Annotated in this window: 395 protein-coding genes, 3 rRNA genes and 6 pseudogenes (2 of these 404 only partly in view); 165 read left to right on the top strand and 239 right to left on the bottom strand. The window is 39.1% G+C overall.

Translation table 11 applies throughout. The features are described from left to right. Positions 1 to 539, top strand: partial view of a hypothetical protein gene (locus AC5NT5_RS19610; protein ID WP_494513520.1) — the 3' portion only. It extends 46 nt beyond the left edge of the window; 539 of the gene's 585 nt are visible here — the last part of the coding sequence; the start codon falls outside the window, past its left edge; the stop codon is at positions 537 to 539. A gap of 19 nt (positions 540 to 558) precedes the next feature. Here the strand turns inward: AC5NT5_RS19610 and rluF are convergent, their stop codons facing one another. The 10 genes from rluF to AC5NT5_RS19560 form a co-directional block, all read right to left on the bottom strand. Continuing rightward, on the bottom strand, positions 559 to 1572 hold the full coding sequence (gene rluF, locus AC5NT5_RS19605) for a 23S rRNA pseudouridine(2604) synthase RluF (RefSeq protein WP_182671212.1): 1014 nt from the start codon (positions 1570 to 1572) through the stop codon (positions 559 to 561). An 86-nt stretch (positions 1573 to 1658) separates the two neighbouring features. Next, entirely contained in the window at positions 1659 to 2744 is a 1086-nt protein-coding gene (locus tag AC5NT5_RS19600) for a DUF418 domain-containing protein (RefSeq protein WP_494513519.1), read from the bottom strand. 15 nt (positions 2745 to 2759) lie between these two features. Then, on the bottom strand, positions 2760 to 3974 hold the full coding sequence (locus tag AC5NT5_RS19595; RefSeq protein ID WP_149603661.1) for an EAL and HDOD domain-containing protein: 1215 nt from the start codon (positions 3972 to 3974) through the stop codon (positions 2760 to 2762). Positions 3975 to 4063: 89 nt separating this feature from the next. Continuing rightward, a complete protein-coding gene (locus tag AC5NT5_RS19590; protein ID WP_494513518.1) occupies positions 4064 to 5599 on the bottom strand; it encodes a glycogen synthase in 1536 nt (511 codons plus the stop codon). 80 nt (positions 5600 to 5679) lie between these two features. Next, positions 5680 to 6981: a glucose-1-phosphate adenylyltransferase gene (gene glgC / locus AC5NT5_RS19585; RefSeq protein ID WP_002958601.1), complete on the bottom strand. Its 1302-nt coding sequence runs from the start codon at positions 6979 to 6981 to the stop codon at positions 5680 to 5682. Positions 6982 to 6995: 14 nt separating this feature from the next. Next, the gene (locus AC5NT5_RS19580; protein WP_182671209.1) at positions 6996 to 9533 is read right to left on the bottom strand and encodes a glycogen/starch/alpha-glucan phosphorylase; all 2538 of its coding nucleotides are present in this window, start codon (positions 9531 to 9533) and stop codon (positions 6996 to 6998) included. Next, positions 9526 to 11589: a glycogen debranching protein GlgX gene (glgX, locus tag AC5NT5_RS19575; RefSeq protein WP_182193805.1), complete on the bottom strand. Its 2064-nt coding sequence runs from the start codon at positions 11587 to 11589 to the stop codon at positions 9526 to 9528. The genes AC5NT5_RS19580 and glgX overlap by 8 nt, the downstream gene beginning before the upstream one ends. Next, positions 11582 to 13789, bottom strand: coding sequence for a 1,4-alpha-glucan branching protein GlgB (gene glgB / locus AC5NT5_RS19570; RefSeq protein ID WP_494513517.1), 2208 nt, complete (start codon positions 13787 to 13789; stop codon positions 11582 to 11584). Before glgB ends, glgX begins: the two co-directional genes overlap by 8 nt. Beyond that, the gene (malQ, locus tag AC5NT5_RS19565) at positions 13790 to 15784 is read right to left on the bottom strand and encodes a 4-alpha-glucanotransferase (RefSeq protein ID WP_494513516.1); all 1995 of its coding nucleotides are present in this window, start codon (positions 15782 to 15784) and stop codon (positions 13790 to 13792) included. A gap of 9 nt (positions 15785 to 15793) precedes the next feature. Next, positions 15794 to 16096, bottom strand: coding sequence for an isoamylase early set domain-containing protein (locus AC5NT5_RS19560; RefSeq protein ID WP_002958606.1), 303 nt, complete (start codon positions 16094 to 16096; stop codon positions 15794 to 15796). Between the two features lie 386 nt (positions 16097 to 16482). Here AC5NT5_RS19560 and AC5NT5_RS19555 point away from each other — a divergent pair, with 386 nt between their 5' ends. Beyond that, a complete protein-coding gene (locus tag AC5NT5_RS19555; protein WP_182671206.1) occupies positions 16483 to 17415 on the top strand; it encodes a YjiK family protein in 933 nt (310 codons plus the stop codon). Between the two features lie 57 nt (positions 17416 to 17472). On the opposite strand, the gene AC5NT5_RS19550 is transcribed toward AC5NT5_RS19555, so the two are convergent. Further along, complete coding sequence (locus tag AC5NT5_RS19550) at positions 17473 to 18522, bottom strand: cellulose-binding family II protein (protein WP_494513515.1); 1050 nt, start codon at positions 18520 to 18522, stop codon at positions 17473 to 17475. Between the two features lie 634 nt (positions 18523 to 19156). After that, positions 19157 to 19585: an Lrp/AsnC family transcriptional regulator gene (locus AC5NT5_RS19545; RefSeq protein ID WP_002958609.1), complete on the bottom strand. Its 429-nt coding sequence runs from the start codon at positions 19583 to 19585 to the stop codon at positions 19157 to 19159. 194 nt (positions 19586 to 19779) lie between these two features. Between AC5NT5_RS19545 and AC5NT5_RS19540 the strand changes: the two genes are divergently transcribed. Genes AC5NT5_RS19540 through AC5NT5_RS19525 form a run of 4 tightly spaced genes read left to right on the top strand, consistent with a single transcriptional unit; the run spans position 19780 to position 24383 of the window. Further along, positions 19780 to 20985: an aspartate aminotransferase family protein gene (locus tag AC5NT5_RS19540; protein ID WP_182712441.1), complete on the top strand. Its 1206-nt coding sequence runs from the start codon at positions 19780 to 19782 to the stop codon at positions 20983 to 20985. A gap of 50 nt (positions 20986 to 21035) precedes the next feature. Beyond that, entirely contained in the window at positions 21036 to 22070 is a 1035-nt protein-coding gene (gene astA / locus AC5NT5_RS19535) for an arginine N-succinyltransferase (protein ID WP_138490431.1), read from the top strand. Positions 22071 to 22077: 7 nt separating this feature from the next. Continuing rightward, on the top strand, positions 22078 to 23544 hold the full coding sequence (gene astD, locus AC5NT5_RS19530) for a succinylglutamate-semialdehyde dehydrogenase (protein WP_494513514.1): 1467 nt from the start codon (positions 22078 to 22080) through the stop codon (positions 23542 to 23544). Between the two features lie 35 nt (positions 23545 to 23579). Further along, a complete protein-coding gene (locus AC5NT5_RS19525; RefSeq protein ID WP_165724039.1) occupies positions 23580 to 24383 on the top strand; it encodes a DUF1338 domain-containing protein in 804 nt (267 codons plus the stop codon). 79 nt (positions 24384 to 24462) lie between these two features. On the opposite strand, the gene AC5NT5_RS19520 is transcribed toward AC5NT5_RS19525, so the two are convergent. Next, positions 24463 to 25743: a flavohemoglobin expression-modulating QEGLA motif protein gene (locus AC5NT5_RS19520; RefSeq protein ID WP_002958615.1), complete on the bottom strand. Its 1281-nt coding sequence runs from the start codon at positions 25741 to 25743 to the stop codon at positions 24463 to 24465. Positions 25744 to 25889: 146 nt separating this feature from the next. Between AC5NT5_RS19520 and AC5NT5_RS19515 the strand changes: the two genes are divergently transcribed. The 7 genes from AC5NT5_RS19515 to AC5NT5_RS19485 all read left to right on the top strand — a co-directional run bounded on the left by AC5NT5_RS19515 (position 25890) and on the right by AC5NT5_RS19485 (position 32668). Continuing rightward, positions 25890 to 26147 carry a DUF3081 domain-containing protein gene (locus AC5NT5_RS19515; RefSeq protein WP_008169639.1) on the top strand — a complete coding sequence of 86 codons (258 nt, stop codon included), beginning with the start codon at positions 25890 to 25892 and terminating at the stop codon, positions 26145 to 26147. After that, positions 26147 to 26452, top strand: coding sequence for a hypothetical protein (locus AC5NT5_RS19510; RefSeq protein WP_494513513.1), 306 nt, complete (start codon positions 26147 to 26149; stop codon positions 26450 to 26452). The genes AC5NT5_RS19515 and AC5NT5_RS19510 overlap by 1 nt, the downstream gene beginning before the upstream one ends. A gap of 409 nt (positions 26453 to 26861) precedes the next feature. Further along, the gene (gene betI / locus AC5NT5_RS19505) at positions 26862 to 27437 is read left to right on the top strand and encodes a transcriptional regulator BetI (protein ID WP_002958618.1); all 576 of its coding nucleotides are present in this window, start codon (positions 26862 to 26864) and stop codon (positions 27435 to 27437) included. 1 nt (position 27438) lies between these two features. Next, positions 27439 to 28902, top strand: coding sequence for a betaine-aldehyde dehydrogenase (gene betB / locus AC5NT5_RS19500; protein ID WP_182671200.1), 1464 nt, complete (start codon positions 27439 to 27441; stop codon positions 28900 to 28902). Between the two features lie 11 nt (positions 28903 to 28913). Further along, positions 28914 to 30581, top strand: coding sequence for a choline dehydrogenase (betA, locus tag AC5NT5_RS19495; protein WP_002958620.1), 1668 nt, complete (start codon positions 28914 to 28916; stop codon positions 30579 to 30581). Between the two features lie 158 nt (positions 30582 to 30739). Next, positions 30740 to 31957: a BCCT family transporter gene (locus AC5NT5_RS19490; RefSeq protein ID WP_188162324.1), complete on the top strand. Its 1218-nt coding sequence runs from the start codon at positions 30740 to 30742 to the stop codon at positions 31955 to 31957. 9 nt (positions 31958 to 31966) lie between these two features. Then, a complete protein-coding gene (locus tag AC5NT5_RS19485) occupies positions 31967 to 32668 on the top strand; it encodes a TorF family putative porin (RefSeq protein WP_024603578.1) in 702 nt (233 codons plus the stop codon). Positions 32669 to 32746: 78 nt separating this feature from the next. Here the strand turns inward: AC5NT5_RS19485 and AC5NT5_RS19480 are convergent, their stop codons facing one another. The 3 genes from AC5NT5_RS19480 to fdxA form a co-directional block, all read right to left on the bottom strand. Then, positions 32747 to 34501 (bottom strand): putative bifunctional diguanylate cyclase/phosphodiesterase, encoded by a 1755-nt coding sequence (locus AC5NT5_RS19480; RefSeq protein WP_404936367.1) that lies wholly within the window; start codon positions 34499 to 34501, stop codon positions 32747 to 32749. Positions 34502 to 35069: 568 nt separating this feature from the next. Continuing rightward, entirely contained in the window at positions 35070 to 37313 is a 2244-nt protein-coding gene (locus AC5NT5_RS19475; RefSeq protein ID WP_182671196.1) for a carbohydrate binding family 9 domain-containing protein, read from the bottom strand. A 136-nt stretch (positions 37314 to 37449) separates the two neighbouring features. Further along, positions 37450 to 37773, bottom strand: coding sequence for a ferredoxin FdxA (gene fdxA / locus AC5NT5_RS19470; protein ID WP_002958626.1), 324 nt, complete (start codon positions 37771 to 37773; stop codon positions 37450 to 37452). A gap of 194 nt (positions 37774 to 37967) precedes the next feature. On the opposite strand from fdxA, the gene AC5NT5_RS19465 reads away from it, so the two are divergent. Together AC5NT5_RS19465 and AC5NT5_RS19460 are read left to right on the top strand one after the other, a co-directional pair. Continuing rightward, entirely contained in the window at positions 37968 to 39575 is a 1608-nt protein-coding gene (locus AC5NT5_RS19465; protein ID WP_494513512.1) for an NAD(P)/FAD-dependent oxidoreductase, read from the top strand. 95 nt (positions 39576 to 39670) lie between these two features. Beyond that, positions 39671 to 41170, top strand: coding sequence for an amidase family protein (locus AC5NT5_RS19460; RefSeq protein WP_494513511.1), 1500 nt, complete (start codon positions 39671 to 39673; stop codon positions 41168 to 41170). A 30-nt stretch (positions 41171 to 41200) separates the two neighbouring features. On the opposite strand, the gene AC5NT5_RS19455 is transcribed toward AC5NT5_RS19460, so the two are convergent. Beyond that, positions 41201 to 42505, bottom strand: coding sequence for a DEAD/DEAH box helicase (locus AC5NT5_RS19455; RefSeq protein ID WP_494513510.1), 1305 nt, complete (start codon positions 42503 to 42505; stop codon positions 41201 to 41203). A gap of 129 nt (positions 42506 to 42634) precedes the next feature. Then, complete coding sequence (gene dapA / locus AC5NT5_RS19450; RefSeq protein ID WP_494513509.1) at positions 42635 to 43552, bottom strand: 4-hydroxy-tetrahydrodipicolinate synthase; 918 nt, start codon at positions 43550 to 43552, stop codon at positions 42635 to 42637. A 170-nt stretch (positions 43553 to 43722) separates the two neighbouring features. Between dapA and AC5NT5_RS19445 the strand changes: the two genes are divergently transcribed. Together AC5NT5_RS19445 and AC5NT5_RS19440 are read left to right on the top strand one after the other, a co-directional pair. Continuing rightward, entirely contained in the window at positions 43723 to 44376 is a 654-nt protein-coding gene (locus tag AC5NT5_RS19445; RefSeq protein ID WP_138490422.1) for a DUF6058 family natural product biosynthesis protein, read from the top strand. A 96-nt stretch (positions 44377 to 44472) separates the two neighbouring features. After that, positions 44473 to 45333: a delta-class carbonic anhydrase gene (locus tag AC5NT5_RS19440; protein ID WP_494513508.1), complete on the top strand. Its 861-nt coding sequence runs from the start codon at positions 44473 to 44475 to the stop codon at positions 45331 to 45333. 77 nt (positions 45334 to 45410) lie between these two features. Here AC5NT5_RS19440 and AC5NT5_RS19435 read toward each other — a convergent pair whose 3' ends face one another. The 6 genes from AC5NT5_RS19435 to AC5NT5_RS19410 all read right to left on the bottom strand — a co-directional run bounded on the left by AC5NT5_RS19435 (position 45411) and on the right by AC5NT5_RS19410 (position 50626). Then, positions 45411 to 46175: a 2-keto-4-pentenoate hydratase gene (locus AC5NT5_RS19435; protein WP_494513507.1), complete on the bottom strand. Its 765-nt coding sequence runs from the start codon at positions 46173 to 46175 to the stop codon at positions 45411 to 45413. 138 nt (positions 46176 to 46313) lie between these two features. Continuing rightward, a complete protein-coding gene (locus tag AC5NT5_RS19430; protein ID WP_494513506.1) occupies positions 46314 to 46718 on the bottom strand; it encodes a hypothetical protein in 405 nt (134 codons plus the stop codon). A 295-nt stretch (positions 46719 to 47013) separates the two neighbouring features. Next, positions 47014 to 47358 (bottom strand): hypothetical protein, encoded by a 345-nt coding sequence (locus tag AC5NT5_RS19425; RefSeq protein WP_182671180.1) that lies wholly within the window; start codon positions 47356 to 47358, stop codon positions 47014 to 47016. A gap of 755 nt (positions 47359 to 48113) precedes the next feature. After that, positions 48114 to 48401, bottom strand: coding sequence for a putative quinol monooxygenase (locus tag AC5NT5_RS19420; RefSeq protein WP_002958660.1), 288 nt, complete (start codon positions 48399 to 48401; stop codon positions 48114 to 48116). A gap of 79 nt (positions 48402 to 48480) precedes the next feature. Further along, on the bottom strand, positions 48481 to 49296 hold the full coding sequence (dkgB, locus tag AC5NT5_RS19415; RefSeq protein WP_494513505.1) for a 2,5-didehydrogluconate reductase DkgB: 816 nt from the start codon (positions 49294 to 49296) through the stop codon (positions 48481 to 48483). Positions 49297 to 49453: 157 nt separating this feature from the next. Then, positions 49454 to 50626 carry an MFS transporter gene (locus tag AC5NT5_RS19410; protein ID WP_039487557.1) on the bottom strand — a complete coding sequence of 391 codons (1173 nt, stop codon included), beginning with the start codon at positions 50624 to 50626 and terminating at the stop codon, positions 49454 to 49456. Positions 50627 to 50742: 116 nt separating this feature from the next. On the opposite strand from AC5NT5_RS19410, the gene AC5NT5_RS19405 reads away from it, so the two are divergent. Beyond that, entirely contained in the window at positions 50743 to 51630 is an 888-nt protein-coding gene (locus AC5NT5_RS19405) for a LysR family transcriptional regulator (RefSeq protein ID WP_494513504.1), read from the top strand. Between the two features lie 107 nt (positions 51631 to 51737). Next, entirely contained in the window at positions 51738 to 52778 is a 1041-nt protein-coding gene (locus AC5NT5_RS19400) for a metal-dependent hydrolase (protein WP_494513503.1), read from the top strand. A 69-nt stretch (positions 52779 to 52847) separates the two neighbouring features. Here the strand turns inward: AC5NT5_RS19400 and AC5NT5_RS19395 are convergent, their stop codons facing one another. After that, on the bottom strand, positions 52848 to 53810 hold the full coding sequence (locus AC5NT5_RS19395; RefSeq protein WP_494513502.1) for a sensor domain-containing diguanylate cyclase: 963 nt from the start codon (positions 53808 to 53810) through the stop codon (positions 52848 to 52850). Positions 53811 to 54133: 323 nt separating this feature from the next. Next, the gene (locus AC5NT5_RS19390; protein ID WP_039487544.1) at positions 54134 to 54403 is read right to left on the bottom strand and encodes a hypothetical protein; all 270 of its coding nucleotides are present in this window, start codon (positions 54401 to 54403) and stop codon (positions 54134 to 54136) included. Between the two features lie 241 nt (positions 54404 to 54644). Between AC5NT5_RS19390 and AC5NT5_RS19385 the strand changes: the two are divergent. Both AC5NT5_RS19385 and ykgO read left to right on the top strand, forming a co-directional pair. Then, positions 54645 to 54910 (top strand): annotated as a pseudogene (locus AC5NT5_RS19385) (type B 50S ribosomal protein L31). Then, positions 54907 to 55041, top strand: a complete 135-nt coding sequence (gene ykgO, locus AC5NT5_RS19380) for a type B 50S ribosomal protein L36 (RefSeq protein WP_002958669.1) — start codon at positions 54907 to 54909, stop codon at positions 55039 to 55041. The pseudogene AC5NT5_RS19385 and the gene ykgO overlap by 4 nt, the downstream one beginning before the upstream one ends. 63 nt (positions 55042 to 55104) lie before the next feature. Here ykgO and AC5NT5_RS19375 read toward each other — a convergent pair whose 3' ends face one another. Next, positions 55105 to 55491 (bottom strand): OsmC family protein, encoded by a 387-nt coding sequence (locus tag AC5NT5_RS19375; RefSeq protein WP_002958670.1) that lies wholly within the window; start codon positions 55489 to 55491, stop codon positions 55105 to 55107. An 83-nt stretch (positions 55492 to 55574) separates the two neighbouring features. Continuing rightward, positions 55575 to 55964 carry a cytochrome b562 gene (locus tag AC5NT5_RS19370; RefSeq protein WP_494513501.1) on the bottom strand — a complete coding sequence of 130 codons (390 nt, stop codon included), beginning with the start codon at positions 55962 to 55964 and terminating at the stop codon, positions 55575 to 55577. 551 nt (positions 55965 to 56515) lie between these two features. Here AC5NT5_RS19370 and AC5NT5_RS19365 point away from each other — a divergent pair. Together AC5NT5_RS19365 and AC5NT5_RS19360 are read left to right on the top strand one after the other, a co-directional pair. Beyond that, complete coding sequence (locus AC5NT5_RS19365) at positions 56516 to 59368, top strand: TonB-dependent receptor plug domain-containing protein (RefSeq protein WP_182673574.1); 2853 nt, start codon at positions 56516 to 56518, stop codon at positions 59366 to 59368. Positions 59369 to 59915: 547 nt separating this feature from the next. After that, positions 59916 to 62756, top strand: a complete 2841-nt coding sequence (locus tag AC5NT5_RS19360) for a TonB-dependent receptor domain-containing protein (protein ID WP_182671173.1) — start codon at positions 59916 to 59918, stop codon at positions 62754 to 62756. Between the two features lie 326 nt (positions 62757 to 63082). Here the strand turns inward: AC5NT5_RS19360 and AC5NT5_RS19355 are convergent, their stop codons facing one another. From AC5NT5_RS19355 to AC5NT5_RS19285, 15 genes are all read right to left on the bottom strand, one after another. Beyond that, positions 63083 to 64861 carry a sugar phosphorylase gene (locus AC5NT5_RS19355; protein WP_002958672.1) on the bottom strand — a complete coding sequence of 593 codons (1779 nt, stop codon included), beginning with the start codon at positions 64859 to 64861 and terminating at the stop codon, positions 63083 to 63085. A 55-nt stretch (positions 64862 to 64916) separates the two neighbouring features. Then, positions 64917 to 66137 (bottom strand): glycosyltransferase family protein, encoded by a 1221-nt coding sequence (locus AC5NT5_RS19350; RefSeq protein ID WP_002958673.1) that lies wholly within the window; start codon positions 66135 to 66137, stop codon positions 64917 to 64919. Beyond that, positions 66130 to 67875 (bottom strand): HAD-IIB family hydrolase, encoded by a 1746-nt coding sequence (locus AC5NT5_RS19345; RefSeq protein WP_024607206.1) that lies wholly within the window; start codon positions 67873 to 67875, stop codon positions 66130 to 66132. The genes AC5NT5_RS19350 and AC5NT5_RS19345 overlap by 8 nt, the downstream gene beginning before the upstream one ends. Positions 67876 to 68020: 145 nt before the next feature. Next, positions 68021 to 69259, bottom strand: a complete 1239-nt coding sequence (locus AC5NT5_RS19340) for a uracil-xanthine permease family protein (protein WP_182681634.1) — start codon at positions 69257 to 69259, stop codon at positions 68021 to 68023. A 10-nt stretch (positions 69260 to 69269) separates the two neighbouring features. Next, the gene (upp, locus tag AC5NT5_RS19335; RefSeq protein ID WP_002958676.1) at positions 69270 to 69899 is read right to left on the bottom strand and encodes a uracil phosphoribosyltransferase; all 630 of its coding nucleotides are present in this window, start codon (positions 69897 to 69899) and stop codon (positions 69270 to 69272) included. A gap of 145 nt (positions 69900 to 70044) precedes the next feature. Further along, on the bottom strand, positions 70045 to 71001 hold the full coding sequence (locus AC5NT5_RS19330; protein ID WP_494513826.1) for a phosphotransferase: 957 nt from the start codon (positions 70999 to 71001) through the stop codon (positions 70045 to 70047). A 270-nt stretch (positions 71002 to 71271) separates the two neighbouring features. Further along, a complete protein-coding gene (locus AC5NT5_RS19325; RefSeq protein ID WP_024591717.1) occupies positions 71272 to 71754 on the bottom strand; it encodes a hypothetical protein in 483 nt (160 codons plus the stop codon). Positions 71755 to 71878: 124 nt separating this feature from the next. Then, complete coding sequence (locus AC5NT5_RS19320) at positions 71879 to 72304, bottom strand: hypothetical protein (protein ID WP_494513825.1); 426 nt, start codon at positions 72302 to 72304, stop codon at positions 71879 to 71881. A gap of 87 nt (positions 72305 to 72391) precedes the next feature. Then, entirely contained in the window at positions 72392 to 72616 is a 225-nt protein-coding gene (locus tag AC5NT5_RS19315) for a hypothetical protein (RefSeq protein WP_024591715.1), read from the bottom strand. A 115-nt stretch (positions 72617 to 72731) separates the two neighbouring features. Then, entirely contained in the window at positions 72732 to 72977 is a 246-nt protein-coding gene (locus tag AC5NT5_RS19310) for a DUF6868 family protein (protein ID WP_182671167.1), read from the bottom strand. A 105-nt stretch (positions 72978 to 73082) separates the two neighbouring features. Continuing rightward, on the bottom strand, positions 73083 to 73769 hold the full coding sequence (locus AC5NT5_RS19305; RefSeq protein WP_494513824.1) for a hypothetical protein: 687 nt from the start codon (positions 73767 to 73769) through the stop codon (positions 73083 to 73085). 122 nt (positions 73770 to 73891) lie between these two features. After that, positions 73892 to 74188, bottom strand: coding sequence for a hypothetical protein (locus AC5NT5_RS19300; protein WP_182671165.1), 297 nt, complete (start codon positions 74186 to 74188; stop codon positions 73892 to 73894). A 112-nt stretch (positions 74189 to 74300) separates the two neighbouring features. Then, positions 74301 to 74747 carry a hypothetical protein gene (locus tag AC5NT5_RS19295; RefSeq protein WP_494513823.1) on the bottom strand — a complete coding sequence of 149 codons (447 nt, stop codon included), beginning with the start codon at positions 74745 to 74747 and terminating at the stop codon, positions 74301 to 74303. A gap of 110 nt (positions 74748 to 74857) precedes the next feature. Beyond that, complete coding sequence (locus tag AC5NT5_RS19290) at positions 74858 to 75247, bottom strand: hypothetical protein (RefSeq protein ID WP_494513822.1); 390 nt, start codon at positions 75245 to 75247, stop codon at positions 74858 to 74860. A gap of 128 nt (positions 75248 to 75375) precedes the next feature. Then, positions 75376 to 75651, bottom strand: a complete 276-nt coding sequence (locus tag AC5NT5_RS19285; protein ID WP_494513821.1) for a hypothetical protein — start codon at positions 75649 to 75651, stop codon at positions 75376 to 75378. A 661-nt stretch (positions 75652 to 76312) separates the two neighbouring features. Here AC5NT5_RS19285 and AC5NT5_RS19280 point away from each other — a divergent pair. Beyond that, on the top strand, positions 76313 to 77281 hold the full coding sequence (locus AC5NT5_RS19280) for an integron integrase (protein WP_494513820.1): 969 nt from the start codon (positions 76313 to 76315) through the stop codon (positions 77279 to 77281). Between the two features lie 186 nt (positions 77282 to 77467). Here AC5NT5_RS19280 and AC5NT5_RS19275 read toward each other — a convergent pair whose 3' ends face one another. The 5 genes from AC5NT5_RS19275 to AC5NT5_RS19255 all read right to left on the bottom strand — a co-directional run bounded on the left by AC5NT5_RS19275 (position 77468) and on the right by AC5NT5_RS19255 (position 86844). Continuing rightward, a complete protein-coding gene (locus AC5NT5_RS19275) occupies positions 77468 to 79723 on the bottom strand; it encodes an acyl-CoA dehydrogenase (protein ID WP_149603631.1) in 2256 nt (751 codons plus the stop codon). Between the two features lie 339 nt (positions 79724 to 80062). Then, the gene (locus AC5NT5_RS19270) at positions 80063 to 81091 is read right to left on the bottom strand and encodes a zinc-binding dehydrogenase (RefSeq protein ID WP_494513819.1); all 1029 of its coding nucleotides are present in this window, start codon (positions 81089 to 81091) and stop codon (positions 80063 to 80065) included. Between the two features lie 10 nt (positions 81092 to 81101). Further along, positions 81102 to 82514 carry a TolC family protein gene (locus tag AC5NT5_RS19265; protein WP_149593040.1) on the bottom strand — a complete coding sequence of 471 codons (1413 nt, stop codon included), beginning with the start codon at positions 82512 to 82514 and terminating at the stop codon, positions 81102 to 81104. After that, positions 82507 to 85659, bottom strand: coding sequence for an efflux RND transporter permease subunit (locus AC5NT5_RS19260; protein ID WP_149593041.1), 3153 nt, complete (start codon positions 85657 to 85659; stop codon positions 82507 to 82509). Before AC5NT5_RS19260 ends, AC5NT5_RS19265 begins: the two co-directional genes overlap by 8 nt. Before the next feature lie 9 nt (positions 85660 to 85668). Then, complete coding sequence (locus AC5NT5_RS19255) at positions 85669 to 86844, bottom strand: efflux RND transporter periplasmic adaptor subunit (RefSeq protein ID WP_494513818.1); 1176 nt, start codon at positions 86842 to 86844, stop codon at positions 85669 to 85671. Positions 86845 to 86963: 119 nt separating this feature from the next. Here AC5NT5_RS19255 and AC5NT5_RS19250 point away from each other — a divergent pair, with 119 nt between their 5' ends. Further along, on the top strand, positions 86964 to 87902 hold the full coding sequence (locus AC5NT5_RS19250; protein ID WP_002958690.1) for a LysR family transcriptional regulator: 939 nt from the start codon (positions 86964 to 86966) through the stop codon (positions 87900 to 87902). A 10-nt stretch (positions 87903 to 87912) separates the two neighbouring features. On the opposite strand, the gene AC5NT5_RS19245 is transcribed toward AC5NT5_RS19250, so the two are convergent. The 7 genes from AC5NT5_RS19245 to AC5NT5_RS19215 form a co-directional block, all read right to left on the bottom strand. Continuing rightward, positions 87913 to 88950 (bottom strand): GGDEF domain-containing protein, encoded by a 1038-nt coding sequence (locus AC5NT5_RS19245; RefSeq protein ID WP_494513817.1) that lies wholly within the window; start codon positions 88948 to 88950, stop codon positions 87913 to 87915. 148 nt (positions 88951 to 89098) lie between these two features. Then, on the bottom strand, positions 89099 to 90070 hold the full coding sequence (moaA, locus tag AC5NT5_RS19240) for a GTP 3',8-cyclase MoaA (RefSeq protein ID WP_494513816.1): 972 nt from the start codon (positions 90068 to 90070) through the stop codon (positions 89099 to 89101). 186 nt (positions 90071 to 90256) lie between these two features. Then, entirely contained in the window at positions 90257 to 92548 is a 2292-nt protein-coding gene (locus AC5NT5_RS19235; RefSeq protein WP_494513815.1) for a xanthine dehydrogenase family protein molybdopterin-binding subunit, read from the bottom strand. Positions 92549 to 92560: 12 nt separating this feature from the next. Then, positions 92561 to 93049, bottom strand: coding sequence for a (2Fe-2S)-binding protein (locus AC5NT5_RS19230; RefSeq protein WP_007582016.1), 489 nt, complete (start codon positions 93047 to 93049; stop codon positions 92561 to 92563). A gap of 199 nt (positions 93050 to 93248) precedes the next feature. Beyond that, entirely contained in the window at positions 93249 to 93842 is a 594-nt protein-coding gene (locus tag AC5NT5_RS19225) for a nucleotidyltransferase family protein (RefSeq protein ID WP_182673593.1), read from the bottom strand. Next, positions 93836 to 94864 (bottom strand): XdhC family protein, encoded by a 1029-nt coding sequence (locus AC5NT5_RS19220; RefSeq protein WP_182681618.1) that lies wholly within the window; start codon positions 94862 to 94864, stop codon positions 93836 to 93838. Before AC5NT5_RS19220 ends, AC5NT5_RS19225 begins: the two co-directional genes overlap by 7 nt. Positions 94865 to 94948: 84 nt before the next feature. Continuing rightward, positions 94949 to 95812: a DUF6279 family lipoprotein gene (locus AC5NT5_RS19215; RefSeq protein ID WP_182671148.1), complete on the bottom strand. Its 864-nt coding sequence runs from the start codon at positions 95810 to 95812 to the stop codon at positions 94949 to 94951. Between the two features lie 782 nt (positions 95813 to 96594). Between AC5NT5_RS19215 and AC5NT5_RS19210 the strand changes: the two genes are divergently transcribed. Continuing rightward, positions 96595 to 97320, top strand: a complete 726-nt coding sequence (locus tag AC5NT5_RS19210) for a tetratricopeptide repeat protein (protein WP_149593050.1) — start codon at positions 96595 to 96597, stop codon at positions 97318 to 97320. Positions 97321 to 97453: 133 nt separating this feature from the next. Here the strand turns inward: AC5NT5_RS19210 and AC5NT5_RS19205 are convergent, their stop codons facing one another. From AC5NT5_RS19205 to dnaK, 12 genes are all read right to left on the bottom strand, one after another. Next, entirely contained in the window at positions 97454 to 98848 is a 1395-nt protein-coding gene (locus AC5NT5_RS19205; protein WP_494513830.1) for a coniferyl aldehyde dehydrogenase, read from the bottom strand. Positions 98849 to 99062: 214 nt separating this feature from the next. After that, complete coding sequence (locus AC5NT5_RS19200) at positions 99063 to 100538, bottom strand: SLC13 family permease (RefSeq protein WP_494513814.1); 1476 nt, start codon at positions 100536 to 100538, stop codon at positions 99063 to 99065. Between the two features lie 9 nt (positions 100539 to 100547). Then, complete coding sequence (locus AC5NT5_RS19195; RefSeq protein WP_182671145.1) at positions 100548 to 101504, bottom strand: porin; 957 nt, start codon at positions 101502 to 101504, stop codon at positions 100548 to 100550. A gap of 176 nt (positions 101505 to 101680) precedes the next feature. Continuing rightward, positions 101681 to 103045, bottom strand: coding sequence for a sigma-54-dependent transcriptional regulator (locus tag AC5NT5_RS19190; RefSeq protein ID WP_182681615.1), 1365 nt, complete (start codon positions 103043 to 103045; stop codon positions 101681 to 101683). Then, positions 103038 to 104768: a sensor histidine kinase gene (locus tag AC5NT5_RS19185; protein ID WP_494513813.1), complete on the bottom strand. Its 1731-nt coding sequence runs from the start codon at positions 104766 to 104768 to the stop codon at positions 103038 to 103040. The genes AC5NT5_RS19190 and AC5NT5_RS19185 overlap by 8 nt, the downstream gene beginning before the upstream one ends. Before the next feature lie 190 nt (positions 104769 to 104958). Further along, positions 104959 to 105222: a CBU_0592 family membrane protein gene (locus tag AC5NT5_RS19180; RefSeq protein ID WP_024595558.1), complete on the bottom strand. Its 264-nt coding sequence runs from the start codon at positions 105220 to 105222 to the stop codon at positions 104959 to 104961. Positions 105223 to 105383: 161 nt separating this feature from the next. Beyond that, entirely contained in the window at positions 105384 to 105635 is a 252-nt protein-coding gene (locus AC5NT5_RS19175; RefSeq protein WP_024595559.1) for a hypothetical protein, read from the bottom strand. Positions 105636 to 105940: 305 nt separating this feature from the next. After that, positions 105941 to 106309 (bottom strand): response regulator, encoded by a 369-nt coding sequence (locus AC5NT5_RS19170; RefSeq protein ID WP_182753265.1) that lies wholly within the window; start codon positions 106307 to 106309, stop codon positions 105941 to 105943. Positions 106310 to 106401: 92 nt separating this feature from the next. Next, complete coding sequence (locus AC5NT5_RS19165; protein WP_341601045.1) at positions 106402 to 106806, bottom strand: DUF1761 domain-containing protein; 405 nt, start codon at positions 106804 to 106806, stop codon at positions 106402 to 106404. Positions 106807 to 106956: 150 nt separating this feature from the next. Then, positions 106957 to 107418: a Cys-tRNA(Pro) deacylase gene (gene ybaK / locus AC5NT5_RS19160; protein ID WP_341601047.1), complete on the bottom strand. Its 462-nt coding sequence runs from the start codon at positions 107416 to 107418 to the stop codon at positions 106957 to 106959. Positions 107419 to 107514: 96 nt separating this feature from the next. Then, entirely contained in the window at positions 107515 to 108651 is a 1137-nt protein-coding gene (dnaJ, locus tag AC5NT5_RS19155; RefSeq protein ID WP_182737520.1) for a molecular chaperone DnaJ, read from the bottom strand. Positions 108652 to 108853: 202 nt separating this feature from the next. After that, positions 108854 to 110770, bottom strand: coding sequence for a molecular chaperone DnaK (gene dnaK / locus AC5NT5_RS19150; protein WP_494513812.1), 1917 nt, complete (start codon positions 110768 to 110770; stop codon positions 108854 to 108856). A 241-nt stretch (positions 110771 to 111011) separates the two neighbouring features. On the opposite strand from dnaK, the gene AC5NT5_RS19145 reads away from it, so the two are divergent. Beyond that, positions 111012 to 111827: a thioesterase family protein gene (locus tag AC5NT5_RS19145; RefSeq protein ID WP_494513811.1), complete on the top strand. Its 816-nt coding sequence runs from the start codon at positions 111012 to 111014 to the stop codon at positions 111825 to 111827. On the opposite strand, the gene AC5NT5_RS19140 is transcribed toward AC5NT5_RS19145, so the two are convergent. After that, the gene (locus tag AC5NT5_RS19140; RefSeq protein ID WP_518528060.1) at positions 111816 to 112562 is read right to left on the bottom strand and encodes a substrate-binding periplasmic protein; all 747 of its coding nucleotides are present in this window, start codon (positions 112560 to 112562) and stop codon (positions 111816 to 111818) included. The two genes, AC5NT5_RS19145 and AC5NT5_RS19140, sit on opposite strands and share 12 nt — an antisense overlap. Before the next feature lie 164 nt (positions 112563 to 112726). On the opposite strand from AC5NT5_RS19140, the gene AC5NT5_RS19135 reads away from it, so the two are divergent. From AC5NT5_RS19135 to AC5NT5_RS19125, 3 genes are read left to right on the top strand one after another with little or no spacing between them, the layout of a single operon-like run. Continuing rightward, a complete protein-coding gene (locus tag AC5NT5_RS19135) occupies positions 112727 to 113893 on the top strand; it encodes a paraquat-inducible protein A (protein WP_239022739.1) in 1167 nt (388 codons plus the stop codon). Then, positions 113890 to 115545: an intermembrane transport protein PqiB gene (gene pqiB, locus AC5NT5_RS19130; protein ID WP_494513809.1), complete on the top strand. Its 1656-nt coding sequence runs from the start codon at positions 113890 to 113892 to the stop codon at positions 115543 to 115545. The genes AC5NT5_RS19135 and pqiB overlap by 4 nt, the downstream gene beginning before the upstream one ends. Beyond that, positions 115545 to 116153 carry a PqiC family protein gene (locus tag AC5NT5_RS19125; protein ID WP_494513808.1) on the top strand — a complete coding sequence of 203 codons (609 nt, stop codon included), beginning with the start codon at positions 115545 to 115547 and terminating at the stop codon, positions 116151 to 116153. Before pqiB ends, AC5NT5_RS19125 begins: the two co-directional genes overlap by 1 nt. Here AC5NT5_RS19125 and AC5NT5_RS19120 read toward each other — a convergent pair. Together AC5NT5_RS19120 and AC5NT5_RS19115 are read right to left on the bottom strand one after the other, a co-directional pair. Next, positions 116150 to 116491, bottom strand: coding sequence for a GNAT family N-acetyltransferase (locus AC5NT5_RS19120; protein WP_310736084.1), 342 nt, complete (start codon positions 116489 to 116491; stop codon positions 116150 to 116152). The two genes, AC5NT5_RS19125 and AC5NT5_RS19120, sit on opposite strands and share 4 nt — an antisense overlap. A 201-nt stretch (positions 116492 to 116692) precedes the next feature. Then, a complete protein-coding gene (locus tag AC5NT5_RS19115; protein ID WP_370626123.1) occupies positions 116693 to 116920 on the bottom strand; it encodes a hypothetical protein in 228 nt (75 codons plus the stop codon). 323 nt (positions 116921 to 117243) lie between these two features. On the opposite strand from AC5NT5_RS19115, the gene AC5NT5_RS19110 reads away from it, so the two are divergent. Continuing rightward, a complete protein-coding gene (locus AC5NT5_RS19110; RefSeq protein ID WP_494513807.1) occupies positions 117244 to 118626 on the top strand; it encodes a Na+/H+ antiporter NhaC family protein in 1383 nt (460 codons plus the stop codon). A 70-nt stretch (positions 118627 to 118696) separates the two neighbouring features. Here the strand turns inward: AC5NT5_RS19110 and AC5NT5_RS19105 are convergent, their stop codons facing one another. Next, on the bottom strand, positions 118697 to 121579 hold the full coding sequence (locus tag AC5NT5_RS19105) for an insulinase family protein (RefSeq protein ID WP_494513806.1): 2883 nt from the start codon (positions 121577 to 121579) through the stop codon (positions 118697 to 118699). Positions 121580 to 121815: 236 nt separating this feature from the next. On the opposite strand from AC5NT5_RS19105, the gene AC5NT5_RS19100 reads away from it, so the two are divergent. Then, positions 121816 to 122232, top strand: coding sequence for an MAPEG family protein (locus tag AC5NT5_RS19100; protein ID WP_494513805.1), 417 nt, complete (start codon positions 121816 to 121818; stop codon positions 122230 to 122232). 67 nt (positions 122233 to 122299) lie between these two features. Here AC5NT5_RS19100 and AC5NT5_RS19095 read toward each other — a convergent pair whose 3' ends face one another. After that, positions 122300 to 123040: a peptidylprolyl isomerase gene (locus AC5NT5_RS19095; protein ID WP_138490388.1), complete on the bottom strand. Its 741-nt coding sequence runs from the start codon at positions 123038 to 123040 to the stop codon at positions 122300 to 122302. A gap of 250 nt (positions 123041 to 123290) precedes the next feature. On the opposite strand from AC5NT5_RS19095, the gene AC5NT5_RS19090 reads away from it, so the two are divergent. Continuing rightward, positions 123291 to 123476 carry a hypothetical protein gene (locus AC5NT5_RS19090; protein ID WP_024594581.1) on the top strand — a complete coding sequence of 62 codons (186 nt, stop codon included), beginning with the start codon at positions 123291 to 123293 and terminating at the stop codon, positions 123474 to 123476. Between the two features lie 87 nt (positions 123477 to 123563). Then, positions 123564 to 125195, top strand: a complete 1632-nt coding sequence (ushA, locus tag AC5NT5_RS19085; RefSeq protein WP_024594580.1) for a bifunctional UDP-sugar hydrolase/5'-nucleotidase UshA — start codon at positions 123564 to 123566, stop codon at positions 125193 to 125195. A gap of 29 nt (positions 125196 to 125224) precedes the next feature. Here ushA and AC5NT5_RS19080 read toward each other — a convergent pair whose 3' ends face one another. Both AC5NT5_RS19080 and AC5NT5_RS19075 read right to left on the bottom strand, forming a co-directional pair. Then, positions 125225 to 126169, bottom strand: a complete 945-nt coding sequence (locus AC5NT5_RS19080; protein ID WP_494513804.1) for a hypothetical protein — start codon at positions 126167 to 126169, stop codon at positions 125225 to 125227. Then, positions 126162 to 127028: a type 2 periplasmic-binding domain-containing protein gene (locus AC5NT5_RS19075; RefSeq protein WP_494513803.1), complete on the bottom strand. Its 867-nt coding sequence runs from the start codon at positions 127026 to 127028 to the stop codon at positions 126162 to 126164. Before AC5NT5_RS19075 ends, AC5NT5_RS19080 begins: the two co-directional genes overlap by 8 nt. 251 nt (positions 127029 to 127279) lie before the next feature. On the opposite strand from AC5NT5_RS19075, the gene AC5NT5_RS19070 reads away from it, so the two are divergent. The 3 genes from AC5NT5_RS19070 (at position 127280) to AC5NT5_RS19060 (ending at position 134816) form a co-directional block, all read left to right on the top strand. Next, positions 127280 to 128134 (top strand): S1/P1 nuclease, encoded by an 855-nt coding sequence (locus AC5NT5_RS19070; RefSeq protein ID WP_182671135.1) that lies wholly within the window; start codon positions 127280 to 127282, stop codon positions 128132 to 128134. A gap of 43 nt (positions 128135 to 128177) precedes the next feature. Then, complete coding sequence (locus AC5NT5_RS19065) at positions 128178 to 131360, top strand: TonB-dependent receptor (protein WP_494513802.1); 3183 nt, start codon at positions 128178 to 128180, stop codon at positions 131358 to 131360. Between the two features lie 336 nt (positions 131361 to 131696). Then, positions 131697 to 134816, top strand: coding sequence for a TonB-dependent receptor (locus tag AC5NT5_RS19060; RefSeq protein WP_165742535.1), 3120 nt, complete (start codon positions 131697 to 131699; stop codon positions 134814 to 134816). A gap of 52 nt (positions 134817 to 134868) precedes the next feature. Here the strand turns inward: AC5NT5_RS19060 and AC5NT5_RS19055 are convergent, their stop codons facing one another. Continuing rightward, complete coding sequence (locus AC5NT5_RS19055) at positions 134869 to 135300, bottom strand: MarR family winged helix-turn-helix transcriptional regulator (RefSeq protein WP_182671132.1); 432 nt, start codon at positions 135298 to 135300, stop codon at positions 134869 to 134871. Between the two features lie 152 nt (positions 135301 to 135452). Between AC5NT5_RS19055 and hmgA the strand changes: the two genes are divergently transcribed. Both hmgA and maiA read left to right on the top strand, forming a co-directional pair. Next, positions 135453 to 136754, top strand: a complete 1302-nt coding sequence (gene hmgA, locus AC5NT5_RS19050; protein WP_024591818.1) for a homogentisate 1,2-dioxygenase — start codon at positions 135453 to 135455, stop codon at positions 136752 to 136754. 2 nt (positions 136755 to 136756) lie between these two features. Further along, positions 136757 to 137386: a maleylacetoacetate isomerase gene (gene maiA / locus AC5NT5_RS19045; RefSeq protein ID WP_024591819.1), complete on the top strand. Its 630-nt coding sequence runs from the start codon at positions 136757 to 136759 to the stop codon at positions 137384 to 137386. A gap of 11 nt (positions 137387 to 137397) precedes the next feature. Here the strand turns inward: maiA and AC5NT5_RS19040 are convergent, their stop codons facing one another. Further along, positions 137398 to 137631, bottom strand: coding sequence for a TIGR02647 family protein (locus tag AC5NT5_RS19040; protein WP_007375551.1), 234 nt, complete (start codon positions 137629 to 137631; stop codon positions 137398 to 137400). A gap of 126 nt (positions 137632 to 137757) precedes the next feature. Between AC5NT5_RS19040 and AC5NT5_RS19035 the strand changes: the two genes are divergently transcribed. Together AC5NT5_RS19035 and AC5NT5_RS19030 are read left to right on the top strand one after the other, a co-directional pair. Continuing rightward, on the top strand, positions 137758 to 138060 hold the full coding sequence (locus AC5NT5_RS19035; protein WP_494513801.1) for a DUF1496 domain-containing protein: 303 nt from the start codon (positions 137758 to 137760) through the stop codon (positions 138058 to 138060). 54 nt (positions 138061 to 138114) lie between these two features. Further along, a complete protein-coding gene (locus tag AC5NT5_RS19030) occupies positions 138115 to 138423 on the top strand; it encodes a VF530 family protein (protein ID WP_024591820.1) in 309 nt (102 codons plus the stop codon). Between the two features lie 51 nt (positions 138424 to 138474). Here the strand turns inward: AC5NT5_RS19030 and AC5NT5_RS19025 are convergent, their stop codons facing one another. Then, on the bottom strand, positions 138475 to 140094 hold the full coding sequence (locus tag AC5NT5_RS19025; protein ID WP_494513800.1) for a diacylglycerol kinase family protein: 1620 nt from the start codon (positions 140092 to 140094) through the stop codon (positions 138475 to 138477). A gap of 348 nt (positions 140095 to 140442) precedes the next feature. Between AC5NT5_RS19025 and AC5NT5_RS19020 the strand changes: the two genes are divergently transcribed. From AC5NT5_RS19020 to AC5NT5_RS18995, 6 genes are all read left to right on the top strand, one after another. Continuing rightward, positions 140443 to 140967: a sigma-70 family RNA polymerase sigma factor gene (locus AC5NT5_RS19020; RefSeq protein WP_182673610.1), complete on the top strand. Its 525-nt coding sequence runs from the start codon at positions 140443 to 140445 to the stop codon at positions 140965 to 140967. Beyond that, positions 140964 to 141647, top strand: coding sequence for an anti-sigma factor (locus AC5NT5_RS19015; protein ID WP_182673611.1), 684 nt, complete (start codon positions 140964 to 140966; stop codon positions 141645 to 141647). The genes AC5NT5_RS19020 and AC5NT5_RS19015 overlap by 4 nt, the downstream gene beginning before the upstream one ends. A 157-nt stretch (positions 141648 to 141804) precedes the next feature. After that, positions 141805 to 143397 (top strand): DUF4331 domain-containing protein, encoded by a 1593-nt coding sequence (locus tag AC5NT5_RS19010; RefSeq protein ID WP_182673612.1) that lies wholly within the window; start codon positions 141805 to 141807, stop codon positions 143395 to 143397. 11 nt (positions 143398 to 143408) lie between these two features. After that, positions 143409 to 143918, top strand: coding sequence for a cadherin-like domain-containing protein (locus AC5NT5_RS19005; RefSeq protein ID WP_149603607.1), 510 nt, complete (start codon positions 143409 to 143411; stop codon positions 143916 to 143918). A 53-nt stretch (positions 143919 to 143971) separates the two neighbouring features. Next, complete coding sequence (locus tag AC5NT5_RS19000; protein WP_182673614.1) at positions 143972 to 144997, top strand: hypothetical protein; 1026 nt, start codon at positions 143972 to 143974, stop codon at positions 144995 to 144997. Further along, a complete protein-coding gene (locus AC5NT5_RS18995; RefSeq protein WP_182673615.1) occupies positions 144994 to 146106 on the top strand; it encodes a HupE/UreJ family protein in 1113 nt (370 codons plus the stop codon). The genes AC5NT5_RS19000 and AC5NT5_RS18995 overlap by 4 nt, the downstream gene beginning before the upstream one ends. Before the next feature lie 68 nt (positions 146107 to 146174). Here the strand turns inward: AC5NT5_RS18995 and AC5NT5_RS18990 are convergent, their stop codons facing one another. The 7 genes from AC5NT5_RS18990 to AC5NT5_RS18960 form a co-directional block, all read right to left on the bottom strand. Next, on the bottom strand, positions 146175 to 146798 hold the full coding sequence (locus AC5NT5_RS18990) for a TetR/AcrR family transcriptional regulator (RefSeq protein WP_182673616.1): 624 nt from the start codon (positions 146796 to 146798) through the stop codon (positions 146175 to 146177). A gap of 96 nt (positions 146799 to 146894) precedes the next feature. Continuing rightward, positions 146895 to 148313, bottom strand: coding sequence for an efflux transporter outer membrane subunit (locus AC5NT5_RS18985; protein WP_002959030.1), 1419 nt, complete (start codon positions 148311 to 148313; stop codon positions 146895 to 146897). Then, positions 148310 to 151444 carry an efflux RND transporter permease subunit gene (locus tag AC5NT5_RS18980; RefSeq protein ID WP_494513799.1) on the bottom strand — a complete coding sequence of 1045 codons (3135 nt, stop codon included), beginning with the start codon at positions 151442 to 151444 and terminating at the stop codon, positions 148310 to 148312. The genes AC5NT5_RS18985 and AC5NT5_RS18980 overlap by 4 nt, the downstream gene beginning before the upstream one ends. A gap of 12 nt (positions 151445 to 151456) precedes the next feature. Beyond that, complete coding sequence (locus AC5NT5_RS18975; RefSeq protein WP_182671120.1) at positions 151457 to 152626, bottom strand: efflux RND transporter periplasmic adaptor subunit; 1170 nt, start codon at positions 152624 to 152626, stop codon at positions 151457 to 151459. Between the two features lie 286 nt (positions 152627 to 152912). Next, positions 152913 to 154214, bottom strand: a complete 1302-nt coding sequence (paeA, locus tag AC5NT5_RS18970) for a polyamine export protein PaeA (RefSeq protein WP_002959027.1) — start codon at positions 154212 to 154214, stop codon at positions 152913 to 152915. Positions 154215 to 154361: 147 nt separating this feature from the next. Continuing rightward, complete coding sequence (locus tag AC5NT5_RS18965; RefSeq protein ID WP_182671119.1) at positions 154362 to 155051, bottom strand: transporter substrate-binding domain-containing protein; 690 nt, start codon at positions 155049 to 155051, stop codon at positions 154362 to 154364. Between the two features lie 129 nt (positions 155052 to 155180). After that, positions 155181 to 156290 carry an arginase family protein gene (locus AC5NT5_RS18960; protein ID WP_024605708.1) on the bottom strand — a complete coding sequence of 370 codons (1110 nt, stop codon included), beginning with the start codon at positions 156288 to 156290 and terminating at the stop codon, positions 155181 to 155183. Between the two features lie 454 nt (positions 156291 to 156744). On the opposite strand from AC5NT5_RS18960, the gene udp reads away from it, so the two are divergent. Further along, a complete protein-coding gene (gene udp, locus AC5NT5_RS18955; RefSeq protein WP_007375563.1) occupies positions 156745 to 157500 on the top strand; it encodes a uridine phosphorylase in 756 nt (251 codons plus the stop codon). 90 nt (positions 157501 to 157590) lie between these two features. Here udp and cdd read toward each other — a convergent pair whose 3' ends face one another. Together cdd and ppc are read right to left on the bottom strand one after the other, a co-directional pair. Then, positions 157591 to 158517, bottom strand: a complete 927-nt coding sequence (gene cdd, locus AC5NT5_RS18950; RefSeq protein ID WP_494513798.1) for a cytidine deaminase — start codon at positions 158515 to 158517, stop codon at positions 157591 to 157593. A gap of 136 nt (positions 158518 to 158653) precedes the next feature. Beyond that, on the bottom strand, positions 158654 to 161299 hold the full coding sequence (gene ppc / locus AC5NT5_RS18945; RefSeq protein WP_494513797.1) for a phosphoenolpyruvate carboxylase: 2646 nt from the start codon (positions 161297 to 161299) through the stop codon (positions 158654 to 158656). Positions 161300 to 161419: 120 nt separating this feature from the next. Between ppc and AC5NT5_RS18940 the strand changes: the two genes are divergently transcribed. The 6 genes from AC5NT5_RS18940 (at position 161420) to AC5NT5_RS18915 (ending at position 165764) form a co-directional block, all read left to right on the top strand. Beyond that, complete coding sequence (locus tag AC5NT5_RS18940; RefSeq protein WP_024594554.1) at positions 161420 to 161818, top strand: thiol-disulfide oxidoreductase DCC family protein; 399 nt, start codon at positions 161420 to 161422, stop codon at positions 161816 to 161818. After that, positions 161815 to 162537, top strand: a complete 723-nt coding sequence (locus tag AC5NT5_RS18935; protein ID WP_494513796.1) for an SDR family NAD(P)-dependent oxidoreductase — start codon at positions 161815 to 161817, stop codon at positions 162535 to 162537. The genes AC5NT5_RS18940 and AC5NT5_RS18935 overlap by 4 nt, the downstream gene beginning before the upstream one ends. Before the next feature lie 9 nt (positions 162538 to 162546). Continuing rightward, complete coding sequence (locus AC5NT5_RS18930) at positions 162547 to 163155, top strand: flavin reductase family protein (protein WP_494513795.1); 609 nt, start codon at positions 162547 to 162549, stop codon at positions 163153 to 163155. A 101-nt stretch (positions 163156 to 163256) separates the two neighbouring features. Then, positions 163257 to 164477 carry a M24 family metallopeptidase gene (locus AC5NT5_RS18925; protein WP_138490371.1) on the top strand — a complete coding sequence of 407 codons (1221 nt, stop codon included), beginning with the start codon at positions 163257 to 163259 and terminating at the stop codon, positions 164475 to 164477. A gap of 114 nt (positions 164478 to 164591) precedes the next feature. Next, the gene (locus AC5NT5_RS18920; protein ID WP_494513794.1) at positions 164592 to 165251 is read left to right on the top strand and encodes a DsbA family oxidoreductase; all 660 of its coding nucleotides are present in this window, start codon (positions 164592 to 164594) and stop codon (positions 165249 to 165251) included. A gap of 165 nt (positions 165252 to 165416) precedes the next feature. Beyond that, complete coding sequence (locus AC5NT5_RS18915) at positions 165417 to 165764, top strand: energy transducer TonB (RefSeq protein WP_494513793.1); 348 nt, start codon at positions 165417 to 165419, stop codon at positions 165762 to 165764. 77 nt (positions 165765 to 165841) lie between these two features. On the opposite strand, the gene AC5NT5_RS18910 is transcribed toward AC5NT5_RS18915, so the two are convergent. The 6 genes from AC5NT5_RS18910 to AC5NT5_RS18885 form a co-directional block, all read right to left on the bottom strand. Continuing rightward, the gene (locus tag AC5NT5_RS18910) at positions 165842 to 166120 is read right to left on the bottom strand and encodes a peptidylprolyl isomerase (RefSeq protein WP_002959014.1); all 279 of its coding nucleotides are present in this window, start codon (positions 166118 to 166120) and stop codon (positions 165842 to 165844) included. Between the two features lie 102 nt (positions 166121 to 166222). Then, on the bottom strand, positions 166223 to 166645 hold the full coding sequence (locus AC5NT5_RS18905) for a thiol-disulfide oxidoreductase DCC family protein (RefSeq protein ID WP_494513792.1): 423 nt from the start codon (positions 166643 to 166645) through the stop codon (positions 166223 to 166225). 27 nt (positions 166646 to 166672) lie between these two features. Then, positions 166673 to 167200: a response regulator transcription factor gene (locus AC5NT5_RS18900; RefSeq protein WP_494513791.1), complete on the bottom strand. Its 528-nt coding sequence runs from the start codon at positions 167198 to 167200 to the stop codon at positions 166673 to 166675. Further along, positions 167197 to 168438 (bottom strand): ATP-binding protein, encoded by a 1242-nt coding sequence (locus tag AC5NT5_RS18895; RefSeq protein ID WP_494513790.1) that lies wholly within the window; start codon positions 168436 to 168438, stop codon positions 167197 to 167199. The genes AC5NT5_RS18900 and AC5NT5_RS18895 overlap by 4 nt, the downstream gene beginning before the upstream one ends. 61 nt (positions 168439 to 168499) lie before the next feature. Further along, positions 168500 to 168904 (bottom strand): nuclear transport factor 2 family protein, encoded by a 405-nt coding sequence (locus AC5NT5_RS18890; protein WP_188161083.1) that lies wholly within the window; start codon positions 168902 to 168904, stop codon positions 168500 to 168502. Between the two features lie 8 nt (positions 168905 to 168912). Beyond that, positions 168913 to 170220, bottom strand: coding sequence for a metal-dependent hydrolase family protein (locus AC5NT5_RS18885; protein WP_494513789.1), 1308 nt, complete (start codon positions 170218 to 170220; stop codon positions 168913 to 168915). A gap of 153 nt (positions 170221 to 170373) precedes the next feature. On the opposite strand from AC5NT5_RS18885, the gene AC5NT5_RS18880 reads away from it, so the two are divergent. Together AC5NT5_RS18880 and gloA2 are read left to right on the top strand one after the other, a co-directional pair. After that, positions 170374 to 171453: a ketoacyl-ACP synthase III gene (locus AC5NT5_RS18880; protein ID WP_494513788.1), complete on the top strand. Its 1080-nt coding sequence runs from the start codon at positions 170374 to 170376 to the stop codon at positions 171451 to 171453. Positions 171454 to 171523: 70 nt separating this feature from the next. After that, the gene (gene gloA2, locus AC5NT5_RS18875) at positions 171524 to 171910 is read left to right on the top strand and encodes an SMU1112c/YaeR family gloxylase I-like metalloprotein (protein ID WP_182681582.1); all 387 of its coding nucleotides are present in this window, start codon (positions 171524 to 171526) and stop codon (positions 171908 to 171910) included. A gap of 39 nt (positions 171911 to 171949) precedes the next feature. Here gloA2 and AC5NT5_RS18870 read toward each other — a convergent pair whose 3' ends face one another. Together AC5NT5_RS18870 and AC5NT5_RS18865 are read right to left on the bottom strand one after the other, a co-directional pair. Beyond that, positions 171950 to 173314, bottom strand: coding sequence for a leucyl aminopeptidase family protein (locus AC5NT5_RS18870; protein ID WP_154902923.1), 1365 nt, complete (start codon positions 173312 to 173314; stop codon positions 171950 to 171952). 87 nt (positions 173315 to 173401) lie between these two features. After that, on the bottom strand, positions 173402 to 173824 hold the full coding sequence (locus tag AC5NT5_RS18865; RefSeq protein WP_002959004.1) for a hypothetical protein: 423 nt from the start codon (positions 173822 to 173824) through the stop codon (positions 173402 to 173404). Between the two features lie 103 nt (positions 173825 to 173927). Between AC5NT5_RS18865 and AC5NT5_RS18860 the strand changes: the two genes are divergently transcribed. The 3 genes from AC5NT5_RS18860 (at position 173928) to AC5NT5_RS18850 (ending at position 178684) form a co-directional block, all read left to right on the top strand. After that, entirely contained in the window at positions 173928 to 174101 is a 174-nt protein-coding gene (locus AC5NT5_RS18860) for an oxidoreductase-like domain-containing protein (protein ID WP_154902924.1), read from the top strand. A gap of 317 nt (positions 174102 to 174418) precedes the next feature. Then, entirely contained in the window at positions 174419 to 177001 is a 2583-nt protein-coding gene (locus AC5NT5_RS18855; protein WP_182671103.1) for a TonB-dependent receptor plug domain-containing protein, read from the top strand. A 249-nt stretch (positions 177002 to 177250) separates the two neighbouring features. Beyond that, positions 177251 to 178684: a tetratricopeptide repeat-containing sulfotransferase family protein gene (locus AC5NT5_RS18850; RefSeq protein ID WP_494513787.1), complete on the top strand. Its 1434-nt coding sequence runs from the start codon at positions 177251 to 177253 to the stop codon at positions 178682 to 178684. Here AC5NT5_RS18850 and AC5NT5_RS18845 read toward each other — a convergent pair. Beyond that, on the bottom strand, positions 178681 to 179589 hold the full coding sequence (locus AC5NT5_RS18845; RefSeq protein ID WP_494513786.1) for an alpha/beta fold hydrolase: 909 nt from the start codon (positions 179587 to 179589) through the stop codon (positions 178681 to 178683). The genes AC5NT5_RS18850 and AC5NT5_RS18845 overlap by 4 nt on opposite strands. 128 nt (positions 179590 to 179717) lie before the next feature. Here AC5NT5_RS18845 and rlmF point away from each other — a divergent pair, with 128 nt between their 5' ends. Further along, positions 179718 to 180650: a 23S rRNA (adenine(1618)-N(6))-methyltransferase RlmF gene (rlmF, locus tag AC5NT5_RS18840; RefSeq protein ID WP_494513785.1), complete on the top strand. Its 933-nt coding sequence runs from the start codon at positions 179718 to 179720 to the stop codon at positions 180648 to 180650. A 40-nt stretch (positions 180651 to 180690) separates the two neighbouring features. Continuing rightward, entirely contained in the window at positions 180691 to 181695 is a 1005-nt protein-coding gene (gene ltaE, locus AC5NT5_RS18835) for a low-specificity L-threonine aldolase (protein WP_494513784.1), read from the top strand. Here the strand turns inward: ltaE and AC5NT5_RS18830 are convergent. The 8 genes from AC5NT5_RS18830 to AC5NT5_RS18795 all read right to left on the bottom strand — a co-directional run bounded on the left by AC5NT5_RS18830 (position 181678) and on the right by AC5NT5_RS18795 (position 191595). Then, positions 181678 to 182262, bottom strand: coding sequence for a thymidine kinase (locus tag AC5NT5_RS18830; RefSeq protein ID WP_154902930.1), 585 nt, complete (start codon positions 182260 to 182262; stop codon positions 181678 to 181680). The genes ltaE and AC5NT5_RS18830 overlap by 18 nt on opposite strands. A 93-nt stretch (positions 182263 to 182355) precedes the next feature. Next, a complete protein-coding gene (locus AC5NT5_RS18825) occupies positions 182356 to 183150 on the bottom strand; it encodes an amino acid ABC transporter substrate-binding protein (RefSeq protein WP_494513783.1) in 795 nt (264 codons plus the stop codon). Positions 183151 to 183222: 72 nt separating this feature from the next. Continuing rightward, positions 183223 to 183693 carry a methylated-DNA--[protein]-cysteine S-methyltransferase gene (locus tag AC5NT5_RS18820; RefSeq protein WP_182681574.1) on the bottom strand — a complete coding sequence of 157 codons (471 nt, stop codon included), beginning with the start codon at positions 183691 to 183693 and terminating at the stop codon, positions 183223 to 183225. After that, positions 183693 to 185045 carry a DNA-3-methyladenine glycosylase 2 family protein gene (locus AC5NT5_RS18815; protein WP_182673634.1) on the bottom strand — a complete coding sequence of 451 codons (1353 nt, stop codon included), beginning with the start codon at positions 185043 to 185045 and terminating at the stop codon, positions 183693 to 183695. Before AC5NT5_RS18815 ends, AC5NT5_RS18820 begins: the two co-directional genes overlap by 1 nt. A 74-nt stretch (positions 185046 to 185119) precedes the next feature. Then, positions 185120 to 185728 (bottom strand): superoxide dismutase, encoded by a 609-nt coding sequence (locus tag AC5NT5_RS18810; protein ID WP_494513782.1) that lies wholly within the window; start codon positions 185726 to 185728, stop codon positions 185120 to 185122. Positions 185729 to 185750: 22 nt separating this feature from the next. Next, positions 185751 to 186257, bottom strand: coding sequence for a DUF2753 family protein (locus AC5NT5_RS18805; RefSeq protein WP_494513781.1), 507 nt, complete (start codon positions 186255 to 186257; stop codon positions 185751 to 185753). A gap of 79 nt (positions 186258 to 186336) precedes the next feature. Further along, entirely contained in the window at positions 186337 to 186819 is a 483-nt protein-coding gene (locus AC5NT5_RS18800; RefSeq protein ID WP_002958990.1) for a GNAT family N-acetyltransferase, read from the bottom strand. A gap of 12 nt (positions 186820 to 186831) precedes the next feature. Beyond that, on the bottom strand, positions 186832 to 191595 hold the full coding sequence (locus AC5NT5_RS18795; RefSeq protein ID WP_494513780.1) for a PAS domain-containing protein: 4764 nt from the start codon (positions 191593 to 191595) through the stop codon (positions 186832 to 186834). Between the two features lie 251 nt (positions 191596 to 191846). On the opposite strand from AC5NT5_RS18795, the gene AC5NT5_RS18790 reads away from it, so the two are divergent. The 5 genes from AC5NT5_RS18790 (at position 191847) to bfr (AC5NT5_RS18770) (ending at position 197326) form a co-directional block, all read left to right on the top strand. Next, on the top strand, positions 191847 to 192725 hold the full coding sequence (locus AC5NT5_RS18790) for a cation diffusion facilitator family transporter (RefSeq protein WP_494513779.1): 879 nt from the start codon (positions 191847 to 191849) through the stop codon (positions 192723 to 192725). 102 nt (positions 192726 to 192827) lie between these two features. Beyond that, positions 192828 to 193898, top strand: coding sequence for a PepSY-associated TM helix domain-containing protein (locus AC5NT5_RS18785; protein WP_494513778.1), 1071 nt, complete (start codon positions 192828 to 192830; stop codon positions 193896 to 193898). A gap of 72 nt (positions 193899 to 193970) precedes the next feature. Continuing rightward, the gene (locus AC5NT5_RS18780) at positions 193971 to 196106 is read left to right on the top strand and encodes a TonB-dependent receptor (RefSeq protein WP_494513777.1); all 2136 of its coding nucleotides are present in this window, start codon (positions 193971 to 193973) and stop codon (positions 196104 to 196106) included. A gap of 272 nt (positions 196107 to 196378) precedes the next feature. Next, positions 196379 to 196849: a bacterioferritin gene (bfr, locus tag AC5NT5_RS18775; protein WP_002958985.1), complete on the top strand. Its 471-nt coding sequence runs from the start codon at positions 196379 to 196381 to the stop codon at positions 196847 to 196849. Between the two features lie 12 nt (positions 196850 to 196861). After that, positions 196862 to 197326, top strand: coding sequence for a bacterioferritin (bfr, locus tag AC5NT5_RS18770; RefSeq protein WP_002958984.1), 465 nt, complete (start codon positions 196862 to 196864; stop codon positions 197324 to 197326). Between the two features lie 65 nt (positions 197327 to 197391). Here the strand turns inward: bfr (AC5NT5_RS18770) and AC5NT5_RS18765 are convergent, their stop codons facing one another. After that, complete coding sequence (locus AC5NT5_RS18765) at positions 197392 to 197586, bottom strand: (2Fe-2S)-binding protein (protein ID WP_002960627.1); 195 nt, start codon at positions 197584 to 197586, stop codon at positions 197392 to 197394. Between the two features lie 342 nt (positions 197587 to 197928). Here AC5NT5_RS18765 and AC5NT5_RS18760 point away from each other — a divergent pair, with 342 nt between their 5' ends. After that, entirely contained in the window at positions 197929 to 198486 is a 558-nt protein-coding gene (locus AC5NT5_RS18760) for a TMEM165/GDT1 family protein (RefSeq protein WP_494513776.1), read from the top strand. Positions 198487 to 198546: 60 nt separating this feature from the next. Here the strand turns inward: AC5NT5_RS18760 and AC5NT5_RS18755 are convergent, their stop codons facing one another. From AC5NT5_RS18755 to AC5NT5_RS18745, 3 genes are all read right to left on the bottom strand, one after another. Beyond that, positions 198547 to 199071: a DUF6436 domain-containing protein gene (locus AC5NT5_RS18755; RefSeq protein ID WP_494513775.1), complete on the bottom strand. Its 525-nt coding sequence runs from the start codon at positions 199069 to 199071 to the stop codon at positions 198547 to 198549. After that, a complete protein-coding gene (locus AC5NT5_RS18750) occupies positions 199055 to 200521 on the bottom strand; it encodes a methyl-accepting chemotaxis protein (RefSeq protein ID WP_182673642.1) in 1467 nt (488 codons plus the stop codon). Before AC5NT5_RS18750 ends, AC5NT5_RS18755 begins: the two co-directional genes overlap by 17 nt. A 147-nt stretch (positions 200522 to 200668) precedes the next feature. Beyond that, positions 200669 to 201220, bottom strand: coding sequence for an isochorismatase family protein (locus tag AC5NT5_RS18745; RefSeq protein ID WP_494513774.1), 552 nt, complete (start codon positions 201218 to 201220; stop codon positions 200669 to 200671). A 166-nt stretch (positions 201221 to 201386) separates the two neighbouring features. Between AC5NT5_RS18745 and AC5NT5_RS18740 the strand changes: the two genes are divergently transcribed. Further along, on the top strand, positions 201387 to 205886 hold the full coding sequence (locus tag AC5NT5_RS18740) for an EAL domain-containing protein (RefSeq protein ID WP_494513773.1): 4500 nt from the start codon (positions 201387 to 201389) through the stop codon (positions 205884 to 205886). A 54-nt stretch (positions 205887 to 205940) separates the two neighbouring features. Here AC5NT5_RS18740 and AC5NT5_RS18735 read toward each other — a convergent pair whose 3' ends face one another. Continuing rightward, positions 205941 to 206834, bottom strand: a complete 894-nt coding sequence (locus AC5NT5_RS18735) for a cation diffusion facilitator family transporter (RefSeq protein ID WP_002960617.1) — start codon at positions 206832 to 206834, stop codon at positions 205941 to 205943. A 197-nt stretch (positions 206835 to 207031) separates the two neighbouring features. Here AC5NT5_RS18735 and AC5NT5_RS18730 point away from each other — a divergent pair, with 197 nt between their 5' ends. Continuing rightward, complete coding sequence (locus AC5NT5_RS18730) at positions 207032 to 208471, top strand: diguanylate cyclase domain-containing protein (RefSeq protein ID WP_494513772.1); 1440 nt, start codon at positions 207032 to 207034, stop codon at positions 208469 to 208471. A gap of 238 nt (positions 208472 to 208709) precedes the next feature. On the opposite strand, the gene AC5NT5_RS18725 is transcribed toward AC5NT5_RS18730, so the two are convergent. Next, positions 208710 to 209582: an SMP-30/gluconolactonase/LRE family protein gene (locus tag AC5NT5_RS18725; RefSeq protein WP_494513771.1), complete on the bottom strand. Its 873-nt coding sequence runs from the start codon at positions 209580 to 209582 to the stop codon at positions 208710 to 208712. A gap of 167 nt (positions 209583 to 209749) precedes the next feature. Here AC5NT5_RS18725 and AC5NT5_RS18720 point away from each other — a divergent pair, with 167 nt between their 5' ends. Next, entirely contained in the window at positions 209750 to 210586 is an 837-nt protein-coding gene (locus tag AC5NT5_RS18720; RefSeq protein WP_494513770.1) for a patatin-like phospholipase family protein, read from the top strand. Positions 210587 to 210595: 9 nt separating this feature from the next. Here the strand turns inward: AC5NT5_RS18720 and AC5NT5_RS18715 are convergent, their stop codons facing one another. The 3 genes from AC5NT5_RS18715 to AC5NT5_RS18705 are packed head-to-tail and all read right to left on the bottom strand — an operon-like array spanning position 210596 to position 212717. Beyond that, the gene (locus AC5NT5_RS18715) at positions 210596 to 210841 is read right to left on the bottom strand and encodes a hypothetical protein (RefSeq protein ID WP_024597364.1); all 246 of its coding nucleotides are present in this window, start codon (positions 210839 to 210841) and stop codon (positions 210596 to 210598) included. After that, a complete protein-coding gene (locus AC5NT5_RS18710; RefSeq protein WP_494513769.1) occupies positions 210838 to 212433 on the bottom strand; it encodes a PepSY-associated TM helix domain-containing protein in 1596 nt (531 codons plus the stop codon). Before AC5NT5_RS18710 ends, AC5NT5_RS18715 begins: the two co-directional genes overlap by 4 nt. Further along, positions 212430 to 212717 (bottom strand): hypothetical protein, encoded by a 288-nt coding sequence (locus AC5NT5_RS18705; RefSeq protein ID WP_494513768.1) that lies wholly within the window; start codon positions 212715 to 212717, stop codon positions 212430 to 212432. The genes AC5NT5_RS18710 and AC5NT5_RS18705 overlap by 4 nt, the downstream gene beginning before the upstream one ends. 236 nt (positions 212718 to 212953) lie before the next feature. Here AC5NT5_RS18705 and AC5NT5_RS18700 point away from each other — a divergent pair, with 236 nt between their 5' ends. From AC5NT5_RS18700 to AC5NT5_RS18685, 4 genes are all read left to right on the top strand, one after another. Continuing rightward, positions 212954 to 213727: an undecaprenyl-diphosphate phosphatase gene (locus AC5NT5_RS18700; RefSeq protein ID WP_182671077.1), complete on the top strand. Its 774-nt coding sequence runs from the start codon at positions 212954 to 212956 to the stop codon at positions 213725 to 213727. A 206-nt stretch (positions 213728 to 213933) separates the two neighbouring features. Beyond that, the gene (locus AC5NT5_RS18695) at positions 213934 to 214155 is read left to right on the top strand and encodes a hypothetical protein (protein WP_007375621.1); all 222 of its coding nucleotides are present in this window, start codon (positions 213934 to 213936) and stop codon (positions 214153 to 214155) included. A 173-nt stretch (positions 214156 to 214328) separates the two neighbouring features. Then, on the top strand, positions 214329 to 216347 hold the full coding sequence (locus AC5NT5_RS18690) for a hybrid sensor histidine kinase/response regulator (protein ID WP_182671076.1): 2019 nt from the start codon (positions 214329 to 214331) through the stop codon (positions 216345 to 216347). Positions 216348 to 216405: 58 nt separating this feature from the next. Then, a complete protein-coding gene (locus tag AC5NT5_RS18685; RefSeq protein WP_024597368.1) occupies positions 216406 to 216663 on the top strand; it encodes a hypothetical protein in 258 nt (85 codons plus the stop codon). A gap of 117 nt (positions 216664 to 216780) precedes the next feature. Here AC5NT5_RS18685 and ahpF read toward each other — a convergent pair whose 3' ends face one another. Both ahpF and ahpC read right to left on the bottom strand, forming a co-directional pair. Beyond that, the gene (gene ahpF / locus AC5NT5_RS18680) at positions 216781 to 218355 is read right to left on the bottom strand and encodes an alkyl hydroperoxide reductase subunit F (protein ID WP_494513767.1); all 1575 of its coding nucleotides are present in this window, start codon (positions 218353 to 218355) and stop codon (positions 216781 to 216783) included. A 155-nt stretch (positions 218356 to 218510) separates the two neighbouring features. Continuing rightward, complete coding sequence (gene ahpC / locus AC5NT5_RS18675; protein ID WP_002960601.1) at positions 218511 to 219080, bottom strand: alkyl hydroperoxide reductase subunit C; 570 nt, start codon at positions 219078 to 219080, stop codon at positions 218511 to 218513. A gap of 282 nt (positions 219081 to 219362) precedes the next feature. Here ahpC and AC5NT5_RS18670 point away from each other — a divergent pair, with 282 nt between their 5' ends. From AC5NT5_RS18670 to AC5NT5_RS18660, 3 genes are all read left to right on the top strand, one after another. Beyond that, positions 219363 to 219782 carry a DUF3429 domain-containing protein gene (locus tag AC5NT5_RS18670; RefSeq protein WP_182692533.1) on the top strand — a complete coding sequence of 140 codons (420 nt, stop codon included), beginning with the start codon at positions 219363 to 219365 and terminating at the stop codon, positions 219780 to 219782. Positions 219783 to 219849: 67 nt separating this feature from the next. Further along, positions 219850 to 220251: a hypothetical protein gene (locus tag AC5NT5_RS18665; protein ID WP_002960599.1), complete on the top strand. Its 402-nt coding sequence runs from the start codon at positions 219850 to 219852 to the stop codon at positions 220249 to 220251. Between the two features lie 3 nt (positions 220252 to 220254). Next, positions 220255 to 221070, top strand: a complete 816-nt coding sequence (locus AC5NT5_RS18660; protein WP_494513766.1) for a class I SAM-dependent methyltransferase — start codon at positions 220255 to 220257, stop codon at positions 221068 to 221070. 27 nt (positions 221071 to 221097) lie between these two features. Here the strand turns inward: AC5NT5_RS18660 and AC5NT5_RS18655 are convergent, their stop codons facing one another. Further along, positions 221098 to 222702 carry a GMC family oxidoreductase gene (locus AC5NT5_RS18655; RefSeq protein WP_182671070.1) on the bottom strand — a complete coding sequence of 535 codons (1605 nt, stop codon included), beginning with the start codon at positions 222700 to 222702 and terminating at the stop codon, positions 221098 to 221100. A gap of 102 nt (positions 222703 to 222804) precedes the next feature. Here AC5NT5_RS18655 and AC5NT5_RS18650 point away from each other — a divergent pair, with 102 nt between their 5' ends. From AC5NT5_RS18650 to AC5NT5_RS18635, 4 genes are all read left to right on the top strand, one after another. Further along, the gene (locus AC5NT5_RS18650; protein WP_182671069.1) at positions 222805 to 223815 is read left to right on the top strand and encodes an AraC family transcriptional regulator; all 1011 of its coding nucleotides are present in this window, start codon (positions 222805 to 222807) and stop codon (positions 223813 to 223815) included. Positions 223816 to 223852: 37 nt separating this feature from the next. Next, positions 223853 to 224839 (top strand): Gfo/Idh/MocA family protein, encoded by a 987-nt coding sequence (locus tag AC5NT5_RS18645; RefSeq protein WP_494513765.1) that lies wholly within the window; start codon positions 223853 to 223855, stop codon positions 224837 to 224839. A 426-nt stretch (positions 224840 to 225265) separates the two neighbouring features. Continuing rightward, positions 225266 to 226009, top strand: a complete 744-nt coding sequence (locus AC5NT5_RS18640) for a FadR/GntR family transcriptional regulator (protein WP_182671067.1) — start codon at positions 225266 to 225268, stop codon at positions 226007 to 226009. Between the two features lie 232 nt (positions 226010 to 226241). Next, entirely contained in the window at positions 226242 to 227105 is an 864-nt protein-coding gene (locus AC5NT5_RS18635; RefSeq protein WP_182681551.1) for an EamA family transporter, read from the top strand. A gap of 81 nt (positions 227106 to 227186) precedes the next feature. Here AC5NT5_RS18635 and AC5NT5_RS18630 read toward each other — a convergent pair whose 3' ends face one another. Together AC5NT5_RS18630 and AC5NT5_RS18625 are read right to left on the bottom strand one after the other, a co-directional pair. After that, positions 227187 to 228383: an MFS transporter gene (locus tag AC5NT5_RS18630; RefSeq protein ID WP_494513764.1), complete on the bottom strand. Its 1197-nt coding sequence runs from the start codon at positions 228381 to 228383 to the stop codon at positions 227187 to 227189. A gap of 74 nt (positions 228384 to 228457) precedes the next feature. Then, positions 228458 to 229552, bottom strand: a complete 1095-nt coding sequence (locus tag AC5NT5_RS18625; protein WP_494513763.1) for an NADH:flavin oxidoreductase/NADH oxidase — start codon at positions 229550 to 229552, stop codon at positions 228458 to 228460. A 477-nt stretch (positions 229553 to 230029) separates the two neighbouring features. On the opposite strand from AC5NT5_RS18625, the gene AC5NT5_RS18620 reads away from it, so the two are divergent. The 4 genes from AC5NT5_RS18620 (at position 230030) to AC5NT5_RS18605 (ending at position 236180) form a co-directional block, all read left to right on the top strand. Then, positions 230030 to 232447, top strand: coding sequence for a TonB-dependent receptor (locus AC5NT5_RS18620; protein ID WP_494513762.1), 2418 nt, complete (start codon positions 230030 to 230032; stop codon positions 232445 to 232447). Positions 232448 to 232535: 88 nt separating this feature from the next. After that, positions 232536 to 234119, top strand: coding sequence for a tetratricopeptide repeat-containing sulfotransferase family protein (locus tag AC5NT5_RS18615; protein WP_494513761.1), 1584 nt, complete (start codon positions 232536 to 232538; stop codon positions 234117 to 234119). A gap of 325 nt (positions 234120 to 234444) precedes the next feature. Then, positions 234445 to 235152, top strand: a complete 708-nt coding sequence (locus AC5NT5_RS18610; protein WP_033021299.1) for a helix-turn-helix domain-containing protein — start codon at positions 234445 to 234447, stop codon at positions 235150 to 235152. A 101-nt stretch (positions 235153 to 235253) separates the two neighbouring features. Further along, on the top strand, positions 235254 to 236180 hold the full coding sequence (locus AC5NT5_RS18605) for a DMT family transporter (protein ID WP_494513760.1): 927 nt from the start codon (positions 235254 to 235256) through the stop codon (positions 236178 to 236180). 362 nt (positions 236181 to 236542) lie between these two features. Here AC5NT5_RS18605 and relB read toward each other — a convergent pair whose 3' ends face one another. Next, positions 236543 to 237520 (bottom strand): type II toxin-antitoxin system RelB family anti-toxin, encoded by a 978-nt coding sequence (gene relB, locus AC5NT5_RS18600; protein WP_182711697.1) that lies wholly within the window; start codon positions 237518 to 237520, stop codon positions 236543 to 236545. Between the two features lie 471 nt (positions 237521 to 237991). Continuing rightward, positions 237992 to 238966, bottom strand: coding sequence for a transposase (locus AC5NT5_RS18595; protein WP_182672899.1), 975 nt, complete (start codon positions 238964 to 238966; stop codon positions 237992 to 237994). Between the two features lie 85 nt (positions 238967 to 239051). On the opposite strand from AC5NT5_RS18595, the gene AC5NT5_RS18590 reads away from it, so the two are divergent. The 3 genes and pseudogenes from AC5NT5_RS18590 (at position 239052) to AC5NT5_RS18580 (ending at position 241356) form a co-directional block, all read left to right on the top strand. Then, positions 239052 to 239372 (top strand): transposase, encoded by a 321-nt coding sequence (locus AC5NT5_RS18590; RefSeq protein ID WP_494513759.1) that lies wholly within the window; start codon positions 239052 to 239054, stop codon positions 239370 to 239372. A gap of 153 nt (positions 239373 to 239525) precedes the next feature. Next, complete coding sequence (locus tag AC5NT5_RS18585; RefSeq protein ID WP_494513758.1) at positions 239526 to 239951, top strand: transposase family protein; 426 nt, start codon at positions 239526 to 239528, stop codon at positions 239949 to 239951. A gap of 365 nt (positions 239952 to 240316) precedes the next feature. Beyond that, positions 240317 to 241356 (top strand): annotated as a pseudogene (locus tag AC5NT5_RS18580) (IS481 family transposase). Between the two features lie 59 nt (positions 241357 to 241415). Here AC5NT5_RS18580 and AC5NT5_RS18575 read toward each other — a convergent pair. Further along, positions 241416 to 242297: a LysR substrate-binding domain-containing protein gene (locus AC5NT5_RS18575; protein WP_494513756.1), complete on the bottom strand. Its 882-nt coding sequence runs from the start codon at positions 242295 to 242297 to the stop codon at positions 241416 to 241418. A 159-nt stretch (positions 242298 to 242456) separates the two neighbouring features. On the opposite strand from AC5NT5_RS18575, the gene AC5NT5_RS18570 reads away from it, so the two are divergent. After that, positions 242457 to 243134 carry a pirin family protein gene (locus tag AC5NT5_RS18570; protein ID WP_494513755.1) on the top strand — a complete coding sequence of 226 codons (678 nt, stop codon included), beginning with the start codon at positions 242457 to 242459 and terminating at the stop codon, positions 243132 to 243134. 143 nt (positions 243135 to 243277) lie between these two features. Then, positions 243278 to 243817 (top strand): NADPH-dependent FMN reductase, encoded by a 540-nt coding sequence (locus tag AC5NT5_RS18565; protein WP_494513754.1) that lies wholly within the window; start codon positions 243278 to 243280, stop codon positions 243815 to 243817. Positions 243818 to 244195: 378 nt separating this feature from the next. On the opposite strand, the gene AC5NT5_RS18560 is transcribed toward AC5NT5_RS18565, so the two are convergent. The 4 genes from AC5NT5_RS18560 to AC5NT5_RS18545 form a co-directional block, all read right to left on the bottom strand. After that, positions 244196 to 244717 (bottom strand): hypothetical protein, encoded by a 522-nt coding sequence (locus tag AC5NT5_RS18560; RefSeq protein ID WP_494513753.1) that lies wholly within the window; start codon positions 244715 to 244717, stop codon positions 244196 to 244198. A 358-nt stretch (positions 244718 to 245075) separates the two neighbouring features. Continuing rightward, positions 245076 to 245474 (bottom strand): DUF7010 family protein, encoded by a 399-nt coding sequence (locus AC5NT5_RS18555; protein ID WP_494513752.1) that lies wholly within the window; start codon positions 245472 to 245474, stop codon positions 245076 to 245078. Next, the gene (locus tag AC5NT5_RS18550; RefSeq protein ID WP_240918977.1) at positions 245425 to 245622 is read right to left on the bottom strand and encodes a DUF7010 family protein; all 198 of its coding nucleotides are present in this window, start codon (positions 245620 to 245622) and stop codon (positions 245425 to 245427) included. The genes AC5NT5_RS18555 and AC5NT5_RS18550 overlap by 50 nt, the downstream gene beginning before the upstream one ends. Positions 245623 to 245677: 55 nt before the next feature. Beyond that, positions 245678 to 246082, bottom strand: coding sequence for a hypothetical protein (locus tag AC5NT5_RS18545; protein WP_182672894.1), 405 nt, complete (start codon positions 246080 to 246082; stop codon positions 245678 to 245680). Between the two features lie 268 nt (positions 246083 to 246350). On the opposite strand from AC5NT5_RS18545, the gene uvrA reads away from it, so the two are divergent. Continuing rightward, complete coding sequence (gene uvrA, locus AC5NT5_RS18540) at positions 246351 to 248885, top strand: excinuclease ABC subunit UvrA (protein ID WP_494513751.1); 2535 nt, start codon at positions 246351 to 246353, stop codon at positions 248883 to 248885. Positions 248886 to 248937: 52 nt separating this feature from the next. Here the strand turns inward: uvrA and AC5NT5_RS18535 are convergent, their stop codons facing one another. From AC5NT5_RS18535 to AC5NT5_RS18520, 4 genes are all read right to left on the bottom strand, one after another. Further along, positions 248938 to 249429, bottom strand: a complete 492-nt coding sequence (locus tag AC5NT5_RS18535; protein ID WP_182692473.1) for a DUF2798 domain-containing protein — start codon at positions 249427 to 249429, stop codon at positions 248938 to 248940. A gap of 80 nt (positions 249430 to 249509) precedes the next feature. Beyond that, positions 249510 to 250127, bottom strand: coding sequence for a LysE family translocator (locus AC5NT5_RS18530; protein WP_494513750.1), 618 nt, complete (start codon positions 250125 to 250127; stop codon positions 249510 to 249512). 71 nt (positions 250128 to 250198) lie between these two features. Continuing rightward, positions 250199 to 250411, bottom strand: a complete 213-nt coding sequence (locus tag AC5NT5_RS18525) for an alpha/beta hydrolase family protein (protein WP_494513749.1) — start codon at positions 250409 to 250411, stop codon at positions 250199 to 250201. Positions 250412 to 250473: 62 nt separating this feature from the next. Next, complete coding sequence (locus tag AC5NT5_RS18520; protein ID WP_494513748.1) at positions 250474 to 252936, bottom strand: S9 family peptidase; 2463 nt, start codon at positions 252934 to 252936, stop codon at positions 250474 to 250476. Positions 252937 to 253102: 166 nt separating this feature from the next. On the opposite strand from AC5NT5_RS18520, the gene AC5NT5_RS18515 reads away from it, so the two are divergent. From AC5NT5_RS18515 to AC5NT5_RS18505, 3 genes are all read left to right on the top strand, one after another. Beyond that, positions 253103 to 254098 (top strand): LacI family DNA-binding transcriptional regulator, encoded by a 996-nt coding sequence (locus tag AC5NT5_RS18515; RefSeq protein ID WP_494513747.1) that lies wholly within the window; start codon positions 253103 to 253105, stop codon positions 254096 to 254098. Continuing rightward, complete coding sequence (locus AC5NT5_RS18510; RefSeq protein ID WP_494513746.1) at positions 254095 to 255324, top strand: glycosyltransferase; 1230 nt, start codon at positions 254095 to 254097, stop codon at positions 255322 to 255324. Before AC5NT5_RS18515 ends, AC5NT5_RS18510 begins: the two co-directional genes overlap by 4 nt. Before the next feature lie 116 nt (positions 255325 to 255440). Continuing rightward, the gene (locus AC5NT5_RS18505) at positions 255441 to 256667 is read left to right on the top strand and encodes a threonine/serine exporter family protein (RefSeq protein WP_002960134.1); all 1227 of its coding nucleotides are present in this window, start codon (positions 255441 to 255443) and stop codon (positions 256665 to 256667) included. Positions 256668 to 256731: 64 nt separating this feature from the next. Here AC5NT5_RS18505 and AC5NT5_RS18500 read toward each other — a convergent pair whose 3' ends face one another. Together AC5NT5_RS18500 and poxB are read right to left on the bottom strand one after the other, a co-directional pair. Next, positions 256732 to 257103: a hypothetical protein gene (locus tag AC5NT5_RS18500; protein WP_259396304.1), complete on the bottom strand. Its 372-nt coding sequence runs from the start codon at positions 257101 to 257103 to the stop codon at positions 256732 to 256734. A 260-nt stretch (positions 257104 to 257363) separates the two neighbouring features. Next, positions 257364 to 259088 carry a ubiquinone-dependent pyruvate dehydrogenase gene (poxB, locus tag AC5NT5_RS18495; RefSeq protein ID WP_494513745.1) on the bottom strand — a complete coding sequence of 575 codons (1725 nt, stop codon included), beginning with the start codon at positions 259086 to 259088 and terminating at the stop codon, positions 257364 to 257366. A gap of 321 nt (positions 259089 to 259409) precedes the next feature. Here poxB and AC5NT5_RS18490 point away from each other — a divergent pair, with 321 nt between their 5' ends. Further along, positions 259410 to 261065 carry an RluA family pseudouridine synthase gene (locus AC5NT5_RS18490; protein WP_494513744.1) on the top strand — a complete coding sequence of 552 codons (1656 nt, stop codon included), beginning with the start codon at positions 259410 to 259412 and terminating at the stop codon, positions 261063 to 261065. Between the two features lie 178 nt (positions 261066 to 261243). After that, positions 261244 to 263163: a tetratricopeptide repeat-containing diguanylate cyclase gene (locus AC5NT5_RS18485; RefSeq protein WP_494513743.1), complete on the top strand. Its 1920-nt coding sequence runs from the start codon at positions 261244 to 261246 to the stop codon at positions 263161 to 263163. 36 nt (positions 263164 to 263199) lie between these two features. Here the strand turns inward: AC5NT5_RS18485 and AC5NT5_RS18480 are convergent. Both AC5NT5_RS18480 and AC5NT5_RS18475 read right to left on the bottom strand, forming a co-directional pair. Continuing rightward, positions 263200 to 263417: pseudogene (locus AC5NT5_RS18480) on the bottom strand (DUF6500 family protein). 29 nt (positions 263418 to 263446) lie between these two features. After that, positions 263447 to 263701: a hypothetical protein gene (locus tag AC5NT5_RS18475; RefSeq protein ID WP_494513742.1), complete on the bottom strand. Its 255-nt coding sequence runs from the start codon at positions 263699 to 263701 to the stop codon at positions 263447 to 263449. Positions 263702 to 264345: 644 nt separating this feature from the next. On the opposite strand from AC5NT5_RS18475, the gene AC5NT5_RS18470 reads away from it, so the two are divergent. Beyond that, complete coding sequence (locus tag AC5NT5_RS18470) at positions 264346 to 264771, top strand: hemerythrin domain-containing protein (RefSeq protein WP_182681532.1); 426 nt, start codon at positions 264346 to 264348, stop codon at positions 264769 to 264771. Between the two features lie 94 nt (positions 264772 to 264865). On the opposite strand, the gene AC5NT5_RS18465 is transcribed toward AC5NT5_RS18470, so the two are convergent. After that, a complete protein-coding gene (locus AC5NT5_RS18465; protein ID WP_002960120.1) occupies positions 264866 to 265279 on the bottom strand; it encodes a hypothetical protein in 414 nt (137 codons plus the stop codon). Between the two features lie 418 nt (positions 265280 to 265697). Between AC5NT5_RS18465 and AC5NT5_RS18460 the strand changes: the two genes are divergently transcribed. The 10 genes from AC5NT5_RS18460 (at position 265698) to AC5NT5_RS18415 (ending at position 282227) form a co-directional block, all read left to right on the top strand. Next, entirely contained in the window at positions 265698 to 268058 is a 2361-nt protein-coding gene (locus AC5NT5_RS18460; protein WP_494513741.1) for a TonB-dependent receptor, read from the top strand. 10 nt (positions 268059 to 268068) lie between these two features. After that, positions 268069 to 270222, top strand: coding sequence for a dihydrolipoyl dehydrogenase family protein (locus tag AC5NT5_RS18455; RefSeq protein ID WP_494513740.1), 2154 nt, complete (start codon positions 268069 to 268071; stop codon positions 270220 to 270222). 2 nt (positions 270223 to 270224) lie between these two features. Next, positions 270225 to 271043, top strand: a complete 819-nt coding sequence (locus AC5NT5_RS18450; RefSeq protein WP_494513739.1) for a DUF547 domain-containing protein — start codon at positions 270225 to 270227, stop codon at positions 271041 to 271043. Continuing rightward, positions 271030 to 272364 (top strand): ABC transporter substrate-binding protein, encoded by a 1335-nt coding sequence (locus AC5NT5_RS18445; RefSeq protein ID WP_494513738.1) that lies wholly within the window; start codon positions 271030 to 271032, stop codon positions 272362 to 272364. The genes AC5NT5_RS18450 and AC5NT5_RS18445 overlap by 14 nt, the downstream gene beginning before the upstream one ends. Next, positions 272361 to 274115 carry an ABC transporter permease gene (locus tag AC5NT5_RS18440; RefSeq protein WP_494513737.1) on the top strand — a complete coding sequence of 585 codons (1755 nt, stop codon included), beginning with the start codon at positions 272361 to 272363 and terminating at the stop codon, positions 274113 to 274115. The genes AC5NT5_RS18445 and AC5NT5_RS18440 overlap by 4 nt, the downstream gene beginning before the upstream one ends. Before the next feature lie 55 nt (positions 274116 to 274170). Continuing rightward, positions 274171 to 274809, top strand: coding sequence for an ABC transporter ATP-binding protein (locus AC5NT5_RS18435; protein WP_494513736.1), 639 nt, complete (start codon positions 274171 to 274173; stop codon positions 274807 to 274809). Positions 274810 to 274841: 32 nt separating this feature from the next. Beyond that, the gene (locus AC5NT5_RS18430; RefSeq protein ID WP_494513735.1) at positions 274842 to 275522 is read left to right on the top strand and encodes a CDP-alcohol phosphatidyltransferase family protein; all 681 of its coding nucleotides are present in this window, start codon (positions 274842 to 274844) and stop codon (positions 275520 to 275522) included. Further along, entirely contained in the window at positions 275515 to 276306 is a 792-nt protein-coding gene (locus AC5NT5_RS18425; protein WP_494513734.1) for a sterol desaturase family protein, read from the top strand. Before AC5NT5_RS18430 ends, AC5NT5_RS18425 begins: the two co-directional genes overlap by 8 nt. A gap of 261 nt (positions 276307 to 276567) precedes the next feature. Continuing rightward, positions 276568 to 279228 (top strand): family 16 glycosylhydrolase, encoded by a 2661-nt coding sequence (locus tag AC5NT5_RS18420; RefSeq protein WP_494513733.1) that lies wholly within the window; start codon positions 276568 to 276570, stop codon positions 279226 to 279228. Between the two features lie 65 nt (positions 279229 to 279293). After that, complete coding sequence (locus AC5NT5_RS18415) at positions 279294 to 282227, top strand: TonB-dependent receptor (protein ID WP_494513732.1); 2934 nt, start codon at positions 279294 to 279296, stop codon at positions 282225 to 282227. A 244-nt stretch (positions 282228 to 282471) separates the two neighbouring features. Here AC5NT5_RS18415 and AC5NT5_RS18410 read toward each other — a convergent pair whose 3' ends face one another. Then, complete coding sequence (locus AC5NT5_RS18410) at positions 282472 to 283230, bottom strand: SDR family NAD(P)-dependent oxidoreductase (protein WP_369620122.1); 759 nt, start codon at positions 283228 to 283230, stop codon at positions 282472 to 282474. 130 nt (positions 283231 to 283360) lie between these two features. Here AC5NT5_RS18410 and AC5NT5_RS18405 point away from each other — a divergent pair, with 130 nt between their 5' ends. Both AC5NT5_RS18405 and AC5NT5_RS18400 read left to right on the top strand, forming a co-directional pair. Continuing rightward, positions 283361 to 284263: a LysR family transcriptional regulator gene (locus AC5NT5_RS18405; protein WP_494513731.1), complete on the top strand. Its 903-nt coding sequence runs from the start codon at positions 283361 to 283363 to the stop codon at positions 284261 to 284263. Between the two features lie 62 nt (positions 284264 to 284325). After that, positions 284326 to 284499 (top strand): annotated as a pseudogene (locus AC5NT5_RS18400) (IS110 family transposase); the annotation flags it as partial. A 40-nt stretch (positions 284500 to 284539) separates the two neighbouring features. On the opposite strand, the gene AC5NT5_RS18395 reads toward AC5NT5_RS18400, so the two are convergent. The 4 genes from AC5NT5_RS18395 to exaC form a co-directional block, all read right to left on the bottom strand. Further along, positions 284540 to 284827 (bottom strand): hypothetical protein, encoded by a 288-nt coding sequence (locus AC5NT5_RS18395; RefSeq protein WP_494513730.1) that lies wholly within the window; start codon positions 284825 to 284827, stop codon positions 284540 to 284542. 94 nt (positions 284828 to 284921) lie between these two features. After that, entirely contained in the window at positions 284922 to 285284 is a 363-nt protein-coding gene (locus AC5NT5_RS18390) for a hypothetical protein (RefSeq protein WP_182672868.1), read from the bottom strand. Between the two features lie 115 nt (positions 285285 to 285399). Then, the gene (locus tag AC5NT5_RS18385) at positions 285400 to 286080 is read right to left on the bottom strand and encodes a DUF8168 domain-containing protein (RefSeq protein ID WP_182672867.1); all 681 of its coding nucleotides are present in this window, start codon (positions 286078 to 286080) and stop codon (positions 285400 to 285402) included. A 463-nt stretch (positions 286081 to 286543) separates the two neighbouring features. Beyond that, positions 286544 to 288064 carry an acetaldehyde dehydrogenase ExaC gene (exaC, locus tag AC5NT5_RS18380; protein WP_149593193.1) on the bottom strand — a complete coding sequence of 507 codons (1521 nt, stop codon included), beginning with the start codon at positions 288062 to 288064 and terminating at the stop codon, positions 286544 to 286546. Positions 288065 to 288236: 172 nt separating this feature from the next. On the opposite strand from exaC, the gene AC5NT5_RS18375 reads away from it, so the two are divergent. Further along, positions 288237 to 289130, top strand: a complete 894-nt coding sequence (locus AC5NT5_RS18375) for an AraC family transcriptional regulator (protein ID WP_182672866.1) — start codon at positions 288237 to 288239, stop codon at positions 289128 to 289130. Between the two features lie 80 nt (positions 289131 to 289210). Then, positions 289211 to 290242 carry a LacI family DNA-binding transcriptional regulator gene (locus AC5NT5_RS18370; RefSeq protein ID WP_182672865.1) on the top strand — a complete coding sequence of 344 codons (1032 nt, stop codon included), beginning with the start codon at positions 289211 to 289213 and terminating at the stop codon, positions 290240 to 290242. A gap of 95 nt (positions 290243 to 290337) precedes the next feature. On the opposite strand, the gene gtfA is transcribed toward AC5NT5_RS18370, so the two are convergent. Continuing rightward, positions 290338 to 291810 carry a sucrose phosphorylase gene (gene gtfA, locus AC5NT5_RS18365; protein ID WP_182673691.1) on the bottom strand — a complete coding sequence of 491 codons (1473 nt, stop codon included), beginning with the start codon at positions 291808 to 291810 and terminating at the stop codon, positions 290338 to 290340. Positions 291811 to 291986: 176 nt separating this feature from the next. Between gtfA and AC5NT5_RS18360 the strand changes: the two genes are divergently transcribed. From AC5NT5_RS18360 to AC5NT5_RS18350, 3 genes are all read left to right on the top strand, one after another. Next, positions 291987 to 293213 (top strand): MFS transporter, encoded by a 1227-nt coding sequence (locus AC5NT5_RS18360; protein ID WP_182673692.1) that lies wholly within the window; start codon positions 291987 to 291989, stop codon positions 293211 to 293213. Positions 293214 to 293384: 171 nt separating this feature from the next. Further along, on the top strand, positions 293385 to 295781 hold the full coding sequence (locus AC5NT5_RS18355) for a TonB-dependent siderophore receptor (protein WP_494513729.1): 2397 nt from the start codon (positions 293385 to 293387) through the stop codon (positions 295779 to 295781). Positions 295782 to 295894: 113 nt separating this feature from the next. After that, positions 295895 to 296842 (top strand): carbohydrate kinase family protein, encoded by a 948-nt coding sequence (locus AC5NT5_RS18350; protein ID WP_494513728.1) that lies wholly within the window; start codon positions 295895 to 295897, stop codon positions 296840 to 296842. A 45-nt stretch (positions 296843 to 296887) separates the two neighbouring features. Here the strand turns inward: AC5NT5_RS18350 and AC5NT5_RS18345 are convergent, their stop codons facing one another. The 3 genes from AC5NT5_RS18345 to AC5NT5_RS18335 form a co-directional block, all read right to left on the bottom strand. Then, positions 296888 to 297277 carry a nuclear transport factor 2 family protein gene (locus tag AC5NT5_RS18345; RefSeq protein ID WP_182681517.1) on the bottom strand — a complete coding sequence of 130 codons (390 nt, stop codon included), beginning with the start codon at positions 297275 to 297277 and terminating at the stop codon, positions 296888 to 296890. A gap of 82 nt (positions 297278 to 297359) precedes the next feature. Then, positions 297360 to 298010, bottom strand: coding sequence for a DsbA family protein (locus AC5NT5_RS18340; protein WP_182681516.1), 651 nt, complete (start codon positions 298008 to 298010; stop codon positions 297360 to 297362). 40 nt (positions 298011 to 298050) lie between these two features. Further along, positions 298051 to 298929: an MBL fold metallo-hydrolase gene (locus AC5NT5_RS18335; RefSeq protein WP_494513727.1), complete on the bottom strand. Its 879-nt coding sequence runs from the start codon at positions 298927 to 298929 to the stop codon at positions 298051 to 298053. A gap of 119 nt (positions 298930 to 299048) precedes the next feature. Here AC5NT5_RS18335 and AC5NT5_RS18330 point away from each other — a divergent pair, with 119 nt between their 5' ends. Next, positions 299049 to 299936, top strand: coding sequence for a LysR family transcriptional regulator (locus AC5NT5_RS18330; RefSeq protein WP_182681515.1), 888 nt, complete (start codon positions 299049 to 299051; stop codon positions 299934 to 299936). A 95-nt stretch (positions 299937 to 300031) separates the two neighbouring features. Here AC5NT5_RS18330 and AC5NT5_RS18325 read toward each other — a convergent pair whose 3' ends face one another. The 3 genes from AC5NT5_RS18325 to AC5NT5_RS18315 all read right to left on the bottom strand — a co-directional run bounded on the left by AC5NT5_RS18325 (position 300032) and on the right by AC5NT5_RS18315 (position 301896). Then, complete coding sequence (locus AC5NT5_RS18325) at positions 300032 to 300412, bottom strand: SpoIIAA family protein (protein WP_002960091.1); 381 nt, start codon at positions 300410 to 300412, stop codon at positions 300032 to 300034. Positions 300413 to 300533: 121 nt separating this feature from the next. Beyond that, complete coding sequence (locus AC5NT5_RS18320) at positions 300534 to 301226, bottom strand: cupin domain-containing protein (protein WP_494513726.1); 693 nt, start codon at positions 301224 to 301226, stop codon at positions 300534 to 300536. Positions 301227 to 301275: 49 nt separating this feature from the next. After that, on the bottom strand, positions 301276 to 301896 hold the full coding sequence (locus tag AC5NT5_RS18315; RefSeq protein WP_494513725.1) for a glutathione S-transferase family protein: 621 nt from the start codon (positions 301894 to 301896) through the stop codon (positions 301276 to 301278). Positions 301897 to 302284: 388 nt separating this feature from the next. Here AC5NT5_RS18315 and AC5NT5_RS18310 point away from each other — a divergent pair, with 388 nt between their 5' ends. Then, the gene (locus tag AC5NT5_RS18310; RefSeq protein ID WP_494513724.1) at positions 302285 to 302803 is read left to right on the top strand and encodes a TetR/AcrR family transcriptional regulator; all 519 of its coding nucleotides are present in this window, start codon (positions 302285 to 302287) and stop codon (positions 302801 to 302803) included. 86 nt (positions 302804 to 302889) lie between these two features. Here AC5NT5_RS18310 and AC5NT5_RS18305 read toward each other — a convergent pair whose 3' ends face one another. The 5 genes from AC5NT5_RS18305 to AC5NT5_RS18285 form a co-directional block, all read right to left on the bottom strand. After that, entirely contained in the window at positions 302890 to 304359 is a 1470-nt protein-coding gene (locus tag AC5NT5_RS18305; RefSeq protein ID WP_004334688.1) for a carbon starvation CstA family protein, read from the bottom strand. 259 nt (positions 304360 to 304618) lie between these two features. After that, positions 304619 to 305536, bottom strand: coding sequence for a carbohydrate kinase family protein (locus AC5NT5_RS18300; RefSeq protein WP_188161013.1), 918 nt, complete (start codon positions 305534 to 305536; stop codon positions 304619 to 304621). A 2-nt stretch (positions 305537 to 305538) separates the two neighbouring features. Continuing rightward, complete coding sequence (locus tag AC5NT5_RS18295; protein ID WP_494513723.1) at positions 305539 to 307062, bottom strand: mannitol dehydrogenase family protein; 1524 nt, start codon at positions 307060 to 307062, stop codon at positions 305539 to 305541. A 47-nt stretch (positions 307063 to 307109) separates the two neighbouring features. Beyond that, the gene (locus AC5NT5_RS18290) at positions 307110 to 308831 is read right to left on the bottom strand and encodes a purine-cytosine permease family protein (RefSeq protein ID WP_004334683.1); all 1722 of its coding nucleotides are present in this window, start codon (positions 308829 to 308831) and stop codon (positions 307110 to 307112) included. Positions 308832 to 309203: 372 nt separating this feature from the next. After that, positions 309204 to 309878 (bottom strand): HAD family hydrolase, encoded by a 675-nt coding sequence (locus AC5NT5_RS18285; protein WP_188161011.1) that lies wholly within the window; start codon positions 309876 to 309878, stop codon positions 309204 to 309206. Between the two features lie 427 nt (positions 309879 to 310305). On the opposite strand from AC5NT5_RS18285, the gene AC5NT5_RS18280 reads away from it, so the two are divergent. Both AC5NT5_RS18280 and AC5NT5_RS18275 read left to right on the top strand, forming a co-directional pair. After that, complete coding sequence (locus AC5NT5_RS18280; protein ID WP_004334680.1) at positions 310306 to 311832, top strand: catalase; 1527 nt, start codon at positions 310306 to 310308, stop codon at positions 311830 to 311832. A gap of 99 nt (positions 311833 to 311931) precedes the next feature. Beyond that, the gene (locus tag AC5NT5_RS18275) at positions 311932 to 312447 is read left to right on the top strand and encodes an ankyrin repeat domain-containing protein (RefSeq protein WP_182671983.1); all 516 of its coding nucleotides are present in this window, start codon (positions 311932 to 311934) and stop codon (positions 312445 to 312447) included. A gap of 56 nt (positions 312448 to 312503) precedes the next feature. Here the strand turns inward: AC5NT5_RS18275 and yddG are convergent, their stop codons facing one another. Beyond that, positions 312504 to 313424 carry an aromatic amino acid DMT transporter YddG gene (gene yddG / locus AC5NT5_RS18270; RefSeq protein WP_494513722.1) on the bottom strand — a complete coding sequence of 307 codons (921 nt, stop codon included), beginning with the start codon at positions 313422 to 313424 and terminating at the stop codon, positions 312504 to 312506. A 494-nt stretch (positions 313425 to 313918) separates the two neighbouring features. Here yddG and AC5NT5_RS18265 point away from each other — a divergent pair, with 494 nt between their 5' ends. The 7 genes from AC5NT5_RS18265 (at position 313919) to AC5NT5_RS18235 (ending at position 321590) form a co-directional block, all read left to right on the top strand. After that, positions 313919 to 314572 carry a TetR/AcrR family transcriptional regulator gene (locus AC5NT5_RS18265; RefSeq protein WP_494513721.1) on the top strand — a complete coding sequence of 218 codons (654 nt, stop codon included), beginning with the start codon at positions 313919 to 313921 and terminating at the stop codon, positions 314570 to 314572. Between the two features lie 3 nt (positions 314573 to 314575). Then, on the top strand, positions 314576 to 315058 hold the full coding sequence (locus AC5NT5_RS18260; RefSeq protein WP_165740670.1) for a putative 4-hydroxy-4-methyl-2-oxoglutarate aldolase: 483 nt from the start codon (positions 314576 to 314578) through the stop codon (positions 315056 to 315058). A gap of 406 nt (positions 315059 to 315464) precedes the next feature. Continuing rightward, complete coding sequence (locus AC5NT5_RS18255; protein WP_494513720.1) at positions 315465 to 316667, top strand: amidase family protein; 1203 nt, start codon at positions 315465 to 315467, stop codon at positions 316665 to 316667. Beyond that, positions 316664 to 318247 (top strand): gamma-glutamyltransferase family protein, encoded by a 1584-nt coding sequence (locus tag AC5NT5_RS18250; RefSeq protein WP_494513719.1) that lies wholly within the window; start codon positions 316664 to 316666, stop codon positions 318245 to 318247. The genes AC5NT5_RS18255 and AC5NT5_RS18250 overlap by 4 nt, the downstream gene beginning before the upstream one ends. After that, on the top strand, positions 318235 to 319059 hold the full coding sequence (locus tag AC5NT5_RS18245) for a sulfite exporter TauE/SafE family protein (RefSeq protein ID WP_007378545.1): 825 nt from the start codon (positions 318235 to 318237) through the stop codon (positions 319057 to 319059). The genes AC5NT5_RS18250 and AC5NT5_RS18245 overlap by 13 nt, the downstream gene beginning before the upstream one ends. Positions 319060 to 319062: 3 nt before the next feature. Further along, the gene (pucG, locus tag AC5NT5_RS18240) at positions 319063 to 320292 is read left to right on the top strand and encodes a (S)-ureidoglycine--glyoxylate transaminase (protein ID WP_494513718.1); all 1230 of its coding nucleotides are present in this window, start codon (positions 319063 to 319065) and stop codon (positions 320290 to 320292) included. Between the two features lie 14 nt (positions 320293 to 320306). Then, positions 320307 to 321590 carry an allantoate amidohydrolase gene (locus tag AC5NT5_RS18235; RefSeq protein ID WP_494513717.1) on the top strand — a complete coding sequence of 428 codons (1284 nt, stop codon included), beginning with the start codon at positions 320307 to 320309 and terminating at the stop codon, positions 321588 to 321590. A 128-nt stretch (positions 321591 to 321718) separates the two neighbouring features. On the opposite strand, the gene AC5NT5_RS18230 is transcribed toward AC5NT5_RS18235, so the two are convergent. The 13 genes and pseudogenes from AC5NT5_RS18230 to AC5NT5_RS18170 form a co-directional block, all read right to left on the bottom strand. Then, on the bottom strand, positions 321719 to 322021 hold the full coding sequence (locus AC5NT5_RS18230; protein WP_024596154.1) for a hypothetical protein: 303 nt from the start codon (positions 322019 to 322021) through the stop codon (positions 321719 to 321721). Between the two features lie 44 nt (positions 322022 to 322065). Continuing rightward, a pseudogene (locus AC5NT5_RS18225) lies at positions 322066 to 322253 on the bottom strand (DUF1272 domain-containing protein); the annotation flags it as partial. Between the two features lie 53 nt (positions 322254 to 322306). Next, positions 322307 to 322669, bottom strand: coding sequence for a 2OG-Fe(II) oxygenase (locus AC5NT5_RS18220; protein WP_494513716.1), 363 nt, complete (start codon positions 322667 to 322669; stop codon positions 322307 to 322309). 235 nt (positions 322670 to 322904) lie between these two features. After that, complete coding sequence (locus AC5NT5_RS18215; RefSeq protein ID WP_494513715.1) at positions 322905 to 324443, bottom strand: OpgD/OpgG family glucan biosynthesis protein; 1539 nt, start codon at positions 324441 to 324443, stop codon at positions 322905 to 322907. A 347-nt stretch (positions 324444 to 324790) separates the two neighbouring features. Then, complete coding sequence (locus AC5NT5_RS18210; protein WP_010553583.1) at positions 324791 to 325024, bottom strand: hypothetical protein; 234 nt, start codon at positions 325022 to 325024, stop codon at positions 324791 to 324793. A gap of 166 nt (positions 325025 to 325190) precedes the next feature. Further along, entirely contained in the window at positions 325191 to 325703 is a 513-nt protein-coding gene (locus AC5NT5_RS18205; RefSeq protein ID WP_033038241.1) for a hypothetical protein, read from the bottom strand. A gap of 109 nt (positions 325704 to 325812) precedes the next feature. Next, complete coding sequence (locus tag AC5NT5_RS18200; protein ID WP_494513714.1) at positions 325813 to 326160, bottom strand: hypothetical protein; 348 nt, start codon at positions 326158 to 326160, stop codon at positions 325813 to 325815. 309 nt (positions 326161 to 326469) lie between these two features. After that, positions 326470 to 327054 carry a GNAT family N-acetyltransferase gene (locus tag AC5NT5_RS18195; protein WP_197120548.1) on the bottom strand — a complete coding sequence of 195 codons (585 nt, stop codon included), beginning with the start codon at positions 327052 to 327054 and terminating at the stop codon, positions 326470 to 326472. A 316-nt stretch (positions 327055 to 327370) separates the two neighbouring features. Further along, a complete protein-coding gene (locus AC5NT5_RS18190) occupies positions 327371 to 327793 on the bottom strand; it encodes a hypothetical protein (protein ID WP_024593235.1) in 423 nt (140 codons plus the stop codon). 79 nt (positions 327794 to 327872) lie between these two features. Then, positions 327873 to 328271 (bottom strand): hypothetical protein, encoded by a 399-nt coding sequence (locus tag AC5NT5_RS18185; RefSeq protein ID WP_494513713.1) that lies wholly within the window; start codon positions 328269 to 328271, stop codon positions 327873 to 327875. 111 nt (positions 328272 to 328382) lie between these two features. Continuing rightward, positions 328383 to 328703: a vWA domain-containing protein gene (locus AC5NT5_RS18180; RefSeq protein ID WP_197120545.1), complete on the bottom strand. Its 321-nt coding sequence runs from the start codon at positions 328701 to 328703 to the stop codon at positions 328383 to 328385. A 503-nt stretch (positions 328704 to 329206) separates the two neighbouring features. Then, complete coding sequence (locus AC5NT5_RS18175; protein ID WP_494513712.1) at positions 329207 to 329458, bottom strand: Rho-binding antiterminator; 252 nt, start codon at positions 329456 to 329458, stop codon at positions 329207 to 329209. A gap of 10 nt (positions 329459 to 329468) precedes the next feature. Then, a complete protein-coding gene (locus tag AC5NT5_RS18170; protein WP_494513711.1) occupies positions 329469 to 330308 on the bottom strand; it encodes a DUF417 family protein in 840 nt (279 codons plus the stop codon). 283 nt (positions 330309 to 330591) lie between these two features. On the opposite strand from AC5NT5_RS18170, the gene AC5NT5_RS18165 reads away from it, so the two are divergent. Next, entirely contained in the window at positions 330592 to 332058 is a 1467-nt protein-coding gene (locus tag AC5NT5_RS18165) for a DASS family sodium-coupled anion symporter (protein ID WP_494513710.1), read from the top strand. 97 nt (positions 332059 to 332155) lie between these two features. Beyond that, positions 332156 to 332590 (top strand): GNAT family N-acetyltransferase, encoded by a 435-nt coding sequence (locus AC5NT5_RS18160; RefSeq protein ID WP_494513709.1) that lies wholly within the window; start codon positions 332156 to 332158, stop codon positions 332588 to 332590. Between the two features lie 2 nt (positions 332591 to 332592). Here the strand turns inward: AC5NT5_RS18160 and AC5NT5_RS18155 are convergent, their stop codons facing one another. The 9 genes from AC5NT5_RS18155 to AC5NT5_RS18115 form a co-directional block, all read right to left on the bottom strand. Continuing rightward, entirely contained in the window at positions 332593 to 333228 is a 636-nt protein-coding gene (locus AC5NT5_RS18155; RefSeq protein WP_004334621.1) for a trimeric intracellular cation channel family protein, read from the bottom strand. Positions 333229 to 333806: 578 nt separating this feature from the next. Continuing rightward, complete coding sequence (locus AC5NT5_RS18150; protein WP_494513708.1) at positions 333807 to 334208, bottom strand: hypothetical protein; 402 nt, start codon at positions 334206 to 334208, stop codon at positions 333807 to 333809. A gap of 135 nt (positions 334209 to 334343) precedes the next feature. Beyond that, positions 334344 to 334940 (bottom strand): RDD family protein, encoded by a 597-nt coding sequence (locus AC5NT5_RS18145; RefSeq protein WP_494513707.1) that lies wholly within the window; start codon positions 334938 to 334940, stop codon positions 334344 to 334346. 137 nt (positions 334941 to 335077) lie between these two features. Continuing rightward, positions 335078 to 335812, bottom strand: a complete 735-nt coding sequence (locus tag AC5NT5_RS18140; RefSeq protein WP_494513706.1) for a DUF5020 family protein — start codon at positions 335810 to 335812, stop codon at positions 335078 to 335080. Positions 335813 to 335841: 29 nt separating this feature from the next. Then, a complete protein-coding gene (locus AC5NT5_RS18135; RefSeq protein ID WP_188160997.1) occupies positions 335842 to 337218 on the bottom strand; it encodes a uracil-xanthine permease family protein in 1377 nt (458 codons plus the stop codon). 74 nt (positions 337219 to 337292) lie between these two features. Next, positions 337293 to 338360 (bottom strand): BMP family ABC transporter substrate-binding protein, encoded by a 1068-nt coding sequence (locus tag AC5NT5_RS18130; protein WP_494513705.1) that lies wholly within the window; start codon positions 338358 to 338360, stop codon positions 337293 to 337295. A gap of 72 nt (positions 338361 to 338432) precedes the next feature. Next, entirely contained in the window at positions 338433 to 339359 is a 927-nt protein-coding gene (locus AC5NT5_RS18125) for an ABC transporter permease (protein ID WP_494513704.1), read from the bottom strand. A gap of 3 nt (positions 339360 to 339362) precedes the next feature. Then, positions 339363 to 340466 (bottom strand): ABC transporter permease, encoded by a 1104-nt coding sequence (locus AC5NT5_RS18120; RefSeq protein ID WP_494513703.1) that lies wholly within the window; start codon positions 340464 to 340466, stop codon positions 339363 to 339365. Next, on the bottom strand, positions 340463 to 342022 hold the full coding sequence (locus AC5NT5_RS18115) for an ABC transporter ATP-binding protein (RefSeq protein ID WP_494513702.1): 1560 nt from the start codon (positions 342020 to 342022) through the stop codon (positions 340463 to 340465). The genes AC5NT5_RS18120 and AC5NT5_RS18115 overlap by 4 nt, the downstream gene beginning before the upstream one ends. Before the next feature lie 198 nt (positions 342023 to 342220). Between AC5NT5_RS18115 and xdhA the strand changes: the two genes are divergently transcribed. From xdhA to puuE, 8 genes are read left to right on the top strand one after another with little or no spacing between them, the layout of a single operon-like run. Then, entirely contained in the window at positions 342221 to 343720 is a 1500-nt protein-coding gene (xdhA, locus tag AC5NT5_RS18110; RefSeq protein ID WP_494513701.1) for a xanthine dehydrogenase small subunit, read from the top strand. After that, positions 343707 to 346046 carry a xanthine dehydrogenase molybdopterin binding subunit gene (gene xdhB / locus AC5NT5_RS18105; RefSeq protein WP_494513700.1) on the top strand — a complete coding sequence of 780 codons (2340 nt, stop codon included), beginning with the start codon at positions 343707 to 343709 and terminating at the stop codon, positions 346044 to 346046. Before xdhA ends, xdhB begins: the two co-directional genes overlap by 14 nt. Then, positions 346039 to 346929 carry a xanthine dehydrogenase accessory protein XdhC gene (gene xdhC / locus AC5NT5_RS18100; RefSeq protein WP_494513699.1) on the top strand — a complete coding sequence of 297 codons (891 nt, stop codon included), beginning with the start codon at positions 346039 to 346041 and terminating at the stop codon, positions 346927 to 346929. The genes xdhB and xdhC overlap by 8 nt, the downstream gene beginning before the upstream one ends. Continuing rightward, a complete protein-coding gene (uraD, locus tag AC5NT5_RS18095; RefSeq protein ID WP_494513698.1) occupies positions 346926 to 347426 on the top strand; it encodes a 2-oxo-4-hydroxy-4-carboxy-5-ureidoimidazoline decarboxylase in 501 nt (166 codons plus the stop codon). The genes xdhC and uraD overlap by 4 nt, the downstream gene beginning before the upstream one ends. Beyond that, positions 347423 to 347761, top strand: coding sequence for a hydroxyisourate hydrolase (uraH, locus tag AC5NT5_RS18090; protein ID WP_024595278.1), 339 nt, complete (start codon positions 347423 to 347425; stop codon positions 347759 to 347761). Before uraD ends, uraH begins: the two co-directional genes overlap by 4 nt. Positions 347762 to 347763: 2 nt before the next feature. After that, positions 347764 to 349128, top strand: coding sequence for a guanine deaminase (gene guaD / locus AC5NT5_RS18085; protein WP_494513697.1), 1365 nt, complete (start codon positions 347764 to 347766; stop codon positions 349126 to 349128). A gap of 5 nt (positions 349129 to 349133) precedes the next feature. Next, a complete protein-coding gene (locus AC5NT5_RS18080) occupies positions 349134 to 350345 on the top strand; it encodes a urate hydroxylase PuuD (protein WP_494513696.1) in 1212 nt (403 codons plus the stop codon). A 1-nt stretch (position 350346) separates the two neighbouring features. Further along, a complete protein-coding gene (gene puuE, locus AC5NT5_RS18075) occupies positions 350347 to 351279 on the top strand; it encodes an allantoinase PuuE (RefSeq protein WP_494513695.1) in 933 nt (310 codons plus the stop codon). Between the two features lie 64 nt (positions 351280 to 351343). On the opposite strand, the gene AC5NT5_RS18070 is transcribed toward puuE, so the two are convergent. Then, positions 351344 to 353845 (bottom strand): S8 family serine peptidase, encoded by a 2502-nt coding sequence (locus tag AC5NT5_RS18070; protein ID WP_494513694.1) that lies wholly within the window; start codon positions 353843 to 353845, stop codon positions 351344 to 351346. A gap of 584 nt (positions 353846 to 354429) precedes the next feature. Here AC5NT5_RS18070 and AC5NT5_RS18065 point away from each other — a divergent pair. The 4 genes from AC5NT5_RS18065 to AC5NT5_RS18050 are packed head-to-tail and all read left to right on the top strand — an operon-like array spanning position 354430 to position 357560. Continuing rightward, positions 354430 to 355932, top strand: coding sequence for a curlin (locus AC5NT5_RS18065; RefSeq protein ID WP_182674977.1), 1503 nt, complete (start codon positions 354430 to 354432; stop codon positions 355930 to 355932). A 41-nt stretch (positions 355933 to 355973) separates the two neighbouring features. Continuing rightward, a complete protein-coding gene (locus AC5NT5_RS18060) occupies positions 355974 to 356372 on the top strand; it encodes a curli production assembly/transport protein CsgE (protein ID WP_024595596.1) in 399 nt (132 codons plus the stop codon). Continuing rightward, positions 356362 to 356787 (top strand): curli assembly protein CsgF, encoded by a 426-nt coding sequence (locus AC5NT5_RS18055; RefSeq protein ID WP_024595597.1) that lies wholly within the window; start codon positions 356362 to 356364, stop codon positions 356785 to 356787. The genes AC5NT5_RS18060 and AC5NT5_RS18055 overlap by 11 nt, the downstream gene beginning before the upstream one ends. Continuing rightward, complete coding sequence (locus tag AC5NT5_RS18050) at positions 356787 to 357560, top strand: CsgG/HfaB family protein (RefSeq protein WP_182197166.1); 774 nt, start codon at positions 356787 to 356789, stop codon at positions 357558 to 357560. Before AC5NT5_RS18055 ends, AC5NT5_RS18050 begins: the two co-directional genes overlap by 1 nt. Positions 357561 to 357641: 81 nt before the next feature. On the opposite strand, the gene AC5NT5_RS18045 is transcribed toward AC5NT5_RS18050, so the two are convergent. The 6 genes from AC5NT5_RS18045 to AC5NT5_RS18020 all read right to left on the bottom strand — a co-directional run bounded on the left by AC5NT5_RS18045 (position 357642) and on the right by AC5NT5_RS18020 (position 362469). Further along, positions 357642 to 358331, bottom strand: coding sequence for a response regulator transcription factor (locus AC5NT5_RS18045; protein ID WP_494513693.1), 690 nt, complete (start codon positions 358329 to 358331; stop codon positions 357642 to 357644). Positions 358332 to 358578: 247 nt separating this feature from the next. After that, positions 358579 to 359100: a hypothetical protein gene (locus AC5NT5_RS18040; protein ID WP_039486600.1), complete on the bottom strand. Its 522-nt coding sequence runs from the start codon at positions 359098 to 359100 to the stop codon at positions 358579 to 358581. Between the two features lie 56 nt (positions 359101 to 359156). Next, positions 359157 to 360695 carry an EAL domain-containing protein gene (locus tag AC5NT5_RS18035; RefSeq protein WP_494513692.1) on the bottom strand — a complete coding sequence of 513 codons (1539 nt, stop codon included), beginning with the start codon at positions 360693 to 360695 and terminating at the stop codon, positions 359157 to 359159. 78 nt (positions 360696 to 360773) lie between these two features. Continuing rightward, on the bottom strand, positions 360774 to 361409 hold the full coding sequence (locus tag AC5NT5_RS18030) for an SGNH/GDSL hydrolase family protein (RefSeq protein ID WP_494513829.1): 636 nt from the start codon (positions 361407 to 361409) through the stop codon (positions 360774 to 360776). An 8-nt stretch (positions 361410 to 361417) separates the two neighbouring features. After that, the gene (locus AC5NT5_RS18025; RefSeq protein ID WP_494513691.1) at positions 361418 to 361930 is read right to left on the bottom strand and encodes a DsrE family protein; all 513 of its coding nucleotides are present in this window, start codon (positions 361928 to 361930) and stop codon (positions 361418 to 361420) included. Positions 361931 to 361995: 65 nt separating this feature from the next. After that, positions 361996 to 362469 (bottom strand): flavodoxin family protein, encoded by a 474-nt coding sequence (locus AC5NT5_RS18020; protein WP_494513690.1) that lies wholly within the window; start codon positions 362467 to 362469, stop codon positions 361996 to 361998. 77 nt (positions 362470 to 362546) lie between these two features. Here AC5NT5_RS18020 and soxR point away from each other — a divergent pair, with 77 nt between their 5' ends. Continuing rightward, positions 362547 to 363008: a redox-sensitive transcriptional activator SoxR gene (gene soxR, locus AC5NT5_RS18015; protein ID WP_494513689.1), complete on the top strand. Its 462-nt coding sequence runs from the start codon at positions 362547 to 362549 to the stop codon at positions 363006 to 363008. A 14-nt stretch (positions 363009 to 363022) separates the two neighbouring features. Here the strand turns inward: soxR and AC5NT5_RS18010 are convergent, their stop codons facing one another. The 30 genes from AC5NT5_RS18010 to tagH all read right to left on the bottom strand — a co-directional run bounded on the left by AC5NT5_RS18010 (position 363023) and on the right by tagH (position 399307). Further along, a complete protein-coding gene (locus tag AC5NT5_RS18010; RefSeq protein WP_076924320.1) occupies positions 363023 to 364189 on the bottom strand; it encodes a lipase family protein in 1167 nt (388 codons plus the stop codon). 23 nt (positions 364190 to 364212) lie between these two features. Next, on the bottom strand, positions 364213 to 364644 hold the full coding sequence (locus AC5NT5_RS18005) for a DUF6795 domain-containing protein (protein ID WP_253188801.1): 432 nt from the start codon (positions 364642 to 364644) through the stop codon (positions 364213 to 364215). A 237-nt stretch (positions 364645 to 364881) separates the two neighbouring features. After that, complete coding sequence (locus AC5NT5_RS18000) at positions 364882 to 365661, bottom strand: hypothetical protein (RefSeq protein WP_494513688.1); 780 nt, start codon at positions 365659 to 365661, stop codon at positions 364882 to 364884. An 82-nt stretch (positions 365662 to 365743) separates the two neighbouring features. Continuing rightward, a complete protein-coding gene (locus tag AC5NT5_RS17995) occupies positions 365744 to 366010 on the bottom strand; it encodes a hypothetical protein (RefSeq protein ID WP_494513687.1) in 267 nt (88 codons plus the stop codon). 77 nt (positions 366011 to 366087) lie between these two features. Beyond that, positions 366088 to 366567: a hypothetical protein gene (locus AC5NT5_RS17990; RefSeq protein ID WP_024598513.1), complete on the bottom strand. Its 480-nt coding sequence runs from the start codon at positions 366565 to 366567 to the stop codon at positions 366088 to 366090. Beyond that, entirely contained in the window at positions 366567 to 367478 is a 912-nt protein-coding gene (gene ssp4, locus AC5NT5_RS17985; protein WP_494513686.1) for an Ssp4 family T6SS effector, read from the bottom strand. Before ssp4 ends, AC5NT5_RS17990 begins: the two co-directional genes overlap by 1 nt. Positions 367479 to 367613: 135 nt before the next feature. After that, a complete protein-coding gene (locus AC5NT5_RS17980; RefSeq protein WP_055020040.1) occupies positions 367614 to 368099 on the bottom strand; it encodes a hypothetical protein in 486 nt (161 codons plus the stop codon). Positions 368100 to 368110: 11 nt separating this feature from the next. Continuing rightward, complete coding sequence (locus AC5NT5_RS17975) at positions 368111 to 372985, bottom strand: RHS repeat-associated core domain-containing protein (protein WP_494513685.1); 4875 nt, start codon at positions 372983 to 372985, stop codon at positions 368111 to 368113. Next, positions 372985 to 373836, bottom strand: coding sequence for a hypothetical protein (locus AC5NT5_RS17970; RefSeq protein ID WP_182674943.1), 852 nt, complete (start codon positions 373834 to 373836; stop codon positions 372985 to 372987). Before AC5NT5_RS17970 ends, AC5NT5_RS17975 begins: the two co-directional genes overlap by 1 nt. Next, the gene (locus AC5NT5_RS17965) at positions 373833 to 374861 is read right to left on the bottom strand and encodes a hypothetical protein (protein WP_494513684.1); all 1029 of its coding nucleotides are present in this window, start codon (positions 374859 to 374861) and stop codon (positions 373833 to 373835) included. Before AC5NT5_RS17965 ends, AC5NT5_RS17970 begins: the two co-directional genes overlap by 4 nt. Positions 374862 to 374863: 2 nt before the next feature. Further along, positions 374864 to 375154, bottom strand: coding sequence for a PAAR domain-containing contractile injection system baseplate protein (locus tag AC5NT5_RS17960; RefSeq protein ID WP_024595244.1), 291 nt, complete (start codon positions 375152 to 375154; stop codon positions 374864 to 374866). Positions 375155 to 375189: 35 nt separating this feature from the next. Next, positions 375190 to 375546 (bottom strand): hypothetical protein, encoded by a 357-nt coding sequence (locus AC5NT5_RS17955; RefSeq protein ID WP_182671935.1) that lies wholly within the window; start codon positions 375544 to 375546, stop codon positions 375190 to 375192. 7 nt (positions 375547 to 375553) lie between these two features. Continuing rightward, entirely contained in the window at positions 375554 to 377431 is a 1878-nt protein-coding gene (locus AC5NT5_RS17950; protein ID WP_076924330.1) for a type VI secretion system Vgr family protein, read from the bottom strand. A 73-nt stretch (positions 377432 to 377504) separates the two neighbouring features. Beyond that, complete coding sequence (locus AC5NT5_RS17945; protein ID WP_024594574.1) at positions 377505 to 377984, bottom strand: Hcp family type VI secretion system effector; 480 nt, start codon at positions 377982 to 377984, stop codon at positions 377505 to 377507. A gap of 250 nt (positions 377985 to 378234) precedes the next feature. Beyond that, on the bottom strand, positions 378235 to 380838 hold the full coding sequence (tssH, locus tag AC5NT5_RS17940; RefSeq protein ID WP_494513683.1) for a type VI secretion system ATPase TssH: 2604 nt from the start codon (positions 380836 to 380838) through the stop codon (positions 378235 to 378237). Between the two features lie 22 nt (positions 380839 to 380860). Continuing rightward, positions 380861 to 381850 carry a type VI secretion system baseplate subunit TssG gene (gene tssG, locus AC5NT5_RS17935; RefSeq protein WP_024594572.1) on the bottom strand — a complete coding sequence of 330 codons (990 nt, stop codon included), beginning with the start codon at positions 381848 to 381850 and terminating at the stop codon, positions 380861 to 380863. Beyond that, the gene (gene tssF, locus AC5NT5_RS17930; RefSeq protein WP_024594571.1) at positions 381847 to 383673 is read right to left on the bottom strand and encodes a type VI secretion system baseplate subunit TssF; all 1827 of its coding nucleotides are present in this window, start codon (positions 383671 to 383673) and stop codon (positions 381847 to 381849) included. Before tssF ends, tssG begins: the two co-directional genes overlap by 4 nt. Then, a complete protein-coding gene (gene tssE, locus AC5NT5_RS17925; protein WP_024594570.1) occupies positions 383670 to 384155 on the bottom strand; it encodes a type VI secretion system baseplate subunit TssE in 486 nt (161 codons plus the stop codon). Before tssE ends, tssF begins: the two co-directional genes overlap by 4 nt. A gap of 17 nt (positions 384156 to 384172) precedes the next feature. Then, complete coding sequence (locus tag AC5NT5_RS17920; protein ID WP_182711776.1) at positions 384173 to 384940, bottom strand: type VI secretion system accessory protein TagJ; 768 nt, start codon at positions 384938 to 384940, stop codon at positions 384173 to 384175. Between the two features lie 2 nt (positions 384941 to 384942). Then, positions 384943 to 386469 (bottom strand): type VI secretion system contractile sheath large subunit, encoded by a 1527-nt coding sequence (gene tssC / locus AC5NT5_RS17915; protein ID WP_494513682.1) that lies wholly within the window; start codon positions 386467 to 386469, stop codon positions 384943 to 384945. Positions 386470 to 386505: 36 nt separating this feature from the next. Then, positions 386506 to 387996 (bottom strand): type VI secretion system contractile sheath large subunit, encoded by a 1491-nt coding sequence (gene tssC, locus AC5NT5_RS17910; protein ID WP_058547845.1) that lies wholly within the window; start codon positions 387994 to 387996, stop codon positions 386506 to 386508. Further along, positions 387993 to 388496 carry a type VI secretion system contractile sheath small subunit gene (tssB, locus tag AC5NT5_RS17905; protein ID WP_024594566.1) on the bottom strand — a complete coding sequence of 168 codons (504 nt, stop codon included), beginning with the start codon at positions 388494 to 388496 and terminating at the stop codon, positions 387993 to 387995. Before tssB ends, tssC (AC5NT5_RS17910) begins: the two co-directional genes overlap by 4 nt. Positions 388497 to 388512: 16 nt before the next feature. After that, positions 388513 to 389628, bottom strand: coding sequence for a type VI secretion system protein TssA (tssA, locus tag AC5NT5_RS17900; RefSeq protein ID WP_154902980.1), 1116 nt, complete (start codon positions 389626 to 389628; stop codon positions 388513 to 388515). Positions 389629 to 389848: 220 nt separating this feature from the next. Continuing rightward, positions 389849 to 390646, bottom strand: a complete 798-nt coding sequence (locus AC5NT5_RS17895; protein ID WP_024595081.1) for a PP2C family protein-serine/threonine phosphatase — start codon at positions 390644 to 390646, stop codon at positions 389849 to 389851. Continuing rightward, positions 390639 to 391367: a type VI secretion system-associated protein TagF gene (gene tagF / locus AC5NT5_RS17890; RefSeq protein WP_182671928.1), complete on the bottom strand. Its 729-nt coding sequence runs from the start codon at positions 391365 to 391367 to the stop codon at positions 390639 to 390641. Before tagF ends, AC5NT5_RS17895 begins: the two co-directional genes overlap by 8 nt. Then, complete coding sequence (gene tssM, locus AC5NT5_RS17885) at positions 391349 to 394861, bottom strand: type VI secretion system membrane subunit TssM (protein ID WP_182755894.1); 3513 nt, start codon at positions 394859 to 394861, stop codon at positions 391349 to 391351. The genes tagF and tssM overlap by 19 nt, the downstream gene beginning before the upstream one ends. Positions 394862 to 394870: 9 nt before the next feature. Beyond that, entirely contained in the window at positions 394871 to 396151 is a 1281-nt protein-coding gene (gene tssL / locus AC5NT5_RS17880) for a type VI secretion system protein TssL, long form (RefSeq protein ID WP_182671926.1), read from the bottom strand. Positions 396152 to 396172: 21 nt separating this feature from the next. After that, positions 396173 to 397501 (bottom strand): type VI secretion system baseplate subunit TssK, encoded by a 1329-nt coding sequence (tssK, locus tag AC5NT5_RS17875; protein ID WP_182737674.1) that lies wholly within the window; start codon positions 397499 to 397501, stop codon positions 396173 to 396175. A 15-nt stretch (positions 397502 to 397516) separates the two neighbouring features. After that, on the bottom strand, positions 397517 to 397981 hold the full coding sequence (gene tssJ, locus AC5NT5_RS17870) for a type VI secretion system lipoprotein TssJ (protein ID WP_182671924.1): 465 nt from the start codon (positions 397979 to 397981) through the stop codon (positions 397517 to 397519). 15 nt (positions 397982 to 397996) lie between these two features. Next, positions 397997 to 399307 (bottom strand): type VI secretion system-associated FHA domain protein TagH, encoded by a 1311-nt coding sequence (gene tagH / locus AC5NT5_RS17865; RefSeq protein ID WP_494513681.1) that lies wholly within the window; start codon positions 399305 to 399307, stop codon positions 397997 to 397999. A 493-nt stretch (positions 399308 to 399800) separates the two neighbouring features. Between tagH and AC5NT5_RS17860 the strand changes: the two genes are divergently transcribed. Continuing rightward, positions 399801 to 401774, top strand: coding sequence for a serine/threonine protein kinase (locus AC5NT5_RS17860; RefSeq protein ID WP_024595402.1), 1974 nt, complete (start codon positions 399801 to 399803; stop codon positions 401772 to 401774). A gap of 169 nt (positions 401775 to 401943) precedes the next feature. Further along, positions 401944 to 402300 carry a PEGA domain-containing protein gene (locus AC5NT5_RS17855; RefSeq protein ID WP_024595403.1) on the top strand — a complete coding sequence of 119 codons (357 nt, stop codon included), beginning with the start codon at positions 401944 to 401946 and terminating at the stop codon, positions 402298 to 402300. A 64-nt stretch (positions 402301 to 402364) separates the two neighbouring features. Here AC5NT5_RS17855 and AC5NT5_RS17850 read toward each other — a convergent pair whose 3' ends face one another. Beyond that, positions 402365 to 402736 carry a DUF1294 domain-containing protein gene (locus AC5NT5_RS17850; RefSeq protein ID WP_335676700.1) on the bottom strand — a complete coding sequence of 124 codons (372 nt, stop codon included), beginning with the start codon at positions 402734 to 402736 and terminating at the stop codon, positions 402365 to 402367. Between the two features lie 51 nt (positions 402737 to 402787). On the opposite strand from AC5NT5_RS17850, the gene AC5NT5_RS17845 reads away from it, so the two are divergent. Further along, the gene (locus AC5NT5_RS17845) at positions 402788 to 403318 is read left to right on the top strand and encodes a hypothetical protein (protein WP_182711784.1); all 531 of its coding nucleotides are present in this window, start codon (positions 402788 to 402790) and stop codon (positions 403316 to 403318) included. 60 nt (positions 403319 to 403378) lie between these two features. Here AC5NT5_RS17845 and AC5NT5_RS17840 read toward each other — a convergent pair whose 3' ends face one another. After that, complete coding sequence (locus tag AC5NT5_RS17840; RefSeq protein WP_335676699.1) at positions 403379 to 403921, bottom strand: carboxymuconolactone decarboxylase family protein; 543 nt, start codon at positions 403919 to 403921, stop codon at positions 403379 to 403381. Positions 403922 to 404033: 112 nt separating this feature from the next. Between AC5NT5_RS17840 and AC5NT5_RS17835 the strand changes: the two genes are divergently transcribed. Then, positions 404034 to 404621, top strand: a complete 588-nt coding sequence (locus AC5NT5_RS17835; protein ID WP_004334521.1) for a TetR/AcrR family transcriptional regulator — start codon at positions 404034 to 404036, stop codon at positions 404619 to 404621. A 104-nt stretch (positions 404622 to 404725) separates the two neighbouring features. Here the strand turns inward: AC5NT5_RS17835 and AC5NT5_RS17830 are convergent, their stop codons facing one another. The 5 genes from AC5NT5_RS17830 to AC5NT5_RS17810 all read right to left on the bottom strand — a co-directional run bounded on the left by AC5NT5_RS17830 (position 404726) and on the right by AC5NT5_RS17810 (position 410188). Then, on the bottom strand, positions 404726 to 406846 hold the full coding sequence (locus AC5NT5_RS17830) for a methyl-accepting chemotaxis protein (RefSeq protein WP_182197178.1): 2121 nt from the start codon (positions 406844 to 406846) through the stop codon (positions 404726 to 404728). A 107-nt stretch (positions 406847 to 406953) separates the two neighbouring features. Further along, a complete protein-coding gene (arsJ, locus tag AC5NT5_RS17825; RefSeq protein ID WP_494513680.1) occupies positions 406954 to 408171 on the bottom strand; it encodes an organoarsenical effux MFS transporter ArsJ in 1218 nt (405 codons plus the stop codon). Between the two features lie 24 nt (positions 408172 to 408195). Next, positions 408196 to 409206, bottom strand: a complete 1011-nt coding sequence (locus AC5NT5_RS17820) for an ArsJ-associated glyceraldehyde-3-phosphate dehydrogenase (protein WP_494513679.1) — start codon at positions 409204 to 409206, stop codon at positions 408196 to 408198. A 20-nt stretch (positions 409207 to 409226) separates the two neighbouring features. After that, positions 409227 to 409583 carry a metalloregulator ArsR/SmtB family transcription factor gene (locus tag AC5NT5_RS17815; RefSeq protein ID WP_024595411.1) on the bottom strand — a complete coding sequence of 119 codons (357 nt, stop codon included), beginning with the start codon at positions 409581 to 409583 and terminating at the stop codon, positions 409227 to 409229. A gap of 176 nt (positions 409584 to 409759) precedes the next feature. After that, positions 409760 to 410188 (bottom strand): organic hydroperoxide resistance protein, encoded by a 429-nt coding sequence (locus tag AC5NT5_RS17810; protein WP_024595412.1) that lies wholly within the window; start codon positions 410186 to 410188, stop codon positions 409760 to 409762. Between the two features lie 123 nt (positions 410189 to 410311). Here AC5NT5_RS17810 and AC5NT5_RS17805 point away from each other — a divergent pair, with 123 nt between their 5' ends. From AC5NT5_RS17805 to astB, 3 genes are all read left to right on the top strand, one after another. Continuing rightward, positions 410312 to 410746 (top strand): MarR family winged helix-turn-helix transcriptional regulator, encoded by a 435-nt coding sequence (locus AC5NT5_RS17805; protein ID WP_024595413.1) that lies wholly within the window; start codon positions 410312 to 410314, stop codon positions 410744 to 410746. A gap of 45 nt (positions 410747 to 410791) precedes the next feature. Beyond that, positions 410792 to 411898, top strand: a complete 1107-nt coding sequence (locus AC5NT5_RS17800; RefSeq protein WP_182737662.1) for an L-dopachrome tautomerase-related protein — start codon at positions 410792 to 410794, stop codon at positions 411896 to 411898. Between the two features lie 638 nt (positions 411899 to 412536). Further along, a complete protein-coding gene (astB, locus tag AC5NT5_RS17795) occupies positions 412537 to 413883 on the top strand; it encodes an N-succinylarginine dihydrolase (RefSeq protein ID WP_004334492.1) in 1347 nt (448 codons plus the stop codon). Positions 413884 to 414169: 286 nt separating this feature from the next. Here the strand turns inward: astB and AC5NT5_RS17790 are convergent, their stop codons facing one another. Next, positions 414170 to 415027 (bottom strand): mechanosensitive ion channel family protein, encoded by an 858-nt coding sequence (locus AC5NT5_RS17790; RefSeq protein ID WP_494513678.1) that lies wholly within the window; start codon positions 415025 to 415027, stop codon positions 414170 to 414172. Positions 415028 to 415301: 274 nt separating this feature from the next. Between AC5NT5_RS17790 and AC5NT5_RS17785 the strand changes: the two genes are divergently transcribed. Together AC5NT5_RS17785 and AC5NT5_RS17780 are read left to right on the top strand one after the other, a co-directional pair. Continuing rightward, the gene (locus tag AC5NT5_RS17785) at positions 415302 to 415982 is read left to right on the top strand and encodes an SDR family oxidoreductase (protein ID WP_024597442.1); all 681 of its coding nucleotides are present in this window, start codon (positions 415302 to 415304) and stop codon (positions 415980 to 415982) included. A 48-nt stretch (positions 415983 to 416030) separates the two neighbouring features. Continuing rightward, positions 416031 to 416711 (top strand): SDR family oxidoreductase, encoded by a 681-nt coding sequence (locus AC5NT5_RS17780; RefSeq protein ID WP_182738713.1) that lies wholly within the window; start codon positions 416031 to 416033, stop codon positions 416709 to 416711. A gap of 132 nt (positions 416712 to 416843) precedes the next feature. Here AC5NT5_RS17780 and AC5NT5_RS17775 read toward each other — a convergent pair whose 3' ends face one another. The 4 genes from AC5NT5_RS17775 to AC5NT5_RS17760 all read right to left on the bottom strand — a co-directional run bounded on the left by AC5NT5_RS17775 (position 416844) and on the right by AC5NT5_RS17760 (position 419022). Next, the gene (locus AC5NT5_RS17775; protein WP_004587014.1) at positions 416844 to 417107 is read right to left on the bottom strand and encodes a Txe/YoeB family addiction module toxin; all 264 of its coding nucleotides are present in this window, start codon (positions 417105 to 417107) and stop codon (positions 416844 to 416846) included. Beyond that, positions 417100 to 417354, bottom strand: coding sequence for a type II toxin-antitoxin system Phd/YefM family antitoxin (locus AC5NT5_RS17770; RefSeq protein ID WP_273605234.1), 255 nt, complete (start codon positions 417352 to 417354; stop codon positions 417100 to 417102). Before AC5NT5_RS17770 ends, AC5NT5_RS17775 begins: the two co-directional genes overlap by 8 nt. Before the next feature lie 192 nt (positions 417355 to 417546). Beyond that, complete coding sequence (locus tag AC5NT5_RS17765; RefSeq protein WP_494513677.1) at positions 417547 to 418563, bottom strand: hypothetical protein; 1017 nt, start codon at positions 418561 to 418563, stop codon at positions 417547 to 417549. A gap of 105 nt (positions 418564 to 418668) precedes the next feature. Beyond that, positions 418669 to 419022: a hypothetical protein gene (locus tag AC5NT5_RS17760; RefSeq protein ID WP_197184906.1), complete on the bottom strand. Its 354-nt coding sequence runs from the start codon at positions 419020 to 419022 to the stop codon at positions 418669 to 418671. Between the two features lie 401 nt (positions 419023 to 419423). Between AC5NT5_RS17760 and AC5NT5_RS17755 the strand changes: the two genes are divergently transcribed. Beyond that, positions 419424 to 420737, top strand: a complete 1314-nt coding sequence (locus AC5NT5_RS17755) for a M20/M25/M40 family metallo-hydrolase (protein ID WP_494513676.1) — start codon at positions 419424 to 419426, stop codon at positions 420735 to 420737. A gap of 64 nt (positions 420738 to 420801) precedes the next feature. On the opposite strand, the gene AC5NT5_RS17750 is transcribed toward AC5NT5_RS17755, so the two are convergent. The 5 genes from AC5NT5_RS17750 to AC5NT5_RS17730 form a co-directional block, all read right to left on the bottom strand. Then, complete coding sequence (locus tag AC5NT5_RS17750; protein ID WP_182780027.1) at positions 420802 to 421599, bottom strand: response regulator; 798 nt, start codon at positions 421597 to 421599, stop codon at positions 420802 to 420804. Between the two features lie 121 nt (positions 421600 to 421720). Continuing rightward, complete coding sequence (locus AC5NT5_RS17745; RefSeq protein ID WP_024597449.1) at positions 421721 to 422437, bottom strand: SIR2 family NAD-dependent protein deacylase; 717 nt, start codon at positions 422435 to 422437, stop codon at positions 421721 to 421723. Beyond that, positions 422434 to 423450, bottom strand: coding sequence for a Kelch repeat-containing protein (locus tag AC5NT5_RS17740; protein WP_494513675.1), 1017 nt, complete (start codon positions 423448 to 423450; stop codon positions 422434 to 422436). Before AC5NT5_RS17740 ends, AC5NT5_RS17745 begins: the two co-directional genes overlap by 4 nt. Before the next feature lie 108 nt (positions 423451 to 423558). Next, positions 423559 to 423744 (bottom strand): NAD(P)-dependent oxidoreductase, encoded by a 186-nt coding sequence (locus tag AC5NT5_RS17735; protein WP_024594980.1) that lies wholly within the window; start codon positions 423742 to 423744, stop codon positions 423559 to 423561. A gap of 149 nt (positions 423745 to 423893) precedes the next feature. Further along, complete coding sequence (locus AC5NT5_RS17730) at positions 423894 to 424769, bottom strand: diguanylate cyclase domain-containing protein (protein WP_494513674.1); 876 nt, start codon at positions 424767 to 424769, stop codon at positions 423894 to 423896. Between the two features lie 480 nt (positions 424770 to 425249). Here AC5NT5_RS17730 and AC5NT5_RS17725 point away from each other — a divergent pair. The 3 genes and pseudogenes from AC5NT5_RS17725 (at position 425250) to AC5NT5_RS17715 (ending at position 429873) form a co-directional block, all read left to right on the top strand. Continuing rightward, positions 425250 to 427310: pseudogene (locus AC5NT5_RS17725) on the top strand (TonB-dependent receptor plug domain-containing protein). 9 nt (positions 427311 to 427319) lie between these two features. After that, positions 427320 to 427847 carry a YfiR family protein gene (locus tag AC5NT5_RS17720; RefSeq protein WP_182674869.1) on the top strand — a complete coding sequence of 176 codons (528 nt, stop codon included), beginning with the start codon at positions 427320 to 427322 and terminating at the stop codon, positions 427845 to 427847. Between the two features lie 4 nt (positions 427848 to 427851). Beyond that, positions 427852 to 429873 (top strand): putative bifunctional diguanylate cyclase/phosphodiesterase, encoded by a 2022-nt coding sequence (locus AC5NT5_RS17715; protein WP_182681441.1) that lies wholly within the window; start codon positions 427852 to 427854, stop codon positions 429871 to 429873. Between the two features lie 299 nt (positions 429874 to 430172). Here the strand turns inward: AC5NT5_RS17715 and AC5NT5_RS17710 are convergent, their stop codons facing one another. The 7 genes from AC5NT5_RS17710 to AC5NT5_RS17680 all read right to left on the bottom strand — a co-directional run bounded on the left by AC5NT5_RS17710 (position 430173) and on the right by AC5NT5_RS17680 (position 441318). Beyond that, complete coding sequence (locus AC5NT5_RS17710) at positions 430173 to 430808, bottom strand: methyltransferase family protein (protein WP_182671906.1); 636 nt, start codon at positions 430806 to 430808, stop codon at positions 430173 to 430175. Between the two features lie 386 nt (positions 430809 to 431194). Then, positions 431195 to 431309: ribosomal RNA gene (rrf, locus tag AC5NT5_RS17705) — 5S ribosomal RNA — on the bottom strand. Between the two features lie 146 nt (positions 431310 to 431455). After that, positions 431456 to 434342 (bottom strand): 23S ribosomal RNA (locus AC5NT5_RS17700). A gap of 300 nt (positions 434343 to 434642) precedes the next feature. Continuing rightward, positions 434643 to 436178: ribosomal RNA gene (locus AC5NT5_RS17695) — 16S ribosomal RNA — on the bottom strand. Together the 16S, 23S and 5S rRNA genes form the textbook arrangement of a ribosomal RNA operon. Positions 436179 to 436816: 638 nt before the next feature. Next, positions 436817 to 439738 carry a TonB-dependent receptor gene (locus AC5NT5_RS17690; RefSeq protein ID WP_494513673.1) on the bottom strand — a complete coding sequence of 974 codons (2922 nt, stop codon included), beginning with the start codon at positions 439736 to 439738 and terminating at the stop codon, positions 436817 to 436819. Between the two features lie 418 nt (positions 439739 to 440156). Then, positions 440157 to 440855 carry a metallophosphoesterase gene (locus AC5NT5_RS17685; RefSeq protein WP_182673024.1) on the bottom strand — a complete coding sequence of 233 codons (699 nt, stop codon included), beginning with the start codon at positions 440853 to 440855 and terminating at the stop codon, positions 440157 to 440159. Between the two features lie 220 nt (positions 440856 to 441075). Continuing rightward, on the bottom strand, positions 441076 to 441318 hold the full coding sequence (locus AC5NT5_RS17680) for a YfhL family 4Fe-4S dicluster ferredoxin (RefSeq protein WP_182673023.1): 243 nt from the start codon (positions 441316 to 441318) through the stop codon (positions 441076 to 441078). Between the two features lie 231 nt (positions 441319 to 441549). Here AC5NT5_RS17680 and AC5NT5_RS17675 point away from each other — a divergent pair, with 231 nt between their 5' ends. Continuing rightward, the gene (locus AC5NT5_RS17675) at positions 441550 to 442443 is read left to right on the top strand and encodes a LysR family transcriptional regulator (protein WP_494513672.1); all 894 of its coding nucleotides are present in this window, start codon (positions 441550 to 441552) and stop codon (positions 442441 to 442443) included. A 34-nt stretch (positions 442444 to 442477) separates the two neighbouring features. Here AC5NT5_RS17675 and AC5NT5_RS17670 read toward each other — a convergent pair whose 3' ends face one another. Together AC5NT5_RS17670 and trhP are read right to left on the bottom strand one after the other, a co-directional pair. Further along, entirely contained in the window at positions 442478 to 443350 is an 873-nt protein-coding gene (locus AC5NT5_RS17670; protein ID WP_494513671.1) for an EamA family transporter, read from the bottom strand. 224 nt (positions 443351 to 443574) lie between these two features. Continuing rightward, positions 443575 to 444960 (bottom strand): prephenate-dependent tRNA uridine(34) hydroxylase TrhP, encoded by a 1386-nt coding sequence (gene trhP, locus AC5NT5_RS17665; RefSeq protein WP_494513670.1) that lies wholly within the window; start codon positions 444958 to 444960, stop codon positions 443575 to 443577. 275 nt (positions 444961 to 445235) lie between these two features. On the opposite strand from trhP, the gene ndk reads away from it, so the two are divergent. The 9 genes from ndk (at position 445236) to der (ending at position 455707) form a co-directional block, all read left to right on the top strand. Further along, on the top strand, positions 445236 to 445667 hold the full coding sequence (ndk, locus tag AC5NT5_RS17660) for a nucleoside-diphosphate kinase (RefSeq protein WP_002961288.1): 432 nt from the start codon (positions 445236 to 445238) through the stop codon (positions 445665 to 445667). A 170-nt stretch (positions 445668 to 445837) separates the two neighbouring features. Further along, positions 445838 to 446968: a dual-specificity RNA methyltransferase RlmN gene (gene rlmN, locus AC5NT5_RS17655; RefSeq protein WP_002961289.1), complete on the top strand. Its 1131-nt coding sequence runs from the start codon at positions 445838 to 445840 to the stop codon at positions 446966 to 446968. Positions 446969 to 447094: 126 nt separating this feature from the next. Beyond that, positions 447095 to 448933, top strand: coding sequence for a type IV pilus biogenesis/stability protein PilW (gene pilW / locus AC5NT5_RS17650; protein ID WP_494513669.1), 1839 nt, complete (start codon positions 447095 to 447097; stop codon positions 448931 to 448933). Further along, complete coding sequence (locus AC5NT5_RS17645; protein WP_494513668.1) at positions 448930 to 449796, top strand: RodZ domain-containing protein; 867 nt, start codon at positions 448930 to 448932, stop codon at positions 449794 to 449796. Before pilW ends, AC5NT5_RS17645 begins: the two co-directional genes overlap by 4 nt. 5 nt (positions 449797 to 449801) lie before the next feature. Further along, positions 449802 to 450920, top strand: a complete 1119-nt coding sequence (ispG, locus tag AC5NT5_RS17640; RefSeq protein WP_002961295.1) for a flavodoxin-dependent (E)-4-hydroxy-3-methylbut-2-enyl-diphosphate synthase — start codon at positions 449802 to 449804, stop codon at positions 450918 to 450920. A 136-nt stretch (positions 450921 to 451056) separates the two neighbouring features. Beyond that, positions 451057 to 452337 (top strand): histidine--tRNA ligase, encoded by a 1281-nt coding sequence (gene hisS / locus AC5NT5_RS17635; RefSeq protein WP_494513667.1) that lies wholly within the window; start codon positions 451057 to 451059, stop codon positions 452335 to 452337. A 19-nt stretch (positions 452338 to 452356) separates the two neighbouring features. Beyond that, positions 452357 to 452977: a YfgM family protein gene (locus AC5NT5_RS17630; protein WP_494513666.1), complete on the top strand. Its 621-nt coding sequence runs from the start codon at positions 452357 to 452359 to the stop codon at positions 452975 to 452977. 10 nt (positions 452978 to 452987) lie between these two features. Further along, entirely contained in the window at positions 452988 to 454166 is a 1179-nt protein-coding gene (gene bamB, locus AC5NT5_RS17625; RefSeq protein WP_494513665.1) for an outer membrane protein assembly factor BamB, read from the top strand. 74 nt (positions 454167 to 454240) lie between these two features. Next, the gene (gene der, locus AC5NT5_RS17620; RefSeq protein WP_024597862.1) at positions 454241 to 455707 is read left to right on the top strand and encodes a ribosome biogenesis GTPase Der; all 1467 of its coding nucleotides are present in this window, start codon (positions 454241 to 454243) and stop codon (positions 455705 to 455707) included. Positions 455708 to 455785: 78 nt separating this feature from the next. Here der and AC5NT5_RS17615 read toward each other — a convergent pair whose 3' ends face one another. Together AC5NT5_RS17615 and AC5NT5_RS17610 are read right to left on the bottom strand one after the other, a co-directional pair. Continuing rightward, positions 455786 to 456289 carry a TFIIB-type zinc ribbon-containing protein gene (locus AC5NT5_RS17615; RefSeq protein WP_494513664.1) on the bottom strand — a complete coding sequence of 168 codons (504 nt, stop codon included), beginning with the start codon at positions 456287 to 456289 and terminating at the stop codon, positions 455786 to 455788. A gap of 39 nt (positions 456290 to 456328) precedes the next feature. Beyond that, a complete protein-coding gene (locus AC5NT5_RS17610; protein ID WP_494513663.1) occupies positions 456329 to 456916 on the bottom strand; it encodes a DUF4202 domain-containing protein in 588 nt (195 codons plus the stop codon). Positions 456917 to 457143: 227 nt separating this feature from the next. On the opposite strand from AC5NT5_RS17610, the gene AC5NT5_RS17605 reads away from it, so the two are divergent. Then, entirely contained in the window at positions 457144 to 458871 is a 1728-nt protein-coding gene (locus AC5NT5_RS17605; protein WP_494513662.1) for a DUF885 domain-containing protein, read from the top strand. Positions 458872 to 458990: 119 nt separating this feature from the next. Next, a complete protein-coding gene (locus AC5NT5_RS17600; RefSeq protein ID WP_494513661.1) occupies positions 458991 to 460298 on the top strand; it encodes a DASH family cryptochrome in 1308 nt (435 codons plus the stop codon). Positions 460299 to 460327: 29 nt separating this feature from the next. Here AC5NT5_RS17600 and AC5NT5_RS17595 read toward each other — a convergent pair whose 3' ends face one another. Then, positions 460328 to 461373, bottom strand: partial view of a YeiH family protein gene (locus AC5NT5_RS17595; RefSeq protein ID WP_188161903.1) — the 3' portion only. It continues 19 nt past the right edge of the window; 1046 of the gene's 1065 nt are visible here — the last part of the coding sequence; the start codon falls outside the window, past its right edge — the gene reads right to left on this strand; its stop codon occupies positions 460328 to 460330.

Here is a 461373-nt window from a genome sequence, read left to right as displayed (position 1 = left end):
CAGCACCTCCGCTGGTTTTACTTGCATGGGATGAACAAGCCGACCCCGCTTTTATCCCCAACAGTATATATAACACCTTAACATTTACGTTATTTCCAATAACGGCGCTAGTGTTGTCGGTTGTTTTATTAAGGCACCTATATAAAAAATACAATAATAACTTTGAATTTAAACATACAGTTAAAAATTATATTGCTGAGCATGGGAAGTTCCGCAGCGCATTTATACCACTGTTTTTGCCCATTTTAATTTACTTATGGTTATGGACGTCAGTTTGTATTTCTGTGAAATTATGGGCCAATAAACACAGCAATAATATATGGCAGCAAGAGCATCAATTACTTGAGGTAGGTAGTTGCCCAACTGATTATGAGTACAGTTGTACAACACTAACTGTGCTTAGTTTACAGAACTACAGAAAATACACTTTTAGATGGTATTTAGATAAGAATAAATTGGTGACTTTGCAAAATAACAATATAAATTTAGTGGGCATTACAAGCCCACTTGGTAATATAGTACAAGAAATACAGTGGTAGTAGAAAACCTAGGTGCAGATTATTTTTTTAAGCTAAGGGTACGCCCCGAGCTAGGTTTTGACTGTGACGACTTATTCTCTTTAATACTTTTTGGCTTACCAACATACGTGGTAGAACGCTTTTGATAAGGTGCTTTACTGCGCTCATTTTTGCGCTCGCCATTAGCATTACTGCGATCAGAGTTGCGACTTGAATTTCGCTCGCCACTTTGTTCGCCTTTATTAAAACGGCGAGGATTTTCACCCTGAAAATCACGCTTTTTAGGAGCTGACGGCGTATTATTTTCTGATTGTTTATTAGCATCAAGCGAATGTTCTTGAGTTTTACCTGAGTCAGAAATCGAGTCGTTGATTTGCGCCATTTCAGTATCAGACAAATGACGCCACTGCCCTACCTTTAAACCTTTTAGTGTTACGTTCATTATGCGCGTACGCTTTAACGTCACCACTTCGTAACCTAAATATTCACACATACGGCGTATTTGACGGTTTAAACCTTGTGTAAGTACTATTTTAAATTCTTTAGGGGCAGTTTGTGTCACTTTACACTTTTTAGTAACAGTATCTAAAATAGGCACACCATTGGCCATTTTTGTAACAAACTGACGATTAAGCGGTTTATCAACCGTAACAACATATTCTTTTTCGTGGTTATTACCCGCACGCAAAATTTTATTAACGATGTCGCCTTCGTTAGTTAAAAATATAAGCCCTTCAGACGGTCTATCTAAACGCCCTATTGGAAATATACGCGTAGGATAATTTACCGCGCGAATAATATTACTTTGAATTTTACTTTCGGTAGTACACGTAATACCAACGGGTTTATTGTAAGCGATATAAACGCGCTTTGGTGTGGCTTTAAGTGGCTTGCCATCAACCAATACAACATCGGTAGCAGCAACTTTTACGCCCATTTCAGGCGAGTAGCCATTAACGCTGACACGACCTTGCTCAATATATTTATCGGCTTCGCGGCGTGAACAAAATCCTGTTTCACTAATAAATTTATTTAAACGTTTTAATTCGGTCATGGCACTTATAGCGTAGTAATTTTTAAGGCGAGTAGTGTAAACCACCCACACTATTTTTTCGCCCCTAATTTAAAATTTATAGGTGTTTAAGCATTAATTTTTGCTTTCGTTAATTTACGCCATACAAATTCAAGCGGGCCTTGGTTAAAATAGCGGCTGTATATAAAGGTAAATATAAGCTGCAGTGCAACTAATGCCGTTGCAACTAACCAGTAGTCAATACGATCAAAATTGAGCACCCAGTGCGTAAATAGCACTTTATATAACAACAGCTGTATGAGTGTTTGGCTAATATATAAAGTAAATGCTAAGCGCCCCGCTTGTTGAATAAGCGTGCCGACGTGTGCGCTGTTATTGCAAAATTTAACAATTAAATGAATATACAGCGTAGCCATACCTAGAGCCGCAAACATATTTACAAATTCTTGCACCCCATATCCTAAGCTGCCATTAAGCTGTGATGCATAAAGCCTGATTCCACAAAAAACAAGGGTCATTGCACCGCAAACTATTAATTGCTGAGTCGTTAAGCCTTTACTAAAAACGTCTTGTTTATATAAATAAATGCCAATGAGCATAAGGCCCACGCACATCCACATTGTCATTATTGGCACCATAACAAGCATTAACGTGTTCATAGCAAGGTTACTAATAAAGTAATCAATATAGTGTGGGTTATATAATTCAATAAACTGTGCTGTATCGCGGTAAATCACTTCATCGGGTACGCTAGATATAACAAGTAAGGTAACCACAGCCGACAACAAGGTAAATGCAAGCCCTCTTTTTAAAAGTACGTTGCTATCACTTTCTAAATATTTAATAACAAACCAGCCAGATACACCGTAAACAAATAAAATATCACCGGCCCAGAGTAAAAAACCATGCGCTAAACCAAAGAGAATTAACCAATAGAGCCTGCTTTTTATCTGCACTTCAGACTTGTAACGTTGCCACTGAATATAAAGCCCTGCACCAAAAAGCAAACTAAACAGCGTTCTAAAACGCCCGTCTACAAACACGCTGCTAAGGGTGTGAATAATTGAGTCGCTAACAGGAGGAGTAGTTAAGGAGGTATACCCGTATTCAAAAATGCCGAAGGCGTAAGCATTCATGTAAACAAGGCCAAGCACGGCAACGCCGCGAATAAAGTCCATATTATAATTGCGCATTAAAGCTATTATCCGTTAAATATTATTCTTATAACTGTCAGCCCAATCGACTGACTGTTGGTAAAGTGGAGGTAGTATAGCACTGTCGATATTTAGCAAAAGTACAGCTTGTTCAAGTGCCCACCAGCTTCCTGTTTCATATGCTTTAACAACGTTTAAAATATAATAAAGTGTGTTTTTGTCCCCTAATAATGCCGTTTTTATTTCATCAGGGAAAGGTAGCTTTTCAACAAGCAAGCTCATTGGTTGATCAAGGATTGCATCTAGCAGTGAAAATAACCCTGTTAAAAATGCTTCGCCTGACTGACTTTTATTAACCTTTTTTGCCACAAGCTCACAAAAGCGAGCACGTACAACACATACTTGCATTAGCTCTGCTGGCTTTTTACCCGCTGTATGAGCAGTAACAATAAGGCTCACAAACTTTTTCAGGCGTTCGTGTCCTAAATACACAAGCGCTTGCTTTAATGACGATATTTGGCTTTGTATAGGAAACACACCGCTGTTTATTAATCTTAGTAACTTATATGCGAGTGCAGCATCTAGCTCAAACAGGCTTGCGATGGTTTTAATGTCAGGGCTTTGCTTCATTATTTCGGCGTAAATAGCGACGACTAAACCATAATTATAATCAATGTCGTTTTGCTTGATCATGGTAGGCTTTGCAAAAAAATAGCCTTGAAAATAATCAAACCCCATATCAAAGGCAAGCTCATAGTCTTCTTGTGTTTCTATTTTTTCGGCTAGTATTTTTATTTGTTTATGCGCTTGTAACTTAGTAACTATGGGCTGTATTTCGCTAAGAGGTGTAATTGCAATATCAAATTTAATGAGCTTCACAAGCTTTAAAAAACGATCCCATTGTGGTTTATATACAAAATCATCGAGCGCGAGTTTGTAGTTACTATGAAATAAACCTCGGCATAGCTCATAGTTATCGTCGGTAGGTTCTATGGTTTCGAGCAACTCAATCACAACGTCTTGGCATGGTAAGAAAGCACATAAATCGAGTTTTAGTGATTCTGGTCCTATATTAATAAGCGCTTTTTTGCCTGATGTAATATGGCGTGTACCTAAATTTAATTGATTTTCCATAATAAGCCTTGCTGTTGCTTGGCCTTCTGCAATATCTGGAAAATAATTTTTTGGACTATCACGAAAAAGTAGCTCATAGGCTACTACTTTTTTACTTCGATTGAATATTGCTTGCCTTGCAACAAATACAGACACATTACCTACTTCTTAGCTTTTATATAATACTAAGTAATTAAACCCTAAGCAGGTAGATTTGTCACTAAACTTTAAAGTACAGAAACGATTTACCGGTATAAGGTTGTTATATAATCAGTTGCCACTTGTGGCCACGAAAAACGCATTTGCTCTGCGCTGTGCTTAATTTTATGCCATCTTTTAGGATTTTGCTTTTTAATTAAGAGGGTTTCGTTTAAACAGCTAATTAAATTACGCGTTTGCGTTGCCAACGTGTCTCCATTAAAGCTAAAACCATTTTCGTGGTGTTTAACAGTATCTTTTAATCCGCCAACACTGTGTACTAAACACGGTTGCCCCGCTCGCATTGCTAGCATTTGGCTAATACCACACGGTTCAAACGAGCTTGGCATTAAAAATAAGTCACCTAATTGATACATTAAATCGCCAACACCTTGCCCATACCCCTTTAAAAATAAAAGATTGGAATTACGCGCCATTGCTTTGGTAAATATGCTTTCGAGCTCTTTGTCACCCGAGCCGAGAATAATAAGTCTGCCATTATGTTCATTAATTAATTGACACACTTTATCAATAGCTAAAACCCCATTAACCTGCTGGCACAATAACAACACTTTTTGTTCGGTAAGTCGGCCAACGCTTGTAACTAATGGACCATTATTAACCGTTGCTTTAAATTGCTGTAATCGTTGGTGGGCAATATAGTAGCCACTTTGTAACTGCTCGTAATTGGCCATCCAACCAAACAAAGTACTCTCTGCTTGGCTATAAAAATCAGCGAGAGTTGCTCCTTCAAGTGCATTGCTTGGATATTCGCAGCCATTTAAAATACCAACAAGCTTGCCTCGGCTTGCTGCATTTTGCAGATCTTGCTCAAGCCCTTCGCCACCAAAAAAACCATGTTCGTAATTGCTAGGTTCAAGAACCTCTTGGCTGTAAGTTGGCGATACAACATGTATTTTATCGCATAGATTTATTGCACTGCGCATAGGATTAAAACAATGAGGGTAACGCGGGTCGCATAACTGCTGGCCATTATAACTAAGTGATGGAAACCACGCCTCTAAGCTTGAATCATCATGTTTGAAAGGCCTTATCCCTTGCAGTGCAATATTATGCACTGTGAAGGCAATAGGTAAGGTATTAAGTGAGCTATAACGTGGCTCAAACTTAAGTAAAACTGCAACGCAGGCACTGTGCCAATCATGTAAATGCAGCGCTGTAGGGCGTTTTAATACACCTTGTAATAACGCTTCGCAGACGGCTGCGTTAAATAGAGCAAATTTAGTCGCATCAGTTGCAAAAGGCCTCCCCGGTGCATCATTACAATATACACTGCCTGATTCACTAAATAACGGGTGGCTAATAACAATTTGGCTTACATTATTTTCGGCTTGTTGTACTTTAAAAATGGTTAATACATGGGGTTGAGCATTAAATGCAACGGTTACTTCACCTATATAAATACGCTCAAGCGGCTCAAACCCGTAATCAGGAATAACAACATCAACCGTTATACCTTGCTTTGCAAGAGCCTTAGGTGCATCGCGTACTACATCTGCCACACCGCCTACTTTTGCGCCTGGTAACGCGTCATTTTCTGCTGCAACCATTAATACATGCATTAATTTATTATTTCCTTTAAACCTGTGTGAGCTTGCTCACAAATGAGCAAGCTATGTTGTCGTGCTTATCTAACTTGTTGTTACGCTAGCTTTTTATTTTCTCGCGCTTGGCGTTCTAACTTTTTTGCAAGCTCAGTGAGCATATCACGTGTAACAAGAACGATACCTTTTTTAGATACCCTAAAGCCGTTTTCTTCATCTGTTTTTTTGTCAAAACCGATTTCAAGACCCGCAGGTATTTCACAGCTTCTATCTATTATTGCGCGTTTAATTTTACAACCTCGGTTTATAACCGCACCGGGTAAAATAACCGACTGCTCAATGGTACAAAATGAGCGAACGTGAACGTTAGAAAACAACAGGGATTTTCTAACCGCAGAGCCCGAAATAATACACCCACCCGAGACTGTTGAGTCTAAAGCCATACCACGTCTATCTTCGTCATCGAAAATAAATTTAGCAGGTGGTAGTTGCTCTTGATAAGTCCATATTGGCCACGTTGGATCGTATAAATCAAGTTGTGGCTCTGGCATTACCAGTTCCATATTAGCTTCCCAGAACGAGTCAAGCGTACCTACATCGCGCCAATAAGGTTGCCCTTCTTGGTTTGGATCTCTAAATGGGAAAGCAAATACATTATGCTCTTCTATAATCGCTGGAATAATATCGTGACCAAAATCGCGTCCAGAGCCTTCATTTTCAGAATCTTTTTTAAGTTGCTCAAATAAAAATTCTGTATTGAAAATGTAGTTCCCCATTGATGCTAAACATGTACCTGGCTTGCCGGGTACGGAGCTCGGCATTGCTGGTTTTTCATCAAAACGACACACTCTATTTTCTTCATCAACGGTCATTACACCAAACGTGTCTGCGGCTTCCTCTACTGGGACTTCAATACAACACACAGTCATATCTGCGCCTTTTTGCACATGTTCAGCCAATAAAGCACCATAGTCCATACGGTACACATGATCTCCAGACAAAATCATCACATATTTAGGAAGCTCATGACGAATAATATCTATGTTTTGAAAAACAGCATCTGCGGTTCCACAATACCAATCATCACCTTGGCGCTGAGATGCAGGTAGTATTTCAACCGACTCTCCTAGCTCTTTTTTAAAGTGCCCCCATGCGCGGTTTACATGGCGTATTAATGAATGTGATTTATATTGTGTAGCAATACCAACACGTCTCACACCCGAGTTAATGCAGTTTGATAGTGGAAAATCGATAATTCGATGCTTACCACCAAAGTAAACTGCTGGCTTTGCTCGCCAATCGGTTAACTCATGCAGGCGAGAACCGCGACCGCCTGCCAGTATTAACGCGTAAGTTTCTCGGGTTAAGCTACTTATGTAGCGATTTGCATAATTAGGCATAATACTCTCTCCATTTAGTCTAGGCTGTTAGTGGCATGGCTTTTAGTTGTCGTTAAGTCTGTTTCACTAATATTGAGGGGTTCTAAATGCCAAATATCTTCACTGTATTGGCTTATGGTTCTGTCACTTGAAAACATACCACTGGCTGCTGTATTTAAAATACTCATTTGTGTCCAGTAGGTCTGATCTGCGTAAGCTTTATCAACTTCTTTTTGAGCTGCTACATAACTTTCAAAATCGTGAGCAACAAGCCATGGATCGTGCGGGCTCTTAATTGCATTTGTTATGTCGTCAAATAAGCATGGTTCAAATAAATTAAAATGTCCGCTCTCGAGTAATTGCATCACATTCTTTAAATCGCTATTTTGCGATATTAAATGCTCTGGATTATAACGTGATTTAATATCGTCAATTTCGTGCGCTTGTGCGCCAAACAAAAAGAAGTTATCAGCACCAACAGCATCTCTAATTTCAATGTTTGCGCCATCCAGCGTGCCTATTGTCAATGCACCATTCATCATAAATTTCATGTTGCCAGTACCAGACGCTTCTTTGCCTGCGGTAGATACTTGCTCTGAGAGATCGGTTGCAGGACAAATAACTTCCATTGCGGTTACGTTGTAATTAGGTAAAAATGCGACGCGTAAATATGGCGCAGCTTGAGGGTCTTTATTTATAACCTCTGCCACGTTATTAATAAGCTTAATAATTTTTTTAGCCATGTAATAACCTGGCGCTGCTTTACCACCTAATAGAACACAACGAGGAACAAGTCCTTGGGTATCCCCACGGCGAATACGGTCATATAAATGAATCACATGAAGTATGTTTAATAGCTGACGTTTGTATTCGTGGATACGTTTTACTTGTACGTCAAACATCATTGATACATCAAAATCGATATCGCAGCGAGCCTTAACTAAATCAACTAAACGTTGTTTGTTTTCACGTTTAGCATTTTGCCACTGCTCATGAAATGCCTTGTCGTCATAAAAACGACGTAGGTCACTAATTTTTGAAAAGTTTTTAACCCAATCATGGCCAATTTTTTCACCAATTAATTCACTTAATACTGGATTACAATGCGCAAGCCATCGACGAGGCGTTACACCATTTGTTTTGTTATTAAACTTATCTGGCCACAATGCATAAAATTCTTTAAATAATCCCGCTTTTAACAGTTCAGTATGAAGTGCTGCTACGCCATTTACAGAGTAACTACCTACAATAGCTAAATAAGCCATACGAATTTGCGGCTCATCACCCTCTTCAATCAGTGACAATGCACGTTGCTTTTCAACATCTCCCGGCCATTGCTGTGCAACTTGTGCTAAAAAGCGTGCATTTATCTCGTAAACTATTTCTAAAATGCGTGGTAATAATTTTGAAAACAACGAAACAGACCATTTTTCAAGCGCTTCAGGAAGTAGCGTATGATTTGTATAGGCCATGGTTTTAGTTGTGATTTGCCACGCATCGTTCCAATTTAATTCGTAATCATCAATTAAAATACGCATTAGCTCTGCAACAGCAATACTTGGATGCGTGTCGTTTAACTGAAAAACATGAAAATCAGCAAAGTCACTAAAGCTCTCGCCATGTTGAGAAACCCATTGGTCTACTACGTCTTGAATACTCGACGATGATAAAAAGTATTGTTGGCGTAACCTAAGCTCCTTACCATTTTCGCTGCTGTCATTTGGATACAGCACCATGGTGATCTGTTCGGCTAGATTTTTTTGTGCGACGGCTTCTGAATAACTGCCCGCATTAAATTCGGTTAAATTAAATTCATCTGTTGCCTCTGATTTCCACAGACGTAGTGTATTTACGATATTGTTTTTATAACCTGGGACAGGTACATCGTACGGTACAGCTAATACATCTTGTGAGCCCATCCATTGACGGTGCTCTCTGCCAAATTTATCTGTGTAACTTTGCACATAGCCACCAAACTTCACACGTTTTGCATGCTCTGGTGCGCTTAGCTCCCATGGATGTCCTTCACGTAGCCAGTTATCTGGTTGCTCAATTTGGTTACCATCTTTAATCGATTGATTAAACATGCCGTATTCGTATCGTAGGCCATAGCCAATAACAGGCAACGCTAAACTAGCACAGCTATCTAAAAAGCAGGCTGCAAGGCGCCCTAGCCCGCCATTTCCTAGGCCAGCGTCGTGCTCGGCGTCTTCAATTGTTTCTATTGTTGTGCAGTACTCTTGTAGTGCTGAGCTTACTTGTTCATCTAAATCTAGATTTAAAACAGCATTACCTAGCGCACGCCCCATCAAAAACTCAAGAGAAAGGTAAGCCGTTTTGCGGCGTTTCTCTTGCTTAATTTGTTGATTCGTTTCTCTGCAGCGGGCTACAAGTCTGTCGCGAATAGTAAGCGCTAATGCGTGATACAAATAATGCTGCGATTCACCCACCTTATCTCGGCCGAGGGTATAATAAAAATGCCGTGTTAAGTCATCTTTAAGCGTACTTTCATCAATAACTGGCCCTTCTTGCCAGCCCTTTACTACACACACTTGATCACTTTGTTTAACCATGACTAACATCCTCTAAATTGGCACTAAAAACCCAACTACTTTGTGCTGAAATTTCAACCATCGCATCTTCATTACTGCTCACAGATGCATTATGTACACTTGATAGAATCATTTGCCACGGCGCATTAATTGGCGATGGGGGCATTTGACAAAAAATTGTTTTTTCACTGGCATTAAATACAATCAGCAATGCATGATTGTTTTGCTTATCAAGTAAGCTATACATTAAAAACTGCCTGGTATCTTCATGCCAGTGAGCATCAGTCATGGTTTTACCTTGTTCGGTAAACCACTTAACGGTAAAACGCTCGTCTATATCATCTAAAAATACACTGTGTTTAAACGCACTGTGCGCACGTCTAATTTTTAATGCATCATCAATAAATCGTGTTAACGAATGATTAAGTTGAGAATCTTTCCAGGCAAGCCAACTAGTGCGATTATTTTGGCAATAAGCATTGTTATTCCCCCCTTGCGAGTGCGCCATTTCGCTACCAGCAGCAATCATGGGAACACCTTTTGAGAGAATTAAAGTAAGTAAAAAGTTCTTTTGTTGCTGTAAGCGCAGTGCGTTTATTTTAGAGTCGCTGGTAAAACCTTCTACCCCACAGTTAAACGAATGATTTGCACTGTGCCCATCTCGATTTTGCTCGCCATTAGCTTCGTTATGTTTATGCTCATAACTCACTAAATCAGCAAGGGTAAAACCATCATGACTCGTTATAAAATTAATACTATTGAGCGGCCCACGTTGGCTGTGCTCAAAAATATCAAACGATCCATGCAAACGCTTTGCAACGCTTGCAATAATGCCTGTTTCACTTTGCCAAAAACGTCTAATTACATCGCGATATTGATCGTTCCATTCTCGCCATGGCGGCGGAAATGCACCAAGCTGATAACCACCTGGGCCTATATCCCAAGGCTCACTTATTAACTTAACTTTGTTAAGCACAGGGTCTTGGGCAACTACTTGTAAAAAAGTATGTGCGGAGCTAAAGCCTGCTTTTGAGCGACCTAAAATGGTCGCTAAATCAAACCTAAAACCATCAACTCCCATTACTTCAACCCAATAACGAAGGCTATCAAGTACAAGTTGCAGTGTTTTAGGGTGGTCAATATTTATGGTATTACCACAGCCGGTATCGTTTATATATACGTCAGGCTGGCCATCTACTGTGCGGTAATAGGCTAAGTTATCAAAGCCTCTAAGCGATAGTATAGGGCCATCCGCCCCTGCTTCAGCTGTATGGTTGTAAACAACATCTAATATGACTTCTATGTCTGCAGCATGGAACTCTTGCACCATTTGCTTAAACTCGTTTATATCGTCGTTTACCAAATAGTCTTTATGGGGCGTAAAAAAGTTAAGCGTGTTGTAACCCCAGTAGTTTTGCAAACCTTTCCCTGTTAAAAATTGCTCACTAATAAAAGAATGAACAGGCAAAAGCTCAACGGCTGTAACACCAAAGCTTTGTAAGTGTTCAATAAAGCTTGGGTGGCTTAACCCTAAAAACTTTCCTTGTAGAGGTTTAGGTATTTTAGGATGACGACACGTTGTACCTTTCACATGGCACTCATAAATAACCGTGTTTGACCAACGGTGGTTAGGCTTTTTATGCGTATACAACGTAGGAGCCGCTACTTTTGATTTAGGTATATCAATCGCATTATTTACAGTGCTTTTAGTACCGATTGGCATTTGCCCATAATGGCGTTCGCTCCATGTAAACTCACCAAACAAGTCTTTTGCATATGGGTCTATCAGCAGCTTATTTTCGTTAAACAGTTGACCATTTTTAGGGTTATATTCACCCTCAACTCTAAAACCATAAAGCGCACCGGCGTTTAATGGCGAAATATGAATACTCCAAATACCCCCTTCGTTGATGTTCATCGCCATTTTTAGTATTTCTGAATGGCCACTTTTATCAAACAGGCATACATAAGCTTGGCTCGCCCCAGGCGCATAAAGCGCGAAGTTGACCCCATTATCAATAACACTAGAGCCAAGTGGTTCTACATTACCGGGTGCTACATCAAATCGGTTACTCATCATCAACCTTTTGTAAATAAATAGTAGTTAAGCCACCAATGGCAATTGAAATACTGTGTTTAAAACCATGATTTGATTCGTTTATTGCTTGAACTACCTGCGCTGAATCTTTAGTTACCTCAACGCCAGAGCCAAAAAACTGAGTATCATCTGTATTTAAAATGACCTTGTAACGCCCTTTACTCGGTACGCCAATAACGTAGTTTTCATAGGACGCGGGGGTAAAATTAGCAATAACAACCACAAAGTTTTTTGCGTTTTTAGCATAGCGAACAAAGCTTAAAATGCTCTGCTGATTATTATTGTTATCTATCCAGGTAAAACCAGCCGCGCTCGAATCAAGCTCATACAATGCGGGTTGGGTTTTATAAACGGTATTGAGCGCTTTTACGGTGTGCTTTATACCGCTGTGGCTTTGGTGCTCAAGTAAATGCCAATCGATAGAATGATCGTGCCCCCACTCTTTTCGCTGTGCAATTTCACCGCCCATAAATAAGAGTTTTTTACCCGGGTGTGCCCACATAAATGCGTAATAAGCGCGTAAATTTGCAAATTTTTGCCAATCATCGCCTGGCATTTTTTCAATTAACGAGCCTTTACCGTGTACTACCTCATCGTGGCTTAATGGCAATATATAGTTTTCACTAAACGCGTATACCATCGAAAAAGTCATTTCGTGATGATGATGCTGACGATAAAGCGGGTCGTGCTGCATGTAATGCAAACTATCGTTCATCCAACCCATGTTCCACTTATAACCAAAGCCTAAACCGTTGTGCTCAACACTTTGGGTGACACCCGGCCATGCTGTTGACTCCTCAGCCACCATCATAATGCCTGGGTTGTTTTTATAGCTGCGCATATTGACTTGCTTTAGGCACTCAATTGCACCTAAGTTTTCACGCCCGCCGTAGCAATTAGCAACCCACTCGCCTTCTTTTCGGCTGTAATCTAAATACAACATAGAAGCTACGGCATCTACACGCAGGCCATCTAAACCAAATTGATGTAGCCAATACATAGCATTTGATATTAAAAAGCTTTTAACTTCAGGACGGTCGTAGTTATAAATGTAGGTATTCCAATCAGGATGAAACCCTTGGCGTTTATCAGCATGCTCATATAAATGGGTGCCATCAAATCGATGTAAGCCATGCGGATCACTTGGAAAATGCCCTGGCACCCAATCAAGTAAAATACCTAAATTAGCTTTGTGGCACTGCTCTACAAAGTATTTAAAGCTGTTGTAGTCGCCAAAGCGGCTGGTAGGTGCAAATAATCCAACAGGCTGATACCCCCACGAACCATCAAACGGGTATTCACTTATTGGCATAAGTTGCAGGTGAGTAAAATTCATTTCAAGAGCGTAGCTAACGAGTTTGTCGGCAAGCTCTGTGTAACTTAAATAACGGTTGTTTTCAGCGCGTTGCCATGAGCCTAAGTGCACTTCGTAAATACTAATTGGTGCATCAATATGGTTACGCTTTTGTCTGTTTTGAAGTGCCTGCTCGCCAAGCTTTATAGGTTCTGGTTTATACTGCAGTACACTTGCAGTGCCAGGTGCTTGTTGCATTTTAAATGCATAGGGGTCGGCTTTTTCGAGCACCTCTCCACTTTGCGCGGTAATTGCAAATTTGTAGCACATGTCAGCTTTAAGGCCTGGTACAAATAACTCCCATACACCACTTGCTGGATGAAAGCGCATAAAGTGGCGATTCGCTTGCCAAAAGTTAAACTCACCAATAATAGAGACACTTGCCGCATTAGGCGCCCATACACAAAAACGTACACCGTCTACGTTTTGTTGAGTACTAAAATGTGCACCAAAATGCGAGTAAGCATGTTCAAGACTGCCTTCGTTAAATAAATACATTGCCTCTGCATCAAGTGTGCTTTGGAAACTGTATTCATCATAAAAGGTAACGCTGCTATCTGTGTACTGAGCAATGCATTCATATGGCGCAGTGGGCAAAGCATCAACTTTGGCTATAAATAAGTCACTTTGCTGGTAGCGTTTCGCCTTAATACTTTTATTATTTAATGTAACACTTACGCTTATTGCACAAGGTAGATAAAAACGAATTTCAACCTCAGCATCCGTTTTATGTGCCCCTAAGAAGCTAAATGGGTCTTTAAATCGCCCTATATATAATGCGTGTACTTGTGCATCATAACTATTTTCATTAGTTGTACTGCTCATTTAACCTTTCCTTATTGAATCGATAGCAGCTAAAAGTGAGGCATTTTTGGTAAAAATTTCTTCACTGGTATGCGTTAATACACGTCGCCAATTAGGATATTCTTTATCTGTCCCGGGGATATTAACCGGATACTTTTGCTCATCTAAGTCATCTATTTGTATTGCAAATAAACGCGATTGAGAGCCTGCTAAACACAATGCAAGTGCGCTATAAACAGTCACAGCTTCACTATGTAATAAAAGCTCAGTTGTATTGCCATGGTGATTAATAAAACGTAGTAACCTTTGTTGCTCTTCTATTCGCTGTTGCTTTAGTTGCTCGTATTCATTGCAAGTTATAAGCTTATATTGTTGCTTAATATCTAAATCATCATGTTGCCACCAGCCTGTAAATGGAGGAACATCGTGATTGGCTATCATTAACAAACAATGTGTTGCTAGCTCATCTACCGATAAAAACTCTCCACTGTGTTGTTTCTCAAAATAAAATAAGCTGTTGGAAAAAATACCGCTAGATGCCAAAGCTTCCCTAACCTCTGGCGGTACGATGCCTAAATCTTCACCAATAACAATACTCTGATTAATATGCGATTCAATTTTTAAAATGGCAAGTAAATGCTCAAACGGATAGTAAACATAACAGCCGTCTTGTTCGCCATTGCTTTCAAAGCACCACCATAGGCGCCTAATAGCCATTACGTGGTCAATTCGAAGCCCACCTACGTTTTGCATGTTTGCGCGAATGAGCGAGCGGTAAAATTGGTAGTGATTATTACTAAGGCTTTGGGGATTGAGGGCTGGGAGGCCCCAATTTTGACCTGCTTCAGCCCATGGATCGGGTGGAGCACCTACACTTGCACCTTGGCTAAACAGCGATTGCTGGTTTTTAAATTCAGCCCCATCGCCAGCACAACCAACAGCTAAGTCGTTTATTAAGCCAATAGCCATGCCTCTTTCTGCGCAACTTTTTTGACACAGTGCCAGTTGCATATGCGCTTGCCATTGCAGGTAATAAGCAAATGTTAGGTTATCTGATTCGAGGGTCTTTAACGTAGTAGAGTGAGCATTACAAAAATCAGTAAACGCTTGGCGACGCTCATCACTTGCCGTTAATTCAAACTGATTATAAAGCGCTTCAAATAACGTATACTTTATACGGCTTACATTTTCATAATCTATAAACTGATCATTACTTTTAATAAGTGCAGCGACATCATCTTGCTGCATAATGGCGTCAAGGTTTTCGTTATTTATTGCGTCTTCGCTTAGTACGATAGAAATATAGAGAGGATTTAATAAAGCGCGACTATTAGGGCTATAAGGACTGGCTCGCTCCGGCATATCAGCAAATAACAAATGCAGTGGATTAAGTAATATATAATCCATGTTTTGAGAGCTGCATAGTTTTGTAAGCGCTAATAAATCGTCAAAGTCGCCAATACCCAAATTCGCTCTATTTTTTAATGTGTAGAGCTGAATAGATAATCCAGTGCGTTTTGTGTCTTCCACTTGATAGACTTGCTCTGGCACGCACCAAATTTGTGTAATAGCGTGTTGCTCACCTACCTGAACATTAGTGTCATGATAGCCAATTGGCATATTACCAATGGGTAATGCCAACTCAATATAACGAACGCCATGCAAGTAATATTCACCAGTGACAGCCAAGTTATAAAGGTTATCAAATGCTAAATGCATTCCAAGTGAAGGGACATCGATATTAGCGGCTAAATATTGCTGACGTTCATCTATACGAAGCTTTAACAAACATGCAGTTTGCTCAACTAAACTCACACTAGGTACTAAATCAAGCCAAAGCGATGCATCTAAATCATAAGTTAGTTGAGCTATTCCTGCTTCATTATTTGTATCAACACCACAACATTGCAAAGCACGTTTACGCGTTTCTTCGCTAAAAAATACCTGTTCACCTGTATACTTAGTGAATTCAAAGCCAATACCATGCAGGTAAAACAACTGCGAAAGAGCATCCATTGAATCGCCTTAATTAGTGCGTTGAGTATTTACTATGCTGTTTTCTGTGCCAAATGTATTGCCGATATAACCGTCAGCTTGATGGTCGTTATCCCAAATGTCTCCATTAATCAGATAACGAAAGTGAAATTGTTGATCGATAGGTAAGCGTTGCTTAAATTTAAACACACCTTGTTTTTTATAAAGCTTCATTGGCACTGGTTGCCAATCATTAAATTCACCTAATAAGCAAACTTCTTCTGCCTCTGGATGAGAAAATTCAAAAGTAACTTCAGCTTCATCTTTTGTTTTAAAAAAACGTTTATTCAACATAGCAGGCTCCAACGAAACCAAAAAGGGTACTTAATCTTTGCCACAGGCCATACAACTAAACAAAAAGGCGATGTGGTAACCATCTAACAATCATTAAACGTGTTATTAGTTAAACAAAACTTTATTTACGCTTTATTACAGTGCAAATAATATTTCAATTACACCAAAAAGGTGCATTAACCTTATATACAATACGCTTTAAATGATATTTAACATACAGAGCAATATTCAAACCAACAAACTATTAAAAACCTCATTAGTTCAATATATAAATATTTATAGCTGCAAATATCCGAAGAAAATTTAAAATCCTAAATTACTTTTTTTATATTACTTCATCATGGATAATACACATCATTCTAATACTCTGAAATATCATTAATTTCATGTTGAAAAAAACCATTTTAATAACTACCACCATCATTTTTTTAGTTGTAGCTGCATTTATTGGTACCTCAATTTATACCCTATACAGTAAAAAAGAAATTTCAGTGGACCCTAAATTAAAAGAAATATCAGGAATAGAATTTGATAAACAGCAACGTTTATGGGCTATTAACGACGGAGGCAATGAACCAAAGCTATACAGACTCAATAAAGACGGTTCTATTGCTAAAGAAATTTTAGTTGAAAACGCTAAAAACATTGATTGGGAAGACATGACCCAAAACAAATTTGGGCACTTCTTTTTAGGCGATTTTGGTAACAACAAAAACGATCGTAGATGGCTCACTATTTATAAAATAGAAAACCCGATAGATATAAAAACAGATACGACTCAAGCAGAAATAATTAAGTTTACCTACCCCGAAATGGATGGCAGTCCTATAAAGCCCAATAACCGTAATTTTGATTTAGAGGCATTTGTAGCTCTAGGACGTCACTTATATTTATTTACTAAAAACCGCACAGAGCCATTTGACGGTATTACTAAGGTTTATAAAGTGGGCGATCATGCCGCTAATTTTAAAGCAGAGTTAATAGACTCATTTAAAACATGTACCACTTTAGAAAAGCTATGCTGGATAACATCGGCCGCTTTAAGCCCTGATCGTAAAAAACTAATATTACTTGATTCAACCAGTATTTGGCTATTCGAAAATTTTGAGGGTGATAAGTTTTTTTCTGGCGATGTATCAAAAATTGACTTAGGAATAGTGACTCAAAAAGAAGCTATCACTTTTTTTGATGACAATACTATTGTATTTACAGATGAAGAATTTAAAGGTATTGGCGGTAATGCTTATTTTATAAAGCTTGATGAAGCCAAAAAAGAAATTATAAGAAAAAAGCCGACCTCAGAAAAAATACATCCATAATATAATGTTAGCTAAGCTAAAGTTCTAAAGCTTAGCTAACTTATGAAAGGTATCGAGTTAGTTACTCTTTTCGTTTGACGAATGGAGTGCTTTTTCTACATCAACACCTAAAATCAACACTCCAATATGACTATTATTATCATCTAAAACAGGAAAACTTAGCTGTACTTGAAAATGATGTGTTGATGCATCATATGTTACGCTATCAAAGTTATAGTCCTTTGACTGTTTAAATATTTTAGTAAACTTATTCTCATCTCCTTGCCAGTAATCACTGGTTAACTTACTTATTGCTATATTTTTTCCTTGGCTATCAGTCAATATAAGCTCAGTAACAACACCTTTAAACTGCGATTGCCATTTTTTAAATACCTTAGATAACGGTAAATCAAACATAGTTAACCCATCAGCATGCCCAACGTGTTTACTTTCTTTTATCCATAACTGGTCTCGTTTCATAATTTCAGGCTCACTCAAAGGAGACTCATTACTTATTTGAACTTCTTCGACTAAGCTAGGTAAGTTTAATAAGGTTTTAGCGCTACTGTAGAGCCTATCAAGTATTTGCTTTTCTTCACTTTTTGATAGTGAAAATGGAGCTTGCGCACAAGTATTTATATTTTCATCGAACTGCTGCATAAATTCAGGAAGGCGTTTGATAAGGGAATGCGAAGCAAATAATCCCAAAGGTACATATCTAAAAAATTCTTTTTGGTACTCGTCTTTATTAATGCCTAGCTTAGAGGCTGCTAATTCAAAATCGTCTAAATCAAGTAGGATTCTATCAATCCGTTTATGGTGCATTACATTTACTATTTCTTCTAATGAATTTACTTCTACCTCAGCAATAATATTCTGAGTTTTAAACCAATTTGCTTGATAACTTCCTCTTACGGCACCATAACGCATTTTATTTTTTGGTTTATTAATGCTCTCTGGGTGAGTAAACCAGTACCAGCTTTCTAAAAAAATGGGGGGTGATATACGTCCATAAGCTTTCATTTCAGGCATTAAATGGGTTGTGAAATATCCATCTAAGCGCTCTAACTTTACTTCTCGACGTGCACGTAACCATGGCAAGGTTTGTAGCTGAAAAGGGGCTCCCATTTCAAATAAAATACACTCGACTTGGTTGACTGCATTATTAGGAGCTGTGGTGGGTAAGTTTGTCCAAACTGGAGAGGCTCAGTTAAACCTAACAAAAGAGTGAAAAGATATGCGGGCATAATCCATTGCTAAATAATGTACAAATTAAAATAAATATAGTCATGCATATTAAAAAAGCATAAATTTTCTTTACAAAATTTTGCACCTTATCAATGGCTTCAATATTTAAATCTATGATTTATTGATATTAACTTATAAAAAGCACGCTTAAATATTTAAATTAATGCATTTATACCTAGGGTCTGTTTATCATTGCGGATAAAAATTTGCTCACACTAGGCGCTATTTAATTGCGGCGCAAGATTTATAACCTAGTGTGCTCGATAACTGCTCCTGCGTTATTCTAATTGCTTATATCCATGTAAGAATAAGTAAAAACCGAGCAATGCTTCCGCGCCCTGCCACGCACCTACCCTACATCTATGTAGGCAACAAAGAGAAAATAGCGCCTAGGAAGAACCTTTTGGGGGCTGTTAATTTAACCTTGAAGGTTCAACAGACCCTAGCCTTTTTATTATTGACCTAGAGTATACCGAGTGTTCACTTAACGACTAAAACAAAAAACTCACTGACTCTAGCGCTTAAATTTAGTTTCTAAAATAACAGAAGATGTTGTGCGCTCCACCCCATCAAGATTTCCTATATCGTCCAACAAATGACTAAGCTGTTCTAAATTTTGAGCCTGTACCACCGCAATTAAATCAAACTCACCACTTATGGCATATAGCTGTGAAATAGCATCAATTTGCTTAAGCTCAATGTTTGTTTTAGTCGTTAATTTTTGTCTTACTTTTATAGACACATGAGCTGATACCATTTTACTAAGGTAGTCGTCACCGTAATCAACGCTATAGCCTTTAATTACACCGGTTTCTTCTAATTTGAGCATTCGGCTCTGTACTGTTGAACGAGACAAGTCAAGCATTCGCGCAAGATCAGAAATACTCGCTCTTGCATTTGTTTTTAGTACAGAAAGTAGCTTTTCATCTTGTGGAGTTATCATAATGGTTATTTTCTTCGTTATTTTGACTTTTATTTTAATCATTTTTCACAAAATAGCACTGCAATTTTAACAGCTAACCTTCGATAATGACCTCTATAAGAAATAATAACGTGTTTGCTGAAGAATAAAGGCTATATTCTTCTTTGAGTTAGCAACTAATCTTTTATCTAAGCCCATTAAATTTAGGTGTAAAAATGCAAGTAACAAGAGACTTATTTAACGACGTAATGGTACCAAACTATAACCCATCAGCAATTATCCCAGTTCGTGGTGAAGGTTCACGCGTTTGGGATCAAAATAACAATGAGTTCATTGATTTTGCCGGTGGTATTGCCGTTAACTGTTTGGGTCACTGTCATCCTGCATTAGTTAAAGCATTAAAAGAGCAAGGCGAAAAAATTTGGCATTTATCAAATGTTATGACCAATGAGCCAGCACTTCGTTTAGCTCAAAAAATGGTTGAAGCAACATTTGCTGATAAAGTTTACTTTGCAAACTCAGGTGCAGAAGCAAACGAAGCAGCCCTCAAGCTAGCGCGTCGTTATGCATTGGACGTATATGGCGCTGAAAAAACGCAAATTATTGCATTTAATAAAGGTTTCCATGGTCGCACATTCTTTACAGTAACCGTTGGCGGGCAAGCGGCTTATTCAGATGGCTTTGGTCCAAAACCAGCTGACATAGTACATTGTGATTTTAACGATATAGCAGCATTTGAAGCGCTGATCAGCGATAAAACATGTGCTGTTATGATGGAACCATTACAAGGTGAAGGCGGTATTATTTCACCAACAGATGAATTTGCTAAAAAAGTACGCGAACTTTGTACTAAACATAACGCGTTACTTATTTTTGATGAAGTACAAACGGGTGTTGGTCGCACAGGCGATTTATACGCCTATGAAGGTTTAGGGGTTGTTCCTGACATTTTAACAACGGCAAAAGCATTGGGGGGTGGTTTTCCTATTGGCGCTATGATCACTCGTACACCTATTGCTGAGCATTTAAAAATTGGTACTCACGGTTCTACCTATGGCGGAAACGCACTTGCTTGTGCTGTGGCCGAAGCGGCATTTGATACAGTAAATACACCAGACGTACTAAACGGTGTTAAAGAGCGCGAGCAATTATTCCGTGACGGATTAAACGCAATTAACGAAAAATATAACGTATTTAGCGAAGTACGTGGTAAAGGCTTATTAATTGGCGCAGTACTAAATGACAAATTTGAAGGCCGCGCACGCGACTTTTTAATAGCCAGTGCTAATAATGGTTTGATGAACCTTGTAGCGGGTATGAATGTAATTCGTTTTACACCGTCTTTAATTATTCCGTTTGAAGATATTAAAGAAGGCTTAGCGCGCTTTGAAAAAGCCGTTAGCGACGTAGTAAACGGTTAATATAGTTTAAATTAGCACGCCTAATGGCGTGCTATTGGAGCAAGCAATAAATGCAAGTATTACGTCCTATTACTGCCAATGATTTTGACGCGCTTAAACAAATAGCGATTGAATCCGGTCATGGGTTTACCTCTTTACCTGTGGACGATACACAGCTTAAAGAAAAAATTGAACGTGCTGAAAAAAGCTTTGCCAAAAACATTAACCAGCCACTTGATGAAAGCTATTTATTTGTTTTAGAAGACAGTGAAACAGGTGACGTTATTGGCACAACCGCTATAGAAGCCGCGGTAGGTTTATCGGTGCCTTTATATCATTATCATTTGGGTAAAACAGTACACCACTCGCCTACTTTAAATGTATATAACACCGTTGATATTTTAAGCATGTGTAACGACTACACTGGTTGCTCAGAAATATGCACATTATTTTTGCGCGAAAATAGCCGTAAAGGCCTCACGGGTCGATTTTTATCTCGTTCACGCTTTTTGTTTATGGCTCAGCACAGCGAGCGTTTTGCCGATACTGTTATCGCAGAAATGCGCGGTGTTAGCGACGAAGACGGTCATTCTCCTTTTTGGCAATGGCTACAAGAGCACTTTTTTAGTATCGAATTTCCACAAGCGGATCACTTAGTTGGCTTAGGCGATAAGGTGTTTATTAGCGAGTTAATGCCTAAATACCCTATTTATGTGAACTTGCTTAGTAAAAAAGCCCAAGCAGTGATTGGGCATGTGCATGAAAAAACAAAACCTGCGCTAAAACTATTAGAAAAGGAAGGTTTTGAGCACAGAGGCTACGTTGACTTATTTGATGCAGGCCCAACAGTTGAAGCAAAGCTTGGTAATATTCGCAGCATCCGCGACTCTCAAGTTTGCCCTGTTACGATTGGCGAGCTTGATCACATATCACAAAATAGCTCTGATACGCTGGCTGTATGTAATCAAGGCGTAAGTGGCTTTAGAGCAACATTTACCAAAGAAGCACATTACAATCATGCAAAACATACCCTCGTCATTAGCCAAGATGTGGCTAATGCGCTTAATTTAAGCCAAGGAGATGCAGCGCGATTTTTCCGCCTGTAAATAATTTATGAATACACACCTAATTAATAATCAGTGGCATGTGGGACTTGGTCCAGCATTTGAGTCAATCAATCCAAGTAATGGCGATGTGGTATGGCAAGGTAATGGCGCAAACACTGATCAAGTAAATTCAGCTATAAAAGCAGCCAGAGCTGCGCAATTACAATGGGCAGACAAACCGCTTGAAGAGCGTATCGCCATTTTAGAAAACTTCGCAGCACAATTAAAAGAACACAGCGAAGAATTTGCTACTATTATTGCACGCGAAACGGGTAAGCCATTATGGGAAACCCGCACCGAAGTGGGCGCAATGACAGGCAAAGTAGCTATATCTGTAAAAGCGTACCATGAGCGTACTGGTACAACCGAAAACCCAATGCCCGGTGCTAAAGCGTTTATTAGACACAAACCGCATGGCGTTGTGGCTATTTTTGGCCCGTATAACTTTCCGGGGCATTTACCAAACGGGCATATTGTTCCTGCAATTTTAGCCGGTAATACCGTTGTATTTAAGCCATCAGAATTGACTCCGCACGTTGCAGAATTTACCCTCTCACTTTGGTTAAAAGCAGGTTTGCCCGCGGGTGTTATTAACCTTGTCCAAGGTGAAATTGAAACAGGTAAAGCGCTTGCTTCTCATAAAGATATAGATGGCTTGTTTTTTACCGGTAGCTCAAACACAGGCCACTTATTGCATAAACAGTTTGCAGGACATCCTGGCAAAATTTTAGCACTTGAAATGGGCGGCAATAATCCTCTTATTGTAAAAGATGTGAGCGATATAAGCGCCGCTGTACACGATATTATTCAATCAGGCTTTATTACCTCAGGTCAACGTTGTACGTGTGCACGCCGCTTATTTATTGAAAAATCAGCCAACGGCGATGCTATTTTAGAAAAGCTAATAAGCGCAACTAAAAACATAGTTGTAGACGACAGTTTTGCTACAGAGCAGCCTTTTATGGGTGCAATGATAAGCGAAAAAGCAGCACTGGGTATGGTTGCCGCGCAAAGTGAATTAGTCTCAAAAGGTGCACAAATCCTTGTTGAACTTAAGCAATTAAAACCAGGCACAGGTTTTGTAAGTCCAGGCATTATTGATGTAACAAGCATAACCGACATGCCAGATGAAGAGCATTTTGGGCCGCTAATTAAAGTGTATCGTTATACCGACTTTGACAGCGCAATTATTGAAGCCAACAACACAAGCTTTGGTTTATCTGCAGGTTTACTTAGCGACAGTGAAGATGATTACACTCACTTTTTAAAGCGCATTCGTGCCGGTATTGTTAACTGGAACCGCCCCATTACAGGAGCCTCTAGTGCAGCTCCATTTGGAGGGATTGGCGCCAGTGGTAATCACAGAGCAAGTGCCTATTACGCCGCCGATTATTGCGCATACCCTGTCGCATCTGTGGAGTCAGATAAAGTGAGCTTACCGCAAACCCTAGCGCCGGGCTTAGTAATTGAATAAGCAATAAAACCAAATTTTAGATTTAAGGACTTAACATGCATACTGATGTAAATACATTATTTGAGAACCTTTGGGAAAACTATTTAAACGTAACTCCATCGGCAGATAAAATTCACGACCTTTTAGGGTCAACGCAAAAAGATGACATCATTAACGATCATATTGCGCTGCGTACATTTAATATAGAAAAAGTGGGTCTTGAAAAGCTCGCCGCTCACTTTTTAGCAATTGGTTACAAAGAATGTGGTGAATACCACTTTGAAGCTAAAAAACTCTACGCAAAGCACTACGAGCATAGCGATCCGAATCAACCAAAAGTGTTTATTTCTGAGCTACTAGTAGAAAAATGCTCGCCAGAGTTACAAGCCATCGTGACAGATATGGTAAGTCAAATTGACGAAAGTGCAGTTACAGCAGACAACTTTTTATATTCAGGCACGCATTGGCAAGTAAGCACCGATACTTACAAACAACTGCTAGCTGAAAGCGAATATGCAGCGTGGATGTCGGCGTGGGGTTACCGTGCCAATCACTTTACCGTAAATATTAATACGCTTGCTAAGTTTGATAACATTCATGATGTTAACCAAGCCCTAAAAGACGCCGGCTTTTCGCTTAATACGTCAGGCGGCGAAGTTAAAGGCTCACCAGAGGTGTTACTAGAGCAATCGTCAACACTTGCTGATGAATACTCTGTTACCTTTAGTGACGGTGATATGAGCATTCCTAGCTGCTTTTATGAGTTTGCTATTCGTTACCCAAAAGCAGACGGCGAGCTTTATACTGGTTTTGTTGCAGCCTCAGCTGACAAAATATTTGAAAGCACGAACGCTCGATAATTACATTTAAAGTACTTTAATTTAAAAGCCCGTTACGGGCTTTTTTTATGTCGATGTGTCGATAAGTTATATTGATGAATTATAAAAATAGCGGTTTATAATCGTTTTCTAACTTTTCAAACGACAAGTCGCCAATAAAACGACCGAAGCTCAACCAAGTTGCCAAACCGCGTAAGTCTTTAAAGTGTGGTGGCACAAATTGTGGGCTCTCTATTACACCTAAATCATGAAGCTGCGATATTAATCTAAAATCATCTATCGATATTTTACCTACCAATAATAAAGGGAGTCTATCTATTCGACCAAGCTGTATTGCAACGCGTATTAAATTATAAACCAGTACAAAGCCTTTAATGTAGGCAATATCTTTTGTAAAAGGCAAACCTGTTGGCGTACTGCCTCTAAATACACGCTGCGCGAGTGTGTAGCTGTCGTCTTTTGATAAACCTTGCGCTACGTAATCACGGTAAATGTCTACAAACTCAGCGCCATCTATTACCTTTGTAACGGCTTGAATACGATTCACTAATTTAGATAAACGCCTTGGAGTTGATTTTAAAGTAATAATTTCGGTTAGTACCGCTAAACCTTCTTGGGTAATAGTAGAGCTTGGCGTACCTTTACTCAAACATGTTAAATAAGGCTGAGCTAAACCATTTTGAGTGGTACCGACGTGTATCCACCCTTCGTGAACTTCTAAGATATCAAGTTCACGCTGCGAAAACTTAACATCTTGATTAAGCTTTATATTATTAGCACCTGCGGCTGCATCACTAACAATACCATCGCTAAGCATTACCTCTACGTTTATGCCTGCCATACTAGCGGTTACTTGCTCAGACAGAATACGCACTGCATCAACAGCATCAATATTTTTAGGGTCGTCAGGCAGTATGTCGGCTATAAGTAAATTTTGCAGCGGTTTATCTAACATATTAGCTAGCTCAGAAAGTGAGGGCTCACCGGCATGAAATAAATCTTTAGGGTGACCAAATAACTCCACCGATAAGTCATGAAACTCTGGCGTTCCACGATACTCAAGCATGCTTAATACTGTTTTATACTCTGTGCACATTTTTCCCATGTATTGAGCTATGGGATTTAACTGCCCCAATTGGTTAATAATGTTACGGTGCAAAGTAGAAAACGCTTGGCGTAACTCGCTAGGTACAAAACCAAGATCGCGCTGTTGATAGTATGCACGATCAATAAGTGGATTTTTTTGACATTTTTGTCTAAAAAACTCCTCTTTAGTTTGTTTATCCCAATTAATAGCATCGAGTATCCTAATAGGCGTTTGCAATGCAATTAATTGATCCGATAACTCACGAGTTTTTAGTAGTAACGCCTTGTCTATCATGGTGTAAGCTCAACAATAAATGAATTTTGAGCATAATTTAAAAAGGCCAAATTACAAAGCAATATCACATTTTTTTAGCTATTGTTTTTAAGATGATCGACCCTCATATCTATATCGTATTAGCTTTTTAATAAAAGGTATAAAACATGAAAAACGAACTCGACAATAAACAGATTTTAGCCGTATATGAACGCATAATTCAAAAAGGTGAAATGACTGATGAAGGCAAACATTATCAGGGAGTTACTGCATATTCAGACGTAGACGGTTACACCGTATATCTACAAGGCAGCGGCGTAGAACTGCGCTTTGGTTTTCATAATACTTACCACCTTGACTACGAACATGAAAAGCATAAAGACGACTTTTTGAAAAAATTATATAACATTGCAAACGAGAGCTAATGCACCCACGAAAACTAAGACACCGCCCGACCAGTAAGCTCAATACTACTTTTATTAATCAAGTAGTAGAAGAGCTTAAAGCTAATCCAAATAAAGTCTCTATTATTCAAGACAACCTAGAACAGTACCGTTCTCAAACTCATTTAAAGCGTGGTTTTTTACTGGCTATAGAGCGCTTTGATTGGGTATTTGAAGCAAGCAAAGATATTGATTTCATTTGCCAGCAAATTTTAGCTGATGACTACATTGGCAATAGACTAAGACGTTACCCCCTACTTTTTAAAGGCGTTATTAATAATGCCTGACCTTTCAATACCAAGCGCTTTAAAACGATAAAACCACAAAGTTTACTCTCCATATAAATTTATTAGAGCACTAAGCAATTGCAGGTTTAGTACTCTTTTGTATCAAAATAATACTATTAGTACTCTAACTATTATTGTTCTAATGATTTTTTGACATTTTATTCATTTATTGCTGTAAACAAATCATTACTATTATTAAATTTAAAAATTAAATTCTCAAGTCACTGTTTTAAATGAAATTAAACAAATAAAAACCTCATCTCCTTTGTCTTATTAATTGCACTTTTATTAATGATTAATCTACATTTTGGCATCTAGGCATTTACTTCAGCCTTGAATTGTTAGAGCTATTACCTTAAGCTTATGTTTATTGAACGTTCAATTAATAAAAATTATGCCTAAAGTCGGAATGGAACCTGTCAGACGTCAGCAGCTAATTGACGCAACTATAGAGTCAGTTGCTACTAAGGGACTACAAGGCACAACAATAAACAGCATTAGTAAAAATGCAGGTTTATCGTCAGGCATCATTAGTCATTATTTTAATGGTAAGCAGGGGTTAATTGAAGCCACGGTTAGATACTTACTAACAAGCTTAAAGCAAGGCTTAATAAGTAAAGTAAATCATCAAACCACTGCCATTGAGCGTTTAATGTTTATTATCGAAGCCAACTTTGCGCTTGTACAACAGCGTAATGATACAACCCGAACGTGGTTAAGTTTTTGGGCGCAATCGATGCATGATGAAGAATTACACAGACTACAAAACGTAAACAGTAAACGCTTGCAAAGTAATTTAGCATTTTCTTTTAAGCAATTAATGCCTATTGAGCAAGCAAATCAAGCTGCAGAACTTAGCGCCGCAATGATCGATGGCCTATGGTTAAGAGCAGTACTGAGTAAATCAGACAATAATCAGTTTAAACACAGTGAAAAGTTAGCAAAGAGCTATGTACTTTCACTTATCAAGCAATATGGAGCCTAGCGTGACTACACCTGTCTATCAAAATTTTATTAACGGCCATTTTCTTGCAAACCAGAGCGGCAAAACATTTGATGTAACAAACCCAGCAACGGGTGAGGTTATTTACGCAGTAGAAATTGCCGACGAATTTATTCAAAACGCAGCCATTGCCAGTGCAAAGCAAGGTTTTGCACAGTGGTCAGCAATGACACCTATTGAACGTAGTCGTATTTTATTAAAAGCAGTGGCTATTTTACGCGAGCGCAATGATGAGCTAGCACTTGTAGAAGTACTCGACACCGGCAAACCAATGCAAGAAGCTAATTGTGTTGATATTGAAACCGGCGCTGATGTAATTGAATACTTTGCAGGCCTTGCGCCAGCACAAGTAGGCCAACAACAAATGGTTGGTGATGACTTTTACTACACACGTAAAGAGCCATTAGGTATCTGTGCGGGTATAGGTGCATGGAACTACCCACTACAAATTGCATGTTGGAAGTCGGGCCCTGCCCTTGCTGCTGGTAATGCATTTATATTCAAACCATCTGAAGAAACACCACTTGGCGCAATTAAACTTGCAGAAATATTTGTTGAAGCTGGCGTACCTGCAGGTGTGTTTAATGTTGTTCAAGGCGCAGGCGATGTAGGCCAGTGGCTAACGCAGCATAGCGATATTGATAAAGTATCGTTTACGGGTGAAGTAGGCACAGGTAAAAAAGTAGTGGCAAGTGCTGCCGGTACGTTAAAAGATGTCACGATGGAACTTGGTGGTAAATCTCCACTATTAGTATTTGATGATGCCAACATAGAGCAAGCGGTTAGCGCTGCTATGTTAGGTAACTTTTATACGCAAGGCGAAATTTGTACTAACTGTACACGTATTTACGTTCATAAAAATGTATATCAGCAGTTTATTGATGAGCTGAAAGCGCGCACTGAGAAAAACATTATTGCTGGCGACCCACAAGATTTAAATACAAACTTTGGCGCACTTATCTCTAAAAAGCACCAAGAACTAGTAATGAGCTACGTTAATAAAGGCATCGAAGAAGGTGCAACGCTATTAACTGGTGGTACAACGCTTTCACCTGAATCTGCACCTAATGGCTATTTTGTAGCACCGACTGTGTTCATTGATTGCAACGACGATATGACAATCGTTAAAGAAGAAATATTTGGCCCTGTAATGAGCGTGCTTGTTTTTGACGACGAAGACGATGTTATTGCACGCGCTAACGCAACCCACCTAGGCTTGGCCGCAGGCGTATTTACTAGCGATATTAAACGTGCGCACCGCGTTATTCACAAGTTACAAGCTGGTATTTGTTGGATTAATGCATACGGTAACTCACCTGCTGAAATGCCAGTTGGCGGTTATAAGCAATCGGGTATTGGCCGTGAAAATGGTATACAAACTCTTGATCAATACACGCAAACTAAGTCTATTTATGTTGGTATGGCCGACATAGAAAGCCCATTTTAAGGCGCCCTACTATGAGTAATCATTACGACTATATTATTGTTGGCGCGGGTTCGGCGGGTTGTGTTTTAGCAAACCGTTTATCTGAAGATTCAAGTAACCGCGTGTTACTACTTGAAACTGGCGGTAGTGATAAAAGTATTTTTATAAAAATGCCAACCGCGTTATCTATTCCTATGAATAGTGACAAATATGCATGGCAGTTTCATACGCAGCCTGAGCCTCATTTAGATAACCGTGAGATGCATTGTCCTCGAGGCAAAGTATTAGGCGGCTCGTCATCTATCAACGGCATGGTATACGTACGTGGCCATGCAAAAGATTTTGACGAATGGCAGCAACACGGTGCAAACGGCTGGGATTACCAATCGTGTTTACCGTATTTTCAAAAAGCAGAAAGCTTTTATCTTGGTGAAAATACTTACCGTGGTGGCAAAGGCCCGCTTGGCGTTAATAACGGCAACGAAATGAAAAACCCGCTTTACCGCACCTTTATCAAAGCAGGTGTACAAGCCGGTTACGCGTCTACAGATGATTATAATGCATCGCAGCAAGAGGGTTTTGGCCCAATGCACATGACTGTAAAAGACGGCGTGCGCAGCTCTGCTTCGCGTGAGTATTTAGACCCTGTTAAATCGCGTAGTAATTTAACAATTATTACAGGTGCACTAGCACAGCGCGTGATTTTAGATGGTAAAAAAGCCACTGGCATTGAATACAAAGTAAATGGCGACGTTAAAACTGCACATGCTGCAAAGGACGTTATATTAAGTGCAGGCCCTATCGGCTCTCCACATATTTTACAACTCTCTGGTATTGGTGATACTCAAGCGCTTGAAAAAGCAGGCGTTGAAGTACAGCATCATCTACCAGGTGTAGGTCAAAACTTACAAGATCATCTTGAGTTTTACTTTCAATACAAGTGTAAGCAACCTATCACGCTTAATGGCAAACTAGGCATTGTTTCAAAAGGGTTGATTGGTGCGCGCTGGTTATTAACGCGTTCGGGTTTAGGTGCAACGAATCATTTTGAATCGTGTGCGTTTATTCGCTCAAAACCAGGGGTTGAATGGCCAGATATTCAATATCACTTTTTACCAGCGGCTATGCGTTACGATGGTAGAAGTGCATTTGCAGGTCATGGTTTTCAGGTACATGTTGGTCATAACAAACCAAAAAGTCGCGGTAGTGTCACTATTGCTTCTGCGAACCCTGAGCAACCACCAACCATTTTATTTAATTACCTTGAACACCAAGACGATATTGAAGGCTTTAGAGCGTGCGTTCGCTTAACACGCGACATAATCGAACAAAGTGCCTTTGATGAATACCGCGATGAAGAAATTCAACCAGGTAAACATATTCAAACAGATGAAGAAATAGATGCCTTTGTACGCCAAGCCGTAGAAAGTGCCTACCACCCTTCTTGCTCATGCAAAATGGGTGAAGATGATATGGCCGTTGTTAATTCAAATACGCAAGTACATGGTATTGAAGGACTACGTGTTGTTGACTCATCTATATTCCCAACAGTTCCTAACGGAAACTTGAATGCGCCTACTATTATGGTTGCCGAAAAAGCAGCTGACATAATTTTAGGTAAAGAACCATTACAGAAATCGGATGTGAATGTTGCCATAACAACAAACTGGCAAGAAACACAACGTAGTACGGAGATCTAACTTTAGCCACATGCTTAGGTTTAGTCTCGTCGGGCTAAACCAATGCGTGCCTTGCAGTGGCACACGATGTAAATAGGTTACGTTGTGTTAATGCGAGAATAAAACAATAAAATACGGAGTGCTTATGAATTATTTTTATTCATTACTGGAGGGTAACAATGACTATATGGCTTAATGCAGGCATCATTTTTACCTTACTTGCTATTATCACTATTTTAATTAAATGGGGTAATGTTCGCGTAGTAGGTGTAACACCAGTTCGAACCTTTACGTTTATAGCAATACTATTTACTTCTGGCCTAGATGTTGGCCTTATTATGTTTCCTTTAACTGAGTTTGCAGGTTATGCAGACATAAAAGCAAGCCCAGAATACGCGTTTGCAAATCCACTGGCTATTGAGTTTGGCTACTGGGGATTTTTGATCTGGGGATTTTACTTTCTTACGTGCTTTTATTTCTGTGTAATAGAACCTAAAGTGAAATTTTTCGAAATTCCTTGGGTTAAATTTATCAATAACGTAGTAATTATTGGTACATGTGCATTTACCGCTTATTTGCTGCTTACAAACCTACCGTGGTATTTACCCGAATTAGGTGATGGAACAAGTATAGTTTCTGAGTTTTACTTAATTGTATTCGCGGCTATTTGTTTTGCTGTGTACTCAAGTACTGATATTAAATATGTACGTATTTTAAGTATTTCTACTACGTGGTTATTCTTAGCTTTAATCGCCTTTATGTGGACTGGCGCATTTGTGATAGGTGATAGTCAAATGTCAGCATTTACAGATAACTTAGGTTCTATTGGTACTTACTTTGCAAACATTAATGAATTTGTTTTACCGCTTAATGATTACCATGAGTTTTACTTATTCTGGTGGTTTGCGTGGAGCATAATGATTGGTCAATTTACATCACGCTTTGTTGGTGGACTTAAAACATACCAAGTATTAGGTGCAATGTTGATTTTCCCTTCTATTCCTATTGCGATTTGGTTTAGCGTACTTTATCACTACCATGAAGCGGGCATCCCAACTCAAGGTATTAAAAACTTCGCTATGGTATTTGTAGGTATTGTATTTGTAATTAACTCACTTGATTCGTTAGTGCGTTTATATACAGATAACCTAAACTTTACCGTAAAGCGTTTTGGCAAAATGAAATACATAATCGGAAATGTTGTTGCTCTATCATTACTTACACTATTGTTTAAATTAGAATTTTTACAAATTCAGTGGGTAGGCGCATTAGTTATCGGCTTGTTCTTTATCTGTGCAGCCTTTATTGGTTACAGTAAATTTAAAACAGTAACGAATATAGATAGCTCACCAAAAGCAAATGCAATTGATTACACAAAAATAGACACAGTACACTAGGGATTAATAATGAATAACAAACTAAAACAACTTGTAGTAGCACTACCATTTGCACTTTTATCAACAACAGCAGCAGCTGATTGGTCAACAACAATCACTGCAGCGTCTGACTACACTTTTAATGGTGTGACACAGACCGATAGCGACCCTGCAATTCAAGGCAGCTTAGATTATGCCTTTGATAGTGGTGTTTACGCTGGTGTTTGGGCTTCAAACGTAGATTTTGGTGACGACACTGATTTTGAGCTTGATGCTTACTTAGGTAAATATGTACAACTTGATGAGCAATTTAGCGTTGATTACGGTATTGCTTATTACACTTATCAAGGTAATAACAGTGACGGTAACTACGCTGAAGCTTACACTAAGTTTGGTTATGCAAGTGAATACGGCCAAACTGAGCTTAACTTTTGGTATAGCTGGGATTACTTTGGAACAGGTGCGGGTCATGTAATTTCAATGGTTGCTCACACGTATGAACTAGCTCCAAATCACGCACTACGTGCAAGTTTTGATATTTCAAACTCACTTGATGGTGAAAAGTGGGCTTGGGATACAAACCAGAAAAAATCGTACAAGCACTACCGCCTAGCTTATCAAACAAGCTACGAAGGTTTTGGTATTGAAGTGGCTGCTGAAAACACTAGCTTAGATTACGATTATGCTGATGAGCGTATTGTACTTGCTGTTTCACGCACATTTGATCTTTAATACATCAATTACTGAGTAAACAAAAATGCCACTCTATTTAGAGTGGCATTTTTATTTGTAAACTAACTAACTAACTAACTAACTAACAATATCCCACGCACTTGTACCCGATGCAGAAAGATTGCTGGTGTTATTACGTAATACTTTATTGCCTACATTAGCTGATGACTCAGGTCGGCTTACTAAGTACCCCTGAACAGAGCTCACCCCCATTTTTTTAACAAGCTCAAACTGCCCTATTTCTTCAACGCCCTCAGCTACAATTTTAAGGCCCAGCTTTTGTCCAAGTTCACTAATTGTATTTAATATGTCATTGTATTTTTGGCTTTTATTGGCTTGTGCTATAAACGAGCGATCAATTTTAATAACATCAATTGGTAAATCCGCTAATGTACTTAACGAGCTAAAACCGGTACCAAAGTCATCAATTGCAATAGTGATGCCTTCTTCTCTTAGTCTAGTTAGCTCTTTAATTATTTTAGGGCTGGCTTGGATAAATGTTGATTCGGTAATTTCAAGCATTAAAGACGTCGCCGGTAAGCCGGTTTTTTTTAGTTTCTTCATTATCCAATCATAAATATCGCGGTGCTTTAACTGAATGCCCGAAACGTTAACTGATATTTTTACTTTGCGCATACCTGCATTATGCCATGCGGCCATTTGCCGACACGATTCAAGCATAATCCAATCGCCAAGCTCTAATATTAAATTAGACTCTTCTGCTATTGGAATAAATTCTGAAGGTGGGATCATACCCTCAACTGGGTGGTCCCAGCGTGCAAGAGCTTCAAAATAATCAATCATACAATCTTCAACATGCACAATTGGCTGAAAAGATAAGTAAAAATCTTTACACGCGAGCGCTAAACGCAATTCTTCGAGTAAATAATGGTAACGGCGCATTTTGTTACCCATTTCTGGCGAGTAAACTTTAAATATTCCCTTACCATCACTTTTAGCTCTATACATAGCTACATCGGCTAATTGTAAAAGCGCTTGAGGCGTTGATGCACTTTCTGGGTAAGCCGCAATACCAATGCTGGCACTAATTTTTACTATTTTATTACCAAGCACAAAGTCTTTTTCAAGCTCACTTAGCACGTGCTTTGCAATTTCAACAACTCTGTCGCTATCATCAAGTAGTTCTATAAATATGGAGAATTCGTCCCCTCCTAACCTTGATAAATTTTGCTCTAATTGGTTAGCGCTATTAATATTGCTTAACTTATGGTGACGTAAAACATTTGCAAGTCGACTGGCCACTTGAACTAATATCTCATCACCAAAACTGTGGCCAAACGAGTCATTTACTTGTTTAAAGCCATCCAAGTCGATAAATAGAAGCGCACACTTGAGATCTTCCTGATTAGCATGATTTATTTGTCTGTCTATGTGTTCAATATATGCATGGCGGTCAATTAACTGCGTCAGTTTATCTTGGCAAATACTTGTTTGAGTTTGTTTTACATAATTAACTACATGTGAATTTAAGCTATTTATAGATTGGCTTAAGCTGCTTACACCCAACGGATTCTCTGGCGGTGTAACTTGTAAATTAAACGCCGTAAGTAAACTATTGGCTTGGCGGTTAAGCTCCGCTATTTGATTTTTATAATGACGTTTTCTACGTTCTCTACGTAAGTAGATACCTGAGCCAAATATCAATATACATAAAAATAAAAAGTTCATGGGTGATGAGAGTGTCATCATGATTAACTTATTAGAATCAGCGGCTACAAATTGGGTATCAGTGGTTTTGATAAGTAAAAAATCAGCTGTTGGCTGCTCAATTATATAATGGCCATTTAAAATGGGATTATACCAAGGAGCCATATCAAGGGAGGTATTCGTGATCTCGAAACTTCGTATATCAATATTAGTCTGAAATAGATTTATACGGTTGATCTGATTAGTTAACTCTATGTTTATGCAGAAACAAAATAGAACTATGATTAAGAAAATAAAACCGAGCGGCTTAAGTTTATTCATAAAAAAATCCATCTATTTTGCTTCTCCTATCAAACCTATTACCAAAAGCGGATTATATCGCTTGCATTTAGTACTACGCAAGCATTGATATAACCCTAAGCCATTAGAATAACAAAAAATTGTAACGATAATGGATTAACTAACTATATCTACATATAGTATAGATGGGATTAATAAAAATAAACAAAAACGTTTCAATTGTTTAAAATTTAATACATTCGGTATATAAGCTTTGTCGTTTTTTTTGCCGCATTAATCTATGCCTCACCACTACAGCTTTAAGTACTTATATTTACTCAACCTTAATCGCATTTGCTCCGCTGTCGTACATCATTTAAAAAATTATTCTTGCGCATTATGCATTGCTACTCAAACTAGTAAGAATTATCGCTAATAAAGTTATTATTAATGTTTAAAGCTGCCATGCATAGCTAACTTTTGTAAATAAGGTACGTTGATCCCGCTCAATATTTTTAAGTGAATCGTCTTGGTAACCTCTATCTGAGTAACCCAAATAAAACAGTGTTTGCGCATTAATTTTATATGAGTAAACAAGCTGACTACCATAGTCTTTGTTAATTTGGCTAACTTGATAAAAGTAGGCATTTTCGTCTCTATCAATATCTTCAAATTGTAAAATAAGCTTAAGAATTGAACGCATACTAAATTTATAATGAAGCCTAAAATCAACTAAGTTAGCTGTAAATACACGCTCCCCTTGTGGGTTATCTAATTGGCTGTAGTTATGTTTTACATCGAGCTGCCAATGGTCGTTAATGTCCCACACCATTTGGGTTTGGGTGTCAAACGCATCGCCTAATTGCTCATTTGCATAATCAATGCGGCTAGCGTATTCAACATATAATGATAACTTTAAATCTTTAGTGGGTTTAAAGCCCGTATAAATGTAACCAATATTTTGATTATAAAAATTGTCATTATAATTTTCATAACGGTGTACTAAACCAATTTCAAAAATAGATTGTTTTTGACCTTTAAAACTCAAAAAGCCTTCGTACTCTTCTTCAAGTAAGTCGCCATTTTGTGCCCACGTTTTATCCCAGTCAGCTTCGTATGACCACGAGGTAAGTAAATCAGACTCATCTCTGTACCATGTTTGTCCGCCACCAAAGCCTACTTTTTCATAATCGACTTTAGCTTGATAACCTAAATCAGTGCGGTAGTCCTGCCCAATATTTTCATAAGATGCAAATAATTTGTAATCACGTTTATCGCGGGTAAGTTCTAGAGCATAAGCTTCATCTGATTGAGTTTCAGATAAGTTATAGTTTTGAATTAAAAATTCAGAGTTACGAGTATCAGCAGATGACACTTGATACAAAAGAGTATCCGATTGATTAAACCAGTAGGTACCATCCACTGATAATACAGTGTTGTGATAGTCATCACTTTCTCTGTGCGTGCTTGAAATACCAATAGTACCTTGCTGACCTAAGTCATATTGATAACGCCCTGCGGCTGCATTCGTTTTTTCGTTTAAGCTTGCAAAGCCAGAGCCCTGATTCGTTGGCAGTAAAATATTACTATTGTCGTCATCAGCTAGCATTAGCGCATAACTATGATCACCCGTTTTACCCGTCAGCTTTGCACCTAAAGTAGGCTCTGCAATTGTACGTGTGTATAAAAGCTCAAATAAGCTACTTTTAAAGTAAGAAGCACCATCTAAAAAGAAAGGACGTTTTTCAGCGTAATAAATTGAGAAGGTTGTATTTACATCAAGCTCTAAAGAGTCAGTTTCTACTTGCGAAAAATCAGGATTAATTGTCGCGTTTAAAACAGCATCTTTTGTTAAACCCCAGCGTAAATCTAAGCCCACTTCAGTATCTATATCACCCTTATCCCAATCACCTGGCAACGCAGATTTATTATCGTTACGCAGTGTGGTTAATGTAGGTGTTAATTGGATATTTTTACTTGATTCAATGTCACTAAAGCCAACTAACTTATCAAACTGGCAAAGGCTGCATTTCACATTTCTATCAAACCCCATATTTGATAGCTGATATAGCACATCACGTTGATAGTTTCTCATTACAGAAAAACCCCACGTTAGCTCATTTTGATTTTCGGGGAAACGTAGTGCTTTAAAAGGAATACGCATTTCAACAACATAACCTTGTTCGTTAATTTGCCCTGCGCTATCCCAAATAGCATTCCATGAGGTATCAGAGCTCCAGCCATCAGTGTCTGTCATTCGTATATCGCCTTGCGCGCCCAGCGGGTTCACATGGAATTCATAACCACTGCGTTCATCATTAAATGTATCAATAACAAGAATAACTACGTCGTCTTCCCATAGCGTATCGCGATCACGAAGTGATGCACGAATTTGCGTGGGGTCTGGGTCTTGTGCAACATAGGCAACATATAAGTTAGTGCCATCTTCGTAAATAAAGGCATCAGTTTTTACAGGGGGTGTGCCTTTTTCGTTAGGCTCATCTTGGTAGAGTAAAGATATACGTGTTGCATTTTGCCAGTGCGCCTCATCCATAACACCATCAACGGTGATATTTGAATTAATACGGGACAAGGATACTTGCTGTTTTTTAGCCGCTACATCTAGGCTTGAAAGTAATAAAGCGAAACTTAAAAATAGGAAGGTTAACTTTTTTATTATAGTTATAAAGTACTGCATAAACATCCATTTAGACTGTAATTACTCATAAGGAGCAACTTAAGCTGAGGATTGTAATTTATCCAGGTACATTTGTTAATACTTTGAAATGAAAAATTAACTATTTAATGATAAAGGAGTAACTAATTGTTATATATTACGTTTCGAGTAGTTTAAGCTTATCGTCTATGCCATTCCATACATCAGCGTCCTCTGGTGCAGGTTTAACCTCTGTAATGCGCGGCCAGACCAGTGCAAGTTCAGCATTCAATTCAGTAAACTCTTTTTGAGACTCTGGTAGCTCATCTTCTTGGTATATCGCATCAGCTGAACACTCAGGGACACATAAGCCACAATCAATACAATCAATCGGGCTAATTGCTAAAAAATTAGGGCCTTCAAAAAATGCATCTGCTGGGCACACTGATACGCAATCGGTGTACTTACATTTTATACAATTTTCGGTGACAACAAACGCCATACTATTTTAATACCTAAGATTTTGAACAACAGTTGTGGATCATACCCATCCACTCCAAAAATACAATAAATAAGTGCCATATCAGGCTATTTTAACGTAAAATGCGCGCCTAATGTTTGCACACTCGTTGTGCCCTGCATCCCCTTATTGTGAGCGGTAATAATACCCCGCTATGACACCTAAAAGAGATATAAATGATACGTTTAACCGAAATAAAGCTGCCACTTGATCATGACGAAGACGCAATTGGTCAAGCAATTGTAAATAAACTAAAAATCCAACCTGAACAATTGCACAGTTTTAATGTGTTTAAACGTGGTTATGATGCACGTAAAAAATCAGCTATTTTACTTATTTATACACTCGATATAGAAGTTGATAACGAAGCCGAGCTACTCGCAGCATTTGAAAAAGACCAGCATGTAAAAGTAGCACCAGACACAAGTTATAAATTTGTAGCCCAAGCTAACAATAATATCAAAGAGCGCCCTGTCGTGATTGGTTTTGGTCCTTGTGGTTTATTTGCGGGCTTATTACTTGCTCAAATGGGCTTTAAACCCATTATATTAGAGCGCGGTAAAGAAGTACGTGAACGTACAAAAGACACGTTTGGCTTTTGGCGTAAACGCACACTTAATACAGAATCAAATGTACAATTTGGTGAAGGTGGCGCAGGTACATTCTCAGACGGTAAGTTATACAGCCAAGTAAAAGATCCAAAGCATTATGGCCGAAAAGTCATTACTGAATTTGTAGAAGCAGGCGCACCCGATGAAATTTTATACGTAAGTAAGCCACACATTGGTACGTTTAAACTTGTCACCATGATTGAAAAAATGCGCGCTCGTATAATAGAACTCGGCGGCGAAATTCGCTTTAGCACACGTGTTGATGATATTCATTTAGATGACGGGCAAGTAACAGGTTTAACGCTTTCAAATGGCGAGAAGCTAAACACTCGCCATGTTGTATTAGCCGTTGGCCACAGCGCACGTGACACGTTTGATATGATCCACAAAAAAGGGATTTATGTTGAAGCAAAGCCATTTTCAGTCGGTTTTAGAATCGAACATAAACAATCTATGATCGATGAATGTCGTTTTGGCTCAAATGCAGGAAACCCAATTTTGGGCTCTGCCGATTATAAACTTGTTCATCACTGCGACAATGGCCGCACCGTTTACAGCTTTTGTATGTGCCCAGGTGGCACAGTAGTCGCGGCAACCTCTGAAGAAGGCCGCGTTGTTACCAATGGTATGAGCCAATATTCACGAAGTGAGCGCAACGCTAACAGCGCTATTGTGGTAGGCATATCACCGGAGCAAGATTTTCCAGGTAATCCACTTGCTGGAATAGACTTACAACGCAAACTTGAAGAGCAAGCGTATGAGCTTGGCGGTAGCAACTATGATGCACCAGCCCAGTTAATTGGAGATTTCTTAAAAGGTAAATCATCAGCAGACTTAGGTGAAGTACAACCCTCTTACACACCTGGTATTAAGTTAACTGACTTGAGCAAAGTGTTACCACAATTTGCAATTGATGCTCTTCGCGAAGCGATACCAGCGTTTAATAAACAAATTCGTGGTTTTTCAACTAACGACGGTTTATTAACCGGCGTTGAAACACGTACTTCGTCGCCTATTAGCATTAAGCGTGATAAAACATTCCAAAGTATTAACACCAAAGGGCTTTACCCTGCAGGTGAAGGCGCAGGTTACGCTGGCGGTATTTTATCAGCGGGTATTGATGGTATTAAAGCAGCTGAAGCAGTCGCACTGTCTATGTTAGAAAACGCTTAAACCTCTTTTTTAAGCTGTTTATCGAAAAGCCTCACTTTGTGAGGTTTTTTTGTGCTAAATGTATAGAAAATAATAACACCTCAAGCACCTCAACAATGATCAAAACATTTACCTTTTCGTTGCTTATTGTATTAGCAATTTTTAACGCTAAAGCACAAGAGCTAAAAACCATCGATGAAATCCACACTGCATATAAAAATAACTCTATTAATGCACAGCAACTCACCCAAAGTTATATAGAGCGAATTAATAAACTTAACCCACAATACAATGCAGTTATTAGTATTGAACCTACAGCTATTGCTCAAGCTAAAACGTTAGATGAACTTGCCGCCAAAGGCTCTTGGGCAGGTCCATTACACGGAATACCTGTACTTCTTAAAGATAATATAGAAACGAAGGGCACACTTCCCACAACGGCTGGCTCTTTAGCACTTAAAAATAACGTTACTAATAATGATGCTTTTGTTGTTAAACAACTACGTAATGCGGGCGCTATAATTTTAGGCAAAGCTAATTTAAGTGAATGGGCAAATTTTCGTTCATCCTATTCATCGTCAGGCTGGAGTGCCGTAGGCGGACAAACACATAATGCGCACGATGTAACACGTAATCCATGTGGTTCTAGTGCAGGCTCTGCTGTGGCAGTCGCACTTAACTTTGCGCCCATAGCATTAGGGACTGAAACAGACGGTTCAATTACGTGCCCTGCCTCAGTAAATGGAGTTTATGCAATAAAACCGAGTATGGGCCAAGTATCACGCTCAGGTGTTGTGCCTCTTTCTAGTAGTCAAGATTCATTAGGGCCGATGGCGCATTCACTTAAAGATGCACTGCTGGTTTTGTCGGTTTTGCAAGGTGAGGACCCCCTTGATGCAACAACTACAGGGTTTGAATTAAAAGCAGGTAATCTAAAATCAAAATCGTCACTTATTATTGGTGCGCTACCTAGCGATAAATTTACAATTGAAACGCAGCGCCTTTATGCCAAGCAGTTACAAGCATTAAAACAGGCTGGGCACACTGTTATTAATGTAGATATTACTGATAACTTAGATACGCTATTTGTTGATGAATACTATATTTTACTTTACGACTTTAAAGCTGAAATTAATCACTACCTCGCAAGCACTCCCGCACAAGTAGCTGTTAAAAGCCTAAAAGCACTTATTAATTTTAATATTCAAAATAAAAATACAGAAATGCCCCACTTTAAGCAAGATATCCTAGTTAAATCGCAGGCTATTGATTTAACTAACAAACAAAAATACCAAGAGACTAAAGAACGCTATCGAACTTTAGCAACGACAGCCATTGTTAATGTATATAAAAACAACAAGCTTGATATTGTTATAGCGCCTACAGTATCACCCGCCTGGAAAACAGACTTAGTTAATGGTGATAATTTTAATGGCAGTAGTAGTTCGTTATCTGCTATTGCAGGCACAACGCACATAACCCTACCTGTCGGAAAAGTAAGTGGTTTACCTGTTGGTTTGTCCATAATAGCAAATAAAGAGGACGAGCAAGCGGCTTATTTATACGCAAATATTATTGATGAGGTGTTATCATCAGGCACAAAAAAACCTGAGTAAACTCAGGTTTTTTAAACTAAACGGCGTTAACTATGACTTTTTAAGTGACAGTTTTTCGCCTTTTAAGCTTTTACGAACGCTTGAAATACGTGAGCGATTTACTGCTCTCGCTTCACCGGTTGCTTGTCCTGATAACTTGTTAGAACGTGTACGGCGTAAATGCGCTGGTTTTTTACCAATTTTATCAATTAGTACTTCACGGTTACTTACTTCGTAACCTTCTAAATATACACGTTTGATTTTTTGACCGATTAACGTTTCAATTTCAAACAAAGTGTTTTCTTCTTCGCGGCTAACAAATGAGATTGCTTGACCTTGGCGACCAGCACGACCTGTACGGCCAATACGGTGAACGTAATCTTCTGCAAGCCAAGGTAAATCAATATTAATAACGCGAGGTAAACCATCAATATCAATACCGCGAGCAGCCACTTCTGTAGCTACTAATACACGTACTTTGCCTTCTTTAAATTCACGTAAAGCACGACGACGGTTACCTTGAGATTTGTCACCGTGGCAAACGCCCCCCAGAATACCATCAAGGTTAAGCTCTTTAACAAGCTCGTCAGCCGTTTCTTTCATGTTTACAAATACAAGCACTTGTTGCCAGTTTTTCTTACCAATCAATTCAGAAAGTAGCTCTTGCTTACGACGTTCTTCAACTGGGTAAACAACATGCTCAACAGTACTTGCTGTACTGTTAGTTTGATCAACACGCACTATTTCAGCTTGTTTTAATACTTTAGATGCAAATTGTTTAATTGCTGCAGGGAAAGTAGCAGAGAAAAGTAAAATCTGGCGCTCTTCTGCACAGCTTTTAATCACGTTTTGCATGTCTTCAATAAAGCCCATATCAAGCATACGGTCGGCTTCATCAAGAACAAGGTGTTTTACACTTGCAAGGCTTAAGTTACCTAAGCGAATATGATCAAATAAACGACCTGGCGTTGCAACAACAATATCTACACCTTCTTTTAAAGCATTTGCTTGGCCGGCGGTACTAACGCCACCAAATAAACTAACGACTTTAAGTGATGTATGCTTTGCAAAATCTCTAAAATTATTTGCAATTTGTTCTGCAAGTTCACGCGTTGGCGCAAGTACTAACGCATGAGGTGCATTCGTTGTGCTGAGTTCAGACTCAACCAATTTTTGGATGATAGGTAAAGCAAACGCGGCAGTTTTGCCGGTACCAGTTTGTGCACTGGCTAAAACGTCTTTACCTTTACGAACAGCAGGGATTGCTGCGCGCTGAATGGGCGTAAGAGTGTGATAGTTAAGTTCGTCCAACGCCTGGATGATTTCAGGAGCGAAACTAAAAGATTTAAAATTCATGCTGTATAACCTACGGCCACATTATCAAGGGTCGCAAATTATACAGCAAAAACGAGTCAACAGTTAGCTTTAAACTGGATTAAAAGCTAAAAATTAGTTTGTTAAGTCATTAAAATATTGATTATCAACTCAAGAAAGCGTTAATACCTCATTTTGTTTTAATAACTGTGCTTTACCACCGACAACTTCACGTTCGTTAAGCTCATTTATTAATGGCAAACCTACTTTTTGTTGCTCATCACTAAGCGGTAAATACGGTAATCTAAATACTGGATTTACTGCACCTGTCATCATCATCGCAGTGTTAATAGCAATAGGGTTTGGCTCACAGAACAACCAGTTCATTAATGGTTGTAATGACGTATTTAACTCATCATTTTTAGTATCCATTAATTGGCGAAACAACCCAGGAATAAGGTTAGAAGTAACCGAAATAACACCGTGAGCTTTGTGTACATGACGAGCGTCGTGTGCTTCATCGTCGTTACCAGACCAACACGCAATGCCTTGCTGCTCATAGTGTGCAATGCGCTCATTGCCGCCACATTCTTTAATACCAATTAGGTTCGAATGCTGTGCTAATGGTTCAATAATATCAGGTGTTAGGTCTTGACCTGTGCGACCTGCTACGTTGTAAATAAAGGCAGGTCCAATATCAAGTACGCGTTTAAAGTGCTCTTTAACACCCGCGATTGACGTACGTCCGTAATATGGGTTAATTTGCAGTGCTGCATCCATACCGCTGGCAAAGCCATATTTAGTTGCTTTAATCGCTTCACGGGTGTTGTTACTACCGGTATTACCAACAATAACCAGTTTGTCACCATATTTGTTTGCACTGTGCGCTATAAGCATTAAATGCTCTTCCCAGTTCATTAACTGGCCTTCGCCTGTTGTGCCACCGACTACGATGCCATCAACGCCCGCTGCAATTTGTATTTCAACGAGTTCATCGTACTTTGCGAGATCAATTTCACCGTTTGCTAAATATGGCGTTTTAATAGCTGTAATAAGGCTTGCTTGTTTAATTTGGTCTAGGGTGCGCATAAAAATTCATTATTTATAAAACTTGCGCTATTTGTAACATACTTGCCGGTATTTTTGGAGGTATAAGCGCACATTTAATTATAAAATCGCTTGTGTTATTGAGTTTGGTAATACAAAATGAATAACTGTATATATAAACAGTATTTTATTTTAACGATACCAGAGGCTTTATGCGTTTATCTGACTACTTAGCAACTCATTTTTATAACACCGATGAACTGTGCCAAGCATTAAACATAGATGCAGATACACTTTTAGCTTGGCAAGAGCGAAGTGTGTTCCCCAAACCAAGTTACTGTATTAAAAGTCAACTTAGCTGCAGCTCATATTCGGGTTTGTATGAATGCGAAGAATATGACGACTATTATCCGCGCGGCTGTGTTAATTGGGGGCAAGGTCTTTTAAAACAAAAAATAGAATCATCAAGCCATGCTTTTAATTATTTTGCGCAGCAATATACTGCAAGCCTAACTAAACTCGCTCAGCAAGGATTTACGTTTAGCGAAGAGCTATTTGGCTGTGAAATAGACGAGCACTTACAGCAAGTTTGGCAACAGTTTTTATGCAGTAAATATGGCGTACTTACTCAAAATGGATTAATAGATGAAATAGTCTCGGTAGATATTGGCAGGCTACTAGTTGACGACATTACAGAACTGCGCAGTAAAGCGAGTTTAAACCAAGAAGAAAGAGCGCTATTACACCCCGCCATAAAGCTTTTAAACAAAGCGCTAGGGCATGGCGCCGATCATGAAAAACAACATACATTACGCACCCGCTATATAGATGCACTTATTTTAAAATACGATTTATCTATTAAATAGTTTTGCATTAGTTTAATTATTTTAGGATTATTTGACGAAAAACAAGAGCTGTTAACTTAATTGTTACGCAAAATATAATTTAAAGGCACTGACTCAATGACAATCAAAACACAAATAAGTGTAATTTCTGCTGTAATCACTATCCTGTCTTTTAATACACTAGCTAAAGCTAACCACGAAATAGTAAATGACGACATAATAAAAATACAGCGTGCAGCGCTTGCTAAAAACACCGCTAATAAAGGTTTTGGGCCACAATCTCCACGCAATATTGATAATTATAAAGGCGAAAACACGGCAGTTTTCTCTCATGCCCCAACTTCATCAAATATGAATTTATGTAATATACACTTTCATAAAAATGCTGAACACGCCGGTGGCGAATTTAGCAAATATGCAGGAAATGGTAATGGAAAAGGCTTTAAAAGTGGCTACTTATATTCAGGCTCTTTAACTAAAAGTGAAAGTAAACCAGCAAAAATTGAAATTTGTCCGAGCCATCACGGCGCGCTTTTAGTTGGCGATACCATTGAGGTGCATAACGTTCATACGTCAGCAATTGTAAAACCAGGCCCTACCTTGGGGAGTTGTTTAAGTGATTCGATTAAAAATCCGCAACTACGTGTTGAAGCTCAAGTATATGTATTAGTAAACGATGCTAACGCACTTGATTTTGCTCAAATAAGCGCCGTGTCATCTGTTAATGGTTACTATCAAGCTATTGCTACACCGACAAATACGGGTAAACCTGTTGTTTATAGCGGTTCAACTACTGGCCCGAGTTACAACGAAGCAGGCTCTCCTTTTCAAGTAACATGGTCAGTTAAACCAAAAGTGGCAAAGGTTGATATAAACAGTGTTGGTAAATGGTGTGAAAGTAACACCTTTAATGAAGATCATGCCCACGGCGTACGAAATCTCGTAATAAATCCCGCACTACTCTCTAAAATCAAATAATTAAAATTTAGCCAAATAAAAACAACCCACTAATTAGTGGGTTGTTTTTATTATGACCGTTAAAATGAGTACTTCGCTTAATGGGATAAAAATGTCACATTAAATGTATTTAAATCTTCATATGTAATACATGTTTGCTCATTAGTATTAAGCTCAACCACGCCACAGTAAGAACCTGTTATAAACACTTGCCCTGCTTTTAAGTTAATTCCCTTTGCTGATAAGTAATTAACCGCCCAATAAAGTGGAAGCTGCGCAAGTTCTGCAGGGTGCACACCTACCAAGTTTAACTCCAGCTCAGTTTGCTTAACGTTAATATTTACAGTACTTGCGTTATACGCTTTGGCTTTATCTATTTGTGGGCCTAAATACACGCCTTGATTAGATAGGCCATCGGCCAGCTTTTCAATGTGCGTGCTTGGAGTGTCTTCATCAAACCTTTTTTGGATAAGCTCAAGTGCCAAGTGGGCGCTGGCAAATGCAGTATCCACGTCTTCATTTTTATAGGTTTTATTACTTGGTAAATCGCTTTGCAAAATAAATGCAATTTCTGGTTCAACAAGCGCTTTGTTATTTGTTGTATACAGTGGGCAATTTTCAGCTTGTTTTATAGGTGCATGTAAAAGAGGCGCTAATATAATTGAGCCATCATCTAAAGGCAGCATACACTTCCAGCCATATACGGTTTGATCATTTAAATAAATCATCAACTTTTGTACTTCTATCGCATCGTCAGTCGAGTCTAGTACTAACTCTTTAGGAAAGTTTGAACGCGCTGGGTTTTCTTCTCTTTGTGCTAATAGATGAGTAGCAATTAGTTTTAGCTGTATTGAGTTGTTCACATAAATCTCTTTAAAATACGTTACTGGTTAAACAGTAAATAGGAAGGATTACATTATTAATGTATTAGCTTAGGCATTAGAACATCATGTTAAATGCCTATAATTAAAATTGTATTTAAAACAAAGCGTGGTAATTATTTAAGTATCAATAGATTTAAGCGAACGTAAAAACAGCCCTAAGCCGCCAAACGCTAAAATTATAATAACAATCAAATCAAACGACGTCATAGTTCGCATACTAAATCGAACACTCGATATAACGCCAAATATGAGTGCGGTTAACGAGCCAAGAGATAGCACCCAGCCTAAAATATTTTTAGAATTATAAAAAATCAGACCTACACCAAAAATAAACGGGATCATAACCATGCCGCCTGTAACGCCAAAGCCACCTAAAGCATTAACACTATAAATGCGAGAACTTAGTCCAAAATTAGAAGTCACCGAAATTGAATTTAGCAGCATATAAAAGCCACCGCACATCATAATTAAACCAATAAAAAAATGCCCAATACCACCAAAGCTTCCACCAGCACCTTTCATTATTAATTATTCCTTTTATATTTTTGACTTAATAGTTTTAGATGGTAATTGCTCGAGTATTAACATTGACCGCAATCTACATAATCAATCAGTGCACACGCGAAAATACTTATCGCGTAATTACATGCCAAATAACATAAAACCAAGATAAAAAACCGTGCAAAATTGCCCATAACACAGACTCATTAGCACTCCATGAAATAGCAATTGCTAGGGCCGTACCAAAAGAGACTCCATATTTTACTATTTCATTTCTTGAGTTTGCTCATTAATTATATTCCTAGTTTTTAACTTATTAGCTACTTGATTTGCTTACTAAAACTGACAGCTCTTTACCATCAATATTAATACTTGCTTCTTTGCCTAATTCAACAACTAAAGAGGGAGCCATGTGTTTTCCACCTAGTTTTAGGTCAGTTGCTAAACTAACAGTAAAATCATCAATTGGCGTTACTGTAAGAGCAAAACTATACGAATTATCAACTGAAACTGACGCCTCTTCGTTTGAATTGACTACTAAAATAGGTGAACCAATTAAGTTTTTATTATCATAAAATTTAGCATTCACTACAAAACTATCATTAGCTTGTGCAAATGAAGCAAAGCCTAACAACGCTACTATTGCGATTAATTTTTTCATTATTATCTCCATATAAATTATACAGTTTAAAGCTGTTAAGGCTTTATTGGCTGTGATTTTTTAGCTAGCAATTTACCCGCTAATGATTAAAAACTTATGTTTTAGCTCTGATGACATAACCAACGCCCAGCGAACTAATATAGAACAACACTCCAAATACACTAATATCAATGAGTAGCTTTAGAATGTCAAAAGTATCTGTAAACACAAGATACTCAAAAGAAAATAAGTGAAATATAACTTTTGATCCGAAATACGCAGCTAATAAAGGGATTACAAAAACAAGAATAGATTGATTAGATTTATTAATTTCCATACCCATGTCTCCGTTATAAGTTTATTTAACTCAGCTCTAAAAATATATAAATAGTTTGCTATTTTGAGTCTCTTATTCAGTACCACTCGAACTATTTACGGCTAACTAAAATGCCATGTTATATTTCTATAATTTACACCAGAGAACTTTAATGTAAACAACAAATTAAATAGGCTATTTATTAGAGTGGGTTGTGATACCAAAACGACTTTAATAAAGTTATAAACCACTTTTGATTACGACGCACTACGAATGCGAATTAACAAAAAAGAGTCCTAATAGGTTTCATTGATATTGGCGAAGTTGGGTATTTAGGCAGGTTGGGGTGTAAGAATAAAAGGTGATGTAGGTTAACAGCACCTATTTGAATATTTACTTTATGACATGTAATTTAGCTAAGTATTTTAATACGTACCATAAAAGGCACTATAAAAAGAATTTAACCAATTGATTTATATACATCAATACTACTATTGGTTAAAAGTCCAGTAACTTGCGTACCAAACGCTTTAAAGTGTGGCTCGTTTTTATGCGCTTCAAAGTGCTCATCAGACGCCCACTGTTCGCTAACAACGTAATCGGTATGTTCATCATCACTTTTTACCGATAGTTCATAACGTAAGCACCCTACTTCTTGGCGCGATGACTTTTGTAAGTTTTCAAGTGCTGTAAGCATCACATCTGCATCAATATTTTTGCACGACAGTGCAGCTATAACCGTTAACATGTGTATTCCTTTTAAAAAGTTAAGGTGTAGATAATCTACACCTTAAAATATTTAGTTTAACTTTGCGTTTGAGGTAAGTTTACTGATCCCACTGCGGCGCAAAGTCTGGTGTTGCTTGGCGGTCGCCACAATCTAGACCATCAATGCGGGCTATGTCTTCATCATCTAATTTAACGTGGTCGTTAAAGTTATCTTCTAAGTTTTTGCGCTTAGTTGATGATGGAATTGTCGTCATGCCGCTTGCGTTAACCCATGCTAAAACAACTTGTGCTGGACTTGCATCATGCTTTTTAGCAATGTCGATAATGGTTTGATCTTTAAGTACTTTGCCTACTACAAATGGCATGTACGCTGTCACATGTATATCGTGCTGAGCACAAAATGCACGCAATTTAGTATTAGTTAAATATGGGTGAACCTCAACCTGATTGGTAAATATTTCACGCGAGTCAAGTGTTTGCATTGCTTCATTTAAGTTTGCAATGGTGAAGTTTGATACACCAATGTGCTTAGTTAAACCAAGCTGCTTCGCTTTTAGTAATTCAGTGAGGTATTCACTCATTGGCTCGTCGTTAGCAGGCGATGGCCAATGAATTAGCAGTAAGTCGACAGAATCAACTTGTAGCTTTTCAAGTGACTTTTTAACGCTTGGGATAAAGTCGCTTTTATTTAATTTGTTATTCCACACTTTGGTGGTTAAGAATATTTCACTGCGCGGAATATTACTATCTTTTATGGCTCGACCTACTTGCTCTTCGTTGCCATAAATTTGTGCGGTATCAATATGGCGAAACCCAACTTCGAGCGCCATTTTTACTGAGTTATAGGCAGTGTCGCCCTCTAAGCGGAATGTTCCCATACCTAGTTCTGGCATTTCTATTACACGTTTTGTCATGGTTTATCCTTATAAAATAATCGGTTAAAAATACAAACTTTTAAAAGTTTTACGAAATACACCTTTTACTTCTTATTACGACTGTCACTTAAAAATCTATGACCTCATAACAGGTATGAGGTCATTAATTTTAGTTTCAAGGTTAACAGAAGATACTTTATGCTTGCTGAATTTCACGTTTATCAAGCATACCGCTGTAGCGTGTAACACCAAGTGCTAAAACAGAGATAACGGCGCCTATCCATGCTGTATCTTGCAGGGTCATGTTCTCTACTACGCTACCACCAATAATTGAGCCAAGTGCAATACCAATATTAAACGCGGCTATGTTTAAACCTGATGCAACATCTACCGCATTGGGCGTGTGCTTTTGCGCTTGCTTTACTACATAAAGTTGCAAGCCTGGCACATTACCAAAAGCAAATGCGCCCCATACTAAAATAGTAAGTACAGCAGCAATTTTTGATTCCATCGTAAAGGTAAATATCAGTAAAATAATACTCAAAGCGCTAAATATAATGCTCAGTGCACTAATTGGGCCGCGTTTGTCGGCCAACTTTCCACCCCAAATATTACCTACCGCTACCGATACACCGTAAACAAGCATTATTAAGGCAATAGCCGAAGGCGCAAAACCTGTTTGTTGCTCTAAAATAGGTGCTAAATAAGTAAACGCTGTAAACGTGCCGCCATAGCCCAATATCGTCATTAAATATACGAGTAATAAACGCGGTTTTACGATTACTTGTAGTTGCTCTTTAAACGTCGCTGGTATTGATTGTTTTAAGTTTTTTGGTACTAAAATAGAGCTGCCGATTAATGCAATTAAACCTAATACCGACACAACTAAAAACGTTGCACGCCAACCAAAGTGTTGTCCAATCCATGTACCTAGTGGCACACCAGTTACGAGTGCTACAGTAAGCCCGGTAAACATAATGGCTATTGCACTCGCTTCTTTGTCTTTGCTTACTAGACTTGTGGCAATCATCGATCCGATTGAAAAAAACACACCATGGGCAAGCCCCGTTAAAATGCGCGCAAGTATTAATGTTTCGTAACTTGGCGCTTGCCATGCAAGTAAGTTACCTAAAACAAATAAGCCCATTAAGCTTATTAGTACCACTTTACGATTCCAACGACCCGTTAAAGCTGTTAGCACCGGCGCACCAATGGCAACGCCAACCGCATATAAACTTACAAGCAAACCTGCTGAAGGTAGGCTTACGCCTAAGTCGTTTGCAATGGTGGGTACTAATCCCACTATTACAAACTCAGTTGTTCCTATTGCAAATGCGCTTAAGGTAAGCGCCCACAAAGCCAATGGCATAGTTATATCCTCATTAATATTTGAAGAATGTAGTTTGGCTAAAATATCGTTTGCAAAAAATAGCATTAGTGACAAAATACTTTTGTTAATAATGCAAAGATGGTGTTGGTATACTTATGGCTGTTCATTCAAAAACTGAAGATTTAGAAACGTTTATAACGGTAGTCGATTGCGGAAGCTTTTCGCGAGCGGCTAATTTGCTCGATCAACAGGTGGCTAAAGTGTCGCGAGCTGTATCACGCCTTGAAAATACATTGCAATGCACTTTACTAAACAGAACAACACGCCGATTAGAACTTACCGAAGAGGGCCATACTTTTATAAAATATGCGCGCGAAGGATTAAATACGCTTTATACTGGTGAAGAAGCCATAAAGCTTTTAAAACAAGCGCCAAGTGGCAAGTTGCGAATAGATGCTGCAAGCCCTTTTGTATTGCACCAACTTACGCCTTTAATTGGCGAATTTGCCAAGCAATACCCTCACATAACGCTTGATATAACCTCGCACGACAGCATTATTGATTTACTTGAACATAAAACCGATTTAGCCATACGCATTGGTGATTTAAAAGACTCAAATTTACATGCTCGTAAACTCGGCAGCAGTCAGTTACGTATTGTAGCCAGCCCAGAATATATAAAAAACAACACAGCAATTACGCAAATAGATGACTTACAAAATCACAAGATAATTGGTTTTAGTGACTCCCCTAAATTAAACACTTGGCCGTTAGTAAAGCCCGCTTTATTTACGTTTTCGCTTAGCGCAAGCAGCGGCGAAACAGTGCGCCAACTATGTATTGCAAACCAAGGCGTTGCGCTACTTTCTCACTTTATGATTGGCAATGACCTAAAAACAGGTAAATTAGTTGAAGTGTTACCCAGTGCAGTTAGCTCACCTAATAACCGAGAAATTATACAAGCCGTGTATTATAAAAATAGTGCGGTATCGTCTCGCATTACAGCATTTTTAGATTTTATAAAACCCAGGCTTAGTTTATAAATTTTGGGCATTGATGTGCTTATCAAATATTTCACATTATTTTTTGACGCTTTTGAATAATCAAAAAGTATAAATAATAAAAGTCGTAATTAAAGGTATTAATCAAAATGGATTCTTTAACGCAGGTAGCATTAGGTAGTTCTGTAGGTTATGCGGTATTAGGCAATAAAATAGGTCGAAAAGCCGTTTTATGGGGAGCAATTTTAGGCACACTCCCTGATTTAGATGTATTTTTGCCTTATGGTGGCTCTGTAGAAGCATTTACTTATCACCGTAGCTTTAGTCATTCGTTATTAATACATTTATTAATTAGTCCGCTCATTGTATGGCTAATATTAAAAATACACGCGGGAATGCAAATTTATAAAGTGCGCTGGTTTTGGCTAGTATTTTTAAGTTTATCTACACATGCCATATTAGACAGCCTAACGGTATACGGTACACAATTACTTTGGCCTTTTACTGAGTACCCCTTTGCGGTTTCTAGTGTGTTTATTATTGATCCCGCTTACACGCTTCCTTTATTAATTGGCGTAATATATACGCTAATACCCAAAATACAAGCAGCAACGGCTTATCGTATAAATGCAGCGGCCTTAGTTTTAAGTAGCTTATATTTATTTTGCGCTTTAATTTTAAAAGTAAATATTGATGAGAAGGTAAAAACTGCACTCAACAACAGACAAATACCAGTAAATGCGTATATTAGTACGCCTGCCCCGCTAACCACTTTGCTGTGGCGTATTGTTGTGATGTCTGACGGACAATACTACGAAGGTTATGCATCAGTATTTGACGCGCCCAACGATGTTACATTAACGCCTTATCAAACAACGCCTTCATTGTTAAATAATATTAGCGATGAATGGGCTATAAAACGCTTGCAGTGGTTTACTAAAGGGTTTTATTCGGTGCGCCAACAGCAAAGCAGTATTGTACTTTCTGATTTACGTATGGGGATGGAGTGCAACTATGTGTTTAATTTTGTAGTGGGTCAAAAAAATAATTCAGAGGTGAGCATTGGTAACTTTGAAAAAATAAGTCAAAGACCAAACTTAAGCAATCTTCATAAAATATGGGACAGGATTTGGCAATCAAATGTGTCTTTAGCATCACCCTCTGCAAAAAATGACTGTAATAGCGAATAACGTCATATTATAAGATTCGTACTAGCATGAGGAAGTGAAGTTCAGGCAGCAATTAAACTAAATAGCTCACTAAAGTGATTGCTGCTTTTTTTGCTGATACATGGCAACATCAGCATCTTGAATCATATCCTCAACCGATTTACCTGTATCGTATTTAAAGTGTGTTACCCCTACACTGTAATCAATTTTGTATGGCTTATTTAAGGTATTATTGGTATGCGCAATTGCATCCGCAAACCTTTGTAAAACAAACTCAGCTTTTGTTTCATCTAAATCACTTAGCATTACTACAAACTCATCTCCGCCAAGTCTGCCTATTACTTCACAATCACAAAATGAACTAAGCATAATTTGCGCAAATTTATTCAATACAAAATCGCCTTCGTGGTGTCCATAAACATCATTAATTTGTTTAAATTTATTAAGATCAAACAATATAAACGACATTGATACTTTGTTTCGCCTACATACATTTAGCGTATGCTCAGCAAGGTTCAAAAAGCCACGCCGGTTAGAGATTCTTGTTAACTCGTCAATTGTGGCTAGTTGAATTGATTGAATCTCTTGCTCAACCAACGTGCCTAAATCTCTTAGTAATTGTTTTTCTTCATCATTAAGGTGTCTAGGTTTATTATCGGCAAGGCATAAAGTGCCTATAATAACCCCTTGCCTTAATTTTAAAGGAAAGCCGGCATAAAAGCGTACTTTAGGATCGCCTGCAACAAGAGGGTTATCAAAAAACCTTTTATCTTGGGCTGTATCTGGGATTATTAAGAGCTCGTCTTGATTTATGGTATGGCCACAAAATGAGGTTTCGCGAGGAAGCTCAGGCGCATCAAGCCCCTGCCTAGATTTAAACCATTGGCGGTCTTCGTCAATTAAAGTAACCAATGAAATAGAAACATTAAACATACGCTTGGCAATACGAGTAACACGATCAAAGCGCTCTTCATGCGACGTATCTAGAATTTTTAACGTTTTTAACGCATGTAATCGCTCTGCTTCGTTACTTGGGATATCAGGTTTAATCATTAAAGCTCAATTAATTTTAAGTGTTTTATGAATTACGAAATGGGAGCGAATATTTTCGAGTATATAACCCATAAACTTATTTAAATTATAAACAGTCTGTCTATTAAAACTAGAACATTACCTTAAAATAGCAATAAATACTTATGAATATCAGTAAGTCGTACTTAAATAAAGATAAGATTAAATCCGCAAAAAATTATGATGAAAACAGGTGGGAGTAGTGGTTGATACAACATTACTACTTTCTAGTTAAAAAGTAGTAGTGGCTATTTAGTTTTATTTAAATAACCACTGGATTTGGCATACTTACAAAAATAAACACTTTAATTTTGGTGCTCATATTGTCCACGGTAAACTTCAAATACTTTTAAAACAGTATGTTGCTCTTTAGTTAGGTTATCAAACCAAGTATCAAACAGCTCATCATCTTCTTGCTCACTAAGTGCCATATACCTTGCTAGTAACTCTACAATATCATTGTGGTTGCAGGTTAACGGATTTACTTGTTGCGCCAAGGTACTGTGGTCGCGCTCTCTTAGGGTTTCCATCACCCCTTGGTCAATTTGTTCTTGTTGTTGTGTTGCGTCACTCATACATAACCTCTGTAATAACTTTATAACCGTATTTGTTAACGTTTTAACTCTTAAATATAGTTATAACAGCCTAAACGCCAATAGCCAGCATTTTTAATTCAAGTGCTTATTTTTTGATTTGTTTGCACAAATAGCCAGCAATTACGCCCCTTTTGGGGAGCATTTAAATAATTTGCAATGAGAGAATAAATACGTCAAATTAAAATGATATATTATCACATATTATTTATAGAGGCGTATTATGAAACCAAATATTCATCCTTATTACCAAGTGGTTGCGTTTCACGATACTGCTGCCGATTCTTACTTTATTATTGGCTCAACCATTAAAACAGGCCGCACAGTAGAAATAGACGGTAATACTTATCATATGTACCTATTGACGTATCAAGTGACTCACACCCATTTTATACAGGCAAGCAAAAAACTGTTGCTACAGATGGCCGTGTTGCGCAGTTTAACCGTCGTTTTAAAAATTTATCGACTGTTAAAAAGGAAAAGGTATGAAAGTATTAAGCTCTCTAAAAAGTGCCAAGCAACGTCCGGGGTGTCAAATTGTAAAACGCAAAGGTCGTGTATTTGTAATCTGTAAAAACAACCCACGCTTTAAAGCAGTACAAGGAATGAAAAAGAAATAAGTTAAGCCGTGGAGCACTATACATAATTAGGTAGCCTGTTAAAGCTACCTAATTTAGGGAGGATTATTTTACCACTACTGAAAACTCTGGCACTGCCTGAATTACTTTTTTTACCGTACAGGTATTAACGGCTGCAATAAGCGCCTTTTTATATTTATCAGGAAAACCGTCTGGTAGGTTAATTTCAATTGAAAATAACTTTTTACCGTTATCATCTACATTTTCATTATTTTGAGTAAGCGTCATACCTTGCGTTGAAATATCACGCTGCTCACAAAATTTACGTGCATAAAAACCTGCACATAAAACCATACTTACTAAAAAGTAATCAAACGGTTCTGGATGCTCTGCGTTGCCACCAGCGTTTACACTTTGATCGCTGATTACTTCTAGGTCGCCAAATTTAGCGCTTTGCTTTTGGCCTTCTAACATTGAAACTGAAATTTCCATTGTGTTTCCTTATATTTATTGCTGCAGATACTTTTAACGCAATTAGCTTAAAAGTAGCGACTAAAGATACATATAGTTTAGGTTTATGAACCGAACAGTAATTTAAAGAACCCTGGAGGCTCATGTAGCTCATGATATTTTTTACGTAAATTATCTATATTTTTTAACGGTTCTTTTGCTGCACTTAGACCCTGCTCGTTCGCTGCTTTTTTAGCAAGCTCAGCTTGGGCAATCACTTTATCAAGGCCCTGCAATGACTGCTCAGGCTTTTTGTAAAACTTAACTGTTTTACTTACTTTTACTAGCTTTATAAATTCATCAATCGCAGTATTAAATTCACTAAGTTGAGTTGCCTGTACTGCTTGTTTATACGCAAGGCCCGTATTTTTCATATTTATTTCAAGATCGACTGGTTCCTCGGCTAAAACCAATGAGCTAAATAATAACGCAATATTTAATAAGAAATATTTCATGAACAACCTTATGAGTGAAAGACGCCGAATTGTATCAATTAAAGTAAAAAAAGTAACTCTACTACTCTAAACTTTGGAAGCTATCTGTAAAGCCCCTTTACAGTTTGTATTAGCGGTGGAAGACAGAACATAATCTTGAATTTATAAAAATAAATTATCAAGCTAACCCTATACGATACAAACCTAAAAAGTAACAAAACAATCCCTAAAAATACAACTATAAAACCATGAAAATAAACATATAAATATTTATACTTTTAAAAATCAATAAGTAAAAAACAATAAAAAAGGCAATCAAGATACAAAATATAAACACATTGCCAATAGGGCAAACAAGAAGTTAACAGAAACATTTTAAACCATTGTTTTAACTATATTTTAACAACCCGCTTGTCTTCTTTATTTGTAGGTTCAGCGATAATCCATTGCCTAAAAAACTGCAAGTGTTAAATCTGGGTGCGCAATGTAAATTTTGTATACAAACAATTACTAATATGAATTTTATATTGCACTTAAGTTTAAAAAAACAACTAATTCATCTAGGGGATAATATGAAATCTTATAACCAGCTCTCAAGCGGCATAAAAACAGCTCTCTGTTTAAGTGCAATTGGTTTGGCGCATACTTCTATTGCAGCAGATGCTGAGGATACAAAAATAGAACGAGTTGAAGTAACAGGTTCAAAAATCAGCCGAGTTGGTGCAATTGCACCTGCACCTGTAACTGTAATTACTGGTGAACAACTTCTTAATACTGGTGCAGTGAATATCGGTGAAGCGTTAAATAAACTACCAGCACTAGGTAACACATATTCTTTAGCAAACTCAGGCCGCTTTATTGGTACTGCAGGTCTTAATATTCTTGATTTACGTAACATGGGTACTGACCGTACGCTTGTACTTGTAAATGGTAAACGCCATGTTTCGAGCTCAGCTGGCTCACAATCTGTTGACACTAATACTATACCAAGCGTATGGGTTGAGCGTGTAGAAATTGTAACAGGCGGTGCATCTGCTGTTTACGGTGCTGATGCTGTAACAGGTGTTGTTAACTTTATTTTAAAAGATAATATTGAAGGTTTAGACTTTACTGTAACTAAAGGCGTTTCAGATTTAAGTGATTACAACAATGAAAAGGCAACCTTTTCATATGGTAAGAACTTTGATGATGGCCGTGGTAATGCTGCATTTGCAGTTGAATACTCAGCTCAAGACTCTTTAAATGCGTTAGATCACCCTTGGACTGATGGTTCATACTCAAGTCTACGTAACCAAGCCCAAAACGATTCTAATAAAGACGACCCTAATTTTCCTGATAAGATTTATACGCCAAATGCTGGTTACTACGCAATTAATAACGCAGGCGTATTTAGCCTAGGTAATGGTTATGTAAATACATTTAATGCAGATGGCTCTCATCGTGACATTTATACTGGTGACAACGTTGACGGTCTTCTATGTGCAGATTGTGATTCGTTTAACCTAGCCCAGTTTGACGAGATACAACCAAAATTCGAACGTTACAATGTTAACTTTAAAGTTAACTATGATGTAACAGACGATTTAAATGCTTATTTTGAAGCCAAATACGTAAACAGTGAAGGTGAAAGCATTGGCCAACCCGCATTTTTCTTTGGCGATCCACGTAATACCATACAAATTGATAACGCATATTTAGACCCAAGTGTTAAGAAGCTTATGGAAGAAGCTAACGATGGTGAAGGCGTAGAATCTATAAATGTACTTCGTATGATGACTGATTTAGGTCGTCGCATTGAAAACAATACACGCGAAACAACACGATTTGTAGCTGGCCTTAAAGGTACGGTCTTTAGTGATTGGGATTTAGATGCATCTATTGTACGTGGTAAAACAGAATTAGAACGCGTCAATGGCGCGAATATGATTCTTGAAAATTACTCTAACGCACTTGATGCGGTAGATGATGGCAATGGTAATATTGTATGTAGAAGTGAAGCAGCACAAGCTGAAGGCTGTGTTCCTGTAAATATTATGGGCTTTGGTGCGCCAAGTGATGAAGCAATCGACTACATTAATACTGTTTCTACAGGTACATCTGAAATCACTCAAACTGTAGTATCTGCTTCTTTGGCCAATGGTGGATTATTTGAATTACCTGCAGGTTATGTAGGTATGGCTTTTGGTGTTGAATACCGTAAAGAAGAAAGTGAAACAAAAGAGCCAAATAATGCTGAAGGCACATTCTTTAATGCACTTGGTGAAGACAAAGGCGACTTTGATGTAAGTGAAATTTTTACAGAAGTATCAATTCCACTACTTTCTGATATGCCATTTGTTCAAGACTTAGTGCTGGATGCAGCTGTACGCTACGCTGATTACAGCACAATTGGCGATGCAACTAGCTGGAAATTAGGGCTTGATTGGACTCTAAACGATGAGCTTCGTTTTCGTTTAACACAATCAGAAGCGCTAAGAGCGCCAAATATTGGTGAAATTTTTGGTGCACCGAGCCAAACTTTCTACAGTGTCGACGATCCTTGTCAAGCTGATAACTTAAATGATTTACAAAACAGTAGTACACGCCGTGCCAACTGTGCTGCATTAGGTGTGCCAGAAGGTTTTGATTCTGACTATGATTCACAAACACTTGAAGGTTTACAAAGCGGTAACCGAGATGTGAAGGGTGAAGAATCTACAAGTACTACTATTGGTCTAGTTTACCAACCAGAGTTTATTGAAAACGCAACACTTACTATCGATTACTGGAAAATTGAGCTTGAAGATGCAATCTCGACTATCAGTGCGCAAGATATCCTAGATCGTTGTGTTGATAGCGGCTCAGGTATTTCAAATCAATATTGTAATCTTATTACACGTGATGCAAACAGTGAGATTTCGTTAATTCAAAACTCAGTGCTTAATGTGTCAGGTCAAGAAGCATCTGGTGTTGACTTTGAATTAGGTTACGACTTTGATGCGCTTGAAGGTAGCTTTAAAACACGCTTTATTGGTACATATTTGATTGAGCGTAAAGAGTTCCCATTCCAAGATGAGCCTAGCGACTACATTGAATATGCGGGCGTTACAGGTGAAGCGCAATGGCAAGCTAACTTAAATATAGAATACAGCTACGAAAACTTATACACATCTTTGAGCACTCGTTATATCGAAGAAGTAAGCTTATACACAGATCAAGATTTAAGCGATAACCCCAATCCAAATAGTTTAACTACTTTTGGTACATACATAATTACTGACATGACAGTCGGTTATAACTTTGATAACGGTGTTGGCTTAAAAGTGGGTGTAGATAACCTATTCAATCGTGAGTTACCTTATGGTACACGTGGTGATGGTAGCGGAAGTGCTAGCTACGATAATATAGGGCGTTTTGGTTACATTACTTTTTCATATAAAATGTAAGTTTTATTGTTAATAAAAGGCCCATAAACTGGGCCTTTTTTACTTTTCAAAGATGAAATTTACTCATTTTATATTTATTAGCAACAAAAATAGCGTAATTTAAATTACTTCACGACAACATAAAATTACATAAATAAAACATTTAAGACTAATAAACCTTCTATTAAAATTTATTAATTAACTAACCTTCTCCTAAAAATTAATATGAAAGCCATAAAAAAGTTCATTATTAACACTTAAATGAAAACAAAAAACACTACATGATAATGAAAAGTGCATAGACAATAAAAAACCTTATTTTTAGTTACAAACTCATATCAAATAATTAAAATTATAAATGTAAAAAACGCAACAAACTGAACTTTATAAAAATTGATACAGAAATAACTCATTTAAATCCATCAAGTTACCTCTCTTCTATTACTGGTTTCCCCGTGCAATAATCGCCGACCTCATAAAAAAGTTATAGGTTTTTATCTAATACAGACTGTATTAAGTAAAAATAAATATTGTATTAAATTACTATAAAATGTCCTTTGGGAAACACATGAAACGTCATAATTTACTTTCTACTAGCATTAAATGTGCATTAATTACTGCTGCTGCAACAGCAAGTAACTCTGTGCTTGCACAAGATGAGCAAGCAACAAAAATTGAACGCGTTGAAGTAACGGGTTCACGTATTTTACGTGAAGGTGCTATTGCACCTGCACCAGTAACAGTTATAAGTGGCGAGCAGCTAATTAATACAGGCGCTGTAAACATTGGTGAAGCGCTAAACAATTTACCAGCACTTGGCAATACATATTCTATGGCTAACTCAGGCCGTTTTATTGGTACTGCTGGTTTAAATATTCTTGATTTACGTAACATGGGTACAGACCGTACCTTAGTACTTGTAAATGGTAAGCGTCATGTATCAAGCTCTGCAGGCTCTCAAGCTGTGGATACCAATACTATTCCAAGTGTATGGGTCGAGCGTGTAGAAATTATCACTGGTGGTGCATCCGCTGTATATGGAGCTGACGCGGTAACAGGTGTTGTAAACTTTATATTAAAAGACAACATTGAAGGTATGGATTTTAGTGTTACCCGAGGTTTTGCCGATTTAAACAGCTACAACAACGAAAAAGCGACGTTCTCTTACGGCTCTAATTTTGATAACGGCCGTGGTAATGCCGCTTTTGCTATTGAGTACTCTGGCCAAGATTCATTAAATGCACTTGACCACCCTTGGACTAGTACTTCGTTTAGTAGTTTACGTAATCAAGCCCAAACAGATGCAAACAAAGATAGCGCAGCCTTCCCAGACAAAATCTTAACACCTAATGCTGGTTATTACGCAATTAATAACGCCGGTGTTTATGCACTTGAAGATGGATATACTAATAGCTTTAACGCCGACAGTAGCGCTCGCGACTTATACATAGGTGATAATGTAGATGGCTTGTCATGTGCAAACTGTGATTCGTTTAATCTTGGTCAATTTGAAGAGATTCAACCTGAGTTCGAGCGCTACAACGTAAACTTTAAAGTTAACTACGATGTTACCGACGACTTAAATGTCTACTTTGATGCAAAATACGTAAACAGCCAAGGCGAAAGCATAGGCCAACCTGCATTTTTCTTTTTCGACAGCGACAATAGCATTAAAATCGACAACCCTTACCTAGACCCAGCCATCAAAGCACGTATGCAAGAGGAAGGTGTTGATTCAATCATGGTTAACCGCATGATGACCGACCTTGGCCGCCGCATTGAAAACAATACGCGTGAAACAACGCGCTTTGTTACCGGCTTAAAAGGTACTGTATTTGAAGATTGGGAATTAGATACATCAGTTGTTTATGGCCAAACTGATCTTGAGCGTGAAAACGGCGCTAACATGATTTTAGCCAACTACTTTAATGCACTTGATGCCGTTGAAGATACAAATGGTAACGTAGTATGTCGTAGCGCTGCTGCACAAGCTGACGGCTGTGTACCTGTAAATATTATGGGTTTTGGCGCACCATCTCAACAAGCTATTGATTACATAAATACAGTATCAGTTGGTACCTCAACAATTAAGCAAACGGTTGTTTCTGGCTCACTTGCTAATGGCGCTATTTTTGAATTACCAGCAGGTTATGTAGGTGTTGCATTTGGTGCAGAGTACCGTAAAGAAGAAAGCGAAACTAAAGAGCCAGATAACGCAGAAGGTACTTTCTTTAACGCACTGGGCGAAGATAAAGGCTCGTTCAACGTACGCGAAGTATTTTTTGAAGCGACGATGCCAATTTTAACTGATTTGCCGCTTATCCAAGATTTAGTATTTGACACTGCAGTACGTCATGCTGACTACAGTACGATTGGCGAAGCCACTAGCTGGAAACTTGGCCTTGATTGGACTGTAAATGATGAGCTACGTGTACGTGTAACACAATCTGCAGCACTTCGTGCGCCAAACATTAGTGAAGTATTTGGTGCACCGAGTCAAACTTTCTACAATGTAGACGACCCGTGTCGCGCTGAAAACTTAGGTGACTTATCAAACGGTGCAACACGTACTGCAAACTGTGCCGCATTAGGCGTAGCGAGTGACTTTAATTCAGATTACGATTCAGCCTCTTTAGATGGTTTAAGCAGTGGTAACCGCGATGTTAAAGGCGAAGAGTCAACAAGTACAACTGTAGGCATTGTTTACCAACCAGAGTTTTTAGAAAACGCGCTACTTACTATTGATTACTGGGAAATTGAACTTGAAGATGCAATTGACACAATTAACGCGCAAGACATTCTTGATCGCTGTGTTGATAGCGCAACAGGTATAAACAATCAGTACTGTAACTTAATTACACGTAATGCTAATGGTGAAATTACTTTAATACAAAACTCTGTATTAAATGTTGCTGGCCAAAAAGCATCAGGGATAGATTTTGAACTAGGTTACGACTTTGACGCGCTTGAAGGTAGCTTTAAAACCCGCTTAATTGGTACTTACTTAATTGAACGTAAAGATTACCCGTTCCAAGACGACCCTAGTAACTACATTGAATACGCAGGTACTACAGGTGAAGCTAAGTGGCAAACTAACTTATCTGTAAGTTATGTTATGGATAACTTTTTCTCAACAGTTGAAACACGCTTTTTAAGTGAAGTAGATTTATATACAAATGTTGAGCTTGAAAATAACCCGAACCCAAGTAATCAAATGTCTTACGGTAAATACTTTATTACCGATATGACTGTTGGTTACAACTTCGATAGCGGTTTAGGCGTTAAAGTAGGTGTTGATAACGTATTTAATCGTAAACTTCCGTACGGTTCACGTGGTACAAGCGCGGGCAGCGCAAGTTACGACAACATTGGCCGCTTTGGCTACATTAACTTAAGCTACAGCTTATAATTAATAAAATAACTTATTAGGGCGTGTTGATCATTGGTGGGTGAATTTGCAGCAGTATGTTTGGTTTTTAGGCAAGGCAGAGCCTATGTAGTGTGGTTATTCCCCATAAATAGGCGATAACGCAGCATAAATACCAAACATGCGCTGCCCGAAGGGTTCTTTCTAGGGGCAATTAACTCTTTGTTGCTCGGTTTTTACTTAGCCCACTAGGTTACAAACCTCGCGTCGCGATTTAATTGCCCCTAGATTGAACAAATTTCAATCCACAAAGATCAACACGCCCTAGTTAAAACAAAGGCTCGCAGTGCGAGCCTTTTTTATACACTTTATTTAATATTACTCAGCCACACGCTTTGGTATGGTTCTAGCTCTATTGTTAATTGGCTTTCTTCAATCGTTTTATCTGCCACCAAATCAAACCACTTTTGGGTGTTAATTAAGTTTAAGTCGGCCAATGTGAGTGTTTGTGGTTTATCGCTAATGTTATAAACACAAAATATGCTTTGGCGTCTGTCTATACTTTGTCGCCAAAAACCAAATAATCCCCCTGCTAAATGCAGCGTAAACTGTGTAGCATTTGGGTGGAAGGCACTTTGCTTTTTGCGTACTGCCAATAAACTTTTTATGCCGTTAAACACTTTATGATGATGACTGTACTTTTCACCAATTGCCGCCAGTAGCTTTGACTCTTGCCACCGATGGCGATTAATAGCACGGTTATGCTGTGAATTTTCAAAGCGTTCGTAATCGTTAGTTGTACCCAACAAACTATGAATATAAAGCCCTGGGATACCTTCTAGCGCAAACATAATTGCGTGAGCACACATAAACCGCTCCAGGCCAAACTTATCCGGGCCATTGTGCGTCCCTTGGAGAGCATCAAATAAAGCAATATTTAGCTCGTACGGTGTATGTGTGCCATCGTTACTTGTACGCATAGATACACGACCACCAAATTGCATTGTGGTACTTACTAGAGATGCCACTTCACTGGGTTGCAATAAACCTTCAATTGGTCTGAGCCCTATTCCATCGTGCGAGGCTATAAAATTAAAGTATGCCGTACCATTTTGCGCAGGCGGCATGCTCATCATCCAATGCTTAATTGCAGTGCTATCGCCACTAAGTAATGTATGAAGCAATAAAGGCGGCAGTGCAAAGTTATAAATACTGTGCGCTTCGTTGGCATTACCAAAATAAGACAGGTTTTCTTGGTTTGGAATATTGGTTTCGGTAATTATAACTACGCTGGGCTCTGCGTGCTCAATAAGTGTTCGCATTAGCCTTACTGCTTCATGTGTTTGCGGCAAGTTAATGCAACTTGTATTAAGCTGTTTCCACAAAAATGCAACCGCATCGAGTCTAAATAAACGCACGCCATTGTCTAAATAATGCCTAATTATTCCCACAAACTCTTTAAGTACCTCGGGGTTTGCAAAATCAAAATCAACCTGATCGTGACTAAAGGTACACCACACGTGTTTTTCGCCGCTTGGCGTAGTTACAGTATTTAATAACGATGAGGTTCGCGGGCGAACAACTTGGCTTAAATCATCCGTTAAGCTCGCCGTTTTGAAATAATCTTTACCCGGGTGTAAATCATTTAAAAAGTTCTCAAACCATACACTTCTGCTTGAGCAATGGTTAATAACTAAATCCGCCATTAGCTTTACGTCTTTAGCGATGTTTTGAATATCTCCCCAATCACCCAAGGACTCGTTCACTTGCACGTAGTTCATTACGGCAAAGCCTTCGTCTGAGCTGTACGGGTAAAATGGCAATATATGCAGCGCATTTAACTGCATATCACATTGCTCTTTTATAAACCTGTGTAGTGTTTTAAGCGGTGCCTCCATTGGGCTCGATACGGCAAATTCGCTATCATCGTGTTTAATAATAGAGTCGCCATAAGCAATCAATACTATATCTTGTTCATCCCACCGGTTTGTATGGGGTGTCGGGTCGCGCAGTGCATTGCTACCTAATATAATTTTAATAAGTTGCTGAGCAAGCTCAGTAACCGATAAAGGCAGCTCAACACCCTCATAAATAATATGAAGATGTTGCTCTACTCGTTGTAAAAATAATTCGCTAACTGTGCTCACATGCGCCCCTAATATTTATTATTTAGACTTATAGGCTAGTTAACCTGCACGCAGGTTAACTATATTCTTCGTTATCTAGCTCTACGGCTTCTTTTAAGCGCTCAAGTACGTCTGGCATTGCTGATACAACACGGTTCCAACTTGGCACAAATGGCGCTTCCATTGGGTTTTCTAAAAAGTGTTGCCCTGCTTCCATAATATTTTGTGCAAACATTTCTACTGCTTTTTCTTCTTGGTGTACATCAAGCGTTAACCCGTTCATTAACGCATCGTTATGATACGTTTCTATAAAATCTAGACCGATACGGTAATAAGTCGCTTTTAATGAACGAATTGTTTCGCTGGTAAAAGTAACACCTTGAGTCGCCAGCTTTCTAAACAATGCCTTAGTAATATCAATCGACATTTTAGACAAGCCTGCACTTTGATCATCAAGTGAAAGTTCTTGGTGTTTATGATCGTAATTATCGGCAATATCTACTTGGCACAAGCGGTTATGCGAATAGTTACGATACATTTCACTCAGTACGCCTATTTCAAGGCCCCAATCACTTGGGATACGAATATCGTTTAATACATCGCGTCTAAACGAAAACTCACCTGCAAGTGGGTATCTAAAAGAGTCCATATATTCAAGGTAGTCGGTATTGCCTAAAATTGTTTTAAATGAGCGAAGCAATGGCGTTACTAATAAGCGCGATACACGGCCATTAATTTTGCCATTAGCAGTACGCGGGTAAAACCCTTTACAAAATTCATAGTTAAAACGCGGATGCGCAACGGGGTAAATTAAGCGAGCAAGTAGGCTTCTGTCGTAGGTTAAAATATCACAATCATGCAGTGCGATAGACTCTACTTCTGCTGTTGCTAATTTATAGCCCATGCAGTACCACACATTACGCCCTTTACCCAGCTCGCGTGGGGCAACACCTAGCTCTTGTAATTCTTTATCTAGTGCTTGTAAGCGTGGGCCGTCGTTCCATAATACTTTATGATTTTGGTTTAGCTCTTTAAAAAAGCCTAGTGCATGACGGTATTGTGCTTCGTCGGCTCTATCTAAGCCTATCGTAATTTGTGATAAATACGGTACTTCACGCAACTCGCTAACTATATTTTGCAGCGCAGGGCCTTCAAGTTCACTAAATAGCGAAGGAAGTATTAACCCCATAGGGCGCTGCTTACTAAAAGTAAGTAGCTCTTTTTCTAGGTCTTCTATTGGTCTGTCGGCAATATTATGTAGTGTTGTAATAATACCATTTTGGTAAAAATCAGCCATGAGATGTTTGCTCCTCAGAAATACTTAAAATACTGCTAATACACGGCAACGACGTTATTTCTTCAATCCAACCCAGCGGTGCTGGTGATTGAGAATATCGTGCTTTGTTGTGCGACAATTTAACCGGCTTTTTACTCGCCGGATTGGCGATAATAATGGCGATATTTGCATGCTCTAACATTTGCTTATCGTTATCGCTATCACCCAATGCAATGACCGTGAGAGGCTTTCTGAAATGATGGGTAAACTGTTTAACTAACCACTGCTGTGCAGCGCTTTTATCGGTATTTTTGGCAATATGAATGAAGCGCCCACCAATTTTTATATCGTAGCCGAGTGCTTCAACATCGTTTACAAAAGCTGTGAGTAATTCGTCATTGCCATACCAATAAAGAGGGTCTGAATAATCGCGGGTTTGTGCGCGTCTTGCTTGCGCATCATCGAGACCTGTAAGTTCTGATATTTGCTCACTCGATAAGTCACTAAACAATTTGTAATGTGCTTTATAATCTGCCTTTAAAGTATTTAAGTCCTTTAATAAACTCGATAGCGGCTTTGCCATTGCGTAGCACCAATACGCGCCTATTTTTTTGCAACCTATAGGCTTTAATTCAAAATAATCTTCTGGAATAAATACCGCAGCACCGTTTTCTACAATAAAAGGCTGCTGAATGTTTAAATCGTTTTTAAGCTCTATAACTTCGCAAAAAGTTTTGCTGGTATTAAACACCACAGGAATATGCGCATTTTGCAGCTGCTGTAATAACTCACTGATATTATTCGTATTGTAATCGGCGTGATCGAGTAGTGTACCGTCCAAATCTGTAAAAATAATAGGTTGAAGGGTGTCATCACTCGTTAGGTGCATACCGCTAATATCGCGATTGCTATCAAGTTCAATTAAAGCATTTGCTTTAGCGCTCAGTGTGTTTAAGTTCTCACGCGTAATGCGCTCAAAATGAGAAATAAAATACACCAATTGCTCGTTAGTCATGGTGCCTGAGCCTTCACCTTTTTTGGCTATTAGCTTTTGTTCTTGCTCTTGTCGCCATGTAAAAACATCACTAAAACTCGGTGCTTTTAGCATAACGGTATAATCAATTAGGTTAAAAACGGCTTTATATTCGTTTGCCAAACAGCTGTTTACACAGCGGCGCCAAACGCCTTCTTTATCAAATTGTTGCTCTAACTCGTTAAGCGGCTCACTCAATGAAAACAACGGTTGTGGCTCACTGCCCACGCACCACCCTTCTAAAATAACAATATCAACTGGCTTTTCGTTTGTTAGCCAATCACTTGCTGGCACGCAGTCGTCTTCGTGTTTATTAAAACGTGGAAGCGGTACGTTTACCTCTCCTGCCAGTAAGTTAGTTATTGTGCTATTCATTAACGCTACATCGTGAGTACCCGGTACTCCGCGAGTAGTAAAAAGAGGATGTACGTCTTTGGCAAGTTCACTACGTGCTTGTTTTGCTAAATAAAAGTCATCAATAGACAATGCAACACTGTTAAGTGGTGTGTTTTTAGAAAACCACGTAACTAAAAAATCAGCGAGTGTTGTTTTTCCTGAGCCTTGGCATCCATTTATGGCAACAAAAATAGGAGTATTTGTTTTTTTAGATTCGAGGATGTCATGCGCAAGTGGAACAAAATATTGCTCACTCAAATATTGATACTTTAAAGGCAGTTGGTGTTTTGCTAAAAACGGGGTTATATCCACAATATTGGCCTCTGACATAGTAACTCCTTTGCATACAATGCGTTCTGGAAGTTAAATGCAGATACTAGACCATTATTATTTTTGTATATTTATTAACAAGTTAAAAAAATAGCGCATTAAAAATGCGCTATTATGGTGCAATATTTTTAACTTACGTGCACTATTAACTCTCTTGAGGCTGCGCCTTAGGTAATACAAGGTTGAGCACAATGCCTAAAATAGCGCATAAACTTACGCCCTCTAAACTAAATTGGCTACCACCAATATGCATACCGCCAATACCGCACACCAAAATAAGTGCAACAATACTTAAGTTACGTGGTGCTGTTAAATCATCGCCCGACTTAACTAATGTATTTAAACCCACTACAGCAATAGAGCCAAAAAGTAGAATCATAATGCCGCCCATTACAGGTACAGGTATAGTCTGTAAGCCAGATCCCATTTTAGCAACAAAGGCTAAAATAATGGCGATAATGGCTGTCCACATCATTACTTTAGGATTGAAGTTTTTGGTAAGCATAACTGCTCCCGTTACCTCTGAGTAAGTTGTGTTAGGCGGGCCGCCAAATAATGATGCAGCAGACGTCGCAAGGCCGTCACCAAACAAAGTACGGTGAAGCCCAGGCTTTTTCAAAAAGTCTTTATTGGTTACTTGGCTAATAGCCATCATATCGCCAATATGCTCAATTGCAGGTGCTATTGCTACAGGCACCATAAACAAAATAGCCTGCCATTTAAACTCAGGCCATGTGAAGTTTGGTACAGCAAACCACTGTGCGTTAGTCACTGCGTCAAATTGCACAACGTCCATTGCAAGCGATAAACAATAACCCGCAACAACCCCTGCCAGAATAGGTATAAGCTTAAATACGCCTTTTCCCCACACTGCAAAAATAAGCGTAACCACTAACGAGAACAACGAAATATAAATAGCGCTGTTGTAATCAATAATTTGAATACTGCCGTCGCCACTTTTACCCATCGCCATATTTACAGCAACAGGTGCAAGCGCTAAACCAATAACCATAATTACAGGGCCTACAACCACAGGCGGTAAAATTTTATGAAGCGTTGCAACGCCCTTAAACTTTACTAATAAACTTAAAAGCATATAAGCAAAGCCGGCCACCATTAAGCCGCCCATAGTGGCTGGCACGCCCCACATTTGCACAGCGGCAATAATGGGTGCAATAAAAGCAAACGATGAAGCTAAAAATATAGGCACTTGGCCTTTAGTCACTACCTGAAACAGCAAAGTACCAATGCCAGCGGTAAAAAGCGCAACATTAGGATCCAAGCCCGTTAAAAGTGGCACTAATACCAGCGCACCAAATGCTACAAACAGCATTTGCGCGCCCGTTAAAATAGTTTTTATCGAAAAGGTGTCATTATTTTGCACTTAAAGACTCCTAAACAGTACCGAATATTTTGTCGCCCGCATCGCCTAAACCAGGGATAATATAGCCCTTTTCGTTTAAGTGGCTATCTACAGAGGCTGTAAATATTTCTACGTCGGGATGTGCTGTAAGTGTTTTTTCCACACCTTCTGGTGCAGCTACTAATACAATTACTTTGATTTCTTTACAGCCTGCTTTTTTAAGCATATCGATTGTAGCAATCATTGAGCCACCTGTTGCAAGCATAGGGTCAATAACTAAGCTTAAGCGCTCATCAATATTACCAACGAGCTTTTCAAAATATGGTACTGGTTCTAGTGTTTCTTCGTTACGTTCAAGACCAACCACACTTACTTTAGCCGCCGGTAATAACTGCATAACACCGTCCATCATGCCAAGACCTGCGCGTAAAATAGGCACTACGGTAATTTTTTTACCTTTAATATGCTCTACTTTTAACTTATTGCCATCCCAGCCTGTAATTTCGTTATCTTCTAACTGTAGGTTTTTAGTTGCTTCGTAAGTTAATAAGGTTCCAACTTCAGAACATAATTCACGAAAGCTTTTAGTACTAATACCATGCGCTCGCATTAGGCCTAGTTTATGTTGAACAAGAGGGTGTGAAATAACGTGAATTGCCATGATATAAACCTACTGATACAAGAATTTGCAGTATTTTATATTAAAAAAGGTCATTTGACCTGTAGTTTTAAAGAGATTTTCATACATCGTGCCAAAATGTATTGTTTTGCTTGATATTTATGCAAGCAATCACCCGTTGTGTTTATTAAATGTTACTCGCTAACCAGCTGTTTACTTGCTGTTGCATATAACTATTTATTTTTTGGTGCTCGGGGCTCCAGCCAGCTAAAAATCGATAAAAGTCAGCCCATGCAGCAGGCCATAAAGCGAGCCAATCGTCAGCTATTTTACCTGCTGGTGCTGTAGGATGATAAGTTGTAATAGCAGCCTTTAAATTATCAAAATAATACGCAAGATACTCATCAGCGCACTCGTGTAATTGTGCATCACTTAAGCAACTGGTCATAAAATACATTACATCAATTATCCCAGAACCTGCACCTATATACTGAAAATCATAACCGAGTATTTCATCGCGCTCATTTGCTGCAAAGTTAGCAAGTTTTGCATCGCCATGAATCAGCGTTTTATACGCACAACTTTGTAGCTGCTCATCTATTTTATGTGCAGCATTTTTAATATCGGACTTTTCATTTTCGCTTGTTTTTAATTTATTAAACTCATCTGGTCGCGTGCTTAAATGCCAATAATTGCCTTGCTGCCATAACCCATTAGCGGGTTCACTTAAGTTAAACGCATGAAAGTGCGCAAGCCACTTTAATATAGCTTTAACATGTTGTGCCCCTGCTTGAGTAAACCCATGTTTGGTGAAATCCTTAAACACCAGCGCGTATTCATCGTCTTTATTAATTGCGCTTATACATTCAATACTTTGCGCATGTTTTGGTAAGTGCTGGCTATAAAGCTTATAAAAAGTGTATTCAACACTATATGAGTGCTGCTTTCTTTTAAGCGCAAATTCGCTTTGTTTAATTTTAGGATGGTGTATATAACTGGGTATTTTAATCGCTTTAATAACACATGGCTTATCATCAAGCTGGCACTGCACAATATTGCCACACCCACTCCAAAGTGATGTAAGCGTATCGCCAATTTCAATGTGTTTAAAGTGAGGTTGTAATAAAGGAAGATAAAATGCCATAGCTATATTAAGTAATTAAGTTTTTTGTAGTTTAACATTAGTGGACGTTTTTAATAAAACTAAGGCATAAGAAAGCTCCACTTGGTTTTATACAAGTTTGTATGTAAATAGTGGCCAAAATCACTATGCCACAACACTTTGATTTTGAAATTAACTGGATAAAACCATGTCTTCCTAGGTTGAGTATATTTAGGCATTTTAGCCTCTTCAAAGTGATGAGGAGGTGTCCACTAAAACGGGTGAGGAGCAATGTCCTGCTTGAATGGTTTGTTATGTAACCTTTATACCACTTTCCTCAAAAAACTTTTCTAATTTACTTTTATTAATGTTTGATAGAAAAGCAAAAGATCTAAAGGTAATACCGACTTTAGATTTAAAGTCTATTAGGTGACCCAGCGGACCAAGATTATAGGAGCGTATTTCTTGAAGTGAATCAAGTGCAATGTCATCTTTAAAAAAGCCATAACCGTAAAAGTACAACCTATTTTGATGAATTTGAAAAACAGGCTTACTTAAAGCTCTAATAGACCAAACCCAAAGGATAAAACCAACACCAAATAAAATAATCAAAGTAAAATCTAAACGATAGTTAAGCAAGCTAAGTAATAATTCATCATCGCTCCTATTACGAGCCTCTAAGAAATAAACACCTAAAAAGGTTCCTATCGGAACTCCAGGTATTACCCAGATGTACATCAAGAATGCTTTCCACATTGGATAATGTTCTGTGGACGAGTTTCTCCAGAATTTCACGATTCTTCCTTGGTTACATAACTTTTAAATAAGGGGCGCAGGCATGTGGGCTAAAATCCGAACGAAGTGAGCAGCCCACATGTTTGTGCCCCAGCCCGCGCAGCGGGCGAACTTAATTTTTTTGTTATACGTTTGATTGAACAAAAAACTGCCTCATGCCAGTGCTATAGAACACATAGTACGCCCAAACAGCTATTATTGCCCCACCTATTACAACCCCAGTTAAAGAATAAAAAGACATGAAGGCAATAATAGATGCCCAGTATAAAAAAGTACCAACACGGCCAGCCCAGTGTTTATTCACTGAAGCAAAGCAAATTGCAATGATTAGTATGCTAAATAACAGAAAGCCGGGCGCCATACCTGTTAACCAAAATTCTTGATAAGTAAGGCTGCGCCCATTCAACGAATACTCTCCGTTTGGCCAAGGCCAGAAAGCAAAAAGCACCATCAGTGAATATGTAATTGAGTTGAGCATATGCTGAAACCGGAATAACTTTGGCATCCCTTTCGTTTCTTTGAATACTCTCATCAATTTATTAAAAATCATCCTTGATGCCTGTTCGACGTATAACGATTCGAATATGCGGCGCGCGCTGTTTGCGCGTCGCGCCATAATTTGTTTGTTATATGCAAATTACTCAACAGCCTCAGTAGTATTGTTTTGATTAATGTCATTTTTTAACACTAGAATGGCAATATAAATTAAACCGAGTGGCGGAATAAATGCTAATAGCACGCCTATAAATGTAGCTATTTTAGGTGTGCTAGTTTTACGTTTAGCCAAATAATAACTAAGGACACCGATAACGATCCCAGAGATAAATATTATCTCTCCTAATAGTGTTGCATTGATATTCATACGCGATTCTCCTTTTGCATATAACGCCCATTTAAGAGGCTTTTAATTGTTAGTTACAATGTGAAGCGAAGCGGAAAAAGTCCTGCTTGAATGGCTTGTTATGCTGAACTTTACACTAAACTATTAATTTTAATGCAATATACGGTGATAAGTTTAAAAGTAATATGCCTATTTTATAATTTCCCAAAAACTTAAAATACATATTTGGTAAATCAGAAGCCTCAACGCCTATAATTTTACTGTGGATATTAATCGTAAAACTTTTAAATACGATAATAAAAAACGCTGAAAACAAATAAACACCAAGATTTATTACAGTACACCAACCGAAAAAAGAAGTAAGTTCATTTACGCCAATCATTGATTATTTCTCCGTAATATTGGTTCTGCATAACGCTAAGCTTTGGGGCGGCTGGAGCGCAGCGTAAGCCATCCCAGCCACGAAAGTGGCGACAACAGCGCCTTGTTAGGTAACCATTTCGCCATGGCTATTAAAAATAAAAACCCTTTTACCTACTCTATTTTCGATAATGAAATTAGATTCTTCCCATGTACCTACAAATAACTCAAACCAAACTGTATTCCAAATTGCATTGCTAAATAAGCAATGCCTAGCCAAAGTAACACCTTGTTTATTCACTAAAGTGAAATTAACATCCATACCGCCAACTTTATGATTCAACTCGGTTATTGCTCTCAAGCTCCTTGCTTTATTCCACTTTGTCGTTTTTTTATATTCGCGTTTTAGCTCAAAATTACTCTCTAAAACTTGTTTAGAGACTGTTCTTATAACTTCAGATACCTGATCGGACAGTTCAAATCTTTTGCAAAGCACGAGCAAGGAATCTCTTACATAAAATAGAGATCGTTCATTTTTATCCTGTTCGGGAAGTTTTTTGAATTCGCTAAAATCAAAATCGCATCGACGATAAATTGCTATTCCATCTGTAGATGCTTCAGTAAAGTTTTCACCTTCGAAGGGACCAAGATAAATATTTAACTTAGATATCCCGTAAAAATCGAACTTGTTGGGTAAAAGGGTGCAAAATATATCCCGCAAGTTTTCCCAATAAGCCATCAAATACCGATTTTGAGCTAATTTCTCTTCGCTATGTTTTCCAGCGTTAATTAGTTGTACGTCTCGGAATATCATTGGTTACCTAACTTTAAGCTAAGGGGCGCAGATGCGTGGGGCATAATGGCGAAGCCGCCCCGCGTATAGGCGTCCCTGCGACCAGAGGGAGCGAGCTTGAGCGTTTTGTTAGAAGTGCCATGCTACCAACCCTCCAAATGTGTACCAACTTCTTTGCCTTTTTCGAGGTCATCCTTTGCAAGGTAGCCAAATTTGTTATGCTCATTTCGCATACTTAGCCTATGAAATGTAATGCAAAAAAGTAAATATACAAACCAGAAAAAGAATAATAATCCACTAAACAATAGTGACTTTTCTACTAAGTCTAAGCCATCCCTAAAAAATACAATCGGAATTCCAATTAGGGCAACAAGCCAAGAAATATGTAAAAAAGAGACTTTTGCAGCGGTCTTTAAAATAGTGCAGTTGTAATAAGACATTTGCAGATCCTTCTGGCACTTCTAACGCTTACATAAGCGGAAAATTATAGTTGGCTATAATGTTTGAGGAACGAAAAACAGCCAACTGTAATTTTTCCGTTTAATGTTCTTGTTATGTGTAAACTTGCTCTAAACAATTGAATTCAGAGAAAATAACTTTAAATGTAGAGCCTGAACGAAGATCTAAAACATGTTGAAATAAACCGTCAACAATAGATATTTCATGTGTTAACACATCACCATGAAATGTATCACCATAATTAAATTGGTTTTCGAAACCCAAAATTTCATAAGACTTAACATCAAAGTAGCTAAGTACAATATCTCGATCATGTTGCTGGCCAAGTAAATTTAAAACAATAGATAAGGATGGCTCAAATGGACGAACTCTATTTCTATTTTCAGCGATCGTAATCGATGTTATCCACGAATCATGAAGGGATTGCGGATGATTTAATTCATATCGCTCGCTATTTGAAGCGAATTCAAATAGCTCAGTTGGATAAGTATCCTTATTTAAATTTAGATTAGAAATATATTCGTCAAAACTAGAATTCATTCACCAAACTTCCATTTACACATAACGCCCCAAGCAGGGGATTTTATGAGTGTTTTTCAGCGAGTAAAATTCCCGCTGACTTGGCTTGTTATAAGCACATTTCATTAAAGTCATTCTACGGACTCGATTAATCGCCCAGCCATTGAAATACCAATAAGGCTAACTGGTGAATCCGCCGCAAAAACGTAAAACCAGACAGTTTGTATTTTCTGATCTATTAAACAACTTTGTCTTTTTAGGTGAACATATGCAAATTGCACTTCTTCAACAGTATATTTCTCTCGAAGGAATGAAATAACTTTTTCAGTAGCTTGACCAATTGAAATTGGTGGCTCACCAGCACCTAAGTACCAGTTAGTACGATTTAGAAAGTCATCTTGCGTAACCAAAAGCTTGTTGTCACGCCACTCAAAAGTCGGTGTTTCAACGCAACTTGGAAAGATCGCATCAGCACTTACACTAAACGAGATTAAAAATAAAAGTAGATAAAGTGCTCTCATATCCATCCGTGCTTATAACGCCAAGCTAAGCGGCAAATTTGGAGTGGACGTTTTTGTGCTAGCGTAGCGTTAAAGCACAAAAATCGGCCACGGAAAATTTGTCCTTGCTTGAGCGCCTTGTTATGCAATTATTTGCCCCGCCCAAATAGCTTAGAGATGAATGAGGTTTTTTGTGTTTTAGGTTTTGGTAATGAGAGGTTTGCATACTCTGGCACCAATGCCTTTGAACCATGATTTTCGAAATTTATGCGTATTGTTATATCGTCGGATTTAACAAACTTAAAGATTGCTTCTACTTGGCCCAATCCAAAAACAGGGTGTTCTAGTTGCATGCCCGGAGTAACTTCACCGACGCCATTAACTTCTAGGCTTTCTAGTTCATTAGCTTCCATTTTCTTGGACATGCTCAATCCTTTTTAAGTGCATAACGCTAAGCTTTGGGGCGCTAGCACGTGGGCTAAAATCCGAGCGAAGCGAGCCAGCCCACGTGTTAGCGTCCCAGCGACCGAAGGGAGTGCCAACAGCGTTTTGTTAGGCGTACAACTGAAAGTACGCAGCTTTGCTGCCACCACTAGCCGATAAGGCCACTTATTTAAATAGTTGAAATTAAGATAAAACAACCCTGTGCGAAATGCCAGATGTTAAGGACATTGCTGGATAAAAGAGCGAGTTTAGAAAGCTGGTGATACAGAATGTTGGCGTTGTGATGTTGATTAAAAGCGCGTTGCTAAAGCCGATGAAACTACCGAAAAAGCAAGCCGTAAAGACAACCTAGCGAAACAACCTTGATGCTGAAATGTCACGTCTGAACCCACATTTTAATGCTGTGAGTGAATGACGCCTAACAATTTAATAGTGCGCTCATCGCGCATATTTCTGCCAACCATACGCTCATGTATTTTATAAATCATTTTTACCAAATAACTTAACACATTGCTATATATAATTTTTTATTAGCATTCAAACTCTCAATAAAAGAGAAAATGCGCTCGCCGCTCATTTTCTTGAATATGTGTGCATCACAACTATACTGTATATAAAAACAGCGCCATTATTGGTAATAGTATGAAAACACGTTCCCCATTTTTAAATTATATAGCCGATTATATGTTAGTACGTCAGTATTCATTACGCACCGTAGATACCTACCTAAGATGGATTGCATCTTATATCCATTTTCATAATAAACGCCATCCCGCCTCAATGGGGGACAATGAAGTCGAACGCTACTTAGAACATTTAGTGTTAAAGCAAAACGTTGCACCACGTACGCAAGCCACCGCACTCAATTCATTGTCATTTTTATACAAGCACATAATAAAAAAAGAACTCTCATTAAATTTAAATTTTGCCCGTAGTAAAAAACAAGCAAAGCTCCCTGTAGTGATGACCCCAGAGGAAGTTAAAATGTTGATGGCTCATTTAAATAAGCGCTATTATTTAATTGCAGCCCTTATGTATGGAAGTGGCTTAAGAGTAATGGAAGCGGTGCAATTAAGAGTAAAAGATATTGATTTTGATTATAAATGCATTCAAGTATGGAATGGAAAAGGTAATAAACACCGCATTGTTACGCTGGCCACAGAGCTAATTCCTATGCTGAGAAATCAAATTTTGAACGTTGATGACTATTTAAAACTGGATTTAAATAATACTAAATATTCTGGCGTATGGATGCCATATGCTTTAACAAAAAAATATCCAAGTGCCGCAAAATCGCTTGCGTGGCAATATTTATTTCCTTCTCATATATTAAGTTCAGATCCTCAAAGTGGTGAAATAAGGCGACATCATTTTCATCACTCTTGTATTAGAAAAGAGATTAAAAAAGCCGTCCAAAAATCAGGGTTAACAAAAATAATAACACCTCATACATTAAGACACTCTTTTGCTACTCATCTACTGCAAAGTGGCGCCGATATAAGAACTGTTCAAGCTCAGCTTGGCCATTCTGATGTTAAAACTACACAAATTTATACCCATGTACTACAACAAGGTGCTAATGGTGTTATTAGCCCTTTTTCAAGATTATAAGCGTCTCTTTTTAATCCTCTAAGCATACATACTCACTTTCAAACCAATACCGTCATCTACTTTAAATAACACATAAAAAAGCCCCGCTTGTTTTTACACAAGCGGGGCTCCACACTAATTTTTTACTCAAAAATAAAAGCGCCGATACTGCGGGCGCTTTGCATCATTGAATATAATTACTTTAGCTTACTGATTAACTACGCTTTTAAGCGGATTAATCGGCTGTGCGTTATCGTCTAGTATGTTCATATCAAAATCGAACTCATCTACACGAATCGCTTTTTCACGTTTGATGTTGTAATCAATTAACTGAACGTGTTCAGCTTGCGTGATTACGTTTGCCGCTAATGCGTTATCAAGTGTAATGTTAAAACGTGCACCTGGCTTAATTACTTTAGCACGTAATGCTTTTTTAACTTTAGCCAGCTCGCCAAGTGATGCCATTTTAGCTTTGTAAGCTTGCTCATTAATATGATGGCCATCGCCCACTACTGGTTTAACTAAATGCGTGATTTGCGCTTTAAATGCGGTATCTAGCTGAGCTTGCTTAGCTAGTTCGCGGATTAAATCGTCGCTAATTTTTGGCATTTTAGTTGAGTAGTTCATTGTAATGAAACGAATAAACTTACGTGTACCACTTGCAGGGAAGTTATCTAAAAACTTATGCAATGCTTCTTCAGCACTTTGTAGTGCAAAACGAGTCGCGTAATGGAAATACGGCGCTGCTTGCTCACGGTCACTACTTGATACTTTTTGCTCGTAGTATTTAATTGATGCCATAGCTGCATATAAGAAGCTCATTACATCGCCTAAACGTGCCGATAGCATTTCTGCTTGTTTTAACTTACCGCCAAGTACCAGTAACGAAAAGTCTGCGTACACTGCAAGTTTTGCAGATAATTTATGTACTGCTTTTTCGTAGTCACGTACTTCTGGTAATTCAGAATTAGCACTTGCTGTAAATGGTAAAACACCAAGGCGGAAAGCACGTAAGCTGTTTGCTGTGCTGTAGCCGATTGTTTTACGCAAAATGCCGTTAAATTCTTTATCTGCGCCTTTGTCTTCACTGTGAATTGACTCAACCATAGATTGTAAATATGGGTGACAACGCATAACACCTTGACCAAAGATCATTAGGTTACGTGTAAGAATGTTCGCGCCTTCTACCGTAATGGCAATCGGCTGAGCAACATAACCGCTTGCTAATGTATTTTGTGGACCGTTTTGAATCGCTTTACCTGCTTGAATATCCATTGCTGAATCAAGCACGTCGCGACCAAGCTCTGTCATATGGTATTTAGCAATTGCGGTTACTACTGATGGTTTTAAACCCATGCCTAAGCCTTCAGTTGTAAGTACGCGCATTGCTTCTTGTAGGTATGTTTTACCTGCAATGTCGGCTAGTTTTTCTTGAATACCTTCAAACTGACCAATGGCTAAACCAAACTGTTCACGCACTGCTGCGTATTCAGATGCTGATTTAAATGCAACTTGTGCTGTACTAACACCTAGCGCAGGTAATGAAATACCACGGCCAGCACCTAAACAGCTAACCAGCATTTGCCAACCACGGCCGATGTTTTTCTGTCCACCAATAACAAAATCCATTGGTACAAATACTTTGTTACCACGTGTAGTACCGTTGTAAAAACGAATACCCATTGGATCGTGGCGATTACCAAGCTCTACACCTGGGTGCTCTTTAGGAATAAGTGCACAGGTAATGCCTAGGTTTTCTTTACCACCTAGCAGACCATCAGGGTCAACTACTTTAAATGCTAAACCAAGTACGGTAGCAATAGGTGCAAGTGTAATGTAGCGCTTGTCCCAGGTAATTTCTAAACCAAGGACTTCTTCGCCGTTGTACATACCTTTAGTTACTTTACCAACATCAGGAATACCACCTGCATCAGAACCCGCTTCTGGGCTTGTTAATGCAAAACATGGAATGTCTGTACCATTTGCTAGGCGTGGTAAGTAATGTGCTTGTTGTTCTTGCGTACCAAAGTGAAGTAATAACTCACCTGGGCCTAACGAGTTAGGAACCATTACGGTTACCGCAACTGCTGAGCTTTTAGTCGCAATTGTGCCAACAATGGTAGAGTTTGCATAAGGGCTAAACTCTAAACCACCAAACGACTTAGGAATGATAAGCGAGAAAAAACGCTCTTTTTTCAAAAATTCTAAGATGTCATTTGGTAAATGAATGCCGTTTTGAATCACTGAATCGTCAATCATGCCCAATAGCTCTTTTACTGGACCGTCTAAGAATGCTTGCTCGTCTGCGCTTAATGTAGCAGCAGGTACGTCGCGCAATGCACTGAAATCAGGTTTACCTTGGTAGATAGAACCTTCAAGCCATACATCACCCGCGTCTAGCGCTTCTTGTTCTGTGATAGAAATACTTGGTAATACTTTTTTTAGTTTTGTACGTAAACTCATGATTGAACTCATCCGACCAGCTAAATAATACCTACATTACGTCATAAAAAATCGTTTAGATCAATTACTCTATTCAATTAATTAACAGTTTTTTCAATTTATTTTCTTTACCTGAACGTAAACTGTTGAAACACAAAGGCTTGCAGTTGTACGCTCAAAAAAAGTATTTTGACTAAAATGATGAATAAAACAGCAAAAGCTCTAGCGCTGTATCTATTTTTTGATGGGCATAAAAAAACGCAGCACAAATAGGCTACGTTTTTATTCAATTTGTAGAGGCTAGATTATCAGCTAATCTAGCTAAAACTACTTAAATTTAAATCACATTGTATAAGCGCTTCAGTTAGCAACTTTAACAATTTGCTTGCCGGTAAAACCACCAGCAAGTTGTTTATTAAGCGCTTGCGATACTGACTCAGCACTAAAGTCTACGGGCGTTATTTCAGGGTGTTTAATGTCGCCACTAACAGCCCCTTCAAGTAACAGGTTGCCCATAAAGCTCAAGCGTTGTTGTGCACATAAACTATTAGCAAGCCATGCACCACCAATCGATACAACGCTAATATTGGGCGCTCGGTGATACATTAAGTCTTGATCAAAACAAGGGAGTGGATTTAAGCAGGCAATACGTCCGCAAAAACGCATTAACTCAATATTACGCTGAGTACACTCACCACCTATCGTATCAATAACCGCATCAAAGCCTTGCGGGCCAAGTTCTCTGCGGATTTTTTCGCATAGCTTTTTATCGCTATAGTCAAAAACCACATCAGCGCCTAGCTGCTTAACCAACTTATGGTTACGCTTTGATGCCGTGGTAAATACATCTGCACCACGCTGCTTTGCATATTGAATAGCAAACTGCCCTACCGCTCCGGCTCCGCCTTCAATAAAAATAGTATCGCCTTCACTAATACCTATTTTATCTAAGCTAATAAGTGCTGCCATACCGGCGCATGGAAGTGTTGCTGCAATGGCCGGATTTAAACCGCTTGGCACAACCGACACTGCAAAGTTAGGTACCTTGGTGTATTCGCTCAAAGCACCTTGCTCACCAATGTTGGCATGCCACATAACGCGCTGGCCAACATTTGGAAACACACCTTTATTAGCTTTAACCACAACACCTACGGCATCTAAGCCTAAAATGTGTGGATACTGCCATTTACAAAAGCCTGTTTTAGCAAATTGACCATCAACTGGATTTAAACCAACGTACTCTACTTTTACAAGCAGCTCGTTATCTGCACAAATAGGAACAGGCAGCTCAGCATCCGCTAAGTCAATTGCTTCATTTGGTTCTGGCAGTACAATAGCGCGCATTGTTTGCGGGATAATGTATTCATGTAAATTTTCAGTATTTGGCATCAATATAACTCTACTTATTAGTGTCGTTTAACGCATAACTCCATTGGCCATTAAATGACTGGTAAGCATTTACTTTGGCAAGCAGTGAAGAAATTGTTGTTTCAACAGCATTTTCTTGTGCTATTAAAACATCCTGGCGCGCATCTAACAACTCAAGGTAAGGAATTTGACCTTCTTCGTACATTGCTTGTGCTTGTAAAAATGCTTTATTAGCAAAGTCATAGCGTTCATCGGCAAAGCGTTTTTGCTGTGCTTGATTGACCAACAATTGCAGTGAAAGTTCACTTTCACTGAGTGCTGTTAATACTACTTGTTGATAATCGCTGTAAGCGGCTTCACTTAAAAACTGCTGCGCGTCGCGCTGTGCTAATAATGCTGGGTAGCTTAATAACGACCATTGCAACTGCGGCGCTACTTGCCACTGTTGATCGGTATTTTTTAAGCCTGTGCTGTCTATACTCACAACCCCTGCAAATGCAGATAAGCTAATATCGGGTAATAACGCTTTGCTAGCTGCAACGCTTAAACTATTTGCTTGGCTAAAATCAAACAGCGCGCGGCTAATATCAGGACGCAATGCAATGGCATTATTAGCGTTTTTTAGTGCAACGCTAAAGTCACGTTCAAGCACGCCTTGCTCGTTTTCAATAGCAATATTTTGCGCTAGCTTACCGCTTAGTACTGCAAGCGCAGATAAGTCGCTGTATTTTGCATACTCAATGGCAGGCATAAGTGCTTGTTGCTGCCTAAGCTGCGCCATAGTACGGTTTAAATCAAGCTCGTTAGCGACACCTTCATCAACTCGTGCTTGCAAAACGTCAATACTTTGCTCAAGGGCTTCTATTTGAAGCGCTACAATGTGTTGTTTTTCAACATTACCCTGATAGCTCACAAAGCCTTTAACAACTGACGATACTACTTCAATTTGCAGTAAACGCACTTGCTCTGCTTGGCTCATGGCCGATGCATTTGCAGCATCAACCAACGCCGTTATGCGACCAAATAAATCTAGCTGCCAATCAAGTGCAACGTTTGCACTTGATTGGCGGTCAAACACGCTTGGTGCATCGCTTCGAGCTGCGCCAACATTTACGCCACCTTGCGGAAGGTACTGGGCTTTTTGCTCTCCTAATCGCGCTAATGCGCTTTTAAGTGTTAGCTGGCTTGTTTGCAAATTATAGTTATTTGCAAGCGCGCCAGTAACAAGCTCATTTAGTTGATCAGAATTAAGCTTTTTCCACCAGTTTGTTTCATCAGCAACGCTAACGTTACTTGCAATATTAGCTTTAGCGACAAAATCGTTAACCGCTTTTTGCTCGCTCATGGTGTCTATTTTACTCGCACACCCTGCTAAAAACGCAGCGACTAATACCGCACTGACAGTTAGACTTGTTTTAAGTCTTTTTTGCATTAATTTAGTCATGAGTATTCTCCTGCGCTTTCTCTTTTTTGTTAGTCACTAGCATATAAAATACCGGCGTAAACAATAGGCCAAACACGGTTACACCTATCATGCCTGAGAATACTGCGTTACCCATTGCGTGTCGCATTTCGGCGCCTGCACCGGTGGCAAGTACTAACGGTACAACACCTGCTGTAAATGCAATCGACGTCATTAATATTGGGCGCAAACGCATACGACATGCCTCAAGTATTGCCTCTAAGTGCGATAAGCCTGAGTCGTGTCTATCTTTTGCAAACTCAACCATCAATATCGCATTTTTAGAAGCCAACGCAACCAGAACTATGAGCGCTATTTGGGTGAATATGTTGTTGTCAGAGCCAACAAACCACACACCTAACAAGGCTGAGAAGATAGTCATAGGTACAATTAATATAATTGCCAGTGGTAAACGTAAGCTCTCGTACTGCGCTGCAAGTACCATAAATACAAGTAATACAACTAACGGGAATACATAAACCATGGTGTTACCGGCAAGTACTTGCTGGTATGTTACTTCAGTCCACTCATACTCAATACCTGTTGGTAGTGTGTCTGCGAGTACTTTTTCAATAGCAACTTGTGCCTGATCAGAGCTATAACCTGGCGCTGGGCTACCATTTAACTCTGCACTTGGGTAACCGTTGTAATGCATAACACGGTCAGGACCAATTGTTGGTGTTACTGTTAATACAGAGCCTAATGGCACCATATTACCTGAGCGGTTACGTACTTTTAAATTAAGTATTTGATCAGGGTCTAAGCGGTAGTCAGCATCAGCCTGTGCATTTACTTGGTAAGTACGGCCAAACATATTAAAGTCATTTACGTACACAGAGCCTAAGTAAATTTGCAGAGCATTAAATACTTCATCAAGTGGAATACCTTGAATAAGCGCTTGCTCACGGTCAATATCAATATCCATTTGTGGAACTTGGATACGGAAACTTGAGTACAGGCCCATTAATGCAGGGTCTTGTTGCGCTTTACCAATAACGGCTTGCAGACTATTAAATAGTGCTTCGAACCCTTTATTAGCCCTGTCTTCTATTTGCAGTTTAAAACCACCGGTAGTGCCCAAACCTTGAATTGGCGGCGGTGGAAATACCGCTACAAATGCCTCATCAATGGCAGCAAAGCGTTTATTCAACTGCGCCGCAATCGCCATCGCTGATTGGCTCGGGTCGGTACGTTTGTCAAAGCTTTCAAGTGGTGTAAATACAATGCCGCTGTTAGGGCTATTGGTAAAACCGTTAACCGATAAACCTGGGAATGCGACAGTATTTGCAACGCCTGGTACTTCTAGTGCAATTTGTTGCATTTGAGCAAGTACGTCTTCAGTACGATCAAGGCTTGAAGCGTCAGGTAACTGCGCAATAGCCACTAAATACTGTTTATCTTGCTGCGGAATAAAGCCACCTGGTACGGTATCAAATAACTTAATTGTGCCGCCAACAAGTGCAATGTAAGCCACCATTACAACAACGGTCATACGGATTAGTTTTTGTACCAGTTTTTCGTAGCCTTTTGCACCACGATTAAATACGCGGTTAAATGGTTTAAATAACCAACGACCAAACAATTTATTAAGTAAACGCGTGAACGCATCTGGTTTTGCATCGTGCGATTTTAGTAACAATGCAGCAAGCGCTGGCGATAACGTTAATGAGTTAAACGCTGAGATAATCGTCGAAATTGTAATCGTAAGGGCAAATTGCTTATAAAACTGACCTGATAAACCGGTAATAAACGCAGTAGGAATAAATACAGCACTTAGTACTAATGCAATGGCAATAATAGGGCCTGTTACTTCGCTCATTGCAACGCGGGTTGCTTCAAGAGGCGATAAACCATTTTCGATATTACGCTCTACGTTTTCAACAACTACAATCGCATCGTCTACAACAATACCTATGGCCAATACTAAACCAAACAACGACAAGGTGTTAATTGAGACACCTAACCACTGCATTACAGCAAACGTACCAATGAGTGAAATAGGCACGGCAATTAACGGAATAATTGATGCACGCCACGTTTGTAAAAATACAATAACAACAATAACTACCAGTACAATTGCTTCAAGCAAAGTGGCAATTACCGCGTCAATTGAGCCGCGAACAAATACTGTAGGATCGTACACAATGTCGTATTCAACACCGGTAGGGAAATCTTTAGATAAGCGCGCCATTGTTTCGCGTACTTGATCAGAAAGCTCAATAGCGTTTGAACCTGGGCGTTGGAATATTGGCATTGCAAGTGCTGGTTGGTTATCAAGCTCAGCACGCAGTGCGTAAGTGTCTTGGCCTAAATCAACACGGGCTATATCAGATAAACGCGTTAACTGACCTTCGTCGCCTACTTTAATAATAACTTGTTCAAATTCTTCAATACTGTTTAAACGACCTTTAACGTTTAACAATATTTGAAATTGATTGTCGTTTGAAATAGGTTGCGCGCCTAAGCTACCTGCAGCAACTTGCTGGTTTTGCGATCGAAGCGCTGTTACTACATCTGTTGCTGTTAATTCGCGTGCAGCAAGTGCATCTGGGTTAAGCCATACTCGCATTGAGTATTTACCGCCACCGAATAAGCGAATATCACCTACGCCTGGTAAGCGCGCAATTTCATCTTTAATGTTTAAATCAGCATAATTAGATAAGTAAGCTGTGTCGTGCGTTTTTTCAGGTGAATATAAATGCACTACCATGGTTAAATCGGGTGATGACTTTTCAGCCACAACACCTAAACGTTGTACTTCTTCTGGCAAACGTGGAAGTGCACTGTTTACACGGTTTTGAACTTGTACTTGAGCACGGTCTAAATCGGTACCTAGCGCAAAGGTTACCGTTAGTGTCATACGGCCATCACTGGTACCTTGCGAAAACATATATAACATGTTTTCAGTGCCGTTAATTTCTTGCTCCAGCGGTGTTGCCACTGTTTGCGCAATAACGGTCGGGTTAGCACCCGGGTAACTTGCAGTAACAACCACTGTAGGAGGAACTACTTCTGGGTATTCACTTACTGGTAGTTGGAATAGTGATATGCCACCAGCAATTAAAATAACCAACGACAGCATGGCCGCAAATATTGGGCGCTGTATAAAGAAATGCGAAAATTTCATCAATAAACCTTATTGCTTAGCCACAAGTTGTGCGTTGTCGTTTGACAATGTAAATGCCACACCGCTTGTATCAATTGTTACTGTTTGAGGAGAGATTGGCATACCAGGACCAACGCGAGCAGGACCATTTACTGCAATTACATCACCTTTGCTAAGGCCTGAAGTAACCGCACGTAATGCACCGTAACGCTCACCAATAGTAATTAGTTTGTATTCAAGTACGTTGTTTTCGCCAACGGTTAATACAAAACGATTTTTAAGGTCGGTACCAATTGCACGCTCAGGAATAATAACTTTTTCACTCACTTCATTAGCCGCTAACTTAATGCGTGCAAATGAACCCGCTCGAAGTTGATTACTATCTTCATCAAATACTGCACGAACACGTAATGTGCCCGTTGATGAATTAATTTGGTTATCAATAAAGTTAATGTAGCCTTTGTATGCAAAATCGCTTTGACCGACTTTTTGCATTACAACAGTTTGATGGCTCGCAGCAGTAACATCATTAAAAGAGCTATTCCATGTACGCTCATCAACATCAAAGTAAGCGTACATAGCTTGGTTTGAAACAATCGATGTTAATACGCTTTGACCCGCAAGTACGTTATTACCTTTAGTAATATTTGCACGAGAAATAATGCCATCAATTGGTGATACTACTGACGTAAACTCTAAATCAAGTTCTGCTGAAGTAAGTTGTGCTTGCAGTGCAGAAAGCTGTGCTTCGCGTTGGCGCAGTGTTGAAGTGCGCGCTTGTGCTTGCTCTGTAGAGATTGCCTTACGGTCTAATAAGCGTACCGCACGTTTGTCTTCACTTTTAGCTTGTTCTAGTGCGGCTTCTGCACTTTTAATTTGCGCTTTTAAGCTTGCAACAACCGCTGCAAATGGGCGAGCATCTAATTGAAATAAAACATCGCCTTGTTTAACAACGTCGCCTTCTTTAAATTCAATGCTATCGATGATTCCTGATACACGCGGCATTAAAGCAACTTCTTGTGGAGACTCTAAACGAGTTGTATATGTGTGCCAGCTCTGTACCGGCTTAACAAGCACCTGTGCTACATCAATTGGTTGAAGTTGAAGTTGCTGTGCAGGTGCTGATTGAGCTGTGCTCTCATCAGCACAACCCGCAAGTGTTAAAGAGGCCGCAGTAAGTGCAGCAGCAATTAGATGTTTGTTCATGAAGACGCTCCATTGTTGATTAGCCTCGCATAATACGGATTAAACCCGTGTGTAAAAACCATAGATTTTTAAATTCATTAATGCCAAAATGGCATCAATAGATTGGTTAAGGTGTAATAATGGATACAACAAGTCGACTTTTAATGTTACTTGAAGTAGTTGAGCAAGGCTCTTTTGCTAAAGCTGCAGAAATACGCAACATAGATCGCTCTGTTATATCTAAACAAATTAGCCGTTTAGAGGATGAGTTAGGCGTTAGGTTACTTAACCGAACTACCCGTTCATTTTCGCTCACAGCGGCAGGCGCCGAAATGATCAAAAAAGCCGCTGAGCTTAGAGAGCTGCTCGGCGAAACCGTGCGCATGGCTGAAAACTACCATTTAGAGCCGCGCGGCGTTTTAAAAATCACCTCATCAACACTTATTGGTCGTCGTTATTTACAACCTGTACTTAATGATTTTCAAAAACGCTTTCCGCAAGTAGAAGTTGAACTGCGTTTAGACGATAGATTAGTAGACATAGTCTCTGAAGGATTTGATTTGGCTTTTCGTGTAGGAGAGCCTAAAGACTCGTCACTTATTGCACGTAAAATAGCGCGTAATCGATTATTAATTTTAGCTGCGCCACAGTTTATTGAAACTTATGGTATGCCAAAAACAATGGAAGAGTTAGCGAAATTACCAGCAGCAAGCTATGCCAGTAATTCTATTCGAGTAGAAGCAATAGATTATTACGATAGTAAAGGTGAGCGCTGCGAGCAAAAAATAAAAAGTGTGTTTAGGGCAAATGATGCAGAATCATTGTTAATGAAAACATTGTCGGGCACAACTTACTTTGTCGCCCCTGCATTTATTATTGGTGATGAAATAATACAAGGTAAGTTAGTGCCTTTATTGACCGATGTAAAACTGATGGAGTTTAGCGCGATGTATGCCGTATATCCGCATCGAGATTTACCAGTAAGAACCCGATTATTTTTTGATGCTGTACGCGAGCATTTAGGAAAAGATAAACCGATTTGGGAAAACGGGATCCCTAACTTTGAACAAATGTACTAAGTAGCACGACTTACGCAACAACTGCCTCGTAATCATTTTCTGTTTTAAACTTACAATACACTTTATTGCGACCAAATTGCTTTGCTTTGTATAACTGTTTATCAGCTTGGTTTACAAAGCTTTCCAATGAATTGGTACTTTTAAATTTTGCGACACCAATACTGGTTGTAACATTGATTGCAAGGCCGTCAATGTCAAATGTGGTACTTTCAAAACGTGCCCTTATTTGTTCGGCGGTTTTCAGCGCGGCCTCATCATTTTCAAAAGAGCTAAATAAAGCAAACTCCTCACCGCCGACTCTAAATACATACCCTCTAGCGAGTATAACTCTTAGTAAAGTTGCTACTTCAATAAGCACTTGGTCACCCACACCATGGCCATACTCATCATTAACTTGTTTAAAAAAATCTAAATCGAGTAAGAATAAATATAACTGTGACTTATCTTGTAGTTCTACTTCAAAGTAGTGGTTCATTGAAAGGCGATTGCCTGCACCCGTTAGTGGGTCAAGTAAAGCTAAATTTTTAAGTCGCCTTGAAAAGTGTGAACGACTCCCTTCAAAAACGTGAGAAATCGCCCAAATACTTAAATAAGCACAGAGTAGATTAAGAGATAAGTTAAAAGTCTCAAAGGGGGCAAGCGTAGACTGACTACCTAAAATAAATACTTGGATGACTAATAAATTTGCAGAGAAAATTACACCATATTTTTTACCTAATAGTAGGTAGTACAAAATAGGTAATGCAAACGACCATACATAAACACCGTTACGAGGCGACGCCAAAGATGTACCTAAAATAACAATGGATGTGATAAGTGCGCACATTACAACGGATTGCCAAAACTGTAATGGGCGGCGTATGAGTGTAATGTAAGTAAATATACAATAAATAGAAAAACAGATTTCGATATAGCCAAGCAATGGAAAGTTATTTACGGTTAAATTAAACCCCGCAAATCCAACCGATAAAACACCAAAGCAAAGGCACATTCCTCTCAGAACGTCCTTTCTTAATGATTTAGTGCTATTAAGGGCTGCGATATCCATTCTAATCACTTAATAAAAAATAAAAAGTAAGTTTAACGTGAAAATACAATTTAACAAGCTTTGTTGCTCTAAAACCATGTAAACACACCCTTTTATTGGTGATTTAGGGACACGTTTGGTGTTTTTGTTTACAAATTAGCTCTAACAATTAACCACCTAACATAGATAAATTAGTGGTGATGCCCGTATTACCTTGATGCAAAAGATGAGTTGGCTTTTTAGTTTTAATATAACGAGATAACAATGCCATCAATTCACTATTCGAACTGTCGTTCATATATTCTCTTAGCGAAATACCATCTTCAGAAAACAAACACAAGTGCAGATTTCCTTTTGCTGTAACCCTTAATCGGTTACAGGTACTACAAAAGTCGTTACTGTAAGGCATTATTAAACCAATTCTGCCTTGATAATCAGGATGAGCAAACTCTTGAGCAGGACCTGCTGATGCACTACGCGCAACTTGCTGCCAGCCCGTTTGTAGTAGCTGAGTTTTTAAAACTTGCCCAGAAACATGGTTAGCATCAAAAAAGGCTTTGTTGTCGTTTGTTTGCATCAATTCTATAAAGCGGATGGTGACGGGGCGGTGTTTAACCCAATTTAAAAATGTATCAAACTCTTTTGCGTTATATTGTTTCATCAGCACGCTGTTTATTTTTACCGAATCAATACCCGTTTCAAGCGCAGTATCAATACCTTTCATTACTGAGGTAAATTTGTCATGCCCAGTAATGGTGTTAAACATGCGTGAGTCTAAACTATCAATGCTTACATTAATGGCGTTTAAGCCTGCATCTACCCAGTCATGAATATTCTTATGAAGAGAAAAACCATTGGTAGTCATTGCAATTTTTTTTATGCCCGCAACATCTTTTGCCGCGCGAACAACATCTATAAAGTCTTTTCTAAGGGTTGGCTCTCCGCCAGTGATCCTTACTTTTTCAATACCATGGTGTGCAAACGCTTTAAGTGTATTGCTAATTTCATCAATTGTGAGGAAGCCACGGTCGTGACCGCCCTGATAACCATCTGGTAAACAATAAACACACTTAAAATTACATACATCCGTAATAGACAAACGTAGGTAACTAAACTCTCGCCCTGTTGGGTCGATTAGCATAAATAAACCTTAACTAATATCAACACGTAATAACAACCAAATACCAATTTGCAATAATACTTAATCGTTTAATTAAGCAAACTGGTATAAACAACGCTACCTATTGATACATAAATAATAATTACATAAATATATTTAATAACTTAAAGGGGCAGCATAAAGCATACCCCTTTAATTATTTTTGTTTTACGCTTCTAAGCCTTTTTTAAGTTCGCTTGGCTTCATTGGTAGGTCGCGTAAACGAACGCCTACAGCATTAAACACTGCATTACCAATAGCAGGAGCAACCCCTATCACGCCAGGCTCACCTAAACCAACTGGAAACTCATCGCTTTGTAAAAATTCAATGTCAATATCTGGCACATCTTGCATTCTTAGCGGTAAATAAGTATTAAAGTTAGTCGCAGATACTTGCCCATCTTTATACGTATTTGACTCATGCAATGCAAGGCTGCCGCCCCATAGTAACGACCCTTCAATTTGCGCCAGTGCGCCATCTGGGTGAACTATTAAGCCCGCATCTACAACAACATAAAGCTTTTTAAGCGTTATTTTACCACTATCACGGTTAACATGAACATGCGCTGCGGTTGCAAGCCATGCTGGCATAATACGTTCTTGCCCTGAGCTTACAGAAAAACCAATGCCCTCATCTTTAGCTAATTTAACAGAAGCTACTTTGTCAGACACCGTTTTAAGCACATTACGTAAGCGTAGCGCGCCGCCCACGCTCTCAGGTGCTTTACCCGCTTGCTTGCCTTTACCATCTAACATTTCAATTCTAAATTGAACAGGATCTTTGCCTTGCTTATGGGCAATTTCATCAATAAACGACTCAAGACTCCATGCAATCCAACCTGGCCCTACTGAACGTAACCAACCCGGATTAAAGGTGCTTTGTGCAACTTCGTTATTAATAGCGCGTGCACGATGACTGCTCATGCTATACCAATGATCAGCGCCTGATGCCGAAAATGCATCAAATTTACCTTTGCCATCAACACCCGGTGATAAAAACCCTGGTGCCATAGCTTTAGTAGGCCAACCAGCAGCAAATGCATGTTCCATTCCTGTGAATGTACCATTTTTATCAAACGACGCCGTCATTTTTGCAGCAGATGCAGAGCGAGACTGATCGAATAAACTATCATCTGCCCGTGTAAATACCAGTTTTACTGGTTTACCTACTGCTTTTGCAGTTAGAGCCGCAGGTACAGTCCAATCACCAAATAATCGACGACCAAAACCACCACCTAAATAATAAGGACGAATAATTACTTTGTTTTGTTCTATATCGAGTGCTTTAGCAAGCGCTGGTAACGTAAGTGACTGCCACTGGTTACCTGTATGAATAATCCAATTTCCGTCTTTAAACTCTGCAACCGCATTTAATGGTTCTAGCTGATAATGGCTCGCTGTCGCTGTGGTATACATTGATTCTAACGACTCACTAGCGTCTGCTTGGGTTTTCTTTATATCGCCTTCATCAACAAACAAAGTGCCCGAGTCGCGTTGCTCGCATAATCGCTTACCTTCTTTTTGAATATCAGCTTCAGATATATTTGCCGACTCACCCTTTTTGTAACTCACCTTTAAAGCATCTACTGCTTTAATGGCACTTGGGTAACTATCAGCTAATACAACAACCCAGCCTTGCACTGTGTTACTAGGGTCATTTAAAATTTCATAGCCTTTGTAACCTGTAATTGCTTTTGCTGCACTATCGTCAACGTTTGTTACTGTGCTGCCATAACGAGTTGGTGGAATAACTGGACGCGCGTACAGCATGCCTTTAACTTCTACATCTATCCCATATACTGCTGTACCATTTGTTTTGGCTGGTATATCAAGCGCTTTAAAGTCTTGTTTAAGCCCTGTTAAATGACGTTTATTAGCAGGTTTTAGTGGCAGGTTTGCAACTTCATCACTTGTAAATGTACGATTAAACTCGCCTTTTTTAACTATTTCTGCGTAACTAACCGATTTTTCGCCTGCAATAATATAGCCCTTTTCAGCACGACATTTATCTGCAGTCACGCCGAGCATTTTAGCTCCAGCTTCTATTAATGCAATTCGACCTGCAGCACCGGCTTGAGATAATGGCTTAAAGCTTTGAAATACAGACCACGAACCACCCGTTACCATAAAGCCCCATTTTTCATGAGTATCTACGTAGGTAATTGATACTTTATCCCAATCACATTCAAGTTCATCAGCCACAATACGCGCAAGAGCAGTACCGATATGTTGACCCATTTCAGCTTTAGCAATACTCACTTCTACGGCACCGTCGGTGCTCATAGTCCACCAAATAGTGGGTGAAAAAGCTTGTTGCGCAATTGATTCTTTTGCACTGAGCGAACCCGAAAATAACGCAGGGGCAAACGCCATGACTAAGCCTGCGCTAGCAGTGCCAATCATAAACGAGCGACGATTTAAATTAACGGTTTCGCTATTTTTTTGAAATAATTTTTTCATTATCGGCTCCAGTTAAGCGTCTTGTGCATTTGGATCAAATATATTTACGACACTTTGCGACTCATCTGCAGCGCGTTGAATAGCAGTTTTAATACGTTTATAAGCCATACAGCGACAGTAGTTACCATTCATATGGCTTACTATTTCTTCATCTGAAGGACTTGGATTAGCTGCCAGTAATGTAGCAGCTTGCATTATTTGCCCCGACTGACAGTAACCGCACTGTGGTACTTGCTCTTCAACCCATGCTTTTTGAAGTGGGTGTTCGTTATTAAGCCCTTCAATTGTGGTAATGTTTTTTCCTGCAATAGCGCCAATTGGTAAAACACATGAGCGAGTTGCTTGCCCATCTAAATGCACCGTACACGCACCACACATTGCAATACCGCAACCAAACTTCGTCCCTTTTAATCCAATTTCATCGCGAATAACCCATAACAATGGTGTATCTTCACTTGCGTGTGATTCAACCACCTTGCCATTAATTGTAAACGTCACCATAGCTTGCCCCTTGATTAAGCTTTATAACCTGCGTTTAAATTGTTTAATTTAAACGCAGGTTATAACAGTTAAGATTGTTGTAACTACTAATCCATAACACATATAGTTACCGCATCAGCTACATTAACAGCTAAATACCATAACCACTGCACTATAGCGTTAGCGCAGCTAAAACTTATTTTGCCCTACTAATACTTTTTCACTCATTTTTAGCTATAAAATTACTTAGCTGCTTTTGAGTATCTATGTCTAAACTCGCACTACGTAAACTAATTGTATTGACTACTTCACTGCTGGAGCGCAGTAATTGCTGTGCACCTCTATCTGAAGTTAAGCTTGCAAGCTGAGATAAATCAACCGCTGGGAATATAGCGGGTACGCCTAAACGCTCGCCATAGTTTGCGCACCAGCGCGATGGATTACGTGTAAAACCAGTAACTAGCTCACTTAAGTGCGCTACTTTGAGCTCAACCTGATCCGCAAGCATAAATAAAATCCCATCAAAGGACTTATTTTTAAACACAGTTTGAGAAGCTGTCGCGATTGAATGACCCAAACCTTGGCTCCATTGCTTGTTCTCAATCAGCTCTATGTTTTTATAACCTGCCAGTGCTTGCGCTACTTCTTTATGCCATGCCCCGGTAACTACATACACCGGCGTGTCATCAAGTGCATGCAGTGTATTTACAGCATGCTCAATCATTGTTTTGCCAAAGCCAATATCAGCTGTTAATTTACAGCCGTTAAAGCGAGATGATTGACCTGCGGCTAAAACAACTTTTGCAATTAGCACGCCTCTTGCCCCCAATGGCTTAGCGATTGGGCATTTTTTTCACACAGCACTGCATGTATTTCACTGATCAGCGATAGTGCAATACTCTCTGGCGAGTCGCCGCCTAAATTTAAACCGACAGGCCCAAAAACAGGAGCCTTAATTTGTGATACTCGCGTATTTGCGTGCTCTAAAACTTGTTCACGTCTGTGCTTAGGACCCAATAACCCTATGTATTTAAAAGGAACATCTTTAAATTGAGCCAACGTACTGGCGTCAAGTTCAACGCTGTGAGCCATTAAAATAGTCGCATCGACTTTATCGGTTATGCAATATTCTTTTAACTCACTCGGTGTGATGCGCAAAATAGCATCTGCATTTTTAAAATATTGTCTTTTTGCATTAGCCGCGCGTGTATCCCATACAGTTACACTCCAACCAAGTTGTTTGGCAAATGTATAAACCGGAACTGCATCTGCGCCACCACCTACTATTAATAGGTGAGGCGGTGGATAAATAGAGGTTTGCAAGCACGTAGCGCCTTGTAATTCTACCAACTGCGCTTTGCGGTTCATTGATAAACCATGTAACTCATCATTTTGCGTAAATACACCACTGCCGGCTGGCAAAATCGGGCTTACTTGTTGAAGGTATCGCCCTGGTTTATTCTCATTAAGTGCTTTAGATACGAGCTCTAGCTGTAAATAGTCATTAGCTTTGTGAATGGGCTGCAGTAAAATGTGTACTATGCCCCCACAACCAATGCCAAGTTGAAATGTTAAATCGTCTTCATCGGTGGCATCATAACTAATGGTTTTACTGATTAAACTACTCATTACTTGTTTAGCATGGCGTTGTATGTCAGCTTCTAAACAGCCACCCGAAAGCATCCCCAAGCGCTCGCCTAGGCTCGAAATAAGCATCATAGCCCCTAGCTTTCTGTAACTAGAGCCTTCAATTTTGTACAAAGTAGCTAAAACCCATTCTTGGTTATCCCTGTTGGGATACCAAGTGTTTAAGATACTTTTCAAATCTGTAACCATATATTGCCCTTTAAAAAGCATTTTTGCGTTTAAAAAAAAATCAGCCTAAACAGCTAATTTAAAACTTAATAATTCACGCACAATTTAATTTTCTATTATATCGTTTAAGGTCTCAATTAACTCATCAAATTGATCATTAACGCTTTGGCGTTGTTTATCATTTAGAGTTGAGTTTAATTCGTAGAGTAAATTTATATATAAATCTAAGTTTGCTTCATTGCTTTTCAATAGTGCGTCGCTCATATATAGTTCGCGCTCTTTAATAACTGTACTCAACTGATTTATAAATTCTTTTTTTGTTATTTCAACATTTTCAAATACCTGTTTGGCTGCATTCAAACGGGTTTGTTTGTATTCCAACCACAACATTCCAGAGTCTTGATGTTGCTCATTAGTTGATTTAATCAGCGCTTTTTGTTGTTTATTAAGCTTGCCTATCCACTGCTCGTAGTATTCAAATTGCTCTTCCAAACGCTCACTTTTTCGCTCAAGCGGGGTTTGTTCGTCAAACTCTTCACGTTCGTCGTTAATTTTTATTTGAATATTGTTTAAAAGTTCTTCTCTTTGCTCACTTGATAAGGTTGCCCCAAGCTCTGCTAAAGGCATGTGCGCGTATTCGAGTAAGTTTTGCCAATGCTTTTTAGCAAAAACCACCTGCTCTTTTAACTGATCGTTGCTTAGTGTGTTGTTAAAAAGTGCCTTAATATTTTGAATGTCTTGTTTGTAAGCTGGTAGCTGCGTACTTCTATGCCATGCTTGAGTCGTGTTAATGATCTGTTTGAGCTGCTTATTTTGTGTTTTATTTAAATCAATATAATCATCTACCCAAAATGACGAAAGCCAGCTCAAGTTATTATAAGTAAATGAGGCTGAACAACTACACAAAAATACCATGCTGATAGCAAAGCATGCATTTATCACTTTTTTAGTTTTTAGATTATTAAGCATCACTTTCCTTATTTAAAATTTTATACTCATGAAAATCTTATTTGATAATAATTATCATTTAAGTATTGACTTGCGCGCTAATCTAACTAATAATCATTATCAGAAACAAAGTGTACCGACCTCAGTGCCTATGGAAGGGTATTCAGCAAGGATGCTGACACATTAAAAGAAGAACGTGCCGCTTCGTGGTATTACTTACTCGACCCAAGTAATAACACCAAATATCACATTTACTTGCTACATTGCTCATATTAGTGACGGTTAATATGACTCAAAAAAGCCCTAACGGGCTTTTTTTATATATTTAAATTTTCTATAAAATCTGTATCTTACACTTCTTAAACTCATTTACTTACCTTGAAAGTCCACCGCGCTGTTATTTACATTTTATACGCACGATCTTATAAGGTGCCACCTTGCGTTTACACTAAAGCTGGCGTAAAACATAACAGTAGACACCCTTTTTTGCATCTATTTATAGTAACCGATCTAGTCTTTACATAAATGTATTGGGTATTAAACGTTTATAATGTGCAAATAGTGCAAAAATTTAATAAATTAGCATTTAACTATGGCCTGTTGAACTTTTAGGATTAAAATTTGTTCTATCTAGGCGCTATTTAATCGCCGCGCAAAGTTTGTAGCTTAGTAAGCTCATTAAAAAACCGAGCAGCAAAGAGCAAACCGCCTCAAGCGCGAGCCTAAATAGCAGTGGATGTTTAATCTAAAAAATGTACTGGCTCTAAAATCTATCGAAACTATTACTAATTGGAGACATTAATATGTCACAGTTTAATTTAAAAGCACTCGTTCTTGCTGGCGTTTTACTTGCCAGCCCTTTTGCTCATGCAACATTAGAAGATGGCATAAGAGCAGCTAACGAAGGTGAATTTGCAGTCGCCCTAAAAGAATTCCAATACCTAGCAGACAAAGGCTTTGCGCCAGGAATTTACGAGCTAGCTAAATTATACGAAGGTGGGTACGGTGTAACACGCGATTACCGCAAAGCTGCTGCACTTTATCAGCAAGGCGTTAAAAAGAACCATGCTGATTCGATGTTTGCTCTAGCGGTTTTATACGACGAAGGTAAAGGCGTAAAGCTTGATCACCAAATGGCTGTTACTTTATTTGAAAAAGCAGCCAAGAAGAATCTACCTGCAGCTCAATTTAATTTGGGCGTAATGTACGCCAATGGCGTGGGTGTTACACGAGACTATGAAGCGGCACGTAACTGGTACGAAAAAGCAGCTGCAAACAATTACTCTTTAGCGCAATTTAATTTAGCCCTCATGTATTTTGAAGGACTAGGTATGCCAAAAGATCTAGAAAAGTCATATATTTGGAATACTATCGCTGAGTACAACGGTAATATGCAAGCGAGTCATAGCCGTAAACTTGATGAGCGTAAAATGCTGCCTAAAGAAATTGAAGAAGCTAAAGAAAAAGCCGATGCCATTTATGCAAAAATACAAGTGGGTACTTATGCTGGCGAAGGTCGCTTATTTTAAAGTCTTATTTTAAAGTTTAAGACCTTAGTTTGAAACTAATCTAAAAAGGCTGAATTACATAACGTAATTCAGCCTTTTATATATCTTGATTAGCAAGTTAACACTTATTCAACTTTACCAAATCAGCACCCTATTATTTTATGTAAAGCCACTTTAGAAGCTTAATAATAAGTTTGCTTTGTTTTAGTAGCATAACAATGCGAGGATTAAACGAGCCCGATACTAACGTATTTTTAGCATGGCTAAACGTTAAAAACCCTTCTATACCATGATAATGCCCCATTCCTGAATGCCCTACACCACCAAAAGGAGCATCGTCAGCAGTAACTTGTACTAAGGTGTCGTTTATTGCCACAGTGCCACTGATTGTTTGCTTCATAATATATTCTTGAGCGTGCTTATCTTGGCCTAAAATATAAAGCGCTAATGGGTGCTGATGAGCTTTAATATAGTCAATTGCGCTGTCGAGCTTTTCATAACTCATTATTGGTAGTATTGGACCAAATAACTCATCTTGCATAAGCTGCATTTCGTCAGTTACTTGAGTCACTAAATGCAGCCCCATACGATGCTTTTGCTCGTCTTGCTGGTTTTGCTCAAGTGGCTTAATAATGTTTGCGCCAAGCTCTTGGGCTTGCTCTAAGTAGGTTGCTAAACGTTTATAGTGTGCATCGCTAATAATAGAGGTTAAGTTTTTACCTTCAACACCGTCTTTAAAATGCTTTTTATACAGCTCGCATAATTGCTGAATAAGCTGATGTTCAAGCTCTTTGGGTACTAATACGTAGTCAGGTGCAACGCATATTTGCCCTGCGTTGGCCATTTTGCCAAACAGTAAGGCTTGTGCCGCTTGTTTAATATCGGCATTTTGCATAATAATAACTGGCGATTTACCACCGAGTTCAAGCGTTACCGGCGTTAAATTACGACTCGCTGACGCCATTACTAATTTACCTACGTTCGTAGAACCCGTAAATAATAAATGAGCAAATGGCAGTGATGAAAACTGTGCTGCAACATCACTCCCCCCTAGTATTATTTTACAATGAGCTTGCAGATCATCTTTAAAGATTTTTTCGATAACGGCGTTTGTATGAGGTGTGAATTCGCTTAATTTAAGCATCACTCTATTACCGGCAGCTATGGCGGTAAGCACAGGTACTAACGCTAACTGAATAGGGTAATTCCACGGTGCAATAATACCAACCACACCTTTGGGCTGATAATTAACACTTACTTTTGAAGGCCATAAGCTTAAACCCACAGAGCGATTACTTGGCTTTGCCCATTTTGGCAGTTTTTTAATAATGTGCGCGAGTGTTTGCACTGTAGGCAATATATCGCCAAGTAAAGTATCGAAAGCGGTTCTGTAACCAAAGTCTTTTGAAGCAGCATCTACTAGCTCTTGCTCAAGTTCAACAATACGTACACGGAGTTTTTTCAATAAAACGAGACGTTTATCAATTGGCAAGTAAGGCGTTTCGAGAAAGCTTTTTTGCAATTCATCAAACTGGGGAATTAAAGGCATTACCTGTGATGTCTCAGTGCTCAAAATAGGTTACTCAATTTTTAAAGTTATTAACGACTATAACCTTGTTCTGTTTTTCGAGCAATAACACTAATTATCTAAAAAAGAGCTTATTAAGCAATATAAATAAGCATAAAGAGTAGCTTTGTTTAAATTGTAAATATAAACAAAACTACTCTGGTAATAGGTTGGTTGGAACTAATTTAATGAGTGGTTAAAAATTAAACACCTGGGCTGCAATCGTCACTGTAACCAGTGTTATTAACGCAATTGCTACAATATTTAATACAAAACCCGCTCTTATCATATCGCGCATTTGTAGTTGACCTGAACCAAAAACAATAGCGTTAGGCGGTGTCGCTACAGGCATCATAAATGCACAGCTACATGCAATAGCGGCAGGAATAACCCATACCAACGGTGAACCTGTTATAGACTCAGCAACAGGGCCTAATAAAGGTAAGAACCCTGCGGCTGTTGCGGTATTACTTGTGATCTCAGTTAAAAACGTAATTAATGCAACAACAACAAGTACACTCATAACAAGTGGAATAGTGCTGGCGCCTTCAATTAGATGAGCAATAAATTCAGCAAGCCCTGATGACTTAATTTGAGATGCAAGTGTAAGTCCGCCCCCAAACAATAGCAATACGCCCCAAGGCACTTGTGAGGCATTTTGCCAATCAAGAATTCGCTCATCACTGCCTTTATTCGCTGGCATTACAAACAACAGCAATGCCGCTGCAATTGCAATAGTAGTATCTGAAATATTAAGGCCTGTTATGTCACCTAATAAAGGTCTAAATATCCAACAAAGTGCTGCTAAAACAAACACAAATAACACGCCTTTTTCGGCGCGCTGCATTATACCTAGGTTTTTTAACTGTGTTGAAAACACCGCTTTTGTATCAATTTTCTGATCGTTTTTAACATTAGCATCTACTTTATACGCAAATTTAGTAAGCCAAACCCAGCTAATAATTAGCATGCCTAAAGACAGTGGTACGCCTACAATCATCCATTGCGCAAAGCCAATTTCTATTTGGTAACTATCTGACAAGTAAGCAGCCATTAAAGCATTAGGCGGAGTACCGATTAAGGTAGCAATACCACCAATACTTGCACCATAAGCGATTGATAACAGTAAAGCCTTACCAAAACCTTCATTACTCGGGTCTGATTGCTTAACTAAATTAGTAATTGAAAGCGCAATAGGCAGCATCATTACAGCTGTTGCGGTATTAGACATCCACATCGACAAAAATGCGGTTACCAGCATCATTGCTAAAATTTGCAAGCTTGGCTTTTTACCCGCATATAACATGGTGCTTAGCGCAATACGTTTATGTAACCCCCAACGCTCCATAGCAATAGAAATTAAAAAACCACCTAAAAATAAAAATATTAGCGGGTGCGCATACGGGGCAGCCACGCTTTTAATTGCTGCTATATCAGCAAGTGGTGATATTACCAGAGGGAGCAAAGCAGTTGCTGGAATTGGTACTACTTCGCTCACCCACCACGACGCCATCCAAAATGCTAAACCTGCGGTTTTAAATGCCGCTACAGACATACCCGTTGGTGGATCGAGTAAACATGTTAATAGCATTACTACAGGGCCTAGTATCAAAAAAAGCCATTGGAAATGTCTTTTCTTATCTGGTTTTTGCGTGAGTATATTATCTGTCATGGCTGGCCTCTAAAATTTGTATTTAAGACCAAGCGCAACACTGCTGTCGTCTTGTTCTTCTAAATTAAGGTCGGTGTATAAAAGGTAAGCAGTTGTTTGCTTATCAAATACATAGTCAAGGCCCGTAGTCCATTGCGTTGCCTCAGAAGTTTGACGAAGTAAAGAGTCATCTTTAGCAAACTGTAATTTAGGTACCCATTTATCAAGCGTATAGCTTGCACTTAACACATAACCGTTACCTGATTTTATACCATCTGTTGATTCAGAATGCTGATACAGTGCACCAAGCTGTAATTGTTCAAATTTATAGGCTGCTGCTATTCGGCTCGCATTAATATTATTGAGAGAATCAACATGGCTTAATGATAAGTAATATGAGGTGTTTTTTAAGCTACGATCACCATAAATAAAGGTTGCTGCAAATCCAGCTTCGTTATCTTTGTTGTCATCTTTTGGAGCATAAGTAAACGAAAATTGCGTATTATGCCAATGCTTAGAAGTGTATGTTAGCGTATCACCAAGTCTATCTTGTCCTGCAATAACTTGGGCTATGTCACCTTGGGTTTCATTAAAGTTATCAACTTTGCCTTCAGAGTATTTAAAGCGAGTATCATTTCTTCCCACTACAAGCTCGCCAAATTGACCTTTTAAACCAAGGTATGTATTCCTTGCACTAAATGGCTCTTCGGTGTCATCTTGCTCAAAGCCTTTTACTTGCACTTCGTATTTAAAAACAACGTTTAAATATTCATTTAATTTGTGTTGCCCTTGAATACCTATACGCGAAAATGGCGCTTCAATCTGCGTGCCTTCTTCTGCGTAACGCATAATACCCGTATCTGTATTAGCAATTTGCACTTCGGCTTTACCATAAACATCATATTCAGTAGCGCAAGCCGTGTACGAGTAAAAAGCAAAGCTACTTATTGAGGTGAGTAAAATAGTAGAGTGTGTAAACTTTATCATTATGTGTCCTAATTATTAGAATCTACTTGTTGTCAGACCTAATAAGGCAACTTTACTGCCAATGGTAAAATACTTTTATATTTCAGATGGTTAATGGGTATTGCGTATAAAAAAGAGAATAAATGTGCGGTTTCCCACACATCATAAAAACGAAGTTGTCACATAAACCACACAATTTAGTCAATAAACATATCGCGGTTTAAATTGTATTTACTCATTTTATCGTAAAGGGTTTTACGAGCGATTTGCAGTGTATCCATCGTATTTTTAATACTGCCATGGTTTCGCTCTAGGGCTTCTTCTATTAACGACTGCTCATAAAAAGCAACTTTTTCAGATAGGCTTAAATCGGGAGAAAGCTCACCTTTAGCCTGCGTTTTGCTAACACTAAAAGCAAGTTCTACTCCTAATAAAACCGCGCGCTCAGCTTGGTTTCTAAGCTCCCTTACATTACCAGGCCAGTCGTACGCTAAGAGTCGCTGTTGTATTTCGCTATTAAGAGGTGCTGGCGGCTTGTGATAGCGTGTTGCTGCAATAGAGCTAAAATGCTTAAACAGTAATACTATATCTGCTTTGCGAGCTCTAAGAGGCGGTATATCTACTTTTACCAAGCTTAGTCGATAATATAAATCTGCTCTAAATTCACCTTTTTCAACTAATAAAAGCAAATCTACTTTAGTGGCTGCAACAATTCTTATATCTAACTCAATTGCTTTATTATCACCTACTGGAGTTACTTTTCGCTCCTCTAATACGCGTAATAATTTAACCTGCAACGACATTGGGGTACTTTCTATTTCATCTAAAAAAACTGTACCACCTTGTGCAAATTCAAACTTTCCCTTACGAGTGTGAGTTGCTCCGGTATAGGCACCACTTGCAGCACCAAATAACTCGCTTTCTATCAACTGCTCAGGCACCGCGCCGCAATTTATAGCAACAAAGTTACTTGCTGAGCGAATACTTTGATCGTGTAAGTAACGCGCTATAAGCTCTTTACCCGTGCCAGTTTCACCTTCAATCATTACATCAGCTGGGGTATCAATAACCGTATTGAGCAAATGCATCATATCTTGCATTTTAGGAGTATCACCTAGGATTCGTACACCCGGCGCTGAGGTTTTTTGTACAGCAAGTTTTAGTGCACGATTTTGAATCACTAAGCTACGCTTGTCGCATGCTCTTGCTATGCAATCAAGCAATGTTTCGTTTACTGGTTTTTCAAATAAGTCATACGCGCCTAATTGCATAGCTTTAACAGCAATAGTTACATCGGCGTACCCTGTTAAAAATATAACCGGCAGTTCACTATCAAATGCCGTGACTTGCTCAAGCAAAGTTAGCCCATCCATTGCAGGCATATTTATGTCACTCAGTACAACGCCCATAAAACGTCGATTAAGCTTTGTTAGAGCCGTACTTGCATCATTAAAGCACTCAACTGTATAGCCTTCGAGAGTAAGTAATTGTTTTAATGAATCTCTGATCATCGCTTCATCATCAACTACAATGATGTGCTTACACGGTGAGTTTTCAATCATCTGTTTTATCCTGCGTGCTTGATAGACTGATTATAAACTCAGCCCCGCCTTGCAGTCGATTGTGCGCACTTAAAGAGCCATTAAACGAGTCAATGATTTGTTTTGAAATAGATAATCCAAGGCCTAAGCCGTTACTCTCTTTAGTACTATAAAAAGGTTCGAAAATATTACCAAAAGCATGTTGCTCTATTCCTGGCCCTGTATCTAAAATTGAGAGTTTTACTCGATTATCAAAGCACTCAACATTAAAACTTAATTTACGTGTTATTGCGCCATTCATTGCTTGGCTCGCGTTAGTTATTAAGTTAACCAACACTTGCTCAAATTTAAGTGAATCAACCCACACTATTAACCCACTATCTAAATTAGGCTGCTCTACGTGTACGTTATCTTGCTTTAGTTGTGAGCTGGCAATCATCAAGGCGTTATTTAATAAACCAGCTAACGGATAAGGCCTTAATTGAGTTTGTGATGGTTTGCTAAAATGTTTTAGCTGCCCCACTATTTTGTGTACGCGACCTACAAGCCCCTCAATCACCGTTATGCTTTCGCCAAGTGCGGTGTAATTTTGCTTAGCGAGTAAACGTTTGGCGCTTGCTAGGTATGTATTCATAGCGCTAAGGGGCTGGTTTATTTCGTGATTAATACCTGCGCTTAACTGCCCAATTGTTGCAAGTTTTGCTGATTGAACTAATGCAACTTGCGTTTTCTCAAGCTCTTGTGTGCGCTCAATCACTTTTTGCTCAAGACTATGCCTAGAGTAAACGAGCTTTTTATAACCCGCAAAACGAGCAAGTAAACTATAACCAACGATAATAACTAAAGCATAAATGCTAAATGCCCAAAACAAGCGTATTAATTGAGCTGAATTTACTTTTGTTATATCAACAAGTACGTTCATATGTGCACTAAAATAACGCAGTGGTTTTGTTGCACTCACATAAAGGTTTTTATTAATTTTAAAATGCGAAATACCCTGGCTCTTATATTGAAATTGCTTAATATATACAGGTTGATGATCTAAATAAGCACGGCGTAATTTTATATTACGTCGCTTTGTTATATCAAACTCGCTGAAGCTATTTAAACGCCATGTTTGCATATCAGACATCGCAATTACATTATCACTAAGTTCTAAATAAAAATGGCTACCTTTAGATGTATTTAAAAGCTCTCTGTCGTTTTCAAATTTGCTTACATTCACTTTTAATACAACAACACCAACCGCTTTGTTGTCGTGATAAACAGCCTGCGAAAAATAAATGCCACGCTCTTTTGAACGCATACCTAGTGCAAAGTAGGCCACTTTTTCACCTGCAAATGCACGTTTAAAGTAAGGTCTAAAGGCAAAGTTACTGCCTAAAAATGTGTAATCGGCTTGCCAGTTACTACTTGCCGTTACTGCGCCTTGGGCATTAAGTACAAATATATCTGATGCACCACTGGCTTGTTGTATATCAGCTAAGTAATTATTTATAGCGTTGTAATGGGCTTGGTCGCCGTTTGCAAATTCAATCATTAATTGATTATAAGTAAGTAGCTGGGGAATAGCCGAAAAACGAGCGAGTTCAGTATCAATGTAATTATTTAATTGAGTAACCTGACGCTGCGCTTGAGCTGTTGCTTTTTCAATATCGTGAGCGCGGCCTACCCAAAATGTAACAACCAAAATTAATACTAATAATATACATACTGTAATTATTTTTTTAGAAAACGTAAACATGGCCTACCCGAGAAATAGCCTAAAAATTTAAGGTCGCTAGTGTAACGACTTATATGAGGCAGGGATATAAACTTTTTGTTAACAAATGAATTTAATTATACTTATTAATTAAATCTAGTCCTAAAAACAAAAAACACCGCAAACAGGTGTGCTTGCAGTGTTTAAGGTTTAGAACAAAATTAATACGTTATTAATTTGTAGCTAAAGCTGATCTGTTTTTTAGGTATTTGTATAAACCAATTAATGAAGCAGCTATCCAAAATATTTCTATCACAAAGCTAGCTAAATTAAAGTTATAGCAAAGGCTAATTAACAACAAAATCGCCCCTGTTAAATTCATCATATTATACGTTAGGCTAGATGGGGACGTTTTTCCTAGCTGCAGTAAGAAAAATGAACCAACTACTAAAAAAGTACCTGTCATACCTATGATGTCAAATAAGAGTGCTATCACGAAACTATCCTTTATCCATTTTTAAATAACCCAATAAACTGGCCCGATCCATGGGGAGGGTATTTTTTCATTCATTGAAACAGCAAACCGAGCGATTCTATCAATATGGTAAATTCTAACAAGGCCATATGTCCGTATGAATAAATTTAACTGTATCTGAATTATTTAAACGTTACTTTGCCACCAATTATTTTATAGGCAGGCGCACCACGAATAATCGCTTCTCGGGCAAAAGGCCGACTACAGTTAGGGCAAATACAGGGCTCTTGTGTAAAGTCTTGACTAATACGCTCTTTAAAACACTTAACTAATGCTCCTTTGCCTCCTTTTCGATATTTAAATAAGGAAGCTTTACAAGCAGAGCAAAAAATATCGACCGTTTTAGTGGGGCCTTTTTTATTAGGTTTTGCCATTAAGTCCTGCTGTACTATATAAAAAATTATTCTTTATGATACCAGTTTATAGCAATTCGTTTAATTAAGTGATCTATTTAGAGGGTAGAAAAACGTGTTGATAGCTAGGCGAAAATTCGCTATTTAACTGTTCTAAATGAGAATTTTTTAACACAGGGAGAGATACATTTAGCCTCGCAAAATGATTAGGTATTATTGCTTATTGGTATTAGGTAGATAAAGGTGACCACTGGGTTGTAAAATTTTTACGCGGTATGGATACTAAAGTGAGCTCATAATAATTTAATGATGATGAAAAATATAACCTAATCTTTGAAAAAGAAGCGGTTTAATTGAGATGATAGTACATTCATGTTAAAAGGTTTGATTATAAACCCCGATACTTTAGCTGCAATAACTTGCTTAACTTTATCTGTACTATCCTCACAGGTAACCATCAACACAGGAATACCGGCAAGGGCTCTGTCTTTTCGAATGTTTGTGAGTAAATCAACACCATCCATTTTTGGCATATGAAGATCTGTAATAACCAAATCGAAATGTTGGTCACGCAATAAAGCCAAAGCTTGTAATCCATCTGTAGCTTCAACGATATTGCAATACTCCAATTTTCTTAGCATATTAATTAAAACATGACGCATGAGCGGCATATCATCAACTACTAATATTTTCATTAATACCGCTACCAAATCATGTAAATACGATTATATAAACCTACTCTACTCTCAGGTAAGAATCAAACCGGGCATTAACGGCTACTCAACCCTTACGGCCAAATACCTAAAATAAGCCCCATTAACGAAAACTGTAAAATACAGTAACTCCCATTAATTAAAAATAGCTTTAAAGGGCGTTGCTCAAATATATAACTTAATCCTAGTGAACTACTGATCCAAAAAAAGCCGATCACAAAGCCTGTGCCTATGCACTCAACTAAGCTTGCGTCTTTACCTAAAAATAGAGACAACATTAAAGCCGCTATAAATACTAAAAAGAAGCTGCCACCAAATATCAACTTAGGATTGGCTGATTGTAAATCAAGGTCAGTTAAGCCAACACTTTCTAGCCAAGCGTTTTTAAAAAGTGCTTTTGAGTACCATATGCCGCCAAGCATAAAAGAAGACAGTGCAGCCATCAGTACTGCAAAATAGTCCACATCTAAAAGGTTCATACAAATAGCCGTATACAAAATGTGTAATACCGTTTGGTATTAAATATTAACGATATAAAGATACTCTCAATGTAGTTACAAATAGGATATTGAGCAAATTGCTCAACTTGAGTTAATTGCCTTTATGGAGAGTGATTTTAAAAATAAAGTCTATAAATCGCCAAATTTAGCGTTAGTTAACGCCGCTAAATTAGTTGGGGAGAGTGCGATTTCTAAACCTCGCTTTCCGGCGCTCACATAAATAGTATCAAAAAGTGAAGCACTCCTATGAATAAACGTAGCTAAGCGTTTTTTTTGCCCAAGTGGACTGACTCCACCTAAAATATAACCCGTGCTAGCTTGAACTTTTTGCGGGGCAGCCATGGCTACTTTTTTGGCACCACATAATTTTGCTAACTGTTTTAAGTTAACTTGTTGCGACACAGGAGTAACAGCAACAATTAGCTGCCTTTCATGCGTTTCAAGAACAAGTGTTTTATAAACTTGGGCGCTATCTAAATTTAACTTTTCTACAGCCTCAAGCCCATATTGACTATTACCTGCATCGTGCTCGTAACTGAGTACTTCAAAGGGGATTTTTTGTTTTTTAAGTAATTCGATTGCTGGGGTCATACTATTTAATCGTGTTTTTTTTAACAGTAACAAAAATAAAATTTAAAGCAAAAAAACGACGCTAAAAAGCGCCGTTTCATTATTAATAATTTAAATTTACTTAGTTAAATCATCAAAAAACTTTTTAACACCGTCAAAAAAGCCTTGCTCTTTAGGACGATTTTTCGAGCTATCTGTACCCATACTTTCATCTAACTCTTGCAGTAGTTCACGTTGACGCTCGTTAAGATTAACTGGCGTTTCGATTACTACCTTACAAATTAGATCGCCTTGGGCACCACTTCGAACAGACTTAACGCCTTTGCCACGCATACGGAACATTTTGCCAGTTTGCGTTTCAGAAGGTATTTTAAGTTTTGCACGACCATCAAGTGTTGGCACCTGAATTTCGCCACCAAGGCCTGCTGTTGTAAAGCTAATTGGTACTTCACAGTATAAATTATTTGCTTCACGTACAAATATTTCATGTTCGCGAACAGATACTTGCACGTACAAGTCGCCAGATGGCGCGCCGTGCATTCCGGCTTCACCTTCACCAGTTAAGCGGATACGGTCTCCTGTATCAACGCCCGCTGGAATTTTAACTGAAAGCGTTTTAGTTTTTTCTACGCGGCCCTGACCATGACATTTGTTACAAGGGTCTGAAATAATCTGACCTTGTCCCTGACACGTTGGACACGTTTGCTGAACAGCAAAGAAACCTTGGCGCATTTGTACTTGGCCAGCACCATGACATGTAGTACATGTTTTAGGCTTTGAACCTGCTTTAGCACCACTGCCATCACACGGCTCACAACCCACCCATGTTGGCACTTTAATTTCAACTTCTTTACCACGAACCGCTTCTTCTAAGCTCAAGTCCATGTTGTAACGTAAGTCAGAACCACGTTGTTGACGAGATTGACGTCGACCACCGCCACCAAAAATATCGCCAAATACGTCACCAAATACATCACCAAAATCGCCATGACCGCCACCAAAGCCGCCATGACCACCGCCACCGCCTTGCTCAAATGCCGCGTGACCATGTTGGTCATACATTTGGCGTTTTTGAGGATCAGTTAAAATCTCGTAAGCTTCTTTAACTTCTTTAAATTTAGTTTCAAGCTCTTTATCGCCTGCGGTACGATCTGGATGATATTTCATCGCTAAGCGTTTATACGCTTTTTTTATGTCTCGCTCACTCGCATCTTTGCTTACGCCGAGGGCTTCGTAATAATCGCGTTTTGACATATCTATCACACTACTCTTTTCTGTTTGCAGCGTGAGCTGCTGGATAAACCGATAAATCGCATCGATTTATCATTGAATTTTTAAACCTTAAATACATGCAAAAGGCGCGACAAGCTATTGCTCGCGCGCCTCAATTGTTCATCCTAACCTAAACACTCGATTGAGTTAAGTGTTTTTGGCTAGCGAGAAGCGTTAGCAACAATTACTTGTCGTCTTTCACTTCTTCGAACTCTGCATCAACAACGTCGTCGTCTTGCTTAGCTGATTGCTGTTGCTCGCCTGCATCTGCTGAACCTTGCTGTGCTTTCGCTTGTGCAATTTCCATTAGTTTTTGAGACTTTTCAGCAAGAGCTTGAGTTTTAGCTTCAATCTCTTCTTTGTTGTCGCTCTTAATAGCAGCTTCTAAATCTACAACAGCCGCTTCAATCGCTTCTTTGTCTTCGCTTGGTAATGCATCGCCAGCTTCTTCAATTTGCTTACGAGTACCGTGTACTAGAGCATCAGCTTGGTTACGAGCAGCTACAAGTGCTTCAAACTTTTTATCGTCTTCAGCATGTGCTTCTGCATCACGAACCATTTTTTCAACTTCTTCATCGCTTAAGCCTGAAGATGCTTGAATTGTGATTTTTTGCTCTTTACCTGTATCTTTATCTTTTGCAGATACATGTAAGATACCATCGGCATCAACATCGAATGTTACTTCGATTTGCGGTGTACCACGTTGTGCTGGGCGAATACCTTCTAGGTTAAATTGACCTAAAGATTTATTGTCGCTTGAACGTTTACGCTCACCTTGTAACACGTGAATTGTTACAGCAGATTGGTTATCTTCAGCTGTTGAGAATGTTTGCGATTTCTTAGTAGGAATCGTCGTGTTTTTCTCAATTAATGCAGTCATTACTGAGCCCATTGTCTCAATACCTAGAGATAATGGAGAAACGTCTAGTAATAGTACATCTTTAACGTCACCAGCAAGTACACCACCTTGAATCGCTGCGCCTACTGCAACTGCTTCATCAGGGTTTACGTCTTTACGTGGTTCTTTACCGAAGAAATCAGCAACTGTTTTTTGTACTAAAGGCATACGTGTTTGGCCACCAACAAGAATAATATCGTTGATGTCGCTTACTGATAAATCAGCATCAGCAAGTGCACGTTTAAGAGGCTCTAGAGATTTAGTTACTAAATCTTCAACTAGTGATTCAAGCTTAGCACGTGTTAGTTTCACGTTCATGTGCTTAGGACCAGATGCATCAGCAGTTACATACGGAAGATTTACTTCAGTTGATTGTGCAGATGACAGTTCAATTTTTGCTTTTTCAGCAGCTTCTTTAACACGTTGCATTGCAAGAGGATCAGTTTTTAAATCTAAACCTTGATCTTTCTTGAATTCAGCTACTAGGTAGTTGATTACACGGTTATCGAAATCTTCACCACCTAAGTGAGTATCACCGTTTGTAGCAAGTACTTCAAAAGTGTGCTCGCCTTCAACTTCATCAATTTCAATGATTGATAAATCGAAAGTACCGCCACCTAAGTCATATACTGCAACGATGTTTTCGCCACGGTTTTTATCCATACCGTAAGCAAGTGCCGCAGCAGTTGGCTCATTGATAATACGCTTAACTTCAAGACCCGCAATACGGCCAGCATCTTTCGTTGCTTGACGTTGTGAATCGTTAAAGTATGCAGGTACTGTGATTACAGCTTCAGTTACTTCTTCACCTAAGAAGTCCTCTGCCGTTTTCTTCATTTTTTTCAGTACTTCAGCAGAAATTTGTGGTGCAGCGCGTTTTTCGCCACCCGCTTCTACCCATGCATCGCCGTTATCAGCTTTGATGATTTTAAACGGCATAATGCCGATATCGCGTTGTACTTCTTCGTCTTCAAAACGACGACCAATTAAACGCTTGATTGCAAATAATGTGTTTGTCGGGTTAGTAACCGCTTGACGCTTAGCAGATTGACCTACTAATGTTTCGCCGTCTTGCGTGTAAGCAATAATAGACGGGGTTGTGCGATCGCCTTCCGCGTTTTCAATAACACGTGCTTTGCCACCATCAAGTACTGCAACACAAGAGTTTGTAGTACCTAAATCGATTCCAATAATTTTACCCATGAAACTTCTCCAACTTCAATATTCGTTAATACGTTCGATGACATAGTAAATAGGGATGCGCCAAACTTATTTCAACTGTAAAAATGAAAAAAAATCCATTTTTTGTGATTTATTTACAAAATAACCCTAATAATTGTAAGGAATGGTGATTTTTGCACCGCCAGAGACGTTTTTAATTACTGGTCTGACTAGTTTGGTTGTGTTATAAATTTATTAAATCGCACTATAAAAGGACATCTTCATGCATTTTGAACAATTACTTCTCCAAGCTACAAAAATTGTAAGTTCAGACAATACCGAACAATTAACTAGCACAATGCAATTTCCAGAAAACTGGTGCCAAGGCAGAACTGCTTTTGGTGGGCTCTCAGCCGCACTGTTGTATCAAGCTATCAGAGGAAAAGTATCTAATGATCGTCGCCTACTCTCACTCAGTACAAATTTTGTAGGGCCGTTACTAGCTGATACTCCTTTTTCGTTATCGGTAGAAATATTACGACAAGGTAAAAGCAGCACACAGGTACTCGCCAAAGCGATTCAAAATGAACAAGTGTGTGTAATTGTACAAGCGTGTTTTGCTAAAAGTAGAGAGTCGGGTGTAAATGTGCCTGTTTCAAAGTCTTTAGGGTTAAAACCGGTAGACGAGCGCCATACTCTACCTTTTATTAAAGGCCAAATGCCTGAATTTTTTCAACATGTTGATTTATGCCCTCAACAAGGTGCCATGCCATTTAGTAGCGCAGAAACTTCTCACTTAGGGGGCTGGATGCGCTTTAAGCACACCCCAGAGCAAATAACAGAAGCGCATGTAATTGCATTAACAGATGCATGGCCACCTACGTTATTACAAATGTTTAAACAACCCGCTCCAGCTAGCAGCATGTCATGGTATTTAGAGTTTGTACAAGAGCCAAACTTATCACCTGGAGAATGGCTTGGCTTTGAAGCAATCACTCATCATTCAAAAGATGGCTATGGTTTAGAAGATGGCTGTATATGGTCACAATCCGGTGAGCTAATAGCGCTTACACGTCAAACAGTGGCGTTATTTGATTGATGAATGGGTTTGGCCTTCATCAACAATTCTTTTATAAGTACCGTTTTGCTTGATGAGCGCCAAACCAATATCAAACTCAGTAGCTAAAGAGAAGTTATTAAAATAAGCAGGTCGCTCTGCTTTTGGAAATAAAGTGTAAATTTGCACAGCTTCGGGTGATTTATGTTGATTGTAGTAATAGTAAAAAATACGCTTATCTAACACAATTATATCCACCCAACCTTTTAACAGCTTATCTACTTGCGCTTTTTGATTAATAACCTCTTGATATGAGCTAAAGTGTTTAACATTACTTTTAAATATAGAAGGCAGATATGCAGTTGCATTTTGAAAAGCAAGAACATTTTTATTAAACATGCCTTCTATTTCATCAATATTATATTTATTTCGCTTGAGTGTAATGGCTACATTTTCATAACGAAGTACCGGTTTACTTGGGTAAATACCAGGACTACTTCTTCCTGCATAATTTAAAAGTATATCCACTCCTTTATTATGCAATTGATGCTCAGCGCGTTTATTCGGCATATATTGCACATTAATATTGGCAAATCCATTAGCCTTTAACGCGGCTTTGATTAAACCTAGGTGTATACCCGAGTCTGTTTTTGCAAAAACATAGGGCGGGATTGATGCGCTCGCGGCGATAATTACTTTTCGCTCTTTATTAATAGCCACAGCATTTTGCGAGAAAATAAAGAGCCACATTAATATGCAGTACAAATAATATTTCACACGCTTCTTTTATATAACGAGCAGCTTGATGGCAGAACGCGTTGTATTAATGTATTAAATATAGCAAAATTGAAGAAATATTCTTCTTGCTTGGTATTAAATTGCAAACTGTCTGCCCCTGTTGTGATCTGATCATAGATATACCTCGCATAATCGCAAAACAAATGGCGATATGCCCACATTGTCACCATAAACTTTGCGAAGCCGATGTTAATCACGACAGTCGCATAGTTGCACTAAGCTTTAGCGCACTATTAATGTTGCTCAGCAGTATGTTTTACCCTTTTATTTCATTTAGTAGTAGCGGTATAACTCAAACTATTACACTGCCCGACGCGGCTCGAATTTTGTTTAATTATGATAGTGAACTACTTGGGTTATTTATTGATTTGAGCATTATTGCCCTGCCCATGGGTTTGCTTGTTATTTTAATTCCTTTGCATCTTGGGCTTTTAAAAGCATTACCAGAGAGCATTGCAAGGCGACTACTAAAGTTCACTTTGGCGTTAGAGCCTTGGATTATGTCGGAAATATTTTTAATTGGCGTACTTGTTAGTATGGTTAAAATCATGTCGCTGGCTGATATTAGCTTCGGCACGAGTTTTTGGGCTTATGTGGGGTTTGTTATTTTATACATAGCTGCACTTGTTCACTTAAATCGCCCACGCTTATGGGCTCAAATAAAGCCTGTAAAAGTACTCGAAGGCGCAGAGCATGCTAAACGTGCAATAGATGAAAATATTAAAGCCTGCCATGTCTGCCATCAACTATGTACCGGTAATATTTGCCAGCGTTGCCATACAAAAACACACGTCAGAAACCCTTATAGCGTACAAAAAGCAGCAGCTTGGCTAATTACTTCTGTTGTTTGTTATATTCCAGCAAATGTTTTACCTATTATGCACACCACTAGCCTTGGGGATGAATCACCTTCAACTTTAATTGGTGGTGTTATTACTCTTTGGAACAGTGGCTCCTACCCTATTGCCGCTATTATATTTTTAGCCAGTGTGGTTGTACCGCTTGCTAAGGCATTTGTATTGAGCTTTTTATGCTTTATGGTTACAAGGCCTGCCAATAAACATACAAAAAGTTACACCCGAATTTATCAACTGACTGAGTTTATTGGAAAATGGTCGATGATAGATGTATTCGTGGTTGCTATTTTAGTTGCCTTAGTTCAACTGGGTAATTTAATGTCAGTAACACCAGGATTAGGCATTGTATTTTTTACAGTTATGGTAATATGCCAAATGATGGCTGCCCATGCCTTTGACCCACGCTTGTTGTGGGATTCCCCTAAAAACAAAAAATCAGAGAACAAAGCATGACCGAAACTGCCGAAATAACAAAAGAACCGAAAATTTCCGCTATCTGGATCATTCCGGCAATTGCGCTGTTAGTGGGCATGTGGATGTTATACCAATACCAAGCTAATAAAGGCCCTACAATTTTTATCGAAATGCCACAAGCTGAGGGCATTATTGCAGGTAAAACTGAAATAAAAGTGCGCAGTGTAAAAATAGGTCAAATTGATCATGTTCGACTATCAGACACCCAAGACAGCGTTATTGCCCGTGCGCAAATAGACAAAAACTACAATAACTTATTAACTGATGATGCCAAAATTTGGGTCGTAAAACCACGCATTGATGAAACGGGTATTAGCGGAATGAGTACGCTATTGTCTGGTGTATATTTAGAGTTTTCACCCGGTGAAAGTAAAGAGCTAAAAGAGCGTTTTAAGTTACAAGATGAGCCCGCCCTCATTGGTAAAGATGTGAAAGGTGGTCGTTTCAAATTAATGAGTTATAACGCTGAAGTGCTTGATGTGAGTACCGGTATATTTTTCAAAAATTACAAAATAGGTCAAATAGAAACCGCCACTTTTGATTGGGAAAACCAGGCAATGAAGTACGGCGTATTTATTAAAGAACCTTATCAAAATCTCATCACCATGAACTCTATTTTTTGGGTGAACGCAGGGATTGAAATTGACCTATCTGCCGATGGCATCAATATTAATACGGGCTCTTTAAGTAAACTTTTAAAAGGCGGCATTTCGGTTGGCTTACCTGAGCAACAGGCCCCGGGTGAAATAGCACAAGATGGGCATAGCTTTTCATTAAGCCAAAGCTATAAAGAAGCGCTAGAAGAGCGCTTTTACGATTTTGATTACTACCTCATTGAATTTGAACAATCAGTTCGAGGACTACGCACAGGTGCTCCTGTCGAATATAGAGGTATGCGTGTAGGTACTGTTGTTGAAACCCCTGCCAATGTAATTATTGACGGTAAACCTGCCCACTTTAGAAACCATAATACGGCGGTTCCAGTACTTATAAAAGTAGAATACGGACGCTTGTATCATGACAGTGCTTCAGCTAAAGAGTATTGGCAAGGTAGTTTAAAAGGCTGGATTGAAAGTGGTATGCGCGCCTCGTTAAAGCCTGGTAATTTATTAACGGGTGCAGTGTATGTAGATTTTGATATATACCCCGACGCGCCAGAAGCACACCTAGGTAAACTTGTGCAGTATGATGTTTTTCCGAGTATTTCTAGCGGCATAACCGTATTAGCAGACCAAGTCTCTGACGTACTTAATAAGGTAAATAACTTAAAAGTTGAAGATAGCTTAGCACAAATGCAAGCCACATTTACCGATTACCGAGCGCTTGCTAATGAAATGCGAGAGCTACTAAGCCAAAAGGATACACAAAACTTACCAGGTGACTTTAATCGTAATTTCGAAAAGATGACAAAAAGTATGGAGCAGTTTGAAGTAACTATGCGCCAATTTGATAAAACCATGGCCAGTTACCAAGCCGGTTCTGAACTTCATCATCAAATACAGCAAACATTAAAAGAGTTTAAACGTTTAAGTGAGGGCCTACAGCCTCTAACTCGCGGATTAAACGAGCAACCTAATATGCTAATTTTTGATAAATCATTACCAGCAGATCCAAAACCAAGGAAGCAATAATGAAATCGTTATTTTTAACCGCAAGTTTATTATTACTATTGGCAGGTTGTAGTTCAGCAATACAAACTGCGACACAGTATTACCAGTTTGAGCAGCCTATAGGTGCATCGTCTCGAAACGTTGCAGATACAGATGCGCAACTAAGAATACAAACTGTTGTACTTAGAGGCGCTTTAAATAATTTGGGCATTGCTATGAAAGTAGATAGCAACCAAATTCATGCTGCAAATTATAACCTGTGGGGCGAATCGCCGGATGTAATGCTTACTGCAACAGCCCAGCAAACACTTTTTAATGCTATGCCCAACTGGATGGTAATAAAAGGCTTACCGGTCATTACTGAACTTGATCAACAAACGTTTTATGAGCTTGAATACGAAATTCACCACTTTAATGGCGATATGCAAGGTAACGCTGATATTTCTGGGCTTTGGCGTTTATATTACACACACCCTGAAACAGGCCGACGTCTTATAAGTATTCATAATTTTTCAAACCTAGTGCCTATTGGTGATGATGGCTATGACGGCCTGGTTTCGACACTTGAAGCAACATGGCTAAATATAAACCTAAATGTTGCAAAACAAATAGAACAAGCAAGACTTTAATCATTAAGTGACAATATAATCACGGCGGTTTTATCATCATTGATAACCGCCTTGCCCTCTATTTTAAAACCCAATTTTAACAACACATTCTGCGATGCCCTATTATCTGGTGATGTTATTGCACACAGTTTTGTAATTCCAAATTCATGCTTATGTTGCAAAAGTGCGCTGGCCGCTTCAAAAACATAACCCTTTTTTTCAAAACCGCTTACAAGTGCAAAACCTAAATCAGGTTGCAGTAACGCGGCGCGTTTATAAAACCCAACAACGCCAACCACTACAGCATTATGCAAAGTAATAATGTAAGGCCCAAAGCCTTGGCGTACATGAGAAGCAATAAATGACTAGGGCCTGTTGACCTTTCAGGATTAAAATCTGTTCAATCTAGGGGCGATTTAATCGCGGCGTGAGGTTTGTAACCTAGTGGGCTAAGTAAAAACCGAGCAACAAAGAGTTAATTGCCCCTAGGTAGAACCCTTCGGGCAGCGCATGTTTGGCATTTATGCTTTGTTATCGCCTATTTATGGGGAATAACCACACTACATAGGCTCTGCCTTGCCTAAATACCAAACATACTGCTGCAAATTTAACCTCGAAAGATAAACAGGCCCTATAATGTACGACTTGGCATCATCAAGGGTATAAATTGCTTTATCACCAATATGCTCTATGAAGCTCGCTTGATTAACTAGCTTAAGTAAAATAGCTGCATCAAGCTCATTTGCATGGCGCAACAACAATCGATTTGTTTTAAATACAGCGTTCAATGTAAGCTCCTCTAAAAAACTTTGTTTTGCATGTAACTTTTTGTTGACTGAAATTAAAAAGCAGATTATTTTTGCGCCGATGTTTTTACAGGCACAACAATAGCGGTTTGCACTCCTTGCACCGTCTGGCGCCAAAGCCAACGCGTTTCACTTAAGCTGCTATTTAACATAACTGTTTATGTGTCCCTCCCTCGCGTACAAAAGCAGTGACTTGGAAGATGGTTTAACAACAAACTTATCATCTTCTTTGTTTTTGTATAAGCAGTTTAAAAATTAATACTATTTTAATTTTTATACATGCTTTTAATTTTGTGAATACTTAAATGCTTGAACCTTCTGCGTTAAGTTTACTGCCACCGTTAGTGGTAGTTGTATTGGCTGTTGTATTACGCCGCCCTATTTTATCTTTACTTATTGGTGCTTTAGTTGGTTTAGTTATCGCCGATCCTGCACAAGTACTTACTAACTTTTCGAGTACATCGCTAAAAGTGATGACAGACGAAACCATCGGCTGGCTAATACTTGTATGTGGTGGCTTTGGCGCTTTAATCGCGCTATTAGTGCGTACAGGTGGCGCATCGGCTTTTGGCAAGTTAGCCCTTAAATACACTAAAGGTAAGCGTTCTTCTTTGTTTATGACCTTTTGTTTGGGTGTAGTTATTTTTATTGATGACTACTTAAATGCGCTTACCGTGGGTGAAACCATGAAACGCATTACCGATAAATTTAAAGTGAGCCGTGAGATGCTTGCCTATGTTGTAGACTCTACTGCTGCACCAATTTGTGTACTTGTCCCTTTATCTACCTGGGCGGTTTTTTTTGGTGGCTTACTTGTAGATAACGGTATTGCTGAAGAAGGCAAAGGGATTGCGGTTTATATCCAAGCCATACCGTATATGTTTTATGCGTGGTTTGCAGTGCTTGTTGTTTTACTTGTTGTGCTGGGTATTATTCCTGCGTTTGGTCCAATGAAAAAAGCAGAGCAAATGGCACAAATTGAGCAAGCTCAAGTTGATCCAGCCCAATACAATGATGTTCAAACAGCGGATGAATATGCAGTAAAAGCCGTAGAAGAGAACTTTGAAGATGCTGATCCTAAAGGTAAATTACGTAACTTTTTGGTGCCGATTATTTTACTGGTTGCATTTACTGTTTACTTTGAAATAGACGTATACAAAGGCTTATTAGCAACAATGGCGGTCACTCTCCCGTTTTATGCTCTACAAAAATTAATGAGCGTAAGTGAAATGATTGAACGCATGCTTGATGGCTTTAAAAGTATGATCCCCGCGATTGGTACTGTTATAGCTGCGTTTATATTTAAAGATGTATGCGACTTAATTGGTTTGCCTCAGTTTGTTATTGGCAGCTTAAGCCCTTATATGACCGCTGCATACTTACCAGCCGTGGTATTTATTTCAATGGCTATTTTAGCGTTTGCAACTGGGTCTAGCTGGGGTATTTTTGCTGTATCAATTCCCATTGTTATGCCACTGGCAAATGCGGTTGATGCAAACATACCACTAGTCATTGGTGCGCTATTATCAGCTTCTTCTTTTGGTAGCCAAGCGTGTTTTTACTCAGATTCAACCGTACTCGCAGCGCAAGGTTCTGGTTGTAATTTAATGAGCCATGCCGTTACACAATTGCCTTACACGCTAATTGCTGCGGCATTAGCTGTTATAGGCTTTTTAATAATGGCTTAAATTAGCTGAATAAATAAAAACCCCAATGTAGTAATACATTGGGGTTTATTTTTAGCTGTATAAATAAAGCTTATTTTTGTAGTTTAATACCATTGTAATAGGCATCAAGCGTTGTGATTTTAGTTTGATTTGGTAAATCGGCAAAGTCACTTTCTATAAACTTAGTCCCGCGTAATTGCACATTTAAACGTGCAGCATTAGGGTTAAGCATTGTTTGCTTATAGTAGTCTTTTATATCTGCAAGCGTTACTTTTTCAACTTCATCAATCAGCTTTTGCTTAGAATCAAAGGTAAAGTTTTCACGGTACCAATCGTTTATAAGTGGGCTCATTTCGTCACTTAAGTTTTTAGGCTGCTCTTTAAGTGATACAAGGGTAGAGTTTTTAAGCTGCTCAAAAGTCTCTTCGCTCATGTTATCAAGTTCAACTGCGTACTCTTTTTTAAATTTATCAAAACGAGCTTGTATTTCTTTTGGTCCTTTAACCGGTGTTTGAATATACAAACCAATTGCTGAGTAATCTTCAATTGGGCGAGCTAACGCACCTACTGCGTATGCAAGCTGCTCCTCAGTACGCATTTTATCAAACGCAACTGTTCTAAAGTGGCTTTGTAATACAGCTGCTTCTGCTTTTTGTTTGTAACCCGCAACAGGGTGAACGGTCATATCGACCACCGCTACATCGGCTACATCGATATCTTTTTGTAATACCAGCGTTTCGCCCGGTTGTGGCAACCACGCTTTGCTTCGTGCAAATTCACTGCGCTTATGATTACTTGGTAATGTTGCACTTAATTCGTCTGCAATCGCGTCTATATCTTGCTGATCGTAGTTACCGTAACTAAATACACGTAAATCGTTTTGTGCAAACGTAGCTGATTTTAATTGTGCTAAGTCGGCAACACTCAGTGAGTCAGCGGCTTTAATAAGCGCATCTGTATCAAAGCCACCTGTACGCGTTAGTTTTGAATACTCGCCAAATGCTTGTGCATACGGAAACTGCTTTTGTTGGTTTAGTAAACTACGCTTAAAGCGATCTACCGCTTGGCTAAATGCTTGTGCTGTTTCATCGGCTTTTAATCCGGTTAAAGCTTGTTTAAGCAATACATCTTGCTTGTCTGTAAAACCACTCATAGATAAAACAAGACCATTACTCGGTGCTAAACTTACGCTCATACCGGCGATTGCTGCTTCGGTACTTAACTGACTTTGTTGAATATTATATAAATCAGCCCAAACAGAATAAAGGACTTCTGCTTTGATATCGTTCAAACCTGGTTGAGTATTTATATAAACTTCAACAAGCCCTTTTGGCTGCTCTGCAAATTTTTGACTTGCTTGGCGCCATACTTTTACACCATTTTTATCGTAAGCAAGTTCTGGGTGTTTTTGCTCTTTAAATGCTTGCGTTTTTATTGCAAAATTTTCAGGCAATAAATTGTTTACAGTCGGTAGTGCTAACTTAAGTTTGCTTGGTTTTTTCCAGCTGGCAATTTCATCATCGCTAATGTCACTGATGCGGTATTTACCGTCGTAAAAGTGTAGTTGTGAGTCTGTCTCTTCTTGCTGCGATACATACCAAATACGAAGGGTGTCGGCATTTAACTGCTCAAGTACATTGTTTACAGCGTCAGCGTCAAACTTTGCATAATAATAAGGTGCATTAATAGCGTGATTTAACGGATAGTCTTGCATGCTTTGCGTAAGCGAGCTTACATAATTAAACTCATCACCTTTTTCTAAAAACTTAAACTGGTTATTAAGGGAAGTACGAATTTCGTTGAAGTACTTGCTATCAACGCCTTCTTTTTTAATTAAATCGATGTACTGCATGATAGTTGCAACTATTTCGTCACGATTTTTCATGCCTTCATCTGTAAGCTCTACATTTACATTTAACGAACCGTAGTTGCCATATTGATTTGGTGCAGCTGAAGCTGAAAGCTGAGACACCCACCCTTTGTCACGAAGAAGTTGCGCTGGGCTGCCCGGCATTTCATTACTTAGTAAATACGCTACAAATCGGTTTGGTTTAAGTGCAAATTCGCTATTATTATTAGCAATGGTGAAATCAAGTTGCAGCTGTTTTACATCTTCATTTGGTGCATAAAACACGCGTTTTCCGCCAGCGTTATCAAAATCAAGTTTTGCAGTCACTGTTGGTTTTTCGATATTTTTATTTTTTATGTCAGCAAAGTATTTTTGCGCTTTTTGCTCCATTTCAGCAATAGGTAAATTAGAAATAAGCGCAACTTTCATAATATTTGAAGAGTAGTATTTATTATAAAAATCAACCGTTTCTTTATGAAGTGAACTATTTTCTTTATCGCCAAGGGTTTCTAGGTTACCAATTAAAAAACGATTAGCGGGGTGATCGCCCATCATTTTACGCGCGAGTTTAAATTGTCCAAAAAAGTCCATTTCGCGGCGCATTGACCACTCTGCATTCACTGCATTTTTTTCTTTATCTGTGTATTCTGGATATAACTTAGGCGCTTTGAAAAAGTCAGCAAAACGGTCTAGCCCTTCATCAAACGCGTCGTTATTAATCTTAAACATGTAATTAGTAATATCGAGCCACGTGTAAGCATTGTGCGCGCCACCATTTTTGGTCATAAAATCAGAATACCCTTTTGTGTCTGGGTAGCGATCTGTGCCTAAAAACAGCATGTGCTCTAAATAATGCGCCATACCTTGTTGCGACATTGGGTCGTGCAGTAAACCAACACCAACGCTGAGTGCCGCTGCTGATTTTTCAGCACCTGGATCTGACACTAAAATTACTTCAATGTCGTTTGCCAGCTTAAGTGTTTTATATTCGCGGTTATCGTTAGGACTTACGACTAACGTATCTGATAGTAAAGAGGCCTGAGGCGCCACTGAAACCGAAGCCGTATTTGAACAACCACTTAAAACTGCAAGTGCGATAGCACTAAAACCAATAATCTTTTTCATTTTTGTTTTCCATTAAAAAGTATTGCGCAAAATAGCGTGCGCCAATTCAAAGCAATATAGTTAAGCTAAACTAACATTTTCAATTAATAACTTTCTACAAAATAACGCTATTTTGTGTAACACATTGTGAAAAATGTCTTCATAATCGGATATTAGTTGGGAGTCTGCCAACCTTGCGAGATTAAAAATCATTCAATATCAAAAAATACGCAAATTCTAAATAATAAGGAAAAACAATGGAAAAAATCATTATACTTGCCATGTTTGCACAAGTTACGCTTTCACTGGTTGTCATGCTCATTATGGGTAAAAGGCGCTTTGCCGCGGCTAAAAACAAACAACTAGATTTAAGTGATTTTAAAACAATGCAGTTAGATAAGGCTGGCGACACTATTAGGGTGGCAGATAGAAACTTTTCAAATCAGTTTGAAATACCTGTGCTTTTTTACGCGGGATGTTTACTTGCACTGCAACTAAATAGCACCAGTACACTTGTGGCAATACTGGCCTGTTTATTTGTAGCAACACGTATTGTGCACAGTGTTATTCATTTAGGTGAAAATAACGTACGCGCACGTTTTAAAGTATTTTTACTGGGTTGTATTTGTGTGTTTTCAATTTGGCTAGCAATGGTTTGGCGAGTACTATTTTAAACTGCAAAGTTTAATAATAGTAATGTGGACGGCTGGTTTAGGCCATCCACATTACCGTTAATTTTAATTATTTAGCACGTTTTAAACGAGGTACCGCAAGTAAAAAAGCACCTAAAAGCCAAATTAACCCGCCGCCAGAACTGCTACTAGAACCTGTTGATGTGTCAGAATCAATTAACGTATTTTCAGTGACAGTAAGGCCTGCTGCTGAATTAGGATCATCATCCATTACCGCCACATTTTGAATAGTCACTAAGTTAGCACTACTAATTGTTACATCAGTACTTGCACATTGCTCAGCAGTAATATCAACCACGGGTGTTTCACCACAGTGTACTAACGCTGCAATTTTATCTAAAGTTGATTGGCTTGCTGCAGTAATTTGTCCAAACACAGTAAAGCCACCATTTTGCGTATCAAGTGCTGCACTATTGTCTGTAATATTAAAAAACCACTGACTTGTTGCGCTATTAGCATCACCCGATAATTTAGCCATCGCAATGGTGCCCTTAACATTAGAAAAAACGGGCTCATTTTCTACAGCAGGCTTTGTAGTAATCGCATCTAGCGAATCAGAAAATGTAAATCCACCACCTTGAATAACAAAGTTACTAACAGAGCGGTGAATTACTGTTTCGTTATATGAATCGTCTTGAACGTAACTTAAAAAATTTGCGACTGTTTTGGGGGTTTGTTGATCAAACAGGTTAATTTCTATGACACCTTGGCTCGTGTTCATTTCAACTATAGTAGCGGTGCTTGTAAAACTTGCTGCAGCAAGTGCTGAGCCAAGTAAAAGTTTTTTCATGTTTTATTCCTGTTGTTATATTTTTTAAATAATTAGTTAATGCGTTAACACATTAATGCCATCGGCGACTAAAATCGATTCTAAAGTGTGAGTTGATACAATTAAGACCGTGTTGATAACAAATTAATTACATATGCCATTATTTATATTCTTTTTTGCTATATAAATCTAACTATTTAAAATTAAATCATCTTAAAAGTGTGGTCACTTATTTGTTACCTTAAAAAAACACAAACAACAGGATCTAACAATGCCACATACTAAACAAACAATTTGCGACTTTGGTTTACACAAAGGTGAACCATACACAAAACTACCGGCGAGCTTTTTAACGTGGATGGTAGGTATAAACCATACTAAGCGGGAATATGCGGATGCAGAGTTAAAGCGTCGCGAAAGTGCCGCCACAAATCGATTAACTGTACCTTCTAAATAAAATGTCAATAAGTACGTTTTTTTAGCATAAAACTAGTTTAAACTACCCGCTTGATAAATTAAGTAGACCTTAATCCATAGGTATTTTATGCGTATAATTATTTTATTTTCGATTATTTTTAGTGTACTTGGATGTACATCTCCTGCTCCTGAATCAACCTCTAACAGTACTCCTACTGAATATTTAACTGTTCTTCATACTAATGATAATCACGGCCGTTTTTGGCAAAACGAAAAAGGCGAATACGGTATGGCCGCTCGCAAAACGTTAATTGACTCTTTACGTAATGATGCCCAAAAGCAAGGTCATGCCGTTTTACTTCTCTCTGGTGGTGACATTAATACCGGTATTCCTGAGTCAGATTTACAAAAAGCAGAACCTGACTTTAAAGGTATGTCGCTGATTGGTTATGATGCAATGGCATTAGGTAATCACGAATTCGATAACCCTATTGATGTATTGAAGCAACAGCAAAAATGGGTGAACTTTCCTTTTCTATCAGCCAATATATTTGAAAAAGAATCAGGCGAACATGCGTTTGATAGCTATAAAATATTCAAAAAAAATGGCTTAACTATTGCTGTTATTGGATTAACAACAACAGACACAGCTAAAATTGGTAATCCTCAGTATATTGGCCACTTAGAGTTTAAAGACCCTGTTGACGTTACCGCAAAACTAGCTAAAGAAATAAAAGCTAAGTACAACCCTGATATTACCATTGCGCTGACTCATATGGGTCATTATGTTGATGCTAGCTTTGGCATTAATGCACCAGGTGATGTAACACTTGCTCGCTCACTTCCTGCAAACACGCTTGATATGATCATTGGCGGTCACTCACAAGAACCTGTGTGTATGAGTGATACAAATGTAAATGACGACAACTTTAAACCTGGCCTTGCCTGTAAGCCAGACCAGCAAAACGGTACTTACATTATGCAAGCCCATGAATGGGGTAAGTATGTTGGTAAAGCTGAGTTTAAGCTTGAAAACGGAAAATTAACGTTACTAGACTACAAACTCATGCCTGTTAATTTGTATGTAGATAAAGTTCAAGCTGATGGCTCTACTAAAGCAGTATTAGCAAACGAGTACATTAAACCAGACCCTAAACTTGAATCTTATTTAGCGGTATACCAAGCTAAAGGCGCTAAACAAATTGAAGGTACCATTGGTGAAGTAGATGCTCGCTTAGAAGGTGACAGAAACAAAGTTCGTTACCAACAAACAAACCTTGCACGTGTAATTATTCAAGCTCAAATGGATGTAGTAAATGCAGACTTTGGATTAATAAGTGGCGGTGGTATTCGCAGCTCAATAGAGGCTGGTAAAGTAAGCTATAAAGATATTTTAAAAGTACATCCTTTTAAAAACCGCATTACTTATATGGATTGGCAAGGCAGTGATTTATGGGATTACTTAAATACAGTAACGAGCTTCCCACCGGATGCTGGTGCTTATTTGCAATACCATAAAATATCGTTTGAGCGTAAAAATAATCAGTTGGTTAATGTTTTGATCAATGGCGAACCGCTTAATAAAAATAAAACATACAGAATGAGTCTAAATAGCTATAACGCATCAGGCGGTGATGGTTATCCTGCACTTACAAATAAAAAAGGCTTTGTAAGTACAGACGAAACAGATGCTAAAGCACTTCAAGACTTTATATCAAAAAATAGCCCTCTCAAAGCGGCTGAATTTACCCCTAAATAACCTCTAAGAATAAGAGGAAAGTAATCTAGTTACTTTCCTCTTATTTCAATATTACCTTTTTTAATATTTGCCAGCCCATAACTATGCAAACGAGAACGAGAGCCTTCCCCATAGGCTTTAGGTGGGTAATATAACTCTTTTTCTTCAGGACACTCACTAAGTACTTCATCTAACGCCGCACGTATCTCACTCAAGGTTTTTTCTAGGCTATTATTAAAATTAGGCCTTTTTCTAACCGTATGACCAAGTTCGACCAACCTATAAAAATACTTGTTAGCGAGCTCTAGAAGCTCCTCTGGTACATCTTTATTATGACTAAGCGCTACATCATCGTTATTTGTACAATACTCTACAAGTGCTAAATAAAAGCATAATGGCTTATTGGCTAAACCCACTTTTTGCTCTGCATTACAACTACTTGATAGTGTTTTATCGTTAAGATCAACTATAAGTATCAGCGGCGTAGGCTCTGCAATTGATTGATGCTGTGCATTATTAGACTGCTTATTGCTTTGTTTGATAAACGCAAACTTAACCCAAAAACTAATCAACACACTTAATACTAAAAATATAAAATAGTAAATAAGATGGCTCACTGTAAAGTGGGTTTGCTGAACGTTAAATACAACTAATACAGGTCCGTTATTAGTGCTCAAACTACGTGTTATTTGGTGTAAGTTTACAGGTGCTAGTATTTCGCCTTTTGGTGCAATAGCAACAACTTTAAGATCATTCGAATTAATGTAGCTGTTTAAGGTTTTAATGTAGCTATTAACCGCATCTTTATTCCCTGAATGCTTTAGCAGCTCATTTGATAAATCAAGTAATGGTAAGTCGAGTGCTATTTGCCTTTCTATCTGCGTTATTTTTTGTTTAGTCACTTGCTGGCTTTTTTGAATTACAGAAATATAAAACACAGAAGATAAAGTTAAAAATAAGCATAGTAAAACAAGTAGTTGTTTATATTTACTCATCACTAACTTCCTCTTTTAAGTTTACTGAGCTAGTACCGCAACTCCAAAACGATTGTGCATTTTGATAATAATGCAAACTTTGATCTTTAGACATATCAAGCAAATTTGCCTGTACTGCACATAATAAATCAGTATTGTTTTGCTGCATTTTTAAATACCATCTTGTTCCAGTAATATTATTACTCAAAGGCGTAATATAGTTTTTTGAAAAACGTTTTTCGTCACTCTCTTTCCAAAACGAAGCAATAATATCTACTTTTCCGTTGGCGAGTAAATCGCGTAATTCGTTATGAGAACTAGCATAAGTGATTTTCAAATTAGCTAAATTTATATCCAGTTCTTTAAACATTTGCTTTGGTAAAATATGCCCTGATCGGCTGGTAGGATAATCAAGCAAACCTATGCGTTTATCTAAAAAATATTGTTTAGTGACTCGAGGTTTTTCTTTAGAAGATATAAAAAAAGCCGTGTAGTCAGAAAAACCAACAACGGGCTGGTAGTTATATGTCGACTCTGCTTTAAAGGCTGCCATAATATTGTTTTTAGCCAAAATTAAGTCAGCAATTCCTTTACCCACAAACTCAAAGCTGTCTGCCGTTCTATACCCCCAATACCCTTTTACAGAGCCATATTGCTTAGCTACTACGTTATCAGAGCATAACTTTTGTGTTAATAATTTGGCTATTTTTTTTGATTGTGTAAAAACAATTAATTGGCCTTTGTTACTTGTAGCAGTTGTTTGACACTCTGTTGAGGTTTCGATCATAACCGGAAAATGTAAATCATCATTGTATACACTAACTTGACCGCAAACCCACGTAACGACCAATAATAGAAACAAAAATGTAACAATTAACATTTTGTGCAACACAATATTTTTATAATCCAAAGCAATGCCACCCAAAAATAGACGATATAGTGTATTTGAACAATTTCGCTTACCTATTACAACAAGTAATTTTACCTGTTAAATATAAGAGACTGATTTTAAACGCAATTTAATAAGAAACTATGAATTTTAATAAGTCCTTCCTATCAACATTAAAAATGAGGACAATTGACCGCATTAGCTTATAGCAACCCCATGAAATATTCATTTAGGAAGTTTTAATGCATAACAATATAAAGTACTCGATATCTTCTGCGCTTTTGATTAGTGCGATATTCACAAGCACTAACTCACACGCTTGGGGTCAAAATGGCCACCGTATTGTAGGGCAGATTGCACAATCTCATATAAGCGAAACAACTAAAGCAGCAATTAAACCTTATTTAGATGGTGAGTCACTTGCGCAAATATCAACGTGGCCTGATGAAATGCGCTCTGCTCCTGGCGACTTTTGGCAAAAGCAATCATCTCGTTGGCATTATATTAATGCAGCACCAGGAAAATCTTTCAGCTTCAATCACGATCACACTAAAAACAAAGAATCTGTAAGTAATATCCTAGAAGGCATTCACTATTCCATGCAAACACTCACTGATAAAAATAGCACCTTAGATGCTAAGCAGTTCAGTTTGCGTTTTTTAGTGCATTTAGTAGGCGATAGCCATCAGCCATTTCATGCCGGTCGAGGTGAAGACAGAGGTGGTAACCGTATTAAGGTTTCATTTTTTAACGAAGAAACAAATCTTCACAGCCTTTGGGATACAAAGTTAGTTGAGAACGAGAACTTGTCGTTTACTGAATACGCTCAATTTATTGATACAAATAACAGCGAGTTAATTGCTGAGTATTTACAAAGCTCACCTAAAACTTGGGTTGAAGAATCACACAATTTAGCAACAAAAATTTATAAGTACACCAACGACGAAGTTGGGTACAGCTACATTTATAACAACACTCCAATTGTTAAAACACGCCTACAACAAGCGGGTATTCGACTAGCTGGACTATTGAACGCCTTATTTGACCCTTCTGCAAAAGAGTTAGAAACGGCACTAAAAATGACGACTGACAAATAAACAGTATTAAATTTATATAACCTACACACGGGAAATCAACATTATGACTAAGCTTCGCCTTTCGAAATTAACTGGAGCGGTAATTTTAGCTCTAGGTGTTTCTACAAGCGCAATGGCTGCTGATACTTCATCTGCAATGCGTGGTAAAATTACAACGCCTTCAGGTGGCAGTGCTGCAAACGTTAAAATTAAAGTAGTTCACCAACCAACGGGAACTATTAGCGAGCTAACTACAAACGAAAGTGGTACGTTTATCGCTAATGGCTTACGTGTAGGTGGTCCTTACATGGTTATCATTGATTCTGATACGTTTAACGATACCACTGTTGAAAATATCTACTTGAACCTTGGTGAAACTTACCGTTTAAGCTCGCAGCTTGCTCCGCTAAACATCGAAAAGATTGAAGTGTCTGGTTATAAGATTGTTCAACAATCAGGTGGCTCTAGCAGTACATTTGGCTCTGACACTATTGAAAATATGCCAAGCTTTAACCGCGACATTAAAGATATTGCGCGCTTAAACCCACTCGCCAGTATTAATGGTAATGGTGAGCTAACGTTTGCAGGTAGTAACCCTCGTAGCAACGGTTTAACAGTTGACGGTATTGGTCAAAATGATGACTTTGGCTTGAACTTTGGTGGCTACCCGACTTCTCAGCCTCCTGTAGCACTTGATGCTATTGAACAAGTTTCTGTTGATGTATCTCCTTTCTCAGCTTCTAAAGGTAACTTTGGTGGCGGTACTATTAACGCAGTAACAAAGTCTGGTACGAATGAGTTTAAATTCTCTGGCTTTTATGAAATATCTACTCCTGAGATAGCTGGCGATGTCGATAATATTGTACAAGAAGACGATCTTGATGAGCTAGGTCATAAAACTTACTCTACAAATAAAGTAGAGCCGATTAAAACTGAAGAAAGATTTGGTTTTAACGTTGGTGGCGCAATTGTTAAAGACGAACTGTTTTATTTCGTTAACTATTCAGAATGGTCAAGCGAATTAGATCTTGATTACGGCTTTGACGGCTCTGGTGCAGCCAACGAATTTAATACTTCAGAAGCTAACTATAACCGTTTCATTTCTATTTTAAATAATGAATATGGCTTGACTGATTCATTAGCAGGTGCGCCAGAAGATACAAATAAAAACCTGTTAGTTAAGCTAAGCTGGAACGCAAGTGATGACCATCGTTTAGATTTTACTTACCAATGGCAAGACGATCAAGATGAGCGTAACACTAGCACCGGTGGCGATAATATTGTACTAACATCGAACACCTACGCCTACGTAACGAAGTTCAATAACTTTTCAACAAAGCTTTACTCTGATTGGACTGAAGATTTTTCTACTGAAATTGGTGTGTCATATAAAGATGTTACCTCTGATAGCGCAACTCGCTCAAACCTAGGTAGTATTTCAGTTGATGAAGATGGTCGAAATGGCCCTTCTTACAACTTTGGTACAGATCAATATCGTCATGCTAACCGCTCTGAAACGCAAAATTTAACTTTCACACTCGATGCTACCTATTTAATGGATGAGCATGAAATAAACTTTGGTGCTCAATATGAGTCACTTCGTTTATATAACTTATTTGCTGAAAACTCTCTTGGCACGTGGAAGTTTGATAGCTTAGAAAATTTTGAAAACCGTGAAATTGGTTCTTATGATTTCTCTTATCAGAATGCTTACACTAATGATTCATCTGATACAGCATATGATGTAAGACGTAACCAACTAGCACTTTACATTGAAGACACTTTTTATGTAGGTGACGATTTAGAAGTTACAGCAGGTGTTCGTTATGAGCGTTTATCATCAGATGATAAACCAACTCTAAATGAAAATTTTGCGAATACGTATGGCTTTACTAACCAAGAAAATCTAGATGGTCTAGACATTATACTTCCTCGCGTTGGCTTTAAATACTACGTAACAGAAGCCCTTACTATTAACGGTGGTATTGGTCGCTTCCAAGGTGGTATTCCAAATGTTTGGTATAACAACTCATTCCAAAGCGATGGTATTACATTAGTATCTGCTCCTAACGATGTAATTAACGACTACTATGCAAATAACACTGCCGATATTACTCAGGTGCCTGATGAAATTAAAAACTCATTAGAACAAGGTGCTGGTAGCGTTGCTTATATCGACCCTGATTTTAAATTGCCTTCAAGCATTCGCACCCAAATAGGTTTTGAATATGAGTTTGATTCTGAACTATTAGGTGATGGCTTTAAATGGCAAGCAGAGATTGCTTATCATAAAAAAGAGAATGAGGCGGTATGGCATAATACATCTATTAACCCAATCGGTATTGCAGCTGATGGTGAACGCGTTATAAATGAAACTATTTATAGTGGCTCTTTAGCTGATAACGCTGACATAGAAATGACGAATTCATCTGATGATGGACGTTCAATTATTATTTCAACAGGTATTGCTAAACAGTGGGATAATGGCCTGTTTGTATCGGCAAGCTATGCACACCAGGATGTTACCGAGTCATCAGCCGGTTCAGCTTCTCAAGCGGAAGGCAACTACAAGCATAATATTACAGTAAATCGTAATGAAGATATTGCAGCACGTGGTTTTTACGAAGTTGAGCACAGCTTTAAAATCAACTTAGCATATAACACAGAGTTTTTTGAAGGGTATGCGACTAAGTTTAACGTGTATTTTGAACGTCGTTCAGGTCGTCCATTTAGTTATACAATGAACATGTATAAAGACAGTGATTTGGGTGATACGAGTAGTTTCTTCAGTAATGGTGCTTACTTACCATATATACCTACAGGTGCTGATGATCCAAATGTAAACTGGGATGAATCAGGTATGACTTGGGCTGAGTTAGAACCATTACTAGAGCGTGCTGGTATATCTCAGCGTGGTGGTATTTTAGGTAAAAATACAGCAACTCAACCTTGGGTTACTACGATGGACGTTAGCATTAAGCAAGAAATACCAGGCTTTGCTGAAGGTCACACTGGTGAGGTTTATCTAATGATTGATAATTTCGCAAACCTTCTAAACAGCGACTGGGGTGTAGAAAAACGCTTAGGTTACTCTAACCAAACTATTTATGACTTTGGTGGCCTTGATGACCAAGGCAGATATAAAATAGACAACAGCTTTGGCGGTGCAGATGTGCGTAATTACTCACAAATCAATTCATCGTCATCAGCTTGGCAGGCTAAAGTTGGTATTAGCTACAAGTTTTAAGCCTTAATAGGTAAGTAATAACACATTAAGTTATTTGTTAACAAAACCCATTGCAAATTTGTAATGGGTTTTTTGTTTTTCACACCCCAATTTCACATGTTTGTCATAAAGCCCACGTAATATATACCCCGATATAGAGTTATTGCTCAAAAAAACACTCAAATAGACAAAAATAGTACTATTTATTAAAAATATATTGCAGTTGTATTTTATTTGTAACGAATAAATAAGGTACACTAGTAACGGATTTTGAATAAATGAACTTTAACTGTTTATTTTGAAAAATTTTAAAATAAAAATATAAAAATTTAATTAATAACTACACGGGAAAATTAAATGAAAACTCAATTACGCAAAACAGCTCTTTCACTTGCTATTGCAGCATGTGTTGGTGTAAGTGGCGCTGCAATGGCTAACGAAACGACCTCTGCAATTAAAGGTCAAGTAATGGGGCCTAACGGCAACCCAGCAGCCGGCACTAAAGTAACAATTTTACACGTACCTTCTGGATCAGTAAAAACAACTGAAGTAAATGACGCTGGTTATTTTACAGCTAAAGGCCTGCGAGTTGGCGGTCCTTATAAAGTAATTGTTGATTCAGATGTATATGCAGACCAAGAATTCAATAACATTATTCTTAATATTGGTAACGATTATCCAGTAAACGTTTCTCTTGAGTCACAATCAAGCATGGAACAAATCGTAGTTTCTGGCGCGCCAATTAGCTCTATGTCTGGCGGTACTGGTCCGGCGTCTACTTTCACACTTACAGATCTAGAGAATCAGCCTGCTATTAACCGTGATTTAAAAGATATCATTCGTGTTGATCCACGAGTAGCAATAGATGATAGCCGCGGCACTATTAACTGTGGTGGCGGTAATCCAAAATTTAATAGTTTAACGCTAGACGGCGTTCGTATGAACGATAACTTCGGCTTAAGCTCAAATGGTTACCCTACTATTCGCGCACCTTTTTCTTTTGATTCAATTGAGCAAGTAGCTGTAGAACTTGCACCATTTGATGTTCAGTACGGTGGATTTACAGCGTGTAACATCAATGCTGTAACTAAATCTGGCGGCAACGAAATTCATGGTGGCGTGTTTTTCGATTACACAAATGATTCAATGAAAGGTGATAAAATTGAAGGCGAAGACGTTGATAACGGTAGTTATAATGAAAAACGCTACGGTTTTAATGTTGGCTTACCTCTAATTAAAGATTCATTATTTTTATATACTTCATATGAAAAGCTAGAAGGGGTAGCACAATTCAATTATGACCCTTTAGGTTCAAGTGTTTCTGAAAGCGACTTAGCTCGTATCCAACAAATTTCACAAAATGTGTATGGTTATGATGCAGGTACCACTCCTTCGAGTGCACCTGTAGAAGATGAAAAAATATTAATTAAATTAGATTGGAACATTAACGATTCTCACCGTGCTAACTTAGTTTATAACTATAATGACGGCTTTACATTATCTCAATCAGATACTGGTTCAACTCGCCTATCGTTAGATAGTCACTTTTATGAGCAAGGTGCAGAATTTACTTCAATCATCGGTTCAATATACTCAGACTGGAATGACGATTTTTCAACTGAAGTTCGTTTAGGTAAATCGGAACTAGATGCACGTGTTGAATCACTTGATGCTGCAAGCAGCTTTGGTGAATTCCAAGTAAACACATCGGATGGAGGTCGAGTATATTTAGGTCCAGATGATTCTCGTCAATCAAACGATTTAAATTACGATACAACTACATTTAAACTTGCTGGTACTTACTACCTTGACCAGCACACGATAACAGCTGGTTACGAGTATGAAGAGCTAGAAGTATTTAACCAATTCGTTCAACACACGCAAGGTGAATGGAGTTTTGCAAGTATTGATGATTACGAAGCAGGAATTGCAAGTGCAATTTTCTACAATAATGCCGCAGGTACGAATAATGCTGCAGATGCCGGCGCTAGCTTCTCATATGCTCAACATACTTTTTATATTCAAGATGAATATAGCTTCTCAGACATTGATGCATCACTAACGTTTGGTCTTCGTTACGACAGTTACACTAGCGATGACAAGCCTACTTTAAATGAAAACTATACTGCACGTTATGGTTTCAGTAACCAATCAACATTTGATGGTGTGGATTTAGTTCAACCACGTATTGGCTTTGAATGGTATGCAACTGATGCACTTGAAGTTCGCGCAGGTTTGGGCTTATTTTCAGGTGGTAATCCGAATGTGTGGTTATCTAACTCATATTCAAACGACGGCATCACAAATATTAGCGCAAATCAGTTTGGATCTATTGATTTATTTGCTACACCAAATGTGAATGGTGGAAAACCAGGTTTTGATGTACCACAATCACAGTTTGATAAAGTAGCTAACACAGTAATTGGTTCTGGAGATAGCTTTACGAACGCCGTAGCTTCTGATTTTGAAATCCCATCGGAATGGAAATATTCAGTAGGGGCTACTTATACAACAGAAGACGAATATGTAATCTCATTAGATTATCTCTACACCAAAAAGCGTGATGCAGCAACGTTAATGGACCAAGCCCTTACTGACAGTGGTACTACTACTTTTGATGGTCGTCCAATTTTAACCTCTATTGAAGGACGTGACGGTGATTTACTTTTAACAAATGTTAATGGTGACAGTGGTGAAACTTCAATTATCTCTGCAGCTGTAAGCAAAGCATTCGATAACGGTATTAAAGTACAACTATCATATGCTTATACAGATGCTGATGATGTTAACCCAATGACAAGTTCAACAGCGAGCTCTAACTACGGTAACTTGGCAACGTCTAACCCGTTAGATCCTGGTGTATCTTCATCAGATTATGAAATACCTCATCGCTTTACATTAAACCTTGCTTACACACATGAATTTATCGATGGATATAGCACTCGCTTTAATTTATTTGGTGAAGCATACAAAGGCTTGCCTTACAGCTTCACATTTAATGGTAACGATGAAGATACATTTGGTGATTTTAATTCAAATGATTCTCGCCAACTACTTTATGTACCGTTAGTAAACGATCCTAACGTTGTTTATAACATGTCAGCAGATGAGATTAATGAATTTAATGAGTTCATTGCATCTGAAGGATTAAAACGTGGTGAAATTTCAGGTCGTAACGCGCAAAACTCTGATTGGTTTGTTAAGTTTAACTTTAAGCTAACTCAAGAAGTACCTGGGTTCATGGATGGCCATAAAGGTGAAGCATTCTTCGTAATCGATAACTTAACTAATATGTTAAACGATGATTGGGGTGTACTGAAAAAAGGTCCTTTCGTTGGTGCTCGTATGATTTCAACAGATATTGATGACCAAGGCCGTTACGTTTATTCAAACTTTAACGGGAATAACGCAAGCACCACAACTCAACGTGATGCATCTCTTTGGGAAATGCGTGTAGGTGTTCGTTACACTTTCTAATTTAGAACTGTAGCCTAAAACATCTTTTAAAAGCCCACTTTGGTGGGCTTTTTTATGCCTTTAATTTGTTATTTAACTTTTCAAAAATACCCACTAACACTTCGTATTCTTCATTAGTCAAAGTGCTTAGTAATTGTTTTTCCCAATTCAGTGCATCGGGTGCTATTTGCTCATATAAGCTTTGACCTACTTTACTCAGTACAAGTAAGGCCGCGCGTTTGTCTTGTGCATTTAACTCACTTTTCACTAAACCTTTATCTATTAAAACTTTTACCGCACGCGACACAGTCGACTTGTCCATATTTGCTTGCGTGCATAAATCCTTTGCGTTGCTCTGACCATACTGCGCTAAATTAGCAAGTATTCGCCACTGGGGAATATTTAAACCGTACTTAGTTTGATAAACCTCGGCAAAGTCATTACTTACACGTGTTGCTACATTCGTTAATTGATAAGGTAAAAACGTTGCTAAATCAATTTTCATTTTTAGTTATCCCAGCTTTATAAGGCTTACTTTGGTGTTCATTAATATTTACACGGATGCGTAGTTGCACATTTGATATTAGTCTCACTTGAGAGTATCTTAACTGAAATAAAAATAATATTAAACCAACCCCCCTCTCACAGGAGTCAGTAATGGCGACACAATTAAGTTATATGACAGGTTTTGGTAATGAATTTGAAACACAAGCGCTACCCGGTGCACTGCCAATAGGACAATTTAGCCCACAAAAAGTTAAATACGATTTATACACAGAGCAATTTAGTTCGACTGCATTTACGGCTCCTCGCGCTTCAAATCGTCGCACTTGGTTTTACCGCCTTCGTCCGTCTGTAGTGCAAGGTGATTACCAAGCAATTGATAACGGCCTAATAAGAACAGCCCCAATCACTGAAGCCGTAACACCACCAACAATGCTACGTTGGAATCCTATTGATATGCCTTCACAGCCTACTGATTTTATTGATGGGTTAGTAACGATGGCTGCTAATGGCAGTGCTAATGGGCAATCTGGTATTGGCATTCATGTATATGTCGCTAATCAGTCAATGCAAGGGCGTTACTTTTGCAATGCCGATGGCGAAATGTTGTTTGTCCCTCAGCAAGGTGAGTTATTAATTCACACCGAGTGCGGTAAGTTAAGCATTAAACCAGGTGAAATTGCTGTAGTTCCCAGAGGAATTAAGTTCTCTGTTGATTTAATTGATAATACAGCCCGTGGTTATATTTGTGAAAATTATGGCCATGCGTTAGAGCTTGCAGAGCGAGGACCTGTTGGTGCAAACGGTTATGCCAACGACAGAGACTTTCAATACCCTGTAGCGGCCTTTGAAGATAAAGAAGGTGACTTTGAGCTTGTTTCTAAATTTAACGGTAATTTATTTAGCTGTGAAATTAAGCACTCTCCTTTTGATGTGGTTGCATGGACGGGTAATAGTGCGCCCTATAAATACGACTTATCGCGTTTTAATGTAATGAATACAGTGAGCTTTGATCACCCCGATCCTTCTATATTCACTGTACTAACCTCTCCTTCTGCTACTGAGGGTATGGCAAATGTCGATTTTGTGATATTTCCACCGCGTTGGATGGTAGCCGAAAATACATTTCGCCCGCCGTATTATCACCGCAATATTATGAGTGAATTTATGGGCTTAATTGAAGGTGTGTATGATGCAAAAGAGCATGGTTTTGTACCTGGTGGCGCAAGTTTACACAATTGTATGTCGCCACATGGACCTGAAGCCGACGTATTTGAAAAAGCCTCAAACGCTGAGCTTACACCACAAAAATATGAAAACACATTGGCCTTTATGTTTGAGTCGCGCTATATAATTTCACCGACAAAATATGCATTAGAAGGTAAAGAGCGCCAACCAAATTACACCGATTGCTGGCGCACAATTAAAAAACAATTTACAGGTTCACAGGATTAATTATGAAATTATACAGCTACTTTCGCTCATCAGCGGCTTATAGAGTGCGTATAGCGCTTAACTTAAAAGCAATCGATCATGAACTTGCTATTGTTAACCTTTTAAAATCGGAGCAGCTTGGGAAAGAATACTTAGCGACTAATCCGCAAGGCTTACTACCGGCACTTGAAACCAATGATGGTGTTTTAGCACAATCGCTTGCAATACTTGAGTGGCTAGATGAAACTTATCCGCAATCGCCATTAATTACAGGGACTGCGTGGCAAAAGTCGCAAATAAGAAACTTAAGCTTTGCCATTGCTTGCGATATTCATCCTGTTAATAATTTACGCGTGCTGAAGTATTTATCAAACGAATTAGGTGTTGATGACGAGGCTAAAAATAAATGGTATCGACATTGGATAGAAGTGGGTTTTGAAAAAATAGAACTGATGCTAAACGAAAATAATGGCTACTGCTTTGGTGACCAACCAACACTTGCTGACATTTGTTTAGTGCCGCAAGTATTTAATGCAATTCGTTTTAACGTAGATATGAGCGCTTATCCAAAAATTGCAGCCATTTACGAACATTGTAATAAATTAGCTGCATTTAATGACGCTGCACCGCAAAATCAACCCGATGCAAATTAAGCTAATTTAGATTAACTTTGTAGCGCGCTATGAATAACCGTAACGTGCTCAATTAAATCTAAGCCCAGATCAGTTAAATATCCGCCATCTGGGCTATCTATAATCCCTTTTTCAAATAAACGTTGCGCTGCGCTAAGTAAGCTTGGCTCTGCGTCTGAATGTAATTTAATACCCTGCATTTTACTGTCGCGAGGAAACTTTGCTAATAGTGTGAATTCTTCGATCATTGTTTGATTAAATTGCATTGTGTGCACCTTTTTATTGTTCTGTGAATAACTAATTTTATACTTAAAATCACTTTGTGTACTTTACACTAGCACGTTTTTTAGCTTAATGTATTATTTTTAACCCTCCCTATTTAAAGGCCTCTAATGCGTAACTTTTTAATTCTATGTTTTTGTTTTAGCAGCTTATCGTATTCAATACTTAGTGAAGCAACAACGCTAAAAACCCATTCAATTATTGATGCAAACCAGTTTGTAAATGAAGAAGCTAACTGTTGGTACGACAACAAACGCTATAGCGAAGGCGCATTAATACAAGTTCATTCTTTTACACTTTTGTGTGGTGCTAAAACACCCCAACACAGTAACAGCCAACTCATTTGGCTTAAAATAGATAAGCAAGGTAATGCTATTTACCCAACAGCTTCTAAAACAATCACTGTGAATTAGCGCTAAAAGCTGATTTAAGCTACAATGCATGCAGTTTAAATAAGTAGTATGGCTATGAATAATCAACCTAAAAACCCTCTACATGGGGTAACATTAGAACAAATACTTGTTGAGTTAGAACAACGACTTGGCTGGAGAACACTTGGCGAGCAAGTAAAAATTAAATGTTTTACTGATCAACCCAGCATTAAATCGAGTTTAAAGTTTTTGCGTAAAACGCCTTGGGCTCGCGATAAAGTGGAAGCACTTTATATTCACACTATAAATAATAAGCCTATTCGTAGACCAAAAAGTGCACCAAGAGAAACATCTTCTCAAGCACCGGATACAACAGGGTTTGTTTGGCCATCAATTAAAAAGTGATGTAAAAAAAGGAGCTAATTTAGCTCCTTTTTTGATTATAACTTGCGCGATTTATTGCTCTTTGCAAATCACATTTAATGAAGCCGGCTCAATAGTAATAACCAGTTTTTGAGCGGTTTTAACTTCACCATCTAGTACGTACTTAAGCTCTCCTTCGCCTGTAACCTCTACTCTTTTGGCATTTGTATGGTGAGAGTTTATAGCTAAATGTGTTTGCGTTAAGCTACTAAACATCAGCTCTGCAATACTTAGTACTGTGGTTGAATCTTCATTATTTGGTGTTAACCAATTTATATCGAGTAGCCCGTCACTATGATCAGGTTGTCCGCCACCTTGAGCCAATAACGTTGTAAAAGGCGCAGCATTGGCTACAATAAAACTATTAGTACATATTTCTTTTGGCTCATTATCATCGAGTTTTACTTTAAGTAACTGCGATTTTTGCTCGCCAAACGCTTCAAAAAAACCATTTAAATAGGCAAGTTGCCCCGACTTATTTTTCGACTCTCTATCTGCTTTTTCTATCATTGATTGCTCAAAACCAATACCCGCGAGCAGTAGTACTAATTCATTATTACAATAAGCAGTATCTATTATGCTTGTTTGACCATCTATAATTAAGTCACAAGCCTGTTCAACAGGAATAAATTTAGAGGTAATACCCATCAATACATGCGCAAGGGCGTTTGCAGTCCCCATAGGGATGATGCCTAGTTTACATTGTGTATTTACAAGTACGCTTGCAACTTCGGCCACCGTACCATCTCCCCCGCATGCGATAATAATATCCGGCTTTTGCGCAATTTCCTGTTTAGCCAGCTCAATACCGTTAACTTCTTTTGTAGTAGTGAGTACTTTCAGATCGTAATAGTCCGATAGCCGCGCAACAATTAAGTGCTCTTTTTCTTCCCATAATCGTGTACCAGATACAGGGTTTGCAATTAAAACGGCTTTGTTTTTAATCAGTAATTCGCCTTTTTTATGTCGCTTAGCTAAATGGCGAAGTTGATGCTTATTTAAATTTGCGGTTTCGCGGGTTTCTTTTATTTGTGCAAGTACTTCATGCACATCTGCATTTTTGTTTTGGCTCAGTAAATAAGCCGCCATGACAAAAACAGAGCGCCCACGCCCTAAAGCACAATGAACGACTACGCGATGGTCTTCTTTAATATGGTGATGAATCCAATTAATAGCCTGATTTAACTGAGAATGGGTAGGAATACTATGATCGAGCACCGGAATGTTTAAATAATTAATATTCTCTTGTGTTGAACTCCACTCGAGTCCGTCGAATTCACACGTAACATCTAAAATCGCCGTAATCCCGTTATCTTTTAATGTGTCTATATCTGAGGGAAATAATCGGCAAGCTAAAAATAGGTTTTCGTTTATTTGTTGAATGGGCGGCACTTTATCGCGCTTACGTGACCAGGCGTTATAAATTTGCACACCGAATAAAAATGGCACAAACGCCCACCGTATATAAAATGGGATCACCCCATTTTCACGCTTTCTAAATATTTTTGCTGTATTAAAAATATACGCGGTACTCACTAATAAAAGTGACAGCGCAGTCCAATAAAAAACAATAGCAAAATAAACAGAGTTCACTTCCCAACCAATAAAAATAAGCAGTAGTGCTAATAGTGAATAACTAATTGCAGCCCACATAGTCTCTCCTTTGTGAAAATAATGCCGATTTATAATCTTAATTTAAACGGCTTTAAGTAGTCTTTTGCAAATATCACGCCATATAAATGCCATTTAAAATTCAAACGCGAACAGTAGATCATTGATATCTATAGTAATTAATAAACTAAAATCTACTACAGACCGCTCTTTGTGCATTTTTTACAAACATGTGAATAAATTATACCTACACGTCTAAATTTCAAACACTGATCGGTTATTGCTTGTACTTACGTATAAAGCAACTAATCTAAAAGGCAATTAAATTTTTTGCATCCAAATCACACTCTCAACCGTTTACTCAATGATAATAAGAAAAACAGGACCCCTATGGATAACGATGATTTACTCCCCCTTTTGTGCGCAACAGCACAAGGAGACAAAAATGCTTTCTCAAGTTTATATCAACAAACTAGCGGCAAACTTTTTGCTATTAGCTTAAATATGCTCACTAACAGGGCTTATGCAGAAGAGGCACTACAAGACGCTTTTATAAAAATTTGGCATAACGCATCTGAATATAACGCCTCTAAAGGCACCGTTATTAGTTGGATGATAAGTATAGTCAGATACAGAAGTCTTGACTTACTTCGCTATCACAAAGTACGAAAAGAGCAGTCTTTAGGCGATGACGAATATGAAAATGAAAGTATCGACGTTAATTACGATGAAGAAACGAAACTGGTCAATTGTATCGAACAGCTTGAGCCGCAACAAAAACAAGCTATTCACTTAGCTTATTATAAGGGGCTGAGTCATAGCGAGTTAGTCGATCATATAGAAACGCCATTAGGTACAGTTAAAAGCTGGATCAGGCGTGGGCTTATGCAGCTACAAAGGTGTTTAACATTATGAATTATAATAAACCCGAACTATTAGACGCGCTTGCTGGTCAGTACGTGCTTGGCACACTTAGAGGGCTTGCCCGAAAGCGTTTTCAGCGTCTGTTACTTAACTCAAATCAAGCACGTGAAGCAACAAATATGTGGGAGCAAAACCTAAACAACTTAGCGAGTGCTATTACACCGCAAACGCCACGTGACGATGTATGGGTAAATATACTACAGCGTATTGAGAACAGACCACAAACAAGTAAAACAGTCATACATACCAAGCCTTCAATTTGGCGTACATGGTCTTTTGTGGCAACTGCCGCATGCATTGTTTTAGCCTTTTTGGTTATTCAGCCTAGTACCAATGTTATGCAAACTCAGCAAATTGCTTTGGTTCAAAATCAAGATAAACAATCATTGTGGTTTATTGATGTAAGCGAGCAAGGGCTCTCAATTAAAGCTAGCAGCCAATTGGTTGCTCAAACTAATAAAGATTATGAGCTGTGGATGATTTTAAAAGGTCAAGATGCACCTATTTCATTGGGTTTACTGCCCAAGCAAGGCAGTAAAATATTATTTAAAGATAACCGCTTCAACGCAAGTGATATCGCATTGTTAGCAGTGAGCTTAGAGCCTATTGGTGGCTCACCAAATGGCTCTCCCACTGAAGTGCTTTACACCACAGAGCTGGTACTTTTATAACCCGACTTTCATGACTAAAGTTGGCTGTTTACTTAAAGCAGCCAACCTACTCTCTAACTTTTTTAACAAAAAATAAAATAATTTAACTTTTTTGCATCCAATTTAAATCTCGCCCCGTTATTAGCTATGACTTCAATCAAAACTAAAGGACAAAGTCATGAAAGCTTTAACTCCATCAATACTCGCAGTAGTAATATGTAGTACGTTTGTAAGTGCACCAAGTGAAGCATCTAGCCACAGAGAAGCGCCAAATATAAGCCGTTTCCCGACTTTAGATTCTACCGATTTTTATGTATTTAATAGTTACGAGCAAGGTCGTGATGATTACGTCACATTAATTGCTAATTACATCCCGCTGCAAGATGCCTACGGCGGTCCTAATTACTTTGCAATGGACCCAGATGCTACCTACAGCATTCATATAGATAACGACGGCGATGCTGTTGAAGATATTACATTTGCGTTTAACTTTAAAAGCATGCTTCCTAATGATAACCAAGGTGTGCAATTAACTGTTGGACCTGAAGGTAATCAACGCACCGTGTCTGTACCGCTTAAAAATGTAGGCGGTGTATCTGCCGGAGATAACAGCGCTGCAAATTTTAGCGAATCATACACAGTAAGCATGATAAGCGGCGCGCAGCGTACTGGCGAAACAACGGTATTAAATAACACTGCATCAAGCTCCAGCACATTTTCTAAACCGCTTGATTATGTGGGTAATAAAACATTTGGTTCAATGAGCGATTATCAAACTTATGCTGACCAATTTGTGTATCAGGTTTCAATTCCTAACTGTGAAAGTATGGCACAAGTTTTTGTAGGGCAACGTAAAGACCCATTTGTAGTTAACCTAGGTAAAACATTTGATTTAGTAAACTATGTACCTGTAGAGGGTGATAGCGCCCCAGGTGCTGGTGACGGCGGTGGTTTTCCTGGTGGCATAACACAATCAGCTGATAACGACGACCTTGCAGATAAAAACGTAACATCAATCGCTATCGAAATACCTAAAAGCTGTATTGTTGGTGAAGGTAATGGCGTAATAGGTTCGTGGACAACAGCAAGCCTACCTCAAGCTCGCGTATTAAATCCTAATGCTAAATTTGCTAATAATGGTGTTAATGGTGGTGCTTTAACACAAGTTTCACGCTTGGGTAGCCCGCTTGTAAACGAGCTTGTAATTGGCATTAAAGACAAGGACACATTCTCCACTGCTCACCCTAAAGATGATGCACAATTTTTAGATTATGTATCTCACCCAGCACTACCAGAGTTATTAAACATTTTGTTTAAAGATGCTGTTAATACGACCCTTGGCGCAAACTTAGAAACACTGGCACCCACAAACTTCCCGCGTACTGATTTAATCACTGCATTTTTAACAGGTTTTGCAGGCGTTAATCAGCAAGCAACTGTAACACCTTCAGAAATGCTGCGTTTAAATACAGGCATTGCAGCAACAGCGCAAGCTGATCAATCTGCATTTGGTGTAGCGGGTAATGATTTAGCCGGCTTCCCAAATGGTCGTCGCCCGGGTGATGATGTGGTTGATATTGCACTTCGTGTTGTGATGGGTCGTTTATGTCATCCGATTCCTGTAAATGGTGAAGACACTGATTTAGGACTTTGTGCACCAGAGGATGCTAATACAGGCACAGTGCCATTTACAGACGGCGCACCTATTGATGCAACAATGATGGACTCAACATTCCCATACCTTGCAACACCACTTGCTGGCTCTAAATAAGGAGTAAAATAATGCGTAATTTAAAAACTACCCATATTTGTGTTCTCCTCAGTGCATTAACATTGGGAGCATGTAGTAGCGATGATGATAAAAAACAGCCTACACCGGTTGTAAACACAGCGCCTACCGCAAGTGATGCAATGCTAACTACACAAACTGAGGTAAGCATTACCGATATGCTTAGCGCAACCGACAATGATGGCGATTCGCTTACTTATTCGTTAACAAGTGAGCCAACTCTTGGAACTGTTACCGTTAATAGCGACGGTAACTTTACCTATACACCAAATAAAGAAGTGACAGGTTCAGATAGTTTTATGTTTGGTGTAAGTGATGGCGTTAATTCGCAAGTAACTGCAACAGTAAACATTACAATTGACGCACTACAAGTCGACTTTGCTCAATTTGCAACCGATGCATTTAATCAAGCGCCAAATGCAGAGCCGTTAACTGTTAACGGTCGGGTGTTTACAAACACAGATACCGATGTTGATGGATTAATTTCAACAAACGGTAACTAACCAAGTAATTAAGCTGACAGGCCATGGATGGCTTTTTTCAAAGGATATTTATAATGCATTTATCAATTTTTAAGTCCGTCGCATTTATAACTTTATGCCTAACGACCTTTGCATTAAGCGCTGCGCCTTTTACCCCAAAAGATGATGCAGTTATTGCTAACAGTAATTCAACGCTTAGTGCTTCTCTGTCTGTTGAGGAGATAAATACATTAGTCACTAACAGCCAATATGTAGGCCAAACAGAGCGTTTACAGGGGCTACTTAAAACCCGTTTAGCCCAGCTATATGAACAAACACCCTCATCTCAAATTGGTTACTTATATGCTCGCGTTTTACAAAAAGAGCACCTTTTCAACGAAGCTATTGATATTGCTAACAACGTTTTGATTAAAGAGCCACAGCATAGTAATAGCCATTTATTGCTAGCCAATATATTTATGACTCAAGGTAAGTTTGCACAAGCAAAAAAACACTGCGTCGCTTTAATTGGGCAAGTAAGTACTATTACTGCTAGCACCTGTGTACTTGATGTTCAAAGCCAACATGAAAGCGTTTTAGACAGCTACCAAGCATTAGTAAAAATTATAAATAATAATCAAACTAGCCTAGCTACAAACCATGTTTTAAGTGAAATGAGCTATCGTTTAAATAACTACAAACAAGCATTGTCTCACTTACAAAGTGTAGATTTAGTTCAAGCCCCTGTGAGCCTAATTGTTTTATGGGCCGATATTCAAATTGCTCTAAACCAACCACAACAAGTATTAAATACATTAAGCGTACTGCTTCCTGATAAAGGTAATTTAGAGGACGCTATTTTGCTAAGACTTTCAATCGCAGAAAAAAAACTGAATAAACGCGATAAAAAATGGCAAAATACAATAGCGCAAAGAGTTACGCTACGAGAGCTTCGTAAAGATTCTTTTCATGCAAGTGACTTAGCTAAATATTACCTTGATGTACAACCAAATCGCGAAAAAGCACTTTACTGGGCTCATATTAATTGGCAGCAGGCTAAAATGAGCACCGATGAGCAATTACTTATTCAAGCAAAAGCGATGCAACGAGATACACTATGAAAACGCCTTATCTATTTATACTCACTTTAATGCTGTGCATTTTTTCAACTTACAGCTTTGCCCATCAACTAAGTACAAGTTATATAACCTTAAATAGCGAAAACAATAACGACACCAGCAAAAATCTATACACGGGTACTTGGCAAATAAATATTGCCGACTTAGAGCACGCAGTGCCTCTGGATTTAGATAAAAACGGCCAAATTTCGTGGACAGAAATAAAAGCAAAACGCAGCTCAATTAATAACTTCATTAAAGAAAATTTAAATATCACGCAAAGCGCGCAAATATGCCCTTTAAAAAGTGAAGGTATCTATCAGCTAGATAACCATTTTAACCAACCTTATTTAGTGATTCCGCTGCAGTTTAGCTGTGATGACAATGAAGCAATCACCCTTTCCTACTCCGCTTTTTTTAAAACTGATGCTAACCATAAATCCATCGTAAATATTAACGGTGTATCTCGTGTATTTAATATCAATGAGGCACAACAAACGTTCAGCTTTGAACAAACAAGTTATTTAAGTACCTTTAATCAATACGTTTACCAAGGTGTTTTACATATTTGGATTGGTATTGATCATATTTTATTTTTAATCGCTTTGTTACTTACCTGTGTTTTAAAACGCAGCGATAAAGCATGGCAAGGTATTAGCTCTAAAAAACACATTATTAAACACACAGCATGGATAGTAACCGCGTTTACGCTTGCGCATTCTATTACGCTTACCGCCACCGCTATGAACCTTGTATCACCAAATAGTCGCTGGGTAGAGCTTGGAATTGCTATATCTGTTTTATTTGCAGCATTAAATAATGTGTGGCCGTTGGTACTTCGTTTAGGTTGGCTTACTTTTGCTTTTGGTTTACTACATGGTATGGGATTTGCGAGCGTACTTGGCGAACTTGGCCTGTCGAGCGACTATCAACTGCTCAGTATTTTGGCGTTTAATTTAGGCGTCGAAATCGGTCAACTTAGTATACTACTGATAGCCTTACCAATACTCATTTATGTACGACACTACACTTGGTATAAAAAATGGTTAATGCCAATGGGCTCCGTTGCTATCGCAATTGTTGCACTTCAGTGGTCAATCGAGCGTTTTTAAATAGTATAAATAAAAAAGCTAGCCAAAATATTGGCTAGCTTACTTTTGGTTATTTATTTTTAGCGTTACTACGCTTTATCAAATGGCATCAGTAATGTTTTCATCGCAGGGCGAAGTGCTATGAGTACCGTTTCTTCGGTTAGCTCAGGGTAGAGTAACTTTCTAAGTAATAACCCTGCCATCATCGAAAAAATAACATTAATTCGGCTTTCAAGTTCACGCTCATCAATGTCTTTGAGCGCACTTCGCTCGCTTGTTAAAAGCTGCCTCATGCGCCCTCTTGCTTGAATATCGGTTTCACGCAAAAGAGTAGCGACTTTAATATTACGACCCGCTTCTGCCATCATATCTAAATCGATAACACATGAGCCTGTATCCATGTGTCTTTGCACGCCAATATTTAAGCCATCTAAAAGAGCCGCCAAAACATCACCAGGGTGATCTTCAAACTTTTGAAAGATAGAGAACATTTCTTCCATGTCTTTTTCAATAATGCTTTCTATAATAGCTTCTTTGCTTTCAAAGTAATTATAAATATGGCCTGCACTCATCCCTGCCGTTTTAGATATTTCTGCCATACCTGCACCGTGGTAACCTTTACGGCGAAAACACTCTGCAGCAGCTGTTAAAATTTGCTCACGCCTAGCAAGTGCTATCGCGGGATCTGTTTGCCTTTTTGCTTTAGGCTTCATGTTCAACTCCACTACCAAGTCATAAACTCAGTAAAGCAAGAGCTATAAATAGTCTCGCTATATAAATATGTAATGCGGCTTTAAAAGCCGCAAATATTATTTCTCTTCCTGAGTTGTTTCACTGGCTACATTCCATCCGCCACCAAGCGCTTTGTACAAGTTAATTTGACTCGCAAGATACGCTTGCTGACCCGCAATTAACTGCTGCTGCGCGCCGTACCACGTACGCTGAGCATCAAGTACTTGCAAGTAGCTATCTGCGCCTTTTTCGTAACGCATTTTTGATAAATCAAACGTGATTTGTCGACTACTTATAAGCATATCAAGGGCACTTAATTGCTCTTGGTAACCTTCTCTATCAGCAAGTGCATCGGCAACTTCGCGAAACGCATTTTGAATTTTTTGCTGATACGTTGCCACTGCAATTTCTTGATCTGCTTTTGCTACATCAAGATTTGCTTGGTTACGTCCCATATTAAAAATAGGTAAGCTAATTGTAGGCACAAAACTCCATGTACCCGAGCCTGAATCAAACAAGCCACTTAAGTCACTTGAAGCTGACCCCGCATTGGCAGTTAAGCTTATGCTTGGATAAAACGCTGCACGAGCAATACCAATATTGGCATTAGCAGCAAGCATTAAATGCTCAGCGGCTTTAATATCAGGGCGCTGTGATAACAGGTCAGACGGTAAACCAACGGGTACTTCTGGCATACTGATCAAGTTAGTCAGGTCTTTATTAGGCAGTAAATCAGCTGAAACAGATTTACCTACTAATAAATCTAAGGCACTTTTATCACGCTTTAACAAACGTTTGTACGTTGCTATGTCTACTTTTGCCGTAGCAACTGTGCTTTTAAGCTGCTCAAGGGTAATTGAAGACGTCGCACCTAAATCAAAGCTTTTTTGCGTAAGAGATAATGACTCTTGCTGAGAGGTAAGCGTTTCTTTTGCAAGCTCTAGCAGTTGCAAATCAGTTGCATAATTTAGCCACGCATTTGCCAACTCAGAAATTAAAGACACCTGCGTGCTGTATTGGCTAAGCTCTGTAGAGTATAAGTTTTGCAGTGCTTGCGCTGATTGATTGCGTACTTTGCCCCAAATATCTAACTCATAAGAGGTAATACCCACTGTTGCACTGTATTGCGAGCTAATAGCTGCATCGCCAGTACCTGATAAGTCAGCCGGTAAACGCTGGCGCGTACCAGATGCATTTAAATCAAGGGATGGATACAAAGCAGAGTCTTCAATTTGATATAAACCACGCACACGCTGCACATTAAGCACTGCAATTTGCATGTCTTTGTTATGCTCAAGACTTTGACTAATTAACGTTTGTAGTTTTTCGTCATTAAAAAACTGCTGCCAATTTAATTGCTGCGCAGCGCTTTGCCCAGTACCTGATGCATAAGCATCAGATACTGGTAGAGCAAGATCTTTTTGCTCTGGCGCTAATTGGCAACCACTTAGCACCAATAAAGCAATTGCACTTAGGCTGAATGTTTTAATGCTCATTCTGCGCTCTCCTTCGTTGTCTCTTTAGCTTTGCCAGGAAATACACGGCGTACTAACACAAAGAATAACGGAACAAAAACAACAACTAATATTGATGATGCAAGTGTGCCGCCAATAATCGAAATACCTAACGCATTTTGCGCACCAGAACCCGCGCTTGAGGCAATAGCAAGTGGTAAAACACCACAAATAAAGGCCATCGAAGTCATAAGTATTGGACGCAAACGTAGGCGAACAGCTGCAATAGCCGCATCTACTAAGCCAAGCCCTTCTTCCATTTTATGAATCGCAAACTCTACAATCAGTATCGCATTTTTAGATGCTAAACCAATGGTGGTCAACAAACCTACCTGCAAGTAAATATCGTTAGATAAGCCACCGCCAAGCGCTGCCATAATCGCACCAAATATACCCAGTGGCACAATCATCATTACCGCAAACGGTACTGACCAACTTTCATAAAGCGCGGCTAAACATAAAAATACAAACAACAGCGATAAGCCATATAATAAAGGTGCTTGACCGCTACTAGAGCGCTCTTGGAATGAAATACCGGTCCACTCAGACGAAATACCATTTGGTAATTGTTTAACTAAACGCTCCATTTCATCCATTGCTTGGCCTGTACTGTAACCTGGCGCTGCACTACCTTGAATTTCCATTGCTGAAAAACCATTGTAACGCTCTAAACGCGGCGAACCATACGTCCAGTAGGCACTAGCAAACGCTGAAAACGGCACCATATCGCCATTATCATTGCGTACATACCACTTATTTAGATCCTCAGGCACCATGCGAGATTGTGCATCACCTTGCATATACACTTTTTTCACTCGACCACGGTCAATAAAGTCATTCACATAACTACTACCCCATGCTGTCGAAAGTGTACTGTTAATATCGTTTTGCGACACACCAAGCGCTTCGGCTTTTGCAAGGTCTGTATCAAGTTGTAGCTCTGGCATATCTTCTTGTCCATTTGGACGCACGCCCGCTAAAATTGGACTTTGGCTTGCTAAACCTAATAACTGATTTCGTGCAGCTAAAAGTGCCTCATGGCCAAGACCTACACGGTCTTGTAAGAAAATATTAAAGCCATTAGCGGTTCCCAGTTCAACAATTGCAGGTGGCGGAAAGGCAAAAACAAATGCTTCTTTTATCGTTGAAAAGTAGCCCATCGCTTTACCTGCAACACCTTGAACAGATAACTCGTCACGCTGACGCTCATCCCAATGTTTAAGATTTACAAAGGCAATTGCTGAGTTTTGGCCAGAACCTGCAAAACTAAAACCAGTCACGGTAAAAATACCGTTTACTGCTTCAGATTGATCGTTTAAAAAGTGGTTTTCTACCTTTTTAACAACCTCAAGCGTTTGTTGTGTTGTAGAACCCGCTGGTAATGACACTTGGTTAAACAAAATACCTTGGTCTTCGTCAGGCAAAAATGCCGTTGGCAAGCTTGAGAATACATAGACCATACCGCCCACAATCACGCCATAAATAAGTAAGTAGCGTTTAGAGTGAGTAAGCATGCGCCCTACAAAGCTTTGTGCACCTGAATTTGTTTTATCAAAACCACGGTTAAAGCCTGTAAAAAACCGGCCAAACAACGTGTCATTGTTATGTACATGGCTTGGTTTTAAAAGCGTTGCACACAATGCTGGCGTTAAAATAAGAGCCACTAAAACAGATAACCCCATCGCCGATACGAGTGTTATAGAAAACTGACGATAAATTATACCGGTAGAGCCACTAAAGAATGCCATTGGAATAAATACCGCAGAAAGCACCATGGCAATACCTACCAGCGCGCCTTTAATTTCATCCATAGATTTACGTGTAGCTTCAAGTGCCGAGAGTTTTTCCTCGGTCATTAAACGCTCAACATTTTCTACAACAACAATTGCATCATCTACCAATAAGCCTATGGCAAGTACCATCGCAAACATCGTTAGCGTATTTATTGAATAACCAAAGGTGTATAAAATACCAAATGTACCTAGTAAAACCACAGGTACGGCAATTGTTGGAATAAGCGTTGCCCTAAAGTTTTGTAGGAACAAATACATAACTATAAAAACAAGTACAACAGCTTCAATTAATGTATGAATAACTTTTTCGATAGATAACGATACGAACGGTGTTGTATCGTAAGGTATTACCGCATCTAACCCCTCAGGGAAAAACGGTTTTAGCTCTTCAATTGCTTTTTTAACGCCCTCTGCGGTATCAAGTGCGTTAGCGCCACTGGCTAATTTAATACCTAAACCTGATGCAGGTTGCCCATCGTAACGAGCAACAACGCGGTAGCTTTCACCGCCAAGCTCTACTTTAGCAACGTCCTCTAGACGTACAAAAGAGCCATCTGGATTGGTTTTAACTAATATTTGTTTAAATTGCTCTGGCGTTTGTAATCGGCTTTGCGCCGTTACTGTTGCATTAAGTTGCTGACCATCAACGGCAGGCATACCGCCAAGTTGACCGGCAGATACTTGTGCATTTTGCGCACTAATTGATGCACTAATATCAGCAGGTGTAAGCTTATAATTTTGTAACTTTGCAGGGTCTAACCAAATACGCATCGCGTACTGAGAACCAAACAGTTGTACTTCACCTACGCCTTCAACACGCGAGACAATGTCTTGCACGTTTGATGAAACATAATCGCCAATATCAATATTGGTCATGCTGCCATCTTTAGACACAAAAGCATAAACCATTAAAAAGTTACGCGCTGATTTTGCAACTACCACACCTTGCCTTTGTACGGCTTCTGGTAATAGTGGAGTCGCTGTAGCTAGTTTATTTTGCACTTGAACTTGTGCAATATCAGGGTCAGTTTCAGCACTAAACGAAAGTGTAAGCGTAGCAGAACCACTCGACTCAGACGTAGATGACATATAAAGCAAGCCATCAAGCCCTTTCATTTTTTGCTCAATAACTTGCGTTACCGTATCTTCAAGTGTTCGTGCAGATGCACCAGGGTACGTTGCAGTAATACTCACTGCAGGTGGTGCAATTGAAGGATACTGCGAAATAGGTAAACTCCTAATCGCCAAAATACCTGCAAGCATCACTACAATAGCGAGTACCCAAGCAAATATCGGTCTATCGATAAAAAATCGTGACATTAAAACTCTCCGTTATTGCGCTTGATCGGCTTTAGCAGACGATTGAATTTCAGATGGGTTCACAGGTGCACCAGGGCGGATTTTTTGTAAACCTTCAACTATTAACTTATCGCCATCACTTAGGCCATCAGTAACAAGCCAATCAGAACCAATAGTTCTATCTACTTTCAATACGCGACTTTCTACTGTGTTGTCTTTACTGACAACCATTGCTGTTGGTTCGCCTTTTGAATTACGGCTAACGCCACGTTGCGGAGCTAAAATAGCACCCGCTTTAACACCTTCCACAATAGAAGCTCGGGCATACATGCCAGGCAGTAATAATTTTTCTGGGTTTGAAAATTTAGCACGCAGTGTTACTGAGCCAGTACTTGGATCAACAGTCACTTCAGAAAACTGCAATGTGCCTTTATGAGGATAAATAGAGCCATCTTCCATAATAAGTTCAACGTCAGTTTGACTAGCCGAATCGACAGTTAGAGTACCTGATGATATTGCTTTTTTAAGTTGGGTAAGCTCATTACTTGATTGTGTTAAATCGATATAAATTGGATCTAACTGAGTTACTGTAGCAAGTGCTGTACTTTGATTGGCACTTACGAGTGCACCCACTGTTACGCTTGATTTACTAATTTGACCACTAATAGGAGAAGAGACGTGGCTGTAATCGAGATTAATTTGCGCTGATTTTAACTGCGCTTTAGCTGTTAATAATTCAGCATTAGCTTGCTTGTATGCGGCATCTGCTTCATCAAAATCTTGTTGGCTCACGGCTTTAATTTTTAAAAGCTCTTTATAACGCGATGCTTTTGATTTAGAGCTGGCAATGCTTGCCTCTGCGCGCGCTACGCTTGCTTCACTTGCTGCTAAGTCTGCTTCAAATGTAGCAGGGTCTATTTGATACAGTGCTTGGCCTTGTTTAACCTCATTACCTTCAACAAATAAACGAGATTGCACAATACCACTTACTTGTGGACGAATTTCAGCAATTTGAAATGCACTAATGCGACCAGGAAGTTCTTTTTTGAGAGTAAGCGCTTGGCTTTTTACTGTAATTACACCCACTGGGACAGCTTTAGGAGCTGAAGCTTGTGACTGCTCAGCAGCCTGATCACAACCAGTTAAAGCAACAGAACCGACGAGGGCTGACAATACAAATAAAGCGATGCGGGAACGCTGCATGTTAAATACCTTTTAGTTTAGAGTGAACGATCATTCTAAATTAAAATGCGCTGATAATGAATCTTAATAAGGAGAAATTTACACAAACTTACACTATTGAATATAATATACGCCTTAGGTAGCATTTAATGTTAATTTGATGAAAATAGAATCAAAGCTGTTTGAAAATAAAGCAATTAAACAGATTGAAATAACCACTCATTTTAAGCACAGAACTTTTAAATAGACACAAAAAAGCCAAGCAAAAAACAGCTTGGCTAGTTATATAAACGACTATCTTACTTTTTTAAAGGGGGTTGTCGTTCTGTGGATTAATAACTCTTGAAACTAACAACTGCTCTACCCTAATGCCCTCTACATCAACAACTTCAAACTTAAAGCCTGAAAAAGTTAAATGCTCTGCACGTTTAGGGATTCGCTTCATACTGTAAATTAAAAATCCAGCGACAGTTTCATAGTGCATCTGATCAGGAAATTCTTCTATATCAAGTACCTTTGCTAAATCGGTAATTGGAGTTAACCCATCTACAAGCCATGAATTTTTATCGCGCTCTATAATTAATTCATCACCTTGATGAGTAATTAAATCACCCATAAACCCTTTCATTAAATCTTTTACCGTTACAATACCTACCGAAAGCGCGTATTCATTTACGACAACAGCAAATGGCTTTGCTGCGCTTTTAAACGCATTTAAAGCTTCTGATAGGCTTAATGTTTCAGGTAAGTAAAAAACATCTTTATCAATCAGCTCATCGTTTATATTGGCGGCTTCGCCTTTTAGTACTTGTCGTAAAATATCTTTAGATTCAACAGAGCCATGCAATTTATCTAAATTTCCTGACACTACTAAAAAGTGATTATGAGGGTGATCAATAATTTTGGTCGCAATATCATGGCTAGATTCGTTTAAATCAAAATAGACAATTTGATCGCGTGGCGTCATTACGCTTGATAAAAACCGCGCTTCTAAGTCAAACACATTGCCAATTAATTCATACTCTTGCTTTTGCAAACTACCATATGCAGCACCCGCTTCCATCATGGCAACAATGTCCTCAGTTGTAACGTTGTCTTCTCGCTCAGCAGGCACTTTAAATAAGCGCAGCACAAAGTTCGTTACCCCATTAAAAAACATCACTAGCGGAGTTAAGGCAAAGGTTACCCAGCGCATTATTGTAACGACTCTAACAGCGACAGCTTCTGGCATGATCATCGCTAAACGCTTTGGCATTAAATCGGCGAACAAGATAAACAGAGATGTAATAGTAAAAAATGAGAATAAAAAGCTAATTTTTTCTAAGTGTGCACCTTGATAAAAAAGCACTAAAACACTTTCAACATAAGGCGATAAAGCCTGCTCGCCCACAATACCACCCAAAATCGCAATCGCGTTGAGTGCAATTTGGATCATGGCAAAAAAAGCCCCTGGATTTTCTTGTAGTTTTAATACCGCTGCTGCTTTTATATTTCCTTCATCTGCCATTACTCGCAGTTTTATTTTACGCGACGCTGCAATTGCTATTTCTGACATAGCAAACAACGCACTGATCAAGATCAATAAGCTAATCCCGATTAAATCACCCATTTAACGCTCCAATAAGTTAGCGCTTTTTTAAACAAAAAGCAGCTGGATTATAATCGGTTTTTTAAACGCAGCAATTTATATTTACGAAATATATTTAAACTATTAATTTTCAATTATTTAAGAGGTAAAACAGTGAGTTTAAAGTACTTAAATTTTATTAAAGGCGACTTTTAATTGAGAAACTAAAGCCGGATCCATATTTATATTACAGGCAAAAAATAACGGAGACTGAGTTGTATTTAAATCAAGTAATGGTTCTAGTAACTCAAGCTTAGGCTCTGTTTTAACTCGATAGTTAAATTGCTTTTTGTTGAGGATAACAAAATCAAGTATATGGTGACGAGTGCTTATGAGTTTATCTATTTTATCTAGGCTATCGATGAGTAATAAATGCTTGCTTTCACTAAAGCCCCTTTCAAGCAAATAATGATGACTAAAGTTATCACGCAGTACTGCTATTTTGTATTTTTTAGCATCATTGAGAGTGTTTAACTTTATACCTCTGGATTTTAGACCATAAATGGCAGAGTCAAAGCTTTCCAGTTCACCTACCCAGTTAAACTTACTTTCTCTATTAGGTAATCGAACAATCGAAAATATACAGGTGTTTTTATCGCGTAGCGCTGCATTGTAGGATATGGCCCAACTATGCGCCAACATAGTGTAATTTATACCTGTACCTTCTAGCGCTTTATGAACTTTATCGACAGAGCGGCCAACGAGTTTGTTATCTTCATTAATGTACTGAAAGTCCGGAAATACTTCCGTTACTATTGTAATTTCAGCTGCATTAACTTTAATACAGCTAATGAACAATAAAAAGATCAACAATTTCATCTAGCGAGGCCTCAACCAACTCATTATATGTATTTAATAAATATAGCTGAGGCTTTGTGAACTGCTAGTTTTTAGTTATGTAATGCACACTTATACGCTGATAGTGCTAGCCTTTATAGCTTCTGCAGCTTACTTGTTCATCGCACTAATTAAAAAGGCTGAAATTTTAGCGCCTTCTCTAAGTGTCGTCTCAGAGCTTGATTGACCAACTAAAGAGCTGTCGGTAAATGGCGCTATCTCCATCATATCTGCACCCGTAATCGGGAACTCATCCGCAATGGCTGATAGAATATCAAGCGCATGCTGAGGCGTTAAACCGTGATGCTCTGGCGTACCTGTGGCAGATGCAAACTCTGCATCAAGTGCATCAATATCAAAGCTTACGTATATTTCATCAACGTTATCGGCTTTTAACTGTGCAATAGCGTCGGCAGCAACCGCTGCTGCGCCGCGTTCAATGATTTCATGTGCCCAGTGCTGTTTAACACCAAAAGTATTTTCCCAATGCGCTTTAGGCTTGCCACTTGAGCGTATACCAAATTGTATTAAATGATGCGGCGCCGGTAAAAATTCTAAAATATGTGTACACCACGAGCCAAAACATAAATCAATACCTAAGCGCTCCACAAGTAAATCGGTATGCGCGTCAAAGTGAATAATAGCCGTGCGCTTACCTTGCTCACGTTTTGCTTTTAAGTACGCTTTAGTAAGTGGGTAACTAATTGAGTGATCGCCACCAATACCAAATAATCCTTTATCTTTAAACGTTGCGTAAAAACTGTCGCACACATCTTCAGTGATTGATAACGGGCTTACGTAATAATCGTTATCTTCATCACCATATAAGGCTTTTTGGCAATTAGAAATGGTTGCATCATTTAGGTATTTGTCATGAAGTAAATGTGGGATTACACGTACATCACCTAAATCAAACGAATGACACTGAGGTTGCTGATCAATTAAAGCTGAGCGCACAAACAGTGGCCCCCAGTTTGCTCCGCGTAATATCCCACCGCCACAGTCTGAACTAATACCTAACATAACGGCTTTATGTGGTGAGTTTGGTAATTCGTTTAAAGACTCGCGCCACAAGTTATCAACGTTTTCAGTTTGTCCGTAAAGTTTATTACGTAGTGCGGCTTTGCGCTCTTTTGCAGTATTTACTGTGTATACACCATCGCCCGGTGCGCACAAACAGTGCTCAACTTTGTTTTTAAATGCTTCAAATTGTGTGCTCATAATAAACTCCTTCGGTTTTTATTCTGTACGTAGCTAATTAGTTTTGATTAGTTATGCAAAATTACTAAAAGTGCCTAAACTTCAAATAAATGCCACTTCGCTAAATAAGTCAGTGCTTAATATAAGTAAACACGTTAGCTATTACGTGTTCACTACAAACTTAAATCATTGAATTTGTTTGATATTAGCAAAGCTTTGTAATCATCACTTTAATTGTAGTTACGCGCTTGAGTGATACTTATTATGTCTGCTTGAACATGTCAACAGCGCAACAAGGCTACGTATATAAGTACTTGAGTGAATATTCATAGTTGGTGAATAAATCAAATTAGCCCTTAAAATTATTAAGGCTTTATTGGAAGAGTTAAGACAAAACGGACAATCGTCCTGTACTTGATAAACGTTTCTAGCAATCATGCTAGATTGACAACAAATTATTATAAAAGGCTTAGCTATGGAAAAGGTATTTCACTTAGGACTATGTATTGACGATCTTAAAGGTGCAAAACTTGCGATTGTACCAGGCGATCCAGATCGTGCAGCACGTATTTCACAATTCCTAGACAACCCAACCTGCCTTGCTCAAACTCGCGAGTTTCATGTTTATTTAGGTCAATTAAACGGCCACTCTGTGGTTATATGTTCTACAGGTATTGGTGGTCCATCTACGTCGATTGCAGTAGAAGAATTAGCACAACTTGGCGTGCGTAAATTTTTACGTATTGGTACAACCGGTGCAATTCAGCCACACATTAACGAAGGCGAAATTTTAATTAGCCAAGCGTCTGTACGTTTAGATGGAGCTAGCCAACATTTTGCACCACTTAGCTACCCTGCTGTATCTGACTTTTATGCAACACAAGCTATGGTACAAGCATGTAAAAACCTAAATATCGATTTTCATATTGGTATTACTGCATCAAGCGATACATTCTACCCAGGGCAAGAGCGTTACGATACGCACTCTGGTTACGTTCCTAAATCACTACAAGGTAGCTGCGAAGAGTGGCAAAAATTGGGCGTGATGAACTACGAAATGGAATCGGCAACATTATTTACTATGTGTGCAGCCCTTGGATTACAAGCAGCATGTGTAGCAGGCGTACTTGTTAACCGTACTCGCCAAGAAATACCAAATGTAGACCACGGTGAAATTGAGCGTAAATCTGTAGCAGTAGTATTAGAAGCAGCTAAAGTATTACTTGATTAATACAGGTTATAGCAGTCAGTGAGTTAATTCGATAGAATGACTCGCTTTAATAAAGCACAGCTCTGGCTGTGCTTTATTGTATGCAAGCCACTATTTAAGTGGTGCGCTAATTACTTTAAGTGCAGGTAAATGCGTAAAACTGGCAAGTACAGCTTTTGCCACTTGCGACTGGTTTTCACGACCCGCTGTTTCGAGCAATGTTATTCCCTTCACCGTACTTTCGTTAAAGCTAAGCCCAGCTAAAAAGAACTGACTTAGTGCACTTTGTAGTGGCGATAAACTTGGACTGTAAGCTGCATTTTCGGCGTAACTTCCGTAAAAGTCACCATCACTAAATGTACTTATTTTTACGGCGCTAAAGTTTTGGCTGTAAGGCACGTAAGCATTAAGTGCAAAACGCGCAAGGGTTTCATCAAGGCCATCAAAGCTAAAATTACCTTGCTGTGGTTTTGGGTTAAATAAGCTAAATTCGTTACCTAAATCGGTAGGTCCAAATGAATGCGGCAGTAATTCAGCAAGTTTAAATTGCTGATCAGGAAGTAAAATATCAAACTCTTTCGCATCAGCTAGTTCGTTCATAAACTGGCGACAATACCCACAAGGCGCATCGCTAATAGCAATTTTAACTATTTTTTTAGCGCCGTTTAACCATGCGTTATTTATAGCCGATTGCTCTGCATGAACCACTAAACTCAATGCTTGATGATCAAACTCTACATTTGCACCAAAGTAAAAGTTTACCTCACCCTTTTCATCAAGTGCTTTAACAATTGCGCCTACATGAAAATCTGACACTGGCGCAACGGCATACTCAGAAGCTAAAGGTACTAAACCTTGTAGTAATACATCATTAGACACATTTAGCTGTGCACATAACTGTTTAATATTATTAGAATTTAATATGCCACGTTGTGATTTTAATTGACTACGTAATGACGCTGTTTGCGCTACGCTTAATGTGAAGTGCGAATTTGTAAGTGCTGTATCTTGCTGTACAGTAAAAGTTGCTGAAGCCATAATATTTTTTAATTATTCAATGGCTAAGTAGTTTAAAAGGTTAGGGTGTTAAATACCAGCCTATTTAACGCAAAAAAAGGGAGCACATCGCGTGCTCCCTTTTAATACCAATAGGTATACCTAACAAAATAAAGTGTTAGCCGGTATTACGCATACCTGCAGCTATACCTGTCATCGTGATCATTAACGCATTATCAATGTCACCTTCGTTTCGTTTTTCCTCTGAGCGAGCACGGCGTAAAAGCTCAACCTGTAATAGGTTAAGTGGATCGGTGTACGGGTTACGTAAACTAATCGACTCCTTAATCCAAGGTTGTTCGGCGAGTAGGCTTTTTTGTGGGCTAAGTGATTGCACCAAGCTAATGGCTTCTTGAAGCTCTTTACGAAGTGTTGCACCCAATGGTTTGTACATATCTTCCACCAGCGCATTATCGTAATGCTCACTCAACCAGCAATCGGCTTTACTAAATACCATTTCTAACATTTCTAGGCGCGATCTAAAGAATGGCCACTGTAGGCTCATTTCGTTTAGGGTTTCTGCGCCGTACTTATTAAGCGCAGCTTTTAAGCCAGTTAACGCACCTAACCATGCAGGAAGCATTAAACGGTTTTGGCTCCACGCAAAAATCCATGGAATAGCACGCAGGCTTTCAACACCACCATTAGGATTACGTTTTGCAGGACGCGATCCAAGCGGCAACTTAGACAGCTCAAGCTCAGGCGTTGCCATTCTAAAGTAAGGTACAAAGTTTTCATCGTGGCGAACTACATTACGGTAGTGTTCACACGACTCCTCACTTATTAGCTTCATTACTTCGCGCCACTGCGGTTTTGGTTCCGGCGGCGGTAATAAGTTACTTTGTAGTACTGCACCTGCGTAAATATTTAAGCTTTGCAGTGCTACATCAGGTAAACCAAATTTAAAGCGAATCATCTCGCCTTGCTCGGTTACACGCAAACCACCTTTTAACGAACCTGGCGGTTGTGAATGCAGCGCTTGTGCAGCAGGTGCCCCACCACGCCCTACTGTGCCACCACGTCCGTGGAATAAAATAAGTTCAATACCACGCTCATCAGCAAGCTGCACTAATTTATCCATAGCTTCGTACTGCGCCCAACCTGCTGCCATCATGCCGGCATCTTTAGCAGAATCAGAGTAACCAATCATTACATTTTGGGTGTTTTTAATGTGCCCGCGATACCAAACATTATCAAGTAATGTAGTAATTACATCACTGCCTGCGTTTAAATCATCGAGTGTTTCAAATAACGGTGCTACTGGTAAATCAAAGCTACAGCCGCTTTCTTTTAGCAATAATTGTACTGCTAAAATGTCTGATGCCGTTCGCGCCATCGAAATAATATACAAGCCAAATGTTTGTTCGTCTTGCTTAGCAATAACGTCAAAGGTGTCTAGCACTTCTTGAACATCAGGGCTTGGTTGCCAATGTTTTGGAATAAGCGGTCTGCGAGAGTTAAGCTCAGTAAGTAAAAAAGCTTGTTTATCTTGCTCTTGCCATTGATTGTAGTCGCCTAAACCTAAATAACGAGTCAGCTCAGAAAAAACATCGCTGTGACGAGACGAGTCTTGGCGCACATCGAGTTTAGCTAAACGCAAGCCAAAGCTATTAATACGGTACAGTAAATCAAGCAATAAGCCATCAGCAACTACTTTCATATTACATTTTAATAACGAGCGGTAGCAGACCTCTACAGGGTGCTTAAGCTGATTAATATCAGTAATTAAATCTTGTGAATCGCTACGCTTATTTTTAATTTTAGCGCCCAGGTGAGCCACGGTCTCTGCAACTTGGTTTTTAAGCTTTTTGATCACCGCTCTGTATGGTTCAAAGTCTTGACCTGCCAACTCAATAAGCTCATCACTGGCGTCTGACATAGAGAGTTCAGCGCATAACGTTTTTAAATCTTGAATATATAAGTTAAGCGCCATCCAACGACCGTGGTCAAGCACCTCTGCTGTAACCTGCGATGTTACAAATGGATTTCCATCACGGTCTCCACCCATCCAAGATGTGAACTCAATCGGGCTGTAATCTTTTGGTAGCTCTAAACTTAATTGCTCTTTAACATTGGCTGAAAATTCACGTAAAAAGCGCGGAACAGCGTGCCAAAGACTGTTTTCGATTACCGCATAACCCCATTTAGCTTCATCAACTGGCGTTGGGCGAGAGCGACGAATGTCGTCGGTATGCCAAGCCTGGCTAATAAGCTGTTCAATACGATTTAAAATAGCATCTCGCTCTAGCGGTAAGTTATCTTTTCGCTCAAGCGACGCTAAGCAATCACTTAGTTCAACATGTTTGTTAATAATAGTACGGCGCGTCACCTCGGTTGGGTGGGCGGTTAATACTAAGTTTATGTGGAGTTTTGAGAGTGTTTCGGCCAAATGATTACTATCTAGCTGGCCTTGTTCTGCTTTTGTAACTAACGTTTTTAATGTTTGAGTGAGAGGGTTTTGTTGACCAAGGCCAACGTCATTAAAACGCGAAACGGTATGAAATTGTTCTGCTACATTAGCAAGGTTTAAAAAATGATTAAATGAACGGGCAACCGGCAAAAGCTCTTCATCACTAAGCGCATGTAAAACGTCTATTAGCGCTTGTCTGTCGTCTTCATTACCACTGCGAGATGATTTAGATAAAGCCCGAATTTCTTCTACTTTATCTAAAATAGCTTGGCCTTGAGCATCCTTAATAGTTTGTCCTAGTAATTGCCCAAGTAAATTTACATTACCTCGCAAGGCGGCATATTGTTCACTCATTTCTCATTCTCCTTTGTTTCGTAGGACACTATTAATATCATCATGAAGAGATATTTAATAGATCCATTTGCAATGTCTTGTCGTAAAAAAGTATATATAAAATAATCACAAAGCAATTACATGATCATTTTTTACGACGGAAACTGTCCTCTTTGCAGCACCGAAATGCAGCAACTAAAACACGCAGACTCTAAAAATCTAATTACGCTTGAAGATCTTAACGCGAGCGACTTTAGTGAACGCTACTCGTATATTGATAAAGACAAAGCAATGAACTACCTGCAAGCCCAAAAGCAATCAGGTGAAATGATTTACGGGCTTGATGTAACGTACGAAGCATGGAAAATAGTGGGTAAACACAGCTGGTTGAAAATTTTTCGCTTGCCAATAATTCGCTTTTTCGCTGACTGCGGATACCTGTTATTTGCTAAATATAGGCACCCCATCAGTCGCTTTTTAATGCCAAATACTCAGTGCAGTAACGGCCAATGTGGACTAAAAGCAAAAGGTGATAAATGAAAACCATTGTTTTATTCGGCGCAAGCAGTGCCATAGCAAATGCATATATAGAACATTTACAAATAAATACGCCTACTCATCAGATAGTTTGTATTAGTTCAAAAAGTATTGAATCTGACTCTAGTGTTGTCCACCTGCATACTGACTATACAAAACAAAGTTTAGCGCTTGTTACTAATTACCTGAAAGAGCAAAATGCCGATATACAACAAGTTATTATATTCAATGGTACACTGCACAACGAAACCCATATGCCTGAAAAAAAGCTAGAGGATTTAGACGCTGAGTATTTTAGCCAACTTCTAAATTCAAACACCCTAACTCCCCTACTTTGTTTGCAGAGTATTTTGCCTCTTTTAACACACAAAACGCAGTGCACTATTACAGCACTCAGTGCGCGTGTGGGCAGCATCAACGACAATAAATTAGGCGGTTGGTATACGTATCGCGCCTCTAAGGCTGCGCTTAACATGCTATTTAAAACCGCAGCGATTGAACTTGCACGCAGAGCTAAAGATACCAAGCTCGTTTTATTTCACCCAGGGACTACTGATACTGCGCTTTCAAAGCCATTTCAAAAAAACGTACCCGCTGGAAAACTCTTTACAGCTGAATTTGTAGCCAAGCAGCTTTTTACACTTACTTTTAATAACCCTCATTTAGAACTCAATGGTGAGCCTGCCTACTTAGATTGGCAAGGCGAAACCATACCGTGGTAAGGACCTTTAATGCATTTTACTAAAGAACGCATAAACGCACTTGAAAAACATACCCGTACTCATTTAATTAATTCGCTTTCGGGTTTTAAAAGCGCCAACTTAATTGGCACGCAAGACAAACAAGGCAATACTAATCTCGCCATTGTTAGCTCAGTTATTCATTTAGGTGCTCACCCGCCGCTAGTTGGGATGATAATGCGCCCAAATAGCGTGCCTCGCCATACGTTCGAAAACATAATCGAAACTGGTAGTTACACCATTAACCAGGTTAATAAGGCTATTTATAAGCAAGCTCATCAAACATCAGCCCGCTACAATAAAGGCGAGTCGGAATTTACAGCGACAGGTTTAACGCCCGAATATTTAAATGACTTTGCAGCGCCTTTTGTTAAAGAAAGCCGCTTAAAGTACTCGGTTAAATTTGTAGAAAACCAACATTTAGCCATCAATGGCACAGAGCTTGTAATCGGTGAAATCACTGATGTGTATTTAGATGAAGTAGCACTTCAAAGTGATGGCTTTTTAGATTTACAGGCTATTGAAACGGTGGCAGTAACCGGGCTTGATAGCTACCACACAAGTAATAAACTCACGCGTTTACCTTACGCTAAAAAATAATATGCCATTTTAAGAGGCTATAAACTAATAGCCTCTTATCGCATAACATTGAATTTTACCTTGGTATTAATCACACTAGCTAAAAATCCAAGGAGAAAAATATGACCACCATCGGTATTGGTACACAATCAAGCGAGCAAGCGCTGGCAAGCCTAAGTAACATGACGCAAACGCTGACCCCTATCGCAGCTGACGAACATTTAGAGCGCATAGCCAAGGCTCAAGCGTATATGCTAGCAAACAACATAGATGCAATTTATTTAAACGCTGGCACCAACCTTACCTACTTTACAGGCATGAAATGGTACGCGAGCGAACGTATGGTTGGCGCGATATTACCCGCCCTTGGTGAAGTACAGTACATTGCGCCTTATTTCGAAATTGGTTCACTAAACGGGTTTAAAGTAATAGATGGGCCTATTCATGGGTGGCAAGAGCACGAAAATCCTTATGCACTTTTTGTCGAAGTATTAAAAAAGTTAAATATTAATGAAAACGCAACTATTGGCATTGATGAAAGCGCACAATTTTTTATATTCGACGGCATTAATAAAGCACAAATGGGTTTAACCCTCATAAATGCACAACCTGTAACGGCGCATTGCCGTATGCATAAATCAGTTCATGAACTTAGCTTAATGCAACGCGCGATGGACATGACCTTAGCCGTACATCAAGCCACAGCAAGCATGCTTTATGAGGGAATAACCACCACCGAAGTAGAAGCTTTTATTAAGCAAGCACACCAAAAAGTAGGTGCACCAGGTAACTATTTTTGTATTGTTTTATTTGGTGTTGCAACGTCTTTCCCGCACGGTGTTAAAGATGCCCAAATACTTAAAAAAGGCGATATGGTACTAATTGATACTGGCTGTAAAGTACACGATTACTTATCAGATATAACCCGTACCTATGTATTTGGCGAACCAACAATGCGCCAACGGATGTTTTGGGATCATGAAAAAGCAGCGCAAATGGCCGCGTTTAATGCAGCTAAAATTGGTGCTACGTGCGAAGACGTTGACGCGGGCGCACGTAACTATTTAGCAGCGCAAGGGCTAGGCCCGCAGTACCAAACACCGGGTTGCCCACACCGAACTGGTCACGGTATTGGGCTAGATATTCACGAATGGCCATACTTAGTTGGCGGTGATAAAACCCTACTTGCCCCAGGCATGTGCTTTAGTAACGAGCCAATGTTAGTTATACCCGATGAATTTGGCGTGCGTTTAGAAGATCATTTTTACATGACCGACAACGGCCCTCATTGGTTTACACAACCAAGTTATAGTATTGACGACCCATTTGGCCTTAACGCTTAAAACTGAATACCTTCAAGAGCAGCTGCTTAGCTGCTCTTTTTAGTTTGGTATTGATAAAGTGCAGTTCATCCCAATATCCCCTGTTATACCAAAGCAATCCTCAAAAGGATAAATATGAAAAACTTTAAAATTGATATCGTTTCAGACGTAATGTGCCCTTGGTGTGTAGTGGGTTATAAAAACCTAGAAACTGCACTAGAGAAACTCAAAGACGAAATGAGCGCAGATATTACGTGGCATCCTTTTGAACTAAACCCAGATATGCCAATTGAAGGTCAAGACTTAAACGAACACTTAATGCAAAAGTACAACTTAAGTGAAGAGCAAGGCGACGAAAATCGTAAAAACATGTTCGAAGCCGGTCAGCGTGCTGGGTTTACCTTTAATTTTGATGGCAAACGTATCATGATCAACAGCTTTGATTTGCATCGTTTATTAATGTGGGCACGTGAAGAAGGTAAGCAAACGAAGCTAAAACTCGCCTTTTTTGAAGCGCACTTCACAGATTTAAAATACTTAAATCAAGAAGAAGCGTTGCTCGACGTTGTTGAAAAAGTAGGTCTTGATAAAGAAACTGCACGCGGTATTCTACATTCAGACAAATACGTACAAGACGTACGCCAAGAGCAAGACAACTTTAAACAGATGGGTATTACGTCAGTACCTACGTTTATCATAAACGATAAGTATGCACTTACTGGCGGACAACCAAGCGACTCGTTCATTCAAGCACTAAAACAAATTAGTGAAGAAGAAGCTAAGCAAGACGCTTAATACACAAATAAAGTTTAAAATTAAGAAAGGCTGCACATTGCAGCCTTTCTTGTATATTCATCAGTTCAAAAAAGACAAATTTATTATTTACCTTGAATCTCTTTTGGTGTCATTATAGAAACGACCTCTAACAAATCGATAATAATACCTACAAAGGGATTTATAATGAAATATATAATTACAACATTGACGTCACTGTTTCTTTTAACCGCTTGTTCGACAACACATCTACCTGATAGCCCTAACGCTACACTGATAATGCCCAGTCCTCCGGAGTATCCAATTAAAAGTGTCCGTGAAAAAATTGAAGGTAGTGTGACAATGTCTTTTGATGTAGATACATCTGGTAAGCCAGTTAATATTAAAGTGATTAAAGCTGAGCCTGTGAAAATTTTTGATAAAGCAGCGATTCGCTCTCTTTCTAAATGGCGTTACGCACCTAAAGTAGTTAATGCTATTGCGGTAGTTGATAAAGACTTAGAAATGACTATAGATTTTAATTTGGCTAAATAATAACTAACTAACTAAAAAAGGCTGCACATTGCAGCCTTCTTCTATATAGCGAAGATTACTTCTTACTTAAAAATAAACTAAGTACGATAAAGTACTTTAATTACATGCCAGCCAAATTTTGTTTTAACTAGGTGGGGTTCTAAAATTGCGCCTTTAAATGCAATTTTGTCAAACTGTGGAACCATTTGTCCGCGTCTAAATTCACCTAAGTCACCGCCTTTTTTACCCGATGGGCATGATGAGTATTTTTTAGCTAAGGTCTGAAACTTTGCACCTTTACCTAATTGCTTAATAATATCTTCTGCAATCTCTTTGTGCTTTACCAAAATGTGAAGTGCATGTGCTGTGTTTGCCATGAAAAAAGCCTTTTATACCGTTAGCTAAAATTAAACGCGGCGATTTTAACACAACCCTATAAACCTAGCATCTACTTATACTGCAGTGTATTAACGCCTAATTTATAAATAATGTTTAGCATTATCTGGGTTGGGAATTCTGCAATACTGATATTTTCCAAATAAGGTATAGCGGTTTAAAGCAACCCTATCGTATAACCAATTATTAAAACTATTTGGCAAAATACTAAATACGTTTGCTAGCTTGTATGGGTAACCTAGCTGCTTAACAACATTAAAAAAAGCATGGCTTTGTGTAAATACTTTACCATTTTCAACAAGCACCATTGAGGCATATTCAGTTGTTGAAAAACCAAAATGCGTTAACAGCAATTCCCCTTTTGGAGATTGCACGCGGCATAATTTAAAAATAGTATTTTTATCGTGAGCAATAATAAAATTACACCACGCGCTGCACAGCTTACATTGCGCATCAAATAATATAATTTTTTGATTTTGCATGAGTGCTGCTGCATCATCGCTCATAACACTTTCCTTAAAATAAGTACTAAATTACTGTTGCACCGGCTTTTTTTGTAACTTGCGCTGCAAAGTACGCCTATGCATATTAAGTTGCCGCGCGGTAACCGACACATTGCCATTATTGCTGTGCAGTACTTGTTGAATATGCTCCCACTCTAAGCGCTCCGGCGACATAACCGCATCATCAATAACATTCGATGCCAATGCCACAGGCTCGGTGTTAAGCGCTTTTAATAATGTTGCCATATCAACCGGCTTAGTAAGGTAATCGTTTGCACCTAACCGCATTGCCTCTACTGCGGTTGCAATACTTGCAAACCCAGTTAGTAAAACAATATGAGCTTGGGGGAGCAAACTACGCAGCGGCTTTATGAGTGTAAGTCCGTTATCGTCGCCTAGTTTCATGTCTAATAAAACAAAGTCGGGCAATAATTTACGCGCAGCAAGTAACGCATCACTTTGGTTATGCACCACCTCGCAGGCAAAGCTTTGTTTAGCTAAGCGCCTTGCCAGTGTGCTGGCTAAATTAATGTCGTCTTCAATTATAAGTAACTTCATGAGGCGTTATTCTCAATGTTTACAATAGCGAGTTTAACTTTGGCGACAGCGCCGCCATCTGCATGGTTAAACAAGGTAAGTGAGCCATTTAAACGCTCAAAAGTAACGTTTGACAAAAGCACAGCAAGCCCCATTCCTTGATCGCTTGGCATAAGTTGCCCGCCAAGCTCTGCTAATTGCGATGATGAAAAGCCACGGCCAAAATCGCGAATTAACAAGTAAACGCATTCACTATGTAAGTTATCTTGCTGCCAACTCAGCTCTAATTGAGTTTGGCCTTGTTTTTGATTAGCGAGCGCGGCATTTTGCAATAAATTTAAAATAGCAGGCAATAACATCGCATCACTCAATAGCGTTGCCGCAATAGGTGGCGTTATCCATTTAATGTGCTGATCAGGGTATTGCAGTAAAAGCGTATCTGTAATTTGCGTTTGCAGTTGCTTTACGGTGGTATGCTCTTGCGAATTTTTAAGGCGTAATTGCTCTGAGAGTTTTCTAAAGTCGTTAAGTTGCGTACTACACTGAGTAAGCGGCGCTTGCATGTGCTTAACAATAGGGTTATTTGGCTGGTCTTCTAATAACTCTTCAAACAATAGCTGTAAATTTGCAATTGGGGTCGCTAGTTGATGGGTGATTTGTGCAGCAGCCCCATCAAGGGTAACAAGCTGTTCATTACGCAATTGTTTTTCACGCACGTTTGCAATAATTCGCTCTCGCTCTTTAAGTGCCCTGCTCATTGCGCCAATAACAAGTGCGATTACGCTGGCACTTAAAACAAAATTAACCCACATGCCAATAAAATGACCACTCATATTCATTTGATGCATACTGTGATCGGGCATCTTTATAAGTAGCAAACTGTATGCGGCAATGGCTAATACCGCAATATAAGCTAATCCTTTTTCTCGCAGCGTAACAGCAGCGATCATTATTGGGAGCAATAACAGCGAAACAAACGCATTAGTTGCACCGCCGCTTAGCGATAGTAAAACCGTTAAAAATAATACGTCTGCAGTTAACTGCATCAACATACCCAAAGGTTTAGCACGGCTTACATTACGATAAGCAAATAGGCTAATAAGCTGAAACACAGCCTCAACGGCAATAACAATAAGTAGAGGCAGTAATGCAATTTGATGTTCTAGTAAAAAATAAACGCTAAGTACCGCAATTAATTGCACGGCAATAGCGCCGCTTCGCAGCATTAATAATCGACTAATGGTGGGGTCGGTACGCATTAACAACAGGTTATTGCCCAATCAAATGTTTAATAAGGTTATTTTAACGGTTATATGATTTTTAATCATCATCCATCGAAATTGAAAACGGCGCACAAGGCGTTCCTTGGTGAAACACCATTTTCCATTGTTCATTACTTTTACGCCAAAGCGACATACGCAATGAATAATTAAACTCAGCGCGAGCAGAGCGCCTAAAAGCAGCTTGGTAACTAAGTTGCACTACATCATCGCTTAGCATTCGGCCCTTAAAATGCTGATTATAAAACTGTGGCACAACCTCGGTAGGTAAGCGGGTAAGTACTTGGTATTTATTAAATGTAATGCCATTGGCAGCAATTTCGATAAATTCATCATCGAGTAAAGCGTCTAATGCGCGCTCAGATTGGCGAACTTCTGGGTCTAGTAACTGGCGCTCAGCGTCAATCAAATGATTAAATAACGACACTTTTATTTTGCTGCTCATAACCTTCCCTATTGTTTATAAACTTGCCCGGCTTTCATAACAAATTGTACGTTTTTAAGTACGTCGATATTTTTAAGCGGTGAGCCATTCACACTGATAATATCTGCTTGTTTACCAACACTCAAGTCGCCAATGAGTGCGCTTTGCCCCAGCAGTTTAGCTGCATGTATGGTTGCTGATTTAATAGCTTGGGCTTCGCTCATACCATTGTTTACCATTAAACTAAACTCGTTAGCATTGAGCCCATGACGCGACACCCCAGAGTCTGTTCCAAAAGCTATATTAACCTTGTTTTTCAGTGCAAGTTTAAACGAAGCCTGCATTTTTGGAGTCACTTCACGCACTTTGTCGGCTATTGCCGGTGGCATATTTGGGTTTGTAAGCACCTCTTCACTTACCGTTGCCCCCGCTAAAAGCGTCGGTACTAAATAAGCCCCCGTTTTTTTAAATAACTTTATTGCCTCTTTATCTAAATAAGAGCCATGCTCAATAGAATCTACACCGGCTTTTAAGGCCGCTTTTATACCTTGTGTACCGTGTGCATGGGCTGTAACTTTACGTCCTAAGTGGTGAGCCGTATCAACAATTGCAATCAGCTCTGCATCTGTAAGTTGTTGGTTAACCCCAGCAGCAGTATTACTTAGTACTCCACCCGTGGCAGTAATTTTAATTACATCAGCACCACTTTTAATTACCTCGCGTACCGCACGGCTACAATCATCCGCGCCATTACAAATACCAATCCCGCCTGTAACCGCATCTGTAATATCTTTTCGATATCCGTGCATATCTGCGTGTCCGCCGGTAGGCGATATTGTATTACCCGCTGCAAAAATGCGAGGGCCGTTAATATCATTTCGCTCAATAGCACGTTTTAGCGGAAATATAACTTTGTGATCGCTACCTAAATCTCGCACTGATGTAAAACCCGCATCGAGCGTACGTTGTAAATATTTAATTGAGCGCAAAGCATAATCGGCGTCATATTCTGTTGCCCAGCGGTGAGGGTTTGCTTTAGCATCTCGCTCAAACGTTACGTGAACATGCATATCAATAAGACCAGGCATTACAAATTGATTTTTAAGATTGATAATATCGGCATCAGGTAGGTTAAGTTCTGCTTTTGTGAGGTAGCCGTTTTTAATGGCTGTTATTGTATTATCTGTGATGACTAACGTTTGCTCTGTTTTTACTTTTTGATCTTCGGATGCAAGTAAACTGCCCGCATAAATAATTTTATGCTGTTGAGCAAAAGCCCCATTTGTTATTAATGCCAGCGTTATTGAAGTTAATGTTGTTATTAGTGTTGTTTTCATACTTGCTCCTTTTTTATACTAGCATTACCTTAAATAACCTGTAATTGCGAATATTTACGATACAAAACATGCTATAAACTAGTCTTGAAAGCCGTTTTTTGGTATAACTCCCCCATTAGTAACACATGTCAGACCACCTTAAGAGAACATACTATGCCTTACGCACATATCACTGGTTGGGGTAAATGCATTCCACCAGCAAGCATTAGCAACGATGAAATTAGTGAAATAGTTGATACCACCGACGAGTGGATAACCACGCGTACAGGCATTAAATCTCGCCGAGTGAGTCATGTAAGTACCGCTGAGCTGGCAACCGTTGCTGCTAAGCATGCTATTGCGTGCGCAGGCATTGATCCTAAAGATATTGATTTAGTGATATTAGCAACCTGTACACCTTCTACTGTTGTGGCAAATACCGCCTCACAAGTGCAAAAATATATAGGTGCAACAGGCGCTGCCGCAATGGATACAAACGCGGCATGTTCGGGTTTTTTATATGCATTGCAAGCTGCTACAGCACAAATTCAAGCGGGTATGATCAAAAAAGCAGTCGTTATTGCCGCTGAACGTATGACCTGGTATGTAAACTGGGCACGTCGCGACAGCGCTGTTTTATTTGGCGATGGCGCAGGTGCAGTAATACTTGAAGCTGCCGATACGCCAGCGGGTTTACTTGGTACCAAAACCGGTTGTGACAGCGAAGACCGCGATATTTTACACATCACCAACTTTGGTAGCGATTTAAATAAGTATGAGCCAATTGGTCCTTCTGATTTATTATTTGAAGGCCGTGAAATTTTTAAACGTGCTGTAAAAGGTATGAGTGAAGCCTGCGACGACGTACTTAAGCAAGCTGATTTGAGCCTTGACGACATTAATGTACTCGTTCCACACCAAGCTAACTTACGTATTATTCAGGCTATTCAGCATCGCTTAAAAGTACCTGACGAAAAAGTAATGGTTAACATTGGTGAGTATGGCAATACCTCTGCTGCGACTATTGCTATTGCGTTATGTGAAGCGGTTGAGCAAGGGTTAATTAAACCGCATTCAAACATTATGTCTGCAGCATTTGGTGCAGGCCTTACGTGGGCTGCAAGTTACATAAAATGGGGCGAACGTGTAACGCCTATTAGTGTTAGCGATGCTGCTTTACCACCATGTGATCAAACAGGTTTAGAGCTTGTAGCACCGGCCGTTAAAGCATGTAAAGAAGCGCAGCCTAGCTAGCACAACATGTAATAAGCCACATTTAAAACGCACTTATTTAAGTGCGTTTTTGCTTTTTAAGGAATTAAATTTGAAACTTTTAGGTATTCATCACGCTGCTATAATTTGTAGTGACTATGCACGTTCTAAACACTTTTATAGCAATGTACTTAAACTTAACGTTATTAATGAGCACTTTAGAGCTGATCGTAATTCATATAAATTAGATTTAGCCATGCCCGATGGTAGCCAAATAGAGCTATTTTCGTTTGATGGTTCGCCCGAAAGACCCAGCTATCCAGAAGCACAAGGCTTAAGACATTTAGCTTTTAAGGTAGCGGATGTACAGATTGCAAAAACGTATTTAGAGTCGTGCGATGTAAACGTTGAGGATATTAGAGTGGATGAAATAACCGGCAAAAAGTTTACCTTTTTTGCCGATCCAGATAACTTGCCACTTGAGCTTTATGAGGTTTAAAGCTCATAAAGCTCAAGTTCTTACTATTGAATTAAAAACTTACTTATTAAAACGATTTTGTAAGTAGTTAAATACAGCACGAATACCTAATGCTTCACCACCCGTTGGACGACCTGGTAATGCACGTAAGTTCCATGCCATTACATCAAAGTGTACCCACGGTGTTGTTGGTTCAACAAATTCTTTTAAGTAAAGCGCTGCGGTAATAGCACCACCAAACGGTGTGCTTGCGCAATTTGCCATATCGGCTACATCACTTTTTAGTAAGCTTTTGTATTGCTCAAACAACGGAAGTTGCCAAACAGGGTCATGTACACTTAAACCGGCGTCAATAATGCCATTTGCTACATCGCGCTCTGTTGAGAAAAAGCCCGGAAGCTCCGTGCCCAGTGCAACACGACATGCACCCGTGAGGGTAGCAAAATCAATAATTAGCTCAGGATTATCGTTTTGCGCTTCGCTTAATGCATCACACAATACTAAGCGGCCTTCAGCGTCTGTATTATCAATTTCGACCATAATACCTTTGCGCGTTTTAATAACATCGCCTGGGCGAAATGCATTGCGCGATACCGCATTTTCAACCGCTGGTACAAGTACACGTAATCTAATTGGTAAGTTAGCTGCCATAATAAGCTGCGCTAGTGCAATTACATGCGCCGCGCCGCCCATGTCTTTTTTCATGTTACGCATGCCAGAGCTCGGTTTTAAATCAAGTCCGCCTGAGTCAAAACATACGCCCTTACCGACTAGTGTAATTAATGGAGCATCTGTCGCGCCCCATTTTAAATCAAGTAAACGCGGTTTATTTTCGCTTGCACGACCCACCATATGAATAGTCGGGTAGTTTTGCTCTAGTAACTCATCGCCAACCCACTGTGAAAATTCGCCATTGTAAGTTGCAGCTAAATCTTCCATAACTTGCGATAAATGTTGCGGCATCATATCTACCGCTGGAGTATTAACTAAATCACGTGCAAGTGTAATGGCATCAGCTTGTTGGCTAATGCGTTCATATAACGCTTTATCGCTAATGGCTAATTGCGCCTTTGCTGTTGGTTTTTCTTTGTATTCACTAAATTCGTAACCACCAAGTACAAACCCTAAAGCAACCTGCTCTACAAAAGCGCTGTCGCCTTGAATTTGATAAGTACCTGTAGGAAGTGTATTTGCTAAATTACCCGCAGCCCAAAAATCATCGCTGCTTTGCATTAAACAAAATACCTGGCTTAACTCGCCCGTTTTAGCATCAGGAATTAAAGCAACACCTTGCTTTTCAAAACCTGTATTAGTTAACCAATTTTGTATAAATGCAGGCTGCTGTGCTTGCCAGTCAGATAATTCGTTTTTAAGAATAAAAGATAAAGGAATACCAGAAGATGTATGACGTAGTAATGCACTCATTAAAAAGCTCATATAATATAAAAATGGTACTTAAGAGCATATCAATAAGCGCACCTAAAAGGTATCGCTAATTTGAAGGGATTTTAGCTACTTTTTTAAGCTGTTTTTAGATTCTTGCTTTTGATTTTCTTGATCTATTTTAGCATCTAGTTCTTTAATAGATTTGTTCATATTAAACGAACTTGGCAGTACATCAACTCCCACCAAACTCCCTAATTTAACAACTAAAGGAATTGTAAGCGGAGCAAAAGGTAATACAGCAAATACACCGAGCCCTAACCCTTTTAAAATATCAACAAATTGCTCATTTGCGCGTTTTAACTCTTCTTTACTTGTGTGGCCTTGAGTGTAACGCCTATAAATAGAGAGCATTTCTTTAGTTTCTTGTTTTTCTTGGGCGAGTGCGATTTTAAGCGCCACCATAGCACGGCGAAAACGCAGCTGTTGGCGTTTTTTACTAATTTTAACTACCCGCCAAGGTGCACGGTGAATAACTTTATATAATCGCATAACTTTTATTTTCACACAGCAGCACAGGTTCACAAAGAATAATTTACTTTCAACACCCTTTAACTTACCCTTTGCACCAAATTAGTATTAAATACATACAACAATGCAGAATATAACAAATCAATTACCGCAAAAACCTGAAAAACCAAAATCTGATGAATGTTGCGGTGGTGGCAGTTGCTGTCCCTGCGTATGGGATGAATACAAAGAAAAATTAGCAGCTTGGCGGTACGCACAAAACATTGAAAACCCCACAAAAAAAGATACAAATAAATAACATTTAAATGCAGTTAGCGCATTAATATTCCCCTCAATAGCCTTATTTGCACTTATTTAGTTCGTTTTAGTTTTACTTTGCACCACTGTTGCATTTTTTCTTAAATTGAATCTTTTTGTTATCAAACGGTTAATTAGTAATTGCCCTTCCTGTTTTTTATCTATAGTCTGTAGATAGGACTTCACAAAAAGTAAGCTTAATTGATTAGGCTTTTGAGCTAAAACCTCAAACTTATGTGAAACAAAAAATTAAGTTGAAAACAAATGATGTGAAATTCACATCAAAAATAAGAATTATTCTAACTGGGGAAAATTAGAATGAAATTAAAAAGTAATGCGCTAAACCAAGCAATCAAATTTGCTTTAGCTACAACCACTGCAGGGTTATTTATTTCTGGATCTGCTATTGCGGCAGACGAGCAGGAACAAACTAAAGTAAATAAAAACGTTGAGAAAATTGCCGTAGTAGGTACGCGTTCAGCTCCTCGTTCAATAGGTGACTCACCGGTTCCAATCGACATTATTGGCGGCGAAGAGCTTGAAAAGTCAGGTAACACTGACATGCTTGAACTTTTAAAAGGTGCAGTACCATCGTTTAACGTACACCAAAACCCTATCAGTGATGCGGCTTCTCTTGTTCGTCCAGCTAACTTACGTGGTTTACCGTCAGACAGCACATTGGTTCTTTTAAACGGCAAACGTCGTCACCGTGCTTCTGTAATCGCATTTTTAGGCGGTGGTATCAACGATGGCGCGCAAGGCGCAGATATTTCAGTTATTCCAAGCATTGCGATTAAACAAGTAGAAGTACTTCGCGATGGCGCGGCTGCGCAGTATGGTTCTGATGCAATCGCCGGTGTAATGAATTTCCAACTAAAAGACGCTTCAGAAGGTGGTAAATTAGAAATCCGCCACGGTCAATTTTATGAAGGCGATGGCGATACAACACAAGTGTCGGGTAACGTAGGTTTACCGTTTACCGACAATGGTTTTGCTAATTTAAGCTTTCAATATAAAACAGCTGATGCAACAAGCCGTTCAGTTCAACGTGCCGATGCTGCAGCACTTTCAGCTGCCGGTGTGCCTGAAGTATCTTCTCTTGCACAAGTATGGGGTGCACCAGAAGTAGATGACGATATTACTATTTTTGGTAATGTGGGTTTAGAGCTAACAAACGACTCTGAATTTTACATGTTTGGTAACTACTCTGAACGTGATGTACGTGGCGGTTTTTATTACCGTAACCCGCAAACACGTTCTGGTGTTTACTCAAATGATGGTGGCGAAACACTACTTGTTGCCGACACAACACCTGATATGAGCGCTAACTGTCCAACTATCACAATAACAGACGGCAATGTACTAGATGATCCTGCTTACATAAATGGTGTAGCAAACAACCCAGATTGTTTTGCCTTTAATGAGATGCTTCCAGGTGGCTTTACACCTAACTTTGGCGGCAACATTACTGATACTTCTTTAACTATTGGTACTAAAGGTCGATTCACTGGTGGCTTCTTAAAAGATACTTACTATGACTTAAGCGGCACTGTTGGCTTAAATGAATCACGTTACTTTATTTACGACACGGTTAATGCCTCTTTAGGTGCAGATACACCACGAGACTTCAGCCCGGGTAAATACGAACAACTAGAGAAGAACTTTAACTTTGATTTATCAAAAGGTATCGACTTTGGTTTAGCTTATGATGTAAACATTGCCGGTGGTTTTGAATGGCATGAAGAAACATTTACTATCGTCTCTGGTGATGAAGAATCTTACACTGCAGGCCCTTTAACAGCACAAGGTTTTGGTATTGGCTCTAATGGTTTCCCTGGTTTTAAACCATCACAAGCAGGTGAATTTTCTCGCCGTAACTATGCAGCATATGTTGATGTTGAAGCACCGTTTACTGAAGACTTTTTAATGGGCGTAGCACTTCGATTTGAAGATTACGACAGCTTTGGCACTACCACTAACTATAAAGTAATGGCTCAATACCATTTAACTGAAGATTTAAATATTCGTGGTTCTGTAAGCAGTGGTTTCCGTGCACCTACAGTTGGTCAAGCTAACGTAAGTAATGTACAAACAAGTTTAGATGGCGGTGTATTACAAGATTCAGCGCTTCTTCCACCAACAAACCCAATTGCAGTGCAATTAGGTGGTACAGAGCTTGAGCCGGAAGAATCACAAAGTTATACGCTTGGTGCTGTATACACAATTGGCGAATTATTTTTAACGCTTGATTACTACAACATCCAAGTAGATGACCGTATTAGCCAATCAGATAAAATCAATTTAAGCCAAGCAGACAAAGATACCCTTGCAGCAGCAGGAGTACCTAATGTACAAGGCCTTGCTCAGGTAAGCTTTTTTACAAATGACTTTGACACAACAACACAAGGTATCGATTTAGTTGCAAACTATACAGCTGAATTAATGGGCGGTAGCTCTACATTTAGCCTTGCATATAACTGGAATGATACTGAAGTAACTAAATTTAGTGAAATTACAGGTGCGTTTAAAGTTAAGCGTTTAGAAGAAGATTTACCTAATCATCGTGCAACGTTCACATTGTCTCAACAATGGGAATCAGTTTCTGCATTTGCTCGTGCAAACTACTACGGCGAATACCAAGGTGTTCACGTTGATTATGATGCAACAGCTAAAACAGCAGATGCTGCAGTCACTATTGATGCTGAAGTAACTTACTTTTTAAATGAATCAGTTAGCTTCTCTGTAGGCGCTCAAAACTTATTCGACCAAGATGCTGAAAAACTTGATTTTGCAGATGCAACGGGCATCCCTAATAACAACTGGGGTGGTCAGTTCTACGAAACATCTCCGTTTGGTATTAACGGTGGCTTTTACTACGCTAAAGCAACATATACTTTTTAAACTATTTTCATGAAGAACCAAAGGCGAAATGTTAAAGACATTTCGCCTTTTTAATTTTATAGTTAATAAAAATAATAATGAACAATACCAATTGCATTGAATAAGTGTTCTATTATAGCGCTCAGAAAATAGCGTAATTACAAGGCGAAAACTATGATATATAGTTGCTCTATATGAATAATTTTTAACGCAGTGAGTACGCTATTTAATGCGATAGAATGATTATTTTTTAATAAAATTGGTATAACTATGCTACTTGAAAAAGCCAACCAACTACTGCAACAAAATAAACTCAAAGAAGCCGAGTTACATTTTAAAGCAATTTTAAATAGTAACCCTGAAAATGGTGAGGCTTTATTTGGCTTAGGCAGAATTGCCTTACGACTAGAACGTTACGACGCTGCTGTATACCTACTCCAAAAAGCTTGTGAGCGCTTGCCTCATATGCTTGAACCATTACATGCCCTTGCTGATGCATTTAACGGTGTTCATTCGCCAAACGATGCACTAACGGTGCTTGAATACGCAAAAAAATTAGCAAGTCATAATCCAGAACCTCATTATTACTTAGCACAGCACTATTTAACACATGGCGAGTTAGATAAAGCTCATACAACTTTTGCTCATGCACTCAGCATTGGTGTATACCCTGTAACAGCCTATATTTTATTTGAACTTGTACAATTAGGTCGCTTTGATAAAGAACATAATTATGTAAGTAATTTGCACCACTTATTAACTCAAACGAGTAATTTACGTTTAAAAATGGTGTGTTACTACGCATTAGCAAACAGTTACGATGCACTTGAGGATACCGAGCAAGCATTTAATTATTTTATATTGGCGAATAAATTACAAAAAAAATTAAGTGAATTTAACACTAAAGATTTAACCCCTTTTTACGATGAAATAATAAAATACAACACCGAGGAGTTTATAGCCTCTGCCGATAAAAAGTTTACGGGTAATATCACACCTGTATTTATTATTGGCATGCCTCGTAGTGGTTCTACCCTTGTGGAGCAAATGTTGGCAAGCCATAGTCAGTTTTCGAGCCTAGGAGAGAGCACGAGTATTAGTAATAACGCAGTTGCTTTTATCGAACAAAAAACGGGAGTGACTTACCCGCAATGTTTAGCACATTTAACGCCGGATTTAATCAAAAAAGCCCGCGAGCTGTATATCACAACATTAAAAACAGCATCGCCCATCAGACCTTTTATAATAAATAAACTGCCGAGTAATTATCAGTCGCTCGGACTTATATATATTCTATTTCCAAATGCTAAATTTATAAATTTAAGTCGTGATTTTAATGCCACCGCATTTTCTATCTTCACTAATTACTTTGCTGAAAACGAGCCTTACTTTTGCTCACTACCTGAGTTTAAGCTTTATCATAAGTTGTATAAAAAACTGATGAGCCATTGGCACTCTTTTAAAGAGATGCCAATTTATGATGTCAGTTACGAAGATTTAGTGAATAACCCAAAAGAGCAGCTAACGCAGTTACTTGGTTTTTTAAACTGTAGTTTTGAAGAGCGCTGCTTAGCGTTTTATAAACAAAAAACACCGGTAACGACCTTGAGTAAACATGCTATTCGCCAACCTATTAATAATGCCGCAATTGCTAAGTGGGAGCGTTACAAAACACCTCTTCTAAAGTTACTTGATGAGAATTAATTAATCGGATGTGCTTTAAACCAATTAAGTAAATCTTTAAATTGATCATCACGCGCACTTGGGTGGGTAAGCATATTAATATGATCGTAATCAAAATTATGCCCGTGTTTACGACCGTAAATTTGCATTTGTTGAATGCCTAGCCCCGATTCGTCCATAAATTTTTGAATATCGATTGGTTGCGCTAATGCTTTATCTTTTACCGCAGCAATATGAAGCGTTGGCGGTAAATGCAGGTTGTTTAGCGCTTTTGCATAATCAAAATTATCATCAGAATCTATCCATGGCTTCTTTTTAGCCCATTGCATACTTTGATAATGCGACTTTTGAGTTTCGTTATCGCTGCCCCACTTATAACCTTTAGCATTTAAATAGCCATGTTTTTTAGCAAGTAAAGGCGCCATAAAATACCAAATTAAATTGGCTTGTAATAATTTTTGAGGATGATTATTAAATAAAGAACGCTTAGAGCCAAAATACACACATGCTTTAACGTCGTTAATATATTCTGGAAAACGTGCAAACGCGCTGTTCATCAATACCCCGCCCCAAGAGTGAGCAACCCAGTAGTCTGGCTTTTTGCCTTCAATCAACTCTATTTGCTTAATAAAGGCAGGGATGTCTTCTAGGATAGACTCAGTTTGTCCATGTTCGGACTCACTCGAAATGATTGGCTTGCTATCACCTCGGCCACGTAAATCAGCCACATAACATCTATACCCATGCTCAGCTAAAAAAGGGGCAAGTCCTTTATTAGAGTGCGTGTAAAAAATCTTACCGTTTTCTATTGCTCCATGCATAAAAAATACGATGGGCCCTTGCTGATCTTCATCGCTAATACGGCGTAAATGAAGAGTTTGCTGAGAGTCTAAATCAACTATTATTGATTGCTGAGAAATTGCCACAGTTATTCCTTTTTATTATCTTCAACTCATCCTACCAGTAATATTAAATATACCAAAGGAAATGTCTGCACTTTACTCATCAGCATTTGTTACAATCACCACATCATATCTGTTGTTAAAATGAAGCCATGAAAGAAAATAAAGCACGTTCAAAATTACACCCTCGTAACCTACATAAAAATGGGTACGACTTCGATTTATTAACAACAGAGCATCCTGCTCTACTGCCCTTTGTTATAACCACACCTGCAGGGACTAAAAGTATTGATTTTAGTGATAACAAGGCTGTTAAAACACTTAACCAAGCTCTTTTAAAAGCACATTATAATATTGATTTTTGGGATATTCCCGAGCACAACTTATGCCCGCCTATACCTGGGCGTGTTGACTACATTCACTACTTGGCCGACCTATTAAGTGATGATAACCAACAACAAATACCTTTAGGTAAGCAAATTAAAGTACTTGATATTGGTACTGGTGCTAATTTAGTTTATCCGCTTACTGGTACAAGTGAATATAATTGGCATTTTACCGGGACTGATATTGATACAGCCTCAGTAAAAATAGCAAAGCAAATTGCTCAGTTTAATGGTTTAAAAATAAGCCTAAAACAACAAAAAAACGCATCACATATTTTTAAAGGCGTTATAAATCAAAAAGATCTATACCATTTAACGCTCTGTAACCCTCCGTTTCATGCAAGTGAAGAAGAGGCAGGTAAAGGCAGTGAACGTAAATGGAAAAACCTAGGAAAAACACCCAGTAGCACGCTTAACTTTGGTGGCCATAATAATGAATTGTGGTGTGAAGGCGGTGAAGTACAGTTTATCTCTAATATGATTAAAGAAAGCGAAGACTTTGCAGAGCAAGTACTGTGGTTTACATCGTTAGTCTCTAAAAAGGATAATATTGCAGCCCTTGAAGAAGTATTAAAAGCTCACCCAATAGCACAGTATAAAATTGTTGATATGGCACAAGGTCAAAAAATTAGCCGCTTTATTGCATGGACCTACTTTGATAAAGACACTCGTGAGCAAATTTGTAGCGAGCTTGATTAATACCAATTTTATTAAAAATAATAAAAAGGATAAGGCAATCATGATAGATTTTCGCTCTGATACAGTTACAAAACCAACAAAAGAAATGCGCGACATTATGTACAACGCACCGGTTGGTGACGATGTATATGGTGATGATGAAAGCGTTAACCAACTAGAAGCCTATGCGTGTAAGCGTTTTAATTTTGAAGCCGCACTTTATTGTAGCTCAGGCACACAAGCCAACTTACTTGCGTTAATGGCGCACTGTGAGCGAGGTGACGAATACATTTGTGGCCAAAATGCTCACAATTATAAGTTTGAGGGTGGCGGCGCTGCTGTTTTAGGGTCTGTGCAACCACAGCCTATTGAAAACGATGCTGATGGCAGCATCCCCTTTAGTAAAATAGCGGCGGCTATAAAACCAGACGATTGCCATTTTGCAAAAACGCGATTGCTCAGCTTAGAAAATACCATTGGCGGAAAAATACTCCCGCTTGAGTACTTAGCCCAAGCACGTGACTTTGTTAATACGCATAGTTTAGCGCTGCACTTAGACGGCGCACGTGCTTTTAATGCCGCTGTTGAGCTAAAAGTTGATATCACTGAAATTACAAAACACTTTGACTCAGTTTCTTTATGTTTATCTAAAGGTTTAGGTGCGCCCGTAGGCTCTTTATTATTAGGCTCACCAGCATTTATTAATAAAGCAAGACGATGGAGAAAAGTACTTGGTGGCGGTATGCGCCAAGCCGGAATGCTTGCAGCTGCCGGGCAGTTTGCACTTGAGCACAATGTAGAGCGCTTAAAATACGATCATGAAAATGCACGTTATTTGGCTCAACAATTAAGTGAAATCAGTGGTTTTACTGTCGATATGACTAACACCACTAATATGGTTTACGCAACATACAGTAGCAGTATAAATATTGAAGATATTGCTGAAGCGCTTAAACAACAAGGCATATTATTTAGCCCAAGCAAGCAGCTTAGGCTAGTTACGCATTTAGATATAACCCGCGAAGATATTGATACATTTTTAAATGCTTTATCGGCCCATATTTAACGCGGCTTTATAATGTTTGCGGCATACCGAAACATATCGGTCATTGCCGCCAATTTCTACTTGGTTACCATCGGCTATTGCTTCGCCATTTTCATCGGTACGCAGTACATGGTTAGCTTTACGCCCGCAGTGGCAAACAGTTTTAAGCTCAACTAACTTATCAGCCCACGCAAGCAAATATTGCGACCCTATAAATAGCTCGCCTCTAAAGTCGTTACGCAGGCCATAACACAATACCGGTATACCGAGCTCGTCAACCACATCGGTTAATTGCATTACTTGTTCTTTTGATAAAAATTGGCACTCGTCAACTAACACACAATGGCGCTTTTTATCATTATTGAGTGATTGAATAAGATCAAAAACATCTTTACTAGCATCAAATACATGCGCATCAGCTTGCAAACCAATACGAGAAGATACTTTACCCACGCCTTGTCTATCATCAATGGCAGCAGTCAGGATCACAGGTTCCATGCCACGTTCTTTATAATTAAATGCAGATTGTAATAACGTGGTTGATTTACCTGCATTCATTGCAGAGTAGTAAAAGTATAATTGAGCCATTGTGGTGCCATTTTATAAAAAGTGCGCTTATGCTACCTTAATATTAAATTAATACCAATTTACAAACGCGAATTTTATTTTGTCAGGGCCTGTTTATTGAAGTGCTTGTAAGTATTTAATATACACAGGTGCACTTTCAAATTTTGATAACCACTGCCACATTTGCAAGCTTAGAGCATTATTTTCTTCGTAGAATTTTTTTGAAAATACAAGGTAACCATGGCTGGTTTCGTAAGGGGGATAAATAGGTTTAACATTATTACCCTCATACGGATAACTCGACACTTTTAAGCCATCTACTTGGCATAGATCAACGCTCGCTTGCACTACCCCCTTATCTAGCAACTCAAAAGCTTTGCTTTTAGAAAACGTATTATGAATAAAAAATGGTTCTTCTTTTAACGCGCTATTTAGCCCATAACCATTAGGAATAGCTATCGTAAATGCTTTATTTTGAAATACTTCACGAGTCTCCCATTCCTTATGAAATTTATAACGCCCTATAAGGCAGCTGCCAAATTCACTTACTGCGTAGTCATCTTGTAACTTACCTTGCTCATCAACAGGGTAAACAGCAACGTTTTCTCGCCCTTTGCGGTAACTTGCAATAACAGCATTAACTCGATTAAATTCTAAATCGTTTAAGCATCTACGCCATGGCTTTCTAACAAATGATATTGCTACATTGGGCAATGCTAAATCAAGTTTTTGAAGTATTTCGATTGATGCACCGGGTTTATCCGTTGGCGTATTTCGCCCTTCACCTAAAAACATAGGAGCTATATTTTTGTCTTCGTAACAAAATATGAGACTCTGCGGTTTGCTAAATGCAGTAGCGGTAAACATTAAACTGGCAATAAAAAAGTACACTAAGCTATTAATACGCATAATAATTTTTATTAGTTAGTTATTTAAATTATAGGTTGAGTTAAGCAGACTGACTATATTTTATCAAATAATTTACATTAATCCTTCGTGTTTCAGCAACCACAGTTTCCTATCAAGCCCACCAGCATAGCCCGTTAACTTTGCATTTGCGCCAATGATTCGGTGACACGGCACAATAATACTAATCGGGTTTTTACCATTCGCAGCGCCTACCGCTCTCACCGCTTTTGGGTTATTGAGTTGGTTTGCAATATAGCCGTATGTTTGTGACTGTCCAAAAGGTACTGTTAATAGTGCTTGCCATACACTTTGCTGAAATACTGTACCGGTTGTATCAAGTGGTACATCAAACATAGTGCGTTTTTTTGCAAAGTACTCATTTAACTGCGCTGCGCAAATAAGCACCGCCTTGTTAGTAACTTGCTCAAATGGCGTATAAGAGTATTCAACTGGTGGATAAAAACCAACGTAACTCACACCTTTATCAGTCGCTTGAATAATTATGTCGTCTATAGGGCTCGAAATTGATGTTTGAATGATCATTATAATTGCTGCCAAAGTTGAAACGTTAAGTAAGAGCGAAAGGGAGCGCAATTAGCAGGCTCAAAAGGGTTTGCCGCCGCTTGAGCTTTTTTAACACCTAAGTCGCCATCAAGTAATATATCGGGTTGGCTTTGTCCTCGCAGCTTTGCATAATTTACTGTCCAAGGACCAATTCCCTTTAAGCTAAGCCATTCGTCTAAATCGTCATTTTCAAGATTTAGTGCACAAAACTGGGCTAAGTTGTGTAGCGCATTTTTGCGTGCTTGTGGCATTTTAAAAAATGCAAAATCACTATTAGCAACAATTTTAGCCGTAGGAAAATAAACGGCAGCGCCCTCTTTTTCGCCTAATTCATCAACTAACTTTGTTACTAAATTATGCGCCGCAGTAACACTCACTTGTTGCCCAAGTACAGCTCTTATACCGGCTTCAAAACTTGACCAAATCCCCGGAAGTCTGAGCCCTTCACACACTGTAAACGCATTGTTTATATTGGCGCTTAAATGCGTTTCAATTAAATTAATATCGGCATCTAAATCAAGCACACGGCGTATATTATTTATAACAGGTTGTAAGTACGCCGTATTGTCTATATTGATAGATACACTAAAGTGGTTTTTATTAGCTATAAATTCAGCGTTAAAGCTTCCTTTATATTTATCACTTGCAAAAGTACGCCCGTAGCTCGTTTGTGTTATCCACTCCATTGGTTTTATCAAGCGCCTTTGTAAAAAGCCCTGCAAAGCAGGCCAATTATAAGGCGGCCTAAATGGTAGGGTTAAAATGAGTGTTGACGTTGGCTTTTTATCGCCACTGCGCAGCTTCGAGGGAGCTATATTTAACTGCTGTAAAAATGCATCATTAAAGCGCCTAATGCTTTTAAAGCCTGCGGAAAACGCTATTTCGGTAAGGGGTAAATGTGTTTCTTGAATCAGTTTTTTAGCAAAGTGGCATTGGTTAAATAATCGATATTGCGTAATCGACACGCCAAAATACTGCTTAAACAACTGCCTTAAATAACGACTACTTATACCTAAACGAGCTGCTAATTTTTCGCAGTCGTGCTCGTCATTTTGATCTATTAACTGTTTTGCTCTTAGTGCAGTCGTTTTTGTACCCTGCCATGCTGCGCTGCCAGGGGCACTATCGGGCCTGCAACGAATACAGGGCCTAAAACCATCTTGCGCCGCGTTATGGGCAAACTGATAATAAGCAACGTTTTTTTCGTGAGCCGTTGGTGCAGGGCAAATTGGTCTGCAATATATACCGGTACTTTTTACCGCTACGTAAAAAAGCCCGTCAAAACGAGGATCGCGACTCTGACGTGCTTTTTGCCAATGTAAAGTGTCCATAAACGGCTCTATAAATTAACCTAATAGAGCCTAGCTTATACAAAAAAACTCACATTACTAGCCATATTCGGCACTCAACTTACTGCGGCTAGGTAGCGTTTTTCAACTTCAGTCCAATTAATTACATTATAAAAAGCAGCAATATAGTCAGGACGCTTATTTTGATACTTCAAATAGTAGGCATGCTCCCATACATCAAGCCCCAAAATAGGGGTATTTCCCTGCATTAAAGGGCAATCTTGATTAGCACTATTTTCTACAATCAACTTTTTATCTGGGGTCACACATAGCCACGCCCAACCACTGCCAAATTGACTAATTGCAGCAGTAAATTGGTCTTTAAACTTATCAAAACAGCCAAACTGTTCATTTATTGCCTGAGCTACACTACCTTCAGGTTCACCTCCTCCTTGCGGGCACATTACTTGCCAAAATAAGCTGTGATTAAAATGCCCTCCTACATGCTCTTGTACTGCTTTTTGTAAATCACTAGGCAGGCTGTTTATTACCTTAAGTAATTTTTCAGCATTTGCGGTTGCATAAACAGTATCTGCTAAAGCAGCATTGGCTTTATTAATATACGTTTGATGATGCAATGTGTGGTGAATATGCATTGTTTTACCATCAATATGAGGCTCAAGCGCATCGTACTCATAGTTAAGTGCAGGCAAAGTAAAAGCCATAAATACTCCTTTTTCTTTTAAATTAGTGCAGTTGATTGTTTGTAGTGCTCTGTGAGCATAAGCAAAAATTCACTTGCTCTATTAGCTCAGGTAAAAAATGATAGCGTCTTGCAAATGATACAAGTTCAGAGGACGTTTTAGTGTAATGATGCTTACTCACTTTTTGTATATCGTAATGAGTATGCTTAATTAGCGAACAGAGTGTTAAGTGTACTTCGCATAGCCATTTGCATGCATTTCCAGGCTGTTGCAAAGCTATATAGGTATCAGCTAAATTATGCGACGCAACAACAAGTGCGGGTATGCAATGCTCAATAGCATGGATGACATTGTTATTAATCTGAGCATATAAAAACTGCTGAAGAAGATGATCTGCAAGTGTTTTAGCTAATAAGTATTTATCGCGGGCTTCGAGAAGTGCACCTTGTTCAAATGCATAATTACCTTGCATTATATTCGACTGCCAAGGGCTTAATGCTTGATCAAGACAAAGTAAATCTGAGTTGGATTGTTTTTGATTTGAGATCATATAATCATCTGCACGTTTATTTATGGGCGTGTAGTTAACTTACACACCCACAAACCTAAATGCAAATGATTTTCATTAACTATTTAGCAAAGTCTAGTAATTCCTGCCCCGTTAAGCGATATATAATCCATTCGTTTTGCGGCTTTGCACCAATGCTATTGTAAAAATCGATAGCGGGTTTATTCCAATCAAGCACTACCCATTCAAAACGACCACAGTCATTACTAATCGCCTTATTAGCTAAGTGCTTCATAATGGCTTTACCTGCACCATTGCCACGGCTATCTGGGCTTACGTATAAATCTTCAAGGTATAGGCCATTTTTACCTAACCATGTAGAGTAATTATAAAAATAGACCGCAAAACCAATTGGCTCATCACCTTCTAAACAAATTATGCTGTGCGCAGTAGCACCATCGCTGAACAGCGTATCTAAAATAGCCTGCTCGTCTGTTTTTACTGCATCCGGTTCTTTTTCATATATGGCAAGTTCGGTAATAAAGTGCAAAATTGTTTTTGCATCACTTGGTTTTGCATCACGTATTATAACGGGTTGGCTCATTGTATTTTTACCTTAAATATACTGCTCTAATTTATCTTTTAAAATATCTAATTGAATCGGTTTGCTCAAGTAGTCATCCATTCCAGCGGTTATACAACGCTCTTTATCAGAGTCCATTGCGTTAGCCGTAATAGCAATGATCCTAATGTTTTTGTGTTGTATACCCGCCATACCTTTACGTATAGCTGCAGTTGCAGCAAAGCCATCCATAACAGGCATCTGGCAATCCATAAGAACGAGCTTAAAGAAACCAGAATCGTGAGACTCCAATATATCTATCGCTAATTGACCATTTTCGGCAATTGTAACGTCACAATTAAGCTTTTTGAGCATTAATGTAGCCACTTGCCGATTAATTGGATTATCTTCTACAAGTAATATTTGGGTAGGTTCCTGCACCTTTTCTTTTTTAAGAGAGGAAATATAGCCTGAAGTAACAAGTGGGAGTGTCTCATCTGAATCATTACTTGTTATGACTGACAGTGCAGAAATTAAATCGGCAGTGGTTACAGGTTTGGGGAAATATGCCTGAAAGCCTGCATTAGAATAGCGCTGCGCACCTTCCATACCAGCAATACTGGTCATCATTACAAGTGGCATTGATTTATAATGTTCATGTGCTTTTAGTGCTTTACACAGCTCTATACCATCCATTCCTGGCATTTGCATATCAAGCACTGCAATATCATACATACAATTGTTACTTTTATACTGCTGCGCGCACATATCAAGAGCTTCGCGTGCGTCACATGCAAGCGCAACCTTAGCGCCCCAGTGCTCAAGCTGCTGTGAAATTACAATTCGATTTGTCTCGTTATCATCAACAACCAAAACGGTTAGCTCTTCCATATTAATATTAGGAATATAACGTTCTTTTTGATCTCCCGGAGTCAGCATTATAGTGGCAGTAAAAGTACTCCCTTTACCGGCTTCGCTAGTGAGAGAGATAGCTCCCCCCATTAGTTCACAAAGCTGCTTACAAATAGCCAGCCCTAAGCCACTGCCTCCATATTCACGCGTTGTTGATGCATCGACTTGAGAGAAAGGGGTAAATAATTGCTCTTGTTTTTCTAAACTAATTCCTATGCCTGAGTCCTTTATACTTACAACAAACTCTATACCTTGAGCTACTTTATTAATTTTCGCGCTTACAACAACCTCGCCTTGACTCGTAAACTTAACGGCGTTGCTTAATAAATTAGTAATAACTTGGCGAATGCGCCCAGGATCGCCGCATAACTGCGAAGGCTCTAGCGCTACCAGATCCAAAATAATTTCAATACCTTTGTCTTGAGCTGTAAATGCTTGTGCGGCAGCAACTTCACCAATTAAATCACGTCCATTAAAGTTAATCTCTTCAAGCTCGATTTTACCTGCTTCAGCTTTAGAGAAATCTAAAATATCATTAATTACACCCAATAAAGAATGTGCACTTTTTTTGGCTATATCTACTTTTGTTTCTATTGGTTTAGATAACGACTCTAATTGAACAAGCTCTAGCATACCGAGTACGCCATTCATTGGCGTTCTAATTTCATGGCTCATGGTTGCTAAAAATTGGCTCTTAGCAATGGCTGCATCTTCAGCTTTTACAAGTGCTACTTTTAGCTCCTCACTAATTACTTTTCGTTTTTGAGAAACTAAAGTGCTTCCCACTAAAGTAGCTAATGAGCGAAGATACGTTTCTTCACTTTGCGTCCAGTTGTGATGCTCGCCTACTGTTTCAGCGCACAAAATACCTAAATTACCATCGCCTGTTGCAATTACAGCATCAAGCATCGATTTAATATTTAGTGGTGTTACATATACTTTAATAAAATCAACAGTTGCTGAGTGAGTATAAACATCATCAATAGCCACTAAATTATGTTTATAAATAGCATTAAAATAAGCTGGGTAGTCTTTAGCAGTTAAAATAGCGTCGGTATCTACAAACCCTTGACCATTTATATATAAGCAATGACACGTCATCACATCTCGTTTTTCGTTAAAGATCCATATCGAAGCTCGTGTAACATTTAGCACTTCACACATAGATTTAACGGCTAGCTTTTTAACCTGTTCTACATCACTATTTTGCACCTCAGGTGCGACTGTAAGCGCGGCTAAATTTTTGTTATAACGATTTGCTTTTTCGCTCTCAAGTTCAAGTCGTTTATGTGCATCAATACTTTGAAATGAACCAAACACACGTACACATTTACCGTCTTTAAGCTCAGCTTGGCCCATCGATTTAACCCAACGCTCTTGCCCAGAATAGGTCAAAATAATAAGCTCTACACTCCAGCTTTCACCTAAAGTCACTGCGCACTCAAATAAGGTACTTATAGTATCTCGGTGTATGCCTGGTTTATAAAAGTTAATAGCGGTATCTATGCTCGGTTCAAAGTCCTCTGGTACTTCGTGAATAACTTTAACTTCATCAGACCAATAAAGTGTATGCGCATCTAAGTCCATCTCCCATGCGCCAATCTGCCCTTGCTTACTCATTGATTCAAGTAGGCTTTGCTGACGATTTATTTTTAACTGTGTATTGTAACGCTCTGTAATATCAAAAATAAATCCATCTAAATACAATATGCTGCCATCATCTGCGTAAATGGCTTGGCCTTTTTCATTTACCCAATGTAAGGAGCCATCGCGGGCTGTAATCCTATACTCAACAGACCATGACTGCTTAGCGCTAACACAACGTAGAATTTCATCTTTTATTTTTTTAGAATCGTCTTCGTATATCAAATCAAAAAAGCTGGGGGGTTCATCATGTATCAACTCATCAGGTGAATAACCTGTTATTCCACTCGCTTGCTCGCTCATATAAAGCATGCTTAATTTATTATCAAACTTACATCGATAAATAATGCCAGGGATATTTGATACCAAAGATGCAAACCTATCGCGGCTTCCTTGTAGCTCAAGCTCTGTAGATTTTCGTTCTGATATATCTAAATGCGTACCTATCATACGTTTTGGAGAGCCATCGGTATTCCACTCAACTACTTTTGCAGTATCGAGTACCCATATCCAATGTCCATTTTTATGCTTCATGCGGGCTTCACTAACAAAATAGTCAGTCTCACCGGCAAAGTGCTCTTGAAGTTTTTTATTTGATATCACTAAGTCGTCTGGGTGAGCATATGTATACCAAGTATCTATAGTACAAGGCTCAATCTCACTGAGTTTGTAACCTATTATCTCGGCCCAGCGGTTATTAAACGTCACTTTATTAGTATCAATATACCAATCCCAAATACCCACGGCTGTTGAGTCTATTACTAGCTGTAACTGTGTTTTGTGTTGCTCAAGCTCTAGCTCTTGTACTTTCAGGGCTGTAATGTCATTACGAATAGCAATATAGTTTTGCGGTTTTCCATTTTCATCTAAAAATGGTGCAATTGTCGTATCTACCCAATATATGCAACCATGCTTAGCTTTATTGCATATTTGCCCGTTCCATATATCACCACGTTTAAGCGTTTTATACATATTTTTAAAAAATGCTTTTTCGTGTTTTCCTGAATTTAAAAGGCGATGGTTTTGACCTATTAATTCGTGTTCATCGTAGCCACTAATCTCACAAAATTTCTTATTTACAAAAGTGATGGTGCCATGCAAATCAGTTACAGCAACAATAGCGTGTTCATCTAATGCACTTTTTTGCTCGGCTAATTGTTTTAATGCAATTTGAAGTGCAGAGCGTTGCTTTTGTAATATACTTTGTTGCTCTTCTTTTACGGCTACTAAATTACGTAAACCCAATGAAAGCTGGTTAAACTCAATACTGTCGTTTATTACAGGGACTTTTACCTTGTCTCCTTTTGTAATACTTTCAACAATTTTAGCTAAGTTAATTAAAGGTCTAAAAAGTCGACGCCCAAACCACCACGATGACGTTAATATAAGCAGTAATGCCCCCGCATTTGTTAATAAAGCAAGCTGTTTATAAAAATTAGCACCTTGTAGTGCAACTTCTTTTGGTTTTGTTACAAGTAACTGCCATCCAGATTCATTTAAAAACTCTAGAGAATCAATATACCCGTATAAAGTCTCTTCATTTTTATTACTGTAAGAAAAGACACGTTGCGTTGGAGAGCCGTTTTGAGAGAAAAATAATGGTTGAGAATCTTCTGAATTATTATTTTTTTGAATTTTATTATTATGCATAACATAAAATGTTATGTCTTTATTTGCAGCGTGTATTTTACTTAGATTATTTAATAAGCCGTTTAAATTTATATCTGCGAGCAATATGGCTTGTAGCTTATTTTCGGTATTTACTAACGGTAAGCCAATAATATGATACTCACGCCCTGAGACTGTCATTGACTGAAATTGGAGTTTACCTGTATTTTTAATACCAGAGAGTATGTTATTAAAACGTTGATCTTTAATAATATTAAAAAAGGGAGATGAAGATAGTGATTTAACGAGGTTTACATCAATAAGTTCTACATTATTAACAAAGTCGTACTGCTCAACAAATTGCGCTATTAATTGTTGTTTTTTAGTCGGGCTAATATCAAACTGCGCCCTAAGCAAATATAGATCCTTAACATGCTCTGCAAACCAAATATCAGCAAATTGCTTACCTATATTATTAAGCTCGTTAAGTTCAGCGTCTGCATTTTGCTTAAGCGTGCTATTTACATGTCCAAGGCTAAACCAAGTAAGTATACAAAGTGGCCCTAAGGCTATAATTATAAAGGTTATAATTAACTTACTTCGAACAGACTGTCCTTTACCTGTTAATTCACCAAAGTTTAAACCTTTGTGCATGCTTAATATCCAGCAACTTATAATCATTTAATATTACTTACATTAATGCACTAAATATATAAAGACGCAAGTTTTGAGCGGTAAACTCCTTAAAAAATGGATGTTTAGCGTTACAATATTAAATTCACACTTTTTAAAATATACGCCTTTATTACTAACTTATAATTAGATTTATTGACGCTACCACATCTGTAGCGGTTTTAAACCAGCCATGATATAAGCAATATTCAATTAATACATTTGAGGTCATTATGGCGCACGATCACTCACATAGTCATGTAGACGAAAACCAGAGCGATAAACAGCTAACCGTCGCTGTGGTTATTAATGTATTGCTAACCGTAGCCCAAGTTATTGGCGGGGTATTTTCGGGCAGTTTGTCACTTATAGCCGATGCACTTCATAATTTAAGTGATGCTGCCGCTATATTTATCGCGCTCGTTGCACGTAAAATTGGTAATAAACCTGCTGACACCACTCATCATTTTGGCTATAAACGCGCTGAAATACTTGCCACACTTTTTAATAGCAGTACATTGATATTAATTGGTGTGTATTTAATTTTTGAAGCCATTTCGAGCTATTTAAGCCCTCAACCAATTAATGGTTGGATAGTTGTGTGGGTGGCAGCAATAGCATTGATTATTGATTTAGCAACCGCATATTTAACCTACCGAGCTGGCGCAAATCACAGTATAAATATAAAAGCGGCCTTTATTCATAACGTATCAGATGCAATGGCATCTATTGTTGTTATTATTGCGGGCACCTTAATTATTTTATACCAGTGGTATATCGTTGACTTAATTGCCACTGTGCTTATTTCTCTTTATGTAATTTATCATGGCATTTTACTATTAAAGCAAAGCTGCAAAATTTTAATGCAAGCAGCGCCTAGCAATATTGATACAGATGCAATATCACATGCTATTAGTAATGAATTTAATATCGAATCGGTAATGAGCATCAAGCTTTGGCAACTAGACGATAAAGAAAATTATTGCGAGCTTATTATTAGCACTCAGCACGTAATTGATTTAGCCGCAGTTAAAAGTTTTTTACACAACAATTTTAATATCGAAAATTGCATAATAGAAATCCGACCAATCGCGAATAAAAGCCTAATTTAATGTTCTTAATAACAAGCTAAACCAAATACATAACTATTTAATTGAAAACAGCTCGTATTATCATTTACAATATTGTCATTAACTCATAATGAGATACCGTTTTTGAAACTTTGGTTACGTAGAATTCATTTAGGCCTTGCCCTAATTAGCGGACTATTTTTATTAATAGTGAGCCTAACCGGTGCTGTTATGATTTATGCAAAAGACATACAGCACCTAATAGAGCCTGCAAAATGGCAAGTAACACCCCAAAAAAACTTAATGCATTACGATGAACTTATACAAAATGTACAAGCTCAAACTAAGCAAAAAATCACCTTTTTTATGCCCGAACAAGCGCCAAACGCAGCATGGCAATTTCGGTTAGCCAATAAACACTACGCCAGTGTTAACCCCTACTCTGGGAGTGTACTAAACATCTATGAATCAACCGATACGATTTATGGGTTTGCTATGGGATTACATCGTTGGCTGTTATTTGAAAACAGTAAAGGTGAAAAAACCTTTCGAAATTGGATGTCAGTATGTGCATTGCTACTTTTAATAAATGTATTACTGGGCTTTTATTTATGGGTAAAGCCCAAAAACAGAGTTAAACGTTTAGCTATAAAACCAAAAGCCAAATTTAGAGTGCTCATGTATCAATTACATACAGTGCTTGGTGTTTACTTTTTTATACCGCTTATGCTGATTGCCTTTACTGGTATGGCATTTAACTGGAAAACACAAACTCAATCGGTATTAGAATTTGTGACCTTAAACAAGGTAGAACAAAGACCTAAAGCACCAAAAGTAATAACCCCTTCTCAAGCTGCTTTAAACTACAATGAAGCAATTAAAAATGCAGAGGACGTATTTCCAGACGGTAAATTATATAGAGTTTACTTACCTAAAAAGGATGACGAAGCAATTGCACTGAGAATGCAAAACCCTGGCGAAAGTCACGCTTACAGCTGGGTTTGGACTAACCCATTTACGGGTAAAGTATTAAACTCATTTGACGCCAGTAAAACAAACTTCACAACACAAGCATGGAACTTCAAATATAAGTTTCACATTGGTGATTTTGCAGGTCCTATCGTGCAGTTTTTATGGTTATTAATAGCTCTTTCACTCGCATTATTTATTGTAAGCGGTGTATATTTTTGGTTAAAACGCCATAAATGGAAATAAATCTCATTAACACTTGCGTCATTAGTTGATAATAATTACCATTACGTAAATTATTATCGACTAAGACACCCCATGTTAAAAACTTCGCTTTGCCTTATTGCTGTTGCAATAAGTACTAACACGTTAGCAAATGAAAATAATAAAAATGAATACAATTCTGATCAATTTGAGCATGTCATTGTTTCAGGCAGCCGCATATCAGAAAGCATTGACGAAGTACCTGCCTCGATTACCGTTATTAATCAGCAACAAATACAACAGCATTTAAAAGTAAGCTCAGAACTGGGAAGTTTACTCGCGCAAATGGTTCCAGGGCTCGCCCCAAATACAGGCAGCTCAAGTAATTCAGGACAAACACTACGTGGCCGCGCGCCATTAATAATGATTGATGGTGTACCGCAATCAACCCCTCTTCGTAATGGTTCTTTAGGCGTAAAAACACTTGATGCAAGTGCCATAGCGCGCATTGAAGTAATAAAAGGCGCAACGTCTATTTATGGTAATGGTGCCTCAGGTGGCATTATTAACTACATAACAAAACAGGCTCGCAGTGATGGTAAACCAGAAGGCGAAATAAGTATTTCAAGTCGCTTTAGCGCTGTTAAGTTAGCAGAAAGTGGTGGCGGTAGAGTATCCGCCGCAGTAAACGGTAAGCTCGACCAACTAAGCTACCTGTTAACAGCAAGCTATGAAGAAAATGGCGTACAACGCGATGCACAGGGCGATATTTTAGGCTTGCAATATGGTTTATCAGACTCTGAAACTCAAAACTATTTTACCAAACTAACTTATGATTTTGACGACGAAAAGCAACTGCAGTTTAGCTATAACTATTTCAGCTCACAGCAAAAAACTGATTTAGGCGATGTTACTGGCGATGGCAATATAGGAGAAAAAACATACGCTATACATGTCCCCTTAGAGCTTCAAAAACAAGGTAAGCCGCAAGGCCCAGAAGGCAACAAAAATATAACCCTAAAATATGTTGATTACGCGTTGTTTGAAAACACACAAATGACCCTCGATCTGTATAAACAAAATATAGAAAACGTATTCTTTTTCTCCACTAACCTAGCTAACCTCGATGAAGGCTATACCGGTGGCCAATCCGTTATTAAATCAGACAAGCAAGGTGCAAGGGCTACATTTAATAGTCAGTTTGATTTTGAAAACGTAACAGCCACCTTAATCTACGGTATTGATGCCTTAAACGATAAAACATCGCAACCTTTAGTAGATGGCCGTGTGTGGGTGCCCGAAATGGACATGGAAAGTGTGGCTGGCTTTTTACAAACCAAATGGGTAATAAACGACGATATTATTGTAAAAGCAGGTGTAAGAAACGAAAGTATTGATTTGAGCGTAAGTGATTACCAAACATTAAAACTGTGTAGAACCCTTTCGCAATGCTCAGTCCCATTAAATGTGCGTGGTGATACCATAAACTATGACGCTACAACGTATAATGCAGGCATAAAATACAATTTAACAGATGCATTCAGCCCATTTTTTAGTTATTCACAGGGATCTGATATTTCTGATATTGGGCGCTTACTTCGCGCTGCAACCGTCGACGATATTGCACTTATTCAGACACAAGCATCTATAATTGACAACTACGAAGTTGGTTTTACTTCACAGTTTGAAAACGTTCGTTTTGAATTTGCACTGTACAGAAGTACTTCAGAGCTTGGCACCAGTAATGAATTTAACGAAGTAACGGGTGTTTACGAACCCGTACGCGCACCTCAAGAAATATGGGGTTACGAAGGTTTAGTTAATTATACTATTAACCAAGACCTTAAATTAGGTGCTACATACAGCTACGTAGAAGGTAAAAACACCGAAGCGGATGAATATTTAGGGGCAAAACAAATCAGCCCGCCGAAAGCCACTGCTAATTTAACATGGCAAACCAACGAAAACTTATCACTTGCAATGAGTTTTTTATATGTAGGCGACAGAAAGCGTTTTGATAAAAATGCACAGGGCCAATACTCTGGCGATCAGGGCCCTGTTAGTAGCTACAACACCTTTAACTTAAGTGGCCAATACAATGTTAACGCCAGGTGGAGTGGCTATTTTGGAATAGAAAACCTATTCAATAGTGATTACTACCCAGCCCGCGCACAGGCTTACACCTACGGTGGATATAACATTAAAGGATTAGGCACAACCGCAACGCTGGGTGCTAAATACCAGTTTTAATTAGTGATAGACTCAATAAATAGGCATCAGCATGCCTATTTATTTAAAAAGATAATATGAAAAGCAGTATCTCTACTTATTGTTTATAAATACCTCTAGTAATCATTCTCAGATACTAATACAAATAAAAAACTGTCCATAAACCAAGCAGTAACGCAAACTTAAATAAGAATCAAAACCAATAGTAACGCAATGATTTTTATAGAGAAAACTTGCAATATAGGCTATATGTACTACACTGCATACAATTGAAATAGTTGAGGCGATTTATCATGAAAGGTAATCAAAAAGTAATCGATGCGTTTAATACATTGTTAGCTAACGAATTAGCAGCAATCGATCAGTATTTTATACACTCGCGCATGTATGACGACTGGGGTTTAAACAAACTATACGAGCGCCTTAACCACGAAATGGAAGAAGAAAAAGATCACGCAGACTGGCTTATTAAGCGCATCTTGTTTTTAGAAGGTGTACCAAATATGACTAAGCGCCGTGATTTACTTATCGGTAACGATGTAAAAAGCATGATGCAAAACGATTTAACACTAGAGCTTGAAGTAGTTGCGTGTGTTAAAGACGTAATCGCAATATGTGAAGAACAACAAGATTATCAATCTCGTAGCATTTTAGAAAAGCTGTTATTTGATACCGAAGAAGATCATGTTTACTGGTTAGAGCAACAACTTGGTCTAATTGATAAAATTGGTTCTGAAAATTATCATCAAGCACAAATGGCTTAGTAGGAGCATATTATGAAAGGCGATAAAGACGTTATTGCAGCGCTTAATAAAGTACTCGCTAATGAGCTTGTTGGTATTAACCAATACTTTTTACATGCACGTATGTTTAAAGATTTTGGCTTTACACAGCTTGATAAAGCAGACTACAAAGTATCAATTCAAAAAATGAAAAACGCTGATCGTTTAATTGAACGTATTTTGTTTTTAGAAGGCTTACCAAATCTTCAAGACCTAGGCCGATTACGTATTGGTGAAAACAGCGAAGAGATGATTGCTGCTAACATGAGTTTTGAACTCGATACTATTGACGAGTTACGAAGCGCCGTTAAACTGGCTGAAAGTAAAAAAGATTACATTACCCGCGAAGCCCTTGATCACATTTTAAATGAACAAGAAGAGCAAATTGATTGGTTAGAAACCCAACAATTACTTATTAAAAATACGGGTATCAAAAACTACTTACAGTCTCAACTGTAAATAGTAACAAGCATAAAAAAAGCAGCTAAAAAGCTGCTTTTTTTATATCTAAATTTTATATGTAATTAAGCAACTTGATCTGTTACATCCGCAATTTGAATAAGTCTGCGATTAAGGATCTTTTTAGTACAACCACAACACTTACCGCATTGGCTGCCTACTTTAAGCTCTTTAGTTAATTCACGCATGGTCGTTGCACCATCGTCAATTGTTTGCTCAATTTTTTTATCAGTCACACCGTGACAAAGACAAATATACATCAATACAAACCGTGTTAATTACAATCAATAGATGCATACTAATCTAAACGACAATTGTTATCAATAGCTTCTTCACTAATAAATATAAATTATTTATTAGAATATGGTATTTGTTCTCTTAACTATATTTACCTAAAAATAAAGTTATGGAATAATGGCCGCCTCTTAGGGGAGTAGCCCGCTCAGTAATGAGTAAACTTATCAACATAATTGCACCTCATGTGCATGGTAAGTTTGTAATGTTGTAGCAAGCGTTATCGGCGAGACCTAGGTAGACACTATCCTCATGGCGGGAGATAGTTGTTTGCCTTGGTTTAGTATTCCCGCCTGTAAGAATCAATAATGGAAGTTTTTTTAACCTCAACCGTCACTGTTACACTTGCCGAAATTGGCGATAAAACCCAGCTTTTATCACTCCTATTAGCTGCCCGTTTTCGTAATAAAAGCGCACTTATTCTTGGTATTTTAGCCGCAACTTTACTCAATCATGGCCTATCAGCGTGGTTTGGGCAGTGGTTAAGTAATAGTTTTTCTTCTGAATATTTACCTTGGCTTGTAAACATCAGCTTTATTGTTGTTGGCCTTTGGCTATTAGTTCCAGACAAAGACGAAGATGTAAGTAGTAAATACGATAGCTACGGGGCTTTTTTAGTTGCTTTTGTATTATTTTTTATTGCAGAAATTGGTGATAAAACACAAATAGCGACAGTGTTGCTAGGCGCACAATATCAGTCTGTGTTTTGGGTTACGGTAGGAACCACGTTAGGTATGTTAATTGCTAACGTGCCTGTTATATACGCCGGAAATGCACTACTAAAAAGAATATCGCTAAACACCGTACGTGCTATTGCTGCTTTTGTGTTTGTGTCATTAGGTATTTATGGCTTAGTTACAATTTAATCAATATTAAAGCTCGCAACTGTTGATTTAAGTGCGAGCTTTAGTTTATCGATACGTTATTTATGCATTATTTACACAGTAACATCCCTTGGTTTGTGTAATTAAGAGATTTGAGTTAAAACCAGCAGCTAAATTAGTGACCGCAGTTTCAACAAAGCCACTTCCCTGGGCACACGCTAACCCTTCGGAGAGAGGACCGGCATAAACAAAATCACCGTTTTTATTAATAATAACGGCGGCAGGCGTTGCCGGAATAACAAGTTTAAGCTTTGGTGTTAATTCAACTTGTACAACCTTCATAGCTTTATTGGCAGCAAAGGAGCTTAACGATGAAATATGCGACTTAGCTTGTATGGTGCACCCGCAATTTTTTTCAGTTATAAGCACTAACGACGCTTCATTAGTATCAACCCAGTCCAATTGCTTTTTAAAGTTATTAAACCAGTGCTTTTGCAATAAAACTTTTGAGCTATCAAACGGTTTAAGTTGCTCTAACTGAAAATAAACTAACCCTGCAACAACACAAACAAGCCATATAGTTATAAGCGAAAATACAAAAGAGTTAGATTTATTTAAACTTGGCAATGCTTTGCTCTAATACATCAATACTTACATCGATTAACTGCACCTTAGCGGTTAACTGCTGCACTATTTGCGTATCTTGGTACTGATTTTGGCGCATAGTATCAGTACTGCTTGCTATTAACTCGGTATTACCTGCCTGCTCCGCTACAACTTGTGCAACTGAGTCAGAGCTTGAAGATACTGCGGCTATTTGCTCGCTCATTGCTGAAATATTTTCTTTCATTGCAGCACTAATACTTGTTAAATCAACTACAAAACTCACACACTGACTCATTGATTGCGTTGACGTTTTACTATTATTAACAAGGTCTTTTAATGTAAGACTAATTTTATCTGTTGTTGCTTTACTGTGGTTGGCTAAAGATCTTACCTCATCAGCAACAACAGCAAAACCTCGACCGTGTTCGCCTGCGCGGGCAGCTTCAATAGCGGCATTTAAAGCAAGTAGGTTTGTTTGCTCAGCAATGCCTGATATTTCATTAAGAAGTCCTGAAATAACATCGCCCGCTGCCACTAAGTGATTTATTTTTTCTTCGGTATGGTTAAGCAGTGTTAACAACTCTCTACTTTTAGCGTCTGTTTGAAGCACCTCTTTTAATGCATCACCTGCAGATTGTGTAATATGGTCAACTTGGCGCTTAAGCACCTCACTTTCTTCTTCTACAAGTTTAAAGCCATTGGCAACTTGAGCGCCAGAATTAGCAATATCATCGGTTTGTTGCGTACGTTGAACCGCTCCACTCGCTAACTGATCGTGAACATCAATAAGCTCTTGTGAGTTTTTTTGCAATGACTCTGATTGAGTTTGTACCTGTTTAATAACATCAGATAAGTAATCTAGTAATGTGTTAAATCCTGCTACAGCCTCGCTTTTAGTGTCATCCGCGCGAAGAGAGAGTTTAATGTTTTCAGGATCTTTCATTATTTGTTCTGTCGCATAACTTAAAGATAAGCCCGCACGACGTTCCCGTTGCAGCGTTTTTGCAATATAGCCTGCAACTAATACTTCAACTATTGCGTATCCAGCATGAATTAGCACCGTAGTAAAAGCGAGTCTATCAGGGTCAAATACGTAAAAACCCGTATTTTGAGTTTGTAAATAATAAAAAGATAAATGATGAACCGCTACAAAAATAATAGCGGTAATAAACACTCGCCACTGTACAAAAACAATTAACATGGGCATTAAAATAAATATTTCAAAATGGACTTCAATCAACCCAAAAGTTTGTTGAATGTGCAAAAAAGAAAACATCATTATAGCGGCAGCTACCACATGCGGGGTAACAGGACTATCCCCTTGTGTGTTTAAAAGCCATATAGGTAATAAACACAATGGCAAACCTATCATAAAGGCCTGCGCTAATGTGTCGAAATACAAGCCAATAGCGATAGATTCGACAAACAAAAGACTAAAAATAATTGTAAATAACCGGCCAATACTAGACATAAGAACCTTAAAATTGTTGTTTGCATTGTTGTTTTATAAAGCAGTCTGCAATATACGTATTAAAACGAGTTTCAGTTTACTGAACACAATAATAAACTACCGACACATCAAAAATAATACATTTAATTTACATTATATACATGCGGTCTACTTAATTATAGGCAGTATTTTTTTAAACGTAGGCGTAGCAGCTTTTTTTGTCCATTGAAAAATTACTATTTCAGCGCATGAAATTACAGCTCCAGCTTGACGTAGCTGCTCAATCGCCAAATTTTTATGTTGCGGGTTTCTCGAACCAACTCCGTCGTAAACAATAATAACTTCAAAGTCATTTTCTATTAAATCTAAGCATGTTTGTAAAACACACACATGTGCTTCAGTTCCCACAACAACAACTTGCTTTTTACCATGGCTTTTTAACGTATCAACAAAACCAAGCTCTGCACACGCACTAAAGTACGTTTTATGAAAATACGCGGCATTAGGTAACGTATTTTTAATTTGCTGATTAGTCTCGCCCAAACCTTTCACATATTGCTCCGTTACTAAACATGGAACGCCATGAATAATACCCGCTTGTGCTAACTGCAATGTGCTTTTTAAAATATTCGGAAAATCTTTAATTACAGGAGCAAGCAACTCTTGTAAGTCTATAACTAATAACACACTATTTTTTGCATCAACATTAGAGAAAACCACTATACTCTCCTTATAAGCATTTACTATTATCTGTATAGAGTAGCTCACTATTTATAAATAGAACTTTTAGCGTTATGTATATTATTTGTAATTAAAAAATAAAAACTTATGCTATATTTACTATCTAGCTAAGCATCATCCTATCTTCCACTGAGAGTGTTTATAAGTGCGTTTGAGCAAATTTTTTTTTCATATCACCATTACTTTTTTACTATGCATCCAAAGCACTTTTGCATCACAAAACTATGCTCAGCAATTACAACGAATTTCTACTGACGAAGGCCTATCACAAAGTTACGTTTTGCAGACTCAAGAGGATGATATTGGTTATATTTGGATAGCAACCCAACAGGGTTTAAACCGTTTTGATGGATATAATGTAAAAACTTTTAGTGGCGGCTTTGGCCTAGATAAACACTATATTTATGCATTATTTAAAGCCGAAGACGGAAAAATCATTGTCTCAACAGACCTTTCTGGTGCTTATATAATAGATCCCCTCACTTTAAAAACCGAAAAAATCTATTCTGGTCAAATAGATAAAGAACAAAAAATATTCTCTCCGATCTCTGCAATGACTCAGCAACAAGGTACTTTTTACTTCGCCATAGATGCCCAAATATATACATTTGATGAGACGAGTAAACGCTTCACATTTAAGCTAACCCTGCCAAGTAAAGGTGACTACATTCGGTCATTAACAATATATAAAAACACTTTATATATTGGTACAAATGATGGTTTATACACTGCAAATATAGATAATTCAGAACTTGTAAAAATACCTCTTCATCCCCCTGAAAAAAATACGATAGATAATGTAAACGTCAAATTCTTAAGTGTTGATAATGAATTAGGATTACTTGTTGGTACTGTTGAAGGCATGTATCAATTAGCATTCGATAATACCAAAAATATATCTGCAGCAAATATTACAACTTTAATTCCTAATTATAATATATGGGATTATGCCAATACTGTTTACGGGGAGTTTGTAGCAACCGAAAGTGGATTGTTCAGTTATCACCGCGAAACCAAAGAACTAGAATTCGTATTAAATTATGAAAAAAGTAAGTTTAATATTAATGAAAACTCAATAAACGATCTAATGGTTGATAAGTCCGGCGTACTTTGGCTCGCATCTAGAACCCAGGGCGTGTTTACATGGCCAATTAAAACCCGACGGTTTAAACACATTACTTTACCCGGTAACAATACTATTCATGCCACCTACCAAGACAAAAATAATATTATTTGGTTAGGAACAGAAGATGGAATTGCACGGTACGACAAAGCAACAAATAAAAGTGATGTATATCTGAGCTCAACCGACTCAAAAGCAATATACGGGGCATCTGCCGTTTATGATATTTTTGCGTCTTCAATTGGTGATAATCAATTCCTTTGGCTTGTTACTTTCGATGGTTTTAAACTGTTTGATAAACAAACGGGTAAAATTATTGAAAATAAAGACACAGAAAAAGATGTAATTAACCAATCCAACTTATTTGGCTTTGCCCAGTTATCTGCAGACACATATGCATTTATGTCGGATGATAATTTTTATGTTTTTAATGAAACAACAGGAAAAACAAGAATTATTAAGGGGCTCAAAGAGCAAGTCGATCCTTTATTTTCTTACGCTTTTTATAAACACCTCGACACACATCCTGAAGAGTTTGTACTTGGCACATCAAAAAGCTTCCTTAGGTACAACGAAAAAACGAAAACTTTAACGACTATATTTCAGTCTTTTAATCCTAAAGAAGATATTTTTTACACTGTAGAAAACTTTTACTTAGACTCAAAACGAAACATTTTATGGTTAGCAACCACTCACGAAGGTTTGCTCGGCGTTGACCCCGTTACTTATGAAAGAAAGCACTATATAGGATTAAAAAATTCGTTTAATACTGATTCTATCTATTCACTACTTCCTGATGAAAACGGCTTTTTATGGGCAAGTACCGACAATGGTCTGTATCAAATAGACCTAGATACTCTCAATGTAGTGAGTTTTTCAGTAAAAGACGGTTTGAATATAAACCAATTTACACCAATAGCGGCAGCAACACTAAGCGATGGCAGGCTTATGTTCGGTAGCAATGCTGGAGCCTTACTTCTTGATCCGATAGACTTTAATGAAAAAGAACAACTACAAAAAAGTAATCTAGCCATTACTGATATTAGCCTCCTTACTAGCGAACTCAATTACAATCCTCATAAATACCTTAGCAAACCACTTGAATTAAATTATGAAGACATGGGATTGACGGTTAGCTTTTCTAACTTCTCTTACCCTAATATTGATAAAGCATATTATAAAGTAATCCTTTCAGGGCCTACGTCTCTTACATATGAAGATTTACAATCTAATCAAGTGTTTTTCACAAAGCTTCAACCTGGTAATTACTCACTAAAAATATCAGCACATAATCGCGATGGTATTGTTACAAGCGAACCTGCAACACTTAATATCAACGTGGCCTACGCACCATGGAAGTCGCCCTTTGCTATTGTCGCCTATGTAGTTTTAATAATTGCCGTGTTGTTTTTCATTTTTTGGCAATACCGCAGCCGCCAAGTTGCAATTGAACAAGCCCATAGAGCGACTATTCATTCGCAAAAGCAAACAGAACTCGCGCTTAAAAATAATAAAAGCGGCGTATGGGATTATAACTTTAAAGACGCTTCCGTAAATACGCTCAGAGGAAGTGAATTAGGCTATACAGACTTACCTGAACGCGTGCATATAGATCAATTTTTAGCGCTTATACACCCAGACGATCGACGTCGTTTTGAAAACCAATGGGAAAACTACTTCAAGTACAAAAAACAACAAAACTGGCAAGCAACTTACCGTTTACAGCATAAAAATGGCCATTGGCTCTGGTATCAAGATACAGGGCAAGTTATATACGATCCTCAAACAAATGAGCCTCTATATGTTTCTGGCATATATACCAATATCACCGAGCAACGAGCTAATGAGCAACAAGCAAAAATTTTAGGTGAAGCGTTTAGCCAAATAAATGATTGGTTACTTATACTCGATAAGCGTTTAATGCCATTTTCTGCGAACAATAGTTTTATTGAAACATTTTCAAACGAGCAAACGGCCACCAAAATTAGCCCTAAATTGTTTATTAAAGCAATTGGTAAAGATAAGTGCAGAGAGTTTGCTAGTATTTTAAAAAAATTAAAACCAACTGAAAACTGGCAAAGTGATGTTTATATAAGAACAGCAAGAAATAACGAACACCCAATACATATAAGTGCCACAGCTGTAACAAAAGACACTGCAAGTTACTATGTGATTGTTATTACAGATTTAACTGAACAAAAACGTGCTGAAAACGAACTGCGCTATTTGGCTAATTTTGACCCTCTAACACATCTACCTAATCGTAGTTTAATGTATCAAAACATTGAAAAGGCGATTAAATATGCCGATAAAAACAATACCCAATGCGCATTATTATTTATTGATTTAGATAAGTTCAAACCTGTTAATGACTCTTTTGGTCATGCAGTAGGTGACAAGTTGTTATGTAATATTACCCAAAGAGTAAGCGGCATGCTTAGCGAAGACGCTATACTTGGCCGCCAAAGTGGTGATGAATTTTTAGTGCTGATTCAAAATATAAAATCACTCCAATCTCTTCGCGATACCGTAAGAAAAATTAGTAATGAATTAGCTAATAAAGTAATTATTGAAGACTTCTCTATTAATATTTCAGCAAGTATTGGCGTAGCTCTGTACCCATTCGATGCTATAACCACAGATATACTCATCCGTAATGCCGATGTTGCAATGATGCACGCTAAGCAAGGCGGGAGAAACGACTTTAAGTTTTTTAGCGATGAAATGAATGAGCTAATAAAACAAAAGTTACTGCTTGAAAATGATTTAAAAGATGCAGTAAAAGACAACCGATTTTTTAATCACTACCAGCCTATTATCGACATAAAAGAGAAAACAATAAATGGCGTGGAGTTACTCATGCGCTGGAAAAATGAAGGCCAGTTAATATCTCCAGCTCTTTTTATTCCTGTAGCTGAGGAAACCGGTTTAATAGAACTTCTTACTGAGCAAGCCTTGCACCGTTCACTAATTGAACTTACGCCTATACTCAGCGAAAACCCGTTGTTTTATATATCTTTAAACTTATCGCCTAAACACATTTTAAAAACAAACATAACACAGCGGTTAATGGCTATATTAGCGGACTCTCAAGTTCATCCAGGACAATTAAGGCTCGAAATAACAGAAAGTATTTTATTAGAAGATAAGCTTAAAGCAGCCAAACAGCTGCAAAACCTAAAAGCTGCTGGATTTAAATTACTACTTGACGATTTTGGTACAGGATACTCATCACTCACTTACTTAAGCCAATTCCCTATTAATGTTATTAAGATAGATCAAAGCTTTGTAAATAGTATTGGTATAGATAAGGGAGATGAATCAATTATTAAAACTATTTTTTCATTGGCAGAAAACTTAGATCTATACTGCATTGCAGAAGGAGTAGAAACGCGCGAACAGATGCTCTTTTTAGCCGAGGTTGGCTGCCATGTATTACAGGGTTATTACTTTGCAAAACCAATGAATGCTAAAGACTTACGTAAAAGCGATTGTTTTAGCAATATCATTGATTTGATTTGAAACATTAAAAGCGTGCTAATCATTATTACACGCTTTTATATTAATTAGATGCTATTAATGGATATGATGGCATTCATGGCTTTCAATTTGTAATACACTATTACGTACATTAAATTTTTCGGCTAATAATTGTTCTACCTTCATACGACACGCTTCATCATGTTTTTCAATCGTACAATGTTGTTTAAGGACAACGTGTGCGCCTACTACAATACCATTATATTTGCGCGTTACAGTGACGTTATGGACATTATGAACATGTTCCATATCTGTAATTTTACTTTCAATATCAGTAACTTTAGGAAGTTTCGCTTTATTTAGGCGTAAACCTTTTATACAACTAATTATGACCTTAATACCGGTGAATAATACGAAAGAAGCAATTAACATACTCGATAAAATATCGATTACAACCCAGCCTGTGAAATATATAAGAATACCGGCAACAAATGTCGATACGGTAGAAATCAGATCAAAGAATGAGTGTAAAAATACCGCGTACACATTAATACTCGCTTTGCGGCCTTTATATAAAACCCATGCAGCAGCCCCATGAAATAAAAAACCAATAGCAGCAATAACCGACATTAAATAACTATTGATAGCCAGCTCATTTCCTTCATGTTGGTGTATATAGCGCTCACCACCTTCATACAAAATAATTAAACTGATTGCTAGGTATAAAAACCCGTTCACTAGGCCACCAAAAAGCTCTGCTCGTTGATGGCCATCGTTATAGGTTTTGGCAAAATGAATAGCGAGACTTGATGCTATCAGTGCGATGAATAACGAGCTATTGTGAACAAACAAATGCCCCGCATCAGCAAGAACAGCAAGCGAATTAGAATAATAAGCACCTATAACCTGAATTACCATAAACGAACACGTAATTGCTAGCGCAATGAGTAACCGACGACGAGAAGCTTGGTGTGTAGTGATTTCTGTCATGAAATGCTTGAATAACCTATACTTAAAGTGCAAATAAGCCAAAGATGGCTTAGAGTAGAAATGGGTAATGATATACAGTATCAATTATAATACGTACTGCCCGCAAACGCACTAAAAACTTAGTAAATCAAAAAAAATGTGCTAATAGTTAGTAAAGAAAAAGAATTTAATTATGGCTTGGACACATGGAGAGTTGAGTGAGTAATAACCTATCAGAAGAAGCATGGCAAAACTTGGAGTTATTGCCGTTTTGTGTATTACTTTATGATGCAAATGAAGATATATTTAAAGTTAACAGCCAGGCACAGGACTTGTTTGACTTAAAAGACCAATCACATTTTTATAAAACTGATTTTTCACACATCACTTTAACCAATCATCACAGTAAAAAAAATCTGTTGATCGAGGAGCTATTCTTTGATTATTTTACGGCAAATAATCAATGCCAGTTTATTTTATCGAAACAATCATCCAAATTGCTACTCAACGTAAAATTTGCAAATTTACCTAATTCAAACTCCATTATTATTATCGATATATTAAATAACAACGTGGATGAACAATATGATTTTGATAATATTATATCGAACATCTCAACTGACTTAATTGATATTCAAAATGACGATGTTGATAAGCATATCAACTATGCATTAAAAGCAGTCGGTACGGTTTGCAATGCCGATAGAAGTTATCTTTTTAAGTTTGCCGAAGATGGTAAAACTATTAATAACACTCACGAATGGGTCAATGATGGTATCAAAGCTTTTAAAGACGACTTACAAAACCTTTTAAAAAGCGACCTCCCTTATTTTTTTAGTTCGATGGCCCGTACCCACTTATTCAGAGTGAATGATGTAACGTTGCTCCCCATTCAAGCAATGAGCGAAAAAACGATTTTCCAGCAACAAGAAATAAAATCGGTACTTTGCATTGGATTACGCTATGACAAAGAATTGGTTGGCTTTATTGGCTGTGATTGTGTTGTTCAAAAGCGAGATTGGACAGATTTAGACCTTATTCGCCTAAGGTTAGTAGGTGAAATGCTTGCTAATGCTTTCAAAAATTTAAATTATAAACAAGAGCTTCAACAAACTCAGCAGCAACTCATTAACGCCAACCAAAAACTCAATAAACAAGTCAATACTGATGGCCTTACAAACATTGCTAATAGACGCTGTTTTGATCAGACTTTAAAATGCGAAATTAAGCGCTGTGCACGTAATAAGGAACCCATTAGTTTAATTATGTGTGATATTGATTTTTTTAAGCGTTATAACGATAACTATGGACATCAGCTTGGCGATGAAGTGCTAAAGCGAGTGGCCAAAGCGCTACACAATATTTGTAAACGGGAAGGTGATCTAGCAGCTCGTTTCGGGGGGGAAGAATTTGCGATAGTTTTACCTGCAGTCGACACAGATCACTGTCAAAGGTTTGCTGTTCTTATTCAGGAAAAAATCGCAGAACTCGCAATTGAACATAACTTTTCAACTGTTAGTAAATACCTCACTTTAAGCATTGGGTTTTATAGTTTCATACCCAATCACAAAACAAAACCCAAAGAGGTTATAACTAACGCCGACATAGCCCTTTATAACGCAAAAGAAACAGGCAGAAATAAAATAGCTAGTTTTTAAAAACCGACTAAGGTGGCGCACTGCAGTGAGTTTTAGTGGTTTAAAGTTTGCTGTAGTGATAATCCATACACCTGAAATTATAAACAATACAACTACTCAGTGATTTACGCGTAGTAAGCTAAGTAAGGCGTTGAAAGTGAGCAACCAATTATCGCCGGTACTGAGGTTTTAGTAACCAAAAAAGAGTGGGTGTTATGGGGGTTACGCCTAAAAGCTAATCATCACTGAAAAGTACAAGTTACAGTAAAACTGGCGGCTCAAACTGCCCGTTTTTTATACCGGAGATCTGAAATACAGCGCCTTGTTCACCAACAGTATTATTAATCGCTTCATCAAATGCCGATGTCACAAATAGTAACTCAGCATTTTCACCACCGAAGGCGGTACACGTCGGTTTTAATGCACAAAGCTCTATTGTTTTAATTAGCTCACCGCTTGGGGATAAACACATAACACATCCCATTCCCCAAACAGCTAGCCACAAATTGCCTAATTTATCGGTTACGCAGCCATCGGGGTCAACATCAGTATTATCAAATTGATAAAAAACACGTGGCTCAGCGCAAGGCTCACCAGTTTTCTCATCCAAATCTAATACATAAATACAACTCGTTAAAGAGTCGCAGTAATAACCGCGTAAACGGGACTTATCAAAACACAATCCATTTGGGATACTCAAACCACTTACAACGGCTTTAAGCTGGTTTTTATAATAACGGTATATTTTACCATCCCCTTTTTTAGCATTTACATCCATTGTACTTAACCAAAAGCCACCCCATGGATCAGCACGGCCGTCGTTTGAACGTCGATTTAGCTGTGTATTTTCAATATTAAGAATAAGATGGCGAGTGCTTGAATTAATATGGTATTTGTATATACCAGTACTTGTCCCTAGCAATAAGTGCTGCTCATCAATCCACGCTATTGCACTGAGCGTATCGGGCATATTCACGGTTTTTAGTTGGCTTTTGCTGTGTATATTTTTGCTTAAAAGTAATTTTTTATTTATATCGACCCAAAAAAAAGTGTTCAGCATAGGATGCCAAAGAGGACTTTCTGCAAGCTGACTCTGTGTGCTTTCAAAAATGGTTACGCTAGGATCAAACATAAGTAGTTATTCTTTATTATTAACAAAGCCTTGTAATACTAAACCTTACCAGAAAGCAGTGAGTTCCGCGATGTGTACCCGGCTTTAATTTTTTATCATCTTCAGTAATCTCTATCGCATTTTTTAGACTGAGTTGATAACATCAAATTTCATAAAAAGGATTGGCCATGAACAACAATAATAAAAACACACTCGTCGTTGAAGGCGGTGCAATGCGCGGTATATTTGCCGCTGGTGTGCTTGATGAGTTTTTAAAACAGCAATACCAGCCATTTGAACGCTATTTTGGTGTTTCAGCTGGAGCAACTAATATAGCCGCATTTTTATGCAAACAACCAATGCGAAATTATAAAGTAATTACCGACTATTCATGTCGTCCTGAATTCATTAATTTAGCGCGCTTTATTAAAGGTGGTCATTTATTTGATTTAGACTGGTTATGGCAAGAAACTATTCGCGAAATACGCCTTCATACAGAGGTATTTGAACAAACTCCACACGAATTTTATATTGTATCTACGGCAATCGAGTCGGGCAAAGCACACTATTTAAAAGCCACCAGCGACGATATGGTGGATCAATTAAAAGCATCGTGCGCTATACCTATTGCATACCGTGACTACCCTATTATTAATGGCATAGCGATGACAGACGGCGGGGTTGCGGATTCAATTCCGGTAATAAAAGCGTACGAAATGGGCGCTCGCGAAATAACTGTTATTTTGTCTCAATGTTTAGGCTATCGTAAAAAGCCAAGTAAGGCACCTTGGCTTACTAAAAAAATGTATAAAAACTATCCTGCATTAGTTCAAGCGACCTTAGATAGGGCTGATTTTTATAATAAGTCTATCGATTTTATTATGAATCCACCAAATGACTGCAAAATCAATATTATTGCTCCACCAGCTAATTTTAAAGTTGGCCGAACCACTAAAAAGTTTGAAATACTTAATAGTGGTTACAATATGGGGATTGATGCTGCTAAGGCCTTTTTAGCTAAATAACTGCATTTTTCACCCTAATAATTGCGGCGCTTTACCCGCAATAACTGCAGTTAGTAACCCTGCTAACATAGCTCCTACAACGGTGCATATTGCACCGCCTAAAATACCATAAACACTCATAAAGCATATCAGCGCTAAACTAAATAGCAGTGTACTTAAAAAAGCTTTAGTAGGTATTGTGAGTGTGTTTTTGCGTATATTGAGCATCATTAATAATAGACTTACCATGGCAATTATAATTAGTAGTTCGTTCATGCGGGTTGTACCTCTGCTTGTAATTTTTGTGTGTTTTTTATTTTTAACGCACCAAAAATACACGCGATACCCACCACCATAAAGCTTATATCTACTATCGCGGCAAGCGAGCTATTAAGGTTAATAACATTGCTCACGCCAAATATAATATTGAGCGGCAGCACCAAAGCAAGCGAAGCGCCGCATAGCAAAAGAGTCAGCTTAAAATAGTTTTTATAACCTACAGGCAATACACTTAAGAGTAACCATGCCAACCACGTATAAAAAAATACGGGTCCAAAAAAGCTATTTTGCGCCACACCAATAACGGTATAATTAAGTACAACTTGCAAAGGAAATAACACAAAGCTTGCTAATACCAAGCCTCCACAACTACCAATAATAAAACGATTCCAGCGTGCATATGCCTGCACACTCAGCGACGGGCTACTGCCACGTGTACGCTTTGCTAGCCACATCATCATGCCCGAAATAGGTAAAAGCGCAGTACTTAAGCCAAGCAATACCCAAAGTAATTTTACAAACACCCCTGCAAAGTTCCCAAAATGCAGCGGAAACATCAACTCAATTACTTTTATCGAAACACCGGAAATATCACCAAAACTACTCATCGACTGCACAAACTCACCATTGCCTTTATAATGCAGTAATTGAGAAGCAACTGCCTCGCCACCTAACAAACGCAAATACACCTGCGCATTCGCATCGTTATGCGCCATTATTGTGACATCCCTAATTATTGCTTCAGGGTAACGACTATGAACATTGTCTAAAATAGTGTCTATTTTTGTAGGTTGCTTAATGTGGCTAACTACCGGCTCAGGAATTGCGGTAAACGTTTCTATTAACTTATCTTGATCGCCACCAAAGCTCACAAACGCAGCAGCTGGTAATAAAATAACGGTCGCAAGCCCTAAAAATGATCCTGTAAAACCAATTACAATATTAAATACGCTGCCCCAAATACCTATGACCTTATGAGCATCGCTCACTGCAATATCTAATCCTTTATCTCGCCTAAACGTAAAGAGCTCTTTTATCAATTTACGATGAATAAACAAGCCTGTAACTGCACTTACTAAAAGTGTTAAACCTAAAAAACCAGTGAGAATTAACCCAATTGGTCGCCCTAAATGCAAATCTGCATGAAACTCACCTATGTAGGTTGGCGCATCTGTTTTTTTATTAGTGTAAAACTCTTTACTAGGCCCATAGTAAGTATTTTCCAGCGCCAAAGTATCCGGATGAAACTGGAATACTCTGGCCACCTCTTGGTCATAGTTTTCATCGCCATGGTGGGATTCAAATACCAACGTTAATAAATGAAAGTTATGTCCACTTGGTAAAAACACATGAATGTTTTCACCAAATTCACTAGGCACCTGTTTATGGTATTCGTTTACTAGTCGATTAATTTGCGCGCTGGCAACGTGTTGGCTAGATTGTAGCTCTGGATTTGCCCATATTTTTAACTCAGGTCGCGACAGAACTGCTAACGCCCCACTAAATGCAACAATAAATAGCAGTACAGCAGTAATAATTCCTACCCAGCTATGTAATAAAAATAGCTTTTTTAAAGTAATCGACTTCATCCCTGCCCCTGCGTTAACGCCCAAAAACTCATTAAACCATGTAATACACACAGTGCAATCATTACAACAAACGGTTGCCATACCTTTTGCGCCAAATACGCATAAATAAACAACGCAGTCCAAATAACAGGAAAGAGTAAAATAGGCAGTAATATTTGTTCATTCATTTGAAACGGTAAATAAGTTGTCATACCCGGAATCATTATTACCGCAGTAATTAGCGCTAACACACATGCAATTAGGTGCCTTCGCCGTGTAGCTGTAAACGTTTTTTTATTATTCATTATTCGCTCATTAAATTTGCCCAAACATATACAAAACAGCATATGCAAATGATAACAATTGTTATTATATTGTGCATTTACTGCTTAATGCAATTTATTAAACACATTAAGTCTAAAAATACTGTTGGTTTGCTTTAAGAGCTTTTATGCTACGCCTCGCAATTTAGGTACGCAGTAATGCGTCATTTCAGTTAAGCCGAGTTCGGGCTTTTTAATTTTTCAGGAAGCAGTAAACCGTGGATATAATTAACGCGATTATTTTAGGTATTATTGAAGGTATAACAGAATTTTTACCCATATCATCAACCGGGCACTTAATTGTAGCGTCAAAGTGGTTAGGCATTGAATCAACAGACACTAACCTCGCCTTCGAAGTCATTATTCAACTTGCCGCCATTTTAGCGGTACTAGCTAACTATAAAGATAAGTTCAGCCCTAAACATTTTAATTTATGGATTAAAGTTGCCATTGCATTTATTCCTTTGGGCATTATTGGTTTTATATTTAGTGATGTAATAAAAACACTGTTTAGCGTACCGGTAGTAGGTGTTATGTTTATTGTAGGCGGTGTGATTTTTTTACTATTAGAGCGCAGTTATAAAGAGGCTCACTGCACAACTACCGATGTAACCCAAGTTACTTATAAACAAGCACTTTGGATTGGCGTAGCACAAGTATTTGCGTTAATTCCAGGGACTAGTCGTGCTGGGAGCTCTATTGTTGGTGCCATGTTGTGTGGTTTAAACCGAAAAACCAGCGCTGAATTTTCATTTTTACTTGGTTTACCTGTACTTGCAGCAGCCTCAGGGTACGACTTACTTAAACATTACCAACTGTTTAGCTTAGATGACCTAACTGCCCTTGCTGTAGGTTTTTTAACGTCTTTTATAGTTGCTTATTTTACTATTAAACTATTCATACGCTTTCTAGAAAATTTCACTTTTGTTAGTTTTGGTCTTTACCGAATCGTATTTGGTGTTATTTTATTAACTAACCTAAATTCTGGTTAAGAGATTTAAAAACACTATAAATAATAACGATATTTAAGTCTGTTTCTCTCTAGCTAGAAATTTTTGGTGAAAACAAGGCGAATTTACGCGTCAATAGCTGGTCTATTGCAAGGAAATTCAACGCAGTTAGCGCTAAAAATAGCTGCTTGAGATAGATTTATTATCCAGAACTCAGGTTAGCCATAGCCTACACATAAGAGAACATTATGAGCGAAAAAATAAACGAAGAAGCACTCCACGCCCTAAAAATAGCTTTTACTTACATGCCTAAAGCGATTGAAGTGACAAAGTATGAATATGGCGAGCGCTACCAAAGCGTACTTGATCACATTGAAGCTGTACGTGAAACACTGCTTATTAACGATGTTGACCCAGAGGAAGTAGGCGGCGATATCAACCCTGAGTACACACCAAACTCAACGTACTAAATATACACAATAAGCTGCGAGCAACTTACTCGCAGTTTGTGTTTAAATCAGTTGTGCTTAATTAGAGAAAGTTTATATAAAGTAATAATTAACTAAATATATTTAATTTTTTTGTTAAACTAGTGCTTTATCAAGCTATAGACTCAGTTCTAAAACCAACAGGATGTTTACTATTGAATTTTCTTAGGCAATTTCACGACATAGTATCTAACCAAAGCTTAGACTTTGATGAAAAAAACCATCAGCTACTAGCATTTGGACTTAAAGTGTTTAACCTTGATTTAGCTATTATTAGTAAGGTCGAGAAAAACTGCTATACCGTGCTACATGCCATTACGCCAGATAATGCATTAGAAATAGGTACTCAATTTGATTTAGATGGCACCTATTGTGTACACACTCTTAGTGCGGGTTCTGCACTTGCATTTCATAACGTCTCACAAAGCGCAATTGCTGACCATCCTTGCTATGCAAACTTTAAACTTGAGTCATATATTGGGGCACCTATTAAAATAGGTACCGATATATTTGGAACTGTAAATTTTTCTTCTGCCAATCAATCTCCAGTATTTACAGATGCCGCCTACGACTATATTGAGCTATTTGCGCAGTGGTTAGGGGCAGAGCTAGCTCGCAGCATCACTAAAGAAAAATTGATAAAAAACAGCAATAGCTTATTAAAACTAGAAAGCATAGCAAATATAGGCACGTGGGAAGTTGACCTTACTAATAATAAAATTTATTGGAGTCAGCAAACTAAACAAATCCATCAAGTTGATGAAAACTATCAGCCTGAAATGGAATCTGCAGTTAACTTTTATAAAGAAGGTACAAGCAGAGACGAAATAAGTAAAGCAGTTGAGCTTGCTATACAACACGGCGAAAAGTGGCATCTAGAGCTTGAAATTATTACAGCCAAAAATCAGACCATTTGGGTATCTACATTTGGTGAAGCCGAATTTGACGGTGATACCTGTGTACGTTTGTTTGGTACCTTTCAAAATATTACCGAAGCAGTGGCTTTAAGAGAAGAGCTTAAAAATAAACAAGAACAAGCCGAGCGATTACTCGAAGATAGAAGCATGCTTTTTGCAAAAATAAGCCACGAACTTAGAACACCGCTAAATGGCATTACGGGCATGCTTACTACGTTAATAGATGAACATAACGAACAAAAGAGAACCGAAAAAATAAAAGTCGCGCTGCGTAGCGCAGATATACTCTTGAGCATAATAAACGAAGTACTCGATTTTTCTAAAATTAACCACGGTGAGTTAAAACTAGAACCCACGGATGTTTTATTAAATACAACATTTACTGATCTCATTTCTTTGTACACCCCGTTATTTAAAAACAGCAATGTAGAACTAGAAGTAAAAAATGAAATTTCTGATAGCTGCTGGGCATATTGCGATAACACACGCCTAAGTCAAATTACCTCCAACTTATTAAGTAATGCGTTAAAATTTACTGAGCGTGGTTGTGTAAAACTGCACACGTCTGTGATTAATAACAATAATAAATTAACGCTAAACATTAAAGTCGCCGATACGGGAAGAGGCATGACTAGCCAATTTCTTGAATCTTTATTCTCCCCTTTTACTCAAGAAGTAGATGCTAAAAACAGTAAAGGAGGCACAGGACTTGGCCTCGCAATAGTTAAAGAACTTGTTGAGTACATGGGCGGAACAATCAAGGTAAGTAGTAAAGTAAATCAAGGAACTACTTTTTCGCTAAGTATCCCTATAGAGCTCGGTAAAGAGCAAAAAGTAGAGCTAAATCCACTATCAAAAATAAACATTAACGCTTCTAAGCTTTCTGTTTTAGTGGTGGATGACAACGACATAAACAGACTCGTTCTTGATGCGTCGCTTAATAAACTCAATATAAAGCCAGACTTTGCAGTAGATGGGCAAGATGCCATATTTAAATGCGAGCAAAAGCATTACGACCTTATTTTTATGGATTGTATTATGCCTATACTCGATGGTTTTGAGGCTACAAAACAACTGCGTTCAAAAGGTATCTGTCCGCACGATTCAACCTATATTGTTGCCCTTACAGCTAATACTTCATCGCAAGATAAATTAGCATGCAAACAAGCAGGTATGGATATGTTTATTTCAAAACCGTTTAAAATGCATTCTTTAGAAGTCGCTATTGCGTCAGCGGCGCAATTACTAAAGATTTAAAAATATTAGCTTTGCACACTTAACCGCGTGCTAAATATAGTTAGATAAGGCATTAACAATGAAAAACATAATTAGAACTATATTACTAACTGTCCTTATTGTTGCAGTATTTAAAGGCGTTTCCACTGGGCAATGGAGCTCATCAATAACAATAGTTATCGTATCAGGCGTATTGCTGTTAGTTACATTTATCAGTGCTAAGTCATCACGTGGATCATCTGCTTATACTGGCAGTGACTCAACAGCTTCCTCTAGCAGTAACTCATCACATTCTTATACAGATTGCGGCGGCGATTCTGGCGGTGGGTGCGATTAAATCGTGTGCTAATTTTTAAGCATTAAAAAAGCCGCCTTTGGAGAAGGGCGGCTTGGGTTAACAAACAGCTATGGGTGTAGCCTTGCTGTTATATCAAGAGAGTTTTTACTAATTACATTAAGCAGCGCTTTGATCAGCTTCTTCAGAGTGACGAATTAAATAATCAAATGCGCCTAAGCTTGCTGTTGCACCGCTGCCCATTGCAATAATAATTTGTTTAAACGGAGTATTGGTTGCATCCCCCGCGCCGTAAATTCCTGGTAATGAAGTTGCGCCTTTAGCATCAATCAGTATTTCACCAAATTTACTTAATTCAAGGTCGCTGTCTTTTAACCACTCGGTATTTGGTATTAAGCCTATTTGTACAAATATACCGGCAAGTTCAAGCTCTTTGCTCTCCCCCGACACTCTATCTGTGTACATTAAGCCAGTTACTTTTTTACCATCACCAAGTACTTCGGTTGTTTGTGCACTTTTGATAATAGTAATATTAGCCATGCTTTTAGCTTTACGAATAAGCACTTCATCGGCTCGTAGTGTGTCTGCAAATTCAAGTACCGTAACGCTTTGCACAATATTAGCTAAATCGATTGCCGCTTCTATACCTGAATTACCACCACCAATTACAGCAACAGGTTTGCCTTTAAATAAAGGGCCGTCGCAATGTGGGCAATATGCCACACCGTGGCCACGATATTCTTGCTCCCCTGGTACGTTCATTTCGCGCCAGCGTGCACCAGTTGCAAGTACGAGCGACTTAGCTTTAAGCACTGCGCCATTTTCTAGTGTAATTTCGTAACCATTGTTATAACCAAGTGCCGCTGCACGCTGGTTATGCATCACATCTACATCGTATTCTTTAACGTGCTCTTCAAGCTGAGCAACCAATTTAGGACCTTCAGTCGCTTTAATCGAAATAAAGTTTTCTATTGCTAATGTATCTGCAACTTGTCCACCAAATCTGTCGGCAACAATACCTGTATTTAACCCTTTTCGTGCTGAGTAAATCGCAGCCGATGCGCCCGCAGGCCCGCCACCAATTACAAGTACATCAAATTTATCTTTTTTACTTAGCGATTGAGCTTGGCGCTGTGCCCCTTTGCTATCTACTTTATTGAGTATGTCGGTAAGGCTTAGTGCACCTTGGCTAAATGGTTCGCCATTTAAATATACAGCCGGTACAGCTAAAATATTTCGCTCTTCTACTTCATCTTGAAATAATGCGCCATCAATCATGGTCGCTTTAATATTGCTGTTTGTCGCTGCCATAGTATTAAGTGCTTGCACTACTTGCGGGCACGTTTGGCAACTTAAACTTATGTATACTTCAAAGTTCAGCTCTTGAGTAAGCGATTGTATTTGCTCAATGTCTTCGCTTTTAGCTTTACTTGCGTGTCCGCCAGTATGCAAAAGTGCTAACACTAAACTTGTGAATTCATGACCCATAGGTACGCCTGCAAACGTAACATGAGTGTTTTTAATAGGCGAATGTACAACCATTGACGGGCGACGTGCGCTTGTATCAGGATTGCTTATTACAGTAAATTTATCGCTTAGTGTGGCTAAATCATTTGCTAAGCTTTCTACTTCTGCTGATTTTTTGCTGTCATCCAAGGCAATAAGCAGCTCAACAGGTTGAGTAAGCGATTCGAAATGGCTTTTTAATTGATTTTTTATGTTGTTATCTAACATGGCTTAACCCTTTTAGGAAAATTTAAACAGCAAGCCTCCCATGCCAAATAATGCATGTGCTTAAACAAGTATATTGATATAGGAGGCACCAACAAACGAATGTTCGTTGATTTAAGGGCAGTTACCTGCCCTTATAAAAGTGGGTAAACCTATATTTAGATTTTACCAACTAAATCTAGTGAAGGTGCAAGTGTGTCTTCACCTGGCTGCCAAGATGCAGGGCAAACTTCACCATCGTGAGTTGCAATGTATTGTGCAGCTTGTACTTTACGAACTAGTTCTTTAGCGCTTCGGCCAATTCCTAAATCGTGAGTTTCGATTACTTTAATTTCGCCTTCTGGGTTCATTACAAATGTACCGCGAAGTGCTAAACCTTCTTCTTCAATCATTACACCAAAGCTACGTGTAATACGCCCTGTTGGGTCGCCAATCATTGGGTAAGTAATTTTACCGATAGTGTCTGACGTATCGTGCCATGCTTTATGAGTAAAATGAGTGTCAGTAGATACTGAGTAAACTTCTACGCCCATTTCTTGAAGTTGTGCATAGTAATCTGCAAGGTCACCTAATTCGGTAGGACATACAAATGTAAAGTCTGCTGGGTAAAAGAAGAAGATAGACCATTTACCTAGAACATCTTTTTCAGACAATTCTACAAAGTCACCGTTGTGGTAAGCGGTTGCATTGAATGGTTGTAATTTTGTATTAATTAATGAAGTGCTCATGGTATTTCCTCATCTATATTTAATGTATTTAAAAAGTAATCAACGCTCTCGTTTAAAACGACCTTCTGCGTTGGCTTGATTAATACAATAAGGCCAATGGGAAATTAAATAAAATTGATTGTTTAGATTAAAACAATCGGTTTTTTGGGTTGAACTATATAATCATTGTTATCGTATGCATTATTTGAATTGTAAACGCTGGCGAATTATTAAGACCGCTAATCGCAATACTGCTACAATAGCCCCGCTTCAGATAAGTCATTAAATATAAGGCACACCGTAATGGAAAAATTTGTTAACCATATACAGCTAGGTTACCTAGGCTTAATCCCGTTTTTAGGGTGTGTAGGTTGGCCGCTCATGTTTGGCAGTAATAGCCTTAACTTGGAGTTTTTTACTTTTTACAGTATCGCCATTTTAGCATTTATGGCGGGTAACCTATGGCGCGCCGGAGAGCAAACTTATAGCAATGCGATAAAAGCTGTTGTTCCTGTAATACCTATACCATTTTTATCATTTTTACCTGTTGAGTGGGCACTCGCTTGTTTAGGTGCTAGTTTTTGGTTAGTACTTATATTTGAAAAAGCCACGCCGCAATGGCAAACCTATCATAAAGATTATCAAAAAATGCGCTTTGTACTTACCTCTGTTGTGTTTGTGTGTCATATCCTTACTATTGGTATGAGTATTTACCCTAAATAACAGCTGTAAACTTAAATATTGCGTGGTAATAAGGTAATATCCGCGCACTGCTATTTGAGGACACACCATGATTGACCAACTACGCCAACAACTCGACGAACTTGGCGAAAACTACGTAGAAAAAAACGCTGCATTTAAAATCAAAGTGATCCCATTTTTTTGTGCTATTCGCATTAAAAAAGATCATAAAAGCGAAGGTCGTTTAAGCTTTTATTCAAGTCAATTACTCGAAATATTTTTAGTCGTCTTATTTTTGCTATTCGGTTTAACACTGTACGATACAGATGCAGGATTTACTCACGGCCCTATTCATATTGCCTTTGCCATTTTAATTACCTTTAATCTTATTATTAAACAAATCGCAATCGAAGGATTAAAAACCAGACTTGCGTTTCATCGTTTACTAGCAAAAGACTCACAAACAAATAGCGATATAAATAATACTGCTACAAACATAAACGCTAAATAAAATATGTATTTAAATCCTCAATGGCGAATACTCACCGTAGGCGATGGCGATTTATCGTTTTCGAACGCTATTTACACTCATCTATCGCCAAAAGCTTTGGTTGCATCCACTTACGATGACCAAACTACTATTGAGCAAAAATACCAGCACAATGCACTTAGCAACTTAAAAGCGCATGACGTTGAGGTACTTAATAGTTTTGATGTAACAAACCATGCATGTTGGCAAGCTCTAAGTGAAAACCAGCACAGCTTTGATGTGGTTATTTTTCAGTTTCCGCTTATACCTGCATTTGTTGGCCGTGAAGCGTTTGAAAACAACACGCGCCAAACCAGCATGAACGTATTAAACCGCGCTTTACTGCACCAATTTATTAAATACGCTAACGAATACGCGCTTGATAAAAATGGGCCAATGCTTTGTTACATCACCTCAAAGGATGTAAAACCTTATCGAGAATGGAATATAGAGGGGAGTTTAAATAACGGTTTAACCGCAGATTATTTAGGCCAAATCCCATTTGATATTAGCCATTTTGAAGGTTATAAAATTCGTAATGTTGACCGCGACAAACACGTTAAAGACACAAGCGGCATAACTTACGTTTTCAGCCCAAAAAGTCTCGATAAACATACTAGCGAATTAAGCTCACGCCTTACAAAGCCTGCATACTTAACATCTAACCATTGCCCCCTATGCCGCGTTGGGCCTTATGTGGCAAGCGAGGACGAAGCCAAGCATCTAAACGCTAAAAAGCATCAGCAAATGCTACATCTCGAAAGCGATTGGCAACAATGGCTAAATGAGTTTTATCGCTAATTAATAGCCCTGCTATTGTTAATTCAATTATACGTTTTCGTGTTTAATTAAATCAGCCGCTTTTTCAGCAATCGCAATTACCGGCGCATTTGTGTTGCCGGTAATAATAGTAGGCATAATCGACGCATCAACTACGCGTAAGTTACTTACCCCGTGTACTCGTAAATTAGTATCTACTACTGCCATTGAGTCTTGCCCCATTTTACATGTCCCTACTGGGTGATATTCGGTATCTGCAGTTTGGCGTATAAACTCAATTAGCTGCTCATCATTATTTATATCAAGCGGGTAGAGCATTTTACCGCGTATGTTATCAAAAGCGTTGCTTTGCATAATAGCGAGTGTTTTTTTAAGACCAGCAAGCATTACAGTTAAATCATCTGGATGGCTTAAATAATTAGGGTCAATAAGCGGTGCACTACGCGGATTGTTATCAGCTAATGTAATAGTACCTCGGCTTTTGGGGCGCATAATACTGCTGTGTATACTGTAACCATGCCCAGTGTGTAATTTACGACTATGATCGTCCACCAACCCAATTACAAATTCTAGCTGCACATCGGGCGCTGGCGAGCCTTCAAATAATTTAATAAACGCGTGCGACTCTGCAAAATTACTGGTTAATCGCCCTTCTCGTTTACTAAACCAGTTAACGCATCCTTTTAAAATGCTGGCAATGCCAAGCGGGCTTATACCAAATGTGCCTTTACTTGTTTTTGATTTATAAAGTGGCACTACCGTTAAGTGATCTTGTAAATTAGCGCCAACACCTTCAAGTACGTGCTGAACCTTAATGTTATGTGCACTTAACTGCTCTTTTGGGCCAATACCCGAAAGCATTAATATTTGCGGCGAATTAATAGCGCCAGCACTGAGTATTACCTCTTTTTTAGCACGTAAATTAATAACCTCCTTATTACGCCCTATTTGCACGCCTTGCGTTATCTTATTGGTTATATTTATTTTATTAACGTGGCTATGGGTTAATACCGTTAAATTTGGGCGGTTTAAATGCGGTGTTAAATATGCTTTTGCTGCACTACAACGCTCGCCATTGTGCTGAGTTACCTGCGATAAACGTGCGCCGCTTTGCTCTTTACCATTTATATCGTCGCTTAAATTAACGCCCTGCTCAGCACAGGCATTTAAAAAATATTGGTTTACATTGCTTGGGTTACTTAGCTCTTGTATATGTAGCGGGCCTTTTATTCCGTGCAGCTCATTATTTATAAACGCTTTATTGTTCTCAGCTTTAATAAAGTACGGGAGTAAACTCTCAAAATCCCATCCCGTATTGCCATTAGCAGCCCATTGGTCGTAATCGTATTTGTTACCGCGAATATAAACCATTGCATTGGTAGAGCTTGACCCACCCAATACTTTGCCGCGCGGCACAAAACCACAGCGGTTATTAAGCTCTTTTTGTGGCACCGTATTGTAATGCCAGCTATTTATGCCATAAGGCACACTCGCTGCTATGCCAGCTGGCATTTGCACAAATGCACTTTTATCGCTGCCGCCAGCTTCAATTAAACACACACTGACATTTTTATCCTCAGACAATCGCGATGCCATAACGCAGCCGCCACTGCCTGCGCCAATCACAATGTAATCAAATGTTGTATTGTTCATAGTGTACCTTAATAAAAGTTTTAAACGGCCTTAACAGTAATAGTGCATAGAAAAACCCAATAAAACTTGATATTTTTAGACATCACTTATTTGGGGTTAACCATGAGCAGCCTAATCAGAGCCACGTCATTACAAGGTATAGACACGCTAATTAGCGAATTTGGCGGCGATCCGCATGAAATAATGCAAAGCTGTAATATTAGTAACGTTGACTTTAAAAATCTCGACAACCAATATTTACCTTATCGAGATTACGCTGAGCTTTTAGAATACTGTGCTTGTAAGTTCAATTGCTCTAGTTTTGGCCTTAAGCTCGCAAGTAGACAAAACTTTGATATTTTAGGACATATTGCAATAGCTGCCAAAAGTAGTACTAATTTAGGTGATGCACTTAATTGGGTTATTAAATACCTTCACTTACACAGCCCTGCACTTAGCTTAAATTCGCACCCTTTAGAGAATGATAAAAGCTTGTTTTTATCATTCGAAATTAATTTAAAACCATTACCGCACATAAACCAAGTCATTGAGCTAACCATTGGTTTAGCATTAGCTGTTATTAAAAAGCTGAGTAATAACCGCTGCAAACCAATTAATATATTTTTGCCAAAAAAGTTAAGTACTAATACTCGTGCCTATAACACTTACTTTGGTTGTAACGTTATAGAGCATCGCAACAGCGCTGGCATTGTAATCTCAAAAAGTGATTTAACTCTTGAGCTTGATCACCCTAAACTAAATAAAGTACAAGCAGCGCTAAACTTCTTGGCAAAAAACAAAGAACACACACAACCGTTGCCCAACCAAGTTAGTGCGCTAATTAGGCCTATGCTTCCTATTTATCAATGTAGTAACCAAACTATTTCAGCTGCGCTGGGTATGCACCCGCGTACTCTGCATCGAGAACTTATCAAACATAATACGAGTTTTGTAAAACTAAAAGATGCCACTCGCCGCGCTTTAGCTGCACACTATTTAGCGCAAAACCAATTTACAATCTCAACCATATCTGAGCTTTTAGGATATCAGGAACAAGCAACACTAAGTGTTAATGTTAAACGCTGGTTTGGATGTTCTCCTCGAGCATATAGAACTAAAAAAATGTTAAACTAAATACTCTTATTATTTTTATTTAAGCTAAGGAGTGAGCATGAACTTTGTTATTGTTGGCACCAATTTTATTAGCGACACATTGTTAGCCGCTGCAAATACGTTAAACGATTTTAATTTATATGGGGTGTGCTCGCGCGCAGTATCTAGCGGCGAAGCATTTTTAGCCAAACACCCACAAAATGCACAAGCAAAAATTTTCACCTCAATCGAGCAAGTTTGCCAAGATCAAAATGTCGATGCTGTCTACATAGCCGCCCCTAATAGCTTACACAAACAATATGCCGTTATGAGTCTAGAAGCGGGTAAACATGTCCTTGGCGAAAAACCATCAGCTGCCAATTCTAAAGAGCTTGCAAGCATTATAGCTACAGCAAAAAAGCATCAGCGCCTTTACATAGAAGCCATGATGACCACTCACTTGCCTAACTATGAACAGCTACAACAGGCAATGGTAAAAATTGGCACACCACGTAAATATATTGGCCAGTACAGTCAATACTCATCGCGTTACGATAAGTATAAAAATGGAGAACGCCCAAACACATTTTTACCCGAGTTTGCAAATGGTGCTTTAGTTGATTTAGGGATTTACCCGCTGTATTTATTAATTGCACTTTGGGGGGCACCAAAAAGCGTGAGTGCCAGTGGCGTATTGCTCGATACTGGTGTAGATGGTGCGGGCGATGTATTACTAAACTATGCAGATAAACAAGCCGTTATTAGTTACTCCAAAATATCGCAAGGCGACAACATAACCGAAATACAAGGCGAGCTTGGGCGCATACGTATAGAAGCCGTATCGCAACTTAAAAAAGTGGAATTTATTGCTAATAATGGTGATGTAGAGATTATATCCCAGCCGTTTGATGAGCACTTTATGAAATACGAAGTTGAGCATTTCATGTCATTAGTGAAGCAAAATATCCTTGAGTCACCTGTTAATACGCACATTTTAGCCAGTAACGTAATGAGCGTTCTTGATGAAGCGCGCAAACAGCTTGGAGTTGTGTACCCTAACGACTAACTAAATAAAATATGGGCGTTAACCAACGACAGCTAACGCCCAGAAGAAAGCTTAAATAGCTCTCGTACAACGACACATTTTACAAAACACTTTAAAATAGCGATCCCCATCCATGGGCAATCAAATACTTCTACAACAAACTTAACACTGACAACCCAACTCGGTTTATTACCAATATTTATTACTCCATAACCTAAATCTAACCTAACACATAAAAACATTACCAATCAAGCTGGCCAATTACATTATTTTAAACTAAATTGGTAATACAAGAATACAACCGTTGGTGTATAGTGGTTTTTAACCCTAACATCGCGTTAGAATTTTGACATAATAGTGAATTTTAAGGTAACCTCTGATATTAACAGTTGGTTTTGACTTATAGGCCCCAGAGGCCATTATTCCTTAAGGTAATGAAGGTAAAGTATGGGTAATCGTCGCTTATTTTGGCGCATAGTTGATAAAATTGAGTCTTTAATAAATCAAGGCGAATTTTCTGCTGGGAGTCGTTTACCACCTGAACGTGAACTTGCAGAAATGTTTGATGTAAGCCGCCCTACCATTAGAGAAGCTATTATCGCATTAGAAGTACGTGGCCGAGTTGAAGTTAAAACTGGCTCTGGTGTTTACGTAGTAGAACAAAAAAATGCATCTATAAAATCAAAAGAGATCAGTGCATTTGAACTTACTCAAGCTCGCGCATTAATTGAAGGCGAAATTGCCGCTTTAGCTGCTCAAAGCATTACAGAAGAAGAACTAGAGCAACTAAATAAAACATTAATTGCCATGCAAAAAGGCCTTTATGTTGAGCAAGCCGACCGTGAGTTCCACGAAATTATAGCTAGAGCAACGCGCAATAAAGCACTTGAATTTGCAGTGTCTAACTTGTGGGATTTACGTTTAACAAACCCACAAATTGTTGCTGACTATGGCAGTGTGTGTAAAAACAATGACGAGTGCGTTATGGATGAACACACCGCTATTTATACAGCCCTAAAGTCGCATGATGCAAATGCAGCACGTACTGCAATGCATAAACATTTTAACCGCTTAATTAATGCTTTATTTGACGCTGTAGAATCGCGCGCACTTGAAGAAATTAAACGCAAAAATGATGAAAAACGAGGTCTTTACTCGCTTGATGGCTTAGTTAATAAAAGTGCCCACTAAGGCCTTTTAACCAACTGATTAAAGTTAGCAAACGCCTGTTTGCTAACTTTACCTCTTACTTTATTTACCTGCCCTATTTAATATACTTTTAATTGCGCTATTTTTGGACGCAAACACTTACCTATAAATTAAAAAAAAGATACTATGCCGCCATTAATATCGGGCGGGTTTAGCTTTTATACTCCCTGCATTACATAACTAATTGATAGAGTTACTCAACTCAAGGATTAAAATGCAAGCATCTTCAAAAAGTTATTTACTGGCTATCGTGTGTGTACTGCTTGCCATGATGACCATTCAAACGGGCGCGTCATTTGCAAAGCAGCTTTTTCCTATTGTTGGCCCTGAGGGTACGACGGCCCTTAGGCTTGGTTTTTCTGCTTTTATACTTTGCTTAGTGTTTAAACCTTGGAAACACTTACCCACTACGGGTAATCGTATTCCTATAATTGTGTATGGTTTAAGTTTAGGCGGCATGAACATTTTGTTTTATTACGCTATTGAACGCATTCCACTAGGCATTGGTGTAGCACTTGAATTTACAGGCCCGCTTGCTGTTGCCTTATTTTCATCTCGCCGCAAACGTGATTTATTTTGGGTTGCCTGTGCTATTGCTGGTATTTTGCTTCTGCTTCCTGATATGAGCGGCCAAGATAGCCTTGATCCATTAGGTGTAGCGCTTGCGCTTGGTGCTGGCGCGTGTTGGGCAGGTTATATATTATTTGGTAAAAAAACTGGCACACAAAGTTCTGGTGGAGCCACTGTCGCATTGGGCATGACTGTTGCCGCTATAGTGCTAGTGCCTTACGGCGGTATTATGCAAAGCCCCGCGTTTACATGGGAAATTATCCCACTGGGTATTGGTATTGCTATTTTATCAAGCGCACTGCCTTACACACTTGAAATGGTTGCACTGCGTAACATGCCTTCACAAGGGTTTAGCGTAATGATGAGTTTAGAGCCTGCAATAGCTTCGCTCGCAGGGTTTATTATACTGGGTGAATTGCTTACTTTGTGGCAGTGGCTCGCTATTTTGCTTGTAATTATTGCATCTGTTGGTAGCTCGTTTTCAAACGCAAAAAAACAGGCTACTTAGTTAACTACCAAACTAACCTAAACAACACAATAAAGTCACCATACAACATGGTGACTTTATTGTGTTGTATCCGGTAATTTTTTAACTCACAGCCTTACTTTGCTTTTTAGTTGTAACCAAATAACCAATCAACGAAATAAGCGGCATACCCGTAGCCACCAGTGCAATACCAGTCCAACCACCCACTTCATATAATGGGCTGGCAATAAGCGAGCCTACTGCGCCACCTACAAATATGCTAGTCATATAAATAGCGTTTAAACGCGCACGGCTTTGTGGTTCTAGTGCGTACACTGCACGTTGACCCAATACCATATTGGCCTGCACAGAAAAATCAATAAACACACCGGTTAATGCCAATACTATAATGCCGTAAGGTAACTCAAATAAGCTTGGTAAAAAGCACAGTGCTGCAATGAGTTTGGCCAGTAACGATAACTGATGCGTATAGCCCTTATCAGCCAAACGCCCAACAATGGGAGCTGCTACAGCACCTGCGGCGCCCACTAGTGCAAACAATGCTATTTCTGATTGGGATAAACCATACTCACGGGCAAGCACAACCGGTACACTCGTCCAAAATAAGCTGAACGATGCAAACATTAACGCTTGAAAAAGTGAACGTTGGCGCAGCACTGGCTGGCTTATCATTAATTGTTTAAGCGATTTCAATAACTTAAAATACGTTGTTTTATGGGTTGGTTGCCTACTTGGAATAGCAAAATAAATTACACCAACAATAAACACCATACACCCTGCTGCAAAGTAAAATACAGCGCGCCAACCAAAGTGATCGGCTATTAAGCTCGATATAGGTCTTGCTAGCAAAATACCTAACAACAAACCCGCCATAATATTACCAAGAACTTGTCCGCGTTTTTCGTCAGACGATAAATGCGCAGCAAGTGGAATAAGCACCTGAACAGAAACCGAACTTATACCTATCATCAAACACAAAATAAGCATTACATTAGGTGAATCAGCAAGTGCCGTACCCACTAAACTCAAAAACGACACACCAAGAGTGACCAACATAAGCTTTTTATTTTCAACTAAATCAGCTAGTGGTACTAAAAAAAACAACCCCAAAGCGTAGCCTATTTGTGTAAGCGATACGATAAGGCTAGCACTGCGTGAACTTAATCCAACTTCTGGGGCAAGTAACTCAATAATAGGTTGAGCGTAATAAATATTGGCAACAATAAGACCGCAACACAAAGCAATAATAGTAACGAGTGTATTGCTAAGAGGTTGCGCTGAAACGCCTGTTTGGGTCATGTGTGTCTCTACTTTATAAAAATAATAAAACCCAACCCGCAAACGCGGGTTGGGTTTTTACAAAAAACTTCGTTTTACTTAATTGGTGATGGCTGCCCATGTGGGCTTGAGCGTAAATACTGTTTAGGTGCAGTTACTGTAGCGCCAAGCTCTGCAGCTGCATGCCACGGCCAGTGCGGGTTATATAAAATACCACGCGCTAGTGCTACGCCATCGGCTTGCTGCTCACTAATAATATCTTCGGCTTGTTGCGCCTGTGTAATTAAACCCACCGCTATAACAGGCATTTTAACCGCTTCTTTGATGGCTGTTGCAAACGGTACCTGAAAATTAGGTTTTACTGGTATTTGTTGCTCAGGGCTTAAACCCGCCGTACTTACATGAATAAAGTCGCAACCTAGTTCATCAAGCGCTTTACTAAGCACTATCGATTGCTCTAAATCCCAACCGCCTTCAACCCAATCGGTTGCCGAAATACGCACACCTACCGCTTTATTACTGGGGAATACCTCTCTTACCGCTTTAAACACATCAAGCAATAAACGCATTCTGTTTTCTAGGCTGCCACCGTAGTTGTCATCGCGCTTGTTTGAAAGTGGCGACAAAAATTGATGTAACAGGTAACCGTGCGCACCATGTAGCTCGATTAATTCAAGGCCGAGTTCATCAGCGCGTTTAGCTGCACTGACAAAGTCTTTAATTAATGAGTCTATGTCGTCTTGGCTCATTGCTTTTGGCACTGGGCTGCTATCGTCGTACGCAACTGCCGAGGGTGCGAGCGTTTGCCAGCCATTTACGTCATCAGGTGCAATAGCATCGCCACCGTCCCATGGTTTTTCAGTTGATGCTTTGCGCCCAGCATGTGCCAACTGAATACCAATAGGCATAGGGCTATATTGTCTTACTGCTTTTAGGCTTTTGCCCAGGGCTTGCTGGGTTTCGTTATTCCAAAGCCCTAAATCGCCGTAGCTAATACGCCCTTCTGGGTTAACAGCTGTTGCTTCTAAAATAAGTAACCCTGCACCACTTAAACTCAATTGGCCTAAATGAATAGTATGCCAATCGCTAGCAGCGCCATTGTTTGCTGAATACTGGCACATGGGTGCAATAATAATACGGTTATCTAACGTTACTTTCCCAAGTGATAAAGGCGAAAATAGTTGGCTCATTGTTAATCCTTAAAAACACGCACAAAAAAGTGCGGACAAAACAAAAAAAGAATACGAAGCGGCAATCAAACACGCTCACTCAATAACTTACACAGTTATTTATAATTCCGACTTAACACTCTTAATGGGGATAAAAACATACTTTAATAGTGCTGATAAAAGCATAACTAATGACATTATAAACTATCAATTTTAATGTAATAATTTGTTTAACGAGCACATCATAAAGCCATTTTTAAAAAATGAATGACTATTTACCTTTAAACAAGGGTGTATTTTTTAACCTAACTGTACCTAATAGGACTAAGCTATTGCTTATATTGCCTATTAACTAAATAAAACCCCCACAAATAAGCCATATTTATTCTATATAAGTGAATTAAAATTCAATTTAAATATTCCAAGCTACTTCACTCCCTGATAAACTGCTTAACTTAATTTACTAATGTAAAACATTTGAACTGGGGATCACTTTTTATGTTTAAACCAAGCTTGTTAACCTTGGCTATTTCGAGCGCTGTTTCCAGCGTATTTTTATTGCCTAATGCCGCACTTGCTCAAGAAGAAGTTGCAGCTAAAAACAAATCACTCGAAGTAATCGAAGTTACAGCAACAAGGCGCAGCGGCTCTGTGCAAAATGCACCGCTAAATATTACAGCCCTTGATGCAGATATTATGAAAGATCAAAATATCAATGAGCTTGCCGATGTAGCGCGCTGGGTACCTGGTTTAACAATTACCGATCAAGGTGGTCGCTCAGGCTCGCCTATTATTGTTCGTGGTTTAAATACAAACTCGTCTGGTCCATCATCAGATGGCGGCACGGTATCTACTTACATTAACGAAATTCCGGTTTCGGTAGATATGCGCCTAGTAGATATTGAGCGTGTTGAAGTATTAATTGGGCCACAAGGCACCCTTTATGGTGCAGGCACATTAGGCGGTGCAATTCGTTACATGCTTAAACAACCTGAGCTCGATTTTACATCGCTTGAAATTTACGGCGACCTGTTTCAAACAAAAGAAAGTGACTCTCTAGGTGGCGAAGGCGGCTTTATATTTAACCTTCCACTCATTGAAGACAAGCTTGCAGTGCGCGCCAGCTTAAACGTATATGAAGACCCTGGTTTTATCGATTACGGTTACGTAGTGCGCGAGCCTGGCGTATCGTTACCAGATCCTGATTGGAGCGACAGCTCAGCAGTTAATAACAACCTTAAAAATGTAAAAGACGCCAACGGCGAAACCACCACTACAGGTCGTATTTCTGTTCGCTTTAAACCAAATGAATCGTTTGAAGGTACGCTTAACTACTTTTACCAAAACCAAGACAGCGAAGGCCGCTCGATTGTTCATTACAACAGCCTTAATGCAAACAACGGTTTAAGCGACGTAATAGGTAAATACGAATCAGCTTATCGCTTTGAAGAGCCTCGCGAGAAAAAAGATCAATTACTAAGCCTTGAACTAAAAGCCGACCTAGGTTTTGCAGAGCTAGTATCGGCAACAGGTATTTCAAGCTTTGATGCCGACGGTCAACGCGATCAAACAGATTTACTTATTCGTCTTGATTACGGCTATGAAGAATTCCCTTCGTTTTCAACGTTTACCCGTGAAATTGACGAAGAAGATACCTTCACTCAAGAAATTCGCTTAGTGTCGCAGGGCGACAGCGACTTTAACTGGATTGTGGGTGGCTTTTACAACAAAACAGAAACCGAAGCGTCAAGCAGAGAGTTTACCCCTGGGTTTGACCAATTCGCTATTGATAACTTTGGTGGCGAGCAGCTAAGACCTGACTCATTAGAATACTTAGAGCTTACAAAAAGTAAAGTCACTGAGTCTGCACTATTTGGTGAAGTTGGCTACCAAGTAACCGACAAATTAGATGTGACCATTGGAGCACGTTTTTACAAATACGATATAGAGTCGCAAGCGGCTTTTGACTTCCCGCTAGCAAATACATTGTATGGTGGAGTAGATCCTGATGTAACCACCGTTGCATACGAAAAAGACGAAGCAGGCGATAACGGTAACTTATTTAAATTTAATGCTAAATACCAGTTCACTGACTCAGTAATGGGTTATGTAACAGTAAGTGAAGGTTTCAGAATTGGCGGCTCAAACGGTTTAGTGTCTTGCCCTGATCCAATTGTTGAGGATCAACAAACCGGTTGTGGTAAACCTGACGAATTATTATATGAAGCCGACACTACAACAAACTACGAGCTAGGCTTTAAAAGTACATGGTTTAGAAGCCAGCTACACTTTAACGCCGCGTTATTTAACGTAGATTGGGATGATGCACAAATTACAGGCGCTACAGATATAGGTCAATTAACGTACCTTTCAAACGCAGGCAGCGCGAATGCAAAAGGGGTAGAAATTTCAACCCGTGCCATTTTATCTGACTCGTTTTCAGTTTACGCAACCTACGCTTACACAAAAGCAGAGCTAACATCTGACGCACCATTTTTGTTTAATGCCGATGGTACCGATGGCGCAGAAGACGGCGACCGTTTACCAGGCTCACCTGAAAATCAATTTTCGATGGGTGTAAACTATCAAACAGACGTGTTTAACGACAAAACGCTTGATATTAACTACGGTTTAACTGCGCAAAGCGACGTGCTTTCAAGAGTAGGTCTTCGTGATAATGGCGAAACACTACCAGGTTACAGCTTAAGTAATATATCAGCTAAATTAACAGCTGATGCATGGTCAACTACCCTATATGTTGATAATCTATTCAACAAATACGCGGTTACATCCGTTCGTCGTTCAGATGCCGATATAACATCAGCAAATGGTGCCGACATACAACGTAACTACGGCCATTACATTAATCGCCCGCTTACGGTAGGCGTTAAATTTAACTACAAATTTGAAATATAATTTATAGTAATTTTTAAACAATGTTTTAAGGCTCAAATTTATTTGAGCCTTTTTATTTTCTTTTACAAAATAATAATTACCAAAAACCATGCAGCCAAATTTAAAGCAACTTCATCAAAGCGCAATACTCTCCCTAAACCAAGGTAAAATAGAGCAAGCACACAAAGCCCTAGTGGAGTTAGTTACACTCAAACCAGACTTTGCTGATGGGTACTTTTTGCTGGCAATGGTTAATTTAACTGTTGGGCAAATACACAAAGCAATAAAGCTCATCGAAAAAGCCCTTAGCTTTGGTAAAAGCATTGAATACACCGCGCAACTTGCTAAATGTTACGCACTTACTGGCGAATTACAAAAAGCAAAAAATACTGCCCTATCTGTGCCATTAAAACAAATAACTAAAGCCCTTGATGCCGACACACTTGGCGTTGCACTTACTCAAGCAGGCATTCACGAACACGCACTTAACTACTTTGAGCATGCTATTACACTGTCTACAGCGGCTAACAAAGCTCAACCCCCGTTTTATTATAACTACGGTGTAAGCGCTAAGTTTTTAGGACTATTTGATAAAGCCCAACACGCTTTTGAAAATGCCATAGCGCTTAACCCGCTGCATCATCAAAGTCATTTTGCATTAAGTGATTTAACTAAAGTAAGTAAGCAAAACAACCATATTGAACGCTTAAAAAATGTGTTTGAGCAAGTAACACACCCCGATGCAAAACTGCATATTGGCCATGCTTTAGCAAAAGAGTATCAAGACCTTGGTGAGTTTACTCAAGCTTTTAACGCGCTGGAGCAAGGTAAAGTAGCAAAACGTGCTGTGCAGCCGTTTGATCATAAAAGCTCAACTGAGTTATTTGAACACATTAAACACTTAAGTGAGCAGCACACACAAGCGCTGACACAAGGTAACCCAACGGCCGAACCTATTTTTGTATTAGGCATGCCCCGCTCTGGCACCACATTGGTTGAGCGTATTTTATCGAGCCACAGCGACGTGCAATCAGCCGGTGAATTACAAGACTTTGGCCTAAGTGTTAAAAAGCTGAGCCAAACACAAACACCCCATGTGCTCGACACTCAAACGCTCAGTAAAGCCTACGAGCTTAATTTTAATCAGCTTGGGTCAACCTATTTAAACGCAACACGCGTAATAACAGGCAGCCATAAACACTTTATTGATAAGCTCCCGTTTAACTTTTTTTATATCGATTTAATAACCAAAGCACTGCCAAACGCTAAAATTATATGTATGATGCGCGATCCAATGGACACCTGTATTGGTAACTACCGCCAGCTATTTACCATTAATAACCCCTACTACGCGTACTCGCTCGACTTACTCGATACCGCTAAATTTTACAGCCTTTTTTACAACCTAATGCAGCACTTCAGCGCCCTGCACAGCAATATAAAATTAGTAAAATACGAAGAATTAGTCGCACAGCCCGAGCAACAAATTAAAGAGTTAGTCAGCTTTTGTAACTTAGATTGGCAGGAGCAATGTATAGATTTTCACTTAAACACCGCACCAGTTTCTACTGCAAGTAAAATGCAAGTACGCCAACCACTTAATAATAAAGCAATTGGCCGTTGGAAGGCGTTTAAGCCACATACTAATACAGCAGTTGAGTACCTTTTAAAACAAGGTATAAATATTGAGTAAACGCTTTATTTTACCGGTAAGAGACGCCAAATAAGAGGCTTTGTGTAAGTGTAGGTCGGTTAAGCGAAGCGCCATCCGACACAGTAAAATACCTTGCCAATTATTATCTATATTTTATGTTGTGGAGTGGCGGAGAATGCCAACAGCAGATATTACCTTTCAAAGCCTTTGAGTGGGACTGCTAAGCCATGTGAATTCACACACCATTGCAGTCATTGAGGTTTAAGTTAAAGAGCCAATAAAACTAACACTTCACTTTGTCATCCATTGCTCTACTATGTATAACCAAAATCAGGATGAAATAAGGCCATACATTTCTGTTATTATGAAAAATCTATTATCCATTCGTTCTTATAGCACAAAACCAACCCGTCACTCACATCACTTTAATCAATTGGTTTTACCTTTACGTGGTGTCATAAATATATGCGTTGGTGATTTCAATGGTAAAGTTGCGCCAAGTGAATGTGTTGTAGTTAAAGCCAATGAAGAGCATTTGTTCACTGCAGATACTGAAGCTAGATTTGTAGTTGTGGACATGAAAAACCTACCCCTAAATATTTCATCTTCTCACTGTATTGTTTTTGCAATTAACTCATCCCTTAAAAGTTACTTAACCTTTATCGAAAACCAATTAGAAAATAAAGTTAATGCTCAATTAGAACAGGCGATGTTTGAAATGTTCAGTTTACTGCTTGCAGAGCAACCTTTACTGCCAAAAGTAGATAACCGTATTGGTACAGCAATATCCTTCATAGAGCAAAATATTGCAGAGCAACTTCACATTAAACGCCTGGCTGAATCTGCTTTTCTAAGCGAAACGCAGTTTAAGAAACTATTTAAGCAACAAACAAATATGACTGTGATGAAATACGTAACCAAACTTCGTATGGAAAAAGCGCAAGCTTTACTAACACACACAGATTATCCACTATCAATCATTGGTGAAAAAGTAGGCTACAAAGAGCCGTCAGCCTTTAGCCGAAAGTTTTCACAATACTTTGGCCTACCACCTAATAAATTCAAAAAGTAAACTTAGTCTTTATTGTCAACGATAGCGTCTTAATTGTTAAAAACTCCTTTCATCATTAGCATACAATTTCTGTATTGAAATAATAAAAAACAGGTATCACAATGGAAAGTCATCACGGAAGTTTTAAAGGTGTAATTGCTATCATTATTGCTAGTTTTTTGTGGGGAACAACAGGCACCGCAGCAAGCTATTCCCCTGATGTGAGGTCGTTTGCAATTGGTGCATTCTCTATGGGAATAGGGGGAGTGCTACTTGTTATTACAGCACGAAAAACGTTATTTATAGATTATAAGCTCATGATTTCACAGCCTAAGGTATTACTTTTAGGTGCCGCTTCTGTCGCTATTTATCCATTAGCATTTTATACTTCAATGCGTTTATCAGGTGTTGCAATTGGCACTGTAGTTTCAATTGCTACGGCACCTTTTTTTGCTGCAATCCTTGAAAGCCTAATTAGTAAAAAAAATATATCACTGGAATGGGTACTGAGTTTTGTTATTGGAGCTATAGGTATTACTTTATTAACGTTAGGTAGAGATCAGAGTAATGATCCTTCATACAGTATTAATCAACAGAGCCTGGGTATTCTTTTGGGGTGTATTGCTGGATTAACCTATGCAGGTTATTCATGGGCAGCAAGGAGTTTAATTGAAAGTGGAGTTCATTCGAAATCGTCAATGTCAGGACTGTTTGGTTGTGCTGCTTTATTGTTACTCCCTTCATTATGGTTTACAGGTGATAACTTATTTTCAAGCGCAACCAATGCATTGGTATCTTTGTATATGGCAGTAATTCCAATGTTTTTAGGATACTTATTATTTGGTTTTGGCTTGAATTATATAAATGCAAGTAAAGCGACATTAATTACCTTAATAGAACCATTAGTTGCAACTGTTTTAGCCGTTTTCGTTATTGGTGAAAGGTTTAAGATAATTGGTTGGATAGGTGTGGCTTTGGTATCACTATGCCTATTAATGCAAACCATCAAACCTCAAAAGCAATTAAGAGTACCTATTAAATCTATGTAGCTTAAGAGCATTGACAATGCTTTTAAAAGCTTACCATAGGGTATAATTCATTTATATAAAGTAAAAAACATGAACGCTCGTAACGAACGTTCATAAAATGTAATAACCAAGGAGACGAGTATTGACTTCATCCATCATAATTTCTCACAGTCTGCCTCACGCTCACAGCCGAACTTCGCTAAAGTGCCATTTATAGTATTTGAATTTAGGTCTAGATTGATGATCGTAAATGCCAGCATAGCGGTTGTTCAAGTATTTATATTTAGATGACTTATTTGTATCCCCCTAATCTCTGCCATATTAGAAAGTTACTGGTTAAGATTAGGTTTTTGTATCGCTGATAAAGATGCATATCATGTTCATCACTCTTCTTTATCCAGCAACTCCATTAATCCAACCAGTGCAGCGAAAAGTACAGCCCCTACAGGCCAAATTATCCAAGTTACGCCCCAATCCATAGTCCATAAGCTCCAACCAAGAAAGATAGCGATTAGCAAAGGCCAGTAGAATGCAGCGAGTTTTTCAGCACGTTTTACACGTCTACTCTTTACGGTATCTAGAGGCCCATCTTTTAGAATATTGTTATAAGCCTCGTATTTAGCCGCAACAGGAGACACAATGTATATCCCAGCGGCTATGATGAGCATAAGTACAATTAGCATCATTAGAGTTATACTTGGGCCTCTGAAAAGCATACTTGCAAACATAAGAGGTGCAAAACTGATAATGAACATAAATATACCCAACGATAATCTTCGATTATAGGTAGGTCTGAACTTTGTTAATTTTTCATTGAAAACACCGTGTACACCATAGGCTAATTCAAATGCTTCATTATCTATTACCGCTATATCGCTTTCATATTGGTTGGCTCTGAGAAAAAAATTTATTCCCATAGAGACCATAACTACAATACACACAACTCCTATCGCTGCTGCGATATTGCCTGTCAGGTTCAATCGATTGGTTTCAGCCATTGCCAAGAAGAAAAACAAAGGTACTACTGAGCATAAACAAAGTATAACTCCTTTAGTGATTAAGGCTGACACTTCCATCTTATTTTCAATATATTTTGCTGCTTGTTCTAAACTAATTTGAATGATATCAGGCTTTTTATTTTCATCATGAGAATCAAAAGCTTCATTCTCATCTCTTAGTAGAAAGTCAGTAGACACGTCAAAAAGCTCCGCCAACATAATTATCCTATTTAAATCAGGTATGCTATTAGTGCTTTCCCACTTAGACACTGACTGCCTAGAAACATTCATCTTTTCAGCCAACTCTTCCTGCGACCAACCAACTTGTTTTCTTAATCTGACAATCTTTTCTGCTAAAATCATAAAGTTCATTCCTTCATTTGTTGTTGAGCGGTAAGCATAGAAAGTCAGGTAGTTGCAGACCAGCAAGTCAAGTTGTTAATTTGTCAACCAGCGGTTGCAATTAGGCTAAACAGCTAAATTTAAACATTTTATTTGGTGCTAGCAAGTTAGTTTTTCATTTTGAGAGTCGAACCAAATTAGACATCCTAAATATAACTAAGCTGTCAATCTATGGCAAAATTTCCCCATCAGGCAGGTCTTCCAGCCCAAAAGCTTTAAAGGCGAAACTAGACAGCCACTTTAATTATACATACCAAACTGTGTCATAAAATTTATCTTTTAGGTTAAAAATTTACCTTTCCTACTGGATTACTTTCATTTCACCTATTAAATAAGTCATTAACTCTATTAAACCTAAATCACACGCATAAAAATGGCTGCATGGTGCAGTTGTGATTTATTACTGAATAGTTTTACTGAGTAGCTTAAGTTTTATGCAAGTAGCTTTTCGCAGTTACTGATATTCGCCCGTCGCTTTCTGTTTAAATTTTCACAGTAACTTGCTTGTGAACTTGGCCTGCCTACTGCACCATGAAATACACGCGTAAATTGTGTGGTGAGTTTTAACCAGTTTTCGGGGGATATATTCACTCTTTCGAGTAAGGGTAGGTGCGAACTTTCAATATAACCTCGTTTGTCTTCTCGTATACAATGTCCAGTTAACTCAACAAGTTCAAGGTACGATTTAAGCTTAAACGGCAGCCCTTTTGGCATAATTTGACGTGGCATGCCTGCAAAGCGCAGTAGTTGTTTTGGTTGCTTGCCATCCTTTACATACGTTAAACGCTGTTTGATGCTGGTATGGTCTGACTCCTCTGGGGTGTTAGCCATTTTGGCTCTAATTGGGTTTAAATCGACATACGCCATACAAGCAGCAAGTGCCGCTTCATCCAGAAGTGCTTGGGACGTAAAACGTCCCTCCCAAAACCTACCTGTGCAATTATCTTCTTTGTTCGCTCTGCGGGCAATATCTTCATTTAGTAATCGCATAAACCAGCTAATACTGGATAGGCGCTCGCGGTAGTCGTTTACTGTTTGATTGAAAAAGATAAGTTCGGCTTTACTTAGCTTTTCACCTTGTACATATTTTTGCGTAAGTACAGTGCCTTTACAGAGCTTATGCCAGCGAATGATAATCGCTTTATCGTTTAATCGATTCGCTTTTTTATCATCAACATACAGTACTAAGTGGGTGTGATTACTCATAACAGCGTAAGCACATACATCAATACAAAATACCTTCGCTAATTCAAGCAGCTTATCTTCAACCCAGCCTCTGCGGTGCTCGTAAGATTTGCCTGTAAAACAGTCTTCGCCACATAAAAATGCACGACGAACACAGCGTGAAATACAATGGTAATATTTTGTATCAACCAAACTTATTTGACGCTTTCTTGCGATAGCCATGAGACACTCTGCTTGTTTTTTACACTAAATAAAGCCTAGTACTTCTTTTCATAAAGTGCAAAATTTAGAGTGGGTGTCTATTCTATTGTTTCTTGACTGGAGCGGTGCCTGTGGTCACGACTATCACTTACTGCGAGCAAGCTTACTTGTGGATAGGCGCTCTATCGTGATTTTTAACATGATTGTTGAGCAGAAGGATTTTGATAGCCCAGCAACCAATAGCCTGTTTTTAGATGAACTTTATGAAGTGCTTGGACGACATCCTAGTGTCTATATTGTAACAGACGGCGGCTTTCTTACGCCTTGGTATAGTAAAGTACGCGAACTTGGTTGGCATATGATAGGTCGATTAAGAGGCTCAATGAAGTGTAAACTAGCCATGCAATCACAATGGCATACATTATAACAACTTAGGGCTGGTGCCAGCGATATACCTAAGGCGTTAGGTCAAGCACGACTAACTCAGTCCAGCCCGACAGCATGCGATGCATTTTTACACGTATATCATGGAAAAAATAAAGGAAGAAAAGGAAAAAGCAGATTTACGAAAGATACAAAAATGTATCAAAACTTAGCTAAAGAGCCATGGTTACTCGCGACATCAGACAATACAATGACGAGTAAGCGAGTAGTTGGTTTATATAGTAAAAGAATGCAAATAGAGCAAAATTTCCGCGATGACAAAAGTTTGAGATATGGTTTTTCGTGGCGTTTTAGTAAAAGCACCGGCATAAATAGAATAGGAATATTATGCTTGATAGCCACAATAGCGAGCACTGCGTTATGGTTTATAGGGTGTGAAGCAGAAAAAAGAAAGTGGCATATAAAATTTCAAGCAAATAGCGTTAAGAACCGCCGAGTTCTTTCATTTTTAACCTTAGCCAAGCAAGTCATAAAGCTATGTAAGAGACGTATTACACAAAGCTATATAGAAAAAAGTTTAAAAAACTTTATTTTGAATTACGAAAAAGAGGCCGCTGGATAAAATGGGGATCCCTCAGCCCGAAGGGTTCTTCCTAGGGGCTATTTACTCTTTGTTGCCTACATGGATGTAAGTAAGGGGGCGTGAGCAAGACGCGGAAGCTTTGCTCGGTTTTTACTTATTCTTACATGGATGTAAGTCAGTAGGGTAACGCAGGAGCAGTTACCGAGCCCACTAGGTTAAAAATCTCGCGCCGCGATTAAATAGCCCCTAGTTTGAACAAATTTTAATCCGCAAAGATCAACAATCCCTAAATTACATGTATTAGTTCAGACAAGATCTGACACATCAACTTGAAAAAGTGAGAGTTACCCGTTTTGATAAAAGGTGTCGAATCTTTAAATCAAAACATATAAGAGGTAACTCTCATGCTACATACTAACAATCCAATTATTAAACACAAAGCGGGTTTACTTAATCTTGCAGAAGAACTTGGCAACGTATCAAGAGCCTGCAAAGTGATGGGCGTATCCCGTGATACATTTTATCGATATCAAGAACTCGTCGAAGACGGTGGACTTGATGCGTTAATTGATAAAAGTCGTAGAGCGCCAAATTTAAAAAATAGAGTTGATGAAGCAACTGAACAAGCCGTCATTAAATACGCTGTCGATTATCCAGCTTATGGCCAACACAGAACGAGTAATGAACTCAGAAAACAAGGCGTATTCGTTTCTGGCAGCGGTGTTCGTTCAATATGGCTACGTCATGACCTAGAGAACTTCAAAAAGCGTCTCAAGGCACTAGAAAATAAAGTGGCTAACGAAGGTATCATTCTCACCGACGCTCAAGTAGCTGCGCTTGAAAAGAAAAACATGATGACGAAGCGTGTGGTGAAATTGAAACGGCTCACCCAGGTTATCTAGGCTCTCAAGATACATTTTACGTGGGTAATCTCAAAGGCGTTGGGCGTATCTACCAACAAACCTTCGTTGATACATACAGCAAAGTAGCGTTCGCTAAGCTCTACACCACGAAAACGCCAATTACTGCGGCTGACATACTCAACGACAAAGTACTGCCGTACTTCGAACAGTACGAGCTTCCCATGCTACGTATTCTAACCGATAGAGGCACTGAATATTGTGGCAAAGTCGAACATCATGATTACCAGTTATATCTGGCTATTAATGATATCGATCATACAAAAACCAAAGCTATGTCACCGCAAACAAATGGTATCTGCGAACGCTTCCACAAAACGATACTCAATGAATTCTATCAAATTACATTCCGTAAAAAGCTATATAGCTCATTAGCGGAATTGCAAAAGGATCTGGACGAATGGATGATTTATTACAATAATGACCGAACTCATCAAGGGAAAATATGCTGTGGCAGAACGCCATTAGAAACTTTATTAGATGGAAAATTGATCTGGGCTGAGAAGAATTTAGCTCAAATCTAGACTGACAGTCACCGATTAAAAAACGGGTAACTGTCAGATCAAGTCTGAGCTAGTACAAATTACAGACTCTTAAGCAGTTTATTAATAAACCACCTTGTAGCTTTCCCTTTGTTGTTTGTCCGCCAACCAAGAAACAAAGGTGTTACTGGTGCATCTTTGTTAATTGGTAAAGAGATTAAATCTCCTGCCTCCAGTTGATTTATAATTCGATGTGTTGGTAAAAAACCAACGCCCAAACCTTTTACCTGCGCTGTTATTTTTTGCTCTAATGTGGCAACACGCATCACTGTTTGTTTTTCGAATATCCTGTGCGTCATCGGAGGCAACTTTTTTGAAGAGTCTCTGATCACAATTGAATGATATGGTTTTATATCCTCCTCAGATAGAGGAAGCTTATATTTTAGCAAAGGGTGGCTTTTACCGACTACAAACTGCCAGTCTGCGCGCTTAATTTCTTCAAATTTAATCCCTTGAGTATTCACATCTGGAAAAGGTGCACCGATAACCAAATCAGCTCTATTTTCAATAATCGCGTCCCAGCTACCCCCCAACACTTCTTCTATAATGTTTACTTCAACATCTGTGTTAAGTTTATAAAACTCTGCAACAACCTCGTATACTTCATTTATATCGTAAATAGTATCAATGGCAATGGTAATGCGAGACTCCCAGCCCCTGTCTACTTGTTTAGCTACTTCAACAATGTTCTGAGCTGCTTTTAATAACTCTCTACCTTGCTCGAGTAATACCTTGCCCGCAGGCGTTAAAATAGCTCTTCTTCCCTCGCGTCGGTAAACAATAATACCTAAATCTTCTTCTAACTTTTGCACCGTATAGGTAATTGTTGATGGCACACGATATAAAGTAGCCGCAGCGGCTGCAAAGCTGCCTTTTCTATCTATTGCGTCTAGTACTTCACACGCATCTAAGGATAATTTCATTAGCTCACCATCTAATTTAATTGTTCAGTATATTCGAACCTATTTATCAATGTAACTCAATTTAACTACAAATTATATTGTCTATAATAGATTCATAGTTTAAAAATTCAGAACATTTCGATTCTTTTATTTCAATTAATAATAGATCAGGAGCTTAAAATGCAAGTATTACACAAAGATTCATTACATAGAGGCGGATTTGCAGGGTTAAAAGAAACACGCCTTGTCGTTGATAATAAAATTGGCGGACGAAATGATACATGGAATGGACTTGGTAACTTTATATATTTAGCTGATGCACGCTTTTCACCTAAAGGCGAAACAGGTATGCATCCTCATCAAGAATTAGATGTTATTTCGGTTATGCTTGAGGGACGCATAGAACATAAAGGCTCTATGGAAAATGGGAAATCGATGCATGCTAATCAAGTGCAAGCACAGCGTGCAGGTGGTGAAGGCTTTGTTCATAACGAGATTAACCCAGACGATGTAGAAAACAGAATGCTGCAATTATGGGTTTTACCTGAAAAATCAGGTGAGCCTGCAAGTTATAGTTTTTTTGATTTGAAAAGAGACGAAATGGTGCGTGTGTACGGTGGTAACAAATCTCAACAAGACACGCTAGATAGTCAGACTATAATCGAAATTGGTCTAATCAGTAAAAACCAAAATATCACTCACGAAGGCGAATTTATTGCTTATGTTACCGGTGGTGAAGCTATTGTAAATGGTGTTGAAGTAAAAGACGGTGATTTAATTCGTGACGATAAATTAGATTTTACAGCGCTTAGCGATGAGGTTCATTTATCATTAATTTACTTAAATAAAACAAGCTAAAAGCTTTATCACGACTAATATTAATAGCAATAAACAAAACCGAAGCTACGTTTAATTTAGCGCAGCGTTCAAAATAACTTAGCATACCAACAAGGTTGCCCTTAAATTAAGTAAGCAATCTTGATATATAGGAATTTTAAATAATGAAAAAAATACTAACCGTATCGGGAAGTAATAGTAAAAACTCTATCAATAGAACATTATTAGAGTTGGCATCAAGCAAAATTGAAGGTCATGAAGTGACCACGCTAGATATTAGAGATTACCCAATGCCTTTTTTTAGTTTAGACAGAGAAGAAAGTGAAGGCCATCCAGATGCCGCTAAGCAAATACGTACTTTATTTGCACAACACGATGCTTTTATTATTTCATCTCCGGAGCATAACGGTGCAATACCTGCAGAATTTAAAAATTTATTTGATTGGGTATCTCGTTTAGGTGATTTACAAAACCCAATGTTTGCAACAAATAAGCCTGTGTTTTTATTAAGTACATCTCCAGGTCCTCGAGGGGGCGCGACCAATATACAAACATTAAGTCAAATAATGCCATTTTGGGGAGCTGATATTAGAGGCTCATTTAGCTTAGGTAGTTTCTACGACTACTTTGTAGATGGAAAATTAAATGTTGAAAAGGAGCAGGAACTCACAAGCACTATAACCGACTTTACTGCCTCACTTTAATCGGCTAAGTGTTAGCCAGCAAAATCGTCAAGAGCAAATATCGACGCCAGCTATCATAAGTTTTCACGGTCTACTCATTGTTAGCAGTTGAACGTCGTAAAAGTGGAAAAAACATTCAAGGCGTGCATCTGAAAATCTGTTAGGTGGCGCCTTCGGCTTAACCAACCTACCTTTTTACGTAGGTCGGATAAGTTGCGAAGCCACGCCATCTGACAAAATGATGAATTCACCAGAGACAACCCAACTTACCGCGTTACTCTAAATGACCTTTTAAGCTCAAGCTGAACTTCGGAAAAGTGCCAATTGCAGACATTGGTAACGCCCAAATCGTGCGACGCCGAAGGTGGTCGCATGGATTTTTTTGTTAACTGGCGCTACTTATTTATTCAGCAGCTTTTGTTTCTCGACTTTGAACTCTTTTTCGTTGAGAGTCCCATTATCAAGAAGCTCTTTTAATAACTTTAATTGTTCATATTTATTACTTGTATTATCTACATTTACCTCCCCACTATTCATTACATGGAATGGCTCATCTTTTTGTTGGACGCAAGTAAATACGAGTTCATATCTTGGAAAATTGCCCAAAATATGAGGCCCTTGTGATGTCATCTCCGATACCACTACAACTCTTGGCTTTCCTATTTTATTGCTACAGAAAAACCTTGCAGAATAATTAGCTTTAGCTCGCAACTCACTGAGCGGAGCTGTGCTATCACTTCCTTGTTCAAAAACCCGATACTGTTTTTGATTAGGAAACGTATCGCTATTTACGAATGTAAACTTACCTGAATAATGTGCTCCATCGAAATACGATGGAACTTTTGTTGCATCAACAATACCAGAAGAACTTTCACATCCAGCTAAATATGTTGATAACGCAATAACTAAAATTTTCTTCATTACAACCTTAAATGATGAACTATTGGTAGCCAGTTAGCATCTTTGTCAGAGGACACTTTCCCTATTTTAGTGCGAAAACATCCTTATTTTGTGAACTTATATTAATAGCAAATACCATAAGTTATTGCCAACTATAAATATTACTCTTTCTGCGGCTTATATAACCATGTAAAAAAGAGGAAAGTTTTCTCTTATTCTTACTAAGTTAATGACAACTTACATGAGTGACGGCTTATCGCTCTAAGCCAACTAATGAATACATGCAGTTTGCAGATACTCAATACTTTAAAAGCCTTTGCTATATACCAAGCTGAAGGGTAACTCCAGCAGCATACTATTTTGCGATTATAAGAGCTTGTTATTCTGTTTTTAAAACCATACCTTTCGATTGGGCAAATATTACTAGCGCAAATACTATTTCGGTTATCCCGCCAATAAAGGCGCCGATTACAAAATTGGCATTTAGTACAATACACAACATGCCAGAAAACATAAACGAAGCACCTAAAATCCAGTACACTTTCATGCCATATAAAGTGTTGAAAACTAAATAGCGAACACCAATTATCATCAGCATTATTGAATAAAACCATTCAGCTTGAAGTTTTGCTACATAAAACGCTAAAAACAAACCAACAAATAAAATAATAGTGCTTTCTAAGGCCAATTTACCTAATGGGTTTTTAGGGTCATGATTGCCAGAGCGTTTAAGAGCTTTTGAAAGTAGCATGGCTAAAGGATGTAATAAACATACCACCAAAAAACAAAGTAAGCATACTCGATTGATTTGAATGCAGTAATGCGACAAAGCCAGCTATACACCAAACCAAGCCAGACACTAATACACCGGTTCCACCACCGAAGTATGCGAGGTTCATATTTTGTTGCGCATCTTCAAACTTCATAAAAACCCTTAATTTTAGAAATATCCCTAATTTAATATTATCGCATCGTTATTAGTTACAAATCGTTACTCGAATACACACTTAAAATAGGGAATTTATAATCGGCAAACGATACAGTTACCGATTGTGTTTCGTTGCCTTTAAAACCGAGTTTAAATTCCATTGGCATAAATCGGCTGCCGTCAGCAAAAAGTGCAAGTAAGTGCTCCTCGCCTAATTCTCGATTGCCCGACGATAAGTTAGTTAGCGTTATAACAGCCCAGCGTTCGCCCTCTTCATTGCTCATTAATACATAATTAACGATTTTAAAATCCCCTTTTTTAGGGGTTATGTTGCTATCGTTTGCAAACGATAAGTGCATGCTATTTGGTACTGCACGGTCAACATTTAGCGCTTTGATAGAGTCGGCTTGGCTTGCCCACGAAAGCACCAATAAAATGATCACTAAGGCTTTCTTCATTGTGAGTTCCTTTTTATTACCTAGTAAAATACCTAGTAAATTACCTAATAAATTACATAACAATAACTGTTTAAATTATATTCGCATTCCATACCTATTATGTAAACAAACAATCATCACAATTTTATCCAGCGCTTTGGCTGCGCCACTACAGACTAAGCGCTCATTCAGTGTGCTTGCGCTACTTTGAGGTAATAACGAGTGATAAGAGTAAATAATTCAAAGCTAACTTAAAGTAAAAAGCGCGATTAAACAGGAGTATAACCGTATGGCAAGCACACATAAAAACTCAACAACGGATTTATCTGATCCCAGTAACAGCATTCAAGTAAGAGGGGCGCGCGTTCACAACTTAAAAAATGTAGACGTTGATTTACCTCGTAACGCATTGGTTGTTTTTACAGGAATATCGGGCTCTGGAAAGTCGTCGCTTGCGTTTGGAACGCTGTTTGCTGAGTCGCAGCACCGTTACCTTGATTCAGTATCGCCGTACGCCCGTAGGTTAATAGATCAAGTTGATGAGCCCGATGTTGATTCTATTGAAGGGCTACCGCCTGCCGTTGCTTTGCAGCAGCAACGCGGGGCGCCCTCGGTTCGCTCATCAGTTGGCAGCATAACAACTATTTCTAACGCGCTACGCATGCTTTACTCACGCGCAGGCGAATACCCCAAAGGGCAAGGCATACTTTACGCCGATGCGTTTTCGCCGAATACGCCACAAGGTGCGTGCCCAGAATGCTCAGGAATAGGCCGAGTGTTTGAAGTAACCGAAAAGCTACTTGTGCCAGACGATACAAAAACTATTCGCCAGCGCGCCATTGAAGCGTGGCCACCAGCATGGCAAGGTAAAAACCTAAGCCGTATACTTACTTCCCTTGGTTATGACATAGATACGCCTTGGAACAAACTTTCTAAAAAAGCACGTGATTGGATTTTATTTACCGACGAAACACCTACTGTGCCGGTATACCCAGATTACACCTATGAGCAAACACAAAATGCGATAAAAAATAACGAAGATCCAAGCTACATGGGAACTTTTTCAAGCGCTAAACGTTTTGTTTTACAGTCTTTTGCTACTACCCAAAGCCCGCGTACAAAAAAGCGCGTATCGCAGTTTATGCAAATATCGCAGTGCCCTACTTGTCAAGGTAAAAAATTAAAACAAGCATCGTTAAGTGTTAAATTTGCAGGGCTCGATATTGGCGAGCTATCTCAACTTACGCTAAACGAGCTTGCTAAAAAATTAAGTAATGCCGCCAACACCAAAGTAAATAAAAATACAAAAAATCCAGAACAAGCCATTGTTACGCAGCGCATTGCCAGCGATATACTCACTCGTATTGAAGCACTAACCATGCTTGGTTTAGGGTACCTGTCGCTTGAGCGCACAACGCCAACGCTCTCACCTGGGGAGCTACAACGGTTGCGACTTGCCACACAAATTCGCTCTAAATTATTTGGAGTGGTTTACGTGTTAGATGAACCTTCAGCGGGTTTACACCCTGCAGACACACAAGCACTTTTAAAAGCACTTGATGAGCTAATAGCGGCTGGCAATTCTGTATTTGTTGTTGAGCACGATGTTAGTGTTGTTAAACATGCCGATTGGATTGTTGATGTAGGTCCTGATGCAGGTGTGCATGGTGGCAACATTATTTACAGCGGCCCTGTTGAAGGGCTAAGAAAAATAAAAAATTCGCACACCGGTCACCACCTTTTTGCTAAAAACAGCGCGCAAAAAAAGGAGCAAAGGCAGCCAAAAGCGTGGTTAAAATTAGCAGATATTGAGCGTAACAACCTTAAAAAACTCAATGCAGAATTTCCACTGGGTGTTATGACAACCGTTACTGGGGTTTCGGGCTCTGGTAAATCAAGCCTAGTAAGCCAAGCGTTAGTAGAACTTGTTTACGAAGCACTCGGGCAAAAAGTAGTAACACAAGCGCCAACCGACGAAGCCGACTTACTCGAACAAGAGCTGCAAACACACACCAGCGGAGAAATCATTGAAGGTATAAATAATATAAGCCGCCTGATTACCGTCAATCAAAAAGCGATTGGCCGTACCCCTCGTTCAAACTTAGCTACCTATACGGGTTTGTTTGATCACGTGCGTAAACTGTTTGCTTCAACACAGAAAGCAAAAGAGCGCCGTTACGATGCTGGTCGCTTTTCGTTTAATGTTGCTAAAGGTCGCTGTAAAAACTGTGAAGGCGTTGGCTTTGTGAGTATAGAGCTACTGTTTTTACCTAGTGTTTATTCACCTTGCCAAGTGTGTCATGGCAAACGTTATAACGAGCAAACACTTGAGGTTACATATCGCGATAAAAACATAAGCGATATTCTCAATTTAACGGTTGAATTGGCGCATACCTTTTTTGAAAATGAACCTGCAATACTGCGAGCACTCGATGCACTTATGCAAGTTGGTCTTGGGTATTTACGTTTAGGGCAACCTGCCACTGAGCTTTCGGGCGGTGAAGCGCAGCGTATTAAATTAGCAACCGAGCTGCAACGTGCGCAGCGCGGTAACACACTTTATATTCTTGATGAGCCAACGACAGGCCTGCATCCATCGGATGTATCAATGTTAATGTCGCAGTTAAATAAATTAGTAGATGCTGGCAATACCGTCATTATGGTTGAACACGATATGCAAGTAGCCCGCAATAGTGACTGGGTTATAGATGTAGGACCCGGTGCTGGCGAAGAAGGCGGCTTAATTGTAGCGCAAGGTAAACCTACAGAGGTAGCTCAATCTAAAATAAGCCGAACAGCACCTTTTTTGAATGACGCAATTTAAAGAGCAGGTAAACACTAAATAACAAAAAAGAGCCAATGGCTCTTTTTTGTTATTAGCTTTTTAAAAAGCGTTCTATTTTAGGTTTTACCGTAACCGACATTATCAGCATTATAGTTAAACCTATTGGTAATGCAGCTAATAATCCTTCAGCCCATCCAGTTACAAATACACGCATATCTGCATAGCCAATATTATTAGTAGCGGTAACAAACGCCATAACCGACTCCATGATCAGCGCCATAAAAACACTAATCACTAAATTACGTTTTAGCTCGCTACTACTAGGCAATAACTTATTAACTAGCTTATGCATTAAGGTCATCATTACAAAACCAACAGGCGCCATAACCAATACTGCACTTATAAATGAGGTAAACCAATCTGCATAAAAATGCTCTGTAACACCCACATTCACATAAGTCATAATGCCAGTTAGAGTACCGCCAATTAAGGTAATAATACTTACCATAACCAGTATTTTATAAATTACAGGTGTTTTTTTAGGCTCAACCATTACTGGATTTGCTGATACGGGTGTACTCATTTTTGGGCATGCCTTAAGCGTCAAATAGATGATAAAGTCAACTATAGCAAATTAATTGATAATATCAACTACTTTTTGAACTAACCAAAAATAAGCCAAATTCCAACTAACCCCATTAAGCTACCAGCAATACGGTTCATCCATTTTATATTATCACCACGGCTTAAAAATGAACGTAAGCTTTTACCGCCTGTTGCGTAAGCTAACATACTTAAAAACTCGGTGGTCATTATAACGCCAAGTAATACTAAAAACTGAGGGGCTACAGCATGCTCAACACTTATAAAGGGTGGCAGTAGTGAAATCATAAACGCCCACCCTTTAGGGTTAGCAATTGCGGTTACAAAACCTTGCGTAAATAACGACTTCCTACTTACGTCACTTGGTTTTGAGGTATCGACCGACATTTTTCCTTTGGCTCGCCACATGTTAACGCCAATATAAATTAGGTACGCACCGCCTACCCACTTTAAAATAGCGAACGCTTCAGGGTAATTTAGCATTACGCTTGCAACACCTAATACCGCAGCTATGGCAACACTTGCAACACCTAACAGCTCGCCTATCATCATCCATAATGTGCGGCGCACGCCAATGCTCATACCGAGTGTCATGGCAAGGGTCATACACATACCAGGCGTTATCGACACAAAAAAGAACGTAGGAATAAAAACCGCAAGTGCTGCTACATCAATCATTAATTTACTCTCATATTAAAAGCAAAAACGCGGCTATAAGTAGCCGCGCTGTTACTTACTCATTTTTATTACTATTGCCCAGTACTTACCACTGGTTCGGTAATTACTTTTACTGGCTCTGCTGTATCATTTAACAAATACTTATCTAACCACTGTTCTTGTTCCCACAACACATGTAATAAGCTTTTACGCGCACGGTAACCATGTGCTTCGTAAGGGAGCATTACTAAGCGAGCATCTTTACCTAAACCTTTTAGAGCTGCGTACATGCGCTCACTTTGCATTGGGAAGGTTCCGTGAGATTGAGGGTGGGTCTTCTTGCACCCCACCGCATATGTAAAAGCATCTATTGCCCAGCACTTACCACGGGTTCAGTAATAACCTCTACTGGCTCTGCTGTATCATTTAACAAATACTTATCTAACCACTGTTCTTGTTCCCACAACACATGTAATAAGCTTTTACGCGCACGGTAACCATGTGCTTCATAAGGGAGCATTACTAAGCGAGCGTCTTTACCTAAGCCTTTAAGCGCTGCGTACATGCGCTCACTTTGCATAGGGAAAGTGCCCGAATTAGGGTCTTCTTGACCGTGGATCATTAGCATTGGCTCGTTAATTTTTTCAGCATGGAAAAACGGCGACATATTAGCGTACACACTTTGTGCTTGCCAAAAATCACGCTCTTCTCCTTGAAAACCAAACGGCGTTAATGTGCGGTTATACGCGCCACTGCGGGCAATACCTGTTTTAAATAAATCGCTATGAGCCAATAAGTTAGCAACCATAAATGCACCGTATGAGTGCCCTGCTATGGCTATCTTGTTTTTATCGGCAATACCTTTTTTAACTAATACATCAACAGCTGCTTGCGCACTTGATACTAATTGCTTTCTAAAGTTATCGTTTGGCTCGCTGCCATCAATACCTACAATTGGCATTTTAGGGTCGTCAAACACGGCAATCCCTTTGGCAAGGTAAGGCATTGGGCCCCAATAACCAATATAAGTAAATGCATAAGGCGATTCGCGTACTTGTGATGCTACGGCTTTATCTTTGTATTCAAGTGGATAAGCCCACATAAGTACCGGTAACGGGCCTTGTGTTTTATCGTACCCTGGTGGTAAATAAAGCGTGCCCGAAAGCTCAACACCGTCATCGCGTTTATAACGTAATTGCTCTTTAGTTACGCCTTTAAATGCAGGGTACGGATGCTCAAATGTCGTTAGTTGCGTTAACGTGTCGTTATCTAAATCACGTATAAAAAAGTTAGGTTGCTCAGTTTTAGATTCGCGAATAGTAATAAAGCGCTCACCTTCGTCATCAAGCAGTGCGCGAACACGCTCGTAATACGGCGCTTCTGATTGCCATAAACGCTTGCTGCTATTTGTTTTAACATCGTACCTATCTAAAAACGGCACATTACCTTGCTCTGAAGCACCATTACCGCGCAGGTAAATATAACGCCCGCCTACAATTTTAATTACGTTTGCGCCTAAATCGTTGCGCTCGTAAATTGCATTACCCGGGTCTTTGTACGCATCGTTGTAACTACGCTCTGAAAATAGCACGCGGTTTTTGTCGGCATCTCGTGGTTGTACAACAAAGGTGCGTACTTGGCGATCGCTAAAGCGCCAGTCTGTCAGCATTGCTACGTTTTCGTTGCCCCACTCCATTCCCGCATAACGGCGCTCTACTTTGGCAAATAATTTAGGCTCGCGTTTAAATGGTGCACGTAAGCTGAAAACATAATCATGATGCTCTACGTCGGTTTTCATGTCGCCGCCATCTTGCGCCTCGGCCCAAATAACTTCAGCGCCTTGATCGGCTCGCCATTCAAAATCACGGCGGCCAGTGCGTACACTGTCGTAACCTTGTGGAATATTATCGGCAAGTGGCTGTTTTGCCAGCTCTGCTAATGCATAGCCGCGCATGCCCCATATTTGCCACGTGCTTGCAAAGCGGCTGTAAGGCACTTGATACGAAAACGGCTCATTAATACCGGCAACTAAAATATTGGTAGAATCAGGTGATACCGAAAACGATTTAAATAAAGAAGGGCTACCTATTGCTTGAGTATTGCCATCAAGCGTTATGTAAGCCAATTGCCCTTGGCCGTAAAACTTAAACTGTGATTCATCAAACGGGCTGGTTAATAAATTTTGGTAAGTACGTGCTGGTGCTTTTTCGCCAGTACTTTGTTGAATAACAGGCACTACATTTTGGCTGTTATTTTCAAGCCTTGGTTTACCAAAATTAACAGCAAGATTTGCAATAATGGCGCTGCTATCTGGCAGCCATTTATATGGCGATGCAGTTAGTACCGAATTTAACGCAGCACTAGTTAACTCTTTTGCTTGTTTGGTTTCAACGCTGTAAAGCCATAAGTTGGCTTGGGTTGGTTGCTCAACAACAAAGGCTAAATATTTACTATTAGATGACCATTTAGGTGAGCGGATAATGCCATTAGGTAAGTTGTTAATGCTAATAACCGACCCGCTTTGAACATGCTTTAGCTCCACGGCACTAAATTTGGCACTCACACGAGAGCGCGAAAAATTAGCGGGGTTTAGCTTAATACCAGCAAGCTTAAGCTCTTCTTTTGCAAGTTCATCAAGGGTTACTACACGTTTGCGTTCAAAAAGCGCTAGCCACTGGCCATCGCTCGATAAGTAACTAGTGGGTGCTAACTTAGCGTCAACCAATGCTGCAAGTTCAGGTGATGGGGTTTGATAGCCCTGCTCGGCGTAACTTGTTGGCACCAATACCACACAACAAATAAAGGCAACTAACAGCCTAAAAGCGCTCATGTTTTTATCCTTTTGTTATTTTTTACTCTTATAGGCGTATATAAACACGTTTTGCTTTGTTCATAAAGTATTAAGGTAAGTTAAACACCTCTAAAAGATGACTTAATAGTGCTGATTAAGCTAAACTACAGCGCTATTTATTCATCACTGCGGTACTTAAAATACAATGCATAACAAAGCCAAATCAGTCACCATTTTTGATGTTGCAGAGCGTGCTGGTGTATCAAAATCAACCGTATCGTTGGTACTTACCCAAAGCGATAAAGTGGGCAATAAAAGTAAACAAAAAATACTCAAAGCGATAGATGAGCTAGGATACGTTTATAATCGTGATGCCGCTGCTATGCGCTCAAAACGCTCTAACTTAGTGGCCATAGTCATAAATGATTTAACTAACCCAGCTATGGCACACCTTGCTACCAGCTTACAACTTTTGTTAAACGACAATGGCTTACAAGCCATGATTGTAAGCAGTAATAATAGTCTTGAGCTACAAGCAAACGCAGTTAAAAACTTAAAAGAATACAACGCGGCTGCATTTATTATTTGCCCCGTTGCTAATACTTGCCCCAAATGGCTTGATGCGCTCAGCGCGCAGCACAAAGTAATTACCTTAATGAGTGAAGTGCCCTTTAGCGCAGCGCCATGCGTACTTCCCGATTATAAAAAAGCCAGCCACGTAGCCAGTATGCATATACTCGCACAAGGCGTGACAAACATAGCATTTATAGGCAATGAACTTACTTTAAGTGATTCACAAGCACTGCAAAGTGGCTTTAATACCGCATGCGCGCAGCACAGCATTACACCATTAGCACCCATTGACTGCGCAGTAAACACAGCCCTTAGCGCTAAAAATGCATTTATAGAAGCATATAAACACAACCCCACATTAAACGCAGTGGTGTGTGCAAACGATATTATTGCTCAAGGTGTTATTGCCGCTATTAACTCATTAACTCATCACTCTATAAAAGTAGTGAGTTGCCACCACATTCCTAATAGCGCGGTTATAAATAATCAATTAACCACTGTGGCTATTAGTACAACTGATATAGCTAAGCGGTGCCTTTTAATACTGCAAGAGCTACTACAAAATACAGCCCCGCCAGTAAAAACACTGGTAAATGTAAACTTACAAATTAGAGATTCTAGCCAATGAAAAAAGTGCTGGTAATTGGCTACGTATGGCCAGAGCCAAATTCGTCTGCTGCGGGAACGCACATGATGTCGTTATTAAATGCATTTAGAGCGCAAAACTGGGACGTTGAATTTGCAACGCCCGCGCAGCGCACCGACCACATGGTAAACCTTGACGACTTTGGTATAACCAGCCAAAGCATTGCACTAAACTGCGATAGCTTTGACGAATACGTTAAAGCCTATAACCCAGATATAGTCATGTTTGACCGCTTTATGATGGAAGAACAATTTGGCTGGCGCGTCGATAAATATTGCCCAAATGCCATTAAAATTCTCGATACCGAAGATTTACAATGCCTACGTAATGCACGCCACGAAGCGTTTAAAGGTGAGCGCGAGTTTACAACCAGCGATTTACACTCAGACATAGCAAAACGCGAAATTGCCGCTATTTTACGCTGCGACCTAAGCTTAATTATTTCAAGTTATGAAATGAGCCTACTAAACAGCGTATTTAAAATAGAGCCAAGCTTATTACACCATTTACCATTTATGGTCGATTTAAGCTCATTACCTACAAGTACAAAAACGTTTGAGCAGCGCCAGCACTTTATGACCATAGGTAACTTTAGACACGCACCAAACTGGGATGCTGTACTTTATTTGCAAAAAATATGGCCACTTATTCGAAAGCAACTCCCAAAAGCAGAACTACATATTTATGGCTCTTACCCACCACCAAAAGCCACGGCATTAAATAACCCTAAAACAGGGTTTTTAATAAAAGGCTGGGCCGATAATGCGTTTGATGTAATGCAAAGCGCACGCGTATGTTTAGCACCACTTCGTTTTGGTGCAGGGATTAAAGGTAAATTACTTGAAGCCATGATTATGCAAACACCCAGCGTTACCACTAATATTGGCGCAGAGGGCATGCATAACGATTTACCATGGCCTGGTAAAATAGCCAACACCGCCGACGATTTTGCCAACGCTGCTGTTGAAATGTACACCAATCAAAGTGACTTTGAGCAAGCGCAGCAAGATGGCAACACGCTCCTTAATACGCTTTACGATAAAGCTCAATTGAGCGCGGTGTTAATTAAAAAAATTGATTCAATAAGTAGTGATTTAGAGGCTCATCGCGAAAAAAACTTTACAGGCCAAATGCTCAAACATCATACAATGCGCAGCACTCAATACATGTCGCAATGGATAGCTGAAAAAAATAAAAAATTAGATTAAAAATGACTAGACACACACCAATTAGTGTTTAAAATCGCGCCCATCAAACGTGGGCAGTTTTAGCTGTATTGTCTATATTTTTAGCTTAGTTATCGCAATATTTGGTCCAAAAAGATTTGAAAACTGCAACCTTTACAGAAAAACGCAAATTTATCGTTAAATTGGGTAAAATGCTTCACAAGTATGGTACGCCTGCTTACCGACTAGAAGCCCACCTAATGGAAGTGGCTACATATTTAGGACTTAAATCGTCGTTTGTTATGTCGCCAACTTCGGTAACGTTTGTTATTTGGACTGATGGCCACGAAGACGAGTACACTCATGTTGCTCGTGTAGACCCTGGCGATCACGATTTAGGCTCACTTGCCGACACCGACGACCTTGTAAACCAAATGCTTGACGACAAGCTAACTTTACAAGAAGTTGACGCCCAGCTAGATGCTATCTACGACATGCCAAACCCATACAATAAACTTGTTACGGGCGTTGCCTTTGCAACTTCTGGTGGTGCGTTTGCAATGTTAATGGGTACTAGCTGGACTGATGTTATTTGGTCATCGCTTCTTACTTTAGTTGTTTATTTGTTTGTGCTTTGGTCGGGACGCTCAAAACGCGTAGCCCATATGCTTGAGCCATTAGTGGCCATAATATCAGCAATACTTGCCTGTGCAGTAAGCGTGTATATAACACCTGAAATAAACATACGCTTGGTGGTACTTTCGGCCATTATTGTATTTATACCAGGTTTAGCACTTGCGCTTGGCTTAGCAGAGCTTGCAGCGCGGCATTTAGTGTCGGGTACAGCAAGAGTCATGGACTCGTTTATGCTGTTATTTAAACTTTATTTTGGCGGTTTTATAGGCATAGGTATTGGCTTTGCACTCTTTGGGCAAGCTGACTTTGTACAACCTGAACCATTACCAAAGTGGACCGCATGGCTGGCTATATTTTTACTTTGTAGCAGCTTAATCGTTATTTTTAGAACCAAACTTAAGCACGCTGTTTGGTCTATTGCATCAGGGTTTATAGCCTATGGCACCAGTATTGGCTCGGCTATGTACCTTGATTACACGTTAGGTACGTTTGTAGGTGCTTTATCGGTGGGTATATTTAGTAACTTGTTTAACCGCGTTGCTAATGCGCCAGCCTCTATTGTGGCCATGCAAGGCTTAATTGTATTAGTACCAGGTAGCAAAACCTATATTGGCTTAAACTCACTCATTGAAGGCCAAGACTTTATATACGCAGAGCATATAGGCCAGCAAACGTTTTTAATATTTATGTCACTTGTTGCAGGGCTAATATTTGCAAACGTAGCTCTTCCGCCTAAAAAGAGTTTGTAAGTGATACTGAGCGCTCGCTTTACTTTAATTGAGTAAAGCGAGTAAAACGTTAAACTAAAAACAACTACCAAGTAGCAATTGAGGCCAATGCTAAGTGTTTTAGCTCATTACATTGCACTTGAGTCAAACTCAAAAACCTCATAGTAATCAAAAAAACTAGCCAAGGTAGGGTAAGCGCTGTTTCTTGATCCCAGCAAATTGTTACTGTTTGCGAATCATTTACTAAGCCCTTTAACCATTGGCGTGTTAACTCACTCCCTTGTGTGGAGTCGAATCTTTTTGCTCCGACCGGAAAGTTAATAGGTGTAGTAGCAATTAATGCTCTTGCTTGATCTTCGTTCAACGGAATAAGTTTATTTAGTGTATCTTTAGAAAAATCACCATAGGATGAGCTAATCCAGCACCATGCTAAAGAAAAGTCTTCAATTTTAATCAACGCTCTATACCTACTTTTATAAACACGTAATTGACCTTATAGGTTATTACTATTACCTACTCTATACAAACTTCATGTTATTTTACTTTTAGTTCAACAAGTTACAAGAGATCACTATGGTTTATTAATATTTAAGAAAGTATGTCAGACGTTTTTTACATTACGTGAAAGGTATACATTTTCAATAAGCAAATAATAGAGGACATTATTGCTTTATACTTCCCTATTGAGCAAAAGTACTCAATAGGGAAGTAACTCACTTAGCGTGACCAGTTAGTTTTGGCAAGCTCTACAATCTCGTTTCCTTTGCCATTTATTAACGCCTTCATCATGTAAACACTAAAGCCTTTTGCTTGCTCTAATTTGATTTGCGGTGGCATTGAAAGCTCTTGTTTTGCAGTATCGACTTCTAAAACAACAGGTCCTGAGTGGTTCATCATCTCGTTCATTGCCGATGGTAATTTTTCAGGGTCATCCACATGAATCCCTTTTAAGCCGCAGGCCTGTGCAATGTTAGCAAAACTTGGGTTTTCTAAATCGGTATCGCTTGATAAAAACCCACTGGCTTTCATTTCCATAGCCACAAAACTAAGTGAGCGATTATTATAAACAACAATCTTTATTGGTAAATTAAGCTGCTTAAGTGAGATTAAATCCCCCATTAACATCGAAAAGCCACCATCACCACACATTGCAATGACTTGGCGGTCTCTATCAACAGATTGAACCCCCATTGCCTGCGACATCGCATTTGCCATAGAGCCATGATTAAACGAGCCAATTAAGCGACGCTTACCATTCATTGATAAATAACGCGCAGCCCACACTGTTGGCGTACCTACATCACAAGTAAAAACAGCATCGTCAGCTGCTTGCTCGTTGAGTAAACGCGTTAAGTATTGCGGGTGAATTAAATTTTGCGAGGTTTTACCACTGGCAAGTTCATCGAGATCTTGTCGAGACTCTTTGTAGTTTTTAACACATTTTTGTAAGTGCGAACTGCTCCGTTCACCTTTAATATAATCAAGCAGTGTGGTCACTGAATTTTTAGTATCCCCTAATACGCCACAATCAATTTGAACGTGTCGCCCGAGTGACGCAGCCTGATTATCAATTTGCAATATGGTGGTATTTTCAGGATAAAAAGCACGATAAGGAAAACTAGTACCAATCATTAATAACGTATCGGCTTCTTGCATTGCATGATAGCCCGATGCAAAGCCAATAAATCCGGTCATACCAACATCATAAGGATTATCGTATTCAATAAATTCTTTACCGCGCATGGCATGCACTATCGGTGCTTGTAATTTTTCGGCTAACGCAACAATTTCGTCGTGGGCATCCTTACAACCAGCACCACACAATAAGGTTACTTTTTTACTTTTATTAAGATGAGTCGCCATTGCTTCAATATCAGATAAAGCGGGGGTATACGTTGCTGGCTTTGGCACGTTCCATTTTGGTTTGATAGCTTTAGGCATATCTTTTAATGCAATATCACCAGGTAGCACAAGTACACTCACGCCTTTGTTTAATATTGCTTGTCGCATTGCGGTTTCTAGCAGGTATGGCATTTGCTCAGGGCTCGACACCATTTCACAATACACACTGCATTCTTTAAATAATTCTTGCGGATGGGTTTCTTGAAAATAACTACTGCCAATTTCAGATGAAGGAATGTGTGCGGCAATTGCTAATACTGGTACATTATTGCGCTGACAATCAAATAAGCCATTAATTAAATGAAGATTACCTGGCCCGCAAGAACCCACACACACCGCAAGCTCGCCTGATAAATGGGCTTCGCCACCAGCTGCAAATGCGGCAACTTCTTCATGTCGCGTACCTAACCATTCAATTGTTCCCATTTTTCGCAGACTTTCACTAATGCCGTTAAGTGAATCGCCAGTTACTCCCCAAATACGTTTTACGCCAGCTTGTTTAAGGGTTTTAGTGATAAAACTTGCGATATTTTGACTCATAATATAGAACTCCTAAATATTCAGTTATTCTATAAATTGATTTTTCGTCTCTGATCTATCAGGTAAGTCATCGTTTCGAAATGCGCTCAATTATTGAGAATCGATAAGCTTAAATATTTTGATAATGATAGTTATATTACTACTGAGACTTTACTAACAAACGATACTCCTAGGTTTGCTGCGACCCCATACTGATACATAAAACATGAATGTCCGCTTTAAAGTGTTTATGAATATGCGGGTGCGAGATTTTTAGTGGCTTAACTATGAATATGTTATTATGCGCTCAATTATTTTACTGAATGCTTTTCTCATACTTCTATGTCAAATTCTGCTTCTTGCTTTACATTATTTTCTCAAAATATTGATGCTCTCGCGCTTCCTGAAAAGTTTACTTTCCCTTTTTATTACGAGCCGCAACCATTAGCTGTAGCAGCCACTAAACAATTACAGCAACAACTTGAAACGTTAGCGCATTTAAAAGCAGAAAATGCAGGTAAAATGTTTGGGGTTTTAGTGGTGCAAAATGCTAAGCAACAATTAGGCTTTTTAAGCGCTTATTCGGGGCAAATTGAAGGTGATAAAGCCAATATTAACTTTGTACCGCCAGTTTCTAGCATGCAGCTGCAGGACGATAGCTATTTGGCTCAAAGTAAAATAATTAACGATATTAATGCTCAAATTGAGCAGTTAGAAAATAGCGAACAACTGCATGAAGTTAATAGCAAACTTGAGGATGCAACACAAAGCTACCAGCAAGCACTATTAGCCCAACAGGCAGTAATGCAAGCCGGTCGCCAGCAACGTAAAATACAACGTACCGAAGGCGAATTAGAGCTTAGCGAAAGTGATTTTGAGCAGTTAAAAAATAAGCTTGCAGGGCAAAGTATCGTAGAAAAAAAGCAACTGCTGGCACTTAAAGCCTATTGGCAAAATATAATCGAGTCACTGCAGCAAACACACATCAATATTTCTGATGAAATTGCTCATTTAAAAAAGCGCCGTAAAACGCTTTCTAAAAGTTTACAAAAAAAGTTATTTGCTCAGTACCAGTTTTTAAATGCAAATGGTGAAACTACAGACTTAAATGCCATATTCGCAGCATTACCTGAGCACACTCCTCCTTCGGGTGCTGGCGATTGTGCAGCGCCTAAGTTATTACAATACGCCTATAAACATGACTTAAAGCCACTTGCTATGGCTGAGTTTTGGTGGGGAGCAGCACCTAAATCAGCAATTAGGCAGCATAAGAATTACTACCCTTCTTGTTACAGTAAATGCCAACCAATACTTGGGCATATGCTAAAGGGTTTAGATGTTGAAGATAACCCGCTACTTATCAACCCAGCTCAGGGTAAAAATTTAAGTATTGTTTATAAAGATGACGACTTACTTGTGGTAAATAAGCCCGCTGAGTTTTTATCGGTACCTGGCGTTAATATTGATGACTCAGTTTATATGCGAATCAAAACGCAGTTTCCAGAGGCATCAGGGCCACTAATTGTACACAGATTAGATATGTCGACTTCTGGGTTATTGATGATTGCACTTAATAAACGCGTGCACAAAGCACTGCAAAAGCAGTTTATTGAACGCACCATAGATAAACGTTATGTAGCATTAGTTAATGGTAACGTAGCTGAGGATAGCGGAGTAATTGATTTGCCCTTAGTGCTCGACTTTGATGATAAACCGCGCCAAATGGTGTGTTACACACACGGTAAGCCATCACTTACTACCTGGCAGGTTTTAGAGCGTAACAACAATATTACCCGATTACAGTTATACCCTAAAACAGGGCGAACTCATCAATTAAGAGTGCATTGTGCGCACAGCTTAGGTTTAAACATGCCAATTATAGGCGACACACATTACGGGCAAAAAGCCGAACGATTACATTTACATGCAGAATACTTAGCATTTACTCACCCTATTACGCTCGAGCGATTAGAGTTTGAAGTAGCCGCTGATTTTTAATAAAACACATAACTACAGCGACTATATTATACAATGAGTTTGTTTTTATTAATTAAATTGATATTGTTTGTGGTCTTATTTTTTCAATGAGAAGTATAAAAAAGCTGTTCAAACCCAAGTTTATTAAACACTGTGAATAAGTATTTCAATAATAAAAATAAATCAGCAAAGGATTAACATGGCTAACAATACACAAATAAAGATTTTAGGTAATACTTTATGGGCAAAGTATATTGTTCTCCTTTTATTTTTACTTTTTAGTAAACTTGGCTCTGCTAACGGCGATTCATTAAATGCAACTTCACATGCGCTAGACTTTGACACGACTCAAACTCTCATCAATAGCATAAAACTAAATGAATTAGACTATCTTCAAAATGAAGACAAACTCACTCAAGTGTTTAAAATAAGCAAAGATCAAAATTGGGAAAAACTTCATTTAGAAGCGGCCGCTTTGTACGCGGAGTTACTTTTTAGACAAGAAAAATACGCAGCGTTAAATACTCACTTATCCTATTACTTAAAGAACAAAGAGTTACCAAACCAAAAAAGTGTATATTTATTATTTCTCGAATCACAACTCAAGTCTCTAGCGAGGGATGCAAACCCAGCTCCAGCACACACGCTAGCCACAAAATTAGAAGAGAGCTTGCAACAGCATTCATCTAAAGAAAAAATTATTATTTTACGAGCACTTGCTTACTATTACACAGATACAGACGCATTGAAAAAGACCCTAAATGTTGCACTAGAGGGGCTAGAGTTAGCATTAAAAGATGACGACTCAGCATCTCAGGGATACTTTTTTAGAAAAATAGCCGATGCATATAATTATCTAAACGAAAAAGACAAAGCCATATATTATGCAAAAAAAGCGGTTGCAGCATATGAGCAAACACAAGACGGGCTTTTTACTGCAAAAGCATATTGGAGTTTAGGCAATATATTGCTCGAGATAAAAAAACCTAAAGATGCCTTAATATACCTAGACAAAGCATTGCTCTATTTTAAAAAAGCTAATATGCAAAAAGGCTTAACCTTTGCCCAATACTCAATTGCTAGCATTGAGTACTTACAAGAAAATTACGATAAAGCTTTAACTTTAACTAAAGAGAACATTGAGCTTGCTCGTTCTGCAGGTGTACACGACATGCAACTCGCATCGCTCATTTTGTTAGCTGACATATATATAAAACTAGATTTACTTGATCAAGCAAATGAAGCAAACAATGAGGTATTTTTAAACTTAGATAAATTCAGCCGCAGTATTTATAAAGCCGATTTTTTAAGTAAACGCTATGAGCTAAAGCGACGCCTTAACTACACTAACGAGGCTTTTGAAGCAATTGAACAAAAGCTCCTTTATACAAAAAAACACTACGAAGCTACCAGTGAAAGTAATATAAAAACACTACAGGTACAGTTTGAAGTAAAAGAAAAAGAAGAAAAAATACAGCAACTAGAGTACGCAAAAGACATTAGTGAACTACAAGCTAAAGAAGAGTACCAACAAAAAATAATTTGGCGACTTAGCGCTGCTATAGCGTTTATTTTAGTGATTGCTTCATTATTTTTATTTTATCGGCAAGCTCGACAACGTCAAAAATATCACGATATTTCATTAACAGATTATCTAACAAATAGCCCTAATCGCAGAGGAATAATGCGCGCCGCAGAAGCAAAGCTTGATGAAGGTAAAATGACGATAGCAATTGTTGACTTAGACTACTTTAAAAAAGTTAACGACCAATTTGGTCACGATGTTGGAGATTTAGTTCTTATTTCCTTTGCAAAGGCTGCAAAAGAAACACTAAGTGGTGATCATCAGTTTGGCCGCTACGGCGGCGAAGAATGGTTGTTTGCACTAAATTCGGTTGACGAACTAGCTATTCGAGATATCTTTGACCAGCTCGCCACTAGGTTTACCGAGCATTGTAGTAACATAAAAGACCTTCCTAGTGATACAAAAATCACTTTTAGTGTGGGAGCCTCTGTAAGTAGCCCCTTAAAAAGCACACTAGATGTTCTTATTAAGCATGCAGATAAATTACTTTATAAAGCAAAAGAAAACGGAAGAAACCAAGTCGTTGTCGATTAGATAAATACAGCTAAAAGTACTTGCTCAGTTAATTGACTAAAGTCCATCTAAAACCATCTGTTTAATTTTATGTGCTTTTACAAAATGATCTAATTTATGGGTGTGTATCCACCAAGTAGCAGCTTCCATAAGTAGCTCTGGGTCGTCGTTTTTATTAGCAAAAAATGCATAAAAAGAAAGTCCTACATTTTCGCCTTTAGCTGCTATTTTTTATCGCACACGGTAATTATTTTTGCTCTTAGTTCTTCCCTCATACATACCTTATTTAATTATATTTTTACTATTACAATACGCCATTTAAAAAGCTAACAATTAGCTGCAAAAGGCTTCTATCAACCAAGCCATGATTCTCAAGCTCTTTATTAGGCGTATTTACTTTTGCAGCTTTGCATTCATTATCTAATGTCTCATTTTTACGTGTATCGGTTTCGTATGCAATATCTGCTTGTTCCATACATTTTGCCGAGCCTGCGTAAGGCTTTGCCGCACAAGCGCTCAGTAATAAAAAAAGTGGAATTGCTATCAATAATTGCTTCATAACTAATCCTATTTTTGCGCAACTTATTTACTTTAAATTACAGCTGCAAGTTAGCCTATTTACTTTTCTACCACCATTACAAAAGATTCAAAAAAGAACGTACCGATGGCATCAAAAAAAGTGTCATTTTTTTTCATCCTTTTTAATTTGTTCGCTAATGCATTGATTATAAACCTGTCAGCTTGTTTGAGCGCCATTTCGATCAACCATTTCGGCCTCTTCAATGCATAAGTTAGGGTCAGAACGCGGGGCTGCACTACATGCACTCAGTAAAGCGCACAGCAATAATGGGCGATGGGGCTTTTTCTGTTCATCCTTAAACTATCCTATTAAGTTAACGTGCTACCTGCATTTATGTGTGAGGGTAATATATAGGTTGTACCTAAATAACACTGATACTTTATCACTGCTATAAAATAAACAACCAGTAAATATTTGTAAGGTTCTGTAGGAATTTATACTCCCTTTAAAATTGAACTGCGCGAAAGCCTGAAATTATTGCATTCATATCACTGTAAAATTTACAGTGATCGCAGCCAAAGAATAAAAAATTAAATTAAATTTATTAAAATACAATAACTTAATATTTGGCATTTAGTTTGCTAGTTAATGATATAAGCAAATAAATTGTAAAAGGACTAGTTATGAATATTTTTGAAGCACTACGTCACGACCATGATAAACAACGAAAATTAGTAGATGCGCTTATTCAAACACACGGCGACACAGAGCAGCGCCACAAGCTAATGGATGAGCTAAAAACAGAACTAGAACAACACGCAAAATTTGAAGAACGTTACTTTTATAACCCACTTATGTTTGATGACTTAACTCATGAAAAAGCGCGCCACAGCGTAGCTGAACATCACGAAATTGATGAATTAATTGAACAACTTGAAGATACCGAAATGAGCTCGTCTGCATGGTTAGTTGCAGCTAAAAAGCTACACCATTTGGTACATCATCATTTAAGTGAAGAAGAACACGAAGTGTTTCAATTAGCGGGTAAAGCACTTACCGAAGGGCAAAAAGAGAGCCTTGCTGAGCAATACAACGACGCTATGCATTAGTTGCATAACATGCAAACCGACTTCCACACACTCCCTGTGTACTTATTGGTTATAAGCCTTATGGCTTATAACCAATTTTTTTGCATGTACTTTATTACTTTACAGTAAATTTCACATCTTGGTCGCGTAATAAGTAAAGTGCAAAACACGCAGCCCACATTGGCCATGCAGTAAAGAATAATAAGTTATTAAAGCCATCTATGTACTGGTTGTAAGAAGAAAGCGTAGATAAGCCATGCATTACAAAAATGATACCGTACGTTATACGCTTTTTAATACCTGCTAAAAATGCTAAAACAAGCACTAACTGCACCGCACCAATAATGTAAGCCACTATATCTGTAGAGCCACTAATACCGTAAAAATGTTCAAAAATACGTGCGCTATGCCCAGGATTAACAAACTTATCGAATGTCCACATAACCATTACAATAAACACGCCTAAACGCAAAGATAAAAGTGACCACTGCAAACGGTTTTGCACATCAGAATTCATTGAACCTGTCATAAAATTTCCTTAAATGAATATTAATAAACGTAGAAGTAACCTAGACCGTATAAGTTATTCTTTATTTCAAAAATTTTTAATTAAATTCATTAGTTAAGCCATGCAGTACTAAAAGTGAAGCTTATTTAAGTAATTTAAAAAATGCTGCATAAAAGTTAACTCTTTTAAAATGTTAGCAGGTTGAAAGTAGTCTATAATTAAAAATTCTATTAAAAGCATATATTTACATTCACTCTAGTACAATCGCCCTATTAATATTTTATCAACTAATAAAACAATACTACTTAATCATCATCTTTATAATGCATCTGTTTTGTTATGTTCTAAAAAACAAAAAGAATCAAAATTTTACTGAAAGTTATTTTTAATCCTTTCGGTCTTTATCGCCAACAACATTTTAACCTTAGAGAGAAAACGTTTGAAACACGCATATTTAGCACTTTCCCTAGCCACCATATTAAATACACCACTTAATGCTTTTGCAGCCGAAGAATCAAAATCACCAAAAGAAGGCGCAATTGAGCGTATTGAGGTGGCAGGCCAAGTTATTAAATCTCAAGGTCTTTCGGTTAAAAATGCCACTGTAGACGGCCCTTTTGGCGACAACTTAGCTCTACGAGATATAGCCCGTTCAGTAACACCAATTTCAAGCGAGTTAATAGAACAGCTCAATATTACGACTTTACAAGACGTACTTGCAGTAAGCCCTAATACCTATTCAGCCAGTGGTTTTGGGGCACCAAGCTTACCTACTATTCGTGGGCAATTAGGTGAGCTTTTTCAAGATGGCACACGCCGCCAAGCCGGTAATAACGGCTTTGGTGTGCCCTTATCGTTCAACTCTATAGAACAGATAGATGTGGTAAAAGGAGCGCCGCCGGTATTATTTGGCTCAAGCCAACGCAACGGTGGTTTTGTAAACTTACATTCTAAAAAAGCATCAACTGACGACAGTAAAGGCAAAGCAACGGTATCTGCAGGTCGATGGGATCAGTACAGTGTTTTAGTGGATTACAGTGCACCCATTGTAAAAGACAAAGTAGGTTTTAGAGTAAGCGCTGAACACATTGATAACGGCAGTTACTACGACTTTTCGGGCACGAAAAGCGACAGCTTATTTGCAGCACTTAGGGTGTTACCTGATGACAAGAGCAGCTGGGATATTAACTTTGAGTTATACCAAGTTGAATTTACCGATAACGCAGGTATTAACCGCCCTACTCAAGCGCTAATAGATAATGGCCTTTATATTACCGGCCAAGGCGTGCAAGTAAATGGCAGCACAGTTCCAGCGGCAGGTTCTATTGTTTCACCTACTGGGCAAGTAAAAATAGACCGTAGTACAGTACTTACCGACCCTGACAATCAAAACGAAGCCACTACTTATTTACTACACAGTATTTATAAGCGTGAACTTTCAAACAACGCATCAATAAAAAACATTACGTATTTTCAGCACTTACAACGCGAAGAAATTGCACAAAATAGCTTTGTTGAAATTATAGATGGTGCCGATACCGCGCAAAACCGTACCGAATTGACCTACCAATGGAGCAACGAGCAGCAAACAATTTTTGCTTTTGATGTGCGTTACAACCGCGTACTAGGCTACAGCCAATTTACAACAGAAGCCGACTTACCTATTGATTTAACTGGCCCAATTTCAAATCGCCGCATTCCTTTAACTGATGCACAACAAGCGCGTTTAATTGAAATTAGTCCAGGTGTATTTGTATCCCCTGGTGGTCAGTACGATATTAGTAACGATGGCAGCGGCGACTTTAACTTATCAGACACTACCGATTCGCGCTCATGGCAAACGGGTTTTGCTATTCAACAAGATTCAGATTGGACAGATAAGTTTCATACAAGTGTTGGCTACCGCATAGATTTTTATGACGTAGACGCGCACGACCCAATAGCACCAGAGGGTGAAATTGCAGCGAGCGATAGCATTAACGATAAGCTACATTCGGGGCAAGTAAGCTTTAACTACCGATTAAATGGTGATTACACCACTTATGGTGCAGCAAGTTACAACGAAGCCACATCAAATAGTATGGCTGGCGGTACGTCTCTTGGTGGTGATAACACGATTAGCGCGCAAAACTTTTCAACCGAAAATACCTTAGTTGAATTCGGTTTAAAATACGCACCAACCGACAGTGATTGGTACGCCGATGGTGCAGTGTTTAGCCAACGTCGTAGTTTACGTAATCGTGATGGTAGTAATACCGGCATTCGTACTACCGGCTTTGAAAGCCAAGTATTTTATGATGCTTACCCTTATTGGCTAAGTGCTGGCTACAGCTATATTGATGCTCGCTACGATAACTCTGCAAGTAGCCAAGACTCAGCGCAAGTAGCAGATGCATTTGACAACTCACGTCCAGATATTATTGCAGGTACCAGTGTTGGCGCACCTAGCTTTACCGCGTTTGCACCTTCAAACCGCCAAGTTCAGGGCATCCCCGAGCAATCTTTCAGCTTTAACGGAAATTATTCAATTAATTCGAAATGGCAAACGGGTTTTTCAGGTCTATATACAAAGAGTTACCCATTAGACTTTTTGGCGACAGTAAAAATTCGTGATCAGTACACCCTAAACGTAAATACTAGCTATGCTTTTACGCCTAATACCAAGTTACGATTGGATGTGAACAACGTGACGAATCAAAAAAACTGGCGCCCAGTATTTGAAGGCGGTTACTTTGGTGCAACTTTAGCTTTTCCTGAGTTGCCAATTAACGCCAAGTTAACCCTTACGCATAGTTTTTAAGAGAGAGAACATGATTAAAAAAATATTTCTATTATTGATTGCAGCGGCCGCCGTCGGTCTGTTCTTTCATTTTGACTTACACCAACTACTTACGCTTGATGGCTTAAAAGGATCGATGGATCAGTTTAACCAATACAAAGAGCAGACACCGTTACTCGTTATTGGTGGGTTCTTTTTACTATACGTAGTAGTAACTGCTCTCTCTTTACCAGGCGCCGCTATTTTAACACTTGCCGCAGGTGCATTGTTTGGCTTAGTTGAAGGCTTATTGGTTGCATCTTTTGCCTCAACTATTGGCGCAACACTTGCCTTTTTAGTATCGCGTTACTTACTACGTGACACTATTAAACAACGTTTTCCTGAGCGATTAGCCGCCATTGATGCAGGCGTTGAAAAAGAAGGTGGATTTTACTTATTTACGCTTAGATTAGTACCGGTGTTTCCGTTCTTTTTAATCAACTTACTAATGGGTGTTACTTCAATAAAGTCTTGGACTTACTACTGGGTAAGCCAAGCAGGTATGCTCGCCGGTACATTTGTATTTGTTAACGCAGGTACACAACTGGCGCAAATAGAGAGCTTATCTGGAATTTTATCATTCAACTTAATCTTATCATTCGCTTTATTAGGTATATTCCCATTCATTGCAAAAGGAATCTTAAACGTGTTTAAAAAGCGTCGCGTATACAAAAACTACACTAAGCCTAAAAAATTCGACCGTAACATGATTGTTATTGGCGCAGGCGCAGGTGGTTTGGTAACAAGTTATATAGCCGCTGCTGTTAAAGCAAAAGTAACCCTTATTGAAGCGGGCGAAATGGGCGGTGACTGTTTAAACTATGGTTGTGTTCCAAGTAAAGCAGTCATTAAAAGCGCTAAAATTGCAGAACAAATTCGCCATGGTGAAAACTACGGCCTAGAAAATGCGACACCGCAGTTTTCGTTCAAAAAAGTAATGGCACGTGTACATAAAGTTATTGCCGATGTAGCACCGCACGACAGCGTTGAGCGTTACACCAACCTAGGCGTAGATGTTGTAAAAGGTTACGGTAAATTAATAGACCCGTGGACTGTAGAAATTAAACTTAACGACGGTGGCACGCAAACACTCACGGCACGCACCATTGTTATTGCAACTGGCGCACGCCCATTTGTACCGCCACTACCTGGTATTGAAGAAACAGGCTATGTAACAAGCGATACATTGTGGAATAAATTTGCAGAGCTAGACGAAGCACCTAAAAAACTTGTAGTACTTGGTGGTGGTCCAATTGGTAGCGAATTAGCACAAAGCTTTGCACGTTTAGGTTCAAGTGTTACGCAAATTGAAATGGCGGAGCGCATCATGATCAAAGAAGATCTTGAAGTGTCTACTTTTGCTCACGAAGCGTTAACCGAAAGTGGCGTTAATATTTTAACATCGCACCAAGCACTTCGCTGTGAAGCTCGCGATGGTAAAAAATATATTGTTGTTAAAAATAACGACAAAGAAATAGATATTGAATACGACGAGCTATTATGTGCCGTTGGTAGAAGTGCACGCCTTAAAGGTTACGGTCTTGAAGAGCTAGGCATTGAAACAAACCGCACAGTAGTAACTAACGAATATCTAGAAACACTGTACCCTAATATTTTTGCAGCTGGCGATATTGTAGGTCCATACCAATTTACACATGTGGCAGCCCATCAGGGTTGGTACGCTGCGGTAAATGGCTTATTTGGTCACCTTAAAAAGTTTAAAGTAGATTACCGTGTTATTCCGTGGACTACGTTTATTGACCCAGAAGTAGCACGTGTTGGTTTAAACGAGCAAGACGCAAAAGACAAAGGCATAGATTACGAAATTACTCGCTTTGAATTTGAAGAGCTAGACCGTGCAATTACCGACAGCGCCACTAAAGGCTTTATTAAAGTAATTACACCAAAAGGCAAAGACAAAATATTGGGTGTTACTGTAGTATCTGAACACGCTGGCGATTTAATTGCTGAGTTTGTACTGGCAATGAAACACGGTTTAGGCCTTAACAAAATACTCGGTACTATACACAGCTACCCTACTTGGGCTGAAGGTAACAAATACGCAGCAGGTGAGTGGAAACGCGCTCATGCACCTGAAAAAGTGCTTAACTTGCTTGAAAAATACCACACTTGGCGTCGAGGTTAATTATGTTTAAAACACCTCTAAAAGCATTGCTACTTAGTTCGGCTTTAGTTGTAACATCGTTTGCAACGTCATTTTCGGCCCAAGCCCAAAACATGCACGACAGCTGGAATGCATTGTTAAATAAGCATGTTGTCGCTATTAATCATAATCACAGTACTGAGGTTGATTACGCTGCTGTAAAACGTGAGCATGCACAGCTAAAAACGTATTTAGATTCGTTAACGGCTGTAACGCAAAGCGAATTTGACGCTTGGGAAAAGCCTAAGCAACTCGCTTTTTTAATCAATGCTTATAATGCGTGGACTGTTGAACTTATATTGACTAAGTACCCTGATATTAAGTCAATTAAAGACTTAGGGAGCTTTTTTAGCTCACCATGGAGTAAAGAGTTTGTGCCATTACTTGGCAAAACTCGCAGCCTTGATGATATAGAGCATGGTTTAATACGTGGCAGCGGTAAATACAACGACCCACGCATTCACTTTGCAGTAAATTGCGCGAGTATTGGTTGCCCAGCGCTTCGAGAAGAAGCCTATACAGCCACTGATTTAGAAAGCCAATTGCAAGAGCAAACAGTGCGCTTTTTATCAGATATGACACGTAATATGGCTCAAGAAAATACGCTAAGCGTGTCTTCAATATTTAAATGGTACGGCGATGATTTTGAAAAAGGTTTTAGGGGTGCAAACACGCTACAGCAGTTTTTCCTGCAATATAGCGATGCACTTAAACTGATACCCGCTCAGCAAAAAGCACTTAAAAATGATGACATGAAAGTTAAATTTTTAGACTACAACTGGGATTTAAATGTTCGCCATTAAGTTTTGGCAAACACTGGCGCGATACAGCTTTTGCTGTGTCGCGTTTTGCGTTTGTGTAATCGCAAATTTAGCTGCTTTTTCGAGCATCTCGTTTGCTAATCCCGTTATTAACTCAAATAGTAAAAGTAATTTAGTAATAAACACACAACAGGGATCTCGCTGGCAACAAGTTCAAACACTTGGTCGCAATCAAGATGTATACTTTTATGCATGGGGCGGCGACGCACAAATAAATGCTTATATTCAATGGGCATCGCAGCAAGTTAAAACTAAGTACAACATTAACCTGGTACATGTAAAATTAAGCGACACCAGCGAAGCAGTAAGCCGTGTACTTGCCGAAAAATCAGCAAACAATAACAACCAAGGCAGCGTAGATTTAATGTGGATCAACGGAGCTAACTTTGCCACCATGAGTGAGCACTCTCTGCTTTTAAAGCAATGGGCAAATAAACTCCCCTACTTTGCATTAACCGATCCGGCTAATAACCCTGCTGTAACATTTGATTTTGGTTTACCTACCAATGGGATGGAGGCGCCATGGGGGCAAGCGTCACTTACGTTTTATTACGACAGCATTGCAATAAATGGTAAGGCAAACAATAAATTGCCGACGACATTAAACGAATTATTAAACTGGAGCGCACAAAACCCTGGCCGCTTTAGTTACCCAAAGCCGCCTGACTTTTTAGGTATGAGCTTTTTAAAATACGCCTTAGTTGTGCTGCATAAGCACAGCAGCGAAAACATTAAAGCGCAGCTAAACCAACCAGCTACAACTAAAAATACGGCGCAAGTGTTAAATCCACTGTGGGACTTTTTAGATAAACTACACCCAACTCTTTGGCGTGGTGGCACTCATTTTATGCAAAGTGGTGCTCAAATGCGCCGCCTTGTGGACGATACAGAGCTGAGTTTAGCCTTTACTTTTTCAGCACCTGAAGTACCGGCAGCTGTAAAACGCTATGATTTACCAAACAGCATTCGCAGTTACGCAATGAGTGATGGCAGTTTAAGTAATACCCATTTTGTGGCAATCCCTTACAATGCAAGCCACCAGCAAAGTGCGCAATTAGTGGCTAATTTTTTACTCAGCCCTGAGGCGCAAGCTCAAAAACAAAAAGCGCATATATGGGGCGATAAAAGCGTACTTATTCAATCAACGTTAACGCCTGATCAGCAAGCCTTATTTAAAACAGCTAAACCACATCCAAGTGCACTGCCTTTAAACAGTATTAAACGCACATTGAGCGAACCTCATCCAAGCTGGGTAAACGCCATTATGCAAGGTTGGCAAACTCGTTATGGAGTAAGCCAATGAGTGTTATTTCAAAAAGTGTACCGATTAATACCAAAGCAACAACGCAGTGCAGCACCGATATGTTTACGCGCATTGTAAAATTTAGCCCGCGATTTTTACTCGCTTTACTTATACTACCCGTACTTGGTGGCTTAATTAGCGTATTGCTGCCTGCCTTTGGTTATGCGCCCGTACTTGAGCAAACAACATTTAGCTTGCAAGGTTTTAATGCCCTTTGGCAAACACCTGGCCTTACCCAAATGGTTACCTTAAGCGTTGCAACGGGCTTAATAAGTACTCTGCTTGCATTTATCATTACCTTAATGATTTTAGCTGCGTTTTTTAATAGCCCGTGGCTTAACCGAATTCAGCGTTTATTGAGCCCTATATTAGTTATACCTCATGCCGCCGCGGCTATTGCGGTAGGTTTTTTAATTGCCCCTTCAGGTATGATTTCACGCTTAGCGTCGCCTTGGTTAAGCGGCTGGGAACTTGCGCCAAACGGCATGTTTCCGCATGATTCATTCGGTATTAGTATTATTTTAGGCTTAACACTAAAAGAGCTTCCCTTTTTATTATTAATGGCACTGGGCGTACTTGCTCAACCTGAGCTTGGCAAAAAATTACGCCAACAACATAAGGTTGCACTTAACTTGGGTTATTGCCCAATGACCGCCTTTTTTAAAGTAATACTGCCAAGCCTTTATCCGCTGCTGCGTTTGCCCCTTTTAGCCGTGCTTGCCTATGCAAGTGCCAGTGTAGAAATGCCACTCATTTTAGGCCCAAATACACCACCCACATTGGCCGTTGCAATAATGCATTGGTTTAACGATGTTGATTTAAACCTGCGCATTAAAGCCTCAGCGGGCGCTTTATTACAACTGGCTGTTACAGGCGGATTATTAGCCCTTTGGCTTGGCGCAGAAAAGGCCGTAAAAGTGCTATTTAGCGACTCTCTCACTAATGGAGTGCGCGAATACGGCGGATTTTATTGGCAAAAAATAACGGTCGTACTCACCACATTAGTAATTAGCTTCATATTGTTGTCACTTATTGGTTTAGTTATGTGGTCGGTTGCAGGCTTTTGGCGCTTTCCAGATGCAATGCCTGAGCAATTTACACTACTGCATTTTAAAAGTGCGCTAATGCAAATGAGCAGCCCGCTTTTTAATACCCTAGCAATCGGTTTAGTAACCACACTATTTGCCATTATTCTTACTTTATTGTGTTTAGAATCAGAGCAATTGAGTGATAAACCGATTTCTCGTTTTACCAGTTTAATTATTTACTTACCGTTATTAGTACCCAGTATTGCCTTTTTGTTTGGGTTAGTATGGATACAACAATTGGTAAATAACCAAGCCGCATTTTTTAATGTGGTACTTACGCATTTACTGTTTGTGTTGCCTTACGTGTTTTTGTCACTGGCGAGCAGTTATAGGCGCTTTGACCCTCGTTTTGCTCATGTTGCAGCAAGCCTAGGCGCAGCGCCATGCAAGGTGTTTTTTAAAGTAAAACTACCTCAGTTGTTTGCCCCTATTTTAATTGCAGCCGCACTGGGCTTAGCAATTAGTTTTGGACAATACCTCCCCACGCTTTTAGCTGGCGGCGGGCGCATAGCCACAATAACAACCGAAGCCGTTACGCTTGCCAATGGCGCAAGCAGACGCACCAGTGCCGTGTACGCTATTATGCAAATGGCGTTGCCACTTATTGGATTTATACTGGCATGGGTTTTACCTAAATATTTTTTCAAAAGTGCACGTGCTTAAAAGTGCACATATTTAAAGCACCCATGTTTAACACCACCAGGGTTAAGGTTTTTTAATGCAGTCATCGTTACAAATTAAAAATTGTCAGCTTTATCGCCAAAATGAGCTGCTACTTAGCTTAAACGAGCAAGTTAATGGCGGTGAAATTCTGACTATTATGGGCCCATCAGGCAGTGGTAAATCAAGCTTATTAAATTGGCTTACGGGTACTTTACCAAGTAGCTTTAAGGCCAATGGAGAGGTGTGGCTTAATGGTCAAAATATCGATAACACCCCTCCACACTTGCGCCATATTGGAGTGCTTTATCAAGACGCTTTATTGTTTTCGCATTTAACTGTTGCTGGTAACATTGCCTTTGCAATGCCAAAAGGTAATAAAAAACAACGCCTTGAAAAAATAGAACACGCACTTGAGCAAGTAGGTCTTAAAGATATGGGCAATCGTCACCCCGATAACTTATCGGGCGGGCAACAAGCCCGTGTTGCATTATTACGTATGCTGCTGAGCGAACCTAAAGCCATTTTACTTGACGAACCCTTTAGCAAACTCGACACCCAACTGCGTATTGATACACGCGAACTCGTGTTTAGCCAAATACGCGATCGTAAGCTACCTGCAATTATGGTAACTCATGACCATAGCGACGCCGACGCTGCAAATGGCAAACTCATTACTTTAAGTAGCGCACTTTAAATACATAGCTTTAAACGCATAAGGCAATAAACATGCTAGACAAATTTATCACCCCTGTAATTAAGCCACTTTTAACACCTGTGGTTATGCTTATGCATAAACGCGGCATAACCGCCGTTCAGCTAACCGTGGTAGGCTTTTTAGTTGGCTTATTAGCCGTGCCATTACTGGCGTTTGAAATGTGGTACGGCGCATTAGTGGCCATTGCTTTAAATCGAATTTTAGATGGACTTGATGGCGCATTAGCACGTTATGCAAACCAAAGTTCAAGCGCGGGTGGCTTTTTAGATATCACACTCGACTTTTTATTTTACGCGGCTATTCCGCTTGGCTTTATTTTGGCAAACCCTGAGCAAAACGCGATAGCGGGATCGTTATTACTTGCCACTTTTATTGGCACGGGCTCAAGCTTTTTAGCTTTTGCAATTGCCGCCGAAAAATTTAAACTCGAAAAACCGCAATTTAAATACAAAAGTTTTTACTACTTAAACGGCTTAACCGAAGGCACTGAAACAATAGCGCTATTTATTGCATTTTGTATTTGGCCGCAGCACTTTGCGGTTATGGCGAGCATTTTTGCTATTGCGTGTGGCATAACTATTTTTACCCGTATACATGGCGGTTATCACACGCTTAAGCAACAAGAAGCCGATGCTAACAAAGCAGCTGAAAACGTGCCTAGCAGTGCAAATTCTGAGGTAATAGATGACTAATGAAGTATGGTGGCGTTTAGGTTTCTTTTTTAGCATTTTAGTTATAATGATGCTGCTTGAATGGCAAAAGCCTGCTCGCCAAGCACCTATTAAAAGCAGTACACGTTGGTTTGCTAATTTTGGGTTAGTGTTTGCCTCGTCGCTTATTGCGCGCTTAGTGGTCCCTATTGGGTTAACCGCCGTGGCACTTTACAATCAAGAGCACGGCATTGGCTTATTTAATCAAATAGCACTACCAAGCAGTTTAATTATTATATTGAGCATACTTTTACTCGATATATTAATTTATTGGCAGCATAGATTATTTCATCAAGTGCCTATTTTATGGCGCTTGCACCGTGTACACCACGCCGATGCACATGTTGATACAAGTACGGGCTTGCGCTTTCACCCTATCGAAATTGTACTGAGCATACTTATAAAGCTCATTGCAGTAACAACTCTTGGCGTACCTGCCATTGCGGTACTTATTTTTGAAATTGCACTTAATGGTTTAGCACTATTTAATCATGCAAATATACGCCTACCTAATGCTATTGAAAAGCCGCTGCGTTTAATATTAATGACGCAAATATTACATCGAATTCACCATAGCCAAGTGGTTAGTGAAACCAACTCAAACTATGGCTTTAGTGTAATTTGGTGGGATAAATTATTTGGTAGCTACAAAGATAAAGCAAAAAAAGCCGACGCAGATATAAATATTGGCTTAAAAGAATACCCAAGCCAAAAGCAAAATGCCTCGCTTTGGGGTTTATTGATCATGCCATTTAAAAATAAATAAACCGCGTACATTCTCGGATTAGTCCTATATTTAATAGGCTCTTATTAAAGAGCCTATTATGAATTAAGTAACACTAAAACGCCTCTTACCGTAAACTAATTGTAAATAAAATAAACAAATATGTTGACCATTTGCGTACTCCACAATATCATTTGTAAGCGCTTACAAAACACAATCTAAAATGTAAGCGCTTACAGTATGAAAAACAAAGCTCAAAAAACAATTAATCTGACAATAATCTGTTGAAACCGGGGTTCAGTTATGAACATTGAAACAACGCACATTACACGTTTACTTGCCGCTATCTCTTTAGTTACGTTAGCTGGCTGTGGTGGTGACTCTGCCACTAAATCAAATTTTGAAAATGTAGATGCCTCTGAGCCAGTATCAGATTGGCAAATGGTTTGGAGCGACGAGTTTGAAGGCTCAGCCATTGATACAAACAAATGGAACTATGAATTAAACTGCGATGGCGGTGGTAACAACGAGAAACAGTGTTACACCGACAGTGAGCAAAATGCATTTATTGCAGACGGTGTGTTAAACATTGTTGCCCTACCCGCTGAAGAAGGTGCAGAAAAACCTTACACTTCAGCGCGCTTAAATACGCGTTACAACGCCGACTTTACATATGGTCGCTTTGAAGTGCGCGCCAAACTTCCATCAGGACAAGGTAGCTGGCCAGCATTTTGGATGCTGCCAACTGATGAAGTTTACGGCACTTGGCCTCGTTCTGGCGAAATAGATGTTTTAGAATCAGTAAACCTTAAAACACCAGATGAAGATGGCGGTATAGAGTCTAGTATCCACGGTACACTTCATTACGGACGCGCGTGGCCAGATAACAGCTACACAGGGCAAGAATACAAATTCCCTGAAGATACTAATCCAGCAGATGATTTCCACACGTATGCTGTTGAATGGCAAGAAGGCGAAATTCGCTGGTACGTAGATGGTTACCTTTATGCAACTCAGCGTCAATCAGAAGTTCGTACTAATGCAAGTGGTGAGGCTGTAGGCCTAAAACATCGTGGTTGGTTTGCAGAATACTTTGAACAAGGTTCTGGCGAACTTACAACGCATTGGGATAGCGCACCATTTGATAAAGACTTTCACTTATTGCTAAACCTAGCAGTAGGCGGTGACTGGCCTGAAAACGTAAATGATTTAGGTGTAGACGCTAGCGCATTTGAAAACGGCCAAACCTTTGCTATTGATTACGTACGTGTTTATCAATGTGCATCAAACCCTGAAACAGGTAAAGGCTGTGAAACTATTCGCCCAGGTTACAATAGCTTAGACGATGCTTTGCTTGAAGGCGATGCACCAATTCCTAGCCCACCTTCGACAGGCATTGCAACACCACTAACTATTTTTGGTGAATCATTTAATCCAAATTGGCCTGCATGGGATTGTTGTGGTGGTTCTACTCCCGCTATTGTTGCAGATGAAACCCAAGGTGATGTAGTTGAATTTGTAGTAGGTGCAGAACCCACTGTAATGGGCTTTATTAGCCGTGAAATTTTTATTACTGACGAAGCAGGAAAAGCCAGCCCGTTTGATGCATCTCCAATGCTGGATGAAGGTTACGTTCGCTTTAAAATGAAAGTAACAAATGCACCAGGCACAGCTGATGCAGCTTGGCTTGTAAAACTTGAAAGTAATGAAGGTTCTAGCGCAGTAGAAATGCCGATTACAGACAGTGTTGAAGGCGTAAGCCCTGTTGTTGGCCAATGGCAAACTTATACATTTTTACTAAAAGATTTAGATGCTGCAGATTTAGATATCAGTGCAATTGATGTGATCATGGTGTTTCCAACATGGGGCGCAGGTGAAGGCGCTGTTTATTTAATTGACGATGTTGAGATTACTCAAGATAACTTAGGCGTATCACCTGAACTTACTATTTTTACTGATGAGCAAAATCTAGCATGGCCAATGTGGGATTGTTGTGGTGGCTCAACCCCTGTTGAAGCTATGGATGATGAAGAACATGGTCTAACTGCAGAGTTTAGCATTGGTGCAGAGCCTACTGTGATGGGCTTTAATAGCCGCACATCGTCAGGAGGCGCAGGCGAATCGTTTGACGCTAGTAGCATTTTAGATGAAGGCATTATTCAATTTGATTTAAAAGTAACCTCTACTCCTAGCGATCCAGCTACACCGTGGTTATTTAAAGTTGAGTCAAATGGCGGCGACTCTGCAGTAGAGCTTGAATTAACGGCAAGTGTTGAAGGCGTAGCGCCAGTTACTGGCGAGTGGCAAACATATACATTTAAGCTGTCTGATCTTGCAGCTGCTGGCTTAGATGTAAGTACTATAGATGTATTAATGATTTTCCCAGCGTGGGGGGCAGGTGAAGGCTCTGTTTACCGTGTAGATAACGTTAAGATTTATAATCCAAATGCAGCGCCAGCTGCAACGGGTGAGCTTACTGTATTTAAAGATGCAGCTGCCGATCAGTGGAGTATTTGGGATTGTTGTGGTGGCTCTACACCAACAACAGAAACCGATGATGACGCGCATGGCGCAGTAGCGCAATTTAGCATTGGTTCTACTGCTACAGTAATGGGCTTTATTGCTGATGAAGACGTATCGTTTGATGCCTCTGCAATACTTGAAAATGGTGTAGTTCAATTTGATATGAAAGTTGTATCAGCCCCTTCAGATATTGACGCTCAGTGGCTATTTAAAATTGAATCAATTGGTACATCGAGTGCCGTAGAGCTTGCTTTATCAAGCAGTGTTGAAGGCCAGGCACCTGTAACGGGCGAATGGCAAACATACACCTTCCCTCTTCAGCAATTGTTTGATGCAGGCTTAGACATTAGCGCATTAAACGTAATTATGGTTTTTCCTAGCTGGGACATGGGCGATGGCGCGCTTTACCGTATAGACAACGTGATTATTGCAAATCCATAAAACACACACCAATAGGCGCTTAGCGCCTATTGCTACACAACAACATTTTATAAAGCAGAGCTATTATGAACACATTCAATTTTAAAAAGAGCCAACTTGCCGCTTCTGTGTCTCTCATCATTGCTGCGAGCACATTAAACACAGCTATTGCGGCAGAAGCAGAAACAAGCGTTTCATCTGATGTAGAAGTTATTGAAGTAAAAGGTATCCGTGGTTCACTTATTCGTTCTATGGATATGAAACGCGACTCTTCTGGTATTGTAGATGCCATTTCATCTGAAGAAATGGGTAAATTCCCAGATACCAACTTAGCAGAATCATTACAACGTATTACCGGCGTATCGGTGAGCCGTGCAAACGGTGAAGGTAGCCAAATTACAGTACGTGGTTTTGGCCCTGAGTTTAACTTAATAACCTTAAATGGCCGCCAAATGCCGGGCACAGGTTATACACGCTCGTATAACCTTGAAAACATCGCCTCTGAGGGAGTAAGTGCCCTTGAAGTGTTTAAAACAGCACGTGCAGACGTGCCAAGCGGTGGCTTAGGTGCAACGGTAAATATTTCTACCGCGCGCCCTTTTCAAAAGCCGGGTCAAAACTTTTCAGCTACCGTTAAAGCAAATCACGACTCGTCAAACGAAGCTGGCGATGACGTAACACCAGAGTTTTCTACTGTTTACAGCAATACTTTTGTAGATGACACTTTTGGTTTTGGTTTTTCATTTTCGCACCAAGAGCGTGACTTTCAAAAACAAAGTGCCAATATTCAAGGCTGGCAGGCAAACGTAGACTTACCTGAATTAGATAGCAGCAACGTAGTTGATAACCGCACAGACCCTGCAGGTAACTACTACTTCCCTAAAGACATGAACTACTCTATTGAAGATGTAGAACGTGAACGTACAAACGGACAAGTTACCTTTCAATATGCACCGGTAGATGGCTTTGTAGCAACACTTGATTACACAGCAAGTAAAGCAGTTACAGGTTCACAGAGTATTGGTTGGGGTATTTGGAACGACTTTGGTAGCAATATAAATGGCTACGAACTAGATGAAAATGGTACAGCTGTTTATGCTGATATTAGCGGTAACGATGCGTCATTCACTGCTAATAAAGGCACTACAGAAGTAAAAGCACGCTCACTTGGTTTAAACCTAGATTGGGAAATTAGTGACACGTGGCACGTAGAGCTTGATTACCACGACTCTAAAAACGAAACTGATAACGGCGCCGACAATGGGCTGGGAAGTGCCGGCCAAGTAATTTTAGGTTCTGATCAGCTAGCTAATAAAATTTATGATTACCGCACGGGCGAAGTACCCAGTGCACAAGTTAATTGGTTAAATGGCACAAGTGAATTAACGCCTGGCGAAATTGATTCAAACTTTAGTCAGTTTACTCACTCACCGGGTGAGTCAAACATTGAACAATTACAGCTACATACAACATGGTATAACGAAAGTTATGACATTGGTTTAGTTAAGGTTAAATTTGGTGCATCACGTACTGAGCAAAACACCGGTGGTTACACCGCGTGGAGTGGTTTAGTAGGTGGTCCAGGCTTTAACCCATCGTATACAGAAATATTCCCAGATAGCATGTTCACTCGCCACGATACATCGGGTCTTTTAGATCAATTTGAAGGCGGCGGCAGCGACTTACAACCTGGTTACTACTATACCTACGATTTTGACGAAGCTGTTGCGCGCCAAATTGCTTACTTAACAGCTGATGTAACCGGTGGCGATGCATACGCCGCAAATGCATATATGGATGGTATTGACAGCGAAAGCTACGTAGAAGAAATCACTAATAGCTTTTACGTTCAATCAAGCTGGGAATTTGACGTAAGTAACTACTACGTAAAAGTAAATGCAGGCCTACGCTATGAGCAAACAGACGTAACCAGTACTGTACGTCAACGCGTTGAAGATCAAGTTAATTGGATCAGCGCTTCTGAGTGGATCATGCAATACGCTGCTGGCGGCGATGATAACTTCTTAGAGCAACAAGGTGATTACGATGTTTTACTGCCTTCAATCGACGTAAGTGTTGATTTAACTGAAGACGTAGTAGCCCGCGTATCTTGGGGTAAAACAATGTCGCGTGCACCACTAGGTAATTTAGCCGGTGGCCGCAGCTTAACAGGCAGCCCAAAACCAGGTTCTCGCACAGGTAGCCAAGGTAATACAAACTTATTGCCGTTTGAATCAACAAACCTTGATTTATCACTTGAGTATTACTACGCAGAAGGCAGCTACGCATCTGTTGGTTACTTTAAAAAAGACGTTGATAACTTTATTCAAACCACCATTACGCAAACTACTATTGATGGCTTGCACGATATTTTAAACGGCCCTCGTTACTTACAAGCCGTAAGCGATATTGAATCACGTGGTGAGCAAGCAACAACCGACGCTATTTTTGCACAAATGATTGCCAGCGGTTACGGCAATGCAAATGGCGTTATTGAACCAAACAGCGACGATCCGCTAATTACATGGAATATTAGCCAACCACAAAACACCGACAGTAAATCGGTAGATGGTTTTGAAGTAGCTGTTCAGCACTTAATTGGTGAAACCGGTTTTGGTGTTGGTGTTAACGCAACGTTTGTAGATGGCGACGTTGAATTTGATAGCGAAAGCCTTGATCAACAAGCACCGCTTACAGGCTTAAGTGACTCAGCTAACTTCCAAGGCTTTTACGAAAAAGACGGCCTATCAGTTAAAATTACTTACGCATGGCGCGACTCATACCTAATTGGTGTTGGCCAAGCACAAGGCTCAGCCGATGCGCCACCGCAATATGCTAAAGCCTACGGCCAATGGGATATGAGCGTTAACTACGATGTAAACGAAAACGTAACGGTATTTTTTGATGGCATAAATTTAAACAATGCAACCGAAGAAGGTTACGGACGTTACGAAGAGCAGTTCTTATTTGCTAATCAATACGGTCCTCGTTACTCAATTGGTGCTCGTTACACGTTCTAACTAAATTTCCTTTAGTAAAAAATGCAAAAAACCGCTCACTGAGCGGTTTTTTTATTGTCTCAAGTTATAATTTTTAATAAATGGTACCAATCTGTTTATATATAGGGACTACTTAACGTTAAGAAAATTACGCTAGAACTAGACAAAAATTTTTGTACCTAGTTGTTCTAAATAAAAATTTCAGCGACGTTATAGTGCAATTTAATTCACTAAATTGCTCAAAGATTCATGCCGGTTGGTATGATTATATATACATACCGCCCGATACCTCAAGCCGTTGACCTGTCATCCAACGGTTTTCGTCCGCTAATAAGTTAGCAATCATAGGCCCTATATCGTCTGTTACACCAACTCTGCCCATTGCCGTTTGTGATGTAATAAACGCATTTACTTCATCGTTATCACGAACGACACCATTACCAAAGTCGGTTTCAATTGCACCAGGGGCTACAACATTTACCGTAATATTTTTAGGTGCAAGTTCTTGAGCTAAATACCTTGTCATTACTTCTATTGCACCTTTGGTCATTGCATAAGTAATATGACCTGGTAATGAAAAACGCGTTAAACCACTTGATAAATTAATAATACGACCACCGTTTTTTATAAAGGGTAACAATGTTTGGGTAACAAAAAATACTCCCCTTAAGTTAATATTTATCAACGTATCAAAAGTTGATTCACTTGTGTCTGCAAAACTGCTAGTAAGCCCCACCCCTGCATTATTAATTAAGTAATCAAACTCACTTTGTTGCCAATGAGTCTGCAGGACATTTTGTAGTTGCTGTGCAAAATCCTCAAAGCCGAGCATATCACTTACATCTAATTGCAATGCAACCGCTTTAGAGCCTAGATCCTGTACTTGCTTTACAACCTCTTTTGCTTCTTTTTCATGACTACGGTAAGTAAAAATGCAATCGATACTTTGCTTTGCAAGGCAAAGCACCGTGCTTTTACCAAGCCCACGATTACCACCGGTGATCACTGCAATTCGTTTGTTCATTGTTATATCCTGTTGAAAATAAAAGCGGGGAGTTAAATAACCTCCAAGCCAGTATATTTTTTCAAGCAACAAAGATAAACAGGCTGAAAAGAGTTACACTGTTCAAAATAAACGAACAATAAACGGTATTATGAAAGACCTAAACGCAATACGTATTTTTATTAAAGTAGCGCAACTCAGTAGTTTTTCTAAAGCAGCAACAAGCTTAAATCTTCCTAAATCAAGTGTATCGCAAGCAGTAACCATGCTCGAAAGTACATTAAATACGCGTTTATTACACCGTACTACACGCACTGTAAATATGACTTCAGACGGTGAGCTATTTTATCAACGTGCACTGGGAATTATCAGCGACGCTGACGATTTAAAAAATTTATTTGTAAGTGAAGATAAAGGTTTAACAGGCCGAATACGTGTAGATATGCCACAAGCTGTTAGTCGAGATACCATAATTCCAAACTTAAGTTCGTTTTTAAAAATGCACCCAAATCTTGAAATAGAACTTGGCAGCTCCGATAGACGAGTAGATGTCATTAAAGAAGGATTTGATTGCGTAGTAAGAGTGGGCGAACTTACCGACTCATCGTTAATTGCACGACGTTTGGGTAGCTTTAAAGTTTTAAATTGCGTAAGCCGTTATTATGTAAAAAATCATGGTTTACCTAAAACTCTTAACGATTTAAAAAATCATTACATTGTTCGCTACAGTCAAACACTTGGTATCCCTGATCCGGGTTTCGAATATTTAGATAGCAATAATCAATTGCAATCAATAACGATGAAAAGCCAGCTTACTGTTAACTCCTCAGAGGCATATTTAAGCGCCGCACTAAATGGCTTTGGACTTATTCAAACCCCTATTCATGGTATTAGTAAACATTTGGAATCTGGCGAACTTGTCCAAGTTTTGCCTCAATACGCGATGCCCGACCTACCAATCAATATTTTGTACCCAAATAGACACCACCTACCCAAGCGCGTAAGTGCATTTATGCTTTGGCTTGAAGAACAATTGAGCGTCTTTACAAAGTAATAATCTGTGCGTTATTCATTTTGCGCTAAAGCATCGTTACTTAGCCACGATAGTTGGCAGCAAGAAGTAAAGGAAAACCCCATAATAGCATCATCAGAACATTAGCATTTAAGTGGATACGAATACTGTTTAGGTGCTGGAAAACACATACGCCCTACGATGAATCAACTTACTTAACCGCATTGAAAAGTAAGGGATCACCGCTGTTAAAATTTGCGGTGGAAAGTGAGCTTTAGCGCTTGCTGTCCACCTCAGGGCGTGTTGTTATATTTAAATTTAAGATAGCCTAGTTATTATTTTGGCAACCCATTTATCATGGTGCTTGCTAGGTGCGAAAGATAAAAACATACCAATAATTGGAAATATTCCAGTAAAAATGGCGGCAATTATTTTAGAACCTTCATCTTTAGTTGGTACACCGTTTATTTCAATTACGGCATTTGGATCTAATGCTGCTTGAACAAAAATGAAAACTAATATGCTTCCAATGATTATTAGAGTTCCACCCGCAAGCCGGCTTAAACCTACAACTATATCGACTTTTTTCTGTAATTCAGCGTCCATACTATCCTTTAAATATAACGCCGCATTAAGCGGACTAATACTGTGTAGCGAAGCGGAACGTAACCCACTGTTTTAGTTCCGTTTAAATGCCTTGTTAAGTTGCTTTTCTCCTAACAAATTTCACGATTTTATTTGTAGAAAAGTCATAATGAATTACACCATTTTTATAAGATTGATCCATTACCGATTTACTATTACGAAATGTAGAACGATGCTTTAATTTAAACTCAAATAAACCAGATTTTATGTTTAATCCACTTTTCTCTAAATAATAGTCATATGCTTCATCACCTTTTTCTTTTAAAAAAGATAAAGTAGCAATGTACGCTTTTCTCTCAAGTTCAGACTCAGCCTCGTAAGACCCGAAGAATGTATACCCATCAGGCGGCCCTATCGTAACTGTTTTAGCTTCAGTTTGAATTGATAACAAAGCTAGAATTATGAGTATAAATTTCATGAGCAACTTAACACCCGCATAACGGGCAAAAATACGTAGGCTACAATACCAAGCGAAGCGCAGGGAGCCTACGTGTTTTTGTCCCTTGCGAGCGCAGCGAGTGTTAATGCGTTTGTTAGATATTCTTTGCCAAAAACTTCAAGAGAACACTTTGCGTGTAAGACAGCATTTCCATCCGTTCTTTGCTGGTTGTACTTTTTACTTCTGCCCAACGACCATGTCTCACTGGACTGGCAAAGTTAGTAATCTTAGTGTCCACATCTTCACGATTAGTACCAAGATCTTTGTGCAAATCTAACCAGCCTTGGGAACCTTGTCCTGTATTATACGACTTAGTTATTGCTTCAAGCGCTCGGTAACAATAAAAAGCACAATCCATAGTGTCAGTGATTGCTCTCATATAATCTCTTAAAGCCATCCTAAAATAGACGTTTTTAACAGAAAAATGTAGGGAATCATTAAATACTTTTGTTTGTTCAAATTCGTTTTTTGTGTCCGCTTTAACGCCAAACACAACCGCCTGATCTTGTTCGTCAGACCCAAATACATTGATAATTTCTACAGAGTAACCGCAGTTTAAAGAGAAACCCAAAGCGCTAACTATCATTTGCGCATTATGCTCTACGGTTAATTTAGCACTAACTATATCTTTAATTGGAGTATCGAATATTGCATTTAACTGACCAGCATCACAGGTAATTTTTAAATACCCGTGTTGCTTCATGTCCATTGCTATTTCACTAAACTGAACAGCTGCTCTTTCTGGAAGAACTTTGCCGGAAATAAAATACTTCATCCTGAATACCTAACAATTTTGTCTACGACATTTGTCGTTTTATAAACCGACAAATGTCCCTATATTACAATGCATTTATCTTAGCTAGCAAATAACCAACTGTAAACAACTAGTTAACTACAAAGAAATCTCCGTTAATGCTGTAATACACCTAAATGGAGGAGATCAGTAATATCCGACAATGCATAAATCACTGCACATTTTTAGAGCAGCTTTTTATAAAAAGTTAATATCATAAAATCGTTTTTTAAACGCAGGTAATGAGTTATTTGATGCGCTTAGGTTTTAACGTTTTGAATGCGGCTGATATTGTAATTCTGTATTACAACAAGCTTAAAGTAGTGTTGTGAGCACTGTGAAATAAAAGCACTTTAAAATAAAAACACTCTAAATAAAAAAGCGCTACAAATATGCAGCGCCCTCATCACTTAATAGTTGTTGTGTACAAGTTTGAACTGTTTTATTAAAAGAAGCCGAGCGGATCTTCGCTGTAGCTCACTAATAGGTTTTTAGTTTGTTGGTAGTGATCAAGTGCTAGTTTGTGTGTTTCTCGCCCTATTCCTGATTTTTTATAACCACCAAATGCAGCATGTGCTGGGTACATGTGGTAACAGTTTGTCCACACTCGACCAGCTTCAATTTTACGTCCCATGGTGTAAGCACGATTCATGTTTCTACTCCACACCCCTGCACCTAAACCAAACTCAGAGCTGTTGGCAAGTTCGAGTGCTTCGGCTTCATCTTTAAAGGTCGACATTGAAATAACAGGGCCAAAAATCTCTTCTTGGAACACACGCATATCGTTCGTGCCCTTTAATAACGTAGGCTGTATGTAATAACCACCATTTAAATCGTCACTTAGCTGCTCTACATTGCCACCTGTAAGTACCTCTGCACCTTCTTTTTTGCCTATTTCAATGTAGCTCAGTATTTTATCAAATTGTGCTTTTGAAGCTTGTGCGCCCACCATTGTTTCACTATCGAGCGGGTTACCGCGCTTAATTTTTTGGGTACGCTCGAGTATTCGTTCAATAAACTGCTCGTAAATATCTTCTTGAATAAACAGCCTTGATGGGCACGTACACACCTCGCCTTGGTTAAAGTAAGCAAGCACGGCGCCTTCTATTGCTTTGGATAAAAACGCGTCGTCTTTTTCCATTACATCATTAAAAAATATATTAGGTGATTTACCACCGAGCTCGACCGTTGAAGGAATAATATTTTCAGCAGCGCATTTCAAAATATGTGAGCCCACAGGCGTTGAACCTGTAAATGCAATTTTAGCGATGCGTTTGCTTGTGGCCAGTGCTTCGCCTGCTTCTTTACCGAAGCCGTTTACTATATTTAATACGCCTGCAGGGAGTAAATCGCCAATTATCTCCATTAAAACTAAAATAGAAGCTGGTGTTTGCTCAGCCGGTTTTAAAATTACGCAGTTACCTGCAGCAAGTGCTGGTGCGAGTTTCCAGGCGGCCATTAAAATAGGGAAGTTCCACGGAATAATTTGCCCAACAACACCTAGTGGCTCGTGAAAATGATACGCAACGGTGGTTGCGTCTATTTCACCTATAGTGCCGTCTTGCGATCGTAGGCATCCTGCAAAGTAGCGAAAGTGATCTGCCGCTAGCGGAATATCTGCAGCGAGTGTTTCACGAATTGCTTTACCGTTATCCCATGTTTCGGCAACAGCTAGTAACTCTAGGTTTTGCTCAATTCGGTCGGCTATTTTTAGCAGTATGTTACTTCGGTCGGTCACCGATGTTGTGCCCCACTGCTCTCGCACTGCATGCGCTTTGTCGAGAGCCAGCTCTATGTCGTCTTTGTCTGAACGCGGTATTTGGCAAAATACCTTACCGTTTACTGGGCTTATATTATCAAAATATTGGCCATTTACAGGCTTTACCCACTCTCCGCCAATGTAGTTTCCGTATTGTTGTTTAAAGTTTACGAGTGCGCCGTCGCTGCCTGGATTTGCATATATCATGTGTGTGCTCTCTTTATTGTTGTTAGCTAAAGGTCGAACATTTATATAAAACAAAATGCTTTATATTTAATCAGTGTTGTTTGACATTAGCCTAACGAGCACCTAAAAACTTGATTAGCTGTCCACAAAAGTTGTCTGTGGGTCCACACTAATAAAAAACTAAAGGATTGATATGCACACATCTCAGTTAAACAAAAAACGCCAGCAACTTGATGTTTTAATAGAAAATAAAGTGACATTTGCGGCAGATAATAGTGAATTGAGTATTTACGACACATATCAAAGCGCGCAAAAGGTGGCACTGCACTCAAACGAGCTGCTGTTTTGCGCCATGCTTAGCGGCAAAAAGGTAATGCACGTAGAAAGCAGCCAATACCATAAAGCATTTTTACCACACGAGTCGTTTGTATTAGCGCCAGAGCAAGGTGTTTTAATTGATTTTCCACAGGCATCAATGCACGCCCCAACTACTTGTTTAGCTATTGAAATTAGCACCGACAAAATAACTAGCGTGGCGAATGCACTTAACATGCAGCAAAACTTTGCACACGATGGCTTATTTGAATATGTACCTCAGTTAGTGCATACCCAACATAATATTCAAACGCAGCAATTATTAGAGCGCATGGTGCATTTATTTAGCGAGCAAGGCGCACAGCGACATTACTTGATTGATTTGTCGTTAAACGAATTGATCACCCGTTTATTACAACAACAAAGCCGCGAGCTATTGCTGGCTAGCTGCGATAAGCCACGCCTTAAAACAAAAGTCAGCGATGCCCTGCTTTATATTGAAGAACACTTAAGTGAAACGCTCGACATAAATACCTTATGCAAAATAGCCTGCATGAGCCGCAGTAAGTTTTATCAGCAGTTTAAACTTGCATTTGGCACTAGCCCAGCCCTTTGGCAGCAACAATTAAGACTTAAAAAAGCGCGTACTCAATTGCTACAAGGCCATGCAATTAGTAAAGTTTGCTTTGATGTTGGATTTAATAGCGCGAGCCACTTTAGTCGTTTATTTAAACAAACGTTTGGCATTGCGCCTAAAGAGTGTCGACATTAGCCCTAAAATCTTATTTTTTTACTTTGCTAACGCCCTGAATATGTTAGTTTATTAACATGAGTATTGAGTAAAGAATTGGTATGAGTAAGCAAACCCGCTGGACCCTAAAAAGTATTGCTAAAGAGTTAGGTGTTTCTAACGCGACAGTATCTAATGCGTTTAATCGCCCTGATCAGCTATCGGCTAAACGCCGAGACGATATTCTTGCAGCGTGTAAAACTTTGGGCTATTACGGACCTAATAAGGCCGCGCAATCATTGCGTAATGGCACATTTAATATTGTTGCTTTAGTGTTGCCCGATAGTGTGGAATACATGGTGTCGGACCCTGTGGCTAGTAGCTTTATGCGCGGTGTTACCTCGGTGCTTGAAAAAAACGGCATTAATATTTTATTGTTTTCAGGTAATAGCGATAACCTTAATAACGTGGTCGACTTTGTAGATGGCTTTATTTGTTATGGCCGCCCTCGTAATAATGCGTTAGTTGAGCAGTTAAAAACAGTGTCTAAACATGTAGTGACAATTGATTTTGATATTGCTCGCAATGCCTCTGTAAATATTAATAACGAACAAGCAAGTTACGAAATTGCTAAACACGTACTGCATAATCAAAGCGATAAAGTGGCTATATTAGGGCTTAGGCTACTTGATGAAAACGTATTATGCCGCGTGTATGAGCATCACGAATTTGAAACCGGACAATCTATTTCGCATCAACGTTTACGCGGATATCAACGCGCTTTAAGCGAGGCAAATATTACGGTGGCTGACGATCGCATTTGGAACATTCCTGAAAGTAGCGAGCGTTTTGCAATTATTGCTGCTAAAGAGGTTTTAAGTGCCTCCCCTCGTCCTAACGTTATTATTTGTATGAGTGATTTAATTGCCCTTGCCACAATGCGAGAAGCAATAAAACAAGGCATAAAAATAGGTGAAGAACTGCGTATTGTGGGCTTTGATGGTATTGATGAAGCAGCCCGGTTTGTACCTCGCCTCACCACTATTCATCAAAACAGCCAAGAAAAAGGCGTTATAGCCGCTGAATTATTTATTTCTAAAGAAGAAAAAACTAAGGAAGTCAGTTACGAATTAGAGATTGGTGCGAGTAGTTAGCTTACAAACCTTGTAATAGTTTTATGTGTTAAAAAGCCAAGCTTAAGTAGCTTGGCTTTTGCTTTTCATGACGTTTGTAAATTACTCTTTTAACATTAAGCTAAAAATGAATTTAAGTTAATCGTTGTTTCTTCATCACCGTTTACTTGCGTAATAAGTGCATGGCGTAATTTAAAATCAACAGTAAGTGAAATAGTTTGCTCATCTAGTTGCCACGATAAACAACACATACTGCCTTCACCTTGGGCGCTAAATTCACCTGCAAATGCAGGGTGTGAATTGCGAATTTTAATTAATTCAATTAAACCTTTTACTACAGGCTTATTTAAGGCCTTGTCGATTATATTTGCATCTAAATATGGGCGGTTAATATCACGGCCTACATTTGTATTTGTCAGTAACTCCATGTCGTTTTCGCAAGCAAATAAGCCGCCGTAATATACTTGTGGTACACCTGGTGCAAAAAATTGAATTGCACGCGACAGTAAGTAATCAAAGTCTTTAGCGCCTAATGCGTTGTAGTACGTACAGTTAACTTGATATAAGTCGACATTACTCGCCGCAGCGCCCGTAGCTTGGCGGCTTTGGTTGTTGCTGTTAGCGTGCATAGTTTCTACTAGGTTATCAATCTGCTGTGCATTTAATAGCCCTGGTTTGTCGCCCATTGGACCTGCGTCAATAATGCCAATACCGTCGTGTGTATCAAGTACGGTTAAGCAATTACGTGGCGAAATTTGTAACCATTTGAGTAGTGCATCTACATCGTTGTTAAATAAGCTGTGTAAAATAAGCGGTGGTAACGCAAAGTCGTAAACCATATTTACGCGTTTTGCCACTTCTACCTGAGTTTGATAATGGCTATGAATTTCTGCAATGGTTTCCATGCCTAAATCGTTTGCTTGCTTAGATAAGTTATCTAGGTAGCCAAACGTTTCATCAAGCATAAAGCAGTTAGTGCCAGCTTGCTTAATGGCGTAACCCGCCGCATCTAAACGAATAATATTTACATTGTTAGCCGAAAATTTAGTAAGTACGTTATTTAAATACGCAACACCGGCTTCTACTTTTACGTTTATATCAATTTGGTTATCGGTAAAAGTGGTCCAAAAATCATACGTTTGGCCGTCGCCGCACTGCATTGGCGTAAAGCAACTACCTGGGCGTGGGCGGTAAATTGCTTTTTGCTCAGCTTCGCTCATACCATTTGGAAATACATCATCTTTGGTTAAAAACAAATCCCAAAATTCTGATTGCTTACCTTTAGCTAATACATCTTGAAACTGAAAAGACTGCGCCGATACATGGTTAACAATTAGATCAGCCATTAAGTCGAGATCTTTACCTAATACTTGTATGTCTTCCCAAGTGCCTATTCTAGAATCAACTTCACTATGATCAATAGGGTCAAAGCCAGCATCGCTGCCATCAATAGGATTGTAAAATGGCAATAAGTGCACACCACCAAATACGCCTTTTAAAGGGCCGTTTAAAAGTGTGGTTAGCGCGCCTATATTTTGGCCAGTGATTCGATCAGCATATGTGATCAATTGAACTTTATTCTTCATCATTGTGTGATTACCATGTTGAAACTTAATCGATTAAGATATATCTTTAACTAGCGAGTAAGAATTTACAAGTAATTTTTAATAATTTTACATACAAATTTCGTGTCTCACGTAATACTACAGTAAGCAACTGACTGACTTACGAAGTATTAATAGAGAATTTAACGAGGAATAAACACATGATAAAATCACACACACACGTAAGCAGCGACCCACTGCAACAAATACGCTGGCTTACATACATGATGTTTTTTATGTTTGCCATGACCTCTGACGCAGTCGGCATGATAATTCCCGAACTTATAAAAGATTTCGGTTTGAGCATGACTCAAGCTAGTGCATTTCATTACGCTCCTATGGCACTCATTGCCTTTAGTGGATTATTTTTAGGCTTTTTAGCTGACAGCCTTGGCCGTAAAAAAACCATTATGCTAGGTCTATTAATATTTTCTGCGAGTTGTTTTTTATTTGCATTTAGCACCAGCTTTACCTTCTTTTTAGTATTGCTTTGCTGCATAGGCCTGGCCATTGGTTTATTTAAAACCGGCGCGCTGGCATTGCTTGGCGATATTTCACATAGTAACGACGACCATACTAAAACCATGAACAAGGTTGAGGGCTTTTTTGGCATTGGCGCTATTGTAGGCCCTGCCCTAGTTGGTGTTTTATTAGTGCAAAACGTTAGTTGGACATACCTGTATATTACTGCGGGCGTAATGTGTTTAATCCTTGCTTTATTAGCATGGCGCGCAGACTACCCTGACGTAGTTAAAACAACAGAAAAGCCAGCCTCTTTGGCCACCACCATGAAAATGGTAAAAAACCCTTATGCACTTGGTTTTTCTTTAGCTATTGCACTTTATGTAGCGACTGAAGTGGCTATTTATGTATGGATGCCAACGCTATTAAAGGACTACACAGGCTCTTGGCCACTCCTTGCCACTTATGCACTTACTATATTTTTTATACTACGTGCTGCAGGTCGTTTTATTGCCGTATGGTTACTAAATCGTTATAGCTGGCAAGGTGTTATGGCTTATTTAAGCTTAGGTATTGCGCTTTGTTATGTGGGTACACTTATTGGTGGCGTTGACTGGGCTGTAGGGTTACTACCTCTTTCAGGTTTATTTATGTCTATGGTTTATCCAACTTTAAACTCTAAAGGTATATCGTGTTTTCCTGCTGAGCGCCATGGAGCCGTAGCCGGCGTTATATTATTTTTTACCGCATTATCGGCTGCTTTAGCTCCTTTATTTATGGGTATGATCAGCGATTACTTTGGCCATGTGCGCTATGGCTTTTACTTAGCAACAGGGTTTGCCGTGATTTTATTTGTAGCTATGTTGTTCAATTATTTGCGCGACCCATCAATGAGTGCTTTACAAGAAAATAACCCAACAGCTTAATAAATTTGTATCTCAATACAATAAAAAATACTTTTAAAATCAATATATGAATAATAAAAGAGCAAATTAAACACAAAATAATTTGCTTATTGTAAAATATTTGTTATTTTTACTTAATCGATTAAGTGGAAATAACAAATCCTACTGGGTTCAACACAACGAGGCGTTCACATGACTACACACAATACACCTTTATATTTAATCAGCGCTTTAGCACTTGCCGTAAGTCAAGGCGTTAACGCACAAGAAACAGACCAAGCAACACCTGAAGCATCACAAAACAAAGGTCTTGAAACAATAGTTGTAACCGGCGTACCACGCCGAACAACAATCATGGCTTCAAGCGTTTCAGTTAGCAGCGTATCACTTGAACAAGTTCAAGTGTCTACTCCTCGCTCAACAGCCGAGGCTTTTAGAATCATCCCTGGTATTCGTGCAGAATCTACAGGTGGCGAAGGCAATGCAAATATTGCTGTTCGTGGCCTGCCAGTTGCTTCGGGCGGTGCAAAATTTTTACAATTACAAGAAGATGGTTTACCTGTACTGCAATACGGTGATATCGCTTTTGGTAATTCAGATATTTTTATGCGATTAGATAACACTGTGCAAACTATCGAATCGATTCGTGGTGGCTCAGCATCTACTGCAGCAAGTAATGCACCTGGTGGCATTATTAACTTTATCTCTAAAAATGGCGAAAACGAATCTGGCAGTGTATCTACAACACTTGGCTTAGATTACGACAGCGTTCGTACAGACTTTGAATACGGCACTTACTTAACCGATAGCGTGCGTTTTCATGTTGGTGGCTTTGTTCGACAAGGCGAAGGCCCGCGCGAAACAGGTTACACGTCTAATAAAGGTGGCCAAATAAAAGCTAATCTTACTAAAGATTTCGACAACGGTTACGTTCGCCTTTATTACAAACACTTAGACGATAAGAGTGTTGGCTACCTTCCTATGCCAATGTACTCAAATGGTGACTCTATTGCTGGCTTTGATGCGCAATCAGACACACCTCACTCAGCATTATTTACTAAAACAGTGCGTTTAAATGGTGAAAACCAAATCAGCAGCGGCGATATTCGCGATGGTATGAATCCAAAAGTTGACTCTGTTGGGTTTGAAGCTGTATTTGATTTAGATAACGATTGGCGTATCGAAAACCGTTTTCGTAAATCATCAATAAGCGGCAACTTTAACTCGCTTATTCCTGCTGAGGTTGGCAGCGCATCATCTATTGCACAGAGCATTGGTGGTGTAGGCGCAACACTCAGTAACGCAAACACGGGAGCTGCATTTAACGACGACCTCGCTATGAGAATTCATACGTTTGACGTAACAATGAACGACTTCGATTCATTAGTTAACGACTTTAAACTAACTAAATCGTTTGATGATGACACCAGCATTACCTTTGGTTATTACGCGTCAACACAAAACATTGCTATGTCATGGTTATGGAATTCATACCTTATGGAGCTTAAAGGCGACAATGCAGCATTATTAAATGTTACTGCAGCTGACGGTACTGAATTTTCAGAAAATGGTTTATATGCATATGGCACACCTTACTGGGGAAACTGTTGCCAACGTGATTACGACACAGAGTACGACACCCGTGCACCATACGTTGCATTCTCTACTAAATTGGGTGACGTAAGCATTGATGCAAGTGCCCGTTACGACAGTGGCGAAGCTCGCGGTAACTACGCAGGTGCCGTAACATCAACTGTAGATATGAACCGCGATGGTGAAATATCAATCTCGGAACAAAACGTTGCTGGAATTGATACAGCAAACGCAAGTCCAGTAAACTACGACTGGAACTATTCTTCTTATTCAATTGGTGCTAATTATCAAATTGATCCAAGCCTTGCTACGTTTGCACGTATTAGTAAAGGTGGGCGTGCAAATGCTGACCGTCTTTTATTTGGTAAAGTACGCGCCGACGGCTCTGTTGCAAAAGAAGACGCTGTTGATGAAGTAAACCAGTTTGAGTTTGGTGTTAAAAAGCGCTTTGATTCATTATCAGTGTTTGCTACTGCGTTTTTTGCCGAAACTGAAGAGCAAAATTTTGAAGCAACATCACAAACGTTTTTTGACCGTGAATACGAAGCAAAAGGGATTGAAATAGAATCTACTTACTTTATTGATGCATGGGATTTTCGCGGTAATTTAACCTGGACCGATGCAGAAATAGCAAAAGATGCGCTTAACCCAGATGTTGTAGGTAATACGCCACGTCGTCAAGCCGATTTAATTTACTCATTAATGGCACGTTACAACTATGAAAAAGGCGCTGCAGGGGTAAGTTTCATTGGTACTACCGATGCATACGCTCAAGATAATAACGATCTACAATTTGACGGCTACACACAGGTAAATGGCTTTGTAAGCTATGACTTATCTGAAAACCTTAATATTGCGCTTAATGTGAATAACCTCTTCGATACAGTAGGTATTACAGAAGCAGAAGAAGGTTCAGTACCTGAAAATAACATTATTCGTGCCCGTACTATTAACGGCCGCACAACGTCGGTAACTTTAAAATACGCTTTTAACTAAATGTGTGTATTGCGCTGCGGTGAGTAGTCACTGTAGCGCCTTTTAAAGTATGAATAAATAACACCCTTCACGTTTTTTAGCCTAGCCTTGCTAGGCTTTTTAGGATATTCCAAATGACTAAACTCCTGTGCTTAGGCGAGCTATTAATTGATATGCTGCCACAAGATGCTAATAACTCAGCCTATTTACCTATACCAGGTGGCGCGCCTGCCAATGTAGCTGTTGGCTACGCAAAACTCGGCGCAGAGGCTGCATTTTGTGGTGGTAAAGGGGACGATCATTTTGCCAATCAATTAAGTAATGCATTAGCGCAATACAATGTAAATACAGACTATTTATTTACCATTGCAGGCTCACAAACCGCCATGGTTATAGTAAGCCTTGATGAAACCGGCGAGCGTAGTTTTGGCTTTTATCGCCATAATACAGCCGATGTACTATTAACCCAGGCGCATTTAGTGCATATAAATTGGCAAGAAATAAGCACACTACACTTTTGTTCAAACACATTAACCGAATCAGCAATTGCCAACACAACGGTTAAAGCGCTAGAACTTGCAAAAGCGAATAATAAGCTCGTCAGTTTTGATGTAAATTTACGCTACAGCTTGTGGGAAAACACAAACGATATAGCAAGCAATGTAAAAGCCTGTTACACCTATTGTGACATAGTAAAACTCTCGCGTGATGAACTTAATTTTTTAGCCCAGCATAGCGACACAACGAGCGATGATTACATTCAAATGCTATTAAATACCGGAGTTAAACTGGTGTTTTTAACCGATGGACCAGAGCCTGCCACGGTTTACCACAGCGCATTTACACTTAACGAATCGGCACCAAAAATAAACGCCGTAGATACAACAAGCGCAGGTGATGCATTTATAGCGGGGGTTTTATACTACTTAAATAACTTAGGAAGTGATTTACCACTAGCAGATAAACTAAATGATAAAGCGAGCGTAAAAGGCGCTCTGAACTTTGCTCTTAAATGTGGCTCTAAAGCGTGTTTAGCTAAAGGGGCATTTCCGGCATTACCTGTGCTGGCTGATGTACTTTAATAGACCTAATGTTTTTTAAGTTCAAATATATGCAGTAACGCGTTGTTACTGCATAGCATCAAATACCATTTTACTATCCACTATTTGTTCAAAGTGCGTTATTTTTTTATTTTTAAGCTGCCAAATATGCGCGACCCTAGCTTGCATTTTTTTACCCGTTTTAATATAAGTACCAGAGTAAGTGCCATACACTACAACAGTATCATCTTGGGATAAGTAGTTTTGTGGCGTAAACGTGTAGTTATACCACTCGCTTGCAAGCTTTTGAAAAACATGTTCAGTAATGTCATTCATACCATGGTATGTACCAGCATAAGCAAAACCGTCAGCCTCTTTCCAAGTAATAGTATCACTTGCATGAGCAACTAAATTTTGCCCATTCTCTTGTGATGTTTTGCCTTCATACGTACTTTTAATTATGTCTATGTTGCTCATTTTTGCACACCCTTGCACTATAAAAAGGAAGCTCAATAAAGCTGTAATATAAACAGCTTTATTATTTAGAAATTTCATCACACTATACTAGCCCAACTGATCGCTGTAAGTAGGTAACCCACTGCTCAGTTTTTCCATAATAATGGGCTATATCGGCTTTTTGCCACTTACCTGTGTCAAATTCAAATGCTGCACTAGGAAAACCTTGCCCATGAATATTGTGCAATAAGCCACGGCTTTGTGCTATATGTTGATCTGTTGCATCGCCTTCTAGCGCATTAAAGTGGGTTTCAAATAAGGCCTTGTTTAAACCCAGCTCCAATGCAATATCAGTCAGTACATGCAGCTGCATAATGTTTTTACCCTGGGCATAATAAGCATGTTGAATACTATTAAGCATTTCCCCACCTGATATACCAAGCTTTTGCGCTGCCAATATAGCGGTAATAGCCGGAGCCGAGTTGAGTATAATATCGTTGGTTTTTAAAAGCCCATCAGTATAGTTACTACCAAATACCTGACCGGTTTTCTTCGCTATGACACTGTCGTTTTTAAGTGCAAATTCACGCCATGCAGGAGTCACAGGTTTGACATTATCACCTGTTAGCATACCTCCACTGTGTACTTTTACAATTAAACCATCAATATTTTCAGCAGCGGTGATCAAGGGCACGCTGCCGTAAGTCCAACCACATAAAGGGTCAACAATTATATGTAACGTTACGTTTTTCATTAATATTTCCTATCTAAATAATTGCTTAACGCAAGGGCACTTAGTGCCATTGCATCTCACCCATAACCACTTTTGAGCCCAACTCTAAAATGCTTCTTGCACCTAAATCAGGGTAAGCTTGAGTCATGATCTCTACAAATTCAGTTGAGTTTTTTGCATTTTTTGCAGCGCTATCCGCTTTATTTAAGTACCCTTTCATGAATGACACACCAGAAAGGTCTTGTTTACTGCCCTGTAAAAAGTGACCTGGAATAACAGTCTGAGGTTTTAAATTCTCGATGTTATCTAATGTTGACTGCCAAGTTTGACGCTCTGCAGCAGTGCTCGAATCGGCCAACCACACATGCATTTGATCAAATACTACAACCCCACCCAGCACTGTTTTTATAGAAGGGATCCAAAGGTAAGTATGCTTTGGATCATGCTGTAAATTTTTAATAATAATTTCTTTCCCATCTATAGTTAGGCTATTTGATAGCATTACTTCTGGCAAAATAAGTTCTTTAGGTGCATTGCTCTTTAAAATAGGCCCCCAATAATTTAACTTTCCTTGCATTGAGCGTTTAATATTCTCTACTGTTGATTTAGTCGCTAATAACTTTGCTTTTGGAAAAGCAGCTTTAATTACATCTAAACCAAAGTAAAAATCAGGGTCGCTGTGACTAATATAAACAGTTGTTAATGTTTTACCGCTCGCTTTTATTTTTTCAACCAATGCTTGTGCATCATCACGCTGAAATTGGGCATCCACTAATAACACTTCGTTATCACCACTTATAATGCTTGATGAGACAGCAAAAATACTTTTGTCTTGTGGGTTATATACATCAACAACTAATTCACTTTGCGCTAATACCGGTTGCATTAATGTGCTTGCTAATAAAGCTGTTGCTGCTAATACGTGTTTAACTTTTTTCATTCTCAGTAGCCTGTTTGTTATTTCGTTAAGATGAGGCTATTGTATGTTGCAATTTAAGAATTAAAAACTAGGCAGAATGCAACTATCTGTTGCATAAATCGAACATATAGGCAAAGTGAATGGATAGAATTATTGCAGCTGATGTATTTATAAAAATTGTAGAGCAGAAAAGTCTAGCCGGTGCTGCCCGTGCTTTAGATATGTCTAGATCTATGGTTACACGGTATTTGAATCAAATGGAAAAATGGGCAAATACCCAACTACTCCATCGGTCAACAAGAAAAATAACACTCACGTCAGAGGGTGAAAAAGTACTTAATCATAGCCGAGAGCTCATTGCCATCGCCCAAAATATTAGTGCGCCGATAGAAAGTAATAACAAATTAAACGGGCAAATTAGGTTGTCGTGCTCGCCTTTTTTAGCACATGATGTACTACCAGATATGTTGCAACAATTCTTACACGCTCACCCCGAAGTCAGTATTGATGTACAAATTAGTAATCACGTTACAAATTTGGTAGAAGAGCGAATAGATTTAGCAATTAGAATTACCAATGACTTAGATCCTAATATAATTGCTCGCCCACTTGGGAAATGCCATTCAGTATTATGTGCAAGCCCAGAATATTTAGAAAAAAACTCTAAGCCTATAACTACGGATGACTTGAGTCGCCATAACTGTTTAAACTATTCACGATTTGAAAAAAGTATGTGGCATTTTTCACACCCTGAAAAACCCGTATCTGTAGCGATTGCTGGTAACTTCAGTGCTAATGATTCGAGCTTACTGTTAAAAGCTGCTCTTAATAATCAAGGAATAACTCTACAACCTAAGTTTGCTGCGCAGAAATATATAAATAATGGAAAGTTAATACATTTACTACCACACCTTAAACCACAAACTTTGAGCATATACGGTATTTACCGCTCCAGGAAACATCAGTCACTTGCACTTCGTTCATTTATTGATAGCTTAGTAACGTATTTTGATAAGATTGATACTTAACAATAAGCGAAAACTATTAAACGTTCGCTATAAGTCCTTTATTTGAGAGTTGAAATAGCGCTTTGTAAGCGCTATTTTTTGAAAGAAGAGATTTATTATTCGTCTAACCAATCTATGGCAGCGGTAGCATTTTCAAAGTATTGAACCTCACCCGATATAAACCAGTTACCTATTTTTGCCATTCGAGCTTGCCACTCTTTATTACCGTATATAGCTACTTTTTTAAATTCTTTAGAGTGTTTAACACCTAACTTTAAGTCATCCCAGGCTGCGCGTAGCTCCCAACCTTCAAGTTCACTACCGTCTATTAATGCATTCACCACTGGGTGCTTAACTTCGCCAAGAGCTGAGTTTATCATTGGGGTAATTATTTTGTAGTCGTCGTGAGTAAGCGTACCAACGGCTTTAAGTTTTAAAAAAAACTCTCTTCCTGCTCGTTCAAGACCAATAGATAAACCATGTGTTGTGTGTACCATTACTGCTCTCCTTAAATAGGCTGAGTGGTAAAAGTACACCTTCTAAAATTAATTAGTCCTGAACTAAATCAATAAATAGTCTTGAACTAAATTAATAAATAATCTCAAATAAACGACTCAATTACGCATTTTGTACGCGAGATATCTGGTTTTCTACATCAGTTAAATGACCCGTTTTGAGCCATACTTTTGCACCATTACTTCCCGCTTTAACGTTAACGGAGCTATTAACAGGCACTCTTAACCAACTGTTTTTTACAAGGGTATCGGCTTGCTCATCAAATGAGCCTTCAAGTACTAGCAGCTCAGCTCCGCCTTTTGCGCTTATAACCATGCAGGCGTTGGCCTTAAAGTGCAACAAGCTTACCTCTTCAAAGTCGTCTTTGTATAAAGGGGTTACGGCAACATTTTTAAAACTAGGATGCACCGTACTTTGCATCAAGTTTGTTTGCAAACGCACGTGCGTTCGGTCATCTGGTTGAAACTGCCATAACTTTACAAATATAACGCAGCCATTTTCAGACCCCGGCTTATGCTTTGATTGCGGTGGATTACGGATATAAGAACCTGCCGCAAAGTCACCATGCTCATCTTGAAATACCCCTTCAAGCACAACAAACTCTTCACCGCCTGTATGTACATGCGGCGAAAACTCACTGTCAGGTGCATAACGAACAATGGTCGTTGCGCGAGCAACTTCGTCGCCCACTCTATCGAACGCTCGCCTATCAACGCCCGCCATCGGCGATGCAACCCACGGGAGGGATTCGCTATGTACCACAACTCGTTTACTAAAATCGGCAGCTATTTTCATATTTGGCTCCTAAGCGTAACTTCACTCAAATTTTAAACTAATAACCTAATTAAGCCGCAACACTTGGGCGTTTTGCTACTTTTTCTTGCCATGCAACTAAAGGGGTTAACTCATTCGGGATTGCTATTTGTGCAAATCCAGCAAATACCAGCCCAGCATACAATGTAATATCAGCAATACTAAACTGCTCGCCGCCAACAAACGCCGATTGCGCTAGTACATCATTAAAATAGCTAAACCCATGGCGCGCTTTTTCGCCTTGTTTTTCACCCCAAGCCACATTTTGATATGTTTCAAGCTCAGGTCCTAAGCCATCAGTTGCATGATGAAAGTAAGTTGCCACAGCGTCAAGCACCATAGATTCTGCACGCTTTTGCATCATGTTAATTACTGCACGCTCTTTTGCGGTTTCACCCATTAAAGATGGGCCTTCAAATGCGGTATCAATATACTCAGTAATAGCGGTACTTTCTGATATAAACGTGCCGTCATCTAGCTCTAATACTGGCACACCTGCTAATGGGTTTTTAGCTAAAAAGGCTTTTGTTCTGTGTTCACCATTTAATAAATCAACAGGTACAAACTCAACATTTGAAGTGGCATTTTTTTCAGCTAAAGCGATACGAACACGAAGTGGATTTGGAAAGTTTTCTACATCATAAATTTTCATAGCAATCTCTATCTTTATTGTTTAGAAGTGAATTAACGGCAAAACTACCTACTGATAGGTAATTTATAATGTTAAACTAAATTTAAGTCAACGTTTAAATTTTTCTGATTTATGGGATTTAACTTAATTCATAATAAAATTAGGGGGTTGCTTAATAGTAAAAACGCTTGTAAATAACTACCTACTGGTCGATAATTTTGCTGTACCATTTGCATTAAATAAGTGATCCATTATTACGCTAAGAAAATAGCGCAATAACAAGGCGAAAATCATGACATGCAGTTGTTCTGTATGAATAATTTTTAACGCAGTTAGTGTGTTATTTAATGCGATACAATGATCATGTTTTTAATAAAACTGGTATTACTCCAGATAGGAAATATTAAAAATGAGTAAAAAAGAAGCTTTATTAAAAGCCGCTGAAAACAAGGTGCGACTTGGCGGGTACAGTAATTTTAGTTTTAGAGAGCTAGCCTGCGAAGTCGGCATTAAAAGCGCCAGTGTGCACTATCACTTTCCGACTAAGGCCGATTTAGGTGCAGAGCTTGCTCATCAATATACTAATTCTTTTTTAGCAGCGTTAGGCGAGCCAAACGAACTTAAAGCAAGCGGTAAAAATCCTATTGATGTGTACACTCAGCTTTTTAGACGTGCATTAGTAACCGATAAAAAAATGTGTTTATGCGGGTTGCTAGGAGCCGAAAGCGATAGCCTTCCAGATAAAGTACGCCTTGAAGTAAAGCGCTTTTTTAATCAAAACCTAACATGGCTTAGCGCTGCACACTTAGCTAATGGTGAGCCTAACCCCGCTCAAGCAGCTATTCAAACAGTAAGCCTGCTTGAGGGCGCTATGATGATAAGCAAAACGCTCGACGATAATAGTTACTTTGAACTTGCAACTCAGTAATACCTAAATTTAGTACACAAAAAAAGCGAGCTATTGATTATCAATAGCTCGCTTTTTAATGCTTGAAATAACTTATGTGATTATTATTAAACCGCTGTTGGTTTAACTTTATGCTTAGAATGCACAATTGCTAAAACAATTAAGCCAATCACTGTTACTACAGCGCCAATAGGTTTACCTAAATCGCTTGATAAGTTAAGACCAATTGCTGCAGTGCCAATATAAGAAACCGTTACCGCTGTTGCTATAACAGCAGGAACACTGGCAATCCAATGGAATGTACCACGGTCAAACAAGTACTTAGTAGCAAGCCATAATACGCTTGTAGAAAGCAGCATGTTTGAAAATGCAAAGTAGCGCCAAATTAATGAGAAATCGAGCTTCGTCATAAAGTACGCTATAGCAAGTATAGGCACCGCCACTAATAAGCGATTACGTAAACTTTGTGGAATATTAAACGCATCAACAACAGTTAAACGTAGTGAGCGGAACGCTGTATCACCAGAAGTAATTGGGAATACGGCTACTGCAATAATTGCCATTATACCGCCAAATACGCCTAAGTAACTGTTAGCTACATGGTTAACAACTAAGCCTGGACCACCTTGGTCAAGCAATGCTTTTAAGCCCGCGTAACCATCTGGGAACGCTGCAATACCAGCAAGTGCCCATACACAACCTACAATACCTTCACACATCATAGCGCCGTAATAAACTGGACGTACGTATTTTTCGTTAGTTAAACAACGCGCAATAATAGGCGCTTGAGTAGAGTGAAAACCACTAATAGCACCACAGGTAATTGTTATAAATAACAGTGGCCATGTTGGTAATCCATCTGGGTTTGGCTCTAAAAAGTCATGTGCGTGGTCAGCTTCAAAGTAAGCTAAAAAGTCACTTGGTACCGGTAAGTGCGGCGCATTAATAAGTAATGAAATAGCAATTGCCACCGTCATTACAATCATTAGCGCACCAAAAATTGGGTAAAACTTAGTGATAATTTTATCAATTGGTAGCAAGGTCGCTAAAAAGTAATACGCTAAAATAGCAAGTACCCAAAAGGTGTTATTTGCCAGTATTGTACCTTCAAAAAAATCAAGGTTACTTAGCAAACCTGCAGGGCTCATAATAAATACTACACCTACAAAAAACAGTAGCATGGCAGTAAATACAAGCATAAAGCCTTTAAATACGACGTTATAATAATGGCCTGCGATTTCTGGTAGGCTTTTACCGTCTTCTTTTATACTCATTACACCTGAGAAGAAGTCGTGTACAGCGCCACCTAAAACATTACCAAGTACAATCCATACTAGTGCAACGGGTCCGTATAAAGCACCTAAAATCGGGCCAAATATTGGGCCTACGCCAGCAATGTTTAAAAACTGAATTAAAAATGCTCTTACAGGGTGAATAGCTACGTAATCAACACCTTCGCTAAAGCGTTTTTGTGGTGTGTCAGCAGTTGAATCCAAACCGGCTTGTTTTTCAACAAATGGGCTGTAAAACTTATAGCCCAGTATTAAAATAGTGAGGCAGATAAAAAAGATGATCATAAAGCACGTTTCTCTTTTTGTATTTTAGTTATAGAGCGCATTGTGTGTCGCCCCGCCTTTTCAATCCGTGAATAATCGACGAACGATAACAAAGCTTTAACCCTCAAACAATAAGACGTTTAGCTAATACAATAATCGATATAAGCCACTATTTATGCAACCTGCGCACTTAACACTCACTTATCGCCTATGTCTTATTTTAGGCACAAAAAAAGCGGTTAAACTTTTACGTATAACCGCTTTCACACACAATGTTTTTTTAAAGTGGGTTCATAAACTCACTAATTTGTTGATGCGTTAAAGTAGGTGTTGCACCAGAACTTTCGGCGACCATTGCTCCAACGGCACATGCAAAGTCAACGGCATATTGCGCGTCGTCGTTGCTACAAAGCTGATAAATTAACGAACCTAAAAACGAATCGCCTGCGCCAACAGTGTCAATTACACTAATTAAATAACCTGAATTATAAAAATTCTCGCCCTTGATTGTTAATAAAGCACCGTGGCTACCTTTGGTTACACATAAGTAATCGGTATTTGTTTGCTGTGCTATAAACGCTAAATTTTGTTCAAGCGAATGAAACTTACAACCCATCGCTTTTGCAATTTCGTATAGCTCTTCATCGTTTAACTTAATAAAGTCTGCTTTATTCATTAAATCTACAAGTGTTTCTAGCTTGTAATGCGGTGCACGTAGATTTACGTCAAATACTTTAAAGTTTGCTACATCAACGAGTTGATTTAATGTTGCTAAAGACGCTTCGCTTCGCCCAATTAGGCTGCCAAATACAAATACATCGCTAGTTTTAACTTTACTAAGTAACTCATCGGTAAGCGCTATATTATCCCACGCAGTATCTGCCACTATTTCATAACTTGCAGAGCCACCACTGGCGAGCGTTACCTCAACCGTGCTAGTTTTTTTGTCACTATTAATAGCAATGTATTCGCAGCTTACGCCTTTGCTAGTAATTTCGCCTAGTAACTCAGCGCCTAACTCGTCGTTACCAACAGCGCTGATCATGTCGGCTTTAATGCCTAGTGAGTTAATACGCACACACATATTAAGTGGCGCGCCACCTAAGCGTTTACCTGAATCAAAACAATCCCACAGCACTTCGCCAAAGCAGCTAACACTTACGTTTTCGCCTGATTTATGATTAATTAAAATGCTCATAATTAGTTACTCTTTTGATCAAGTACAGCCTGCATAATGGCTTTAATTTTACTATTAGGTGCATACAGCGCAGCAACCGACTTTTTATACTCAGCAGTAAACGTTTCGTTATGCTCAAGTTTACCAAACAAGCTCGTTAACTTTAAAAATGCAATCGGGCTAGTTTGAGTCTCTTGCGCGTAAGAATTAAGCTCTTTGTGCATAGCATCTTGAATTTCAAGTTGGTCGCCGTTTTCACTTAAACCTTTATCGCTGTATAAACACCAAGTAGCAATAACAAGCGTTGCCAGTGATACATCTCGACCTTGTACTAGGTTTTCGTTAATTGTGGCAATTAAAAACTTAGGCAATTTAGCTGAGCTTTCACTACAGATACGCGCTAGGCTGTCTTTAATATTAGGATTAGCAAAACGATCTATTAACGTATCTTTGTAACTTTCAAGGTCAATGCCTTCAAGTGGCTCAAGATTTGGGGTTACTTCTTTATCCATAAAAGCACGTAGGTATGTGGCAAATAATTCATCCGATACCGTTTCGTCAATAGTGCCGTAGCCATGGATTGAACCTAATAAACCAAGTACAGAATGCCCTGCATTAAGTAAACGTATTTTCATGGTCTCATAAGGCGTTACATCAGTAACAAACTGTGCACCAACAACATCCCAATTTGGACGAGAGTCACTAAATGTGTCCTCTATTACCCATTGTGTAAACGACTCACAGGTAATTGGCCACTCGTCACTAACACCATATGCATCAACCACGTAATCAATATCACTCTTTTTAGATACCGGTGTAATACGGTCAACCATCGCATTTGGAAACGATACGTTTTGCTCAATCCACTTACTTAGGTCTTTGTCTTGCTCTGTAGCAAAGGCTAAAAGCATTTTGCGTGTTACGTTACCGTTGTGCTGAATGTTATCGCACGACTGAACTGTAAACGCGCCTAGGCCTTGCTCTTTACGAAGTTTTAACGCAGCAGTAATGTAACCAAACGCTGTAATTGGGTAGTTTGGGTTATTAATATCGTTAATAATATCTGGATTACTGGTGTCAAACTCGCCCGTTGCAGGGTTAAAGTTGTAACCGCCTTCAGTAATAGTAAGCGACACAATTTTAGTATCGCTGTGCGCTAGCTTATTAATTACCGCTTGTTTGTCCTCTGGAGCAAACAAAAAGTCGATCATTGAGCCAATTACTTTGTTATCTATTGTACCGTCTGGGTGTCTAACAGTAAGCGTGTAAAGGTAATCTTGCTGCTTTAAAATATCACGCAGACCACGGTTACCCTCTAAAAGGCCAACACCACATATACCCCATTGCTCAGAGCCCGGAGTTTTTAAAAGCTCGTTAACATACACTGCTTGGTGAGCACGATGAAAACCGCCCACACCAATATGTACAATACCGGCTTTAACTGCGCTACGGTCGTAGGTTGGTGTATCAACATGGCTTGGTAATTGAGCCAAGCTCTGTTGGTTTAGCCCTGTAACTAGAGCGTCAGTGTGTTGGTATTGTGTCATGGTGTGACCTTACTAAACAAAGATAAAATATAAATTACGATACTGTATTACGATGCTGTATTGAGTACTTTATGGCGCTTTAACGACCAGTACGCAGTAACAAAATAAATAACAGTACAAATAAAACAGGCTATTTCGAATTGCGATTTATTAGCGCTGTACATACTCATAGTTTCACTGAAAAACATCACTTGGCTGGCAAATATAAAAATAATAACCAACGAAACAGTAGAAACCGCGTTAAGTACTTTGGTAAATACAGAGCTGTCAATTACTGGCTTTGGAATGTCTTTAGCCTCAGCTGCTTGATATTCTTTAATATCACGTTGCTCTTGCTTTTCTGCTGCAATTTCTTGTGTGTAATCGTCACCAGCGCCGTATTTTTTAGCTAAAAGCGTGTAAACAACAATGGTGAAAATCCATGTAGGAATAAATAAGTAGTAAAACGACATTACATCAATTGCGTTTAAGCCAAAACCAAACACAAGTGCTAACGCCCAAGATGCTATAGCCGGTACGCTGCGGGTAATATTTTTATATTTAGCCCAGTAACGTGTTAGGCCAATTTTAGGAAATAACACATGCTCAGCAAACACAATGCCGCCTACTGGTACAACTAATAAGCCTGCGTAAGTAAGTAGCGGAAGCATTTGAGAAAATACAAACGGGAAACATGCAATAATTACGGTTACAACACCTACAATAGCGGTGGTGCGTTCACGTGATTGATTAACAAATATAGATTGCGCTGCAAGGCCTGCACGGTAAAGGTTTGCGTTAGCTGTAGTCCAACCGGCAATAATTACAATAACAAAGCCAGTCCAACCTAATGCATGGTATGCAACATCGCCCGGATCAAGTGATGAAATAGTTGTTTTAAGTAATACCGCAACACCTGCGCCCATAATACCAGCAGAGATCCACGCTAAGTAATGACCAAAAAACATGCCCACACCAGAAAACAAACCATAGCTTTTGCGTTTAGCAAATCTAAAAATAGCCATGTCGATTAAACCAAAGTGAGTTATTGAGTTAGCAGCCCATGCAAAGCCAATCACTTCTAATAGGCCAATGCCCTTTTCACCATCGGCATTGGTGCCCGTCCATATGGAGGAGTCGCCTATGGTCATAAAGTCGCTAAAGCTAGTTAAAGAGGTAGAACCTAATACATGATTTGAAAGCTCAGGGAATAACGCGAACGAACCTGCAATAAATATAACAAATAGCCACGGCGCACACAGCTTTGAAAAGTCAGCAACCGTAGAAAAGCCATACATCGCAACAAATACAACAATAGAGCCAACAGCTAAAACAATGGCTACAAACCAAAAGCTATTTGGATACCAATCAAGTTGCGCAGGTATATCAAACAAAAACCGCACGGCGGTGGAGGATACCGTGATCATCGCGGCCGATATAACACTAAAAATAACCACGTTAGCCCAGTTATAGAGCTTGGTCATTGAGTTACCAGCAATTTTGTTTAAGTAGTTATATAAACTTAAGCGGGTTTCTACTGCAATGGGTGCAGTAATCAGCCACCAAGAACACATTGCTAACAGGTTACCTATTAATAAACCCAGTAGAATGTCGATGGTTGAAGCGCCTAATGCAACAAACGTTGCACCAATAACAAATTCAGTAGCCGCAACATGTTCGCCGGCGTATAGCCCTGCAAAATGCTTCCAGCCGTGAAGCTTATTATTAGCAACAGGAAGTTGCTCTTCGTTTACATCTTTAAATGTTTGTGTGTGTGGACTCGTTGCCATGGTATTTCCTATTGTTAACAGCAAAGCATTTGATACCAATCTGCATAACTATTTGAATAATTTAACGAGTTAAATTACCCCATAACGTCGTTAAAAATTTTATATTTAGAACAACTAGATATAAAAATTTTTGCCTAGTTACAGTGCAATTTTCTTATCGTTAAATAAACCCCATATTCAAGCAGATTGGTATAGAACCTAAATACTTTGCCTTTTATAATTTGGCTTATAAACGCATGATGTTTTGCCACGTTTTGTTTTATTTTTAGTAAAGCAAAACCATCTACATTTATATTTTGCGTTTGCTTGCCTGTCAGTGTGTAAGGCGAGCAAATCACGTTAAAAACTTTGTTTATTTAAAAAGCTGCGTGTTTACTGCTTTTTAAGTGCAGGGTATTCACTAAAAAAATCTTGCCAATGCGTTAAATGATCAACATTTGGGTAAGCACTGTGTACATGATTAACAGAGCCTTGCATATGTTGCCCACCGCTGTAATGCAGTACTTGCATAGTGGCGTCAATCCCTGCATTTACGCCGGCTTTACTGTCTTCAATTACTAAGCAATGCTCTGGCTTTACACCCATTTGCTTAGCTGCATGTAAAAATAAATCAGGCGCCGGTTTACCACGCTTAACTTCGCTGCTGGTAAAAACCGTATCGCTAAAGTACTTACTTAAACTCACTACGCTCAACGCTTTTGCGGTGCGTGCTGGGCTGCTGCTAGTAGCAATACAAATAGGCACAGCTAAATTGTTAAGTACGTCTTTTATACCGTCAGTCGTGGTTAGTCCGGTTTCAAATTCGTTTAATAGTGCCTCGCGGTAGTCACCTTCAAAGCTTTCAGGAAGAGTGACATTAAATGCATCCGCTATTTTTTGGCTTACTGTTTTAAAGTTGCAGCCTAAAAAGTGTTGCTGTACATAAGCGCGGTCAATCTCAACGCCTTTTTCAACAAGCATATTAATGAGTACTTGTGCGCTTAAAATTTCGCTATCAATAACAACGCCATCACAATCAAATATCACTAGCTCAATATTAGTATTCATCTTGTTACCTTATTAACACTGTTTGGTTTAGCTAATTTAAATATAACGAGTTAAGCGCGATTAATATTGTGCAACTTTTTAGTGCAACTCAGTGGTGAGCATAAGCTCATTGCCTGAGCATATTCCCTTTATTGCGCGAATATGTCAACACACTGTAAGTATAAAACGCACCAGCTTGGTGAAAATACCGCCAGATAAAACTAAAAACCTTTGTATTTAATAAATTTTATAAAAGCATATTGCGACTAAGGTCGTAGTAAAAAAATTACATTAATGTAAAAAGTGTATCTGCAAATTCATTTCATCTGTTTTACAAATCACATCAATCTAATTAATCAGTTTTACCGAAGTTAATAAAGTTAATACTATCGTTAACAGATTAACAGCCTGCACCACTGCCGGCACTTTTAAATAGATGAGGTCGACAATGAATACTCAAATAAACAAAACAAAATTAACACTAACTGCACTGGCACTTGCAATGGCATTACCGGCAAGCGCAGCAACAACTCTTACTAAAGATAACGGCGCAGCTGTTGGCGACAACCAAAATTCAATTACCGCTGGCGAACGTGGCAGTGTATTACTAGAAGACGTGCAACTAATTCAAAAACTGCAACGCTTTGCACGTGAGCGTATTCCTGAGCGTGTTGTGCATGCTCGTGGGACTGGCGCACACGGTGTGTTTGTAGCATCAAAAGAGCTAGATGATTTAACAATTGCAGCACCGTTTACACAAGCTGGTAAAGAAACAGACGTATTTGTTCGTTTTTCATCAGTAATTCACTCAAAAGGCAGCCCAGAAACACTGCGTGACCCACGTGGCTTTGCAACTAAGTTTTACACAGACCAAGGTAACTGGGATTTAGTAGGTAACAACTTACCGGTGTTCTTTATTCGCGATGCGATTAAATTTCCAGATATGGTTCACTCTTTAAAACCATCTCCGGTTGATAACATTCAAGATCCTAACCGTGTATTTGACTTTTTCTCGCATGAACCAGGTTCTACACAAATGCTAACGTGGGTTTACAGCGACTACGGTACACCAGCAAGTCTTCGTAAAATGGACGGTTGGGGTGTACATGCATACAAAATGATTAACAAATCGGGCGATGTTAAATACGTTAAGTTTCATTGGGTAAGCCAACAAGGTATTGATAACCTTGACGCAAAAGAAGTAGCTAAAGTGCAAAGCCAAGACTTCCAACACTTAACACGCGACCTTTACAGCGAAATTGGCAAAGGCAATTTCCCTAAATGGGATCTGTACATTAAAACGCTTGATCCGTCGCAGCTTGATGACTTTGATTACAACCCGTTAGATGCAACAAAAATGTGGTTAGACATTAAAGAAACTAAAGTAGGAACAATGACCTTAAACCGTATGCCAACTAACTTCTTCCAATCTACGGAACAAGTAGCAATGGCACCGGCAAACATTATTCCAGGTATTGAGCCATCAGAAGACAGACTATTACAAGGTCGTATGTTTTCTTACGCTGATACACAAATGTACCGCCTAGGTGCTAACCACCAGCAATTGCCAATTAACCGTGCAAAAGTTGAAGTGGTTAACTACAACCAAGACGGCGCAATGAATATTGGTAACACAACAAGCAATGTGAACTATCAGCCAAGCCAAGAAAACGTAGCTGAAAACCCAATTGCACGTAGAAGTAACACAGAGCTAAAAGGCTTTGTACAACAAGCCGCGATTAAAAAGCAGCAAAACTTCGCGCAAGCAGGTGTTATATACCGTGGTTTTAGCAAGCAAGAACGTACAAACCTAATTAATAACCTAGCAGGCGATTTAGGCAAAGTGCAAAACAGCAGTGTTAAACACAAAATGCTTAGTCACTTTTACAAAGCTGATAGCGAGTACGGTACACGCTTAACTAAAGCTGTAAACGGCGACCTTAAAATGGTTAAACAACTAGCCGCTAACTTATAAGCAACTAGTTAAAAGCAATTAGTCCCAACTAAATAGCTATTTAAACCACAACCATGAGGAAGGAATAAACCCCTTCCTCTTTTATAAGAGACAATTGTTATGCGTAATTTATTAATTGTAGTCGCTCTACTACTGAGCTTTACCAGTAGCGTTTACGCTCAAAATACATCAGATACACAAACACCCAGTACGCAATCTGAAACCCAACATTCTGCAAAAACTCAATACGATAGTTTATTTGCTTATTACTTTGCCGCAGCACGCACAAACGACACAGCTGTAATAGAGCAATTTGTAGATGCCGGTATTCCTATCGACAGCTACAACAATAAAGGCTACACCGCGTTAATGATTGCTACTTACCATGGTAATAAAAACACGGTTAATACACTTTTACACTTAGGCGCTAATGCCTGTCTAGAAGATAACCGTGGCAACACAGCGCTAATGGCCGCTATTTTTAGAGGTGAATTTAGTATCGCTAAAACACTCGTATCACTTGATTGCGACAACGCGCATCAAAACAAAGCCGGTCAAACAGCAGAGCAATTTGCACAAACATTTGGTCAACAAAAAGTTATAGAGTTACTAGCGCAGGTAAATAATGCAAAATAATCTGCACGCAACAAAAAGCCCTAAAATAATAGGGCTTATTTTTAATAAAATTAGTCTTATGTTGCAGACGCTATTTGGGGTTGTTTAGGCTTTTCTCGCGTTACAAAGTAACAAATTAGCGAGCCCACTGTTACCAGCACAACCCCCTGCCAAAACGAAGCACTCAGCATAATAGATAAATACAACGCCGAAATAATAGTAGAAAACACCGGTGTAAAGTACGAAAGCGTTCCCAAAAGCATTAAGTTACCGGCAATAATAGCTTGATTCCACAGTGCATAACCGCTCCCCACGACTACACCAGCTAATAGCAACGTTATGCTTGAGCTGAGCGAAAACGTTAATGGCGCTTCATTACTAAAACTATATTGCGCCCACAAACTCATTGCCGTAACAGTAAAAAATAACGTAATGGCATTTTTACCATTACTCAGCTTTTGCGTTACTACGCAATAAATAGCCCATATAAACGCTGCAGCTAATGCCATTAAGTAAGTAGCAGGATTATCAGCAAAGTTAGTCACAAGCGTATCGAGTGACATTTTTTGATCGCCCGTAATACACCAAGCAACGCCTAAAAAAGCAATGACCATGCTTGGGTAAACCCAGAAACTTACTTTTTTACGGCCAATAATAATAGAGAGCAGTATAGTCAGCGTGGGCCATAAATAATTAATAACCGCCATTTCCATTGCCTGATGACGACTATTTGCCATACCAATAGAAAGTGCCAAACAAATTTCGTACGCTACAAATAATAAAGTACCTATTACCAAGTAACGTTTTGAAAACCCACTAAACTTGGGCACTCCCATAACCAAAATTAAAAATATCGCACTGACAGAATACATAGCCGCCGCACCACCAATGGGGCTAAACAACTCAGAAATATCCCGTAGTAATGCAACTAAGCAACTCCACAGTAATATTGCAGCGACTCCATATAGTGTATATTTATTTTTGCTTATAAAATCCATTTGCCAATCCAAAAGTACTACTCGTAAATTTGAAACTAAACTAACAGTAATTATTTAATTAAACAATAAGGGTCTGTTGTTCTTTCAAGGTTAAATTTGCAGCACTCTGTTTGGTATTTAGGCAAGGCAGAACCTATATAGTGTGGTTATTCCCCATTAATGGGCGATAACGTAGCATTAATGCCAAACAGGCGCTGCCCAAAGGGTTCTTCCTAGGGGCTACTTACTCTTTGTTGCCTACATGGATGTAGGTAAGGGGCGTGAGCAGGACGCGGAAGCTTTGCTCGGTTTTTACTTAGCCCACTAGGTTACAAATCTCGCGCCGCGATTAAATAGCCCCTAGTTTGAACAAATTTTAATCCGCAAAGTTCAACAGACCCTAAAGTTAATAGCTTAAACCTCTCGCCTGTTTTTAACATTCACACTTTTTAGTAATTGACCTTTTGGTCAGTAAAGCTACAATCAATCAATACGTTAAACACGCAAACTCTATAATGACCACACAAATAAAGCCAAATAAAAAAGAAATTACACGCGAGAAAAACCAAAAACTAATTTTAGATGCCGCCGAGCAATTGTTTTCGCAATTAGGTTACGACGGAGCAAGTATGAGCATGGTTGCTAAAGAAGCGCAGGTGCCAAAAGCTAATATTTTGTATTACTTTAAAAGTAAAGATGGTCTGTACGAGTCTGTGATCGACCGCATAATAGCTAATTGGAACTTAGGGCTCGATAACGTCACAATTAACGACGATCCAGCTACCGTGCTTTATAACTATATTAAAAGCAAAGTAATACTCGCCGTAAATCAGCCAATGCAATCTCGCTTATTTGCCAGTGAAATACTGCGTGGTGCCCCTTATTTACAAAACTACTTTAGAACCAATACCCGCCCTTGGGTTAAACAAAAGGTTGATGTACTTCAAGCATGGATGGATGCAGATAAAATGGATAAGGTTGACCCCTATCATTTGCTCTTTACTATTTGGTCTACCACGCAATATTACGCCGACTTTCAGGCTGAGGTTTTACTCGTAATGAACAAATTAGAGTACGACGAAACCGATGTGGCACAAATTACGCAATCAATTGCCCACATAATTTTAAAAGGTATTGATCTTAAAATACCTGAGCAAAGTGAGACTTAACCCATGACATCGTTTACTACACCCGATTTGTTTGACGATCATCGCGATAACGTGCAAGTAGCAGACAGCGGCCTTTATCACTTTGGTAAAAAAACCACGTTTTATGGCAAAGTAGTTACCGTTACCTGCCCAGAAGACAACTCTTTTGCTGCCGATATATTGCATGAAAATGGTGAAGGTAAAGTATTGGTTATAAACGGTTTTGCGAGCAAACGCTTTGCATTTATAGGCGATATTATGGCTGAGCGTGCCTTAAGTAATGGCTGGGAAGGCGTAATAATAAATGGCTGTTGCCGAGATATTGAAATACTCGCCACAATGAACTTACCTGTAATGGCGCTAGGCTCTACACCGCGTAGTACCTTAAAGCGCGGCTTTGGTGATAAAAACCAAGCTGTTACCATGCTTAGCACCACTATTGAACCTAACGATTGGGTTTACGCCGATATTAATGGTTTAATCATCAGTAAAACGCCCCTTATTTAGCACTCAAAACCATATAAATAAAGACCAACTTGGTGCATCTGCGCACCAAATTGGTTTGTTTTAGCTCATTTTAATCTCACTATTTCTACAGCCCACACTTACAAATCTCATACAACCCACTAAATCCTGACCAGTTGGACAGGATTTTAATTTATGGCATTCCTCTTGCTTAGTCTAAGCACTATAAAATCAAAACTACCGATTAAAAAGCACAGCTTTAGCAATTGCATTAAATTAGTGATCTATTATAACGAGAAGAAAATGACGCAGTGAGTGCGCTATTTAATCCGATAAAATGATCATGTTTTTAATAAAATTGGTATTCATAATAATAACCAGCCCGCTTTTTAATCACTCTTAACTTAATAAGTAAGTACTTGGTCAGTTTTATAATAATGAGCTGCAAATGAGTGATAAAAAAAACAACAAAGGTATATTTTGCAATCACGGTCCTACCCTGTGGCAAACAAACCACTCTGGAGTGCTTGCAAACAATCGCTTAGCTGTAAAAGATGTATTTGCAGTAAAGGGCGAGCGTAACAGCGCAGGCAACCCAAACTGGTTTAAAACAGCTAAACCGGCTCAAAATACGGCAAGCTCGGTTAATAAGCTCATGACCGCTGGTTGTAACTTTATAGGCTTTACCCATACTGACGAACTGGCTTATAGCTTAGAGGGTAGTAATATACATTATGGCGCTGCGCAAAATCCTAAATTAAAAGGGCATGCTTGCGGTGGTTCGAGTATGGGGTCTGCTGCTGCAGTTGCTGCAAACTTAGCTGATATTGGCTTAGGCACCGACACCGGCGGCTCAATTAGAATACCCGCCAGCTATTGTGGTTTATATGGCATAAGGCCAAGCCATAACGTGATTGAAAAAGACGGCCTAATACCGTTGGCTCCCCCTTTAGATACCATAGGTTGGCTTACCCAAAGCGCCGAGCTATTAAGCAGCGTTGGCGATATATTATTACCACAACAAGCTATTAATAAAGTAAATACGCTGGTTATTTGCGAAGCACTATTTGAACTCGTTGACCCTGCTTTACAAGCCCCACTTAAACAATTGCTTGAAAAAACCAAGCCTAATTTTAAGCACCATAAAGAATTTGAACTACCTAACAGCAACTTATTAAATGAACTTGCGGATAGTTTTAGAGTACTGCAAGGGCGAGCAATCGCAAAAACGCATAAAGATTGGCTTCAATTGCCGGGGCAACTTCCCCAGTTTGCTCCAGCAATTGCGGCACGTTTTAATATGGCGCTTGCCCTAACTGATCAAGAAGAACAAGAAGCACTAAAAGTACAAACCCAATGGCAAACACTAATAGCTAAAAACCTAAATACAAACAGCTGTTTATTTTTGCCAACCACCCCCACAACCGCACCTAAATTAGGCGCCGACACAAGCGCCTTACGCATGCAAATTATTACGCTTTCGGCAATTGCAGGGCTTAGTGGCTCAGCGCAAGTGCATTTACCGCTGGCTGATTTAGCAAATGATCATCCGTATGGTTTTTCATTAATGATGAGCCACGGTAACGATAAAAGCCTACTTGCTTGCGTTAAGCACCTAGCTGCACACTTTAAACAGGACACACCGGCATGACCACACACAACATTGCATTTACCGCGTCTCATTTTTCGGCCACTGAGGCGGGTATAAATATACTAAAACAAGGCGGTACAGCTACCGAGGCTATGGTAGCGGCTGCCGCTGCTATTAGCGTTGTATACCCACATATGAACTCAATTGGTGGCGACAGCTTTTGGCTTATCGATAACCCAAACCAAAAAACGCCCACAGCTATTGACGCCTGCGGCCGCGCAGCAACTAATACAACGGCATATAACTTGCTCACGCAAATACCAGAGCGCGGCGGATTAAGCGCACTTACTCAAGCGGGCACAATACGCGGCTGGCAAAAGGCGCTTGAACTAGATGAGCACGCAGCACTACCACTGTCACAAATTTTAGCACCCGCTATTGAGCTTGCGCGCGAGGGCTTTACCGTTACAAAAAGCTTGCAAGCAGGCTGCGAAAAGCTAGCCACTGCTAACAATACCAATGACGCGTTTAAAAACCTCTACATACCCAATGGCAAGCCCTTACAAGCAGGTCAACATTTTAAAAACCCTAAACTTGCAGCAACGTTTGAATACCTAGCAAAACATGGTTTAAACGCATTTTATGAAGGCGCACTTGCCAACTCATTTGCCGCCGACTTAGCAAAAGCAGGCAGCTCAATTACCGCAGGTGACATTGCAAATACTAAAGCCGAGGTAGTTACTGCGCTAAATGCAAACCTCAGTGGTATTGATTGCTACAACTTACCCGCGCCAACACAGGGCGTGCATTCACTACAAATAATTGGTGCCGTAAATAAGTTAAAGCATTTAGCTAAAACCGATGCCGACTGGACGCACTTAATTGTTGAGGCAACTAAGCAAAGCTTTACCCATCGCCCTACCCTTTGGGCTGACCCTGATGTGTTGGGGGATGATTATAAAAACGCACTAACCGATGATCGCTTAAGCGAACTTGCTAACAATATTGATATGAGTAAAGCCAAAAAATGGCCATTTAACGCAGAGCCTGGCGATACTGTGTGGATGGCAGCCAGAGATAAAAACGGGCAATTAGTCAGCTTTATTCAAAGTATTTACTGGGAATTTGGCAGCGGAATATTAATGAGTGAAGGCGGCTTTGTGTGGAATAACCGTGGTTTAAGCTTTAGTTTAAACAATCAAGATACCAACGCTCTTGCTCCAAATAAAAAGCCCGCTCATACACTTAACCCAGCACTGGCAAAGTTTAGCGATGGCCGTCGACTTGCTTACGGAACAATGGGCGGTGAAGGGCAGCCACAAACTCAAGCCGCTGTTTTTGCAGGCTACGCATGGCGAAATAAATCTATTAAACAAGCAATTAGCGACCCTCGTTGGTTACTTGGACGCACATGGGGCGATACGAGTACAAATTTAAAAATTGAAAAAGGGTTAGTTTTTCATATAGAACATGAATTAAATCAACGTGACCACGATTGGGTAAGCGTTGATAATAATAACGAAATGATGGGGCACGCTGGGGCGATTTTAGATACACCTACAAGCCTTGAAGCTGCAACAGATCCTCGTTCAGATGGACGTGCAACAGTAACTACAGCAGGAACACAATGTCAGAAATAATAAATCAATGGCCAATTATAGTAGCCTTAATAGCAACCGGTATTTTTGCCGGTATTTTAGCAGGACTTTTTGGTGTAGGCGGCGGTATTGTTATCGTCCCTGTGCTGTATTTTTTACTGCAAGGTTTTGGCGTAAGCCCAGAGTCGGCAATGATGATAGCCACCGCTACATCACTTGCAACCATAGTACCTACTTCGCTTTCATCTATTCGCTCGCATCATAGCAAAGGGAATATTGACCTTGCGCTAATAAAATACTGGGCACCATTTATTTTAGTTATGGCCGTTGTAGGCAGCTACTTAGCGCACTCAATACGCGGTAATGCACTGGTACTTATGTTTGCCTGTATTGCTATTTTAGTCAGTTTAAACATGCTATTTAGAGCCGGCGCACCCGCGCTTGTAAAACAACTACCAGGTAAATTTGGTCAAGGCGTTATGGCAAGTATTGTAGGTGGTTTGTCGGTAATGATTGGCATAGGCGGCGGCACTATTGGCGTACCTATGCTAAACGCATTTAATGTACGTGCCCATGTTGCAGTAGGTACTGCGGCCGTTTTTGGTTTATTGATTGCGCTACCTGGCGTTATTACCTTATTAAGTATTGGCACAACGCCAACCGATGCTCCCCTAGGTACGTGGGGGTTGGTTAACCTCCCGGCCTTTTTTCTTATTATTCCGCTGACTATTTTATTTGCGCCTATTGGCGTAAAAATTGGTAGCAAGCTGGATCAAAAACAACTAAAACGCGCCTTTGCCGTTGTATTAATGATAACCGGCATACGCATGCTTATTCAGACTCTGGGAGCCTAAAATATGTTTAATAACACGCAAGTTCAAACCTTAAACCCACCACAGCGTTTATTAATGGGACCAGGCCCAATTAATGCCGACCCTCGTGTTTTACGTGCTATGTCGGCGCAGCTTATAGGCCAATACGACCCAGTAATGACCGGTTTTATGAACGAAACCATGGCACGTTACCGCGAAATTTTTAAATCTAAAAACGAATGGACCATGCTAATAGACGGCACATCGCGCGCAGGGATTGAAGCCGTATTATGCTCAATTTTACGCCCAGGCGATAAAGTACTTGTGCCAATTATGGGGCGCTTTGGCCACCTACTTGCTGAAATAGCAGAACGCGTTGGCGCAAAGGTGCACACAATAGAAGTACCGTGGGGCGAAGTGTTTACGCCAGAGCAAATCGAAAAAGCCATTGTTGATGTAAAACCCCATGTACTTGCTATGGTACAAGGCGATACATCCACCACCATGAACCAACCTCTTGAGCATATTGGCGATATTTGCCAAAAGCACGATGTACTATTTTATTGCGATGCCACCGCCTCTATTGTGGGTAACGAACTTCCTGCCGATGAATGGAAACTCGATGCACTTTCGGTTGGTCTGCAAAAGTGTTTAGGCGGACCTTCTGGGTCTGCGCCATTAACGCTTAGCGACAAATGCGCTGATTGGATCCAAAAACGCAAAAAGGTAGAAGCAGGCATTCGCACGGCCGATCATACCGACGGCACAGAACCCTTTGTACGCTCTAACTATTTTGATTTAGGTATGATCATGAATTACTGGGGAGAAGAGCGCCTCAACCATCATACCGAAGCCACCAGCATGCTGTACTGTGCCTCAGAATGCGCCCGCATAGTCATTGAAGAAGGCGTGGATAACTGCGTAGCGCGCCACAAATTACATGGAGATGCCATGCTAACGGGTATTCAAGCGCTCGGCTTAAATGTATTTGGTGATTTAACACATAAAATGAACAACGTACTGGGTGTGTATATACCCGAGGGCATTAATGCCGATCACGTGCGCGGACAAATGCTAACCGATTTCGGAATAGAAATTGGCACCTCGTTTGGACCACTGCATGGAAAAATTTGGCGTATTGGCACCATGGGCTACAACGCCCGTAAAGATGCTGTATTACAAACACTTGCAAGCCTTGACGCTTGCTTACATGCCAACGGTTACAAAGGCCCTAAAGGCGAAGCCGCCATTGCCGCCCTTGTTCACTATAAATAAAAAAAGGATTTAGCATGACGATTGAATGCCCACAACACAGCCCTTTATTAGATAAAGAACTTGCTGATGAATACGCAACACGCGCTTTATCTCGCTGTAAAACTCTCAGCGCACTATCGCAAATGCAAGGTGGCATTCACCGTGTGTACTTATCAAAAGAGCACAAAGAGTGTAACGCCGTTACTGCATCGTGGATGGTTGAGGCAGGCATGCAATCGTGGCAAGACGAAGTGGGCAACCTTTGGGGGCGACTAAAATCATCAAACCCTCATGCTAAACGTTTAATTATAGGATCGCACCTAGACACCGTACCAAACGCAGGTGCGTTTGATGGTATTTTAGGTGTACTACTGGGGATAGAAATTGCAGCGCTTGCAAATAAGTTAAAGCTCGACCTGCCCTTTCATTTAGATGTAGTGGGCTTTTGCGATGAAGAAGGCACCCGCTTTGCCACCACTTTAATTGGCTCAAAAGCCCTCGCTAACGAATTTGACCCACAGTGGCTAAACATTGAAGACACAAACGGCATAACTATGCGCCAAGCCATGCTCGACTTTGGCCTAAACCCTAACGACTACGCAAAGGCCGCACTAAATAAAAGCGAATTACTAGGTTACTGGGAAACTCATATTGAACAAGGTCCTGTACTCGAATCGGTTAATCAGGCATTAGGCGTTGTAACTGCAATCGCAGGTGCTAAACGCGCCATGCTTACCCTAACAGGGCAAAGCGGTCATGCGGGTACAACCCCTATGAACTTACGTCAGGATTCGTTAGCAGGCTGCGCTGAATTAGTAACCGAAATTGAAAAACTTGCAAACAATGCTAAAAATGGCGAAGTTGCCACCGTAGGGCAAATACAGTCTCGCCCTGGGGCTACAAACGTGATTGCAGGTAAAACAACCATTAGCCTAGATGCACGCGCACAAAGCGACACCGATCTCGCTAACTTACTAAGCGCCATACAAAACAGCGCTCAATCTATAGCAAGCAAACGCAATTTAACGCTTGATTGGCAATGGACGCATGCCGCCGATGCCGTAGCGTGCGACACCACTATTCAGCATTTGTTTTCAAGCGCATGTAAACTCAATAACCAAGCATCGCCTTCACTTGCCTCAGGCGCAGGGCACGATGCAATGGCAATCGCTCCAATTTGCCCCGTTGGCATGTTGTTTATACGCAGCCCTGGCGGTATAAGCCATCACCCAGCAGAAGCGGTTATCGACAAAGATGTAATAAAGGCACTCAGTGTAATGTACAGCGCGCTTTTACTTTATGTGAAAGAGCGTGAGTGATTTTAAGGTAATCGAGTAAACCAAGTATATTAACTTGGTATGCTTAGGGGCTTAAACCTCCTCAAAGTCATTTGGAGGTTATTACTGAAGGCAGGTAAATGCAGGAATATACGTTATTTAAAGTAGCTTTATCGGGCTGCCCTTTGCTCTTTTAGGCTAAGGCGTTTATGTGAGCTATATACATGTTGAATGTTTGTACCATTAACCAAATATGCATCCATTTCGACGGTAATTAAACCCGATAATGGCTTGATTTCTAGAACACCCAACTCACCTAAATTTGCAGATAGTAAAGTATTATTCCTAATAGCTAACAAAGTTTTGTCAGTATCTCGTAAGTCACCATTCACATATAATTTAGCACCACTAAACCAAGTGTTAATTATTTTAACTTTGATTGACTTAACAGTAAATTCAAAGGATTTTCTCATCAGATCTCCATACCCAGAAAATGTAATTATTATACTTTATGTTCTTATATGTTTGGCGCACAACCACTTTCGTTTAATACCCGCTTAGTCGATGCAGGGTAATTTTTTAGTGCAGCCAAAGGGCGAATTGGCCGCTGAACCAAATTACCTGAGCAGTTTGGGCACACGTTATTTAATACCGTTTGAGCACAGCCAGAACAAAATGTGCATTCAAATGAACAAATAAAAGCCTCGTGGACTGTGCAGGTAGATTCTTATCACAACATTCACAATTAGGTCTTAAATCTAGCATTTAGCGCTCCCTTTTATCCACCCAATGCTGAGTAAATATCGACTACCTTTTATAACTTTTGATACCTGATGCTCACTTACATCAGGGCGGAATAGCTTAACCCGCTTTGTTTCAAATATCGGATCACTGCAAATAAACTCACCACCCAAATCTGCTTTTTTAAGCACTATATTCAATCGATAGTGTTTACCAGATTCAACTTTATCTGTGTGTGGTGCTATTTCACTTCCTTGTGGGAATTTAAGCAAATATGTATCAAATTTAATTGGCCACGTAGCACCACAAATCAACATTTTATCGTAGCCTGATTTTTGTCGGCCTCGCTCCCAACAAAATAATTTATTCAAAAAAAACATACAATCCCTCGAAACAGCTAACAAGCTGCAGGTTAACTCGTTTTTTTATTTTTATTGATAAACAAACCATAGCCGAGTTCATATTTTGATTCAATCGATTACTGTATTTTATGTGGGATATAAAAGGGAGTTTTAATGGTGTTTTGATTGGCGTTTTAAAAGACATTATGGTGGCTATAATTGACAGAAAATCAAAATATAGCCACCCGTTTTACTTTAATGCTTATTTAAGGACTTATTTAATCGTTACCTTTGCATCACTTACCCATGTTTCAGTTATAGCTTCATCATTTTTATCAACTAAATACGCGCGTATGTTCACCGGATTGTTGTTAGCTTGCTTGTAATCAAACGCTAATCGCCATTGGTTTGTACCCACTATAGGGTAAGCGCCAATAGGTTCTAGTATTTCACCGTTGCTGGCTTCAACAATCGGCTTTATACCACTTTTATTATCTAAGCCTTTAAATACTGGACCTTCAAAATCAATCACCATCTTGTTAACGCCTTCAGGAATAGGCTGGCCGGGAATTCCGCCTAAGCCTTGGCGAGTATTTACAACGCTTGCAAGCGTTTTTGATTTTGGATCGAGTGGACGCCATTCAATATCATAAGAAAAGGTAAACTCATCACCTTTGCGCGCCTCTTTTTCGGGCACCCAATAGGCAACAATATTGTCGAACGTTTCATCTTTTGTAGGAATTTCGATTAACTGTACTGCGCCTTTGCCCCAATCGTCAGTAGGTTTAATCCACGCTGATGAACGCTTATTGTAAAATACGCCGTCGTCCTGGTAGTTATTAAAGTCACGATCTCTTTGGATTAAACCAAACCCTTTTGGGTTCTCATCAATAAAGCTATTGGTCGACACTGACTGAGGATTATTTAATGGGCGCCAAACGTATTGACCCGTTCCTGTGTGAATCGCTAGGCCATCGCTGTCGTGAATTTCTGGGCGCCAATCTTTAGCTTCTGTTTTATCTTTTTGTGAGTACCAATACATACTGGTTAACGGTGCTACGCCTAAGCGTTCAACATCGGCACGCATATACAAATTAGCCGTTACAGAGGTAATATGGCCTTTGGCTTCTTTGTTATCTTTACTTAAACCAAATCGATAAGCACCAGTGATAGAAGGCCCTTCAAGCAATGCCCAAACAGACACGCTTTCACCTTTTTTCTCTGCGGGGCCAATCCAAAATGCAGAAAAGCGCGGAAATTCTTCTGGCTGATTCATACCCGTATTAATTGCAATACCTCGAGCCGACAGTCCATATTGCCCCTCTGGCCCGTCGGTACGAAAATAAGACGCGCCTAAAAAAGATATCCAATCTGGTTTCATATCTGGGCGCATTATTCTAAAGCCTGCAAATCCAAACCCTTCTGGGAGATCGTGAGCTGGGCTGTCATCAGGCATATCAAAAACATCATTACTAAAAGGTACATTTTGTACCTGATTTTTATCGTCTCTGATGTAAATACTTACTGGCTCAGGAAAATATCGCCCAGGATAAAATAATTGTACAGGTGCCTTTTTTCCACTTGGATATAAAGTTTCATCTTCTTTAAAACGTATTTTCCAATGTTCGTCATAGGTAATTTTATCGATTAGCTCCGGCGCTGGCACCTTGGTTTCAGTATAGGGCTTTTCGGCTGAGGCTTTTGCCAGCGCTTTTAAGTCTTCGAATGAAAACTGTGTTTTATCTACTGCTTCTGTCGCGTAAGACGACATCGAAGTGCTAAAAATAATTGCGATAAATAACTTTAATTTCATAAAAAGAATGTCCAATAAATTGAGTCAAATAAAAATGGGAACGCTGCACGAACGTATGTTTAACTTAAAGTTCTGTATGGATATTACGTCACGCAATATGAACTAGCGTTTACTAAAGTATTGTTATTTGACTACAGGACCTCCCATAATTAATTTTTTTAGGGTATTGGTTTTAATAGAAATTGCGCGCGTTTGATGATATCGCTGAAGTGAAAATAAGTGGAATAGCGCAATTTATTATTAGATCGCTGGTATTTAAATGGATAAGGGTTGTATCTAGGTGGTGGAAAACGAAGAGGCTCAACACTTTGAAAACTTGCAATTAATGGCTGAATTTTACTTGGCCTTCACTTCAGGGCATGTTTTGAAGTTAATTTTTCAATGGCATTTTTAGCTTCTTTCAAACTTACACCATGAACAGATCTATAATATTTTATTGCTCTAACTTTATGACCTGATTTTAAAGCAACAATAACATCACCTTCAGTTACGCTGCCATGCTTAGGTATTGAGTTACCAAATATTAATATAAATAAAACTGCAATAACCGCTAAAACCCCCCAAATATATTCAATTTCCATAAATATCCTCGATGTTCGAAAAATAATGAGCCTGTAGATTAACTCGTTTTTTATTTGTTTTTATTGATAAACAAACCAGAGCTGAGTTCCTCTTTTGTTTGTAATAATGTTCACCAAGAGCAAAATGTATTTTTATCTTATTTTAATTATTCTTATTGGCTACAGGTTAAATAGCCTTTCGCATTTTATTTAATAACTCGTAGCATGCTTTATACAACAGTATTTCCATGTCTTCGTTATGATACAAAGGACCCCAACGAAAAAAGCCTCTTAAGCTAAATTTTTTAGCTATGAATTCGCGCCACGTAACAGATTTAGAAACGCTGAACGTTTTAATCGTCTTGTTGTGTTTAATGTTATACAAGCGCGATACTAACTTAACTTTTGGTCGCCAAAATAGCGGAATAATAGCTGTATCAAAATCTATAGTGAATGCATCACCACCATGCAAAGTAACTATAACAACATCTAAACCAATATCTGACTTTTTAGGCTCTTTAATAGACGAAATGCTGTGAAGACAAAAAATATCTTCAAGCTTCTTGTGCATATGATCTTGTAGTGAATCGCCCGTTATATAAAAAAACGACTCTACCTTAGAAAAATGGCTGCTATTAGCTACAGCTAACGATCCCAAATAAACATTTGGCTTTTCAGAGCTAAACCAATCGAATAGCAAATTTAAATTCCTTTTTTACTTATGCCGAATAAATAGGCCGTAAGGTTGTTATCTAAGGTTTGGGTGAAAAAGCAAAAACCAGCTGTTTTTGTTCTGCTTTACGATTTGTTTATTTACGCTCAACTATTTTACGACGTAATTGAATACCAAGTAATGTCCCTAATAAAACAGCAATAACATGCAACAAAGCTGATATTAAATATATCAAAAGCTCCATTGGTATTTTTAACAAAATGTATATTAAGGCACCGACACTTAGATCAATAAACCAATAAACCGCCGCAACTAAAAAGGCTTGTTTATACGGACTCACTGTTTGCTTATAGCCTAGGTAACAATAAACGATTAAAGAGGTTACAAATCCGAGGGCGTAATAAGTAAAAGTTAATGAGGTACTCTGAGTCATTTCATCAAAGCCAACGATCAACGTTGCTATTGTTGATAAAGTAACTAGCAATAAATACAAGCCTACTGAAAAGAGTACAATCCTAGAGTATTTCACGATAATCCTTTAGTAATATAATTAGGCTGTAGATTTGAATGCTAACGAGCCTGTAGAATAACTCCAACAGCCAAATTCAATTAATTAGTTTCTTTAATCTTAACGAGCCTGTAGATTAACTCGTTTTTTATTTTTTTGATAAACAAACCATAGCTGAGTTCCTATTTTGGTTCAATCGTTACTGTATTTCACGTGGAATATAAAAAGAGGACTAGGTGTTGTTTTAATTGACGTTTTGGAAGGTATTACTGGAAATTTAGTGTGCTAACTGTTTGTTATCGTCCTAACTTGGCGTATTTCAGAGTACTCGGACTGAATTAACCCAAAGCATTTAAGATCGTGAAACTGATTTTTCCAGTAACCACTTTGACGCCTTATACCTTCCTCTTTGAACCCAACTTTTAAAAGGAGTGACTCAGATGCAGAGTTTCCAAGAACAGTATCGCCTTGAATACGATTAAGTTTACCGCAAGATAAGTCACCTGAAAATGCGGCTTTAACTATTCGATGAACTGCTTCAGTAGAAAAACCCTTACCCCAATATTTAGGCAGTAAATCATATCCAATAACAGCATTTTTCATTTTAGGGCTCCAAGTATTAAAGCCGCAAGTACCTATAAGTTGATCTGTTTCTTTTAGGCGAATAGCCCAACGAATACCTGAGTTTTCTTTAAAACGAGCGTTAAAAAACTCAATTAAATGGCTGGCTTGTGACAGTTCAGTAAACGCCTCTAAATCATAATATTCTACAACTGAATTATCCGAGAACAACTCAAACAAACTATTTGAATCTTCTTTTGATAATTGATCTAACCTTAAGCGATTTGTCTCTAAAGTTGGAAATGACAACCTAAATCCTCCGTGAAATATAACAAGCCTGTAGATCAACTCGTTTTTTAATTTTTTATTGATAAACAAACCATAGCTGAGTTCCTATTTTGGTTCAATCTATTACTGTATTTCACGTGGAATATAAAAAATTGTTAGCTGTTGTTTTAATTGGTGTTTTGGAAGGTATTACGGGAAAGTTTAGTGTGGTTGGCTTTTTACTCTTTCTTTCATTGTAGCTCAGCTTTTTGCGTGATTCATTTTTATAAAACTCACTTAACCCGCTGCTTTAATTTATTATTTATGTAAAAGTTAGAATGAATTTCATCCTAATTCTTTAGCTTTTGTTTAACTCTATTTTTGAAACGTAAAATACAATACCAGCAACAAGGCCTACTATAGAAAATAAAAACAATTGTAAAAAGCTATATCCATAACCTATTAACGTAATTGAACCATTTTCGACCAATACCTTACCATTAATAATTGAGCTATCTAAACCTGAAGGGAAAACAAAAAAGAAAGAAACTAAGCAAGTAGATATAACTGAAGATTTGAGCACTGTATTTAGCGAATAATCACAACTTTTAGTGATAAATTTATAAATTGGAAATGCTGTTACTGGAACTAAAATTAGAACAACTATTAACGTCCAAATAAATATACCAAAAGGAATAATAGTAAATTTCATTTCAATTGCCATTGGCGCTAAAAATGCAACAACTAAAGAGGCTAAAATAAAGCTAAATATTGTTCTCAACTCGAAACCCTCTTAAAAAGCTAACGCCTGCCATAACCAGATTTGTGGCGCTCTTGCACAAACCCGATTAATGGTTTTGTTATGTAAGGTCACCGTCAAGTCCAAATTTTTCCCTGTTCAAAACTAGCGCTGCCAGTACAGTTACTCCTAACACTGTACCAACAGGGAACATGAAGAGTAACAATATTGAATATATTATTAGTGCCCAAAAAAGCCACTTAGTTCGATAGTTTAAGCCCACAACGGAAAATGTTAAAAAGCAAAGCGCAACTAAAAATAAGATGAACCCTGTTACTGTAGACAAAGCTGTTGATGACATTTCTTCTTGTGATATTTTAGGTTCATTATTTCCAAACAGCGTTATCTCTTGAAATGAAGAGGACATAATTAAATATGAATCAACAATCCCCCAAAGTGGTGCCCAGAAAAGCAATAATCCCAAAACTGCGACGTATTTCCCTATAGTTTCCTTGTTCATTATCTCTCCTCACGTAGTTATATAAAGAGCCTGTTAACAGGCAGAAAATAGTTAGTTAAATTAGCAACAAAGGAACAAAACCAACTATTTTTGTCCTTGTTTAACAGCCTGTTATGCATTGTTTACACTACAGTCAATTGTTGCGTTAATCTTTGGTGGGTAGACAGAACCAAACTGACTATGCGAGCCATAAGTACCCATTTTATATTTTTTTACGTATATATCACTAGATTTGCATAACTCTTTTCCTTTGAGCTCTACCAATTCGACCATATCTGTTTCATTAAGATCGGTATGACCAAAAACCTCAATTGAATACGTCCCATCAGAGTTTTTACTTACATCGCTATATTGGACTATGACACCTTTATAAGTTTTCATTCCAACACAACCAGAAATTATTAATATGATTAAAGGTAGATACTTTTTCATGCTTATCCTTAAACACCTAACAGCTTATTGAGCACCACTTTGGGGATTTATAGCACCCCAAAACGGCGTATATTACAATGTTCAATAATTCCACTAAACAACTTTAATGTAAACAAGTAATTAAATATGTTACAAAAAACCCTTTGTAATTTTTTCACCAAAACGGTGTTTAATAATGTTATTGGACAAAACAAAAATAGAGCTTTATTTATGTAGCTACCTTTAGACCATAATTAACAAACGGACGGATACTAAGGGCTAGTTAAGGCTTATTGAGGCTTACTTATACTGGTTTAGCATTTTTATACGCTTAATAGTTGGCGTTTAGACTTGTTCGGTGGAAAAACTCGAGTAAAGAACAAAAGAAAGTAATAGGTAAATTTTGGCTTTATGTATTTAGCGTGTAATTAGCTAAAGCATTGGTTAGATAAGCGAGCCATAAACATATTGATTGATACAGACTCGCTAGAGATATTTATGATAAAAACGAATGAGTGAGGTATTTACTTTACTTCGAAATTCACATGGTCAAAGTATGGATTTTTCTCACGCGCTTTAAGTACGCTGATTGTAGTTAGCACAATGAGTTTCAACTCGCTATTTACATTAACAACTATGCATTCGTCTCTATTAGCATTGCGTTTTGTGTCAGTTGCTACGCCACATACACCATCACCATTTTTTAATATAAGCCCAATGCTTAAATGGTGCATACAGGCAATTTCGATGTAATCGTATTGGTTGCAACTGATCATAACGTCCTCTTTATTTAGCCGGTTTAAAAACCATTAAAAAAGCAATAACAACAAGGTTGGCTATATACCACAGATCTTTAATTACAAACTGTCCTAAACGATCCAATAAAGTGGAAGAACTAAATGCACCGGTTGCGGTAATTAAGAATGTTTGGGTCATCATAAATACGCTTAAACACGCTAAGCCACTTACAATAATTAGCTTTTTATTATTTAAAAATAACCCTAAGCCCAATAACACGGCAAATAATACATCAAACCCGCCAATTACGTTAGACGCGCCTTGTACGCTAAATACCGTGTATAACCACGACATAAACGGTGAGGTTTCTACTAAACTTACAATGCCTTTTGCTTCAAATTCATAAAACTTCATGCCGCCGATCCACAATAAAACCATAGCAACCGGTATAAAGTTTAAAAGTGCGTGTTGTTTGTCGGTAAGTTTGTCTTTATAAAACAAAAATAAATATAAAGGCACTACAGCAAAATATTTAATTATGCCCTGCCCGCTACCAATGATTGGAAAGCCACCAAGTTGCGCCATCCAACGGTTACTGGCAAACAAGGTAAGTAATACAACTAAACTTATAATTGCTGCAAGTAAAAGTGCTGGTGTAGGTTTCATTAGTTTAAGGCGAGCGAGCACGGTGGCAAACGCTAAGGCAATCATAAAGGAGCCACTAATCAAACCTAATGCAGATACAGACATTAGCGAATCAACGCCATAAAAACTAAACGTAGCCGTTAACGTATTAGGGTTTGCTCCTAACGCAAACGATAAGCCAAGTAGTAAAAAGCTACTCGCTAATAAAAAAGTAATCACGTTGTTGGTTAGTTTTAAGTTCATTGTATTTCCAAGTATTCGTTAAGACTTACTAAGACCTTGCTAGTCGATAAAACAATTCAAGCTAACTCTCAAAAATCATAGTTGATTAAGCACACTGTAAGCTCTTATCGGGTAATGTAATCAATCACTTTAGTTTATGGTTAATTTCCTCTTTATTAATAAAATTAAATAAGTCTAATATTCATATGATGTGCGTCATCTTTTTTATTATTAAATGAAGTAGAATAACGTCGCCTTTTCAATAAACAGAATGCATGCATTTCTAAAACTTAGGGATATTTTAATGAAGGGTACTGATATTCGAGTTACCTCTGGACTGATTTCTATAGCCATTGTTTTACTGCTTTGGTTTGCTGTACCGCCTCCGCAAGGTGTTACCGAAAACGCATGGCATTTGCTCGCTTTATTTATTGGTACTGTTGTTGCCATTATTGGTAAAGCAATGCCTATCGGCGCCATTGCTATTATAGCTATTACTTCTGTTGCGTTAACCGGCGTAACTAATGACAGCCCATCTGGCGCTATTAAAGATGCATTAAGTGGCTTTTCTAATTCATTAATTTGGTTGATTGGTATTGCTATTATTATTTCTCGGGGTTTAGCTAAAACTGGTTTGGGAAATCGTATTGGCTATAATTTTATTTCTCTTTTTGGTAAAAAAACAGTTGGTATTGGCTATGCACTCGCACTTTCTGAACTTGTTATAGCACCTGTAACGCCAAGTAATACCGCGCGAGGCGGCGCTATTATTCACCCAATTATGAAGTCTATAGCAACAAGCTTTGGCTCGTCCCCTGAGGAAGGCACATCTCGTAAAATTGGCCACTACCTTGCTTTAGTGAGTTACCATATAAACCCTATTACATCAGCTATGTTTATTACAGCGACTGCGCCAAACCCGCTAATTGTAAAGCTGATTGCTGATGCTACCGGTGCAAATATCAGTATTACTTGGAGTACGTGGGCGCTGGCAGCGCTTGTTCCTGGTTTGCTATGTATTGCCCTTGTGCCTTTGGTTGTTTATGCCATTTACCCACCTGAAGTTAAAAGTACACCCGACGCTAAAACCTACGCAGAATCTAAATTAACTGAAATGGGCCCAATGAGTTATGGCGAAAAAATAATGGTGGGAGTTTTTGCCATGCTGCTTGTTTTATGGGCTGGCGTACCTGCAATGATTTTAGGGGCTGACTACGCAGTTAACACAACGGCAGTGGCTTTTTTGGGTCTTTCGGTTTTATTAGTGACTGGTGTATTAAGCTGGGACGATGTACTTAAAGAAAAGTCTGCGTGGGATACCGTTGTTTGGTTTTCAGCATTAGTAATGATGGCCACTTTTTTAAATAAACTAGGTTTGGTAACGTGGTTTTCAACACTTATTGAGAGCAATATTGCGCAACTAGGCTTTGACTGGATTGTATCGGCTATTATATTGGTAGCTGTGTATTTTTATGCTCATTACTTTTTTGCCAGTACCACAGCACATATCACTGCTATGTTTGCCGCATTTTACGCCGCAGGTTTAGCGCTTGGCGCTCCGCCTTTATTTTTAGGTTTACTGCTAGCTGGCGCTTCATCACTGATGATGTCGTTAACGCATTACGCAACAGGCACATCACCCATAGTGTTTGGCTCAGGCTATGTATCGTTAAAAGACTGGTGGGTAATGGGCCTTATAATGAGCGTTATTAATTTAAGTGTATGGGGAATTATTGGCGGGCTTTGGTGGAAAGCACTTGGGTATTGGTAGTCTTGCCTTTGTTAGTTTAGCTTGCACATTTAATACTGCGCACTTATTTTAGTTCGTTCTACAAATATAAACATTGAGGCTGTTGCAAGGGAGCACTATGGTTTTTAAATTTATAAAGGCAGCATATTCAGACCAAGACTACTTATTAAGCCTCAGAAAACTGACTATGGTTGAACACTTAGAAAATGCCGGGTTATTTTTAACAGATCAACAGCATGTTTTAAGGCTTAATGATCAATATGACTGCTCCCATCTTATAGTTATAAATGAGGTACCAATTGGTACTTTAAAATACCAAACACACGCTCAACACGTTGAAATAATGCAATTACAAATACATCCATTGCACCAAAATAAAGGGTATGGGAAAGCGGTTATTGAACAAGTTATTACAAATGCGCAGTCAAAACCCATTAAACTCACCGTGCTTAAAAACAACCCAGCATTAGGACTTTATAAGCGGCTGGGTTTTACTATAACGGATGAGGATAATTACGAGTACCACATGCAAACGCGAGCTACTCGTAGCTAAAATTAGTCGCTTTGATCTCTGAAGTCTTTTTTTCTGAAAATAGTTAAATGCCAACCCCAATGCAAAGAGCCTAATCTTAAAAAGATAGTCGTGAAAAATGAGCCTAAAATACACCAAATGTAATCTACATTAAGGCTAAATAAAGCAGCATAGACTGCACCACCCGCTAAACACGCAGAGGCGTAAGGTTCGCTGCGCATAACAGTTGGTACTTCACGGCAAATTACGTCACGTATTAAACCACCAAATATACCTGTAGTAATGCCCATGGTAATTGCGACCACCATGCCGGAGCCATTAATGAGTGCTTTTTCTATCCCCATAATATTAAATAGCGCCATACCAACAGCGTCTACCAATAAAAAGTAGTAGTTATTAACGCGCGGTAAGTATCGAATAAATGCAATTGTTGCTATAACGGCCCCGTAGGTCGAATATAAATACTCTGGAGTGGCAATCCAAAATACCGGTTTGTTTAAAAGTATATCTCTGAGGGTACCGCCCCCTAGTGCAGTAACGGTTGCAACCACAACAACGCCAAAGCCACTAATGTTTTTTTCATACCCAAGCAATGCCCCTGCAACAGCAAAAAATGCAACACCGAGTAATCCTAGTACCATAAAGTATTCAGCAGTCATGGTAATTCCTTTTTAAAGTTTATTAGGAGTTGTATCAACTTACGTGCCAAAAAACTAAGTAAATATAAATAAACCCACGATTTAAGCAACTGAAATTTATAAGCTTATTTCATTTATTAAAAAATATTAGCTATGTGATATTTAGTGAAGGATTAACAAGAGTAATTATTTTAATTATGGGTAGTTTTTACACGTTAAAGTACAAAGGGATTTTGTTACAGAGTTGCAGCCGAGCACTTTTAAATTTTAAGCAAAAATTAAATGAACAATAAAGCTATTACCAATATTACAAAAATAATGGGCAATATTGCATGTTGCCAATTTTGTTCTTTATTTTGATTATAGAGTGTTTGCATTGAGCTTTTATCATTATTGGTAAAACTATGCTGGCACTGCATACAGTTTTGGGCTTTTATGCTCACCCAAGTACCACATTTAATACATGCGTAACGCCTCGACAGTTTATCAAACTCGTTTGTTTTCCTAAATATTCTCATTTATCACCTCATTGATTTTCGCCGCGGTAAGAAAACCAGTGAATAATATATGCTCTTTAAATTCATTGTTACTTCTTTACTTTATTCAATAATTTTTACATTTGGAATGTTTTGTAAAAGGTAGGATTTTAAAGATTCAAACGCATCTTTATTGAAAATAAACTCAGTTGTTTTACCATCAACTTGATTATATGGTAGTGCAAATATACCGTGCCTCTTAGTTTTGTCGATGACAACTTTGTTAATATCGTTAATATTAAACACTTGCTTATAAACGTATAATATTTGCCCCTCAACGCGTACAGCCTTTAACGGGCTTTGCTCAACATTACGCGAACGAATAAACACAAAATATAAAATAACGGGAAATAAAAACAGGTTAAACGCCTGCAAACTAAAAGATTTATCTATCAATACAATATATGTTGAGTAACAAATTAAAGAGGCCGCTAGTGCTAAAATTAGCTGTGTGTTGTTTTTCATAATCATCCTTGGTTACTAGTCAAAAAAATCGGTAAGGTTTTTTAATTATATTACCAATTTAGTGAAATACGCCATTTTGTAACTTTTGCTAATCAAACTTAAATCCGGGCAAAGTTGCCCTAATTAATACCTTGATTAATCTACATAACTCACTTTTGTTCCCGCTAAATGATCATGTAAACATCGTTTATCTTTTCCAAATATAAATAATGGATTAACAAAACCAGCTATAAATTGACCTACCGAAGGGACAAGTGATAATAGTTGCATACAAAGCATGCGTTTAAAGTAAATTGTAGTAAAGCTTGCTTGTGTACCATCTAAATTTTCAATACGGATAGACATTAAAGATTTACCAATTGTTTGTCCGCGTTGGTACATGAGGTAACCATGAAGCACTAACGTGCTTAATATGCCATAACCTAGCAAACCTGCAGATAAAGTAAGTGTTGGTTGGCTTAAATTATCAAACCCTACGAGTATGAATACAGGTATAAGACAAGCAACACCTAAAACGCCATCAACAATAGCAGCTACTAGCCTATCTGAGCGCGTTGCTTTTTCTCCTGCTACTTTTGATACAATATTTTCAGATGGGTTCTGTGCTTCTCGCGTTTTAATTAAGTCGTCTATTTCTTTTGCTCGATCTGGGTAGGCTTCGCGATCTATAGCTCTCGCTGATGAGTAAAGCTCATCTAAAGTGTAGGTAGAAAAATCAATTTCAGAGTCCATGAAAAAAATCCATATAGTGATATTAGAAAGCAATCTAACACAATTAATTTAAGCTATTCAATTATTTAAGATTATCAAATAAAAAAGCTACTAAAAAGTAGCCTTTAATTATTAATTAAATACCATTCAATTTGCTGTTAAAAATGCCATTTAACTAGCAAGTTTGGATTATGTTCGGTTTGCCCATCTACACCAAATTTATTTTTCCAATAAACATACTCAATACCCACATCAAGGCGGCCTGTATCTAAGCCGAGCATAGGGGCAATATTGTATTTAATCTGCGAGGTAAAGTTAAAGCCACCTTCACTTTTACCAAACATTGTGTCGGTGCTATCTACAATATCTAAAAAGCCATCGTATCTAAAGTTACCTTTGTTATAGCCCCACGTGACTGTTATTTGGTTATTATCTTCACGTTGAATACCTATATCATCTTGAAAACGACGATAATAAGCCACATTAAAATATTGAAAGCCAGGTACATCAAGTGATACACCGCCCCCTAATAAATAGTTATTTTGATCCGTATCTCCCGAGCCATACTCTGTTTGTAGGCCTAAAAACACCTCTTTAACAAAGCTTTTTTGTGGCTTGTAAAGAGTAGGGTTTATGTTTAGCTCACCGTACACTTCATCGGGATTACTTAGTCTATCCATAAAGAAGAACGTACTGCCCCATGTATGTCCCGATGCATGCTCTATAGTAACAACACTTCTATCATCTTCAGTACCTGAAAACGGCTCTAGGTAGTCGGCTCCTGTCATTGCGGTAATACTAAAATCAGACCAAAGCTCTTTAGCCGATACACCTGTTGAGCACATTGCAATTGCAGTTACTAATGCTAATTTTTTTATTGTTTTGATTTTCATTGTTAATCCCTTTTATGATTTTTATTAGTTTAGTTAAGATGATCCGTACTTGCTGAGTAATTTTCAGGTAGTACCAACGTCATTATTATTGCGGTGATACCCGACACCGTCACTGCGCTACCAAATATGGCAGTAACTAATTTAGGTGCGTTTGCAAACAACTCTGGTACAAAACTAACACCTAGCCCGAGCCCCAAACTCACCGCAATAATAAGTAAACTTCTGCGATTTATTTTTTCGCTGGCGAGTATTTTGACCCCAGCGGCTGCTACGGTGCCAAACATTACAAGCGTTGCACCGCCCAAAACAGGTTTAGGTATATTTTGTAATATAGCGCCAATCACAGGAAACAAACCAAGAATGATTAAAATACTGCCTATCCACAGGCCAATATATCTGCTGGCAACTCCAGTTAGCTGAATAACGCCGTTGTTTTGACTAAAAGTAGTATTAGGAAAAGTATTAAATAAGGCGGCAATCATCGAGTTAACGCCATCACCTAAAATACCGCCGCGAATACGTGCTAAGTAACTAGGTCCTCTAACAGGTAATTTAGAAACCGCACAATTGGCAGTAATATCGCCTGTCGATTCAATTGCAGTAATAAGGTATAAAAAACCAAAGGCTATGAGTGCACCAAAATCAACACTAAAGCCGTATTTAAAAGGCAGTGGGATAGCAATTAGGTCAAATTCACCTAATTTAAAATTAGCGATACCTAATACAAATGCGAGTAACCAGCCAAATATCATTGCAACTACCACAGCCGTTAGCCTCACCCATTGGTTTTTACTTGCATTAAGCAGCACCACTAAAGCAACAACCGAAAAACCAACAATTAAGTTGCTCGTTGAAGCAAATTTTTCAGGCATATTAGTAAGTAGCCATTGCCCGCCGCCTATATCAGTCATGCCTACTTTAATTAGATAAATACCAATAGTAGTGATGACCACTCCAGTAACTACTGGCTTAATTATTTTGCCTAATTTACTAATAAAAAAACTAATAAATACTTCAACAAAAGCGGCCAAAAAGCACACTGCAAATATAGTGGCAAGGACCTCGTCGTTATTGCCTCCGGTGGCTTTAACGGTAAAGCCTGTTGCTAAAATAGTCCCTAAAAAGGCAAAGCTTGTACCTTGCACACATATTAATCCTGAACCCACAGGGCCAACACGCCGCGCTTGTATAACCGTGCCCACACCAGATACAAATAATGCCATACTAATTAAATAAGGTATTTCAGCAGCTAAACCAAGCACACCACCAATAATAAGCGTGGGTGTAATAATACCTACAAAGCTTGCGAGTACGTGCTGTAGTGCGGCAAAAAATGATTCAGTTACGCCTGGTTTGTCATCAACTGCATATATAATATCGTCAGACGAGCTTGTATTTATTGACATATAAACCTCTACGTTTTGCGAGTTAGCCACTGTATTTGTCTAAGTGATTAACTCATTGTTATTGCGTTAACCGCTTATTTAAGCTGCCCTTCAACGCCCTCAACATAAAAATCCATACCCAACAACGTTTTGTCGTCTATTGTTTTACCCGCATCAATAATCAGCTCACCTTGCTGATTTTTTATAGGGCCAGTAAATGGATGAAATTCACTTTTACCAATTTTCTCTGAAATAGCATTTACTTCACTCACTACATCACTTGGAATGTCTTTACTTAGCGGCGCCAAGCGAGTCATCCCTGAGCCTATCCCTTTCCATATATCTTGCGATTGCCATTTATCGTCAAGTACTTGCTGTACGCGATCTGCATAAAATTCATCCCAGTGATGAACCGCTGCTGTTAAATGTGCTTTTTTACCGTATCCGCTCATATCTGAGTGGTAGCCAATAGCGTAAATACCAGCGGCTTGCGCTGCTTGCAGTGGTGCAGGCGAATCAGTATGTTGGGTAATAATATCAACGCCTTGATCTATTAGGCTATCGGCAGCTTCGCGCTCTTTACCCGGATCAAACCAGCTATTAACCCACACTACTTTTACTTTTGCATTAGGCTTTACTGAGCGCAAGCCAAGCGTAAATGCATTTATACCGCGTATTACCTCCGGAATAGGAAACGCAGCAATATAACCAATGCTGTCGGTTTTACTCATGTGCCCTGCAATAACACCTGTTAGGTAGCGTCCTTCGTAAATGCGATCAAAGTAAGTGCTTACGTTTTTTGCGCGTTTATAGCCTGTGGCATGCTCAAACTTTACATTAGGAAATCGTTTAGCCACTTTAAGTGTTGGGTTCATGTAGCCAAACGACGTGGTAAATATTAAATCGTGCCCGCTTTTAGCCAGTTGCGTAATAACACGCTCTGCATCCGCCCCTTCTGGTACGCTTTCGACAAAAGTTGTTTCTATTTTGTCGCCAAACTTTTCTTCAAGGTAGTGGCGGCTAGAGTCATGTGTATAAGTCCAACCGGCCTCACCTATGGGGCTTACATATACAAAGCCAACTTTTACGCTATCTTTTGCAATAGCAGATGCGCTTATGCCTAAGCTCAATGCAACCCCGAGTGCTGTTATAAGTTTTTTCATTGTTATTCTCCGTGTTATATTTTTAATATCCTGTTGAAGCAGGTGATTTGCCTTATTGATTTTGTAATTAATTTAATGACCCTTGTGCCAAGGTTTACCTAGCCACATGGGTTCGTACATTTTTAATTTTTGTTTATTTTTACTGAGCATAATCAGTACTATAAGCGTTGCACCATAAGGCAACATGGCCAGTAAGTTAGACTCCACAGCCCACCCAAAAGCCTGTGCCACTAAGTGCATAATGCTGGCAAAGCCAAATAAATAAGCGCCAAGCATTACGCGCTCAATACGCCAGCTTGCAAATACCACTAAAGCAAGGGCTATCCAACCTCGCCCTGCCGTCATGTTTTGAGTCCAAAGTGGTGTATAAGCCAACGACAAATATGCGCCCGCAATGCCAGCCAGTGCGCCGCCAAACATTACGGCTAAATAACGTGTACGCATTACAGGTAATCCTAAGTTATTACCCACACTTGGGTTTTCGCCAATAGCTCGTACTGCAAGCCCTGCTCTGTGGTATTTAAAAAACAAATACGCACCAAGCACTAAACCCCAACTTAAATACACAATGGCGTCTTGAGAAAATAGCGCTTTGCCTAAAACCGGAATATGCTCAAACCCTGCAATTGCTAAAGGAGGTAACGCGTTAATGGTTTTTCCCTCATAGTCAGCACCTAAAAATGCCGATAGGCCTGTACCAAAAATAGTCAGCGCTAAACCTGCCGCTACTTGGCTAGCATTTAAATTAAGTGCTACAAAAGCAAAAATAAGTGAGGCCATAACCCCGACCAAAGCTGCTACCGTAAAACCAATAAATAGGTTGTCGCATTGGTACATAGTTATAAACCCTGCCACCGCGCCTAAGAGCATCATGCCTTCTTGCCCTAAATTTAAGGTGCCGCTTTTTTCGCATACCATTTCACCCAGCGCCACCAGCAATAAGGGGGTGCCTGTACGAATAGTGGCGTATAAAATATTAGTAATTACATCTAATTCCATGATTTAAGACTCCTGTGCAATATGTATTGGCTGCGCTTTTTGTTGTTTAAATGGCAGCGAAAATCTAAGGCGATAAGTAATAAGCACATCGCACGAGAGTAAATAAAACAGCATTAACCCTTGAAAAATACCGGTTATAGCGTTAGGTAATCCCATGTTAATTTGCGCAAGTTCACCTCCCATATAAATAAGCCCCATTAGTAAGCCCGCAAACGTAATTCCTACTGGGTGGAGTCGCCCTAAAAAAGCAACAATAATGGCGGCATAGCCATAACCGGGTGATATTTGCGGAACCAGCTGCCCAATAGGCCCAGCTACTTCGCCCGCTCCAGCAAGCCCCGCCAAGCCCCCGCTAATAACTAGCACTCCGGCAATTAATAATGCTCGCTTGTAACCCGCCATTTTGGCCGCGGATGCATCAAGCCCAAGTACTTGTATTTGAAAGCCTATAAAGGTTTTACTAATAAAAACCCATGTGGCGCATAGCGCTAATAACGCAAACGCCAGGCCTAAGTGCAATCGAGTACCGTCGAATAAAACAGGCAATAGCGTGCTTTCGCCAAACAATGCACTTTCAGGAAAGTTATAACCGTGAGGATCTTTGAGTGGCCCATGAACAGCCCACAACAATACATTTACTGCTATGTAGTTGAGCATTATGGTGACTAAAATTTCATTGGTGTTTAAACGCAGCTTCATAAAAGCAGCAAGCCCCGCCCACAACATGCCACCAGCAATACCAGCGAGTAATGTAAGTGGCATTGCAAAAGCACTTGTTGAGTCAACAAAGTTAACGGCTACAGCACTTGCACATACACCACCAATAAGCAGTTGCCCTTCTGCGCCTATATTCCAAACCGATGCTCTATAACAAAGCGCTAAGCCATAGGCGCATAGCAAAATAGGAATAGTCATTACAAGTAGCTCAGTTACACCATACCAATCGGCAACAGGTGCTATAAGCAATGTATACAGGGCATTTAAAGGATCATGCCCTAATAAGGCAAACACCACGTAACCGGTTATTAATGTGAGTAAAATAGCTAAAACAGGAGAGAGATAACTCCAAGCCGGTGAGCGTTCAACACGTGGTTCTAACTTAATCATGCAAGTTCCCCTTGTGGTGTGTGTACTTTAGGCTGGTTATTAAAAACATCGCTAAAGTCGCCAGCCATCCACTGCCCTAACTGCACAAGCGGTACGGTATCGGTATTTAAAATGGGAGACAGTTTGCCATCACAAATTGCGCCAATACGGTCACAAATTTTATAAAGTTCGTCTAAATCTTCTGAAATAACGAGTACCGCACACCCTTCGTCGCGAAGCTTTAAAATAGCTTCATGTATCGCCACTTGTGCGCCTATATCTACACCCCAAGTAGGGTGCGACATAACGAGTAGTTTTGGGCTTTGCTCTACCTCGCGACCAATAATAAATTTTTGTAAATTACCACCTGAAAGGCTAGCTGCATGAGTGCGAAAACTTGGCGTTTTAACCTTGTATTTTGTAATGATTTTATTAGCAAGCTCAGTAATTTTTTGTTTTACTAAAAAGCCATTTTTAACCAGCCCATTATCAAAACTAGTAAGCAGTGCATTTTGTGCTAAATTCATAGTGGGCACAGCTCCTCGCCCAAGCCTATCCTCTGGCACACATGCAAGCCCAAGGCGGCGCCTTTTTAGCGGGCACAGTGCATCAACAATGGTATTTTTAAATTTAATGGCGCTACTACTAGCCTGAATTTGCTCCCCCGAAAGCACTTTTAATAACTCTTCTTGTCCGTTGCCAGCAACACCCGCAATCCCCACTATTTCGCCTTGCTGTACTGCAAAGTTAATGTTTTTAAGGGGTGTTTCAAATAATGCTTGTGCGGCGGTGGTTAGATTATTAACGGTTAAAAAATTCGCAGTACCCAAAGCTCTGCGAGTTTGGTTACTAATTGGCGTGTTGTCGCCTACCATCAGCCTAGCAATTGACTCACTAGTTTCGTTTTTAGGAATACAATGCCCGCTTACTTTCCCGCCTCTCAAAATGGTCGCACTGTCACATAGCTCAATCACTTCGTGCAGTTTATGGCTAATAAACAGCACAGAGCAGCCTTCTTTTTTAAGTGACTTTAGGGTTTTAAATAATGCATCGACCTCTTGTGGAGTCAGTACTGAAGTGGGTTCGTCTAAAATAAGTAGCTGAATATCTAATAATAAGCATCTAACAATTTCTACTCGTTGGCGCTCGCCAGTTGAAAGTGTTGATACCAGTCTATGGGGGTCTAATGGCATACCATAACGTGTTGATGTTTTTATAATTCGACCCGCAAGCGTGCTGCTATGCCCTGCTAAATTACCTAACGATAGTTCAATATTTTGGGCGACCGTAAGTGTTTCAAATAACGAAAAATGCTGAAACACCATTCCAATGCCTAAATCACGCGCATCAGCAGGCTCTTTTATATTCATTATACGGCCATTGAAAAACATGTCCCCTTGGTCAGGTTTAACCACACCATAAAGCATTTTCATTAATGTGCTTTTACCCGCACCGTTTTCACCTAATAAGGCATGCACTTCACCATGCTTAATTTTTAAGGTTACGTCATTATTGGCTATACATCCGGGATACTGCTTTGTCATTCCCTGCATAGTAAGGCGGTATTTATTATTCATTATTAGGGCCTATTAGTACTTAATGAGCTATTTAGCCTACTCAAAACATCAACTGACCGACCGGTCAACAATGGCATGGTAACTGCAATATACTTACCAAGATGAAAAAGTATTTTTCTTACCCGTGCGCAAACAACAAGAAAAAACATACGCCAAGCCTTTATGTATCAGGGCTTTATAAAAATTAAGGGGGTCTGTGTGATTCAATTTTTATTAAATAACACGCCAATTGAAGTACAAGAATGTTCGCTAAGTCTCACCATTTTGGACTGGCTACGCACCAAAAAAGGGAAAGTGGGCACCAAAGAAGGGTGTGCAACTGGCGACTGTGGCGCGTGCACAATTTTAGTGGGTGAAGAGCGTATAAATGCAAACGGGCAAACTAGTTGGCAATACAAAACAATGAACAGCTGTTTATTGTTATTAGGTAATGCGCATGCAAAACATATAGTAACGGTAGAGGCTGTGACTACTGGCTTATACCCAAACTTAACCGATTTACACCCCGTACAACGTGCACTGGTAGAGTGCCATGGTTCGCAATGTGGTTTTTGTACGCCCGGTATAATAATGAGTTTGTTGGCTCTTTATATTAATGAGCCAACGTACCCTGGTAAAAAAGCGGTTATTCATGCACTTGGCGGTAACTTATGCCGTTGTACAGGTTATAGCCCAATATTACTTGCAGCCGAAAAAGCCTATAGCTATGAGCGTAAAGCTGAACCTTACTCAGCAATGGCCGCCCAATTTAAAGCATCACTTAATACGCAATATGGTGACGATATTCCATTTTTAAAAAATGGTCCTCGCAAATTTTACTTACCACAAACTGCCCAACAACTTGTTGAGCTAAAAGCACTTTATCCTTATGCACATTTAGTTGCTGGTGGCACCGACTTTGCCATTGAGCTTAGCCAAAACATGCTCTTACCGGATGTAATTATCTCCCTTAGCCAAGTAAAGGAGTTTTGCACCTTGGAAGATAATAACGGTGAGTTACACATTGGTGCAGCACTACCTTATAGCCAATTTGTTGAAGTATTTTATAACCATTACCCAGAGTCAAAAGAGCTATTTGAACGCTTAGGATCAAGCCAAGTACGTAACAGCGGCACACTTGGTGGCAGCATAGGGAATGCCTCTCCTATTGGCGATCCAGCTCCCCTTTTAATCGCTCTTAATGCATCAATGGATTTATTAAGCAGCGCTGGTACGCGCACTATTAAAGTTGCCGACTACTTTATTGATTACAAAAAAACGGTTCTTAAAAGCGATGAAGTAATTAGCAAGTTCACCATTCCAAAGCGCCCAGAGTCACTAAAACTGGCGTGTCATAAAATATCAAAACGCTTTGAAGACGATATATCTACCGTGTGTTTGGTGCTTGCTATAGAGCATTCACAAAACATGATTACTCAAGCCCGCTGCGCTATGGGCGGTATGGCAGCTATTCCTAAGCGCGCGCAGCATATTGAGCAAAAGCTGATATCTCAATCATTACAAGTGAGCACTTTTATAGACGCAGCAACGGCTATTAACGATGACTTTACGCCCATGAGCGATGTAAGAAGCAGTGCGCATTACCGCACCACGGTAAGCAAAAACTTATTACAACGCATTGGTATTGAGTTTTGTGAGCCGCAAACACGCAACAATAACAACATTGCCATTACGAGGATCTCACATGCGTCACTTTGAAATGGATAAACTAAAAGCGCAAGGTGGTAGCGTTGGACAATCTAACTATCACGAAAGCGCTATTAAACAAGTTTGTGGCAGTGCAAATTTTGCTGACGATAACCCGGAGCCTTACGGTTGCCTGCATGCTTACCCAGTGCTCGCCTCTGTTACAAGCGGCTTTATTAAATCAATTGATACAAGTCTCGCACTGGCTGTTAAAGGTGTTAAACGTATTTTATCTGCCGAAGATGTACCGGGTAAATTAGATATTGGCCCAGTATTTCCTGGTGACGTACTGCTGACCAGCCATGAAATTCAATACCACGGGCAACCTGTATTAATTGTCGTTGCCGACACATATGAAATAGCGCGCCGCGCGGCACGCTTGGTGGTTATAGAGTGCGAGCAAACTACTCCAATACTTGATATTAAAGAAGCCATTAGCAAAGAGCATTGGGTAAGGCCGCCGCATTCACTTAACCGTGGTAACAGCGAAAACGCCATTAATAACGCAGCCCACCAGCTTAAAGGCGAAATAAGCATAGGCGGGCAAGAGCACTTTTATTTAGAAGGCCAAATAGCGCTGGCGCAACCTGATAACGACGGGGGCATTCATGTTCAGTGCTCTACGCAACACCCTACTGAGGTGCAGCACTTAGTTGCTAAAATTTTAAAAAAGCCATTTAGCTTTGTAAACGTAGAAACCCGCCGTATGGGCGGTGCTTTTGGCGGCAAAGAAACCCAAGGCGCACCATGGGCATGCCTTGCAGCTCTTGCGGTTTACCACCTTGGCTGCGCAGTAAAAATGCGCCTAGCCCGTAGCGACGATTTTAAATTAACCGGTAAGCGCCACCCGTTTTATAATCAATACCATGTTGGTTTTGACGAAAATGGTTTAATAGAAGGTGCCGACATTACCGTAAACGGATTTTGTGGCTACTCCCCAGATTTATCAGATGCAATTGTAGACCGCGCCATGTTTCATGTCGATAACGCCTACTACTACCCAGCCGCCACAATTAAGGGTAATCGCTGTAAAGTAAATACCGTAAGCCATACCGCATTTAGAGGATTTGGTGGCCCGCAAGGAATGATTATGGGCGAGCTAATAATGGACGATATAGCCGCCAAATTAGGTAAAGATCCGCTTGAGATCCGAAAGCTTAATTTATACAAAAAAGGCCGCGATACAACGCCGTACCATCAAACCGTAGAGCAACATATTTTAAAAGATATGATAAACCAGCTTGAGGAGTCGGGTGACTACTGGGCGCGTAAAGAGGCTATTAAAGCATTTAACGTATCGTCACCTATTATCAAAAAAGGCCTTGCGATGACGCCGGTTAAATACGGTATATCGTTTACCGTACAGCACTTAAACCAAGCCGGTGCACTCGTACATGTTTATAGCGATGGCTCTATACATTTAAACCACGGCGGCACCGAAATGGGCCAAGGGCTGAACACCAAAATTGCGCAAATTGTGGCCCATGGCTTTGGGGTCGATTTTAACGCGGTAAGTATTAGTGCTACGCGTACCGACAAGGTGCCAAACACATCACCAACAGCGGCCTCAAGTGGTACCGACTTAAACGGCATGGCGGCGCTAAATGCAGTAAACACAATAAAAGAGCGCTTAGTAAACTTTATTACCGAGCACTTTGAAGTAGACAGCCAAAGTATTACATTTAAAGATAACCTCATTACTTTTAGTAAAGGGGAAATTAGCTTTAGCGAACTTGCAAATCTTGCTTACATGAATCGTATATCGCTTTCATCTACCGGTTATTACGCCACACCAAAAATTCATTACGACAGAGCCAAAGGCGAAGGCCGTCCGTTTTTTTACTACGCTCACGGCGTGGCACTCAGCGAAGTAGAAGTAGATACCCTAACTGGCGAAAACACGGTAACTCGCGTTGATATACTGCACGATGTAGGCAGTTCAATTAATCCAGCACTTGATATAGGGCAAATTGAAGGCGCTTTTGTGCAAGGCATGGGCTGGCTAACAACCGAAGACTTACAATGGAATGATAAAGGCCAGCTAGCAAGCTTTGGCCCAGCCAACTACAAAATACCAGCCATTGGCGATACCCCGGCCGAATTTAACGTCAATCTTTATAACTCAGCAAATCCAGAAACCACCGTGTTTAGATCAAAAGCCGTAGGCGAGCCGCCATTTATGCTGGCCTTTAGCGTGTGGAGTGCCATTCGTAATGCCATAAGCAGTGTGGCTGATTACAAATACACCGCCCCACTGGATACACCCGCAACCCCAGAGCGAGTATTGAGTGCAATTGAGCAAACCGCTAGCTGGTTTAAGGAGCATCAACATGACTAATTTAAATGAGTCGTTTCAGGGTTTTCATACGCAAAATTGGGCGCAGGCTATAAACGAGCACGAACAAAGCGGCACTAACTATGTAATTGCCACGGTACTTGGCACCAATGGCTCAACCCCACGCGGCACAGGCTCTAAAATGGTAATAAGCGGCGAGCATATTTACGACACCCTTGGCGGTGGCCATCTTGAGTACGTAGTAATAGAAAAAGCCCGCGAACTACTTTCCAAAGGCGAAGCCGCCCAAGTAATAGAGCAATTTAACCTAGGTGCAAATTTAGGCCAGTGCTGCGGCGGGGCTGCCACCGTTATGCTTGAATGCATGCAATGCGAACGCTTTACCTTAGACATTTATGGCGCAGGCCACGTAGCACAGGCGCTTATTGGTATATTGGCACAACTACCTATGCGCATACGCTGGATAGATAGCCGCGCTGATGTATTCCCACAGGCTATTCCAAATAACGTAGTAAAAGTGGTTGATGAAGAACCAACAGAGCAAGTAAAACGTGCGCCTAAAGCTAATAATTACTTAATATTAACCCATAACCACCAGCTCGACTTTGCACTCACCCAAGCCATTATTAAACGCGCCGATGCCAATTGGCTTGGTGTAATTGGCTCTGACACTAAAGCCAAACGCTTTAAGCAGCGCCTAGCCCATCGCGATTTTACAGCCGATCAAATACAGCAAATGACCTGCCCTGTTGGGCTTAATAACATTTCGGGCAAATTACCAATGGAAGTGGCTATTTCAATTAGTGGACAGCTAATTGGCCTTTATCAAGCTATGCAAACCCAAGCGCCAAAACGCCAAGGCTTGCAATGGCGCACACTAAAAAATGCCTTAATTAGCACCACGCAAGAGGAAGTAAACGCATGAGTAGTTTACAAATAAATACGCTAAATGATGCACAAGTAAAACAAGCACTTGAGCATTGCTGCGCGGCCCCTAACTGGGTGGCGGGCATGGTAAAAGCAATGCCATTTAAAAGTGCTCAGCAGCTGTTTGAATACGCACAAAACACATGGGATAACCTTGGCGAAAGCGACTATTTAGCTGCCTTTGAAGGCCACCCGCAAATAGGCGACTTATCAACCCTTAGCAAAAAATACGCTACTACCGCACAAAAAGCGGGGCATGAGCAATCGGGTATGAGCAAAGCAAACGAAGCCGTATTTACCAAAATGATTGCCCTCAATAAAGAGTACCTGAACAAGTTTGGCTTTATTTTTATTGTGTGCGCCACCGGTAAAACGGCCGAACAAATGCTCGAACTCATAGAGCAACGCATACACAACTCCCGCAGTACAGAGCTATATATAGCCGCGGGCGAACAAGCCAAAATAACAAAAATAAGATTGGAGTCACTGCTATGAGCAAAAGCCCTATAACTACCCATATACTTGATACCAGCACCGGAAAACCAGCAGCAAATGTTGCTGTTAAGCTATTTAAACTTACAAATAACGAATGGGTACAACTAACCCAAGGCAAAACCGATTCCGATGGGCGAATTACCGATTGGCTAAATACAGAAGTAGAATTTGCAACCTATAAGCTAGTATTTGATTTAGATAGTTATTACCAAAACCAACCTACCCCTGCGTTTTACCCAGAGGCGCAAATAACGTTTAGATTACAAGATACTAAACATCACCATATTCCGTTGTTGCTTAGCCCGTTTGGCTACTCTACATACAGAGGTAGCTAATAATGAGCACGCAAAACAATAATAACTTAACTGTAGTTTGTGCCGATATACTCGACTTTGTTGACGACCCTGCCATTTCTGGCGAAAACGCCCATCGTTTTTTTGAAAAGGGCGCATTAGTTATCAAGCACGGCAAGGTAGTTAAACTTGGCTATGAGCACGACATATTACCTACAATTGATAAATCAGCGCGTGTTATCCGCCACGATGGCAAACTCGTTATGCCTGGTATGATTGACACCCACATACATTTGCCGCAAACCGAAATGGTAGGCGCGTATGGCGAGCAGCTTTTAAGTTGGCTAACCGAATACGCCTTCCCAACCGAAAAAAAGTTCACGTGTAAGCATTATTCAAAAGAGATATCTAACCGCTTTTTAGACGAGCTGCTGCGTAATGGCACAACCACTGCCCTTGTATTTGGCACTGTGCATCCGCAATCGGTTGATGCGTTTTTTAAAGAATCACAAAAACGCAATTTACGCATGATTGCCGGTAAAGTAATGATGGATCGTAACTGCCCTGACGACTTATCTGATTGCGCGCAAACAAGTTATGACGAATCTAAAGCCCTCATCGAAAAATGGCACAATGTTGATAGGTTAAGCTACGCAGTTACACCACGCTTTGCTCCTACATCAACCCCTGAGCAACTTCAAAAATGTACTCAGTTGCTTGAAGAATACCCAGACACCTACCTGCATACACACTTATCTGAAAACAAAGACGAGTGCGAATGGGTAAAAGGGCTATTTCCAGAGTTTGATGATTACTTAGGCGTGTACGAGCAAGCTAAAATGGTACGTAAACGCTCAGTATTTGCCCATAGTATTCATTTATCTGAGCGCGAGCTATGCTGCCTTGCAGATAACAATGCGGCAATATCGCACTGCCCTACCTCAAACCTATTTTTAGGATCAGGACTTTTAAATTTAAAAGCCTGTGAAGAGCACGGCATAAACGTAGGCATGGGTACCGATGTAGGCGCAGGAACAAGCTTTTCTATGCTACAAACAGGTAACGAAGCTTATAAAATTCAGCAATTACAAGGTCAAAAGTTTTCAGCATTTAAAGGGCTGTATTTAGCAACTCTCGGCGGTGCTAGAGCACTTGATTTAGAAGGGACAATTGGTAATTTTGAAGTCGGTTGTGAGGCCGATTTTATTGTAATGGATTGTTCAGCAACCCCATTTTTAAAATTTAGAATACAGCATGCCAAAACCCTGCATGAAAAACTATTTGCAATGATGATGTTAGGCGACGACCGCTGCGTTGAGCAAACCTACATTATGGGTAAAAGTGTGTATAAGCGCGATGATAACAATCAATTTTCAGACACCCGCTCACCGGTATTAGAAGAGGCTTAACCGTTATGGAAAACTATTTATTTGAGCTTGCTCATTTAGTACTGCGTTATTTTCATGTTATTGCTGGTATAGCATGGATTGGCGCTTCATTTTATTTTGCATGGCTTGATAACAACCTACAAACACCACCGCAGTGGAAAATAGATAAAGGCATAAAAGGCGATTTATGGGCCGTGCATGGTGGTGGCTTTTACGAAGTGGCTAAGTATCAAAATGGCCCTGAACAAATGCCTCACACCCTGCATTGGTTTAAGTGGGAAGCCTACACAACGTGGATCACCGGTATATTACTATTTAGCTTACTTTATTATGTTGGCGCCGATGTGTATTTAATTGATAACAGAAAAAGTGAGCTAAGTAAATTTGCCGCTATTGGCGCATCACTTGGTTTTATTGGCTTAGGCTATGGTGTTTATCGTTTATTGTGTAAAACCCCACTGGTCGAAAACGGCAAAGTGTTTATTGCTGTAGTTATTGGTTTATTAGCTCTGTGGACTTTTGGGGTTGATCAATTATTTAGCGACCGCGCTGTGTATATTCATGTAGGTGCACTTATTGGCACGTGTATGGTGGGTAATGTGTATCACATTATTATGCCAGGCCAACGCTACATGGTAAGTGAAGTAGAAGCTGGTAGAATCCCTGATTCAGCGCCAGGTTTAGAGGCAAAGCTGTGTTCTATTCATAATAACTACGCCACATTACCTGTAGTATTTATAATGCTTAGCAATCACTTTCCTTACACGTATAGCCACAACTTTGGCTGGCTTATTTTAATTGCGCTGTTTGGTATTGGTATGTGGATACGCCATTACTTTAACTTAAAGCACCAAGGCATTAATAAACCCTCAGTACTTATAAGCGGTATCGCCGCCTTTTTTGCCCTTATGCTAGCAATAGCACCTTGGCCCAGTACACCAACAAATGCAGGCGAAAGCGCGCCTTTACAAGCAAGTATTACCGACGCACAAGCGTGGGATATAATTAGCGAACACTGTACTGGGTGTCACAGCGAAACACCCACCTCTGAGCTTTTTCAAACAGCGCCGCTAGGCTTTAAGCTCGACTCTATTAGTGATGTAAAAAAATCCAGCACGCTTATTCATACTCGCGCGGTTATAACCAAAGATATGCCACTGGCCAATATGACAAAAATGACAGACACAGAGCGCGAAACGCTAGGCGCTTGGCTCTCAGCACTTAAAAAGGAGCAATAAAATGAGTGAGCATTTTAAAAACTACCCGCGCGATTTAATTGGTTATGGTCCAGATGTACCCCATGCAAATTGGCCCAATAAAGCACGTATTGCCGTGCAAGTAGTATTAAATTACGAAGAAGGCGGCGAAAAGTGCGTGCTGCATGGTGATGCAGCCGCTGAAACGTTTTTGTCTGAAATAGTCAGTGCCCCACATGTAGAAGACCGCCATATAAGCATGGAGTCTATTTACGAATATGGCTCGCGAGCGGGTGTGTGGCGTTTACTTAAACTCTTTAAAAAATACGATATACCGGTCACCATTTTTGCAGTTGCAATGGCCCTTGAGCGCCACCCCGATGTAGCTAAAGCCTTTGTTGAAGCAGGGCACGAGATTGCAAGCCATGGCCTGCGCTGGATTAATTATCAAAATATAGATAAGCAAACCGAGCGCGAGCAAATGCAACAAGCCATTGAGATGATTCAAACGCTTACCGGTAAAAAGCCCAAAGGTTGGTACACAGGGCGCACAAGCCCTAACACAGCAGCCCTTGTAGTTGAAAATGGTAATTTTTTATATGATGCCGACGATTACAGCGACGACCTACCTTTTTACAGTATTAAAGAAGGTAAACCACAGTTAATAGTGCCCTACACGCTTGATGTAAACGACATGCGCTTTGCTGCCGTGCAGGGTTTTAACGCAGGCGATCAGTTTTATAATTACTTAAAAGATGCATTCGATACACTATACGAGGAAGGCGACCCAGAAGGTGAAAATACCCCTAAAATGATGTCGATAGGTTTGCATTGTCGCCTAATTGGCAGACCAGGAAGAATAAAAGCATTAGCACGGTTTTTAGAATATGCTCGCTCGCATGATCAGGTTTGGTTTGCCACACGTGAGCAAATAGCCGAGCACTGGCTTAAAACTCATCCGTATAAAAAAGCATAGTTTATATTTTTTTAAAACATAAAAAAGCCCAGCAATGCTGGGCTTAAAGTCACTTTAGGAGTAGTTAGTTAAATGAAACCGTAATGATGTTAGAACATACATTTTCAGTTACACATAATTGGTAATCGTACGATGGTAATGTAGCACCACGTACGTAGTCGCGGTAACGACCTCGGTCAGCAGTAGTATCTACAAGCTCACCATTACGGTAAACACTTAGTGATTCAGCGCCAACACTTTCCCAACTAAGCTCTACACGCATAGTATCAAGGCGAGACTTATTAGCACGTTTTAAGGTAATTTCTAGCTCTACATCACTTACAACAACCGTTTGAGTTGATGTACTTGTATTGCCTTCACTGTCTGTTACCGTTAGTTCTACATCGTAATTACCTGATGCTGCATACACATGCATAGGGTTTTGATCAGATGATGTTGCACCATCGCCAAAGCTCCAGCTCCACTGTGTAATATCGTTATTTGAATCAGTGCTTGAATCAATAAAGTTAACTGTTAAGCCTTGTGTCTCAACGTCAAAACTAGCACGTGGTGGTTGTGGGCTAACTTCGCCAATAGCGCTTAGCGTTAATGACCAGCCATTAATTGTGCCGGTATCGGCTGCGGCAGTATCTTCTACTTGTAGTGTCCAATCGCCTGTAGCAACTTCGCCGTTAAATGATTCAGAAGTAAAGCTTCTAACTATGTCGTCGTTTGAACCACCCACATTGCTTTGTAGCGTTACTTGTGTGCCTTGAGCAGATACTAACTTAACCACTAAGTCGCCAGAGTAAGTATGCGAAATATCTACATCAGCAGTAGTACCAAATACTGTTAAGTCATCAGGAACATTAATTACTGACACTGCACCTACTGGCGAGTTGTCAGGAATATCAACACTTGTGTTACTGCTGTAAGTAAAGTCGTTTAAGCCAACAGGTTGAACCATTAATTTAACTGACTGCTCTTTAACAATATCACCAGCTGTAGCTGTTACAGTAAGCTCGTATTCGCCCCACTGAGTGTTAGTATCGGTTTCAACATTTAGCATTACTTCATCGCCTGGGCGCGCTGTAAGCGATGATAAATAAGCGCCGCCTAATGTTGTTGATAACTCAAGCGTTACTTCTTCATCCCATTCGGCAATTGAACCAATTGTAAATGTGTAGTTTGTAGCTTGGCCTGCTTCAATTTGTTGCGTAAGTGGATCGGCTGATATTTTAAAGCCAGGTGTAGGGTCTGCATCAATAAGCGCTTGGTTAACATTAAGACGAGTACCTGCAACCGTTACACCTTGTAGCGCAGCATTTGCATCGCCAGAGTTCATTAGTAAATCTTTCAGCTCTTGAGTGCTAAGCTCAGGGTTAATTGACAATACTAACGCTGCAGCACCTGCTACATGTGGCGTTGCCATAGATGTGCCAGAGTAAGATGCATAGCTCTCACCTGGTGTAGTTGATAAAATAGCACTACCCGGCGCGCCCATATCAACGCTTGTTAAACCATAATGTGAAAACCATGAAATACCATCGGTTTGATCTGTACTTGCAACCGATAATACACTTGCGTTTTCGTAGTTAGATGGGTAATGCGGGTTAACATCGTTATCAATAGTATCGTTACCAGCTGCGGCTACAAAGAGTAAATCCGCCGCTTCGCTTGATGCAATTGCATCTGCTAGTGCTTGGCTGTAACCGCCACCACCCCAGCTATTATTTAATACGCGTAAGTTAACGCCTGAGTTTTTAAGGCTAACCATGTAATCAATACACTTAATGGCGTCTGATGTTGAGCCACTCCCCGCAGCATCTAAAAACTTACAACCAACAAGTGATACTTCATGGTTAACACCTACAACACCAATACCATTGCCACCACTTGCGCCAATAGTACCTGAAACGTGGGTACCATGGCCTTCGTCATCCATAGGGTCGCCACTGTCAGTAATGGCATTTATACCATGCACGTCATCTATAAAACCGTTACCATCATTATCAATACCATCTCCTGGTATTTCGCTGCTATTTACCCACATATTGCTCGCTAAATCACTGTGGCTGTAATCAATACCCGTATCGATTACACCTACCACTACATCGCGGCTACCTGTCGAAATATCCCATGCTTCTACTGCATCAATATCAGCGTCTGCTGTACCACCCGTTTGGCCATCATTATTTAAGCCCCAAAGCTCATCAAAACGAGGATCATCTGGCGTACGTGCAATGCTTACTTGGTAATCAGGCTCTACATATTCAATAGCTTGATGAGACTTTAAAAGCGCAATTGCGTCTTTAGTGCTCATTCCCGACACTTTAAACTTAGCTAAGCGACCTGAAAGTAAAGACGTATAGCTGTCATCAAGTTCATCTTTATTTAGATCAGTAATTTTAGCTTTAACTAATGAACGAGCCTGCTTACGCATTTCTTTCGTTGCATTACTTTTATATTTAACAATTATAGAATCACTGCTAGCAGTTACAGATTGCTTTACACCCACATCAGGAACTTTTGCAGCTGCTAAGCACGGAAGTAAGGCAAGAGTAATAATAGATAATTTTGTTTTCATTGTTCTATCCATAGTTTTGTTGGGTTAGCTTAGATGCTCTAAGCACGTTCTTTCACTATTTCGAGTACAAGGGATCACATGGCATACCCTAAGGAAACAACCAAACTAATCATTTAACAAGTTAAAAAATAAAAACGTTGTTAAAACCAACAATTTTGACCAGTTAAAGTATAAAAAAAACACTAAAGACAGACCTTTTAATGAAATTCACGCAAAGCCATTTACCTAATAAAGGGTCGGAGATTTTTACTGCTTTTAGATTGAATTAATAAAAAACCTCAACAACCGCACCATAACCCACTGAAAAATAAAAATTAAAAAATTGGTAAAAAATGATGATTTCAGAAAATACATTTGAGGAATACAGTAATTGGGTACTTAATAATTAACAGTTATTAAACGTAAGTTAAAAATAATGACAAAGCGTTTAGTGATAATTATTAACTACATCGAAAAATTTTACTTTAAGAGCTTTTCAAGCGGATCACAAAACATTATATCGGCACGGCATGCTGACACAGCAAATACCTTATAAAACCTATAAAATTTAAGGTGTTTGGTTTTAATATTTCAAGGAGAAAATAATGAAGTTGAACAAATCACTTTTAAGCTGCGCAGTTGCAATTGCAATGGGTACTAGCTTTGCTTCTTATGCAGATACTAACAACAAATCAGCATCAAGCTCAGAACTTGCTACCAACGTTTCTGTAGCAAGTGTTGAAAACTCAATGACTCTTATCCAAACTTTTAATGAAAATACTGCACTACTTACACAAGATGGTGATAGCAACACCATGCTTGTAACAACAACCGGTAATAATAACGAAACTGAAGTTGTGCAGAGTCAATTTGGTAATTATGCTGAAGTAACCACCACAGGTGACAACAACCTGCAAGTATACAGCCAAGATGGCGTTGCTAATGGTTTTATCTCTGAAGTGACTGGTAATAATAATATGTTATTTGTTTCACAATTTGGCCAAGGCTTTTTTGTAAATAATGAAGCGATTAATATTGTAACTGGTGATGATAATATCATTGATGTTGAACAAGGCACTGGTGGTCACTGGTTTTACAACATGAATATGCAAGGTAACGCAAATGAAATTACCTCACTGCAAACCGGTGAATGGCATGAAGCAGAAATTACGATGCTTACAGGCGACGAAAATACTCTTGATTTAGTTCAAGACGGTTATTGGAGTACCTTTAAAGTAAGTAGTTTACAAGGCAATGACAACGAGCTTGAAGTTGAACAAGTAGGTGATCGTAATGCTGTAGCATTTAGTGCAATTTCTGGTGATGCAAATGAAATTGAAATTGAGCAAGATGGCTTAACTAATGCGGTAACGTTTGCAACTGTAATTGGGGACGACAACCAAATAGATTTAGATCAAGAAGGTTCACTTAACACAATTGAATCAAACTTATTTGAAGGTTCTAATAATGAGGTTTCAGCAACACAAGTTGGCGCTGAAAACTTAATGACAGCCGATTTAATTGGTGACAACAACGAACTAACTTCAATGCAAAACGGTGATTTAAACGAAGCCTACATGGGTGTAATTGGTTCAGACAATGAATTTACATCAGCCCAAATAGGTGATTTAAACTCGATTCACTTAGCTAACTTTAACGGCTCTGGCAATGATGTTGATTTAGTACAAGCTGGCGATGAAAATGCCGTACTTGTTCAATCTTCATACCCAGATGTAACGCTTACATCTAACGATAATGACATCGATATTGCTCAAGACGGCTCTCAAAATGAAGCAATTGTTACCCTTGCTGGCATTTTAGATAGTAATAATAACCAAATTGATATTGCACAAAGTGGCACGTTAAACCTTATTGATATGATGGTTGAAGGCAATAACCACAGCATTGATATTTCACAAACAGGTGAAGGTAACTGGGTTACTGGCGTTGAACAATCAGCATTTTTAGTTGGTGGTGAAAACGTATCGTTTAGTGTTACTCAAATTGGTAACGACAATATTGTTGAAGGCTCAGTAATTGGCTTTGACAGCACTGTATCTGTTACCCAAATTGGTGATGGAAACGCAGCAACAATTACTCAAATGTAATTGTTGAGGTGGGGAGAGCGACCCTCTCCCCTTTTTAAATTATGAAAAAAAATATTAACTTTAATCGTTACCTACTCACACTTTTCCTATGTTTTTCTGGGGCAACTCATGCTGCGGATGAACTAGAAATAGATGGCTTATTACTTGATAGAAGTATTAGCCGCTTTGGTCATCAATTTTATTATGAATTTTCAAACTACTGGCGAGATCTCCCTTCAACAGCTGGTTTTAATATTGAAATAAAAGAAACCGTAATACCAAAAGCGGGTACACAACTTTCTTTAATAATGAATAACCAACTTGTTTACGCGACTTATTTAGGTCGCAGATTAGAACCCCTCGATGAACGTGTTGAGCAAGCTGTTTATACAGTAATAGATGCAATGGCTCGCTCAAACATGGCTGCATCAACACCAGATATGGCTAAAGATGGATGGTAAAATGAAAAAAATAGCCCTTATAATAATAACAATATTAAGCTTTTCAGCTTCCGCGACTGAAATAATTTACACCCCAATAAATCCAAGCTTTGGTGGTAATCCACTCAATGCAAATATGCTGCTGAGCAAAGCACAGGCTCAAAATAAGCACAAGGCTCCGGTAATCGAAAAAGGTTACGCTGAACAATTTCAAGACTCTTTAGAGCGCACATACTTAAACCGCATGGTAAGAGAAATTACCGATATGGCTTTTGGTGAGGATATTGAAGATAGTATTTTTAATCAGGACTCAATTTTTATGAGTGGTGATTATCAAATTGAAGTTATAACCAGCACAACCGATTCTATTACAGTAAAAATAACAAACATATTAGATGACTCTGTTGTGATCATTGAAGTACCGAGGTTTGGATAATGTATAAACTACTAATAACAATAACATTACTGGGTTTGAGCGGCTGTACAAGTTTAGGTAAGCTTATTCCACCATCACAGCAAAAAGCAATTAGCCTAGAACCAACTGAATTATTTGCAGATTTAAAAAATTTACCAAAACCTGTTGGCAGCATTCCGGTATCGGTCTACTCATTTAGAGACCAAACAGGTCAATATAAACCACAAACTAACGTTAGTTCGTTTTCGACTGCCGTTACTCAAGGTGCTAACTCAATACTCGTACAAGCACTGCATGAATCTGATTGGTTTACACCTGTTGAGCGTGAAGGTTTACAAAACATTTTAACTGAGCGAAAAATCATTCGTGCAGGCCAAACTGATAACCCTAACCAGGCTGAGTTACCTCCACTTACCACAGCTAAAATCATTTTAGAGGGCGGTATTATAAGCTATGACACCAATGTGAAAACGGGTGGGTTAGGTATGGAATACTTTGGTATAGGCGCATCTGAGCTTTACCGTGAAGATGCTATTTCAATTTATCTACGCGCTGTGGATGTTCGTACAGGTCAAGTGTTGCTTAGTGTGGCCACCAGCAAAAAAGTATTAAGTCAAGAGATGCGTGCAGGCTTTTTTAGATACGTAAGCTACAAACGTCTAGCTGAAGCTGAAGCCGGCTTTAGTGACAACGAACCTATGAGTATTTGTGTAACTCAGGCAATAGAAAAAGCACTGACAGACCTTATAACAAAAGGCATTGATAAAGGCTTATGGGCTAAAAAAGTGAGCTAATTACTCAGGCCGTCATCACAAATAAAAAAGGCTACTAACAGTAGCCTTTTTTATGGGAGAAATTGAGATTATATATGCTATTTATTTAGCCATTGGTAATAAAACAGAAACGTAACGCTGAGCCCAATTCGCAAGCTCTACCCTGTTACGTGAGTTAGTTTTTTTAAACGCACTGTACAAATGTGTTTTTACAGTGTGGTCGCTAATATTGAGCTTATCAGCAATTGTATTGTTACTCGCACCTTGTGCAATTAAATGAATAACGGACTTTTCTCGCTTTGTTAAATGATCGTAATCGTCTTGCTTTAATTCAATGTCGTCATGTAGGTTATTAAATGATGATGCCACGGCTAAAATGTCGTTAAAAGCTTTTGAAATTACTTTACGCGTAAACCAAAGCTCGCCAGTATCAACACGAACTAACCCTTTAAAAATATCTTCTGGCGCATCAGATTTATAAAAAACACCATTAAAATGGTTAAGCAATAAGTTTTGCTCGCACACATCTTCTTTATCAACATTAAAGATAACAACACTATGGTGTTTAGCTAAACAAATAAGGTCTGCGGGAATGAGATCTTGCCATTTGCTTTTAGCACCATCTATTAAAAACAAATCATAATTTGCACGCTGCTCAGCTTTAGGAATAACATCGTCCATTTTAATATCACCATACAAGGCCTGTAGTGTTCTTAAAATAGCTGTGTAGTTGTGTGAATGAAAAGATGATTGAAATGTAGTTTTTACGAATACTGAGTTTTTATGGGGCATAAATTTCGTCCTTGAAACATTTACACTACATTACCTAAATCAAATACAACTTACAATGAGATTTTGGTATTAAAATAAAGTTATCGTTTCTCATCCTTAAACAGATAAAAACCTATTAAATCAATACATAACCTACATTACTTTTGTTTTAACAGTTTTTTGTAAGATAAATAACAGATCGGATTAGTAGCTTAGTAATTATTAAAACCTTAAATATACATTATCGTAAACTAAGCTTTAGGGGTAATTATTCTATCGTCTCTTTTAATTTATTAAGTGCATCAACCGAAAAACCTCGATCATAAAAATATAAAATTTCGCCGCTGCTATTTATAAGTACAACACGTGAGTTATTTGGGCTTTGATTACCTGTAAACTTTTGAACAGTCTCGCCATCTTTATAAATAGTGATTACCCCACCCCATAATTCTTTAGGGATGCCTTTGCGCATACCGCTGTCTATAAATGTGCTAAACATACGTGGTGCCATGCCGGCAATGGTTGGTAGTTCGTAGGTAGGGAGCGTTACGCCCGCCATATCTAAACCAATTAACCAACGGTCTATATCAAACTGGCTGTCTTGCTTGTACCCAATGAGCAGTAGTGTTTTATCTGCTTTAAAATCACTAGGTATAGTCACCATACTTTGCTCTAAGCTTTCGCCACTAATGCTTGGGAACTGCTTACCTGTTAATTGCTGGTTTGGGTACTGTGTTGTACATGCGCTAAGTAGTAAAAGTGCAAAAGCACTTAATGTTAATTTGATCATAATAAACCTAATATTTATAAATTTCATACCGATACGTTTAGTATGGCAGCTGAGATCTAAAAATGCTGACTAGTTATATAATTTTTAAATTTAGACGCAGTCATGGGCTTACCGTACTTCCAGCCTTGTCCGTAATGCACACCCGCTGTTTTTAAAATGGCTTCTTGCTCAGTGGTTTCAATTCCTTCTGCTACACAGGTATAATTAAACTTATGCACAAGTTCCATAATATTCGGGATCATAGAGGCTTTTAAGCCCTCAGTTGTTATATCTTGAACAAACGTACGATCAATTTTAAGTTGATGAAAGCTCAAATTTTGTAAGTTTCTTAAATTTGAATAACCCGTACCAAAGTCATCTAATGATAAGTTAAACCCAGACTCAACCAAGGTTCTAAAATGAGCATGCGCGATGCTTGTATCAAGGTATTCGTCTTCAGTTATCTCTAGACAAATAATAAAGCGTGAATTGGTAAGCTCTGTAATTTGTGGTAACAACGAGACATTACCCAGCTCTACATCACACGGAAATATATTAAGCGACACTTTAAAGCCTTCAGGCAATACCTCTATAGAGGTTAGTTCTTTGATTGTAGTGGCAATCATGGCCTCAGTAAAAATCCAGGTTAAATTGTTTTTTCTAATAACCGGAATAAACTCATCTGGAAATAAAACACCGTACTTATCTTCAAAACGTGCAAGTACCTCGCAACCAATCAGCTTGCCACTTTGCAAACAAATAATAGGCTGGTAAGTCCAATAAAATGATCCCTTTTTGAGTCCTTTACGAATACGCTGATTAATAGAGCGACGTGCAGCAATTCTTGCATCAACTATTAACGCACTCGATATTCCCGCTAAACAGGTTAAAATTAACGAAATTATTAGTAATAAGTGGTTATTAGAAAAAAACAGACTCCAAGGTAAGTGCACTACCACACAATATTGACTATTTGTAGAACTGCAAACTAAATTAGTTTCGTAAGGAAAGAAAACATTGTTTTTTACTTGAAGGTAGAGATCCTCTTTACCTGCTAAATGATGCAAAGTATTTGGTGTTTTATAAACAACTTCCCAATCTGGCACAGTAATGCCAATGTTGGTAAAGGGAGTACTCTGCATAATTAAATTATAGTCCCCTTGTCTGACTATAATTACCTCCATAGGGCGCTCACTAAATAATAATAGATAAAGCTCTGGCTCAAAACGAACCCTCACCTGTTCATCATCTCGAATAAAGTCAGGCTGTTTGTCGTTAATTGGTTTACTTAATAAGCCTGCACCCGTAGTACAAACTAGCTGATTATCTTTAAAAAAACCTATATCAATTACATATTTTGCGTCAAATAAAGCGCGGCGCATCTCAAGAAGAGTTGTGTTGTCACACTGTTTAAACGCAAGCTTATTTAATGGGGTAAGTATTCGACGCCTCTCTGCAATTGCACCTTCTACATGAGTGAGAATATACTCAGCATCTGACTTTGTTTGTGCTGTTAATTGCTGCGCTGCAAAATTGAGTAAAATAATACAGCCAGTTATAAAAACTAACACTCCGGTTAGAACGGCTATAATAGATTTTTGTTGGTACTTTTTCATAGCATCTCGAAGTTGTTAATTTATATCACTACTTTATTAGATGATTGCATAAGTCGCATTAAATTCACACAGATAGATTTAACAATTATTGAGTGAGTTTTGAACCAATTGCGCTATTTTAAAGCCTATTGACAAATGTTGGATATCATCAAAATGAATCCCATCACCATCTGTTATGTTAATAAACGAGTTAAGATCAATAAAAGCGCACTTATTATTAGCTGCAACGCTTTTAAATGCACTAGAGAGCTCTGTTGCTTTTGTATCAGCCTCTTCATAAATACGTGAATACTGCTCGGTAATTCTTATTTTAGGTGGGCTAGCAATAATAATTATAGGGGATTTTAAAGTACTACCTTGCTGATAATAAAAGTGTATTGAGTTAATTAAATCATTCAAGCCATCTGCTATTAAACTAGGTGTTAAATTAAAACGTTTTTTAAGATCGTTTGTACCAAGAGCTATAATAATAAGGTCGAGATCATGCTTATCCAAATAAGGTTTTAAATAGCTAACACCATTGAGCACACCGTCAAACGGGGGATTATGCACTAAAGTGCGATTAGGTTGCCCTGCCTCTATTACGTTAAAGCCACACCCTAAGTGTTTATTTAAAAGTGATGTCCAACGGGTATTTTCATCAAAACGTTTACCCGTTACAGGGTTTAAGCCCCATGTGTTTGAATCCCCAAAGCAGAGAATGTTTTTTATTATTTGAGTCATTAAAATGGATTGAGCGTATAGCCTTGTTGTTGAAGTTGTGCGTGAGCGGTCATAGCTGAAAGCGACATCTTTACACCCTCAATTAAAAGCGCTGGCGTTACTTTAAAGTGAGTAGCAGATTGCCCGCAAACATACACTTTAGTGTTGTTTGCTAGTAGCTGCTCAATTAACGCTCGATTTTTATTGTCAGCGTTAAAGCGTTTTTTATATTCGCTATTAGCTAACACATCAACACTTGCGCTGCCGTGCACAACTAATGCAAGTTGTATGTTTTCAGGCTTTACGCCATGCGCCACATGCATGTTAATAAAACGCGCTAGCGAATTTATTGAATTATTTTGCGAGCCTTTTTCAGCGCCATCTGCAACATCAAATGCTATTTTAAATACCGTAGCGTCATTAATTTCATCATGCTCGGGGACATTGTAATAATTACCATACCCCTTAATTGGTTGCTCTGTAGCATATATTAAAGGGCTAAAAAGCAGCACTAACAATAGTAAATATTTCATAAAACAGTCCTGTGTTTTTTAAGATTATTACTAAACTACCAGAGACAACCAAAAAAGGCTGCAATTTAAGCAACTTTTTGGGTACTTTTATGGCTGTGGTTAATAAACTGCATACCTAAATAACTAAACGTACTTTTAAACTGCTCTACAAAACAGGCGGGGGCTTCACTTGATGACGCATTAGAAAGCACTGAAAAATGCTTACTACGTAAACTACGAAGCTTAGGTTTTAATACTTCATCGTCCATATAATCGGTTATTCTATCGATAAATAATTTCATTTGTACCGTGGTGCTGTACCAATATACAGGAGACGCGAACACCCAATGTTCATATTTTAAAAGTGCTTCAAACACAGCGTAAAAATCATCATTTTTATAGCTTTTGTTATAGCAGTACGGCGCAATTTTATAATCATCTAAGCATATTACACGCACATTATTTTGCTCTGCAAATCCATTAACGTGCGCCTGTGTATTACCATTTTTGCGTGCGCTTGAATAAATAATAACAGTGCTACGCTCAAGTTTTTGTTGCATTTAGTTAGCTCCTTTTTTAATGTTGCAAGAAGCTTAAAACCTCAAGTTATATTGAGGTCAATCGGAAATTAAAAATAATGCCAATAGATCAAAAAAAACTAACTGAGGCCAACCTAACCGTGGGTTATGTAGCAAAGCGTAGCGGCGTAAAAGTATCAACCCTACATTTTTACGAAACAAAAGGACTAATACGTAGCTGGCGAAATGGCGGCAATCAACGCCGCTATAAAAAAGATGTACTGCGCCGTATAGCGGTAATAAAAGCCGCACAAGCAATGGGAATAACCCTTGATGAAATTAAACTCACTCTGGCCACATTACCTGATCAGCGCACACCCACGCAAAAAGACTGGGCAGCCCTTTCAAAGCAATGGCAAGCACAGCTGGACGAGCGAATAGCGTATATGCAGCGTTTGCGCGATCGCGTTGATGGATGTATTGGCTGTGGGTGCTTATCTATGAGTAAATGCCCTATTTATAACAAAAATGACCACTTAGGCGAAAACCAAAGTGGTGCTATTTTGTTAGAGCGAGATTGAGGGCTAGATTAAAGTTAATCTAAGCCACTTAGCCCCTCTCTCGCCGCTCGGTATAGAGCGCCTAGGGTTGAATCGAATACCGATTTTATAAAGCTATATGTAAGCTCCACCGCTTTACTAATTACTTTGCCTGCAAACACTAACATATGCCCTAATAAACCTAAGGTTTGTGTTGCAAACGAGGCTGACGCTTTAGCTATTTTATCTAAAGTACGCGCCAACATATCGTAAAAAGTGAGCCCAGTACCAATAGCAGCTTGGGCAGCAACTGCACTGTAATAGCCGGCATCTTTTAAAAGTGTGACTAACGCAGCCCCTAGTTTATCAGCCCAGTGGGAAGTAAAAGAGGCTTGATTTCTATCTTCAAACTTCAAACGTACAGGGGTACTCAAAAAATGATTAGCTTGAATGGTTAAGTTGTTCCAATTATTACTATTGGCTGTGTTTATATAGCCAGGCGTACCATTGAGAGTATGGGCAGCACCTTTTAAACCTTGCCCATTATCTAAGCGTATTTCTTGACCGCTATAAGGTGCATGCGAGAACGGCCACAAAGGTACCTTAGCAACTGGGTCTGCACCATGAGTACAGCGATAAATTTTATCAATTCTTGATGTCGCAGCCCGAGAGAAGTTTTCAAGCCCAACGCGCGGTGAGCCAAACGTATATAGCTTTACAGGTATTGAATATTCAGCTCTAATCCAATCGGCAGAAAGCGTCGCTAATGCACCACCTAAGCTGTGGCCAACTAAATGAATACAATCAGTTACTTTATCTTTGATATTAGCTTCAACAAACTCCTGTAACGCGGGCTTCATACTGTAAAAGGTCTTATTAAACCCAGCATGCACCATACTGCCATTTGAGCCTCCACTTAAACCAAAATGGCCATCAGTTAAGCCATCTCTTAGCGAGTTAGTACCTCGAATTGTTATAACTGAATCCCCCTGATAATCGCCAAGCCCATGCCCTACTAAAGCAAAACCCGTACTTAAATTAAATAAATGGGAGAAAAAACCTCCCGTTACACCTTGTACTGCGCCAGGGTTAACTGAAAAGTTAAAATTGTCGCGCAAAGATGCATGAAGTGAACGATGAAGTAGGTTAGTGGTTTTAATGCTTTTTGCTTTATAAGCAAGGTTAGCTAACTGTACCGCTTGGGTTGGCGTCAAAGTATTCATATAAGTTCCCTTTAAATTAATAGTTAAAGTTTACATGATGTGTAAATCGCAAAAGCGTGGCTGGTATCTTCTTTAATTGGAATATCGTATGTTTGCGGCTCTTTAGAAATATCACACTTCAAGTGTGCAAGAAGCTCTTTAAGTGTGTCACTTTTTTCATGAATTGAAACAAGCGTGTACCATAAAACAATTCCTTCTGGCGTGCCGTTTTCTAAATAAATATGTTGAACCAACGAGTCGTTATCAAACATATTAGAGGGCTTACCTGTCTTTATTGTTTTTTCTGTAAAAGTAAAATAACCGTGTTCGTCTGTTGTGGTTTCGTCAACGTATTCATCGCCATAGGTGAGTGAGCGCATTACTTTAGTGTTTGCAACTGGCTGCCCATTATCTAATAACTGCCCCTTTACTGGAGCCGATAAATAAAATTCTTGTTTATTAAAAAAGCCAAACATATCCGCACAAGCCTGTGATGTAGTAAAAAAAACAACGGCAATAGAGACTATTACCAACACAAAAATTTTTAAACGCGATAAAAACAAAGCAAACACTCTCCCAAGACCTAGCTATAAGCTACTTAATGTTTATGGCCAATTAATTTCACCAACCATATTTATATTAAAAAAAGTAGGGGAACATACTAATTAGGTACAATTATACTGCATGTTTTTTAATCAAAAAACAATCCTAATTTAATTATAAAATAGCGTATATATTAATTTACCAATACTACTAAACGCGATACCGCCCACAAGCAAAAAACCATATATAAAACTAATAGCACCAGCTGAAGGATCGCTCCTTTTATCAATTTCTATACATGCCGTGCACATAACAAAAAATATAAAAAAGTTTGCGATAACGCCTAAAATAAAAGCATGCCCAAATAACGGTGATACACCTGCCAAAACTGCGCCCAATATTAAGAGCGAGCCTGAAAATGAATGTTTATTAAACCGGCTCTCAATTATTTTTATAACTAATGTTGCTAACATAAAGAGTAAAAAGTATAGCGTTGGCCAAAACTGATAATATAAATAGCCCCAGTTTAAAAGCTCACCTGTAGTTGATGAATAAGTTTGTTCACCTATGACAGGCGCTGAAACATTCGCGGCATTTTCACTAAAAAGATACGCTACCCCACCAATAATTAATTTTATAATCCAAAAAAATAAAAAGCTGGCAATAGTAAACCCGATAGCGTCATCTCTTGTTAATCGTTTTTTAGCTTTGCTTTTTACAATAATGGCAAGCATTAAACCTAGTAGGCATACACTTCCTAAATAAAGTAACGCCTGCCAAAAGTTATCAGAATAAAATACAGCTAACCCTGGTGCTATAAAAAGATACATAGCATCTTCGTTATCTAATGAACGGCTTGGAGTACTCCGATCTGACTCTTTAAAAAGAGCTAAATATACAAATAAAGGCTGTAAAAACAGCATTAGAATACTCGTGGTGATAAGGCTCATAGATCATCCTTGATGAGAAAAAATTAATGCAGCACTAGTGCTGCATTAATATTAAAAATTGAGTGTGTAATTATGATGGGGGTTATAGGTTTATTTTTTGAAAATACGTTTTAAGTTTTAAAAGCCCCGACTCAAGTTCAAATTTTTGTATTTTAGGATTTTTGAATTTAAACCCATTAGAAATATGAGTATTAATCATCGTCGCCATACCCTCAAACCCAGCTGGCGCAGTGGCAACTAAATCGCTCAACAAAGGGTTTATAAGCACTTGATGCTCTTCCATTAAAGTTGGGTCTTCATATATATCGTAAACAAGGTTAGTTAGTGTTTGTTGGTTTTGTTGTTCCATATCATTTCTATAGCGCCTTAGCTTAGGCGTTTATAGCTCCCTAGAGTTCTAAATTGAATAAAGGTAAATAAAATTTATTACTTTTTGTTCCTTCGGTTACCTTTTGCCATTTCTTTTTCGACAGCAGCACGAGCGTCTTTTATATCTTTAAAAAAATCATACTGATATTTAATAAGACCTTGGTATTTTTCTCCTTTAATTAAATAAAAAGAGAGCAACATAAAGGCTATATTGATAGCTGTTGCAATATAATACCCATTACCTTCTAAAATTATAAAAGTTGGTAAGCAAATCACAGCTAAAAATAAAGCATAGAATTTTAATATATTTGCGCAAAAAAAAGAGCCTTGGCTTACTTTAAAGTTTATAAGGCAAAATGCTATCCCAGCAGAAAATAAAATACCTAACAGCCACTCAGGATCTGTATCAAAGTATTGCGTTAACACAGTCATTCCGGAGTATACAGTACCCAAAAGTAAGAGCACTGTTACTAATAGAAACCTACGTAAAAGCTTCCATGGTGGAAATAATAGAAATACCTCATCGTTTTTAGACACTACTTACTCAACTCCTCATATATTCCAATTGCAAGTGAATTCACCGTTCCAGATAACGCACTTCCCCCAAAACTAAAAGATGCGCCAATAGTATCCTTAAGCTGTAATCTCAATGCTTGGGTAATTTGAACACCGCTATAGCGCTTAGGGAATTGTCCGCTTCTGATCATCTTCTTCAATACTTGGTTAGAAACGCCAGGGTGATTCAACCTAATTATATCTTGGGTTAAGCGTTTTCTTTCACTACTAGAAAGACCCTTTAGAAGAGCCTCGGTAGTTTTATTGGTATTTGCTTTTAGTAGTTTAACTGCTTTTAAAGTTGCAGCACCGGCAGCGGCAGCTCCAGCCAATGAAACTACATCAAGCGCCATAGTTACATTCTGATACCATTCCTTAGAGTCATATAAGTCATTTAATTCAGGGTTTACGCTTTCGTTATAGGTTCTGACGCCACCGTTAATGCATTGAAGTGAACTCGCCGTACTGGCAGCCACTGCTAAATATGTAACGGCAGAACTTGTTCCGCCAGAAATTGGGATCGCCGCAGCACTACCAAAAACGACTATCCAGCCTAACACAGCCGCACTACAACTTAAAACTGTACCGGCAACCTCTCCAACTAAACGTGATTCCCGTGCACTACTCTGACTATTTTTCAAATGACCTGCAAACTCTTGCTGATTCATATTTTTTGGTTGTTCGCGAAGTACTATTTTCGGACGAGTTAAAGATGAGCCACTATAAGCTCTCAACTCTACAACCGTAAAGCTTGAGTCAATATACATAACCCCAGCGCCAGTCAACCCCGGAAGTTTGTCAATATCTTTAAATAGCCTTGCTTGATTTATTTCATGACTAAGTCGAACTTTTAATTGTCTTTCTTTGTGGCGTTGGTATTCATTCCCAAACATTAAATAATTCCTTTTAATTTGTAAATTAAGTGGGCTTTAATCGATTTGCCCTGTAACGTCAAATATTAAGTTTAGTTATTCTTGTTATTACCCTAAGTACATCATCAATACTATTTTGATTTCGTCAGTACAAAACTATAAGCTTATGATTTTTTTTAACTCATCTAATAATCCACCTTCAATTAACATAATATCGGTTACAAAAAAGTCTTGAAATTTTTTATCTCTTTTCCTATTTGGCCTCGAAAAGTTAGTAAAACGAAAACCCTTTTGTCCTTTAGCTCCCATATTCATTTCTCTATATAAAGCTAAGGTTTCACCATCAACATCTTCTTTATAACTATACTGTCCTTTAGGTAACCCCCCCTGAGCTGCGCTTAACCAGAATTTCTTTTCGATACAATCAATTAACCACTTAATAGATTCCTTGCGAATTTCTAATTGATAAACATAATAGTTTGGGATGTCGGGATTACCGAATTTGGCCGGGGTTAATCCTAAAAAAATTGTATTTTTGCTATCTAAAACTATAAATAACTTCTCATCATCAAACCCAATATGGTCAGCTGAAAAAAAAATAGAGTAATGAGACTCAAGATTAAAAGGGTTAAGTAAATTCATAAATTTCCTTATTAGTTAACTGGGAGCGGAGTTGCTGGAATTATTGCAACAGCATCTCCTAATTGGTTTATTGTCATAGGGTCACGCTCAAAGGTAAACGTTTCAACTACACCATATTTAGTATTTACGTGCTTCCCCCAAGGTGATTCAAGATCAACTTCAGTAAGACCATTCCCGCTAAATAGCTCATTAGCACCTAATTGATTCATGGTTCGAAATCGAGCTATCAACAAATCAGAATCTTCAGAAGAGTTAGACTCCACATATTCAGTAAAACTTTTTTCGTTATAAATATCTCCGCCAGCTTCCTTATATTCAATTATACTTTTTTTGAAGTACACACTAAACTCTGGGTTCATTATTTGATTCATAATATCAGGGTTATCTATCCCTCGATCTTCAAAATCAGATAGTAATTCTCGTTTCCCAAAACTTATTACATTTTCATATGTTGGGATAAATGTTTCCCTTTCAGCAGCTTCAGGCATATTTTCCATATCTATAATTGCTAATGAAAATTTCTGCTCAGTTTTGTAATCATTGATTCCAAATAATGCAGCTATCAAATGAGGATCACTATCTGCGGCCTCCATTTGTTCAAATGTTGTAGACCAATATGGTGCTCGGCCTGTATCCGGTCTAGGGAAGCCTAGCTTTCCATCTACTGATTCACCTGAATCTCCAAAAATTAGGCGAACGTAAAAACGATTTTTAATTTCCTTCTCATTAGCCATATTCCGGAGTTGTTCTTGAGTAAATTTTGGCTCATAACCATTATTTAATAGGTCAGCTCTTGCTTTTTCTAATCGGCGTATTGCTTCGTTTAAACTATTGGGCTCTGTATATTCTGCTACAAAAACATTTTCATTCTTTGTATTAGATAATAAACTTCGAACATTTTGAGTGCTGCTATCTAATGCGTTCTTTATTTCTTTTGGAGTTAATTGCCCATCATAAGCAGCTTGTAATAACTGTTCCGAGAGCTCACGACTAATTACTCCCGATTGAGTGCTATTATTTAACGCCTCTTTCAGTGAGGTTTCACCCTCCTTACACATCAACCCAAACGGGTCCACCCAATTCACCGGGTTCGGCGCATATTGATAGTGGTTTATGCCACCTACTAACCCTATCGGGTCTTGGTTTATAAAGCGTTGTTGTTTGGGACTATAATAACGATAACGGTTGTAATGTAAGCCGCTCTCTTCATCTAAATATTGCCCTTGAAAACGGATTGGCTGGGTGAAGGTGTTTTCTTTATTCGTGTCAGGCTCGGCTTCTGGCTCTTCATAACCATACACATCGGCTTGGTTTTCCCATATTACTTCTGCTTTGTTATTGGTTACAAAGCGTGGGGTGTTAAGCTGGTCTAGGTGGTAGTAGTACACCTCACCTTGTTTAATTAGTGCGACTGGGTGAAATTGATTTGGCAGGTTAATATACCAAGTATATTCACCGTGCTGGCATTCACCGATTAACTGGTCGTTATCCCAAATGTAGTCAATTTTACCGTGCTCGGTGTGCTTGGCGATACGACGCCCGAGTGGGTCGTAGTCGTATTTCGTGAGCGTACCGCTGTTATTAAAGCAACTTAGCTGGTTAAACGCGTTGTATTCACGACGGGTTTTAATGCCTTTGCCGGTTTCGCGTATTTGGTTACCAAACTCATCGTAGTAAAAGTCGCTGTCGCCAAAGTGTGTTAGGCGGTCGGCGTCGGTGGCACTGTTTATTGTGGTGTTGTTAGTGCCTTCATTATTAATTACTGAGTCTATTTTGCTACTATTTTTACTACTACTTTCACTATTATTTGGTACTAACTCTTTGTATTCGCTATGCGTGGCGCGTGTTAAATCAATAGAAGAGCTGGCTGTATGCTCATTACTGGCTGCATCATGTTTTGTACCCTGCTCGCAGTTAGCAATCTCGCTAGTTTCTGTATCGCTTGTGTTTGATTTTACTGTTTGGCTTTGCGGGTTACCAAAGCTATCCCACTGGTAATGTGTAGTTGTGTCAGCACGTGGGCTTGCTAAAGTTTGTTGTACTAATTGCCCTAGGCTGTTGTATTCAAAATTGATATTTTGGCTGCTTACGCCTTCGTTTTTACGGGCAATGAGCTGGTTTACGCTGTCGTAATTGTACGTACAGGTATCAAATAATGTTTGCGCTGGGTGTGTAAGCTTTTGCTGCGTTAAACGGTTAAATACATCAAACTGTTGAGTAAGGGTAATGCTGTTACCAAACTGTTGGGTTTTAATATTACCTTGGCTGTCGTAGCCTAGTGTTACAAGCGGCTCAGCGAGCTCACCCTCTTTGCTATTGGCTTGCTGTAAGTAAATAGCACTTAGCTGGCCAAACTGGTTGTAGCTGTATTTAAGCGTGGTTGAGTCTGGCAGGGTAAGGGTTTGCCTTCTGCCGTATTCGTCGTAACTGTATTTTAAGGTATGCGCTTGTTGCTGGTTATTTACTTGCTCGGCACACAGTAGCCGCCCGCCTTTATCAAAGTGTTGTTTAAGTGTTGATTGCGCGTTATGCGCACGCGTAATTTTACCTTGCAGGTTATAGCTGTAGTAATTGGCGTTATTAACGATATGTGAGTCGCTTGCAAGGCTTGCATGCTGCGCAGTTACGCGGCCTAAGCTGTCGCGCTCTATTTTTACATGGCGTTTATTACTTTGCGTTACTGAGGCTAAGCGATTACAGGCATCATATTTATACTGCTGTAGCGTGCCATCAAACCCGGTTATTTGTGTTGGGTTTTCGTTAGCGTCGTAACTTATGCGGTATACGTGGCCGTCGCTTCGCTCGATGGCTGTTAAGTTTCGCTCTTTGTCGTATGTTAAATGCAGTGCGCTGCCATCAGGCTGAATAACACAATGCGGTTGGCTTAGCCCTTCAAAGTGTTGCTCTGTGGTATCGCCTTTGCTGTTTTGCGAGCTAACTAATCGCCCAGCTTCGTCGTAGCTAAAATTTTGATGCTGTTTATTTTCAGGCTCTTTTTCATCAAAGGCAATTGTTTGCGTAAGCTGGCCGTGCTCATTGTATTTATATTGAGTGAGTAACCCTGCGTTATTAAGTGTGGCATTTACTCGGCCTAGGCTGTCGTAACTGTAACGTATTAATTCATCGTTATAATGCTTTGCTAATAGCTCGCCCTGCTCGTTCCAAATAAACTTGGTGATTTGGCCGTTTTTATTTATATGCTGAGTTAACTGGCCGAGCTTATCGTAGCTGTATAACGTGGTACGGCCATCGCCAAAGGTTTCGCTTTGTAATAAGCCAGCCACACTGTATTTACGCGTAATGGTTTGGCCATCAGGTAAGGTAGTTAGTACACGTTGCCCAAGTTGGTTGTATGCAAAATGGGTTTGGTTACCATCTGGCTGCGTTATTGTTTCTAATTGGCCGAAAGGTGTGTAGCTATAGCGCGTTGTGCTGCTATCGGGCTTTATTTCACTGAGCTTTTGCCCTTGCGCATTGTATGTATATTGCCAAACATTGCCGTTAGGGTCGGTATGTTTTACCAATTTACCTTGCGCGTTATGTACAAAGTGCTCTTTATGACCGCGTGAGTCTATACAGGTTGTCTCTCCAGCCTCTAAGTTATATTCAAACTGGTAGGTATAGGTGTTGTTATCGCCCCATTGTTTTATACATTTAGCACTGGGTGAGTAGCTATCCCACTCAAAATGATGGCTAAAGCCACTGGCTCGGGTACGCTTTGTTAATAAATTAGCGGCGTTGTAGGCGTAGCGCTCAGTTTCGTTTTGCTGATTAGTTGACTGAACAAGGTTTTTGTTTTCATCGTACTCGTAGCTTGCAAGCAATGGTGAAAGTAATTGCTGTTTGTTATTTTTATCGGTGCAGTACGCTGCTATTTTGCTTAATAAACCTTGCGCGTTGTAGCTAATAATACAGCCACGTACTTTGTTTACTTCTATACGGTGTAGGCGCTCTTTCGCATCGTAATAAAACGCGATGCTTTGGCCTTTTTCGTTAATTATTTTTTCAAGCAACCACGCGCTTTCGCCTGGTTTAAACGTAAGGTGTTGGTCATCTGGCGTTACAAGTACTTGCTTACCATTTGTTTGGTAATGCAGTGCAAGGTTACTACTTAACTGATAGCTCGATTGGCCAGGCTTTACCTTTTCAAATTTATGTTTAGCGCCGTGCTCGTCTTGGTACTCTAACCAGTAAGTGCCTTTTTGTTTAGGACCCACTTTTGGCGGCGGCAAATAATGCTCTGTAAGGCTTGCCATAAAGTCATGGCGCCAACCATTACCCATTGTTGTACACACATCAGCATGAGATGAGCGATACAAACGTCGCCACACTAATTGCCGACTCCCTGCTAGGGTAAAGTCGATGAGCGGGAGAATTTCTTCGCCCGAAAGCATTGATACCGGATCTGAACGGCACTCTTGATTTGTAATGGGCTCTTCGCTTGCGGTGTTATTACTTGCACCGCCAGTGTTTTTAGCGGGTGCTTGCGATGCGCTTTTCCCTGATGCTGTTGAGCTTGATTTTTTGCTCGACTTTTTGCCAGCTGCTCCACTATTGGTGTTATCACTAACTTGAATAGATGACTTTGCTTTTTGGTGATAACACGTTACAGCGCCAGCTATTAAAGCTTGGTTAAGTGCACTTGCGGTTTCGCGGGCAGAGGCGCTGCGTGGGCAGCTAACGCCTGCGCTATTTAATAAGTTAATTACGTCGAGGCGTTTGGCAGCATCGCCAGTTAGCGCACCACCAATTTCAGCTATTTGCTGTTTAGCACTTTGTGCCGTGTTTGCTACTGCAGGTGCATAGCCAGAAGGCGTTTGGCCTTTACCAGCAACGAGGCAAATGGGGTAACTTGTTCCTTGTAAAACAACTGTATTACTTTGCATTAGTTGTGTACTTCCTCACTTATCCATAAGTATGATGCTGCGGCCTGGTATTTTGATTGTTCTTGAGAAATCACTAACGCGTGTTTAAAGTGATTTACAATAGCCGGGCTTGAGGTCAATTGATATAAATTGACGAGTCCTTCAAGCGCACCAATTTTACCTAATTTGTAATTAGGTAATTCATAATGTGTATGCTCACTAATTAAATTACTGAGCAATTGTAAATTTGTTAACCACACATCGCTTTCGTGGTTTACGCCATTACCTGGCGCACATATAAAATCTATTTGTTTTTTACTATTAAGCGCAATGTTAGAAAAAATCCCACTTAATTGGTTATGCTTTATAAAATCTACAGATGGAGCCAGTTCGTGGCTTTGTTGCATCCAACCAGTTTTAACCGCTGTAACAGTTGCAAGTGCTCCACCAACACCTTGATAAGTATATTCACCGTTTATATTTGCTTTGTGTGTAGCGTCTACTGCAAGTACGTTAACCTTTTTCCACTGATTTTTTTGCACAAGTTCGATCATTGCATTAGCGCCTGTAGCACCATAAAACAAAATATGACTTACATGCTGTGGAAATAACTGTTTTAAACTATTTGCCAAAAGGTGCTTAAGCTCGCCTTGGTATTCAAGCGCAGGAAGCAACCAAACTAAAGGCGCTTGTAGGTCTTCAACTTTTGCAAATAATTCTTTTGCTTTTAATATGCAATCGTAAATACATGCATTCCACGATTGCCATTCTTTAAACTCATTTGATGCTGACTCTTCGCCGTATAAAAGCTCATCTATGTCTTGTGAAAATGGCGCTAAAAAACACTCCATATTAATATTAAAAGCACTCACAACACGGCCTCCGCAGCTAACTTTTTAGCAGTAGGGTGTTGGTAGTAGTTATATAAGTTAAATACAGCTTGGCTATAGCTATCCATAGCAGACATTTCTATAGCATTTAACTTAGTATTTAGCGCTTTACCTGCTATTAAGCGCGAAGATGAAAGCTCGCCCTCAAACTTTGGCCAGTTAGTGTGTAACTGGCGCTTAAATTCACTACACGATAACTCATCACCTTGCCATGCTTGCAGTTGTGTTTCAAAGCTCACTAATAAATCAAGCTTATCGCCAAGCAAGCGTCTTATTAAAGCAATAATGGTACATGGTTCTTCAACTTTATTTAAAAAAGTATTAGCTAAAGGAATTAATTTTGCAAAGCTACTTTGCAGTAATACCTGCATGGTTTGGTCAACCGTTAAAGTGTTGCTTGCATGGTTGCCAACTACATTTACCTGCTCCCAACTGAGTGATAATAAAAAAAGCGACATTAACGGAGAATTAATAAGCCCGGCATTGCATATGTGTTTAAACGTATTTATTACATCGGTATTTTTGGCTTGGCTACTTATTAATAAATTTTGCTCCAACGCTGGCTGTAAATGCTCAAGTGACTCTTTGTCAGTGGTTAATGCAAAGCACAAAGTTTTTAAGTCAATATAAGCGATTAAATTCAAGCTATGTTGTTGTAATAGAACTTTATAAATAATTAATTTAGTTAGGCTATGTAAGGTAGGCTCGTTCATTAAAGCGTTAATAAACGCTAAGTTAATGTTTTGAGGCAAATTAGCCATTACCTCAACGCATGCTTGTGCAGTGGAATCAATATTGGGGTCACTTTGTAAAAAAGTGATTAATTGCACTAAATCTGGCTGGCTAAATTTTTGTGGGACGTTATTTTTCTTAGCCGTTAACCAACATGCTTCTAATAGCTTTGTTTTAAGTGTTTTTATAAAACCTACGCATGTAAAAGGGCAATATTGTGCTTCACTAATTGCTAGCAGTTGCGCTTTATGATTACTTAGGTATGTAGATAGCAAGGTTAGCCACCTATTAATACTGTAGGGTTGCCAACAACAATTTTACCGCCGTGGGAGCTGTCATCGCCCATTCTAGCTGCAGGCTTACCGTTAATTTTAACCGAGCCAGAACCCGATTTAATACTATCTGGTGGGCCAATACACACCATCATGTCGCCTTTACGCGCAGCCGGCATTCCACCAATTAAGACATTAGTTGAACCAATAACTACAGGGCCGCCTACATGCGGCACTGTGCCGGTTGTTTTAGGACATACATGCATGTGACCAATTGTAGCTGCGGGCTTGCCCATAAAGACTCCTTGTCTGTTTATATTTTTAAATAAAACTAATCAAATAAAGGGATAATTAATAACTTGCTATGCGCCACTAATAGAGATAAACACTCTATTAATTCACTTTGAGAATAATCTGAAAGTGCAACAGGGCTTTGCATAGCATATTGGTATAATCCCGACACAACATCTTCACTATTTAATACTGGGTGTAAATTATTTAAAAACTGACCAGCGTAATAACCATTCATTGCTTTTAGGTGACTTAATGCTGGATTTAGCAATGGATCGTCTGGCCTATTAATTGGCAAACATATTAAATGCGCAAGCCCATAACGGCAATATACAACATATCCGTTATTATTAATGCCGTTTCTAAGTCCTGAATGAAAGCTATTTATTATTTCCATATTTGCACTAATTTAATTTAATCATTCCAGCTGATAAAGTAATAGCACTGCCGTCAACTTTAACATTACTACCTTTAATATTTATATTAGTGCCTTCAATAGTTATATTACCATTACTGCTCATTTTAATTTGTGCAGAGCCTGTTTTAATAACTATTTCATCACCCGCTTCTATATTTAATGTTTTACCTACTTTTAAAGTATCGTTTTCACCCATTTCGGCAATACGATTTTTAGCAACATTAAGGGTGTCGTTGTTAGCAATATCTGTTTTTCTGTCGTTGCCAATTTCGATGTTGTGGTCGTGATCTGTCTTATCGTTTTGATCGTTTTTAACATAGAGCTGCTTGTCTTTTTCTGCTTGAAGATAAACCAGCTCACTGCCTTTTTTATCTTCAAACCTAAGCTCGTTAAAATTATCTGCTCCGCCTTCTTTTGTAGAACGCGTTTTTATGCCACTTTGCGTTTTTTCTGCTGGTAATGCATACGGAGGCATTAAGTCTGCGTTATACACGGCCCCACTTATTATTGGTTGATCTGGGTCGCCATTTATAAAATCCACAAGTACTTCTTGGCCAACGCGAGGGAAGAAAAAAGCCCCCCACTTTTTACCAGCCCAGTTTTGGGCAACGCGGATCCAACACGAACTTTTAGAATCTTTTTTGCCTTCTCTGTCCCAATCAAATTGCACTTTTACACGACCATATTGGTCAATCATAATTTCATCAGCGCTATCGCCAGTTACGATTGCCGTTTGGACCCCGTTTATTACAGGCTTTTTCTTATTTATTTGTGCTCTGTAAGGGATTTCTTTTGGGACACATTCAAAGTGATTTGAATAAACTTCTTCTACCGATGACTGCTGCGAACCTGATTGGTTGGGTACTGTAATTGAAGTCATCATAGAGGTAATAACAAATGTTTTACCTTCAAGACGTGGGTCTTCGTGCTTTTTAAAACTAAATAACTTACCTACAGTAAATGAGCGGCAATCACTGCGCCCACTAGAAAGCTTCATGTCTCTTTGCAGTGACTCTAGCTGCACAGACGCTAGATTAGCAGCGCGCGGGTGGCACTCTTGCTCGCCCGTGTATTCAAAAATTTCAGAGACCGATTGAGTAGGAAGTTCAGCGTTTGCTTGCTCGCCATCTGGGTATCGTGATGGCTGTTTAAAATCGTAACCAACACGTTTAAAACTACCAGGGGCAATGCTTAAGCCACCTTGCCAGCGCGATACGTGTGATTCGCTTAAATGGCCAGTTGAAAATACAACTTTGCCTTCATTACATACTTCGTAAGCCGTAATATCATCAGCTAATACAAGCGTATGGTTACTGTTTGAGTGTTCAAAAAAGTAAAATATACCTTCTTGTTGGAATAAGCGCTGAATAAAATCAAAATCAGATTCTTGATACTGAACACAATATTCATATTTAGGGTAGGTTTTACTGGTTTTATCGCTAAAGGCAACATTGTGTTGGCCAAATAAATCAGCAAATATTTCTTTAATTGTTTTCTTTTGAAAAATGCGGCTATTTTTACGATTGCGCATTGAAGCTGCGAATGGAACTATCGTCGCTTGATAATCTATATAATTTTTTTGCTCGTCAACATCAGCCGTACGGCTGCCATTTGAAACCAAATGACTAACAATGCCGTGGTAGTAACGCTCACCACCGCCATCTGCATTTTTTACTTTAATAGATACAGGTTTACCCACTAAGTCTTCGTGCGCGATCTGCTTTCCAATAGTGTACATATTGGCAGACATAACAAACAAATCAGACATTGCCTCTTGGGCAACAAAACGAGTTAAATAGAGGGCATCTTTACCAACAGGGGTGCTAATTTGAATTACGTTTTTATCTTGTGTTGCTTTTTGCATTCCTTGCTTTTCCCGTCCTAAAGATCAAAAAAAGCTCTGAGCAATGCCCAGAGCCATTATAAGGTAACAAATATTACATTTGTTGACCTTTAACACCGCTGTAACCGTATACAAGAGGAGCAGTAATGTTATTTTTGTCGTCTGTTGGAGTAACAGTCATCATCATTTCAGTGTAGCTGATAGTGATTGTTTCGATTGGACGATCATTTTGTACTGAAACTGAGTAGCTAGAAATCATTGCATCTGTAAGTTCGATTTTCATGATTTCTTCAACCTTATCACCTTGCTTAGTGATATGGAAAACAGCTGGTAAACCTTTACCGATTGTCGCTTCTTTGAAAAGATCCGGAGATGCTTTATCTTGAAGTTTAGTGATTGTTACGTCACCAAGGCGAGTAGAGCTTGACTCACGGTCCATCGCTGTACCAGTAGCTGAGCTAATTTCGCGACTTACATTCCAATCAAGAGATAAAACTGTAATTAAATCTTTGAAAGACTCAGCAGTAGTTTCGCCTTTGATTGAACCGTATTTTAAATATGTATTTGCTTGCATTTGATAATGCTCCTTTTTATTAAACAATGTTATCCATTAATACTGGATTCTTTACTTTGGTATATACCAAAATTCCTTTGAAACCATTATCTTTAATACAGCAATGAAAAGGCCTTCTGATTCCTTTCCTTAGATGAAGACAATGTCTCAAAAATTCCATGTAGTGATATCAGGCACCAAAATTATAATGCCCTCAAACTAAAGAAACAACCTTAATAACAAGTTATTTCAAATTAACTTTAATTAACCTTTAATTCAGCTCTAGTTCAAATTCATTATCTTTTACTAATAGCGATATACTATAAATTTCTTTGTCGTCAATCATGCTAGAAAGTAAAACCTCAGACAACAATGGCAGCACTCTATTTTGAAGTATAGTGTGAATATTACGTGCACCTGAGCCTGCATTTTGGCAATTAGCAATAATATATTCAATTACATCGTCATTATAAATTAACTCTGCATTGTAGTGTTTTTTAACACGTTTAATTATTTTATTTATTTGAATAGCGGCAATTTCAGTAAGAATATCGTCACTTAATGGAATGTAAGGAATTACATTAATACGACCTAAAAATGCCGGTTTAAATGAAGCAAGTAAATCATCTTGTAATGCCTTTAATAAACCTTTGATGCTTGGTTTACTTTCTTCGTCTTCAAATAAGCTCATTGTGGTATCTGTGCCCACGTTTGAGGTCATAATAATAATTGTGTTTTTAAAGTCGATATCGCGGCCTTCACCGTCTTTAATTGTACCTTTATCAAACACTTGATAAAAAATATCTTGTACGCCTGGGTGTGCTTTTTCCATCTCATCCAAAAGTACAACACTGTATGGCTTTCTTCTTACAGCCTCGGTTAATATTCCTCCTTCACCGTAACCTACATATCCTGGAGGAGAGCCAAGTAATAAAGAAACTTTATGTTCTTCTTTAAACTCTGACATGTTAATTACCGTGACGTTTTCTTCACTACCATACACTTCTTGGGCTAGCGAAAGTGCAGTTTCTGTTTTACCCACACCGCTTGGCCCTGCTAACATAAATATACCGTTAGGACGGCTTTCATCTGCTAGCTGAGCACGAGATGTTTGAACAACTTTAGCTATTAAATCAAGAGAGTGGTCTTGCCCTACAACTCGTTGCTTCATTTGCTGTGCTAAATTTAAAATGCCATGTATTTCATCTTCATGCATTTTGCCAACAGGTATCCCTGTCCAATCTGAAATAACTTGCGCTATAAGCTCTTCGTTAACCTGCCAATGAACCATATTATGTTCAAAAGAGGCTAGCTTCTCTTTACTAAGTCTTAGCTTATCGAGTATTTCTTGTGATGACTCTTCATCTTGAGAGTTAATAAGCTCTAAAGCTTGATTAAGCTCAGCTACAATTTCTTTTTCAGCACTAAATTGCTCATTTAACGGCGCTAATCGCTCTTCAATTGTAATTAGCTCTGCTTTTAATGTGTCTAGTTGCTGTGAATGATCTAAACCCGTTTTTTGCTCTCTGTTAAGCATTTTTACTTGTGTTTCTATTTCGCTTAAGCGATTTACAAGCTGCTCTATAGTATTTGGAGTAGATGCTTGGCTCATTGCAACACGTGCACAAGCTGTATCTAGTAATGCAACGGCTTTGTCTGGTAGCTGCCTTGCAGTAATGTAACGATGTGATAAATGCACCGCGCCTTCAAGTGCTTGCTCAGATATAAACACCTTGTGGTGTTTTTCCATTACAGGCACTAAGCCTCGTAACATTGCCACCGCTTTTTCAGGGGTTGGCTCTTCAACTTTTACAACTTGGAAGCGGCGTGTTAATGCGGCGTCTTTCTCAAAAAACTTTTTGTATTCAGCCCAAGTAGTTGCAGCTATTGTGCGTAATTCACCACGCGCTAAAGCAGGCTTTAATAGATTTGCCGCATCATTTTGACCCGCTGCACCACCGCTACCAATCATGGTATGTGCTTCATCAATAAACAAAATAACCGGATTTACCGCGTTTTTTACTTCATTGATAAGCGATTTAAGGCGATTTTCAAATTCCCCTTTCATACCTGCACCAGCTTGTAATAGTGCTAAATCTAAACTGTGAATTTTTACATTTTGTAATACAGCAGGTACGTCTTTTTGAGCAATTCTTAATGCTAGCCCTTCAACCACAGCTGTTTTACCTACGCCCGCTTCACCAGTTAAAATTGGGTTGTTTTGGCGGCGTCTGGTTAAAATATCAACCATTTGACGAATTTCGAAATCACGACCAAGAATAGGATCTATTTTTCCAGCGAGTGCTTGGGCAGTTAAATCAACAGTAAATTGATCTAAACTTGGAGTTTTAGAACCAACATTTGCTTGAGTTGACGCATTTTGTACTGAATGGTTGCGCTCTTGAGATTGCGCAACTATTTCAGGCCATGCATGAAGCAATTGACCAGGCTCTATTTTATTAAATAACTTACTACAACGTGTTACTAAGCTAGATAATGTATCGTCTTTAGTAAGGGTATAAATAACGTATGCACTACGAATTTGATTATCTGTAAACTCAATGCTGGTACTTAACCAAGATTGCTTAAGAAGACTCGTAACATGCACTGACAAACTAGGAGATGACTCACTACCCGTTTTAAACGACTCTAATGATTGATTTAAATCCTGTTGAACTTTATCAATATCTATATCGAACGAGCCAAAAATTAGTCTAACATCATCTAATTGCTGCTCAATCATTGCAAGTAACCAATGCTCAAGTTCAACCGTGAAATGACTGCGACTATTACATATAGCAACAGCACCTTCTAGGCTTTTTCTGCAATCAGGACTCAGTTTTTCAACTAGTTTATTCAGTGTCATCGAAGACATACTTTTTTCCTTTTAATTTTAATTATCCCTTAAACGATAACTTAGTAGGGTTAGATTTTAATTTGTTATCTTGTACAGATAAGAAGCTATTAGCGCCTAACTGACACTCATTTTTTGAAAGTTTAGCGGCACCTAAATTTTGAAAATTTGACTCAATGACTAAGCGAAAGTTAATAGCATTTCCTACATAGTCTTTTGTTATTTGGTTCGCTATTTCGAAAAGCGGACCTTTGGGCAAAAGTTGTTTTGCTTTATCTGGATCATCTGATTTTATGTGGATTTCGATATTAGAAGATACGTCCCATACTTTATTTCCAATCATGGTATCAACACCTAAACGGGCGTGCTGGCCTTCATATAATGCCTGGCTTGCTAAACGGGTTTGTTCTTGCTCTTTTAACTCGTGCCATTGGCCAACCATTTGTTTGATTGATACATCACAACCTAGGTATGACGAAAGTACATTTTTTAAATCAAATGCATTTCTAATTTTACGGCTATATAAACCTGAAAAATGCAGTTGGTGCTCGTTATAGCCACCACTTAATAAACCGAGTATTTGTGTGTATGGGTCTTTGTTTTTTTCTTTATTAACGTGATTAAGCGAAGGCTTATATTTTTTCCAAGCGCGGTAATACAGTGAGACTAAACGATGATTAAACATGTCGTAAAAGTCACGCATGGTTGTATCTTTATAGCGCAAACGCTGCATCACAAGTTCGCTATAAAACTGGGGTAAAGCGCCTGAACAACCCGTCAGTCCCATAAAAGAAACCTGCATAGTTACTTTATGCATACCGTCTTCAAAACCAGTTTCTTCTAATTTGGTAATTGCATTACCTGGATAACCAAACTTTTGGGTAGCTGTAAACTTAATCAACTCTTGCTTTGGATTACTGTCGTAACCGACATGTCGATAATCTAAGCCACGCTTTTTTAGCTGATTTTCAATTATGAAAACAGCTTTGTAAAAGTCAATTTGAGAAGCTTGTGAGATTATTTGCTTTATCATAATAACGGACAGTCACCCACTCTTGCAGGCCATTGATAATAAATTTGTTCTTGCTCTTTAAGCCTTAAACTTAAACGCGTGTAGCTATTTATTGCTGCAAATTGAGCAAAAAAGTGATCAAGTATTGATGCAAAGAAGAACATGCCGCTGCCAGAAAAATCATCGTTAGCGAATGTAATTTCAATTTCGCTGCCTGTTGCAAAGCTTACTTTACCTTTTTGAATCACACGGGCAGTTGAGGGCTCTATTACCACTCTATAAATATTATCTATCATGCCTTTAGTTTGTGGTGATGCTCTAAAATCGTATAAACGCAAAACTTCTTTAAGCTTATTACATGCATCTTCACCACTAAAAGTATCAAGCGTTAAATGATTAACTAACTGCCACCGTGTTGCATCAGCTAATATAGGTCTCACTGCATGAGTAAATGGCGTTAAACATCTAATTTTTTTAATTACATCGCCGCGCTCAGGCATTAATAAACCAAGTTCGTCATCACCAAATGGCATGCTTGCTGGTAGGTTGCGATTACTACAATTTGCGCGCACAGTAAGTACAGAGTTTCCGTCACCATATTCCATCGCACTATTTTCAAAAGTAGCATCAACTAACGATAAAAATGTTTCGGTTCCTGACTCTACATAACCGCCGGCCCAAGAAGCAGTTTCTCGACGAATATGCCAAAACAAATCATCATGTCCATGATATTTAGGATGTGTTTGACCATAAAAAGGCGAAACAATTTGTTTATTGCCTTTATGATCAAATGCAATAACTTCCGATATACCAATTACTTCTGATATTTCCGAGTCCATATAACGCGGTGTTAACTGATATTCATATTCACTGATCTCAGGTCGTATTGGCTCAAGCTCTTGTTCAAATAAGTTTATTATTGGTGTACAGCCTAATAAGAACATATCTTTATCTACTTGCTTTTCAAGCTCAGCAGATTCAGTATCTAGGTAAATATAAATACTACATTTATTAGATTGCTTAGGCAGTGATGAAAGAATGCCTTCAAGCTCAAAAAACCTAAACTTCTCAGGAAAAGTAAAATTTTCGACGAGCAAACGATATCCGGCAGATGAGCGCTGCGAATAAGGAACCACAGCCTCGTTAGAATCAAAGCCCACTGCTTTTAATTGGTTTTTTGACAGATATCTAATACCTTCATCGCCATTGTCTATAGCAATACCAATACTATGTTTGAATAGTAGCTCGTAAACTTTAAGTGTATGATGCCATTGGCCATTGATAAAAATCCGTAATTTTTCAAGGCCGGTTTCTGCAAGCGAAACCCCTTTATACTCACCTGTTAATTCTATTTTGAAAATAGATTTTGCTTTTTCTTGCCAGCGAGGCTTAGGCGCTACAAAGGGGCTATTATCAAATTGCACATTTGTTATTTCAACAGGCCAAAGGTAGGTTTCATAACACGTTTGAAATTTACATTGCTTCATTGAGTCAACGTTAGTTTCTACTTCACTTGCCTTTGGTATAACCACGCCTGCCGTAGATAAGTTCTCAGCTTCGAGCTTAACAACTGACATTGATGGAATTGGCGCTTGGTAATCTGGTAGCATTTGCCCTAGCAAAGCATCCGTTAACTCCGGGAAACTATCGTCGAGCTTTTGCCTTATATTGGCAGTTAAAAATGCAAAAGATTCTATTAATCTTGAGACATGAGGGTCTTCAATATGATCTTCACTTAACTTTAAACGCCCTGCAACTTTTGGATATTTTTCAGCAAAGTCTTTACCTAAATGACGCACAAATGCTAATTCACGATTGTAATACTTCAATAACTCATCGTTCATAATGATGCCTCAATAATCTTCATACCCAAGTTCACGGGCTCTACTTCTGAATCAAAACTGATAAACTCTGGCTCAGGGTCGGCGTATAAAAGCGCATTTATTCTTAAATTTAATACTCTGTTTAAAGGCACTTCTTCATCTGTAAAAACTTCTACTTCAAGAAACCGTGGCTCAAACTTTAAAATTGTATTTCTGACGGTTTCGCACAGTAATGCGCGCCCTTCGTGAGAACTTACAGACATACTCGAAAAGTCAGGTAAACCATAAGACAAACATGAAGTAGCCAGCTCGGTGTATTGAGTTGGCCATGTATGCCATTGAATTCGAGCATTTAGCAAAGCTTCAATATCTCTGCGCACGTTTTTTCTAAGCTCACTAATAGTGATGCCTTCGGTACGTGATGGCGCATCCTGGAAGTCGGGCTCATCGTCAATGAGCCTATCTATAATGGATGCTTGAAGCTGCTGTTTATGCTCTATCATGGTTGCTTAAGCTTAAATTATGCTGTTTCAAGTGAGCTTATTTTTAAATTTGGGATGGTGATAGCCTCATCATCAACAAACAGCATTTTCATGCCCTTACCGATAATAAATTCATCTTTTAACTCAACCCAGTCAGACACTTGACCTAGCTTTTCAAGCTCCGATTCAGAGTTAATATAAACAAGTGGTAAATGAGCTGTACCTGATGGACCATCTTTAATTGTAATTTCAACACGTAACCAAATACTTTCTAATAAAGATTCTACTGGCTCCATTTTTAACGATTCAATTTCGTTAAAGTTTGCTAGATAAAACTCACCATTAGTACCTAAAACCTCTAGGTACGGGTTTAAGCAATCATCAAGATCTCTAGTTGATGCCTCGTCTGTGCTAACTCTTAAAGACTCCATCTCTTGAGCTAACTGAGCTGCTTCGTCAGTTGAGCCTTCTAACAGAGCAACATGCATTTTCAAAAATAGTGTGTCTAACTCATTCGCATCATGAAATAACTTAGGAATGCCTTTACCTTGATAAAAATCTACACGAGATTGCTGAGCACGAATTAGGTGTCTTAAATTTACTGCACCTACTGCAAACTCTGGATTTTTTTGTACCATGAAATCTAGCTGTTTATCGGCTTTTTCAAGTTCACCATTTATGCAAAGTAATTCGGCGTAAATACTTCTGATATCAAAGTTTAATGGCTCATCTTGAAGCTCTGTAGCACAACAAGATAATGCATCAGTAAGTTTCCCCTCGCGAATTAAGCTATGTATTTTTTTCATGACTATTCCTTTATTTTATGATGAGGACTGAGCTCTGTAATTAATTTAATACTGGAGATCATCTGATCTAATTGAAAATGTGGCTGTAATTGTAAAACAGAAAAGTAATGCCCTGGATTGGCTTTATTTTCACTGACTTTTATTCTGGCATTACTTAACGGGTACTTACTTCTTATATGCTCGGAGGAGGAATCTGAAGCCGTTGTATAATTATTTATCCACGCTTGTAGGTCTCGCTCACAAGCTTGTGCCGTGTTATAAGAGCCGACACGGTCTCGAGCTAATAGCTTTAAATAGTGAGCAAAACGAGATACACATAAAATATATTGCAGCATTGAAGATAAGCGCGCATTAATATTAGCGGCGCTTGATTCATAGTTTTTGGTTTTTTGAACCGATGCATTACTATAAAAAACAATGTGTTCTGTATTAGTCACTGATGATGCTGGAATAAAGCCAAGTTCAGAAAATTGCTTTTCAAATTTGCTTGTTACTAATAAGTTTAGTGGTGGCTTTGCTTCTTTTTGATAGGTGTCGTTTGCAAAACTGTCTCTCGCCAGCCCTGTAACCAACCCCTTTGAAAATTTACCCGGCTCAATACCACGAATGTGCCCAAACCAGCCACTATCGCAATATGCTCTTATTAAGGTAGATACAAATTGGTATGCTGCATTGCCCCAAAGCATATCGCTTTCAGGATCTTTAATTTGTTCTTTAAAATAAAAATCTTGATGACGCTTTCCATCATTGCTATATGGCGGTCTAACTAATACATGTGGAAGCGTAAGCCCAATAAAGCGAGATTCTTCCATCGCTCGAAAGCTTTGCCATTTAGCGTATTCGGGTTGTTCAAACTGGTTAAACAAGTCTGCGTAATAGCCTAAATCAGAAAAGTTATCTGCACCAAATAAGTTAGGAGAAGCCGAGCAAATAAATGGAGAGAAAGCAGCGGCAGCGGTTCTAGATATTTCTTTTATTGTGTCTATGTCATTATAAATTGTGCCTGCTGAGCACATGTTACTAATTTCATAATCACCTACTACTACACCAAATGGCTCGCCACCTGCGCTATCAAACTCACTTTGATAAAGTAGTTGAAAAAATAGGCTTTGGTCAAAATCAATAGCTTTGTTTACATCTTTAGAGAGTGTTGCCCAATCGCAGTTCAATACTTTTATTTTTACTTTATTTTCTTTGTCGTATTGTTCGCTTTGAAGTATTAGCCACCAAAGATTACGCCAACTGGCTTCTAACTTTTGAAATCTATCATTATGAATTATGAGGTTTAATTGTTCTGAAATGAGTTGATCGAGTTCAACAATTACGCGCTGTAAATAAGGACCAAGTGATTCTTTAGTCCAAGATATAGGTGAATCTGAAGAGCCTTCAAGCCATAACAACAAGGCTTTATCTAGGTTTTTTTCGTTTAAAAACCTATCGAGTAAAGCCTCATTATCACTTATTCTAGACTGCGCTTTTTGTACAAAAGCGAAGTCTTGATTTATAAATGAAAACTCTTCGTGATTCATTCTACTGCATTATCCTTAACGCTCGAGATCAGTTAATTAACCGATCTCTGGAATTTTAGCTACAAGGCGTAAAGAAGAAGTAAGCTCTTCCATTTGTAGCCAAGGTCGTAACCATGCAACTGCATTATATGCACCCGGTTGACCTGGAATTTCCTTAACTGATACTTTTGCATCTGCTAGAGGATAACGTGCTCTGATATCTTGACCACCACCCTCAGTCGCATTTACGTACGAAAGGATCCAGCGGTTTAACCAAGACTCAACGTCTTCAGCTTCCATAAAGCTACCAATTTTATCACGCGCCATTACTTTTAGGTAATGAGCAAAGCGAGACGTTGCCATAAGGTAAGGTAGACGTGCAGATATTGCCGCATTAGCTGTGGCATCTGGAGTTGAATAAATTTGTGGTTTTTGACAGCTTTGTCCACCAAAAAATACTGCATAATCTGTATTTTTGTAATGACAAAGAGGCAAGAAACCTAACTTGCTTAATTCAGCTTCACGACGATCTGTAATGCCAATTTCAGTTGGGCATTTAAGATCTGGATCGCCATCATCACTTGTGAAGATATGCGTAGGAAGACCTTCTACTTTACCGCCGCCTTCAGCACCACGTATTGCAGTACAGAAACCGTATTGAGCAAATGCTTTGGTCATATTTGTTGCCATAGCGTAGGCTGCATTACTCCAACAGTAATCACTGTTATCAGTACTTACTGAACGGCCATCTTTTGGTTCAACTTCAAACTCTTCATAGTTAAATTCTTCAACTGGTTTAGAAGCCGCACCATAAGGTAGGCGAGATAAGAAACGAGGCATAGTTAATGAAACAAAACGCGAATCATCGCTGTCTCTGAATGAACGCCACTTAGTGTACTCTAGAGATTCAAATACTTTTTCTAAATCACGTGGTTTGGTTAGCTCTTCCCAGTTATCAAAACCAAATAATGATGGAGATGAAGCTGCAATAAATGGACAGAAACCAGCGGCTGCAACATTAGACATTAGACTTAATGTTTCAACATCTTCAGGGTGGTTAGTAAACTCAAAGTCACCAACGATAGTACCGTATGGTTCGCCACCTGGAGTACCAAACTCAGACTCATAGATTTTTTTGAATGTTTGGCTTTGGTCAAACTCAACAGCTTTGCTCAAATCTTTATGAAGTTCTTTTTTCTTCATATTTAGCATACGAATTTTAAGTGTTGAGCTTGTCTCAGAATTCATTACTAAATGGTGCAATCCACGCCAAGAGCCTTCTAACTTTTGAAACTCTTCGCTGTGCATTACTACACTTAGCTGTTTTGAGATCTTTTGATCGATTAATTGAATTGCTTCATTAAACGTCACTGTCATGTTTTTGTTCCACTGAACAGTCCCTTTTAAGGCTTCTTCTGTCAGTGTTTTAAGTAACTCTTCTGCACGGCTTGCATCGGTTTGCTTAGTTGCGCCAATAGCTTGCTCTAATAGTGAAGACGTTGCTTCTGAGGTAGACTCTAATTCAGTACTTAGTTGCTCTGTACTCATTTTTCAGTCTCCTCTATTTTAAGCTCTTTTGCGATTGTATCTAAGCTTGCTGTGTTGCTTAGTACTTCTTCAAGCACGTTTTCTAATTCTTCTGAGCGGTCAATCTTAGTCATTAAATCGCGTAACTTGTTGCGTGTTTCCATTAATTTACGTAATGGCTCAACCTGATTTACAACAGCTGCTGGTTCAAAGTCATCAATCGATTTAAAGTTAAGTTTTACTTCAAATTCAGAACCATCATCATTAAGCGTATTATCAACTAATAATTTTAGTGAAGGGCTCATGCGCTTTAAAACGTCATTAAAGTTTTCACGATCTATTTGCACAAATCGTCTATCTTTAAGTGGTTTTAATGCTTCTGTATTATCACCAGAGAAGTCGCCCATAACACCAACAACAAATGGTAATTCTTTTTTTACTGCAGTGCCTTCAGTTTCCACATCATAAGTGATGTGTACGCGAGGCTTACGAACTCGTTTTAATTTATCATGGATACTCATAGAGAACTCCTTTTACTTATGTTTCAGTTTCGCTGATTTTAATGCCAGACAACTTAAAGTACCCAGTCCTAGCATCACTATCTGTAATTAATTCATTTAATAATTCAGGCAGCGACAATTCGCTCCATCGAATTACTTGTTCTATGGTGTACGACATAGGTGAGTGCGGCTCTGTTTTTCTAAAAAAAGTAGCGATTTCTTTGAGTTTATTAATCGCACTTTCTCTTGAGTTAATTTCGTGATTAACTTTTACAACTTGCTCTGTAACACTTTGACCGTCGTCGTCTTCACTTTGAACCACTTCTTGCACTTCGTTTAATGCAGCTTTTGCCTTATCAGCAGCTTCAAGCTTATCTGCAGCAACATGCTCAACAGCAGCAAGACTAACTGCTAATGCTTGTTTTATATTTGATGTTGGCTGTGGCTGTCCAGTTACTCTATCCAATACTTCGCTTAATAAAGCAAATTGCTCAATCGCGTTTTCAATGTCTTGTTTTAAAGTAACAAAGAATTCAGTACTTGTTTCTGCAGCACTTCTTTCAATGAGCTCATAGTCAACAGCACCTAAATTAAGCTTTTTCTCTCTTTTTTCATCTGTTAAACGAGAAATATCATAGCCTTGCTGATATTCCCAAAAAGAATATGACTCCATACTGGCGCTATCGGTCAGATAGATACTTTTTATCGGGATTATTAATGTACCTTCGCCTGCTGAACCATTGAGGCCAACCAATGCAGATACTTTGTCTGACACTTCATCATCGTCATCGAGTGACGGGTATAATTCATCAAAATAATTGTCGAGCAAGTTATGAGCAACTTTAAAACCAAAAGCTAAGCCTTTGAAGCCATGAATTCGACAAAGTGCTTCAATAAACCAAGCTAAATATTCGATATCTTTGCTTTGTGTTTTTATTGCTTTGCTACATTGCTCTAATAAAGGAAGCCAATCTCTTGCTAGTGAGGAAATACCTTCTTCATCCACTAATGCATTTCTTTCTGCTGCGCGAAGCTGGTTTCTTAAATCTTTTAAGGCGTAATAAGTCGACGTAGGCGAGACATCTGAGCGAGGATCAATACCTGCAACCTCGGTGTCTGAAATAGGGGAAATATACTCTTCAAATAAAAACATTCCGTCGTCCTAATAATTATCCATAAAACTCCAATAAAGCGGAGCGGATTTCATATTACATTCTTTATAATAAATTACAAGCCTAGTTACAATTGAGTTTAAACCTTAATTATTGCCTTTATATAAACAATTAAAATTTAATATACTTATTAATTAATAGATGTAATTAAAGTAAAAACTCAAATATAAAATACAAACCAAATTTTTTAACTTAAAATCGTTATTTAGAAAAAAGCGGGATAGTAGCTTCATCTTGAATGTTGAATGTTTCTGATTTATGACCAGCGTATCCTTCATCGTACTTAATTAAAATACAGGTCACATTATCTCTTGCACCTCTAACTAATGATGAATGCATAAGCGCCATACCAGAATCAATAATGCTACTAGGCTCTAGCGATAAACATATGTCTTCATCAGACAACTCACCGGTGAGCCCATCTGAACAAAGTAAAAATATATCGCCCGTTTTTACTTCATTTTGAATAACATCTACTTTTACATCCGCAGTAACACCCACAGCTCTTGTGATTACATTTGATAATGGATGTGTCTTGGCTTCTTCTACTGAAATAATCCCTTCATCAATTAAATCGTTTACTTGGCTGTGATCTCGCGATATCTGCTTAAGTTGGCCATCTCGAAGCATATAAGCTCGACTATCACCAACCCACAAAACATAGTACTTATTATTTTTAAGAAATAAGGCAGTAACTGTACTTCCTGCGGTTTTGCTACCTAAATATTGGGCGCTATATTCGTTTAATTGCCTATTCGCATCTTCAATGGCTTCAACTATGTGAGATACTTCAAGCTTCTCAAGTGGTAGCTCTTCAACTTTTGCTCTTATTACATCTACAACAAGCTGACTGGCAACTTCACCTGCTTCGTGACCTCCCATCCCATCTGCGACAACCCATAAGTTATGGTTATTTATCTCTACATGCGCATCTTCGTTAAGCTGCCTCACTGCGCCTCGGTGGGTAATTGCATAACTTGTACTAAACTTGCTAATCACTATTTTTTACCTGTGTAAAGTTCCATTCCCAGTGTTTCCACCTTCCATCTAACATTGCTGCAACTTGATTTACCGCAGGCAAGCCAGGCGTTATGAGTACCATAGGCTTTATATTATAAGAGCCATGTGTCCACCAAACGCTGTAATCACCGTGTTTTTTTAACAAAAGAGCATGCATTGCATCTTGGAGGACTTGACTTGATAACTCATCACCTGAGAACTCAAATGCTTCTGCACTTTTATTTTTATCTACAGAATTTAAAAAACTAACCTGCTTTTTAACTCCTGCTATAGAGCTTAGAGACTTAGCAACCTCTTTACGCCAAGAGAATAAATCAACCGAACTATCAAGCACTTTTAATACAGTGTCTTCATACTCTAAAGAAAACACACCTGAGTTTAAAACATCTATAGGTGCAAATTCTAATGTGCTAGCAACTGTGAAGGGATAGTGTCTACCTACTGCGTCCATACTCGGTAATAGAGTCCCCATAACGCCTTTGTCACCAACAATGTTTGGCGATAATGCAAAGTGCCATACTGGTCCAATTAAGTAATTATCTTGCCATACTTCACCTAGCTGTTCTTTACTCACTGCAATGGCTGCTTGCAGCCACTGCTCCCAATGCTCTGAAAACTCTTTCGAAACGCTATCTTGTACAAAATCACCTAAACTAGGTACTTTGCCAAGATAACCAATATTTATAATCGGGTCGGACATGAAAACTTCTCTACACTTTTATTCCAAAATGGATGCCTGATTGATTTAGGCAATAACTCGACTTTCGCATTGTTTCCCATGAGTGAAAAATGTAACTCTAAGTCTTCACGTGTTTTTGCTCTTTTAGCACTTAACTCGTCTAACATGCGATATAGCGACCATTCACCTTGGTAAGTTGTATTTATAGAACGACCACCATTTGGAGGAGTAAATACAACTCGTGTTTTACTCTGGCCACTTGCTCCAGGCCATACAAAATTTGTTACTCTAAGTGGACCATGCCTGTAAGTCATTGACTGACCGTCAATTTCGAGCATAAAGCTAGAGATGGTACGGTCTAATTCTAATGGTTTTAAGCCAAACTCAATTCTTGGTGTTGCACTTCCGCCATCAAAAAAGACTGTTTGAATTTGATTCGCCAGTTCAAACATCGCTAATGTATCTCGGCTAATACCTATATCTTTTTCAAATTTCCATGGCGTTGAGCTCATATCTACACTTGGCGCAATATAATTGGTGAAAAAGCTATCAATTGTTCCACCTGGGCCGAAAAATCGAGTGAAATCTTTCATATTCACTTCTTTTTCTGCGTATGGAGAAAACGGATAACGGCCAACAATTGCAGCGTTATATTCGCGTAGCACCTTACTTTTCCACATCTCGTTTAAATGTCTGTTGGCACTATTTTTAGTTATGTTACTAGTATCTCTACTTATATCTAACAGCCAACTATTAAACGGGTAAGGTAAATCTCGACTTTGAAACTCAAGCTGACGAATAAAGCTAGGCTTACTTTTACCGCTAATTTGGTCTTTAATTGACGACTTTAATTGATCGCCTCTATCAAGTTTGGTTAAGTAAACGTTTAACTCTCTTAGATTTTTCTGAATATTATCTAATTGTTGAGCATCAATTTTTATTACATCTTCAAAGGCTTCTTCAACTTGGTGACCCGGTAATTTAATATCAAATTTAGGGGCTTCGTCAGGTAAAAATCGCTTGATACGATTAGCTTTGGTTTGCATAGCTATTTCAGCAGCATTTGCTGCAACTTTACCTGCAGCCTTTTGGTTATCAGATACTGGTAATTTAGTTAGCTGCACATTTTTTTGTACTGCTGTGATAATATTTTTAATAGGCGCTTCAGAGCCTGCTAAGGCATCAGTAATATTAACCCCCTCAGCCGGAGAGCTATATTGATTCAGGCTCAGATCATCAATAAATGATTGCCAATAATAGATATAATCTTGAAAGTATCGCTGCTCTAGTTTCTTCTCAATCTCATCTTTAGAAATATCGTAAGTGCCCGTTGCCTCTTCACCATACACCCAGCTACTTGCCATTAAATTGCCAAGCATTTTACTTTTCTCTACATTAAAAATGCCGTGAAAACCATTAAATGTATATAAGCCAGGGATACTTCGCGTAAGCTCACCGTCATTTCTAAAAGTAAATTTTTGCGCACTTTCAAAACTAATAATGTCTGTAAGCCTAAATGGCGGAATACTGCTATCTAGGAAGTCGGCTTGTAATCGTTGATATGCTCGCTCAGCAATTGGTAGCTTAGTTAGCTCAGCTCGCGCAACACGCACTGCTTGATTATCAATTTCAATTTGGCTTACACCATTTTCAAGTAATGTAGCTACATGCTCCATCAGCTCTACTCTGGTTTGCATATTTTTATCGCCTGGTAAGTTACGCTCTAAATAAGCGTTAAACCAAACCGTTATATCTTCACTTTCAAAGTATTCAGGCTGAAACAACATGAGGTAACACTTAAGTGTTTCGTATAAATAACTTAAGTGCTCAGGATGAGCTTCCATTTCTTTAATTAAGGTACTTGCAATAAACGGTTCTAAATACGTTTGTAATGAACGGTCGTAGGCTTGTGTAGAAGCCATTTTTATTTCATTTAGTTTATCAAACCCAATTGATTTAGACTCTTGTGTATTAACAAGTTCAGGGTTGCTTGCAGGTAAGTTTCTAAGAGCCTTTAATCTGTCGTTTAGTACTAGTAAGTTATTACGGTCAAATGAGGCTGTATCAAGCTCTTGGTACGTTGCAATCGCATCTTCAGTCTCTGAAATTAAGTTACTATTCCAAGCAAAACTAAAGTACCACGATGTTGAAAAACCAAATAAAGCTATGCATGCAAGCGATATGCTACCAACACGAAGCCATTTATTTTGCTTGTCATGATGTTTGTTAGTGCTTGCTAAGTTTTGCTCTGGAAAAATTACACCTTCTAATACGTTCTTTATAAAAAAGCTTTTAGATTGGTTAATGTATCCAGATTCACCTGCGTTTGCTTCGTTTAAAAAGCTAGATGGGGTACCCTCTTGCGTTGCACTTGTGAGGTAAACACCACGAAACATTGGTAGTTCTTCGTATGCATTAGGAGTGAATATTTCTTTTAAAAAAGCATCTCCTACACCTTGTAAAACACGAAGCTGCCTAGGGAATTCAAATATCTTAGCGCGAATTTCTTCGTTTCTTTCATTAATTAATCTACGATTTAACATTTCAGTTAATTTAGAAATTAATGAGTGAAATTCTTTGTTGAAAGCATCTACTTGCGTGTCTTTATCTAAATCAAGTTCAAAGGTTACGCCCCAAACCTGCTCACACTCTTCTTCGGTTAATTCGCCAAAAAACTCTCTAAAACCTTCAATTAAATCAACTTTAGAAAAAATAACGTAAACAGGAAAGGTCATGCCTAATTGGCTTTGCAGCTCTTGTAAGCGCTGTTTAATAGCACGAGCATGTAGGTTTCTCTCAGTTTTGGTCTGGCTCATCAGCTCAGAAATACCCATACTGATCATTACACCATTAATAGGCCTAAGAGGACGGTACTTACGAAGTAATCCTAAAAAGCCTTCCCATGCACGTGAATCATGCTTTGCATGACTGCTTTGCGTTGTGTAGCGCCCAGCTGTATCAATTAAAACTGCTTTATTAGTAAACCACCAATCACAATTACGAGTACCGCCAACACCATGAACCAAGTCAACACCTAGTTTGTCTTTTAGCGGGTAATCAAGTCCTGAGTTATGAATTACGGTAGTTTTACCAGCCCCTGGTGGGCCTATCATTATGTACCATGGCAACTGGTAAATATTTTTACCTTTGAACAGCTTTACGTCTTTTAAAAGATCGATAGCTTCGTTCATTCGCGTTTTAAGCGTAGTAATTTCTTCATTTACTTCAGAGCTATTTGTATCGTTATTACTATCAATTAACTCATCAGCCATTTTTTCGTCTCGTTTGCTTTGTTGCACAAGACGATAAATTTTAGACACAGAAAAAACCAATAAAACCAATATAATAGTAAACAGTCTTGCTGCAATACTTTGTAGTGGTACATAGTCAGCTATCGCGATTAATGGGCCGCCAAACCAAATTAATAATGATAAAGCTAAAAAGCCAATAATTAGCATTGCCGTACGAGATGTAAGTGCGTAGGTCACTTTTTTTATTTTTTGTGAAAAACTCATTTCAGCCTCTTAAAATAATAAATCGATTTCAATTCGTCGGTTTAGTGACCGAGAAGCTGAATCTGAATTACTGGCAATAGGCTCTGCTGCGCCCTTACCTTCGGGCCATAAACGCCCACTGAGGTTTGTACTTTTAGCCATAGAGTTTGCAACTTGCGTTGCGCGCGCTAAAGAAAGGTGCCAATTAGAAGGGTACTTATCAGTTCTAATTGGTGTGTCATCTGTATGGCCGGTTATTAAAATACGTCCTTTGGTTCCTTCAAGGCTTAACGCTAGTTTTTCTAAAATAGGCTGAAATGAAGGTAACAATTTAGAGTCACCTTGATTAAAAAGGCTCTCACTATTAATTGAGATTCTGATCCTATCGATATTTTTCTTTATCGTCACAATCCCCATTTGAATCTCAGTTTGTAATAGCTGCTCTAGTACAAGTAACTGCTGATCTTTTTTATCTACTGCTTGGTCTTCAGCTACAGGATGAATGATTGCAAGCTTGTCACTAACAGCCATAACATCATCATTTAGCTTCATATTTATAAATAAATAAACGGTAAGTAAAAGTAAGCCTAAAACAGAAAAAATAACCCACAATGGCACCTGATTTCTTAATTCTACGCCAGCGGCTACTCTTTGTTTCCAGTTAGGAGAAAGCTTATTATTGATTGGCCCATCTAATTGATTTAATAAGTGGTACATTTGTGAGCGGTATTCTTCTACTTTATTGTCACCCACAGTATCTAGTCTGTACTTACCTTTAAAACCTAAATTTAAACAGTGGTATTGCAGCTCTAAAAAGGCTTTGTGTTGCTCAGGCTGGGTCAATGCATTATCAAGTAAAGTATAAAAGTACTCACCGCCAAAAGTTTCTTTATGAAATGTCGAAAGCAAGCTTTCGTCAGCCCATTCCATAGAGCTCCATTTAGAGTTTAAAACTGATTCATCTAAAATTGCACATAAACAATAACGAGAGTTTTTGATTACATCTTTTGATAAATTTTGATTACGTAGTTCGACTTCAAAACGTTTGATAGCCTCTACACATCGATGCTTTAACGCAGCTAAGTTAGTCATCTCAACTGATTTTCTAATTGAAATAACCAAAGAGAAACAGTCTGTTGCGGCTTCCATTAATGGGTTTCTAAATATAGAAACCTTTGCATTACTAGGAATACTACTTGCAACAGGCTCAACAGACATGACTGTTTTGTCTGGATCATTATCTACTTGAGGATTATTTGAGGCATCACGCCCTAATCGACCAGGACGTGGTTTTATAATGGTTTCGTCCATTGAAACTCTTCCTTTTAAAAGTTAAGTTCTTATTGCCCACAGGCTTAGTTGTAACTCGGGGTAATTTCCTGACAAGTGGATAGCAATACCACCACTTGAATGAAGTTTAGCCCAATGCTCGCCATGTTTATTTAATTCAAAATAATGAAAACCTGCATGGTAAGGAATTTGACGCGGTGCCGTTGGTAAGTTACTGATTGTAATACCTGGGATTTGATTATTTACTAAATCTCGGATTGTCTCAACACTACCAATTTTAATTTGAGAAGGTAATATCTTACGAAGCTCCTCGTGAGGAACACTGGCTTTAATAGCCAATACAAATTGACCTGAGCTAAGTACTGATTTGTCTTTGAGCGCACCAAAAGAAATACCAAACTTGCTTTGCTCTAACTTTATTTCTGTAGCAGTTTGCTCAATTACATGACTTAAAGATTGGTATAAAAAGTTTACTACTTCACTAAATACTGGGCCTAAGTTTTTATGATCGTACTTAGGTAATTTAGGCACTCTTTTGTTTACTGTACTAAAAGTAGATAACTCACCAGCAAGCTCTATTAGACGTGTATAAAGAACGCTTGGATGAAGATTATTAACTGATAATAAGTTTTCAAAAACAGCGTCATACTTGTTTAATGTTTGCAGCATAATAAAATCAGCTACAGAGGTACTTCCCGCATAACCTTGGCACAATCTAACAGCAATACTCTCTGAGCGCTGCTTGATCATTGAGCCAATCTCTCTCACTAAACCAAGTAATGGCTTACACTGACCGACTTTTAACGATGCTGGTATATACTTTGGATCGAGCTTAATTTGACCTTCACTGCTAACTTCAACAATGCGTGCAAGTGGCAATAATATATAGCCTGCATGGTCGTCTGATGACAATACTAACTTACTAAATACCTTAGCTACTTGAATAATTTCTTGAGCTTGTGCACCTAAAGAGTCATCACTTACAGATAAGTCGTTTAGTTTATAACGCGTAACAATATCCTCATCTAAAGATGAAATATTAATACCACTGGCTTTTAGTGCCGGAACCGCTAAATAAATTATTTCATCATAAACATCTTTGCCCACCACTAAAGGCTCAGGCAAAGAGGTAGATTGAGGCATATCGATAGGTAGCAAATCAGGGGTAATAGCTGACAATGACTCAATAGCAAATTGGCCTGAGCTTAATAGCTGAGTATCGATACTTATATCAAGTATGCCCCAAGGATCTGCTAAATTCCCATTACAAATTTGCTTAATTAAATGCGAAAAATGCTTATCTGACTGCTGAAAGTGTTGCGGCCTTAAGAACATTCCTTCGGTCCAGGCAACACGAGTGTTATCACTCATTGTACAAATCCTTTTTTACTGCTCTCTCATGTATGTAGCAATTGCTTCAACATTTACATCTATATCGTCATAGCCAGTTGGGTCAACTTCGATTACAGCTCTCCATCGTGCTTGATCGATATTTCTGTACGCGACAACAACACCAACATATCGTGTATTGCGGTTTAAGCTCATTTTATATTCTTGAACAGAGTTTGGCTGTAATTCTAATTCATCTTTTTTTAATAAGTCTGGGCCTAATAGTTTTTCAGGTGTTTCATACAGGCTAAAGAAATCCTGAGTATCAAAAATTGTTCTCGAGCTAAGCTCAAAAATTTTCATTACTACCGGCGAAGGTCTATCTGACGTGTCTGGATTTACATTTTTAGACACATTAATTTTTAGATCCGTAGAAGGAGGCACAAACTTATTAACAGTTGAACAACCCATGGCTAAAAACAGTAAACTGAAACTCATTAAAAAGAGCTTAAATTTGTTCATTATCTACTTTCCTTTCTAGAACGATTCTTTAATTCTATCGTTGTATGCTTTTAAGAAATCATCTGACAACGCCATAGCTCCCTTACTATTTACATCATGAGATAACTCATCATATAAATTTTTGTATAGCTTCCAGCACTTAGCCTCTGTTTGACCAGGGATGATTTTTAATACGTTAGAATTATCATTTATTTGTTGATTTATATGTTGGGGAGAAACTTGCTCTAACATCCCTTTTAATACGCCGTCAGCTCCTGCTAATAAAGCATGTTCATGTCTTCGCGTATCAACAAAGCTTTCTTTGATTGATTCTTGAGACGACAGGAAGCTTGCACTATTTCTGATGAATAAATTCTGAATAACGTCATCAATATCTGCCGAAAACTTAATTGGGTTATTTTGTTGAGTTTGAAACATCGTTTGGTTTAAACGCAATTGGTTTTTTACAAGCGCTCTTTGGCGAAGAGACTCCATCAACTCGGTCAGTAATAGATTTAACCCTTGGCCCATTTCAAACCAAAGTTCTTGTGAGTTTAATGAATTTTGCAACTCAGCTTTGACCCCCAGCCCGTTCAAAAAAGCATCAGTTAAAGCGGTATCTTCACTAGGCGATGTTGGATTTTTTTGCACTACTGGTTTAGGAGCAGGCTTTACTGCTTGAGGTTTAGTTACAGGCGTATCTAGTACTGGTGTATTAACTGAAGTTTGCTGCTCAACAGCTGGCTTTTGTTGTGGCTTACTTACAACAGGTGCTTGTTGAGTTACAGCTTCTGGGTTCATTAAGTGAGCAAGCTCATCCCAGTTTTCCGGTATTTGGTTAGCTGAATTAATGTCACTGGCCTGAGTCATAGAAACTGCAGGCATAGACTCATCCATTATTGATTCATTAAAATACTGTTCTGGCTCAGAAAAATGCTCCGTAGGATGCTGATAAGATCTTTCTGGCTCTTTGCTAATACTAGCTGCAGCGCTTAAATTACCATAATCGGTGTCAGGTGTTTTTTCATTAGTAGCTAATTTTACCTCTATCTGAAAATCACCCACAGTGATCGTATCACTATTTGACAAGCGTTGTTTATTGCCTTGACCTAATGGAGCTACACCAAAATTTACAAAAGTACCATTTGTAGATGTATCGTAAACATAAAAAGAGTCGCCCTCTTTAACTATGCGTCCGTGCTTACTAGAAATGATTTTTTCAGGATCAGGAAAATGCCAATCACATGCTTCTGAACGGCCAAATATTAGAGAGTCTTTTACTGTTTTAGTTGCTTCAATTTCTGGAGAGAGTCTATGATAACTAGTGATGTTTAGTATCAGTTCCATTTGATAAGTTAGTCCCATAAATCTACATTCTCATTAGGATAAAGTAGAAGAGAAACTATTGTCAACATTGAAATTAATATATAAAAATATACTCAACCATACAAAAGCTCAAATTTAAATAAATTAAATTAAACAAAACCTATATAAAAAAGCCCTTTCAAAGCTTACAAAAGATATTTTGTATGTTCCCATTTAAAAAATTGCTATTTAATAATTAGCATTACATTTTATTCATTTTAAGCCCCTAGAAGTGTTACAAAACAATGCCTGTAGGCTTACGCTGTTTATAAAAATAAACTGTAAATAAACGATATTTCAATAATTAATATAAAAGCCCTTAATTTTTTAAAGTTTTGTACGAAAGTTCTGCTTTAGAAACATTGCTAAGTTGGCTAATTTTTGTAAAAATACAGCGCTTATCAAAGGGAGAATTGATAAAAATAAAAAACTCACCTTTGCGATTATTTTAATATACACAATAAAAGGATTTATAATGAGCGGTGTCAACAGTTCTAATGATAAAACGCAGATAGCTTCGCTTGACTCAAATCTTCGCACGTCAAAAGCAATAAATAAATTAAACCTTATTGGTAAAAAAGTATCGGATCGCTACTTAGTTGAAGAACTTATTGGCCAAGGTGGCATGTGTTACATTTACCGAGCCAGAGATTTATTTTTAGAAAGTGCGAGTCGTCCTGAAGTTTTCGTAGCGATTAAAGTATTATTAGAAGAGTTTTCTCATTCTGAAGAAGCTATTTCACTTCTTAAGGATGAAACAACTAAAACACAACAGCTCTCCCATCCAAATATTGTAAAAGTATATTCTGCAGGTTCTGATAACGGTTTACATTACGTAACCATGGAATTAGTAGAAGGCGAAACGCTAGAGCAAATAATTAAACGCAACAAACCCTCTGGAATGGTTTTCAAAAAAGCGAGCGTGATTCTTAATCAACTTGCCGATGCTTTAATTTATGCCCATTCTCGTGGCGTCATTCATAACGATTTAAAGCCATCGAATATAATCTTCGATTCAAATGGTAGCCTCAAGGTACTTGACTTTGGTATTGCTAAACACAAAACCATTGAAGATGCCTATGCAGTTAATAGTGAATCAAGCCTAGGCACTGTAGGTGGTTATACGCCAACCTATGCAAGTCCTGAACAATTAAAAGGTGCTGCAGCATCCGTTAAAGATGACGTTTTTTCTTATGCGTGTATTGCCCTAGAGTTATTAAGTAGCAAACATCCATATAATCGTGTTGCAGCAGACACACTCCCTAAAGATACATCGGCAAAACGTCCTAGTAACTGCCCTTTATGGTTATGGGGCACACTTAATAAAGCAATTTCTTTAGATGCAGCAAAAAGAACTGATTCGTTAAAGCCTGTTTTAGATAAGCTTCAAAGTAACTTTAAACCGGCAATAGCACTTGCAGCCAGTACTGTTGTGTTAGCCCTTTTGGCTGGTCAGTACTATCTATCAAATACAAATAATATAAAGCAGCTTGAAGCAAAATTAGATAATGCAAAAGCAATTAACCAACAAGTAGAAACATGGATGTCTTGGGATGGGCCGGAGATTCTAAACAAGCTTGCAGAAATTCCACCTCAATACGAGGTATTAAAACAGGGATTATTAAGATCTAATCAAGCTAATATTCTACAAAGTTTTGATTACAGAGCGAATCAAATCAATACAAGCGCTAACAAGTTTAAAGACTTTGATGAAACAATTAATGTTTATAGTAAAGCCTTGGAGTATTACCCAGATTCAGAAAAGCTATCGGTACAACTCGAAAGCATTTTAAGAGAGCGTCAATCAATAATCTCAGATATTACTTCTCGTATTGATTTGTTACTTGAGCAATCTCGCTATAGTGAACTAGACAATAATAGTATTCCACAATTAATCAATGATTTAAGTGTAGTCGATAGCACCTACGTTTATCGCCCGTCTGAAGTGCATTTTGATAACTATAAACTTGCCTTAGATAAAGCGATTGAAGAAGATGATGTTATCACGCAAAAATCTTTACTTAATGTTGGTAAAGCTATTTTCACCAATAATCAAAAAAATGAACTTGGCTTTGCAGACCTTCTAAAAAGAGAGTCGGCGATAGATGCTTTAACGCTTTACCAAAAGAAAGTAAACCTAGGTGAACCAGCTGATTTTCCTACTGAAGATGCCGTCGTATTTTACGGTCCTAGATTTGATAGATACACACAAAAACTAGAGACGATTGAAGAGTACAGAGATTTATTAGATTTTGAAGAATTAATCAATACCGAGTCTGCAACATTACCTAAAGACTTTTCATTACTCGTTTCTTTAAAACAAGAATTATCTAGACGTTATATCACTATGGCAAATACGTTAATGAAAAGAAAGATGTACCGTACAGCAGAGCAACTAGTTGAAAGAAGCGAAGCTATTACTCAGTCTCTTGATAATGTAATGCTTTAAAAACTATTTATTGCGAGAGCATCACCAAATAACTAAAAATATATTAAACTAACAAACGTTTTGTTTTAACAAACGAAGGTCAAGGACGACGGGTTGAGCGATCATTTTGCATAAACTCCTCCAAGATTTTTCGTAATTATCACTATTTAAATGAGTTTATGGAGTACCTATGAAAAAGATAAGCGCACTAGCGGCATTACTAATACTAAGTGGTTGTTCAACTACATCGTCTGTAGATGAAACGCAGCAACTTGCAAAAGAAGAAGCAGTTCAAGTACAAGAAGAAATTGTCGAAGCTGTAGCACCTATTTCATTAACTGTAATCACTAATCCTAGTGATGCACGCGTACGCATTATGAACATTGCGCCTGTGTACCAAGATGCCATTGAACTTAAAGAAGGTAAGTACGACGTTGAAGTAAGCAAGCCAGGTTACTTAACTTACCGCAAGTGGGTTGTAGTCGATAAAAAGACAATTTTAACAGTAAATTTAGATGAAGTAGCAGCAACTGAAGCGGCTAACTAGTCCAGTATCTAAACTTTAATTATGCCTTTAAACATTTCACATGTATTAAAGGCATAATTTTAAACTACCCCAAATAATATAATAAACTCCCCACAGCCCCTACATTTATTAAAATACATAACCACAACACCACTATAAAACGTCGCTTTTGTGATTTATGACGAAGTAATTGTTGAGCAAGTAATGCCCCCGGCCATCCTCCAAATAATGCAAGTAGTTGCAGTGTGCGCTCTGGCGTGCGGTTTACTTTTTTATGTGAAGAGCGCTTAGCTTGTCGCTTATCCCACGCGTACATTAAAAAAGTGATAGCACTTAATACACTTATATAACCAGGTACATATATAGGTATATAAACAGGTAAGTATTGCAGTATGTAAGCCTGCCAAATGGCGGCTAAATAAAGTAATGAGAATGTGATTAATATTTTCTTTATCAATTAATTATCGCCTATACTTGGCATTGGTATTACAAAAACAAGAGCCAAATTATGACATATTTTAAAGCGATATTCTTAGTCTTATGCTTATTAACATTTAGTAGCTATGCATCCGATACATCCACCAACCTTGATAAAGAACTTGCCGTATTTAAGCCCTATTTAGGAACTTGGCAGGCTGACTTTAAAGTACCTGAAGGTGCTAAAAAAATACAAGATGTTGGCCGTTGGGAGCGTGCTTTAAACGGTAAAGCGATACATACCAAGCACTCTATTAATGAAGGTGAGTATGGCGGCGAGTCGATGATTTTTTACGACAGTAAAAAAGAGTCTTTGGTATTTTACTATTTCACAACAGCAGGGTTTTATACAAAAGGGACTATGAAAGTCCTCAGCCCCACTCAATTTGTAGCTTATGAAGATGTAACTGGTAGCCAAGATGGTATTACAAAGGTTAAATCGATGAGTGAACTAAAGGACGATAAATTTCTTGTATCGACCTCTTACCTTAAAAAGGGTGAGTGGACAAAGCCCGAACAACGTATTTATACACGCAGTACAAAAACGGTTAAGTTTAAATAGCTGTGATTTAAAAGTACAAAAGGCAGCCTAGGCTGCCTTTTGTCATTTATAAAACCGTATTTATTTTACGTATTTTTTAAATGCAGCGTCTACTGGTGTATCAGCAAGGTGATTAGTGTAGTTGCTCATTACTTTTTGAGACAAGCCTACAATAATTTCAAGTAGCTGTTGCTTAGCGTAACCTGCGGCAAAGAATTTTTCGATTTGCTCATCGCTGATCACGCCACGTTCACGTGTCATTGCAAGTGTAGTTTCACGAAGAGTTTCTAGCTTAGGGTTTTCAAGTGGTGTTTTGTTAACAAGTGCGTCAACAATACCTTGATCAACCTTCATTGCCGCTGCAATGCCACTGTGAGCAGGAACACAGTAATGACATTCATGCTCTACGTTAATTGATTGCCATACTACTGTTAGCTCTTCTGCGTTGAACGATGTTTTTTGAAACAACTCATGCAGTACTTGGTAACCTTTAAGTAATGTTGGTGCTTCAGCCATTACTGTATGTAAGTTAGGAAGCATACCAAATGCTGCTACTGAATCAGCTAGTAACGGTTTTGCTTCTTCTGGTGCGTTTTCTTGAGTGTATAAAGTAAATTCGGCCATGGTTAGCTCCTAATAATTAATAGTTTTAAGTAACTTCGAGACACATAGTATTTGATTTTGAGCGACTGTTCAAGTTAAAATTGAGCAAATGTTCAAATTGATTGAGAATGATATGGCTAATAAGGTTAAATTTGAACGCGAGAATGTAGTTCGCGTTGCTAGTCAGCTATTTTGGCAAAAAGGTTTTCATGCAACCTCAACGCGTGACTTACAAGAAGCAGTTAATATGCGCCCGGGTAGTATTTACTCTGCGTTTGGCTCTAAAGAAGGTCTATATTGCGAATCGCTGAAAGATTACACCGTACAAATGAAAACCCAAATAGAAGGGTTTTTATCAAGTGCCGATACAGTACTTGGTGGATTACGTGCGTTTGTTGAAAACGTGGTAATTAAAACAAAAGATTGCAGCCCAAGCGCTATTTGTATGCTAGTTAAAGCAAACAGCGAGTTTGCAGAAAAAGACTCAAACCTGTATGAGCTAAGCTTAGATTTAACGGCTCAATTTGAAGCTTATTTAACGCAATTATTTAACCAAGCAATAAACAAAGGTGAGTTAAGTAACACGTTGACCGCTGTTGAATATGCGCGCTTTTTTCAAGTGCAATTTACAGGTTTACGCGGTTATTTTAATCGTCCTAATGTAGAGCAATTTGCTGAGCCAATGATCAACCAAATGTTTATGTTGATTAAAAAGTTATAAATAGCAGTTATCTAGCATTCTCAACAAGTTACATTTATTCTACTAAATAAAAATGGCCAGTATTAACTGGCCATTTTTTTTGTGCTTAAAACTTAATTTGTAAGTTACGTTTTAAGCTTATTAAGTTCATTATCTTGCTGGGCAACGAGTGCATTAAGCGCTTCGCTGCTATCCCCTGCTTGTGTAGATAAGTCAGCAAGTTGCGATGCGGCATCAGATATAAGCGTTAAATTACGGTTTATTTCTTCAGTTACTAAACTTTGCTCTTCAGCAGCAGTTGCAATATGTGTAATTTGATTGGTTATTTCATCAACTTTAACAACAACACTGTGCAGAGCATCAAAAGCTACTGATGTTTCATCAACGGCATTTTGTGCACGTACTACGCCTTTTTCAATAACGGTAGATGCGTTACCTACTTCAGATAATAAACTATCAATTAGCTGGCTTATGTCGTCTGTTGATGAACGCGTTTTAGAAGCAAGTGCACGTACTTCATCGGCAACAACGGCAAAGCCGCGTCCATGTTCACCAGCGCGCGCAGCTTCAATAGCAGCGTTAAGTGCAAGTAAATTTGTTTGTTCTGAAATAGTACGAATTACATCTAATATTTGCGTAATGTCTTTACTACGCGAAGCAACTTTTTCAACGGCTTGGTTAGCTTCTTTAATTTCTTCAGACATCGTTTTAACTTGCGTCATCGCTGATGATAAGCTCGATTCACTGCTTACTACCAAGCTATTTATTTCATCGGCTTGTTGGGCTGATTGCTCTGATGCTCTGGCGACTTCAAGTGCTGTTGCGCTCATTTCGTTCATAGCCGTTACCACACTTTCAATTTCTTGAAATTGAGATTGCACATTATGCTTTGTATCAATAGCTATGTGTTGTGCTATTTCGCCTTGCTGCTTGGTTTGATCAGACACCGTTTTAAGCTCAGAAATTAAATCACGTAGCTTTGCTAAAAATCGATTAAACCCACCAGCTAATGCAATAAGCTCTGCGTGACTATCAACATGCAATGTATGTGTTAAATCACCTTCAGAACTTGCTAAGTTATCTACACGTTGTTGAATTTGTTGTAGCGGCGCTATTACACCTGCTATTACTAATTTCATAATAACAAAAGCAACCACAGCAATTACTAAGCCTGTTATTAAAATAATAAATCTGAGTGATGTTGCTGTTTCTTGCATGTTTTTTTCTAGCGCTTCAGGCCCTGCAAGTGCTAGTTCTGTAGGTACTTCTATGATTAATGACCACTGAGTGTTAGCTAGTTTTATATTAATTGGGTAGTTAACTAAATACTCGCTAGGCGTTTTAAAGAGACCATGTTGGCCTTTAAATTTAACCAGCTCACTGTAAGTGTTGCTACTAACCGCTTCTTTAAATGGGCGGCCTAATTTAGATTTATAGTGACTGCTGCCTACAATTAAACCTATATCACTTAAAAGTGTTACTTTTGCTTGGCCGTTGTAAAGCTCGCTCGACAGCTTTTCGGTCAAGCCCTGAAAAGTTGGGAGCGTTAAATCAACGCCAGCTAAACCAATAAACTGACCTGACTTTAAAATAGGCACAGTTAACGAAGTTAGCATTACTGAGTCGCCCGATGGGATTTCGTATAAATACGGTTCCATAATACAAGGCTTAAGCGTGTCTTTTGCACACAAATACCAATGCGCTTCACGAATACCAAATTCATTTAAAGAGGTAATATATTTATCGGCAGCATTAGCTACTTTTTGCTGTTCAATTACGCCGTTTTGGTCGCGAGTAATATACACCTCTAAGGTGCCATTACCATTAACCGAATGTTTGTAACCTTGTTTAAAGCTCGAATCTTGCCCATCAAAAGCATTAGGCTCAAATTGCGAATATATAGAAGAAAGCAGAGTATTTTGCTCTAACATCGAGCGGTTAATACTTACTACCGTATCGCGGCTCAGGGTTTCGCTTTTGGCTGCGTCACCTAATAAAGCCGCTAATGAATAAGGAATGCGGTAAGCTTCATTAATAAAGCCTGCAATTTTTTCTCCGTATCCAGCTGCATGAGCATTAAGCTTTTCTTCTACTTCTACAGTAATGTACTCTTCAGATTTAGTCGCTAACTGCTTATTACTTGATGATAACTGCCACCACAAAACGCCTGATAACACTAGTACAGTTATAAATATACTACCGACACTAAGCCAGAGTAACTTTTTTGCTAACGATATTTCTCGCATTCATTACACCCTTTAAATTAAAACTACTGATACAGTTTAGTAGATCTAACCGACGAAGCTATGAATATCGTTAAACAAATTGAATTTAATACAATACGTTGGATTTTTTAAAGTTTAGCTAACCGTGCTGTTGTAATTGCGGCTAAAAATAATAAACACACACTTACCCATAAACACGCACTAAGCCCATATACTTGAAAAACCCAACCAGAAAGCACCGTACCAAGCAAACGCCCTATCGCATTGGCCATATAATAAAAGCCAACGTCTAGTGACACCCCATCATTTTTAGCAAAACTTACTATTAAGTAACTATGCAGCGATGAATTTACAGCAAATACTCCACCAAAAATAAGTAAGCCTATTACAAGCGTAAAATGTACCGCTATATCCAATTGCATCAACAACGCCAAAATGCCAGTTACACCACTTAATAAAGCAACCCACCAGTATGCTTTTTTGACCGAATGTGAAGTTGAATCACCTTGCCCAGTTATTCGCGGTGCTTGCGATTGCACCAGCCCATAAGCAATTACCCACGAAGCCATAAAACCGCTGACCCACCAATGATCCCAGTTAAACTGAGCGGCTAAGTAAACAGGTAGTGCAACTACAAACCATACATCGCGCGCTGCAAACAAGCATAAACGCGCTGCGCTAAGTAAGTTAATTGCCCGCGATTTAGAAAATAATTCTTTAAACTTAGGTTTGTTTTTAGCTTTACCAATATCGCCTTTTAAAAAAATTAAACTAATAACCCACGCAACACTAAGTAAAATAATTAGACTTATTAATGCCCCCACAAAACCAAATACAGTTAGTAATAAGCCGCCTAAAAAAAAGCCCACCCCTTTTAAAGCATTTTTAGAGCCGGTAAGTATGGCAATCCATTTATATAATTGGCTTTGCCCTGCATCGTCTTGCGGTACTAAATACTTAATGGCACTCTTTGCACTCATTTTATTTAAGTCTTTTGCTATGCCACTCAGTGCTTGCGCTGCCATAACATAGGCAACGGTTAGCCAATCCCCTGGCACGCAAAGCATAGCTAAAGCGACAAGTTGTAGCCCAAGCCCTACATTCATGGTTTTGTTCAACCCTAAATGCGCGCCAAGCCAACCACCTACTAAATTGGTGATCACCCCAAATATTTCATAAAACAAAAACAACATGGCTATCGCAAATGCGCCATAACCCAACTGATGAAAATACAGCACCACCAACATGCGTAGCGCACCATCAGTTAAAGTAAATGCCCAATAGTTACCAGTAATTATTAAATATTGTTTTATAGAGCTCGGTAAGTTAGCCAACTGCGCAAACATAGCGTTAAACCTTTTTAAACGAGATTAAACCAAATCACTTTGTGCAACTTTTAGCATTAGCTCAGCAGTACGGTTTGCATAACCCCACTCGTTATCGTACCAAGCGTATAGTTTAAGTTGAGTGTTGTTAATGACCATGGTTGAAAGCGCATCAATAGTGCAGCTGCGCGGATCTGTTTTGTAATCTATAGATACAAGCGGCTTTTCTTCGTAGCCTAAAATACCTTGTAGCTCGTTATTTGCAGCGTCTTTAAACCACGTGTTTACTTCACTTTGTGTAACACCTCGCTCGAGCTCAAAAACACAATCAGTAATTGATGCGTTAGTAAGAGGTACGCGCACGGCATGGCCGTTTAATTTACCTTTAAGCTCAGGAAAAATATGCGTAATAGCCGTTGCACTACCGGTTGTAGTAGGAATTAAACTTGTACCGCATGAACGCGCACGTCGTAAATCTTTATGAGGGGCATCAATAATCGTTTGAGTATTAGTAATGTCGTGAATAGTAGTCATTGAGCCGTGTTTAATGCCCACTTTTTCTTGCAGTACTTTTACTATTGGCGCTAAACAGTTAGTAGTACAAGAGGCGGCTGTAACAATGTTATGCTCACTTGGGTTATAAAGATCATCGTTTACACCCATTACTACATTTAAAATACCGTCTTCTTTTACAGGTGCGGTTACCACAACACGCTTAACACCTTGCACTAAATATTGATTTAACAGCTCTGTGGTTTTCATTTTACCGCTGGCTTCTATTACTACATCGCAATCAGACCAATCAGTTTCGTTTATGGCTTTGTTGTTGGTAACTGCAATCGTATGCTTACCCACACTAAAGCTATTATCATCACTAGAAACCTGTTGTGCTAAGCGCCCGTGTACTGAGTCAAACTCAATTAAATGTGCGTGGGTTTTAGCATCGCCCGCTACATCATTTACTTTAATAAACTCTATTTCTGGCCAATCAACTGCTGCACGCAGAGTTAAACGTCCCATACGGCCAAAACCGTTAATACCTACTTTAATAGTCATAATTAAATACCTTTAATAAGTTAGTTACAGCAGCTAGTAATACGTTCAGGGCGATTACCCATAACATTTAAGCGCGTTAAATCGTTTTCATAAAATGAAGGGTTAGCAGTAAGCGTTTGCGTTAATACATTTTTAGCCCACTCTGGTAGGGCTTTATTAATACTGTAATAAACCCATTGATTTTGTTTACGGTCGCTCAACAATCCGCATTGTCTTAACTGCGCTAAATGGCGAGACACTTTAGGCTGGCTTAGCTCAAGTGCAGTAACCAGTTCGCATACACATAGCTCTTCTTGATGGCTAATGAGCAGCATTGCTTTTAAACGCGTATCGTCCGCTAGGCATTTATAAAATTGAAGTGGGTTGAATTGTTCCATATTGTCCTCGCAGTTTTATTGCACATACAATAAAACAAAAACAGAATATATGGAATAGTGAATATATGATTTTTTGTATATTTATTTAACGACTCATTTTTATTAAACTCCACGCACAAAAAAGCCCAGTGGCAAAACCACTGGGCTATTACAGTATTAGTTAACTTAGCAATTAATTAAATAACTGAAAGCTCTACTTCAATATTGCCACGTGTTGCGTTTGAATATGGACATACTTGGTGCGCTTTATCTACAAGCTCCTGCGCTGCAGCTTTATCCATATCACCTAGTGATACAGCAAGTTTTACTGCAATACCAAAACCGCCTTCAATCGCGCCAATAGATACTTGTGAGTCAATATGTGTGTCGCTTGGTAAATCTATTTTTTCGCTACCTGCTACAAATTTTAGTGCGCCAATAAAACACGCGGCATAACCTGCGGCAAATAATTGCTCAGGGTTAGTACCTTGACCGTCGTCTCCGCCTAAACCTTTAGGTGTTGATAAATTTACATCTAAACGACCATCATCAGATTTAGCTACGCCTTCGCGGCCGCCAGTTGCAGTTGCTTTTGCTGTATAAGCTACGTTTTGTAATACATTCATAATGAACTCCAAAGTTTAGTAATTAATTTAGTTTGTATGCAAAATAATAGAACAAGTAATTAGAGATTGCAAATACTTTGCATGCAAATTAAAATACCATGTATCGAAATAAAGGATAACGTTATGCCGTTTGAGCAATTAAAGTTAAAAAATCAGTTATGTCATCGGTTATATATGGCATCTAACAGCATTGCGCGTGCGTATCGCGAGCCTTTAAACGAGCTAAATTTAACTTATCCGCAATACGTAGTAATGATGGCGCTGTGGGAGCAAGACGAAATAACAATTGCAGAGCTAATAGATAAAACCGCGATAGATGGCGGTGCAATGACCCAAATACTCAAAAAAATGAGCGACAAATCATTACTGGCTGTTATTAAAGATGAGCACGACAAACGCAAACGCCTAGTTCAGCTAACCAAGCATGGCCAATCACTTAAGTTAAAAGCAGCCGATATTCCTAAAAATATTTTATGTAAATTTGATAGTGTAGATGCAACACAAGCGAAACAGTTGATGCAGCTGCTCGATTTAGTAGTAAACGACTTAGCCGATTAGGCTCTTAATTTTTAAACAATAAACGTGTTTTAAAAGGTTTTAAAAATGACTCATATTAAAAAACTACTATTAGCAGCGGCGTGTAGCACGGCACTTTTAGGTAGCAACGCTGTATCTGCTAACACCGCTGGCCAAAATGCTGATTTAAAAACAGTAGCCACATTTGATGCGCAGCACCCTCCGGGCAACATTGCTATTACCCCATCGGGCAGAAAGTTTTTATCTGTGCATGGCTTTTTTGGCCAAAAGCAAAAAATTATGGAGCTTTTAAGCGATGGTACAACTAAGCCCTATCCTAATGAAGAGTGGGCATACGCGTACAATAACGGTAAAGGTTTTTACGACGTACTTGGCATAAACGTATCAAGCGATGGTGTATTATGGATGCTCGACACTTCAGGGCCCGATCACGCTGGGCGCTTAGTAGGTTGGGATACAAACAAAGAGCAACTACATAAAATCATTTATCTGGCTAAACCAACCATTACCGACACCTCGTTTTTAAACGATTTAGTCATCGATAATAAACATGGCGTTGTATACATTGCCGACACAGCCCAAGGCAGCCAAGCCGCTATTATTACGGTAAACCTTAAAACAGGTGTCGCACGCAGAGTGTTACAAAATAGCCATTACACCACCGCCGAAAATATCGATATGGTTATTGATGGGCGCATAATGAGCCTTGGCGGACAACCAGCCCGCTTAGGTGTTAACCCTATTACGCTTGACCCTAACGAAGATTGGCTTTACTTTGGCTCAATGTCGGGTACATCGGTTTACCGCATTGCCACCAGCGATATAAATAACGAGAGCCTTTCGGCTAAAGCGCTTGAAGACAAAGTTACGCGTTACGGCACTAAGCCAATTTCAGACGGTATTATTGTTGATGGCGGCGGTAACATATATGTAACCGACATAACCAATGGCGCAATTGGCGTAGTTAAACCCACTGGCAACTACGAAGTATTATTTAAGGACGAACGCTTAAGCTGGCCTGATGGCTTTAGCTACGGAGCCGATCATAAAATATACTTTACCGTTGACGATTTACATAATTCGCCTGTACTTAATAATGGCAAAAATCAAAGCCACGGTAAGTTTAAAGTAATGTCGTTCGAGCCTTTAGTCAAAGGAAAAGTAGGCCGCTAATTTACTTTTTAAGTGACTACATTTTTTAAAAAGCCTTGCACATTTAAGTGACCCAATAGTTGCAGGGCTTTTTTGTTAAAAACACACCACACTGGTGCATATTTTAAAAATACTTCACCTCTTTGGTGCTAATCCTTAAGTATGTATTTACACTTAAATACTAAATACCTGATTTATATTCATAAAATATTCAAGTTAATGTTGGCATACTTCTTCCAATAAACTGATGTGTTCAGTGAAAATACCAAGGAAAAACCATGTTCAACTTATACCATACCCTTTACCTTTTATGGCGTTTAGACATTAGCGTTTGGCAAGTTAATGATCCAACAAATACCCATACCACCGCTGACAAAGAGCGCGTCTATGTTAAGTAACATCGTATTGTGTAAAGGCTTGGCATAAAGCTTAAATGTAAAAACCTACTTTAGGCTAAGCTTTTGCACACTATGAAATTTATGTGTACATTTTAATTAAACTTCAAATTAATCGTTCAATATAAAAACAACCTCCTTGTAATAAACTCCACATTTAAAAACGTCGAAAAAATTAGTAAAAACACTGCGTTTATAACTTTGCAAGCAGCCCTAATGCGTTGTATTGTTGCATCCTATTGAAAATTTTTAGTTGGAACGTGTATGCACGCTTTGGAAGTTAATTTTGATGGCTTAGTTGGCCCTACTCACAACTACGCTGGTTTATCGTATGGTAATGTTGCCTCGTTAAATAACGCAGCAAGCTTTTCAAATCCTCAAGAGGCTGTGCTTCAAGGCCTTGAAAAAATGAAAGCCATGCACGACAAAGGCCTAACTCAAGGTGTATTTGCCCCTCATGCGCGCCCCGACTTAAACGTACTGCGCCGCTTAGGCTTTACCGGTAACGATGCACAAGTAATTCACAAAGCATTTAAAGCAGATCCTATTTTATTACGCGCGTGTTATTCAGCGTCAGCAATGTGGACAGCAAATGCAGCTACGGTATCGCCATCTCCTGATACAACCGACGGCAAAGTACATTTTACTTCAGCTAATTTAAATAATAAGTTTCATCGTTCATTAGAGCCTGCAACCACTACGCGCTTATTAAAAGCGATGTTTAATAACGACAAATACTTTGCGCATCATACCCATTTACCCGACCAAGGCTTTTTTGGCGACGAAGGTGCAGCAAACCATACTCGTTTTTGTGACAGCCACGGCGAGCAAGGCCTTGAAATGTTTGTATTTGGTGCCAGCGCGTTTAACAGCCAATTACCAAAACCAGCTAAATTTCCTGCAAGGCAAACACTCGAAGCCTCAGAAGCAATTTGTCGCTTACATAACTTAAAGGATTCAAGCCAAATTTTACTACAGCAAAATCCAGACGTAATAGACCAAGGCGTGTTTCATAACGATGTAATTGCAGTAGGTAACGCCAATGTATTACTGTGCCACCAGCAAGCATTTTTAAACCAAGCTTTGGCACTGCAAGATATTCGCGAAGCGTATGTGGGCAATAAAGAATTTTACATTATTGAAGTACCTACCGATAAAGTAAGCATTACCGACGCTGTAAGTAGCTATTTATTTAACAGCCAGCTAGTGAGCCTTGAAGATGGTTCAATGCTGTTAGTGGCACCACAAGAGTGTAAACGCAACAGCGCGGTTAACGCCTACATTGAAGAAATGATTATGGCTGATAACCCAGTAAACCAAGTGCAGTTTTTTGATTTACGCCAAAGTATGCAAAATGGTGGCGGCCCAGCTTGCTTGCGTTTACGTGTAGCCCTTAACGAGCAAGAACTTGCTGCAGTAAACCCTGAGGTTATTTTAACTGATACTAAATACACACAACTGTGTGACTGGGCAAAACGTAACTACCGCGACAAATTAGGCGCAAGTGACTTTGCAGATTCAGCCCTACTCACCGAAAGCTACCAAGCACTTGATGAGCTAACGCAGCTACTTAATTTAGGCTCAGTGTACGACTTTCAATTAGAAGGTTAATACCTTAGCCTACACAAAGGCTAATACAAAAATAGCGAGCAAAGGCTCGCTATTTTTATTCGTGTTTATGCTACTAGAATTTAAACGTCTTTATTATACCAATTCGCTTAATTAAGTGATCTATTTTGAGGCTGGAAAAACGTGTTGATAACTAGGCAAAAAATTCGCTATTCAGTTGTTCTCGGCAATTGCTCCTGCATTGCTCTACCTTCTGCATCCATGCAGTCGTAAATGAGAATTTTTTACGCAGGTAGCGACACGTTTAGCCCCGTAAAATGATTAAGTATTATTGCGGGTTGGTATTAACCGTTACTGCCGACGCCATAGACTCAGATATATGCAGCGTACGCTGCGGAAACGGAATACTCAGCCCAGCACCTTCAATAGCTTCTTTAACACGTTTATTTAAATCCCACACAGTTTGCCAATAATCACCATTAACAGCCCACGCACGTAATTGAATGTTTACTGCGCTTTCGCCTATTGATGTCACCATTACTTTAGGTGCAGGCTCTGCGAGTAATCGGCTCTCTGATGCGGCTAATTCTTTAAGTACATCTAAGCCAACATCAATAGAGTCGGCATACGAAATACCCACCACTATGTCCATTCGTCTTTTGCCATTACGGGTAAAGTTTTTAATATTACCACCCCACACTTTGCCGTTAGGCGATGCTATATAAAGACCGTCGGTGGTTTTAAAAATAGTGGTAAATAGGTTGATTTCACTCACAGTACCAAGTGTGCCACTGGCATCAACAAAGTCGCCTATTTTAAAAGGTCTGAGTATTAGCAGCATAATACCCGCAGCAATATTGCTCAGCGTATTTTTAAGGGCTAAACCAATCGCTAAACCCGCAGCGCCCATTAGCGCAATTAAGCTTGCCGTATTAACGCCAAAAATATCTAAAATAAATAGCCCGCCAATTATATAAACTAAATAACCAACAATACTCGATAAAAGCGGGAGTAGCGTACTATCTACTCTTTTTAATGGCGATTTAGAGTTTTTAATCGCTTTTTTAACCGAGCGTGCAATTAAGGCACTCGCAACTAAAATCACCAACGCTAAAATCACTTTGTACCCTAAAGTGATGATTGTTTCTGAATGGCTTTGCCAAAACGCTAAAAGCTTATCTTTCATGTTTGTTCCGATAAATGTGGCTGAAACTCAGCAAAATAATGGTTAAATCTAATAAAACCGACTTCAAAAGAAGTGGCGCGAGTATATAGAATAAAAAATTTAAACCTATCTTTTTTAATCACTTATTTCAACTTTAAAAATACCGTTAAAACTATGGTTTTTGATACGTAGAGCCCACCTATTTACGGCTAATTTATAGCGCCTATTCAATATAGGTTAATCGTTTATTGGTATGGTTATTTTAAGCTTTCAAGGTTCACAAAAGAGGTTATCTATGGGAAAAGAGAAAATTGTACTCATAACCGGCGCTTCAAGTGGTATTGGCGAAGCAACCGCAAAAATGTTGGTTAACAATGGTCATAAAGTAATACTTACCGCTAGACGCGAAGATAAATTAACTGAATTAGTCGAGTCATTGGGCTCAGATAACGCCATTAGCGTAGCCGCAGATGCAACCGACTTTACCGCGCTTGAAAACGTAGTTGCTAAAGGCATTGAAAAATTTGGTCGTTTAGATGTTGCCTTTGCTAATGCAGGTAAAGGGCTAGACACTTTAGGGGTTGAAGAAGGCGACCCCAATGAGTGGTCAACCATGATCGACATAAACATTAAAGCCCTACTGTGGACTGCAAAACTAACAATGCCGCATTTACGCCAAAGCAAAGGACACTTTATTATTACTAGCTCAGCAACTGGTCGCAGAGCTGTTAAAGGCTCTATATACGGTGCAAGCAAATGGTTTACTTATGGTTTTTCTCAAAACCTAGCACAAGAAATTAGTGAATGGGATGGGCGTTGTACAACCATCACCCCTGGCGCTGTAAATACCCCTTTTACTGATGAAGCAAGACCTGACAAGTTATACCCGCAAGATGTTGCCGATGCTGTGCTATTTGCCATTGAGGCAAATCAGCGTAATAACATCAGAGAAATACATTTAAGACCCACTCATTAGTAAAACTATTCTCATAATTTTGAATATGTAAACATAGGAGAAATAATCATGGCGAAAGAAAAAATAGTCCTCATTACAGGTGCTTCAAGCGGTATTGGCGAAGCAACCGCAAAAACGCTGGTTAACAATGGCCACAAAGTCATTTTAACCGCCAGAAGCGAAGACAAATTAACTAAATTAGTTGAATCATTAGGCTCAAATAACGCACTTAGCGTAGCTGCAGATGCCACAGACTTTACCGCACTTGAAAACGTAGTAACAAAAGGCATTGAAAAGTTTGGCCGATTGGATGTAGCCTTTGCTAACGCAGGCATGGGTGTTTCAACCGCTGGCACCGAAAAAGGTGACCCAGATGAGTGGTCAACCATGATTGACATAAACATTAAAGCCCTACTGTGGACTGCAAAATTAACCCTGCCGCATATACGCCAAAACAAAGGTCACTTTATATTAACCAGCTCTGCCGCTGGCCGTAAGCCAATTGGCGGCTCTATTTACGGTGCCACTAAATGGTTTGCTTATGGCTTTGGACAAAACTTAGCTGAGGAAATGAGCGAATGGAATGGCCGCTGCACAACCATAGCACCAGGCATGGTAAACACCCCATTTTTTGATGAAGCTAAACCCGACAAACTCGACCCACAAGATGTAGCCGACGCCGTACTGTTTGCTATTGAAGCAAACCAGCGCAACAGCGTACGCGAGATTTATTTAATGCCAACTAATTAAATGTTGCTTGGTTAAATTTGAGCTGTCAGGTTTAATGCCAATGGCGTTAAACCTGATGGTTACTTGTGCTAAATAACGGCAAGATAGAATGAAGAATTTAAGATGGGTGTCTTGTTTATTTATCTTGTTTAGTTAGTAATGGTAACGGCACGAGATAACTGTAATTGCTGTATCATCCACGGCGTATACCAAACGATTTGTATCATCTATTCTACGAGACCAGAAGCCTGAAAGATTTTCTTTGAGGGGTTCCGGTTTTCCAATCCCATCAAATGGAGAACGCTTAACATCGACAATTAGCTTATTTATACGTTTCAAGGTTTTCTTATCTTGAGTCTGCCAGTAGACGTAACTATTCCAAGCTTCATCAGTCCATGATAATAACCTGTTACTCATCAATAAGTTCTCGTGGAGTCGTTTTGCCCGCTTTAAACTGCGCAATTGAACGGTTTAAATGTTCAGCGTTCGCTGGAGAGCGAAGTAAATGAACAGTTTCCATAAGGCTGTTGTAGTAATCTAATGACATTACAACCGCATCTTCAGTGTCACGACGAGTGATTACTGTCGTATCTGCATCATTAATTACGTTATCCAAAACGGTTTTTAGACTATTTCGGGCTTCGGTAAAAGAGACTATTCTCATTTTGCACCTCACTTGTACATTATATAAGACAAGTTTAGCTTGAAAATTATTACATGTACAGGATGCTGTGCATTACTTTGTCGTGGTAGCAAATTCTAAATAAAGCGCACAGACATGCGGGCTATAACAAAGGCCACTTTATATTAACCAGCTCAGCCGCTGGATAGAATGAAAAAAATTTAAGATGGGTGTCTAGTTTATTATCTCCTGATCACTAGCGATGACCTCTTTGATTTTTGTTTGGTGAAGGTTTTCGATAACACTTACCTCTTTAATGCCTCTAAACTTTCCGCCAGTATCAATATACTTTAGAGATTCGTCCTCGACTTTTTCGGACTCTCTGCCTGCAAAATCACACAAATTTTCATAATACCCCTTGGCATAACGGTATGCAGAAACTATTTCTTCTGTTGTTGTGCCAACAGTAAGCAGTTCCTTTCTGCCTCCTTTTAACACTACAGGAACCAATATGCTTTTTTCTGCGAGAGTCTCATAAATTTCTGGGAGCCCAAGTTTCTCGCTTAAGCGATAAATTGTGCTGCATAAATTAGCGATATAAAAATCATATGTCTGTGTCGGGCTTTTATCAGTAATGACAGCATCAAGTTGCCGCCGGGCAAAACTTAACTCACTTTCAATATCTTTGAAACTGCCTTCATTGGGAACAGGGGTACCATCAGCAGGGGAGCCTATGAAAAAAATCTTATGGACTCTTGGGTGGACTTTAAATTTTGCAGTAAAGCAGTCGAAGTAGTTCACTTCACCTATTTGGGAGAAATAGCTGAAAAGTTCACTCCTGTGGGAGTTAAATAGGTCAAGGTTGTTTTTTAGCCGTGTTATCTTGATTTGTTCGGCAGTTTGCTTCGTCGCATGGAATCTTGAAACCAGAACAGAAAGTGGAATAGCCAAAGACAGTATTGCTAGAGGTACTTTACTAATCGAAAAAAATGTATTTAACCCCTCTCCAGTTATTGATATTTCATAACCCTGCCAAGCTACAAACCCTAAAGTCATAAAATAAAGGAATGGGCAAAAAATACTTAGCCACAACAATCCTTGGCTGGAAAGCCCTTTGTCTGCACTCAGAGTTAGTGCCGAAGTGAAACGTTTACACCACCACGAGCCTGCCCCTAATACTCCTGCAATAACTATTACGGGGATAAGTGTAGGAAGGGTAACCAAGCAAGCTAGAACAACTACCTCTGACAATTAGAACTCCTTAAAGGGCATAACGCCAAGGTAATGGGCAACTTTGTGGCGAAGCCACGCTTAAAGTTGTCCAGCCGCAGGCGATCATTGACCGTTTTGTTATGTTCATTTCATGGCACTTAGCTTGGTTAAGAGAATAGCCACGATGATACCTGGCAAAATAAGTGCGCCGATATTCCACCAGCCCATGATAAGTAGCAATGGCTGGTTGACCACAGTAAGCGTGATATATGTGTAAGCCCCCCATTTGCAGTTTTGCCAAATACCAAATGCTGCGGCTCCAGTTATAAGCGCCGCAATTACGAGCGTGACTTGATAGACAACACCAAAACTTGCGGCAATTTCACTTGGTGCCATTGCCAAAGAAGATACACAGCCAAATGCCAGAAATAGACTGACGACAGTTAATAGCTTTCCTCTTTTGGACGATTCCATTTCCACGGCTAATTCTTCAGACATGCGATTCCTTTTTGAACATAACAATTTAGTCTACGACATTTGTCGTTTTACAAACCGACAAATGTCTTTATATTACAATGATTTTATCCTAGCTATAAAATAAACAACTGTAAACAGTTAGTTAGCTTCGCCTTACCTTTTCTAAATGCAGCAAAAAAACAAAATGGTGGAGATCAGTAATACCAGACAAATCGTTGTTTAGTTATACAGCTTGATTATTAGTTAAAAGATTATATTTTAAGTACCTGTGTTTAAACTAATAACACGTTCATCCTTTAACCCTTAAACTTGTAACTCGTTATTGCTTATAAAATTAGTTAAAAATCACAATCTACTTCTATTGAATCCTGTGTATTTTTACTTCATATTAAATACTCTTATTTCTCACTTATTATGCTGTTATGTCATTTTTAAAATTTAGCCATGCACTTATCCTCACACTTGCTAGTACCTTACCGCTTACAAGCCATGCGGCGCTTGATAAAAACGAGCGTGAAATAGTAAAACAGGTCGATAAAAACATTCCCCAAGCACTTGAAGAAATAGAGCAAGCCGTAAATATTAATAGCGGTTCGCTTAATATTGAAGGTGTAAAAAAAGTAGGTGCGCTGACAAGCGAGCAGCTTAAAGCCATAGGTTTTAAAGTAGAATGGCTGGATGGAAGTGCGTTTAACCGCGCAGGTCATGTATTAGCAACCCATGAGAGTAATGACCCCGATGCAATAAAAATACTGATGATCGGCCATCTAGATACGGTATTTGCCAAAAACGATAACTTTACTACCTACAAACAGCTTGATGCCGATACAGCCAGTGGCCCAGGCGTTGCCGATATGAAAGGCGGTAACACGGTAATAATTACTGCACTTAAAAGCTTACAAGCCCTTAATTTACTCGAAAATGTAAGCATAAAAGTGTTACTGACTGGCGATGAAGAAAGCAGCGGTCGCCCGCTTAGCTTATCTAAACAAGCTATTGTTGATGCGGCAATTTGGGCTGACGTAGCGCTTGGTTATGAAAATGGCGATAACAATATAAAAACCGCTATGGCGGCGCGCCGTGGTTATACCGGTTGGACGCTAAACGTAACGGCAAATGCGGCGCATTCTTCGCAAATATTTAGCGAAAACGTTGGTTATGGCGCTATTTACGAGGCATCACGTATTTTAAATGATTTTAGAGAGCAGCTTGCCACGCAACCTAACTTAACATTTAATCCGGGGCTTATTGTGGGCGGTACAAATGCCGATTACGACAGTGCTAATTCGTCAGCAACGGCGTTTGGTAAAAGTAATGTAATAGCACAAACCGTGCATGTAGCAGGTGATTTACGCGCACTTTCACCAAAACAATTAGAAAACGCAAAAAGATCAATGCAACTTATTGCTAGCAACAGTCTAAATGGCAGTAAAGCAGAGCTTATTTTTGAAGACGGTTACCCGCCAATGGCATTAACTGATGGCAATAAAAAGCTATTAGAATTATACAGCGACGCAAGCCATGATTTAGGCTTCAACAAAGTAGTAGCCGCCAATCCACGCAATGCAGGTGCGGCTGATATTTCGTTTGCGGCAAATCATGTTGATATGGCACTTGATGGTTTAGGTTTAATGGGCAGCGGCGCGCACACTAAAAACGAAACGGCCGATTTAACCAGCCTTGATAAAAACATTAAAAAAACTGCATTACTCATTTATAGATTAGGAAAACGGTAATAGTAAATGTATTTTAAAGATGAGCGTAGGCCAAATAATAACCGTCCTACGCTTGTACTTACTTTTAAGACATTATTTTATACAGTAATTCTCGCACTGTGGCCGGTTCAAACGGTTTATCACAAATAGCATCAACTCCCGCTTGAGCAATATTAGCTAGGTGAGTGTCGTTTGCCTCTGAGCTCACCATTAAAATAGGAATATGTGAGTAGCTATTTGAGCTTCTAACGGCTTCTGTTAGTTCTCGCCCGTCCATTTCTGGCATGTTGTAGTCGGTTACTATTAAGTCAAACGGTTGGTTGTTTAAGTGCTCAATAGCTTCTTTACCGTTTTCAGCTTCTATTGGTGCAGGTATTCCCATACCCGCAAGTACACGTATTATGTGTTTACGCGCAAAGCGGCTGTCGTCTACCACTAAAACTCGCAGCAACGTTACGTCAAAATGATCAAGTTCTACTTCTTCTTCGCTTATAATATCGAGGGTTGCTTTGAGTGCGCGGGTAATGGCTTTTGCGCTAAAAGGCTTAGGCAAAATAGCCAGCACACCCGATTGGCGTAATTGCTCAAGGTATTTTTTATTACGCTCGCTCGATATAAGCATAAAAGGTTGATGCTCGGTGATAGGGTTTGATCTTATTTCTTGCAATAGTGAGTCGGCTGTCCCGTCAGATAAATACATAGAGCTTATAACTAGATCAGGGTGATAACTTGCTAATAAGCTAAGCGCTTGTGTTTGTGTAGATGCAGTTTCAACTTGTTTTACACCACTTTCTAAAAGCGATTTTATTATTATTTTTTGCTGAACCTCTGAAGGCTCTACAAGTAAAAGGGACAAGTTTGCTATTGCAGTTAAGTCGCTCATTCAGATCTCTTTAGTATTGTTATAATCAGGATAATAATAACATTTTTGACTCGTTAATATTATATAAAGAGATTTTAATATTTAAGAAAACATTATCAACCCCTTTAAAATATAGCACTTATTAATTAGATTGAATGTAATCTAATGCATTCATTTTTTTATATGTGACGTTAGCGTGTAAAATATGTGCAGGTTCAGGGTCAACCACTTCAACAGGAATGTCGTAATTTCGGGCTATTTCAATTGCCATTTGCGTAATATTAACGCTAAACGAGGTGCCCATAAATACAATTTTATCGGCGTTGAGCATACGCTGTTGTGCTTGTGTTATTCTGTAAAGCTCGGTGTAGTATTCGTCAAATAATAAAACAAAGGGCTTAAATGAATGGTTTAGCTCAGGCGTTTGGTTTTGAATATTAAATAGCTCAAAAAGAGACTCTTGCAGGCGGCTTTCGTCTACGCTATCCCACGGGGTGGCAAGTGGCGTGACAGGCTCACCTTGCTCATGAAATAAGGTCATTTGATCAAGCCTGCCGTGTATCGCTATGTAATTTTTGTTACCCGCTTTGCCATCAAGCCCATCTATGTTTTGAGTAATTAGGTTTTTGTCACTTAGCCAATGGTGTACGTCGTTTGGGCCATGGTTGCGATACGTTGCAAAGCGATGGTAATACCATGCTAAAAACTCTTTTGGGGCGTTTTGATACATTGCGCGCGTTGCCATTTCCATAGGCGTATAATTTTTACTGCCAATGGTCCAATAACCATCCTCCCCTCTAAAGGTGGGAATACCACTGGCTGCGCTGACTCCCGCTCCTGTAATGTAAAGAGTGTTCACTTTTCAACCTCGTAACCGAGCACGTTAGCGCTTACTTGCTGATTATTATCTATGCCGCCAATTCGATATAAAACCCCACTGTGCTCAAGTAAGCCACGATGATCCATGCTCTTTACTTCAACTGGGGATAAAATCTGCCATTTGTTTTTTTCGATACTAAAGCGCCAAACATGGTCACTTGCTGGTGCAGGTTTGCCGTCGTAACCTATTGCGCTGTAGTTATATGGGTTAACAGAGCCTGCCATCATATAAATATTGCCATTATAGCTGGTGGCTGCCATTCGGTAGTGAGCAGTGCCTGTTGGATGTGGCAACATACGCCAATCTATTTTTTGTGGATTAGTTGAATCTATTGTGCCTTTTAAGCACTGTGCTACACCTGCAAACGAGCGACGCGAATCAGGATTAGCTTGTGTTTTAACGCCATCACAAATAACAATGGTGTTACCACTAATAGCAGCGGCTTGGCCAAATACAGGCTCACCTAAAAATGGCGAGGCTTGTTGCCATGTATTATTTTGCGTGTCGTATACTTGTACTAAGTTTACGTTGCCGTCGTTATGCCAACCGCTAATTAGATAAATGTAACGCGCTTTGTAGCTCAGCGCTACGCTATCGTCTACGGGTACTGGCATACTCGCAAGATGAGTGTAGGTATCTTTTATTACGTCGTACCTATATACGTCGGGGCTTGAAACTTCAGTATGATCCTCTGCTACCGTATAACCGCCAAACACATAAGCGTACTCGCCTAAGCCGACTGCGGTGCTTGCTAAGCGCCCTTTTAATGGCAAGCTTGAAGGCACACCAGTTTTAGATTGCCACTGTGAATCGCCAACTTTAAGCGTCCACACTTTGTTATGCACTGACGAGTATTGTTTATCGCGCCCCAGCCCCATAAAGCTTAAAAAGTAGGGCTGGTTTTTTACAATAACTTTAGCCACAGCATTATTTGCAACAGGCTCAGGTAAAGCGGGAAGGCTTGCTAACGCAAGAGAAAAAAGAAGGCTCATAAGGCAAATAATTTAATAAGAATTAATACGCTCAGATTAAATTATTTTAGCCTTGTGAGCCAGTATTGTTATATCAAAATAATCAAACGCTTTTGATTAGTAACCATATTAGTAGGCAATACTAATATGCTGATTTACGTGCGCTGCATTTTGCGCTACATCAACCATTGCTGTTGCGTAATCAGTGACCGAAACTTTGCTTTCGCCTGCATCATTAGTAAAAAATGTATTACTGCCTATACGGTAATTACCTTCATTATCACCCAGACATAACTTGTGCAGTTTATTTATCAAGGAACTACCTACAAACTGCTGTAAGAGCATTTATAGATTTTTAACGCAGCGCTGGAAAACCGCTATTAAAAATGTGGCGGTAAGTAATGTATTGTAGTTAAGGGCGTTGTGAAGATGAGCTGTCTAAGGTGGTAGTTCAGCATAATTTTTTAAGGTAAATAGGTTACGTTATCTAAGCCTTGTTGTTTATTTTTGTACATAGCTTGATCAGCATATTTTATAAGTTCGTGATCTGTTTGGCCGTGCTCTGGGTAGTTTGCAATGCCAATACTGGGGGAAATATTTAGTAGTACGTCATCTAACTTAAAGACAGCTTTAAACTCAGTGAGGACTTTATTTTTTATTCTGACGGTTTCGTGGCTAGAACTTAAATTATCTAAAATAATTAAAAATTCGTCTCCACCTAAACGCCCTACTGTGTCGTAATGCCTAACCGACGCTGAAAGCCTTTTTGCTATAGCACATAAAAGCTTATCGCCAGTTTCGTGTCCGTAGGTGTCGTTTACTGCTTTAAAGCCATTTATGTCTATAAACAGTAAAGAAAAAAATGTGTTGTTTGTAGTTGCACTAATAATTACTTTTTCTAATCGCTCCATCAATAAAGAGCGATTAGGCAAACCAGTTAACACATCGTGCCGAGCCATGTAATGGAGCTGCTCTTCCATTACTTTTCGCTCAGTTATATCGTGCGCTACTGCAATTCTTACTTGATGTTGCTCTGACCAACGAACAGACCATAATATATGGACTAATTGACCATCTTTTCTCATCCAGCGGTTTTCGAAGCGAGGGTTTACCGTTTCGCCAGACAATAGCGAAGTTACGGCGTTATGCGTTTTGTAATGATCACCTTCGTAAACATAGTTAATCATCTTTTTGCCTACAACTTCGTCGGCCATATAACCAAAAATTTGCTCAAATGCTGCGCTTACAAAAACAAATGTGCCTTGTTTATCTACCACACAAACGGCATCAAGCATTAAATCGAGTACTTCTTCTACATTAATTAATTCATTTTTTATCATACTTTGGTGCCTTTAAAGCAAAACCAAGCAAATTTAAGTATTCTATATAGCTTTAACAAAAGCAAAGATAATTAAACCACAATCGCAGATAACACAGGGCTAGGTATAAATTGTGCCCATATAATTAATATTGCTTTGAGAAGCATGACACGAAAAAGTTAAGATTAAATATTTAATAACCGTAAATACTTTGAAGTTATTCTGAAATAGACTAAATTTTAAGTTGTATATAAACATATATTTATCAGTTATTTACATTTTACTGACTCTTTAATAAATATACTTATAAAGTTCATTTAACTATATTTTTACAGTTCAATTGGGCGAAATTAGACCTTTTAACTACTACAAAATTAGCTACCTTGATTTAATCTCATTTATGCTTTTACACTGTTAATGTATGTTAATATTGTGTGATATCACATGTGTTACAAAAACAAAGACTGTTTTTGATTTTTTGATTGCGCAGGAGACTTTTGGGTGAAAATATCACAACGTTTGTTTTGGCCATTACTTTTTGTTTGCCCTCTCTTAACGGCCGAGCCGTTTGAAGATGAAGACCTCGATCTTGATGCTTTAATGGGCATGGATGTACAAGCAACTTCTGCGATGAAAAGAGCGCAATCAGCATTTGATACCGCTTCATCTATTTATGTATTAAGTAAAGAACAAATTACTAACTCTGGTGCTACATCAGTACCTGAAGCACTGAAAATGGTGCCTGGTTTAATTGTACGTCAGCTCGATAACAATCAATGGGCTATTTCATCAAGAGGTATTGCCTCTCGATTTTCTAGCAAACTATTGGTTATGATTGACGGACAAAGCTTATATACCCCAAAATTTGCTGCAGTTTATTGGGAAACACTCAACGTTCCTTTGTATGACATTGAGCGCATTGAAGTAATTCGCGGACAAGGCGGATTACTTTGGGGTAGTAACGCAAATAATGGCGTGATTAATATCATTACTAAAAACAGTATTGATACTCGCGGTGGGTACGCAAACGTAACAACTGGTAATCAAATAAATGTTGATGCAAATCTTCGTTACGGTGGTGATATAAGTAACATAGGCAGCTACCGTGTGTATGGTCATGTAAAAGATGCGAATGAATCAAAAAAAGGGATCTTACTCGCACCTAACGATACAACTAAACAAAATTCTTTAGGTTTTCGGGCTGACTTTACCCCTAATGATGAGTGGTCTGCGCTACTATAGGGGGACGTTACTCACTCAACACTTGGTCAAAACTACCGAGGTGTTATAGATAAAACCAACGAAAACATTTCATTCTCAGATGATTTAAAGCGAACAGACTCACGCATAATGGCACGCCTTGAAAACAGAGTGTCGCCCGATGCCAATCAAATGCTACAAATTTCTTGGCTGAAACAAAATGGTTCCCAAGATTATATTAAAGAAGATTTTGAATCGATAGATATTGATTATCAAATGAACTTCATATACCAATCTCTACAGCTAGATTGGGGATTAAACTACCGGTATAACTCTATCTCTTTCGCAGAAAGTGTATTTTTAGATAGCGATAAAAACTTTGATAACCTCAAACAGTTTGGTGCACTTGTTCAAGCTCAATACAATGTGACGCCTGATACACTCGATTTTATTATTGGTACTAAGCTTGATCATAACGATTTAACTGGCTGGGAAAATCAACCGTCAGCAAGACTTATATACAAACCAGTAGATAACCACCTTACTTGGGGTGCTATATCGCGAAGTGTACGTACACCAACATTGATTGAATTTAACGACAACTTTAAAGTTAATGGTACAGAAATTAAAGATCTTACCGGTTTAAGCTCTGGCTTTGGACAAATAGACGAATACCGAATTGCAACCTACCTAAATGGTAACGACAAAGTTAAATCAGAAAACTATCTATCTTATGAATTAGGCTACCGTTTTACTGCTAACGATTGGTCATTGGATCTTTCTACTTATTATACCGATGCTAATAACGTAGCGGTTATTGATATGAATACACATGCTGAACAATTCACTCCTATACTTGAATTATTTCTAGCAGGGAGAATCCCAGAAGTATTTCAAGCACTAACAATGACTCGCATAGATTTAGACTTTGCATCTGTAGCAGACACGACCACTAAAGGGTTCGACCTAGTTGTATCGTGGCAACCTGTTGATAATCTCAATACTGAGTTTGGTTATAGTTACACCGATTATAACTACGATTTACCTCCTCGAGTAGAGCCCGCAATCGGCTATGACTCTAAAAACAGGCAGTTATTTGCAAAAGCCGATTATTCTTTTTTAACCAACCATAATGTGTTTGCGACATTGCGCGCAATAAACTCAAATGCATATAACACTGATAATTACACAACGTTAGATGTTAGTTGGAATTGGCAAGCAACACCTGTGTGGTCTACTGCAATTTCGGGTAGAAACCTCTTTGCAGGTTCACATATTGAGTACAATAATACGCGCGAAACCTATACATTACCAAACTATATTGATGAATGTATTACATTTACAATTTCAGCAAATTTCTAAGTTAATTAGATGATTAAATTAAGAAGTTTTATTCACAGTAGCTTAATAACGTTGACACTTTTTAGTGCCAGCGTTTGTGCTGTTGAAAAAGAATACATGCTAAAAGCAGGCTTCTTATATAACTTTGCACGTTTTGGACACTGGGATTATCATTTAGAATCTCTTAATGAATTTATTATTTGTAGCCCTGATAAATACTTTATTGATGCGGCTAACAACGCTTTAAAAAGTCGCACTATAAAAAACTTACCTCTATACAATAAATTAATCACTCTTGATGAAGTAACAACCTCGGCGTGTAACATGCTATTTATTACCTCTGATACATTTATCGAATGGCAAAACGTAACACCTTTAGAGCTGAAAAACGTTATGCTCATTGGTGAAACAGACACATTTATTGAAAATGGCGGTCATATTAGGTTTTTTCTTTCCAGTGGTAAAATTCGCTTTGAAATTGCTCCGAAACAGCTTAAAGATGCAGGCATTACTATGAGCTCAAAAGTGCTACGCCTTGCCCGCGTTGTAGATAGGTAGTGCAATGAAAAAACTATTTGCATTAAATACGATGAGCAAAAAATTACTATTAATCTTAATGAGTGTTGCACTTGTATCAACCGCGACAGTAACCATTGTATTTAGTGCTTATGAAATCACTAGCGCTAAAGAGGAACAAATAGAAAGCTTGGGCTCTCTGTCAAAAATGCTTTCACCGAATATAACTACAGCACTTATGTTTGATGATTTAGATGCAGTGCAAGAGCTTATAAACCCAATACTTATACGTTCAGATGTTATTAGTATAATGGTAACAAGTATGACTGGTGAGGAACTTGTTATTGCGCAATCCGAAGATGAAGATATGGAGCAAAGTATTGAAGTAAGTACACCCCTTCAGCTCGATATGCATGATTACGGTATATTAAAAATACGCGCTAACAACAGCTACATTCAAGACAGAATTACTTTTTACTTTAAATTTATAATGATTTTGATGGTATTCACCTTTGCCATCAGCCTAATTTTATCTCTTTTATTAAGGCGTCGCTTTTTAAACCCTATTTTATATCTAGCTCAAACAGCAAATAAAATAACTACATCACACGATTATAGCTTACGCGCTAAACAGCTATCACAAGATGAAGTAGGACAATTAACCTCTTGTTTTAATGCAATGTTATACAACATTGAGCAAAGAGAAAATTCATTAGAAAACCAAGTTAGACTGCGTACTAATGAACTTGAAAATGCGAATATTCAGTTGCAACAGTATGCCTACCAAGATGGATTAACCGACTTACCGAACAGGCGTTATTTTTACGAAAAACTACAAAGCTTAGTAAGTATTAAGGGAATGAAGTTCGCCCTTATATTCATAGATTTGGATGGCTTTAAAGAAGTAAATGACAGCCTAGGTCACGACTACGGTGATTTACTCTTACACCAAGTAGCCACAAGACTGCAAAGTTGTATAACGACTAAAGATACAGTCGCACGTTTAGGTGGTGACGAATTTACATTAATTTTAGAGGGTGTAAATAGCCCGGATGAAGCATCAAAAATTGCCGAAGCTGTAAAAAGCAGCTTAATGCAGAGCATTAAAGTAAAAAAAGAGACAGTCTATGTTACTGCAAGCATAGGTTTAACATTTTTCCCTGCTGATGGTTTAACAGTAGAAGAGCTCGTTAGACGCGCTGACCAAGCAATGTATTTATCTAAAAATAAAGGGCGGAATCGCTATGAATTTTTCTCTTATGCTATAGAAGAAAAAGCCACAGAAAAGCGTCGTCTAATAGAGGAGATACGCACTGCAATTGTTAAAAACCAATTTGAATTATTTTACCAACCTATATTTTCAATTGACGGGAAATCAGTACCAAAAGCTGAAGCTCTAATTCGTTGGAATCACCCTGAACGAGGCCTAATAGGGCCAAATGAATTTATACCTGTCGCTGAAAAAAACGGATTAATAAACAATATCGGCCAATGGGTAAAATCTCAAGCAATTCAAGATACCGTCCAATTCAATGTTTTAAGTGAAAAGGCAATTCAAGTCAGTGTGAATACATCACCTCTTGAAATTGACCGTGCTGGTTGCTGGGTGGATGAATGGATTGTAGCAAGTAAAAAGTATCAACTACCTGCAAACACAATTTTAATTGAAGTCACTGAAAATACTTTAATGGATCCCGACTCGTCAATACAACGACAATTAAAACGCTTAAGCACTATTAATATAGATATTGCGATTGACGACTTTGGTGTTGGTTATTCTTCTTTGGCGTATTTACAACGCTTAGATATAGATATTTTAAAAATAGATCGCTCATTTATCAACGATATAGAATCAAACGATAATAGTATTGCTCTCGTGAAAGCTATTATCACTATGGCTCACAATCTAGACGTAATGGTGGTTGCTGAAGGAGTTGAGACACAAAAACAGTATGACCTATTAAAGCAGCTTGCTTGTGATTATATTCAAGGCTACATTTTTTCAAAGGCAATTACTAAACAAGAGTTTATGGAAAAGTATATAATACCAATCCGCAATAATACTTAATCATTTTGCGGGGCTAAACGGGTCGCTACCTGTGTTAAAAAATTCTCATTTACGACTGCATGGATGCAGAAGGTAGAGCAATGCAGGAGCAATTGCCGAGAACAACTAAATAGCAATTTTTTTGCCTAGCTATCAACACGTTTTCCATCCTCAAAATAGATCACTTAATTAAGCGAATTGGTATAAAACAAAAAAAAGTGATCTGATTTATGTCTATCGTGCTAGATTTTAGCAAGCCAATACAGAACACTTCTTTACTCTTGCCTTAAAAATCCATGTATTTAAAGCTCAATCCCAAGCTATAACCAGCGAGGGACTAGTTGTTTATACTCTTTATATTCTGTAGAAAAACGATGGGCTAAATGAGCCTCCTCAACTAATGTTTGTCTATATATAGCTGTAAAACCAATAACTAAACAGGTCAAACTAAATATACTAGGTAAGGCTAAAAAGAACCCCACCTGTGCAGCTACAACGCCTAAATACATCGGATTCCTAGAGTATTCATATAATCCTGATGTTTTAAGTTCATGTGGTCCCTTAGGATCAATTCCTGAACGCCAAAGGGCTGCCATATGAAAATGTACAAACATCGTTAAAATAAAGCCTGCGGTCAATAATACATCGCCAAATAATACGCCTGGCCAGCCATTGAGTATTGGGAATAGCCCAAGATAGCTATCTAACTCAGGTACAAACACTCTAATTACACATACAAACCAAATAGCAGCCCTGAAAAATTTAAAAACCATATGGTTCCACCAACTAGTACAAAATTTATCACCGGGATAAATAACGCCTGATGGTGTATTTCGATTTTTATAAATAATTCTAAATGTATAAAATCCGGCAACAAAAGTATAAAAAATAGCTAAGTAAACTCGGGTAAATTCAACTAGCGATGCAGAGTCATCTACAAATGTTTCATAAGGCATTTAAGTTACAGCTCACAATCATTATTGGTAGTAATTTTAAAACAACTAAGCCAATAGATTTAGTTATAAGATCATGAAATCATATTAGTATTCATTGCCCTCATAAACAAGCTAAGTCTGTGGTTAGTTAACGAGTTATAATGAACTAATCAAACTAATTTATAAATTCTGTTTAATACTTCACCTAAACAACTGCTTACACAAACCGAAAACGTAAATTCGGTAGTTCACAATTTTATTTTTATACCAATTAGCTTAATTAAGTGATCTATTTTTCCGCCCTACTCGATGGTGTTGGTATGAGTGTATATTAATTGCGCATATTTCATTTTTCTGCAAACGTAAAAAAGCCCGACTATTTCTAGTCGGGCTCTCTACGATTTGAAGCCTGGTAATGTCCTACTTTCACATAGCAAATGCTACACTATCATCGGCGCTGTTTCGTTTCACTACTGAGTTCGGCATGGAGTCAGGTGGGTCCAAAACGCTATTGTCACCAAGCAAATTAGGGCGTTAATTCGTATCGCTACGCACTAACTGAATTTGGAAAATATCTGATAATATTTTTTAAGTCTTTCTTAAGTAATATCTACTTTAGTTATATTAACTTCTGTCTAAACTGTCGCATAAAACGCGTTTGGCGTTGTATGGTTAAGCCTCACGGGTAATTAGTACAAGTTAGCTTAATGGCTCACACCACTTCCACATCTTGCCTATCAACGTTGTAGTCTTCAACGGCCCTTCAGAGACTTTAAAAGTCTAGTGAGAACTCATCTCGAGGCCTGCTTCGCGCTTAGATGCTTTCAGCGCTTATCAGTTCCGAACGTAGCTACCGGGCAATGCCATTGGCATGACAACCCGAACACCAGCGGTTCGTTCACTCCGGTCCTCTCGTACTAGGAGCAACCCCTCTCAATTCTCAAACGCCCACGGCAGATAGGGACCGAACTGTCTCACGACGTTCTAAACCCAGCTCGCGTACCACTTTAAATGGCGAACAGCCATACCCTTGGGACCGACTTCAGCCCCAGGATGTGATGAGCCGACATCGAGGTGCCAAACACCGCCGTCGATATGAACTCTTGGGCGGTATCAGCCTGTTATCCCCGGAGTACCTTTTATCCGTTGAGCGATGGCCCTTCCATTCAGAACCACCGGATCACTATGACCTACTTTCGTACCTGCTCGACGTGTCTGTCTCGCAGTTAAGCTGGCTTCTACCATTACACTAACCGTACGATGTCCGACCGTACTTAGCCAACCTTCGTGCTCCTCCGTTACTCTTTGGGAGGAGACCGCCCCAGTCAAACTACCCACCAGGCACTGTCCGTAACCCCGATTCAGGGGCCAACGTTAGAACATCAAAACTACAAGGGTGGTATTTCAAGGACGACTCCACAAAAACTAGCGTCTCTGCTTCTAAGTCTCCCACCTATCCTACACATGTAGGTTCAATGTTCAGTGCCAAGCTGTAGTAAAGGTTCACGGGGTCTTTCCGTCTAGCCGCGGGTACACAGCATCTTCACTGCGATTTCAATTTCACTGAGTCTCGGGTGGAGACAGCGTGGCCATGGTTACACCATTCGTGCAGGTCGGAACTTACCCGACAAGGAATTTCGCTACCTTAGGACCGTTATAGTTACGGCCGCCGTTTACCGGGGCTTCGATCAAGAGCTTCTCCGAAGATAACCCCATCAATTAACCTTCCGGCACCGGGCAGGTGTCACACCGTATACGTCATCTTGCGATTTTGCACAGTGCTGTGTTTTTAATAAACAGTCCCAGCCACCTGGTCACTGCGGCTCCAATCAGCTTAGAGAGCAAGTCTCATCACCAATCGGAGCGTACCTTCTCCCGAAGTTACGGTACGATTTTGCCTAGTTCCTTCACCCGAGTTCTCTCAAGCGCCTTAGTATTCTCTACCTGACCACCTGTGTCGGTTTGGGGTACGATTCGGTATAATCTGAAGCTTAGAGGCTTTTCCTGGAAGTATGGCATCAGCAACTTCATCACCGTAGTGACTCGTCTCGTGTCTCAGCCTAACAGCAACCCGGATTTACCTAAGTCACTAGCCTACACACTTTCACATGGACTACCATCGCCATGCTTGCTTAGCCTGCTCCGTCCCCCCATCGCAATTATACCAAGTACGGAAATATTAATCCGTTTCCCATCGACTACGCCTTTCGGCCTCGCCTTAGGGGTCGACTTACCCTACCCTGATTAACATGGGATAGGAACCCTTGGTCTTCCGGCGTGCGGGTTTTTCACCCGCATTATCGTTACTCATGTCAGCATTCGCACTTCTGATACGTCCAGCATACCTCCCGGTACACCTTCAACCGCTTACAGAACGCTCCCCTACCACTCAGAATAAATTCTGAATCCGCAGCTTCGGTGCATAGTTTAGCCCCGTTACATCTTCCGCGCAGACCGACTCGACCAGTGAGCTATTACGCTTTCTTTAAAGGATGGCTGCTTCTAAGCCAACCTCCTGGCTGTCTGGGCCTTTCCACATCGTTTCCCACTTAACTATGACTTTGGGACCTTAGCTGGCGGTCTGGGTTGTTTCCCTCTTCACGACGGACGTTAGCACCCGCCGTGTGTCTCCCGGATATTACTTTACGGTATTCGGAGTTTGCAAAGGGTTGGTAAGTCGGGATGACCCCCTAGCCTTAACAGTGCTCTACCCCCGTAAGTATTCGTCCGAGGCTCTACCTAAATAGATTTCGGGGAGAACCAGCTATCTCCCGGTTTGATTAGCCTTTCACTCCTAACCACAGGTCATCCCCTAACTTTTCAACGTTAGTGGGTTCGGTCCTCCAGTTGATGTTACTCAACCTTCAACCTGCCCATGGCTAGATCACCGGGTTTCGGGTCTATACCTTGCAACTATTCGCCCAGTTAAGACTCGGTTTCCCTACGGCTACCCTATTCGGTTAACCTCGCTACAAAATATAAGTCGCTGACCCATTATACAAAAGGTACGCAGTCACCCAACAAGTGGGCTCCTACTGCTTGTACGTACACGGTTTCAGGTTCTATTTCACTCCCCTCACAGGGGTTCTTTTCGCCTTTCCCTCACGGTACTGGTTCACTATCGGTCAGTTGGGAGTATTTAGCCTTAGATGATGGTCCACCTATATTCAGTCAAAGTTTCACGTGCTCCGACCTACTCGATTTCACTTAAAATGTCTTTTCATGTACGGGACTATCACCCTGTATCGTGGCACTTTCCAGAGCCTTCCATTAACACATAATAAGCTTAAGGGCTGTTCCGATTTCGCTCGCCGCTACTTTCGGAATCTCGGTTGATTTCTTTTCCTACGGGTACTTAGATGTTTCAGTTCTCCGCGTTCGCCTCGTTAACCTATGTATTCAGTTAACGATACCTGCAAGCAGGTGGGTTTCCCCATTCGGAAATCCTAGTCTCAAGCGCTTTTTACTAGCTTGACTAGGCTTATCGCAAGTTAATACGTCCTTCATCGCCTCCAACTGCCAAGGCATCCACCGTGTACGCTTAGTCACTTAACCATACAACCCAAACGGGTCTTTGTTTTGTGACAGTTTAACTTCGCCAGAAGTTAATATTGAATACTAAAGTAGATACCAATCAATCAACTCATAAGAGTTAATTAAATGGCACTGAATGGTACTGCTACCATTCTTTTTTTACTTTTGAAAACTCTTGATAAATAACAATGTTATTCATCAGAATTTTATTATCAGCTTTTCCAAATTTTTAAAGAGCATATTAATTAGTTATCCCGAAGGACAAGCACTAATTAACAATCATCTGTGTGGACACTACGAACAAATAAGTTCTAAATCGTATAAGGAGGTGATCCAGCCCCAGGTTCCCCTAGGGCTACCTTGTTACGACTTCACCCCAGTCATGAATCACTCCGTGGTAAACGTCCTCCCGAGGGTTAGACTATCTACTTCTGGAGCAACCCACTCCCATGGTGTGACGGGCGGTGTGTACAAGGCCCGGGAACGTATTCACCGCGTCATTCTGATACGCGATTACTAGCGATTCCGACTTCATGGAGTCGAGTTGCAGACTCCAATCCGGACTACGACGCACTTTAAGTGATTCGCTTACTCTCGCGAGTTCGCAGCACTCTGTATGCGCCATTGTAGCACGTGTGTAGCCCTACACGTAAGGGCCATGATGACTTGACGTCGTCCCCACCTTCCTCCGGTTTATCACCGGCAGTCTCCTTAGAGTTCTCAGCATTACCTGCTAGCAACTAAGGATAGGGGTTGCGCTCGTTGCGGGACTTAACCCAACATCTCACAACACGAGCTGACGACAGCCATGCAGCACCTGTAGCAGAGTTCCCGAAGGCACCAAACCATCTCTGGTAAGTTCTCTGTATGTCAAGTGTAGGTAAGGTTCTTCGCGTTGCATCGAATTAAACCACATGCTCCACCGCTTGTGCGGGCCCCCGTCAATTCATTTGAGTTTTAACCTTGCGGCCGTACTCCCCAGGCGGTCTACTTAATGCGTTAGCTTTGAAAAACAGAACCGAGGCTCCGAGCTTCTAGTAGACATCGTTTACGGCGTGGACTACCGGGGTATCTAATCCCGTTTGCTCCCCACGCTTTCGTACATGAGCGTCAGTGTTGACCCAGGTGGCTGCCTTCGCCATCGGTATTCCTTCAGATCTCTACGCATTTCACCGCTACACCTGAAATTCTACCACCCTCTATCACACTCTAGTTTGCCAGTTCGAAATGCAGTTCCCAGGTTGAGCCCGGGGCTTTCACATCTCGCTTAACAAACCGCCTGCGTACGCTTTACGCCCAGTAATTCCGATTAACGCTCGCACCCTCCGTATTACCGCGGCTGCTGGCACGGAGTTAGCCGGTGCTTCTTCTGTCAGTAACGTCACAGCTAGCAGGTATTAACTACTAACCTTTCCTCCTGACTGAAAGTGCTTTACAACCCGAAGGCCTTCTTCACACACGCGGCATGGCTGCATCAGGCTTGCGCCCATTGTGCAATATTCCCCACTGCTGCCTCCCGTAGGAGTCTGGGCCGTGTCTCAGTCCCAGTGTGGCTGATCATCCTCTCAAACCAGCTAGGGATCGTCGCCTTGGTGAGCCATTACCTCACCAACTAGCTAATCCCACTTGGGCCAATCTAAAGGCGAGAGCCGAAGCCCCCTTTGGTCCGTAGACATTATGCGGTATTAGCAGTCGTTTCCAACTGTTGTCCCCCACCTCAAGGCATGTTCCCAAGCATTACTCACCCGTCCGCCGCTCGTCAGCAAAGTAGCAAGCTACTTTCTGTTACCGCTCGACTTGCATGTGTTAGGCCTGCCGCCAGCGTTCAATCTGAGCCATGATCAAACTCTTCAATTAAAAAGTTTTATGTCTTTCGACAGCTCAATGAATTCTGAATTTTTGTTTTTGTTGCCAAAAACGAATTGACTGTGCGTTATTATTTTCACTTTTAAAAAAGTGAAATCAAAACAGCTCAAGGCTGAATCTTTTAATAACATATGGTCACTCAGTTTCAATTGAGACTCTAATTTGTTTGCCTCGCTACCTAAGTAGGTTGGCTGTTAGAACTCAATCTGTACGAGTGCCCACACAGATGATTGCTTTATATTGTTAAAGAACGTTGCGATGATAGAGTTAAACTTTATCTCGCTAGGGCTGCGCATGTTACGCTTTCCTATTTTTTTGTCAACACTTAATTTTGTTAAACTTGAATTTATCAACACTAAGTTTTACTCGACTCACTAAGTAGCTCATGCCTCGCTATGCGTTGCGGTCTGCCATCTCAGTGGGGTCGCATTATAGGGAGAACAGATTTTTACGCAAGCGTTTTATTGACAAAACTTTAAATAAAGCACTGTTCGCTGAGAATTTGAGCTAAACGCATTAAAAACACAACATAACTAGCACTTTATTAACATTTAACGCCTATTAAAGTGTTTGTTATGGCCTGCGCTATCAAAAAATACTGTCTACAGACCAGCTATTAAGTCAATTATCTAAAAGCTATAGTTAAAGCCCGCGTAAAAACGACGACCTGAGTAGCTAGTATTGAGTAATCGCGCATCGGTGTCATTTCCTAAACGCGTTACTGATTCAGATTTAGTTAAATTAATAACCGCTGCGGTAAGGCTAAGCCCGTCGTATAAATTTACAGATGCATTTACATCGATTTGTTCGTAAGGGTCTTGGTATACATTTAATCCGCTATTTAAACCGAGTACTGTTTCGCCGCGCTTATTATAAGAAGCACGTACATTAAAATAACCTCCTTCATAATAAACAGAGGTGTTGTACTGATACTTTGCACTACCTATTAAAGCCGACTGACCAAATTCTTCACCATTAATTGTTACATCTGCTTTATTGGTTTTGTTATAAGTGTAATTTGCGTAAAAGCCAAAACCACTATCAAAGGCATGCTGAATAAATACTTCCGCGCCTTTTGATACTGCATCGGTGCCATTACCTACAGTGCTGTAAGGGGCTATATTAATAGTCCCTGCATCCACTATATTATTTTTACCAGCAAAGTTTTGCTCTACGTCGATCACCAGTGGCACGACAAAGTTATCTACTTTTTTATGAAAAAGCGCCAATCCAACAGCAGAACCTTCGCCGTAATAATACTCAATAGATAAATCGGCTTGAATTGATTCAAATGGCTTCAAGTTTTTATTACCGCCACTGCCGCTAAAACCTAGCTGTTCATTAAATGCAGCTCTATCATCTGCCCATTCATCTGATACAAATGTAATACGCTGCTGCGCACCTAAATCACTATAGTCAGGACGAGATATTACTTTAGCTATTGCCCCACGAATAACTAAATCGTCGGTTGCATCCCACGCTATATTAAAGCTTGGCAAAACTTGAGTGTCTTTGTTTTGCTGAATGACTAATTGATAGTCTTCTACAAAACGAGCGTCACCTGTTACTGGCTCACCTGTTTCATCATTTGTGTGATCTAATTGGTAGGTATATAAGTCAGTAGATGAAGTAAGTGTTTTTGTTTGCACAACACGCACACCCAAATTACCTCTGACTTCACTAAATTCAAAATCACCTTGTATATAAAAAGCCGATATTTTCTCTTCTATATCGTAAACAAAATTATCTTCAATGCGCGTATAAGGTACATAACTAGCAGTGACCATATCGCGGTATTTATTCCAGTCGATACTTGGCATTTGGTTTATATCAAAACCACCTGCAATATTATTCTCACTAGTAAATACATTTTGAGCTAATGGCATTCCACCATTCCACTGGTAGCTATCAAAACGGGTAATACCTTGCTCACTTGCTTCCCCTGCAGCAATATCAAAATTTGGATCTAAAAAGAAGGTGTTGCCGGTTTCACGGTGAAGAGTTGAATTGCGGTATTTAGCACCGGTTTTAATTGTTTTTAAAAAGCCCCAATCAACATAAAATTCCACATCAGCTTGGTAGTAATCTTCTTCTAGCTCACTGCGTACAAAGCTTGAGTTTGAAGAGCCCGCATCACGACCGCCTCCAACTCCATTTTGTAAATTAACTAATGTATTAGGGTCGATATTAAGTGACACATTATTTTGATTGAGTGACCAGCCAGCCGTTTGAGCTGCGTTTTGAATAGTGGCTGCGTTTTCGCCCGCGTTAGAACTTTTATACGCCGCTTCCCAGCTTTCTTCTGGGCCGCCCTCTGATTGTGTATTACCAATTACAAAGCGCGCTTTAAAATTATCACCTTCATAGGTTAAATTAAAATCAAAGGTATCGGAGGTAGATTCCTCGCGTACGTAGCTGCCACGCATCCACGGAAATTGCATATCATTTTCGACACCACTTGCCATTGCATCGTATTGCATAGCAGTAACAATAGTGCCCGACTCATCAAGATTTACATCCGTCAAAAAATCAGGATTTAAAGACCACTCTGGTATATCAATCACAGATTCTGTTCTGTCTTGCCCAAGTGTAAAACCAAAATAATTAAAGCCAAGCTCTAAACGATTTGTTGGTCGCCACTGTGAACTAAATTGAATCCCTTCGCGCTCACGTTTTTCGTTAAGAACAGAACCTCGAACAACTTGCGGAAACCAAACGCCATCGTAACTGTTGCCGTTTGCATCATTAATAGTATCCCAACCGTTATTGTTATCAACTGTATTACCATGTATATCTGTTGCTTGCCCAGTGCCAGTATAGCGCCATACATTAGCATTAGTACCGCCCGAAAGCGTTCTGTTTGTCCGTTCCTGATAGGTATAGCCAACTAATACACCAAAGTTTTCGTTGTCGTTTTTCCATGAATATAAACCCGTAAACTGCGGTTCGTACTCTTTTGTAACATCAGCGTAAGTACTCTCGATATTAAAGACACCCGAGTTTGCATCCATATTTAAAGGTTTTCGGCTGTGCATTAATACAGTGCCACCAACCCCACCTTCATCAAAGCGTGCCTCTGGCGATTTATAAACCTCGACGCTTTCAATCATTGAAGACGGTAACAAAGCATAATCAAACGAACGCGAAGGCTCCCCCGGAGAAGATGCTATAAAATTACCATTAAGCTGTGTAAAGGTAAGTTCTGACGATAAACCACGAATACTGACAGATGAACCTTCCCCGCCATCACGCTCAATTACCACACCGGGTACACGCTGAAGTGAGTCTGCAACGTTTTTATCAGGGAACTTTCCAATGTCTTCCGCGGTAATGGCATCAACTACTGAGCCAGACATTCGTTTTACATCTAAGTTTTCGGCCATACTTGAACGGATACCACGTACTTCTATTACTTCCATATCTTTTGCGTGCTGCGAGTTTTCTTGCGCTGCAACAGCACACGTAGAACCCAAAGCAGAAAAAATTGATACATAAAGTGACGACTTACAAAACGTTGAAAAAGGGAAAGGGTATATGCTTGCTACTATCATGTGAGAGGCTGTTCCATTTAAATCTGCTTATATAAAACCTAAAGCGAGAAGTTAGTCCTTTTACGTAAATTATTTACGAAATGGCAAAAAATTGTTCCCAATTCTACACAGCCAAACTTAACCGTTTGTTAATCATCAATATTAAAACTAAATAAACGTTTCATATAACTGTATTAATACCTATTGAATGAAACTTAAAATCCAACCCACACATCAAAACCACTCTTAATTAACAAGCTAAGAGAGGCTTTGTTGAATTTAATAGCTTAATAAAATAATTACGGTGCATAAATCATCATAAAGTGTATACAAAAATACGAAGGGGATAATTAGATGTGGTAGTCAGCAGTTTATACTTTAAAAAGCAAAACTGCCGGATGATATTTGAAAGAAGTAACAATTGCTAAATAGCGCTTGGTTAATCAAGCGTAGCAATAACCTCTGAAAGCTCTAAGAGTGTAGGCTTTCCACCATAATAATTTGTATCTATATGATAACTATTACCAACCCAAAAAGGCGCTTTAGTTGAGTTATGTCCATGTATTGAAAAGTCGACTCCATGACTTTTAACTACCTTATTTTGTTTAACTACTTCGCGATCCCACAATAAAGATTGCACGATTAGCGATTTATCATCAGGGTAATTCTCCCAATCCCACGATTGTGCAAATGTATGAGACAACCCTATTATATAACCACGATACTCAAGTACTATTGAAAGCGGTTTAGTTAGTAACTCATCGCACATGACACTGAGCTTTTCACTTGATACCGACTTGTGCCAATTACCACCATTATCAGTCCATAAATTAAAAGCCGCTTTATCATTACTTAATAATGATTCCAACATTAAATGCTCATGATTACCTAATATCATACATGCCCTAATGGCTTGTAAGTATGTAAATAAGTCATATGTTTTATCCCCGCGATCAACAAAATCGCCAAGGCAAAACAAAGTATCTCTTTCAGGGTCAAAATTTACGTTATTAAGTGCGTTTTTTAAGGCCGGTAAATCACCATCAAGATCGCCAATTACAAATACTCGGCACTCATCATTAATAAATATGGCTTGTTTTGAAGATACAGCCTGAATAGCGTTAATACCTATATCCAAAATAGACTCCTATAGAATGCAATCTAAAACCTAGATTAATACTTGAGTTTATAAAGCCTTAAGGTAACACAATATAGTTGATAATTAATGAAGGTAATAAGATTTGATAGAAACTAAAAATGCATGGTAGAGGACCTTAGCTACAACCTAAATAAGTAATGTGAGTAGTGTTTTTAGCTTAAATTAAAAGCGGCTTAGCAAAATACCTGACCAGCTATTTTCAGGTTAACCGCACAAATTTTTCTGCTAGTTCGTCCAAGGTTTCACGCTTATTCGGATCGGGCTTTATGCAGTCAATAGGGCAAACACTTACGCAAGTAGGTTTATCATAATGCCCTACACACTCAGTACATTTACTAGCATCTATTTGGTATATTTTAGCGCCCATATAAATAGCCTCATTAGGGCATTCTGGGTCACACATATCGCAGTTAATGCATTTACTATTTATGAGTAGAGCCACTTATAAGCCTCGTTCATTAAAGTCCATATAAAACAAGCAATGAAAAAATAGAGCATTCACTGCTGTATTTTAAATAATATGATTAACAGCGTTAAATTATGCATTTTATTAACTTTTTCTTTGTTGATCTTTATCAATAAAAACCTCGGTCTTCTCTACTTTTAATCTCTAATGAAATTTTAAAGTGCCGCTGTTAATATTGTCTATCTCCTAAATAATAAAGTAGTTCTAATGGCAGCTAGTTATTCTCTTGATGATTTACGTTACTTTTGCACCATAGTAAAACTAGGTAGCTTTAAAAAAGCATCCATAAACCTTGGTATGTCACTATCAACTTTAAGCCGTAGAATACGTTTATTAGAGCAAGCTCTGCAATTAACGTTACTAAATCGAGATGCTCATCGGGTAACACTTACGCATACTGGCGAATTATATTACGACCGCTATCGTAAGTTATTTGACGAAGTAGAGTGTATTGAGCAAGCACTTTATGATGAGAAAGACCAACCTAAAGGGAAAATTAGGATCTCTGCACCCATTTACATGGGTAAACACTTTTTAAGTGCTATTTTTTGTGAATTTTTACTGCAATATCCCGATATTCAATTAGATTTACGCTTTTCCAATAACCTTATTGATATTGAAAAAGAAGGAATTGATACAGCGTTTAGAGTGAGAAACCCAGCCATCGATAATTGGGTTATTAGAGAACTTAAGCTTACTCATAACCTGCTGTGTGCTCACCAAAATTATGCTCATCATCCCATCACTCATCCGGAGCAATTAGAAGAACACCCAAAAATTACGTGCGTTGGGTTAGTTCCGTGGCAGTTAAAAAATCAGCAAACGAGCGAAGAATACAGCTTTAATCCAAACACGCATGTCCGATTAGAAGTTGATGAAATTCAAATGATGAAACAAGCCGTTGAGTCTGGTGTGGGCATTAGCTACATTCCTGATTATATAGCATTGCCTCTTATTGAAGCCGGAAAGCTTAAACGTATTCTTCCTGACTGGCAAAGTGAAGGGCAGCCATTTTCTATGCTTTATCGCGACAGAAAACAAGTACCTTATCGGGTACGACTATTAATAGAGCATACATTGCAACACTTCAACGAAAAGTAGCAATGTATGCTTTTACAAAGAAAGCTTTAAACGTTTAAAAACTAAGCCTAAGTACAATTACACCTAAAAATGCTGTTGCTAATCCTATCACTTCTTGGCGTGTAAAAGACTCTTTTAGGATGATGCGTGAGTACAATAAAATAATTAAAATGTTCATCCCTGAAATTGCCGAAACGAGCCCTGTATTACCAATTGCAAAAGCCGATATTATTGCCACCATACCTGCCACGTTTGTTAATCCAATCAGTAACCCGCATGAAAATGTTTTACTCGCAGACCAATACCCTTGAGAAGTGCCTTGCTCTGCTAGCATTTTTTTACGCTTTACTAACCAACTAACAGCAAAAAGAAAACTACCAAAACCAAACATAGACGTTAGCGTTGCAAACGTATCGGCCTCAAGAAGTGTTGATTGCTTACCCATTAAATCATTAAATGCAAAGGCAAGTGCAGCGAGTAATCCCCATTGCGCACCTTGTAGGTTGTTCAACGAAATATCGCTTGAATAACGAATGATATAAAGGCCACCAAAAATAATGAAAAAGCCAATTAATTGAATTGTTGTTAAGGTCTCCTGCCACAATAAAAAAGCAAATAAAAGGACAAACAGAGGCGTTAATCCCGATAAAATACTAATTAAAGACGCTTTACCAACCGAAAACCCCTTATGCAACAATCCATTAGCAGCAAAAGAGCCAAAACCTAACGCTAGCCCAACCGTAATGTCTGCCCAGCCATACCATGTATGTTCAAATACCACTGTACTTAGCGCACTAATAACAAATCCTACAAAAAATACAGCGAATAATAGTAAGTTACGGTTAATCTTTTTCTGCGACGTCCATTGATACAACACTCCTCGAGCACCAAAAAAAACGGTTGCGAGTAATGCAAAAATTATCCACATACAAAAATGATTCCTTTAAAAAGTAATGGGGTAACAGTGAGGAGCGATTTAACAACACGTGTTAAGTACGAATATCCATTATATTCGCTTTTAAAATTTTATAAATAAGCATTAATGATAAGATAAATTCCATAAATGGTATCTAAAAAATAGCAGATGAAGATATAACTGCTCAGCGTCACTCTATTTAATAAAATAGCTTTGAGCAGTTATTAGAGTGGATCCTAACTGACCTTTTTGAACGGATTACGTGTATCTTGGTGCGCATCAAGATTACGCATTAAAATAGCGTGATCTAAGTTAATGCTCTCATCTAGCGGGATTTTTACAATGTGACCAGAGCCTTTAGCATCGCGAATACTTTCGCCTCTTTTGTTTTCCATATATTCAAGCGTAAAAGTAATGTTGCCTTGTGGTGTCATAAGCTCTAAAGAGTGACCAGTACAAAATTTATTTTTAACGTCTATTTCAACTAATCCATTTTCGCAGCGCCCAAGTACTTCACCCACAAATTGCTGCTTAGTTGATACAGAGTGACCGTATTCATAGTTTTGATAATCTTGGTGGGCATGGCGTTTTAAAAAGCCTTCGGTATAACCACGATGCGCCAAGTTTTCTAATGTTTTAAATAAGCTAGTATCAAATGGTTTACCCACAGCGGCATCATCTATTGCTTTACGATAAACTTGTGCAGTGCGCGCCACATAATAAAATGACTTAGTACGCCCTTCTATTTTTAAACTATGTACCCCCATTTTTGTTAACTGCTCTACGTATTGCACAGCGCGTAAATCTTTGGAATTCATAATATACGTGCCGTGTTCATCCTCAAACGCAGGCATATACTCACCAGGGCGACCTTGTTCCTCTAGAATAAATACATCGTTGCTTGGCGCGCCTTCACCCAATGTAGGAATCACCTGTTTGGGGTCAATTTTATGTACCATTTCGCCAGTTTCGTTCTCAACACCAGGTTTTACATCGTAATCCCAGCGACATGCATTAGTACATGTGCCTTGATTTGGATCGCGCTTATTTATGTAACCAGAGAGCAAACAACGCCCCGAATACGCCATACACAGTGCACCATGTACAAATACTTCAAGTTCGGTGTCTGGGCAGAGTGTGCGTATTTCGGTTATTTCTTCGAGCGACAGCTCCCGTGATAAAATAACCCGTTCAATCCCCTGCTTTGCCCAAAATTGTACACTCGCGTAATTGACCGCATTCGCCTGTACTGATAAGTGGATTGGCATCGAAGGCCATTTTTCACGAACAAGCATAATTAAACCAGGGTCTGACATAATCAGCGCATCGGGCTTCATCGCAATAACTGGCTCTATATCACGTAAATACGATTTAACTTTAGCATTATGCGGCGCAATATTAGACACCACATAAAACTTTTTATTTTGCGCATGCGCCTCACTAATGCCTATTTGCAGGGCCTCTAGGTCAAACTCATTATTACGCACACGCAAACTATAACGAGGCTGCCCCGCATAAACCGCATCTGCGCCATAAGCAAACGCGTAGCGCATGTTTTTTAAACTGCCTGCGGGGCATAATAATTCAGGAATAAAAGGCATTGAAGAAATAACGGGTAACATGTGCGCTCCATACATCGAACTGGGTTTAAACCAGTTGCATGAGTTTTACCAATTTGATTGAAAAATTAAGCATTAATCCAGTGAAATTGGTGTTATTGAAAAATACATAAACACAAGCGCAGCAGTATAAATATGGCTAATAATTTAAATTTGATCGAGATCATAAAACAGCAATCAAACTGGTTTTTAATAAAATTAGGATTTTTCACTTAAAACGCGTATAATTCGCGCCCGTTAATATTCACACTTTTACTTAAAATTATTGGAGCATAAAGATGGCTTTAGAGCGTACTTTCTCAATCGTAAAACCTGATGCAGTTGCTAAAAACCACATTGGCGCTATCTACAACCGTTTCGAAACTGCTGGCCTTAAAATCGTTGCAGCTAAAATGGTTCACCTTTCACAAGAGAAAGCTGAAGGTTTCTACGCAGAACATAGCGAACGTCCTTTCTTTGGCGCTTTAGTATCTTTCATGACATCTGGTCCAGTAATGGTTACAGTTCTTGAAGGCGAAAACGCTGTTCTTAAAAACCGTGAAATCATGGGTGCTACTAACCCTGCTGAAGCACTAGCTGGCACTTTACGTGCAGACTACGCTGATAGCATCGACGAAAACGCTGTTCACGGTTCTGATGCTGTTGAATCTGCTGCTCGCGAAATCGCGTACTTCTTCGCTGACGAAGAGCTTTGTTCACGTACTCGTTAATTCGAATTCGTTAACAAAATGAAAAGGGCTTTCGGGCCCTTTTTTAGTCATTACGCAAAGTATCCATAAGTGCATTTTTTGATATTTTACTTAATGATTAAAGTGAGTGAATTGTGTACAATTCGTCCTCGTAAATTTTTATCTCCACCGTCACCGATTGAGGTTGTTTCATGACCGAGCAAAAAAAGATTAACTTATTAGATTTAAACCGAGATGCAATGCGCGAGCTATTTGCATCGTTCGGTGAAAAGCCGTTTCGTAGTGACCAGGTGATGAAATGGATTTATCATTTTGGCGTAGATAACTTCGACGAAATGACTAACGTAAATAAAAAGCTTAAAGAAAAGCTTAAAGCTGAGTGCGAAATTGTAGCGCCAGAAATAACAGTTCGCCAACAAGCAAGCGACGGCACTATTAAGTACGCGCTTATTCTTGAAGGCGGCCAAGAAGTAGAAGCCGTTTGGATCCCTGAAAAAGAGCGCGCTACGTTATGTGTATCATCACAAGTGGGTTGTGCACTTGAATGTACTTTTTGTTCTACTGCTCAACAAGGCTTTAACCGTAACTTAAAAGTATCTGAAATTATTGGCCAAGTTTGGCGTGTAGCTAAAGATATAGGCCTTGATGGTCATAGCGAAAAGCGCCCAGTGACTAATGTTGTGATGATGGGTATGGGCGAGCCTTTACTTAATCTTAAAAACGTAGTGCCAGCAATGGAACTAATGATGGACGATTGGGGCTTTGGTTTATCTAAGCGCCGCGTAACATTAAGTACGTCAGGCGTTGTACCTGCTCTTGATTTACTAAAAGAAAAAATTGACGTAGCACTGGCTATATCTCTTCATGCACCAGATAACGCATTGCGTGACATTTTAGTGCCTGTTAATAAAAAGTACCCTATTGAAGAGTTTTTAGCGGCATGTCGTCGTTATATCGACGGTTCAAAAGCTAATAAAGACGTAACTGTTGAATACGTTATGCTTAATGGCATTAACGACAGCACTGACCAAGCGCATGCATTAGTACAAACGTTAAAAGGCACACCGTCTAAGGTAAACCTTATTCCGTTTAACCCGTTCCCGGGTAACGAGTACACACGCTCAAGTAATAGCCGTATCGACCGCTTTTCAAAAGTACTACAAGCTGCAGGTGTAACCTGTATTGTGCGCCGTACTCGCGGTGATGATATTGACGCCGCTTGCGGTCAATTAGTCGGTGACGTAGTTGACCGTACTAAACGCTTAGCTAAAAAGAAAATCCGTGACGATAACGCGATTGCCGTTAATATCCACCAAGCATAATCTGTAACAGCCTTATATGAATAAGCCATATAAGGCTGTTAAGTTGTTTATTTTTAAATAAATGATGCAAGAGTAAAGCTTTTAGGTAAGATAGGCGACATGGACTAAAAATAAAGAGATAAGGTAATGCGATCTATACTTGCTATAACACTATCAACACTTGCCCTAAGTGGCTGTGTGAGCGAAAGTAGTTATAACGGCAGTAATAAACCCGTCGTCGAAAATAAAGTTAATAATACTGGCGCAGCACGAACACGAATTGCTTTAGCCCTACAGTATTTAAAAACGGGTAATAATTCTCAAGCCAAATACAATTTAGAACGTGCAGCAGCATTTGCTCCTGACTTACCTGAAGTACATTACTCTCTTGCTTATTACTACCAACAAGTGGGCGAAAATCCGCTAGCTGATAAAGCCTACCAAAAAGCACTTGAAATCAAGCCAGACGATCCTAACACCCTCAATAACTACGGTGTGTTTTTATGTGGTATTGATGAATACGATCGTGCAACTGATCAATTTTTAAAAGCTATTGAAGTACCAAGTTATATTCGTGTTGCCGAAAGCTACGAAAATTTAGCCTTGTGTGCTATTGAATTTGATGATTTTGAAAATGCAGAAAGCTACTTTCAACAGGCACTTAATCACAGCTCTCAGCGAACATCTACATTAATTAGCTTAGCCGCACTGTATTACGCTAAAAGTGACTTGTACAAAGCCAGTGAACTTTTAAAACGCTATGAAAGTACGGGTCGAGTATCTTCTCGCGCATTAATGCTTAACTATCTTGTAAAAAACCGAATGGGCAGAATTGAAGAAGCTGAAAAAATTTCAAACACTATTTTGCAAACTTACTCTACCAGCAACGAAGCCTATGCGTTAAAAGAGAAAAGAACACGTTTTAATGAGTTTGAAATACTGCGAGAAAAATACCGTAAAGCGCAGTTAAAAGAACTAAAAAATGACGCAAGCGGCGCGCACGTTAGTTCAAAACCAAAAATAAAAGTTATTAGAAAGAAACGTTCGCCAGAGGACGGGTCAACAAGCTTGGTAACAAACAACGAGCAAAAAACAGATAAAAAGCTCGCAATAGCAAATAACCAAGATGTAAATCCAGTTATAGCAAGAGAAAAGCAAGCTCAAGCATTGCCAAATACGCTCATTACGCAAGCCGACGAAGCAACCGTAATAGCAAAACAAGTAACGACCCAAAAAGAAGAAGCTCCTAAAGTCGTCGCGCCAAGCAATCCTACCGATACATCGGCTGTTATGCTTGCACTTACTACTGAGCACGACTCTGCAGATTCTATAGTAGCAGCGCCTGAAAAAGCACAGCCCGTTTTAGAACCTCAAAAAGAAGTTATACCGACAAAACAACCGGATAAAGCCGATGACGAGGTAACAATAATCTCGTTTGGCGCACCTAAAACAGGCCAGTTTAATTCGCAGCAAACTAGTAACTACAGTAATTCTGCACCTGCAGTTACGAATCAAAAAAACAGTAGTGACGTGGTATTCTACGAAGCGACTAAAAATACAACCGTTTTTGAAAACAGCAACTATCAAAATAATGCTGATATTGAATTTAAAAGCTACGAAGCAGTGCAAAAAACTGAGCTTCCAATGCTTAATCCTAAAGTATCGCCTTTACGCGTGCCATTTCATGTAATTGCTGTTGGCGAAAACCTATTTAGCATTTCGGTGCGATACAATGTTAAACTACAAAAACTCCTGCAATGGAATGGTTTAAAAGAGTCGGATCGGGTAATGAATGGAAGTAAAATATACCTAAACGATCCTAATATTTATTACGAAATTAAAGCTGGTGATTCCCTTTACGATATAGCTACCCAGCGGCATGTATTAATTGATGAATTAATGCGATGGAATAAATTAAGTCCTGATATAGCATTAAAACCAGGGCACAGACTTTTACTAGTGGATCCAGACTCATACACATTATGAATGAAGAAAATACGCAAACACAGAGCGAACAGCCAACTGTAGGCCAAATACTAAAAAATCATAGAGAGCAAGCAAACGTTAGCATCGCAACTATTGCTGCACCGTTAAAGCTGTCTGAACTTCAAATTAAACGCCTTGAAAATGATGAATTTGCGTTACTAGGCCCTATCACTTTTGTTAAAGGCTATATAAAAAATTATTGCCGTGAATTAAAAGTCGATAGCGCACCTATATTAGCAATGATGCCGGCCCCACCAGAGCCGACCAAGCCCGCTAATATGCAAAGCTTTTCGCGCCGAACAGAAAAAGAAGCAAGCGACAGCCGTTTAATGTTTTTTAGTTATTTAATTTTAGCGATTGTTATTGGCTCATCTGCTTTATGGTTTTGGCAAAACGCCACCCCCATTGAAGAGCAAACCAGTAAAATAAACGTTGCCAACTCAATAATGAGTGAACGACAAGCAGCTCAACCCAGTATTTTACAGCAACAGCAACAAGCCGAAATTAACGACGAATTACTATTAGAATCAAAAGATACGCTTGAAACATCAACAAGCCCAGAAGCCGTTACAGAAACGGCTCCTATTACTTCTAACAACGAAAGCCAAGAAGATGCTAGCAGTACAATTGTTATGAACTTTAACGGCGAAAGTTGGGTTGAAATTTACGATGGCGAAGGCGAAAAAATAGCATTCGGCGTTAAAAAAGCAGGCTACATTATGACCGTAAGCGGAACGCCTCCTTTTTCAGTTGTGCTTGGTAAGCATGACGCTGTAGACATTACTTTAAACGGCGAACCTGTAGATGTTTCTGCATTTCCTAAAAACCGTTTAGCCAAATTTACATTACCACTAGCAGAGTAGTCGCTATGTTTTCAGAATCCCCAATTAAACGCAGAAAATCCACCCGTATCAATGTAGGTAACGTCCCTATTGGTGACGGCGCCCCTATTGCTGTGCAATCAATGACCAACACCGACACCATGGATGTTGATGCAACCGTTGCACAAATTCAGGCAATACAAGATGCAGGTGCCGACATAGTGCGTGTATCAGTACCGACTATGGACGCAGCTGAAGCGTTTAAAAGTATTAAAGAACAAGTGACTATTCCGCTAGTAGCCGATATTCACTTTGATTACCGTATAGCCTTAAAAGTGGCAAAGTACGGCGTAGATTGTCTGCGCATAAACCCAGGTAATATAGGTAGCGAAGAGCGTATAAGAGCTGTGGTCGATTCGGCTCGCGAGCATAACATTCCTATTCGTATAGGTGTAAATGGCGGCTCACTTGAGCGCGACTTACAAGAAAAATATGGCGAGCCCACACCTGAAGCCTTATTAGAATCAGCAATGCGCCATGTAGATATATTACGCCGCCTTGATTTTGACCAATTTAAAATATCGGTAAAAGCATCAGACGTATTTTTAGCGGTAGGCGCCTATCGCTTACTCGCTAAAGAAATAGACCAACCACTACATTTAGGTATTACCGAAGCGGGCGGCATGCGATCTGGCTCGGTTAAATCAGCCGTAGGTTTAGGTATGCTACTTGCCGAAGGTATTGGCGATACACTGCGAGTGTCGCTTGCAGCTGACCCTGTTCAAGAAATTAAAGTAGGTTTTGATATTTTAAAATCGCTGCGCATACGTTCGCGCGGTATTAACTTTATTGCCTGCCCAAGCTGTTCTCGTCAAGAGTTTGATGTAGTAAGCACCATGAACCAGCTAGAAGAGCGCCTTGAAGATATTATTGAGCCTGTATCGGTTTCGGTAATTGGCTGTGTTGTAAACGGCCCGGGTGAAGCCCTTGTGAGTGATATTGGCCTTGCCGGTGCAAACCGTCGCTCAGGTTTATACATTAATGGCGAGCGCCAAAAAGCGCGTATTGACAACAACAACATTGTTGACCAGCTCGAAGGCTACGTGCGCGACTTTATTGCTCAAAAAGAGCAGCAAACACCTATCGATATTAAAATAGTCGAATAAATACCGTATAAAGCGCCAAACAGCGGTGTTTGGCGTTTACCTTTATGACCAGAACGCTATAATAGCGGGTCAATTTTTAGCATTCTTGTTGTGTAAGCATTTTTTATTACACATAAACAGCATTTAGGATTTATCAGTGGCAAAACAAATTCAGGCAGTTCGCGGTATGAACGATTGTCTGCCGGGCGATACACAAGTTTGGCAGAAAGTAGAAAGCATTTTACGCGAGACAGTAGCATCGTTCGGTTATCAAGAAATTCGTTTTCCTATTGTAGAATCAACCGACTTATTTAAACGCTCTATTGGTGAAGTTACCGATATAGTAGAAAAAGAAATGTACACCTTTGCCGATCGCAATGGCGACTTATTAACACTTCGCCCAGAAGGCACCGCAGTATGCGTACGTGCTGGCAACCAAAATGGCTTACTATATAACCAAGAACAACGCCTTTGGTACATGGGTCCAATGTTTCGTCACGAGCGTCCGCAAAAAGGTCGTTACCGTCAGTTTCACCAATTTGGTTTAGAAACATTTGGTATTGCCACAGCCGACATAGACGCAGAAGTTATTTTATTAACAGCGCAACTATGGGAAGCCTTTGGTATTACAGAGCACGTTCGTTTAGAGCTAAATTCTTTAGGGTCTAACGAAGCGCGTGCAGATTACCGTGATGCGTTAGTAGCCTACCTTGAGCAACACATTGATGTACTTGATGAAGACTCAAAACGTCGTATGTATTCAAACCCATTACGCGTACTTGATAGCAAAAACCCAGACGTACAAGCAATTTTAACTGATGCGCCTAAATTGTCTGAAAACTTAGACGCTGAATCAAAAGAACATTTTGAAAATTTATGTGAACGTTTAGACGCTGCTGGCGTCTCATATACGGTTAATGAAAAGTTAGTACGTGGTTTAGACTACTACAACCGTACCGTATTTGAATGGGTAACCGATAGTTTAGGCGCACAAGGCACTGTATGTGCTGGTGGTCGTTACGACGGCTTAGTTGAGCAACTTGGCGGCAAAGCAACGCCAGCAGTTGGTTTTGCAATGGGTCTAGAGCGCTTAGTGTTATTACTACAAGCGCTTGAGTGTGTAGGTGACATTCGTCGTAATGCTGATGTATATTTAGCAGCAATGGGCGACAAAGCAAGCATTCAAGCTCCTGCAATTGCAGCGCAACTACGTAAAGACGTACCGGGTTTACGCGTTATGGTGCATGCGGGCGGCGGCAACTTTAAAAAACAATTAAAACGTGCTGATAAAAGCGATGCACTTGTTGCAGTGATTATTGGTGAAGATGAATTAGAAAAAGGCGTTGTGACCATCAAGTATTTACGCGAGCGTAAAGAACAAGTCACATTAGAATTAGAACAAGCTAAAGCGCTATTAGCTGAGCTTATTAACGGCTAAGCGAACATTAGAGGTAAGAATGGATATTTATTCAACAGAAGAACAACAAGCAGAAGCCATTAAACGCTTTTTCCGTGAAAACGGCATTTCACTTGCGCTAGGCATACTTGTTGGCCTTGGTGGCTTATATGGCTGGAAAACATATAACCAAAACCAAATTACTACCGCTGAAAAAGCATCAGATTCATATACAGCGCTTGTTGAAAGTGATGATGTATTATCTTCAGCTGATGCGTTTATTAGCGAAAATAAAGATACAAACTACGCAACACTTGCTGCATTTGTTGCTGCAAAAGACGCTGTAGAAGCTAAAAAATTAGACGTAGCAAGCGAAAAGCTAAGCTGGATAGTGTCTAACACTGAAAATACAGAATTAAAAGCAATTGCGATTACACGTTTAGCGCGAATTCAAATTGCACAAACTAAATATGTCGATGCATTAACTACATTAAATGCACCATTACCTGAAGCATTCAATGCAAACGTTGCCGAGCTTAAAGGCGACATCTACACACAGCAAGGTAACAAAGATCAAGCACGTACTGCATACCAAGCAGCAATAGATGCGGGTGGATTAACAAGTAACCCACTATTACAAATTAAGTTAGATGACCTAGCAGTAACTAGCCCAGCGGCATAAGGTTTTAGGTATGAAAAAATTTACAACAGCAGCCCTTGCCCTATGTATGGCAACACTGATGGGTTGTTCATCAAGTGATGATGAAGATGAACTAGTACTTCCTGAAATTGTAAACCAATTTGAAACTGACGTTGTTTGGCAAGAATCTGTAGGTGATGGCGTAGAGCATTACTTTTCTCGTTTAACACCAGCTGTTTACAAAGATATTGTATATGTTGCTAGCCGCGAAGGCCAAGTAGAAGCGCTTTCGCTTACTAACGGCGATACCAAGTGGGAAACCGATGTACGCCAAGATTTATCGTTTTGGCCATGGGCTGACAACGGTAATGCAAAATTATCAGGTGGTATTTTGCAAGCCTATGGTAAAATTTATATAGGTTCTGAACACGGCTTTATTATTGCTCTTGATCGCGAAACCGGTGAAGAAGTTTGGCGTAAGAATGTACCAGGCGAATCACTGTCTAAGCCGACAGCAGGCGATGGCTTAATATTTGTAAATTTAGGCTCTGGTAAATTGTTAGCGCTTCACCCAGATACGGGCGAAGAGCGTTGGAGTTTTGAACAAGAAGTTCCACCACTAACATTACGCGGACAAAGCTCGCCAACTGTTGCTAACGGTGGTGTATTAGTAGGCCTTGAAACAGGCAAGCTAAGCGTTTTAATTTCAGACAGTGGTTACTCAGCATGGAGCGCAGAAATTGCGGTTGCTAAAGGCGCATCAGAATTTGAACGCCTAGTTGACGTAGACACTCAACCACTTATTAGCGGTCCATATGCTTACGCTATAGCTTACAACGGCAACTTAGCTGCTGTAGATATTCGCTCTGGCAACGTAGTGTGGAAACGTGAGTACAGCAGCTACCGCGAAATTGCGATGGATGCACAAACAATTTATTTAGTAGATAGCGATGGTGTTATTTACGCATTAGATAAAAATTCAGGTATTGAACGTTGGAGCCAACCCGCTCTACGTGGTTGGTACCTAACAGGCCCTGCAGTTGCAGGTAGCCACTTAGCTTTAGGCGACCAAGAAGGTAACCTACATTGGCTAAATAAAGAAACTGGCGAGCTAGTATCTCGAGAAGACTTTGACAGCTCAGGCTTTTTTGTTGAGCCAGTTGTTGCCGACGATAAGCTAATTTTATACACCCGTGATGGTGAAGTTAGTATGGTAAAAATACCAAACTAAGTTACTAATAGTCATATGGTTTTTTTAAGGCTTCGCACTGCGAAGCCTTTTGTTGTTTTTTAAAGAGGTAGTTTATGCTTCCCGTGATCGCTCTAGTTGGGCGACCCAATGTGGGCAAATCCACATTATTTAACCGTTTAACACGTACTCGTGATGCACTCGTAGCCGATTTCCCAGGTTTAACACGAGATAGAAAATATGGCCAAGCTAGTTACGATGGCTATGAATTTATCGTGGTAGACACGGGCGGTATTGATGGCTCAGAAGAAGGCATCGAAATCGAAATGGCAGATCAATCTCTGCTAGCCATTGAAGAAGCCGACATTGTTCTGTTTTTAGTAGATGCTCGTGTAGGTATGACCGTAGCTGATCAAGCCATTGCTAATCACTTGCGTAAACAAGAGAAAAAGTGCTTTGTTGTTGCCAATAAAACCGACGGCATTGATGCAGATTCAAACTGTGCTGAATTTTACCAATTATCATTAGGTGAAATACATCACATTGCAGCTGCACATGGCCGTGGTATTACCCTATTACTTGAACAAACACTTCAGCCGCTTATTGCTGAACTAGCCGCTCAAGATGAAGAAGTAACAGGTGATGACGAAGAACTAATCGACCTTTACGAAGAAGGCGAAGGTGATGATACCGATCATCAAGCGTTTGCAGACAAACCTGTAAAGCTTGCTATTATTGGTCGCCCTAACGTTGGTAAGTCAACACTTACAAACCGTATATTGGGTGAAGATCGTGTAATTGTATATGATATGCCAGGTACAACGCGCGATTCTATTTATATTCCAATGACGCGTAACGACAAAGAGTATGTCTTAATTGACACAGCCGGTGTTCGTAAGCGCAAAAAAGTAAGTGACGTAGTTGAAAAGTTCTCGGTAATTAAAACACTACAAGCAATCGAAGATTGTAACGTGGTTTTACTTGTGGTGGATGCGCGCGATGGTATTTCTGATCAAGACTTAAGCTTATTAGGTTTTGCGCTTAACTCAGGTCGTTCACTGGTTATTGCCGTTAATAAATGGGATGGCCTTGACGACTACGTTAAAGATCGTATTAAAACAGAGCTTGATCGCCGTTTAGGCTTTATTGACTTTGCACGCTTACACTTTATATCTGCACTTCACGGTACAGGTGTTGGTCATTTATTTGAATCAGTTGATGAAGCGTACGAGTCAGCAACTAAGCGTATTAGCACCGCAATGCTTCGCCGTATTATGGACATGGCACAGGCCGATCACCAGCCGCCACTTGTTCGTGGTCGTCGTGTTAAGCTTAAATATGCGCATGCCGGTGGTTATAACCCGCCACGTATTGTAATTCATGGTAACCAAGTTCACGATTTACCAGATAGCTACAAACGCTACCTGATGAACTATTACCGTAAAGCACTTAAAATTATGGGCACCCCAATCAAAATTGAATTCAGAGAAGGTGATAACCCATTTGCAGGGCGTACTAATAAAGTAACGCTTTCGCAAAAACGTAAAATACGTGCCTTTGCAAAAGAAAACCGTAATAAATAAATTCATTAGAGTTAATTTACTACAAAAAAACGGCGTACTTTTTAGTACGCCGTTTTTGTTTTAATACGTTATTAAGAGTTACAAGCCAAGTAAAGCTAAGCGCACCAAGTTCTCAAGCGTGGTTTCATGCGCACTTTTATTTTTATTAGTTGGCATAAACCTAGACGCAGGCGATTTAATAGTTATAAACCCATGATTGGTTGCCATTTCGTGGGCTAACAGCTTTCGCTCTCGGGGGGTTAAATGGTTTTCGTGTATTTTTGCCAGCTCGCCACTATCAAGCCATATTCCTGCACAACCAGGGCATTCGTCTATCTCAACCACTTTGAGCGGCGAAAAATACCGGCGCATCATTACTATACTTGGGCATTTAGGGCAATTTACTCGCGATGAGACATCGCCCTCATCTTCGGTATAATTACTCAAATACTTAAGTAAAACCTGACCATGCTTTAACTGTGGCGAGCTAAACTTAAAAATTTGGCTGTTATCAAAAAATACGCCGCCTTGCGCTGACGAAAAAACAGTAATCCCGCCAATTAATAACGGCTCAAGAGAGGTATTTGTGCGTGGGCATAACATTCTAAAATCCTTTTATTTTAATACTTAACTTACACTACTTTACTCAAGCGCTTTGTGAATAAGCCCAACAAGCGGCTCTGGCAATGTGATATTACCTGCAAGTACAAATTCATGGGCTTCATCTGACATTTTTTGCAATGTACGGCGAATAATACCAATCCATTTTTCTTCATTGTAATCTGGCTTTGCATTAGCAAATCCAAGCATGTAATGCTCAATAAATACAAGGCTTGCTACGTCTTCTACTAATTGGCTGTCTGGATTACGTTTAATATTCTTTTTAGCGACTGCATCGTACACTCGGTTTTGCTCAACATCGCTGTACCCAGCTTGCTGCATGAGTGCAACAACACTACTTGCATGAAATATATAAAGTGCACTGCGCCACTGATGATAGCCCTGTTTATTCATTTCAAAGTCACTACGTGGCGACTTCCAACGCTGAATATGCTGTGCACGCACTGCAATTTGCATGAGTTCATCGGCATCGGGTTTAAATCGGCTAAGCATGTTGCTCATACGCTGTGAGTATAAATACTCTTTAGGAACACTCTCCCCATTAAGTTGCTCACTGTTAGGGTCTTGGTTGTTTGCTTCATCAATTAAGGCGATTACTTTATTAAACATGACGGTCATTTTTTATAATAAGTTTTAATCATTCTAAACGCTGGTAAAACAATAAACTAGTGTGCCACTCAGTTACGCAGTGAAATTTGTTCAATCAAAAAGTTATACTAAGAAGTACAGGTTATAAAAGTAAGCGCATTGATTAAATTAACTTGTTATTATCTTAGAAACAAAAATAACATATGTGCGTAAACTAATAAAAATCAACGCGCTAAAATGAGAATAATATGTTTAAAAAAAGTATTTTAGCTATTTGCTTAGCTGTTACATCGCTACCAAGCCTTGCCGACAGTAACAGTGATTTAAAAACCATTATTGATAACCACTGGCAAAACGCCAAAGCTGAAAAAATATTTTTTCGTACCGACCCAGACGGCTGGAAGCCAAACGGTACATTGCCAAATTGGAGCGAGCAAGCCATTGCAAAGCGCCAAGCTTATAACAACAGCGTACTAAAAAGCTTAGCCAGCATTGACCCAAAAACGCTCAACAACGAGCAGCTAATGAACTACCGCTTATTTAAATATGAGCGAGAAACCGAGCAGCAAAGCTACCTTTATCAAGATAAATATTTCCCGGTTAATTTTTTAAGTGGCTGGCATACTTATTTTGCTGAAGCACCAGCTAATATGGCTTTTTTAACAGCTGATGATTACAACGCATTTTTAATAAGCCTTGCCGACTACCCGCGCTTTAATCAGCAAAATATTGATTTAATGAAAGAAGGAATAAAAACAGGATTTACTCATTATTGTAAAACCTTTGAAAATTACAGCCAAAGCATTAGTGCGCATATAGTTAAAAACCCCGAAAACAGCGCCCTTTACGAGCCCTTTACGCGTATACCTAATACCTTTAGTACAGTGCAAAAAGCAAGCTTAAAACAAAAAGCCCAAGCTGTAATTGAAGACAAAGTAATTCCTGCTTATCAGCATTTTTATGACTTTTTTAAAAATGACTATATGTCACATTGTAGAGCGCAGCCTGGCATTGCAAGCGTTAAAGGTGGGCTTGATTACTACAAATACACCGTTAATTACTACACCACAACCAATGCCACACCAAAGCAAATTCATGAGCTTGGCCTTAAAGAAGTCGCGCGTATTAAAGCGCAAATGCAAAACATTATTGATGAAGTAGGCTTTGATGGCACCTATAGTGAGTTTTTAGAATTTTTAGCAACCGATGAGCAATTTTACGCGAAAGATTCGCAAGACTTGCTAGAAAAAACCGCTTTTATCACGCAAAAAATGTATGGCAAACTCCCCACTTACTTTGGCCATTTACCGCGTAATACCTTTACTATTAAAGGTTCAGCAAGTCGTGGCGCGTTTTATATGCCACCGGCCGATAACCGCTCCCCAGGTACTTACTTTTTAGCCTCAACGCCTAAGCTACAGCCTTTGTATAACTTAGAAGCACTAAGCCTACACGAAGCAATACCAGGGCATCATTTACAAAACGCCATTGCAATGGAGTTAGACGTACCTGAGTTTAGACGCACACTTAGCCACTCAGCATTTGGCGAAGGCTGGGCACTTTACACCGAACGTTTAGGTAAAGAAGCCGGCTTTTATCAAAACCCTTACAGCGACTTTGGTCGCTTAGGCTATGAAATGTGGCGTGCAGTGCGCTTAGTGGTTGATACCGGTATTCATGCATTTGGTTGGAGCCGCCAAAAGGCAATAGACTACTTGGCAGATCACACCGCTTTGCCACAAAGCGCGGTGGAGGATCAAATAGATCGTTATATATCATGGCCAGGCCAAGCGCTTTCGTACAAAATGGGTGAAATAAAAATACGCGAACTGCGTGCAAAAGCCGAAAAAGAGCTAGGTGCTAAGTTTGATATTCGCAGCTTTCACGACACCGTTATAGGCCAAGGCTCGCTGCCTATGGAAGTATTAGAAGACGTAATAAACGATTGGATAGAAAAACAAAAATCGGCTATTTAACATTCAAGGAGGCGGTATTATTTGCCGCCTCTTTTTAAAACCCTCTTAAACACCTCAAAACTAATCCCTACCCGCTTTTGCTTCGTAAAGTTAATGATTACAAAAACCTGAGTAAACCTATGAGCAAACGCATTTTATATTGGCTACAAAACGATTTACGAATAGACGACAACCCTATTTTAAGCGAACTTGCTACTGAGCAATGCGCGCTCGATATTGTATTTGTTATAAACCCGCACTGGTTTAAAAATAATAACTATCAACAAAAGCCGTATGGCGTGCATAAACAGCAGTTTTTAATGCAAAGCTTGTATGAACTCCAACAAGCACTTATTGAGCGCGGGCAAACACTGCATGTACTTGAAGGCGAACCTGTATCGCTTTTGAAAGCGCGTATTAATGAGCAAAATATTGATGAAGTCGTATACAGCGAGCAATTTGGCCTGTACGAGCAACGCCAAATAAACTTACTCAAAGCACATTGCCCTAATACTAAATTTACAGGAGCGCAGCAAGACACGCTCTTTAAACAAAGTGACCTACCGTTTGATTTAAGCGAATTACCTAAACACTTTACCCCGTTTCGTAAAAAGGTAGAGGCCGCCACTAGCCCCATTTCACTTTCAACATTACCAAACGGTTTGCTCCCTCAGCCAATAACCTTGTGCGCTAAAAAACCTTTAGAGCGTATAGCAAATAATGGCGTAATGCATGGCGGGTTTAAAAGTGCGCAAACACATTTAAAGCAATACTTTTCAGGTTTACTACCAAGTACTTATAAAATAACTCGAAACGAGCTTGATGGCTTTAATAACACCACAAAATTTAGTACCTGGCTTGCTTTAGGTTGTGTAAGTGCGCGGCAAGTTTATAAAGCAGTTGAGGCGTACGAACATAGTCAAATAACAAACGAGTCTACTTACTGGATTAAATTTGAATTGCTATGGCGAGAGTATTTTAAATGGCATGCACTTAAGGCAGGTAAAAGCCTGTTTAGCTTTAAAGGCCAAAAGCAAACAAAACCCCTTACTACATTTATGCCAAACCGCTTTGCTACGTGGTGTAATGGCTCAACACCCTACCCATTAGTCAATGCCATTATGAATGAGCTTAATGCTACGGGTTATATATCAAATAGAGCAAGGCAAATTGCAGCAAGCTGCTTAGTAAACGAGCTTGGCCTTGATTGGCGATACGGCGCAGCTTATTTTGAACAGCAACTGATTGATTACGATGTAGCCGCTAATTGGGGTAATTGGCAATATATAGCAGGTGTAGGCGTAGATCCGCGTGGTGGTAGGCACTTTAATATTGAAAAACAAACGTTACAGTTTGACCCGCACGCTGTTTACACTAATAAATGGCAAGGCAATGAAAATACCAGCGCGCAGCTGGATACCTTAAACGAAGTTGATTGGCCTATTTAAGCCACCAATCAACTTTTACCAAGTAACGTTTAAAACAGCTCAGCAATGCCTATATTAATAACGTAACCACCCAATGTTAAAAACAAAAATAAACACAGCGCCAGTAACAGTGGTTTAATACCTGCTTGGCGAATAGCACCAACATGTGTACGCAGCCCAAGTGCGACCATGGCAATGGTGAGCAATATATTATCAAACCAAACAACTGCGCTTGTAGCCACTTGAGGAATAACTGATAGCGAATGTACACCACTTGCCACAATAAATAACACCGCAAACCAAGGGATTGTAATACCCGCTTTTTGCTCGCCGCCAGGCGCGTTTATATTTGCATGCTTTTTACTTTGCCAAAACGATAAGCCCACTAAAAATGGTGCAAGCATCATCACCCTTAGCATTTTTTCTATAACGGCGGTATCTGCAGCATTGGCGCTTACAGCAGTGCCCGCTGCAACCACTTGCGCTACTTCATGAATAGTTGAGCCTACAAAAATACCGTAAGCGTGTTCACTCAGCCCCATGTAATCAAACATGATTGGGTAGGCAAACATGCTTAACGTGCCAAACACCACCACCGTTGCTACAGCTACCGATACTTTATGCGCCTGCGCTTTTATTACAGGCTCAGTTGCCATAACCGCAGCGGCACCACAAATAGAACTACCCGCGCCAATTAATATGGTTGTTTGTTCATCAAGCTTAAATACGCGCTTACCTAGCTGCACTGCCAAAATAAATGTGCCTAACAGCATTACAACATCGATTAATAAGCCTTCCCAGCCTACACCCGCTACTTGCGCAAAGGTAATTCTAAACCCAAACAACACAACCCCCGCTTTAAGCAATATACTTTTAGCGTAATCAACACCTATATCGGTTTGCGTAGCAATACGCGAAAACACACTGTTACCCACAATAATGCCAAGCACTATACCAATAGTTAAAGAGCTAAATTGCGCACTTTGCATTATGGGTAACTTACTTAATGCAACAGATGCTCCCGCCAAAACAACCACCAGCAGCATACCTAACCACCAGCGCGTATCGCCGTATTGCTTAGTATTAATACCCAAAT

This window comes from Pseudoalteromonas sp. J2K-J599 (assembly GCF_059295115.2).
The sequence above is the reverse complement of the archived record's forward strand: the minus strand, read 5'-3'. Positions and strand labels throughout refer to the sequence as shown.

What these genes read in the sequence shown, in the direction of transcription:
- rluF (WP_182671212.1), bottom strand. Translation starts at nt 1,572, where the DNA reads ATGACCGAATTAAAACGTTTAAATAAATTTATTAGTGAAACAGGATTT.
- AC5NT5_RS19600 (WP_494513519.1), bottom strand. Translation starts at nt 2,744, where the DNA reads ATGCGCAATTATAATATGGACTTTATTCGCGGCGTTGCCGTGCTTGGC.
- AC5NT5_RS19590 (WP_494513518.1), bottom strand. Translation starts at nt 5,599, where the DNA reads ATGCATGTATTAATGGTTGCAGCAGAAAATGACGCGTTACCAGGCGCA.
- glgC (WP_002958601.1), bottom strand. Translation starts at nt 6,981, where the DNA reads ATGCCTAATTATGCAAATCGCTACATAAGTAGCTTAACCCGAGAAACT.
- AC5NT5_RS19580 (WP_182671209.1), bottom strand. Translation starts at nt 9,533, where the DNA reads ATGGTTAAACAAAGTGATCAAGTGTGTGTAGTAAAGGGCTGGCAAGAA.
- glgX (WP_182193805.1), bottom strand. Translation starts at nt 11,589, where the DNA reads ATGAGTAACCGATTTGATGTAGCACCCGGTAATGTAGAACCACTTGGC.
- glgB (WP_494513517.1), bottom strand. Translation starts at nt 13,789, where the DNA reads ATGAGCAGTACAACTAATGAAAATAGTTATGATGCACAAGTACACGCA.
- malQ (WP_494513516.1), bottom strand. Translation starts at nt 15,784, where the DNA reads ATGGATGCTCTTTCGCAGTTGTTTTACCTGCATGGTATTGGCTTTGAA.
- AC5NT5_RS19560 (WP_002958606.1), bottom strand. Translation starts at nt 16,096, where the DNA reads ATGTTGAATAAACGTTTTTTTAAAACAAAAGATGAAGCTGAAGTTACT.
- AC5NT5_RS19555 (WP_182671206.1), top strand. Translation starts at nt 16,483, where the DNA reads ATGTTGAAAAAAACCATTTTAATAACTACCACCATCATTTTTTTAGTT.
- AC5NT5_RS19550 (WP_494513515.1), bottom strand. Translation starts at nt 18,522, where the DNA reads ATGGGAGCCCCTTTTCAGCTACAAACCTTGCCATGGTTACGTGCACGT.
- AC5NT5_RS19545 (WP_002958609.1), bottom strand. Translation starts at nt 19,585, where the DNA reads ATGATAACTCCACAAGATGAAAAGCTACTTTCTGTACTAAAAACAAAT.
- AC5NT5_RS19540 (WP_182712441.1), top strand. Translation starts at nt 19,780, where the DNA reads ATGCAAGTAACAAGAGACTTATTTAACGACGTAATGGTACCAAACTAT.
- astA (WP_138490431.1), top strand. Translation starts at nt 21,036, where the DNA reads ATGCAAGTATTACGTCCTATTACTGCCAATGATTTTGACGCGCTTAAA.
- astD (WP_494513514.1), top strand. Translation starts at nt 22,078, where the DNA reads ATGAATACACACCTAATTAATAATCAGTGGCATGTGGGACTTGGTCCA.
- AC5NT5_RS19525 (WP_165724039.1), top strand. Translation starts at nt 23,580, where the DNA reads ATGCATACTGATGTAAATACATTATTTGAGAACCTTTGGGAAAACTAT.
- AC5NT5_RS19520 (WP_002958615.1), bottom strand. Translation starts at nt 25,743, where the DNA reads ATGATAGACAAGGCGTTACTACTAAAAACTCGTGAGTTATCGGATCAA.
- AC5NT5_RS19515 (WP_008169639.1), top strand. Translation starts at nt 25,890, where the DNA reads ATGAAAAACGAACTCGACAATAAACAGATTTTAGCCGTATATGAACGC.
- AC5NT5_RS19510 (WP_494513513.1), top strand. Translation starts at nt 26,147, where the DNA reads ATGCACCCACGAAAACTAAGACACCGCCCGACCAGTAAGCTCAATACT.
- betI (WP_002958618.1), top strand. Translation starts at nt 26,862, where the DNA reads ATGGAACCTGTCAGACGTCAGCAGCTAATTGACGCAACTATAGAGTCA.
- betA (WP_002958620.1), top strand. Translation starts at nt 28,914, where the DNA reads ATGAGTAATCATTACGACTATATTATTGTTGGCGCGGGTTCGGCGGGT.
- AC5NT5_RS19490 (WP_188162324.1), top strand. Translation starts at nt 30,740, where the DNA reads ATGACTATATGGCTTAATGCAGGCATCATTTTTACCTTACTTGCTATT.
- AC5NT5_RS19485 (WP_024603578.1), top strand. Translation starts at nt 31,967, where the DNA reads ATGAATAACAAACTAAAACAACTTGTAGTAGCACTACCATTTGCACTT.
- AC5NT5_RS19480 (WP_404936367.1), bottom strand. Translation starts at nt 34,501, where the DNA reads ATGGCTCCTTGGTATAATCCCATTTTAAATGGCCATTATATAATTGAG.
- AC5NT5_RS19475 (WP_182671196.1), bottom strand. Translation starts at nt 37,313, where the DNA reads ATGCAGTACTTTATAACTATAATAAAAAAGTTAACCTTCCTATTTTTA.
- fdxA (WP_002958626.1), bottom strand. Translation starts at nt 37,773, where the DNA reads ATGGCGTTTGTTGTCACCGAAAATTGTATAAAATGTAAGTACACCGAT.
- AC5NT5_RS19465 (WP_494513512.1), top strand. Translation starts at nt 37,968, where the DNA reads ATGATACGTTTAACCGAAATAAAGCTGCCACTTGATCATGACGAAGAC.
- AC5NT5_RS19460 (WP_494513511.1), top strand. Translation starts at nt 39,671, where the DNA reads ATGATCAAAACATTTACCTTTTCGTTGCTTATTGTATTAGCAATTTTT.
- AC5NT5_RS19455 (WP_494513510.1), bottom strand. Translation starts at nt 42,505, where the DNA reads ATGAATTTTAAATCTTTTAGTTTCGCTCCTGAAATCATCCAGGCGTTG.
- dapA (WP_494513509.1), bottom strand. Translation starts at nt 43,552, where the DNA reads ATGCGCACCCTAGACCAAATTAAACAAGCAAGCCTTATTACAGCTATT.
- AC5NT5_RS19445 (WP_138490422.1), top strand. Translation starts at nt 43,723, where the DNA reads ATGCGTTTATCTGACTACTTAGCAACTCATTTTTATAACACCGATGAA.
- AC5NT5_RS19440 (WP_494513508.1), top strand. Translation starts at nt 44,473, where the DNA reads ATGACAATCAAAACACAAATAAGTGTAATTTCTGCTGTAATCACTATC.
- AC5NT5_RS19430 (WP_494513506.1), bottom strand. Translation starts at nt 46,718, where the DNA reads ATGAAAGGTGCTGGTGGAAGCTTTGGTGGTATTGGGCATTTTTTTATT.
- AC5NT5_RS19425 (WP_182671180.1), bottom strand. Translation starts at nt 47,358, where the DNA reads ATGAAAAAATTAATCGCAATAGTAGCGTTGTTAGGCTTTGCTTCATTT.
- AC5NT5_RS19420 (WP_002958660.1), bottom strand. Translation starts at nt 48,401, where the DNA reads ATGTTAACGGTTATAGCTGCACTGTCGTGCAAAAATATTGATGCAGAT.
- dkgB (WP_494513505.1), bottom strand. Translation starts at nt 49,296, where the DNA reads ATGACAAAACGTGTAATAGAAATGCCAGAACTAGGTATGGGAACATTC.
- AC5NT5_RS19410 (WP_039487557.1), bottom strand. Translation starts at nt 50,626, where the DNA reads ATGCCATTGGCTTTGTGGGCGCTTACCTTAAGCGCATTTGCAATAGGA.
- AC5NT5_RS19405 (WP_494513504.1), top strand. Translation starts at nt 50,743, where the DNA reads ATGGCTGTTCATTCAAAAACTGAAGATTTAGAAACGTTTATAACGGTA.
- AC5NT5_RS19400 (WP_494513503.1), top strand. Translation starts at nt 51,738, where the DNA reads ATGGATTCTTTAACGCAGGTAGCATTAGGTAGTTCTGTAGGTTATGCG.
- AC5NT5_RS19395 (WP_494513502.1), bottom strand. Translation starts at nt 53,810, where the DNA reads ATGATTAAACCTGATATCCCAAGTAACGAAGCAGAGCGATTACATGCG.
- AC5NT5_RS19390 (WP_039487544.1), bottom strand. Translation starts at nt 54,403, where the DNA reads ATGAGTGACGCAACACAACAACAAGAACAAATTGACCAAGGGGTGATG.
- ykgO (WP_002958669.1), top strand. Translation starts at nt 54,907, where the DNA reads ATGAAAGTATTAAGCTCTCTAAAAAGTGCCAAGCAACGTCCGGGGTGT.
- AC5NT5_RS19375 (WP_002958670.1), bottom strand. Translation starts at nt 55,491, where the DNA reads ATGGAAATTTCAGTTTCAATGTTAGAAGGCCAAAAGCAAAGCGCTAAA.
- AC5NT5_RS19370 (WP_494513501.1), bottom strand. Translation starts at nt 55,964, where the DNA reads ATGAAATATTTCTTATTAAATATTGCGTTATTATTTAGCTCATTGGTT.
- AC5NT5_RS19365 (WP_182673574.1), top strand. Translation starts at nt 56,516, where the DNA reads ATGAAATCTTATAACCAGCTCTCAAGCGGCATAAAAACAGCTCTCTGT.
- AC5NT5_RS19360 (WP_182671173.1), top strand. Translation starts at nt 59,916, where the DNA reads ATGAAACGTCATAATTTACTTTCTACTAGCATTAAATGTGCATTAATT.
- AC5NT5_RS19350 (WP_002958673.1), bottom strand. Translation starts at nt 66,137, where the DNA reads ATGGCTGATTTTTACCAAAATGGTATTATTACAACACTACATAATATT.
- AC5NT5_RS19345 (WP_024607206.1), bottom strand. Translation starts at nt 67,875, where the DNA reads ATGTCAGAGGCCAATATTGTGGATATAACCCCGTTTTTAGCAAAACAC.
- upp (WP_002958676.1), bottom strand. Translation starts at nt 69,899, where the DNA reads ATGGCAATTCACGTTATTTCACACCCTCTTGTTCAACATAAACTAGGC.
- AC5NT5_RS19330 (WP_494513826.1), bottom strand. Translation starts at nt 71,001, where the DNA reads ATGGCATTTTATCTTCCTTTATTACAACCTCACTTTAAACACATTGAA.
- AC5NT5_RS19320 (WP_494513825.1), bottom strand. Translation starts at nt 72,304, where the DNA reads ATGATTTTTAATAAATTGATGAGAGTATTCAAAGAAACGAAAGGGATG.
- AC5NT5_RS19315 (WP_024591715.1), bottom strand. Translation starts at nt 72,616, where the DNA reads ATGAATATCAATGCAACACTATTAGGAGAGATAATATTTATCTCTGGG.
- AC5NT5_RS19310 (WP_182671167.1), bottom strand. Translation starts at nt 72,977, where the DNA reads ATGATTGGCGTAAATGAACTTACTTCTTTTTTCGGTTGGTGTACTGTA.
- AC5NT5_RS19305 (WP_494513824.1), bottom strand. Translation starts at nt 73,769, where the DNA reads ATGATATTCCGAGACGTACAACTAATTAACGCTGGAAAACATAGCGAA.
- AC5NT5_RS19300 (WP_182671165.1), bottom strand. Translation starts at nt 74,188, where the DNA reads ATGTCTTATTACAACTGCACTATTTTAAAGACCGCTGCAAAAGTCTCT.
- AC5NT5_RS19295 (WP_494513823.1), bottom strand. Translation starts at nt 74,747, where the DNA reads ATGAATTCTAGTTTTGACGAATATATTTCTAATCTAAATTTAAATAAG.
- AC5NT5_RS19290 (WP_494513822.1), bottom strand. Translation starts at nt 75,247, where the DNA reads ATGAGAGCACTTTATCTACTTTTATTTTTAATCTCGTTTAGTGTAAGT.
- AC5NT5_RS19285 (WP_494513821.1), bottom strand. Translation starts at nt 75,651, where the DNA reads ATGTCCAAGAAAATGGAAGCTAATGAACTAGAAAGCCTAGAAGTTAAT.
- AC5NT5_RS19280 (WP_494513820.1), top strand. Translation starts at nt 76,313, where the DNA reads ATGAAAACACGTTCCCCATTTTTAAATTATATAGCCGATTATATGTTA.
- AC5NT5_RS19275 (WP_149603631.1), bottom strand. Translation starts at nt 79,723, where the DNA reads ATGAGTTTACGTACAAAACTAAAAAAAGTATTACCAAGTATTTCTATC.
- AC5NT5_RS19270 (WP_494513819.1), bottom strand. Translation starts at nt 81,091, where the DNA reads ATGCCAAATACTGAAAATTTACATGAATACATTATCCCGCAAACAATG.
- AC5NT5_RS19265 (WP_149593040.1), bottom strand. Translation starts at nt 82,514, where the DNA reads ATGACTAAATTAATGCAAAAAAGACTTAAAACAAGTCTAACTGTCAGT.
- AC5NT5_RS19260 (WP_149593041.1), bottom strand. Translation starts at nt 85,659, where the DNA reads ATGAAATTTTCGCATTTCTTTATACAGCGCCCAATATTTGCGGCCATG.
- AC5NT5_RS19255 (WP_494513818.1), bottom strand. Translation starts at nt 86,844, where the DNA reads ATGAACAAACATCTAATTGCTGCTGCACTTACTGCGGCCTCTTTAACA.
- AC5NT5_RS19250 (WP_002958690.1), top strand. Translation starts at nt 86,964, where the DNA reads ATGGATACAACAAGTCGACTTTTAATGTTACTTGAAGTAGTTGAGCAA.
- AC5NT5_RS19245 (WP_494513817.1), bottom strand. Translation starts at nt 88,950, where the DNA reads ATGGATATCGCAGCCCTTAATAGCACTAAATCATTAAGAAAGGACGTT.
- moaA (WP_494513816.1), bottom strand. Translation starts at nt 90,070, where the DNA reads ATGCTAATCGACCCAACAGGGCGAGAGTTTAGTTACCTACGTTTGTCT.
- AC5NT5_RS19235 (WP_494513815.1), bottom strand. Translation starts at nt 92,548, where the DNA reads ATGAAAAAATTATTTCAAAAAAATAGCGAAACCGTTAATTTAAATCGT.
- AC5NT5_RS19230 (WP_007582016.1), bottom strand. Translation starts at nt 93,049, where the DNA reads ATGGTGACGTTTACAATTAATGGCAAGGTGGTTGAATCACACGCAAGT.
- AC5NT5_RS19220 (WP_182681618.1), bottom strand. Translation starts at nt 94,864, where the DNA reads ATGGTTACAGATTTGAAAAGTATCTTAAACACTTGGTATCCCAACAGG.
- AC5NT5_RS19215 (WP_182671148.1), bottom strand. Translation starts at nt 95,812, where the DNA reads ATGCTTAATAATCTAAAAACTAAAAAAGTGATAAATGCATGCTTTGCT.
- AC5NT5_RS19210 (WP_149593050.1), top strand. Translation starts at nt 96,595, where the DNA reads ATGTCACAGTTTAATTTAAAAGCACTCGTTCTTGCTGGCGTTTTACTT.
- AC5NT5_RS19205 (WP_494513830.1), bottom strand. Translation starts at nt 98,848, where the DNA reads ATGCCTTTAATTCCCCAGTTTGATGAATTGCAAAAAAGCTTTCTCGAA.
- AC5NT5_RS19200 (WP_494513814.1), bottom strand. Translation starts at nt 100,538, where the DNA reads ATGACAGATAATATACTCACGCAAAAACCAGATAAGAAAAGACATTTC.
- AC5NT5_RS19195 (WP_182671145.1), bottom strand. Translation starts at nt 101,504, where the DNA reads ATGATAAAGTTTACACACTCTACTATTTTACTCACCTCAATAAGTAGC.
- AC5NT5_RS19190 (WP_182681615.1), bottom strand. Translation starts at nt 103,045, where the DNA reads ATGATTGAAAACTCACCGTGTAAGCACATCATTGTAGTTGATGATGAA.
- AC5NT5_RS19185 (WP_494513813.1), bottom strand. Translation starts at nt 104,768, where the DNA reads ATGTTTACGTTTTCTAAAAAAATAATTACAGTATGTATATTATTAGTA.
- AC5NT5_RS19175 (WP_024595559.1), bottom strand. Translation starts at nt 105,635, where the DNA reads ATGGCAAAACCTAATAAAAAAGGCCCCACTAAAACGGTCGATATTTTT.
- AC5NT5_RS19170 (WP_182753265.1), bottom strand. Translation starts at nt 106,309, where the DNA reads ATGAAAATATTAGTAGTTGATGATATGCCGCTCATGCGTCATGTTTTA.
- AC5NT5_RS19165 (WP_341601045.1), bottom strand. Translation starts at nt 106,806, where the DNA reads ATGAACCTTTTAGATGTGGACTATTTTGCAGTACTGATGGCTGCACTG.
- ybaK (WP_341601047.1), bottom strand. Translation starts at nt 107,418, where the DNA reads ATGACCCCAGCAATCGAATTACTTAAAAAACAAAAAATCCCCTTTGAA.
- dnaJ (WP_182737520.1), bottom strand. Translation starts at nt 108,651, where the DNA reads ATGTCAAAACGCGATTATTACGAAGCCCTCGGCGTAAGCAAAGATGCG.
- dnaK (WP_494513812.1), bottom strand. Translation starts at nt 110,770, where the DNA reads ATGGGTAAAATTATTGGAATCGATTTAGGTACTACAAACTCTTGTGTT.
- AC5NT5_RS19145 (WP_494513811.1), top strand. Translation starts at nt 111,012, where the DNA reads ATGCATTTTGAACAATTACTTCTCCAAGCTACAAAAATTGTAAGTTCA.
- AC5NT5_RS19135 (WP_239022739.1), top strand. Translation starts at nt 112,727, where the DNA reads ATGGCGATATGCCCACATTGTCACCATAAACTTTGCGAAGCCGATGTT.
- pqiB (WP_494513809.1), top strand. Translation starts at nt 113,890, where the DNA reads ATGACCGAAACTGCCGAAATAACAAAAGAACCGAAAATTTCCGCTATC.
- AC5NT5_RS19125 (WP_494513808.1), top strand. Translation starts at nt 115,545, where the DNA reads ATGAAATCGTTATTTTTAACCGCAAGTTTATTATTACTATTGGCAGGT.
- AC5NT5_RS19110 (WP_494513807.1), top strand. Translation starts at nt 117,244, where the DNA reads ATGCTTGAACCTTCTGCGTTAAGTTTACTGCCACCGTTAGTGGTAGTT.
- AC5NT5_RS19105 (WP_494513806.1), bottom strand. Translation starts at nt 121,579, where the DNA reads ATGAAAAAGATTATTGGTTTTAGTGCTATCGCACTTGCAGTTTTAAGT.
- AC5NT5_RS19100 (WP_494513805.1), top strand. Translation starts at nt 121,816, where the DNA reads ATGGAAAAAATCATTATACTTGCCATGTTTGCACAAGTTACGCTTTCA.
- AC5NT5_RS19095 (WP_138490388.1), bottom strand. Translation starts at nt 123,040, where the DNA reads ATGAAAAAACTTTTACTTGGCTCAGCACTTGCTGCAGCAAGTTTTACA.
- AC5NT5_RS19090 (WP_024594581.1), top strand. Translation starts at nt 123,291, where the DNA reads ATGCCACATACTAAACAAACAATTTGCGACTTTGGTTTACACAAAGGT.
- ushA (WP_024594580.1), top strand. Translation starts at nt 123,564, where the DNA reads ATGCGTATAATTATTTTATTTTCGATTATTTTTAGTGTACTTGGATGT.
- AC5NT5_RS19080 (WP_494513804.1), bottom strand. Translation starts at nt 126,169, where the DNA reads ATGAGTAAATATAAACAACTACTTGTTTTACTATGCTTATTTTTAACT.
- AC5NT5_RS19075 (WP_494513803.1), bottom strand. Translation starts at nt 127,028, where the DNA reads ATGTTAATTGTTACATTTTTGTTTCTATTATTGGTCGTTACGTGGGTT.
- AC5NT5_RS19070 (WP_182671135.1), top strand. Translation starts at nt 127,280, where the DNA reads ATGCATAACAATATAAAGTACTCGATATCTTCTGCGCTTTTGATTAGT.
- AC5NT5_RS19065 (WP_494513802.1), top strand. Translation starts at nt 128,178, where the DNA reads ATGACTAAGCTTCGCCTTTCGAAATTAACTGGAGCGGTAATTTTAGCT.
- AC5NT5_RS19060 (WP_165742535.1), top strand. Translation starts at nt 131,697, where the DNA reads ATGAAAACTCAATTACGCAAAACAGCTCTTTCACTTGCTATTGCAGCA.
- AC5NT5_RS19055 (WP_182671132.1), bottom strand. Translation starts at nt 135,300, where the DNA reads ATGAAAATTGATTTAGCAACGTTTTTACCTTATCAATTAACGAATGTA.
- hmgA (WP_024591818.1), top strand. Translation starts at nt 135,453, where the DNA reads ATGGCGACACAATTAAGTTATATGACAGGTTTTGGTAATGAATTTGAA.
- maiA (WP_024591819.1), top strand. Translation starts at nt 136,757, where the DNA reads ATGAAATTATACAGCTACTTTCGCTCATCAGCGGCTTATAGAGTGCGT.
- AC5NT5_RS19040 (WP_007375551.1), bottom strand. Translation starts at nt 137,631, where the DNA reads ATGCAATTTAATCAAACAATGATCGAAGAATTCACACTATTAGCAAAG.
- AC5NT5_RS19035 (WP_494513801.1), top strand. Translation starts at nt 137,758, where the DNA reads ATGCGTAACTTTTTAATTCTATGTTTTTGTTTTAGCAGCTTATCGTAT.
- AC5NT5_RS19030 (WP_024591820.1), top strand. Translation starts at nt 138,115, where the DNA reads ATGAATAATCAACCTAAAAACCCTCTACATGGGGTAACATTAGAACAA.
- AC5NT5_RS19025 (WP_494513800.1), bottom strand. Translation starts at nt 140,094, where the DNA reads ATGTGGGCTGCAATTAGTTATTCACTATTAGCACTACTGCTTATTTTT.
- AC5NT5_RS19020 (WP_182673610.1), top strand. Translation starts at nt 140,443, where the DNA reads ATGGATAACGATGATTTACTCCCCCTTTTGTGCGCAACAGCACAAGGA.
- AC5NT5_RS19015 (WP_182673611.1), top strand. Translation starts at nt 140,964, where the DNA reads ATGAATTATAATAAACCCGAACTATTAGACGCGCTTGCTGGTCAGTAC.
- AC5NT5_RS19010 (WP_182673612.1), top strand. Translation starts at nt 141,805, where the DNA reads ATGAAAGCTTTAACTCCATCAATACTCGCAGTAGTAATATGTAGTACG.
- AC5NT5_RS19005 (WP_149603607.1), top strand. Translation starts at nt 143,409, where the DNA reads ATGCGTAATTTAAAAACTACCCATATTTGTGTTCTCCTCAGTGCATTA.
- AC5NT5_RS19000 (WP_182673614.1), top strand. Translation starts at nt 143,972, where the DNA reads ATGCATTTATCAATTTTTAAGTCCGTCGCATTTATAACTTTATGCCTA.
- AC5NT5_RS18995 (WP_182673615.1), top strand. Translation starts at nt 144,994, where the DNA reads ATGAAAACGCCTTATCTATTTATACTCACTTTAATGCTGTGCATTTTT.
- AC5NT5_RS18990 (WP_182673616.1), bottom strand. Translation starts at nt 146,798, where the DNA reads ATGAAGCCTAAAGCAAAAAGGCAAACAGATCCCGCGATAGCACTTGCT.
- AC5NT5_RS18985 (WP_002959030.1), bottom strand. Translation starts at nt 148,313, where the DNA reads ATGAGCATTAAAACATTCAGCCTAAGTGCAATTGCTTTATTGGTGCTA.
- AC5NT5_RS18980 (WP_494513799.1), bottom strand. Translation starts at nt 151,444, where the DNA reads ATGTCACGATTTTTTATCGATAGACCGATATTTGCTTGGGTACTCGCT.
- AC5NT5_RS18975 (WP_182671120.1), bottom strand. Translation starts at nt 152,626, where the DNA reads ATGCAGCGTTCCCGCATCGCTTTATTTGTATTGTCAGCCCTCGTCGGT.
- paeA (WP_002959027.1), bottom strand. Translation starts at nt 154,214, where the DNA reads ATGGGTGATTTAATCGGGATTAGCTTATTGATCTTGATCAGTGCGTTG.
- AC5NT5_RS18965 (WP_182671119.1), bottom strand. Translation starts at nt 155,051, where the DNA reads ATGAAATTGTTGATCTTTTTATTGTTCATTAGCTGTATTAAAGTTAAT.
- AC5NT5_RS18960 (WP_024605708.1), bottom strand. Translation starts at nt 156,290, where the DNA reads ATGAGCACACAATTTGAAGCATTTAAAAACAAAGTTGAGCACTGTTTG.
- udp (WP_007375563.1), top strand. Translation starts at nt 156,745, where the DNA reads ATGGAAAAGGTATTTCACTTAGGACTATGTATTGACGATCTTAAAGGT.
- cdd (WP_494513798.1), bottom strand. Translation starts at nt 158,517, where the DNA reads ATGGCTTCAGCAACTTTTACTGTACAGCAAGATACAGCACTTACAAAT.
- ppc (WP_494513797.1), bottom strand. Translation starts at nt 161,299, where the DNA reads ATGAGTGAACAATATGCCGCCTTGCGAGGTAATGTAAATTTACTTGGG.
- AC5NT5_RS18940 (WP_024594554.1), top strand. Translation starts at nt 161,420, where the DNA reads ATGATCATTTTTTACGACGGAAACTGTCCTCTTTGCAGCACCGAAATG.
- AC5NT5_RS18935 (WP_494513796.1), top strand. Translation starts at nt 161,815, where the DNA reads ATGAAAACCATTGTTTTATTCGGCGCAAGCAGTGCCATAGCAAATGCA.
- AC5NT5_RS18930 (WP_494513795.1), top strand. Translation starts at nt 162,547, where the DNA reads ATGCATTTTACTAAAGAACGCATAAACGCACTTGAAAAACATACCCGT.
- AC5NT5_RS18925 (WP_138490371.1), top strand. Translation starts at nt 163,257, where the DNA reads ATGACCACCATCGGTATTGGTACACAATCAAGCGAGCAAGCGCTGGCA.
- AC5NT5_RS18920 (WP_494513794.1), top strand. Translation starts at nt 164,592, where the DNA reads ATGAAAAACTTTAAAATTGATATCGTTTCAGACGTAATGTGCCCTTGG.
- AC5NT5_RS18915 (WP_494513793.1), top strand. Translation starts at nt 165,417, where the DNA reads ATGAAATATATAATTACAACATTGACGTCACTGTTTCTTTTAACCGCT.
- AC5NT5_RS18910 (WP_002959014.1), bottom strand. Translation starts at nt 166,120, where the DNA reads ATGGCAAACACAGCACATGCACTTCACATTTTGGTAAAGCACAAAGAG.
- AC5NT5_RS18905 (WP_494513792.1), bottom strand. Translation starts at nt 166,645, where the DNA reads ATGAGCGATGATGCAGCAGCACTCATGCAAAATCAAAAAATTATATTA.
- AC5NT5_RS18900 (WP_494513791.1), bottom strand. Translation starts at nt 167,200, where the DNA reads ATGAAGTTACTTATAATTGAAGACGACATTAATTTAGCCAGCACACTG.
- AC5NT5_RS18895 (WP_494513790.1), bottom strand. Translation starts at nt 168,438, where the DNA reads ATGCGTACCGACCCCACCATTAGTCGATTATTAATGCTGCGAAGCGGC.
- AC5NT5_RS18890 (WP_188161083.1), bottom strand. Translation starts at nt 168,904, where the DNA reads ATGAGCAGCAAAATAAAAGTGTCGTTATTTAATCATTTGATTGACGCT.
- AC5NT5_RS18885 (WP_494513789.1), bottom strand. Translation starts at nt 170,220, where the DNA reads ATGAAAACAACACTAATAACAACATTAACTTCAATAACGCTGGCATTA.
- AC5NT5_RS18880 (WP_494513788.1), top strand. Translation starts at nt 170,374, where the DNA reads ATGCCTTACGCACATATCACTGGTTGGGGTAAATGCATTCCACCAGCA.
- AC5NT5_RS18870 (WP_154902923.1), bottom strand. Translation starts at nt 173,314, where the DNA reads ATGAGTGCATTACTACGTCATACATCTTCTGGTATTCCTTTATCTTTT.
- AC5NT5_RS18865 (WP_002959004.1), bottom strand. Translation starts at nt 173,824, where the DNA reads ATGCGATTATATAAAGTTATTCACCGTGCACCTTGGCGGGTAGTTAAA.
- AC5NT5_RS18860 (WP_154902924.1), top strand. Translation starts at nt 173,928, where the DNA reads ATGCAGAATATAACAAATCAATTACCGCAAAAACCTGAAAAACCAAAA.
- AC5NT5_RS18855 (WP_182671103.1), top strand. Translation starts at nt 174,419, where the DNA reads ATGAAATTAAAAAGTAATGCGCTAAACCAAGCAATCAAATTTGCTTTA.
- AC5NT5_RS18850 (WP_494513787.1), top strand. Translation starts at nt 177,251, where the DNA reads ATGCTACTTGAAAAAGCCAACCAACTACTGCAACAAAATAAACTCAAA.
- rlmF (WP_494513785.1), top strand. Translation starts at nt 179,718, where the DNA reads ATGAAAGAAAATAAAGCACGTTCAAAATTACACCCTCGTAACCTACAT.
- ltaE (WP_494513784.1), top strand. Translation starts at nt 180,691, where the DNA reads ATGATAGATTTTCGCTCTGATACAGTTACAAAACCAACAAAAGAAATG.
- AC5NT5_RS18830 (WP_154902930.1), bottom strand. Translation starts at nt 182,262, where the DNA reads ATGGCTCAATTATACTTTTACTACTCTGCAATGAATGCAGGTAAATCA.
- AC5NT5_RS18825 (WP_494513783.1), bottom strand. Translation starts at nt 183,150, where the DNA reads ATGCGTATTAATAGCTTAGTGTACTTTTTTATTGCCAGTTTAATGTTT.
- AC5NT5_RS18820 (WP_182681574.1), bottom strand. Translation starts at nt 183,693, where the DNA reads ATGATCATTCAAACATCAATTTCGAGCCCTATAGACGACATAATTATT.
- AC5NT5_RS18815 (WP_182673634.1), bottom strand. Translation starts at nt 185,045, where the DNA reads ATGGACACTTTACATTGGCAAAAAGCACGTCAGAGTCGCGATCCTCGT.
- AC5NT5_RS18810 (WP_494513782.1), bottom strand. Translation starts at nt 185,728, where the DNA reads ATGGCTTTTACTTTGCCTGCACTTAACTATGAGTACGATGCGCTTGAG.
- AC5NT5_RS18805 (WP_494513781.1), bottom strand. Translation starts at nt 186,257, where the DNA reads ATGATCTCAAATCAAAAACAATCCAACTCAGATTTACTTTGTCTTGAT.
- AC5NT5_RS18800 (WP_002958990.1), bottom strand. Translation starts at nt 186,819, where the DNA reads ATGAGCCAACCCGTTATAATACGTGATGCAAAACCAAGTGATGCAAAA.
- AC5NT5_RS18795 (WP_494513780.1), bottom strand. Translation starts at nt 191,595, where the DNA reads ATGCACAAAGGTTTAAACTTTGGTGAATTAACAGGTAAAGGACAGTCT.
- AC5NT5_RS18790 (WP_494513779.1), top strand. Translation starts at nt 191,847, where the DNA reads ATGGCGCACGATCACTCACATAGTCATGTAGACGAAAACCAGAGCGAT.
- AC5NT5_RS18780 (WP_494513777.1), top strand. Translation starts at nt 193,971, where the DNA reads ATGTTAAAAACTTCGCTTTGCCTTATTGCTGTTGCAATAAGTACTAAC.
- bfr (WP_002958985.1), top strand. Translation starts at nt 196,379, where the DNA reads ATGAAAGGTAATCAAAAAGTAATCGATGCGTTTAATACATTGTTAGCT.
- bfr (WP_002958984.1), top strand. Translation starts at nt 196,862, where the DNA reads ATGAAAGGCGATAAAGACGTTATTGCAGCGCTTAATAAAGTACTCGCT.
- AC5NT5_RS18765 (WP_002960627.1), bottom strand. Translation starts at nt 197,586, where the DNA reads ATGTATATTTGTCTTTGTCACGGTGTGACTGATAAAAAAATTGAGCAA.
- AC5NT5_RS18760 (WP_494513776.1), top strand. Translation starts at nt 197,929, where the DNA reads ATGGAAGTTTTTTTAACCTCAACCGTCACTGTTACACTTGCCGAAATT.
- AC5NT5_RS18750 (WP_182673642.1), bottom strand. Translation starts at nt 200,521, where the DNA reads ATGTCTAGTATTGGCCGGTTATTTACAATTATTTTTAGTCTTTTGTTT.
- AC5NT5_RS18735 (WP_002960617.1), bottom strand. Translation starts at nt 206,834, where the DNA reads ATGACAGAAATCACTACACACCAAGCTTCTCGTCGTCGGTTACTCATT.
- AC5NT5_RS18725 (WP_494513771.1), bottom strand. Translation starts at nt 209,582, where the DNA reads ATGTTTGATCCTAGCGTAACCATTTTTGAAAGCACACAGAGTCAGCTT.
- AC5NT5_RS18720 (WP_494513770.1), top strand. Translation starts at nt 209,750, where the DNA reads ATGAACAACAATAATAAAAACACACTCGTCGTTGAAGGCGGTGCAATG.
- AC5NT5_RS18715 (WP_024597364.1), bottom strand. Translation starts at nt 210,841, where the DNA reads ATGAACGAACTACTAATTATAATTGCCATGGTAAGTCTATTATTAATG.
- AC5NT5_RS18710 (WP_494513769.1), bottom strand. Translation starts at nt 212,433, where the DNA reads ATGAAGTCGATTACTTTAAAAAAGCTATTTTTATTACATAGCTGGGTA.
- AC5NT5_RS18705 (WP_494513768.1), bottom strand. Translation starts at nt 212,717, where the DNA reads ATGAATAATAAAAAAACGTTTACAGCTACACGGCGAAGGCACCTAATT.
- AC5NT5_RS18695 (WP_007375621.1), top strand. Translation starts at nt 213,934, where the DNA reads ATGAGCGAAAAAATAAACGAAGAAGCACTCCACGCCCTAAAAATAGCT.
- AC5NT5_RS18685 (WP_024597368.1), top strand. Translation starts at nt 216,406, where the DNA reads ATGAAAAACATAATTAGAACTATATTACTAACTGTCCTTATTGTTGCA.
- ahpF (WP_494513767.1), bottom strand. Translation starts at nt 218,355, where the DNA reads ATGTTAGATAACAACATAAAAAATCAATTAAAAAGCCATTTCGAATCG.
- ahpC (WP_002960601.1), bottom strand. Translation starts at nt 219,080, where the DNA reads ATGAGCACTTCATTAATTAATACAAAATTACAACCATTCAATGCAACC.
- AC5NT5_RS18670 (WP_182692533.1), top strand. Translation starts at nt 219,363, where the DNA reads ATGGAAAAATTTGTTAACCATATACAGCTAGGTTACCTAGGCTTAATC.
- AC5NT5_RS18665 (WP_002960599.1), top strand. Translation starts at nt 219,850, where the DNA reads ATGATTGACCAACTACGCCAACAACTCGACGAACTTGGCGAAAACTAC.
- AC5NT5_RS18660 (WP_494513766.1), top strand. Translation starts at nt 220,255, where the DNA reads ATGTATTTAAATCCTCAATGGCGAATACTCACCGTAGGCGATGGCGAT.
- AC5NT5_RS18655 (WP_182671070.1), bottom strand. Translation starts at nt 222,702, where the DNA reads ATGAACAATACAACATTTGATTACATTGTGATTGGCGCAGGCAGTGGC.
- AC5NT5_RS18650 (WP_182671069.1), top strand. Translation starts at nt 222,805, where the DNA reads ATGAGCAGCCTAATCAGAGCCACGTCATTACAAGGTATAGACACGCTA.
- AC5NT5_RS18645 (WP_494513765.1), top strand. Translation starts at nt 223,853, where the DNA reads ATGAACTTTGTTATTGTTGGCACCAATTTTATTAGCGACACATTGTTA.
- AC5NT5_RS18640 (WP_182671067.1), top strand. Translation starts at nt 225,266, where the DNA reads ATGGGTAATCGTCGCTTATTTTGGCGCATAGTTGATAAAATTGAGTCT.
- AC5NT5_RS18635 (WP_182681551.1), top strand. Translation starts at nt 226,242, where the DNA reads ATGCAAGCATCTTCAAAAAGTTATTTACTGGCTATCGTGTGTGTACTG.
- AC5NT5_RS18630 (WP_494513764.1), bottom strand. Translation starts at nt 228,383, where the DNA reads ATGACCCAAACAGGCGTTTCAGCGCAACCTCTTAGCAATACACTCGTT.
- AC5NT5_RS18625 (WP_494513763.1), bottom strand. Translation starts at nt 229,552, where the DNA reads ATGAGCCAACTATTTTCGCCTTTATCACTTGGGAAAGTAACGTTAGAT.
- AC5NT5_RS18620 (WP_494513762.1), top strand. Translation starts at nt 230,030, where the DNA reads ATGTTTAAACCAAGCTTGTTAACCTTGGCTATTTCGAGCGCTGTTTCC.
- AC5NT5_RS18615 (WP_494513761.1), top strand. Translation starts at nt 232,536, where the DNA reads ATGCAGCCAAATTTAAAGCAACTTCATCAAAGCGCAATACTCTCCCTA.
- AC5NT5_RS18610 (WP_033021299.1), top strand. Translation starts at nt 234,445, where the DNA reads ATGAAAAATCTATTATCCATTCGTTCTTATAGCACAAAACCAACCCGT.
- AC5NT5_RS18605 (WP_494513760.1), top strand. Translation starts at nt 235,254, where the DNA reads ATGGAAAGTCATCACGGAAGTTTTAAAGGTGTAATTGCTATCATTATT.
- relB (WP_182711697.1), bottom strand. Translation starts at nt 237,520, where the DNA reads ATGATTTTAGCAGAAAAGATTGTCAGATTAAGAAAACAAGTTGGTTGG.
- AC5NT5_RS18595 (WP_182672899.1), bottom strand. Translation starts at nt 238,966, where the DNA reads ATGGCTATCGCAAGAAAGCGTCAAATAAGTTTGGTTGATACAAAATAT.
- AC5NT5_RS18585 (WP_494513758.1), top strand. Translation starts at nt 239,526, where the DNA reads ATGTATCAAAACTTAGCTAAAGAGCCATGGTTACTCGCGACATCAGAC.
- AC5NT5_RS18575 (WP_494513756.1), bottom strand. Translation starts at nt 242,297, where the DNA reads ATGAAATTATCCTTAGATGCGTGTGAAGTACTAGACGCAATAGATAGA.
- AC5NT5_RS18570 (WP_494513755.1), top strand. Translation starts at nt 242,457, where the DNA reads ATGCAAGTATTACACAAAGATTCATTACATAGAGGCGGATTTGCAGGG.
- AC5NT5_RS18565 (WP_494513754.1), top strand. Translation starts at nt 243,278, where the DNA reads ATGAAAAAAATACTAACCGTATCGGGAAGTAATAGTAAAAACTCTATC.
- AC5NT5_RS18560 (WP_494513753.1), bottom strand. Translation starts at nt 244,717, where the DNA reads ATGAAGAAAATTTTAGTTATTGCGTTATCAACATATTTAGCTGGATGT.
- AC5NT5_RS18550 (WP_240918977.1), bottom strand. Translation starts at nt 245,622, where the DNA reads ATGAAGTTTGAAGATGCGCAACAAAATATGAACCTCGCATACTTCGGT.
- AC5NT5_RS18545 (WP_182672894.1), bottom strand. Translation starts at nt 246,082, where the DNA reads ATGAAGAAAGCCTTAGTGATCATTTTATTGGTGCTTTCGTGGGCAAGC.
- uvrA (WP_494513751.1), top strand. Translation starts at nt 246,351, where the DNA reads ATGGCAAGCACACATAAAAACTCAACAACGGATTTATCTGATCCCAGT.
- AC5NT5_RS18535 (WP_182692473.1), bottom strand. Translation starts at nt 249,429, where the DNA reads ATGAGTACACCCGTATCAGCAAATCCAGTAATGGTTGAGCCTAAAAAA.
- AC5NT5_RS18530 (WP_494513750.1), bottom strand. Translation starts at nt 250,127, where the DNA reads ATGATTGATGTAGCAGCACTTGCGGTTTTTATTCCTACGTTCTTTTTT.
- AC5NT5_RS18525 (WP_494513749.1), bottom strand. Translation starts at nt 250,411, where the DNA reads ATGCAAAGTGAGCGCATGTACGCAGCTCTAAAAGGTTTAGGTAAAGAT.
- AC5NT5_RS18520 (WP_494513748.1), bottom strand. Translation starts at nt 252,936, where the DNA reads ATGAGCGCTTTTAGGCTGTTAGTTGCCTTTATTTGTTGTGTGGTATTG.
- AC5NT5_RS18515 (WP_494513747.1), top strand. Translation starts at nt 253,103, where the DNA reads ATGCATAACAAAGCCAAATCAGTCACCATTTTTGATGTTGCAGAGCGT.
- AC5NT5_RS18510 (WP_494513746.1), top strand. Translation starts at nt 254,095, where the DNA reads ATGAAAAAAGTGCTGGTAATTGGCTACGTATGGCCAGAGCCAAATTCG.
- poxB (WP_494513745.1), bottom strand. Translation starts at nt 259,088, where the DNA reads ATGAGTCAAAATATCGCAAGTTTTATCACTAAAACCCTTAAACAAGCT.
- AC5NT5_RS18490 (WP_494513744.1), top strand. Translation starts at nt 259,410, where the DNA reads ATGTCAAATTCTGCTTCTTGCTTTACATTATTTTCTCAAAATATTGAT.
- AC5NT5_RS18485 (WP_494513743.1), top strand. Translation starts at nt 261,244, where the DNA reads ATGGCTAACAATACACAAATAAAGATTTTAGGTAATACTTTATGGGCA.
- AC5NT5_RS18475 (WP_494513742.1), bottom strand. Translation starts at nt 263,701, where the DNA reads ATGAAGCAATTATTGATAGCAATTCCACTTTTTTTATTACTGAGCGCT.
- AC5NT5_RS18470 (WP_182681532.1), top strand. Translation starts at nt 264,346, where the DNA reads ATGAATATTTTTGAAGCACTACGTCACGACCATGATAAACAACGAAAA.
- AC5NT5_RS18465 (WP_002960120.1), bottom strand. Translation starts at nt 265,279, where the DNA reads ATGACAGGTTCAATGAATTCTGATGTGCAAAACCGTTTGCAGTGGTCA.
- AC5NT5_RS18455 (WP_494513740.1), top strand. Translation starts at nt 268,069, where the DNA reads ATGATTAAAAAAATATTTCTATTATTGATTGCAGCGGCCGCCGTCGGT.
- AC5NT5_RS18450 (WP_494513739.1), top strand. Translation starts at nt 270,225, where the DNA reads ATGTTTAAAACACCTCTAAAAGCATTGCTACTTAGTTCGGCTTTAGTT.
- AC5NT5_RS18445 (WP_494513738.1), top strand. Translation starts at nt 271,030, where the DNA reads ATGTTCGCCATTAAGTTTTGGCAAACACTGGCGCGATACAGCTTTTGC.
- AC5NT5_RS18440 (WP_494513737.1), top strand. Translation starts at nt 272,361, where the DNA reads ATGAGTGTTATTTCAAAAAGTGTACCGATTAATACCAAAGCAACAACG.
- AC5NT5_RS18435 (WP_494513736.1), top strand. Translation starts at nt 274,171, where the DNA reads ATGCAGTCATCGTTACAAATTAAAAATTGTCAGCTTTATCGCCAAAAT.
- AC5NT5_RS18430 (WP_494513735.1), top strand. Translation starts at nt 274,842, where the DNA reads ATGCTAGACAAATTTATCACCCCTGTAATTAAGCCACTTTTAACACCT.
- AC5NT5_RS18425 (WP_494513734.1), top strand. Translation starts at nt 275,515, where the DNA reads ATGACTAATGAAGTATGGTGGCGTTTAGGTTTCTTTTTTAGCATTTTA.
- AC5NT5_RS18420 (WP_494513733.1), top strand. Translation starts at nt 276,568, where the DNA reads ATGAACATTGAAACAACGCACATTACACGTTTACTTGCCGCTATCTCT.
- AC5NT5_RS18415 (WP_494513732.1), top strand. Translation starts at nt 279,294, where the DNA reads ATGAACACATTCAATTTTAAAAAGAGCCAACTTGCCGCTTCTGTGTCT.
- AC5NT5_RS18410 (WP_369620122.1), bottom strand. Translation starts at nt 283,230, where the DNA reads ATGAACAAACGAATTGCAGTGATCACCGGTGGTAATCGTGGGCTTGGT.
- AC5NT5_RS18405 (WP_494513731.1), top strand. Translation starts at nt 283,361, where the DNA reads ATGAAAGACCTAAACGCAATACGTATTTTTATTAAAGTAGCGCAACTC.
- AC5NT5_RS18395 (WP_494513730.1), bottom strand. Translation starts at nt 284,827, where the DNA reads ATGGACGCTGAATTACAGAAAAAAGTCGATATAGTTGTAGGTTTAAGC.
- AC5NT5_RS18390 (WP_182672868.1), bottom strand. Translation starts at nt 285,284, where the DNA reads ATGAAATTTATACTCATAATTCTAGCTTTGTTATCAATTCAAACTGAA.
- AC5NT5_RS18385 (WP_182672867.1), bottom strand. Translation starts at nt 286,080, where the DNA reads ATGAAGTATTTTATTTCCGGCAAAGTTCTTCCAGAAAGAGCAGCTGTT.
- exaC (WP_149593193.1), bottom strand. Translation starts at nt 288,064, where the DNA reads ATGATATATGCAAATCCAGGCAGCGACGGCGCACTCGTAAACTTTAAA.
- AC5NT5_RS18375 (WP_182672866.1), top strand. Translation starts at nt 288,237, where the DNA reads ATGCACACATCTCAGTTAAACAAAAAACGCCAGCAACTTGATGTTTTA.
- AC5NT5_RS18370 (WP_182672865.1), top strand. Translation starts at nt 289,211, where the DNA reads ATGAGTAAGCAAACCCGCTGGACCCTAAAAAGTATTGCTAAAGAGTTA.
- gtfA (WP_182673691.1), bottom strand. Translation starts at nt 291,810, where the DNA reads ATGATGAAGAATAAAGTTCAATTGATCACATATGCTGATCGAATCACT.
- AC5NT5_RS18360 (WP_182673692.1), top strand. Translation starts at nt 291,987, where the DNA reads ATGATAAAATCACACACACACGTAAGCAGCGACCCACTGCAACAAATA.
- AC5NT5_RS18355 (WP_494513729.1), top strand. Translation starts at nt 293,385, where the DNA reads ATGACTACACACAATACACCTTTATATTTAATCAGCGCTTTAGCACTT.
- AC5NT5_RS18350 (WP_494513728.1), top strand. Translation starts at nt 295,895, where the DNA reads ATGACTAAACTCCTGTGCTTAGGCGAGCTATTAATTGATATGCTGCCA.
- AC5NT5_RS18345 (WP_182681517.1), bottom strand. Translation starts at nt 297,277, where the DNA reads ATGAGCAACATAGACATAATTAAAAGTACGTATGAAGGCAAAACATCA.
- AC5NT5_RS18340 (WP_182681516.1), bottom strand. Translation starts at nt 298,010, where the DNA reads ATGAAAAACGTAACGTTACATATAATTGTTGACCCTTTATGTGGTTGG.
- AC5NT5_RS18335 (WP_494513727.1), bottom strand. Translation starts at nt 298,929, where the DNA reads ATGAAAAAAGTTAAACACGTATTAGCAGCAACAGCTTTATTAGCAAGC.
- AC5NT5_RS18330 (WP_182681515.1), top strand. Translation starts at nt 299,049, where the DNA reads ATGGATAGAATTATTGCAGCTGATGTATTTATAAAAATTGTAGAGCAG.
- AC5NT5_RS18325 (WP_002960091.1), bottom strand. Translation starts at nt 300,412, where the DNA reads ATGGTACACACAACACATGGTTTATCTATTGGTCTTGAACGAGCAGGA.
- AC5NT5_RS18320 (WP_494513726.1), bottom strand. Translation starts at nt 301,226, where the DNA reads ATGAAAATAGCTGCCGATTTTAGTAAACGAGTTGTGGTACATAGCGAA.
- AC5NT5_RS18315 (WP_494513725.1), bottom strand. Translation starts at nt 301,896, where the DNA reads ATGAAAATTTATGATGTAGAAAACTTTCCAAATCCACTTCGTGTTCGT.
- AC5NT5_RS18310 (WP_494513724.1), top strand. Translation starts at nt 302,285, where the DNA reads ATGAGTAAAAAAGAAGCTTTATTAAAAGCCGCTGAAAACAAGGTGCGA.
- AC5NT5_RS18305 (WP_004334688.1), bottom strand. Translation starts at nt 304,359, where the DNA reads ATGATCATCTTTTTTATCTGCCTCACTATTTTAATACTGGGCTATAAG.
- AC5NT5_RS18300 (WP_188161013.1), bottom strand. Translation starts at nt 305,536, where the DNA reads ATGAGCATTTTAATTAATCATAAATCAGGCGAAAACGTAAGTGTTAGC.
- AC5NT5_RS18295 (WP_494513723.1), bottom strand. Translation starts at nt 307,062, where the DNA reads ATGACACAATACCAACACACTGACGCTCTAGTTACAGGGCTAAACCAA.
- AC5NT5_RS18290 (WP_004334683.1), bottom strand. Translation starts at nt 308,831, where the DNA reads ATGGCAACGAGTCCACACACACAAACATTTAAAGATGTAAACGAAGAG.
- AC5NT5_RS18285 (WP_188161011.1), bottom strand. Translation starts at nt 309,878, where the DNA reads ATGAATACTAATATTGAGCTAGTGATATTTGATTGTGATGGCGTTGTT.
- AC5NT5_RS18280 (WP_004334680.1), top strand. Translation starts at nt 310,306, where the DNA reads ATGAATACTCAAATAAACAAAACAAAATTAACACTAACTGCACTGGCA.
- AC5NT5_RS18275 (WP_182671983.1), top strand. Translation starts at nt 311,932, where the DNA reads ATGCGTAATTTATTAATTGTAGTCGCTCTACTACTGAGCTTTACCAGT.
- yddG (WP_494513722.1), bottom strand. Translation starts at nt 313,424, where the DNA reads ATGGATTTTATAAGCAAAAATAAATATACACTATATGGAGTCGCTGCA.
- AC5NT5_RS18265 (WP_494513721.1), top strand. Translation starts at nt 313,919, where the DNA reads ATGACCACACAAATAAAGCCAAATAAAAAAGAAATTACACGCGAGAAA.
- AC5NT5_RS18260 (WP_165740670.1), top strand. Translation starts at nt 314,576, where the DNA reads ATGACATCGTTTACTACACCCGATTTGTTTGACGATCATCGCGATAAC.
- AC5NT5_RS18255 (WP_494513720.1), top strand. Translation starts at nt 315,465, where the DNA reads ATGAGTGATAAAAAAAACAACAAAGGTATATTTTGCAATCACGGTCCT.
- AC5NT5_RS18250 (WP_494513719.1), top strand. Translation starts at nt 316,664, where the DNA reads ATGACCACACACAACATTGCATTTACCGCGTCTCATTTTTCGGCCACT.
- AC5NT5_RS18245 (WP_007378545.1), top strand. Translation starts at nt 318,235, where the DNA reads ATGTCAGAAATAATAAATCAATGGCCAATTATAGTAGCCTTAATAGCA.
- pucG (WP_494513718.1), top strand. Translation starts at nt 319,063, where the DNA reads ATGTTTAATAACACGCAAGTTCAAACCTTAAACCCACCACAGCGTTTA.
- AC5NT5_RS18235 (WP_494513717.1), top strand. Translation starts at nt 320,307, where the DNA reads ATGACGATTGAATGCCCACAACACAGCCCTTTATTAGATAAAGAACTT.
- AC5NT5_RS18230 (WP_024596154.1), bottom strand. Translation starts at nt 322,021, where the DNA reads ATGAGAAAATCCTTTGAATTTACTGTTAAGTCAATCAAAGTTAAAATA.
- AC5NT5_RS18220 (WP_494513716.1), bottom strand. Translation starts at nt 322,669, where the DNA reads ATGTTTTTTTTGAATAAATTATTTTGTTGGGAGCGAGGCCGACAAAAA.
- AC5NT5_RS18215 (WP_494513715.1), bottom strand. Translation starts at nt 324,443, where the DNA reads ATGAAATTAAAGTTATTTATCGCAATTATTTTTAGCACTTCGATGTCG.
- AC5NT5_RS18210 (WP_010553583.1), bottom strand. Translation starts at nt 325,024, where the DNA reads ATGGAAATTGAATATATTTGGGGGGTTTTAGCGGTTATTGCAGTTTTA.
- AC5NT5_RS18185 (WP_494513713.1), bottom strand. Translation starts at nt 328,271, where the DNA reads ATGAACAAGGAAACTATAGGGAAATACGTCGCAGTTTTGGGATTATTG.
- AC5NT5_RS18180 (WP_197120545.1), bottom strand. Translation starts at nt 328,703, where the DNA reads ATGAAAAAGTATCTACCTTTAATCATATTAATAATTTCTGGTTGTGTT.
- AC5NT5_RS18175 (WP_494513712.1), bottom strand. Translation starts at nt 329,458, where the DNA reads ATGATCAGTTGCAACCAATACGATTACATCGAAATTGCCTGTATGCAC.
- AC5NT5_RS18170 (WP_494513711.1), bottom strand. Translation starts at nt 330,308, where the DNA reads ATGAACTTAAAACTAACCAACAACGTGATTACTTTTTTATTAGCGAGT.
- AC5NT5_RS18165 (WP_494513710.1), top strand. Translation starts at nt 330,592, where the DNA reads ATGAAGGGTACTGATATTCGAGTTACCTCTGGACTGATTTCTATAGCC.
- AC5NT5_RS18160 (WP_494513709.1), top strand. Translation starts at nt 332,156, where the DNA reads ATGGTTTTTAAATTTATAAAGGCAGCATATTCAGACCAAGACTACTTA.
- AC5NT5_RS18155 (WP_004334621.1), bottom strand. Translation starts at nt 333,228, where the DNA reads ATGACTGCTGAATACTTTATGGTACTAGGATTACTCGGTGTTGCATTT.
- AC5NT5_RS18150 (WP_494513708.1), bottom strand. Translation starts at nt 334,208, where the DNA reads ATGAAAAACAACACACAGCTAATTTTAGCACTAGCGGCCTCTTTAATT.
- AC5NT5_RS18145 (WP_494513707.1), bottom strand. Translation starts at nt 334,940, where the DNA reads ATGGACTCTGAAATTGATTTTTCTACCTACACTTTAGATGAGCTTTAC.
- AC5NT5_RS18140 (WP_494513706.1), bottom strand. Translation starts at nt 335,812, where the DNA reads ATGAAAATCAAAACAATAAAAAAATTAGCATTAGTAACTGCAATTGCA.
- AC5NT5_RS18135 (WP_188160997.1), bottom strand. Translation starts at nt 337,218, where the DNA reads ATGTCAATAAATACAAGCTCGTCTGACGATATTATATATGCAGTTGAT.
- AC5NT5_RS18130 (WP_494513705.1), bottom strand. Translation starts at nt 338,360, where the DNA reads ATGAAAAAACTTATAACAGCACTCGGGGTTGCATTGAGCTTAGGCATA.
- AC5NT5_RS18125 (WP_494513704.1), bottom strand. Translation starts at nt 339,359, where the DNA reads ATGGAATTAGATGTAATTACTAATATTTTATACGCCACTATTCGTACA.
- AC5NT5_RS18120 (WP_494513703.1), bottom strand. Translation starts at nt 340,466, where the DNA reads ATGATTAAGTTAGAACCACGTGTTGAACGCTCACCGGCTTGGAGTTAT.
- AC5NT5_RS18115 (WP_494513702.1), bottom strand. Translation starts at nt 342,022, where the DNA reads ATGAATAATAAATACCGCCTTACTATGCAGGGAATGACAAAGCAGTAT.
- xdhB (WP_494513700.1), top strand. Translation starts at nt 343,707, where the DNA reads ATGCGTCACTTTGAAATGGATAAACTAAAAGCGCAAGGTGGTAGCGTT.
- xdhC (WP_494513699.1), top strand. Translation starts at nt 346,039, where the DNA reads ATGACTAATTTAAATGAGTCGTTTCAGGGTTTTCATACGCAAAATTGG.
- uraD (WP_494513698.1), top strand. Translation starts at nt 346,926, where the DNA reads ATGAGTAGTTTACAAATAAATACGCTAAATGATGCACAAGTAAAACAA.
- uraH (WP_024595278.1), top strand. Translation starts at nt 347,423, where the DNA reads ATGAGCAAAAGCCCTATAACTACCCATATACTTGATACCAGCACCGGA.
- guaD (WP_494513697.1), top strand. Translation starts at nt 347,764, where the DNA reads ATGAGCACGCAAAACAATAATAACTTAACTGTAGTTTGTGCCGATATA.
- AC5NT5_RS18080 (WP_494513696.1), top strand. Translation starts at nt 349,134, where the DNA reads ATGGAAAACTATTTATTTGAGCTTGCTCATTTAGTACTGCGTTATTTT.
- puuE (WP_494513695.1), top strand. Translation starts at nt 350,347, where the DNA reads ATGAGTGAGCATTTTAAAAACTACCCGCGCGATTTAATTGGTTATGGT.
- AC5NT5_RS18070 (WP_494513694.1), bottom strand. Translation starts at nt 353,845, where the DNA reads ATGAAAACAAAATTATCTATTATTACTCTTGCCTTACTTCCGTGCTTA.
- AC5NT5_RS18065 (WP_182674977.1), top strand. Translation starts at nt 354,430, where the DNA reads ATGAAGTTGAACAAATCACTTTTAAGCTGCGCAGTTGCAATTGCAATG.
- AC5NT5_RS18060 (WP_024595596.1), top strand. Translation starts at nt 355,974, where the DNA reads ATGAAAAAAAATATTAACTTTAATCGTTACCTACTCACACTTTTCCTA.
- AC5NT5_RS18055 (WP_024595597.1), top strand. Translation starts at nt 356,362, where the DNA reads ATGGATGGTAAAATGAAAAAAATAGCCCTTATAATAATAACAATATTA.
- AC5NT5_RS18050 (WP_182197166.1), top strand. Translation starts at nt 356,787, where the DNA reads ATGTATAAACTACTAATAACAATAACATTACTGGGTTTGAGCGGCTGT.
- AC5NT5_RS18045 (WP_494513693.1), bottom strand. Translation starts at nt 358,331, where the DNA reads ATGCCCCATAAAAACTCAGTATTCGTAAAAACTACATTTCAATCATCT.
- AC5NT5_RS18040 (WP_039486600.1), bottom strand. Translation starts at nt 359,100, where the DNA reads ATGATCAAATTAACATTAAGTGCTTTTGCACTTTTACTACTTAGCGCA.
- AC5NT5_RS18035 (WP_494513692.1), bottom strand. Translation starts at nt 360,695, where the DNA reads ATGAAAAAGTACCAACAAAAATCTATTATAGCCGTTCTAACCGGAGTG.
- AC5NT5_RS18025 (WP_494513691.1), bottom strand. Translation starts at nt 361,930, where the DNA reads ATGAAATATTTACTATTGTTAGTGCTGCTTTTTAGCCCTTTAATATAT.
- AC5NT5_RS18020 (WP_494513690.1), bottom strand. Translation starts at nt 362,469, where the DNA reads ATGCAACAAAAACTTGAGCGTAGCACTGTTATTATTTATTCAAGCGCA.
- soxR (WP_494513689.1), top strand. Translation starts at nt 362,547, where the DNA reads ATGCCAATAGATCAAAAAAAACTAACTGAGGCCAACCTAACCGTGGGT.
- AC5NT5_RS18010 (WP_076924320.1), bottom strand. Translation starts at nt 364,189, where the DNA reads ATGAATACTTTGACGCCAACCCAAGCGGTACAGTTAGCTAACCTTGCT.
- AC5NT5_RS18005 (WP_253188801.1), bottom strand. Translation starts at nt 364,644, where the DNA reads ATGTTTGGCTTTTTTAATAAACAAGAATTTTATTTATCGGCTCCAGTA.
- AC5NT5_RS18000 (WP_494513688.1), bottom strand. Translation starts at nt 365,661, where the DNA reads ATGAGCCTTATCACCACGAGTATTCTAATGCTGTTTTTACAGCCTTTA.
- AC5NT5_RS17995 (WP_494513687.1), bottom strand. Translation starts at nt 366,010, where the DNA reads ATGGAACAACAAAACCAACAAACACTAACTAACCTTGTTTACGATATA.
- ssp4 (WP_494513686.1), bottom strand. Translation starts at nt 367,478, where the DNA reads ATGTTTGGGAATGAATACCAACGCCACAAAGAAAGACAATTAAAAGTT.
- AC5NT5_RS17980 (WP_055020040.1), bottom strand. Translation starts at nt 368,099, where the DNA reads ATGAATTTACTTAACCCTTTTAATCTTGAGTCTCATTACTCTATTTTT.
- AC5NT5_RS17975 (WP_494513685.1), bottom strand. Translation starts at nt 372,985, where the DNA reads ATGCAAAGTAATACAGTTGTTTTACAAGGAACAAGTTACCCCATTTGC.
- AC5NT5_RS17960 (WP_024595244.1), bottom strand. Translation starts at nt 375,154, where the DNA reads ATGGGCAAGCCCGCAGCTACAATTGGTCACATGCATGTATGTCCTAAA.
- AC5NT5_RS17955 (WP_182671935.1), bottom strand. Translation starts at nt 375,546, where the DNA reads ATGGAAATAATAAATAGCTTTCATTCAGGACTTAGAAACGGCATTAAT.
- AC5NT5_RS17950 (WP_076924330.1), bottom strand. Translation starts at nt 377,431, where the DNA reads ATGCAAAAAGCAACACAAGATAAAAACGTAATTCAAATTAGCACCCCT.
- AC5NT5_RS17945 (WP_024594574.1), bottom strand. Translation starts at nt 377,984, where the DNA reads ATGCAAGCAAATACATATTTAAAATACGGTTCAATCAAAGGCGAAACT.
- tssH (WP_494513683.1), bottom strand. Translation starts at nt 380,838, where the DNA reads ATGTCTTCGATGACACTGAATAAACTAGTTGAAAAACTGAGTCCTGAT.
- tssG (WP_024594572.1), bottom strand. Translation starts at nt 381,850, where the DNA reads ATGATAAAGCAAATAATCTCACAAGCTTCTCAAATTGACTTTTACAAA.
- tssF (WP_024594571.1), bottom strand. Translation starts at nt 383,673, where the DNA reads ATGAACGATGAGTTATTGAAGTATTACAATCGTGAATTAGCATTTGTG.
- tssE (WP_024594570.1), bottom strand. Translation starts at nt 384,155, where the DNA reads ATGATAGAGCATAAACAGCAGCTTCAAGCATCCATTATAGATAGGCTC.
- AC5NT5_RS17920 (WP_182711776.1), bottom strand. Translation starts at nt 384,940, where the DNA reads ATGAAAAAAATACATAGCTTAATTCGCGAGGGGAAACTTACTGATGCA.
- tssC (WP_494513682.1), bottom strand. Translation starts at nt 386,469, where the DNA reads ATGAATCACGAAGAGTTTTCATTTATAAATCAAGACTTCGCTTTTGTA.
- tssC (WP_058547845.1), bottom strand. Translation starts at nt 387,996, where the DNA reads ATGAGTACAGAGCAACTAAGTACTGAATTAGAGTCTACCTCAGAAGCA.
- tssB (WP_024594566.1), bottom strand. Translation starts at nt 388,496, where the DNA reads ATGAGTATCCATGATAAATTAAAACGAGTTCGTAAGCCTCGCGTACAC.
- tssA (WP_154902980.1), bottom strand. Translation starts at nt 389,628, where the DNA reads ATGTTTTTATTTGAAGAGTATATTTCCCCTATTTCAGACACCGAGGTT.
- tagF (WP_182671928.1), bottom strand. Translation starts at nt 391,367, where the DNA reads ATGTCCGACCCGATTATAAATATTGGTTATCTTGGCAAAGTACCTAGT.
- tssM (WP_182755894.1), bottom strand. Translation starts at nt 394,861, where the DNA reads ATGAGTTTTTCACAAAAAATAAAAAAAGTGACCTACGCACTTACATCT.
- tssL (WP_182671926.1), bottom strand. Translation starts at nt 396,151, where the DNA reads ATGGACGAAACCATTATAAAACCACGTCCTGGTCGATTAGGGCGTGAT.
- tssK (WP_182737674.1), bottom strand. Translation starts at nt 397,501, where the DNA reads ATGAGTGATAACACTCGTGTTGCCTGGACCGAAGGAATGTTCTTAAGG.
- tssJ (WP_182671924.1), bottom strand. Translation starts at nt 397,981, where the DNA reads ATGAACAAATTTAAGCTCTTTTTAATGAGTTTCAGTTTACTGTTTTTA.
- tagH (WP_494513681.1), bottom strand. Translation starts at nt 399,307, where the DNA reads ATGGAACTGATACTAAACATCACTAGTTATCATAGACTCTCTCCAGAA.
- AC5NT5_RS17860 (WP_024595402.1), top strand. Translation starts at nt 399,801, where the DNA reads ATGAGCGGTGTCAACAGTTCTAATGATAAAACGCAGATAGCTTCGCTT.
- AC5NT5_RS17855 (WP_024595403.1), top strand. Translation starts at nt 401,944, where the DNA reads ATGAAAAAGATAAGCGCACTAGCGGCATTACTAATACTAAGTGGTTGT.
- AC5NT5_RS17845 (WP_182711784.1), top strand. Translation starts at nt 402,788, where the DNA reads ATGACATATTTTAAAGCGATATTCTTAGTCTTATGCTTATTAACATTT.
- AC5NT5_RS17840 (WP_335676699.1), bottom strand. Translation starts at nt 403,921, where the DNA reads ATGGCCGAATTTACTTTATACACTCAAGAAAACGCACCAGAAGAAGCA.
- AC5NT5_RS17835 (WP_004334521.1), top strand. Translation starts at nt 404,034, where the DNA reads ATGGCTAATAAGGTTAAATTTGAACGCGAGAATGTAGTTCGCGTTGCT.
- AC5NT5_RS17830 (WP_182197178.1), bottom strand. Translation starts at nt 406,846, where the DNA reads ATGCGAGAAATATCGTTAGCAAAAAAGTTACTCTGGCTTAGTGTCGGT.
- arsJ (WP_494513680.1), bottom strand. Translation starts at nt 408,171, where the DNA reads ATGTTTGCGCAGTTGGCTAACTTACCGAGCTCTATAAAACAATATTTA.
- AC5NT5_RS17820 (WP_494513679.1), bottom strand. Translation starts at nt 409,206, where the DNA reads ATGACTATTAAAGTAGGTATTAACGGTTTTGGCCGTATGGGACGTTTA.
- AC5NT5_RS17815 (WP_024595411.1), bottom strand. Translation starts at nt 409,583, where the DNA reads ATGGAACAATTCAACCCACTTCAATTTTATAAATGCCTAGCGGACGAT.
- AC5NT5_RS17810 (WP_024595412.1), bottom strand. Translation starts at nt 410,188, where the DNA reads ATGAATGTATTACAAAACGTAGCTTATACAGCAAAAGCAACTGCAACT.
- AC5NT5_RS17805 (WP_024595413.1), top strand. Translation starts at nt 410,312, where the DNA reads ATGCCGTTTGAGCAATTAAAGTTAAAAAATCAGTTATGTCATCGGTTA.
- AC5NT5_RS17800 (WP_182737662.1), top strand. Translation starts at nt 410,792, where the DNA reads ATGACTCATATTAAAAAACTACTATTAGCAGCGGCGTGTAGCACGGCA.
- astB (WP_004334492.1), top strand. Translation starts at nt 412,537, where the DNA reads ATGCACGCTTTGGAAGTTAATTTTGATGGCTTAGTTGGCCCTACTCAC.
- AC5NT5_RS17790 (WP_494513678.1), bottom strand. Translation starts at nt 415,027, where the DNA reads ATGAAAGATAAGCTTTTAGCGTTTTGGCAAAGCCATTCAGAAACAATC.
- AC5NT5_RS17785 (WP_024597442.1), top strand. Translation starts at nt 415,302, where the DNA reads ATGGGAAAAGAGAAAATTGTACTCATAACCGGCGCTTCAAGTGGTATT.
- AC5NT5_RS17780 (WP_182738713.1), top strand. Translation starts at nt 416,031, where the DNA reads ATGGCGAAAGAAAAAATAGTCCTCATTACAGGTGCTTCAAGCGGTATT.
- AC5NT5_RS17775 (WP_004587014.1), bottom strand. Translation starts at nt 417,107, where the DNA reads ATGAGTAACAGGTTATTATCATGGACTGATGAAGCTTGGAATAGTTAC.
- AC5NT5_RS17770 (WP_273605234.1), bottom strand. Translation starts at nt 417,354, where the DNA reads ATGAGAATAGTCTCTTTTACCGAAGCCCGAAATAGTCTAAAAACCGTT.
- AC5NT5_RS17760 (WP_197184906.1), bottom strand. Translation starts at nt 419,022, where the DNA reads ATGTCTGAAGAATTAGCCGTGGAAATGGAATCGTCCAAAAGAGGAAAG.
- AC5NT5_RS17755 (WP_494513676.1), top strand. Translation starts at nt 419,424, where the DNA reads ATGTCATTTTTAAAATTTAGCCATGCACTTATCCTCACACTTGCTAGT.
- AC5NT5_RS17750 (WP_182780027.1), bottom strand. Translation starts at nt 421,599, where the DNA reads ATGAGCGACTTAACTGCAATAGCAAACTTGTCCCTTTTACTTGTAGAG.
- AC5NT5_RS17740 (WP_494513675.1), bottom strand. Translation starts at nt 423,450, where the DNA reads ATGAGCCTTCTTTTTTCTCTTGCGTTAGCAAGCCTTCCCGCTTTACCT.
- AC5NT5_RS17730 (WP_494513674.1), bottom strand. Translation starts at nt 424,769, where the DNA reads ATGATAAAAAATGAATTAATTAATGTAGAAGAAGTACTCGATTTAATG.
- AC5NT5_RS17720 (WP_182674869.1), top strand. Translation starts at nt 427,320, where the DNA reads ATGATTAAATTAAGAAGTTTTATTCACAGTAGCTTAATAACGTTGACA.
- AC5NT5_RS17715 (WP_182681441.1), top strand. Translation starts at nt 427,852, where the DNA reads ATGAAAAAACTATTTGCATTAAATACGATGAGCAAAAAATTACTATTA.
- AC5NT5_RS17710 (WP_182671906.1), bottom strand. Translation starts at nt 430,808, where the DNA reads ATGCCTTATGAAACATTTGTAGATGACTCTGCATCGCTAGTTGAATTT.
- AC5NT5_RS17690 (WP_494513673.1), bottom strand. Translation starts at nt 439,738, where the DNA reads ATGATAGTAGCAAGCATATACCCTTTCCCTTTTTCAACGTTTTGTAAG.
- AC5NT5_RS17675 (WP_494513672.1), top strand. Translation starts at nt 441,550, where the DNA reads ATGGCAGCTAGTTATTCTCTTGATGATTTACGTTACTTTTGCACCATA.
- AC5NT5_RS17670 (WP_494513671.1), bottom strand. Translation starts at nt 443,350, where the DNA reads ATGTGGATAATTTTTGCATTACTCGCAACCGTTTTTTTTGGTGCTCGA.
- trhP (WP_494513670.1), bottom strand. Translation starts at nt 444,960, where the DNA reads ATGTTACCCGTTATTTCTTCAATGCCTTTTATTCCTGAATTATTATGC.
- ndk (WP_002961288.1), top strand. Translation starts at nt 445,236, where the DNA reads ATGGCTTTAGAGCGTACTTTCTCAATCGTAAAACCTGATGCAGTTGCT.
- rlmN (WP_002961289.1), top strand. Translation starts at nt 445,838, where the DNA reads ATGACCGAGCAAAAAAAGATTAACTTATTAGATTTAAACCGAGATGCA.
- pilW (WP_494513669.1), top strand. Translation starts at nt 447,095, where the DNA reads ATGCGATCTATACTTGCTATAACACTATCAACACTTGCCCTAAGTGGC.
- AC5NT5_RS17645 (WP_494513668.1), top strand. Translation starts at nt 448,930, where the DNA reads ATGAATGAAGAAAATACGCAAACACAGAGCGAACAGCCAACTGTAGGC.
- ispG (WP_002961295.1), top strand. Translation starts at nt 449,802, where the DNA reads ATGTTTTCAGAATCCCCAATTAAACGCAGAAAATCCACCCGTATCAAT.
- AC5NT5_RS17630 (WP_494513666.1), top strand. Translation starts at nt 452,357, where the DNA reads ATGGATATTTATTCAACAGAAGAACAACAAGCAGAAGCCATTAAACGC.
- bamB (WP_494513665.1), top strand. Translation starts at nt 452,988, where the DNA reads ATGAAAAAATTTACAACAGCAGCCCTTGCCCTATGTATGGCAACACTG.
- der (WP_024597862.1), top strand. Translation starts at nt 454,241, where the DNA reads ATGCTTCCCGTGATCGCTCTAGTTGGGCGACCCAATGTGGGCAAATCC.
- AC5NT5_RS17615 (WP_494513664.1), bottom strand. Translation starts at nt 456,289, where the DNA reads ATGTTATGCCCACGCACAAATACCTCTCTTGAGCCGTTATTAATTGGC.
- AC5NT5_RS17610 (WP_494513663.1), bottom strand. Translation starts at nt 456,916, where the DNA reads ATGTTTAATAAAGTAATCGCCTTAATTGATGAAGCAAACAACCAAGAC.
- AC5NT5_RS17605 (WP_494513662.1), top strand. Translation starts at nt 457,144, where the DNA reads ATGTTTAAAAAAAGTATTTTAGCTATTTGCTTAGCTGTTACATCGCTA.
- AC5NT5_RS17600 (WP_494513661.1), top strand. Translation starts at nt 458,991, where the DNA reads ATGAGCAAACGCATTTTATATTGGCTACAAAACGATTTACGAATAGAC.